Origin of the sequence: Rhizobium sp. RM (assembly GCF_013390595.1) — a bacterium.
GTDB lineage: Bacteria > Pseudomonadota > Alphaproteobacteria > Rhizobiales > Rhizobiaceae > Agrobacterium.
Map to the genome: position 1 here is coordinate 115,344 of NZ_JACAWV010000007.1, position 461,373 is coordinate 576,716.

At 56.4% G+C, this 461,373-nt stretch carries 395 protein-coding genes, 1 tRNA gene and 1 riboswitch (2 of these 397 running past the window's edge); of the genes, 164 read left to right on the plus strand and 232 right to left on the minus strand.

Features of this window, described 5'->3' with window-relative positions; translation table 11 throughout:
• The 5 genes from HWX89_RS05185 to HWX89_RS05205 form a co-directional block, all read right to left on the minus strand.
• Positions 1 to 1,736, minus strand: partial view of an FAD-dependent oxidoreductase gene (locus tag HWX89_RS05185; protein ID WP_138793323.1) — the 5' portion only. It extends 1,156 nt beyond the left edge of the window; the window shows 1,736 of its 2,892 coding nt (coding positions 1-1,736); the start codon lies at positions 1,734 to 1,736; the stop codon falls past the left edge of the window.
• 14 nt (positions 1,737 to 1,750) lie between these two features.
• Positions 1,751 to 2,641, minus strand: a complete 891-nt coding sequence (dapA, locus tag HWX89_RS05190; RefSeq protein WP_138793324.1) for a 4-hydroxy-tetrahydrodipicolinate synthase — start codon at positions 2,639 to 2,641, stop codon at positions 1,751 to 1,753.
• 19 nt (positions 2,642 to 2,660) lie between these two features.
• Positions 2,661 to 3,353, minus strand: coding sequence for an amino acid ABC transporter permease (locus HWX89_RS05195; RefSeq protein ID WP_138793325.1), 693 nt, complete (start codon positions 3,351 to 3,353; stop codon positions 2,661 to 2,663).
• A 68-nt stretch (positions 3,354 to 3,421) separates the two neighbouring features.
• The gene (locus tag HWX89_RS05200) at positions 3,422 to 4,249 is read right to left on the minus strand and encodes an ABC transporter substrate-binding protein (protein ID WP_138793326.1); all 828 of its coding nucleotides are present in this window, start codon (positions 4,247 to 4,249) and stop codon (positions 3,422 to 3,424) included.
• Between the two features lie 168 nt (positions 4,250 to 4,417).
• Complete coding sequence (locus HWX89_RS05205) at positions 4,418 to 5,065, minus strand: GntR family transcriptional regulator (RefSeq protein ID WP_138793327.1); 648 nt, start codon at positions 5,063 to 5,065, stop codon at positions 4,418 to 4,420.
• Positions 5,066 to 5,178: 113 nt separating this feature from the next.
• Here HWX89_RS05205 and HWX89_RS05210 point away from each other — a divergent pair, with 113 nt between their 5' ends.
• Complete coding sequence (locus tag HWX89_RS05210) at positions 5,179 to 5,871, plus strand: GntR family transcriptional regulator (RefSeq protein WP_138793328.1); 693 nt, start codon at positions 5,179 to 5,181, stop codon at positions 5,869 to 5,871.
• A gap of 43 nt (positions 5,872 to 5,914) precedes the next feature.
• On the opposite strand, the gene HWX89_RS05215 is transcribed toward HWX89_RS05210, so the two are convergent.
• Genes HWX89_RS05215 through HWX89_RS05230 form a run of 4 tightly spaced genes read right to left on the minus strand, consistent with a single transcriptional unit; the run spans position 5,915 to position 10,772 of the window.
• Positions 5,915 to 6,913, minus strand: a complete 999-nt coding sequence (locus HWX89_RS05215) for a TRAP transporter substrate-binding protein (RefSeq protein ID WP_138793529.1) — start codon at positions 6,911 to 6,913, stop codon at positions 5,915 to 5,917.
• 14 nt (positions 6,914 to 6,927) lie between these two features.
• Positions 6,928 to 8,760 (minus strand): TRAP transporter large permease, encoded by a 1,833-nt coding sequence (locus HWX89_RS05220; protein WP_246705091.1) that lies wholly within the window; start codon positions 8,758 to 8,760, stop codon positions 6,928 to 6,930.
• A 30-nt stretch (positions 8,761 to 8,790) separates the two neighbouring features.
• A complete protein-coding gene (locus tag HWX89_RS05225) occupies positions 8,791 to 9,921 on the minus strand; it encodes an LLM class flavin-dependent oxidoreductase (protein WP_138793329.1) in 1,131 nt (376 codons plus the stop codon).
• A complete protein-coding gene (locus tag HWX89_RS05230; protein WP_138793330.1) occupies positions 9,918 to 10,772 on the minus strand; it encodes an ABC transporter substrate-binding protein in 855 nt (284 codons plus the stop codon). Before HWX89_RS05230 ends, HWX89_RS05225 begins: the two co-directional genes overlap by 4 nt.
• Before the next feature lie 208 nt (positions 10,773 to 10,980).
• Here HWX89_RS05230 and HWX89_RS05235 point away from each other — a divergent pair, with 208 nt between their 5' ends.
• The 7 genes from HWX89_RS05235 to HWX89_RS05265 all read left to right on the plus strand — a co-directional run bounded on the left by HWX89_RS05235 (position 10,981) and on the right by HWX89_RS05265 (position 20,954).
• Positions 10,981 to 11,346 (plus strand): ArsR/SmtB family transcription factor, encoded by a 366-nt coding sequence (locus HWX89_RS05235; RefSeq protein ID WP_138793331.1) that lies wholly within the window; start codon positions 10,981 to 10,983, stop codon positions 11,344 to 11,346.
• Positions 11,347 to 11,349: 3 nt separating this feature from the next.
• Complete coding sequence (locus HWX89_RS05240; protein WP_138793332.1) at positions 11,350 to 11,979, plus strand: glutathione S-transferase family protein; 630 nt, start codon at positions 11,350 to 11,352, stop codon at positions 11,977 to 11,979.
• 344 nt (positions 11,980 to 12,323) lie between these two features.
• Entirely contained in the window at positions 12,324 to 13,448 is a 1,125-nt protein-coding gene (locus tag HWX89_RS05245; RefSeq protein ID WP_138793333.1) for a glycosyltransferase family 4 protein, read from the plus strand.
• Between the two features lie 269 nt (positions 13,449 to 13,717).
• Positions 13,718 to 14,776, plus strand: coding sequence for an acyltransferase family protein (locus tag HWX89_RS05250; protein WP_178340632.1), 1,059 nt, complete (start codon positions 13,718 to 13,720; stop codon positions 14,774 to 14,776).
• Between the two features lie 331 nt (positions 14,777 to 15,107).
• On the plus strand, positions 15,108 to 16,304 hold the full coding sequence (locus tag HWX89_RS05255; RefSeq protein ID WP_138793335.1) for a polysaccharide biosynthesis/export family protein: 1,197 nt from the start codon (positions 15,108 to 15,110) through the stop codon (positions 16,302 to 16,304).
• Between the two features lie 211 nt (positions 16,305 to 16,515).
• Positions 16,516 to 17,817: an efflux RND transporter periplasmic adaptor subunit gene (locus HWX89_RS05260; protein ID WP_138793336.1), complete on the plus strand. Its 1,302-nt coding sequence runs from the start codon at positions 16,516 to 16,518 to the stop codon at positions 17,815 to 17,817.
• Positions 17,814 to 20,954 carry an efflux RND transporter permease subunit gene (locus HWX89_RS05265; RefSeq protein ID WP_138793337.1) on the plus strand — a complete coding sequence of 1,047 codons (3,141 nt, stop codon included), beginning with the start codon at positions 17,814 to 17,816 and terminating at the stop codon, positions 20,952 to 20,954. Before HWX89_RS05260 ends, HWX89_RS05265 begins: the two co-directional genes overlap by 4 nt.
• A gap of 42 nt (positions 20,955 to 20,996) precedes the next feature.
• Here the strand turns inward: HWX89_RS05265 and smoA are convergent, their stop codons facing one another.
• From smoA to HWX89_RS05280, 3 genes are read right to left on the minus strand one after another with little or no spacing between them, the layout of a single operon-like run.
• A complete protein-coding gene (gene smoA / locus HWX89_RS05270; protein ID WP_138793338.1) occupies positions 20,997 to 21,521 on the minus strand; it encodes an NADH-dependent FMN reductase SmoA in 525 nt (174 codons plus the stop codon).
• Complete coding sequence (locus tag HWX89_RS05275; protein WP_138793339.1) at positions 21,521 to 22,414, minus strand: aldo/keto reductase; 894 nt, start codon at positions 22,412 to 22,414, stop codon at positions 21,521 to 21,523. Before HWX89_RS05275 ends, smoA begins: the two co-directional genes overlap by 1 nt.
• Positions 22,414 to 23,571 (minus strand): LLM class flavin-dependent oxidoreductase, encoded by a 1,158-nt coding sequence (locus tag HWX89_RS05280; protein ID WP_138793340.1) that lies wholly within the window; start codon positions 23,569 to 23,571, stop codon positions 22,414 to 22,416. The genes HWX89_RS05275 and HWX89_RS05280 overlap by 1 nt, the downstream gene beginning before the upstream one ends.
• A 101-nt stretch (positions 23,572 to 23,672) precedes the next feature.
• On the opposite strand from HWX89_RS05280, the gene HWX89_RS05285 reads away from it, so the two are divergent.
• From HWX89_RS05285 to thiD, 11 genes are all read left to right on the plus strand, one after another.
• Complete coding sequence (locus tag HWX89_RS05285; RefSeq protein WP_138793341.1) at positions 23,673 to 24,377, plus strand: GntR family transcriptional regulator; 705 nt, start codon at positions 23,673 to 23,675, stop codon at positions 24,375 to 24,377.
• A 323-nt stretch (positions 24,378 to 24,700) separates the two neighbouring features.
• Positions 24,701 to 25,777: an ABC transporter ATP-binding protein gene (locus tag HWX89_RS05290; protein WP_138793342.1), complete on the plus strand. Its 1,077-nt coding sequence runs from the start codon at positions 24,701 to 24,703 to the stop codon at positions 25,775 to 25,777.
• 52 nt (positions 25,778 to 25,829) lie between these two features.
• Positions 25,830 to 27,065: an ABC transporter substrate-binding protein gene (locus HWX89_RS05295; RefSeq protein ID WP_138793343.1), complete on the plus strand. Its 1,236-nt coding sequence runs from the start codon at positions 25,830 to 25,832 to the stop codon at positions 27,063 to 27,065.
• Between the two features lie 177 nt (positions 27,066 to 27,242).
• Positions 27,243 to 28,154: a carbohydrate ABC transporter permease gene (locus tag HWX89_RS05300; RefSeq protein WP_178340675.1), complete on the plus strand. Its 912-nt coding sequence runs from the start codon at positions 27,243 to 27,245 to the stop codon at positions 28,152 to 28,154.
• Positions 28,155 to 28,159: 5 nt separating this feature from the next.
• Positions 28,160 to 29,014, plus strand: a complete 855-nt coding sequence (locus HWX89_RS05305; RefSeq protein ID WP_138793344.1) for a carbohydrate ABC transporter permease — start codon at positions 28,160 to 28,162, stop codon at positions 29,012 to 29,014.
• A 3-nt stretch (positions 29,015 to 29,017) separates the two neighbouring features.
• Positions 29,018 to 31,009 carry an alpha-glucosidase gene (locus HWX89_RS05310; RefSeq protein WP_138793345.1) on the plus strand — a complete coding sequence of 664 codons (1,992 nt, stop codon included), beginning with the start codon at positions 29,018 to 29,020 and terminating at the stop codon, positions 31,007 to 31,009.
• 36 nt (positions 31,010 to 31,045) lie between these two features.
• Positions 31,046 to 31,148, plus strand: a riboswitch (TPP riboswitch).
• A 130-nt stretch (positions 31,149 to 31,278) separates the two neighbouring features.
• On the plus strand, positions 31,279 to 32,064 hold the full coding sequence (locus HWX89_RS05315) for an ABC transporter permease (protein ID WP_138793346.1): 786 nt from the start codon (positions 31,279 to 31,281) through the stop codon (positions 32,062 to 32,064).
• Positions 32,061 to 33,005, plus strand: coding sequence for an ABC transporter substrate-binding protein (locus HWX89_RS05320; protein WP_138793347.1), 945 nt, complete (start codon positions 32,061 to 32,063; stop codon positions 33,003 to 33,005). The genes HWX89_RS05315 and HWX89_RS05320 overlap by 4 nt, the downstream gene beginning before the upstream one ends.
• Complete coding sequence (locus HWX89_RS05325; protein ID WP_502707580.1) at positions 33,002 to 33,757, plus strand: hydroxyethylthiazole kinase; 756 nt, start codon at positions 33,002 to 33,004, stop codon at positions 33,755 to 33,757. The genes HWX89_RS05320 and HWX89_RS05325 overlap by 4 nt, the downstream gene beginning before the upstream one ends.
• Positions 33,744 to 34,406 (plus strand): thiamine phosphate synthase, encoded by a 663-nt coding sequence (thiE, locus tag HWX89_RS05330; RefSeq protein WP_138793348.1) that lies wholly within the window; start codon positions 33,744 to 33,746, stop codon positions 34,404 to 34,406. Before HWX89_RS05325 ends, thiE begins: the two co-directional genes overlap by 14 nt.
• Positions 34,403 to 35,200: a bifunctional hydroxymethylpyrimidine kinase/phosphomethylpyrimidine kinase gene (thiD, locus tag HWX89_RS05335; RefSeq protein ID WP_138793349.1), complete on the plus strand. Its 798-nt coding sequence runs from the start codon at positions 34,403 to 34,405 to the stop codon at positions 35,198 to 35,200. The genes thiE and thiD overlap by 4 nt, the downstream gene beginning before the upstream one ends.
• Positions 35,201 to 35,237: 37 nt before the next feature.
• Here the strand turns inward: thiD and HWX89_RS05340 are convergent, their stop codons facing one another.
• A complete protein-coding gene (locus tag HWX89_RS05340; RefSeq protein ID WP_138793350.1) occupies positions 35,238 to 35,696 on the minus strand; it encodes an Lrp/AsnC family transcriptional regulator in 459 nt (152 codons plus the stop codon).
• Positions 35,697 to 35,823: 127 nt separating this feature from the next.
• On the opposite strand from HWX89_RS05340, the gene alr reads away from it, so the two are divergent.
• Both alr and HWX89_RS05350 read left to right on the plus strand, forming a co-directional pair.
• On the plus strand, positions 35,824 to 36,990 hold the full coding sequence (gene alr / locus HWX89_RS05345) for an alanine racemase (protein WP_138793351.1): 1,167 nt from the start codon (positions 35,824 to 35,826) through the stop codon (positions 36,988 to 36,990).
• 7 nt (positions 36,991 to 36,997) lie between these two features.
• On the plus strand, positions 36,998 to 38,254 hold the full coding sequence (locus HWX89_RS05350; RefSeq protein ID WP_138793352.1) for a D-amino acid dehydrogenase: 1,257 nt from the start codon (positions 36,998 to 37,000) through the stop codon (positions 38,252 to 38,254).
• Between the two features lie 58 nt (positions 38,255 to 38,312).
• On the opposite strand, the gene HWX89_RS05355 is transcribed toward HWX89_RS05350, so the two are convergent.
• Positions 38,313 to 39,023, minus strand: a complete 711-nt coding sequence (locus HWX89_RS05355; protein WP_138793353.1) for a GntR family transcriptional regulator — start codon at positions 39,021 to 39,023, stop codon at positions 38,313 to 38,315.
• Positions 39,024 to 39,283: 260 nt separating this feature from the next.
• Here HWX89_RS05355 and HWX89_RS05360 point away from each other — a divergent pair, with 260 nt between their 5' ends.
• From HWX89_RS05360 to HWX89_RS05380, 5 genes are all read left to right on the plus strand, one after another.
• Positions 39,284 to 40,369 (plus strand): ABC transporter ATP-binding protein, encoded by a 1,086-nt coding sequence (locus HWX89_RS05360; protein ID WP_138793354.1) that lies wholly within the window; start codon positions 39,284 to 39,286, stop codon positions 40,367 to 40,369.
• Between the two features lie 31 nt (positions 40,370 to 40,400).
• Positions 40,401 to 41,690, plus strand: a complete 1,290-nt coding sequence (locus HWX89_RS05365) for an ABC transporter substrate-binding protein (RefSeq protein ID WP_138793355.1) — start codon at positions 40,401 to 40,403, stop codon at positions 41,688 to 41,690.
• An 84-nt stretch (positions 41,691 to 41,774) separates the two neighbouring features.
• Positions 41,775 to 42,686, plus strand: coding sequence for an ABC transporter permease (locus HWX89_RS05370; protein WP_138793356.1), 912 nt, complete (start codon positions 41,775 to 41,777; stop codon positions 42,684 to 42,686).
• Positions 42,687 to 42,689: 3 nt separating this feature from the next.
• A complete protein-coding gene (locus HWX89_RS05375) occupies positions 42,690 to 43,508 on the plus strand; it encodes an ABC transporter permease (RefSeq protein WP_138793357.1) in 819 nt (272 codons plus the stop codon).
• Between the two features lie 11 nt (positions 43,509 to 43,519).
• Entirely contained in the window at positions 43,520 to 44,203 is a 684-nt protein-coding gene (locus HWX89_RS05380; protein WP_138793358.1) for an aspartate/glutamate racemase family protein, read from the plus strand.
• Here the strand turns inward: HWX89_RS05380 and HWX89_RS05385 are convergent.
• Complete coding sequence (locus HWX89_RS05385; RefSeq protein ID WP_246705092.1) at positions 44,136 to 46,292, minus strand: membrane-bound PQQ-dependent dehydrogenase, glucose/quinate/shikimate family; 2,157 nt, start codon at positions 46,290 to 46,292, stop codon at positions 44,136 to 44,138. The genes HWX89_RS05380 and HWX89_RS05385 overlap by 68 nt on opposite strands.
• A gap of 322 nt (positions 46,293 to 46,614) precedes the next feature.
• Here HWX89_RS05385 and HWX89_RS05390 point away from each other — a divergent pair, with 322 nt between their 5' ends.
• The 9 genes from HWX89_RS05390 (at position 46,615) to gltS (ending at position 57,829) form a co-directional block, all read left to right on the plus strand.
• Positions 46,615 to 47,571 (plus strand): LysR family transcriptional regulator, encoded by a 957-nt coding sequence (locus HWX89_RS05390; RefSeq protein WP_502707581.1) that lies wholly within the window; start codon positions 46,615 to 46,617, stop codon positions 47,569 to 47,571.
• Between the two features lie 156 nt (positions 47,572 to 47,727).
• The gene (locus tag HWX89_RS05395; RefSeq protein ID WP_138793360.1) at positions 47,728 to 50,016 is read left to right on the plus strand and encodes an NADP-dependent malic enzyme; all 2,289 of its coding nucleotides are present in this window, start codon (positions 47,728 to 47,730) and stop codon (positions 50,014 to 50,016) included.
• A 315-nt stretch (positions 50,017 to 50,331) separates the two neighbouring features.
• Positions 50,332 to 51,171, plus strand: coding sequence for a transporter substrate-binding domain-containing protein (locus HWX89_RS05400; protein ID WP_138793361.1), 840 nt, complete (start codon positions 50,332 to 50,334; stop codon positions 51,169 to 51,171).
• A 156-nt stretch (positions 51,172 to 51,327) separates the two neighbouring features.
• A complete protein-coding gene (locus HWX89_RS05405; protein WP_138793362.1) occupies positions 51,328 to 52,071 on the plus strand; it encodes an amino acid ABC transporter permease in 744 nt (247 codons plus the stop codon).
• A complete protein-coding gene (locus HWX89_RS05410; protein ID WP_138793363.1) occupies positions 52,068 to 52,850 on the plus strand; it encodes an amino acid ABC transporter permease in 783 nt (260 codons plus the stop codon). Before HWX89_RS05405 ends, HWX89_RS05410 begins: the two co-directional genes overlap by 4 nt.
• Before the next feature lie 12 nt (positions 52,851 to 52,862).
• On the plus strand, positions 52,863 to 53,678 hold the full coding sequence (locus tag HWX89_RS05415; protein WP_138793364.1) for an amino acid ABC transporter ATP-binding protein: 816 nt from the start codon (positions 52,863 to 52,865) through the stop codon (positions 53,676 to 53,678).
• A 4-nt stretch (positions 53,679 to 53,682) separates the two neighbouring features.
• Complete coding sequence (locus HWX89_RS05420) at positions 53,683 to 55,038, plus strand: MmgE/PrpD family protein (protein ID WP_138793365.1); 1,356 nt, start codon at positions 53,683 to 53,685, stop codon at positions 55,036 to 55,038.
• A gap of 12 nt (positions 55,039 to 55,050) precedes the next feature.
• Positions 55,051 to 56,361: an LLM class flavin-dependent oxidoreductase gene (locus tag HWX89_RS05425; RefSeq protein ID WP_138793366.1), complete on the plus strand. Its 1,311-nt coding sequence runs from the start codon at positions 55,051 to 55,053 to the stop codon at positions 56,359 to 56,361.
• Between the two features lie 262 nt (positions 56,362 to 56,623).
• Positions 56,624 to 57,829 carry a sodium/glutamate symporter gene (gltS, locus tag HWX89_RS05430; protein WP_138793367.1) on the plus strand — a complete coding sequence of 402 codons (1,206 nt, stop codon included), beginning with the start codon at positions 56,624 to 56,626 and terminating at the stop codon, positions 57,827 to 57,829.
• A gap of 27 nt (positions 57,830 to 57,856) precedes the next feature.
• On the opposite strand, the gene HWX89_RS05435 is transcribed toward gltS, so the two are convergent.
• Positions 57,857 to 58,237, minus strand: coding sequence for a cupin domain-containing protein (locus tag HWX89_RS05435; protein WP_138793368.1), 381 nt, complete (start codon positions 58,235 to 58,237; stop codon positions 57,857 to 57,859).
• Positions 58,238 to 58,332: 95 nt separating this feature from the next.
• Positions 58,333 to 60,063, minus strand: a complete 1,731-nt coding sequence (locus tag HWX89_RS05440; protein WP_138793369.1) for a methyl-accepting chemotaxis protein — start codon at positions 60,061 to 60,063, stop codon at positions 58,333 to 58,335.
• A gap of 235 nt (positions 60,064 to 60,298) precedes the next feature.
• On the opposite strand from HWX89_RS05440, the gene HWX89_RS05445 reads away from it, so the two are divergent.
• Complete coding sequence (locus HWX89_RS05445; protein ID WP_138793370.1) at positions 60,299 to 61,552, plus strand: NAD(P)/FAD-dependent oxidoreductase; 1,254 nt, start codon at positions 60,299 to 60,301, stop codon at positions 61,550 to 61,552.
• Positions 61,553 to 61,606: 54 nt separating this feature from the next.
• On the opposite strand, the gene HWX89_RS05450 is transcribed toward HWX89_RS05445, so the two are convergent.
• Both HWX89_RS05450 and HWX89_RS05455 read right to left on the minus strand, forming a co-directional pair.
• Entirely contained in the window at positions 61,607 to 62,140 is a 534-nt protein-coding gene (locus tag HWX89_RS05450; protein ID WP_138793371.1) for a hypothetical protein, read from the minus strand.
• A 79-nt stretch (positions 62,141 to 62,219) separates the two neighbouring features.
• Positions 62,220 to 62,444: an aa3-type cytochrome c oxidase subunit IV gene (locus HWX89_RS05455; RefSeq protein WP_138793372.1), complete on the minus strand. Its 225-nt coding sequence runs from the start codon at positions 62,442 to 62,444 to the stop codon at positions 62,220 to 62,222.
• Between the two features lie 401 nt (positions 62,445 to 62,845).
• Here HWX89_RS05455 and HWX89_RS05460 point away from each other — a divergent pair, with 401 nt between their 5' ends.
• Positions 62,846 to 63,385, plus strand: coding sequence for a TRAP transporter small permease subunit (locus HWX89_RS05460; RefSeq protein ID WP_138793373.1), 540 nt, complete (start codon positions 62,846 to 62,848; stop codon positions 63,383 to 63,385).
• 30 nt (positions 63,386 to 63,415) lie between these two features.
• Positions 63,416 to 64,873 carry a TRAP transporter large permease gene (locus HWX89_RS05465; RefSeq protein ID WP_138793374.1) on the plus strand — a complete coding sequence of 486 codons (1,458 nt, stop codon included), beginning with the start codon at positions 63,416 to 63,418 and terminating at the stop codon, positions 64,871 to 64,873.
• A 160-nt stretch (positions 64,874 to 65,033) separates the two neighbouring features.
• On the opposite strand, the gene HWX89_RS05470 is transcribed toward HWX89_RS05465, so the two are convergent.
• Positions 65,034 to 66,128, minus strand: a complete 1,095-nt coding sequence (locus HWX89_RS05470; RefSeq protein WP_138793375.1) for a TRAP transporter substrate-binding protein — start codon at positions 66,126 to 66,128, stop codon at positions 65,034 to 65,036.
• Positions 66,129 to 66,429: 301 nt separating this feature from the next.
• Between HWX89_RS05470 and HWX89_RS05475 the strand changes: the two genes are divergently transcribed.
• Positions 66,430 to 67,185, plus strand: a complete 756-nt coding sequence (locus HWX89_RS05475) for a gamma-glutamyl-gamma-aminobutyrate hydrolase family protein (RefSeq protein WP_138793376.1) — start codon at positions 66,430 to 66,432, stop codon at positions 67,183 to 67,185.
• Between the two features lie 137 nt (positions 67,186 to 67,322).
• Here HWX89_RS05475 and HWX89_RS05480 read toward each other — a convergent pair whose 3' ends face one another.
• From HWX89_RS05480 to HWX89_RS05490, 3 genes are all read right to left on the minus strand, one after another.
• A complete protein-coding gene (locus tag HWX89_RS05480) occupies positions 67,323 to 68,285 on the minus strand; it encodes a 2-hydroxyacid dehydrogenase (protein ID WP_138793377.1) in 963 nt (320 codons plus the stop codon).
• Positions 68,286 to 68,438: 153 nt separating this feature from the next.
• Positions 68,439 to 69,461, minus strand: coding sequence for a LacI family DNA-binding transcriptional regulator (locus HWX89_RS05485; protein ID WP_138793378.1), 1,023 nt, complete (start codon positions 69,459 to 69,461; stop codon positions 68,439 to 68,441).
• Between the two features lie 124 nt (positions 69,462 to 69,585).
• Complete coding sequence (locus HWX89_RS05490; RefSeq protein ID WP_138793379.1) at positions 69,586 to 70,122, minus strand: MarR family winged helix-turn-helix transcriptional regulator; 537 nt, start codon at positions 70,120 to 70,122, stop codon at positions 69,586 to 69,588.
• Between the two features lie 80 nt (positions 70,123 to 70,202).
• Between HWX89_RS05490 and HWX89_RS05495 the strand changes: the two genes are divergently transcribed.
• From HWX89_RS05495 to HWX89_RS05505, 3 genes are all read left to right on the plus strand, one after another.
• Positions 70,203 to 71,003 (plus strand): creatininase family protein, encoded by an 801-nt coding sequence (locus HWX89_RS05495; RefSeq protein ID WP_138793380.1) that lies wholly within the window; start codon positions 70,203 to 70,205, stop codon positions 71,001 to 71,003.
• 103 nt (positions 71,004 to 71,106) lie between these two features.
• The gene (locus HWX89_RS05500; protein ID WP_138793381.1) at positions 71,107 to 72,207 is read left to right on the plus strand and encodes a CobW family GTP-binding protein; all 1,101 of its coding nucleotides are present in this window, start codon (positions 71,107 to 71,109) and stop codon (positions 72,205 to 72,207) included.
• A 226-nt stretch (positions 72,208 to 72,433) separates the two neighbouring features.
• Positions 72,434 to 73,426, plus strand: a complete 993-nt coding sequence (locus HWX89_RS05505) for a WD40 repeat domain-containing protein (protein ID WP_138793533.1) — start codon at positions 72,434 to 72,436, stop codon at positions 73,424 to 73,426.
• Positions 73,427 to 73,525: 99 nt separating this feature from the next.
• Here HWX89_RS05505 and HWX89_RS05510 read toward each other — a convergent pair whose 3' ends face one another.
• Positions 73,526 to 74,689, minus strand: coding sequence for an MFS transporter (locus HWX89_RS05510; protein WP_138793382.1), 1,164 nt, complete (start codon positions 74,687 to 74,689; stop codon positions 73,526 to 73,528).
• Between the two features lie 416 nt (positions 74,690 to 75,105).
• Positions 75,106 to 75,390, minus strand: a complete 285-nt coding sequence (locus tag HWX89_RS05515; protein ID WP_138793383.1) for a hypothetical protein — start codon at positions 75,388 to 75,390, stop codon at positions 75,106 to 75,108.
• A gap of 272 nt (positions 75,391 to 75,662) precedes the next feature.
• Between HWX89_RS05515 and HWX89_RS05520 the strand changes: the two genes are divergently transcribed.
• On the plus strand, positions 75,663 to 76,829 hold the full coding sequence (locus HWX89_RS05520) for a hypothetical protein (protein WP_138793384.1): 1,167 nt from the start codon (positions 75,663 to 75,665) through the stop codon (positions 76,827 to 76,829).
• Between the two features lie 90 nt (positions 76,830 to 76,919).
• Here the strand turns inward: HWX89_RS05520 and HWX89_RS05525 are convergent, their stop codons facing one another.
• Positions 76,920 to 77,363 carry a glyoxalase superfamily protein gene (locus tag HWX89_RS05525; protein ID WP_138793385.1) on the minus strand — a complete coding sequence of 148 codons (444 nt, stop codon included), beginning with the start codon at positions 77,361 to 77,363 and terminating at the stop codon, positions 76,920 to 76,922.
• 194 nt (positions 77,364 to 77,557) lie between these two features.
• The gene (locus HWX89_RS05530) at positions 77,558 to 78,250 is read right to left on the minus strand and encodes an OmpW/AlkL family protein (protein WP_138793386.1); all 693 of its coding nucleotides are present in this window, start codon (positions 78,248 to 78,250) and stop codon (positions 77,558 to 77,560) included.
• 398 nt (positions 78,251 to 78,648) lie between these two features.
• Between HWX89_RS05530 and HWX89_RS05535 the strand changes: the two genes are divergently transcribed.
• Complete coding sequence (locus HWX89_RS05535; protein WP_138793387.1) at positions 78,649 to 80,439, plus strand: methyl-accepting chemotaxis protein; 1,791 nt, start codon at positions 78,649 to 78,651, stop codon at positions 80,437 to 80,439.
• A 62-nt stretch (positions 80,440 to 80,501) separates the two neighbouring features.
• Here the strand turns inward: HWX89_RS05535 and HWX89_RS05540 are convergent, their stop codons facing one another.
• The 4 genes from HWX89_RS05540 to odc2 form a co-directional block, all read right to left on the minus strand.
• Entirely contained in the window at positions 80,502 to 81,797 is a 1,296-nt protein-coding gene (locus HWX89_RS05540) for an MFS transporter (protein WP_138793388.1), read from the minus strand.
• Between the two features lie 69 nt (positions 81,798 to 81,866).
• On the minus strand, positions 81,867 to 82,268 hold the full coding sequence (locus tag HWX89_RS05545; RefSeq protein ID WP_138793389.1) for a MarR family winged helix-turn-helix transcriptional regulator: 402 nt from the start codon (positions 82,266 to 82,268) through the stop codon (positions 81,867 to 81,869).
• 230 nt (positions 82,269 to 82,498) lie between these two features.
• Positions 82,499 to 83,068, minus strand: a complete 570-nt coding sequence (locus HWX89_RS05550; protein WP_138793390.1) for a GNAT family N-acetyltransferase — start codon at positions 83,066 to 83,068, stop codon at positions 82,499 to 82,501.
• 189 nt (positions 83,069 to 83,257) lie between these two features.
• Positions 83,258 to 84,391 (minus strand): ornithine/lysine decarboxylase, encoded by a 1,134-nt coding sequence (gene odc2 / locus HWX89_RS05555; protein WP_138793391.1) that lies wholly within the window; start codon positions 84,389 to 84,391, stop codon positions 83,258 to 83,260.
• Positions 84,392 to 84,925: 534 nt separating this feature from the next.
• On the opposite strand from odc2, the gene HWX89_RS05560 reads away from it, so the two are divergent.
• The 3 genes from HWX89_RS05560 (at position 84,926) to HWX89_RS05570 (ending at position 87,597) form a co-directional block, all read left to right on the plus strand.
• Complete coding sequence (locus HWX89_RS05560; RefSeq protein ID WP_138793392.1) at positions 84,926 to 85,819, plus strand: LysR family transcriptional regulator; 894 nt, start codon at positions 84,926 to 84,928, stop codon at positions 85,817 to 85,819.
• 78 nt (positions 85,820 to 85,897) lie between these two features.
• Positions 85,898 to 86,539 carry a DUF1007 family protein gene (locus HWX89_RS05565; protein ID WP_138793393.1) on the plus strand — a complete coding sequence of 214 codons (642 nt, stop codon included), beginning with the start codon at positions 85,898 to 85,900 and terminating at the stop codon, positions 86,537 to 86,539.
• The gene (locus HWX89_RS05570) at positions 86,533 to 87,597 is read left to right on the plus strand and encodes a nickel/cobalt transporter (RefSeq protein WP_138793394.1); all 1,065 of its coding nucleotides are present in this window, start codon (positions 86,533 to 86,535) and stop codon (positions 87,595 to 87,597) included. Before HWX89_RS05565 ends, HWX89_RS05570 begins: the two co-directional genes overlap by 7 nt.
• A gap of 42 nt (positions 87,598 to 87,639) precedes the next feature.
• On the opposite strand, the gene HWX89_RS05575 is transcribed toward HWX89_RS05570, so the two are convergent.
• The 4 genes from HWX89_RS05575 to HWX89_RS05590 all read right to left on the minus strand — a co-directional run bounded on the left by HWX89_RS05575 (position 87,640) and on the right by HWX89_RS05590 (position 90,134).
• Positions 87,640 to 87,867 carry an intracellular growth attenuator family protein gene (locus HWX89_RS05575; protein ID WP_138793395.1) on the minus strand — a complete coding sequence of 76 codons (228 nt, stop codon included), beginning with the start codon at positions 87,865 to 87,867 and terminating at the stop codon, positions 87,640 to 87,642.
• The gene (locus tag HWX89_RS05580; RefSeq protein WP_138793534.1) at positions 87,860 to 88,546 is read right to left on the minus strand and encodes a GNAT family N-acetyltransferase; all 687 of its coding nucleotides are present in this window, start codon (positions 88,544 to 88,546) and stop codon (positions 87,860 to 87,862) included. The genes HWX89_RS05575 and HWX89_RS05580 overlap by 8 nt, the downstream gene beginning before the upstream one ends.
• A gap of 136 nt (positions 88,547 to 88,682) precedes the next feature.
• Positions 88,683 to 89,378: a tellurite resistance TerB family protein gene (locus tag HWX89_RS05585; RefSeq protein ID WP_138793396.1), complete on the minus strand. Its 696-nt coding sequence runs from the start codon at positions 89,376 to 89,378 to the stop codon at positions 88,683 to 88,685.
• Between the two features lie 117 nt (positions 89,379 to 89,495).
• Entirely contained in the window at positions 89,496 to 90,134 is a 639-nt protein-coding gene (locus HWX89_RS05590) for a 2-dehydro-3-deoxy-phosphogluconate aldolase (RefSeq protein ID WP_138793397.1), read from the minus strand.
• 248 nt (positions 90,135 to 90,382) lie between these two features.
• Here HWX89_RS05590 and HWX89_RS05595 point away from each other — a divergent pair, with 248 nt between their 5' ends.
• From HWX89_RS05595 to trhO, 3 genes are all read left to right on the plus strand, one after another.
• Entirely contained in the window at positions 90,383 to 90,871 is a 489-nt protein-coding gene (locus HWX89_RS05595) for a CYTH domain-containing protein (protein ID WP_138793398.1), read from the plus strand.
• Positions 90,855 to 91,763, plus strand: coding sequence for a CHAD domain-containing protein (locus HWX89_RS05600; RefSeq protein ID WP_138793399.1), 909 nt, complete (start codon positions 90,855 to 90,857; stop codon positions 91,761 to 91,763). The genes HWX89_RS05595 and HWX89_RS05600 overlap by 17 nt, the downstream gene beginning before the upstream one ends.
• 112 nt (positions 91,764 to 91,875) lie before the next feature.
• Positions 91,876 to 92,832: an oxygen-dependent tRNA uridine(34) hydroxylase TrhO gene (trhO, locus tag HWX89_RS05605; RefSeq protein ID WP_138793400.1), complete on the plus strand. Its 957-nt coding sequence runs from the start codon at positions 91,876 to 91,878 to the stop codon at positions 92,830 to 92,832.
• Positions 92,833 to 92,935: 103 nt separating this feature from the next.
• On the opposite strand, the gene HWX89_RS05610 is transcribed toward trhO, so the two are convergent.
• The 11 genes from HWX89_RS05610 to HWX89_RS05660 form a co-directional block, all read right to left on the minus strand.
• Entirely contained in the window at positions 92,936 to 95,179 is a 2,244-nt protein-coding gene (locus HWX89_RS05610) for a bifunctional diguanylate cyclase/phosphodiesterase (protein ID WP_138793401.1), read from the minus strand.
• A gap of 167 nt (positions 95,180 to 95,346) precedes the next feature.
• A complete protein-coding gene (locus HWX89_RS05615; RefSeq protein WP_138793402.1) occupies positions 95,347 to 96,126 on the minus strand; it encodes a MetQ/NlpA family ABC transporter substrate-binding protein in 780 nt (259 codons plus the stop codon).
• 44 nt (positions 96,127 to 96,170) lie between these two features.
• Positions 96,171 to 96,839, minus strand: a complete 669-nt coding sequence (locus HWX89_RS05620; protein ID WP_138793403.1) for a methionine ABC transporter permease — start codon at positions 96,837 to 96,839, stop codon at positions 96,171 to 96,173.
• Positions 96,829 to 97,905 carry a methionine ABC transporter ATP-binding protein gene (locus tag HWX89_RS05625; protein WP_400968047.1) on the minus strand — a complete coding sequence of 359 codons (1,077 nt, stop codon included), beginning with the start codon at positions 97,903 to 97,905 and terminating at the stop codon, positions 96,829 to 96,831. Before HWX89_RS05625 ends, HWX89_RS05620 begins: the two co-directional genes overlap by 11 nt.
• A gap of 376 nt (positions 97,906 to 98,281) precedes the next feature.
• Positions 98,282 to 98,911, minus strand: coding sequence for an NAD(P)H-dependent oxidoreductase (locus HWX89_RS05630; RefSeq protein WP_138793404.1), 630 nt, complete (start codon positions 98,909 to 98,911; stop codon positions 98,282 to 98,284).
• Between the two features lie 159 nt (positions 98,912 to 99,070).
• Positions 99,071 to 100,444 (minus strand): GH1 family beta-glucosidase, encoded by a 1,374-nt coding sequence (locus HWX89_RS05635; protein WP_138793405.1) that lies wholly within the window; start codon positions 100,442 to 100,444, stop codon positions 99,071 to 99,073.
• A gap of 234 nt (positions 100,445 to 100,678) precedes the next feature.
• Positions 100,679 to 101,989 carry a xylose isomerase gene (gene xylA, locus HWX89_RS05640; RefSeq protein ID WP_138793406.1) on the minus strand — a complete coding sequence of 437 codons (1,311 nt, stop codon included), beginning with the start codon at positions 101,987 to 101,989 and terminating at the stop codon, positions 100,679 to 100,681.
• Positions 101,990 to 102,131: 142 nt separating this feature from the next.
• Positions 102,132 to 103,580, minus strand: coding sequence for a xylulokinase (gene xylB / locus HWX89_RS05645; RefSeq protein WP_138793407.1), 1,449 nt, complete (start codon positions 103,578 to 103,580; stop codon positions 102,132 to 102,134).
• A gap of 38 nt (positions 103,581 to 103,618) precedes the next feature.
• Positions 103,619 to 104,641, minus strand: a complete 1,023-nt coding sequence (locus tag HWX89_RS05650; protein WP_138793408.1) for a LacI family DNA-binding transcriptional regulator — start codon at positions 104,639 to 104,641, stop codon at positions 103,619 to 103,621.
• Between the two features lie 149 nt (positions 104,642 to 104,790).
• Positions 104,791 to 106,374 (minus strand): DHA2 family efflux MFS transporter permease subunit, encoded by a 1,584-nt coding sequence (locus tag HWX89_RS05655; protein ID WP_138793409.1) that lies wholly within the window; start codon positions 106,372 to 106,374, stop codon positions 104,791 to 104,793.
• Between the two features lie 21 nt (positions 106,375 to 106,395).
• On the minus strand, positions 106,396 to 107,586 hold the full coding sequence (locus HWX89_RS05660; protein ID WP_246705093.1) for an HlyD family secretion protein: 1,191 nt from the start codon (positions 107,584 to 107,586) through the stop codon (positions 106,396 to 106,398).
• A gap of 148 nt (positions 107,587 to 107,734) precedes the next feature.
• Here HWX89_RS05660 and HWX89_RS05665 point away from each other — a divergent pair, with 148 nt between their 5' ends.
• From HWX89_RS05665 to lysS, 5 genes are all read left to right on the plus strand, one after another.
• Entirely contained in the window at positions 107,735 to 108,421 is a 687-nt protein-coding gene (locus tag HWX89_RS05665) for a TetR/AcrR family transcriptional regulator (protein ID WP_138793411.1), read from the plus strand.
• 162 nt (positions 108,422 to 108,583) lie between these two features.
• Positions 108,584 to 109,342 (plus strand): TerC family protein, encoded by a 759-nt coding sequence (locus HWX89_RS05670; RefSeq protein ID WP_138793412.1) that lies wholly within the window; start codon positions 108,584 to 108,586, stop codon positions 109,340 to 109,342.
• A 175-nt stretch (positions 109,343 to 109,517) separates the two neighbouring features.
• A complete protein-coding gene (locus HWX89_RS05675) occupies positions 109,518 to 111,290 on the plus strand; it encodes an SLC13 family permease (protein WP_138793413.1) in 1,773 nt (590 codons plus the stop codon).
• Between the two features lie 188 nt (positions 111,291 to 111,478).
• On the plus strand, positions 111,479 to 112,933 hold the full coding sequence (gene gltX / locus HWX89_RS05680; RefSeq protein WP_138793414.1) for a glutamate--tRNA ligase: 1,455 nt from the start codon (positions 111,479 to 111,481) through the stop codon (positions 112,931 to 112,933).
• A gap of 19 nt (positions 112,934 to 112,952) precedes the next feature.
• On the plus strand, positions 112,953 to 114,452 hold the full coding sequence (gene lysS, locus HWX89_RS05685) for a lysine--tRNA ligase (protein ID WP_138793415.1): 1,500 nt from the start codon (positions 112,953 to 112,955) through the stop codon (positions 114,450 to 114,452).
• 129 nt (positions 114,453 to 114,581) lie between these two features.
• Here lysS and HWX89_RS05690 read toward each other — a convergent pair whose 3' ends face one another.
• Positions 114,582 to 115,508: a hypothetical protein gene (locus tag HWX89_RS05690; RefSeq protein ID WP_178340633.1), complete on the minus strand. Its 927-nt coding sequence runs from the start codon at positions 115,506 to 115,508 to the stop codon at positions 114,582 to 114,584.
• A gap of 281 nt (positions 115,509 to 115,789) precedes the next feature.
• Here HWX89_RS05690 and HWX89_RS05695 point away from each other — a divergent pair, with 281 nt between their 5' ends.
• The 5 genes from HWX89_RS05695 to HWX89_RS05715 all read left to right on the plus strand — a co-directional run bounded on the left by HWX89_RS05695 (position 115,790) and on the right by HWX89_RS05715 (position 119,593).
• A complete protein-coding gene (locus HWX89_RS05695) occupies positions 115,790 to 116,680 on the plus strand; it encodes a metal ABC transporter substrate-binding protein (protein ID WP_138793417.1) in 891 nt (296 codons plus the stop codon).
• Positions 116,677 to 117,618: a manganese/iron ABC transporter ATP-binding protein gene (locus HWX89_RS05700; protein ID WP_286086201.1), complete on the plus strand. Its 942-nt coding sequence runs from the start codon at positions 116,677 to 116,679 to the stop codon at positions 117,616 to 117,618. The genes HWX89_RS05695 and HWX89_RS05700 overlap by 4 nt, the downstream gene beginning before the upstream one ends.
• A complete protein-coding gene (locus tag HWX89_RS05705) occupies positions 117,599 to 118,459 on the plus strand; it encodes a metal ABC transporter permease (protein ID WP_138793418.1) in 861 nt (286 codons plus the stop codon). Before HWX89_RS05700 ends, HWX89_RS05705 begins: the two co-directional genes overlap by 20 nt.
• Complete coding sequence (locus HWX89_RS05710; protein WP_138793419.1) at positions 118,456 to 119,310, plus strand: metal ABC transporter permease; 855 nt, start codon at positions 118,456 to 118,458, stop codon at positions 119,308 to 119,310. The genes HWX89_RS05705 and HWX89_RS05710 overlap by 4 nt, the downstream gene beginning before the upstream one ends.
• Positions 119,311 to 119,419: 109 nt before the next feature.
• Complete coding sequence (locus tag HWX89_RS05715; RefSeq protein ID WP_138793420.1) at positions 119,420 to 119,593, plus strand: DUF1328 domain-containing protein; 174 nt, start codon at positions 119,420 to 119,422, stop codon at positions 119,591 to 119,593.
• A gap of 71 nt (positions 119,594 to 119,664) precedes the next feature.
• On the opposite strand, the gene HWX89_RS05720 is transcribed toward HWX89_RS05715, so the two are convergent.
• Positions 119,665 to 120,396 (minus strand): SDR family oxidoreductase, encoded by a 732-nt coding sequence (locus HWX89_RS05720; RefSeq protein WP_138793421.1) that lies wholly within the window; start codon positions 120,394 to 120,396, stop codon positions 119,665 to 119,667.
• Positions 120,397 to 120,584: 188 nt separating this feature from the next.
• Here HWX89_RS05720 and HWX89_RS05725 point away from each other — a divergent pair, with 188 nt between their 5' ends.
• Positions 120,585 to 121,358 carry an IclR family transcriptional regulator gene (locus HWX89_RS05725; protein ID WP_138793422.1) on the plus strand — a complete coding sequence of 258 codons (774 nt, stop codon included), beginning with the start codon at positions 120,585 to 120,587 and terminating at the stop codon, positions 121,356 to 121,358.
• Between the two features lie 112 nt (positions 121,359 to 121,470).
• Here HWX89_RS05725 and tal read toward each other — a convergent pair whose 3' ends face one another.
• Entirely contained in the window at positions 121,471 to 122,436 is a 966-nt protein-coding gene (gene tal / locus HWX89_RS05730; RefSeq protein ID WP_138793423.1) for a transaldolase, read from the minus strand.
• Between the two features lie 219 nt (positions 122,437 to 122,655).
• Here tal and HWX89_RS05735 point away from each other — a divergent pair, with 219 nt between their 5' ends.
• Complete coding sequence (locus HWX89_RS05735) at positions 122,656 to 123,651, plus strand: sugar-binding transcriptional regulator (protein ID WP_178340634.1); 996 nt, start codon at positions 122,656 to 122,658, stop codon at positions 123,649 to 123,651.
• Positions 123,652 to 123,681: 30 nt separating this feature from the next.
• Here HWX89_RS05735 and HWX89_RS05740 read toward each other — a convergent pair whose 3' ends face one another.
• Both HWX89_RS05740 and HWX89_RS05745 read right to left on the minus strand, forming a co-directional pair.
• Positions 123,682 to 124,554, minus strand: a complete 873-nt coding sequence (locus HWX89_RS05740; RefSeq protein ID WP_138793425.1) for a methylated-DNA--[protein]-cysteine S-methyltransferase — start codon at positions 124,552 to 124,554, stop codon at positions 123,682 to 123,684.
• 145 nt (positions 124,555 to 124,699) lie between these two features.
• On the minus strand, positions 124,700 to 125,176 hold the full coding sequence (locus HWX89_RS05745; RefSeq protein WP_138793426.1) for a DUF2244 domain-containing protein: 477 nt from the start codon (positions 125,174 to 125,176) through the stop codon (positions 124,700 to 124,702).
• Between the two features lie 36 nt (positions 125,177 to 125,212).
• On the opposite strand from HWX89_RS05745, the gene nth reads away from it, so the two are divergent.
• Positions 125,213 to 125,995: an endonuclease III gene (gene nth, locus HWX89_RS05750; protein ID WP_138793427.1), complete on the plus strand. Its 783-nt coding sequence runs from the start codon at positions 125,213 to 125,215 to the stop codon at positions 125,993 to 125,995.
• Positions 125,996 to 126,049: 54 nt separating this feature from the next.
• Here nth and HWX89_RS05755 read toward each other — a convergent pair whose 3' ends face one another.
• Positions 126,050 to 126,775 (minus strand): sulfate transporter family protein, encoded by a 726-nt coding sequence (locus HWX89_RS05755; RefSeq protein WP_138793428.1) that lies wholly within the window; start codon positions 126,773 to 126,775, stop codon positions 126,050 to 126,052.
• 310 nt (positions 126,776 to 127,085) lie between these two features.
• Here HWX89_RS05755 and HWX89_RS05760 point away from each other — a divergent pair, with 310 nt between their 5' ends.
• Positions 127,086 to 127,916, plus strand: coding sequence for a MurR/RpiR family transcriptional regulator (locus HWX89_RS05760; RefSeq protein WP_353505656.1), 831 nt, complete (start codon positions 127,086 to 127,088; stop codon positions 127,914 to 127,916).
• A gap of 6 nt (positions 127,917 to 127,922) precedes the next feature.
• On the opposite strand, the gene HWX89_RS05765 is transcribed toward HWX89_RS05760, so the two are convergent.
• The 10 genes from HWX89_RS05765 to HWX89_RS05810 all read right to left on the minus strand — a co-directional run bounded on the left by HWX89_RS05765 (position 127,923) and on the right by HWX89_RS05810 (position 139,404).
• The gene (locus tag HWX89_RS05765; RefSeq protein ID WP_178340635.1) at positions 127,923 to 129,497 is read right to left on the minus strand and encodes an FGGY-family carbohydrate kinase; all 1,575 of its coding nucleotides are present in this window, start codon (positions 129,495 to 129,497) and stop codon (positions 127,923 to 127,925) included.
• 60 nt (positions 129,498 to 129,557) lie between these two features.
• Positions 129,558 to 130,274 carry an HAD family hydrolase gene (locus HWX89_RS05770; RefSeq protein ID WP_138793430.1) on the minus strand — a complete coding sequence of 239 codons (717 nt, stop codon included), beginning with the start codon at positions 130,272 to 130,274 and terminating at the stop codon, positions 129,558 to 129,560.
• A gap of 5 nt (positions 130,275 to 130,279) precedes the next feature.
• Entirely contained in the window at positions 130,280 to 131,764 is a 1,485-nt protein-coding gene (locus tag HWX89_RS05775) for a mannitol dehydrogenase family protein (RefSeq protein WP_138793431.1), read from the minus strand.
• 63 nt (positions 131,765 to 131,827) lie between these two features.
• Positions 131,828 to 132,604: an L-iditol 2-dehydrogenase gene (locus HWX89_RS05780; protein WP_138793432.1), complete on the minus strand. Its 777-nt coding sequence runs from the start codon at positions 132,602 to 132,604 to the stop codon at positions 131,828 to 131,830.
• Complete coding sequence (locus HWX89_RS05785) at positions 132,601 to 133,599, minus strand: ABC transporter ATP-binding protein (protein WP_138793433.1); 999 nt, start codon at positions 133,597 to 133,599, stop codon at positions 132,601 to 132,603. Before HWX89_RS05785 ends, HWX89_RS05780 begins: the two co-directional genes overlap by 4 nt.
• Before the next feature lie 15 nt (positions 133,600 to 133,614).
• On the minus strand, positions 133,615 to 134,439 hold the full coding sequence (locus tag HWX89_RS05790) for a carbohydrate ABC transporter permease (RefSeq protein WP_138793434.1): 825 nt from the start codon (positions 134,437 to 134,439) through the stop codon (positions 133,615 to 133,617).
• A gap of 13 nt (positions 134,440 to 134,452) precedes the next feature.
• Positions 134,453 to 135,325: a carbohydrate ABC transporter permease gene (locus tag HWX89_RS05795; RefSeq protein WP_138793435.1), complete on the minus strand. Its 873-nt coding sequence runs from the start codon at positions 135,323 to 135,325 to the stop codon at positions 134,453 to 134,455.
• Positions 135,326 to 135,498: 173 nt separating this feature from the next.
• Positions 135,499 to 136,812 (minus strand): ABC transporter substrate-binding protein, encoded by a 1,314-nt coding sequence (locus HWX89_RS05800; RefSeq protein ID WP_138793436.1) that lies wholly within the window; start codon positions 136,810 to 136,812, stop codon positions 135,499 to 135,501.
• A 142-nt stretch (positions 136,813 to 136,954) separates the two neighbouring features.
• The gene (locus tag HWX89_RS05805) at positions 136,955 to 137,911 is read right to left on the minus strand and encodes a sugar-binding transcriptional regulator (RefSeq protein ID WP_138793437.1); all 957 of its coding nucleotides are present in this window, start codon (positions 137,909 to 137,911) and stop codon (positions 136,955 to 136,957) included.
• A 464-nt stretch (positions 137,912 to 138,375) separates the two neighbouring features.
• Positions 138,376 to 139,404 carry a LacI family DNA-binding transcriptional regulator gene (locus tag HWX89_RS05810; protein WP_138793438.1) on the minus strand — a complete coding sequence of 343 codons (1,029 nt, stop codon included), beginning with the start codon at positions 139,402 to 139,404 and terminating at the stop codon, positions 138,376 to 138,378.
• A 142-nt stretch (positions 139,405 to 139,546) separates the two neighbouring features.
• Here HWX89_RS05810 and HWX89_RS05815 point away from each other — a divergent pair, with 142 nt between their 5' ends.
• Together HWX89_RS05815 and HWX89_RS05820 are read left to right on the plus strand one after the other, a co-directional pair.
• A complete protein-coding gene (locus tag HWX89_RS05815; RefSeq protein WP_178340636.1) occupies positions 139,547 to 140,497 on the plus strand; it encodes a dihydrodipicolinate synthase family protein in 951 nt (316 codons plus the stop codon).
• Between the two features lie 160 nt (positions 140,498 to 140,657).
• Positions 140,658 to 142,043, plus strand: coding sequence for an MFS transporter (locus HWX89_RS05820; RefSeq protein WP_138793439.1), 1,386 nt, complete (start codon positions 140,658 to 140,660; stop codon positions 142,041 to 142,043).
• A 363-nt stretch (positions 142,044 to 142,406) separates the two neighbouring features.
• Here the strand turns inward: HWX89_RS05820 and HWX89_RS05825 are convergent, their stop codons facing one another.
• Together HWX89_RS05825 and HWX89_RS05830 are read right to left on the minus strand one after the other, a co-directional pair.
• On the minus strand, positions 142,407 to 144,257 hold the full coding sequence (locus tag HWX89_RS05825; protein WP_138793440.1) for an ABC transporter ATP-binding protein: 1,851 nt from the start codon (positions 144,255 to 144,257) through the stop codon (positions 142,407 to 142,409).
• A gap of 48 nt (positions 144,258 to 144,305) precedes the next feature.
• Positions 144,306 to 145,469: a M20 aminoacylase family protein gene (locus HWX89_RS05830; protein WP_138793441.1), complete on the minus strand. Its 1,164-nt coding sequence runs from the start codon at positions 145,467 to 145,469 to the stop codon at positions 144,306 to 144,308.
• Between the two features lie 309 nt (positions 145,470 to 145,778).
• Between HWX89_RS05830 and HWX89_RS05835 the strand changes: the two genes are divergently transcribed.
• The 3 genes from HWX89_RS05835 to HWX89_RS05845 all read left to right on the plus strand — a co-directional run bounded on the left by HWX89_RS05835 (position 145,779) and on the right by HWX89_RS05845 (position 149,485).
• On the plus strand, positions 145,779 to 147,488 hold the full coding sequence (locus HWX89_RS05835) for a peptide ABC transporter substrate-binding protein (RefSeq protein ID WP_138793442.1): 1,710 nt from the start codon (positions 145,779 to 145,781) through the stop codon (positions 147,486 to 147,488).
• Positions 147,489 to 147,561: 73 nt separating this feature from the next.
• Entirely contained in the window at positions 147,562 to 148,572 is a 1,011-nt protein-coding gene (locus HWX89_RS05840; RefSeq protein WP_138793443.1) for an ABC transporter permease, read from the plus strand.
• A complete protein-coding gene (locus tag HWX89_RS05845) occupies positions 148,565 to 149,485 on the plus strand; it encodes an ABC transporter permease (protein WP_138793444.1) in 921 nt (306 codons plus the stop codon). The genes HWX89_RS05840 and HWX89_RS05845 overlap by 8 nt, the downstream gene beginning before the upstream one ends.
• Positions 149,486 to 149,528: 43 nt before the next feature.
• Here HWX89_RS05845 and HWX89_RS05850 read toward each other — a convergent pair whose 3' ends face one another.
• The 8 genes from HWX89_RS05850 to HWX89_RS05885 all read right to left on the minus strand — a co-directional run bounded on the left by HWX89_RS05850 (position 149,529) and on the right by HWX89_RS05885 (position 156,969).
• The gene (locus HWX89_RS05850; protein ID WP_138793445.1) at positions 149,529 to 149,879 is read right to left on the minus strand and encodes a ribbon-helix-helix domain-containing protein; all 351 of its coding nucleotides are present in this window, start codon (positions 149,877 to 149,879) and stop codon (positions 149,529 to 149,531) included.
• Between the two features lie 73 nt (positions 149,880 to 149,952).
• Positions 149,953 to 150,519 (minus strand): DJ-1/PfpI family protein, encoded by a 567-nt coding sequence (locus tag HWX89_RS05855; protein ID WP_178340637.1) that lies wholly within the window; start codon positions 150,517 to 150,519, stop codon positions 149,953 to 149,955.
• A 93-nt stretch (positions 150,520 to 150,612) separates the two neighbouring features.
• Positions 150,613 to 152,010 carry an amidase gene (locus HWX89_RS05860; protein WP_138793446.1) on the minus strand — a complete coding sequence of 466 codons (1,398 nt, stop codon included), beginning with the start codon at positions 152,008 to 152,010 and terminating at the stop codon, positions 150,613 to 150,615.
• Between the two features lie 62 nt (positions 152,011 to 152,072).
• On the minus strand, positions 152,073 to 152,894 hold the full coding sequence (locus tag HWX89_RS05865; RefSeq protein ID WP_178340638.1) for an ABC transporter permease: 822 nt from the start codon (positions 152,892 to 152,894) through the stop codon (positions 152,073 to 152,075).
• On the minus strand, positions 152,891 to 153,841 hold the full coding sequence (locus HWX89_RS05870; RefSeq protein WP_138793447.1) for an ABC transporter permease: 951 nt from the start codon (positions 153,839 to 153,841) through the stop codon (positions 152,891 to 152,893). Before HWX89_RS05870 ends, HWX89_RS05865 begins: the two co-directional genes overlap by 4 nt.
• 174 nt (positions 153,842 to 154,015) lie before the next feature.
• Positions 154,016 to 155,551 (minus strand): ABC transporter substrate-binding protein, encoded by a 1,536-nt coding sequence (locus HWX89_RS05875; RefSeq protein WP_138793448.1) that lies wholly within the window; start codon positions 155,549 to 155,551, stop codon positions 154,016 to 154,018.
• Between the two features lie 165 nt (positions 155,552 to 155,716).
• Positions 155,717 to 156,421, minus strand: a complete 705-nt coding sequence (locus HWX89_RS05880; protein WP_138793449.1) for an anti-sigma factor — start codon at positions 156,419 to 156,421, stop codon at positions 155,717 to 155,719.
• Positions 156,418 to 156,969, minus strand: coding sequence for a sigma-70 family RNA polymerase sigma factor (locus HWX89_RS05885; RefSeq protein WP_138793450.1), 552 nt, complete (start codon positions 156,967 to 156,969; stop codon positions 156,418 to 156,420). Before HWX89_RS05885 ends, HWX89_RS05880 begins: the two co-directional genes overlap by 4 nt.
• Before the next feature lie 192 nt (positions 156,970 to 157,161).
• On the opposite strand from HWX89_RS05885, the gene HWX89_RS05890 reads away from it, so the two are divergent.
• Complete coding sequence (locus HWX89_RS05890; protein WP_178340639.1) at positions 157,162 to 157,953, plus strand: DUF4394 domain-containing protein; 792 nt, start codon at positions 157,162 to 157,164, stop codon at positions 157,951 to 157,953.
• Between the two features lie 95 nt (positions 157,954 to 158,048).
• Here HWX89_RS05890 and HWX89_RS05895 read toward each other — a convergent pair whose 3' ends face one another.
• The 9 genes from HWX89_RS05895 to HWX89_RS05935 all read right to left on the minus strand — a co-directional run bounded on the left by HWX89_RS05895 (position 158,049) and on the right by HWX89_RS05935 (position 166,973).
• On the minus strand, positions 158,049 to 158,606 hold the full coding sequence (locus tag HWX89_RS05895) for a fasciclin domain-containing protein (protein WP_138793452.1): 558 nt from the start codon (positions 158,604 to 158,606) through the stop codon (positions 158,049 to 158,051).
• Positions 158,607 to 158,743: 137 nt separating this feature from the next.
• Positions 158,744 to 159,646 (minus strand): LysR family transcriptional regulator, encoded by a 903-nt coding sequence (locus HWX89_RS05900; RefSeq protein WP_138793453.1) that lies wholly within the window; start codon positions 159,644 to 159,646, stop codon positions 158,744 to 158,746.
• 93 nt (positions 159,647 to 159,739) lie between these two features.
• Positions 159,740 to 160,489 (minus strand): ABC transporter ATP-binding protein, encoded by a 750-nt coding sequence (locus HWX89_RS05905; protein WP_138793454.1) that lies wholly within the window; start codon positions 160,487 to 160,489, stop codon positions 159,740 to 159,742.
• A complete protein-coding gene (locus tag HWX89_RS05910; RefSeq protein WP_138793455.1) occupies positions 160,486 to 161,322 on the minus strand; it encodes an ABC transporter ATP-binding protein in 837 nt (278 codons plus the stop codon). Before HWX89_RS05910 ends, HWX89_RS05905 begins: the two co-directional genes overlap by 4 nt.
• Positions 161,319 to 162,251: an ABC transporter permease gene (locus tag HWX89_RS05915; protein WP_138793456.1), complete on the minus strand. Its 933-nt coding sequence runs from the start codon at positions 162,249 to 162,251 to the stop codon at positions 161,319 to 161,321. Before HWX89_RS05915 ends, HWX89_RS05910 begins: the two co-directional genes overlap by 4 nt.
• Positions 162,248 to 163,318: an ABC transporter permease gene (locus HWX89_RS05920; protein WP_138793457.1), complete on the minus strand. Its 1,071-nt coding sequence runs from the start codon at positions 163,316 to 163,318 to the stop codon at positions 162,248 to 162,250. The genes HWX89_RS05915 and HWX89_RS05920 overlap by 4 nt, the downstream gene beginning before the upstream one ends.
• Before the next feature lie 32 nt (positions 163,319 to 163,350).
• Positions 163,351 to 164,991, minus strand: coding sequence for an ABC transporter substrate-binding protein (locus HWX89_RS05925; RefSeq protein ID WP_138793458.1), 1,641 nt, complete (start codon positions 164,989 to 164,991; stop codon positions 163,351 to 163,353).
• A 35-nt stretch (positions 164,992 to 165,026) separates the two neighbouring features.
• Positions 165,027 to 166,082, minus strand: a complete 1,056-nt coding sequence (locus HWX89_RS05930; protein WP_138793459.1) for a dipeptidase — start codon at positions 166,080 to 166,082, stop codon at positions 165,027 to 165,029.
• 207 nt (positions 166,083 to 166,289) lie between these two features.
• The gene (locus HWX89_RS05935; protein WP_138793460.1) at positions 166,290 to 166,973 is read right to left on the minus strand and encodes a phosphoribosyltransferase; all 684 of its coding nucleotides are present in this window, start codon (positions 166,971 to 166,973) and stop codon (positions 166,290 to 166,292) included.
• 195 nt (positions 166,974 to 167,168) lie between these two features.
• Here HWX89_RS05935 and HWX89_RS05940 point away from each other — a divergent pair, with 195 nt between their 5' ends.
• Entirely contained in the window at positions 167,169 to 168,341 is a 1,173-nt protein-coding gene (locus HWX89_RS05940) for a M20 aminoacylase family protein (protein ID WP_138793461.1), read from the plus strand.
• Positions 168,342 to 168,358: 17 nt separating this feature from the next.
• Here the strand turns inward: HWX89_RS05940 and HWX89_RS05945 are convergent, their stop codons facing one another.
• Complete coding sequence (locus HWX89_RS05945) at positions 168,359 to 169,615, minus strand: MFS transporter (RefSeq protein WP_138793462.1); 1,257 nt, start codon at positions 169,613 to 169,615, stop codon at positions 168,359 to 168,361.
• Positions 169,616 to 169,706: 91 nt separating this feature from the next.
• On the opposite strand from HWX89_RS05945, the gene HWX89_RS05950 reads away from it, so the two are divergent.
• A complete protein-coding gene (locus tag HWX89_RS05950) occupies positions 169,707 to 170,462 on the plus strand; it encodes a LysR family transcriptional regulator (protein WP_246705094.1) in 756 nt (251 codons plus the stop codon).
• Positions 170,463 to 170,640: 178 nt separating this feature from the next.
• Here the strand turns inward: HWX89_RS05950 and HWX89_RS05955 are convergent, their stop codons facing one another.
• From HWX89_RS05955 to HWX89_RS06000, 10 genes are all read right to left on the minus strand, one after another.
• Positions 170,641 to 170,829 carry a helix-turn-helix transcriptional regulator gene (locus tag HWX89_RS05955; RefSeq protein ID WP_138793463.1) on the minus strand — a complete coding sequence of 63 codons (189 nt, stop codon included), beginning with the start codon at positions 170,827 to 170,829 and terminating at the stop codon, positions 170,641 to 170,643.
• A complete protein-coding gene (locus HWX89_RS05960) occupies positions 170,826 to 171,203 on the minus strand; it encodes a hypothetical protein (RefSeq protein WP_138793464.1) in 378 nt (125 codons plus the stop codon). Before HWX89_RS05960 ends, HWX89_RS05955 begins: the two co-directional genes overlap by 4 nt.
• Before the next feature lie 142 nt (positions 171,204 to 171,345).
• Entirely contained in the window at positions 171,346 to 173,139 is a 1,794-nt protein-coding gene (locus tag HWX89_RS05965; RefSeq protein ID WP_138793465.1) for an adenine deaminase, read from the minus strand.
• Positions 173,136 to 174,062, minus strand: a complete 927-nt coding sequence (locus tag HWX89_RS05970) for a nucleoside hydrolase (protein ID WP_138793466.1) — start codon at positions 174,060 to 174,062, stop codon at positions 173,136 to 173,138. The genes HWX89_RS05965 and HWX89_RS05970 overlap by 4 nt, the downstream gene beginning before the upstream one ends.
• A 2-nt stretch (positions 174,063 to 174,064) precedes the next feature.
• The gene (locus HWX89_RS05975; protein WP_138793467.1) at positions 174,065 to 175,090 is read right to left on the minus strand and encodes an ABC transporter ATP-binding protein; all 1,026 of its coding nucleotides are present in this window, start codon (positions 175,088 to 175,090) and stop codon (positions 174,065 to 174,067) included.
• Positions 175,083 to 175,862 carry an ABC transporter permease gene (locus HWX89_RS05980; protein ID WP_138793468.1) on the minus strand — a complete coding sequence of 260 codons (780 nt, stop codon included), beginning with the start codon at positions 175,860 to 175,862 and terminating at the stop codon, positions 175,083 to 175,085. The genes HWX89_RS05975 and HWX89_RS05980 overlap by 8 nt, the downstream gene beginning before the upstream one ends.
• On the minus strand, positions 175,859 to 176,686 hold the full coding sequence (locus HWX89_RS05985) for an ABC transporter permease (protein WP_138793469.1): 828 nt from the start codon (positions 176,684 to 176,686) through the stop codon (positions 175,859 to 175,861). Before HWX89_RS05985 ends, HWX89_RS05980 begins: the two co-directional genes overlap by 4 nt.
• Before the next feature lie 173 nt (positions 176,687 to 176,859).
• The gene (locus HWX89_RS05990; RefSeq protein WP_138793470.1) at positions 176,860 to 177,882 is read right to left on the minus strand and encodes an ABC transporter substrate-binding protein; all 1,023 of its coding nucleotides are present in this window, start codon (positions 177,880 to 177,882) and stop codon (positions 176,860 to 176,862) included.
• A complete protein-coding gene (locus tag HWX89_RS05995) occupies positions 177,879 to 178,934 on the minus strand; it encodes a LacI family DNA-binding transcriptional regulator (protein ID WP_138793471.1) in 1,056 nt (351 codons plus the stop codon). The genes HWX89_RS05990 and HWX89_RS05995 overlap by 4 nt, the downstream gene beginning before the upstream one ends.
• Positions 178,935 to 179,052: 118 nt before the next feature.
• Positions 179,053 to 179,979 carry a LysR family transcriptional regulator gene (locus tag HWX89_RS06000; protein ID WP_138793472.1) on the minus strand — a complete coding sequence of 309 codons (927 nt, stop codon included), beginning with the start codon at positions 179,977 to 179,979 and terminating at the stop codon, positions 179,053 to 179,055.
• Positions 179,980 to 180,031: 52 nt separating this feature from the next.
• Here HWX89_RS06000 and HWX89_RS06005 point away from each other — a divergent pair, with 52 nt between their 5' ends.
• A complete protein-coding gene (locus HWX89_RS06005) occupies positions 180,032 to 181,264 on the plus strand; it encodes an acyl-CoA dehydrogenase (RefSeq protein WP_178340640.1) in 1,233 nt (410 codons plus the stop codon).
• A gap of 67 nt (positions 181,265 to 181,331) precedes the next feature.
• On the opposite strand, the gene HWX89_RS06010 is transcribed toward HWX89_RS06005, so the two are convergent.
• Entirely contained in the window at positions 181,332 to 183,263 is a 1,932-nt protein-coding gene (locus tag HWX89_RS06010) for a methyl-accepting chemotaxis protein (protein ID WP_138793474.1), read from the minus strand.
• 440 nt (positions 183,264 to 183,703) lie between these two features.
• Between HWX89_RS06010 and HWX89_RS06015 the strand changes: the two genes are divergently transcribed.
• Both HWX89_RS06015 and HWX89_RS06020 read left to right on the plus strand, forming a co-directional pair.
• Positions 183,704 to 185,140, plus strand: a complete 1,437-nt coding sequence (locus tag HWX89_RS06015) for an NAD-dependent succinate-semialdehyde dehydrogenase (RefSeq protein WP_138793475.1) — start codon at positions 183,704 to 183,706, stop codon at positions 185,138 to 185,140.
• A gap of 125 nt (positions 185,141 to 185,265) precedes the next feature.
• Positions 185,266 to 186,372: a DNA alkylation repair protein gene (locus tag HWX89_RS06020; protein WP_138793476.1), complete on the plus strand. Its 1,107-nt coding sequence runs from the start codon at positions 185,266 to 185,268 to the stop codon at positions 186,370 to 186,372.
• Here HWX89_RS06020 and HWX89_RS06025 read toward each other — a convergent pair.
• The 5 genes from HWX89_RS06025 to HWX89_RS06045 all read right to left on the minus strand — a co-directional run bounded on the left by HWX89_RS06025 (position 186,369) and on the right by HWX89_RS06045 (position 191,416).
• Positions 186,369 to 187,400 carry a sulfate/molybdate ABC transporter ATP-binding protein gene (locus tag HWX89_RS06025; protein ID WP_138793477.1) on the minus strand — a complete coding sequence of 344 codons (1,032 nt, stop codon included), beginning with the start codon at positions 187,398 to 187,400 and terminating at the stop codon, positions 186,369 to 186,371. The genes HWX89_RS06020 and HWX89_RS06025 overlap by 4 nt on opposite strands.
• A 3-nt stretch (positions 187,401 to 187,403) precedes the next feature.
• The gene (gene cysW, locus HWX89_RS06030; RefSeq protein ID WP_138793478.1) at positions 187,404 to 188,288 is read right to left on the minus strand and encodes a sulfate ABC transporter permease subunit CysW; all 885 of its coding nucleotides are present in this window, start codon (positions 188,286 to 188,288) and stop codon (positions 187,404 to 187,406) included.
• 2 nt (positions 188,289 to 188,290) lie between these two features.
• Positions 188,291 to 189,112 carry a sulfate ABC transporter permease subunit CysT gene (gene cysT / locus HWX89_RS06035; protein WP_138793479.1) on the minus strand — a complete coding sequence of 274 codons (822 nt, stop codon included), beginning with the start codon at positions 189,110 to 189,112 and terminating at the stop codon, positions 188,291 to 188,293.
• Between the two features lie 75 nt (positions 189,113 to 189,187).
• Positions 189,188 to 190,174: a thiosulfate ABC transporter substrate-binding protein CysP gene (gene cysP, locus HWX89_RS06040; protein ID WP_138793480.1), complete on the minus strand. Its 987-nt coding sequence runs from the start codon at positions 190,172 to 190,174 to the stop codon at positions 189,188 to 189,190.
• A 171-nt stretch (positions 190,175 to 190,345) separates the two neighbouring features.
• Complete coding sequence (locus tag HWX89_RS06045) at positions 190,346 to 191,416, minus strand: enoyl-CoA hydratase/isomerase family protein (protein WP_138793481.1); 1,071 nt, start codon at positions 191,414 to 191,416, stop codon at positions 190,346 to 190,348.
• Positions 191,417 to 191,694: 278 nt separating this feature from the next.
• Between HWX89_RS06045 and HWX89_RS06050 the strand changes: the two genes are divergently transcribed.
• Complete coding sequence (locus HWX89_RS06050) at positions 191,695 to 191,937, plus strand: DUF2934 domain-containing protein (RefSeq protein WP_138793482.1); 243 nt, start codon at positions 191,695 to 191,697, stop codon at positions 191,935 to 191,937.
• A 72-nt stretch (positions 191,938 to 192,009) separates the two neighbouring features.
• On the opposite strand, the gene HWX89_RS06055 is transcribed toward HWX89_RS06050, so the two are convergent.
• Entirely contained in the window at positions 192,010 to 192,774 is a 765-nt protein-coding gene (locus HWX89_RS06055; RefSeq protein ID WP_353505657.1) for an SH3 domain-containing protein, read from the minus strand.
• Positions 192,775 to 193,028: 254 nt separating this feature from the next.
• On the opposite strand from HWX89_RS06055, the gene ubiG reads away from it, so the two are divergent.
• Positions 193,029 to 193,775 carry a bifunctional 2-polyprenyl-6-hydroxyphenol methylase/3-demethylubiquinol 3-O-methyltransferase UbiG gene (gene ubiG, locus HWX89_RS06060; protein ID WP_138793483.1) on the plus strand — a complete coding sequence of 249 codons (747 nt, stop codon included), beginning with the start codon at positions 193,029 to 193,031 and terminating at the stop codon, positions 193,773 to 193,775.
• Between the two features lie 7 nt (positions 193,776 to 193,782).
• Here the strand turns inward: ubiG and HWX89_RS06065 are convergent, their stop codons facing one another.
• From HWX89_RS06065 to HWX89_RS06085, 5 genes are all read right to left on the minus strand, one after another.
• On the minus strand, positions 193,783 to 194,268 hold the full coding sequence (locus HWX89_RS06065) for a DUF3291 domain-containing protein (protein WP_353505664.1): 486 nt from the start codon (positions 194,266 to 194,268) through the stop codon (positions 193,783 to 193,785).
• A 92-nt stretch (positions 194,269 to 194,360) separates the two neighbouring features.
• Positions 194,361 to 194,789 carry a DUF1178 family protein gene (locus tag HWX89_RS06070; RefSeq protein ID WP_138793484.1) on the minus strand — a complete coding sequence of 143 codons (429 nt, stop codon included), beginning with the start codon at positions 194,787 to 194,789 and terminating at the stop codon, positions 194,361 to 194,363.
• On the minus strand, positions 194,786 to 195,646 hold the full coding sequence (locus tag HWX89_RS06075) for a carbon-nitrogen hydrolase family protein (RefSeq protein WP_138793485.1): 861 nt from the start codon (positions 195,644 to 195,646) through the stop codon (positions 194,786 to 194,788). The genes HWX89_RS06070 and HWX89_RS06075 overlap by 4 nt, the downstream gene beginning before the upstream one ends.
• Positions 195,647 to 195,664: 18 nt before the next feature.
• Positions 195,665 to 195,919 carry a glutaredoxin 3 gene (grxC, locus tag HWX89_RS06080; RefSeq protein ID WP_138793486.1) on the minus strand — a complete coding sequence of 85 codons (255 nt, stop codon included), beginning with the start codon at positions 195,917 to 195,919 and terminating at the stop codon, positions 195,665 to 195,667.
• A 59-nt stretch (positions 195,920 to 195,978) separates the two neighbouring features.
• Positions 195,979 to 196,758, minus strand: a complete 780-nt coding sequence (locus HWX89_RS06085) for a ComF family protein (protein WP_138793487.1) — start codon at positions 196,756 to 196,758, stop codon at positions 195,979 to 195,981.
• Between the two features lie 95 nt (positions 196,759 to 196,853).
• Here HWX89_RS06085 and HWX89_RS06090 point away from each other — a divergent pair, with 95 nt between their 5' ends.
• On the plus strand, positions 196,854 to 197,735 hold the full coding sequence (locus HWX89_RS06090) for a methyltransferase domain-containing protein (protein WP_138793488.1): 882 nt from the start codon (positions 196,854 to 196,856) through the stop codon (positions 197,733 to 197,735).
• 13 nt (positions 197,736 to 197,748) lie between these two features.
• Here the strand turns inward: HWX89_RS06090 and HWX89_RS06095 are convergent, their stop codons facing one another.
• The 6 genes from HWX89_RS06095 to HWX89_RS06120 all read right to left on the minus strand — a co-directional run bounded on the left by HWX89_RS06095 (position 197,749) and on the right by HWX89_RS06120 (position 201,906).
• Positions 197,749 to 197,946, minus strand: coding sequence for a Flp family type IVb pilin (locus tag HWX89_RS06095; protein WP_178340641.1), 198 nt, complete (start codon positions 197,944 to 197,946; stop codon positions 197,749 to 197,751).
• A gap of 94 nt (positions 197,947 to 198,040) precedes the next feature.
• Positions 198,041 to 198,361 carry a hypothetical protein gene (locus HWX89_RS06100; protein WP_138793489.1) on the minus strand — a complete coding sequence of 107 codons (321 nt, stop codon included), beginning with the start codon at positions 198,359 to 198,361 and terminating at the stop codon, positions 198,041 to 198,043.
• A 160-nt stretch (positions 198,362 to 198,521) separates the two neighbouring features.
• On the minus strand, positions 198,522 to 198,935 hold the full coding sequence (mutT, locus tag HWX89_RS06105) for an 8-oxo-dGTP diphosphatase MutT (RefSeq protein ID WP_138793490.1): 414 nt from the start codon (positions 198,933 to 198,935) through the stop codon (positions 198,522 to 198,524).
• Complete coding sequence (locus HWX89_RS06110; protein ID WP_138793491.1) at positions 198,932 to 199,705, minus strand: GNAT family N-acetyltransferase; 774 nt, start codon at positions 199,703 to 199,705, stop codon at positions 198,932 to 198,934. The genes mutT and HWX89_RS06110 overlap by 4 nt, the downstream gene beginning before the upstream one ends.
• Positions 199,706 to 199,723: 18 nt before the next feature.
• Positions 199,724 to 200,965 (minus strand): bifunctional glutamate N-acetyltransferase/amino-acid acetyltransferase ArgJ, encoded by a 1,242-nt coding sequence (gene argJ / locus HWX89_RS06115; protein WP_138793492.1) that lies wholly within the window; start codon positions 200,963 to 200,965, stop codon positions 199,724 to 199,726.
• An 80-nt stretch (positions 200,966 to 201,045) separates the two neighbouring features.
• Complete coding sequence (locus HWX89_RS06120) at positions 201,046 to 201,906, minus strand: peptidylprolyl isomerase (protein WP_138793493.1); 861 nt, start codon at positions 201,904 to 201,906, stop codon at positions 201,046 to 201,048.
• Positions 201,907 to 202,150: 244 nt separating this feature from the next.
• Here HWX89_RS06120 and secA point away from each other — a divergent pair, with 244 nt between their 5' ends.
• From secA to HWX89_RS06145, 5 genes are all read left to right on the plus strand, one after another.
• The gene (secA, locus tag HWX89_RS06125) at positions 202,151 to 204,856 is read left to right on the plus strand and encodes a preprotein translocase subunit SecA (RefSeq protein ID WP_138793494.1); all 2,706 of its coding nucleotides are present in this window, start codon (positions 202,151 to 202,153) and stop codon (positions 204,854 to 204,856) included.
• 118 nt (positions 204,857 to 204,974) lie between these two features.
• Positions 204,975 to 205,868 (plus strand): DMT family transporter, encoded by an 894-nt coding sequence (locus HWX89_RS06130; protein WP_138793495.1) that lies wholly within the window; start codon positions 204,975 to 204,977, stop codon positions 205,866 to 205,868.
• A gap of 81 nt (positions 205,869 to 205,949) precedes the next feature.
• Positions 205,950 to 207,149, plus strand: a complete 1,200-nt coding sequence (locus tag HWX89_RS06135) for an acyltransferase family protein (RefSeq protein WP_138793496.1) — start codon at positions 205,950 to 205,952, stop codon at positions 207,147 to 207,149.
• Between the two features lie 47 nt (positions 207,150 to 207,196).
• Positions 207,197 to 208,621 (plus strand): Wzx-type polysaccharide biosynthesis protein UppV, encoded by a 1,425-nt coding sequence (gene uppV, locus HWX89_RS06140; protein ID WP_353505658.1) that lies wholly within the window; start codon positions 207,197 to 207,199, stop codon positions 208,619 to 208,621.
• Between the two features lie 8 nt (positions 208,622 to 208,629).
• A complete protein-coding gene (locus tag HWX89_RS06145) occupies positions 208,630 to 209,901 on the plus strand; it encodes a GNAT family N-acetyltransferase (RefSeq protein WP_138793542.1) in 1,272 nt (423 codons plus the stop codon).
• Between the two features lie 61 nt (positions 209,902 to 209,962).
• On the opposite strand, the gene HWX89_RS06150 is transcribed toward HWX89_RS06145, so the two are convergent.
• Positions 209,963 to 210,601 (minus strand): hypothetical protein, encoded by a 639-nt coding sequence (locus HWX89_RS06150; RefSeq protein WP_138793498.1) that lies wholly within the window; start codon positions 210,599 to 210,601, stop codon positions 209,963 to 209,965.
• Between the two features lie 254 nt (positions 210,602 to 210,855).
• Here HWX89_RS06150 and HWX89_RS06155 point away from each other — a divergent pair.
• Positions 210,856 to 210,940 (plus strand) — tRNA-Leu (locus HWX89_RS06155).
• Between the two features lie 299 nt (positions 210,941 to 211,239).
• On the plus strand, positions 211,240 to 211,755 hold the full coding sequence (locus tag HWX89_RS06160; RefSeq protein WP_138793499.1) for a disulfide bond formation protein B: 516 nt from the start codon (positions 211,240 to 211,242) through the stop codon (positions 211,753 to 211,755).
• Between the two features lie 28 nt (positions 211,756 to 211,783).
• On the opposite strand, the gene HWX89_RS06165 is transcribed toward HWX89_RS06160, so the two are convergent.
• Positions 211,784 to 212,341 (minus strand): HNH endonuclease, encoded by a 558-nt coding sequence (locus tag HWX89_RS06165; RefSeq protein ID WP_138793500.1) that lies wholly within the window; start codon positions 212,339 to 212,341, stop codon positions 211,784 to 211,786.
• Positions 212,342 to 212,728: 387 nt separating this feature from the next.
• Here HWX89_RS06165 and HWX89_RS06170 point away from each other — a divergent pair, with 387 nt between their 5' ends.
• Positions 212,729 to 213,037: a hypothetical protein gene (locus tag HWX89_RS06170; protein ID WP_210271302.1), complete on the plus strand. Its 309-nt coding sequence runs from the start codon at positions 212,729 to 212,731 to the stop codon at positions 213,035 to 213,037.
• A 58-nt stretch (positions 213,038 to 213,095) separates the two neighbouring features.
• Here the strand turns inward: HWX89_RS06170 and HWX89_RS06175 are convergent, their stop codons facing one another.
• The 11 genes from HWX89_RS06175 to HWX89_RS06225 all read right to left on the minus strand — a co-directional run bounded on the left by HWX89_RS06175 (position 213,096) and on the right by HWX89_RS06225 (position 227,613).
• On the minus strand, positions 213,096 to 214,724 hold the full coding sequence (locus tag HWX89_RS06175; RefSeq protein ID WP_138793501.1) for an O-antigen ligase family protein: 1,629 nt from the start codon (positions 214,722 to 214,724) through the stop codon (positions 213,096 to 213,098).
• Positions 214,702 to 215,319: a hypothetical protein gene (locus HWX89_RS06180; RefSeq protein WP_138793502.1), complete on the minus strand. Its 618-nt coding sequence runs from the start codon at positions 215,317 to 215,319 to the stop codon at positions 214,702 to 214,704. The genes HWX89_RS06175 and HWX89_RS06180 overlap by 23 nt, the downstream gene beginning before the upstream one ends.
• A gap of 265 nt (positions 215,320 to 215,584) precedes the next feature.
• Positions 215,585 to 217,819, minus strand: a complete 2,235-nt coding sequence (locus HWX89_RS06185) for a polysaccharide biosynthesis tyrosine autokinase (RefSeq protein WP_138793503.1) — start codon at positions 217,817 to 217,819, stop codon at positions 215,585 to 215,587.
• 259 nt (positions 217,820 to 218,078) lie between these two features.
• Entirely contained in the window at positions 218,079 to 218,840 is a 762-nt protein-coding gene (locus HWX89_RS06190) for a VirB8 family type IV secretion system protein (protein WP_138793504.1), read from the minus strand.
• Between the two features lie 435 nt (positions 218,841 to 219,275).
• Entirely contained in the window at positions 219,276 to 219,980 is a 705-nt protein-coding gene (locus HWX89_RS06195; protein WP_353505665.1) for a metallophosphoesterase family protein, read from the minus strand.
• A 167-nt stretch (positions 219,981 to 220,147) separates the two neighbouring features.
• On the minus strand, positions 220,148 to 221,260 hold the full coding sequence (locus tag HWX89_RS06200; protein WP_178340642.1) for a glycosyltransferase family 4 protein: 1,113 nt from the start codon (positions 221,258 to 221,260) through the stop codon (positions 220,148 to 220,150).
• A 300-nt stretch (positions 221,261 to 221,560) separates the two neighbouring features.
• Positions 221,561 to 222,916: a glycoside hydrolase 5 family protein gene (locus HWX89_RS06205; RefSeq protein ID WP_138793507.1), complete on the minus strand. Its 1,356-nt coding sequence runs from the start codon at positions 222,914 to 222,916 to the stop codon at positions 221,561 to 221,563.
• Positions 222,917 to 223,087: 171 nt separating this feature from the next.
• Positions 223,088 to 224,284 (minus strand): glycosyltransferase family 4 protein, encoded by a 1,197-nt coding sequence (locus HWX89_RS26510; protein ID WP_138793508.1) that lies wholly within the window; start codon positions 224,282 to 224,284, stop codon positions 223,088 to 223,090.
• A 67-nt stretch (positions 224,285 to 224,351) separates the two neighbouring features.
• Positions 224,352 to 225,434, minus strand: coding sequence for a glycosyltransferase family 4 protein (locus HWX89_RS06215; RefSeq protein WP_138793509.1), 1,083 nt, complete (start codon positions 225,432 to 225,434; stop codon positions 224,352 to 224,354).
• Positions 225,431 to 226,645 (minus strand): glycosyltransferase, encoded by a 1,215-nt coding sequence (locus HWX89_RS06220; protein WP_138793510.1) that lies wholly within the window; start codon positions 226,643 to 226,645, stop codon positions 225,431 to 225,433. Before HWX89_RS06220 ends, HWX89_RS06215 begins: the two co-directional genes overlap by 4 nt.
• A 344-nt stretch (positions 226,646 to 226,989) precedes the next feature.
• Positions 226,990 to 227,613, minus strand: a complete 624-nt coding sequence (locus HWX89_RS06225) for a hypothetical protein (protein WP_138793511.1) — start codon at positions 227,611 to 227,613, stop codon at positions 226,990 to 226,992.
• Here HWX89_RS06225 and HWX89_RS06230 point away from each other — a divergent pair.
• On the plus strand, positions 227,560 to 228,489 hold the full coding sequence (locus HWX89_RS06230) for a hypothetical protein (RefSeq protein WP_138793512.1): 930 nt from the start codon (positions 227,560 to 227,562) through the stop codon (positions 228,487 to 228,489). The two genes, HWX89_RS06225 and HWX89_RS06230, sit on opposite strands and share 54 nt — an antisense overlap.
• Before the next feature lie 82 nt (positions 228,490 to 228,571).
• Positions 228,572 to 229,633, plus strand: coding sequence for an acyltransferase family protein (locus HWX89_RS06235; protein ID WP_138793513.1), 1,062 nt, complete (start codon positions 228,572 to 228,574; stop codon positions 229,631 to 229,633).
• 78 nt (positions 229,634 to 229,711) lie between these two features.
• Here the strand turns inward: HWX89_RS06235 and HWX89_RS06240 are convergent, their stop codons facing one another.
• Both HWX89_RS06240 and HWX89_RS06245 read right to left on the minus strand, forming a co-directional pair.
• Positions 229,712 to 230,320, minus strand: a complete 609-nt coding sequence (locus HWX89_RS06240; protein WP_138793514.1) for a transglutaminase-like cysteine peptidase — start codon at positions 230,318 to 230,320, stop codon at positions 229,712 to 229,714.
• A gap of 127 nt (positions 230,321 to 230,447) precedes the next feature.
• Positions 230,448 to 231,722, minus strand: a complete 1,275-nt coding sequence (locus HWX89_RS06245) for a lipopolysaccharide biosynthesis protein (RefSeq protein ID WP_138793515.1) — start codon at positions 231,720 to 231,722, stop codon at positions 230,448 to 230,450.
• A 308-nt stretch (positions 231,723 to 232,030) separates the two neighbouring features.
• On the opposite strand from HWX89_RS06245, the gene HWX89_RS06250 reads away from it, so the two are divergent.
• On the plus strand, positions 232,031 to 232,597 hold the full coding sequence (locus tag HWX89_RS06250; RefSeq protein WP_138793516.1) for a serine O-acetyltransferase: 567 nt from the start codon (positions 232,031 to 232,033) through the stop codon (positions 232,595 to 232,597).
• Between the two features lie 64 nt (positions 232,598 to 232,661).
• Here HWX89_RS06250 and HWX89_RS06255 read toward each other — a convergent pair whose 3' ends face one another.
• The 3 genes from HWX89_RS06255 to xylF all read right to left on the minus strand — a co-directional run bounded on the left by HWX89_RS06255 (position 232,662) and on the right by xylF (position 235,898).
• A complete protein-coding gene (locus HWX89_RS06255; RefSeq protein WP_138793517.1) occupies positions 232,662 to 233,444 on the minus strand; it encodes an ATP-binding cassette domain-containing protein in 783 nt (260 codons plus the stop codon).
• Between the two features lie 19 nt (positions 233,445 to 233,463).
• Positions 233,464 to 234,777 carry a sugar ABC transporter permease gene (locus HWX89_RS06260; RefSeq protein ID WP_138793518.1) on the minus strand — a complete coding sequence of 438 codons (1,314 nt, stop codon included), beginning with the start codon at positions 234,775 to 234,777 and terminating at the stop codon, positions 233,464 to 233,466.
• Positions 234,778 to 234,857: 80 nt separating this feature from the next.
• Positions 234,858 to 235,898, minus strand: coding sequence for a D-xylose ABC transporter substrate-binding protein (xylF, locus tag HWX89_RS06265; protein ID WP_138793519.1), 1,041 nt, complete (start codon positions 235,896 to 235,898; stop codon positions 234,858 to 234,860).
• Between the two features lie 241 nt (positions 235,899 to 236,139).
• Between xylF and HWX89_RS06270 the strand changes: the two genes are divergently transcribed.
• Positions 236,140 to 237,381 (plus strand): ROK family transcriptional regulator, encoded by a 1,242-nt coding sequence (locus HWX89_RS06270; RefSeq protein WP_138793520.1) that lies wholly within the window; start codon positions 236,140 to 236,142, stop codon positions 237,379 to 237,381.
• A gap of 20 nt (positions 237,382 to 237,401) precedes the next feature.
• Here HWX89_RS06270 and glpD read toward each other — a convergent pair whose 3' ends face one another.
• The 8 genes from glpD to HWX89_RS06310 all read right to left on the minus strand — a co-directional run bounded on the left by glpD (position 237,402) and on the right by HWX89_RS06310 (position 247,384).
• Positions 237,402 to 238,913, minus strand: a complete 1,512-nt coding sequence (glpD, locus tag HWX89_RS06275) for a glycerol-3-phosphate dehydrogenase (RefSeq protein WP_178340643.1) — start codon at positions 238,911 to 238,913, stop codon at positions 237,402 to 237,404.
• Between the two features lie 153 nt (positions 238,914 to 239,066).
• Positions 239,067 to 239,489, minus strand: a complete 423-nt coding sequence (gene mce / locus HWX89_RS06280; RefSeq protein WP_138795896.1) for a methylmalonyl-CoA epimerase — start codon at positions 239,487 to 239,489, stop codon at positions 239,067 to 239,069.
• Between the two features lie 10 nt (positions 239,490 to 239,499).
• Positions 239,500 to 241,641 carry a methylmalonyl-CoA mutase gene (gene scpA, locus HWX89_RS06285; protein ID WP_138795895.1) on the minus strand — a complete coding sequence of 714 codons (2,142 nt, stop codon included), beginning with the start codon at positions 241,639 to 241,641 and terminating at the stop codon, positions 239,500 to 239,502.
• Positions 241,642 to 241,748: 107 nt separating this feature from the next.
• Positions 241,749 to 243,758 (minus strand): acetyl-CoA carboxylase biotin carboxylase subunit, encoded by a 2,010-nt coding sequence (locus HWX89_RS06290; RefSeq protein ID WP_138795894.1) that lies wholly within the window; start codon positions 243,756 to 243,758, stop codon positions 241,749 to 241,751.
• Positions 243,755 to 244,318 (minus strand): RNA 2'-phosphotransferase, encoded by a 564-nt coding sequence (locus HWX89_RS06295; RefSeq protein WP_138795893.1) that lies wholly within the window; start codon positions 244,316 to 244,318, stop codon positions 243,755 to 243,757. The genes HWX89_RS06290 and HWX89_RS06295 overlap by 4 nt, the downstream gene beginning before the upstream one ends.
• 32 nt (positions 244,319 to 244,350) lie before the next feature.
• Entirely contained in the window at positions 244,351 to 244,728 is a 378-nt protein-coding gene (locus tag HWX89_RS06300; protein WP_138795892.1) for a hypothetical protein, read from the minus strand.
• 125 nt (positions 244,729 to 244,853) lie between these two features.
• Positions 244,854 to 245,750 carry a glutathione-dependent disulfide-bond oxidoreductase gene (yghU, locus tag HWX89_RS06305; protein ID WP_138795891.1) on the minus strand — a complete coding sequence of 299 codons (897 nt, stop codon included), beginning with the start codon at positions 245,748 to 245,750 and terminating at the stop codon, positions 244,854 to 244,856.
• Positions 245,751 to 245,851: 101 nt separating this feature from the next.
• Positions 245,852 to 247,384: an acyl-CoA carboxylase subunit beta gene (locus HWX89_RS06310; RefSeq protein ID WP_138795890.1), complete on the minus strand. Its 1,533-nt coding sequence runs from the start codon at positions 247,382 to 247,384 to the stop codon at positions 245,852 to 245,854.
• 121 nt (positions 247,385 to 247,505) lie between these two features.
• On the opposite strand from HWX89_RS06310, the gene HWX89_RS06315 reads away from it, so the two are divergent.
• Positions 247,506 to 248,924 carry a helix-turn-helix domain-containing protein gene (locus tag HWX89_RS06315; RefSeq protein ID WP_138795889.1) on the plus strand — a complete coding sequence of 473 codons (1,419 nt, stop codon included), beginning with the start codon at positions 247,506 to 247,508 and terminating at the stop codon, positions 248,922 to 248,924.
• A gap of 3 nt (positions 248,925 to 248,927) precedes the next feature.
• Here HWX89_RS06315 and HWX89_RS06320 read toward each other — a convergent pair whose 3' ends face one another.
• Complete coding sequence (locus HWX89_RS06320; RefSeq protein WP_138795888.1) at positions 248,928 to 249,572, minus strand: DNA-3-methyladenine glycosylase family protein; 645 nt, start codon at positions 249,570 to 249,572, stop codon at positions 248,928 to 248,930.
• Between the two features lie 55 nt (positions 249,573 to 249,627).
• On the opposite strand from HWX89_RS06320, the gene gluQRS reads away from it, so the two are divergent.
• The 10 genes from gluQRS to HWX89_RS06370 all read left to right on the plus strand — a co-directional run bounded on the left by gluQRS (position 249,628) and on the right by HWX89_RS06370 (position 260,094).
• Entirely contained in the window at positions 249,628 to 250,527 is a 900-nt protein-coding gene (gene gluQRS / locus HWX89_RS06325) for a tRNA glutamyl-Q(34) synthetase GluQRS (protein WP_138795887.1), read from the plus strand.
• 243 nt (positions 250,528 to 250,770) lie between these two features.
• A complete protein-coding gene (locus HWX89_RS06330) occupies positions 250,771 to 252,399 on the plus strand; it encodes a TIGR04028 family ABC transporter substrate-binding protein (RefSeq protein ID WP_138795886.1) in 1,629 nt (542 codons plus the stop codon).
• A gap of 48 nt (positions 252,400 to 252,447) precedes the next feature.
• Positions 252,448 to 253,392, plus strand: a complete 945-nt coding sequence (locus HWX89_RS06335; protein WP_138795885.1) for an ABC transporter permease — start codon at positions 252,448 to 252,450, stop codon at positions 253,390 to 253,392.
• The gene (locus HWX89_RS06340) at positions 253,389 to 254,270 is read left to right on the plus strand and encodes an ABC transporter permease (protein ID WP_138795884.1); all 882 of its coding nucleotides are present in this window, start codon (positions 253,389 to 253,391) and stop codon (positions 254,268 to 254,270) included. The genes HWX89_RS06335 and HWX89_RS06340 overlap by 4 nt, the downstream gene beginning before the upstream one ends.
• Positions 254,267 to 255,946 (plus strand): dipeptide ABC transporter ATP-binding protein, encoded by a 1,680-nt coding sequence (locus HWX89_RS06345; protein WP_138795883.1) that lies wholly within the window; start codon positions 254,267 to 254,269, stop codon positions 255,944 to 255,946. The genes HWX89_RS06340 and HWX89_RS06345 overlap by 4 nt, the downstream gene beginning before the upstream one ends.
• Positions 255,943 to 256,983 carry a putative FMN-dependent luciferase-like monooxygenase gene (locus HWX89_RS06350; RefSeq protein ID WP_138795882.1) on the plus strand — a complete coding sequence of 347 codons (1,041 nt, stop codon included), beginning with the start codon at positions 255,943 to 255,945 and terminating at the stop codon, positions 256,981 to 256,983. The genes HWX89_RS06345 and HWX89_RS06350 overlap by 4 nt, the downstream gene beginning before the upstream one ends.
• A gap of 17 nt (positions 256,984 to 257,000) precedes the next feature.
• On the plus strand, positions 257,001 to 257,594 hold the full coding sequence (locus HWX89_RS06355) for a CMD domain protein (RefSeq protein ID WP_138795881.1): 594 nt from the start codon (positions 257,001 to 257,003) through the stop codon (positions 257,592 to 257,594).
• An 11-nt stretch (positions 257,595 to 257,605) separates the two neighbouring features.
• Positions 257,606 to 258,214 carry an alkylhydroperoxidase domain protein gene (locus tag HWX89_RS06360; RefSeq protein ID WP_138795880.1) on the plus strand — a complete coding sequence of 203 codons (609 nt, stop codon included), beginning with the start codon at positions 257,606 to 257,608 and terminating at the stop codon, positions 258,212 to 258,214.
• Between the two features lie 11 nt (positions 258,215 to 258,225).
• Positions 258,226 to 259,086: a VOC family protein gene (locus tag HWX89_RS06365; protein WP_138795879.1), complete on the plus strand. Its 861-nt coding sequence runs from the start codon at positions 258,226 to 258,228 to the stop codon at positions 259,084 to 259,086.
• 69 nt (positions 259,087 to 259,155) lie between these two features.
• Positions 259,156 to 260,094, plus strand: coding sequence for an aldo/keto reductase (locus tag HWX89_RS06370; RefSeq protein WP_138795878.1), 939 nt, complete (start codon positions 259,156 to 259,158; stop codon positions 260,092 to 260,094).
• Between the two features lie 9 nt (positions 260,095 to 260,103).
• On the opposite strand, the gene HWX89_RS06375 is transcribed toward HWX89_RS06370, so the two are convergent.
• The 9 genes from HWX89_RS06375 to HWX89_RS06415 form a co-directional block, all read right to left on the minus strand.
• The gene (locus HWX89_RS06375; protein ID WP_138795877.1) at positions 260,104 to 261,177 is read right to left on the minus strand and encodes an LLM class flavin-dependent oxidoreductase; all 1,074 of its coding nucleotides are present in this window, start codon (positions 261,175 to 261,177) and stop codon (positions 260,104 to 260,106) included.
• 39 nt (positions 261,178 to 261,216) lie between these two features.
• Complete coding sequence (locus HWX89_RS06380) at positions 261,217 to 262,110, minus strand: ABC transporter substrate-binding protein (RefSeq protein ID WP_246705113.1); 894 nt, start codon at positions 262,108 to 262,110, stop codon at positions 261,217 to 261,219.
• A gap of 138 nt (positions 262,111 to 262,248) precedes the next feature.
• Positions 262,249 to 263,193, minus strand: a complete 945-nt coding sequence (locus HWX89_RS06385; protein ID WP_138795875.1) for an ABC transporter substrate-binding protein — start codon at positions 263,191 to 263,193, stop codon at positions 262,249 to 262,251.
• A 19-nt stretch (positions 263,194 to 263,212) separates the two neighbouring features.
• Positions 263,213 to 265,015, minus strand: coding sequence for an amino acid ABC transporter permease/ATP-binding protein (locus tag HWX89_RS26435; RefSeq protein WP_138795874.1), 1,803 nt, complete (start codon positions 265,013 to 265,015; stop codon positions 263,213 to 263,215).
• A 10-nt stretch (positions 265,016 to 265,025) separates the two neighbouring features.
• Positions 265,026 to 265,565, minus strand: a complete 540-nt coding sequence (locus HWX89_RS06395) for a GNAT family N-acetyltransferase (RefSeq protein WP_138795873.1) — start codon at positions 265,563 to 265,565, stop codon at positions 265,026 to 265,028.
• 26 nt (positions 265,566 to 265,591) lie between these two features.
• Positions 265,592 to 266,779 carry a M20 aminoacylase family protein gene (locus HWX89_RS06400; protein WP_138795872.1) on the minus strand — a complete coding sequence of 396 codons (1,188 nt, stop codon included), beginning with the start codon at positions 266,777 to 266,779 and terminating at the stop codon, positions 265,592 to 265,594.
• Positions 266,780 to 266,842: 63 nt separating this feature from the next.
• Complete coding sequence (locus HWX89_RS06405; RefSeq protein WP_138795871.1) at positions 266,843 to 268,180, minus strand: LLM class flavin-dependent oxidoreductase; 1,338 nt, start codon at positions 268,178 to 268,180, stop codon at positions 266,843 to 266,845.
• Between the two features lie 19 nt (positions 268,181 to 268,199).
• On the minus strand, positions 268,200 to 269,195 hold the full coding sequence (locus tag HWX89_RS06410) for an MsnO8 family LLM class oxidoreductase (RefSeq protein ID WP_138795903.1): 996 nt from the start codon (positions 269,193 to 269,195) through the stop codon (positions 268,200 to 268,202).
• Between the two features lie 225 nt (positions 269,196 to 269,420).
• A complete protein-coding gene (locus HWX89_RS06415) occupies positions 269,421 to 270,320 on the minus strand; it encodes a LysR substrate-binding domain-containing protein (protein WP_138795870.1) in 900 nt (299 codons plus the stop codon).
• 235 nt (positions 270,321 to 270,555) lie between these two features.
• Between HWX89_RS06415 and HWX89_RS06420 the strand changes: the two genes are divergently transcribed.
• The 10 genes from HWX89_RS06420 (at position 270,556) to HWX89_RS06465 (ending at position 282,502) form a co-directional block, all read left to right on the plus strand.
• Positions 270,556 to 271,386: a transporter substrate-binding domain-containing protein gene (locus tag HWX89_RS06420; RefSeq protein ID WP_246705096.1), complete on the plus strand. Its 831-nt coding sequence runs from the start codon at positions 270,556 to 270,558 to the stop codon at positions 271,384 to 271,386.
• 66 nt (positions 271,387 to 271,452) lie between these two features.
• The gene (locus tag HWX89_RS06425) at positions 271,453 to 272,115 is read left to right on the plus strand and encodes an amino acid ABC transporter permease (protein ID WP_138795868.1); all 663 of its coding nucleotides are present in this window, start codon (positions 271,453 to 271,455) and stop codon (positions 272,113 to 272,115) included.
• Positions 272,112 to 272,885: an amino acid ABC transporter ATP-binding protein gene (locus HWX89_RS06430; RefSeq protein WP_138795867.1), complete on the plus strand. Its 774-nt coding sequence runs from the start codon at positions 272,112 to 272,114 to the stop codon at positions 272,883 to 272,885. Before HWX89_RS06425 ends, HWX89_RS06430 begins: the two co-directional genes overlap by 4 nt.
• A 27-nt stretch (positions 272,886 to 272,912) precedes the next feature.
• Entirely contained in the window at positions 272,913 to 274,034 is a 1,122-nt protein-coding gene (locus HWX89_RS06435) for an enolase C-terminal domain-like protein (protein ID WP_138795866.1), read from the plus strand.
• Between the two features lie 92 nt (positions 274,035 to 274,126).
• Positions 274,127 to 275,416 carry an NAD(P)/FAD-dependent oxidoreductase gene (locus tag HWX89_RS06440; RefSeq protein ID WP_138795865.1) on the plus strand — a complete coding sequence of 430 codons (1,290 nt, stop codon included), beginning with the start codon at positions 274,127 to 274,129 and terminating at the stop codon, positions 275,414 to 275,416.
• Between the two features lie 25 nt (positions 275,417 to 275,441).
• Entirely contained in the window at positions 275,442 to 277,241 is a 1,800-nt protein-coding gene (locus HWX89_RS06445) for a thiamine pyrophosphate-binding protein (protein WP_210271304.1), read from the plus strand.
• 157 nt (positions 277,242 to 277,398) lie between these two features.
• Positions 277,399 to 278,298 (plus strand): DMT family transporter, encoded by a 900-nt coding sequence (locus HWX89_RS06450; protein WP_138795864.1) that lies wholly within the window; start codon positions 277,399 to 277,401, stop codon positions 278,296 to 278,298.
• A 236-nt stretch (positions 278,299 to 278,534) separates the two neighbouring features.
• Complete coding sequence (locus tag HWX89_RS06455) at positions 278,535 to 280,448, plus strand: potassium transporter Kup (protein WP_138795863.1); 1,914 nt, start codon at positions 278,535 to 278,537, stop codon at positions 280,446 to 280,448.
• Between the two features lie 95 nt (positions 280,449 to 280,543).
• A complete protein-coding gene (locus tag HWX89_RS06460; protein ID WP_138795862.1) occupies positions 280,544 to 281,440 on the plus strand; it encodes a lipid kinase in 897 nt (298 codons plus the stop codon).
• A gap of 96 nt (positions 281,441 to 281,536) precedes the next feature.
• Positions 281,537 to 282,502: a magnesium and cobalt transport protein CorA gene (locus HWX89_RS06465; protein WP_138795861.1), complete on the plus strand. Its 966-nt coding sequence runs from the start codon at positions 281,537 to 281,539 to the stop codon at positions 282,500 to 282,502.
• Between the two features lie 63 nt (positions 282,503 to 282,565).
• On the opposite strand, the gene HWX89_RS06470 is transcribed toward HWX89_RS06465, so the two are convergent.
• Positions 282,566 to 283,486, minus strand: coding sequence for a LysR family transcriptional regulator (locus tag HWX89_RS06470; protein WP_178340644.1), 921 nt, complete (start codon positions 283,484 to 283,486; stop codon positions 282,566 to 282,568).
• A gap of 127 nt (positions 283,487 to 283,613) precedes the next feature.
• Between HWX89_RS06470 and HWX89_RS06475 the strand changes: the two genes are divergently transcribed.
• Together HWX89_RS06475 and HWX89_RS06480 are read left to right on the plus strand one after the other, a co-directional pair.
• Positions 283,614 to 286,025 (plus strand): membrane-bound PQQ-dependent dehydrogenase, glucose/quinate/shikimate family, encoded by a 2,412-nt coding sequence (locus tag HWX89_RS06475; RefSeq protein ID WP_138795859.1) that lies wholly within the window; start codon positions 283,614 to 283,616, stop codon positions 286,023 to 286,025.
• A gap of 227 nt (positions 286,026 to 286,252) precedes the next feature.
• Positions 286,253 to 287,569, plus strand: a complete 1,317-nt coding sequence (locus HWX89_RS06480; protein WP_138795858.1) for a replication-associated recombination protein A — start codon at positions 286,253 to 286,255, stop codon at positions 287,567 to 287,569.
• Positions 287,570 to 287,609: 40 nt separating this feature from the next.
• On the opposite strand, the gene HWX89_RS06485 is transcribed toward HWX89_RS06480, so the two are convergent.
• From HWX89_RS06485 to HWX89_RS06510, 6 genes are read right to left on the minus strand one after another with little or no spacing between them, the layout of a single operon-like run.
• Positions 287,610 to 288,095 carry a hypothetical protein gene (locus tag HWX89_RS06485; protein ID WP_138795857.1) on the minus strand — a complete coding sequence of 162 codons (486 nt, stop codon included), beginning with the start codon at positions 288,093 to 288,095 and terminating at the stop codon, positions 287,610 to 287,612.
• A 55-nt stretch (positions 288,096 to 288,150) separates the two neighbouring features.
• Positions 288,151 to 289,083 carry a phosphatidate cytidylyltransferase gene (locus HWX89_RS06490; RefSeq protein WP_138795856.1) on the minus strand — a complete coding sequence of 311 codons (933 nt, stop codon included), beginning with the start codon at positions 289,081 to 289,083 and terminating at the stop codon, positions 288,151 to 288,153.
• The gene (locus HWX89_RS06495) at positions 289,080 to 289,730 is read right to left on the minus strand and encodes a lysophospholipid acyltransferase family protein (RefSeq protein WP_138795855.1); all 651 of its coding nucleotides are present in this window, start codon (positions 289,728 to 289,730) and stop codon (positions 289,080 to 289,082) included. The genes HWX89_RS06490 and HWX89_RS06495 overlap by 4 nt, the downstream gene beginning before the upstream one ends.
• A complete protein-coding gene (locus tag HWX89_RS06500; RefSeq protein WP_138795854.1) occupies positions 289,730 to 290,167 on the minus strand; it encodes a hypothetical protein in 438 nt (145 codons plus the stop codon). Before HWX89_RS06500 ends, HWX89_RS06495 begins: the two co-directional genes overlap by 1 nt.
• On the minus strand, positions 290,164 to 291,486 hold the full coding sequence (locus tag HWX89_RS06505; RefSeq protein WP_138795853.1) for a phosphatase PAP2/dual specificity phosphatase family protein: 1,323 nt from the start codon (positions 291,484 to 291,486) through the stop codon (positions 290,164 to 290,166). Before HWX89_RS06505 ends, HWX89_RS06500 begins: the two co-directional genes overlap by 4 nt.
• 19 nt (positions 291,487 to 291,505) lie before the next feature.
• Positions 291,506 to 293,242, minus strand: coding sequence for a bifunctional alpha/beta hydrolase/class I SAM-dependent methyltransferase (locus tag HWX89_RS06510; protein WP_138795852.1), 1,737 nt, complete (start codon positions 293,240 to 293,242; stop codon positions 291,506 to 291,508).
• Between the two features lie 119 nt (positions 293,243 to 293,361).
• Here HWX89_RS06510 and HWX89_RS06515 point away from each other — a divergent pair, with 119 nt between their 5' ends.
• Positions 293,362 to 293,961 (plus strand): CDP-alcohol phosphatidyltransferase family protein, encoded by a 600-nt coding sequence (locus tag HWX89_RS06515; protein WP_138795851.1) that lies wholly within the window; start codon positions 293,362 to 293,364, stop codon positions 293,959 to 293,961.
• Between the two features lie 47 nt (positions 293,962 to 294,008).
• On the opposite strand, the gene HWX89_RS06520 is transcribed toward HWX89_RS06515, so the two are convergent.
• The 8 genes from HWX89_RS06520 to HWX89_RS06555 form a co-directional block, all read right to left on the minus strand.
• Positions 294,009 to 294,407 carry an RrF2 family transcriptional regulator gene (locus HWX89_RS06520; protein ID WP_138795850.1) on the minus strand — a complete coding sequence of 133 codons (399 nt, stop codon included), beginning with the start codon at positions 294,405 to 294,407 and terminating at the stop codon, positions 294,009 to 294,011.
• Between the two features lie 60 nt (positions 294,408 to 294,467).
• A complete protein-coding gene (locus HWX89_RS06525; protein WP_138795849.1) occupies positions 294,468 to 295,607 on the minus strand; it encodes a FecCD family ABC transporter permease in 1,140 nt (379 codons plus the stop codon).
• Positions 295,604 to 296,662 (minus strand): iron chelate uptake ABC transporter family permease subunit, encoded by a 1,059-nt coding sequence (locus tag HWX89_RS06530; protein WP_138795848.1) that lies wholly within the window; start codon positions 296,660 to 296,662, stop codon positions 295,604 to 295,606. The genes HWX89_RS06525 and HWX89_RS06530 overlap by 4 nt, the downstream gene beginning before the upstream one ends.
• The gene (locus tag HWX89_RS06535) at positions 296,659 to 297,492 is read right to left on the minus strand and encodes a siderophore-interacting protein (RefSeq protein WP_178340645.1); all 834 of its coding nucleotides are present in this window, start codon (positions 297,490 to 297,492) and stop codon (positions 296,659 to 296,661) included. Before HWX89_RS06535 ends, HWX89_RS06530 begins: the two co-directional genes overlap by 4 nt.
• The gene (locus HWX89_RS06540) at positions 297,489 to 298,457 is read right to left on the minus strand and encodes an iron-siderophore ABC transporter substrate-binding protein (RefSeq protein WP_138795847.1); all 969 of its coding nucleotides are present in this window, start codon (positions 298,455 to 298,457) and stop codon (positions 297,489 to 297,491) included. Before HWX89_RS06540 ends, HWX89_RS06535 begins: the two co-directional genes overlap by 4 nt.
• A gap of 77 nt (positions 298,458 to 298,534) precedes the next feature.
• On the minus strand, positions 298,535 to 301,039 hold the full coding sequence (locus HWX89_RS06545) for a TonB-dependent siderophore receptor (protein WP_138795846.1): 2,505 nt from the start codon (positions 301,037 to 301,039) through the stop codon (positions 298,535 to 298,537).
• A 109-nt stretch (positions 301,040 to 301,148) separates the two neighbouring features.
• Entirely contained in the window at positions 301,149 to 302,165 is a 1,017-nt protein-coding gene (locus tag HWX89_RS06550) for a FecR family protein (RefSeq protein WP_353505659.1), read from the minus strand.
• A 103-nt stretch (positions 302,166 to 302,268) separates the two neighbouring features.
• Positions 302,269 to 302,784, minus strand: a complete 516-nt coding sequence (locus tag HWX89_RS06555; RefSeq protein ID WP_138795845.1) for an RNA polymerase sigma factor — start codon at positions 302,782 to 302,784, stop codon at positions 302,269 to 302,271.
• A gap of 568 nt (positions 302,785 to 303,352) precedes the next feature.
• Here HWX89_RS06555 and HWX89_RS06560 point away from each other — a divergent pair.
• Genes HWX89_RS06560 through HWX89_RS06580 form a run of 5 tightly spaced genes read left to right on the plus strand, consistent with a single transcriptional unit; the run spans position 303,353 to position 308,565 of the window.
• Positions 303,353 to 304,348 carry an aliphatic sulfonate ABC transporter substrate-binding protein gene (locus HWX89_RS06560; RefSeq protein ID WP_138795844.1) on the plus strand — a complete coding sequence of 332 codons (996 nt, stop codon included), beginning with the start codon at positions 303,353 to 303,355 and terminating at the stop codon, positions 304,346 to 304,348.
• Entirely contained in the window at positions 304,345 to 305,214 is an 870-nt protein-coding gene (locus HWX89_RS06565; RefSeq protein WP_138795843.1) for an ABC transporter permease, read from the plus strand. The genes HWX89_RS06560 and HWX89_RS06565 overlap by 4 nt, the downstream gene beginning before the upstream one ends.
• Positions 305,211 to 305,945, plus strand: coding sequence for an ABC transporter ATP-binding protein (locus HWX89_RS06570; RefSeq protein WP_138795842.1), 735 nt, complete (start codon positions 305,211 to 305,213; stop codon positions 305,943 to 305,945). The genes HWX89_RS06565 and HWX89_RS06570 overlap by 4 nt, the downstream gene beginning before the upstream one ends.
• A gap of 53 nt (positions 305,946 to 305,998) precedes the next feature.
• Complete coding sequence (locus HWX89_RS06575) at positions 305,999 to 307,075, plus strand: LLM class flavin-dependent oxidoreductase (protein WP_138795841.1); 1,077 nt, start codon at positions 305,999 to 306,001, stop codon at positions 307,073 to 307,075.
• Positions 307,072 to 308,565, plus strand: a complete 1,494-nt coding sequence (locus HWX89_RS06580) for an FAD/NAD(P)-binding protein (RefSeq protein WP_138795840.1) — start codon at positions 307,072 to 307,074, stop codon at positions 308,563 to 308,565. Before HWX89_RS06575 ends, HWX89_RS06580 begins: the two co-directional genes overlap by 4 nt.
• 86 nt (positions 308,566 to 308,651) lie before the next feature.
• On the opposite strand, the gene HWX89_RS06585 is transcribed toward HWX89_RS06580, so the two are convergent.
• Genes HWX89_RS06585 through HWX89_RS06595 form a run of 3 tightly spaced genes read right to left on the minus strand, consistent with a single transcriptional unit; the run spans position 308,652 to position 311,436 of the window.
• Entirely contained in the window at positions 308,652 to 309,791 is a 1,140-nt protein-coding gene (locus tag HWX89_RS06585; protein WP_138795839.1) for a mandelate racemase/muconate lactonizing enzyme family protein, read from the minus strand.
• Between the two features lie 13 nt (positions 309,792 to 309,804).
• Positions 309,805 to 310,725 carry a dihydrodipicolinate synthase family protein gene (locus HWX89_RS06590; RefSeq protein ID WP_138795838.1) on the minus strand — a complete coding sequence of 307 codons (921 nt, stop codon included), beginning with the start codon at positions 310,723 to 310,725 and terminating at the stop codon, positions 309,805 to 309,807.
• Positions 310,726 to 311,436, minus strand: a complete 711-nt coding sequence (locus HWX89_RS06595) for a GntR family transcriptional regulator (RefSeq protein ID WP_138795837.1) — start codon at positions 311,434 to 311,436, stop codon at positions 310,726 to 310,728.
• 119 nt (positions 311,437 to 311,555) lie between these two features.
• Here HWX89_RS06595 and HWX89_RS06600 point away from each other — a divergent pair, with 119 nt between their 5' ends.
• Genes HWX89_RS06600 through HWX89_RS06620 form a run of 5 tightly spaced genes read left to right on the plus strand, consistent with a single transcriptional unit; the run spans position 311,556 to position 316,769 of the window.
• Entirely contained in the window at positions 311,556 to 313,151 is a 1,596-nt protein-coding gene (locus HWX89_RS06600; RefSeq protein WP_138795836.1) for an ABC transporter substrate-binding protein, read from the plus strand.
• Positions 313,152 to 313,176: 25 nt separating this feature from the next.
• The gene (locus tag HWX89_RS06605) at positions 313,177 to 314,238 is read left to right on the plus strand and encodes an ABC transporter permease (protein WP_138795835.1); all 1,062 of its coding nucleotides are present in this window, start codon (positions 313,177 to 313,179) and stop codon (positions 314,236 to 314,238) included.
• A 5-nt stretch (positions 314,239 to 314,243) separates the two neighbouring features.
• A complete protein-coding gene (gene nikC, locus HWX89_RS06610) occupies positions 314,244 to 315,158 on the plus strand; it encodes a nickel transporter permease (protein ID WP_138795834.1) in 915 nt (304 codons plus the stop codon).
• Complete coding sequence (locus tag HWX89_RS06615; protein ID WP_138795833.1) at positions 315,151 to 316,002, plus strand: ABC transporter ATP-binding protein; 852 nt, start codon at positions 315,151 to 315,153, stop codon at positions 316,000 to 316,002. The genes nikC and HWX89_RS06615 overlap by 8 nt, the downstream gene beginning before the upstream one ends.
• 5 nt (positions 316,003 to 316,007) lie before the next feature.
• Positions 316,008 to 316,769, plus strand: coding sequence for an ABC transporter ATP-binding protein (locus tag HWX89_RS06620; RefSeq protein WP_210271325.1), 762 nt, complete (start codon positions 316,008 to 316,010; stop codon positions 316,767 to 316,769).
• Between the two features lie 144 nt (positions 316,770 to 316,913).
• Here the strand turns inward: HWX89_RS06620 and HWX89_RS06625 are convergent, their stop codons facing one another.
• The 6 genes from HWX89_RS06625 to HWX89_RS06650 form a co-directional block, all read right to left on the minus strand.
• Positions 316,914 to 317,990 (minus strand): ABC transporter ATP-binding protein, encoded by a 1,077-nt coding sequence (locus HWX89_RS06625; RefSeq protein ID WP_138795831.1) that lies wholly within the window; start codon positions 317,988 to 317,990, stop codon positions 316,914 to 316,916.
• Complete coding sequence (locus HWX89_RS06630) at positions 317,987 to 318,814, minus strand: carbohydrate ABC transporter permease (RefSeq protein ID WP_138795830.1); 828 nt, start codon at positions 318,812 to 318,814, stop codon at positions 317,987 to 317,989. Before HWX89_RS06630 ends, HWX89_RS06625 begins: the two co-directional genes overlap by 4 nt.
• Positions 318,811 to 319,713 carry a carbohydrate ABC transporter permease gene (locus HWX89_RS06635; protein ID WP_138795829.1) on the minus strand — a complete coding sequence of 301 codons (903 nt, stop codon included), beginning with the start codon at positions 319,711 to 319,713 and terminating at the stop codon, positions 318,811 to 318,813. Before HWX89_RS06635 ends, HWX89_RS06630 begins: the two co-directional genes overlap by 4 nt.
• A 112-nt stretch (positions 319,714 to 319,825) precedes the next feature.
• Positions 319,826 to 321,058: an ABC transporter substrate-binding protein gene (locus tag HWX89_RS06640; RefSeq protein WP_138795828.1), complete on the minus strand. Its 1,233-nt coding sequence runs from the start codon at positions 321,056 to 321,058 to the stop codon at positions 319,826 to 319,828.
• A gap of 92 nt (positions 321,059 to 321,150) precedes the next feature.
• Positions 321,151 to 322,056 (minus strand): sugar phosphate isomerase/epimerase family protein, encoded by a 906-nt coding sequence (locus tag HWX89_RS06645; RefSeq protein WP_138795827.1) that lies wholly within the window; start codon positions 322,054 to 322,056, stop codon positions 321,151 to 321,153.
• A gap of 12 nt (positions 322,057 to 322,068) precedes the next feature.
• On the minus strand, positions 322,069 to 323,103 hold the full coding sequence (locus tag HWX89_RS06650; protein WP_138795826.1) for a Gfo/Idh/MocA family protein: 1,035 nt from the start codon (positions 323,101 to 323,103) through the stop codon (positions 322,069 to 322,071).
• A gap of 129 nt (positions 323,104 to 323,232) precedes the next feature.
• On the opposite strand from HWX89_RS06650, the gene HWX89_RS06655 reads away from it, so the two are divergent.
• The gene (locus tag HWX89_RS06655) at positions 323,233 to 324,246 is read left to right on the plus strand and encodes a LacI family DNA-binding transcriptional regulator (RefSeq protein WP_138795900.1); all 1,014 of its coding nucleotides are present in this window, start codon (positions 323,233 to 323,235) and stop codon (positions 324,244 to 324,246) included.
• Between the two features lie 89 nt (positions 324,247 to 324,335).
• On the opposite strand, the gene HWX89_RS06660 is transcribed toward HWX89_RS06655, so the two are convergent.
• From HWX89_RS06660 to HWX89_RS06695, 8 genes are all read right to left on the minus strand, one after another.
• On the minus strand, positions 324,336 to 325,532 hold the full coding sequence (locus HWX89_RS06660; protein ID WP_138795825.1) for an amidohydrolase family protein: 1,197 nt from the start codon (positions 325,530 to 325,532) through the stop codon (positions 324,336 to 324,338).
• A gap of 40 nt (positions 325,533 to 325,572) precedes the next feature.
• A complete protein-coding gene (locus tag HWX89_RS06665) occupies positions 325,573 to 326,553 on the minus strand; it encodes an ABC transporter ATP-binding protein (protein WP_138795824.1) in 981 nt (326 codons plus the stop codon).
• A complete protein-coding gene (locus HWX89_RS06670) occupies positions 326,550 to 327,551 on the minus strand; it encodes an ABC transporter ATP-binding protein (RefSeq protein ID WP_138795823.1) in 1,002 nt (333 codons plus the stop codon). The genes HWX89_RS06665 and HWX89_RS06670 overlap by 4 nt, the downstream gene beginning before the upstream one ends.
• On the minus strand, positions 327,548 to 329,053 hold the full coding sequence (locus HWX89_RS06675) for an amidohydrolase family protein (protein ID WP_138795822.1): 1,506 nt from the start codon (positions 329,051 to 329,053) through the stop codon (positions 327,548 to 327,550). Before HWX89_RS06675 ends, HWX89_RS06670 begins: the two co-directional genes overlap by 4 nt.
• A complete protein-coding gene (locus tag HWX89_RS06680; protein ID WP_138795821.1) occupies positions 329,050 to 330,243 on the minus strand; it encodes an amidohydrolase family protein in 1,194 nt (397 codons plus the stop codon). The genes HWX89_RS06675 and HWX89_RS06680 overlap by 4 nt, the downstream gene beginning before the upstream one ends.
• A 9-nt stretch (positions 330,244 to 330,252) precedes the next feature.
• Positions 330,253 to 331,209, minus strand: a complete 957-nt coding sequence (locus HWX89_RS06685) for an ABC transporter permease (protein ID WP_138795820.1) — start codon at positions 331,207 to 331,209, stop codon at positions 330,253 to 330,255.
• A gap of 11 nt (positions 331,210 to 331,220) precedes the next feature.
• Complete coding sequence (locus HWX89_RS06690) at positions 331,221 to 332,186, minus strand: ABC transporter permease (protein WP_138795819.1); 966 nt, start codon at positions 332,184 to 332,186, stop codon at positions 331,221 to 331,223.
• Positions 332,187 to 332,267: 81 nt separating this feature from the next.
• The gene (locus HWX89_RS06695) at positions 332,268 to 333,821 is read right to left on the minus strand and encodes an ABC transporter substrate-binding protein (protein ID WP_178340646.1); all 1,554 of its coding nucleotides are present in this window, start codon (positions 333,819 to 333,821) and stop codon (positions 332,268 to 332,270) included.
• A gap of 237 nt (positions 333,822 to 334,058) precedes the next feature.
• On the opposite strand from HWX89_RS06695, the gene HWX89_RS06700 reads away from it, so the two are divergent.
• From HWX89_RS06700 to HWX89_RS06710, 3 genes are read left to right on the plus strand one after another with little or no spacing between them, the layout of a single operon-like run.
• Positions 334,059 to 334,748, plus strand: coding sequence for a GntR family transcriptional regulator (locus HWX89_RS06700; protein WP_138795818.1), 690 nt, complete (start codon positions 334,059 to 334,061; stop codon positions 334,746 to 334,748).
• A gap of 1 nt (position 334,749) precedes the next feature.
• Positions 334,750 to 336,315: a gamma-glutamyltransferase family protein gene (locus HWX89_RS06705; RefSeq protein ID WP_178340647.1), complete on the plus strand. Its 1,566-nt coding sequence runs from the start codon at positions 334,750 to 334,752 to the stop codon at positions 336,313 to 336,315.
• 8 nt (positions 336,316 to 336,323) lie between these two features.
• Complete coding sequence (locus tag HWX89_RS06710) at positions 336,324 to 337,547, plus strand: amidohydrolase family protein (protein WP_138795817.1); 1,224 nt, start codon at positions 336,324 to 336,326, stop codon at positions 337,545 to 337,547.
• A 62-nt stretch (positions 337,548 to 337,609) separates the two neighbouring features.
• Here the strand turns inward: HWX89_RS06710 and HWX89_RS06715 are convergent, their stop codons facing one another.
• The 6 genes from HWX89_RS06715 to HWX89_RS06740 form a co-directional block, all read right to left on the minus strand.
• Positions 337,610 to 338,173, minus strand: a complete 564-nt coding sequence (locus HWX89_RS06715) for a hypothetical protein (protein WP_138795816.1) — start codon at positions 338,171 to 338,173, stop codon at positions 337,610 to 337,612.
• Between the two features lie 285 nt (positions 338,174 to 338,458).
• Positions 338,459 to 339,169, minus strand: a complete 711-nt coding sequence (locus HWX89_RS06720; protein WP_178340648.1) for a ribonuclease activity regulator RraA — start codon at positions 339,167 to 339,169, stop codon at positions 338,459 to 338,461.
• Between the two features lie 30 nt (positions 339,170 to 339,199).
• Positions 339,200 to 340,936: an L-arabinonate dehydratase gene (gene araD / locus HWX89_RS06725; protein WP_138792250.1), complete on the minus strand. Its 1,737-nt coding sequence runs from the start codon at positions 340,934 to 340,936 to the stop codon at positions 339,200 to 339,202.
• 47 nt (positions 340,937 to 340,983) lie between these two features.
• Complete coding sequence (locus HWX89_RS06730) at positions 340,984 to 342,483, minus strand: tripartite tricarboxylate transporter permease (protein ID WP_138792249.1); 1,500 nt, start codon at positions 342,481 to 342,483, stop codon at positions 340,984 to 340,986.
• Positions 342,484 to 342,521: 38 nt separating this feature from the next.
• Positions 342,522 to 343,001 (minus strand): tripartite tricarboxylate transporter TctB family protein, encoded by a 480-nt coding sequence (locus HWX89_RS06735; protein ID WP_138792248.1) that lies wholly within the window; start codon positions 342,999 to 343,001, stop codon positions 342,522 to 342,524.
• Positions 343,002 to 343,059: 58 nt separating this feature from the next.
• Positions 343,060 to 344,040 (minus strand): Bug family tripartite tricarboxylate transporter substrate binding protein, encoded by a 981-nt coding sequence (locus HWX89_RS06740; RefSeq protein WP_138792247.1) that lies wholly within the window; start codon positions 344,038 to 344,040, stop codon positions 343,060 to 343,062.
• 240 nt (positions 344,041 to 344,280) lie between these two features.
• On the opposite strand from HWX89_RS06740, the gene HWX89_RS06745 reads away from it, so the two are divergent.
• Entirely contained in the window at positions 344,281 to 345,306 is a 1,026-nt protein-coding gene (locus HWX89_RS06745) for a LacI family DNA-binding transcriptional regulator (RefSeq protein WP_138792246.1), read from the plus strand.
• A gap of 11 nt (positions 345,307 to 345,317) precedes the next feature.
• Here HWX89_RS06745 and HWX89_RS06750 read toward each other — a convergent pair whose 3' ends face one another.
• Positions 345,318 to 346,490, minus strand: a complete 1,173-nt coding sequence (locus HWX89_RS06750) for an L-talarate/galactarate dehydratase (RefSeq protein WP_138792245.1) — start codon at positions 346,488 to 346,490, stop codon at positions 345,318 to 345,320.
• A 113-nt stretch (positions 346,491 to 346,603) separates the two neighbouring features.
• Here HWX89_RS06750 and HWX89_RS06755 point away from each other — a divergent pair, with 113 nt between their 5' ends.
• A complete protein-coding gene (locus HWX89_RS06755; protein ID WP_138792244.1) occupies positions 346,604 to 347,503 on the plus strand; it encodes a LysR family transcriptional regulator in 900 nt (299 codons plus the stop codon).
• A 90-nt stretch (positions 347,504 to 347,593) separates the two neighbouring features.
• On the opposite strand, the gene HWX89_RS06760 is transcribed toward HWX89_RS06755, so the two are convergent.
• Entirely contained in the window at positions 347,594 to 349,516 is a 1,923-nt protein-coding gene (locus HWX89_RS06760) for a methyl-accepting chemotaxis protein (RefSeq protein ID WP_138792243.1), read from the minus strand.
• Between the two features lie 392 nt (positions 349,517 to 349,908).
• Between HWX89_RS06760 and HWX89_RS06765 the strand changes: the two genes are divergently transcribed.
• The gene (locus HWX89_RS06765; protein ID WP_138792242.1) at positions 349,909 to 350,952 is read left to right on the plus strand and encodes an SMP-30/gluconolactonase/LRE family protein; all 1,044 of its coding nucleotides are present in this window, start codon (positions 349,909 to 349,911) and stop codon (positions 350,950 to 350,952) included.
• Positions 350,953 to 351,044: 92 nt separating this feature from the next.
• On the opposite strand, the gene HWX89_RS06770 is transcribed toward HWX89_RS06765, so the two are convergent.
• From HWX89_RS06770 to HWX89_RS06780, 3 genes are all read right to left on the minus strand, one after another.
• Entirely contained in the window at positions 351,045 to 352,028 is a 984-nt protein-coding gene (locus tag HWX89_RS06770; protein WP_138792241.1) for a Gfo/Idh/MocA family protein, read from the minus strand.
• Position 352,029: 1 nt separating this feature from the next.
• Positions 352,030 to 353,007: a Gfo/Idh/MocA family protein gene (locus tag HWX89_RS06775; protein WP_138792240.1), complete on the minus strand. Its 978-nt coding sequence runs from the start codon at positions 353,005 to 353,007 to the stop codon at positions 352,030 to 352,032.
• A gap of 67 nt (positions 353,008 to 353,074) precedes the next feature.
• The gene (locus HWX89_RS06780) at positions 353,075 to 354,205 is read right to left on the minus strand and encodes an N-acetylneuraminate epimerase (RefSeq protein WP_138792239.1); all 1,131 of its coding nucleotides are present in this window, start codon (positions 354,203 to 354,205) and stop codon (positions 353,075 to 353,077) included.
• A gap of 213 nt (positions 354,206 to 354,418) precedes the next feature.
• On the opposite strand from HWX89_RS06780, the gene HWX89_RS06785 reads away from it, so the two are divergent.
• The 10 genes from HWX89_RS06785 (at position 354,419) to nagA (ending at position 365,167) form a co-directional block, all read left to right on the plus strand.
• The gene (locus HWX89_RS06785) at positions 354,419 to 355,141 is read left to right on the plus strand and encodes a FadR/GntR family transcriptional regulator (RefSeq protein ID WP_138792238.1); all 723 of its coding nucleotides are present in this window, start codon (positions 354,419 to 354,421) and stop codon (positions 355,139 to 355,141) included.
• A gap of 35 nt (positions 355,142 to 355,176) precedes the next feature.
• The gene (locus HWX89_RS06790; RefSeq protein WP_138792237.1) at positions 355,177 to 356,739 is read left to right on the plus strand and encodes an ABC transporter substrate-binding protein; all 1,563 of its coding nucleotides are present in this window, start codon (positions 355,177 to 355,179) and stop codon (positions 356,737 to 356,739) included.
• A gap of 133 nt (positions 356,740 to 356,872) precedes the next feature.
• Positions 356,873 to 357,838, plus strand: coding sequence for an ABC transporter permease (locus HWX89_RS06795; RefSeq protein ID WP_138792236.1), 966 nt, complete (start codon positions 356,873 to 356,875; stop codon positions 357,836 to 357,838).
• A 1-nt stretch (position 357,839) separates the two neighbouring features.
• A complete protein-coding gene (locus tag HWX89_RS06800) occupies positions 357,840 to 359,846 on the plus strand; it encodes a dipeptide/oligopeptide/nickel ABC transporter permease/ATP-binding protein (RefSeq protein ID WP_210271305.1) in 2,007 nt (668 codons plus the stop codon).
• Positions 359,843 to 360,688, plus strand: a complete 846-nt coding sequence (locus HWX89_RS06805) for an ATP-binding cassette domain-containing protein (protein ID WP_138792234.1) — start codon at positions 359,843 to 359,845, stop codon at positions 360,686 to 360,688. The genes HWX89_RS06800 and HWX89_RS06805 overlap by 4 nt, the downstream gene beginning before the upstream one ends.
• Positions 360,689 to 360,709: 21 nt before the next feature.
• On the plus strand, positions 360,710 to 361,633 hold the full coding sequence (locus HWX89_RS06810) for a dihydrodipicolinate synthase family protein (protein ID WP_138792233.1): 924 nt from the start codon (positions 360,710 to 360,712) through the stop codon (positions 361,631 to 361,633).
• A gap of 76 nt (positions 361,634 to 361,709) precedes the next feature.
• Positions 361,710 to 362,387 carry an N-acetylmannosamine-6-phosphate 2-epimerase gene (locus HWX89_RS06815; RefSeq protein ID WP_138792232.1) on the plus strand — a complete coding sequence of 226 codons (678 nt, stop codon included), beginning with the start codon at positions 361,710 to 361,712 and terminating at the stop codon, positions 362,385 to 362,387.
• On the plus strand, positions 362,384 to 363,244 hold the full coding sequence (locus HWX89_RS06820; RefSeq protein ID WP_138792231.1) for an ROK family protein: 861 nt from the start codon (positions 362,384 to 362,386) through the stop codon (positions 363,242 to 363,244). Before HWX89_RS06815 ends, HWX89_RS06820 begins: the two co-directional genes overlap by 4 nt.
• Positions 363,241 to 364,023: a glucosamine-6-phosphate deaminase gene (nagB, locus tag HWX89_RS06825; protein WP_138792230.1), complete on the plus strand. Its 783-nt coding sequence runs from the start codon at positions 363,241 to 363,243 to the stop codon at positions 364,021 to 364,023. Before HWX89_RS06820 ends, nagB begins: the two co-directional genes overlap by 4 nt.
• A gap of 1 nt (position 364,024) precedes the next feature.
• A complete protein-coding gene (nagA, locus tag HWX89_RS06830) occupies positions 364,025 to 365,167 on the plus strand; it encodes an N-acetylglucosamine-6-phosphate deacetylase (RefSeq protein ID WP_246705117.1) in 1,143 nt (380 codons plus the stop codon).
• Positions 365,168 to 365,181: 14 nt separating this feature from the next.
• Here the strand turns inward: nagA and HWX89_RS06835 are convergent, their stop codons facing one another.
• A complete protein-coding gene (locus HWX89_RS06835; RefSeq protein ID WP_138792228.1) occupies positions 365,182 to 366,105 on the minus strand; it encodes a MurR/RpiR family transcriptional regulator in 924 nt (307 codons plus the stop codon).
• Positions 366,106 to 366,206: 101 nt separating this feature from the next.
• Here HWX89_RS06835 and HWX89_RS06840 point away from each other — a divergent pair, with 101 nt between their 5' ends.
• The 4 genes from HWX89_RS06840 (at position 366,207) to dinB (ending at position 370,702) form a co-directional block, all read left to right on the plus strand.
• On the plus strand, positions 366,207 to 367,577 hold the full coding sequence (locus HWX89_RS06840) for an MFS transporter (RefSeq protein WP_138792227.1): 1,371 nt from the start codon (positions 366,207 to 366,209) through the stop codon (positions 367,575 to 367,577).
• Positions 367,578 to 367,648: 71 nt separating this feature from the next.
• The gene (locus HWX89_RS06845; RefSeq protein WP_138792226.1) at positions 367,649 to 368,125 is read left to right on the plus strand and encodes a GAF domain-containing protein; all 477 of its coding nucleotides are present in this window, start codon (positions 367,649 to 367,651) and stop codon (positions 368,123 to 368,125) included.
• Between the two features lie 51 nt (positions 368,126 to 368,176).
• Positions 368,177 to 369,403, plus strand: a complete 1,227-nt coding sequence (locus HWX89_RS06850; RefSeq protein WP_138792225.1) for a metal-dependent hydrolase family protein — start codon at positions 368,177 to 368,179, stop codon at positions 369,401 to 369,403.
• A gap of 204 nt (positions 369,404 to 369,607) precedes the next feature.
• Positions 369,608 to 370,702: a DNA polymerase IV gene (gene dinB, locus HWX89_RS06855; protein WP_178340649.1), complete on the plus strand. Its 1,095-nt coding sequence runs from the start codon at positions 369,608 to 369,610 to the stop codon at positions 370,700 to 370,702.
• Positions 370,703 to 370,970: 268 nt separating this feature from the next.
• Here the strand turns inward: dinB and HWX89_RS06860 are convergent, their stop codons facing one another.
• The 3 genes from HWX89_RS06860 to HWX89_RS06870 form a co-directional block, all read right to left on the minus strand.
• The gene (locus HWX89_RS06860; protein WP_502707589.1) at positions 370,971 to 371,957 is read right to left on the minus strand and encodes a 3'-5' exonuclease; all 987 of its coding nucleotides are present in this window, start codon (positions 371,955 to 371,957) and stop codon (positions 370,971 to 370,973) included.
• 69 nt (positions 371,958 to 372,026) lie between these two features.
• Positions 372,027 to 372,416 carry a nuclear transport factor 2 family protein gene (locus tag HWX89_RS06865; protein WP_138792224.1) on the minus strand — a complete coding sequence of 130 codons (390 nt, stop codon included), beginning with the start codon at positions 372,414 to 372,416 and terminating at the stop codon, positions 372,027 to 372,029.
• 25 nt (positions 372,417 to 372,441) lie between these two features.
• Positions 372,442 to 373,194 (minus strand): SDR family NAD(P)-dependent oxidoreductase, encoded by a 753-nt coding sequence (locus HWX89_RS06870; RefSeq protein WP_138792223.1) that lies wholly within the window; start codon positions 373,192 to 373,194, stop codon positions 372,442 to 372,444.
• Positions 373,195 to 373,305: 111 nt separating this feature from the next.
• Here HWX89_RS06870 and HWX89_RS06875 point away from each other — a divergent pair, with 111 nt between their 5' ends.
• Positions 373,306 to 374,202, plus strand: a complete 897-nt coding sequence (locus tag HWX89_RS06875) for a LysR family transcriptional regulator (protein ID WP_138792222.1) — start codon at positions 373,306 to 373,308, stop codon at positions 374,200 to 374,202.
• A 28-nt stretch (positions 374,203 to 374,230) separates the two neighbouring features.
• Here HWX89_RS06875 and HWX89_RS06880 read toward each other — a convergent pair whose 3' ends face one another.
• From HWX89_RS06880 to HWX89_RS06895, 4 genes are read right to left on the minus strand one after another with little or no spacing between them, the layout of a single operon-like run.
• Positions 374,231 to 376,366: a site-2 protease family protein gene (locus HWX89_RS06880; RefSeq protein WP_138792221.1), complete on the minus strand. Its 2,136-nt coding sequence runs from the start codon at positions 376,364 to 376,366 to the stop codon at positions 374,231 to 374,233.
• Positions 376,363 to 377,745: an efflux RND transporter periplasmic adaptor subunit gene (locus HWX89_RS06885; protein ID WP_246705098.1), complete on the minus strand. Its 1,383-nt coding sequence runs from the start codon at positions 377,743 to 377,745 to the stop codon at positions 376,363 to 376,365. Before HWX89_RS06885 ends, HWX89_RS06880 begins: the two co-directional genes overlap by 4 nt.
• A 3-nt stretch (positions 377,746 to 377,748) precedes the next feature.
• Positions 377,749 to 378,501, minus strand: coding sequence for an efflux RND transporter periplasmic adaptor subunit (locus HWX89_RS06890; protein WP_138792220.1), 753 nt, complete (start codon positions 378,499 to 378,501; stop codon positions 377,749 to 377,751).
• A gap of 33 nt (positions 378,502 to 378,534) precedes the next feature.
• Positions 378,535 to 380,001, minus strand: a complete 1,467-nt coding sequence (locus tag HWX89_RS06895; protein WP_138792219.1) for a TolC family protein — start codon at positions 379,999 to 380,001, stop codon at positions 378,535 to 378,537.
• A gap of 505 nt (positions 380,002 to 380,506) precedes the next feature.
• On the opposite strand from HWX89_RS06895, the gene HWX89_RS06900 reads away from it, so the two are divergent.
• Positions 380,507 to 405,220 carry an Ig-like domain-containing protein gene (locus tag HWX89_RS06900; RefSeq protein WP_178340650.1) on the plus strand — a complete coding sequence of 8,238 codons (24,714 nt, stop codon included), beginning with the start codon at positions 380,507 to 380,509 and terminating at the stop codon, positions 405,218 to 405,220.
• Positions 405,221 to 405,238: 18 nt separating this feature from the next.
• Here HWX89_RS06900 and HWX89_RS06905 read toward each other — a convergent pair whose 3' ends face one another.
• Genes HWX89_RS06905 through HWX89_RS06930 form a run of 6 tightly spaced genes read right to left on the minus strand, consistent with a single transcriptional unit; the run spans position 405,239 to position 410,937 of the window.
• Positions 405,239 to 406,162, minus strand: a complete 924-nt coding sequence (locus HWX89_RS06905) for a MurR/RpiR family transcriptional regulator (protein ID WP_353505661.1) — start codon at positions 406,160 to 406,162, stop codon at positions 405,239 to 405,241.
• Positions 406,134 to 407,189 carry an ABC transporter ATP-binding protein gene (locus HWX89_RS06910; RefSeq protein WP_138792217.1) on the minus strand — a complete coding sequence of 352 codons (1,056 nt, stop codon included), beginning with the start codon at positions 407,187 to 407,189 and terminating at the stop codon, positions 406,134 to 406,136. Before HWX89_RS06910 ends, HWX89_RS06905 begins: the two co-directional genes overlap by 29 nt.
• Positions 407,186 to 407,935 carry a glycerophosphodiester phosphodiesterase family protein gene (locus HWX89_RS06915; RefSeq protein ID WP_138792216.1) on the minus strand — a complete coding sequence of 250 codons (750 nt, stop codon included), beginning with the start codon at positions 407,933 to 407,935 and terminating at the stop codon, positions 407,186 to 407,188. Before HWX89_RS06915 ends, HWX89_RS06910 begins: the two co-directional genes overlap by 4 nt.
• 17 nt (positions 407,936 to 407,952) lie before the next feature.
• Positions 407,953 to 408,762, minus strand: a complete 810-nt coding sequence (locus tag HWX89_RS06920; RefSeq protein ID WP_138792215.1) for a carbohydrate ABC transporter permease — start codon at positions 408,760 to 408,762, stop codon at positions 407,953 to 407,955.
• Positions 408,752 to 409,621, minus strand: a complete 870-nt coding sequence (locus tag HWX89_RS06925; RefSeq protein ID WP_138792214.1) for a carbohydrate ABC transporter permease — start codon at positions 409,619 to 409,621, stop codon at positions 408,752 to 408,754. Before HWX89_RS06925 ends, HWX89_RS06920 begins: the two co-directional genes overlap by 11 nt.
• A 59-nt stretch (positions 409,622 to 409,680) precedes the next feature.
• Entirely contained in the window at positions 409,681 to 410,937 is a 1,257-nt protein-coding gene (locus HWX89_RS06930; protein WP_138792213.1) for an ABC transporter substrate-binding protein, read from the minus strand.
• Between the two features lie 397 nt (positions 410,938 to 411,334).
• Here HWX89_RS06930 and HWX89_RS06935 point away from each other — a divergent pair, with 397 nt between their 5' ends.
• The 7 genes from HWX89_RS06935 (at position 411,335) to HWX89_RS06965 (ending at position 418,193) form a co-directional block, all read left to right on the plus strand.
• Entirely contained in the window at positions 411,335 to 411,868 is a 534-nt protein-coding gene (locus HWX89_RS06935; protein WP_138792212.1) for a lipocalin family protein, read from the plus strand.
• 497 nt (positions 411,869 to 412,365) lie between these two features.
• The gene (locus tag HWX89_RS06940; protein WP_138792211.1) at positions 412,366 to 413,478 is read left to right on the plus strand and encodes an ABC transporter ATP-binding protein; all 1,113 of its coding nucleotides are present in this window, start codon (positions 412,366 to 412,368) and stop codon (positions 413,476 to 413,478) included.
• A complete protein-coding gene (locus HWX89_RS06945; protein ID WP_138792210.1) occupies positions 413,475 to 414,125 on the plus strand; it encodes an ABC transporter permease in 651 nt (216 codons plus the stop codon). Before HWX89_RS06940 ends, HWX89_RS06945 begins: the two co-directional genes overlap by 4 nt.
• Positions 414,122 to 414,793, plus strand: coding sequence for an ABC transporter permease (locus tag HWX89_RS06950; protein ID WP_138792209.1), 672 nt, complete (start codon positions 414,122 to 414,124; stop codon positions 414,791 to 414,793). The genes HWX89_RS06945 and HWX89_RS06950 overlap by 4 nt, the downstream gene beginning before the upstream one ends.
• Before the next feature lie 67 nt (positions 414,794 to 414,860).
• The gene (locus tag HWX89_RS06955; protein WP_138792208.1) at positions 414,861 to 415,775 is read left to right on the plus strand and encodes an ABC transporter substrate-binding protein; all 915 of its coding nucleotides are present in this window, start codon (positions 414,861 to 414,863) and stop codon (positions 415,773 to 415,775) included.
• A gap of 96 nt (positions 415,776 to 415,871) precedes the next feature.
• Positions 415,872 to 416,612: a histidine utilization transcriptional repressor HutC gene (gene hutC, locus HWX89_RS06960; protein WP_138792207.1), complete on the plus strand. Its 741-nt coding sequence runs from the start codon at positions 415,872 to 415,874 to the stop codon at positions 416,610 to 416,612.
• A gap of 93 nt (positions 416,613 to 416,705) precedes the next feature.
• The gene (locus tag HWX89_RS06965; protein WP_138792206.1) at positions 416,706 to 418,193 is read left to right on the plus strand and encodes an HAL/PAL/TAL family ammonia-lyase; all 1,488 of its coding nucleotides are present in this window, start codon (positions 416,706 to 416,708) and stop codon (positions 418,191 to 418,193) included.
• Positions 418,194 to 418,222: 29 nt separating this feature from the next.
• On the opposite strand, the gene HWX89_RS06970 is transcribed toward HWX89_RS06965, so the two are convergent.
• Positions 418,223 to 418,993, minus strand: a complete 771-nt coding sequence (locus tag HWX89_RS06970) for a phosphate/phosphite/phosphonate ABC transporter substrate-binding protein (protein WP_246705099.1) — start codon at positions 418,991 to 418,993, stop codon at positions 418,223 to 418,225.
• Positions 418,990 to 420,030: a fatty acid desaturase gene (locus HWX89_RS06975; RefSeq protein ID WP_138792205.1), complete on the minus strand. Its 1,041-nt coding sequence runs from the start codon at positions 420,028 to 420,030 to the stop codon at positions 418,990 to 418,992. Before HWX89_RS06975 ends, HWX89_RS06970 begins: the two co-directional genes overlap by 4 nt.
• 134 nt (positions 420,031 to 420,164) lie before the next feature.
• Here HWX89_RS06975 and HWX89_RS06980 point away from each other — a divergent pair, with 134 nt between their 5' ends.
• From HWX89_RS06980 to HWX89_RS06995, 4 genes are all read left to right on the plus strand, one after another.
• Positions 420,165 to 421,001 (plus strand): helix-turn-helix domain-containing protein, encoded by an 837-nt coding sequence (locus HWX89_RS06980; RefSeq protein WP_138792204.1) that lies wholly within the window; start codon positions 420,165 to 420,167, stop codon positions 420,999 to 421,001.
• A 473-nt stretch (positions 421,002 to 421,474) separates the two neighbouring features.
• Positions 421,475 to 421,918 (plus strand): MgtC/SapB family protein, encoded by a 444-nt coding sequence (locus HWX89_RS06985; RefSeq protein WP_138792277.1) that lies wholly within the window; start codon positions 421,475 to 421,477, stop codon positions 421,916 to 421,918.
• A 95-nt stretch (positions 421,919 to 422,013) separates the two neighbouring features.
• Positions 422,014 to 422,220 carry a CsbD family protein gene (locus HWX89_RS06990; protein WP_138792203.1) on the plus strand — a complete coding sequence of 69 codons (207 nt, stop codon included), beginning with the start codon at positions 422,014 to 422,016 and terminating at the stop codon, positions 422,218 to 422,220.
• Between the two features lie 97 nt (positions 422,221 to 422,317).
• The gene (locus HWX89_RS06995) at positions 422,318 to 423,397 is read left to right on the plus strand and encodes a DNA topoisomerase IB (RefSeq protein WP_138792202.1); all 1,080 of its coding nucleotides are present in this window, start codon (positions 422,318 to 422,320) and stop codon (positions 423,395 to 423,397) included.
• Positions 423,398 to 423,439: 42 nt separating this feature from the next.
• On the opposite strand, the gene HWX89_RS07000 is transcribed toward HWX89_RS06995, so the two are convergent.
• The 5 genes from HWX89_RS07000 to HWX89_RS07020 all read right to left on the minus strand — a co-directional run bounded on the left by HWX89_RS07000 (position 423,440) and on the right by HWX89_RS07020 (position 428,914).
• A complete protein-coding gene (locus tag HWX89_RS07000) occupies positions 423,440 to 424,666 on the minus strand; it encodes an NAD(P)/FAD-dependent oxidoreductase (protein WP_138792201.1) in 1,227 nt (408 codons plus the stop codon).
• Between the two features lie 59 nt (positions 424,667 to 424,725).
• Complete coding sequence (locus HWX89_RS07005; protein WP_138792200.1) at positions 424,726 to 425,022, minus strand: PRC-barrel domain-containing protein; 297 nt, start codon at positions 425,020 to 425,022, stop codon at positions 424,726 to 424,728.
• Positions 425,023 to 425,105: 83 nt separating this feature from the next.
• On the minus strand, positions 425,106 to 426,152 hold the full coding sequence (locus HWX89_RS07010) for a glutathione synthase (RefSeq protein ID WP_138792199.1): 1,047 nt from the start codon (positions 426,150 to 426,152) through the stop codon (positions 425,106 to 425,108).
• On the minus strand, positions 426,153 to 428,039 hold the full coding sequence (locus HWX89_RS07015) for a flavohemoglobin expression-modulating QEGLA motif protein (protein WP_138792198.1): 1,887 nt from the start codon (positions 428,037 to 428,039) through the stop codon (positions 426,153 to 426,155).
• Positions 428,036 to 428,914 carry an N-formylglutamate amidohydrolase gene (locus HWX89_RS07020; RefSeq protein WP_138792197.1) on the minus strand — a complete coding sequence of 293 codons (879 nt, stop codon included), beginning with the start codon at positions 428,912 to 428,914 and terminating at the stop codon, positions 428,036 to 428,038. Before HWX89_RS07020 ends, HWX89_RS07015 begins: the two co-directional genes overlap by 4 nt.
• Positions 428,915 to 429,203: 289 nt before the next feature.
• Between HWX89_RS07020 and HWX89_RS07025 the strand changes: the two genes are divergently transcribed.
• Both HWX89_RS07025 and HWX89_RS07030 read left to right on the plus strand, forming a co-directional pair.
• A complete protein-coding gene (locus HWX89_RS07025) occupies positions 429,204 to 430,097 on the plus strand; it encodes an SDR family oxidoreductase (RefSeq protein ID WP_138792196.1) in 894 nt (297 codons plus the stop codon).
• A 114-nt stretch (positions 430,098 to 430,211) separates the two neighbouring features.
• Entirely contained in the window at positions 430,212 to 432,089 is a 1,878-nt protein-coding gene (locus tag HWX89_RS07030; RefSeq protein WP_138792195.1) for an ABC transporter ATP-binding protein/permease, read from the plus strand.
• 30 nt (positions 432,090 to 432,119) lie between these two features.
• Here HWX89_RS07030 and HWX89_RS07035 read toward each other — a convergent pair whose 3' ends face one another.
• The 9 genes from HWX89_RS07035 to HWX89_RS07075 form a co-directional block, all read right to left on the minus strand.
• Positions 432,120 to 433,232: an acetate/propionate family kinase gene (locus HWX89_RS07035; protein WP_138792194.1), complete on the minus strand. Its 1,113-nt coding sequence runs from the start codon at positions 433,230 to 433,232 to the stop codon at positions 432,120 to 432,122.
• A 154-nt stretch (positions 433,233 to 433,386) separates the two neighbouring features.
• Positions 433,387 to 435,747 (minus strand): phosphoketolase family protein, encoded by a 2,361-nt coding sequence (locus HWX89_RS07040; protein WP_138792193.1) that lies wholly within the window; start codon positions 435,745 to 435,747, stop codon positions 433,387 to 433,389.
• A 57-nt stretch (positions 435,748 to 435,804) separates the two neighbouring features.
• Positions 435,805 to 436,311: a cation-transporting P-type ATPase gene (locus HWX89_RS07045; protein ID WP_138792192.1), complete on the minus strand. Its 507-nt coding sequence runs from the start codon at positions 436,309 to 436,311 to the stop codon at positions 435,805 to 435,807.
• Positions 436,312 to 436,356: 45 nt separating this feature from the next.
• Positions 436,357 to 437,022 carry a CBS domain-containing protein gene (locus HWX89_RS07050; RefSeq protein WP_138792191.1) on the minus strand — a complete coding sequence of 222 codons (666 nt, stop codon included), beginning with the start codon at positions 437,020 to 437,022 and terminating at the stop codon, positions 436,357 to 436,359.
• Between the two features lie 128 nt (positions 437,023 to 437,150).
• Positions 437,151 to 438,737 (minus strand): bifunctional aspartate transaminase/aspartate 4-decarboxylase, encoded by a 1,587-nt coding sequence (locus tag HWX89_RS07055; RefSeq protein ID WP_138792190.1) that lies wholly within the window; start codon positions 438,735 to 438,737, stop codon positions 437,151 to 437,153.
• A 30-nt stretch (positions 438,738 to 438,767) separates the two neighbouring features.
• Positions 438,768 to 440,453, minus strand: coding sequence for an aspartate-alanine antiporter (gene aspT, locus HWX89_RS07060; protein WP_138792189.1), 1,686 nt, complete (start codon positions 440,451 to 440,453; stop codon positions 438,768 to 438,770).
• A 352-nt stretch (positions 440,454 to 440,805) separates the two neighbouring features.
• Positions 440,806 to 441,846 carry a sensor histidine kinase gene (locus HWX89_RS07065; RefSeq protein WP_138792188.1) on the minus strand — a complete coding sequence of 347 codons (1,041 nt, stop codon included), beginning with the start codon at positions 441,844 to 441,846 and terminating at the stop codon, positions 440,806 to 440,808.
• Between the two features lie 4 nt (positions 441,847 to 441,850).
• Positions 441,851 to 442,288 carry a response regulator gene (locus HWX89_RS07070; RefSeq protein WP_138792187.1) on the minus strand — a complete coding sequence of 146 codons (438 nt, stop codon included), beginning with the start codon at positions 442,286 to 442,288 and terminating at the stop codon, positions 441,851 to 441,853.
• Positions 442,285 to 443,739 (minus strand): sensor histidine kinase, encoded by a 1,455-nt coding sequence (locus tag HWX89_RS07075; RefSeq protein ID WP_138792276.1) that lies wholly within the window; start codon positions 443,737 to 443,739, stop codon positions 442,285 to 442,287. Before HWX89_RS07075 ends, HWX89_RS07070 begins: the two co-directional genes overlap by 4 nt.
• A gap of 223 nt (positions 443,740 to 443,962) precedes the next feature.
• Here HWX89_RS07075 and HWX89_RS07080 point away from each other — a divergent pair, with 223 nt between their 5' ends.
• Positions 443,963 to 444,337, plus strand: coding sequence for a response regulator (locus HWX89_RS07080; RefSeq protein ID WP_138792186.1), 375 nt, complete (start codon positions 443,963 to 443,965; stop codon positions 444,335 to 444,337).
• Positions 444,338 to 444,386: 49 nt separating this feature from the next.
• Here the strand turns inward: HWX89_RS07080 and HWX89_RS07085 are convergent, their stop codons facing one another.
• The 4 genes from HWX89_RS07085 to HWX89_RS07100 all read right to left on the minus strand — a co-directional run bounded on the left by HWX89_RS07085 (position 444,387) and on the right by HWX89_RS07100 (position 448,713).
• On the minus strand, positions 444,387 to 445,355 hold the full coding sequence (locus HWX89_RS07085; protein ID WP_246705100.1) for a sensor histidine kinase: 969 nt from the start codon (positions 445,353 to 445,355) through the stop codon (positions 444,387 to 444,389).
• Positions 445,356 to 445,389: 34 nt separating this feature from the next.
• Entirely contained in the window at positions 445,390 to 445,845 is a 456-nt protein-coding gene (locus tag HWX89_RS07090; protein WP_138792185.1) for a response regulator, read from the minus strand.
• The gene (locus HWX89_RS07095; protein WP_138792184.1) at positions 445,838 to 448,048 is read right to left on the minus strand and encodes an ATP-binding protein; all 2,211 of its coding nucleotides are present in this window, start codon (positions 448,046 to 448,048) and stop codon (positions 445,838 to 445,840) included. The genes HWX89_RS07090 and HWX89_RS07095 overlap by 8 nt, the downstream gene beginning before the upstream one ends.
• Before the next feature lie 194 nt (positions 448,049 to 448,242).
• Complete coding sequence (locus HWX89_RS07100) at positions 448,243 to 448,713, minus strand: YciE/YciF ferroxidase family protein (RefSeq protein WP_138792183.1); 471 nt, start codon at positions 448,711 to 448,713, stop codon at positions 448,243 to 448,245.
• A 187-nt stretch (positions 448,714 to 448,900) separates the two neighbouring features.
• Between HWX89_RS07100 and amyA the strand changes: the two genes are divergently transcribed.
• Entirely contained in the window at positions 448,901 to 450,385 is a 1,485-nt protein-coding gene (gene amyA, locus HWX89_RS07105) for an alpha-amylase (protein WP_138792182.1), read from the plus strand.
• A 53-nt stretch (positions 450,386 to 450,438) separates the two neighbouring features.
• Here amyA and HWX89_RS07110 read toward each other — a convergent pair whose 3' ends face one another.
• From HWX89_RS07110 to HWX89_RS07150, 9 genes are all read right to left on the minus strand, one after another.
• Positions 450,439 to 451,200 (minus strand): SDR family NAD(P)-dependent oxidoreductase, encoded by a 762-nt coding sequence (locus HWX89_RS07110; RefSeq protein WP_138792181.1) that lies wholly within the window; start codon positions 451,198 to 451,200, stop codon positions 450,439 to 450,441.
• A gap of 3 nt (positions 451,201 to 451,203) precedes the next feature.
• Positions 451,204 to 452,886 carry an SMP-30/gluconolactonase/LRE family protein gene (locus HWX89_RS07115; protein ID WP_138792180.1) on the minus strand — a complete coding sequence of 561 codons (1,683 nt, stop codon included), beginning with the start codon at positions 452,884 to 452,886 and terminating at the stop codon, positions 451,204 to 451,206.
• Positions 452,883 to 453,866, minus strand: coding sequence for an NAD-dependent epimerase/dehydratase family protein (locus HWX89_RS07120; RefSeq protein WP_138792179.1), 984 nt, complete (start codon positions 453,864 to 453,866; stop codon positions 452,883 to 452,885). Before HWX89_RS07120 ends, HWX89_RS07115 begins: the two co-directional genes overlap by 4 nt.
• On the minus strand, positions 453,863 to 454,945 hold the full coding sequence (locus tag HWX89_RS07125; protein WP_138792178.1) for an ABC transporter ATP-binding protein: 1,083 nt from the start codon (positions 454,943 to 454,945) through the stop codon (positions 453,863 to 453,865). Before HWX89_RS07125 ends, HWX89_RS07120 begins: the two co-directional genes overlap by 4 nt.
• Positions 454,946 to 454,947: 2 nt before the next feature.
• A complete protein-coding gene (locus HWX89_RS07130) occupies positions 454,948 to 455,778 on the minus strand; it encodes a carbohydrate ABC transporter permease (protein WP_138792177.1) in 831 nt (276 codons plus the stop codon).
• A gap of 10 nt (positions 455,779 to 455,788) precedes the next feature.
• The gene (locus HWX89_RS07135; protein WP_138792176.1) at positions 455,789 to 456,715 is read right to left on the minus strand and encodes a carbohydrate ABC transporter permease; all 927 of its coding nucleotides are present in this window, start codon (positions 456,713 to 456,715) and stop codon (positions 455,789 to 455,791) included.
• A gap of 68 nt (positions 456,716 to 456,783) precedes the next feature.
• On the minus strand, positions 456,784 to 458,055 hold the full coding sequence (locus HWX89_RS07140; RefSeq protein WP_138792175.1) for an ABC transporter substrate-binding protein: 1,272 nt from the start codon (positions 458,053 to 458,055) through the stop codon (positions 456,784 to 456,786).
• Between the two features lie 24 nt (positions 458,056 to 458,079).
• Positions 458,080 to 459,246, minus strand: coding sequence for a mandelate racemase/muconate lactonizing enzyme family protein (locus tag HWX89_RS07145; RefSeq protein ID WP_138792174.1), 1,167 nt, complete (start codon positions 459,244 to 459,246; stop codon positions 458,080 to 458,082).
• Positions 459,243 to 460,151: a dihydrodipicolinate synthase family protein gene (locus tag HWX89_RS07150; protein ID WP_138792173.1), complete on the minus strand. Its 909-nt coding sequence runs from the start codon at positions 460,149 to 460,151 to the stop codon at positions 459,243 to 459,245. The genes HWX89_RS07145 and HWX89_RS07150 overlap by 4 nt, the downstream gene beginning before the upstream one ends.
• Before the next feature lie 118 nt (positions 460,152 to 460,269).
• Here HWX89_RS07150 and HWX89_RS07155 point away from each other — a divergent pair, with 118 nt between their 5' ends.
• Both HWX89_RS07155 and HWX89_RS07160 read left to right on the plus strand, forming a co-directional pair.
• Positions 460,270 to 461,181, plus strand: coding sequence for a 2-dehydro-3-deoxygalactonokinase (locus HWX89_RS07155; protein WP_138792172.1), 912 nt, complete (start codon positions 460,270 to 460,272; stop codon positions 461,179 to 461,181).
• A 77-nt stretch (positions 461,182 to 461,258) separates the two neighbouring features.
• Positions 461,259 to 461,373 carry the start of a GDSL-type esterase/lipase family protein gene (locus HWX89_RS07160; RefSeq protein WP_138792171.1) on the plus strand. 509 nt of this gene lie beyond the right edge of the window, so 115 of the gene's 624 nt are visible here — the first part of the coding sequence; the start codon lies at positions 461,259 to 461,261; its stop codon lies off the right edge, out of view.

Here is a 461,373-nt window from a genome sequence, read left to right on the forward strand (position 1 = left end):
GAAAGAGGCGGGCGTTCCGGCAAGAGTGCGCGCTTATGGCCGCCCCATTCCGCCTTTTCGACAGATAAGGCTGCAAGCGGCACCGGACGAAGGGGCATCTGCGGTGCGAGTAAGCCTTGCGTCTGCGATTGAGGTTTGCCGGTAAGTTCCGTCAAGGTTCGACCGCAATAGCGGCTCTGGCAACGCCCCATGCCGGCACGCGTCAGGCGTTTCAAGGTTGCGATGTCGGGTGGTCCCTTGCCTGAAATTTCTCGCAAGCGACCGACAGTGATATTCTCACACCGACAGGCGATCGTGCTGTCTTCGAGTTCTGACTTTTTCTCAGCGCCATCGGCAAATAGCGACCACAAAGCGCCCTGAAACCGTCTTGATCGCAGAAGTCTGTTTGCAGCCTTGGCGTCCGACCTCTCACTCAATCCAAGCTTTCGAGCAACTGCGAGGCCCGCAAGCCGCCCTTCAGACATCGCAACGTAAGCGCCGCCAAAACGCGAAGCCTCGCCAACAATATAAACGTTGGGCAACGAACTCTCTCCGTCCTTGCCGCACCGGGCGACAAGTGAGCCGTCAGCGGCAACGTCATGCGCGCAACCCACCAACCTTGAAACCTCGTTCGACGCCGTAAAATCTCCACCCAGGAGCACAGTGTCGGCCTCGAAATAACGGGGTCCAGTGGGCGTTGAAATCGCCACACGCTCCACCTGTGTGTCGCCCTCGACCGCCAGAACGCGACTTCGCCAGAAAAGCGGTATGCGTGCCTTCGTCAGTCTGGCGAGTTCGCGCATACCCTTGAGAGCCAAGGCAGGGTCGCATCTAAGGACAGCAAGTGCGGCCGCGGGATTATGAAAGGGGGACAAAGCGCGATCTACGAGAGCAGCCACTTGCCCTCCTGCTTTCAGGACTTCCATCGCGACCTGAATGTTGAGTGGTCCGTTGCCGGCAACAACGATCCGCTTGCCAGGGAGTGTGGCATAGCTGCGCAACAACGTCTGCGCAGCGCCTGCTGTCATGACGCCCGGCAGCGTCCACCCAGGGATGGGTGCGGGGCGCTCGAAAGCGCCGGTGGCAATCACCATCATATCCGGGACGGCATAAAACGCACCGTCGGGCCCGTAGCAGCCTACCGACAATTCACCGTCATCATTGCGCGACGCGCCCCAAACAGTAACGCCCGCCACAAGTGTAACACCCGCGTTGCGGGCTCGTTCAATCAGAGAGGCACCATCGGAAGCCTGCGTGTCTGTTCTGAGGACTTCCGCGGCGACCGGTGTGTTCGGTTGCTTATAGAATTGGCCACCGGCGCTATACCGCTCATCCAGAACGACAACCGATGCACCAGCCTCCGCCGCAGCAAGTGCCGCGGAAAGGCCGCCAGGACCTGCGCCAACGATGAGCACATCCATGCGCCTTTCGCCAACCGCCAGAGGTAGCGGTGCAATCTCTTTCAGGCGCTCGTCAAGGATATCTGGCCGGGCTGGCTGACGTTCCACATGCATGCCCGGCGAGACCGGTGTCATGCAGGCTCGCTGGCTGGTGCGACCATCAACCGTTACAAGACAGTCGTGACAAACACCCATCCCGCAAAAGAGCCCACGAGCTTTCGCACTCGTATCACAGGAAAACCCATGCCGGCCCGATTGCGCCATTGCGGCTGCAATGCTGGCTCCCGCTTCGACACGGCATTCAGCACCGTCAATGTAAAGCATAAGCTTTTCTGCGGAACCGGCGGAAAGGGGCATTCAGGTAACTTTCCTTAGCTTGGGAACTTCAGGTTAAACCGGTCTACAAGGGCCTTCATCGCCTGGTCCTGTGCGGTGGGAAGCGGCAACCTCGGCGGCAGAGGTTCGCCTGCGGCAAAGCCCATATGATTGAGAAGCGACTTCGATCCAGCCACATAGGCTTGTCCGCCGACGGCCTGAATGACGGGTAGCCATTCTAGATAAAGCGCTCGCGCTTCATCATATCTTTTCTCGTCGGCAGCGAGTGTGAAGATACGCGCCATAACCCCTGGGGCAACATTGGAGGCGACTGCCACCCAGCCCTCGGCACCCATGACAAATGATTCAAACCCGAGAATGCCGCCAAATACAGTCATATTCTCGCCTGCGAGGCGCGCGATGTCGCGGACTCGCGTCACCTCCAGTGTCGATTCCTTGACGTAATCGCAACCCTTGATTTCGGCGATACGTGCCAGAAGTTCGGGTTTCATATCGACGTTTGCCGTCGCTGGATTGTTATAGACCATGACTGGAATGTTGATAGACGCGGCAATTGCCCGGTAGTGCTCGACGAGTTCGTCATCGGTCGGGGTAGAATAGAACGGCGGAATGACCATTACGCCATCGGCGCCCATTTCTTCTGCCTGGCGGCTAAGGCGTACTGCCTCCCGGGTATCCTCGGCACCGGCCCCGATGAGAACGGGCACGCGCCCTGCAGCCGTCTCTATCACTGTACGCGCTACCGCGTCACGATCTTCCTGAGAAAGAGAAAGGAATTCTCCGGTTGAACCGAGCGGGATAAGGCCATGAATTCCTTCATCTATCTGCCAGTTTACAAAAGCCTTCAGCGCGACGAGATCGACAGAACCCTTATTGTCGAGCGGCGTTATCATCACGGTGAATACACCGCGAAACTTCTTCGTCATCATCTTGTCCTTCGAGATTTTAGCGTTTGTCAGCAAAGCGGGCTGTTGCCGTCGCCTGACCAAAGCGCTTTTCGATACGCCGCTGGATGAAATCCCATGCGGTTGTGAGTAGCAGATAATATATGGCGGCGACTGCGAAGAGCTCGAGCACCATGAACTTCTCCTGGATCAGAACCTGCGTGCGGCGCAGCAGTTCTTCCATGGAAATGACCGAGGTTACGGAGGTCGTCTTGAGAAGACCGTTCACCGAATTTCCGAGCGGCGGAATGATAACCTTGAAGGCCTGGGGCATGACGATCCGGCGCATGATCTGCCGCTCCGTCATTCCGAGCGCTCTTGCCGCACGGGATTGACCTTCCGGGACCGCCTCGATACCGGCGCGAATGATTTCGGCCAGATAGGCTGCTTCATTGAGAGCAAGGCCAATCAATGCCGCCTGGACAACACTGAAACGGATCCCGAGCTGCGGTAATGCCGTATAAATTACAATGAGTTGCACAAGAAGCGGCGTGCCACGAAACAGCCATACGTAGAACGATGCCAGCCCGCGTACGGGCATCGCATGCGATCGCCGCATGAGCGCCAGAATAAAACCCAGTGCAAGACCACAGACCAGCGAGACACATGTCAGCCAGATCGTTGTAGCAACACCCTCGAGGATGAAGGGATTGAACAGGTATTCAAAAAAACCTGACCAGTTCCAGAATGACATGTCGAAGCCTCTCCAGTCTTGTCGATAGCGAGCGCCCGAGTAATGACGCTCGCCTGTCTCATCGGATGTTAGCGGTTCGGACCTTTGACGGAGTAGTCACCTTCGACCATCGGTAGACCGTAGTCGTCGAACAATTTTGCGAGCGAGCCGTCAGACTTCATCTCCTTGAGAACGACTGAGACCGCATCTGCAAGAGCCGGGCTCTTGAAGGCAATCGACACTGGAGCCGGATAGAGGCCGTGGACTGCCCGTTTGAAGTCGCCTCGCTTGTCATACTCCTTGGCAACAGCATCAATCGCAACGACACCCTCAACCTGTCCTGCCCGCAGAGACTGGAAGGCCAGTGCGAAATTGTCGAATGTCTGGATCGTCAGGCCTTCCTTGCCCTCTTTTTTCAATTCCGCATCCAGTTCGCGTGCTTTCTTCTCTTCGAAACCACCGAGCTCAACGCCGACACGCATGCCTGCGAGATCTTCCTTCGACTTGAATTCCTTTTTCGTATCCGGAGCGACAGAAATGCTGATTGCCTGATCTTCGTAAGGGATCATCTGCATCATGGCAGCGCGCTCGGGCGTGAAGAAAATACCCGTATTGATCATGTCCCACCGACCTGCCTGGAGGCCAGGGATCATGGCGGAAAACTCGATACGGACATACTCAGGGGTGAGGCAAAGCCGCTTTGCGATCTCCTTGCCCAACTCGACGCGCATTCCCTGGAGCTCACCCTTGGAATCGACGAATTGCAATGGCGGAAGAGTGGGATTGGTAGACATCACCAGAGTACCTGGCTTGATAAGCTCTGCGTCGGCAATTTTTGGCGCGCAGGTCTGCGCAAACGCCGTCGATGACAACTGAAAGACGGCCAAGGCCGCAAACGTTACTAGACGATAATTCATATTGGTTCCTCTGGAGTTATATTTTTCTTCAGTCCAAGTGGCTGCTTGCCAATATTGCATCCAACTGGTATACCATTTACATACACAGCGAGAAAACGTGATGCAAGCCCCATTTTTCAGCACAGCCAAAAAACAGGCATTACACTTCAATAAGGCTAGAGGATGAGGTCAGTAGGTGCTCAGAACGCCCTCACGGACGCGCTCCAGATGCAGCCCCATAATGTCACGAGCAGCATCTGCGTCGCGCGCCCTCAGAGCCGCGAGAATGGCGTGGTGATCGGATATACCCGGCTTGCGTTGTGCAAGCCGCCTTTGACGCTCGAAAATCGTCGTGTAACGACGCATCTGAATGATGGTCTCAGCCATGAAAGGATTTCCACTGGCTGTACCAATCCCGTTATGAAGCGCATCATCGAATTGCCAGACAAGCGAGGGATCCGGATCGGCGTCAGCGTCGAGCCGGTCGAGCATAGCTTGCAGGCTGTTGATCTGAGAAACATCCATGGATGCACTGGCCAGCGCGGCAGCCGACGGCTCCACCAAAAGGCGCATGGCAAGGCTGTTAAGGTAATCCTGCAAGGTAATGACACGGACCGTCAGAACACCTTTGCTGTTACGAACCAGAAGCCCCTGCCCCTCAAGCCGACCCAGCGCATCACGCATCGGAGAACGCGAGACGCCAAGCTTGGTGGCAAGACGGCGCTCCTGAACAACCGCACCGCCCGTCAGCCTTGCTGCCAGAATGTCATCGAGAAGCGTGCGATAGGTGTCATCCGCCAGACTGGTTTCCCCCACGACCGTGATGTCGTCATTCATATCTCACACTCTCCAGCCGTGTTGGCGATCATGACAGCTATGCAACATGCTATGGGTCTTTGGGAAGACTTCGTCGTGACGAAAACAAATCACACCGCCAAAGCAAACAAGGGATGACGAGCCGCGTGACACAGACGGAAAAACAGCCTGCCGAAACAGCCTCGGACATCGGCGGTCACAAGCTGGCCGCTCTCGCCTACAACGCTGTATCCGACATGATACGTCATCGGCGACTGCGTGGAGGACAGGTCATCACCGAAGCAAGGCTCGCGGAAACGCTTGGGGTTTCGAGGACGCCACTGCGAGAAGCGTTGCAGCGACTTGAAGGTGAAGGCATGGTCCACAAGGGCGACGGCCGCAAATATGTCGTCCGGCAGGTAGACATAGGTGAATATATCCAGAGCCTGAAACTGCGGATATTGATAGAGCCGGAAGCAGCTGTGCAAGCTATCGAAGCAATCCCTGGCAGACAGCTCGTCGAGGTACGTCGCGAGATCGATGACCTGATGGGTGCGACAGCCTATCACACGGATGCACACTGGTTTTCCGACGACCGCCTACACAACCTGATTATTGACTATTGCGGTAACGATGTCATGGCGGGGGTATTACGAGGGTTGCGGTCGACCACGAGACTGTTTGAGATTGGCAATCTCAAGGATCGGCTCACGCCGGACTCAACCGAACACCTGGTCATTGTCACCGCCTTGCAGAACAAGGATGCAGATGCGGTAAGAGCCTCCGTTGCCTCACACGTCGAAAGCCTCATTGGCTTTGCGCGACGTCACCTGCATATTGCCGAATAGAACCGTTTAGGCGCTCCCCGTAGGGAACGCCTTTGTCAAAAAGTCAGGCTGCCTGGATTGCGTGGATCCTATCAATGCCGCCCACTGTCCCCGCAAAATCCTGCCAGACACCCTGCGCACCCTTTTGCCATGCGTCATAGTCTTCCGGTTTCAGAAGCTTGCCGCCTTTCGAAAGCGCCAACTCGACCGACTTTGCCTCGTCCTCAACGATAAGCTGGTTGAAGTAAAGCGCCCCTTCCCTCGATGCATCCGACAGCACTTTCTTTTCCTCGTCATCCAACTGGCTCCAGAATGCCGCGCCATAATAGACTACGCCGGAAGCCCATATATGTCCGGTTTCCGTCATGTATGGAACGACTTCATAAAGTTTGAAGCCGGCATATGCGGATTTCGTCAGATCCATGGCATCCGCGACACCTGTCGCCAGCGCGTTGTAGGTTTCTGTGATTGGAATACCGACCGGCGTTGTGCCGAATGCACTCCAAAGCTTCGTATGCAACGGGCTCTGAATGACGCGGATTTTCTTTCCCTCGAGTTCCACCGACTTTGTCACGGGCTCTTTGGTAAGAAGATGACGAGCGCCGTAATTGATAAAATCAACGGCTACGAACTGTTGCGACGCCAACTTGCTTTTCAGGTCGGCACCTGTGTCTCCGGTGACGACCCTGCGAACGTGCTCACCATCGCGGAAAAGAAATGGAAGGTCGAGAATCTGCAACTCCGGAACCCAGCCGGAAAGCGAAGAAACGGTCGAGAGGCTGGCCTGGATTGACCCGAGCCGGACACCTTCGGCAACCTCCTTCTCACCGCCAAGTGCTCCGCTGCGAACGATATTGAACTTGAAACGGCCCGGAAGCTTTGCCTCCACAAGTTCGCTGATCTTCAACCAAATCTTGGTCTCCGGCTTGTCGTCGGCGAAGAGCGAGGCGACCGTAACGTTACGGGTTCTTGCGTTCGCACTGCGAACCAAACCAGATGCGCCAATCGTCGCCACACCGGCTGCAGATAGTTTGAGAAGTTTACGTCTGTTGATCATCGTTATCAAAAGCCCCGATTTCAGAAAAGAACCGCCCAAACGCACAGAATCGCGAGGGAAACGAGAAGAGAAAGAAGATAAGGAACAACTGCCCTGAAAAGCGCAGTCGCCGGAATACGCGTTACACCGCTTACGACGAAGATTAGCATTCCGAGCGGTGGCGTCAGGCCATGGATCATCAGATTGACCACGAGAATGACACCGAAGTGTATGGGGTCGATCCCTGCTGCAACGGCGGCCGGCAATAGGATCGGCCCAAACAATAGAATTGCAGCACCGATATCCAGTACAAGTCCAACGACAAGGAGGATCACGTTCGAAAGCAGAAGCACTGCGACCTTGCTCCCCCCCAACATCGTAACGAAATCGGTGACCAGGCCGGACACATCGTCCACTGCGAGCAGGAAAGCAAACGGCCCCGCCGTACCGATCAACAAACCGATGGCGGCAGCTTCGGCCCCGGACTGGCGAAACGTGGTGAATATGCGTTTGGCACCAAGCCTGTAACCGAAACCGAGAAAAAGAGTATAGAGTGCCGCCAGTGCAGCAGCCTCGGTCGTCGTCACGATCCCGATACGAATACCGACGACAACAATTATTCCGAGGCCGAATGCCGGAATTGCAGCGACAGCAGAACGCCAGCGTTCCTGCCCACTTGCCCTCGGCAACGTATCAACCGTGCGCACGCTGAAATGGATCGCGACAGCAAGGCACAGAGCCATCAATCCACCGGCGAAAAAACCACCCACGAGAAGAGAACCGACGGAGAGATTTGTTGCGGTCGCCAGAATGAGAAAGGCGATGGACGGGGGGATGACGTTATCAAGGACTGATGTTGCGGCGATAATCGCACCTGCCTGCGCGGGTGGATAACCGTGCCGCACGAGTTCCGGCTGAAATGTCGATGCACCGAAAGCTGCGTTCGCAACCGACGAGCCGGAAGCGCCAGAAAACAGCACGCTCGTCAACAAGGTCGTCTGTGCAAGGCCAGCACGCCGATGGCCAACCATCGAGGCGGCAAATCGTACGAGTTGGTTTGCAACGCCCGATTCTGTCAGAAGGCTTCCCGCAAGCAGGAAGAACGGGATAGCGAGCAACAAAAATTTCGACATTCCCGTCACAGTCGTGGAGACGATCGCAGGCTCAGGCAGCGAACTGCCAAATGCGATCGCGACGTAGGCTGCAGCGAGAAACGCATGTGCGAGCGGCGCGGCGAGAATTAGCCCGAGAGCCGCTGTCAGAGCCAGGAAAAGGCTGGGGGGAAGTGTCGTATCGAAGAAAACGAGTGGCAGACCGAAGTAGGCGGTCACTGAGATGACCAGCGACAAAATAACCTGCAGAGACTTTCCTTCCGAGGCGCGCTGCAACGCAAGATAGGCAAGGATAAGTCCACCTCCCACTCCGAGAAAACCGAACCGTACCCACTCCGGTAGACCGAGTGTTGGCGATGTACCACCCAGCATCGTAGCGATCTCAGATCCACCGAACAACAATATCAGGGCAGCGACGAACGAGAAGGCGTCAGCTAGCATTTCGGTGGCCGGATGAAGTCGATCAGGTAAAAAGCGCACGAACACATCAAGGCGCATGGCAAGCGCGCTTTTCAGGCTGAGCGGAGCACCGACAGCAATCATGGCGACATGCAGCCAGATACCCAGATCTTCCGCTCCAATGAAGCCTGTATGAAATATGTAGCGGAGTGCAACATTGGTCAGCACGACAATAAGGAGGGCAGCGAGCAGTGCTGCTGCAACCGCACCAAGCACCGCATCAAAAAAAACGAGCGCTCTACCCAACGTGGTGGCAATCGAAAAATGTTTCGGTGTTGTAGTGCTCACTGGCGTTGCCGTCATGATTGGACTTCCGGTTTAGCAATCTCTGTTTCACGATGCTTTTGTCGCAGTAAGGTCACGATCAAACAGGGTCGACCAGGTAAACTGTTTTGCAGCAGATATCTCTCGCGAAACGTCAAGTCGCGGTAAAACCTTTTCGCCGAAGCGAAACGCTTCCTCAAGCAGCGGCATCCCGGACAGGATGAAGGTCTCCACGCCCGCCTTGCGATAGGCCTCAAGTGTGCGGATAACTGTGTCAGGTGATCCAACAATGGCTGTCCCAGGACCTGGTCTCACAAGGCCGATACCTGCCCAGAGGTTTGGCGCGATTTCCAGATCGCGGAGATCCTGTGGCTTGTTGCCACCGTGAAGCGCAGTCATACGCTGCTGGCCAACAGAATCCGTTTTCCCAACAAAGCGCTGATTGGCGGCAATCGCAGTTGCGTCCATCCTTTTATAAAGGTCGGCAGCCGCTTCCCATGCTTCTTCGTCCGTATCACGCACGATAACATAAAGGCGTATACCGTATTCCAGGTTACGCCCGAGTTTTTCGGCGCGTGCCTTTACGATCTCGATTTTCGCTCCGATCTGTTCCGGCGTCTCGCCCCAGGAAAGATAGGTTTCAACGTGTTTTGCAGCAACCTCGATCGCCTTGTCGGACGATCCGCCGAACCACAATGGCGGTGGCTCAATTCCCTGTCCAACCGGCAGTGCAAGCTTTGCTCCCTCGGTTTTGAAATACTTTCCGTCGAAATTCACCGTATCGCCAGAAAACAGCCGATGCCAAATCTGCAGGTATTCGTCGGCCATGTCGTAGCGCTCGTCATGCGGCATCGTCATCCCGTAGGCGCCAAGCATTTTCGCATCGCCTGAGACGACGTTAATCAACAACCGCCCGCGTGAAAACTCCTGCAAAGTCGCCGCCATTTTACCAAGCAGTGTCGGTGCGACGAGCCCGGGATGGATCGCGACCAGGAGCTTCAACCGCTCCGTATAGGACAGGAGTGCGCCGGCCAGGACCCAGACATCATGGGCCCCAGTCGCAAACAAGGCGCCGGTGTAACCGAGTTGGTCATAAGCAAGCGCCAACTGCTTGTAGTAACCGAGATCAACCTTGCGGGAACCTTCTGGCTGCCAGGGATAGGCACCATCTGGAGCGCACATGTACCAGAAAACGTTCACTTTTTCACTCCAAGGCGTTCGAGCGACACCCCGGTTTGCACCGGTGATTTGAAATGTCCATGCCGGTAAAGCGTTTCGGCTTCCTCCTGCTGTTCAGCAAGGATTTCCGGCGTTGCCTGTCCAACAGAGAGATCTCGGGAGAGAAGCACTTTTTCCCAGAATTGCGCATCCCCTTCGCTGCCTGGTTGGCTGGCAAGAAGGACAGCCGCTCCTTTTATATCCGCCATGACCAACTGACCAATGCGATCAAGTTCAAAGGCAACGGCCGCGATCTTTTCGGCAGAAAATCCGTGATGCCCAAGCGTCCAGAACAGGGAACGGTTCGGAATTGTGGAGCCGCAACGAACAAGGACGTGCAAAGCCTCGTGACCAAGTGCCGTCTCAAGCCGTGGAGACATGGTAACCCATGCATCGACCCGCCCGTCTACGAGATCTCGCAGTGAATCGCTGTCACCGCTTTCGATCCTTGTTACGTCGGATAAGCCCAGTCCTTCGCCTTCGAGACTTCGAGCAAGAAGGTAAGTATGGAACGAACCGTCAATCAGTGAAATATCCCGCCCCACAAGATCGGTAACAGAGCGGATTTGGCTGTCCTTGCGGACAAGTATCGCACCGTTGGCAGGCCTTGGCGCGGATGCAGCGATATAGGCTACTCCAAGCCCTCGGGCATCGGCCTCGATTGGTGGGGTCGATCCGGTTCCACCGAAGTGGATATCACCCTTTTCAAGCAAGGACGCTGTATCCCGTCCTTCCTTGTAAAGTACGAACTCAGGATCGAACGACTTGAACGCATCCGGCCAAAGCCGGGCGAGCCGCAAATGGAGATTGTTGGGATGCACCCCGATTTTCATGACGCCACCTCATTTCCAGATCAATCTACTTTTTTATAGATCGTTTGCGAGGAACATTTTCGCGGGAAGTGAGCAACAAAGGAAAGAGAAATCCATATTCTTTATCGATTTTAAAAAATCTCCTGCCCCTGATCTAAACGGAAATCAGCACGTTGAAATTTAAGGAAAAACAATCTATGTTTTTATAATGTGAAAAGCGGCTATTCAAATGACAAAACCGATCTCAAATCGCATTTGTCGCAGCGTCGGCGAAGCGAGCGACCTTTTGAAATTGATTGCCAATGCCAACCGCTTGGCGATCGTCTGTTATCTGATGGAACGGGAGGCTTCTGTTTCAGCTCTTGAGTTCGAACTCGGGATACAACAACCGACCTTGTCACAGCAGCTATCGGAATTGCGAGCAGCAGGCGTAATAGACGGGACGCGTGAGGGTAAAGCAGTGATTTACCGGGTGACCGACCCCCGTATTGTCGAGCTGGTATCGACATTGCGCGGTTTCTACAACGACTTATCCGATGTGACCGGAAAGAAGTCGTTGCGGGATTTCCGGATGGACGAACCGATGTTCGACTGAGCCATGATCGATTTCTACACCTGGATCACCCCTAACGGACTGAAGATATCAATTGCGTTGGAGGAACTCGGCCTTCCTTACCGCGTACATGCGATTGATATTGAAAAAGGAGAGCAATTTTCGCCTGATTATCTGAGGATCAATCCTGGCGCCAAGATCCCGGTGATCGTCGATCATGACAACGGAACCGTTCTCACGGAATCGAATGCAATTCTGCTTTACCTTGCCGAGAAAACTGGTCGCCTCTTGCCACGCGACGACACATTGCGGCTTTCCGTCATAGAATGGCTGATGTGGCAGTCCTCAAATTTTGGACCGACTCTTGGCTACGCCCATTATTTCTTGACGTATAACGCTGGAAGCGCCCCATTCGCGGAAGACCGTTTCGCGCTCGACACACGCCGGCTCTATGCAACCTTGAACGACAGACTGGCGGGCTTTGATTTCGTTGCCGGCGATTATTCCATCGCCGATATCGCGCTGTGGCCATGGGTGTCCCGCTTCGCACGTCACAAGATCGAACTCTCAGAGTTTCCCCATGTTCTACGATGGTACCGAAACATTGCCGAAAACGAGGGTGTGCGGCGAGGTTATAAAGTACCTTTCGTAACGTCAGCTATTCCCGGCATGTAATGCCGAGAGTGGTGACGTTTTTCACTTGGCACCTCAATCCACCTCTGAAATTTCAGCAAAGACTTATAAACAGCCCCGCAAAAGCTTATACTTGACGAGCGGTATCTTGCCGGGAAATAAGGGGGAGCCAAGTTTTCGCAACTGCGAACAAAGCGCACCAAGGAGCAAGACAACTACATTTCCGAATACAGTCACTTTTTAAATTTTTTTTTAGTATTACAATTCGGCTTTCAGCACATTTTTTATTTCAGTCGCGAAAGACGACAACGACCCAAATAACCGCCAAGTATTTTTTACGCGACAGCGGGAAATCTATTTTTATTACGCCTAGATTTGAGGACATTATGAAGACGGCAATCGTGCACGACTGGCTCACCGACCGTGGCGGGGCAGAAAAGGTCCTTCACAACCTTCTTGAGATATATCCTCATGCGGATCTCTACTGCCTGGTAGACTTCATGAACGAACGCGATCGCGGTTTTCTTGGCGGTCGAAAGGTCCACACGTCGTTTATTCAGAAGCTTCCTTTTGCAAAAAAAAGGTACCGCTCTTACCTGCCCCTGATGCCTCTGGCTATCGAGCAGTTCGATCTCAGCCAATACGACCTGGTCATTTCATCGAGCTACGCCGTGGCAAAAGGCGTAATTACCGGTCCGGGACAATTTCATGTGTCTTACATTCACAGCCCCATCCGTTATGCCTGGGATCTGCAGCACCAGTATCTCAAGGAAACGAAGCTAAACACCGGGCCGAAGTCCTGGCTTGCCCGGGCAATACTCCATTACATCCGCATGTGGGATATCCGTACCGCAAACGGCGTCGACCTTATGACGGTCAACTCCAAGTTCATCCGTAACCGCGTGCGAAAATGCTACGGTCGTGACTCGACAGTAATCTATCCACCCGTGGACACCTCCCACCTCGCACCGTCCGAGGCGAAAGGTGACTATTTCGTCACCGCGTCACGCCTTGTTCCGTATAAGAAAGTGCCTTTGATCGTCGAGGCATTCACGAAGATGCCCGACAAACGTCTGATCGTTATTGGTGACGGACCGGAAATGCGACGCATCAAGGAAATCGCCACACCCAACATTGAGATACTCGGTTTTGTCGGCAATGACGAGTTACACAAATACATGGCCGAGGCGAAAGCTTTCGTATTTGCCGCTGAAGACGATTTCGGCATCGTACCGGTCGAATCCCAAGCGCTCGGAACACCGGTCATCGCTTATGGCAAGGGTGGCGTTCTGGAAACCGTGGTTCCTCTCGGTGCGTCCAACCAGCCAACCGGCCTGTATTTCAAGGAGCAGACGCCTGACGCGATTTGCGCTGCGGTGCAGGAATTCGTCGACAACTCTGAGCGCTTCGACAAGAACGCTTGCATCGACAACGCGGCACGCTTCTCACGTGAACGTTTCCTGCGAGAATTCGCCGACACCGTCAATTTTGCATTGGCGGAACGAGCATAGAAGCGGATTGGGCATAGCTACACACTCAAGAACGCGACTAAGTGTCAATCTGACGGCGAAGCAGTACGGAATGGACAATTCGTCTTTTTCCATGTTGAATACGAACAGTCGGCAATAGATGACGCGTAGATCGTCATCGCGCGACTTAAGATTTAATTTTATTTTTTAAATTCATTCACTTACGAGAAACGCTACATCCGCACGTACGGATGCATCAGAAACCAAGCCTTAAACGCCAATTTCAGTTCCGTTTGAAACGACATATTATTATGCCGCCCAAATATATTGCGAACATTCAGATCTTGCGTTTCTTCGCCGCGCTTTTGGTAACATTCGCGCATATGGGCGTGGCAATCGAGGATCGCGACGCAGGTTTTCGAATGATCTATCCGCTCGACTGGGGACTGGGCGTCGATATCTTTTTCGTTATCAGCGGCTTCATCATGTATTACCTGATGCACAACCGCTTTCAGGAGCCTGGCGTTTCGCGCGATTTCCTGAAACGCCGCGTCCTTCGGATTGCCCCCCTTTATTGGCTTTGCACGACGCTGATGGTGGCCTCAATCGTCGCTGCAGGCGCTCTCGTCAACAACAACGCCATTGACCTTCAACACATCGCAGCATCGTATCTGTTCCTGCCGTGGCAACGCACCGACGGACAGACGTTTCCCGTGCTTTCGCTGGGCTGGACGCTGAATTACGAAATGCTGTTCTACCTGCTTTTTGCCGTTGTCCTGTCGATGTCGAGGAAGACCGGTCTAATGGTCCTTGCCGGTGCATTTTCCGCGCTGATGGTCGCTGCAGCATTGGCTCCGCCATCCATGTGGCTTCTTCGCTTCTGGGGCAATTCAATCATCGGCGAGTTTCTTCTGGGCATTTTGCTGGCGATGATATTCATGCGCCCGGCGCGCCTTACCTTTTTTACATCATTGGCGCTGATGGTCGCCGGTGTCACCTCCGCTGTCTGTGTCTATCAGACGGAGAGCTATCTTTATTTGCCACGTCTCTTGACTGGCGGCATTCCAGCTTTGCTCATTACCAGCGCCATCATTCTGGGGCCGAACGCCCCTGCAAGCGCCCCATGCAAATGGTTGGCACGCGCAGGAGACGCATCCTATGCGCTTTACCTGACGCACCCCTTCGCCACCAAACTTGTAGCAATTGTGGGCATAAAACTGGGCTTGCCCACGATCCTGGTATTCGTCGCTGGTATCTTTTGCAGCATTGTCGTAGCAGCCACAGTCTATGTGCTTTTTGAAAAACCATTTACAAAACAAGCAATTGGTTTCTTCAGCAAACCTACAATGAAAGAAACTGCCGGGGCGTGACAAAACTGCACTAGCGAAATGCAATATTCTGAAGAGAATATCAGAAAATACTTTAGTAACTATCGACTGCCATATGCATACAACGTGGAGAATAATTCGACGGTGAAGTGACAAGAACCGGAGCTCTTTACCGAACAATAAACTTGAAGATGCCGATGAAATTGGGCATAGGCGCTTCGAGGGGTAATTATTTCGGGGGCGATTCCGTTAATTTTAAAGAACAACGGTTATATTTATTGTCGGCTTCATTTGGATAATTTCTTTTTCACGCACTTATACGATGTCTGGAACACGTCTGTTTTATCTGGGCAAAAAAATTTTTGAGGACCAAATGCGTTTTTTGAATGTTTCGTTTCTGCTTGCAACGGCAGCTCTTTCTGGCTGCACGGCAACCTCGGCTTCCGGCCCTGATGCGGCGACAATCGAATCCAACGCTTCTGTAAAGTTCACGACGCAGGACAAGAAGAAAACCGCTGGCGTTGACTACGCGCTGATTGACATCAATAGCGCCGTTCTGAACTATGTCAGTGACACGACCACCACAACCTTGCTCGGCAGTTTCGGTGGCGGCAAGGGCGGCGTACCCGCTCTGCCAATGGGTGTTGGGGATGTGGTTCAGGTCGCAATCTTCGAAAGTCAGGCTGGCGGCCTTTTCATTCCGAGCGATGCCGGCAGCCGTCCAGGCAACTTCATCAGCCTGCCGCAACAGACGGTTGATCGCGAAGGCAATATCAGCGTTCCCTATGCCGGTAAAATCCGTGCGACAGGTCGCAACGTCGAAGACGTCCAGCAGGAAATTGAAGAACGTCTCGCCAATCGCGCCATCGAGCCCCAGGCTCTGATCACCAAGGTTTCCAGTCGCTCGGCGCAGGCTGCCGTGATCGGCGACGTCAAAGAACCCATGAAGGTTCAACTCACTGAAGCGGGCGACCGTATTCTGGACGTGATTTCGCAAGCGGGCGGCCTGAGCGCACCGAATATAGAATCCTACGTGACGCTTATCCGTCGCGGCAAAACGGCCCGTATCAATTACAATCACCTTATCTCTACGCCAGCCGAAAACATTTATGTTGTGCCGGGCGACACGGTAACGGTCGAACGTGAACGACGCACCTATCTGGCCTTTGGTGCATCTGGCCTGAACGGCCGATTTGAGTTCGAAGATGCCGACCTCAAGTTGTCGGACGCACTTGGCAAGGCAGGAGGCCTGCTCGACTCGCGCGCGGACCCAGCCCAAGTGTATATCTATCGTATCGTCAGCCGCGAACTTCTCGTGAAACTGGGCGTCAACACGTCCAAGTTCCCAGGCGAGGAAGTGCCCGTCATCTTCCGCGCCAATCTGCGCGACCCGGCCACCTTCTTCGCGTCAACGAAGTTCCCGATGCAGGACCGCGACATCATCTACGTCACGAACTCGCAGGCCACCGAACTCTACAAGTTCCTGGATCTCGTTGGCTCTGTCCCGGCGACCGCCTCGAACGTATCGGGCGATGCACTGTCGACACGCAACAACATCCGCGCGTTCTGATCGGACGTCTGAAACCTGTCAAAGAACAACCGCCCGGAAACGGGCGGTTTTTTACTGCGCCACAAGGCTGGATCGCCCATTGGCATCCGCGCCATTACAAAAGTTTAAGGTGATTTCGGGGGCCTTTGGGTGTCTTGTGCAACAAAGCCGACACAAAGGCTTGCCGCGCATGTTCGGGAAGCATGACCTGCTGATTTAGCGGAATTGCCAGATGAAACGTTTCTGGACCACTGTTTGCGTTGTTGCTGTTGTGGCGACAGGCGCATGGACCTACAGGGATCGGTTACCTCTTGACGAGATCCCCTACCTCAAGAATTTTGCCACACCAGCCTCTCACCAACAGGTACCTGATACGGATCACACCGTTCCTGGAACAAGTCAGCAGGCGGCAACGACGGAAAGTGGACACCAGCAAGGCGGTCAAAGGCAGGGCGCAGGCCGCCGCAACGGCGGTCCACCGACCGTCAGCACCATCGCAGCCGGCAAAGACACACTGCCCATGGACGTGTCAGCAACAGGCTGGGCGGTGGCAGCAGACATAACCAACATTGCGCCGCTTCAGGCAGGATTGGTAACGCAGATCTCTGCGAATGATGGGCAGCACATCAAGGCAGGTGACCTCATCCTTAAAATGGATGATCGCATCGCGAGCGCAGCAGTCGAAAAAGACAAGGCGAATATCGCAGCCGACCAGGCGACACTTGAACAGACGGAGGCAGCATTCCAACGCGCTGCCAACCTCGTCAAACAAAGCGCGGAATCACAGCAGGCCCTCGACCAGGCTCGGGCAGCGCGTGACTCGGCGAACGCAAAGATTGATGCTGATCGCGCTACACTTGCCGCCGATCAGGTGTCCCTTGAGCACATGGAAATTCGCGCACCTTTCGACGGAAGGCTCGGCGATATCAGTGTCAGTCCCGGAGCCTATCTAAGTGCCGGGGTCAGCGTTGTGACAATCACCAAATACGATCCCATCTCGGTAAGTTACCGGCTCTCTCAGCGTTATCTTCCAGAACTTAGAGAAGGTCTTCAGAAGGATACGGTCGTCGATGTTGATCCTGCAGCGACCGGCGGCGAAGCTCTGCACGGCACTCTGCGCTTCTATGACAACACGGTCGACCAGACATCAGGCACAGTTCTCGCCAAGGCCGAATTCAAGAACGATCGCGGTCTTTTGTGGCCCGGCCAGTCTGTCAACGTTACCACCCACTTCACGTCAAACAAGGAGATGATCGTCTTGCCGACGGTCGCGGTGCGCCCGGGACCGAAAGGTGATTTCGTCTATACAGTTGATGAAAGCCATCATGTTCACATGAACGAAGTGAAGGTAGCCCGCTCGAACGCTGACCTCACCGCAATCGCAAGCGGCCTTGACGGTGGCGAACATGTCATCGTCGAAGGCCAGTCAGAACTGACAGACGGACAATTCGTCAATGAGCAGTTCTCTGGCAAGGCGGGTGATCACAACACGCTTGCCGACAATCTCTCCCGGAAAACGGCTGGTGACCAATGATACCCAGCTTTTGCATCAATCGCCCTGTTGCGACGACCTTGCTTGCCATCGGGCTCATTCTGGCCGGCCTTGCCGGTTTCCGACTTCTGCCTGTTGCGGCACTGCCTAAGGTCGATTTTCCGACAATCAGTGTTTCGTCATCGTTGACCGGTGCGTCGCCGCAGACGATGGCAACGTCGGTGACAACACCTCTGGTGAAGCAGTTCGAGACCATTCCCGGCGTGAGTGAAATCAGCGCAACCAATACACTTGGCAACAGTTCCATCGTGCTGCAGTTCGATCTGAACCGCGACATCGATGCTGCCGCGGCCGACGTTCAGGCAGCCATTTCTCGCGCGCAACGGCAATTGCCGAGCAACATGACAACGACGCCGAGTTACCGCAAAACGAACCCTGCGGATGCTCCAGTTTTGTTGTTGGCAGTCAACAGCAAGGAGATGCCGACGAGCAAGGTGGACGAGATCGCCGAAGATATCATCTCGCCACTTCTGTCCACAATTTCGGGTGTCGCGCAGGTTTCAATCTACGGCGCACAAACCTACGCGGTGCGCGTTGGGCTCGACCCAGCAGAGCTCCAGGCGCGTGGGCTTGGTGTCGATACGGTGACGACGGCAATCGCACAGGCAAACAATCAGGCCCCGGTCGGAGCATTGCAAAACGATGCTCAGCGACTGACGATACAGGCAGACACACAGCGCACCGACGCCGACGCCTTCCGTTCACTGGTAATTGCAACTCATAATGACGCTCCGATCCATCTTGGCGACGTCGCAAAAGTAACAGACAGCATCGCCAACACCGACGCCGGAAGCTGGTTCGACGGCGAACAGGCCATCATTCTCGCCGTGCAACGCCAACCGGATGCCAACACGGTAGACGTTGTGGACGCGATCAAAGCGAAGCTCCCCTCGCTTCGTCAACAATTGCCACCGTCCGTCAATATCAACGTGATGAACGACGCCTCGACTGCGATCAAAGACGCCATTTCGGACGTTCAATTCACGCTCTTCTTGACCATCGGCCTTGTCGTGGCTGTCATTTATCTTTTCACAGGCCATCTGACTGCGACGATCATTCCCGGCCTCGCCGTACCATTGTCGTTGATTACCGCTTTTGGGGCCATGTATGTCCTCGGCTACAGTATCGACAACATCTCTCTGCTCGGGTTGACATTATCGGTAGGTCTGGTCGTGGATGATGCGATCGTAATGCTCGAAAATATCCTGCGCCTCCATGAAGAGGGTTTACCTATGCGTGAGGCAGCGCTGCAGGGCGCCGCCGAAGTGAGCGGCACAATCCTTTCCATGTCCGTCTCTCTTGTTGCCGTCTTCATCCCCATCCTCCTCATGGGTGGAGTTATCGGCCGATTGTTCAACGAGTTCGGCATGGTCGTCACTCTCGCGATCATGGCATCCGCACTCGTCTCACTGACTGTGACACCGATGCTGGCCTCCCGACTTTCTGGCCATTCATCCAAGCCACCAGCTATCATCCGATGGTTCGATCAGGGATTTGAACGTACCTTACGTCTTTACGGCAAAGCCGTTGGCTGGTGCCTGTCTCACCGCGTGGTCGTCCTTTCTTCTTTTCTGGCTTCAATCGCCGCCTCAGCCCTACTGTTTCAAACCCTGCCCTCAAGTTTCTTCCCCCAAGAAGATATCGGGCGTCTCTCTGTCTCGACGCAGGGACGCGAAGACATTTCCTATAGTGCAATGCGTGATCTGCAGGCACAGGTCGCAGATGCGATCCGCACGAATCCTGCTGTCGTGCATGTGACCTCAATTGTCGGCGGCAACTCACGCAATCCGCTGAACAACGGCTCGATGTTCGTCGAACTGAAACCGAAGGAGGAGCGCGCGCCTCTGTCACAGATACTTGCCGAACTTGGTCAAGCAACTTCCAAAATTGCCGGTATCCGGACCTACATCAACCCGCAGCAAAGTCTGCGTTTTGGCGGCCGCAGTTCAGCCAGCCAGTACCAGTTGGTCGTACAAGGGCTGAACGCGGATACCACGAACGAGTGGTCAGGCAAGCTCATGGAAGCGATGCGCCGCGACCACACATTCACAGCCGTAACATCGGACGCCCAGAATGGCGCTATCGCGGCAACAATCACGGTCGACCCGGAAAAGGCTGCCGCATTCGGCATTACCAATGACCAGTTGCGCAAGACCCTTGAAATGTCCTTCGGCGGCTACACAGCCGCACAGATCCAATCGACCGGCGACAGCTACGATGTGATCGTCGAATTCGACAGTTCCAAACCTTGGAATGACGATTTCCTGAGCGACATAAACATTCTTTCCGCAAAATCGGGAGCGCTGGTTCCCCTTTCCAATTTCGCGATGTTGACCCGAACTCAGGCACCGGTGACCATCAACCAAACAGGCCAGCTCGTTTCCACCACAATCTCGTTTAACCTGCCGGACGGTACAGCACTGTCTGACGCGACCAAGCGTATCGATGAGATCAAGGCAACCATTGGACTACCGCAGGACGTGTTCACCAGTTACGGCGGAACAGCAGCAATTTTTCAGCAAAGCCAAGGCAATACCGGGATACTTATCCTTGCTGCAGTTCTGACGATCTATGTCGTACTCGGGGTACTCTACGAAAGCTTCATTCACCCCCTGACCATCCTGTCGGGCTTACCGGCAGCGGCATTTGGCGCGTTGATAGCGCTGAAGGTCATGGGGATGGACTTCTCGATTATCGCGTTGATTGGGCTACTGATGCTGATCGGCATTGTGAAGAAGAATGCGATCATGATGATCGATGTTGCCGTTGAACTGATGCGCAACAAAGGTGAACCGGCGCCCCGTGCAATCCACGAAGCCTGTGTAAGGCGTTTCCGTCCGATCATGATGACAACGTTTTGTGCCCTGCTCGGAGCGTTGCCTATCGCGCTGGGGTCAGGCGCAAGCTCCGAATTGCGCCAGCCGCTCGGGATTGCAGTCGTCGGCGGACTTATCGTCTCACAACTGCTGACACTCTTTATCACGCCTGTGATTTTCGTGGAGATGGACCGCTTTGGCGGATTCCTGAAGCGGAAGTTTTCCAGGAAGAAAGCACAAGAGCAGCATGCTGCGCCCGAAAAACCGGATCTTCCCGAGCGACCGGAAACGGTCGCCGCCTGACCCAGGGGTCAAGAAAGCGGCGGCCGTAAGCAATGCCCAATATTACTGCTTCGAAAACCGGCCGAACGTACCACCGGAGAAACACAACGGGTCGCCATCTCGATGTGCGGCTCGCAGCACCTCGCCAATGATGATCGTGTGGTCACCCGCATCATGCGCCACCGAGCGACGGCACTCGAACCGAGCAAGAGTCCCCGGTATGACCGGAACACCTTCCGCATTCGTTTCCCACGCCAGATCGTCGAAAGCCCGACCGCTTTTGACGAAACGCATCGACAGAGAATCCTGATCGGCGCTTAGCACATGGATGGCGAAATGCGTTGCGTCGTTAAAGGCGGTATGGCGCGAAGAACTCTTGGCTGGCGACCAGAGAACCAAAGGCGGATCGAGGGACACCGACGCAAAGCTGTTTACGGTGATACCAATCGGTCCATCCGCCGTCGTGGCAGTCACAACTGTGACACCCGTCGTGAATGCGCCAAGCGCATTGCGGAAACTGCGACTATTTTCACCACCCGGAACAAAAACATGTTCGTTGGGCATGCTGACTGCTTCAACCATTGTCATCACGGCACCTCACGTCCGGTTGCAAGTGTGTAGAGTTCAAACCACGTTTGACGATCGAGCTTTACGCGCGTTGCATCAGATGCTGCAGCAATTCGCGCCAGATTGTTGGTTCCCAGCACCGGTATGATCCTGGCCGGGTGACGTAGAAGCCATGCGACGGCGACTGCAGTGGCATCTACACCCTGCTCATTGCCAATCCGTTCCAAAGCGGCAAGCAGCTCTCCCCGATCGGCACTGAAGAGCGAACCTCCGCCAAGCGGCGACCATGCCATCGGGAAAACCCGCTTTTCCTGCACGAAGGCAAGATCACCATTGGTGAAGGCTTCCGTAGCGACGAGGCTCAACTCTATCTGGTTCGTTACCAAGCGATTGCTCATTGCCGATTGCAGCAATGAAAAGTCATAAGGGCGGAAGTTCGAAACACCGACAGCTTTCACCTTGCCGCTGGCAACGAGTGCATCGAGCGCCTTGCCTGTTTCTTCCGGATCGATCAAAGGATCTGGCCGATGGATCAGGAGGAGATCGACGTGATCTGTTCCTATGTCCTTTAGCGATGCATCAACGGAGGCGTTTATGTGACCGGCTGTCGTGTCATAGTGCTTCACGCGAGCTGCGGCGTGACGACCGACGGGAGCTACAATTCCACATTTCGTGACGATCTCGATCTTATCGCGCAGCGAAGGTGATGCCTTCAATCCGGCGCCAAGGATCGCTTCGGCGGTATAGCCGCCGTAAATGTCGGCCTGATCCATGGTCGTAATGCCTTGAGAAAGGCAAGCTTCGATCTTGGCCTGAACATGGGCCGGAGAGGTATCCGCATCATCACCGATGCGCCACATGCCATAAACGATGCGGCTGAGTTCAAGTGTTTCAGAAAGAGCGATGCGTTCCATCAGTGGCGTTCCCCGTTGCCGAGCGGCGTGGCAGGCGTTTCAGTGGGCACCCGGCCATAGGCATGAGGCAGGGAGCAGGTTTTCATTTGCGGGAGAACCTTGGTGCCGAAATGTTCGGCTTCGTCAAGATGCGGATAACCGGAAAGGATGAAGGCTCGGATGCCCATCTTCTGGTAATCCTCCAGCGCCGAAAGCACCTGATCGGTGGATCCTACGAGTGCAGCACCGCAACCGGAACGGGCGCGTCCGATGCCAGTCCACAGATTGGGTTCGACGTAACCAAACTTGTCTGCAAGTTCGCGGGCGCGCGCCTGATGCGAGACACCGAGCGATCCGCTGTCGTGTGCGCGATTGCGAATAAGCTGCCCGTACTCGTCATCGAGTTTAGAGACGAGGTGATCGGCGTATTCCCGCGCTTCTTTTTCGGTGTCACGTACGACCATGTGGACACGAAGCCCGTAGTCCAAAGTACGCCCGTGCGCGGCAGCGTGCGCATTGGCAGCGCGCATGCGATCGGCTAGCTGGTCCTTCGTTTCCGGCCACATCAGATAGACATCACATTGCGCGCCGCAAAGCTCCAGAGCATCAGGCGAATAACCGCCGAAATAGAGAAGCGGACCACCATTCTGCTGATAGGGTCGCGCCGGGTCAGTCGATATCCCCTTGAACTGGTAGATCTCGCCATCGTGATCAATCGTATCGCGTGTCCAGGCCTGTCGCAGGATTTGTACAACCTCGTGGCTGCGTTTGTAGCGATAGGCGCTATCGGCCACTTCACCAGGGAAATCTGAGCTGATTACGTTGAGCGTCAGCCGGCCCTTCAGCATGTGATCGAGTGTCGCGACGGTACGCGCCAGCATGATAGGCTGCATCTCACCGCAACGGATCGCGGCAAGAAAATTGATACGATCACTGATCGGGGCACAGCCCGCAACAAAACTCAAAGTGTCCTGCCCAACCTGATAGGATGAAGGGCAAAGGATATTGCGGAATCCGAGTTCCTCCGCCTTTTTGACGATGTCCGAGCAATGCTCCCAGCTCGACCGCAGGCTGCCATCCGGTACGCCGAGATAGGCATAGTCATCGGAACACAGCGCCGAGAACCAGGAGACCTCGGCAGCGTCGATGTCAGCGGATGTTACGGGTACGACGGTCATTCATTTCCTCCTCAATGCCGCTCTCGTTTTTCTTGCATAACATCAAGAAATATGTAAATCAATGATGTATCAATTTTTGTTTAGCGGGAGGCGTGGCAAACATGAAGAACACGGGTGGAAGTCTGCCGATGTATCTGCAGATTGCAGAAATGCTGGTGAGAGAGGTCGCTGCAGGCCGGTTGATTGATGGCGAAAAGCTCGCTCCGGAACGGGACATGGCGGCAGATTTGGGTATCGCGGTTGGCACGTTGCGTAAATCACTCGCCGAACTCCAGGAACGCGGTTTGCTGGAGCGCATTCAAGGGTCCGGCAACTACATCCGCGCTGTCAGCGATCCCCAGAGCGTCTATGCGTTTTTCCGACTGGAACTGATCAATGGCGGCGGTTTGCCCACGGCGGAGGTTCTGGACGTGCAGAGACTTGCAAAACCCGCTGATCTTCCGGATTTCGGCGCCTCAAGCGAAGGCCACCGGATCAGGCGCCTGCGCCGAATTTCTGGAAAACCGGCAGCAATCGAGGAAATCTGGCTGGACGGCTCGTATGTTGACCAGATCACTCTCGATAACCTTTCCGAGTCTCTCTACCTCTATTACCGCACACGGCTTAACCTCTGGATCTCGAAGGCCGAGGATCGGATCGATCTCGGCAAGACGCCGGACTGGACGCCGGAAATTTTCGGACAAAACGCCGGCTCTCTTGTGCCACGCGTCCTACGCCTCAGCCAGGCACAGGACGGAACAGTCGCCGAAGTTTCATGGACATGGTTTGACCATAGCGTTGCGCGTTACGTGTCCCGTATGCGCTGAATTTTGCAGCACAGAGCAATATAGAAATTTGACTGCCGGCAAGGGAAGGAGCGCCCCCAATGCGACATAATTTCGGGATATATTTCTATAATTCAACAGCTTGCAAGTTTTTGATTTCTGTCAGAAATAAAATTGATACACTATTGATTTCCTATTAACGAACGGTAATATCACTAACCAAGGGAGATTGGCGTTTCGCCGCCCCACGGCATCATCCCGGCGACGGGTCAGATTCCGACCGGGAACGATGCGCCGTTATTGGAGGCTTGAATTGACCGCAGCGTCGTCGTGACGTCGGACATTCAGGTCATGAGGAGGAAAACATGGCTTCGGTCAGCCTGCGAAAGCTGGACAAGAGTTACGGCGCGCTGCGCATCGTAAAAGGTATCGACCTCGAAATTGCCGACGGCGAATTTGTGGTATTCGTCGGCCCGTCCGGCTGCGGGAAATCAACGACATTGCGCATGGTCGCTGGCCTTGAGGGCATCACCGGCGGTGACGTTCTGATCGGTGACCGGGTCGTGAACAAACTGCCGCCACGTGAGCGAGACATCGCCATGGTATTTCAGGACTATGCGCTTTACCCGCACAAAACAGTCCGCGAGAACATGGGTTTCAGCCTCAAAGTACGTGGCGTAAACGCATCGCAGGCGAATGCCAGCATTGACGAGGCTGCAAAGATGCTCGGGATCGAGCACCTTCTCGATCGTCGACCAGGGCAACTTTCCGGCGGCCAGCGTCAACGTGTGGCCATGGGTCGCGCGATCGTAAGGCGCCCACAGGTGTTCCTGTTTGACGAGCCGCTATCCAACCTTGATGCGAAGCTTCGCGGACAGGTCCGAACCGAAATCAAGCGACTGCACCAGCAACTCGGCACGACGATCATCTATGTCACCCACGACCAGGTCGAGGCGATGACATTGGCCGATCGCATCGTCATTTTGCGGGGCGGCGATATCGAGCAGGTTGGCACGCCGGACGAAGTTTACAACAATCCGCAAAGTGTGTTTGTCGGCGGTTTCGTCGGCGCCCCTGCAATGAACTTTGCAAAAGCCAGGGTTACCGGTGACACCCTGTCCTTCAGTGACGGAAATCGGCTACCCTTGGCAGCTGTCCGCAAGACGCGTGAAACAGCACTTGAGGGTCGCGATGTCATCGTGGGCATCCGTCCTGAGCACTTTGGGCCGGCGGAGGCTTTTCCCAGCCAGCTTTCAGTCACCGTACAGGTGGTTGAACCGCTCGGTTCAGACACACTGGTCCATTTCACCCTCGGCGACGCCGCACTGACGGCAAGAATGCCGCCACAGGAGCGGCCCATACCCGGGCAAATCATGAATATCGGTGTAGACCCCTCCAAGGTGCATCTCTTCGACGCACAGACGGAACGGTCGATCCATTAATACTGATACGGCTGTGTCCGTTGTCGCATAAATATCAAAACGGGAGGAAAACATGAAATTCAAAGCTTTGACGGGAGCAGCACTTTGCGCTGGCCTATTTGCCTTCACAGGGCAGGCACTGGCGGATACGCAGCTCAAGATTTTCGTCTCCAGCCAACACCAGCCCGACGTGTGGCGCAAGGCGCTTGACCAATACGAGGCAAAAACGCCAGGCGTTAAGGTGACCATCGAGACGGGTGGCAACACCTCTGAAGCTCAGGCACAGTACCTGAACACCATCATGTCGGCGAAGGACACAAGCCTTGACGTCTTGATGTTGGACGTCATCCGTCCTGCGCAATTCGCAGCCGCAGGCTGGACCAGCGATTTTTCCGGCAAGGATATGTCATCCTATCTGCCGACCTACGCGGAAGCCAATACGGTTGACGGCAAGATCGTCGCCCTTCCTGCTTTTGCGGACGCGATGTTCCTTTATTATCGCAAGGATCTTCTCGACAAATACGGCATTCAGCCGCCCACCACCTGGGACGAACTGAAAGATGCTGCCAAGAAGGTGATGGAGGGCGAAAAGAACCCCGACCTGCAGGGTCTGTCCTTCCAGGGAAAAGCGATCGAAGGCGCAGTTTGCACTTTCCTCCTTCCCTACTGGAGCGAAGGAAAGTCTCTGGTTGAACACGGCAAGCTGAACTTCGACAGCAATGCGGCGACCGCTTCGCTCAAGCTCTGGAAGAGCTTCGTGGATGAAGGAGTTGCCAAGAAAAACATTTCCGAAGTTGCAACCGATGATACCCGCAAGGAATTCCAGGCCGGAAAAGCGCTGTTTGCAGTAAACTGGTCTTACGCCTGGAACCATTTCCAGGGCAAGGAATCTGCTGTTACCGGCAATGTTGGTGTTGCGCGCCTTCCCGCCGTCAAGGGTGGCGAACAGGCAACCTGCCTCGGCGGCTGGGAATTCGGCGTTTCGGCGTATTCCGAACATCAGGACGAAGCCAAGAAACTGGTCGAATACCTGTCGGGCGAGGACGTCTCGAAATTCATGGCAATCAATGCAGCACTGTTACCGACCTATGGCTCGCTCTACAAGGATGGTGAAGTGACCAAGACCATCCCTTGGTTCGCCGATGCGCTGCCGGTTGTCGAAACAGCGAAGGCCCGTCCCGTAACACCGCGTTACAATGAAGTCAGTGAAACGATCCGCACCACTGTCAATGGCGTGCTCGCGGGCGTCATGACGCCGGAAGATGGCGCCAAACAGATGGAAAGCCGTCTCAGACGCGTTCTTCGCTGATAAAAACCCGGCCGGAAAGCGCGCTGATAAACCGCATCTTTCCGGCCCACTTTCTCAAGCAGACAACCGCCCGACAGACGCGGTAAAACGGACCAGACGACATGTCGGTCCGATCGGGAGACGACTGACGTGAATCCAGTTGCAGGAGTGGCAGACGTGACGATGCCAGAAAGAACCATGGTCAGGATCGACGAGAAAAAGCCACCCCGGTGGGTCCGATTGCTCGATCTCGGCGATGGTCCTCTCGCGGTGATGCTTCTGGCTCCCGCAGCAATCCTTTTGACGCTTATCATTGTCTATCCTGTAGGGCGACTGGTCTACACGAGCTTCTTCAGCCTTTCTCTGACCTCAGGTTTGCCTGCGGAATTCATCGGCTTTGAAAACTATGTCGCGATGTTCGATGATCCGGTATTTTGGGAAACCACCTGGAACACGGTCTTGATCACGCTGATTACTGTGCCGGGAGCGCTTTTCGTTGGTCTCGGGTTGGCGCTGCTTGCCAACCTGCCCTTCACGATGCAGTGGCCGATGCGGCTGTCGCTACTTATTCCATGGGCGCTGCCACTATCATTCGCCGGTCTGATTTTCGCGTGGTTCTTCCATTATGAATATGGCGTCGTCAACGATGTCTTGAACCGACTGGGTTTTGAAGGCGTTATCTGGTTCAATTCGCCTAACTGGGCGTTTGCTGCAATTTGCCTGACGATCATCTGGAAAACATCATCCTTCATGGCATTGATGATCCTGGCCGGCCTGCAAACCATCCCCAAGTCGCTCTACGAGGCAGCAGACGTTGATGGCGCGGGTAAAGTCAGACAATTCTTCGAAATCACCCTGCCCCTCCTGAAGCCTTCCATCGTCGTGGCTCTTATCTTCCGTACGATTACGGCGCTTCAGACATTCGATATTCCTTTCATGATGACGGGTGGCGGTCCAGGGACATCAACCACGACATTGGCCATGTACATCCACCAGAACACGGTATCGTTCCTTGATCTCGGTTACGGTTCGGCGCTTGCGGTGATGATGTTCGCGCTGTCGATGTGTGTGACGGCCGTCTATCTCCGCATTATCCGGGCCAAGGAGTAATTATCATGAGCACCGTCGCCACCTCCGGCCTCGCGTCATTCTTTTCCGGCAAGCCGCTACGTTTTATTGCCGCCTCCATCCTTCTGGTAAACGGCCTGTTTCCTGCGATCTGGATTCTGTTCACATCGCTCAAGACAGAGGCAGAACTCACGGCAAAACCGATCACCTGGCTCCCCCATGTGCCGACGCTTGCCAATTACATGCAGGCATTCTCCGACCAACCGCTGCACCAGTTTCTTTTCAACAGTTTCATGGTAGCGTTGCTTTCAACTGCATTGACGATCCTGATTTCGGTATTGGCGGCCTATGCCTTAGCGCGTCTCAACCTGAAATACCGGGCGTTGATTCTTTCGCTTATCATCGCAGTATCGACGTTTCCGCTGGTCACCCTGCTGGTTCCACTGTTTGAAATTATGCGCGCGCTCAACTTGCTCAACAGCTGGACGGCACTCATATTGCCTTACACGGTGCTTTCACTTCCAGTGTGTACACTGATGCTGGTTTCATTCTTCGAGAGTATTCCGCGCGACCTAGAAAATGCCGCCATGATCGACGGGTGCACCCGCATCGGCGCATTGTTCAAGGTAGTCGTACCGCTCTGTGCACCTGGCGTTTTCACGGCCGGCATTCTTGCCTTCGTCAACGCCTGGGATGAATTTCTCCTTGCACTTTCATTCAACTCGAACCCGGCTCTTCGCACCCTTCCGGTGGGCATTCAGCTCTACCAGGGCGAGTTCGCTTTCCCCTGGCCTGTCATTTCGGCAGCACTGGTGGTCGGCATTGTGCCTGTCGCAATTCTGATCGTCATTTTCCAGGAGCGGGTTGTTTCCGGGCTCACCGCAGGCGGTCTAAAAGGTTAAGTCATGTTACTTGAAAAGACTGATGAAGGATTCACGTTGTCGATCGACGGACGCGTGATCCTGACCCATACCCCAAAAAAACCCGCATTCTTTGCCGGTTTCGGTCAGGAGCGGATGGATATGTATCGCGGCAACTTCGATATCGAAGACTATGTCGTCGAACGTTCGCCGCTTCATCACGCTGATGTCGATCGCAATACCATCTCGCTGGCATCTGCGGCGGGACAGCCGCCGCGATTGCAACTGACGCTGGACGGCAACATCCTTCGCTTCACGACACTTGACGAAAGCATCAATCGCCTCTGGCTGCGGACTGTTGCGGAGCCTGACGAGCATGTCTGGGGTGGCGGCGAGCAAATGTCCTACTTCGACATGCGTGGCCGGCGTTTTCCGCTCTGGACCTCCGAACCGGGCGTCGGTCGCGACAAGACGACAGAGATCACATTCAAGTCTGACGTCAGTGGCAAGGCAGGGGGTGACTATTACAACACCAATTACCCCCAACCGACCTACCTCTCGTCTCGCAGATACGCCCTCCACATAGAGACCAGCGCATATTCCGCCTTCGATTTCCGGAGCGATGATTTTCACGAGCTGGAGATCTGGGCAATTCCGGAAAAGATCGAGTTTTTCTCAGCCGATAGCTTTGCCGATATCGTCTCGATGCTCTCTTTGCGTTTCGGTCGCCAGCCCGAACTGCCGGAGTGGGTTTATAACGGCGCGATCATTGGTTTGAAGGACGGCGTGAATTCCTTTGCGCGGCTGGAAAAAATCATGGCTGCTGGCACCAAGGTTTCCGGCCTATGGTGCGAAGATTGGGTTGGCCTTCGTCAGACCTCGTTCGGTGCGCGCCTGTTCTGGGACTGGCAGGCAAATGAGACACGCTATCCGCATCTGCGCCAGAAGATCGCCGAACTTGCCGATCAAGGCATTCGTTTCCTCGGCTACGTCAACCCCTACCTTTGCGTTGATGGCCCGCTGTTTCCGATTGCTGAAAAAGCTGGTTACTTCGCAACCGACAATGACGGAAAGACTGCACTGGTCGATTTTGGGGAGTTCGACTGCGGCGTTGTCGATTTCACCAATGCAGATGCAGCAACCTGGTTTGCCGAAGAAATCATCGGCAAGAATATGCTCGACTTCGGTCTGTCCGGCTGGATGGCGGATTTCGGCGAATACCTGCCGATCAACATTCACCTGGCCAACGGCGTGGATGCAAAACTGATGCATAATGCCTGGCCAACTCTCTGGGCCGAGGTTAATGCCAGAGCTGTTGAAAGTCGCGGCAAGACCGGTGAGACACTGTTTTTTATGCGAGCAGGCTTCACCGGGGTTCAGGCACACTGCCCGCTTCTGTGGGGCGGAGATCAATCGGTCGATTTTTCCCGACACGACGGCCTTGTCACGGTCATGTCAGGGGCGCTTTCCTCCGGCCTGCTTGGCAACGCCTATCACCATTCCGACATTGGTGGCTACACCAGTCTGTTCGGCAATGTGAGGACACCGGAGCTGCTCATGCGCTGGGCGGAAATGGCTGCTTTTACGTCCGTCATGAGAACCCATGAAGGCAACAGACCCCGTGACAACATTCAAATTGACCAGGACGACGAGGTCCTGGAGCACTTTGCAAGGATGACGGCGATCTACGTTGCACTTGCACCGTATTTGAAATCCCTTTCGTCGGAGGCAGCACAGACCGGCCTGCCAGTTCAGCGTCCGCTTTTCCTGCACTTTGAGAGCGATCGACAAACCTATGCCATCCAGGACAGCTATCTCTATGGTGCAGACCTGCTCGTCGCTCCGGTATGGAAAGCAGGTGAAAATGACCGGTCGTTATACCTGCCAGGCAATATTGACTGGGTTCACGTTTGGAGCGGTGAGCGTTATGCGGGCGGCCAGAATGTCACAGTAGATGCCCCACTCGGCAAGCCAGCAGTATTCTATCGCGCCGGAAGTGCATTCAGCTCAATTTTCGAAGCCGTACAGACGATCTGAGCCGTTGACAGAAAGCTAAAAAAGCGACAGTTTCCGACCCATTCCGAGGGGAGCACCGTACGGTGCTGAGATGGCGATGAGCCGGACCCTTGAACCTGATCCGGGTCATACCGGCGTAGGAACGGAAACTGTCGCCTTACAATGGGACACTCTTTCTCTTCTCCGCTCTGCCTGGGTCTCCGTGATTGTCATGTCTGGAGATCGATTGATGATGTTGCATTACCGTTTGATTGTCACGCGACACCTCAGATCCGTTTGCCGCTAGTCACATGCGAGCCGCTCATGCGTTGCACGGCGTGCTGGTCCTGCTGATTGTATGGCAGACAGGCACATGGTTGCTCTCGCCTCCCCGCTACATATTGCCGACGCCATTCGACGTCTTCAGCGTTTTCATGCGCCAATCCGGCTTCCTATTCAGTCAGGCCGCCGTGACCTTGGCGGAGATGGCTATTGGCCTTGCATTGGGCATTGCCAGCGGGATTGCCGTGGCATTCTTCATCGCCGCCATGCCACGTTTGGGACGCCTTGTGTGGCCAATGGTGATTGTCCTTCAAGCGTTTCCGGTATTCGTCCTTGCTCCGATCCTTGTCCTCTGGTTCGGCTTCGGCATGGCCTCGAAAGTTGCCATGACCGCGATGATCATCTTCTTTCCTGTCGCATCCGCATTCAGCGACGGTCTCAGCAGAACCGATCGCGACATCCTGGATGCTGCCTCCCTGACCCAGGCAAGCGATTGGCAGATCCTCACCATGTTGAGGGTACCCTTGGCTTTTCCATCGCTCGTTTCCGGGTTGCGCGTTGCTGCGCCACTTGCTCCGCTTGGCGCGATCATCGGCGAGTGGGTCGGAGCGTCGTCTGGCCTTGGCTTCGTCATGATCCAGTCAAACGCCCGGATGCAAACAGACGTCATGTTTGCCGCGATGGCAATTCTGGCAGCGATGGCGGTGCTGCTTCGTCTGATTGTCGACCAAGCCACCAAGGGCTTCGCTCCCTGGGCGCACGAAGTCAAAAAACCTATTTATTCTAGAAACTTGCGGAGGAAATCCGAACCATGAAAAGAATTTTTTTGCCACTCCTTTTTGCCGCAGCAAGTTTGCTTGTGCCAGCCCAGTCGCAAGCGGCTGACAAGCTGACGGTTCTCCTTGAGTGGTTCGTAAATCCCGATCACGCTCCCATGGTAATCGCGAGGGAACGCGGACTATTTGCAGATGCAGGGCTTGATGTTGAACTGATCCCGCCTGCCGACCCATCTGCCGTACCGCGTCTCGTTTCGGCAAAACAAGCGGATATCGGTGTTCATTACCAACCGAACCTTTATCTCGATCATGACGCAGGGCTGCCCATTGTCCGCTTTGGAACGCTCGTCGAAACACCGCTGAACACGATCACGGTGCTGGCCGATGGGCCGATCAAGAGCCTGAAGGATCTGAAGGGCAAAAAGGTCGGCTTCTCGGTCTCTGGCTTCGAAGATGCTATGCTGAAGCGAATGCTGGAGAAAGACGGACTGAAAAAAGACGACGTTGAACTCATTAATGTGAATTTCTCGCTCTCCCCGTCCCTGATTGCTGGCAAGGTCGACGCAACGCTTGGCGGTTTCCGCAACTTCGAGCTGACCCAAATGAAGCTTGAAGGCCATGAGGGCCGTTCGTTTTTCCCGGAGGAACACGGTGTTCCAGCTTACGACGAACTGATTTTCGTCGCACACCGTGAGACCGCCTCAGATAGCCGCCTGCCACGTTTCCTCGACGCAGTTGAGCAGGCTTCCATCTTCATCACCAACCACCCGCAGGAATCGTGGCAAAATTTCATCAAGGCCTATCCGAACCTTGATGACGAACTGAACAAGTCCGCATTTTTCGATACATTGCCGCGTTTTGCCAAACGCCCGGCCGCGCTCGACACCAAACGTTACGCCAAATTTGGCGCATTCATGCAGGAGATGCAGCTGATCAAAAAGGCACCTGCAGTCAGTGACATCGCAGTGGAACTGGAATGATGACGACATCCGTGGCAGAAACAATACCGAGAGCCGCGAAAGCGGCCGAGGTTCTCGAAACCGTCAGGCAGATGCGCCCCCGTGTGCATTGCCTGATGAATACGGTGGTTCAGAAATTCACGGCGGATGGCATCACAGTCGTCGGCGGAATTCCATCGATGACCACGTCGCTCGAGGAGATCGAGAGCTTCGTTATCAAGGCGGATGCCTTAACGATCAATCTCGGTACTCTCGATGCGGAGCGCCGTAAAGTTATCAGACTGGCCGTCGATATAGCCAATGCTGAAGGAAAGCCGTGGATCATCGATCCCGTTCATTGCGACTACTCCCCCTCCAGATTGGCCTTCGCCCACGAACTTATTGCACTCGGGCCGACCATCGTGCGTGGCAATCACGCCGAAATGAGCCTTATCGGCGATCTACCTGGCATAGTCAGCATCGAAACTGGGCCAGTCGACCGCCTGAAAACCAAAGATCGGGCCGTAAAGATCGTAAACGGCCACCCATGGATGGCAAAGGTGACCGGAACCGGCTGCCTTTCCGGTGGCGTCATCGCTGCATTCATGGCGGTTGAAAAAGATCCGCTCGCCGCAGCCAGCGCAGCCCTTAGCGTGACGGGCGTTTCCGCTGAGCTTGCAGCACAATATTCCAATGGGCCGGGCAGCTTTGAGCCGGCATTTCTGGACGCGCTTTCAGCTCTTTCCGGCAACGACATTCTAATGCACGCGAGGATCGAACATGACCCAAGTTGATTACCGCCTTAACGCGCTGGTCGACGCCAGTCTTTCTGACATTGCCCCGCTATCGGAACTTGCCCTTTGTGCAGCGCTCAACGGCGCAACCATCCTGCAATATCGCGATAAAACCAGTTCCACCCGTGCCATGATCGAAAATGCACGGGCGATCCGCGAAGCTATTATTGGCACGGGTGTTCCCCTGGTTATCAACGATCGCGTGGATGTAGCACTCGCCTCGGGAGCAGACGGTGTACACCTTGGTGTTGACGACATGGACGCAAAGACTGCACGACAAATTCTAGGTCGTAGCGCCATCATCGGTCTCACGGTCAAGAACATGGCGGATGCGGTTCGGGCTGCTGCTATGCCGGCCGACTACGCTTGCATTGGAGGCGTTTTTGAAACCGTCTCGAAGGTCAATCCCGATGTGCCCGTCGGCATTGAGGGTCTCTCAACACTCCGAGCCTATTTGCGCGAGCAAAGGCCGGACATGCCGGTAGGCGCAATTGCGGGCATTGATCTTGGACGCGTTCCAGCCGTAATTGCCGCAGGCGCCGACGGCGTCGCGGTCATATCGGCGATATTCCGCGCCACCGACATCTCCAAGGCTGCCGGTGACTTCCGTGCCCTGATCGACAATTCGCTAAAAGAGAGGGCGTCATGACCGCCATTGCCTTGACAATTGCAGGCTCGGACAGCGGTGGCGGCGCTGGTATCCAGGCGGATATCAAAACCTTCTCGGCGCTCGGTGTCTATGCCGCCAGTGTCATCACTGCAATCACAGCCCAGAATACGAAGGGCGTAACGGCCGTCGAGGATATATCCGTTAGTACCATCAGCGCCCAAATGGATGCGGTCTTTTCGGATCTGAAGGTCGATGCGGTCAAGATCGGCATGGTATCGCGCATTGAAACCATCGAAGCGATCGCCGCACGGCTTCGCGTGCAGCCCCAGCCCGTGGTGCTCGATCCTGTGATGGTGGCAACCTCAGGTGACAGGCTGCTGCACCAGGATGCAATTCAAACGCTTCGCCAGCAACTGTTGCCAATCGCCACCATTGTCACACCGAACCTGCCAGAAGCCGCCCTTTTGACAGGAAGGCCGCTCGCCGCGTCAAAACATGAGATCATCGAGCAGGCTGAAGCCATATTGAAGGTTGGTGCAAAAGCCGTCCTCATCAAGGGAGGACACAGCACCGGCGAGGAAAGCACGGACTATCTTTTCACCGATGGAGCGATGCACGCCCTCTCAGCAGCACGTCTTGAAACGAAAAACGACCACGGCACCGGTTGCACACTCGCCGCTGCAATCACCGCGTATCTGGCGCTAGGTCATCAGTTGCACGACGCAGTCGGCCTGGCGAAAGACTATCTGCACGGCGCGCTTGAAGCCGGACGAGATCTTGCTGTTGGGCAAGGACGAGGTCCGGTGCATCACTTCTATCGCATGTGGAGGTGAAACGGGATCGTCGAGCCGCTCCGGCCTCCGATGATCGTCATCTTGGCTTCGGTGTTGCGAGCACGTTGCGAATGGCAAAGCTTGAATGAATGCGCGAAACGCCCGGCAACTTCGAGAGGATTTCCTTGTGAATCCGTTCGAAGTCACCGGCGCTTTCCGCCTCGCAGCGCAAAAAATAGTCAGATCCGCCGGTCATCAGATAACATTCACGTATTTCCGGATAGCGGCGCACGGCATGTTCAAAACGGTTGAGATAGTCCTCGGTCTGACGATCGAGGGTAATCTGAACGATAACCGAGATGACCTCGCCTCCCGCAAGCCCGCTCGTCAGTGCGGTATAGCCACGAATGATGCCTTCGCGTTCGAGAATATCGACGCGACGCAGGCAGGCTGAAGCGGAGAGCCCAACCTCTGATGCGAGCTTGGCGTTGCTGATACGGGCATTCAGCCGAAGCAGACGAATGATGTGGCGATCGGTAGCATCGAGTACGGGCATAGATCCTTCCAATTCTTAGACGAAAATTGCGCATAATTATCATCATTCGCACTTTATTCTGACAATTACCAAGATATTCGACAATCGTTGCAATACCCTCTTCCTATAATAATGAGGGTGAACAACCATGGACATGCAGATCAGCCGCCAACAGGCTGCCGGTGGAGCGAGTGGGTATCTGACGATCGACCTCGGCGCCGTACAGGATAATTATCTGGCACTTTGCGCGATGGCGCCCGAGGCACTTACTGCAGCCGTTGTGAAGGCCGATGCTTATGGGCTCGGGGCCGATACCGTTTCAGGCGTGCTCTATGATGCCGGATGCCGAAACTTCTTCACCGCCCACATTGATGAGGCACTTTCCCTTCGATTGCGCATTCCTTCGGACGCTCGAATATTCGTCCTGAATGGCCTTCAGCCCGGAAACGAGGTGTCCTGTGTCGAAATGGATGTCATCCCCGTGCTCAATTCGCTTGAGCAAGTCACGCAATGGTCGAAGCTTGCAGAAAAGCAGGGTGTCACCCTTCCCGCGGCATTGCAGATCGATACGGGCATGAGCCGGCTCGGCCTGTCGGCCGATGAACTCGCATTCCTCCTGTCAAATCCAAAGCTGCTGGAGAAAATCGAAATCCAGTTTGTGATGAGCCATCTCGCCTGTGCCGACGAGCCGGAACATCAGGCAAACGTCGCACAACTTGCCGTGCTGCACGAAGCCTCAGCCTCGTTCCCGCACGCGCCCATCTGCTTTTCGAACTCGGGTGGCATCTTTCTGGGCGCCGGTTACCACCATCAGATTATGCGGCCTGGTATCGCTCTATATGGCGGAGCCCCGTCCACGACCCGACCCAACCCGATGAAACCAGTCGTAAAACTGGACATCGCAGTCATCCAGACCCGAACAGTATCCGCAGGCTCGCTGGTCGGTTATGGCGGCTCATACCGCGTCGAGACGCAAAAGCGCCTCGCGACGATTGCGGCCGGCTATGCCGATGGCCTTCCCCGTTCGCTCAGCAACAGCGGCGCGGTATGGTTCAACGGCGTCCGCCTGCCCATTATCGGCCGTGTATCGATGGACAGCATCATTGTCGACATTTCTGCTCTGCCCGAAGGAACATTGACGCAAGGCAGTCTGGTGCAGATGATTGGCCCTGACCAGACGCTTGAAGACATTGCCGAGGCTGCGGGCACCATCGCCTACGAAATCCTGACCGGCCTCGGACGCCGCTACCGCCGACATTATATTCAACCGCGCTCGAGCGCAGCCTCTGCTTCAACGACAACAAAAGACAAGTGAGACGATCATGAACGTCACAATTCTGGGAGCCGGCGTTGTCGGCGTGACCTCCGCCTGGTACCTGGCAAAGGCGGGCCACAAGGTAACGGTAATCGATCGCCAGCCGGCGGCAGCACTGGAGACAAGCTTCGCAAATGCAGGCGAGGTTTCCCCGGGCTATTCTTCTCCCTGGGCAGCACCTGGCATTCCGGTCAAGGCGATGAAGTGGCTGTTCATGAAACATGCCCCCCTTATCATTCGCCCGACAACAGACCCTGCCGCATGGCGCTGGATGACCCAGATGCTGCGGAACTGCACATCAGCACGATATGCAATCAACAAGAGCCGGATGGTCCGCATTGCGGAATATAGCCGCGATTGCCTGATGGCATTGCGTGACGAGACGGGCATTCAGTACGACCAGCGCATGCAGGGAACACTGGAGGTTTTCCGCACCCAGAAGCAATTCGATGCTATCGGAAAGGATGTCGATGTTCTTACAGCTGGCGGCGTGCCTTTCGAAATTCTCGACCGGGATGGCTGCGCTGCGATCGAGCCCGGACTTTCGCCTGCAAAGGACAAGATTGTCGGTGGATTGCGCTTGCCCGGCGATGAAACCGGCGACTGCTTCATGTTCACGACAGAACTTGCCCGAATGGCTGAAGATGCTGGCGTCACCTTCATCTACGATACAGGTGTCATGCGCCCCATCGTTGAAGCAAACCGCATAAAGGCAGTGGAGACCACAAAAGGCCTGATCGAGGCCGATGTCTTCGTCGCAGCGCTTGGCAGCTATTCACCGCAGTTCGTTCGCCAGCTTGGGCTCGACCTGCCAGTCTATCCGGTGAAAGGCTATTCCATCACCGTGCCGGTCGTGAAAGAGGAACGGGCCCCGGTTTCGACCGTCATGGATGAAACATTCAAGGTTGCCATTACACGCCTCGGCTCACGCATCCGTGTCGGCGGGATGGCGGAGATTGCCGGGTTCAGCAAGGATCTGCCGGCCGTCCGGAAAGAAACGCTAACTCATTCTGTTGAGGACCTTTTTGGTGGCGCAGGCGATCAGTCACAAGCAAAATTCTGGTGTGGACTTCGCCCGATGACACCTGATGGTACGCCCGTTATCGGAGCGACGCGCTACGACAACCTCTATCTCAACACCGGTCACGGCACGCTCGGCTGGACAATGTCGTGCGGTTCCGCCCGGGTATTGTCCGATCTCATCAGCGGCGAGAAGCCGGAAATCGACACGCACGATCTTGCGATCAGTCGCTATGCGGCATGATTGAGCGTTACGCCAGACCTTGTGGCATCCTCGGGTTCATTCCGAGGATGACATCAGTCTAGAGCGCCAGCGCATCCTTGAGTGCGAGACCCTCCTTCATGCGGAGGTCGAGATCTGCCTCGATGTGGTCGATATGATGCAGCATCAATGAGCGGGCTTTTTCCACATCGCCTGTTTCAAGTGCGTCAAGTAGATCAGCATGGTCATTGTGTCCGCAGCTCGAAACGCCTGATCGGCCGTAAAGCGCAATGACAAGAGACGAGCGTGCAACCAGCTCGTCCATGAATTTCGCAAGGATCGCGTTGCCGGAAATTTCAGCCAGCATCAGATGAAAATCGCCGGACGCCTTGATTTCCGCTCGTCTGGCGCTTGGCCCGCGCTCGTGCTGATGCCGCGTTTCTTCCATCAGGTGATCTTTGAGCCGCTTGACCGCGGCAGGCGTCAACCGCTCGATGGCAGCATCGACAATTCCCGGCTCGATTAGTCTGCGCGCCGCAAAAACCTGCCTTGCCTCGTCGGGTGTTGGATTGGATACGAATGCACCACGGTTGCGCTCAGCGCGAACCAGGCCCTCGAAGGCGAGCATCTGGAGGGCTGCACGCACCACCGTTCGACTGACGTCGAACAGCGTTCCGACTTCTGACTCAGACAATTTTGTTCCAGGCGCGAGCCGCCGATCAACGATGGCATCACGCAAAGTGTCGCGGATGGCCTGTGCACGGTCTTCCTGCGTCGGATCGGATGGTGGGGCAATCTGGGCGAGGCTCATTGGTTCGTCCTGTTTCCCCTCTGTTCTAACGCGAAGCGTGCGCGGCGCAAACAGGAATCGTCCAGTCATCGTGGAATTTATTGTATACAATTTTGTGCACTCATGAAAACGAAAGCGCGTTTTTTGTGCATGCAACCCTCCATGAGAATGCGCCCTCTGTTTCCGCAAAAATTAAGTCTTGGAATTCCATGGCCTTAGCGCGCGGAAAGCGAACTGGCACGACTTATGCAACGCATGAGCCGATCAAAAGAGGGAAATGCATGAGCAAGGCCGCTGAAATCGACATCGCTTCCGTTTCCAAGATCTATGGCACAACGACTGCGGTCCATGCCATCAGCCTTAAGATACCGGCGGGTAGTTATTGCTGCCTGCTTGGTCCGTCGGGATGTGGCAAGACCTCCACGCTACGGATGATTGCCGGCCATGAGAGCATATCCAGTGGCGATGTCAGGCTCGGCAATACGGTGGTTACGGACCTGCCTCCTGCCAAACGCGGCACCGCGATGATGTTCCAGTCCTATGCGCTCTTCCCGCACCTTGATCTCGTCGACAACGTCGCCTTCAGCCTCAAGATGAAGGGGATGGATAAGGAAACGCGTCGCAGCAAGGCACTCGACATGCTCAAACTGATGCAGTTGGAGCCCTATGCAAGTCGCCGGCCCGCCCAACTGTCAGGCGGACAGCAGCAGCGTGTGGCATTGGCACGTGCTTTGATCACCGATCCGGAAGCGCTGTTGCTGGACGAGCCACTCTCGGCACTCGATCCGTTTCTGAAAATCCGCATGCGGGCCGAACTCAAGAAGCTGCAAACGTCGCTCGGCATCACCTTCGTTCACGTCACCCACAGCCAGGAAGAAGCTATGGCGCTGGCCGATATCATCGTTGTCATGAACGACGGTCGTATTGAACAGGCTGCTACACCACGCGAGGTTTTCGAGCGACCGGCGACAGCGTTTGTTGCCCGTTTCATGGGCGACCACAACGTCATTTCCGGCCGTCTTAAGAACAACGATGGCGAGCTCGTGACGATGGAGGTTGCGGGCGGAGGAACCTTCGTCGGTAATGGCCTTGTCCCGAATGGTGACCGCATGGATATCGCCGTCAGGACTGACCGTGTGCGTGTCGGCGAACCCGAAAAACCTGGCCTCGGCTTCACCGGCATCGTGTCCAACGTCGAGTATCGCGGCGGTAGCGTCAGGATTGCGGTGACCGGCGCAGGTATTGAAGACTTCAACGTCATTTTGAGCGATGTCGCCTTTTTCGAGGCGCCGGTGAAGGTCGGCGACGCGATCCCGCTCTCATGGAATACGACCGATGCCATTGTGCTCGGCCGCGTAGAGAAGTGACCCGAAAAAATAACCAGAGGAGAACTTTGAAATGACCGACACTTCCAAAACCAAGGGCGGACTTTCCCGCCGCGGATTGCTTAAAGCGGGTGCTGCCGCAACCGGCGCAGCGATCGGTTCCGGCCTGATCACCGGCTTCCCGACCATCTGGGCGCAAAACCCGATCACGCTTCGCCAGTTCGGTACCGGCGTATCGAACCTCAATGCCATTGCAGAAAAGTGCAAGGCCGACCTTGGCATTACGCTTGAAATGACCGCGACGGATTCGGACGCAGCCGCTCAGCGCGCTGTCACCCAGCCAAATTCCTATGACATCGCCGATATCGAATACTGGATTTTGAAGAAGGTCTATCCGGCAGGCGTTATCCAGCCGATGGAAATCAAGAAGCTGAAATACTACGACAAGATCGTGCCGCTGTTTAAAACCGGCAAGCTGAAGCCCGACAGCGTCGTTGCGCAGGGCACGGCGCCGCACACGGTCGGGTTTGTCGAAAAGCCTGGCGACAAGTCTTTCGCGAAGGGCGAGACAGACTACTTCACCATGGTCCCAACGATCTATAATGCCGACACTCTCGGCATCCGCCCGGATCTTGTCGGCCGCGACATCACGAGCTGGGCCGATATCATGGACCCGAAGTTCAAGGGCAAGACGTCCATTCTGAACATCCCATCGATCGGCATCATGGACGCGGCGATGATCATGGAAGCCATGGGCAACATCAAATATGCCGACAAGGGCAACATGACGAAGGAAGAGATCGACAAGACGATCGATTTCCTCATCAAGGCCAAGAAGGATGGACAGTTCCGCGCCTTCTGGAAGAGCTTCGACGAAAGCGTCAATCTCATGTCGTCGGGCGAAGTCATCATCCAGTCCATGTGGTCGCCGGCTGTTGCAGCCGTTCGTTCCAAGGGCATCGCCTGCAAATACCAGCCACTGAAGGAGGGATATCGGTCCTGGGGTGGTGGCCTCGGTCTTGCCAAGCACCTCTCAGGCGCAAAGCTCGATGCAGCCTATGAATACATCAACTGGTACACATCCGGTTGGGTCGGTGCCTACCTCAACCGCCAAGGCTATTATTCCGCAGCCATGGAGACCGCTAAGGAGCACATGTCTGCTGACGAATGGGGCTACTGGGTCGAAGGAAAGCCCGCTCAGGGCGACATCGTTGCGCCCGACGGCAAGGTCATGGAAAAGGCCGGTGCGGTTCGCGATGGCGGCTCCTTCGAGGAGCGCATGGGCAAGGTGGCATGCTGGAACTCAGTCATGGACGAAGACCGCTACATGGTCCGCCGCTGGAATGAGTTCATCGCAGCCTGATCATAAAGGTTAGCAAGAAAACGGATGCGCGGCGAACTTACGCCGCGTATCTGGCCCAACCGGCCCTATTGCGGGAGATAAACCTTGGTGACAGTCAGATTCATCGGTGTGAGTGAAAAGAAGGATAGACCGGAGCGCGCTTTCGTGCTGCCGCAAAAACTGGTCTCCTATATTCAGGCGACACCGCTCTTCCTGATCCTCGGCTTTTTCCTGCTTCTGCCGATCATCATGATCGCTGTCGTCAGCTTCTGGGATTATGACTTCGCCCAGATGTATCCTGATTTCGTAACGTTCAATTACACGGAAACCATGGGGTCGTGGGTCACCTGGCAGACCTACATCAACACGCTCAAATTCGCTGCCATCGTTTGGGCAATCACGCTTTTTTGCGGTTTCTGGGTTGCCTATTTCCTTGCCTTCCATATTCGAACCACCACCATGCAGATGGTCCTGTTCCTGATCTGCACCGTCCCCTTTTTGACATCCAACATCATCCGGATGATCTCATGGATACCCGTGCTTGGCCGAAACGGGCTCGTAAACAGCGCGCTCGTCGGCACCGGCATCGTGCCAGCACCCATCGAATGGTTGCTCTATTCGGATTTCGCTGTCGTACTTGCGATGGTCCACCTTTATACGTTGTTCATGGTGACCCCGATTTTCAATACGCTGATGCGTATCGACAAATCGTTGATAGAGGCCGCACGGGACGCAGGCGCAAGCAGTTGGCAGATCCTGTCCAACGTCATCATTCCACTCGCCAAACCCGGAATGGCAATTGGGACCATTTTCGTGGTGACGCTCGTCATGGCGGATTTCTCAACCGTTCAGGTGATGTCCGGGGGACAAAGTGCGTCTGTAGCACTGATGATGAAGAACCAGATGTCTCTGCTGCAGTATCCTGCTGCGGCAGCCAATGCTGTCATTTTGCTTATCCTTGTTCTCCTGATGGTCGCTGGCATCCTGCGTATCGTCGACATCCGCAAGGAGCTCTGATCTATGCACTCCGAAAAACGTGGCCGCGAATTCTATATCCTGTCCTTCTTCTTCATTCTCTTTGTGCTGTTTCTCTACGGTCCACTCTCCGCCATCTTGATCCTCGCGTTTCAGGGACCGAACGGGGGCCTCACTTTCCCGCTCAACGGTGTTTCACTGCATTGGTTCGGCAACCTGTTTGAGCAGCAGGCCGTCGGTGATTTCGGCGGCTCCTTCCGTCGCTCGTTCGGGCTGGGCTTGATGGTTATGGTCGTAACTGTGCTTGTCTCGCTTCTCGCGGGCCTTGCCTTTCGTCGCAAGTTCATAGGCGCAACACCGCTCTTTTACCTCTCGGTCGCCAGCCTTGTCGTCCCGTCAATCATCATCTCTCTCGGCATTGGCGTGCTTTTCCAGCAACTTGGACTGGAACCGTCCTGGTATACATCAGCATTCGGCGCTCATCTCACCTGGACGTTGCCTTTCGGGGTCCTGATCATGCTTGCCGTATTCAACCGCTTTTCGCCCTCTTATGAAGAAGCTGCGCGCGACCTTGGAGCGTCTTCCTGGCAGACATTCGCGCATGTTGTCTTGCCAATGATTGCGCCCAGCTTGATCGGTGTGGGACTATTCGGCTTTACCCTCTCCTACGACGAGTTTGCCCGAACATTGATGACATCTGGCACTTACAACACCCTTCCGCTCGAGATCTATGGCATGACGACAAACGTCACCACGCCAGTGCTTTATGCCCTTGGCGCGGTCACCACACTGTTTTCCTTCATCGTGATTGCCGCTACGCTCGGCCTTATCGTCTACATGAACCGCCGCCATTCACGCGGCTAAAGAAACGAAACATGCGCATTCTCGTCATCAATCCCAATACCACGCAATCCATGACGGCAACGATTGCCGATGCTGCGACGCGCGCGGCAAGCAACGACACCGAAATCCTGGCAGTAACCTCCACCATGGGGCCGGTCTCCATTGAGGGTTATTACGACGAGGTTTTCGCCATACCAGGCATGCTCATCGAAGTTGCAAAAGCCGAAAAGCTCGGGGCGAAAGCAGCTGTCATCGCGTGTTTCGACGACACAGGGCTCGATGCCGCACGCGCGCTAGCCACCATCCCGGTGATCGGGATCTGTGAAGCGGCCGTTGCAACAGCAGCGTTCATTGCCCAACGTTTTACCGTCGTTACAACCATGGAACGCTCAAGGCTTCCCGTTGAGCATCTCGTTCATCGCTACGGCATGGGAACGCGCGCCAAGGTCCGTGCAGCCGATATCCCGGTCCTTTCGCTCGAAGACCCCTCCTCCGACGCGATGCCTCGCCTGCGGGCCGAGATCGCAGCAGCGCTGTTGGAAGACAAGGCCGAAGCGATCGTGCTGGGTTGTGCTGGCATGGCCGATCTTGCTGCGAACCTCTCCAGAGAGTTTGGCGTGCCTGTGATCGATGGCGTTTCTGCAGCCGTCAGGCATGCAGAAACGCTTGTTTCGCTCGGCCTCTCCACCGCCAAACGCGGTGCATACGCCACTTGATCTTCTGCGTTTTCATGTCGATGGCAGTCATCGTACCATACGGTGGAGCCTGGCATGGGATTCCGAGCGCCGAGAGGAACCGGTTCTTGTCAACCGCGTAAGGCGTACCCTTCATTGGCACAAGGCCCATGCCGGTATTGACGCTTTCGCCGCCACTTGCAGTGACGTTGCTCGGTGCGGCTTCCTTCATCTGAATCCAAAGACCAAGGCGCATATCGTTCACGAAGATCGTATTCGTGGTCGGGTCAGTCGAAAGTCCGCCCCAGTTCATACCGCCGAGCGAACCCGGGAAGCTGAGCGACACATCGGTGCCTGGAGCCGTATAGAGCCCTTCGTAGCGCATGCCCTTGAAGGCAATGCGGCAAAGAAGCTGATCGAACGGCGTAGCGCCCCACATATCGGCTTCAGTGAGTGTCTGCGCACCAATTTGCGGCATACCGACGGAACGCGGCTGGGTCGGCGAATAAGGCTCATTGGGGATGTTTGCCGCCTTGACCGGCACATTATCGACTTGGGTCAAAGGTTGACCCGTAGCGCGGTCGAGCACGTAGAGCTGACCCGCCTTCGTCCCGAAGACAAGAGCCGGAACCGCGGTCCCGTCTGCCTTGGGAAAATCGATGAAGCTCGGCTGCATCGGAACATCGAAGTCCCAGAGATCATTATGAACCGTCTGGTAGACCCATTTTTCACGGCCGGTGGTGGCATCAAGTGCCAGCATGGACGCACCATATTTGTGGTCGAGCGGGGTGCGCGTCGCGCCGTAAAGATCGACGGATGGGCTGCCGACCGGCATGTAGACAGTGTTCATGTCCGGATCGTAGGACATCGCTGCCCAGACGTTTGGAGTGGAACGCGTGTATGTCTGGCCGGGAGGCGGCAGAAGCGTGATATCAGGATTGCCTGGATCGAAAGCCCAGCGCAACTGCCCGGTTATGACATCGAACCCGCGCATGACACCACCAGGCATATCCACCTGAACGTTGTCGGCGATACGCCCGCCGACGACGACCGTTGTGCCGGCAAGCGTTGGAGCCGACGTCAACACATATTGCGGATCGGGCGCATCACCAAGACCAATCGTCAGATCAACACGGCCATTCGTACCGAAATCGGGGCAATATGCACCCGTGTCGGCATCCAGCGCGATCAGTTCGGCATTGATGGTGTTCATCAAGATGCGGCGCTGGCAAAGCGCACCGTCGGCAACGACAGCAGGTGTAACAGGCGTAGAGCCTGGCGCAGTTGGCTGCTTGAGCGGCTGTGTGGCATCGAAATAGGCAAGGCCGCGGCAACGCATCCAGACGGATGATTTCGCATTGATTTCGGTCTTCCACTTTTCAGTGCCGGTGTCTGCGTCGAGAGCGATGACATTGTTATGCGGAGTGCACAGGAACACCGTGTCGCCCACCTGCAGCGGGGTCTGCTGATCTTCTGCTCCGTTCGCACCGGGGCTGATCGGTGTGTCACCGGTGTGATAGGTCCAGGCAACCTCCAGATTCTTGATATTGTCGCGCGTGATGTCATCAAGCGCCACGAACCGGCTACCACCTGCAGTATTACCGTAATGCTCCCAGTTCTTCTGCTCTGTCGCAGGCGAGACCGGCGTCAGCGCGGCGGCTTCACCGCTGAAACTGACGGTCGGGTGAGCGACAAACATACCGGCGAAACCCGCACCTGAGACAAGTGCCATGACCACGGCCACCGCAAACGAAATACCGTAGGCCGGTGTTTTTCCGACCGCACGACGCAGTAGCGGATAGGATGCCGCAACAACAGCCGCTCCGACGCCAATCGCCAGAAGGCGAGAGATCAGAGGCCAGAAATCGAGACCGACTTCCCAGATTGCCCAGATGACCGTCAGAACGACGGTAAGACCAAACAGTAACGCTCCAGCAGGCTTGCGCAGGATCACGAGCAGGCCGGAAATGACGAGCGCAACGCCCGCGATGACGAAGTAGAGGCTGCCGCCGAGAGTGGCAAGCTTGCCTCCTCCGACAGCAAAGAACAGGCCCGCCAGAAGAATGACGGCCCCGAGCACAAACAGCCACAATCTGGCTGGAAGTGACGTGGAGACTTGTGGATGGCTCATTGATTTAATGTCCAGTTTTTGAGAGCTGCCTGTAAGGCGACGCCCGATAATCGTTCAATGTCCCGCACAACAGGGACAGTCGGCCCCGATGGGACGACAAAGACGGCATAATGGCGGTATTGCTGAACGCGGAGGTTTGGGTAGGAGGAAATCCGTAGTGAACTTCATGGTTGACCATTCAATGCAAAACCCCACGACGACCCTGGCGGGCAGCCGCAAGCGCTAGAACAAATCCTCCCGGTTTCAATCGCGGTGCAGCCCCGATGGGCAAGTGCGATCAAAACTCTGGTCGCGGTATAACGTCGCGTGCGACACTATGACAATGCACGATGCAAGCAAGTTTGATAAGCTAACCTTATATCATAATATCAAAAAATACGTAGGCTTTTCAGCAATGGATACGCGTCAACTCACGATTTTCGTGGAAGCCGCCCGGACACGGAATTTCCGGGCAGCCGCCGCCCAGCTTGGTATCGCGCAGCCCGCCGTCACCCAAAGGATCAGGCAACTCGAAGAAAGCCTGGGTTTCCCGCTGTTTCGCCGGATCAATCGCGGCGTCGAACTGACACCTGCTGGGCAAGTCATGCTCGTCGAGGCGGAAGAAATACTCACCCGCACCAAAGTGGCTCAAGAGAAGGCGGACCAGATCAGACGCGGTGAGTTCGGAATTGTGCGGATCGGTTTCGGCACCAGCGTCATGGCCGATCAGAAACTGCCTGCTTTAATCGCAAAATTCATCGGTGCGAACGCGAGCATCAGGCTGGAACTCATGCCGGGCACCACCATGGATCAACTCATCAAGGATGTCGCGACCCGCCAGACAGACGTCGCATTTGTGAGGGCACCATTACCGCAGCTACCGCAGACCTTGCGCGCAGTTGCGTTCGATGGATCAAGGCTTTGTGTGGCACTCAGCGAACGGCATGAACTGGCATCCCGTCGTACCTTGTCGATCGAGGAAATCTGTCAGGAAAAACTTCTGTTACCTGTCGATGAGACAGGTGTCGGTCTCAGCCACAGTGCGCTTTCGCTGTTCATTGACAGGGGGCTAGAACCAGATATCGGCATGCGGATTGCAAATGTGAACACCATTCTTTCGCTCGTTGAAGCGGGAGCTGGCATCGCCATCCTCCCGGAAAAGACCGTCCGCGCCACAGGGGGCGTGACAGGTGTTCCGTTCACCAATCTGGACACTGTTTCTGAAAGCGTCATTCTCGTCAGGCGTGGCGTTCCGGGAAAGCACTTGCAATCTTTTCTCAGCATGGCGCGGGATATGTGAATTGCCAACTTGACGACTTAATCGATTGAATCGCACGGAAAAATCGTCCTCGACACTTTTGCTGCAGTGAACAACATTCAAGACTTGGCAGGCGTGCAAAAAATACAATAACAACTGCAAACATTTTGAACGATTGACAGAAAGCAAGCACCTCTCATGTCCGACACGACGAAGCCAGCAAGCAACAGAACATCGGTCACCGATCAGGAAGCACTGGATTTCCATGCAATCGGCAGACCGGGCAAACTGGAGATCACTCCCACCAAGCCAATGGCAACCCAGCGTGACCTTTCGTTGGCCTATTCGCCTGGTGTTGCCGTCCCCGTCAAAGCGATCGCCGAAAACCCCGCAACCGCCTATGACTATACGACGCGCGGCAACATGGTTGCAGTGATTTCAAACGGCACGGCCATCCTCGGTCTCGGCAACCTCGGTGCATTGGCTTCCAAGCCTGTCATGGAGGGCAAATCCGTTCTGTTCAAACGCTTCGCCGATGTCGATTCCATCGACCTTGAGGTCGACACCGAAAACGCCGACGAATTCATCAACTGTGTGCGTTATCTCGGCCCTTCCTTTGGCGGCATCAACCTAGAAGATATCAAGGCACCGGAATGTTTCATCATTGAAAGCCGTCTGCGCGAGCTGATGGACATTCCCGTTTTCCATGACGACCAGCACGGTACCGCCATCATCGCCGCAGCCGGTCTGATCAATGCCATTGAACTGACAGGCCGCGACTTCAAGACAACAAAGCTCGTCTGCAACGGGGCGGGCGCTGCCGCCATTGCCTGTATGGACCTCATCAAGGCCATGGGCTTCAACCCCGAAAACATCACGCTTTGCGACACCAAGGGCGTGATCTACCAGGGCCGCACGGAAGGCATGAACCAGTGGAAGTCAGCCCATGCGGTCAAGACTGACAAGCGCACGCTGGCGGAGGCCATGAAGGGTGCCGACGTCGTGTTCGGGCTTTCGCAAAAGGGCGCCTTCACTGAAGAGATGATCCGTTCGATGGCACCGAAGCCGATCATTTTCGCCATGGCCAACCCAGATCCGGAAATTACGCCGGAAGAGGTTTCCCGCATTCGCGACGACGCGATCATGGCGACCGGTCGTTCCGACTATCCGAACCAGGTCAACAACGTTCTTGGTTTCCCTTACATCTTCCGTGGCGCACTCGATGTTCGCGCCAGCCAGATCAACGACGCAATGAAGATCGCAGCCGCGCAGGCACTTGCCGATCTCGCACGTGAAGACGTGCCCGACGACGTGGCAGCAGCCTATCAGGGCAACCGCCCGCGTTTCGGCTCGCAATACATCATCCCGGTTCCGTTCGATCCGCGGCTGATCTCGGCCATCCCAGTCGCCGTCGCAAAGGCCGCGATTGAAACAGGTGTGGCGCGCCGCGAATTACCGGACCTCGACGCTTATGCGCGTGAGCTGTCCGCCCGCCGCGACCCAATGGCATCTACAACCCAACGGCTCTACGAGCGCGTACGCCGTTCGCCAAAGCGCGTGGTTTTCGCAGAGGCGGAAGAAGAACAGGTCATGCGCGCGGCGATTTCATTTACCGCGCAGGGACTTGGTACGGCCATTCTTCTCGGTCGTGACGACATCATTAAAGCAAATGCCGAGAAGGCGGGCATCGACCTTGATCGTGCCAATATCGAGATCACCAATGCGCGCCTTTCCACGCGCGTTGATGCCTACATCGACTATCTCTATGCCCGTCTGCAACGCGGCGGCTTCCTCTTGCGAGACGTACAGCGCCTCATTCACAACGACCGCAACCATTTCGCGGCCTGCATGGTCGCGATGGGCGATGCGGACGCAGTTGTGACAGGTGTCACCCGCAATTACTCGACGGCACTGGAAGACATCCGTCGCTGCATCAACACCAAGCCCGGTCACCGCGTCATCGGCGTTTCACTCGTCGTGTCGCGCAACCGCACGGTCTTCGTAGCCGACACGGCTGTCCACGACATGCCGTCAGCCGAAGACCTCGCCGATATTGCCGAAGAAGCAGCCGGTCTCGCTCGTCGGTTCGGTTACGAGCCACGTGTGGCGATGCTTGCCTACTCCACCTTTGGCCAGCCGACTGGTGAACGCTCCGACAAGGTCCGCGAAGCGGTGAAGATCCTCGACAAGCGCAACGTGAACTTCGAGGTGGACGGTGAAATGTCCGCTGATGTGGCGCTGAACCACCATCGCATGCAAAGCCAGTACCCCTTCGCCCGCCTTTCCGGCGCCGCCAACGTTCTGGTCATGCCTGCCATTCACTCCGCATCGATCTCCACCAAGATGCTGCAGGAGTTGGGTGGCGCAACGGTCATCGGGCCGCTTCTCGTTGGCCTAGACAAGTCCGTCCAGATCACAGCCATGGGCGCGAAGGACAGCGATATCGTCAACATGGCGGCAATTGCTGCGTACAACGCCGGTCGCTAAAACAGCCAGAAAGGTGCGGTCACTGGAAGGTCGACCGCGCCTTACCTCCATCCGGAATTTCAGACATGCCGCCCTTGCCTGCTGGCTTGGTCAGAGATCATAGCTGATCCACGACGCATTTTGGCTTCCTGCAAGAGCAGGCTCATCTCCAAATTGAAGAACAAGATTCTACGATTTACAAAAATTAGGATATTTTTTCGGTCCAAGAATTTTATTGGAACGTAATTTTATCCCGGTCATTTTTTGCGCAATGCCAATTCTCGCTCTCGCAGGGACTGTCATGTAGTTTCCAACGACACGCAAAAGGAAATACCCATGGCCTTCACTTTCTCCAAATTTGCCGCGCAACTCGTCGCTGGTGGCGTCATTATCGCTTCCATGGCCACCGCCGCCCACGCTGATGCGACGCTTGACCGCATCAAGGGACGCGGTAAGCTGACCGTCGGTGTGATCCTGTCCGGCGCTCCCTTCGGTTTCATTGATCCGAAAACCCAGGAGCAAAAAGGCCTCAACATCGATGTCGCCAAGGCGCTTGCGGCCGGTCTCGGTGTCGAGCTTGTCACTGAGACTGTAACCCCGCCCAACCGCGTGCAGTTTCTGCAGCAGGGCAAGGTCGATATCCTCATTGCAAACATGCAGTACACGGAAGAACGCGCCAAGACACTCGACTATGTACCAACACCTTACGACCGTCAGGGTGGCGCAGCGATCGGGCGCAAGGATTCCGGCATCAAGGACTGGTCTGACCTGAAGGGCAAGATCGCTTGCGTATCGCAGGGCTCCAACTACACCCAGCCGCTCATCGAAGAATACGGCGCAGAGGTCAAGGCACTACCGAGCCAGCCTGAATCGCTCCTAGCATTGAAGGGTGGCAACTGCGATGTCTCCGTTCACGTCAATGGCACGATCAGCCTGATGCTTCAGGACCGCGCTGACGAGTGGAAGGACTACGGGATTCTGATCCCCACCGACCTTATCCCGTCAGATTCGGTTATCTGGCTGCGCAAGGGCGAAAGCGACACACAGGCGGCACTCGACAAGATCGTCAAGGACTTGCATGCTTCCGGGAAGATGATCGAATTCGCGAAGTCGAACCGACTTCCGAGTATTGGCTACATGGAAGAACAGCAGAAGAAACTTTCTGCCGCTCAGTAAGCGAGCAGTACTCCTCCTTCCCATCCCTCGGCATGCAGCCAGGAGATGTCAGCAGGAAAGTGTGATGTTTTATCTTCAACGTGACGAACGGCAGGTTTCCCCGGCCGTTCGTTTATGCTTTGTAGCGGCAACCGCGACAACATCATTGGATTTGCGATGCAGGACGCCTTTATTGCGCGCTTCATAGAATTGGCGGCCAAGATCGGCCTCAACTACGATTTTCTGAACAGTGGTTACGAGCTTCAGATTTGGCTCAACGGCATGAAGATGACGTTGATCCTTGTCGCAGTCACATTGCCACTCAGTCTTGTTTTCGGCTTCATTTTCGCAGCGATGCTGACTTCCGGCAGGCCATGGCTTGCCGCGCCAGTTCGCGCCTATGTGGAACTGACACGAAACACGCCCACGCTCGTACAACTGATGTGTGGCTTTCTCGTCTTGAACATGCTGATTTCCAACGCGCTTGGAGGTGCCCAAAACAACCCTCTGACGCCATTCTTCTGGGTCGTCGCCATAACGGGTCTTCACATCGCGGCCTTCCACGCGGAAGCTTTGCGTGGCGGTATCGAAGCTGTTCCAGCCACCACCATCGAGGCAGCGCGAGCCATCGGCTTCAGTTCGCTGGAGATCCTGCGCTACGTTGAGTTTCCTCTGGCAATCCGCACGGCATTGCCATCGATCATCAACAACCTGGTCAATCTGGTGAAGTTGACCACGGTCGGCTCGGCAATTGCCGTTGGTGAAATCACCTACGCGTCTATTCTGATCTGGACCCAGCGGGACAACGTCGTCGAGTTGATGTTGGTCATTCTGATCTTCTTCAGCGTTATCAATCTGATCGTCGCTAGAGCTGGCCTATGGCTTGAACGTCGCCTTGCAGTTCCGGGATTTGGCCAATGAGCGCAGTCGTCTCACAACATCCAGGCAGTAAAAAGCTGCCGTTCGGGACGCTGCTGGTATCCGGCGTCATCATCGCTGTCGTCCTGTGGCTGATCCTCGACCCCTCGCTCGGACAGGTGCTGCTGCAGTGGCTCCCCTATCTAGCCACCGGCTTCATGATGAACGTGCTGATCAGTGTTCTTGCGATCGCGATTGGCACATTTATCGGTGTGATGCTCGGCATCATGGAGCTTGCACCCTACAAGATCGTACGGGCACCAGCGCTCACCTATGTGCAGATCTTCCGTAACGCGCCGCATCTGGTGTTGATCTTCGCGGCAACCTACATCTTCCCTTTCGAACTGGTCATTTTCGGCGACTACATTCCCTTCCCCGACTGGATCAAGGCGGTGGTTGGTCTTGCGATCCCGGCAAGTGCCCACATTGCCGAAATCACCCGCGGTGCGATTCAATCCATCCCGACCGCTCAATGGGAAGCTGCGCAAGGTCTTGGTTTTTCCCGTAACCAGACACTTCGTTGGATCATCCTACCGCAATGCGTGAAACGCTCTTTGCCGCCGTGGATGAATCTTTACGCGTCGATCACCATGGGCACCGCGCTCGCGTCCCTGGTTGGCGTGCACGAACTACTTCATGCTGCGACGGATGCAAGCACCGCCGTACAGCGCAATGACTTCACCGTGGTCGTCTACCTCACCGTCCTGATGGCATTCTTCCTGTTCTGCTATCCGGTGTCCCGTTTCACGCAGCGTCTTGAACGACGCTTCGCTTCCCGCTGATTGGAAATTGCCATGTCCGCATCCGTAACAGAAACCAACGCCCTCGCCTCCGGGACAAGCGCACTTGTTGAACTTGAAGGTGTACACCTGTCCTTCGGTGACAATCAGGTCCTGAAAGGCATCGATCTTTCGGTGAACAAGGGCGATGCCGTATCGATCATCGGACCATCGGGCTCGGGCAAATCAACGATTTTGCGCTGCATCAACGGATTATTGATCCCGCAGTCGGGCAAGATCAGCGTCGGCGGCACCCGTGTCGATCTTTTGAAAACCGAAGCCGAGCGTATCGCTTTGCGCAAGCGTATCGGCATCGTATTCCAGCAGTTCAATCTGTTTCCGCACCTGACGGTAATGGAAAACATTACGATCGCGCCGATCAAAATTCTCGGAACTCCGAAAGCAGACGCAGAGCGTCACGCCCGCGAGTTGCTGGAAAAAGTACGGTTGTCGCAGAAGGTTGACGCCTACCCCGGCCAGCTTTCCGGTGGCCAGCAGCAGCGTGTGGCGATCGCCCGCGCCCTGGCCATGCGGCCCGAACTCGTACTCTTCGATGAAGTCACCTCGGCGCTTGATCCTGAAACAGTGGGGGAAGTTCTCTCGGTCATTCGCGACCTCGTCAACGATGGCATGACCAGCATTCTTGTCACCCACGAGATGCGCTTCGCCGAAGAAATCAGCGACAAGATCGTCTTCACCGAAAATGGGCTCATCGTCGATCAGGGTACACCGGAGCACATCTTCTACAAGTCGACCAATCCACGCATCAACGCTTTCGTAAAGGGTCTGGGCGGACAGATCGCGAGGGTCAGCGACGGCGAAGGGATCTGATGCCATGGCCGACCTGGAAAAACTGACGCTCCGTCTTGCGCAAACGATTGTCGCTTCCGATCCACAGAAGGAACCGCAGGCGATTGAGATTGCACGCACCGCGCTCATCGATTTTTTTGCTTGTGTCCTGGGTGGCGCAGCAGACAGAAGCACTCAAATCCTGATTGACACCTTTACACCTGGCACTTCGGGCTCGTCGGCTATTATCGGCAGCAATCTCCGTACAGATGCCTTTACCGCTGCCCTTATTAACGGCCATTCTGGCCACGTTCTTGATTATGATGATGTGCATGGCAGTGTGCGCGGCCATCCCACCGTTGCGATCATCCCTGCCCTGCTTGCTGTCGCAATTGAGGAAGAAGCAAGCGCGGATGCCTTTATTGCCGCCTACATTGTCGGGCTGGAAGCGATGGCGCGGCTCGGACTGTCACTTGGCACAAAACACTATGAAAACGGCTTCCATGCTACTGCCACGCTCGGCACCATCGGCACAGCAGCAGCCATCGCCCATCTCCTTAAATTCGACACATCAACCACCGCAACCGCACTCGGTCTCGCGGCCACGCAATCGGCTGGGTTACGCCTGCAATTCGGGTTTGACGCCAAGCCGCTCCATGCCGGGTTAGCGTCACGGGCTGGTCTGACCGCAGCACGGCTTGCCAGAGCAGGATTTCAGGGCGCACCGGATTTCCTGGAAAATCCAATCGGCTTTTATTCGGCCTTTGCATTTGGTGCTGAGCAGCCCGATCGTGTACTGCAAGGCTGGGGCGCCCCTTGGCAAATCATAACACCAGGCCTGACGCTCAAAGCGTTTCCCTGCTGCACGGCAAGCCACCCGGTCGCGGTTGGTGCGCTCTTGCTTCGTAACGAAAGCGGTCTGGCGCCCGAAGAGGTCAAAGCCGTCAACATTACCTTCCCTCCAGGCGGCGATGCGGCGCTAATTGGTTCCGCTATCCCATCGACCGGCATTGATGCCCGCTTCAGCGCTGAATATGTATTTGCAGCAGCAGTAATCGACGGTGCACTTCTGATCAGCCATTTTGACGAACGCCCAGTAAGGAGCGATCTCGTTGATCTCTCCGCGAAGGTCAGCCGCAGTCACGATGATACCGCTCGTCGCCTTTCACCTGATCCGACAACCCGTTTTGTGGTCATCGACGTGACTAGAACAGACGGAACGGTGCTTTCTCGACGTATCGACGGTCTGCCGAGCATTTCAGACCCGACCGACAAATTCATCGACGCGACCGGTGGAAGCGCGAAATTTGCAAAAATACCGGCGCTGATCAGATCCATGAGCACCGCTGCGGATCTACGGGCGCTTGAAGCGCTTCTCGCCCAGACAACACAATCGAAATGAAGGCATGATTCCATGACCAACGCGTCCCGTAAAAGACAGATGCACCTCGGCCTATTTTTGCAAGGTGCAGGGCACCATGTTTCCGGCTGGCGTCATCCGGATGCAGAAGCTGGCAGCGAGAATTTCGACCTGCTCGGTCGCGTCACACGGATGGCCGAGGCAGCAAAATTCGACATGGTGTTTCTGGCGGATGGCCTCACCAGTGGCGTTGACGCTCACCCATCCATGATAGCCCGTTTCGAACCACTGACACTCCTTGCAGCGCTTTCGATGGTCACGGACAAGATTGGTCTTGCAGCGACCGCGTCCACCACCTACGGCGAGCCATATCATCTCGCCCGCGCTTTCGCTTCGATTGATCATTTGAGCCACGGCCGCGCCGCATGGAACATCGTCACCACGTCTTACGCCCGCACAGCGGCGAACTTTTCCAAAGGTCATCCGGAGCATGACGAGCGTTACGCCGTCGCTGAAGAGTTCGTGAATGTGGTCCGCGGTCTCTGGGACAGCTGGGACGATGACGCCTTCATCAAGGACAAAGAGAGCGGTCGTTATGTCGATCCCGACAAGGTCCATGTGCTCAACCACGAGGGTAAATACTTCACGGTCAAGGGACCATTGAATATTCCGCGCTCACCACAAGGGCACCCCGTCCTCATTCAGGCCGGCTCCTCCGGCCCGGGACAGGATCTTGCTGCCCGCACTGCCGACATCGTCTTCACTGCACAGCAGGCGCTTTCTGAAGCGCAGGCATTTTACACCAGCCTGAAGGGACGGGTCGAGAAGTTCGGCCGCGATCCATCAAGCGTCGCGGTCATGCCGGGCTTCATGCCGATCATTGGCAGAACGTTCGAAGAGGCGGCCGACAAGCTCAAGGAACTCAATCGCTGGACGGACATCAAGAGCGCGATGCCGCTGCTTGAGGAACGTATCGGTCACAGTTTGACCGAGTATGATCTTGACGGCCCTCTACCGGACCTGCCGCTTTCCGATCAGCTTCGCAGTCGCGCCGAACTTCTGACCGAACTTGCCAAGCGCGAGAAATTGACGATCAGGGAACTCGCCTTGCGTGTTGCCGCAGGCCGAGGCCACCACATCGTCATGGGCACGGCCAAAGATGTTGCAGACCGTATGCAGGAGTGGTTTGAGAACGGTGCAGCCGACGGCTTCAACGTCATGCCGCCCTATTTCCCTGCAGGCCTGGAGGAGTTCAACAGCCAGGTCGTGCCATTGCTGCAGGAACGTGGCCTGTTCCGCACGGAATATGAAGGCTCGACGCTGCGCGACCATCTTGGTATCACACGCCCGTCATTGGAAGCTTAGGCTTACCGCACGCTCTAAAAGGCCGCACTCTGACTGCGGCCTTTTAACACGTCGTCGGTAGCGCTCCGCAATCGGTAGCGCTGCTTGCAATTTTCACGTCTCGCAGCCGTTGAAAACAGCGGGTACCCAATCGAGGTACCGTTCGAGAAATAACAACTTCCCGCTGATATTTCAGGATGACAACCGTCTCAATACACGTCAACTTCCATGGGTGAGGTTTGCTGCATTGCAGGGCAAACCGCCACCAGATGGAGCGCTTTTGATGACGACGTTCGAGACGCCGGGTTTCCTGACCTTCACCATTGCGATCGTCGTCTTTTTCATGGGGTCAGGTCTTAACGCGATCATTGCGCCCCTCAATCGCTGGAACATCCCGGAAGCTGTCTCCGGGGGGCTGGTTGCTGCACTCTCCACACTGATCGCTTACCGGTTCTTCAATATCGAAATCATTTTCGACCTCGATGCGCGAGATATGCTGCTGCTCTATTTTTTTACCGGCATTGGCCTGAACGCACGTCTCGCCGACTTGAAGGCCGGTGGCCGCCCACTGGTCGTGCTGCTTATCCTGACTTTATGCTATCTGGTCATTCAGAATGCCGTCTCTCTTGGCAGCTCGGCGTTGCTTGGCTTACCGGACGGAATTGCACCATTACTTGGATCAGTGTCGTTGATCGGTGGGCACGGGACAACGATTGCCTGGGCACCCCTGATTACAAACCGTTTCGGCCTGGGCAACGCACTCGAGATCGGCATTGCATCCGCGACGCTCGGCCTTGTCATTGCAAGTCTGGTTGGCGGTCCTGTCGCCCGTATCCTGATAAACCGCTATCAGTTGAAGGGGGAGACCGCCGAACTGCCAAGCATCGGATTGCCCTCTTCTCCGGCCACTGAACAGGCGTCGACCATCAACTATGTCAATCTTTTGCGAACAGTTCTGATCCTCAACGTCGCGATCCTCTTGGGCACCGCACTTGACGAGGTACTTTCGGAAACCGCTGTGAAATTGCCGCTTTTCGTGGTCTGCCTTCTCGTCGGTATTATCATGACAAACACAGTGCCGCGACTGCTTCCGCAGATGTACTGGCCCGCCCGTTCGCGGTCACTGGCTTTGATTTCAGATCTCTCGCTGAGTGTTTTTCTCGCAATGTCATTGATGAGCATGCAGTTGTGGACGCTTGGAGGCCTGGGACTGGCGCTGATCATCGTCCTCGGCATCCAGACGATTGTGGCGGTGCTCTATATGATCTTCATCGTGTTTCGTTTTATGGGCCGAGACTATCAGGCGGCCGTGCTGTCGGCTGGCTTCAGTGGTATCAGCCTCGGCGCGACCCCGACAGCAATCGCCAACATGACCGCAGTGACGAAAGCCTATGGCCCGGCACCAACGGCCTTTATCATTCTCCCGCTTGTCTCGGCATTTTTCATCGACATCGCCAATGCCCTGATGATCGGCTTTATGATGCGCTGACGCGCCCCACGAAGCCTCGGAAAAGCGCTATATCCAGAGATCATTTTGTGCCGTGCGATCACCGCCTGCGTGGCCCGTATTCAGCACCCCACGGGGCTCGATCAGGAGGAGTTGCACTTCGTTTTCAGCATAGGGCTTGCGCTCGACGCCCCGAGGTACGACGAACATTTCGCCGGGGCCAACGGTTACCGCACCATCGCGAAAATCGATCCTCAGACACCCTTGCAAGACGATAAAAGTCTCATCCGTTTCGGGATGATCGTGCCAGATGAAGTCGCCTTCGATACGAACAACTTTAAACTGGTAGTCGTTCATCTCGGCGATAACGCGCGGCTGCCAATACTCTTTGAGTTTGGCAGTCTTGTCAGCGAAATTGATTGCGCTGTGTGTCTGTCCAGTAGCCTGCATGTCGTTGTTGCTCCTCGGTTGAAGCAACAACGTAACGGGTGACATGTTCGCACTCTTGAATGTTCGTGCAGGCAAGAGGCAGTAAAAGGACCCTGTTACGCCGCAGTCCGGTCAATCTTGGTCGCTGCAGCGTGCGAAAATTTGCTTGGAATAGACGAGCCGTCATCGCGCTGAACAGCGCGGCGATTAAGCTTGAAGAGGCTGACGAGCTGGGAGAGTGCTTCTGCACCCTGGGCAAGCGTATTGCTGATGAGAGTCGTTCGCGCGCTCATGGCTGCGTTTTCCTGGGTCATACGATCGAGGCGATCGACCGCTTTGCCAATATCGCCGATGCCGAGGGTTTGCTCATCAGCAGCCTTGGCGATCTTGTCGACATTGCCGTCGATCTGTCGCACCAGCGCATCGATCTCCTTCAATGCCTCGCCGGTAGCACCCACCAGTCTCACCCCTTCAAGCACTTCCGTGCCGGAATTGTTGATGAGCACCTTGATTTCCTTGGCGGCGGTAGCAGACCGTTGTGCCAGTTCGCGCACCTCCTGTGCGACGACAGCAAACCCCTTGCCTGCCTCACCCGCTCGTGCAGCCTCCACCCCGGCATTAAGTGCGAGCAGATTGGTCTGGAACGCAATCTCGTCGATCACTCCGATGATCTGACTGATCTCGCGCGATGCCGTCTCGATCCGCTGCATGGCATTCACGGTCTGTCCGACAACCTCAGTAGATGTTGCTGTCGATGCACGCGCGCTTTGCACGAGTTTACGTGTTTCTCTGGTATTCTCGGTCGAAGTGCGGACGCTTGAGGTGATTTCGCCGAGCGCCGCAGAGGTCTCTTCCAATGCCAAAGCTTGCTCGCGGGAACGTGCCGCAAGGTTTTCAGAAGCCTCGCGCACTTCCTGGCTGCTCTTGCTGAGATCACCGGTCTGACCCAGAACGTTCACCAGCGTCTTCTGAAATTCACCGATCGACTTGTTGAAGTTGCGTCGCAGTGTTTCGAACTCACCAACAAAAGGATTGTCCAAGGTCACACGGATGTTGCACTCCGAAAGGCGGGCCAATGCCGCACCAAGCTCTTCGACTGCTTGCATACGATCCGTCACATCCAGCGCAAACTTCACGACCTTGAACACCCTGCCCCTGTCGTCGAAGATCGGATTGTAGGACGCCTGGATAAAGATGCGTCTGTTGCCCTTTGCAAGCCGCATGAATTGCCCGGTCGAAAATTTTCCGCCACGAAGCTCTTCCCAGAATGCGCGATAGTCAGGCGAACGAGCATAATCCTGCTCACAGAACATCGCGTGATGCTTGCCGACAATCTCATCGGCCGTATAGCCGAGAGCTGCGAGGAAATTCTCGTTTGCACCAAGGATTGTGCCGTCGGGCGTAAATTCGATCATGGCCTGCGCCCGTGAAAGAGCAGCAAGCTTGCCGCCATCCTCAGCGCTTCTGCGCTTGATTGCGGTAATGTCGGTGGCAATTTTCACAACCTTGTATGGCTTTCCGAAACGAAAAACCGGGTTGTAGGACGCCTCGATCCAGATTTCCTCTCCGCCCTTTGTTCGGCGGCAATACTGGCCCTGGTCGTACTCACCACGTGAAAGCTTTGCCCAGAAGGCCTTGTAGGCGGGAGACGATGCCTCTTCCGGCAGCACGAACAGGCTATGATGACGACCGATAATATCTTCGCGTCGATATCCCACCGCTTTGCAGAAATTTTCGTTCGCCGTCAGAATGTTTCCACTGAGATCGAACTCGATGATCGCCTGCGACCGGCTAAGGGCTTCGAGTACCGACGAAGCGTCCAGACCGAATTTGGAAAAGCGTGTCATAATCTTTGGGTCCCCAACCAGAAGAGGCATTCGAACGCGTGGTCGTGCCTTGGCGAAACACTATTGAGACACCGTTAAATAGCTATTAAACATAAGCTTTACATCTCGAGGTACATACCTTCGCTTATTTGCCACAGTGCTGATATTTCTGCCTTTGCAACAAGATGTCACCTTCCAATAGGGCAGCATTCGTTGTTATGGCGCTCTTGAAAGATTTTGTCTTGCAGGAGCATCGATGGCCAAAACCCTCAAATGCGACGTGCTGGTGGTCGGCACCGGCATCGTTGGTTCGATGTCGGCGCTTTATTTGCAAAACGCCGGACGGCAGATCGTCTTCCTCGAGCGTGGTGAGATCGCTGGCGGCGCGAGTGCAGGCAATGCGGGTATTCTCGCATTCCCGGAAATCATTCCCATCCCTGCCCCCGGAATCATGAAAAAGGCACCGCGATGGCTGATTGATCCGCTCGGTCCTTTAAGCGTGCCGCCTGCCTACGCTCACCGGATTGCTCCGTGGTTGTGGCGATTCTGGCGTGCCAGTTCCGAGCCAGCATTTCGCCATGGTCTGAGAACGCTGCGCGACATCAATCTGCTTGCCGCGGCTGAAATGGCGCATGTTGCAGCCATGCCCGAGCTTGCCGCCTTCATTGCAAAGACCGGAACACTCGATCTCTATGACAGCGAGACAAGCTTTAATGCTGCCAGCAAGGATTGGGACGAGAAGCACAAGGCCGGCTTTGACTTTCAGCGGGTCGGTCGAGACGAAATCGAGACGCTGCAACCGGGTATTGCTCCCCAATTCCGGCATGCGATGTTCTCGCCGGATGGCCTTCAGGTCTCCGATCCCCGAGATTTTACTCGGGCAATATACGATCTTGTCGTCAGCCGTGGCGCCACGCTGCGCAAGGGCGAGGCAAAACGCATTGATGCGGTCGGGGAAAGCACCATCGTAACACTCGATAACGGCGACAAGATCGACGCCGACAAGGTTGTCATCGCGGGTGGCGCGTGGTCGCGCCCGCTGGCTGCGACACTTGGCAATGTCGTACCGCTCGAAACCGAGCGCGGTTACAATACCACTCTGCCTGCAGGATCGTTCAACCTTACCCGCCAGCTCTATTTCAACGATCACGGGTTTGTCGTGACCCCGCTCTCCTCCGGCATTCGCGTCGGCGGTGCTGTGGAACTTGGCGGCCTCGAGTTGAGGCCAAATTTCAAACGTTCGGAAGCGATGCTGAAAAAGGCAGGCCGGTTCCTGCCGGGTCTGAAAACGGAAGGTGGCAAACAATGGATGGGCTTCCGCCCGTCTTTGCCGGACTGTCTGCCCGTCATCGGTCCGGCACGGAATGCGCCCTCAGTCATCTATGCGTTCGGTCATGGCCATCTGGGGCTGACGCAATCGGCGGCAACCGCCCGCCTTGTCACGCAGATTGCCAACGGCGAGGAACCGTCGATTTCCATCGATCCCTTCCGCGCAGGTCGCTTCTCGTGAAGACGTAACCCCGGAGAGGATATCGGGGTCCACGCGTCATTCGCGTGGGCCGATTTACTTCACGGGCTCTACGGACCCTTCGGGAAATTGGACACTTGCAAAAGCTGGATAAACCTTGCGTAAAATTGCCACCTGCTGTTGATCGGTGACGCGCAACAGATACCAGTTGCCGTCGTCGATCAGGGCGAGTGTGTGTGACTTCGCCTCGATTTTCTGCCCGTCCGTTTCCATCAGTGTTCTTGTCGGGATCAATGCATAAGGCGTTCCGTCCGTTGTCTGCTCAAAACGAGCAGTCCCGGTGTCCATGTCAAACTCAACGAGTTTGACAGATGCGAGCGTCATCTGCATTTGCGTTTTCAGGGCACCACGAAGCGTCGGAACGGTTACACCTGCACCCGACGCGATGGATTCCAGGATTTTCGGCGGTATCGTCTCGCCGACCGTGTCGAAGTCATTCCCCTTCAGCGCGGCCTCAAAACGGGAGACCCGGTCTTTCAGAGCTGAACGCTCCCCCTCAGAGAAATCACGGGCATGTACGGCTTGGGCCAAAATTGCGAGCAAGGCCACGAGAAACACAACCAATCGCATGAAACAGCCTCCAGACCTGCGCATGGAAGACATCGCGCCGTCTACTAAGAGGCGCGCACGTCACGGTCGCGACTGGCTATCAACGCAGCAGAAAGAAGCCCGCGACAGAAAGCACGAGAAAGACCACCAGACCACCGAGGAAACCTGCGGTGGTGAAGAAACCCGCCACCATGGCAAGCATCAGGACACACAAAAGCATCGTGCCGTACTTCGTCAGCGCGAGAAAACCGGAATAGGTCTTTTCGTGCTGCGCGTAATCCATTGGCGCGCCAACTTCGACAGGACCCGTATGGTGTTCGCTCATGTGCTTCTTTCCCTCTACCATTTCCCTCGATAACGCCTTCTCCAACGGATAACGACGCTCCCTCCCGGCGATCCCCGATCAGCCGAATTCTCCGGCACCAGAGGTAACATGAAGGCCCGCAAAAACGCAATGCGTGTGTCGTCAGCAATGGGCTCGATCTGCCTGCGACAAAAACAAACCGTGCAGCAAGGCAACAATCTTTCGCAAACAGATGGAAAGGGTATTCTTTCGTCCAATTCCGCCGCGGTTTCGGTTGCTTTTCCGAAAGGCTACACATACACGGGATTTTGTGGAGAGGAATTCCGGGAGCTTTTTTGAGGGGGCATGCCCGCATCTGCGGCAACCGGAATTGTACCCATCAGAAGCCCGAAAAGGGCCTGGTAAGGGAAGAGGGGAAAGTCATGAAATCTCTTTTAAAAATAAGCGTGCTCATCGACATGGTGAGCGAATCCCTGGGTAAGCTTGCCGGTTACCTGGTACTGATCTGCTGCCTCGTCAGCGCCGGCAATGCGATGGTCCGCTACGCCTTCAACTACAGCTCGAACGGCTGGCTTGAAATCCAGTGGTACATGTTTGCCTTTATTGTTCTGATCGGTGCTTCCTACACGCTGCGAATGAACGAGCATGTACGGGTTGATATCATCTACGGCGCGATTGCGCCGCGTACCCGTCTCTGGGTCGACATCATCGGCATCGTAATGTTCCTGCTCCCTGCCTGCTTCTACCTTGCATGGCTTTGCTGGCCGATGTTCACCCTTTCGTGGCATCAGAACGAAGTATCCTCCAACGCGGGCGGTCTTATTCGCTGGCCGGTCAAGCTCATTATCTTTGCAGGTTTTGCGCTGCTGGTTTTCCAAGGAATTTCGGAACTCATCAAGCGCGTTGGCGCCCTCAAAGGGCTTTATGCGCTCGACACGAAGTACGAAAAACCTCTTCAGTGATCCCGCGGACAGAACTCTAGGATATTTCACATGTTCGAATACGGCATTCTTCCGCCACTGATGTTCCTCGGCATGATCATTTTCATGCTCTATGGATTTCCGGTGGCTTTCTCACTTGCCACGGTAGGCCTGGTCTTCGGTATCATTGGCATTTTCACCGAACACTTCTCACCGGCGTTTCTCCAGGCACTGCCACTGCGCATCTTCGGCATCATGTCGAACGACCTGCTGCTTGCCATTCCATTTTTTACCTTCATGGGCGCGATACTGGAACGATGCGGATTGGCGGAAGATCTGCTTGAAGGAACCGGAAAGCTTTTCGGCGCCATTCCCGGCGGCCTCGCCTACGCCGTCATTATCGTTGGCGCTATTCTAGGTGCGATCACCGGTACAGTTGCGGCCTCAGTCATTACCATGGGCGTAATTTCACTGCCGATCATGCTGAAATACGGCTACAATCCGCGACTGGCCACCGGGGTCATCGCCGCGTCTGGTACGATCACGCAGGTCATCCCGCCATCTCTGGTTCTGATCGTCCTTGCAGATCAGCTCGGCAAATCGGTTGGCGACATGTATCTCGGCGCCATTGGCCCTTCGATCCTGCAGGTCGCCATATTCATGCTCTTCATCCTCGCTCTGTCCATCTTCAGACCGAAGGATGTTCCCGCACTTCCGCCGGAAGCCCGTGGAGAGTTGAATCGTGCCCTGGTTCTTAAAGTCCTAGGCGGCATGATCCCCTCGATCGTGCTTATCTTCCTCGTACTCGGCACGATCTTCCTTGGCCTGGCGACACCGACCGAAGCAGGCGCGCTTGGCGTCGTTGGCGCGATGGCGCTTGCTGCCGCCCATCGGCGTCTGAGCTGGGATCTGGTCAAGCAAGGCATGCACTCCACCATGCACATCACCTCGATGGTGGTGTTCATTCTGGTGGGCGCCACCTGCTTCAGCCTGGTATTTCAGGGCATGGACGGCTCATTGTGGATCGAACACATGCTCTCGGGCATTCCCGGGGGTCCGATCGGTTTCCTCATATTCGTCAACATCTTCATTTTCTTCCTCGCGTTCTTCCTCGACTTCTTCGAGATCGCCTTCATCGTAATCCCGATGCTGGCGCCGATCGCGCAGTCGCTTGGCATCGACCTGATCTGGTTCGGTGTGCTGATCTGCATCAACATGCAGACCAGCTTCATGCATCCACCCTTCGGGTTTGCACTTTTCTACCTGCGCTCCATCGCGCCGCGCACAGTCAAGACGTCGGACATCTATATGGGCGCCATTCCGTGGCTTGGCATGCAGTTGATCCTCGTTGCGATTGTTATCTTCTGGCCCGAGTCCGTTACCTACTGGCTGGACAAGGGACCTGAAATCGATCTCAACAACGTCAAGATCGAGGTGCCGGCTTTCGGTAATCAAGGCGGCAACACCATGCCTAATTTTGGCTTACCAGGCGCTCCCAATCTTGGCGAACCGCCAAAGATCGGGCCGTAAGCATTGGGCAAGCGATGCATGGAACAGGCAAAAACGGCGGGGATTCCCCGCCGTTTTCATTAAAGCCCAAAAGCACGCAACCATCGGCAAAATGCCGACAACAAAAACCCCGAAGACCTTGATCTCCGGGGCTCTTGCTCGGTCCGCCGTTACCGAAGACTTAAAGCTTGCCGTTACGCTGCTGGATCATCATGAACGTATCGAACGTATATTCCGATAGCTGCATCCAGAGATAACCTTCTCGCTTGAAGGCCACCTGATCCTCGTAGATTTTCTTGAAGTCCGCATTGGAGGACGAGATGTTGGCATAAACCTCCTGCGCAGCCTTGTAGCATGCCTCAAGGATTTCCTGGCTGAATGGTCTTAGAACCGCACCCTCGCCCACGAGTTGCTTGACCGCAATCGGGTTCTTGGCGTCGTATTTCGCCATCATATTCGTGTTGGCGTAAGCGCATGCATCCTGCAGCACGGTCTGGTAGTTCTTCGGCAGGTTGTTCCACTTGTCGAGATTGACGAAGGAATGAATGACCGGCCCGCCTTCCCAGAAGGCAGGATAATAGTAATACTTCGCGACCTTGTAGAAGCCGAGCTTATGGTCGTCATAGGGACCAACCCATTCGGCGGCGTCGATCGTGCCCTTTTCCAGCGCCGGATAGATATCACCGCCAGCGATTTGCTGTGGCACGACGCCGAGCTTTTCCACCACCTTGCCGGCCAGGCCAGCAATGCGCATCTTGACGCCCTTGAAGTCATCGACCGTATTGATTTCCTTTCGGAACCAGCCACCCATCTGTGCGCCGGTGTTGCCGGAAATCATACCGTAGAGATTGTGCTTGGCGTAAAACTCGTTGAGGAGCTTGTTGCCGTTGCCTTCGTAGAACCAGGAGTTCGTCAGGCGGGCATTCAGACCAAAGGGAATTGCCGTACCGATCGCAAAAGTCGGGTCCTTGCCGACGTAATAGTATGAGCAGGTATGGCACATTTCCACCGTGCCGGATGACACCGCATCTGCAGCCTGCAAACCGGGGACAATCTCACCTGCCGCAAAGGTCTGGATCGTGAAATTGCCGTCCGTCGCCGCAGCAACATGTTTCGCAATGTCTTCTGCGCCGCCATAGATCGTGTCGAGCGACTTTGGAAACGACGACGTCAAACGCCAGGTAATCTTGGTATTCTGCTGTGCAATTGCGGGCGCGGCCAAAGCCGTCGCGGCTCCTGCAAGCGCACCTTTTTTAATAAAGGAACGGCGATCCATCTATATCCTCCCAGATACGAACCCTGCCGGCAGTTTAAATCCCCTCGCTGCTTCGGCATTAGGTTGATGGTACACGCTGCCGCATGGCTGACAAGCGGTGTCGCGGGGAATAAATCGTAGAAAAACCGCGCTTTTTGAAGAAATATCCGGCAGACAACGTCACAATTTATGTGCAACGAAAATATTGGCCACAACCCTTATACTTTAGGCCAATAGACCTTAACCGTGTAGGCTGTCGGGCAGCTTGACTTGGCTCTTCGCCAGTCGCACAAGACAAGAATATTTCCCTCCCGGAGCCATCATGTCGAAACCCATTATCGCTGTTCCTGCCGATATCCGACACTTCACCGGAGCCGACTGGCATGCGGCGCAGAACCAGTACGTCTCTGCCGCACTCAAGGTGGCAGGCGTCATGTCTTTCATCATTCCGGCCTTCGAGGACGGCAACGATGTCGACGCCATTCTCGATCGCGTCGATGGATTGCTGGTTTCCGGCTCGGCCACCAACGTTCATCCGTCGCTTTACGGCAAGGATGCAACGGAGGGTGATGGCCCGTTCGACCCGGCCCGCGATGCTACCAGTCTGCCGCTTATTCAGCGCGCTATCGAACGCGGCATACCAATGCTTGCCATCTGTCGCGGAATACAGGAATTGAACGTCGCACTCGGTGGCACGCTTGCCTCAGAGATCCAGGAACAGCCTGGCGTCTGGGATCACCGCAAACCCGAGCACGAAGACCGCGATGTCTCTTTCGCCATCCGTCAGCCGGTTCATGTTCGTGAGGGCTCCTGCATTGCGCAGCATCTCGGCATGTCGGGTGAAATCCAGATCAACTCACTGCATCGCCAGGCAATCGCTGAGACCGCGCCGCGCCTCCAGGTGGAAGCAACGGCAGAGGACGGTACTATCGAGGCCGTTTCCGTGATCGATGCGCGAGGCTTTGCTGTTGGCGTGCAGTGGCATCCGGAATATTGGGCTGAAACGGACGCCCCGTCTCGTGCGCTGTTCGAGGCATTTGGCACGGCGGTACGCGCGTACCAAGCCAGCAAGGCCTGATTTCAGTCGACTGGCAAGCCAAACCAGCGTCAGTCTCACGGCACGCGCGTAAAGTGAGAGCATCCGGTCTGCTCAAGCTCACATGATTGCAACGCACCCCGACTCCATGCCGGGGTGCAAGGCTTCTGGCACAAACCTCAGGCTTTGACAGGCGTTTCCGGCACCGGCGTCAGCACTTTGCCATCCTTGAACCAGCCGAGAATGTTGTCGACCACAAGATCGGCCATTGCGTTGCGCGTTGGGATCGACGCCGAAGCAACATGTGGCAGAAGTGAAACATTCGGCAGCGACAGGAATGCGTCCGGCACCTTTGGCTCTGCGTAAAACACATCCAGACCTGCAGCACCAAGCGTCCCGTCCTGCAACGCCTTCAATAGCGCATCCTCATCGACGCTGGAGCCGCGTCCAACGTTCACGAAGACACCCTGTGGGCCGAGAGCCTTCAGAATATCGGCATTGATTGCCTTATGGGTTTCAGGCGTGCCCGGCACGATGCAGATCAGAATATCGACCGTTTCGGCCATTTCCTTCAGCGAACCATAATAGGTGTAGGAAAGGCCATCACGTTTGCTGCGTGTGTGATACCCGATCTCCACCTTGAAGGGCTCAAGGCGCTTGGCGATTTCCTGACCGATGCGCCCCATGCCAAACAAGCCAACCTTGCGACCTCTCAGCGAGAAGGGTGACAGCGCAAATGGCCCCTCACCAACCCACTTTCCATCGCGCAGCCAGGTTTCAGCCTGATAGAGACGACGCACAGTATTGATCAGCAACGCAATCGTCGTATCCGCTACCTCATCGTTCAACACATCGGGCGTGTTGGTTACGACAATGCCTCGCTTGGCCGCGTGTTTGGCGTCAACGCCATCGTAACCGACCCCGAAATTGGCGATAATCTCAAGCTTCGGCAGAGCATCGATCCATTTTGCATTGACCACACCCGAAACCGCAACTGCGTTCACGCGGTCGGCCGCACCCTCCGGCAACACCGGATCAGCCCCCGCAGGCACGGCAATAATCTCGACATTGCCGTTCAGGCGCTCAAGAACGCGCGGATTGATCTTGCCCGGAACGAGAACGACGGCCTTCTTTTCTGACATGTCCTGATATTCCTCCTGATTCCAACGATATCGTCAGTGATCTTTTCAAAGCTTGGCGGCAATGAAAAGGTCCATACGAAAATCCAATGGGTTAAACAGCGTTTTTCACGCCATTTGGCATCAACGAGAAAGACAGATAGCCGAGATGTGGTTTCACATGCGCGGGCGAACCGGCCCTGTGGACTGACGAATGCGCATCTCAGGCTTGATGAGATGGACACCATCGGGCTCGTGGCTGCCTGCCAGCCTGTCGAGCAATGCACGCGCTGCAAGGCGCCCCACTTCGGCCTGACCGTTGGAAACGGTGGTCAATGCCGGCGTCGCAATGGCCGCCTCCTCAAGGTCGTCGTACCCCGTAACCGATACGTCGACACCGGGCACAAGTCCGGCACGGGAAATACCGTTCATGAGACCAATCGCGACCAGATCGTTCCAGCAAACGGCAGCCGTCGGCTTCTGCGGCAGCGACAGAAAGTTGAGCGCCGCCTCAAACCCGCCCTGCTTGGAGCGCGGACCCGGAATACGAAGGTTCGGATCGACCTCTATGCCTGCCTTGCGCAACGCATTGACATAACCCTGATAACGATCGCGACCGGTGGAGGTCTGATCGGTACCACCGACCATGGCTATAACGCGATGGCCAAGGCTGATCAGGTGGTTGGTGGCCAACGAGATACCGTAGCTGTCGTCACCGCGGTAGGTCGGCATGTCTACGCCTTCCATAGAACGAGCGACGAGGATGGCCGGCATGCCGTTCTCCTCGGCCAGCGTCATATCCTCGATTGGCGTGCCAATAGCAGGCGACATGATGATGCCGTCAGAGCCAAGCTGTAGCAGCGTCTCAATGAATGTCCGCTGCTTTTCGACCGAGTCGTAATGATTGGAAAGAATGAAGGTCTGGCGGCTGCGATCCAGTTCGCTTTCGATGGCTTTCAGGATTTCGCCATAGAACGGGTTCATCACATCATGGAAGACGACACCAACGATACCGGACCGCGATGTCCGGAGGCTGGCGGCGCGCCGGTTATAGATATATCCGAGCGCCCTCGCCTGTTCCTTGATCTTTTCCCGCGTATCGGAGGCGACCAGCGGACTGTCGCGGAGCGCAAGAGAAATGGTTGCAGTCGAAAGACCAAGACTTTCGGCAATCGTCGACAGTTTGACCTTTTGGGCCACGGCATCCCTCCCATCAGACGTCGGCTACGGATGTTACCGATTTAAATCGTGATTAAACAATTTAAACAAAAGCCGCAACCTGTTTAAGAAAAAAGCCGCCAGCAAATAATTGTAATTTAAAATTTCAATCGCGAGACTTTGCTTCGTCAGCGGTCTGGAGATTGGCATCGATGGTCCGCATGAGCTTGACGATGGCTTTAATTTCCTTGCCAGAAAGCCCCTCGACTGCCTTTGCACCACACAACGCAATGGACGCGTTGATATGCTCGACGCTTTTAAGACCGTTTTCCGTCAGCTTCACCAAAGTTACGCGGCCGTCACCGTCGTCGCCACTGCGCTCGACAAAGCCCTGCGCCTCCATGCGGCCAATCGTGCGTGTCATGGTCGGAGCCTTCACACCAAGCTTCTGCGCAATCTGTCCCGGAGTTAGGCTCCCTTCCTGAGCAAGCGCGAGAATCACGCCGTCCTGTCCCGCATAGAGACCGCTTTCGGAAAGGCTATGGCTCAATGCCGTGCGCATGGAGCGCGCCGCTTGCGTAATGGATTGCGCGAGTTCTTCCGGATTGAAGTGTTCGTCTTTCTTTTTGCCATCACGAGACTTTTTGCTGCCCTTGTCCTTCTTGGCGCTCTTGTCTTTCTGGCCGCTTTTGTCCTTGCTCATGCCGGAGATGCCTTTTGTCGAATGGCGGAACCGATATATGTTGCTGGAAATCCTTAACGAATGCACGCGCGGATCGCCAGATGCCAAACTCATACACGCAATATCACGACGAAAACGTAACAGACCGGCCTCTTCCCGCAACATCAGCGATATCAGTTCTTCCACTCGGCGCGCACGAGCAGCACGGTCCGCATCTGCCGTTTGAAACAGACACCCTGATTGCCGAAGGTATTGTTGCGCGCCTGAAAGCAAACTTGCCCCTAAATTTCCCGGCCTCGTTTCTGCCGGCGGAACCGGTGGGCTATTCCGTGGAACACATGGACGTTCCGGGTACAAAAACACTGCGTTATGACGAGGCAGTCGAGCGCTGGCTCACGATTGTCAAATCGGAATACGACAACGGTGTTCGCAAGTTCGTCATGCTGAATGCCCATGGTGGTAACTCGCCGCTCATGACCATCGTGGCAACAGAAGCTCGCGTGCGTTTCGGCATGTTGGCCGTGGCAACAAGCTGGACGCGCTTCGGTGTGCCGCCGGATACCATCACACCTGAAGACAAGCCGTTCGACATTCATGGCGGCGACATCGAAACCTCCGTAATGCTGGCGCTCCACCCCGACAAAGTGGACATGTCGAAGGCCCGCGCCTTCGCATCTCGCCAGGCGGACTTTTCGAGAGATTTCAAGCATCTTCGCGCCTACGGGCCGCACGCGTTTGGCTGGATGATGCGGGACCTGAACGACGACGGCGTCGCGGGAAACGCCGCAGCAGCCACCGCACAAAAAGGGGAAAGCCTGATTTCCCATGCTGTCGGAGGACTTACTGCGCTCCTCGAAGACGTCCGCGCTTTTGATATAACGTTATTTCATAACAGGATTTGAAAAACTTCATCAGAATCTCTTTGAACTGCTCCGATGACGCGCCTATATGGACGGCAACACTTTCCGCCCGGCAGCGCCGGGCCTGTTTTGACGCGAGGTTTCCATGACCGAAACAGCAACAGCCAAGCCCATTCCAGTTACAGTGCTGACGGGATATCTCGGCGCAGGCAAGACGACACTTCTCAACCGCATCCTCTCCGAAAACCACGGAAAGAAATATGCTGTTATCGTCAATGAGTTCGGCGAGATCGGCATCGACAACGACCTGATCGTTGAGTCCGATGAAGAAATTTATGAAATGAACAACGGTTGCGTCTGCTGCACGGTCCGTGGCGACTTGATCCGTGTTGTAGAGGGCCTGATGCGCCGTCCCGGCCGTTTTGACGGCATCATCGTGGAAACAACCGGGCTTGCCGATCCGGTTCCCGTTGCGCAGACCTTCTTCATGGATGACGATGTGCGGGCCAAGACAGAACTGGACGCTGTTGTCGCGCTGGTGGACGCAAAGCACTTGCCACTGCGTCTGAAGGATAGTCGCGAAGCAGAGGATCAGATTGCCTTTGCCGATGTGGTTGTCATCAACAAGACCGACCTCGTAACGCCAGAAGAGATTGCTCGCATCGAGGATATCGTGCGCGCCATCAATCCGTCAGCCCGCATTTACAAGACCACGCGCTCCGGCGTTGATCTTGCCCGCGTTCTGAACCAGGGCGCCTTTAATCTGGAACGTGCGCTCGAAAACGACCCGCATTTCCTCGAACATGGCCATGACGATCATGTCTGCGGTCCGGACTGCGACCATCATCACGATCACGACCATGATCATCACCATCATGACCACGGTCACGATCATGGGCATGATCACCACCATCATCACCATGGTGCGGTCTCGCCAATCCATGACGTCACGGTGCAGTCCATCTCGCTGCGAGGCGGCGAGATGAATCCAGAACGCTTTTTCCCCTGGATTCAAAAAGTGACCCAAACCGATGGTCCGAACATCCTGCGCCTGAAGGGCATTATTGCTTTCAAGGGTGATGCCGAACGCTACGTCGTGCAGGGTGTTCATATGATCATCGAAGGTGACCATCAGCGCCCATGGAAGGAAGGCGAAAAGCGTGAGACGCGGCTTGTCTTTATTGGACGCAATCTCGATCGCGAAAAGCTGGAAAAGAGCTTCCGCGCCTGCGAAGTGACGGCCTAATTCTACCTTTGCTGCCCCTCGCTTGTGCCTGGGGCGGCATCGTCAACGCCTGCTTTTCTCCAAAAATGTTTTCAGTCATTTATTTGATTTCATTGGGTCCAAACTCAACACAGAAATGATCGAAGACATTAAACGGGTCGACTGCAAGCGCTAACCGACATAGAACTGTGCCAGCAATCCCGGGGCCGCGGAGGCCTCCACTTAACACATGAAAGACCGATCATCGATGCCGACTGTTGCCCCGCTTGATATCGAAGGCCATGTGGTCTCGACCCATTTTCTCGGCGACATTCCTCTCTTCGCCACCGCTGCAGGGACCATCCACCGGTTGGATGGCGGCGAAAAGGTTACGGAGGCACATCAGGGTCTTCTGACATGCATTCGCGATCCCTACAGTGCCACCCTGCTTTCAGGCGGTGAAGATGGACGCGTTCTGCGTATCGGCCACGACGGTTCCCTCAGTGAATTGGCAAATGTTCCGCGCAAGTGGATCAGCGTGATCGCTGGCGGCCCCCAGAAAGCGGTCGCATATGGTGTCGGAAAGTCGAGTTTCGTACGTCTGTCGGATGGTACGGTCAAAGAATTCAAGGAAGAGCGCACTGTCGAAGCCATAGCCTTCGCCCCCAAGGGGATGCGCATTGCTGTTGCTCGGTATAATGGCGTGACACTACACTGGGTGGCAACGGCAGGAGATCCCGTTGATCTCGAGTGGAAGGGTGCGCATACCGGCGTGACTTTCTCTCCGGATGGAAAATTTCTCGTCACCACCATGCAGGAAAATGCCCTGCATGGCTGGAAGATGGAAGCCACCAAGGGCGGCATGGAAGCTCGCCACATGCGCATGACCGGTTACCCTTCAAAGGTCAAATCGGTGTCCTGGTCGCCAAAGGGTAAGTGGCTTGCCTCATCAGGTGCGCCAGCCGCAATCGTCTGGCCCTTTTCCGGCAAAGACGGTCCGATGGGCAAGGCGCCGCTGGAACTCGGCACGCGCGCCAACATCATGGTCACCACGGTCGCCTTTCACCCGGCGGAAGAAGTGCTCGCCATCGGGTTTATCGATGGCATGATCCTTGGCGTACGTGTTGCTGACGGCAAGGAAGCCCTGCTTCGTCGCCCAGGCAAGGGGGCGATCACCTCGATGGACTGGAGTGCCACAGGCAAGCTTCTTTCCTTCGCCTCTGAGGCTGGTGACTGCGGTGTCATCGATATTTCGGCGTAAACTGCCGAGCTAAAAAAGCCCGGCCGCACATCAAAACGTTTCCACAACCTTTTGGAAAAAATATCTTTTCCGCCTGAGACGTTTTTATCAAGCGAGGTGCTAGGTGCTCGTCTGACGTCTGGTCAGGAAAAGCATGAGCAGAGCCGAAGCAGCGCCCACAGAAGCAAGTCGGATTGCGACGCCGAAGCTTGCATATTGTGCAATGATCCCCATCAGGGGCACTGCGAAAAGGCTGGCCAAAAAAATCGAGTTCATATAGAGCGCCGTTGCCCGCGCCATCCGACCACGCGCAAATCCCTGAATGAACGTCAAAGACGTACCGGCGAAAAGACCGTAATAGGCACCCTCCATGGCCGCGCCAAATATCATTGCCGGCAATGTCTGTACTGAGGCAATGACGTTAAATGCAACGATTGCCACGACACCGGCACCAGCGAGTATGACGCGAACGCTTACCAAGCGCATGATCCTTGGCGCCAGCAGAATAAGCAGAACCTCCATCGCGCACTTCACACTGAGAGATAGGCCAGGCGCGTAGTCCGGAAGCCCGACCTCGCGCACCAGGAAGATTGGCAAGGCAGAAGCGCAAAGAGAATGGGCAAAGGACATGCACAAGTTCGCCGCCGCAGCCAGAAGCAACGGCATGTTTCGGCCACCGCCGTCATCGGCATCGTTTTGCCGGTCCATTGGACAGGTCTGATCGTGTGGAATGAACGCCAGCGCCAGTCCGCCCCAGATCGTCGCCATGACGATGGCATTGATGAACACGGCTTTCGCACCTGCAACGTCGACGATCAGATAAGCGATGGCCGGAAACAGCATCCAGGCCAGCGACACCATCATCCGCAAGAAGGCGTTGTAAGCGCCTGCATCAAGAGCTTTGAGCCGGCCGTGATAGCGACCATAGCTAAACACGAGCGTCGTCGCGGCATTGGCAAGTCCCATAGAAGGCGCCGTGACAGCGACAAGAAGCAAAAGATGCCCGAAGATCGCAGCAACAGCCGCAAGCATCGCGCCGGTAATGGAGACCAGTAGAAGGGGGCGTATTCTGATACCGGCATCCACCCGCTCACCGTAAAAACGGCTGGCGGCGATCGACGCGATCATTGCCACAACGCTGTAGAGACCAACTGTCGCGGGAGGATGCCCGAGCACCTGAATAATGTAGAAACCGATGAGAGGAACGATAGTCGCGTTTGTGCCGCCAGCAACAAAGACCAGCAACGCAATCATGTAGGCCTGACGATCAAAGCCGTCAGGCATAACCTTTCTCTCATTCATGGGAATCGACTGAAGGTTGCAGCGTGATGACGCACCTTCACATCATAATCATGTATTATTCAAGCCTGCGGGCATCGTTCGACAATCAGCAAGAGCAGGCCTCCCCCAAAGAAAGAAAGGGGGCCGAAGCCCCCTTGAGAGTGATGACAGGACAGGCCCTGCCCTTCGTTACACCGGTCCGCGGGTCAGGCCCATGGTTGATCCGGCATCCAGCAACCGCGCAGTTGCGCAGGCCAAAATGTTATTGCGATCAGGGACATGATCGTGCTGGCCCCTCGGCAGAATACGGGGGGGAACGGGCGCGGGTTCATTCCTGCGGCCTATGGAGCGACCCGGAATTTGTCACCACCCTCAAGGGGGCGTCAGCCTTCCCTCAGTTTTCGTTGTTTTACCGCTTCTTAGTGGCGGTTCTTCTTCCGGCCGTTGTCCTTGTTGTCAATGACATCGACGGAGGTCTTGTTGCCGTTCAGGACACCATTGAGGATGCCGGTCTTGTTGCCGTTCAAAATCCCGTTGTTGGACAGGATACCGTTCACACCGAGATCGATGCTCGGCGACACAACGATGAGCGCACTGTTCTTGTTGCTGTTTCCGGACAGAACACCCAGAAGGCCGCCGGCCTGGGCCTGGCCAACGGAAGCGACAGTAAGAGCGGCAGCAACACAAGCAAACTTAACAATCATTTCTCTCTCCTCTTGAGTTTGATCAACGCCGTCTGGCGTGATTTGACTGTATATTTAGAGAGCACTAATTCAAGCAAAGCCTAATATTACAATAAACGATTAACACTAATACTTGCAATTTTAATAGTTTTTTACTCAGCTCCACAGAACATAAGACTATTTCCTTACCCCCAATGACGCTTTGCGGGCGCAATACAAGACCAATGCAACGTCGAGCACTTTATTAACCATCTAAATATAAGATATTTCTCAATTAGCGACTGGAGATACAGATGCGACTGGGGGGATATGTAACATTTGCTCTCGGCCTTGCCGTCGCATCTGCTGCGCACGGTGAAGGCCCGGAGTTTACCTATGCGAGCGGCGCCACCTACGATACGAACTATTTTGGCGACACCAACGGCCTGAAGGCAATTTCTCTGCGGGCGGGCTTGGGCATGAATGGTAAGATCGACCTAGAAGGCGCAGAACTAAAATATTCGCTTGATCATGAAGAGGTCCGTGTCCCCCGCTACAGCTTTGCCAATGAACACAACAGCACTGTAACGTTGGGCCTTACCAAGCGGTTGACGGAAAAACTGGAATGGGCCCTGGAGCTTCGCGGCACGCGCAGTGATGCGGGCGACATCTTTCTGCATCTGCCAGAGCAGGATATCGGCTATCGACAACTGGATCACAAGCTGGAAGCCACGTCGAGCGTCGGATTACTGGCTTTTGGCGGAAAAAATTCGCTGACAGCCGGGATCACCAGCCTGATGAAAGGCACTGCGCGTTTCAGACCGGCCTATTTCATGCCCACTCGCCTGGAGGCGAACGAAGCGCTTCTGTCCTTGAAGGCGGAACATATCCGCCCGCTGGCAGTTGGCGAAGGAGGCGTGACCGTTGCCTACGATCGTATCATCGTGCCGCAAGGTCAGCAGGAAAAATATGAACGGTTCGAGGCCAGCACTCTGCGTGGCTCACTAGCCTATGGCTATAAACTTGCAGATCGTCTTGCGATCCTTGCAGAAGGCGGACTGACGACAATTGAAGGAGATGAGATCAGCGACGCGATCAAACATACGCGCCCATATCTGCGTGCAGAAGCGGAATGGAAAGCAAATGACCGCCTGGCTTTTGGCGTTGGCTTTTCGCAAGATTATGCTTTGTTCGACCCGGACGATCCGATTGGCGAATTCCATCGTCGCTGGCAGTTCGTGATGAAAAGCAAGCTCACGGAAAAAGTCGGCTTCGATCTTGCCTTGCGCCAGGTCCACAAAGACTGGATCTATTACGATTACGACGTCAACGAACGGCGCCTTGTGGCGACTCTGTCGCTCGAAACCGGAAAAAGCAGCAAGCTGGAGTTTGAATTCGACCGTTTGCTGCACGGCGAGGAAGATGAAGAACTTTCCTATAGAGGCTCTGCCGTGACCTCTCGCTTTACTGGTACTTTCTGAAGCGTGAACTCTGCCTTCATCCTAACCACAAGAGCAAGCCTAGGAACATATGCTCGGCTCAAAAGCCGAGCATAAGAGTACGAACGCCTGTTACCAGGCCAGTTCAAGCTGTGGACGGCCATTGGAAGTTTTTTCAAGGGTTCTACCGGAGGCATCGACATTACAATGCACGCGCTGGCGATAAGCAGAGAAGCTTTCGAAACTCACCACATCGACCGGATCGTCGAAATGTAACGTTAGTCGATAACGTTCGGGATCGCCACCGAGCGACTGCACCCCCAGTACCGACGCCACGAACGGCCTGCCTAGATAGTGTCCTTCCACGCGCGATCCCAAAATGTAGGGATTGAAGGCAGGGCGATTGCCGGCTGTCGCGTGAAGGGTGTTCCAGTCGCGAAAGCCATATTGAGCGGCAATCAGTTCCAGCGCCTTCGAGTGGGAAATTGTCTGACCCTGCCCTTCAAGCGCCGCGCGCAGCCTCTTTGCTTGTTCTTTCAGGCCCTCAAGCGCAGGAAGTGGTTTGGAAACGTTCATTACGGTTCTCCATCAACTGCATGCCAGATTTTCGAAGGGGGCCCGCGTTGCCACCGGTGACATGCAAAACATGGGATGACCGATATTGAATGAAGAGCTTCACCATGGCGAGGGCGCCTGCGGACGGCCGGGGCTCTCACCCGTGGCCGTCCGTATACAACATGACATGATCGGCGTCAAAGACGCTTTATCCGTCAGAAGCGGTAGGTAATACCCGCGCCAATCAGCCACGGGTCCAGTTTTGCCTTGCCGCTGACGGGTGTGCCGTTCAGCTCCGCCGTCCAATCTGTCTTGAGGAACAGCTTCTTCACATCGAAGTTCACGCCCCAATGCTCATCGAGCATGTAGTCGAAACCGACCTGTAAAGCTGGTGCGAACTTGTTTTTGACATCGAGGTTGCTGAACCCGGGCTGTTCGGACTGGTTATAGAACAGTGAGTAATTGATGCCGGCACCGACGTAAGGTTTGAACGCGCCGAAATTGGTGAAATGATATTGTAGTGTGACCGTTGGCGGCAGGAGCCACGTCTTTCCGACGGGTGTACCTGCTAGCACTCCCTCCCCGTTTATTTTGGCGTAGGTGGTCCCAAGAATGAGTTCGGCTGCAATATTGTCGGTGAAGAAATAGCTTACATCAAGCTCCGGAATGACCGTATCAGAATAGGACAGCCCAGCCCCTGGAACACCATCGACGCTGCCGCTGTCATGGGTAATGACGCCCAGTCCGCGCACACGCAACATCCAGGGGCTCTTTGCTGACTCGATAGCTTCCTCCGCCGTCGGCGCGACGCCCGGTATGGCGAGGTCTGCAGCCATTACAGTGCTGGAAACAAGCACGGTGGCAACACCGGCCAATAGAGCGGCAGCTTTTCGATTATTATAAAACATCTCTTATCTCCTTGATCCGTCACCGAGCGATAGCCCGGACCGAACTGCCGGCAACGAATCTCGACCCGGCAGCCGTTGCCTCCACTATGATCAGGATGAGCGCTGGATATTTGAGATGGATCAAACCGAAGGCGACAACGCACGCATGGGGCGTGCACCATTGAAAGACGTAGCAATTATGCAACACGGACCACAGTAGAGACAGCCAAATTGGCCAATGCTTTTATAATATAAATTGAATTATAATATTCTAATATTATTAGCTTAATGACCGCCCAAGGCGCCAGCAGGCAACAAAAGAACGCACAAACGACACATAAACTTGGAATTAAGCATAAACAATTTGATAAATATTTCAGCTTACCTTCAAAGATACTTTATCTTCGGAGGAGAAAGCGATGAGTATGCTAGATCGAGGCGCGAATGCAATAGCGATACTGGAATCTCTCTCGGCATCGCAGGCCACGATCGAGTTCGATCTGTCCGGCAAAATCATGACAGCAAACGAGAATTTCTGTCGAGCACTCGGATATCAGCTTTCCGAGATCGTCGGTCGCCACCACAGCATGTTCCTTGAACCCGCCTATGGAAAATCCGCCGATTACAGTTCTTTCTGGCATAAACTGGCCGCCGGCAAGTTCGACCAGGGTCAATACAAGCGCATCGGGAAAGGTGGCAGAGAGGTCTGGATCGAGGCATCTTACAATCCGGTTTTTCGCCGCGGCAAACCGGTCAAGATTGTGAAAATCGCAACCGATATCACCGCACAGAAACTCAAGACGGCTGAGGATGCCGGAAAGCTGCTTGCGCTTTCGCGCGCGCAGGCAATCATTGAATTCTCGCCAACAGGCGAAATACTGGTCGCCAACGAAAACTTCCTGTCCGCACTCGGATACACGCTCGCAGAGATTCAGGGACGGCATCATTCGATGTTCTGTGATGAGAGCTACGTGGCATCTGATGCCTACAACAGCTTTTGGAAACGTCTGGCAGCTGGAGAGTTTGTGGCAGACGAATTCATGCGCATCGGCAAAGGCGGCCGCCAGGTCCATATTCAGGCATCTTACAATCCCATATTTGACATGAACGGCACGGTCTTCAAGGTCGTTAAGTTCGCGACTGATGTCACTGGACGCGTCGAAAACGTGGAGGCTCTGGCTGGATGCCTCACTCGTCTGGCGGATGGCGATCTCTCCGGCAGGATTGAAAAGCCCTTCATTCCCTCGCTTGAGCAGTTGCGCAGCGACTTCAACAGTGCAAGTGCCAAGCTGCGGGGAGCGATGCAAACAGTCGCATCAAATGCGCAGGCCATTGCAGCCAGTTCCAGCGAAGTTCAGCTTGCCGCGGACGATCTTGCAAAGCGCACTGAACAGCAGGCGGCATCGATTGAGCAAACGGCGGCTGCCCTCGAGGAAATCACCACAACAGTCAAATCGGCAAGCATTCGTGCCGAACGCGCAGGTAACCTCGTTACGCGCACGCGAGACGACGCAGAAAGCTCCGGTAACATCGTTCGCGACGCCATCGCCGCCATGTCACAAATCGAATCCTCTTCGCGTGAAATCACCAACATCATCGGCGTCATCGATGAAATCGCCTTCCAGACCAACCTTCTCGCTCTGAACGCTGGAGTGGAGGCGGCCCGTGCAGGTGAGGCTGGCAAGGGCTTTGCTGTGGTGGCTCAAGAAGTCCGCGAACTGGCGCAGCGGTCCGCCAAAGCAGCAAAGGAAATCAAGGCCCTTATTCAGACATCCGGTCAGCATGTGGAAAATGGCGTATCGCTCGTTACCAGAACGGGCGCTGCGCTAGACCTCATCACCGACCAGGTCAACGATATAGACAACGATGTGCGCGCTATCGTCGAAGCATCCCGCGAACAATCCACCGCACTCGTCGAGATCAATACAGCCGTGAACACGGTGGACCAGAACACGCAGAAAAATGCTGCAATGGTCGAAGAGCAAACTGCAGCGGGTCACAGCCTGGCCGCTGAAGCCTCCGCCCTGTTCAGACTTCTGCAGCAGTTCAAGCTTGGCGTGGCCAACTCCGGCTCCAAACCCATTGTACATCCATCCGCGCCACCTAAAGTGCGCTCGGCCCCCAAGGCCCGATTGGGTGCTCAACAATCCCGGTTTTCACGACATTCTTCTGCACTCGCACTCAGCACCGAAGAGTGGCAAGACTTCTGACATTTCGTCTCTCGGCGCCACAACAAGGGCCCGCCCGCAGCGGGCCCAGAATTGTGGATCGATTAGGCCGTCTGCGGTCTAAGCGTCGCCTGACCGGGCTTCCTGAGAAGCAAGACAGAAATTGCTGCGATGATGCACATCAACCCGGCAATCTGGAGCGCCGGCATGTATGTGCCGAAATCGCTGCGGAAGAAGCCGGCACCGAAAGCGGCCGTTGCTGCGCCAAGCTGATGACCGGTAAATACCCAACCGAAAACCAGGCCGGCCTTTTCGCGTCCGAAATTTTCGGCGGCGAGCTTCACGGTCGGCGGAACAGTCGCCACCCAGTCGAGACCATAGAAGACGGCAAAGACCGACAGCTCCACGAAGCTGAAACCCGAAAATGAGAGATAGATCAGCGAGAGGCCGCGCAGACCGTAAAACCAGAAGAGGAGGTATCGATTGTCGAAACGGTCGGATAGCCAACCGGCAAATACGGTGCCGATGAAATCGAAGATGCCAATCACTGCCAGCGTGCTTGCCGCTGTTACTGCGGCCATCCCGAAGTCGCCGCAGATTGAAATCCAGTGGGTCTGGATCAGACCATTGGTCGAGAGCCCGCAGACAAAGAAGGTGCCGAAGAGGACCCAGAAGACCGGATTCCCGGAAACGCTCTTCAATGTCAGAATGGGTGAGATCAATGTTTCAAGCAGCTTATGGTCCTGCTTGGGTGGTTGCGTCACCGTCGTCTCACCATAGGCCGGAAGTCCGACATCGGCAGGGTGATCGCTCATCAACAGAAGCACGAGAAGCATTGCCACGGCAATAACCGCCACTGTCAGCGTCAAAGCTGTTCGCCATCCATAAGCTTCCGTCAGCGCCGCGAGTATTGGCAGAAATACAAGCTGCCCGGTCGCATTGCTCGCCGTCATGAGGCCAATAACGAGACCCCGGCGCTTGGAAAACCAGCGACTTGCAACGGTTGCCCCCAGCACCAACGCCGTCATCCCGGTACCAACGCCAATCACAATGCCCCAAAGCAGAAGAAGCTGCCAGACTTCAGCCATGAGCAAGGACAGGACAATCCCGCCCATAATCAGCGCAAGCGCCGTCATGACGACCTGTCGGATGCCAAAGTGGTTCATGAACGCAGCCGCGAAAGGCCCAAGTAGTCCGAAAAGCACCAGTCTCACAGCCATCGCGGAAGAGATATCGGCAATGTCCCAACCAAACTCCTGATGGAGCGGCTGGATCATGACACCGGCCGACCCCATTGCTCCGGCGGTAGCGAGCATTGTCAGGAACGTGGTCGCAGCGACCAGCCATCCGTAATGAAGATTTCTTGCGGCCATCCAGCCTGCAAGGCGCGTCGAGAGCATGGTCTTCGTCCCTTTCCCTGTCGCCTTTGAGGCGGATTTGCGGGCATATACCCACGTTGAATTAAAAAATTAGAGTGCCGCGAGCAGCTCTTGCAATTGCCGTGTCTTTTCCGGTCCGAGCCGGGCTTCAATATCGTCCTGCACGCCATCCCAAAGCGGCCCACCATCCGTGAGAACGGCATGCCCTTTCTCGGTGATCGTCAGCATTGCTTCACGCTGATCCTCACCATGCCCAATCGCCACCAGTCCCATACGCTCCAGAACTTTCGCATTGCGTCCGACGGTAGATCGATCCAGTTCGACACGCGCGGCAAGGTCCGTCAATGAAACCGGTGCCAAACGGTTTATGTTTCGTAACAGGCTGAACTGACCGATGTTGACCCCCAGAGGCGCCAGCGCCTCGTCATAATAGGACGAGATGCGACGGGAGGCTTTGCGCAACAATATGCAGTGACAGGTATCGCTTGGCATATTACGGGTATATACCTGCAAATCGTCAAAAACAAGAGGCGCCCGAAAGAAAGCCTCGTTTCTGCATCGGTACCCTTATGCCGAAGCTGATCTGACGGCCACACGGGGAACCGTACCGAACAAAATCCGGATTTCAGCCGAACTGACAAACCGTGGTGGAGAAACAAAAAATCCTCCGGCCAGACCGGAGGATCATAGCAAAATATAGGGTGTCGCCAACCAGACGGCTTTCAGGCAGAAAGCTTGCGACCGCTTGCAACCAGCATACCCGCCGCACCGTCCAGCCAACCGGCCTTCAGTTCCAGCGCCAGAAAACGATGACGCTCGAATGGACCTGGCATGATAAGGTGCTGCGTCTTCTCGGCAAAGAAACCGAAACGCTCATAATAAGGGGCGTCGCCGACCAGCAGAATTGCGCCATGACCACGTCTCGCGGCCTCGGCGACTGCTGCGCGCATCAGCGCAGAACCTATTCCCTTGCCCTCATAGGCAGAATCGACAGCGAGCGGACCAAGAAGGAGCGCATCGACCGGACGGCCTTCACGAGAAATGCCGGCCTCGACATTCCAGAGACGGACGGTTCCGATGACGTGACCGTCCTGATCGCGGGCCACAAGGGCGAGCCCTTCGGCCGGTACACGACCTGCGCGAAGCTTTTCGGACGACTTGCGACGCCGACCGGCACCCATTGCGCGATCAAGCAGGTTTTCGCGAGCAACAACATCGCCCGGATTCTCCGCTTCGACGTGGAACGTCTGCGGTGTGAAAAATGCGCGTACAGAATTCAAAAGAGCGGCCATGCCCGGCCCTCCCAAGACAAAACCGCCCACACGCGGCCCTGGAACAAAAGGTGGAGCCGTTCCGGCCCGCCAACGCGCTTTCCTCGGCTGGAAGAGGCGCAGCAAGCAGGGATTTGCGCAACAGCACAATCGGCAAGGCCGGAACGGAAGCTTGGTCGAAACGCCGCCCTTCAGCAGGCGGCGCCCGGGTTAGATGACGTAGGCTTTCAGCGGCTCGAAGCCGTTGAATGCGACCGCCGAGTAGGTGGTCGTATACGCGCCCGTACCTTCGATCAGAACCTCGTCACCGATGCTCAGAGACACCGGCAGCGGATACATGTTCTTTTCATAGAGCACGTCGGCGCTGTCGCAGGTCGGACCGGCAAGAACGCAAGGCTCCATCGCGTCCTGATCGCGCTCGGTGCGGATCGGGTAGCGAATAGCTTCGTCCATGGTTTCAGCCAGACCGCCGAACTTACCGATGTCCAGGAACACCCAGCGATGGTTGTCATTGTCGGATTTACGCGACACGAGAACAACTTCCGCCTTGATCACACCCGCATTACCCACCATGCCGCGGCCCGGCTCGATGATCGTCTTCGGGATCTGGTTGCCGAAGTGCTTGCGCAACGCGGTGTCGATTGCCTGACCGTATTCCTCCGCCGCCGGAACGTCGCGAAGGTACTTGGTCGGGAAACCGCCCCCCATGTTGACCATTTGCAGGTGAATACCCTGCTTGGAAAGCGACGCGAATACGCGCTTTGCGTCGGCCAGTGCAGCATCCCACGCGTCGAGGTTCATCATCTGCGAACCGACGTGGAAGGAAACGCCATAGGATTCAAGCCCAAGCTGGTGAGCATAAACCAGTACATCAACGGCCATCTGAGGCACGCAGCCGAACTTGCGCGACAGCGGCCATTCGGCACCTTCACCATCCGTCAGAACGCGGCAGAACACGCGTGCGCCCGGAGCTGCACGAGCAACCTTTTCAACTTCTTCGTGGCTGTCCACAGCGAAGAGATCAATGCCGAGTGCATGCGCACGAGCGACATCGCGCTCCTTCTTGATGGTATTGCCGAAGGAGATGCGGTCTGACGTCGCACCCGCGTCAAGCGCCATCTGGATTTCGGCCACGGAGGCGCAATCGAAGTTGGAGCCAAGCGAAGCAAGCAGCTTGAGGATTTCGGGAGCCGGGTTTGCCTTGACGGCATAATAGATTGCACTGTTCGGCAGGGAGTGCCGGAATGCGTTGTAGTTGTCGCGCACGACGTCGAGATCAACCACGAGGCATGGGCCTTCGGGACGTCGGGTCTTGATGAAGTCGAGAATGCGTGCAGTCGTCATCGGTCTATTCCCTGTTAAATCCGGCTCCGGAAATTCCGGAGGACAAAGAACGCTCGAGATATGTATGCGAATCAGCCGGTGGAGGCGCAGATTCGATAACATACGCTCAAGGCGCGAATGTGAACGACGCCCTGCCAGAGCATCATTCGGCTTTGTCTGCCATTGATTGGAGGGATTGACCCGACCGCACTTCCGGCAATGATGGTGTGCCTCTTCAGTACCCCGGCTGATGGAAAGCCGGCAGAGAACCAGAAAGGCCCGCACCGTCGTTGCTTCATATGTCCTCGCATTTCCCGGTTGGCCGGAATAGCGACTGGAGGGGTTAGTTCCAGGTACCTTACCGAACTCCTCACCACATCGAGGACTCGGCGGACACACATGGGCACGTGCGACTTTGGGCAAGCCGGGAGATAAGAATATTCGCGGTCATAATCAAGAGATTTTTTTCAGCAGACGCGGATTTTTTCATCATTTATTTTCTTATTGAACATCGCAACCTCATCGTTCAATTATGCCGAACAAACGGAGGTTTCCATGGACACACTGACCCGCATCCGAGCGTTTATCGATGTCGTGGAGGCCGAGGGCTTTTCATCAGCGGCGCGCAAGACCGGCCGCTCGAAAGCGCTTCTCTCAAAATACGTCCGAGAACTGGAAGACGACCTCGGTGCGCTCCTTCTCAATCGTACGACGCGCCAGTTTTCGCTGACTGAAGCGGGACATACCTATTATCGCACTGCCTCCGACATTCTAAAGGAGATCGATAATCTCGCCGATCTCGTGCGCGAAAAGAACGCCGACCTCAAAGGCAAACTCAGGATTTCGGTTCCACGCACCTTTATCGATGCGGATGTTGGCCAGAGCCTGATCGATTTTGCCAAGGAAAATCCGGAGCTTTCGCTTGAGATCGTCGCCGAAGACCGGTTCGTCGACCTGATTGAGGAAGGTTTTGACCTCGCCGTCAGAATCACCCGTCTGGAAGACTCAGGCCTTATTGCCCGCAAGCTCTCCGATTTTCGGGTCTATGCGGTCGCTACCACGGATTTCGTAGCGCAGCATGGCCCCCTCAACGGACCCCAGGACTTTGCTCGCGTGCCCTTCATCATCGACACCAATACCCGTTTTCATAATTCCGTGCGTTACTTTGAACCTGACGGCGGATCAAACTCGGTCGCCATCAGCGGTCCAATCGAAGTCAACAGTCCGCAGGCGACCTTGCGCGCTGCCCGCGCCGGGCTCGGAATTGCCATGGTGCCGGATTTCATCGCCCGGCCTTACATACAGTCTGGCGAACTGGTGACCCTGTTCGATGACTACATTTCCAAGGATCGCGGTATCTACGCCGTCTATCCACATCGCCGCTACCTGCCCGCCAAGGTCCGCAGTTTCGTCGATTTTCTATCTAACTGGTTCCGCAAGAACGGTTGAGAGCGAAGGCAGGTCGAAATTCGGTCCCATTTTTTGCTAAAGTCCGGATCGAGATTCGAAGGCGGGACTGAGGGAAGAATGAACAGAAAAATTTTGCCGCTCGTGGCCTGCCTGGCCTGTATTCCCGTAGTTGCACATGCACATCCACACATCTTTGCCGATGCACGTATGGAAATCGTCGAAGGCAAGGATGGTACCATTCAGGAGGTGCGCAACATCTGGCGCTTCGACGAGATGTTCTCAGCCAGCGTCGTCATGGATTACGACAAGAACAGCGATCTCAAACTCGACAAGGATGAACTGGCTGAGATCGGTAGTACGGTCCTGGAATCGCTCGCGGAGTATTCCTATTACACCTATATCACCGCCAACGGGAAACCCGTCGACTTCCAGAAGCCGGACGCAATCCACGTCGATTACCAGGATCAGCAAATCCTGATGTTTTTCTCGGTCAAGCCAAAGACGCCACTCCATGCCAAGGGCAAACTTAGCTTCGGGGCTTGGGACCCAACCATGTACACCGCAATTGACTTTGCCAAGGACGATGACCTGGCTACGGAGGGCAAGGATCTTGCGGCATGCAAACACTCAGTCGTGCGCCCGGATCCCGACGAGGTCATTTCCCAGAACCAGAACACGCTGACAGATGCCTTCTTCAACGATCCGACCGGAACGGACATGACGAAGCTTTTCGCGACGCGGCTGGAGCTGTCATGCTGAGCAGAAAGACCGGCTTTTTTGCTGCTGTCACGTTGCCGCTTCTTGTTGTTGCCGCCCATGCCCAATCCCCACTCGGGATCGGCTCTGCGGAACCGTCTTTTTCGATTGGCGGTCCATTTGGTCCACTGTTGCAATGGATCAACGTGCATCAGCAGATGTTTTATCGCTCCCTGACAGGTGCACTGAAGGCAATGCGTGAGGACAACTGGGCTTTGGCCTCGCTGATCGGCCTTTCCTTTGCTTACGGCATTTTCCATGCGGCGGGACCCGGCCACGGCAAGGCGGTGATCTCTTCCTACATGATCGCCAACGAAACGCAGCTCAAGCGTGGCATCATCATCTCCTTCCTCTCATCGTTTCTTCAGGGTGCGGTTGCCATTGGATTGGTCGGAGCGGCATGGCAACTGCTGCGCGGCACCTCCATCACCATGACCAAGGCTACCCAGACTATGGAAGTCGCAAGTTTCGCGATGGTGGCCTTGTTTGGCGGCTGGCTTCTGGCCCGTAAGCTCTGGTCATTCCGGCCACGTTCTCAAAGCGTTCAAGTTCTCGCCACAGCTCAAGACATCTCCATCTCCAACAGCACCGTGACAGCACCCAGGACGGGAATGGGCACGGGTTTGCGCTTTCAGGGTAAGCCGGTTTTTGCCGACCATGAGCATAGCGGCAATGGCGATCTCTGCGTTTCCTGCGGTCAATCGCATGCACCTGATCCATCCCTGCTCGGAGCGAAAAAATTCAGTCTGCACGAAGCATGGTCTGCGATCATCGCGGTCGGCCTTCGCCCCTGCTCCGGCGCAATCATTGTCATGAGTTTTGCGGTTTTAAACGGACTGCTGCTTGGTGGAACGCTCTCCGTACTGGCGATGTCGCTTGGCACCGCCATCACGGTCTCGGCGCTTGCGGCCTTAGCGGTTTCAGCCAAGGGGCTCGCAATTCGCTTCGCAGGCCCAGGCAGCCGAAAGGCTGCGGGGATTGGCCATGCCATTGAGATTGCCGGGGCGCTATTCGTTCTGCTGATGGGGCTTGCCCTGCTCGGAGCCTCGCTTCAGGCCTGATCTATACAGGGACTCGATAAGGACCGGGCGTCACCGCGACGCTCAGAGGCCGTCACGTCTGCGCTGGTATCGTGCTCGTAGCCAAAAAAGCAGGAAAAAGCACAGCACTGCCACGGTACCGAAGGCAGCAGCAAGCCACGGTGAATAGTCCCCAAGCCACAGCATGATCTTTGGCATGACGAAAAAAATCAGGCCGAACCCCAGCATAATTAACGCAGCGGCAATGGCTGGCGAACGTCCCTTGTCCTTAAGTCCGCGCTGCTCAGACATTGGAGAGCTCCGCCCGGATGTCTTCCAGCTTTCGGTGCTGGGCACCACCTGCATCAAAATTGTCCGGCGCGAGCCAGGTTTCGAAGGCCCTGCCGATCCGCGGCCATTCACTGTCGATTATGGAAAACCAAGCGGTATCGCGGTTTTGTCCTTTTGAAATCATGTGCTGGCGAAACACACCCTCAAATGTGAAGCCGTAACGCTTCGCCGTAATTTTCGAAGGTTCGTTGTCATTATGGCATTTCCATTCGTAGCGGCGATAACCAAGATCGTCGAATACGTGCTTTGCCATCAGATAATGAGCTTCTGTCGAAAGTGGCGAACGTTTCATCTTGGCGCCGTGGGCCACCGACCCAACCTCGACAACGCCGTTGGCAGGGTCGGGTCGCATGTAGCTTGCCATGCCGACGACATCACCCGTCGTGTTTTCAACGAACACAAGTGTCACCCAGTTAAACTTCGAGCCTGCTCCGATGAGCCAGTCGCCAAAAGCATCGGCGCCGGAGAAGCGGTCCTGGGGGAAATATTTCAGGAGATCATTGGTCCCCTCACCGCCAAGCGCATCCCAGAGCTTGGTTAAATGCTTGTCGCGATCAAACGGCTCGGCTGTAACGTACCGCCCCTTGAGCGTCACCGCTACAGGTGCTGGGCATCCCTTGAATTCCGTAAGATCGCGCATTCTCTTCCCCATATTCGATGGAAAAGAATTAGGCGAGCCGTCGATGGATGTCAAAAGGATGACTACACGGCGCGAACGCGCCGTGAACAATCTTCCGATACGACGTAGCCGGCTTTCAGACGACGTCTGAAGGATGTCACACCTTGGCAGCAGTAACCGTTGCCTCGATATGATCGACCAGCGCATCGGGGAGCCCAAGGCGCCCGGCGAGAAGATCGAGATAGCCGCGCTCCGCGCGCGTGTCTGCCTCAATCGCAAGGCGCGAGGCGGTGTAAAGCTCCACCTTCTGCTCTTCCGTGCGGGCAGACGCCACCAGAGCGTCGACGTCAAGCGGATCGGCCAGTTCTTTTTCGATGAATTGCTCCGCCTCCGTATCCAGTCCCGACACCTGAACGCGCTCCATGATACGGGCTCGCTCTTCCGCGTCGATATGACCATCTGCCTTCGCTGCCGCAATCATGGCCTGGATAAGCTTCAGGGCGAAATCGTTTGAGAGTGCGGGTGACTGCGGATGAAAGGCAGAATCAGCCGGTGGAGCAATGAGTTCGGGTTGCGGCTTTGGTGCCGCCTCCGGCGCCTGGCCTGACTTGTAGTTCTTGTACGCAAGATAACCAAGCCCGGCGATGGCAGCGATACCGCCAACAGTCGCGGCATTGCCAGCGAGCTTGCGGCCCGTTTTCGTCCCGAGAATTGCCGCAGCAAGTGCGCCGGCCTTCATAGGGTTGTTTTTTGCGATTTCGGCGGCCTGTCCAGCCCTGTCGCGGACACTTCCCGAAAGGCCCGGCACTTGCGAGCCGAGGAATTGTTCAAGAAGTTTCTTGGCGTCGAACATCAAAATCTCCTGTGAGGGTTCAATCCCACAGGAGATAGGAAACTATGCTGCGAATACAAACCTGAACCGCTCACGCCTTCGTGAACAGGTGTGTCCGATGACGTAGCTGGGGCGGTATCAACCGCGCAATGCTGCAGCTTCGGCCGCGAGCTTGGTAATCCCTGCCCAGTCACCTGTTGCTACCAGTTCGCGGGGGGCAACCCATGAGCCGCCGACGCAAACGACATTCGGCAACGATAGATAATCGTTGGCATTCTTGAGAGAAACACTGCCTGTCGGGCAAAAGACTGTCCCGGCAAGCGGCGATGCCAGAGCCTTGAGGTACGGAGCACCACCAGCCTGTTCGGCCGGGAAAAACTTCAGAACCTTGTATCCTTCATCGCGCAACGCCATGACTTCGCTTGCCGTAGCGGCACCGGGAAGCAAAGGTACCTTGGAAGCGCGAGCCGCTTCTAGAACGCTCTTGTTCAGGCCTGGGCTGACGATGAAGGTCGAACCAGCTTCTGCAGCGGCTTCATAGTCCTTGGCGTTGAGGATCGTGCCTGCACCGACATTCGCTCCCTCGACTTCCGCTGCGACCGCACGAATGGCGTCGAGAGCGGCAGGTGTGCGAAGCGTAATCTCGATTGCCTTGAGACCACCTGCGACCAGAGCCCGCGCCAAGGGCACGGCAGATGCCGCATCATCCACGATCAACACCGGCACGACCGGCTGAAGCTTGAGAATGGAGAGCAGTTTTTCGGAGTCCTGGGCCAAGTGTGAGCCTCCCTTGCACGTTTGAAACGATTGAAATACCGACGTTGGAATTAGCCTGCCTTCGCGACCATGTCGAGGCGCAAGATGTGTAATTCAGTTCTCCTCGGCCTGAGGAGTTAAGTCATCGGCCAACCTTATTGAGGTTACCGTCAAGCCCTAGATACTTCAAACAATTCGCTTTTTCATGACATATGCTTGTAATAAGCTCAGTTGTCGGTTGTTCAGAAATTGCTTGGCAAAAGAAGTAGATGGCAAAAGAGATAGAACGCAAGTTTCTTGTCGCACATGAAGAGTGGCGCGATAAAGTCACGTCAAGCAGATCGTTTAGACAGGCCTATGTTGCATCCATGGACGATCGCTCTGTCCGCGTCAGAATCGTGGATGATCGAAAAGCCACTTTGACAATCAAGATCGGTGCCAGCGCATTGGTGCGTGACGAATACGAATATGCCATCCCGCTGACGGACGCAGATGAGTTGATGGCAAGTGCGTTGGGGATCGTCATAGAGAAGACCCGTCACACGGTTGAACATGCGGGCTTCACCTGGGAAATCGATGTCTTCCAGGGGCACTATGCTGGCCTTGTCGTGGCCGAGGTGGAAATGGATGATGAGAATGCTCAACCTGCGCTGCCAGAATGGCTTGGTCAGGAAGTAACGGGCGATCACCGTTTTTCGAACCAGTCACTCGCAACCCAGAACCTGCGAAAAGAGTTGCTGAATGCCCTTCAGGATTGATCCAAGAAAGCCCTTCGACGATGAAATACGCCGCGCCGGGCTGGAGCTGATCGACGAGGCAATTGAGATCCTGGAAAACCAGCCGGACGGTTCACATGAGGCGGTCCATGACGCACGCAAACGGTTCAAACGCATCCGCGCGCTCTATCGACTCATTCAGCCCGCCAACGCCGGCTTTCGACGTGAGGAAAACGCCAGGTTTCGGCAAATCGCCCAATCACTCGCCTTTGCGCGCGACGCCACCGCTCTGGTCGAGACCGCCGGTTACCTTGAAGAATTTGCGCGTTCAGAGGCGCAAAGCGTCGCTTTACAATCCGTAATAGTCACGCTTGAGGAGCGACGCGACCATGCAATAGAGCATGAAGTCGACCTCGACAGCACGATCAAGACCGCCATTGCGCAATGCCGAAAGGGCCGCGCGCAACTGGATGCGCTCAGCTTGCCGGAGGATGCGAAAGATGCGGCCAGACTGATCCGCAAAAGCTGGGCAAAACAACGCAGAAAAGCGCTAGAGGCACTGAGCGATTGCCATGCGCACGCCGACGTCGAGCATTTTCACGATCTACGTAAGGCGGGGCAAATCTACTGGATGCATCTGGGCCTTCTGCGTCGCCTCTGGCCGTCGGCGATGCGCACCAAACGTGCAGATGCCAAGCGTCTGGTGGATTTGCTGGGGCGCGAGCACGATCTTTCCGTGCTGGCAGCGCTTGCCGACCGCGAAGGTGAGCTTTTTGGTAACGGCGACCGGCAGGCTTTTCTCCTTGAGGCGATCATTCGCCAGCAACAGGTGTTGCGCAAAAACAGCCTTGCGCTTGCGGGCGAGGTCTTTTCGGAATCCGCGCGTACAGAAAGCAGCATTGCCGCGGTGTTGTGGCGTCGTGCGGGAAAGTAGGTGGGCAACGCCTGCAGTCCAGGAAATTTGACGAATTTCAAAATCCGCCAAATGCCGTCTAAAAGGTGGATTTGGATTGCTTTGCGGGCGTCATCGCTGTATTTCAGCGCCCATGACCAACACCATTGTTCCTTCTCGCCCGGAAGCCGCACCGGGAGCCATTGGCGATTTTCTCGTGGCTGCGCTTTATCATTTTGCCCGCTTCCCGCGGTTCGAAAGCGTGCGCGATCCGCTTTTCCGGCTTTGCCAGGAAAACGGCGTGAAAGGAACGTTGCTTCTGGCTGCGGAAGGTATCAACGGCACGATCGCCGGGCCCGATGCAGGCATCCATGCCATCTTGTCGTTCCTGCGCGCCCAGCCGGAGTTTCGCGCGCTTGAACACAAGGAAAGCCGTGCATCCAAGATGCCCTTCGTGCGCATGAAGGTGAAGCTCAAAAAAGAGATCGTCACGATGGGCGTGCCGGACATCGATCCCAACCAAATTGTTGGCACGTATGTCGCTCCGCAGGACTGGAACGCCCTTATCTCCGACCCAGATACAATCTTGATCGACACGCGCAACGACTATGAAACAGCCATCGGCGTTTTCAAAGGCGCTGTCGACCCACAGACAAAAACGTTTCGTGAGTTTCCAGACTGGGTAAAGAACAACCCCGGCCTGCACAACAAGCCAAAGATCGCCATGTACTGTACAGGCGGCATTCGTTGCGAGAAGGCAACCGCCTTCATGAAAGAGCAAGGCTTCGAAGAGGTGTACCACCTCAAGGGCGGCATTCTTAAGTACTTGGAAGAAGTGCCCGAGGAGGAAAGCTTGTGGGAAGGCGCCTGCTTCGTCTTCGACGAGCGCGTCTCGGTCGTGCACGGCCTTGCAGAAGGCGATCACAAGCTCTGCCATGCGTGCCGTAATCCGATCACCCCTGAAGTGCGCCAGTCACCACTGTTCGAGGAAGGTGTATCCTGCCCGAGTTGTTATGATGACAGGACGGACGATGACCGCCAGCGGTTCCGCGACCGCCAGCAACAGATTGATCTCGCAAAGAAGCGTGGCGAAAAGCACCTGGGCCGCTGAGAAAGACTGGAACGTCAGCATCGTTCCGGCCTCATGTAAGGCAGGCCGTCGTCACGGATGAGACAGATCGTGTCTGCAAGCCCGATCATACGCGTTTAAGCAATTAGGCCTTCAGGCGTATGTCGGCCACCGGTGCATCCTGTGCATCGAGCAGTTCGCGGATTCTTTCACCGCTAACGGGCCGCGAAAACAGATAGCCTTGCAGTTCGTCACAACCGCACAGATGCAGGATAGCGGCCTGTTCTTCTGTTTCAACGCCTTCAGCCGTAACGGGAATGTCGAGGGAGCGTGCCAATGCAACGGTTGCCTGCAACATGTCGAGTGACCGGCCACCCTGCTCCAACGCCATGACAAGCGAACGATCTATCTTCATACGATTGAAGCCGAAACGACGAAGATAGCCGACGCTGGCAAATCCAGCTCCGAAATCGTCGAGTGCGATACTGATACCAAGCTGTTTCAGCTTGTCGATCGCCACGTTCGCCCGTTCTGGATGCTGGATGAAATAGCCTTCCGTCAATTCCAGCCGCAACCGATCGGGCGTCGTGCCGGTGTGCTTCAATATGTCAGCGACATACCCTGCGAAGGCCGGATTCCGGAACTGCACAGGCGATATATTGACCGACAGCCTTATCGATGGCCACTGCTGCGCAGCCTCGCAGGCACGTTGCAAAACAAAAAGACCAAGCCTGTCGATCAGACCACTTGTCTCGGCGGCTGCGATAAAGATATCGGGTGCGACAGGCCCGACGCCTGGACGGTTCCAACGTGCCAACGCCTCGACACTCGTGATCGTCCGGGTCGCGGCGTTAACGACAGGTTGGTAGACCAGAGAAATTTCCCCGTTACCAATCGCTCGTCTGAGATCGGCTTCGAGCTGCAGCTTTTCTTCCCGCAGCGCGTCCATTTTCTCGTCATAGGCCACATAGCGACCGCGTCCGCCCTCTTTTGCCTGATACATGGCCATATCGGCGCGACGCACAAGTTCCTCGCCGTCGATCTCACCGGCGGTCGAAATTGAAATGCCAATGCTGCAGCCAATGCTCGCTACTCGCTCGCCGATGCTGAACGGCTCGGTAAAAAGCTCGAGTATGGAACGGCAGAGCTTGCGCCCGTCCTCGCGCACGTCGCCGCCCTGAATTGCAATGGCAAATTCGTCCCCGCCCAATCGCGCCAGGACGGCGTGCTCCGGGACGAGAACCTCAAAGGCTGCTGCGACGCCCTTGATAAGACGATCACCGGCAGCATGACCATAGGAATCGTTGATTTCCTTGAAGCCATCGAGATCGAGATAAAGAAGCAGCACATCCGTCCTGTGATGACGAGCAGAGCGGACCATGCGGGCGAGTTTGAGAAACAGGCCGTTTCGGTTCGTCAACCCGCTCAGTCGATCACGGAGTGCCTCATCGCGCGCCGCCGCCTCATCGGCCTTCAGACGGTCAAGTGTCGCCGAACCAACGATGAGCAGAACAATAAAAAAGGTGCCTACGACGCCAAGTGCGGTGAAGATTATAGGTCGCGCACCGTGGAAACTGACATCACCCGGCAATCGTGAACGCCAGCCCATCTTGGCCACGACTTCGCCTTTCGGATTGACGATATCGACAGCGTTGGCGCCTTCGACATTGGTCGGCTCAAGCTGCAGGCCATCGACGACGTAGGTCCGAGCCAGCCTGTCGACCAGCGGCTTTGTAAAATGGCGGGCAAGAAGAAGATACCGTCGCTCATTTTCGGCTGAGGGCAACTCACCGGATTTGTTCCGGATCAGCGCAACGCCGGCAGCCGCGATACCATGGTCGGTCTTGACGAACCCGGACATCTGAGACCAGTGACCGGGACGCATTTCCTGCACCTGGGCGAGCATCTTTCCCCAGCCTCCCGGCAGATAACTTTCTTCCGGCCAGGAAATCGGCATGCCATCGTGATAGGCCATACGCACACGGCCATCCTGATCGAGCACGATGGCCGTATCGAACAGTTTCCCCGGACCACTCGCCTTGCCGTAATTGCTTGCCAACCAATCGAACCTGTCAGGGGCATAGACAAACTCGGCGGCGTCATTGCGCACGGCATAATCTGTCAATGTTGCGTCAAGTTGATTGCGAAGCGTCATCAATGCGCCTGATGTCGTCTCTTTCAGGCGCAGATTATCCAGCGCATTCGCCTGATCCTTGATCTGGCCGACAGCAGACAACACAAGGGCGGTCACGACGAAAAGAACCAGGGCGAACGCAAACAACACGGCTCCAACGGCTGCCCGTCGGCCAATGCGCAAGTGTCTGACTATCCCCCGCGGTACAATCCGCATAATTTCCCCTTCGAAAGCATCATCTTGCGAAGGAAACATTCAAAACCGGTTAAACCGCGCGACGAAGGCGACCTAAAAAAACACAGGTACAAAACGGTAGTTTCAGCGCATACCCGTCCCGATCAGCGCAAAGAAAAACCTCCCCCGCATCGCGAGGGAGGTTTTCGTTCTTCGCAGGTGTCGTCCGGCGAATACCGGATCAGTTATTACCAGGACGGAATGACCGTACCGTTGTACTTTTCAAGGATGAAAGCCTTCACTTCCGGGCTCTGGTAAGATTCAACCAGGGTCTTTACCCATGGCGCATCCTTGTCCTTGGCGTTGATTGCGATGATGTTCGCATAAGGCGACTTTTCGCTCTCGATCGCGATCGAGTCCTTCTTCGGGTTGAGGCCTGCTGCCGTGGCATAGTTCGTGTTGATCACCGAGGCATCCGTATCATCCAGCGAACGGGGAAGCTGTGCGGCGTCCAATTCGATGATCTGGATGTTCTTCGGGTTCTCGGTGATGTCGGCAGGGGTCACCTTCAGACCGACGTCTGGGTTGACCTTGAGCACGCCCTTGGAGGCCAGAACCAGAAGTGCACGACCGCCATTGGTTGGGTCGTTCGGAATACCGATCGTTGCACCGTCCTTGAGTTCATCAAGGCTTTTCACCTTCTTCGAATACACGCCCATTGGTGTGGTGATCGTGGTACCGACGCTGATGAGATCGAACTTGCGATCAGCGATCTGGTTGTCGAGATAAGGCTGGTGCTGGAAAGAGTTCGCCTGAAGCTCTCCATCGGCCAAGGCCTGGTTTGGAACCACGTAGTCGGAGAACTCGATGATATCGAGATCCAGACCCTTCTTTGCAGCGATCGTCTTCACCTGCTCCATGATCTGGGCGTGTTCAGCCGGTGTCACACCGATCTTGATGGTTTCAGCAAGCGCGGAGCCCGCCGAAAACAAGGCTGCGAGCGAAGCCGCGATAATGAGTTTTTTCATTGGGTGTCTCCTTGGGTTTTGTCGTTATAAGTTAATGAATGAAATCAGGATTTCCGGTTGCGTTTATCGAAGCTGCGGGCAAGTGCGTCGCCGGCGCTCTGGACAAGCTGCACGAGCACGATCAGGACCAGAACGACCACCAGCATCACGTCCGGCATAAAACGCTGATAGCCATAGCGAATGCCGAGGTCGCCGAGCCCACCGCCACCGACCGCACCGACCATGGCGGAATAACCGATCAGGCTAACAAGCGTCAGGGTCAGCGCCAGGGTGATGCCGGGCTTTGCCTCGGCAAGCAAAACCTTCGTGACAATCTGCAATGGGGTCGCACCCATGGCACGGGCAGCTTCAATAAGCCCCTTGTCAACTTCGCGAATGGCCGCTTCGACAAGACGCGCGATGAATGGCACGGTTGCAACCGTCAACGGCACGATTGCCGCATTGGTACCTATTGACGTACCGGCCACGAGCCGGGTGAATGGAATAATCGCAACCACGAGAATGATGAAGGGGGTGGAACGGGCCGCGTTGACGATCAGGCCGAGAATGCGGTTTGACATCGGCGCAGCAAAAAGTTCGCCCTTGCCACTGGTGGCAAGGAAGACACCGAGCGGAACACCGAGGATCGAGCCGACGATGCCTGCGACGGCAACCATGTGCAGCGTCTGCAGGAGCCCCTTGGACAGAAGGTTGAAAAGCATTTCAGGCGACATAACCGAGCACCTCCGTGTGAAGTCCGGTTTCTGCATAAAAGGCGCTGGCGCGTGCAGCCACTTCAGGTGAGGCTGGATAAGACACAACGAGCGACCCGAAGGGTTCTCCGGAAATCTCCTCTATCGTTCCAGCGAGAATATTGACGTCGGGGCCGATTTCGCTGACGAGACGGGCGGTCAGCGGCTGAAACGCCGTTTCCCCAAAAAACACCAGACGCACCAGCACCCGGTCTCCAGCCGCCGGTTGCGGCTTCAGTCCTGACGTGACCCAGTGCGGCAGTTTCACGCCAACCGAAGACGACAACAGGCTACGCGTCGTCTCGTGCTTCGGTGCGGTGAAGATATCGAAAGTGCGACCCTGCTCGACAATCAAACCCTTGTCGATAACAGCGACTTGAGAGGCAATGGTCTTAACCACTTCCATCTCATGGGTAATAAGAAGAACAGTCAGGCCAAGTTCGGCATTGATGCGCTTCAGCAGCTCCAGGATGGATTGAGTTGTTTCCGGGTCGAGAGCGGAGGTAGCCTCGTCGGAGAGCAACAGTTTCGGCGATGTGGCAAGCGCACGCGCGATACCGACACGCTGCTTCTGACCGCCGGACAATTCCGCAGGGTAGCGCTTTGCCTTATCGGACAGACCGACGAGTTCGAGCAGCGGCGTAACCTTGGCCTCAATTTCCTTTTTGCCAACACCGGCGATTTCCAATGGCAGCGCCACATTGTCGAAAGCGGTGCGCGAAGAAAGCAGGTTAAAGTGTTGAAAAATCATACCTACAGATCGGCGAAGCGTGCGCAGGCCAGCTTCATCCAGTGCGGATACATCAACACCGTCTACAACCACACGTCCGGTAGATGGCTTTTCGAGCCCATTGGCCAAGCGGATCAGCGTGGACTTGCCAGCACCCGAACGGCCGATAATGCCGGTGATCGAGCCTTTCGGAACGACGTAGTCAATTCCCGCAAGCGCGGCAAATCCGGTTTTTCCGCCAGTGGCGCCAAAGGTCTTTGTTACACCTTCGAAAACGACCATCTGGTCCGACACCGCCTGCTCCGGGGGCGCGGGAATGGCCGCGTGAACTGCAAAACTCATTGAAAACTCTCGGTGTGAAAACTCTTGACGGGTCGGGTCTCAAAAAATCCTGTCGCGGACGGTACCGCGTTCTTCATGCGACTTCGGCGCACATTCGATTACAGAGGATTTTCCGGGTCATTGCGTCAGGCTTTCACTTGTCGATACCGCAGAGCGGCACTTGGATGACGCATGTTTGCCCGCATGCGTCATCTTTTTACAGGGATGATTTTTCGTTTATTCCACATGGACGAAAAAATCTACCGCAAAGCTCCAAGGCCGTGCGAACGAGGTGTCCTTGGAAGAGTTGGAGGCACCTTCAACGTTTCCGAGGGAGCTTTAGTGCCCGTATTTTCTGGAAGCGTTGCCTTGGTTACACGCGGCTGACGAATTGATCGAGCGGACGACGAACCTTCTTGAGATCAACGAGCCAGTCTCCGTCCGGCTGACGATAACCAAGCGGCAAAATCGTCACGGAACGCAGTCCCTTCTCGCGAAGGCCGAGAATCTTGTCGAGTTCGGCAGGATCAAAACCTTCCATCGGGGTTGAATCGACCCCTTCGAAAGCCGCCTGAGCAACGGCCATGCCGAAGGCAATGTAAGCCTGGCGGGCGGCATGTTCAAAATTCACTTCCGCGTCGCGTTCCGGATAGGCAGCCAGCAGTTTCTGGCGATAGGCTTCCCATCCCTCGTTCCTGAAACCGCGCTCTTCATTGACCAGATCGAACATATGGTTGATACGGTCGGTCGTATAATTGTCCCAGGCTGCGAAAACGAGAAGATGCGATCCGTCCGTGACCTGCGCCTGGTTCCAGGCAATCGCCTGAATTTTTGCGCGCACGTCCGGGTCCGTGACGACGATGACTTCGAAGGGCTGAAGGCCGCTTGAGGTTGGCGCAAGGCGTGCTGCCTCAATGATACGCTCCACCTTGTCTTCCGAAACGGCCTTGGAGGGGTCCATCTTCTTGGTGGCGTAACGCCAGTTGAGTTTTTCGATAAGCATGTCCGTATATTCCCTTGGGAGGATCAACCCTCGCCCGGCGGTACGAAGGCGCCACGTTTGGTCGTGGCCGGACTGAGATAGGACAAAGACGCGCCTGCACAAGCAGGCACCACAAGGTTACCGTCAAAAAAAGTCAGTGAAGCTGATAATTTTGTCCGCTTACAATTTCCGATGGTTGCCTTTGGGAAATTCAGACGCGAGAGCACTGTACCATTTGCCGCTTTTCTTCAGTGTCCGGACCTGCGTATCGTAATCGACGTGAACAAGGCCGAACCGCATTCGATATCCTTCGGCCCATTCGAAATTATCCATCAGACTCCAGGCAAAATAGCCACGCATGGGGTAACCGCCCTTGATAAGATCGGACACCACAGACAAGTGATCTGCATAATAGTCGAGACGTGGCTGGTCATTCACCTCCCCGTCTTCAACGCCCATATTGTAACACGCGCCGTTTTCGGTGATGTAGCAATCGGGCAATTCATACCGCGCGTAAAGTTCTTCCACCAGCGAGGCAAGTGCTGGCGAATAGACCTCCCAGCCAATGTCCGTTTTGACATCGCTGATAAAGGGAGCTGCTTTGGTTGCAGGAAACTCGGCATCACCAGACGCATCGTCCGCAACTCGCATGGGGGTATAATAATTGAGACCCCACCAGTCCAGTTTCTGCGAGATGATCGAGAGGTCGTCCGCCTCGACGATCGGCATGCGATCTCCAAGTGCCTCCATCATTTCCTTGGGGTATTCGCCCTTGAAGACAGGATCGAAGAATGCACCATTATGGAACTGGAAAGCACGCTCGGCAGCGTTGTGGTCGGCCTGACTGTCCGACGCGGGGATAACGGAATGGGCGTTCAGCACCAGACCGACAGGAACCTTAGGCGCGACATGGCGTGAAGCCTCGACACCAAGACCATGAGCCAGATTGATATGGTGCATGGCGGCGAGTGCTGCTTGCATGTTGCGCTCGCCCGGTGCGTGAATGCCATAAAGGTGACTGAGCCATACCGCGCACCAGGGTTCATTGAAGGTGGCAACCGCATCCAGACGATCGCCCAAGCGAGCCATCACTGTTTTGGCATAACGGTGAAACGCATGGGCCGTTGAGCGCGCCGTCCAGCCACCGTCACCCATCAACGTCAACGGCAAATCCCAGTGGTAGAGCGTTGCGTAGGTCTTGATACCGCGCGCCTTGCAGCCGTCGACCAACCGGTCGTAAAAATCCAGGCCTTTTTCATTGATCGGGCCAAAGCCATCTGGAATGATCCGTGGCCACGCAATCGAAAACCTGTAGGCTTCAACACCCATCGCCTTGATAAGATCAAGGTCATCGTCAAGCCGGTTGTAGTGGTCGCAGGCGACGTCTCCGTTATCGCGGTTATAGACGCGGCCCGGCATGTTGCAGAAAGCATCCCAGATTGACGGCTTTCGACCGTCGACCTTCGTGGCGCCTTCAATCTGGAAGGATGCGGTCGCGACACCAAACAGGAAGTCACCGGGGAAGCGTTCTGCAAGCACCTTGGGATCGGTCATAGGACAAGCCCTCTCTGTCATGCCTAAAGGAAGGTTGATGGTGGTTTAGACGATGTTGGGAAGCAGGTACAGCCAACAGCAACGCAATTCTGCAACGTTTCAGAAATTTGCCTCATCAAATACCCAAAGCGCTTGCAGGTGTCATCGAGCAACGGGTTGGCAGTGCTTGGCGGCGAAACGAAAAAGAGGCGGGAAATCCTCCCGCCTCTCAAATCGTCCGATAGGACTAGCAGATCAAACGTAACGATTGACGACGTTTTCGAGATACTCCTGACGACCGGACTTCGGTTCAGGATTGATGTTTTCGCGTTCGACCTTGGCAGCAATATCTTCAAGCTTGTATTCGCCGCGCAGCATCTTTTGTGCTTCCGGCTGATCCCACTTGGCGTAACGCTCGGAAAGCGGTTTCGACAGGGCGCCATCTTCCACCATCTTTGCCGCAGCCTTCAGGCCCCGTGCGCAGCAATCCATGCCACCGATATGGCCGATCAACAGATCCGCTGGATCAAGAGATTGGCGGCGCAACTTGGAATCGAAGTTTGTGCCACCCGTTGTGAAGCCACCTGCCTGCAGAACCTGATAGTAGGCAAGCGCCATTTCCGGCACATTGTTCGGGAACTGGTCGGTGTCCCAGCCGGACTGGTAGTCGTTACGGTTCATGTCGATGGAACCGAAAATGCCGAGTGCCGAGGCCAGTGCCAACTCATGCTCGAATGTGTGGCCGGCAAGGATCGCATGGCCCTGTTCGATGTTCATCTTGACCTCGTTTTCAAGGCCATACTTCTTCAGGAAGCCATAGACGGTGGCGACGTCGTAATCGTACTGGTGCTTGGTCGGCTCCTGTGGCTTCGGCTCCACGAGGATCGTACCCTTAAAACCAATCTTGTATTTGTACTCGACGACCATGTGCAGCATGCGCGCCATCTGGTCGAACTCACGTTTCAGGTCGGTATTGAGAAGCGTCTCATAACCTTCACGTCCGCCCCAGAGAACGTAGTTTTCACCACCAAGCTTCATGGTCGCATCCATGCAGGTCTTGATGGTCGCAGCCGAATAGGCAAACACATCCGGGTCAGGGTTGGTCGAGGCACCCGACATAAAGCGCCGGTTGGAAAACAGGTTTGCTGTACCCCACAGGAGCTTAACTCCGGTTTCTTCCTGCTTTTTCTGAAGATAATCAACGATTTCGTTGAGGTTCTTCGTGCTCTCGGCAAAGTTCTTTCCTTCCGGACGCGCATCGGCGTCGTGGAAGCAATAATAGGGCGCGCCGAGCAGGCTGAACATTTCGAAAGCCACATCGGCTTTCAGCTTTGCCTTCGCCATATCGTCCCCGAACCAAGGCCGGTCGAAGGTACGTCCGCCGAAAGGATCGCTACCCTCCCAGGCAAACGAATGCCAATAGGCGACGGCAAAGCGCAGATGGTCCTCCATGCGCTTGCCACCAACAATCTCATCGGGATTGTAGTGACGGAAAGCCAACGGATTGGTGCTGTCCGGGCCCTCGTATTTGATCTTGCTGATATCGCCGAAAAAACCTGTACTCACGAATGATCCTCCTTGGGTTTATTCGCCCTCCCCGGATGGGGAGGGACGGGCAAAAGGCCCGAATGGGGTAAAAAGGGGTGAGATATTGGGTTCACCCCGGCCGCACAGTTGGAGACCTGCCCTCAAGCAGGAGGTCCGCAACTCAGAGCGATTTGATGGCAGGATAGAGCGCACGGTAACGCGCGTAGGCCTCCTCATAAGCACCCGCGAGTGCCGCTACAGGCTCAATCGTGCTGTCGGTCTTTGGCTGGGTGCAGACAGAAACGGGATTGGCACCTGTTGCAGCAATCAGGCCGAGACGCGCGGCGCCAAAGGCGGCACCGAAGTCACCTTCGGCCGGAATATCAACCGGCACGCCGAGCGATGTGGCAATAGACGCAAGCCAGTAGGCCGAGCGGGACCCGCCGCCAATGGCGGTCACGCGAGAAATCGACGTACCTGCCGATTTCAACGCTTCGAGGTTGTCGCGGATTGCAAAGGTGACGCCCTCGAGGACCGCTTGCGTCAGCGCCTTGCGGTCGCTTTCGTGCGCAAGACCGATGAAGGAACCACGGATTGCAGCATCATTGTGCGGCGTGCGCTCACCCGAAAGATAGGGGGCAAACGTAACGCCAGACGGGGCCAGAAGCTCATCACCCAGTTCGGCCGTCAGTGCAGCGGCGGACTGACCGGTCAGGCGCGAATACCAGTTGAGGGCGTCAGTCGCGGAGAGAATGACGCCCATCTGGTGCCATGTGTTCGGCAACGCGTGGCAGAAGGCATGCACGGCGCTTTCAGGCTTCGGAAGATAAGAGGCGTTTGCAGCGAAGAGAACGCCGGACGTTCCGAGCGACACAAAAGCATGGCCTTCTTCAACGGTTCCCATGCCGCAGGCAGAAGCCGCATTGTCACCGGCCCCGCCGGCGACCACGACTTTGCCCGAAATACCCCATTCAGCGGCGAGGTCAGCACGCAGGACACCCGCCTCATCGGTCCCCTCGACCAGCGAAGGCATCTGCTTTTCATCGAGACCAGTCGCAGCCAACAGCTCCGGCGACCATTTGCGTGCGCCGGTATCGAGCCAGGAGGTGCCAGCGGAATCTGACATTTCCGAAATGTATTCGCCCGTCAGCCACAGCCTCAAATAATCCTTAGGCAACAGAACCTTGGCGACTTTAGCGAAGATTTCAGGTTCGTTGTTCGCAACCCAAACAAGCTTTGGAGCGGTAAAACCCGGAAACACGATGTTGCCGGTGATTTTCCGAAAGCGCGGGTCAGCGTCAAGCTTGGCAGCCTCTGCAAAGGAACGAGTGTCGTTCCAGAGAATGCATGGACGCAGAACCTTGCCCGCGTCATCGACCAGCGTCGCACCGTGCATCTGTCCTGAAAGGCCGATGCCTTTGACGGCTGCGAGCTCTTTCGGAAACTTGGCCTTGAGCCCGGCGACGGCTGTTTCGGACGCCTTGATCCAGGCAGCAGGGTCTTGCTCCGACCAGCCGTGGTGTGGGCGCGAAACATCAAGCGATCCATTCGCAGAACCGATGATCTTCTGATCGCCGTCAATCAGCAGGGCTTTGACGCCAGAGGTTCCAAGGTCGAGACCGAGATACATGTATTTCTCCATTTTCCGCCGCACGGCGGCTTAAAAATTCAGGGCAGATTGTCCCTAAGAAAGATGTCTATGCGGATGCGCTCCTGCGCTGCAATCACCTGCTGACCATCGGCGCGCGCTTTCAACACACGAATAGCGCTACGCACCTCATGTCCGGCATCCTGATTGAGGACCGCGTCGATAACGCCTTCCCTCAGCGCATTGGCCGTGTTTTCCGTCAGCTCGTGAGCGATGACGGACACTGAACGGTCTCCGGCATTCGCTTTGAGAGCACGGATAAGTCCGCGGTTACCCGCTCCGAGACTGTAAATGCCAGAAAGCGACGTATTCTGAAGCGCTTCACCGACCAGAGTTGCGACGGTTTCCGGATTGTCGCGCCCCTCCAAAACGGGCAACAGACGTATCTCCGGAAATTCAGCCTCGATGACCTCGCGAAATCCCTGCAGGCGTTCACGATGGTCACGCACGAGCATCGAACCGGCGACGACAGCAACCTCCCCGCCCCTGCCAGACAAAAAACGTCCGAGCAGACTGGCAGCAGTGCGTCCGGCCGCGACGTTGTCGACGCCGGCGTAATGATCGCGGTGCGCTCCAGAAATGTCCGACACCAGTGTAACAGTCGCGATACCGCTTTCGGACAGACGTTCCGTCGCCTCGGCAACATCGTGCGAGTCAATAGCGACGAAAGCGACGCCTGACGGCCTTTCCTGCCGCGCCACGTCGAGTGCCTGCGTCAACGCGGCCGCATCGAACGGTGGCACCTCGATGACACGAATCGCGGTGCGCTCGATGTGCGACCGGGATGCGGCAGCGCGAACCTCGGCGCGAAGCGTTGCCATGAACGAGTTGTCGTTGCCGGGAACAACGAAGACCAGCGAATAGCTGCGTCCCTTGGCCAGATTTGCAGCCGCCATATCGCGTACGTAACCAAGGTCGGAAATCGCTGCTTCGACCTTGGCGCGGGTCGCTGCATGAACACCTTTACGAACGTTCAGCACACGATCAACGGTGGCCAAACTGACGCCCGCCTTTGCAGCAATGTCGTGAACAGTTGGCTTCATGGCTCCTCCAGGAGCTCTGCATATCTGCCTTTGTCATCACAGTAAATCGAAAAATGATGTACGTACCTCAAACCCCGCAAATAAAAATGGGCCGTCATTTGCGACGGCCCAGCTCTGCGGTGGATTGGGAGGGGCTTCTTCTTGTTTATTCAGTGTGCTGCATCGGGTGGTGGCGCAGCCTTAGGTTTCTGGATCAGGACGGTCAGCAGGATCAGGCTGATGAAGAGGCCGGTCAGCAGCAGGAAGATATCGGAGAAAGCCAATATCCAGGCCTGCTGGGATACCATACCGACCAACTTCTTGATTGCGACGGAGGCACCGTCCAAGCCGTAGGAATCATAGTTTGCACCGACGCTGTTCAACCATTCCAGCGCTTCCGGATTGGCATAGGTCACATGTTCCGAAAGCCGGACGTAATGATCGTCCGTGCGCTGGGAAAGAAGCGTGTTAATGACCGCAAGACCGACAGCGCCACCAAGGTTTCGAGTGAGGTTGAAGAGACCAGACGCGTTCTTGATTCGCGCGGGCGGCAGGGTTCCAAGCGCGATGTTGTTGATCGGCACCATGCACATCATCAGACCGAAACCACGCAGGATCTGCGGGATCAGCAGCTCATAAAAATCCCAGTCGGTCGTGACATGTGTCATGATCCATGTGCCGGCACTGAAGCTGATAAAACCGATCGCCATCATCACTCTCGGGTCGAGCTTGGTCGAGACCTTGCCGGCAATCGGCGCGGTGAAGAACATCGCAAGACCAGAGACGAACATCGTCTCGCCAATCATCAATGCGTCATAGCCACGCACACGCCCAAGATAGAGCGGATAGAGATAGGTCAATCCATAAAGACCGATACCCATGACGAAGGAGAACAACGACCCGATCGAGAAATTCCGATCGGAAAAGGCTCGGATGTCGACAACGGGAAACTCCACCTTGAAGGCGCGCCAGAAGAACACGACAGCGCCAACAACCATCGCAATGGTGCCGAGGACGATGTGCTCGTCATTGAACCAGTCTTTGTTGTTGCCTTCTTCAAGGACGTATTCCAGCGAACCGAGAAAGACAGCCATGGACAAGAGGCCCCACCAGTCGAACTTCTTCCAGAGCGAACTTTCGGGCTTGTCGAAGTCGATGAAGCTCCACGTCAGGATCGTAACGATAATGCCAGGGATGATGTTGACGAGGAACAGCCAATGCCACGAAAAAGCATTGGACAAATAGCCGCCGACGGTCGGACCAATGGTGGGCGCTAGAGTGGCAACAAGGCCGATGATCGGCGACACGACGGAGCGCTTGGACGGCGGAAAGATCGTGAACGCCGCAGCAAAAACTGACGGAATCATGCCGCCGCCAATGAACCCCTGGATCGCGCGATAGACGATCATCTGGTCAATGTTTGTCGCAGTCGCACAAAGCGCACTGGAGATCGTAAAACCGGCTGCGCAGGTGGCAAACAGAACGCGCGTCGAAAGAATGCGCGCCAAGGTTCCAGAAAGCGGAATCATGATGACTTCCGCGATCAGGTACGAGGTCTGAACCCATGCAATCTCATCAGATCCTGCACCGAGGCCGGCCTGAATTTCCGCAAGCGAGGCGGAAACGATCTGAATGTCGAGGATCGACATGAACATGCCGAAGACCATCGCAAAAAAAGCGATCAGCCTGCGCTTGTCCATAGGCGGGTCGGCGGGGACCGTCGCCCCACCTGTTCCAACAACCGTAGCCGCCATGGCCTTGTCCTTGCTTCTCGGTTACTTCGCTTCAGCAGTCTGGGAGTGTTCGGGTGCTGTGCGTGTGTCGACATCAACAACCACGCTCAGGCCGGCACGCAGATTATGCTTGGCGAGATCCTCTTTCGAAAAGACGATCCGAACCGGCACGCGCTGAATGACCTTGGTAAAGTTGCCCGTGGCGTTTTCAGGCGGCAACATCGAGAAGATCGACCCAGACGCCGGCGAGATCGACTGCACGGTTCCTTCGATCGTCGCATCGTCAAATGCATCGACGTGGACACGAACCTTTGAACCGGGTGCAACGCGCGCGAGCTGCGTTTCCTTGAAGTTCGCATCGATGTAGAGTTCGTTCATCGGCACGAGGGACGCCAGGCGTTTACCAACAGACACGAGGTCGCCAGTCTGGACCGCCAGATTGCCGATAACGCCATCATATGGTGCCTTCAGTACCGTGAACGACAGGTCACGCGCTGCCTTGTCACGCGAAAGCTGCAAAGAGCGGATCGTGCTTTCGGCTTCAGTGCGCTGGGCGCGAAGCAATTCGACATTTGCTCTGGCCGAGGTGATAGCTGCGTCACCGGCAACAGCGTTGGCCTTAGCCTGGTCGAGTGCAACCTGTGCATTGTCAGCAGATGCGACAGTGCCAACGTCCTTGGCCTGCAACTCGCTGGCGCGCTTCTGGTTGATCTCTGCACCGCGCAATGCGGCATCCAGAGAACCCTTCTGGGCAATCGACTGCTGCAACGATGATTGAGCACCAACGATCTGCGCATCAATGCGGTTCAGAGACAGTTCCTCTGTGCGGATCTGCGCTTCGGCTTGGTCAAGAGCAATACGATAGTCGCCATCGTCCAGGGTTACGAGCGGATCACCCGCCTTGACCTCCTGGTTGGCGACAACGTTGACCTTGGCAACATAACCAGAAACCTTCGGCGCGATGACAGCAATGTCACCACGAATATAGGCATCATCGGTCGAGACCATGAAACGGCCATCCGTCCACCAGTCGTAACCGTACCAGCCAGCTCCAGCGAGGACCGCGAGCGCGATAACAGGCAATACCTTGGACCGCTTTTTCTGCTTGGGAGCTGGAGACTGGGATGCAGGCGCTTCCGCGGATTTTGCCGGGGCTGCTTCGGCCTTGGCGACGGCATCCGCCTCTTGCGTATCGTTGACCGCGCGAACAGCGCTATTCTTCTGGGCCGACATTTGCTTGTACCGTGATAGATTGAAGAAAGAATTTCGAACTGAACCGTTCGGTTCGATTGACATAATCGCTTCTTTAACACATATCAAGTCCTATCGAACCGCTTGGTTCGACGTTCGGTTAATTTTTTTGGTTCCAGTTTCAAAGACGATGGCAGGTGAAAAAGAGACGATGGAGATAGATACCGACGCTGGCTGTCCCGGAAATTCCGTTGGGCGCTTCGCAGCAGGAGAAGACCCGGCAAAGCGCGAGCAGATACTGGCGGGCGCTTGGCGGGTATTCAAACTGAAGGGCTTCGATGCCGCCAGCATGAACGATATCACCCGGGAAGCAGGGGTTTCCAAGGGGACGATCTACGTTTACTTCTCCAATAAAGAAGACCTCTTCGTCGCTCTGGTCGACCAGCATCGGCAGGAATTCGCAGCTTCGATGCGCAACATTCTGGCTGGCACCGAGGAAGTTCGCGACGGGCTGAAACAGTTCGGCCTCGCCTTCGCCAACAAGATGATATGCTCTGACATGATACCAGCCATGCGCTCGGTGCTTGGCGTCGTTGACCGTATGCCGAAGCTGGCGCAGCGCTTCTTCATCGCGGCACCCAACAATGTCCGCACCGTGCTTCAGGACTTCATCGAACATCACGTTGCCCTTGGCCACCTCAGGATCGATGACCTGGAGCTTGCGGCAAGGCAATTCATAGAGCTCTCCACCGGCACCTTTTTCAAGATGCGACTGTTCGGTGAGCTGGAAGGGCCTGTCCCTGACGAAGAGCTGAATCGGGTCATCGACAGCGCTATCAAGGTCTTTATGGCCGCTTATGGAACTGATCGGGCCTGACCTCATTCAGCAACGGCGCGAATGCGATACGCGGCTTACGCGAAATTTCGATGAAATCTTGAAGACCAAGGCCGTTCCTGCCTTGTTTCTCGCGTATTACGCTATAAATCTCCGTAACCGAATGGTTCGGCTGGCCTCGTTGCTGAAAGGAAAGTTTCCCTGATGGAGTCCGTCCTCCCTCTTTTGTCCGACCCCGCCGCCTGGGTGGCGCTCGTCACACTGATTGTCATGGAAGTCGTGCTCGGCATCGACAACCTGATCTTCATCTCGATCCTCACCAACAAGCTTCCACCCGAACAACGTGAAAAAGCCCGCCGCATCGGCATCGGGCTTGCGCTTGTTATGCGCCTTGGACTGCTTGGGACTGTCGCATGGATCGTACAGCTCACGACCCCCGTCTTCGAAGTCTTCGGTCATGCGTTCTCCTGGAAGGATATGATCCTTATCGGCGGCGGCCTTTTCCTGATGTGGAAGGCGACGAAGGAAATTCACCACAATGTCGATCCTGAAGATCATAAGGAAGACATGGTGGGTGGAGCGGTAACGATGAATTTCGGCTCGGCTATCGGCCAGATCCTGCTACTCGACCTGGTTTTCTCGGTCGACAGTATCATCACCGCCGTTGGGATGACCCCTCACCTGCCGATCATGATTATCGCCGTGGTCGTGGCCGTCGTTGTCATGCTCATTGCTGCAACGCCGCTCGCCAACTTCATTGAGCGCAACCCGACGATTGTCATGCTGGCCTTGGCCTTCCTCATGATGATCGGCATGACGCTGATCGCCGAGGGCATGGGCTTCCATGTTCCAAAGGGATACGTCTACGCGGCAATGGCGTTCTCGGCACTGGTCGAGCTCCTGAACATGCTCGCGCGCAATGCGCGGCGCAGAAAAAAAGCCGACGCAACCGATACGCACTGATCCTGGAGCGAATTTTCATTCCCTCCTCCTTGTAAGGCCCGCCGCCCGGCGGGCCTTTTTCATTCCATGGGACACTTTTTTCGCGGAACTCCGACAAGTCGCCTTGCGTTCTCAGGCTGCCCCACCGACAAGAGTGACCAAACCGCACTCGCCCATCTGAAAGCCGACAGACAGCATGACAACAGACCAGATCCTCGCCTTTGCCGTGATCGCCGCCATGATGCTGGCTTTTATCTGGGACAAGGTGAGATATGACGTCGTCGCCTGCAGCGCGCTTCTTGTGGCCGTGGCACTGGGGGTCGTGCCCTTCGAAAAGGCGTTCTCCGGTTTTTCCGATGACATTGTCATTATCGTTGCGAGCGCATTGATCGTCAGTTCGGCGGTGGCACGCTCCGGTATCGTCGACATGACGATCAAAAAGTATTTTCCGGAAATGCACTCAAAAGGCCTGCAGCTAGCATTTCTGATGATCCTTGTCGCGGTGATGTCGGCCTTCATCAAGAACATCGGTGCGCTTGCCATCATGATGCCGGTTGCCTTCCAATTTGCCCGCAAGTCTGGAAGTCCCGTTTCCTACTACCTGATGCCAATGGCCTTCGCCGCGCTACTGGGTGGATTGATGACGCAGATCGGCACGTCTCCCAACATTGTTGTGTCACGATTGCGCGAAGAGATGACCGGCCAGAGCTTCTCGATGTTCGACTTTACGCCAGTCGGAGCGGGGCTGACGGTCATTGGCATCATCTTCCTCACGTTCGGATACCGCCTTCTACCGGTGCGAGCGCGCCAGCAGACATCGGTGGAAGACATACTAGACCAGTCTGCCTACACGGCAGAAGCGACCTTGCCCGCCGACAGCGCGTATTCTGATTCAGCGCTGCGGGAACTTCTCAAAAAGGGCGACGGCGACGTCATAGCGAGTACCATTCTGCGTGGTTCAAGACGAATTTCCCCTTTCCCTGACGTCAAGTTGAAAGCCGGCGACACTGTTCTGCTTGAAGGTAGCCCGGAAGGACTGGACCGCATTGTTTCCCAGGCGAAGCTTCAGCTTTCCGGTAAGCCGCTGACCGAAAACGGCCAGAAAACCGCCGACCTCATTTCCATGGAAGCAGTCATCAGCAATGAATCTCTGATGAGCGGCATATCTGCGCGCGAACTTGCGCTTTCCTACACGCGTGGCGTCAACCTGATTGCTGTTTCACGTCGCGGGCAGCGTGTTAGCCAGCGACTGAGCGAACTGACACTTCAGGCCGGAGACGTCATCCTTCTTCAGGGCAGTCGCAAGAATCTGCCGCAAGTTCTGCAGGAATTTTCTCTCCTGCCTCTAGCACAACGGGAAATCCTGCTTGGCACACAACGCCGTGCGTTGATCCCCGTGATAGTGCTCGCGGCAGCGATGCTTGCGGCCGGCAGCGGATTGCTACCCGTTGCGGTCGCTTTTTTTGCGGCAGCATTCCTGATGATCGTCGTTGGAGCGATCCCGCTGAGCGACGTCTACAAATCGATAGACGGGCCAATTCTCGTCATGTTGGCAGCTCTTATTCCCGTCAGTGATTCATTGCGCACCAGCGGCGCAAGTGATCTCATTGCCGAATGGCTGGGTCATGCTGCGCAGGGTATGCCTCCATTCGTGGCACTCGGCATGATCCTCCTGACGGCAATGGCCGTCACGCCGTTCCTCAACAATGCAGCGACCGTCCTTGTCATGGCCCCGATTGCCGCAGGCTTCGCTACGACGCTCGGATTTCGCCCCGAGGCCTTCCTGATGGCGGTGGCAATCGGCGCAGGATGTGATTTCCTGACCCCGATTGGCCACCAGTGCAATACGCTGGTCATGGGCCCCGGCGGATACCGCTTTAGCGACTATCCGCGCCTTGGGCTTCCTTTGTCGATCATGATCGTTATCGTTAGCATTCCCATGCTACTCTACGTTTGGCCCGTTTCCTGACCGCGGGAAATATCCTTATTTCCTTGACGCCTGCAGCATAATATGGCCTAAGCCCAAGCCGAATGGGAAACTGCAAAATGCGCTTCATTGCGCCCGTTTGCAGCCGTTCCTGCCGCATTCAACGTAAATCTTGCTGATAACTGGGCAAAACCGCCCTTATCACAGTCACGTCACGACGAGTGAATTTCATGACCACTTCCGGCGTTCGCGTCCGCATTGCCCCTTCTCCCACAGGCGAGCCGCATGTCGGCACCGCCTACATCGCCCTCTTCAACTATCTCTTCGCCCAGAAACACGGCGGCGAGTTCATTCTGCGCATCGAAGACACCGATGCAACGCGCTCTACGCGCGAGTATGAAGAGAAAGTGCTTGAAGCACTGAAATGGACCGGGCTGAAATGGTCTGAAGGTCCCGATGTCGGCGGTCCATACGGTCCTTACCGCCAGTCTGAGCGCAAGGACATGTACTGGCCCTACGCACAGGATTTGCTGGACAAGGGTCATGCCTTCCGTTGCTTCTGCACACCGGAGCGCCTCGAACAGATGCGCGAAGGACAGCGGGCCGCCGGCAAGCCGCCAAAATATGACGGTCTCTGCCTCAGCTATAGTGCCGAAGAAGTGACAAAGCGCCTCGATGCGGGCGAAAGCTCCGTCGTGCGCATGAAGATCCCGACCGAAGGCTCCTGCGACTTCACAGATGGCGTATACGGCGACGTATCGATCCCTTGGGATGCCGTCGACATGCAAGTGCTGATCAAAGCCGACGGCATGCCAACCTATCACATGGCCAACGTCATCGACGACCATCTGATGAAGATCACCCATGTTGCCCGTGGCGAAGAATGGCTGGCCTCCGTGCCGAAGCACATCCTGCTTTACCGTTATTTCGGTTGGCAGGAGCCGGTGTTCATGCATCTTTCCCTGATGCGCAATGCGGACAAGTCCAAGCTTTCCAAGCGCAAGAATCCGACATCGATTTCATATTATTCGGCTCTCGGTTACCTGCCGGAAGCATTGATGAACTTCCTTGGTCTGTTCTTCATCCAGATCGCCGAGGGCGAAGAACTTCTGACCATGGACGAACTGGCGCAGAAGTTTGATCCGGACGCGCTCTCCAAAGCGGGTGCAATTTTCGACATCCAGAAGCTCGACTGGCTGAATGGCCGCTGGCTGCGCGAAAAGCTCACGCCGGAGGAATTCATTTCCCGTTCTCTGGAATGGGCGATGGAAAATCAGCGTTTGACCGAAGGTTTGAAGCTTTCCCAGAGCCGCATCTCGAGACTGGGCGAGTTGCCGAACCTTGCAGGTTTCCTGCTTTCCAGTGATGTCGGTCTCACGCCTCAGTCCTTCGCAGGTCTCAAGAGCAAGCCCGAAGAAATCCACGAGATCCTGACGACTGTCGCCGCTGATCTCGAAAAGATGCCTGACTGGAATGTTGAAGCGATCGAGGCCGAACTGCGCGATATCGCCGAACGTACGGGCAAGAAGCTGCGCGTCGTGACGCCGCCACTGTTCGTGGCCATGTCCGGTTCGTCGCGATCATTGCCATTGTTCGATTCCATGGCGCTGCTTGGCCGCTCTGTCGTCCGCCAGCGTCTCAAGATCGCGATTGCCGTCGTGGCCTCCATGGTCGGTGCAGCCTGAGTTTCGGAAAGACAAGATAATGAACGACAAGACGACAGAAACGACAGCCCTTTCCTCTGACGCCACCGAGGTCCGTCGCCAGAAACTTGCACTGCTGCGTGAGCAGATCGGCGACGTCTACCCGGCGCACTTCCACCGGACGCTGACCAATGCGGAACTGGCGGAGAAATACGCAGATATTGAAGCAGACGTCGAAACCGGTGATACCGTCACCGTGGCTGGTCGCGTTTATTCCTCGCGTAACTCCGGAATGTTCATGGATATCCATGATGCCTCGGGCAAGGTGCAGATTTTCTCGCACAAAGATACGACCCCGGAATCTGCACGTGTGCTGCTACCAATGATCGACATTGGTGACATCATCGGCGTGACCGGCAAGGTGCGCCGCACCAAGCGCGGTGAACTGACAATCAACGCCGAAGAAATCACCATGCTCACCAAGTCGCTGCTGCCCATGCCGGAGAAGTGGCATGGCGTCTCCGATATTGAGCTGCGCTACCGCAAGCGTCACCTCGACATTCTCTCCAACGAGGAATCCAAGCTTCGCTTCCAGCAGCGTTCGAAGATCGTGTCCGGCATCCGACGTTTCATGGAAGCCGAAGGCTTCCTCGAGGTCGAAACACCGATGCTGCAGACCGTCTACGGCGGCGCGACGGCCGATCCGTTCAAAACCTTCCACAACACGCTGAAGATGGACATGTACCTGCGCATTGCGCCGGAACTGTTCCTGAAGCGCACACTGGTTTCCGGCCTTTCGGACAAGGTGTTCGAAATCAATCGCAACTTCCGCAACGAAGGCGTTTCGACCCGTCACAATCCTGAATTCACGATGATGGAGTGCTACTGGGCCTACGCGGACTACGAGGACATCATGGGCCTTGTGGAGCGTCTGTTCGAAACCCTGGCCATTGCGATCCACGGGACGACGGAAGTGGAATTCCAGGGCCAGACCATCTCCTTCAAGGGACCGTTCAAGCGCGTTCCGATGCCGGATGCCGTCAAGGAAGCGACTGGCATCGATTTCCTCGCCATAAAAACGGATGAGGAAGCCCGTGCCGCCGCCAAGGCTGCCGGTTTCGCCGTCGAGAAGGATTGGACCTGGGGCGAATGCCTTGCCTTCATCTTCGAAGAAAAGGTTGAGGGCACGCTGATCCAGCCGAGCCATGTCACCCATTTCCCGAAGGACATTTCGCCCTTTGCCAAGGAAGTGCCGGGCGAACCACGCCTCGTTGAGCGCTTCGAAAGCTATTGCAATGCCTGGGAAGTCGGCAATGCGTTCTCGGAACTTAACGATCCGGAAGAACAGCGTCGACGTATGGTCGAGCAACTCGAGCAAGCTCATGCACGTGGCGAGAAAGACAAGCAGCTCGATGACGAGTTTCTTGACGCAATCGACCAGGGTATGCCGCCTGCCGGCGGTCTCGGCATCGGTGTCGACCGTCTTATCATGCTGCTGACCAACGCTCCGTCGATCCGCGATGTGATCCTGTTCCCGGCTCGCCGCAACAAGGCGGACTGAGAACCTCGCCGTTCAGCGGTCGATAATTTGACAGAAAACTAAGCCTCTCTCCGGAGAGGCTTTTTTATTGGCTCCGGGCGACGCGCGATATGCTTTGGGATGTTGACGTCGTCGAGACAATGGCTGCCGTTAGTGGCCGGCCTTTTCCGGCGCGTTGTGTGATGGTTCCGCGGCCGGAGCATCATGATCAGCGGATTTTTCTTCCGCTGCTTGGGCCGTTGTGGCGCCTTTTCCGAAAATCAGCGTCTTGATGTAAGCGAGACTGAACATGCTCTCGCTCTCTGCAACGGGCGTCGAGGTCAAAAGCTCATCGCTGTCGGTTCCACCGTGCGCCTGTGGTGCAGGAGTTTCCCCGTGACCTTCAGATTTCGGTTCGTCATGGCCCGCCTCTGCTGGTGCTTCTCCGTGACCACCGCTGTCCTTCGCTTCGCCGTGGCCGGCGGGCTTTTTCGTACCATGGCCGGCGTCCTGCGCCTCGACCGGCGAATTGCAATCAGCGGCATCTGTCAGGCTCGCTGCCATCGCTTCGGCATCTTCAAGGGGCAGATCAATACGCAAACCATAAAACTGGCCGCTCCCGTTTGCCGGACCATCATAATAATAGGCAGAATACCGCTGGCTCTCAGTACCTTCGGGAAGCTTCGTCTGGTCGGACACAAAAACGACTTGCGCTGCGATTGCACGACCGCGCATCTCAGAGCGCAGTTGTGGCCCATCCCTGTCGAGAACGGACACCTGGACAAGGTCAGGTTTCTGTTTGTCGTAGACGGCCTTTGCGACGCGCAGCGCCGTCTTCACGCGCTCCGTTCCGTCGCCACCTTGCGTGCGCACGAATTTTCGAACCCAAAGTGAGCCGTTTTTCTTGATGTTGACAGTCTGAACAACGTCGCAGGTCAACCCGTTGACGGAAGCATAGGACGGACCAAACAACCGTTCGCTGCCGATCAACACGGCAGCAGAACCGGTCGCGCCCGCAAGGAGCAGGATACCGCCTCCAATCAAAACGAGTTTGCGCGAAAACCGCACTCGTTTGAATACAGCCTTCACACGCGACATCCCGACATTCATTACCCCGTCAATCGCCCTCGTCCCGGACGGTGGCTCGACGAAGGAGGAACACACGCGGGACGCAAAATGCCGACTGCGAATCGTGCGTCAGCCATCCGATACTGACCTCTTCTCCTTGAAAAAAGTTTAATTGCCAGGGCCGCGTCGGGGCAAAAATGCGTCGTTTCCGGACATTCATAAATTGCGAATGATTTGCAATAGCATTGACAAGGCTGTTTTTATGCCAGATGGTGTTGCGAATTAATCGCAACAAGTGATCGGTGAATGACGTGACGTTTCAAATTATCAGGCATGCTGTTTTCGCTCTCGCACTTTCTCTGCCCGGCGCAGCTCTTGCCGCCGAAAAACCAACGGTGGTTACCACCTTCACGATCATTGCCGACATGGCACGCAATGTTGCAGGCGACGCAGCCGATGTCGAAAGCATCACCAAACCCGGTGCTGAGATTCACAACTATCAGCCGACACCACGGGATATCCTGAAAGCCCGCAAAGCCGACCTCGTGTTGCGCAACGGGCTAAATCTGGAATTGTGGTTCGAAAAGTTCCTCGCCAACCTTTCCGGCGTTCCGAGCGTCACAGTTACGGATGGCATCGAGCCGATGTCGATCAGTGGCGGCGCTTATGAGGGGAAGCCGAATCCGCACGCCTGGATGTCGCCGGATAACGCATTGATCTACGTTGAAAATATCCGAAAGGGCCTGACCGAGATCGACCCTGCCAATGCTCAGGTTTACGCAACCAACGCAAAAACCTACTCCGACAAAATCAGAGCGACCATCGAGCCAATCCGTGAAGAGCTTTCTTCTCTGCCTGAAGACAAGCGCTGGCTGGTTACAAGCGAGGGCGCTTTTTCGTACCTCGCTCGCGATTTCGGCCTGAAGGAACTTTATCTCTGGCCGGTCAATGCCGATAGCCAAGGCACGCCACAACAGGTTCGCGGCGTTATCGACGCGATGCGCGAACACGCCATTCATGTCATCTTCAGCGAGAGCACGGTGTCCGCCGATCCAGCCAAACAAGTGGCCAAAGAAACCGGTGCCACCTACGGGGGCGTGCTTTACGTCGACTCGTTGAGCGAGACCGACGGCCCCGTTCCGACCTATCTCGATCTTCTGCGGGTAACGAGCGACACCATTGCCAAAGGCCTGTCGTCATGAGGATGGGCAACAAGCGTAATGACGGCGGCCTTTCCGTTCAAAATGCGACGGTAACCTATCGTAACGGCCATACCGCGTTAAGGAATGCCAGCTTTTCCATTCCACGCGGCACGATCACCGCGCTGGTCGGCGTTAATGGTGCGGGCAAGTCGACGATCTTCAAGGCGATCATGGGTTTCGTACCCCTGGCAGCCGGCGAGGTATCGATTTTTGACCAGCCAGTTCGCGACGCGCTCCGAAAAAATCTCGTTGCCTATGTACCGCAGGCAGAGGAAGTCGACTGGAGCTTTCCGGTGCTGGTGGAAGACGTGGTGATGATGGGCCGCTATGGCCACATGAACTTCTTGCGTATCCCATCCCGGCGCGACCACCAGATGGTTGAAGAGGCGCTGACACGCGTCAACATGCTGGACTACCGCAAGCGTCAAATCGGTGAGCTTTCCGGCGGCCAGAAGAAGCGGGTCTTTCTGGCCCGAGCGCTCGCGCAGGAAGGCCAGGTCATTCTTCTCGATGAGCCGTTTACCGGTGTCGACGTTACAACAGAAGAACAGATCATCGCCCTCTTGAAGGCATTGCGCGATGAAGGGCGGATCATGCTGGTTTCCACCCATAATCTGGGCAGTGTTCCTGAGTTCTGTGATCGCGCCGTATTTGTGAAGGGTACGGTGCTGGCATCTGGCAAGACGGCAGATACCTTTACCGAGGAGAACCTTCAGAAAGCCTTTGGCGGAAGTCTGCGGCATTTCATACTTGGGGGCAAGGATCTGCACGACGATGCCGATCCGCGTCGTCTGAAAGTCATTACCGATGATGAACGGCCTTTCGTGATCTATGGCAAGAATGGGAGTAACGGCGAGAAGACGTCAGATCGCAACCCAGGAGACAGAACACCAAGTGACAGTACAATGGAGAAGAGTGATGATCGACACTCTTCTTGAGCCATTTACATATGGCTACATGCTGAACGCCATCTGGGTCAGCGCGCTTGTGGGCGGGGTATGTGGTTTTCTGTCCGCCTATCTCATGCTGAAAGGCTGGTCGTTGATTGGCGACGCGCTCTCACACGCCATCGTCCCGGGTGTAGCAGGCGCTTATATGCTCGGCCTTCCCTTTTCTCTTGGCGCATTTTTGTCAGGTGGACTGGCGGCTGGCGCCATGCTGTTTTTAAACCAGAAGACGCGTCTGAAAGAAGATGCGATCATCGGGTTGATTTTTACATCGTTTTTCGGCCTTGGCCTGTTCATGGTCTCGCTCTCGCCAACCTCCATCAACATTCAGACCATTGTTCTCGGCAACATTCTGGCAATCACGGCCGAGGATACACTTCAGCTCGCATTGATCGGCGGCATCAGTCTTTTGGTTCTCGCACTCAAATGGCGGGATTTCATGGTTGTATTCTTCGATGAAAACCATGCCCGCACCATTGGGCTGCGACCCGAAGTCCTCAAGGTCATATTCTTCACGCTTCTTGCAGCCTCTACCGTTGCCGCATTACAGACTGTCGGTGCGTTTCTGGTGGTTGCAATGGTTGTCACCCCTGGCGCCACCGCCTACCTCCTGACCGATCGCTTCGAACGGTTGATCCTGATGAGCCTCATCATCGGGGCGGCAACAAGTTTCACCGGTGCCTATCTCAGCTACTTCCTGAATGGCGCAACCGGCGGCGTCATCGTCGTGCTTCAAACCGCGATATTCCTCACCGCCTTTGTCTTCGCTCCCAAGCATGGGCTCCTCGCAGCAAGGGCCAGAGCCAGGGAAGCGCTGGAGGACGTGCAATGAGCGAATATCTCGAGCTGGCGATTCTTCCGTTCCAGCTACCCTTTATGCAATACGCGTTCATCATCACCCTGATGATCGCAATACCCATGGCGATGCTGTCCTGCCTTCTCGTTCTGAAGGGTTGGTCATTGATGGGAGACGCGGTCTCGCACGCCGTCCTTCCCGGCGTGGTTATCGCCTACATTGTTGGCATTCCGCTTTCCATCGGCGCTTTCATCGCCGGCATGATTTGCGCTCTCGGCACCGGCTTCATCAAGGAAAACAGTCGCATCAAGGAAGATACCGTGCTCGGGATTGTTTTTTCCGGCATGTTTGGTCTCGGCCTGGTGCTCTACGTGAAGGTACAGAGCGACGTCCATCTCGATCATATTCTTTTTGGTGACATGCTCGGAATATCCGTCGCAGACATGATCGAAACGGGTGTGATTGCGCTGCTCGCCACCTTGTTTCTGGGGGTTCTGCGCAAGGACCTGCTGGTTAACGCCTTCGATGCGCAACATGCAAGAGCGATTGGCCTACCCGTCCGTCTGCTGCATTACGGTCTGCTGATGGTACTTTCGCTGACTGTGGTGGGTGCACTGAAAGCCGTCGGTATTATCCTGTCGGTCGCCATGCTCGTTGCACCGGGAGCAATCGCTTTTCTGCTCACCAGACGATTTGCTTCCATGCTGCTGGTGGCCATTTCGGTCGCGGTTGTCGCATCGCTTGCAGGAATATGGCTGAGCTTCCTGATTGACAGCGCGCCTGCACCGACAATCGTCCTTTTCATGAGCCTGTTTTTCGTTGCGACCTTCATTCGCACGACGATCAAGGCTCGACAGACAGATGTGGAAAATCGACAGATGAACTAAACGAACCTTTTTTCGTAAGTCGCGGAACATTTTCGCCTTTTGCGCGTCAATTCCACGGGCCTTCGGCAAAGTTGCAGGCCCGGCAAACCTGAGCGAAAGGTGAGACGCCATGCTGAAATGGGCCCTTATTTTCTTTATTATTTCTCTCGTCGCGGGCGTTTTCGGTTTTACCGGCATCTCCGCTGCGGCTGCGGGCGTTGCACGCATCCTGTTCTTTATCGCTGTGGTGATCTTCCTGGTGTTCCTGGTGCTTGCCCTGATGGCTGGCAGCGCCGTGGTTTAACCGGACACGGCAATTAAAAAAAGCGACCGGCATCGGCCGGTCGCTTCTCCTCTCTCCCGTATAACTTGTCGTCAGCCGGTCCAACCCCCGTCAATGACATGGGCTTGGCCTGTCGTGAAACCAGCCTCGTCCGACGCAAGATAGGTGACAAGTGCAGCGATCTCTTCTGCAGTCGCAATCCGTCCCATCGGCTGGCGCGCGATGAAGTCGGCAAGAGCCTGTTCATAGTTACCCGTGGCGCGCAGACGATCATGCAGCGACGGGCTGTCGACAGTGCCGGGGCAGATCGCATTGCATCTGACGCCCTTGGTGACATAGTCCGCAGCGATCGCCTTCGTAAGCCCAATGACGGCAGCCTTCGACGCGGTATAGGCAAAACGGTTGGGAACGCCTTTAACGCTGGACGCAACTGACGACATATTCACGATCGCACCCTTACCCTTTGCCAGCATACCAGGAAGGAACGCACGGCACGTGCGGTACATGGCCTTGGCGTTAAGATCGAAGGAGAAATCCCAGTCCTTTTCCTCGCAGTCGAGGATGGTTCCTGCGTGGACGAACCCGGCGCAGTTAAACAGGACATCCGCCGTGCCGACCTCAGCAGCAAAAGCCTTGACCGCATCACCGTCCAACACGTTCAGGACGCGAGTTTCTGCGCCTTTCAGCGTCGAGAGGGCCTGCTCGTTTATATCTGTCGCAATGACGCGACCGCCGAGTGAAACAAAACGTTCGGCCGCTGCGCGACCGATGCCCTGACCAGCCGCGGTAATGACCACTGTCCGGCCGCTAAAATCCTGCACCATGAAAACCTCCACTTTGGCCAGCGCGTATGGTCACTGGCCGCAAATCCGCTTGATCTCAAATATGGATCGACAATTCATATGTAAACGGGGTATTCATATGCCGTCAAGCAAACAAGCGCGACCCGCCGGGATCGTCGGATATGTTTGCTGTTGTCATGAACCATTCACCGAGACACGACCGAGGCCAGATGACCGAAGAGGACAGCGAAAGGTATCGCGCACCCGCGCTCGACAAGGGGCTCGACATTCTCGAGCTGCTGGCGCGTACCGATGGTGGATTGACGCAGATCGAAATCGCCAAGGCGATCGGCAAAAGCCCTAACGAATTCTACCGTATGCTGGACCGCCTGGTGCGACGCGGATACGTTCAGCGTCAGGAGGGTGACCGCTTTTCTCTGACGCTGAAACTGTTCGGGCTGGCACATTTCCACGCACCCGTCCGGCGACTGGTTTCATTCGCCGCTCCCCTCATGCGCGACTTTTCCCAGAAAGCGGGCCAGGCCTGCCACCTCGCCGTCTACGACCGCGGCAGCGTTGTGGTGATCGCTCAACAGGAATCGTCTACCTATTGGGCCATGTCGATACGCGTCGGCGCACAAATGAGCCTCTTTCATACGGGATCGGGACTCGTTCTGCTCGCATTCCAGACGCAAGGCCAGCGAGACATCATGATCGCCGAGCAATTGCGAGGCGGAAGCGAGGCCATGCCTGAAGGCCTTAAGGAACGGCTCCTCAGGGTACGGGATAGCGGTTATGAATCCATGGATAGCTTGCAGACCGCGGGGGTGCGGAATATTTCTGCTCCCGTCCTGACACTCGACGGGACCGCTCTTGCGGTCGTGACGTGCCCTTATATCACCACGCTCGGCGGCCCTGCTCCCTCCAGAGAAGATTGCGAAGCGCTGATAAGAGACACGGCAAGGCGGATTTCCGAGGTGGTCGCGGGCGAACAAGGCGCCTGACGGCCACACAAAAAAAGAAGGCGCAACCGGCAGGGGTCCGGCAGCGCCTTCAATGACTGGAGATTTATAAGAGAGAAACGCTTTAACCAGGCAAAGCGTTCCCTTTTTTTGATCAAGCAGCAGCCAGAGCCAGTTCCTTGCGGACCATCTCGCGCAGCGTCACGAGATCCTTGGCGAACAGACGGATACCTTCCGAAAGCTTTTCAGTGGCCATTGCATCTTCGTTCAGCGCCCAGCGGAATGCCTTCTCGTCGAGAGACTTAAAGGGCTCCGGCTTGATGTTTTCAGGCGAGAGCTTGCGCTCAAGCGTGCCGGTATCCTTATCCAGCTCTTCGAGCAGGGCCGGGCTGATCGTCAGACGATCGCAACCGGCAAGCGCTTCAATTTCGCCGACGTTACGGAAAGAGGCACCCATGACGACAGTCTTGATGTCGTTGGCCTTGTAGTAGTTGTAGATACTGCGAACAGAAACAACACCCGGATCGGTTTCGGCCGTGTAATTTTCACCGGTCGACTTCTTGTACCAGTCGAGGATACGGCCGACGAACGGGGAGATCAGGAATGCCTTGGCTTCAGCGCAGGCGATCGCCTGGGCCTGGGAGAAGAGAAGCGTCAGGTTGCAGTCGATGCCTTCGGACTGAAGGACTTCAGCAGCCTTGATCCCTTCCCACGTGGAAGCAAGCTTGATGAGGATACGTTCGCGCTCGATGCCGCGCTCCTTGTAGGCCGCAATGATCTGACGCGCCTTGGCAATGGAGGCTTCGGTATCGAATGACAGGTCAGCGTCGACTTCCGTCGAAACGCGTCCAGGCACTAGCCCGGCAAGAGCGGCCCCAACAGAGATGGCGAGACGGTCAGCAACGGCGCCAACAACAGCGCCGGATTGTCCGCCCTGCTTGCGACCCCATGCAACGGCTTCTTTCACCGCGTCCGCAAAGACCGGTGTACCCAAAGCCTTCAAAACGATGGTCGGGTTTGTGGTGCAGTCGACCGGCTTCAGACGGGCAACAGCTTCAATGTCGCCGGTATCGGCAACGACGGTGGTGATGGCGCGGAGTTGTTCGAGTTTAGACGTCATACCGAGTGATCCTTCATGATCTTTCTAAGACTGATTCAGCCGTCTTTTCGTTCTCGCACTTATGTGCGCCCAAGGCCGAAACCACGGTTCTTACCGGTCTCGACTATCGCAAGCTGCGGGGCTGGAAGTCAAGACATTTGCGCATCGCAATTGACATAAGTTTCACGCCTGCGATACTCGCCCCCTATCCCAGACCCAGTGCAGACAATGGCGGAAACCGTGGCGAAACTGAGAAGAGAAACCCATACAGCCTATTCGGAAGCCGCCTCCCTACGCCTTCGTGCGGCGTGGCTCTATTATAATCAGGGAATGACGCAAAAAGATGTCGCGGAAAGGCTCGGTATCAGCCGTTCCACGGTTATCCGGTTGCTTGACGAGGCTATGAAGCGATCTGAGGTTCAGATCTGGATCAATGAAGGCATTGAAGACTTCGTAGAACTCGCGAGTAGCCTGGAGGCGGCATATGGTCTCGATGAGGCGGTCATCGTCCCCTCCTCCGGCAAGGCGACGGCAGACGGCACCGCAAAATCCGTAGGACTTGCGCTCGGACAGTTTCTCTCTGAAGTCGTGCCGAACGATGCCACGATCGGCGTCGGCTGGGGCCGAACGATGACGGCCTCGCTTTCGAGCTTTCGCCCACCACGTCGTGAAAATTGCAAAGTGGTCTCACTCCTTGGCGGCATCGTTGCCGTGCACCAGACAAACCCGCTGGACTATACTTGGCGGCTGGCAAGTGCTCTCGGAGCCGAATGTTACATGTTCCTGGCACCGCTTCTGGTCGATTCCGTCGCGACCAAACGGGCACTGATCGAAAAATGCGGCCTTGCGACGCTCTACGATCTTGCCGAAACCCTTGACCTCGCGATCGTCTCCTGCGGTGACATCGGGCCCCATTCGACCTCGCTTTCCGAAGGTTTCATCTCGAGGGAGACGTTGCAGGAACTGATCGACGCTGGCTGCGTCTGCGACACCATGTTCAATTTTATCGACGCAGAAGGTCGCTCTGTCGACCACCCGATCAATGAACGCGCCATGGCGATCGATCTCGACACCCTGCGCAAGGCAAAACACATCGTGCTTGCGTCAGGTGGCGCACACCGAGCCATCGCCATTCGCGCAACGATAAAACGCATCGGATGCAACACGTTGATTACGGATGAGGCAGCTGCAACAGCCCTTCTTCAGCTCGCACAGTCCACCCCCACCCCCGCGTAGAGACTGGCACGTCGAAACGGCAGCGTTTGATTACACCTTGCCCGTTTCCCAGCCAAGCATTGCGCGTTTACGCGTCAGCCCCCAATGGTAGCCGGTAAGTGCGCCGCTTTTGCCAACGGCGCGATGGCACGGCACCACGAAGGAAACAGGGTTGGCACCAACCGCGGCCCCAACAGCGCGAGAGGCTGTCGGCTGACCGATATCGCAAGCGATATCCGAGTAAGTAACGGCGCGACCCATGGGTATCTTAAGTAAGCTTTCCCATACACGAACCTGAAAATCGGTCCCAAGCAGCACAACACGCAGTGGGCGGTCGGCATTCCACAATGCTGGCTCGAAGATACGGACGGCGTAAGGCGTTGTCGCCTCGCGATCCTCGACGTACTCCGCATTTGGCCAGCGACGCGCCATATCTTCAAAACAGGCACGTTCTTCGCCGGGATCGGCGAAGGCACAGCCCGCAAGCCCACGCTCGGTAATCATCACGAGGGCAAGACCAAATGGCGACGCATGGAATCCGAAACGGATCGTCAATCCGTTACCTTTAGCCTTCCACTCTCCCGGCGACATGGCCTCATGGGTGACGAACAGATCGTGCAGGCGCCCAGGGCCCGACATGCCGACTTCAATCGAGGTTTCGAGAAGCGGTAAATCTTCTTCTCTCAACAGTCGTTTGGCGTGGTCAAGCGTTACAGCTTGCAGGAATGCTTTTGGGGAAAGACCAGCCCAACGCGTGAACGTTTTCTGTAATTGCGTTGGCGATTGACCAAGTTTTGCGGCGATATGGTCCAGTGACGGCTGATCGCGATAATCCAGCGTCAGGATTTCAATCACCTGACGTACGGTTTCGTAATCCGACCCGACTGGTGTGATATCTTCTTTCAACGTGATATTGGCGTTCATCGCTTGTCTCCTTGGCCGACAAGAAAACCACGCAATTGCCCGTCTCTCCACCCGTTTCTTGCCGAACAGCCTCACAAGACACCACGGCTGTGGAAAACCGACCGTCGTATCCGCCTCTACGAAAACCGTGGCTCGACCATCAAATCTAGCGACGCGCTTTTGCCAGCGCATTGCCGAAGGCCTTGGCGAAACTCTCACGATCATCGGGGTTGAGAAATGAGCCTATATCGGTTGCTTTGCCTTCGCCCGTGACATGCATGGAAAGAATGCCGATCTCTTCATGTCGCCGCACACGAAAACGCGCCCAGAATGGATTGAAGCGATGCTCAATCATGCGACCGGCAGGTGAGAACTTCCGAATGGACAGGCTGGAGCGTGAGACACTGACTTCCTCACGTGCGTCGGCAGCCCGATAATTGGCGCGGAAAGCCCAATAGAGCAGGAGAAAATCCACGCCGAAAAACAGTCCAACCGGCCAGGCACCTGTCGTGAGAAAGAAAATACCGTAGACGAAACAAACAAGGCCAGACACTGCAAGCAACATCCGGAACCCCTTGCGTCCGAGTGATCGGTACGGGACAAGTTCAGCAGCGAAAATCGGCTTGTCTTCAGGCGTATCCACGTTGTTTCCTCAAGGGCCTCTGGATATAGATGACCCATGACAGTTGCCAGAAAACGATCCAGCACCCAAACGCCTAAAAAGTCAAATGCGGCTGCAGGCCGCAATTCTCGGCGCGTGAAAACGCTCTACTCAAAAGAAGAGCTGACCGAAATCTTCCGCCGCTTTTCAATCCAGCGGCCGGAGCCGAAAGGTGAGTTGGAACATACCAATCCATTCACGTTGCTGGTCGCAGTGGCTCTGTCGGCGCAAGCAACCGATGTTGGGGTCAACCGTGCAACACGCGCCTTGTTCAAGATTGCCGACACGCCAGAGAAAATGCTTGAACTTGGCGAAGAGCGGCTTATCGACCATATCAAAACCATCGGGCTTTACCGCAACAAGGCCAAGAACGTCATTGCTCTGTCTCGGATGCTGATCGACAACTATGGTGGTTCTGTACCCAAAAGCCGCGATGAATTGGTGACGCTGCCCGGCGTTGGTCGCAAGACCGCCAATGTCGTGATGTCCATGGCCTTCGGCATTCCTACGCTGGCTGTGGACACCCACGTTTTTCGTATTGCCAACCGGCTCTGTCTTGCGCCGGGGAAAACCCCGGACGAAGTTGAGGACCGGCTGGTAAGGATCATTCCAGAACCCTACCTGTTCCACGCCCATCACTGGCTGATCCTGCACGGACGATATTGCTGCAAAGCACGCAAGCCGGAATGCGAAAGATGCGTGATCGCCGATATTTGCAAGTCACCGGAAAAGACCTTCGACATCCCTGCTCCACTCGTTGAGCTGCCGGCCCAGCTTTTCGGCGCATCCAGTGGCGAATGAGGCGACACAACAAAAGGAAGGCCGCGTCTCGCGACGAGACGTCAAAGGCCCCGGCTACCTTGCAAAAATAGATCCCGTTCGTCTTGTTGGGGACGTCACAGCTTTATGAAGATGAACCATCATTGAGGCGGCGAAAAGCGGCGTCAGCAGGTTAAGGAACGGCACCGCCAGAAATCCGGCAATCACCATCCCGGCCATGAGGACGGTCGTCCGATGTTTGGCGCGCAGAGCCCTTGCTTCTGCCGGTGGGTGAAAACGCATGGCTGCGAATTCGAAAAATTCCCGTCCGAGAAGATAACCGTTCACCAGGAAGAACGCGATGAGATTGACGCCCGGGACCAGCAGGAGGAATAATGCAACGATGTTACCGGCAATAATGACTCCGAAGAACTTGACCGACGACAACATCGCTTCGCCCAGCGGCAACGCATGGCCTGGCCGATCATCCGGATAATCTCTCTTTTCGACAACCTCAGCAACATCGTCGAGAAACAGTCCCGCGATAATGGCCGTTACCGGCGATATCAAAAGCGCGAGCGCAAGGGCCAGCCCAATACCCGCCAGAATGGCGAAAACAAAGGTAAGCCATCCGGCCCAATCGGGGATACCGGGAATCAGCGTATCCACCCAGGGTAGAGCGAAATAGATAAAGACGGATCGGATGGTAAACCAGAGGGCAACCAGCACCAGAAGGGTGATCCCAAGCACCTTCCAAAAGACGGATCGCGTTTCGGCAGCGAAAAGATTGCCAAAAGCCCGCCTCGCAGCATCCAGTATCATTAATTGCTCCCGATCTGGGCGTCACAAGCCCCATTTCATCCAAAACAACAGATAGGAAAGCCCGTCGTCTTCAACAAGGAGAACACCGAACGGCAAGCCTTCGAAATAAAATCGAGGATGGAATTTTGCTTGAATAAAAGCCCCCGCTAAAATATAATAAACAACCCATAATAAATTATATTTCGGTCCACGGGAGGACATGACCGAAACAGCTAGCTCGTCACCATGAAATAGCGTCCTGTCCGGCTTTTCCAGCCGGCAGCCTTACAAACATAACATCGTCCATTAAACACGAATGAATGAGGCGTTGGTGGAAAAGCTGCTACTCAATTTGACACGTGCCATGAAAGGCGGGACACCGTCCGAACGCAAGATCGCCAAATATCTGATTGAGCACCTGGACGAATTACCCTTTGAAACGGCCGCAACGCTCGCCGCCAAACTAGGCTTGAGCCCCATGACAGTCGGTCGCTTTCTGCGATCGCTCGGATATCGCCAGTTCAGCGACATCCGCGCCGATCTCAGGCAAGCGGAGGAAACGGCTGGCGCTGAGCGTGTCCCGACAAAGGAAAATGAACAAAGCCATACGAACCCATTTTCTCAATTGTTACTGCAACAAATACAGGCCGTTCAGACCGCTTTCGACATGACATCGCAACCGGTCTGGCGACTTGCCATGAACGAGATTGCAGCCGCGCCTCAGGTCTTTCTTGCTCCCTCGTCAGAAGGGTCAGGCGCCGGCCGATATTTTCATGGACGCATGCTGGAATATCGCAAAAACGTTCATTACCTCAGCAGCGACAGTTCTGCCTACGTGTCACTTTGGGATTCCGACCCACGCAGCACCCTGCTCATCATGATGGATGGCGGCGGTAACTTGGCAACATTGCAGCGGCTTTCAACCACCGCACGCAAAAGCGGATATCGAACGCTGCTGATTACGACCCGCTTCTATGAGTGGGGTCCGGAAAGCGCCGACATCTGTCTCGCCATGCCGCTTGTTCCAAGTGGCGGACAAGGTCTGCTTCAACTCGTTTCATTGATGGAGTTTGCACTGTGCACATTGGCGGCAAACGCCGACGAGGTGTGCAAGGCCCGGCTGAAAAACCTGACGAGCCTGAAGCGCGCGCTCAGCGCCTGACGTGGCTCAAAGGCTTTCCAGTTCCTGCCTGTGACGATGCATGGCAAGAAAACGACGGTAATCCCTGTCGTAGCCCTTCGCTGCGGACGCGCTCACTGGAACCTCGTCTCCGCCCGGATACATCGCAGCGCCCGCTGCTGCCAGGCCATCGTAGACATGGCCGGCCGATGCCGCCGTCATTGCCGTTCCGAGCAGGACGGCGTCGGCAGTTTTGGGAACAACGATGCGCTTCCCGGTAACGTCAGCATAAAGCTCAATCAGGAGCGGATTTTTCACATGTCCACCGGTCACATGAAGTGTCTCGATCACGTAGCCGAAACCTTCCATCGTATCGAGAACGTGGCGTGCTCCGAGAGCTATCGCGACCGCCGTTCGCCAGTAAAGCCGACACAGATTGTCGAAGGAGGTATCGAGCGTTAGGCCACTAATGACACCCACCGCATGAGGATCGGCCAAGGGGGACCGGTTGCCGTGGAAATCGGGCAAGACATGCAGCCGATCGGCGAAACTATCGCCTTCTCGGGCACGCAACTCCATGACACGGCTGACGATCCGACCGTGCAATTGCGAATTTGGTTCGCCACCTGCAGCATGCATCCGGACGATATGATCGAGAAGCGCGCCTGTAGCAGACTGGCCGCCCTCGACCAGCCAGTGATCGGGCAATACCGCTTGCCAATAAGGGCCCCACAGGCTCTGTCCAGGCATCTGCTCTTCGGACAAAGCGACAAGGCAGCTTGAGGTGCCGGCAATCAGCGCCACGTGTCTGCCAACATCCGATTGAAGAGAACCGCCGAGCGCGCCAAGCGCACCGGCATAGGCATCTATCATGCCTGCCGCGACGTGGCACTGGCAGTCAAGACCAAGTTCGGCGGCAGCATCCGGCGTCAGGGTGCCCATGCTGCCACCCGGCTGAACCGTGAGTTCAGGCAGGCCTGCCCGTTCAACGAGATCGGATAACCCAGCCATAGCAAGATAATCTGCCTGCCAGCCAGTTTTCTCCTGCGCCAGAAAATTCCATTTCGCTGTCAACGTACAATTGGAACGCTGGGCCGATCCAGTCGCCTTCCAGGTCAGGAAGTCAGCCAGATCAAAAGCATAGCCCATCCGTGACCAACTCTCTGGCATATGCTTTTTCAGCCACATCAGTTTCGGCATCTGCATTTCCGGAGACATGCTCTTTCCGGCAAAATCCAGAACCCGGTGCCTGCTATCGGTGAGAAAGTCCGCCTCTCCTATGGCCCGATGATCAAGCCATACAATTGTGTCGAACCGATCTTCACCTGTTGTCGACACGGATACTGGCTGGCCATCACGCCCGCGTACCACCAATGAACAGGTCGCGTCGAAGCCGATTGCAGCAACGCTTTCAGCCGAAACCGCAGCGTCGACGAGAGCTGCACGAACCGCTTTACAGACCGCATCCCATATGTCCGTGGAGTCATGCTCGGCATGGTTTTCCAGCGGTCGGATCATGACGATTGGATGTGTCGCACGCGCAAGCAGCCTACCGGCCGGATCAAAAATGCCGGCACGTGCGCTGCCCGTACCGACATCGACAGCGACGAGATTATGACGCATCAGGTTTCGGTTTCCATCCCTCGCGCGACGACCGTAGACCAGGAGATGGTATTGTTCGCGTCAGAGCGCACCACGTTCCACCTGCTTGCCAGAGCCAACCCGCCCCAAACAACCGTCGACAAGTTGGACCAAATCCGGCATCGCGTCAAACACTGCATCTGCGCCGAGCCCAGCAATTTTTTCCCGAAAGGCGGGAAAACGTGCATGCGAACCGCCCGTGAAAGCAAAGACGGTCATTCCTGCCGCTTTTGCCGCGGCGATACCTGCCGGGCTGTCCTCGATGACGATGCAGTGACCTGGGTTGGCACCCATCTCACGCGCGGCATGTAAAAAAAGATCAGGGGCTGGCTTGCCGTTCTTCACCATGGTGGCGCTAAAAATATGCGGTTCAAACCGGTCGAGAATTCCCGTCAGACCAAGGGAATAGCGGATACGCTCCGGCTGACTGGACGAGGCAACACAGCGCGGCGCAGACAATCTGTCCAACGTCTCGGCAATGCCGGAGATCGGCTGTAACTCAGTCCGAAACCGTTCGAACAGTGTTGCGCGCATGTGATCGAGAAAATCGATGTCCGTTTCGATGCCGTAATCATCAAACAAAGTCGCCGTCATGCTCGATACGCTTCGTCCGAGGAACCGGTTATAGGCCTCCTCCTCTCCCATCTCCACGCCGAGATGGAAAAGCATGTCGAGCAGGACTGCGATGGAAACAGGCTCGCTATCGACGAGAACGCCGTCGCAATCGAAAATCAGCAGAGGTTCGTTCCCGTCGCACATTTGCATCACGTCTCGGCCAGCTTGCCGTCCAGATAAAGTTGCAGCGTCTTGGCGGTGCCATCTTTCCACAGCGTCGCCAACGCGTGGGCGAAGCGTTTACGGAAAAGCTCCGATTCGGCAACCTCACCGAAGATGTCACGCAAGGCGAGAAACGCCATCGGATCGTCCTTCGCTTTGATGGCTGCTGCCTGAAGCCGTTCGGCGCTGGCGTCATTGAACACAATCTGTTTGCCGCTGTCGGACGTTCCGTAGAAGTATCGGCACCAGAGCGCGGAAACGAGAGACAGCCCGACGATGTCCTGGCCCGAGGCCAGACGGTCAGCCGTGGATGGCAGGATGAATTTCGGTTGGCGGTTGGAGCCATCCTGCGCAAGACGCGGAATAGTGTCCCCGATCTTCGGATTGAGGAAGCGACGTTCGATCAGATCGAAATATTCGTTCAGGTCGGTGTCTGGCACAGGCGGAATGATCGGGATGATTTCGTCTTTTTCAAGCTTGGCGAGAAACGAACGGATGAGCGGGTGCTCCATCGCTTCGTGTACGAAATGGACATCGAGAAGAGCAGCGGGATAAGCGATCGCCGCGTGACCGCCGTTGAGGATGCGGATTTTCATATGCTCGTAGGGTGCGACATCGGACACGAACTGGACCCCTGCCTTTTCAAGCGCCGGTCGACCTGAAGGAAACTTGTCCTCCATCACCCATTGCTTGAACTCTTCGCAAAAGACCGGCCAATTGTCCTCGATACCGAATTCGTCGCGGGCTATGTTGCGCTCACGCTCACCTGTTGCAGGCGTTATGCGGTCAACCATGGAGTTCGGGAACGAGACATTCTCGCCAATCCAGGTGGCAAAGGCAGGATCGGAGAGCGCCGCAAGCCCGACAACAGCGTTTTTCGTAACCTTGCCGTTATGAGGAATGTTGTCGCAGGACATGATCGTAAATGGCTGGATGCCCTTGTCGCGGCGGGCTTTCAATCCCGCGACGATCAATCCGAACACCGTCTTCGGTGACGACGGGCTGTTTGCATCTCCGACAATTGCGGGATGGGAGGGATTGAAGTCCCCAGATGCATCAATGAAATAACCGCCTTCGGTGATGGTCATCGAAACGATCCGGATCTTTGGATCGGACAGCGCCTCGATCGTGGTCTGCGCAACCCCCACCGGCAGGATGTCGATCATTGGCCCCGTGACGCGGGCGCCGGTGCGATTGTTGTCCTGCTCCACAACAGTGGTCAGGAAATCCTGGGCAGCAAGCTTCTCACGCATCAACTCATCGGAAGGCAAAACACCGGCTCCAACGATCGCAAAATCCTGGTCGGCCCCCATGTTGAAGAGGTCATCAAGATAGACCGCCTGATGGGCACGATGAAAATTGCCGACACCAAAGTGCACGATCCCGGCACTGAGATCAGAACGGGAATAGGCCGGAACCGATGCCGTTTTTTTGGCTTCATCGAGTGTTGCAAGTGAGAGTTTGCATGTCATGTGACGATCCTCAAAAGGGAAACGTTGTTCGTGCCAACAGGAGAATGCTTGTGCATTCTGCAATCAGCTCATCCAGTTGCCGCCATCCACGTTGTAAGTCTGGGCGACGATGTATTCGGCTTCTGTAGAGGCGAGGAAAATCGCCATGCCGGTCAGATCTTCAGCGCGGCCCATGCGGCCAAACGGTACCGCCTCACCAACAAGCTTCTTCTTTTCGCCGCGCGGGCGGTTTTCGTATTTTGCGAAGAGGGCATCGACACCGTCCCAATGCTCGCCATCCACCACGCCGGGTGCGATCGCGTTGACATTGATGCCGTGTTTGATGAGATCCAGTCCGGCTGACTGCGTCAGACTGATGACGGCGGCTTTGGTGGCACAATAAACGGCGACGAGGGCTTCACCGCGGCGACCAGCCTGGCTGGCCATGTTGATGATCTTGCCGCCGTTGCCGCGCTCAATCATCGACTTCGCCGCTGACTGCATCATGAAGAGCGTGCCTGAAACGTTGATGGAGAACAGTCGATCGTAGCTGTCGCGCGATATCTCAACGATAGGTGCCAGATCAAACAGTGCAGCGTTGTTCACGAGAATGTCGATGCCACCTTGTCGGCTTTCCACAGTCCGGATTGCAGTATCGATCGAATGCTGCTTCGTGACGTCGAGCTCTACCGCATAGGCATTCTCGCCGATCTCATTGGCTGTTTTTGCAGCGCGCTCGAAATTGATGTCGGCAATTGCAACCGTCGCGCCTTCCCGCACATAGGCTTCGGCAAATGCGCGACCGATGCCGCGGGCCGACCCTGTGATGAGGGCCGACTTGCCGTTCAGACGTCCACTCATAATGCGACGCCTTTTTCATTGAAGCGATGGATCTTGGTCTCGTCTGGCGAAATGAAAACCGTGTCACCATGCTTGCAGGCAAATTCGCCATCGGCGCGCGCTGTGACCGGACCGATGCCATCTACGTCGAGGTGCAGGAAAGTGTCGGAGCCGAGATGTTCGGCAACGGTAACAGTACCCCGCCATACTCCATTTTCCTTGGAAAGCGAAAGATGCTCGGGACGGACACCGACAGTTGCCGCACCTTTGGCACGCGCGTAGTCACCCGTGATGAGGTTCATGCGCGGCGAACCGATGAAGCCGGCGACGAAGAGGTTTGCGGGGCTGCGGTAAAGCTCCATCGGAGACCCGACCTGTTCGATATTGCCGCGGTTCAGCACGACGATCTTGTCAGCCATTGTCATGGCTTCGACCTGATCGTGCGTGACGTAAATCATCGTCGTCTTAAGGGTGTTGTGCAGCTCGGAGATTTCGAGCCGCATTGTGCCTCGCAGCGCCGCATCCAGGTTGGAGAGCGGTTCATCGAACAGGAAGGCAGACGGTTCGCGGACGATGGCGCGACCGATGGCAACACGCTGGCGTTGACCACCGGACAACTGCGAGGGACGACGCTCAAGATAATCGGTCAGATTGAGAACACGTGCAGCATCTTCGACCTTCTTGTCGATCACGGCCTTGTCGAGTTTGGCCATTTTCAGCGGAAAGGCGATGTTGTTTCTGACGCTCATATGCGGATAGAGCGCGTAAGACTGAAACACCATAGCAAGGCCACGTTCGGCAGGAGCCTTTTCGGTTACATCCTTGCCATCAATGACAATCTGCCCCCCCGAGACATCCTCTAAACCCGCGATGAGACGCAGGAGCGTGGACTTTCCGCAACCGGAAGGACCGACAAACACGACAAATTCGCCATCGTTGATATCAAGATCAATAGAGGGGATGACCTTGGCTTCACCGAAGACCTTGGAGACTTTTTTTAGCGAAATACTGCCCATTTTTATCGTTCCTTGTTATTTCACCGCGCCAAAGGTCAGGCCGCGCACAAGTTGTTTTTGTGAAAACCAGCCGATGACAAGGATCGGTGCGATCGCCATCATCGAGGCTGCCGAAAGCTTTGCCCAGAAAAGCCCCTGCGGACTGGAGAAGGAGGCGATGAATGCCGTCAACGGTGCTGCATTCGTCGTCGTCAACCGGATGGTCCAGAAGGATTCGTTCCACGCAAGGATGACGTTCAGGAGAAGTGTCGAGGCTATGCCTGGAACTGCCATCGGAGTGAGGACATGAATGATCTCGTTCCACAACGAGGCTCCGTCCATACGTGCCGCTTCAAGGATTTCCCCCGGGATTTCGCGAAAATAGGTGTAGAGCATCCATATGACGATGGGCAAATTGATGAAGGTCAGCATGATCGTCAGGCCAATGCGGGTATCGAGAAGGCCGGCATTGCGGAAAATCAGGTAGATCGGCACCAGAACGGCAACCGCCGGCATCATCTTGGTGGAGAGCATCCACATCAAGATGTCCTTGGTGCGCTTCGTCGGAGAAAAGGCCATTGCCCATGCAGCCGGGATGGCGACCATAAGTGCAATGATCGTTGAACCGAGCGACAGGACCACGGAATTCATGAACGGCTTGAAGTAATCGCGCTGCGTCTGCACCGTGATGTAATTTTCCAATGTTCCAGAAGGAATGAGGCTAAACCCGGCGATCGCTTCAGGCTCCGTCTTGATGGATGTGAGGAAGGCGTAAAGGATCGGAAAGAACAGGATGAGGGCAACTGCCCATGCGGCAAGAGAAAAGCCGATCTTGGAGCGGGTGGATGTTTTGCGTGCCATGATCTTTATCCCCTTAGCGATCGAGGTTCTTGCCGACGGCGCGCATCAGGAAGATGGCGACGATGTTGGCGAGGATGACAGCAATGATGCCGCCGGCCGATGCGCCACCGACGTCGTAACCGAGCAGCGCGGTGCGGTAGATGAGGAAGGCGAGGTTGGTGGAGGCGTAACCCGGACCACCGTTGGTGGTAACGAGGATTTCTGCATAGACACCGAGCAAGAAGATCGTCTGGATCAGAATAACGACCGTGATGGCTCGGGAAAGATGCGGCAACGTCAGATAGATGAAGCGGTTGACGAAATTCGCGCCATCCATTTCCGCCGCCTCCTTCTGCTCGGCATCAAGCGATTGCAGGGCCGTAAGCAGGATCAGCGTCGCAAACGGCAACCATTGCCACGCAACGATGATGATGATGGACAGAAGCGGAAATTGCGCGAACCAGTCGACCGGTTGCAGGCCAAAGAAGCGGGCTAGATCAGCAAGTACCCCGTAGCCGGGATGCATGATCATGTTCTTCCAGACCAGTGCGGCGACCGGCGGCATCACGAAAAATGGCGAAATGACGAGGATACGGACGATACCTTGTCCAAAAATCTGCTGATCAAGCAGCAACGCGATAGCGGTACCGCCAACAACCGTTATGAGCAGGACACCCCCGACGATCAGGAGCGTGTTCCAGATGGACTGGAAGAAGGCCGGATCGGTGTAGAAGAACTGATAATTGAAGAGCCCAGCAAAACTCACATTGGCCGGGTTCAGAAGATTGTAGTTCTGGAACGAAAACCACAGCGTCATCGCCAGAGGCACGATCATCCAAACCAGCAGCAGCAATACAGACGGTGCAAGCATCAGCCGCGCCAAACCACTTGTGTTCCGCGTCGCCATGGCAACCTCCCACATTCCGGTTATGCCAGTTGTCGCCGAAGCAGCACGCTGGCCGTTTTTTGTTCTTGATTGGATCGGATGACAGCCGGGCCCACTATCTCGGCCCGGCATAATTGTAACCCTGAGGTATATCGCTGCCCGGCAAGCCTGCCGGACAGCGATCTTCGGGAAGATTACTTGATGTATCCAGCGCGGGTCATCTCACGCGTTGCGGTGGACTGAGCACCTGCCAGTGCATCGTCAACGCTCGACTGACCGGCGACAACAGCCGAGAAGAGCTGACCAACCGTCGTGCCGAGCGCCTGGAACTCAGGGATCGCTACGAACTGACCACCGGTATAGGGAACCGGCTTGACGGTCGGCTTGGTGATATCGGCAGCGTCCATGGCGGCAAGCGTCGGTTTGGCGAATGGAGCCGCCTTTTCATACTCGGCGTTTTTGTAAAGCGAGGTGCGCGTACCTGGAGGCACGTTTGCCCAACCTTCCTTGGAAGCGACGAGGTCCGTGTATTCCTTGCTGGTTGCCCAGGCAATGAACTTCTCGGCCGCGTCAGACTTCTGCGAGCTCTTCGGGATCGCAAGGTTCCAAGACCACAGCCAATTGCCATGGTTCTTCAACTCGCCCTGCGTTGGGAAGATCGCATAGCCAACCTTGTCGGCCACAGTGGAGTCTTTCGGGTTAGACACGAAGGATGCTGCGACGGTCGCATCGATCCACATGCCGCATTTGCCCTGTTGGAACAGCGTCAGATTTTCGTTGAAGCCGTTCGACGACGCACCGGAAGGGCCGGCATCCTTCATCAGATCGACGTAGAACTGCAGAGCATTTTTCCATTCGGGCTGATCGAACTGGGGCTTCCAGTTTTCATCAAACCATCGGCCGCCAAACGAGTTCGTCAGTGCCGTGATGAAGGCCATGTTCTCGCCCCAACCGGCCTTGCCGCGCAGGCAAATACCGTTGATGTCGGCAGAGCGGTCGGTAACCTTGCGCGCCGCATCACCGATGAATTCCCAGGTCGGGTTTTCAGGCATCTTCAGACCGGCTTTTTCAAACAGATCCTTGCGATACATGATCATCGCGGATTCACCGTAGAATGGAGCGGCGTAGAGTTTACCCTCATTGGACAGACCGCCCCGAATTGCAGGCAGGAGATCGTCCACGTCGTACTTGTCACCAAGTTTCTCGAGCGGCAGCAACCATCCCTGCTTGGCCCAGATCGGCACTTCGTAGTTGCCGATGGTCATGATGTCGTATTGACCGCCATTGGTGGCGATATCCGTTGTCACACGTTCACGCAGAACGTTTTCTTCGAGCGTGACCCATTCGACCTGAATGTCAGGGTTCTTGGCCGTGAAGTCGGAGGTAAGCCCCTGCATGCGGATCATGTCGCCATTGTTTACGGTGGCGATCGTCAGCGTTTCAGCAGAAGCAAGGGTGGAAAAGGCGAGAGCCGAGCAGGCGCCCAGCAAAATGGTCTTCAACGTCATATCTTCCTCCCAGAAGAAATATTGAGCATTCGCTTTGCTCTGGAGCATTTACTCATCTGGAGGCGATAAAAGTCAAGCAACATCCTGTGCTGCGGCGCACATCAAAAAAACAGAACATTGATTTTATTGAATTATTTTTTGCTCAATGCGTGAGCAAATATTCACTTGTCGCTTCATCCGTGATGATGCCGTTCAGCAAACCTCCCCGCAAAGCAGCGAGAATCGAGGATTGCTTGCGCTGCCCCTGAGCTAGACCGATAACGGTGCAAGTGTCTCGCGAGGGGATCGGAACAGAGGCAACCCGCTCATTGACGGGGTGATCCAGCACCTTGCCATCAGCATCGTAAAACCAGCCGCAGATCTCCCCGACCGCGCCGTTTTCCATCAGGGCCTTCATCTCGTCGACCCCAAGGAAACCGTCAAGGCAGAGAGGCGCATTTTCACCGAGTTCGCCGACCCCGACAAAGGTCACGGATGCCGTAGCACCCAACGCCAGTGTAGAGCGCACGATGGATTGATCATGGAGCAACTCGCGCTCCTCGGCAGACGAGCATAGGACCGGTAACGGCATCGGAAAGTGTCGTGCCTTGATCGCATCAGCCATCGAGAAGATGACGTTGTAGTAGGCCGCAGATCCATCCCGCCCTATATTGCCGGTCAAGGAAACAATCCGATGTTGCGGGCACTCCATCGGCGGCAACTGGTCCACGGCCGCCTTCAGCGTACGTCCGGTTCCTACGGCCAGCACGATCGGCTCAGCACTTTTAAGCCAACGTTCGATTTCAGCCGCCCCCGCCTCAGCAATACCCACTGTCGAAGAGACGCCCGCAGGATCGCTCGGCACAACCTCCGCATGTTTCAGGTTAAACCGCTCCTTTAGCCTCTCAGACTTTTCGAGACAGGCAGCGATGGGATGATCAAGCCGCACTTTGATAAGCCGTTCGGCAACAGCAAGCGAGACGAGGCGCTGCGCTGACTGGCGCGAAATCCCCATCGCAGCAGCGATTTCGTCCTGCGTACGGCCTGCGACATAGTAAAGCCAGCCGGCGCGTGCCGCATCGTCAAGCCGCCCATGTGCTGCTTCGCTTCGTTTGGCCATCTCGCCGTCCTTGTCCGTATTGCCTAAACATGTGCTGACATTATTTGCCATCACGTGTCAAACACATGAAGGGGGCTCGAAACGCGCTTGTCGGTCGCCCAAGATGAGCGGAAACGCTCGGTTTTCCGGTCGTTCGGGCAGATTTCGGCAAGGATCGGCGAAATAGCTTGAGCTAGAAGCGCCACGATGAGCGGCTCTAAGAGCGGATTTTCCAGTAGCGCGGATCCGGTGCATTCTTACTGTCCAGCGGCGGGCCCGCTTGGCTCAAGAAGTTGTGCACGATTCGGGTAAATCAGGAGAATGCCTTATTGCCTGGAATCATGGAGGTAGAAACCGCACGCTAAGCGCAGCCAGCATTGATTTGGAGCTTCTGCTTTATCAGCCTAGCACCATTTTAAGCTTTGCGGAGAAGGCGATAAAGGGATTTTAGTTCTCGTGAACGGCCAGGGAAAACAGTATCCGCATCAGCTAAAAGCACTTGTCGATCGCCTTGGTATCAGGGACGGTGTGGCTACACGGATTCGCTCGCGTTGTAGTAACGTTTCAGCCGAAAGCAATTCAATCGCCGACGTTGCAATTTGGTCAAACGGTACCCTGACTGACGTCAGCGGCGTAGGAAGATGGCTGACTATCGGGATGTCATTGTAGCCAACGAGCGACACATCGTTCGGGACGGAAAGGCCGAGGCGGGTCAAAGCCGATAGCGCTCCAATTGCTGTATTGTCATTGACTGCAAATACGGCTGTAGGAGGCTCTCTGTGTGCCATCAGATGTCTTGCCGCGTCGCCTCCGGACTCAATCCCAAAGGTGGACTCCTGAACCCAACCCTCTTGCACCTCTAAGTCGGCTTCAGACATTGCCTTATAATAACCTTCGACACGTCCTGTTGCGCTTGACGCATAAGACGGGCCGGCAATCAAGCCAATCCGTTTATGACCGAGGTCAATGAGGTGACGGGTCGCGAGATAGCCGCCCAAACAGTCGTCACCGACGGACGATCGGCATTTGCCGTCAGTACGAAGGGCAAGAACGAACGGCACGCCACGCTCGGCAAGCTCATCAGTCAGCACATCACCCGCGCGGGCAGTGGACAAGATCAATCCATCAACACCTCGACGCAGTAGGGCCTCGGCAGCGCGGCGGTCAGCACCAGGCTCCTCTCCAGTGGTCGCCACAATGGTGAACTGACCGGTTCGTGCGGCGGCGTGAGCCAGTGACTCGTAAAGCATCGCCATTACGGTATCTGTCAGGCGCGGCACGATAACGCCAACCATACCTGTCTTGCCACGCCGTAAGGATGAAGCAGAGACATCCCGGACATATCCCAACTCCGCAGCCACCCGACGAACGCGTCTTGCGGTTTCACTATCTGATTTTGGCATACGCTCATCGAGGAACCGGGAAACGCTGGATTTCGATACACCCGCCTCTCTCGCTACATCGAGGATCGTGACACGCGACGCGGTAGACGTGAGTGTCTTGTCGTCTTTCATCGAATCGCCCTTCACTATCTCAGTTTCCGATTTTTACTCTTACCACTTGACAGTAGAAGCAATCAAATCGATATTGGGAACGTTCCCAATATCGTTCCCGTCGCTGATCGGAATTCTTTGGCGACGCAAGGAGGAGAAACCTATGACTGCTATGGATATGCGCGGCCTCAGCCCCGCCCCCGTTACCGTGTTCGACCGCGACGGTAACGTCGACTACGCGGCCAACGCCCGTCTCGCCAAATGGCTGAAATCGATCGCCGGCGTCAAAAGCCTCGTCATCCTCGGCCATGCTGGCGAAGGCACGTTCCTGACCGAAGAAGAGCGCCTAAAGCTCATCGAAGTCTACGTCGAAGCCGTGAATGGCGAGATCCCGATCATCGCCGGCATCACCGGCGAAGGCACTATCGTTGCTGCGGCCGAAGCCAAGAAATGCAAAGCGGCTGGTGCGACCGGTGCTCTCGTTTATCCTAACCATGGCTGGCTGCGGTTCGGCTACCAGAAGGGTGCTCCGCAGAGCCGCTACAAGGCGATCTGGGAAGAATCCGGCCTGCAGGAAATCCTCTTCCAGTACCCCGATGCGACCAAGGCAAGCTACGATCTCGATACCCAGCTCGAAATCGCAGCTCAGGAAGGCGTCGTCGCCACCAAGAACGGCGTCCGCAACATGAAGCGTTGGTATGTTGAAATCCCGGAACTGAAGAAGGCCAATCCGAAACTTCAGATCCTGTCTTGCCATGACGAGTGGCTGCTGCCGACCATGTTCGACGTCGACGGCCTTCTCGTCGGCTACGGTAACATCGCGCCGGAACTTCTTGTAAAGCTGATCGAAGCCGGCAAGGCACAAAACTATCCAGAAGCCCGAAAGATCTTCGAACAGCTTCTGCCCGTCACGCGCGCCGTATATCATCGTGGTTCGCACATGGAAGGCACCGTGGCGCTCAAGCTCGGCCTTGTCCATCGCGGCGTACTCGACCATGCCACCATTCGCGAGCCGCTGAAGAACCTCGGCGAAAAGGCCGAAAAGGAAATCTTCGCGGCATTCGACGCTGCAGGCATCGGTCGCGTCGACCAGCAGCTCATCGCTGCAGAGTAAGGTGGTTGCGGTCCCCATCTCAAATTGGATGGGGACTGTCTGCCCATGGGCATGTTGAGATTTCGCAGGAACAGAAAGCCCTTAATCACGACAATAACAGCAATTGAATACGCTGCGGGCCGGGAGTGAGTGACGCGCCAGCGACGTAATGGAGGAGCTAATGAATATGATCCAGCCTTCACTGGCTGAGACGGCGCGTGTTGCCGATCCACAAGCCGATATCAGCGCCCGCCTAGAGCGCCTGCCTATCACCCGCGAGGTCTTCTGGGCCCGCAACATCGTTGGCGCTGCTACCTTTTTTGACGGTTACACCGTCATCGCCATTGCCTATGCCATGCCCGTTCTCGTCAAGGAATGGAGCCTTACGCCTTCCCAGACAGGTATGATCTTGTCCATGGGATATCTCGGTCAATTGATCGGTGCGATCCTGTTCGGGTGGCTTGCTGAGAAGATTGGACGTCTCAAAGTTCTTCTGTTCACCATCCTGCTTTTTGTAAGCATGGACGTTGCCTGCCTCTTTGCGGCCGGGGCGGGAATGATGATGGCTTTCCGGTTCGTGCAAGGCATTGGCACGGGCGGCGAAGTTCCGGTCGCCAGCGCCTACATCAACGAATTGATTGGCTCCAAGGGTCGTGGTCGCTTCTTCCTGCTCTATGAAGTCATGTTCCTGCTTGGCCTCGTCGGCGCTGGCCTGATCGGGTACTTCATGGTGCCGACCTATGGATGGAAAGCGATGTTTGTCGTTGGCCTTATTCCAGCGATGCTGATGATACCGCTGCGCTGGTTCCTGAAGGAATCGCCTCGCTGGTTGGCAGCAAATGGCCGTTACGGCGAGGCGGACGCTATCGTTTCCAAGATGGAAGCAAGCGCCCGCGCCGCCGGCAAGGAACTTCCTGAGCCAAAGGTTGTCGCGACCTCCGTCAAACGGCAGTCCGACTGGAAGGAATTGTTTCAGGGCATCTACCTGAAGCGGACGCTCTCGATCTGGGCAATGTGGTTTACCGCATACACTGTTGCGAATGGCACCATCACCTGGCTCCCGACACTCTATCGTCAGGTTTTCAACCTCCCGCTCCAGACAAGCATCTTCTATGGCTTCCTGACATCGGTCGGGGGCGTGGTCGCCGCCGTCATCTGCGCGCTCTTGATCGACAAGGTCGGCCGCAAGCGTTGGTATACGGGCGCCCTTCTTCTTGCCCCGATCCCGCTGCTTGTTCTCGCCTGGCTTGGCGCAACCTCAGCTGAACAGGTCCTTGTCCTCGGTGGACTTGCTTACGCCATCGTCCAGACGGTCACCTTCTCGCTCTACCTTTATTCCGCAGAGATTTATCCGACCCGCCTTCGTGCGCTTGGAACAGGCACTGGTAGCGCCTGGTTGCGCCTTGGTTCCTCTACTGGTCCGATCGTCGTCGGTTTCATCATGTCGTCACTCGGCATTCAGTATGTCTTCGCCACATTTGCGGCAATTCTCGTTATTGGAGCCCTAATTACAATGCTGTTCGCCGTCGAAACTAAGGGCCGAGCCCTCGAAGAGCTGTCTCCTTAATCTCTCATTTCAACAGCGAAGAAGCCCGCCGATGCGACCATCGCGTCGGCGCATCTGCTTTTGTCATCATCGCTTTTGCGCATTCCGGTCATTCCGAAAGATTCGATTGATTCAAGCAGGTTAACTCAATCATTTAAACGAAATCGGTCCGGCTTGATCAAGCCAGTCGACACACTCTAAAACGGCTGCCGCGGACAGCACAAAAGCCGGAGAGCGCCGAAGAGCGTTCAGACGGATATTCCTGCTAAAGCAGATGTTGATGCGCGTCGATTGATGGAGACACCCATTGCGTGGTCAACACCGGTAACCGTCCCCGCCTTACGGTCTAGGACAGTTTCCAAACGTCGAAAGCACGTTGCGGCGTTACGCTGCTTCCTGCACCAGGTGGCCAGGCGAGACTTCGCGATAGTTCCGTTGAGGCGGAACGTAGTCGACTGGTCGGATCGGGCTCTTGATCTCATCCGTTGCCATGTTGCGTTTCATCTGCCGTCGTGCAGGATCGGGTACCGGAACTGCCGACATCAGCTTGCGCGTATAGGGATGCTGCGGGTTGTCAAAGACCGCCGCACGTGGACCGATTTCGACGATTTCACCGAGATACATCACCGCGACACGGTGACTTACCCGCTCAACGACCGCCATGTCATGCGAGATGAAAAGGAAAGCGAGGTTCAGGTTCTGCTGCAGATCCAGGAGAAGATTGCAGACCTGCGCCTTGATGGAGACGTCGAGCGCAGAGACCGCCTCGTCTGCGACGATAACCTTCGGATCGAGCATCAGCGAACGAGCGATAGCCACGCGCTGGCGCTGTCCGCCCGAAAATTCGTGCGGGAAACGCTTCATCATATCCGCACTCAGCCCAACTTTTCCCATGAGGTCGGCAGCTTTATCTCGTGCTTCGCTCTTTGAACCGAGACGATGTTCCACGAACGGCTCCATGATCGCCGCACCGACACTCATGCGCGGATCGAGACTGGCGAACGGGTCCTGGAAAATCATCTGCACACTGCGCCGCATGGTGCGCAGCGTCGTCTTGTCGAGCTTCATAACCTCGTAGCCATCCAGCATGACATTGCCGGATGTGGGCTCGATCAGGCGCGTGATGGAGCGACCCGTTGTGGACTTTCCACAACCGGATTCTCCCACCAATGATAGCGTTTCACCTTCAGCGAGATCAAACGAGACTTTTTCAACCGCGTGCACCGCGCCAGATTTGCGCCCTAGCAGTCCGGAGCGAATGTCGAAGCGTGTGGTCAAATCCTTGACCGCCAGAATTGGCGTTCTCGACGTCGACACGGTGTCCTTGACCTCAATAACAGGCTGGCTTTCACCGGTCTTGATATCGATGATCGGGAAACGCGAAGGCAGTTCGCGCTCCTTCATGGAACCGAGCTTTGGCACGGCCGACAGAAGCGCGCGGGTATAGGGATGCTTGCCGCGATGAAAAATGTCGTCGGTCGTACCGGTTTCCACAACATCGCCACGGAACATGACGATCGTACGATCCGAAACCTCTGCCACAACACCCATGTCGTGCGTGATGAAAAGAACGGACATGCCCTCTTCTTCCTGCAGTGTCTTGATAAGGTCGAGGATCTGCCCCTGGATCGTGACATCCAGAGCGGTCGTCGGCTCGTCAGCGATCAGGAGCTTCGGTTTCGAGGCAAGCGCCATGGCGATCATCACGCGCTGGCGCATGCCACCCGAAAACTGGTGTGGATACTCATCGAAACGATTCTTGGCGTTCGGGATACGCACCTTCTCAAGAAGACGGATCACCTCGGCCTTTGCTGCCGCCGACGAAATATCCTGATGCACGGTCAATGCCTCGGCAATCTGCTTGCCGATCGGGAAGATCGGGTTGAGGCTGGTCATCGGCTCCTGGAAAATCATCGAGATGTCCTTGCCACGGACCCTGCGCATTTCCTCTTCGGGCAATGCCAGGAGATCGCGACCACCGAGCATGACCCTACCCTCAATCCTGCTCGATTTCTTGTCGAGAAGGCGCATGATCGAAAGTGAGGTGACGCTTTTTCCTGAACCGCTCTCGCCAACGATCGCGACCGTTTCACGCGGTGCGATTTCGAAGCTCATGTTACGGACCACAGGTTTCCAGGCGCCATCGACGCGAAAGGACGTGGTCATGTTCTGTACGGAGAGGACCGGGCTCACTGAACCGCCAGTCTGTTCCATGGACGTTGCCGCCAAAAGCATGCTGTTCTCCTGAAAAGCAGAAGGCGGCCACAGGGGCCGCCAGTTGTCTCACGCAGCAAGTGCGGTTTCGGCCATCGAAACCCAGTAGCTGATGCCGTAAGGCAGCGCATCGTCGTTGAAATCATAAGCGGCATTGTGCAGACCGGCGGTGTCACCGTTGCCGATGAATATGAACGCGCCTGGACGTGCCTCAAGCATGTAGGAAAAATCCTCTGCGCCCATATGAGGGTTGGGGTTGGTGTTGACGGCTGTCTTACCTGCCACCCCAATGGCTACGCCGGTCGCGAACTCGGTTTCGTCGGCGTGATTGAAGGTGACGGGGTAACCGCGGTCATATCTCACTTCGGCTGTGGCGCCGTGTGCCATCGCGGTGGCCGTCGCCACTTCTTTCAAGCGTTTTTCGGCAAAATCACGTGTTTCCGGCAAAAGAGTTCGCACCGTTCCCGTCAACGTCACAGCGCCCGGAATGACGTTCGACGCCGTTCCGCCATGCGTCGTCGCGACCGTCACCACGAGCGACTTCAATGGGTCCGTCTCCCGCGAAACGATTGATTGCAGTGCGATGATGACGTGTGCAGACGTCAGTACCGGATCGATCGAAAGGTGCGGCGCGGCGGCATGACTGCCCCTGCCCGTGATGGTGATTTCAAAACTGTCGGCTGCCGCCATCGTCGAGCCTTTGCGGATGGCAAAGTTGCCGACTGGAATGCCCGGCTCATTGTGCATTCCGTAGACCTGCGAAATGCCAAACTTTTCCATCATGCCGTCGTTCAGCATAGCAAGCGCGCCAGCCCCACCCTCTTCCGCCGGCTGGAAAATCACGGCGACCGAACCTTTGAAATTGCGGGTTTCGGCAAGGTATTGGGCTGCCCCCAGCAGCATTGCAGTATGGCCGTCATGACCACAGGAATGGGCCTTCCCAGGGGTCTTCGAAGACCATGGTTTGCCGCTGGTTTCCAGGATCGGCAGCGCGTCCATGTCGGAACGGAATCCGATCGTCGGGCCATCGCCATGACGCCCCTTGATGATGCCGACAACGCCCGTCTTGCCGATGCCTGTTTCCACAATATCGCAACCGAAGGATTGCAGTTTTTCGGCCACGAATTTCGACGTTTCGAAAACGTCGTAGAGTAGTTCCGGAGTCTGATGCAGATGGCGCCTCCAGCCGGCAACTTCTTCCTGCATTTCGGCCACTCGGTTCAATATCGGCATTCCCGCTTTTCCTTTTTTTGTTCCCCGCCGGTTTGTTGGTCGGCATATTGCGATGGGATTTTTCAGTTTTGCAAGTGTGAATTTTGCTGCATGCGCGAAAATTAGGCCCTCAACCTCACGGCACAAATTTTGTTCACCGCCGAAACTTTGGGGGTTGCATTTCAAAAAATCCAACAATAGCATCATGGGGAATGCGAGGAGTATTTCCGAGCAAAGTCAAATACTTAAATAAATAGGCTTTGCATAAGACGCTTGAGGAAAGGCGTCATAGACATTCAAACGGATAAAATCCAAAAAGGGGAAAATACAATGAAAAAGCGCAGCGTTCTATTTGCCAGCACTGTCGCGGCACTGGCCCTGGCAGGCTCTGCCGCCCATGCCGAGCGAGGCAGCGACGGCGAACTGAAGATCCTGTTCTGGCAGGCCGTATCGACGCTTAATCCTTATCTTTCGGGTGGCACGAAAGAGGTCTACAGCTCGTCTATGGTCATCGAGCCGCTTGCCCGTTACGACGAAAAAGGTGAGCTCGTTCCGATGCTTGTGAGCGAGATCCCGACAATCGACAATGGCGGCGTCGCCAAAGATCTGCTCAGCATGACCTGGAAGCTGAAGCAGGACGTGAAGTGGTCCGACGGCACGCCGTTCACGGCCGAAGACGTGATCTTCACCTGGAAATATTGCACCGCACCAGATGGCGGCTGCGCTCAGGCTGCGCAATACGAAGGCGTCAAAAGTGTCGAAGCGGTAGATCCCCACACTGTAAAAATCACTTTCACCGAACCGAAGCCTTACCCCTATTCGGCATTTGTCGGCGCACAGTCACCCGTCATCCAGAAAAAACAATTCGAAAACTGCGTTGGCGCTGCGGCACCGGGTTGCACGTCAGCCAACTTTGGTCCGATCGGCACGGGCCCGTTCGTTGTAAAGGACTTCAAGCCAAACGACGTTATCAGCTACGTTGCCAATCCCAACTATCGCGATCCCAGCAAACCGGCCTTTGCGACCGCGACTTTGAAGGGTGGCGGTGATGCTGCATCTGCAGCCCGCGCTGTTCTGGAGACAGGCGAATACGACTATGCGTGGAACATGCAGGTCGAGCCGGAAATCCTCGCAACCATGGTGGCGGCCGGTAAAGGCAAGCTGGAAACTGCGTTCGGCACTCAGGTAGAACGTATCAATCTCAACTGGTACAATGCCGATCCGTCGCTTGGTGACAAACGCTCCACCAAGCAGGCCGGCCCGCACCCGGCTCTTTCCGATCCTGCTGTTCGTCGCGCGCTTTCTCTGGCCATCGATCGTGAAATCATCGACGAAGCCGGTTACGGAGAAGGCGGCAAACCGACCTGCAACATTGTTCCTGCTCCAGAAGCCATTGCCTCGACCAAAAACGACAGCTGGTGCCTCAAGCAGGATGTCGAAGGTGCAAACAAGCTGCTTGATGATGCTGGCTGGGTAAAAGGCTCCGACGGCATCCGCGCCAAGAATGGCGTCAAGCTGTCTTTCCTCTACCAGACATCGACAAACTCCGTCCGCCAGGCAACACAGGAACTGGTCAAGGATATGTGGTCGCAAATTGGCGTTGGCGCTGAACTGCGCAACGTCTCGGCGTCCGTCTTCTTCGGTGGCGACCCTGCGAGCCCGGACACCTTCCAGAAATTCTACGCCGACGTCGAAATGTACACGAACAACTTCGACGGCACGGATGCGGAAAAATATCTGGCAGAGTGGCTTTGCGACAAGATCCCTGCTCCTGAAACCGGCTGGCAGGGACAGAATATTCCACGTTACTGCAACCCGGCCTATGACAAACTCGTCGGCGAACTCTCCAAAACCGCCGATCTGGCAAAGCGCGCTGAACTTTCCAAGCAGGCCAATGACATGCTGACGGAAGAAGGTGCGCACATTCCTCTGATCCACCGAGGCAGCGTCTCATCTCATTCGCTGACACTCGAAGGGGTTCGCATGAACGCCTGGGATTCCGAACTCTGGAACGTCGCTGACTGGTCCCGCAAGAAGTAAGATGCAACACGCGCCGGCTTTCCCAATGGGGTGCCGGCGCTTTGCATTTCCTTGAAGGTCTGGAGACTTTCCGATGTTTACTTTTACGCTCCGACGGCTTCTTTTTGCCGTGCCGACGCTTCTCGTTATCAGCTTTGTGATTTTCGCACTGCTGGATCTGGCGCCCAACGATCCGACCGGCGATCTGCCGCTTACGATCCCACCAGAAGTTCGCGAACAGATCCGGGCTTCCCTTGGTCTCGATCAGCCCTTCCTGATCCGCTACCTCTTGTGGCTGCAACAATTCTTCATCAACGAACCGCTCAACCTCTTCGAACAGCTCACAGGCTGGCAAATCGGTGACGGCAACCGCACTCGCGTCTTATCCTGGGCAACCCGAAGCCCCGTTGTTGACCTCGTCATCCAGCGCATGCCGCAGACCTTGTGGGTTGTTGGACTTGCCTACCTGTTCGGGGCATTGCTGGCGATCCCGATCGGCGTGATCTCCGCCTACAAGCAATACTCGATTTTCGATCAGATCGGCACCTTCGTTTCAATGGTCGGTTATTCGGTTCCGACCTTTTTCACAGGTGTCCTGCTTGTCGTCATCTTCAGTTCCAATCTGCAGTGGTTCCCATCCGTTTACGATACGAACCTTAGGGTCACGGACTGGGCAAGCTTCGTTGCGCAGGTAAAGCAGATGTTCCTGCCAGTGATGGTGCTGACGCTCTACAACGTCTCACAGATCAGCCGCTTTGTACGAGCCTCCATGCTTGACAACCTGCATCAGGACTATGTCCGCACAGCCAGAGCAAAGGGTGTAAAGGAAAAGGCCGTTCTGTTGGTACACGTCTTGCGAAACAGTCTCATTCCGGTTGTTACCGTCATCGCACTCGGCGTTCCGACAATCTTCTCGGGGGCAATCATCACCGAGCAGATCTTCCGCGTGAACGGCCTTGGTCAACTGCTGATCACCGCAGTGCAGGGTGCAGATATCCCGCTCGTGCAGACATTGACCTTCATATTTGCCGTGCTGATCGTGCTTTTCAATCTGATCGCTGACGTTCTTTACGGCATTCTTGACCCGAGGATACGCTATGACTGACGCCACCGTTGCAGCGCCAGCCGTTGCCGCCACTCCAACACAATCAGCGTTGGCCGATATCTGGAAACAGTTCAGGGCTCACAAGGGCGGCGTCGTTGGACTGATTGTCTTTGTGTTCATTCTGCTTGCCGTCTATGTGGGTCCTTATATTCACACGGTCGCGCCCAATGCGCTCAATGTGAAGGACCGCAACCAGTGGCCCTCGCTGGCTCACCCGTTCGGGACAGACAACCTTGGCAAGGACATGCTCGCACAAGTCCTGGCTGGTGGGCGTATCTCGCTTGCGGTTGGCATCACCGCCATGCTGCTGGCACTTGTACTGGGTACACTGGTGGGCGTGCTGTCGGGTTACTTCCGCAGATTGGACGGCCCACTCATGCGCCTCACCGATCTGTTTCTGGCGCTGCCGCTTTTGCCTCTGCTGCTGGTCATCATCATGCTGTTTCGCGACACGCTGCGGGCGGCATTCGGCCCGGAAAGCGGGATATTCATCCTGATCGTTTTCGTCATCGGAATAACGAGCTGGATGCACACGGCACGTATCGTTCGCGGCGATGTGCTGACAATCAAGAACCAGGAGTTCATTCTGGCAGCAAAGTCGAGCGGCATGCGCGAGTACCGCATCATCCTGCGCCATATCCTGCCAAACGTCCTGAGCTCCATCATGGTGTCGGCAACACTTGGCATCGCTTCGGCAATCATCACGGAATCGGCTTTGTCCTTTCTCGGTCTTGGCTTCCCATCCGACTTTCCGACATGGGGACGACTGTTGTTTGATGGAGCAAACTTCCTCCAGCTCACCCCGTCCCGTGTCCTGTGGCCAGGACTTGCGATCTCACTCACAGTGCTGAGCGTCAACTATATCGGTGATGCAGTGCGAGACGCCTTGGACCCTCGCGCGCTGAAAAACTGAGCAACAGATGCGGCGCTTGTCGGCGCCGCATCGTCTCCGCCGCTCAGTGGTAATTGATCTTTTCGGAATCAAGAATGCTGTCGGCGTCCAGTCCCGCGATCGCGACATCGGTGCGAGCCGGAATATCACCGGATAGCTGCAGGGCAAGATAGCGACCGCAACAGACCCGCAGGAACGAGGTAAAGTTTCCGAGGTCATGCCCCGCATCAATCGATTCATTGTAAAGCTTGGCAATGAGCTGAACACTGTTCATGCCGTCCCTGCGGGCGATTTCATCCAGTGTCGTCCAGAAGAAATTCTCAAGCCTGACGCTTGTGACCATTCCATCAATCCGCAGCGAACGGGTGTGGCTTTCCCAAAGCACTGGATCTGCCTTGATGAACAGCTTGCACATGGTTTCCTCCCTCACCATAGTCTGAACGATAAACGGGAAACAGCGCCGGTAAAAGCCCTGTTCCGACGCGTGTCTATTGACCGAGAACGGTCATGAACTGGCGGAGCCACGCCGGATGAGCCGGCCAGGCAGGTGCCGTTACCAGCTTGCCATCGGTGACAGCCGCATCGATGGCGATATCAGCATATGTACCGCCGGCAAGCTCAACCTCGGGGCGACAGGCCGGATAGGCTGAACATGTGCGCCCTTTCAGAACGTTCGCGGCCGCCAGCAATTGCGCGCCATGACAAACAGCGGCAACCGGCTTATCCGTTTCGAAGAAATGTTTAACCGCAGAGAGAACATCCGCATTGAGGCGCAGATACTCCGGCGCACGCCCCCCTGGAATAACAAGCGCGTCGTAATCAGCCACCTTGATCTCAGAGAAAGTCGCGTTGAGCGCAAAATTATGGCCACGCTTTTCCGTGTAGGTCTGGTCACCTTCGAAATCATGGATGGCGGTGGCGATGGACTGGCCCACCTTTTTTCCGGGGCAAGCGGCGTGAACGGTATGACCTACAGCCAGAAGGGTCTGAAAGGGAACCATCGTTTCGTAATCTTCGGCGAAATCGCCAACGATCATCAGTATCTTTTTCGGCATGAATGTTCCTCCCGTAAGAATGCCTGGAGCAAGCTAACAGGAGGAACATCGAGGCGGGTATTATGACGTTACTACACGCAGAATAATGACAAATCAGCGCGCCTGTGGCGGCTCCGGCCAATTCGTCACACCACCGGTCCAATCTTCAAACACCTTGGAAAGCTTCAGCACCAGGAGGTCAGCGTAGCGAGGGCCAACAATCTGCAAACCGATAGGCATGCCCGACGTCGAAAATCCGCAATTGATCGAGGAAGCAGGTTGCTCTGACATGTTCCACGGCACAGTGAAGGCGATATGCTCGAAAGGCCGTTGCGGATCATTGGTGGGTGATGCCCAGTCGGCAGGATAGGACACAATAGGATTTGTCGGCGAAATCACGGCATCGACCGTCTGCATCAACCGTCCGCAGCTTTTGCGCATCTCCATCGTCTGGTTGAAACCAAAGACGGCTCGTGCACCGGAAACATCCGCTCCCTTGACAGCCCATTCGTGGATATAGGGCAATATTGAAGCGCGCCGCTCATCGCTCAGGGTGACAATATCGCCCCAGAACTTTGCGCGCCAGAAGTCGTCAAGCCCATCCAGCATATCCCGTGTCAGAACCGGCTCAACCGGAACGACGATCGCACCCGCCGCCTCGAACAGTTTTGCAGCAGCCAGGACTGCCTCGCGCACTTCGACATCGACGGCCAATCCACAACCGGCATCCAGCATCAGTCCGATCTTGAGACCCTTTACATCAACATCAAGGTCCATCCAGTTGATATCATTGGGCGGCAATGATGTACCATCACGCCAGTCCGGGCGAGAAAGTGTCGCCATGGCGTAAGCACTGTCCACAACGCTACGCGTCATAGGACCGGCACAGCGACCGGTATAATAGGGGTCAACTGGAATGCGGCCCTGGCTTGGCTTGAAGCCGAACAGACCGGTCCACCCCGCAGGCAGGCGCACCGACCCTCCGATGTCCGTGCCGATATGCAGCGTGCCGTAGCTGGCTGCGCCGGCAGAGGCTGCGCCTGCGCTTGAACCACCCGGGTTTTGGCTTGGGTCCCACGGATTTCGGCTTAACTTGTGGAAGCTGGACAGGCCAGATGACAGCATGCCGTAGTCGGGGCATGTCGTCTTTGCGTAAATGATGGCTCCATCCTCGCGGCAACGCGCAGCGACCGGAGCGTCCTCGGCCGCAGGCACCAGTTCCACGGCCTTGGTACCGAGCGGTATCGGCTGGCCCTTGGTGGCGATCAACTCTTTGAGTGATACCGGAATTCCGTCAAGTGGCCCGACTGTTTCGCCCTTTTGCCAACGGTCGGTGGATGCTGCAGCCTGTTTTTGAGCATCCTCCGGATCATAGGCATAAAGCGCATTCACCACTGGCTCGAACGCCGCTATCCGTGCTTCTACCGATTGCCAATATTCCGACGGTGACAGCTTTTTCTCGGCGTAGAGCGCCAGAATTTCGAGCGTGTTGAGTTGATGGAGATCGGTCATGTGCTTCGTCTCGTCAAAATCATACGGGGATATGGAGTGAAATGCGCGTGGCTGCGCCGCCCTCAACTTGTATCGCGCGGGTCAAGAAGGTCGCGAAGACCGTCACCGAGAAGATTGAAGCCGAAAACGGCAAGGGCAATCGCAAGACCCGGCATGACGGCAAGCCACGGAGCGACACCGAGATAGGTCTGTGCATCAGCGAGCATGCGTCCCCATGTCGCCGCCGGTGGCGGCATGCCGAGCCCGAGGAAGGACAGCCCTGCCTCGGTAAGAATGGCAAGACCGAGCTGTATCGTCACCTGAACAATGATCTGGTTGGAGATGTTGGGCACGATATGGAAAAGCGATATCTTTGCCCTGTTTTGGCCGATGCTGGTTGCTGCAGTGACATATTCACGCGCCCATATCTGCAAGGCTGCACCGAGCGTGAGGCGGGCAAAGACGGGCACCATGAAAGTCGCGATTGCAATGATGGCGGTGAAACGGCCGGTCCCGATAAAAGCGCCGAGCATCATCGCAGACAGGATCGGCGGCAGCGCGAAGATGATATCGCAGATCCGCATGACCACTGTTTCTGTGACGCCACGAACGGCCGCGACTGTTACGCCCAACAATGTACCGATAAATGCTCCAATGGCGACAGCGGCAACAGCAGTCGACAGTGAATTCCATGCGCCAACCATGAGCATGGAAAGAACGTCACGACCAAAATGGTCTGTACCGAGACCACCGTAGGAAACAGGAGACTTGAGTTTCTGGACGATCTGCATCTTGGTCGGCGAAACCGGTGTCCAGACAAGGGAGAGAAGCGCAATTGCCACCAGGAGCGCGGTAACGGTCACACCAAGAACGAAGGCGGGGCGCCTGCTGATCATTTTCATCATAGTGCACCTGCCCGCAGCCGCGGATCGATGAACAGATAGGCGATATCAACAACGAAGTTCATGACGATGACAAGGCCGGAGAAGAACAGCACAACCGCCTGCATGACGACGATGTCGCGCTGGGTAAGTGCCTGATAGGCAAGCCGCCCCAGTCCTGGCAGATTGAAGACATTTTCCACCAGGACTGCACCGGCAATCAGAAACGTGAATTGCAGGCCAATCATGGTAACGACCGGGATCATCGCGTTTGGTACCGCGTGGCGCCAAAGTGCCACTCGCTCACTCAGTCCCTTGGCACGCGCCGTACGCACAAAGTCCTCATTCATCACTTCCAGAACCGCAGAACGGCAAACGCGTGTCAGGACGCCGGCCTGCGAAAGCGCCAGGGCGACAGCAGGCAACACCAGCGCCGTGAATGCCACGCCGAAACCTGCCTGCCAGCCCGGAAATCCGCCTGAAGGCATCCAGCCCAGCATTGTCGAAAACACAAGGATCAGGAGCAGGCCGACCCAAAATCCCGGAACTGCAATTCCGACATGCGAGAAAAGACCGGCACCGAAATCGACGACACCGTTGCGGTTGCGTGCCGCAGCCACACCAAGCGGGATAGCGATGAGAATGGACAGGCAGACAGCCATCAAGGCAAGCGGCAATGTTACGGCAAGCCGTTCAAGGATCAGGCCGGCAACCGGGACGCCATATGTATAGGACTGGCCAAGATCACCACGGAAGACGGCAACGAGCCAATGAAGGTACCGCAAGGCAAGTGGTTGATCGAGACCCATCTGTTTCTGAAGCGCTGCCAGCGTATCTGGGCTGGCGGAGGTGCCAAGCATAATGGCAGCCGGATCACCCGGAAGTAACCCCATGACGACGTAGATGATGAGCGACACCGCAAACAGCGTAATGATGAGGCTGGCAAGGCGCCGCAGAATGACGGCAATCATCGGCTGTGTGTCCTCTCAAGCATTTCCATTTACTACGGGCTGTCCGCCCGCCGATATCAATTTTTCCGGCCTTGAGCCGAAACCCGGTCAGCCCGGTTTATTGGGCTGACAAGGCTCTGTTGGCGAAACGTGTTCACCGGCGGGACGACAGATCCAGCCCGCGTCTGTAGATGCTCACTCTTCCCAATGAACGTCGGTCAAGACGTTGGACGGGATCGGCTCGTTCTCCCACAACCCTTTGATCTTCTTGTCCCATACGCCAAGCTTGGGCATGACGAACAGATAAAGAGCGGGCACATCTTCAGCGAGAATTTTCTGCGCTTCACCGTAGAGCCTTTCCTGCTCGCTTGCGTCAGAAGTCAGCTCGACATTCTTGACAAGCTCGTTGAAGGCCGGGTTCTTGTAGTTGAAATAGTAGGGATCACGCGAATAGATATCGATGTCCATCGGCTCGGCATGCGCAACGATCGTCATGTCGTAGTCGGCGCCCTTCAGAACATCCGCCACCCATTTCGCCGGAAACTCGGTGGTTTCGATGTTCATCGTAACACCAATCTCGGCAAGCATGGCCTGCAAGATCTGAGAGGTGCGCTGAGCATAGGCCATCTGCGGAGCTTTGATCGTGAAACTAAAACCGTCCGGATAACCAGCTTCGGCCAACAGAGCCCTGGCCTTGTCCACGTCGTAAGGGTGAACACCCGTGGTATCGATATAACCGCGATCGTTGGGTGTGTAATGGCTGCCGATGGCTGTGCCAAAGCCTGACCAGGCACCTTCAATGACCGTGCTACGATCGACCGCCATCATCAGAGCCTGACGGACACGTTTGTCGTCAAAGGGTTTGCGGGTGCTATTCATGCCTGCAACCACCTTCAGTTCGGTATTGCCGACGAAGGTGCCGAGGCGCGCATCGCCATCGAAGGACGACATCAGTTCGGGCGCACCGAACTCCGGAAAAGCGTCGATGTCACCCGACTTCAAGGCTGCGGCCTGTGCCTGCGGGTCGGTTACGAAACGGAAGGTGGCCTTTTCAAGCTTCACCGAGACTGCCTTATCCCAATAGGCGGGATTTTTTTCCAACTCGATCTTGTCACCTTTGGCCCAGCTTGCGAATTTGAACGGGCCGGTGCCGACAGGCGTTGTCTTGTTGTTGTCAGCGCTCTTCGGCGCAACCATGACGGAGGCTGGCCAGCCGAGCCAATAAATGAGGCTGCCTGCAGGCTGTTTGAGTTTCAACACAAGCGTTGCCGCGTCGGGCGTCTCAATGCTGTCGATCGACGCAAAGAACCGCTTTTGCGGATTGACGGAAGCATCGCCACGAGCACGATCAAGCGAGAATTTGGCGACGGATGAATCGAATGCTTCCCCGTCGTGGAAGGTCACGCCCTGACGCAACTTGAACGTATATGTCTTGCCATCGGGAGAAATCTCCCAGCTCTCAGCGAGTTGTGGCTTAACCTTGCCCTTGTTGTCGATCGTGACGAGGCCCTCGAACACGTTCTGCCAGGTGACCTGACCGATGGCGACAGGCGCTGCAATACTGGGGTCGAGACCTGCAGGTTCGACGGCCATGCCCAGAACGAGGGTGTTCTTCGGCGCAGCCTCCGCATTATCAGTTGAAAAAGGTAAGGCGAGTGCCGTTCCGAGCGCCAGCATCAGCGCGGCACGCCGCGTCACATTCATCGAATGCGAGAAATAGTCGCGTAGCATCAATGTCCCCTGTCTAGCGGCCGAGGCATTTTTGCCCTTTCCAAACCGCCCGTTGCAAAAACAGTGTCATGTTGCATGCGCACACACAATCGTCAATTTTGTGTGCGGTGCGTTGCCGAAATCGCTACACGATAAATCATGGAAAACAAACCCCGCGCCGCGAGGTCAACGCGGCATTTTTGCAAAGCCTTTCGCAAGGATGGGGCCTGTCGGACGGCCAGTTGGTGACCCTCCCGCATTTTCGAGGGTCAGCTCGTAGAGTTGCCCGTTTTGTGGCCTCGGCAAAGCAGGCCCGGTAAGGCTGACGGAGCGTGCATTCTCGATCAGGCCAAGTGACACCGGGCCCATGTCACGCGACGGCAGCGTCCAGACCTGGATCATCTTGTCATCGGGAACCGTGAAATCCGCCAGAAGCCTGACGCTGGCATTCTCGTTTCCAAAATCCTCAACAACAGCCTGCACCTCACCTGCCTCATTCACGAGAACCGCAATGACCAGCGGCTCGACCGTTCGCATCAGGCTGAGCGCCAGCCCTACGGAAAGAAACACGCAAGCGGCCATAGCGGAAATGGCAGCGGCGCGCCAACGGCTCTTGCTGTTTTGATTGGCGGGAGGTGTTACGGCTGACTTGGAGGATGTGACCTGAGGCGGCAGTGAACCCGCGATCTTCGTCCACAGTCCGTCGCCAATGGCAACGGGCTCCGCCGTTGTGTCAAGCGGAAGAAACCGGTCGCGACTTGCCGCCACTGCCGCCATTAGTTCGGCATCCGTTTCCATAGCTGCCTCGATTTCGATCGCCTCGGCGCGATCCAGCAAACCAAGCACGTATTCATCAGCCAGAACAGGCATGTCCATTCGGTCGATCTTCATGCCATGCACTCCCGAAGCATCAAAAGGCCACGCCTGATCCAGGATTTTGCCGTGCCGAGGGGGATTTTCAGCCGACCTGCAATTTCGCCATGGGTATAACCACCGATGTAGGCCATCAGGATGCCGCGCCGTTTTATGTCTTCAAGAGAGGATAGACACTCACGTAACCTCGACTGCCGATCAAGCCTTTGCCATGCCGCCATGACCTCATGCTCCTGCTCGGCATCCTGCAGTGCCTCGATGTCTTCTTCTGTAAATTCACGCTTGCCGTCACGCAGGACATTGAGCGCCCGATTGCGAACAATGGCGTAGATCCAGCCTCGCGCCGAGCCGCGCTCCGGTGTGAACTGATGCGCGTGCGTCCATATCCGGATAAACGCCTCTTGAACGATCTCCTCGGCCAGATCACGGCGGCGCACGATACGCTCGGCGACCGCAACCAGGCGTCCCGCCTCCCGATCATAGATCAGCTTCAAGCCCGCGCGCTCTCCCCTAGCACAGGCCAAGAGCGCGACTTCAAGTTCCTCCGGCGCCGATCCTACCAGCATGTATCGCACAATCTCCCCTGCCTCCACGACCTAAACCATTTGTAACCTATACGTTTCGAGATGCCATTCGGATGCACGAGAAAAAATTTTAAACGCTGCATCCAAGTCCCCCCTCTCCTGTGTCTTAAGACTGGAAGCACCAAAATGGCGCACGCCGGACAGCTTCTCATGAACCAACCAAGGGAGATAGATATGAACACCTTTCGTTTCGCGTTGATCGCCTCCACTGCCGCACTTACACTTTCCGCAGCTGCTGCGTCAGCAGCCCCTGTTCTTGGCCTGACCGGAGACAAGACACTTGTCATGTTCGACACGGAAAAGCCTGCCGTCAGCAAGACGATGGATGTAACTGGTGTTGATAAGCTGGTTGGTATCGATTTCCGGCCAGGAAACAAGACTGTCGTCGGCGTCACCCCCGACCACAGGATCGTCACCATCGACCTTAGCAGCGGTGCTGCGACGGAAGTTGCCAAAATGGACAAGATGCTGACGGTGGCAGAGGCACCTGTCGTCGTCGATTTCAATCCGATGGCAGACCGCCTGCGCTTGATGACCGGCACAACAAACCACCGGGTTCACCCCGACACAGGTGCCGTGACGGTCGATGGTTCGCTTGCCTACGAAGACGGCGACATGCATAAGGGCGAGACACCCGTAATCGTCGCCGCGGCCTACACAAACTCCATCGGCAAGCCGGAAAAGACCGCGATGTACAACATCGATGCCAAGATCGGTGCACTGATCCAGCAGACGAAACCGAATGACGGTACGCTGAAAGCAATTGGCAAACTTGGGATCAAGGATATGCCCGCGACCTACGCCTTCGACGTCCAAGGACTGGACGGCGGCAAGAACACCGCCTACCTGATCGCGAACAAAACGCTTTACACCGTCAATCTCGAAAGTGGCGCAGCAACTGAGGTGGGTGCGGTGAGCGGACTTGAAACGGATATCCGCGACATCACGATCTTGCCGGCAATGTGATTCACCCCACAAATGGCGGGCAAAGTCCGCCTTCCATCATCCGTTGCCATGAAGAAGCCGCTCAGCAGAGCGGCTTCCCGGCAAAATAATTTCGGTTACATCTTCGGCAAAAGAACCTTGTCGATGACATGGATCACGCCATTTGATTGTTTGACGTCAGCGATCGTCACATTGGCAACATTGCCATTCTCGTCCGTCAACGTGATCTTGCCCATGCTGCTTTTCGCCTTCAGTACACAGCCACCGACCGTCTTGACGTCATGTGTCCCATTGTCATCCATGATCATTTTCTCGATGGCAGCAGACATGGCATCGGCAGCGACAACGTGGCAGGTCAAGACCTTGGTGAGTTGCGCCTTGTTTTCCGGTTTGAGAAGTGTGTCGACCGTGCCTTTTGGCAGTGCTGCGAACGCCTCATTGGTCGGAGCGAACACAGTGAACGGCCCTTTCCCGGCCAAGGTGTCGACAAGGCCGGCAGCTTTCACCGCAGCGACCAGAGTTGTGTGATCTTTCGATTGGCTAGCGTTTTCGACAATGTTTTTGTCTTCAAACATCGCCGCGCCTCCAACCTTGGAATTTGCGGCGAACGTACTTGTACCAGCCATCACGATGACGGCTGCACAGACGGCGAGACGGATTGCGAGACTTGACATGATAAATTCTCCTCCTGCCTGAAGCCCAGGCGCGGACTGCGCCTTACAAGGCCCGGCGCCCGATCAAAAGGGGCGGAGCAACAGACGAGGGAACGAGAGAATTAGTTTCACGGATATTCGCTTTTGATCGGAACCGGCTAAGCGGCTGTCGCGTCGCGCATGAAGCGTTCTATAAAATCTGCAAGTTTTGAGGCCGCAAAAGACAGTTGCCGGTCGGGCGCCACACAGAGTTCGATATGGGTATGAATGCCCTTCTTGCCAGCGAGCGGAACCGCAATCATCTGACCGCTGCGGATCTCACGGGCGACCGACAAAGCCGGCAGAAGCGTGGCAGCGGCGTTGCCAAGGACAAGTTCCTTCAGCATCTCCAATGAACTGGTGATGAAGACTGGATCAAGTTCTACGCCGGCATCAAAAAACAGTGCTTCGAATGCCTGGCGGGCAGCGAAGCTCTTGTCCGGCAGTGCAAGCGGAAGTTCAGCAAGTTCCTTCAGAGAAATCTCCAGCTTATCCGCCAGCGGATGTCCCACCGGCAAGATCACATCGTAACTGATACGGGTACGTGAGCGAACTTTCACGCCTGAAACTTTGGGTGCGAATAGCCCGACAACAAGATCGGCTTCTGCCGAGCCGAGAGCATCCATTGCCTGACGCGCGCTGGTGATGTGGACCTCAAAGCGAAGCTTCGGGTACTTTAGCGAGAATTGCGCCAGAACTGGCGCCAACAGGTTGGCCACCGTCGCGCCGTTTGCATAGATCGTGACGCGTCCTCGCTGAAGTCCCTTGAGATCATCAATGAGCTGATGAACGTGATCGAGTTCGCGGAGGGTCTTGCCTGCCCGTGCGGCCAGCAATTCACCCGCTGCGGTCAACTTCACGCCGCGACTGGAGCGCTCCACGAGAGGGGAGCCAAAATAATACTCAAGATTTTCGATTTGCCGGCTGACGGCTGTCGGCGCCACGTTAAGATTTTCGGCTGCCGCACGCATGGAGTTGGTGCGAACAAGCTCATCGAAATACATCAACGCGCGCAATTGCATGGTTTGATACCTTGCCTCGATCCGACTGGCCCCACCGCTTCAGCGCTCAGCCGGAACGGCAGGGAATTTCATTGGTGAGACCGTAGCGTCCCGTCAATCGCGCTTGAAGCCCTCGCTGGCGACCAGCAGTTGGCGGGTATAGTCTGCGGTGAAATCGCGGCTTTCAAGAGCTTCTGCTGCCAGCATTTCCACGACTTGACCGCTTTTCATGACGGCAAGACGGTCGCACATATGGCTGATAACACCGAGGTCGTGGCTCACCATGACGAAGGTGAGGTTACGGTCTTTCCGGGCCTGTTCCAAAAGATTGAGGATTTCCGCCTGAATGGATGCGTCCAGCGCCGATGTCGGTTCGTCCAGCAAGAGCACCTTTGGTTCGACAATCAACGCACGCGCGATGGCAATACGCTGGCGCTGTCCTCCTGAAAGCTGGTGTGAATAGCGAAAGCGGAAACCAGACCCCAAGCCCACCTCATCCAACGCCCGCGAAATCCGCTGTTCACGGTTTTCGAGACCATGGATAAGTAGCGGCTCGAGCAACAGGGCATCAACCGTCTGGCGGGGATGCAGCGACCCGTAAGGGTCCTGGAACACCATCTGCACATCGCGGTAGAAACTCTTGTCACGGCGTTTGCCGGAGTAAGAGCGCCCCTCGACCATCAAGGTACCGCTTTCGAAGTGGTTGAGACCGGCGACTGCTCGCAAAAGCGTTGATTTCCCAGAACCGGATTCACCAACGATACCGAAGGATTCACCTTGCGCAACATCAAGGCTGACGTGATCGAGCGCCAGATAGCCGTCGAAATCGACGACCATGTCACGAACAGAAAGAACAGTTGTCATGCGCGCCACTCCGGCTTGCGATCCAGAACGGGCAGCGGATGACGATGACCACCTATCTGTGGCAGGCAGTTCAACAAACCCTGCGTATACGGATGCTTCGCGTCCTTCAGATTGGCAGACGACAATTCCTCAACGACCTTCCCCGCATACATGACCAGCACGCGGTCGCAGAACGAGGAAACCAGTCGCAAGTCGTGGCTGACAAAAACAAGCCCCATACCGCGATCGCGAACCAGCTTGTCGAGAATGTCGAGCACTTCAAGCTGGACCGTGACATCGAGCGCCGACGTCGGCTCGTCGGCTATCAGCAATTCGGGCCCGCATACCAGCATCATGGCAATCATAACACGTTGCCCCATGCCGCCGGAGACTTCGTGCGGATAAAGATCAAACACGCGTTCGGGATCGCGAATCTGCACGGCTTCCAGCATATCGAGTGTGCGCTTACGGGCATCCGAAGCACCGATCCTCTCATGGGTACGAAGCGTCTCGACAATCTGCCGACCGATTGTCATCACCGGGTTCAGCGAGTATTTCGGATCTTGAAGGATCATCGCGATGCGCTTGCCGCGCATGATGCGCCGGTCCTTAGCCGAGACACGCAACAGATCAATATCACCAAAGCGCAAGGCGTCGGCTTCGATGCGCGCGCTTTTCGGTGTCAGACCCATAATCGCACGGCCGGTCTGCGATTTCCCAGATCCAGATTCCCCAACAATACCAAGGCGTTCTCGCCCGAGTGTGAAGGAAACACCGCGAACCGCTTCCACAAGCCCGGTTCGAGTGGGGAAGCTGACACGCAGATTATCGACGGTCAGAAGCGGTGTACTCATTGGCCCGCCTCCTTTGGATCGAGTGCATCGCGCAAACCGTCACCCAAAAGGTTGAAACCGAGGCTGACGATCAAGATCGCGGCCCCCGGCATGGCTGCCACCCACCATTGATCGAGAATGAAACGGCGACCCGAAGCAATCATCGCACCCCATTCAGGAAGCGGCGGCTGAGCACCTAAACCAAGGAATCCTAGTCCCGCTGCCGTCAGGATAATGCCTGCCATGTCGAGAGTGACACGCACGATCAATGAAGACAGGCAAAGCGGCATGACGTGTTTCAGGACGATGCGCAATGGCGATGCCCCCATCAGTTTCACTGCCGCGATGAAATCCGAATTACGGAACGTCATCGTTTCGGCTCGGGCAATACGGGCGTAAGGCGGCCAGGAGGTAAGCGCAATCGCCAAAACCGCGTTTTCGATGCCGGGTCCGAGGGCCGCAACCAACGCCAGCGCCAGAACCAGTTTCGGAAATGCAAGGAAGATATCGGTGATGCGCATCAGCAGCGCGTCGACCCACCCCCCGGCATAACCGGAGACGGTGCCGACGATCAGGCCGACTGGAGCGGCAATAACTGCAACAAGAAGAACGACAAAGAGCGTCAATCGCGAGCCATGAATAAGACGTGAAAGAATATCGCGTCCCTGATCATCCGTTCCAAGCCAGTAACCTTCTGTGCCGGGTGGGAGAAGCCGGGCGTTACGGAGATCACCCTGCACCGGGTTGTGGGGCGCCAGCACATCTGCAAACAAAGCAACAAACAGCAGTGCGAGGATGATGCCCAGGCCAAGAAGCGCCAGCCTGTTTTCCGAAAACCGCCGCCAGATGACGTATGCACGGCCAAGCCTTGCCTGCTTGCGAGACACCGGCCGGTCAGAAAGCAGCCATGCACGGCTGTAGGGTTTTAACGTTTCGATCGAAGTCGTCATCGGCTTCGCGTCCTCGGATCAAGTGTCCTGTAAAGCAGGTCGGAGAAAAGATTGATGCCGACGAAAATGGCGCCGATTACGATCGTGCCACCGAGTACGGCATTCATGTCCGCGTTCTGCAAGGAATTGGTGATGTAAAGACCAAGCCCCGGCCAGGCAAAAATGGTTTCGGTAAGGACCGAACCTTCAAGAAGGCCGGCGTAGGACAGCGCAATGACGGTCACCAATGGCACGGCAGCATTGCGCAGCGCGTGGAACCAGATGATGCGTGTTTCCGACAGACCTTTGGCCCGTGCCGCCACGATATACTCCTGGCTCAGTTCATTCAGCATGAAGGACCGGGTCATGCGGCTGATATAAGCAAGCGAAAAGTAACCGAGCAGACAGGCGGGCAGAATGATGTGGCGGAAGAGATCCCACAAAACGTCCCATTGCCGTTGCCAGATGGCATCGATCAGAAAGAAGCCCGTGACGGGCGTGAAGGTGAATTCGTAGACGATATCCATCCGTCCGGGATAGGCGACCCACTGCAAACGTGCGTAAAAAACCAGCAACGCGAGAAGGCCAAGCCAGAAGATCGGTACGGAATAGCCGATAAGGCCAATGACACGAACGATCTGGTCGGCGAGACTGCCGCGTTTGACGGCCGCAAGGACGCCAAGCGGGATACCGAACACCGAGCCGATAATCGTGCCGAGTGTCGCAAGCTCAATGGTCGCAGGGAAAACGCGCTTGATATCCTGCATGACCGGATTGGTGGTCAACACAGATGTACCAAAATCACCCGAGAGCGCTTGTTTGAGATAGATGAAAAACTGCTGCCAGAGCGGCAGGTTAAGGCCGAGCTGCTCCCGCACCCGTTCCACGACGTGGGCAGGCGCACGATCGCCGACAATTGCCAGCGCCGGATCGATCGGGACGACGCGGCCAATGAAAAATGTCACCGCCAGCAACCCCAAAAAAGTGGTGATGACGGTGAGGGAAAAGCCAAGGACAGCTTTCAGGCGGGCGTTGGCGCGGCTTTTGCCGCGCCGCCTCGCCTTGGTGTTCGCTTCAACGGTACTCATTCAACGATACCCAAGGGGCCGGTCAAACCGGACTATTCCTTGGAGATCGTGTAAACGAAGTTCGTGTCGAAGCTCGGTCCGAGCTTGAGACCCTTAAGCTTCGCGGAATAACCGGCCACTTCGGTCTGTTGGAAGATGATCACGAACGGACCACTTTCCAGAACCTTTTTCTGAAGGTTCTCGTAGATCGCGGCACGCTTCGCACTATCTTTTTCCAGAAGTGCAGCCTGCGTTTCCTTGGTCAGATCCGGAACATCCCAGGCGTTGCGCCAGGCAAGCGTCTTGTTCTTGCCTTCGTCGGAGTTGTCGTAATTGATCGTGAATGTTTCCGCGTTCGAGTTCGGATCGAAATAGTCCGAGCCCCACTGGCCGATATAGATATCGTGGGTACGGGCACGGTACTTCGTCAGGGTCTGCTTGCCGTCGCCAGGAATGATCTCAAGCTTGATACCGGCCTGTGCAAGCGTCTGCTGCACGCTTTCTGCGATACCCGTGACCGGCTGCGTGTTGCGCACATCCATGGTGACCGTGAAACCGTCTTTCAGACCGGCTTTGTCAAGCAGTTCCTTGGCCTTTGCAACGTCGAGCTTGTAGGGGTTCTCATTGAGAGCGCCGAGCTGGCCCTTCGGCAGGAAGGTTTGATGGACTTCGCCGATGCCCTTGATAAGCGTGGCGCCAATCGCATCGTAGTCCACGAGATATTTGAACGCTTCGATCACTTCCGGCTTCTTCAGGTTCTCATTCTTCTGGTTGAGGCTGAAGTAATAAACGGTACCCTTTGGTGCAGAGGTAACGGCAAGACCTTCCTTCTTGGAAACAGCCTCCATATCACCCGGCTCAAGGTTACGAGCGACGTCGATATCGCCGTTTTCAAGGGCGAGACGCTGACCAGAGCTTTCCTTCATGTGGCGATAAACGACACGCTTCAACTTCGGCGCCTCACCGTAGTAGTTCGGGTTGGCTTCCATGATCACGGCCTCGTTGGCTTTCCAGCCAAGGACCTTGTACGGACCGGAACCGGCATAACCGGTTTTCAGGAACTCGTTGCCGAAATCGGTGTCATATTTGTAATCGGCGCTTGGCGTTACAGGCTTTGATTTTTCGGTAATGAGCTTTTTGTCGACAACAGAGGCGACAGTTGCAGTCAGTACGTTCAGAACGAAGCTAGGCGCGTAAGGCTTGTCGACGGTAAGCACGAACGTCTGTTCATCGGATGCCTTGGCCTTTTCGGCGACGTTGTCGCCGGTGAGGCCGAACTGCGTCAGGAGGAATGCCGGCGACTTGTCGAGCTTGACGGCGCGTTCAAATGAAAATGCAACGTCTTCAGCGGTGATCGGGTTGCCCGACGCGAATTTCAGGCCCGACTTCAGCTTGAACGTGTAGGTCAGACCATCCTCGGACGTAGTCCAGCTTTCAGCCAGGTCACCGACAACCTTGGACGTATCGTTGAGATCGATGGAGACCAGCTTGCTGTAGGTGTTGCCGGTCACTTCGGCTGCCGACAGCTCAAACGCCTCACCCGGATCGAGCGAGATGATATCATCGATGGCAAAGCCTTCGACAAGGGTGTCCGCAGGCGTTGCCGCGAAGACTTGCGGAGCCGACAGCATCAGAAGTGACAGTGCCGCGCCGGTAGCGAGAACACGCATGGGTTTGTTGAGCGATTTGATCATAGGATCTCCCCTTTTGTTATTGATTTCACTCGATTTCAGGCAGGCTCGTGCCATGCCTGGGATAGAACGCGCAGCCAGTTTTCCCGGCAGATTTTTGCTAGGTCATCGTCACCGTAGCCCGCAGATTTCAACGCCGCAACCAGATTGTGATTACCACTGGCGTCCGCAATTCCGACCGGCACAGTCGCGCCGTCGAAGTCGGAACCGAGCGCTACGCAATCGATGCCCATCCGTTCCACCATGTAGTCGATGTGGCGTACCATATCGGACAACGGTGTGTTGGCATTATCGCGCGCATCGGAGCGCAACATCGTCACTGCATAGTTCAGGCCGACAAGGCCTTTGCTCTCCTTGACTGCGTCCATCTGTCGATCGGTAAGATTGCGCGCAACGGATGTGAGCGCATGTGCATTGGAATGGCTGGCGATCAGAGGCTGGTCCGTTGTCTTTGCCACATCCCAGAAGCCTTTTTCGGTGATGTGGGCAAGATCGATGAGGATACCCAGTCGATTGCAAGCCTTGACCAGAGCAAAGCCGGCGTCGGTAAGACCGGGAGCGCTATCTGGCGACATGGGGAAGGCGAAGGGAACGCCGTGGCCGAAAACATTGTGGCGGCTCCAGACTGGACCAAGCGACCGGAGACCGGCGGCATAAAAAAGTTCCAGCGCATCAAGATCCGGGCCGATCGCCTCGCAGCCTTCCATGTGAAGCACGGCCGCAAAAACGTTGTCGGCCATCGCCTTGCGAATGTCTGCCGTTTGACGGCAGAGCTTCCAGGCGCCGGCCTGATCCAGCCGGAGAGCAATCGCTGCCTTTTCAATGGCGATGTCGAGCGACGGCTGCCGTGTGAGCGGCGCGGCAAGCGGCGTGACATAATGGCCGTTTTCGTCCGGTTCCTGGAGAATAAGGTCTCCTGAGGGAATGTAGATGGCGCAAATGCCACCAGCCAGTCCACCAGCTTTTGCGCGAGGCGCATCGATGTGGCCTTCGCGTGTTCCATCCCGGAATTCTACAACCGGGTCCGCTCCGGCCTTGCTGTTGCGCCACAAACGAAGCAGCACATCATTATGACCGTCGAAAACTGCATGCATGTCAGGAGATTCCAAATATCAGTCGCAAAAAGGAGGGGGCGGCAGACGCCGGAATGACACCGAGCGGGTGGCAACCGGAGCAAACGCCACGGCCGCCTGTTTTCTGTCAGCGGCAATCTTAGGACGATATTTCGAAGCTTCGCAAGGACGAAATCAAGCAGTGGTGAAATTATCACCACTCCGTAACAACATCGATTTTGCGGATCGTCAAACCTGCCAGCCGCCGTCCACTTTTCGCAGCAGCGGCGTTGCAAAAACGCCCTGAACGCGATCGGGCCACTGCTGACCTGCAACGGCAAGCCTTTCCCGCCAGCGGTCCGATTGAAGCATCGCAGCCCCCACGACGACAGGTTCGATTTTGGAAGCGGAAAGCAGGGAAAGACCGGCGACAATCGAGGTGCCGCTGGAAATAACGTCATCGACCAGCGCGACGCGGCGATTTTCAATAAGCGGCATCATACGCGGGTCAATGTAAAGCCGCTTTTCCTGCTTGGTGGTGATGGATGACATTGGTACCGACAGCTCTTCCAGATACCAGAATTTGCGGGACGTCCCGAGCGGCACGTATCGTTTATGACCGAGATGGCGGGCGACAGCCGCCGCGAGCGTCAACCCCAGCGTCGGCAATCCCACCACCACATCGGGTCGAAACGGCTCGAGTTTTTTGGCAAGGTCCGCAGCCAGCGTCTCCAGCACCTCGAAGGAGGCTTGATTGACGATCAAAGACGCCAAAGCATGTTCTCCGTCCGCAAGCGGACGAATCGGCAACCTGATCTGTCGCCCGTCATCCAGCGTCGCAGGGAAAAACGCCGAATGCGGCCCCGTAGGCTCCAATGGGGCGGGCTTGAGGATTTCCTGCCAGAATTCGTGCGGCAAAATCTCGGATTGCATCGTTCTTCCCTTTGCTGCGGAACCGTTCGCCTGTGATCGAACAGGAGTGACACCGCGTGTCATGCATTTCGACAACCGAAGAGAGGTACGCGGGTTCATTTCAGATGCGGTATACGCTAGAAAGAGCCAGGCAACATGCGTTCGGAAGAGCCCACCTATGGCGCGGCTTTTCCTCATATTCAAGGATAACCTGCCATGAGACTGCTGGACCGGATCGGCGAAGATTTGCCATTTCTGACGGAGTTGCGTCACGACCTGCACGCTCATCCTGAACTCGGCTTCGAGGAAGAACGAACGAGTGCCATCGTCGCAGACCTGCTTGAACGGGCCGGCCTGAAAGTTCATCGCGGCCTGGGCGGCACCGGTGTGGTAGGCACCTTGCAGGTGGGGAATGGCACACGTTCGATTGGCCTTCGCGCCGATATGGATGCTCTGGCCATGCCAGAAGTTTCGGACCGCGCCTACAAGTCTCGGTTTCCAGGCAAAATGCACGCCTGTGGCCATGATGGGCACACGGCCATGTTGATCGGCGCAGCCCGTTACCTTGCCAAGACACGTGATTTTTCCGGCACTGTGCATTTCATCTTCCAACCTGCGGAAGAAGGCCGTGGCGGCGCAAAAAAAATGGTCGAAGACGGTCTTTTCGAGATTTTCCCCTGCGACGCCGTCTATGGGCTGCACAATATGCCAGGACTTGCAACTGACGAGATTGCCGTGGTCGAAGGCCCGCAGCTTGCCTCTTCCGATAGCTGGCGGGTAACATTCAAGGGCATTGGAACGCATGGAGCAAAACCGCATCTTGGCCGTGATCCGATAACGGCTGCCGGCACATTCCTCGCCTCACTGCAAAATATTGTCGGTCGCGTTGTTGATCCCTTGCAACCCGCTGTGGTCAGCGCCTGCTCAGTTCAGGCGGGCGATCCCAAGGCTCTCAACGTCATCCCGGACATCGTTGAGATTGGCGGCACCGCTCGAGCTTATGCGGCTGATGTCCGTAACCAGCTTGAAGAAGAGATCGGCAGGCTGGCCAAGGGTACGGCAGCCATGTTCGGCATTGAAGCCAAATATGAATTCATTCGCCGCATCCCACCGGTGATCAACGATGCAGACGCCACCAGGCGTGCGCTGCGAGCTGCAAAATCGGTCTTTGGCAACAAGGCGCGCACCGCGTTCCCGCCCTCGACAGCGGGTGACGATTTCGCCTTTTTTGCAGGTGAGGCACCGGGCTGCTACGTCTGGTTGGGCAACGGCCCTGCGGTCGACGGCGCTCTGCACCACAATACGTCTTATGACTTCAACGACGGATCAATTGTTTCCGGCGTCGCGTTCTGGTCAACGCTGGTTGAACAGGAATTGTCAGCTGAATGAACATTGTCCTCGGCCGATCAAATGACCGGCCGCGGCCCGCCAGCGGGACGAGGTAGGCTGGCAACAATGCCAGCCAGGGCGCAGGCTGAAGTGATGGCCATAATGCCCGGCCATCCTGCGTGTATCCAGAACCAGCCGCCGATCCAGCCCGTGATGCTCGCGCCACAATAATAAAACAACAGGTACAAGGCCGAAGCGTGGCTTTTGGCGGTGCCTGCGTTGGCACCGACACCGCTGCTGGCCGCTGAATGACCGATAAAAAATCCGACTGTGATCGCCGCAATCCCCATCACGATCAGGATAATGCTCGACGAAAAAGTCAGAAAAATACCCGCCAGGATGGATGAGAAGGCGACGATCAGCATGACCCGTCGGCTAAAGCGGTCGACCAGTGTCCCGCCGTAGGAAGACGCGACAATCCCGAGAGCAAAGGTCAGAAAAATCATGCTGACAGCGGTCCGGCCGAGTTCATAGGGTGGAGCGACCAGACGAAAGGCACAATAGTTGAAGACCGTGGTGAAGACACTGGTGAGCATTGCACCGATGAAATAAAACCGCCGGAGATCGGGATTTTTCAGATGCTCAGCCCATATACGCAGGTGCATGTTCAGTGGCATGCGCTGCGGCCGGAAGTTGCGCGAGGGAGGAAGCAGCATAAGGAAGCCGATCGCCGCGACAACACAGATGGCTCCAAGTGCGTACATCGCAATCTGCCATGAGGTAAACGCAGATACCAGCCCCATGCCGACACGCCCGGCCATGGCGCCAAACGCTGTTCCACCGACGTAGAGGCCCATTGCCTTGCCAAGACTGGCGGGCTCGATTTCTTCAGCAAGATAAGCCATTGCAACGGCAGGAACGCCTCCAAGCACGAAGCCTTCCAACGCCCTGGCTGCCAACAGCCATTCCCAGCCGTTTGTACTTGCTGCGATAATATTGCAGACCGCAGCCAACATCATGGAAACGAACATAAGACGGCGACGTGTAAAGAGCTGCGAGAAAGCCCCACTGAGAAGGATGGCGAAGGCAAGTGTTCCGGTTGTCAACGAAAGCGCAAGCGAAGCAGTTGCAGGATTGATCCCAAACTCTTCCGGGAATTCCGGCAACAACGGCTGAACGCAATAAATCAGTGAAAAGCTGGCAAAACCGGCAAGAAAAAGCGCCCAGCTAGCTCGACGGAAACGGCTGCTGCCGTGCTCGATCCAGAGAACACCCGGGGGGTTCGCCGTCTTGATAATGGGTGGTGTAAAATCCTGATTACTGAGCTGACGCATCGATTTATCCTTTTCGGATTTATCTATAGCGCGCCCAGCATCTTCACTCTAATATATGGAACAGCCTTTCATTATATCTGGATCTAATATCATGGAGCTCCGGCACATCCGCTATTTTCTTGCCATTGCCAGCGAAGGAAGCTTCACTCGGGCAGCGGAACATCTCGGCATAGCGCAACCACCTCTTAGCCAGCAGATAAAAGTGCTGGAAGAGGAAATGGGCACCCGGTTGTTCCGGCGTCTCGCACACGGCGTGGAACTGACACCGGCGGGAACAGCCTTTCGTACAGCTATTGCCAATGTACCCGATCAGGTCAGCAACGGCGTTCGCCTTGCGCGCAGGGCAGCCGCCGGCGAGAGTGGCGTCATGAGGATTGGTGTGACGGGAACGGCGGCTCTCAATCCGCTCGTCCCCGCGTGCATTCGCGCGTACAAGAACAAATATCCCGATGTCGAACTTCAAGTGATGGAAGCCAACGCCCTTGTGCTGACACCAGCCTTGCTTGAAGACAGGTTGGACGTTGCCCTATTGCGCCCGTCGCAATCTGAGCCGGACACGTTGAACGAAGAAGTCTTGACTGACGAGCCCCTCCTGATCGCCCTGCCCGCGTCACACATTCTTGCACGGCGAGGCACTGCCATCGACCTCCTCGAACTGCGCGACGATCCATTCATTCTTACGCCACGCAGCATTGGAACCAGCCTCCACGACGCCTCGCTGAAGGCGTGCGAAGATGCAGGGTTTACACCGCGGCTTGGTCCGGCAGCGCCGCATATCGCCTCGATACTGACGTTGGTCGCCGCCGAACTTGGTGTTTCGCTGGTGCCGGAATCGTCGCTCAGGTGAAAATGCAAAACATCGTCCTGCTCCCTGCCAGCGGTCCACCTCCCCGGCTGTCCATATCCCTCGCCTATCGCAGAGGAACGACTTCTCCCGTCGTGAAGAACTTCATTATAGCCGCGCGCTCTGCAGCCTGTAAAACGCGGCAACCGAGTTAGGCTCTGCTACAGAGTGCTAATCCTCATCACTCTTCGAAAATCTCTTCAATCGCACGATTGAACAATCGAGCGATTGCGAACGCAAGCGGCAGGCTGGGGTCATAGCGCTCGTTTTCAATGGCGTTTACGGTCTGGCGTGACACGTCAAGGCGAGACGCCAGCTCGCCCTGCGACCATCCTTTTTCGATACGAAGGGCTTTCAGCCTGTTTTTCATCGGAAACGACGGCCACTTATGAGACCACCGACGATCCAGAAGACCGCCATGATCGGCCAAACAAAAAACATCGAGAGTTTTGGATACCCAACAGTTTCGAGAAAACCGTAACTGAATGTCACCAATGCCGTTCCACCAAAAGCAAGGGATAGCGCTTCAAGCTGAATCCGGCGCTGGAGCTCGTCAGATATTCTCACTTGGCGCATGACGGAAAATGCCACAGCAAACCCAGGAACCATGGGGGTTAGGGCGACGATCGTTTTCCAATTCCCCTCAACCATCTCTGCGTTGAGCACCAACACGGAAGCAATCAGGATGACCATATATCCGATCATGCTGATGCTGAACTCAACGACGAAACGATGCTTATTCATACCTGCCTCCTGTAAAGCATCCTTTACAACCGCAGCCACAGGAAATGTCAAGCACGCTTTACACATCTAAGAGCATCCCGTCGGGGAAAACAGGCGGTAGCGGCCTCTCGTGCGGCTTTCGCCTGCCGAAGCTCAAACCATTTTAGTCAATGAGAGAGATCACCGGGCTTTCAAGCACGGTCCCGGTCAGAACGTCGGCGATCCCCCTATCTGTCTGGTGAGGACCGACATTGCAGGCAAGCGTTGCCCCAAAACACGCTTTGAAAACGAGGTAAGGCGGTTGCCACTCTACTATCTCACCGACAGCAGCACGCAGATGCTGGAAGGCTTCCGCCACCTCTTCAACCGAAGCTTCCGACACCAGGCCAGAAAGCGGCAAGGGGAGCAAGGCCGTGATCTTGCCGTTTGATGCAGCCGCCATGCCGCCACCAGCCTCGATCACCGCATTTGCAGCGAGCGCCATGTCATCCACATTCCCACCGAAGACTGTCAGGTTATGGCTATCATGTGCAACCGTGGTTGCAAAAGCACCGTCCCAACGGCCCCAACCGGTCAGAAAACCGGTTCTCGTGAGAGCGTCCGCTTTGCCGTGACGATGCGTCACGGAAATCATCGTCGAGCCCTCCGGCGGGAAAACAAAACCGTCCTCGACATCGGCCTCTGTTTCACCCCACTGGGTAAAGCGTGGACGATCGATGGTTGCGAGCCGCACACGGCGCCCATTCGACGCCACCCTGAAGTCATCCGGTTTTCGCAATGGAAGCTTCATGGAACCTTGGAGTACGGTCGCATCGCAGGCAGGAATTGAAGCCAGCATTGCTCCGTTTTCCGCAACAGGTTTGCCATCAGCAAGAACGTGCCGGGCAGCAAAACTGCTCAGATCCTCAAACACGGCGATATCAGCGCGACGACCGGCAGCAACGAGCCCTAGATCTGGACGTCCGAGACGTTGCGCCGCATTCAGTGTCGCTGCACGCAGTGCCCATTCCGGCTTCAATCCATAACGGACAAGGCGTCGTACCACGTCATCAAGGCCACCTCCGTTCACGAGGTCATCAGGGAATACGTCATCTGTGCAGAGCGTAACCGTTTGGGGAAGATGGCCTAGCGCGTTCAGCGCAGCCACGAATTCCGGCAGCAGATGGTCGTGCGATCCGCGCAATTCGATGGTCAGTCCCGCACGCAGCTTTTCCATCAGATCGTCGGCAGAAACCAGTTCATGATCGGAGGAGACACCCGCCGTCATGAATGCATTCAACTCGGCGCCCTTCAGACCTCTGGCGTGACCGCATAGCAACTTGCCCGATGATAGACCCGCCTGCACGATAGCACTCATGTGCGGATCGCGCTCGATGACACCACGCATGTTCATGATTTCGGCAACGCCACCGATCTGAGGCCAATCCAGCATGTCTGCAAGCACCGGAGCGTCGAAATCGGCGCCTGCGCGTTCCAGGCCGGGTGCCGACGGGACTGAAGATGGAGCAAGAAGAACCGCACGTAAGGGCAGGTTTTCAATCGATTTTGCAGCCCAGCGAACGCCCTCGACACCGTGGACGTTTCCGAACTCATGTGGATCCCAGACAATCGTCGTGACACCACGTGAGACAACGGCTGCGGCGTAAGCGGCAGGCGTGATCATCGAACTTTCGATATGCATGTGCGTATCGATCAGCCCGGGAGAAACAAAAGCACCTTTGGCATCGATAATGCGGGGCGCATCACTTCGGGTCGCCTGCGCATGCACGCTTGCAATCAATGAACCGACAATGCCGATATCGGCGGCGCGCAACTCGCCGGTCACCACGTCCACCAACGTCCCGCCGGTGATGAGGATATCGAAAGACGCTTCCCCTCTTGCGGCTGCCACGGCTCGTGTGCGCAAATCTTCGTCATTCAAATCGGCAGGTTGTGGCGCAAACGTTGCTGAGTTCATCGGGCAGCCTCTCTACGAAGGGCCTCAAGGATTGTCTCCTTGACCGCATCCGCTTCAACAGTTTCGGCAAAATGGGCGTTGAACGCCCCTGTCTTGCCAGTCCTGCTTTCCACGACCGTCCGCCCCCGTGTGAGTGCACCGGCAGTCTCCACATCGATACGCGCATGGCGCCAACCGACAAGATCAGAGCAGAACGCTACAGCAGCGACCGGGTCGTAAAGTGCCATGGCAGCCCTACCCCGACTGGTGGCGATACCGATAAACCCTTCGAGAAGATCGGCTATGAGCGCCGCATTCTTTCCGCCGGCATTACGAATCGGCAGCACATCCGCAGGTGAAGCTGTCACCTTGCGGCAGGCATCGAGATCGACCATTCGAAGCGGCAGGCCGTGCGAGAGAACGATTGCCAGGGCTTCAGGATCTGCAAAGGCGTTGAATTCCGCTGATGCCGTATGATTGCCAGACGTGACGCCGCCCCCCATCCAGGTCAGATCGGAAATTTTTGACGCAAGGTCCGGGCGCGCAACGCACAACGCCGCGATATTGGTGAGGGGTCCCAACGCGAGAACGCGCTTTTCGCCGGCTCCATCGCAAAGCCAGTCGCACAGTGCAAGAAAGCTGCTGCTTTCACCTAGCCCCTCTACCGTCTGGGGCAATGAAAGGCCAACCGTTGGAATACCGCTATCGCCCAGAATGGATTGAGCAGTTTCGAGCGTACCGAACACCGGCTGCGCACGGCCTTGATGGATCGGGAACGTCCAGCCGAAGGCAGCGACGGCTCCTGCTGCGTTGTGGCAGACCTCCGCCAGTGTCGCGTTACCAAACACGAGCGAGACACCATCGATCATGATGCCTGACGCATCGACTACCATGATGGCAGCGATATCGTCGAAGCCCATATCAGTATCGATCCATACACCCATGGTCAGTTGAACACCTTGAGGGTCGCGGCCTTATCCACCGGCAGATCGAAGGCAAGGCGATCACCAATGGCGTGCGTAGAGAGGGCCGCATCCGTTTCTGCCTTGATCGGGCCAAGCGGCGTATCAAGCAGATATTCACGCGTGTTTCCAGCAAAGGATGTGCCGCGCACGGTTCCCTCGAAAGGACCTGAGCCGAGGGTGACCATGCGCGGCCGCCAGGCCAGTCCGGATGCTGAAAGGACTGGTCCGGGAAGCGGTGTTGTACCGTTTGCGGTTTTCAGTGCGCCGTTTTCCAGCGCGAAAATATTCTCGAAGCCGACGAAATCTGCCACGAAGGAAGAGACCGGTGCGTTGTAGATCTCCTCCGGCGTGCCGATCTGCTCTATCTTGCCGCCTTTCATGACAACAATGCGGTCAGCCAGCGCCAAAGCTTCAATTTGATCATGGGTGACAAAAATCATCGTCACGCCGGTTTCCTTTTGAACGCGCTGCAACTCCGTACGCATCTCGAGACGCAACCGTGCATCGAGGTTGGAGAGCGGTTCATCAAGCAAAAGCACCTTCGGTTCCATCACCATGGAACGCGCCAGAGCCACGCGCTGCTGCTGACCGCCAGAAAGTTCGGCTGGCTTGCGTGACACGAAACTCGAAAGGCCAACAGACTTGATGCCCGACAAGACCTTGTCATCCAGTGCCTTGCCGTTGATGCCCTTGAGCTTCAGCCCGAAAGCAACATTTTCGTAGACCGTCAGATGCGGGAAGAGTGCGTAGGACTGGAAAACCAGCCCGACAGCGCGCTTGTTGGCAGCAACGCGGGTGATATCGACACCATCAAGACCGATGCGCCCATCCGCCACCGGCATAAGCCCGGCGATGGCACGCATCGTCGTGGTCTTGCCGCATCCGGAGGGACCAAGCAGCGCCAGAAGTTCACCCTTGCGGATATCGAGGTCGAGATCCTTGACGGCAATGTTGTTGCCGTATGCAAGCGACATTTTTTGGAGCGAAAGGTAATTTGCGTCAGACATAACGGGAGAACCCCAGAAAACGTTCGGCCAGGAAAACGATGCCGATGGAAAGGAAGGCGAGCAGCGAGGAGAGTGCTGCGACGGACGGATCAAAGACGATTTCCATATAGCCCAGCATATCGATGGGCAGCGTGCGAACGCCGGGACCGGAAAGGAACAGCGACACCGGCACCTGATTGAAACTCGTCACGAAACCGAGAATGAAGGCTGAGAGGATACCGCCGCGAATATTTGGCAATACGACCCGGAAAAATGCACCGAGACGAGAAGAACCGAGCAAAACCGCTGCCTCCTCGATATCAGAACGCAGGTTGTTAAGGCTGGCGGAAACCACACGCACCGCATAGGGCAGGATCAGCGCAGTGTGCGCAAGGAACAGAGCCAGCGTGATGCCGATGCCAAATGGCACGACGAAATAACGCAGGAGCGCCAGACCAACGATGATACCCGGTACGATGATTGGCGCGGAGACGATGGTGCGTACCGTTTCGGAAAGTGGAAGCTTGTAACGCGACATCGCGTAGGACGCGGGAATCCCGAGAAGAAGCGCCGTGAATGTTCCTCCGATAGCAAGGAACATCGACATAGCGAAACTTTCACGGAAGCTCTCGACCGTGAAAACCTTTGCGATCCACTTCAGAGAAAAACCCTGCGGTGGAAAGGCAAGAGTATCGCCCGCCGAAAACGATGCCGCCACGATAATGAGAAATGGCCCGATCAAAAAGCCGACCACCAGGAGAAGTGTGAGGGGAATGAAGAGCTGCCGGGTCATTTCTTGTTCCTTGCGGTAGCAATGCGCTTCAGAAGGATGTTGGCGGCAAAGCTCATGACGATCAGGATGAAGGCAATGACGCTGGCGGCAACAAAATTGTTCGAGACCGTGACCTGCTGATAAAGCAACGTCTCCAGCATCAGGACCTTGGAGCCACCCAGAATTGCGGGGGTGATGTAAGCCGTCAGCGAGCCGGTGAACACCAGCGTACCGCCGACAACAAGCCCTTCCCGCGTCAGCGGCAAGATGACTTTCCAGAAAACCTGAAACCAGTTTGCGCCGAGCACGCGTGCCGCCGCGATCGTATCCTTCGGCATGTTCTCAAGCGCACTGATCAGCGAAATAATCATCAGCGGCAGGAAAAGCTGGAGAAGGCCGATAAAAACCGCCGTTTCAGAAAAAAGAATGCGTATCGGTCCATCGCTCAAACCCACAGCCTGAAGCGCCTGATTGACGATACCGGTGCGGCCCAGGATAACGATCCAGGCATAGGTACGCGCCACTGGCGAAATCATCAGAGGCAACACGACGAGGTTGACGACATGTCCCTTTGAGCCGGCCGAAAGGTTGACGATGGCAAAAGCTGCCGCATAACCGATGACCGCCGATACCACAGTGACAATTGCCCCGAGTTTCAGCGTGCGCAGGAAAACGGTCTGATTGAGCGGCTCGGAAAAGAAATCGGCATAGGCGGACAGCGTCCACCCGTCAGCGGTACGGAACCCTTCCGACAACAGCATGAACACCGGCACAAGAAAGACCGCCGCCGCGAAAACAGCAGCGGGCAATGCAAGCGCCAGCGCTTCGGCCCGATTCTGAAACATTCACTTATTCCCTGAACGGCCGCAGTGTCGCCGACCGATGTCGTTGAAGCTGAATTGTCAGCTTCCGTTTTGAAACGGTGGAAAAGCGGCCAGGGGACGACCAAACCGCTTTTCCCGGAACGGGGGCCGTCGCGAACGCGAAGACCTGCCCGTTCCGTAACACGAGAACCTACTTACTGACCGACCTTGGCGTTCCACTCCGACAGCCACTTGTCGCGGTTGTCGAGCGTTACATCCGACGGAATGAGCTGCAGGCTCTTTGCCGTCTCGTCACCATAGGTAATGTTGTTCGCTATCTCGTCAGAAACCTTGACTTCCTTGTTGGTCGGGCTGTCGACCAGCTTTTCGGCCAAAGCCTTCTGAACATCGGTGGAAAGCCAGAAATCCATGAATTGCAGTGCGAGGTCTTCGTTCTTTGTACCCTTAGGCACGACGAGCACGTTCATCCCGCCTGTCTGGCCTTCCTTGGGCGTCGCCCAGGCAAGCGGCAGATCAAGCTTGGTAAACGGCGCCCAGGAGAAGCGACCGATCGGCGCTGCCCAGATCTCCTCCTGCTGCATAAGCTGCACAAGCTGCGAAGACTTGACGTAGAACGTAACGATATCGTCCTTCTTTTCGCCAACGGCTTCGATTGCACCGGCGAGATCGGGCGTATCCTTGCCAATCGCCTTGCCAAGCATATAGAGCGCCGGCGGTCCCTGGTTGGTGGTAACATTCGGGAACGCAACGTGATCGACGACGCCTTCCTTCAATAGATCACCCCAGGATTCGATCTTCATCTTGTCCGTGCGGTAGACGATCGAGGTCGCATAGAAGTTCACACCGACGCTCATGCCATCACCGTTCGGGTCCTTGGCGATGTCGTAGAGGTTTGCGATGCTCGGCACCTTCGTGGCGTCGATCTTCTGGATCAGGTCCTTGCGTGCAGCAGAAAGTGCATCTGCCATGGAGACGATAGCAAGATCGACAACCGGGTTCGCCTTGTTGGCCTCCATTTTGGCGAGACGCTCGACGCTGTTACCAGTTTCGACCACGAGCTTGCAGCCGCACTTAGCTTCAAACGGCGTATAAACCAGCTCCTTGAATTCGTCCTGCGCGAAGGCGTAGACCGAGATCGTCAGGGTCTTTTCCTGCGCCTGTGCAGCGCCCATCGTCAGCATCAGGGCAGTGCCCGATGCAAGAATGATCTTCTTCATGGTGTGAGTTCTCCTGCTGTCGTTTTTTTGGCTTCAGTGACGTTATGCGATGTTTTGCCGGTCGAGCCGCGTACCATCAGCTCCATCGGCACTTTGGAAATATCGGCAGCGACCGAAACAGTATCCCCCTCTTCACCGTCGATGACGCGCAGCAATGCATCTATGGCGAGATCAGCAATACGGACCATGTTCATGCGCATCGTGGTGAGTGGCGGTGTCACCACCGCGGAAAAGATAAGATCGTCAAAACCGGTAACACTTGCCTGCTCCGGCACCTCGACGCCTTCGCGCTGCAATTCGGTCAGGGCACGCAGTGCATGCAGATCGGAAACGGCGGCAAAGGCTGTAAAACCATCCTGCACCTTGGCGGCAAGCCCGAGACGACACCCCGCGCCATCCTTTGCTTCGATCCTGTCAATCCAGAGCGTCTCGATGTCGCCGGCTCTTCCGAAGCCATCGCGAATGCCGCCAAGCCTGTCGTTCTGAACGTTGGAATCCCGGTTCTTACCGATCAGTACGATCTTGCGGTGCCCGAGGCCGGCAAGATATCGTCCGAGCTGTTGGCCGCCATCCCAGTGATCAGCCGCAACCGTATTGCCAGGTGTCGACGGACTGTCGATCACTGCGACCGGACAGTCGACACCAGCAATGCGAGTTCCTCGGCGCGGAACGATGACCATGCCATCCACACCGCGCTCGATCAGCCGGTTGATCGCATCTGTCTGCATGGAAATTTCGCCCCGCGAGTCGGCGATCAGCACGCCGTAGCCGGCGGCGACGGCGGCCTTTTCAATCGCTTGTGCAATCTGCGGGAAGAGTGGATTGGCGATATCTGGCAAGACGAGACCCAGGACACCGCTGCGACCGGTCCTGAGAGCCCTGCCCGCAAGGCTCGGAATGTAACCGAGATCACTGGCCGTCTTACGGATTTTGTCGACCAATTCAGCCGACACACGCCCCTTGCCGGACAACGCATTGGACACGGTTGCTACCGACACGCCGAGTGTCGCAGCAATTGCGCTCAGGTTAGTGGCAGGCCGTGGAGAAGCCATGACGATCCGGAATTTCGATGATTAAACGTTTAATCACGATAGTCCACCGGCGGTGCACTGTCGAGTCCGTGCGGGGCAAAAACCGGGGAACAAAGTCTAAATGCCGAAAACAGTGCGATTATTTGTGAAGCGAGGGATCGCTGGAGATGCGATAAGCTTCCGCCTGACGCACCAGCCAGTCACGAAAAAGCACCACAGGGCCGTGATTGACGCGAGATAACGGCGCTACGGCATAATAGGAACTTGGGCTTTTGGCAGGATGATCGAAGGCCTTCACCAATTGCCGCGACTTCAGTTCGTTCTCGATCAGAAAAAGAGGCATGAGTGCGACGCCGAGCCCTGCGATACAGGCCTGAGCGACACTGGAAAATTGCTCGAAACGCATACCCTGCGGCAAGGATATTGCCAATCCCAGACTCTGGAACCAGTGATCCCAAGCACCCGGACGCGACGCCATATGCAACAAGGGCAGACTTGCGACATCCCTCCCGGTTGCAACAGGATGAGAATTGAGAAACTCGGGACTGCAGACAGGCGCCACCATTTCCTGCATCAGAAAAGTACTTTCAGCCCCCGGCCAGTCCGCCTGACCTATGTGGATGGCCATGTCGATCTGCTCACGATCGAAATCAAACTGACCGATGCGTGTGGCAAAATTGATGGTGATTTCAGGATGACTGGCAACGAAATCAGGAATGCGGGGCAGCAGCCAGCGCGTGCCGAACGTCGGCAACATCGCGAGATTGAGGGTATTGCCATGCGTTTTCGTCATGACCTGCAAAGAGGCAGAACGTATTTCACCAAGCGCGGCGGCGACGGATTTGGCATAAGTCTGACCCTCTGACGTCAATCGAACACCGCGTGCACCCCGTTCGAAGAGACGAACGCCGAGCAGCTCTTCCAGCGACATAACCTGCCGGCTTATTGCTCCTTGCGTCAGTGCGAGCTCATCGGCAGCAAGGGAAAAACTGCCCAGCCTTGCGACAGAATCGAATGCGGCGAGCGCGCTGGTTGACGGCAAAAGCTTTCGGCTGAGCGGGGTCATCAGTCATTACTACAGGTAATGCGAAAATGAGTAAACATGGCTTGTACACGACATGCGAAGCACCAATAATCCGGCCAGAATTTGCGGAGGCATAAAAGTGAGCGAACGTGCAGCATTCAATTGGCAGGACCCATTTCTGCTGGAAGACCAACTGACGGACGACGAGAGGATGATCCGCGACACCGCGGCCGCCTTCGGAAAATCCGAACTGCTGCCGCGCGTCCAGGACGCTTATCTTTCAGAAACATCAGAACCGGAACTGTTCCGCCTGATGGGTCGCACCGGTCTGCTTGGCGTGACATTGCCGGAAGAATACGGTGCGGCCGACGCCAGCTACGTGGCTTATGGACTTGTCGCCCGAGAGGTGGAGCGCATCGACAGCGGCTATCGCTCCATGATGAGCGTGCAATCCTCGCTCGTCATTCATCCAATCTTTGCTTACGGTTCGGACGAGCAGAAAAAGAAATTTCTGCCCGGCCTTGTTTCCGGCGAACTCATCGGATGTTTCGGTCTGACCGAGCCCGATGCAGGGTCTGATCCCGGCGGCATGAAAACACGCGCTGAAAAAATTGCCGGCGGCTACCGCTTGCGCGGATCGAAAATGTGGATTTCCAACGCACCGATTGCCGATGTTTTCGTGGTCTGGGCAAAATCTGAAGCGCATAACAACGAAATTCGAGGCTTCGTGCTCGAAAAAGGCATGAAGGGTCTTTCTGCTCCAAAGATCAGTGGCAAGCTTTCGTTACGCGCTTCTATCACCGGTGAAATTGTCATGGACGGCGTCGAGGTTGGTGAAGACGCGCTCCTGCCCAATGTTTCGGGCTTGAAGGGACCGTTTGGCTGCCTAAACCGCGCCCGCTATGGCATTTCCTGGGGCGTGATGGGGGCCGCCGAAGATTGCTGGTTCCGTGCCCTGCAATACGGTCTTGACCGCAAGCAGTTTGGCAAGCCGCTGGCGGGCATGCAGCTTTATCAGAAGAAGCTAGCTGACATGCAGACCGAAATCGCGCTTGGCCTTCAGGCATCTTTGCGGGTGGGCCGTTTGATGGACGATCATCGTATGGCGCCCGAAATGATTTCGATCGTCAAACGCAACAATTGCGGCAAGGCGCTGGATATAGCCCGCCAGGCGCGAGACATGCATGGTGGCAACGGAATCCAGATCGAATATCACGTCATGCGTCACGCCCAAAACCTTGAGACGGTCAATACCTACGAGGGTACGCATGATGTCCACGCCTTGATCCTTGGCCGGGCACAGACTGGCATTCAGGCGTTTTTCTGATACCACGTAAAAGTCCGGGCGCGACGCGCGCCCGGACCAAATTCATGGCTTCACCTAAAAAAGAACGTCAGAATTCTTGCCATTCATCCTTGCTTGTGTCGAGCGCGGCATTCCCGGAGAAAGCGGCTGAGATCTTGCGGCCAAGTGCGCGCGCCGGTGATACGACGGGGCGGTCGTTCGCACCAGCAAGGATCACAGGCGATTGCGTTTCAGTTCCCAGCCTGAATTGACCGAGCAATTGGTTTAACGACGAAGCTTCCCGCGCAAGGCCATGGCTCGCAGCGGTGGACTCCTCGACCATAGCCGCATTTTTCTGCGTGTCCTGATCCATTTGGTTGACGGCAGCATTGATCTGCTGGAGCCCGGACGACTGCTCTTGTGCAGATTCAACGATCGCTGCCACATGCCGGTTGATCTCCTGCACCTCGGCAACGATCTTTTCCAGAGCCTTGCCGGTATCGCCGACCAGTCCCACGCCTTGCTGAACCTGCTCGTTCGATGTGGTTATCAACGTCTTGATTTCCCTTGCGGCATTTGCAGAGCGCTGCGCCAGCTCACGCACCTCCTGTGCGACGACAGCAAAGCCTTTGCCCGCTTCGCCGGCACGCGCTGCCTCGACACCCGCATTCAACGCCAGCAAATTGGTCTGGAAGGCGATATCATCGATGACGCCAATGATACTGCTGATCTCACTCGAGGACTTCTCGATCTTCTCCATGGCAAGAACCGCGCGGCGAACGACGTTACCCGAATTCTCGGCTTCATGGCGTGTTTTCGCGACCAGAGAACCGGCTTCCTGCGCACGCCGGGAAGCGTCTCTCACCGTGGTGGTAATCTGCTCAAGTGCCGCAGCAGTTTCCTCCACAGCGGCGGCTTGCTGCTCAGTGCGCTTGGCAAGATCATCTGCCGCGGACTTGATCTCGTTGGCTCCGGCATCGATACCCCGCGCGTTTTTCGACACTTGCACCATGGCCGTTTGCAACTTTTCGGCAGACTGGTTGAAATCGGCACGTACCGCGTCGAGGCTCTGTGTGAACGGCTGTGTGATGCGGTGAGCAAGATCGCCATTGGATAGTTTCGAGAGGCCGGATGCGAGATTGTCGACGGCAAACTGCACAGCTGCTGCGTCCTCGGCCTTTTGCCTTTCGCGTTCCATACGTTCTTTTTCCGACAGGCTACGGCTGGCCTCGGTCTCCTGCTCAAGACGCATCCGCTCGATGGCATTTTCGCGAAACACCTGAACGGCCTTCGCCATTTCGCCGACTTCATCCTTTCGGCCCATACCGTCGATTTCGGACGCGGCATCACCGGCGGCAAGCGACAGCATACGTTCACGAAGACGCATGATCGGTGTTGTTATTCCATGAGATGTGACGAAAAGCGCCGCAGCGATAACAGCTAAAAAAGCGACGCCGACGATGATCAGCGTCGTCGCGATCAGCGTGCCGTTATTAGTCGTCAGCAGATTGCTCTGCTTCTCGACGTCAGCCATTCTCTCCAGCAGGAATCCGACGAGATCGTCACTCAAGGGCATAATGAGTGCGTCGGCCCTTTGCAGCGTTATTTTGGCCTGCGCAGCTTCGCCACGCGATGCAAGTTCGACTGCCTCATCCGTCAGGGAAACCACGACACGCGTTCGAGCCAGGAAATCCTCAAGCTTTACGGCATACTGAGGAAAGAGATCGGCCGCAGCAGCAATCTGGTTCAGGACAAATGCTTTGGTGGGCGCATAGTCCTTGAAAATCACCTGGTAACGTTCGTGTTGCTGATCATAGGTCGATATCTGATAGGCGGTGTAGGCTAGACCGGCCAGATTGCGGTTGGCACGCGCCAGTTCCACTGTCGCCCTGTTATCCTTGCTGATGAAGTCGAAATAGACCTCGTCAGACGCATTGAACTGCGTGGAAATATGGGCAACGGCGCCAAGACCAGCGACGCACATCAACAAAATGATCCCAACTATCTTCGTCCGGATTCCGGTCTTTTCCAAAAGTGTCATTATCAATTCCAAACCAGCCAGACGCCCTCCCCGTGCCGAAGTTCGCCTGTGTCAAATGGACAGAGCACGTTGTGACCCAATCATTGGGACGCGGGACATCGTCTTCGGGCCAAGCCGGTCGAAAAACGCTCCAAACCGGAGCGATTAATCATGAAAGCATGCAACCACCGCGCTCCCCGTATGATTTCGAAGCATAAACAATCTCTTACAAATTAGTTGGATTACTGATTATTTTTCAATTTTTGGTGGATCTTTTCTCGAAGGCAGTTGAATGCATTCCGACACACACGGCGACCACCACGGCACTCGCAGCGCCCGATATTAGTTTTCGTCAAACCGTTGATTGTCGGCACCATCTATCCTACGTCAAGGACGCTATCATTCGAGAGCCGGCCTCCTCCCCGGCCCTGTCTACACCTCCCAAAACGAAAGTGGACATCATGCACAGCTATCCCGACATCAAACTCCTTATTGATGGCGAATGGAAAGACGCCGTTTCCGGCAAGACGATTGCTGTTTCCGATCCCGCAACCGACGAGATCATTGGTGCAATCGCGCATGCCGAAAAAGCAGACCTCGACCTCGCCCTCGCCGCAGCCGACAAGGGTTTTAAAATCTGGCGAGACACCTCTCCGTTCGAGCGTTCCAAAATCATGCGCAAGGCTGCCGATCTGCTGCGTGAGCGTAAGGACAAGATTGCCTATGTGATGACCCGCGAGCAGGGGAAACCATTGGCACAATCCGCGGGAGAAATTCTCGGCGCGGCCGACACGATCGACTGGTTCGCTGAAGAAGCCCGCCGTACCTATGGTCAGGTCATTCCGGCACGCGCGACCGGTGTATCGCAGCTCGCCATCAAGGTCCCGGTTGGCCCCGTCGCGGCCTTTACGCCATGGAACTTCCCGATCAACCAGATCGTTCGCAAGCTATCTGCCGCGCTTGCAACAGGCTGTTCAATTATCGTCAAGGCACCGGAAGAGACACCCGCCTCTCCTGCAGAACTGATCCGCGCCTTCGTTGATGCAGGTGTACCTGCCGGCGTTATCGGGCTCGTCTATGGTGTTCCGTCCGAAATCTCCGAATACCTCATCCCGCACCCGGTCATCCGCAAGATCTCGTTTACCGGCTCGACTCCGATCGGCAAGCATCTTGCTGCACTTGCCGGCAGGCACATGAAACGCGCCACGATGGAACTTGGTGGCCACGCACCTGTGATGATCTTCGATGATGCCGATATCGAAAAGGCCATTGAAGTGACCTCACTGGCAAAGTTCCGCAATGCCGGCCAGGTTTGTGTCGCGCCCACCCGCTTCCTTGTGCAGGAGGGTGTTGCCGACCGCTTCGTCGAAGGTTTCGTAGAAGCAACCAAGGCCATCAAGGTTGGCAACGGACTTGAAGACGGTGTTGTCATGGGTCCGCTCGCCAACGAGCGTCGCATTCCGGCACTCGAAGAGCTGATCAACGATGCCGTTTCGTGCGGTGGCGAGTTGAAGACCGGTGGCCGTCGCATTGGCAACAAGGGTAATTTCTTTGAGCCGACGGTCCTCTCCAACGTACCGACGACCGCCAAGATCATGAACGACGAGCCCTTCGGGCCGGTTGCCATCATCAACCGCTTCTCAAAGCTTGACGATGCGGTCTCCGAGGCCAATCGCCTGCCCTTCGGCCTTGCTTCCTATGCCTTCACCGGCTCGGTAAAAACGGCACATGCCCTGAGCCATCAAGTCGAAGCAGGGATGCTCACGATCAACCACAATGGTCTGGCTCTGCCGGAAGTGCCATTTGGCGGCATTAAGGATTCCGGTTACGGCACCGAGGGCGGATCTGAAGCTGTCCAGGCATATCTGGAAACCCGCTTTGTCAGCCAGATGAGCTGATCAGCCAACGCAGTAATTCAAGGCCCGGCTAGCTTTTGCCGGGTCTTTTTTTCGTTCAAACCTTATGCTTGCCTAACATTGTCTGATCACATAAAAGAACAAACGAGGAACGAAGTGGGTCGACAATGAGCGAGACAACCGAAACGGCAGCACCAGCGCTGAAGGAAATATTCAATCGCGAGCGCCTTCAGCATATCGCAGTCCAGACGAAAGCTGTTCACGCCCCTTTCGATGTCTCTGCATTCATGGCGCTAGCGACCAACGATCTCGACAGCCTCGGGATCATGCAGCGCATGCGGCAGGTCGCGACCAGCCTTCACGCCACGCTTCCCGGCGACTACGCACGCAACATTGAAATCCTTACGGACCTCGCGCCACGCATCGGACATGGTTTTGCGTCCATTTCGTTGCCGGAATACGTGGCGCTCTACGGGCGCGCCCATTTCGAGCTATCGATGCAGGCGCTGCGTTATTTCACCCGTTTTGGCTCTTCTGAATTTGCGATCCGGCATTTTCTGAAGGAGGACATGCCGCGGACACTCGCTTTCATGGAAACCTGGTCTCGTGATGAAAATGAACACGTCCGCAGGTTGGCGAGCGAGGGTTGTCGTCCGCGGCTCCCCTGGTCGTTCCAGCTCAAAGCCCTTGTGGAAGATCCTTCGCCGGTCACCGCTATCCTCAGCAATCTGAAAAGTGATGGCGCGCTCTATGTCAGAAAATCGGTTGCCAACCACCTGAACGATATCACGAAGGACAATCCCGGCTTCGTATTCAAATTGTTGCAAGATTGGCCGAGAGATCACAAACATACCAACTGGATCACGCGGCAGGCGCTACGTACACTGATCAAAAAGGGCGACGTCACCGCTCTTGCCTATCTCGGCGCGGATGAGGCAGCCGAGATGGCAGTACAAGAGTTCGCAGTATCGCCGCAAACAATCACTCTTGGAAACACCGTAGATATTACGGCGTCATTCGTTTCCTTGGCCAAATGCCAGCAAAAACTGGTGGTCGACTACGCCGTCCACTACGTCAAGAAAAACGGTGAAACGTCTGCCAAGGTTTTCAAGTGGAAAGAGATGAACGTGCAGCCGGAAGAGCGTATCTCGCTCACGATAAAACGCGCGATACGTGATTTCACCACCCGTAAGCACTATCACGGACGTCACAGGATTGATCTCATCGTCAACGGACAGACCGTAGCGGAAACGTTCTTCGATCTGGAAAGCTAGTCCTGCTTTGACGGGAAAATCTTAGCACGACGGATGATGATCGAACCGCGTTCCCCTGCCTCCACATTACTTTCCGGCGGCACATCGAATTCCAGTTGATCCCCGTTGTCCGTATTGGCAATCACACGGCGCTCGCCCGCTCTATCAAGAACACGGGTGACACGCGCTGGAATGCCATCATGTAGATCGTCCCATTCAAGATCACCTGGACGGGCATAAATCTCGACCGCCCCATCCGCCTGACCGTAAGCAAACGGTAGTTCGCTTTTACCGACGTAAATCTTGCCACCGCGAGCTTCGCCGGAAACTTTGTTGGCATCACCCAGAAACTTCATCACAAAAGCACTGTTTGGCTGGCGGCAGACGTCTTTTGGCGTACCTTGCTGGACTATTTCGCCTTGATTGAGAATGACAACGCGATCGGCGAGATCGAGCGCCTCTTCCTGGTCATGGGTAACGAAAATCGTCGTGATACCGAGCGCATCGTGAATTTCTCGCAGCCAGCGCCGCAGATCCCGACGCACGTTGGCATCGAGAGCACCAAAAGGTTCATCCAGAAGCAGGACCTTCGGATCGACGGAAAGCGCACGGGCCAAAGCAACGCGTTGCCGCTGGCCACCGGAAATCTGTGCGGGGAACCGATCCCCTAGACCATCAAGCTTCACCAGACGTAAAAGCTCTTCAACGCGGGCCGCGATTGCCGCCTTGTCGCGCTTCACCTTAGATACCTTCATGCCGAAGGCTATGTTTTCGTTCAATGTCATGTGTGGAAACAGCGCATAGTGCTGAAAGACGAAACCAACACCGCGATCACGCACCGGAATGTCGGTTGCGTCCTGATCCCCGAAGAAAATCCGCCCACCATCAGTAAATTCAAGGCCCGCGACCATACGCAAGATGGTCGTCTTGCCGGAACCGGAAGGACCAAGCAACGCCAGAAGCTCACCGCTTTCGATGTCGAGCGAAACGTCACGCACGGCGCGAAATGTATCGAAGGTCTTCACCACGTTTTCGAGGCGAATTTTCATGGATCAGGTCTCCGTAACAGTGGCTGTGCCATTCGTCTTCTTGCGTCCGCGCCCAGCACCGCGTCGCTCCAACGCCACTTTGGCAATGATCGTGACGACTGCAAGAAGTGCGAGAATGGAAGCCGAAGCGAAAGCACCAGCTGTCTGGTAGTCGTGGTAAAGCAGTTCGATATGCAGCGGCAACGTGTTCGTCTGGCCGCGAATATTGCCGGAGACGACAGAAACAGCACCGAATTCACCCATCACACGGGCATTACAAAGCACCACGCCATAAAGCAGGGCCCATTTGATATTGGGGAGTGTGACCGAAAAGAACGTTCGCCAGCCTGATGCACCAAGCGACGTTGCCGCCTCCTCAAGATCGCGTCCCTGTGCCTGCATCAACGGGATTAGTTCACGCGCGACAAATGGTGCTGTGACGAACATCGAGGCAATCACGATGCCGGGCAATGCAAACAGGATTTTGACGTCATGCGCATCAAGATAGGGACCAAACAGTCCCTGAAGACCGTAGACGAAAAGATAGGCAACACCGGCCACGATCGGCGAAATCGAAAAGGGAATTTCGATGACCACAAGCAGGAAGCGTTTACCGGGAAAATCGAACTTGGTAATTGACCAGGCCGCGGCAACCCCAAAAAGCGTGTTGATCGGGACAGCAAGGAGCGCCGTTACCACCGTCAACATGATAGCGTGGCGGGTATCGGGATGGGCGACCGTCGCGGAATAGGCTTTCCAACCTTGTGAAAACGCTTCAACTCCGATGATGATAAGCGGGGCGACAACGAGTAATGCCCCAACGACCAGCACGAAACCGATCAGACTGCGGCGAACAAGCGCGCTATCGCCGACACGCGGCGGCCTGGGATGGCTCGAGTGTGCGCCCATGATCAACCCCTTACCGTGTAGCGCAACGCCCGCGCCTGTAGAAAGTTGGTCAAAGCCAACATGAGGAATGCCGTGATCAGCAGCACGGACGCCACGGCTGCGGCGGCCTGATAATCATACTCTTCCAACCTGATGAAGATCAGCAATGCGGTGATTTCCGTCGACATAGGCTGGTTGCCTGCAATGAAAATGATTGCGCCGAATTCGCCAAGGGAGCGTGCGAACGACAATGATAGTCCCGCCAGCAAAGCTGGCGTCAACAGCGGCAAGATCACCTTGCGAAAGATTTCGAAGTCCGAACCGCCAAGTGACTGGGCCGCTTCTTCAAGCGCGGGATCGAGATCCTCGAGCACAGGCTGTACTGTGCGAACGATGAAAGGCAAGCTGGTGAAGGCCATCGCGACCATAATGCCAAGCGGTGTATAGGCAACCTTGATGCCGGCATGTGCAAGTATGGAGCCGAACCAACCGTTCGTAGCGAACAGTGCGGTCAACGCGATACCAGCCACAGCAGTTGGCAGGGCAAAGGGCAAGTCGACGATTGCATCGACAATACGCCAGCCGGGGAAGCGGTAGCGGGTCAGAACCCACGCAAGTGCCAATCCGAAAATGACGTTGAACAACGTCGCGGCGAGCGCGCAAAGCACGGTGACACGATAGCTTGCGACAGCACGTGGCGATGAGATGATGGACCAGTACTCGGTGGGGCCGAGACTTGCCGCCTTGAACACCAATGCGGCCAAAGGCAAGAAGACGATGATCGCGACATAAGTCAGGGTGATGCCAAGGGACAGTTTCAGTCCCGGCAGAACATTGCGCTTCAACCCTTGCCCCCACTCATGAAAAAGCGACCCGGCGGTTTCCCGTCGGGCCTGGTGTTTCGTTCGTTGAATTATCGATTAACGGCTGCCGTACAGCGTATCAAGCGTGGCGCCAGAGGCAAAATGCTCTTTCTGGATCTTTTCCCAGCCACCGAACACATCGTTGACATTGACGAGACGGATCGCCGGAAACTGATCCTTGAACTCGCCGACGACCTTCTCGTCATGGACACGGTGACCGAACTCGGCTGCGACCCGCTGACCTTCCTCGGTATAGAGGAAATCCAGATAGCTCTTGGCCAGTTCGCGCGAGCCGCGCTTGTCGACCACCTTGTCCACCACAGCCACCGGGAACTCAGCCAAAAGGCTGACAGAAGGTACCACGCCTTCGACCTTTTCTTTGCCGTACTGCTTGGCGATGCCGCGGGTTTCCGCTTCAAAGGTAATCAGAACGTCACCGATTTCACGCTCCACGAATGTGGTGGTCGCTGCGCGACCGCCAGTGTCGAACACTGGAACGTTGTCGAAGATCTTCTTGACGAACTCCTCGACCTTCTTCTCGTCACCGTTGAACTTCTCCTTCGCGAACGCAGTCGCGGCCAGATAGGTGTAACGCGCATTGCCGGATGTCTTGGGATTCGGGAAAACAATCTTCACGTCATCGCGGACGAGATCGTCCCAATCCTTGATGTTCTTTGGATTTCCGGCACGGACGAGGAAGGACGGGAAGGAATAAAAAGGAGACGCGTCGTTCGGAAAATCTTTTTGCCAGTCAGCCGAGACAAAACCCTGTTTTACCAGGAAATCAATGTCGGTGACCTGATTGAACGTCACAACATCGGCTGCCAATCCCTCAACGATGGCGCGCGCCTGCTTGGATGTTCCTGCATGCGACTGGTCAATTGTGACACCAGGATGCAGCTTGATGAAAGCCTCGTTTTCAGCGGCAAAAATCTCGCGCGCGATGTCGTAGGACGCGTTGAGAATGGTTGTCGGCGACTGTGCGTGCGCAACACCCGAGATAAGAGCAGCGATAGCAGTGCCGATGATAAGAAGACGTTTCATGAATACCCCCGAAAGTCGAATGGTCGACAAAATACCGGGTGACGGACAGCGCCGCGAGAAACAGTCGTTCTTTCCGTTGCAAACAACGAGAAATTCCATCCTGAAACAACAGCCTGTCGAAACGTTACTTCCTTCTGAAAGTTTAAACGGAATTTCTTTTGCGGCGCAGCATCAAAGACGGTGGTCAGGAAAGAGCCGTACACCCTGCTTATCCAGGTACGTGCGAATGTGGTCTTCTGTCACGTCTGCAAGCGTCGCTGGCGACCAGTGCGGATTGCGGTCCTTGTCCACAATTGCCGCGCGAACCCCCTCGTAAAAATCATGCTGACGCAAAACCTCAGCGCCCGCTGAAAATTCACGCTCAAGGCATTCCATCAGGCTGGAGCTCTCACGCCCCATTCGCAACAGTCGCAATGTCAGCTTGAGGCTCGTCGGTGACCGCTTCTGTAATGTCTCGAGTGTTTCGTGCGAGAAGGTGTCGTCGTTCTTTCTCAGCGCCTCGATAATCTCCTCGACAGTATTGTAACGGAATGCCGCATCGATTTTGCCGCTATTGGCTTCGAGGACACTCTCGCCAGCGTCTCCGGCATATTTCAGGATTACGTCCTCAACATCGTCCTGATAGGCAACCCCGGTCAATTCCTGAACCAGATCCAGCAATTGACTGGAAGGGACGAACCAATCTGCCAACCCGGCGTAGATCGCGTCAGCAGCCAGTACCGTGTTACCCGTCAAACCGAGCCAGGTACCGCATTCGCCCGGCGCTTTCGGCAATAGCCAGGTCGCTCCGACATCGGGAAAATAGCCGATCCCTGTTTCCGGCATCGCCAGCCGTGTTCGTTCTGTGACGATCCGATGACTGCCATGTGCTGAAATCCCGACCCCACCACCCATCACGATACCATCCATCAACGCCACGTAAGGCTTCGAGAAATGTGCAATGCGATAGTTCAGCGGGAACTCCTCGCGCCAGAACCGCAACAGATCGGGATCGTTGGCCTTTCCGAGATCATGGATAATTCGGACATCACCGCCCGCGCAAAGCCCGCGCTCTCCCTCTCCTGCGACAATGACGCAGACCGTTTCCTGCGCCTGCTCAAACCTTGAAAGGGCCTTAGAAAAATCGAGAACCATTGGAAGCGTCAGACTGTTAATCGCTCTGGGACGATTGAGGCGGATATGGCCAGCTTTGCCTCTTGTTTCGACGAGGATATTTTCCGCTGCCTGTATTGCAGAATTCATCGGTGCCTCCCTGCCAATTTTGTTGTTTGCATCTTGGCGGCGCGGGAACGATCACGCAACGTTGATCTTCGGGCACGGCATGGGTTCCCGCATTTTCCTCGCATCTGTCAAAAAAGGCTCGAAAACCTATTTCGCAACGCAGCATGTTTGCTTGACGCGTTGGAAATCATGGCATGTAATGGATTTCGGAAATGCCGGCATTGAGTCCAGTCGAGCGTATGCCGGACCAAGCGAGTGCCGCCTTGTCAAGGCGCTGTTAACAGCAACGGGAGACGAGCATGCAGGTTTCGGAACACGAGTGGATCAGCAAACGCGCCTACACCCTTTGGGAAAAAGAAGGTCAGCCGCATGGCCGTGACGCGGAACATTGGGAGCAAGCCAAAAGCGAATACGCGCTCCTGAAGACGTCCGAGGCGACAAAACCCGCTGCCCGCAAAAAAGCAGCTCCCAAGGTAGAGGTGGCTGCAACAGCAGCTGCGAAATCCAAAACACGCGCCAAAAAAGCGATTGCGGCAGAATAAGCTGTCTGCCGACCTTCCGGCGCAATTCATGAAGAAAACCCGACGGGGTAAGCGTCGGGCCTTGTCTATCGATCAGTTGCAGTTTTGACCGTCGGGGCAAAGCCGCGGCCTTGGTGGTTTGTCTCTGTTGAGATCCCACTCCATGGTGCTGCGGTTGCGTTGCTGTTGTTCAGCCTGGCCACGATCATCGTTACGCTGTTCATCGCGACGTTGCTCGCTGCGACGCCATTCGTCGCGTCGGTCATCGTCACGACGTGGACGCTGATCCTGGTTCCAGTCACCGTAGCGTTGCTCCCAACGACCATCGTTTGGGCCACCACCCTGACGGGGATCACGCCACTCGTCACGGCGACCATCGCGCCATTCATCACGCGGACGTGGGCGATCCCAGTCTCCGCGCGGTGGCGGCGCATTCCAGTAGCCGCCGGAGGGCGGTGGACGACGCCAGCGGTCGCGCTCGCGGTAGAAGTCCCGGTCGCGATAATAACGGTCCCAGTAACGTCCCACTTCAAACGTTACGATCGGAACGCCAAGGTCGCGATAATAACGCGGCTCGACATACACCCGGTTCTGTCTGTAGGTCGTCTCAATGTACCGACCTGCAACCCAGCCGCGACCGCGCGCGAACGAAACGTCACACCACGGGGCATCGGAAAGGCAGCCATTGACCACCAGCGGTGCGCCGACCGGAATGACGACAACAGCCGGATAGGCCGTGCTCGGACCCGAGCGCATATTCACATTGGCCGTCGCGAAGCCGCGCGTCGCAGCCTCGGCGAGCGCCGGAGCAGCAAGCATCGCCAGCATCGCGATTGCGCCCATAAGTTTTTTCTTCACGTTCTTCTCCTCCGGCAAGGCCACGCCTTGCCATCTTCAGCCTCACCGTGCCCGGTGGACAGCGGCCGTATTCAGGTACTGTCGAAAGCGAAAATACCCGGTCGACCATGAACACAGCATGAAACAAAATGCCGACCCGTTCAGTTCCCTGCGACGACATACCGCCCAGTTTTTTACTGCTCGTCGGAGGGACCGGCCTTGACTTCAAAGGGCATTCATCCGACTTCAGTCAGACAAAAGATGGAGCATGCCCCATGAGCGAACCCGTACAAACAACCGTCGACCAGAGCGAAGTAGACCGCTTTTCGGCAATGGCGGCCGAATGGTGGAGCCCGACAGGCAAGTTTCGACCATTGCACAAGTTTAACCCTGTGCGGCTCGAATATATCCGCAACAGCATCTGCGAGAATTTTGGCCGAGATCCCAAGGCCCATCGGCCGCTGGAAGGCCTCCGTATATTGGACATTGGTTGCGGCGGCGGACTTCTTTCCGAGCCGGTAGCACGTATGGGTGCCGACGTGGTTGGCGCAGACCCTTCCGAAAAAAACATTGGGATTGCTTCCACACACGCGCAGGAAAGTGGCGTTGCTGTTGATTATCGTGCGGTGACTGCCGAGCAATTGCAGGAGGCAGGTGAAACCTTCGACGTGGTCCTGAACATGGAAGTCGTCGAGCACGTGGCCAACGTCGACCTCTTCGTAACGACCTGCGCCAAGATGGTGCGCCCCGGTGGATTGATGTTCGCAGCGACCATCAACCGCACCCTGAAAGCGCGCGCGCTTGCAATTTTTGCGGCCGAGAATGTGTTGCGATGGTTGCCACGCGGAACCCATCAATATGAAAAGCTGGTCCGCCCTGAGGAACTGGAAAGGCCAATGGTCGCGAGCGGCATGGACATCATCCATCGCACAGGCGTGTTCTACAACGTTCTCCAGGACAAGTGGAACCTGTCGCCTGATATGGACGTGAACTACATGATGCTGGCGAAGCGGCCTGGCTGAGATCGCGTCAGACCGGGATCGACTTTATGACCGATAACAGATCCTTTTGACCAAGTGCATTTCTTGCAGAAATTTCCTTTGCTTTGGCTCGGTCTATTTCAAGGGCTGAACCATCGGGGGCGAATGGCTGTTTGAAGGTGAAAGCATGAGGTGACGAGCCTTGGTCATGCAGATGCTCAAACCGCCGTACTGCCTCTTCCCAAGTCGGATGGTGTCCTTCGTCGACCCACCACAGGACCAGCGACGGCCATCGCTGCGGCACATTCCAGCTGCGACCATGCTTCAGCGCTTCCGCGTGAACGCCCGAATAGGAATAGGCCATCAACGATTCCGGATCGCGCCATATCGAAAGTGACGACACCCCGCTGACGGCCCCGTTTTCTTGAAGGAAGCGCGGAAAAATCTGCCTGCCCCAGCTTTCAGGACCAGGCTCACCGTCATAACCAGATCTGGACACAAAGCCTTCGGCGCGCTCAGCAGCCTCGAAATTCAGCGGCTCTCAGCGGGCAAAACCGGCGACCGCGGGATCATCGTATGGTGCAACCTGTATCCCGAAATTATAGATTGCCAGCAGCAACCCTGCGATCAGTTCACGTCGTCGGGCAGGATCGGTAGCGGTGCGATCTCGATGCCCTCATCGATAAGTGCCTTGGCTTCCTGAATGGAAGCATGCCCGACGATCCCACGCTCATCGGCTTCGCCGTAATGTATCTTGCGCGCCTCTTCAGGAAATTTATCGCCGACGTCCTCCGAGTTGGCCCGGATGTTGGCAACGGCTTCCTTGATTTTGGCGATGGCCTCCTTGCGTGCCGTATCCATCGCCAATGACTGCCGCTCGTCCTTCTTGCGGGCAGTCGACACCGACGGGGCCATCAAAAGCTTCGAGATGTTGAGCGAGTTGCAGACAGGACAGGAGAGAAATCCGCGCTGCAACTGATTGTCGAAATCCTCGCTTCCGGCAAACCACCCTTCAAATTCATGGCCTTTATCACAGGCCAGCGCATAGCGTATCACGCCGCCTCTCCTCCGCTCGGGCGCTCATAGCCAACGGTTTCCAGCCTGAATTCCCGGGCATTTTTCAGATTGGGTATCTTGCCGCGTGCGGACGCAACGAGAGAAGGATCGATCTCGGCGAAGATGATCTCCTCGCCCGCACCGCCCGCCACGGCCAGTACCTTGCCCCAGGGATCGATAATGATCGAATGACCAAACGTCTCGCGCCCATCCTCATGCACGCCGCCCTGCGCGGCAGCAATCACGAATGCACCGTTTTCAATCGCGCGGGCGCGAAGCAGGATTTCCCAATGCGCCTCGCCGGTCTGCCGGGTAAAGGCTGCAGGAACGGTCAGCACTTCGGCGCCGGCCATTGCCTCGGAGCGGAAAAGTTGCGGGAAGCGAACATCGTAACATATCGCGAAGCCGAACTTGGCAAGCGGCAGGTCGGCAACGCGCGCTTCACCACCTGGTTCGTAGGCGGCACTTTCGCGCCAGCTCTCGCCATTGTCGAGATCGACATCGAACATGTGAATCTTGTCGTAGGCACAGACCCGCGCGCCATCCGGTGCAAAGAGGAAGCCGCGATTGGCAATTTTGCCATCGGAGCGGGCGATCGCCGTCGAACCAACATGCACGTAGATGCCGAGTTCCCGCGACAAACGAGCCGCTGTCGTAACGATGACATCACCGTCTTCGTCTTTAAGAACGGCTCGAAGTTCCTGTCGGTTTTTCTGAAGAGCACCCGTCATTTCAGGTGTCTGCACATAGACCGCCCCCTGGGAGGCCGCATCACGGATCAGGCGCTCCATGTCGGCTGCGTTTTTGACCGGGTCGACACCGGAACGCATTTGGATAGCGGCAACCTTGAATGTCATCGCGTCCTCCAGTCCGGATCAGTTTGCCAACATCGGGTCAAGTTTACCGGCCCGATCCAGTGCATGCAGATCGTCGCAGCCACCGACATGCTGGCCGTTTATGAAAATCTGCGGGAATGTCGTGCCGCCAGATTTCTCAATCATTTCCTGTCGATATTCCGGCGTGGTGGTGGCGTTGTATTCTGCGTAGTCGACGCCCTTGCTTTCAAGCAGCGCCTTGGCGCGCGCGCAATAGCCGCAAAAATCTCGCGTATAGATCGTAACCGATGCCATGTTTTCCAGCCTCACAAACCGATGTGCGACAGCACACGGTTTTCATTTTCACTGGTGATTCATATAGGGCCGGAAACAGCCATTGCAAAGATCAAAACGGTCACATCGGCGGCACCGGCCTTCTTCAAAACACGGGCCGCAGCGGCCACCGTCGCGCCGGTTGTATAAACGTCATCAACGAGAACAATGCGCTTTCCGACGACATCCGTTTCATGACCGGGCGCGATCGCAAAGGCACCACGCACATTGTCCTGCCGTGCACGCGCTGAAAGGCCAACCTGCCGCTCTGTCGGTTTGACGCGCAGAAGCGTTCCGGCAAGCAACTGCTTATCGGCAAGCCTTACAAGATGTCTTGCCAACTCCGCCGACTGATTGAAACGCCGCTGCGTGAAACGTCGGCGATGCAACGGGACCGGAATGACGTAATCGCAGGCCCCCACCCTCCCCTCACTTGCCCGCAGCATCCATGACGCCATGAAAGGAGCAAGGTCGGTCCGATCTTGATATTTGAGACGGTGGACCAGTTTGCGGGCGACACCATCGTGGATCGCAACCGCCCGCAACCGGTCAAAAGCCGGCGGATTGGCGATGGCCTCACCGCTGACGACACCGTCTCCATGATCGAGGGACAATGGAATTCCAAGAACTTCGCAATAGGGGCGCTCTATGAAGCCCACATCCCGCCAGCATTCGGGGCAAAGCGCGCCATCTGCACCTGTCATCCGGCCGCAGGCGGCACAGGTCGGTGGATAGACGATGTGAAAGACCGATCGAAGAGCAAACCGCCCCATCGCCTTAACAGTCCCGAACATGGAAAACAGCCCTACACCAGCACCCATGAGGTTGACTTTAGCTTCGAACGGGTGCCTTTGCGAGAGCGATATGAAAGACGGCTTGCCGAATAAAACGGCGAAAGAGCCGAAGCAGGCTGACGATGGATATTCTTTTTGACGAAGCGCTGATCGAGGCCAACCGCCGGAGAGCGTGGAACAGGCGCGACGACAAGGCTTTGTTTCTTCTCGATATGGCAGCGGAAGAACTGGCTGACCGCCTGGCCATCGTCGAACGTCGGTTCGAAACCGCGATTGAACTCCATGGCGCGACCGGGGTGACTGCCAGACGGCTGACGGAAACCGGCAAAATCGACAGCATTCAGCGCATCGAGACGGATACTCGTTTCGAACTTGATGGACAGTTGCCGCAGGTTGCCTCGATGGAACACCTGCCGCTGACGGAAGCGTCCGCCAATCTCATCGTATCACCACTGGCCTTGCACCTGACCAATGATACTCCAGGCACATTGATCCAGATCCGCAGGGCGCTGAAACCGGATGGTCTTTTTCTTGCTGCGATACCGGGCAGCGGTACGCTTCACGAGCTGCGAGACGTTCTCTTGGCCGCCGAGGCCGAACTGACTGGCGGCGCAAGTCCACGGGTCATTCCTTTTGCTGATGTGCGTGACGTTGGCGCGCTGTTGCAGCGCGCTGGTTTTGCACTCCCGGTGACCGATGCTGAATCCTACACGGTTCGCTACGATTCGATTTTTCCGCTGATGCGAGATCTGCGCGCCATGGGCATGGCAAACCCACTCAAGGACCGCAGTCGCAAACCGCTTAACCGCGCGTTTTTCATGCGTGCAGCGGAGCTTTATGCGGAACGTTATTCAGATCCCGATGGCCGCATCAGAGCAACATTTTCGATTATCTATGTCTCTGGCTGGGCACCGCATGAGAGCCAGCAAAAACCGCTGAAACCGGGCTCTGCCAAGGTTCGGCTTGCCGACGCACTGAAAACCACTGAGGTCAAGCTGTCCTGAAGGCAACGATCAATCAGCTGACATAGGCCGCGAACGTGTCGATGATAATCTGAAAAACGCCATCGATCTGGGTGCCAATACTGCGCATGCCAGCGATGATCCCAACCGAAATCAGGGCCGTGATCAGCCCATATTCGACCATTGTGGCACCGTTTTCATTTTTGAAGAAACGGCGGAAACATCCCGCCAGTCGATTTTCACCGTCCAACATCCGGCTCGCCCCCGCGAAACGTAATATGCCTTATTACAAACGCGGTCATTCTTAGGGGCATTGCGTTTGGATTTCGTTACCGAACTGGCAGAAATCAGCAGCCGCGCTCGTTGTTGTAACCTGTGACGACGCAAGGCATTTCAGGCATTGGCTGGGTGATACTGCGACGGATGGAATACGTCTTGCCCGTATCGACATTGTTCTTACGGATAGATCCAGTGGATATCATGTCGATATTGTCGGGATACTGTGCGACCCGTGTCGAGGATTTACCCGCAAGCATGGGCGTCAGGATCAGAGAAAGCGCAATGGCAGCAGTTCCGAACAGCAGAGCGACATTGAGCACGCCGGTGCGGCGGGATTTATTGGAATACGAATGACGGTCTTCAACCGTCTTCCAGAAATCCTCATTCATCGCCAAACCTCATGCTGTGCAATTTTCCGCTTATTCAGAACGAAATTGCCAGATGGTGCTGAATGATCTGTTAACGCAGGCCCCATTTTGGCACGGCAAACCTGTGGAAAACCGGCGTTTCACGAAGCTGTTACGTTAACGACCATGTCGAATTCGGCGGTTACAGCAAGTCCTGAAGAAATGGTATGAGAGGCTCATCGGCTGGCGGCATTGGATAATCGCGCAAAGCCTGTGGCTTCACCCATTTGATCGCCTGGCCTTCACGACCATGCGGAATGCCCTCATAACGGCGGCAGACATAAAGGGGCATCAAGAGGTGAAAAGTCTCATAGGTGTGGCTGGCGAAAGTCAGCGGTGCCAGACAGGCGACCTTCGTGCTGACACCAAGTTCCTCTTCCAGCTCGCGCACAAGAGTTTCTTCGGGTGTCTCGCCTTGCTCCACCTTGCCACCGGGAAACTCCCAGAGACCTGCAAGTGACTTACCTTCCGGCCTTTGAGCCAAGAGAATACGCCCGTCCTGATCCAGAAGCGCGCACGCAGCAACAAGAAGGATTTTTCTCTCCGCCCCGCTCACTTATCGCCTGCCTTTTGCCAATAGCGGTAAGTATAGGCCTGCGTGAAGCCAAATTTTTCATAAAGCGCGATCGCCGGAGCGTTGGTGGAAACGACCTGTAGCCAAGCCGTTCTCGCACCACTGATACGGGCCCACCGCAAGGCCGATGCGAGCATTTGCGTGCCAAGACCGCTGCGCCGATGGCCGCTGGCAACGTCGAGCGAAAGAATGCCTGCGAGATCGTTGTCCTGTACGCAGATTGCGGTCGCAAGGGGACTGCCCTCGACCTCTTCATTGATGAACAACCCAAGCGTCGGCTTGATTGAACTGACGATTTCGGCAACCGCCGGACGAAGGGCAGGATCACCGCAACTAACCTTCAGGCTTGCTTCGACGAAACGACCGATATCGTGACTTGGCAGGCTTACGAGAGTTTCCGGCAACTCCAGAGCGGAGATGTCAGCGGTCATCACCTTGACCTCCTCGAAGACGTTCCAGCCGTCCTCGATCAGAAAGTCCGCCAGTTGCGGTGGCATCAGCGTCGTTTCACGCACCACCAGCGGGCGCCCGAAATCCTCGAAACGCTTGCGTGCCCTTTCCAGCCTGATGGCGCAATTGCCGTAGTCGGATGGATCGAGCGGTACAACACTGTTAATTCGCTTGGAGGGATGAGATCCCGTCAGGCGGATCTGCCAGCTACCGTCATAAATCACTGACGAAGCGGGCCATGCCCGGAAACTGACAGCTTCCAGACGGCGAACGAGCGGCAAGTTGACGGCACTGTCATGCATTCTGTTCGGCTCCAACGGTCAGCTCCGATAATCGCCGTTGATTTCGACATATTCCTTGGTCAGATCACAGGTCCAGACCGTCGCTGTGCCGTTACCAAGACCGATATCCACCTTCACCGGAATATCTTCCAGCTTCATCACCGCGCTTGCTTCAGCTTCAGAATAATCCGGGTCGCGCTCCCCGTTCACCGCAACGCGAACATGGCCGAACCAGATTGCCAAACGGTCACGATCTGCCATTTCGCCTGATTTGCCGACAGCCATCACAACGCGGCCCCAGTTGGCATCTTCGCCTGCGACCGCCGTCTTGACCAGCGGCGAGTTGGCAATGGACAGCGCAATCCTTTTGGCTGCGACATCGTTTTCGGCGCCAGTAACCGTCACCTCTACCATCTTGCGTGCACCTTCGCCGTCGCGAACGACCTGAAGCGCAAGTTCCTTGAGAAGATCATTCAACGCCGCCCGGAACGAACCAAGACGCTCGTCATCGGCACTTACGACCTTGAGTTGGCCATCCTCGGCTGCAGCACCTGTTGCAAACAGCATCAGGGTGTCGGATGTCGACGTGTCGCTATCGACCGTTACCGAGTTGAATGTTGGTCCAACTCCCGCTGACAGAAGAGACTGCAACGCAGCCGCATCGATATCCGCATCCGTGACGACGAAAGACAGCATCGTCGCCATATCAGGCGCGATCATGCCGGCGCCTTTTGCGATACCGTTGATCGTGACTTTTACACCACCGATTTCTGCGGTGCGGGTCGCGACCTTCGGGTAGGTATCCGTGGTCATGATGGCCTTGGCCGCTTCCTGCCAGAAATCGGCAGCGGCAGAAGCCTTCATATCACCGAGAACACCGGCGAATTTCGTCGCATCCAATGGCTCACCGATCACGCCGGTTGATGCCAGAAAAACTTCACGCTCAGAGCAATCAACTGCCGAGGCAGCAGATTTGGCAGTGAGTTCGGTCGCCGCCTTGCCTTTGAGCCCGGTAAAGGCGTTGGCATTGCCGGAATTGACAACGACCGCACGGGCAACACCGCCAGCAAGATTTGCACGGCAAAAATCCACCGGCGCAGACGGGCACTTGGATTTCGTGAACACGCCTGCCACTGCAGCCGGCTTGTCGAAGACCATGAGAAGCACGTCGGTACGGTTCTTGTACTTGATACCGGCGGCAGCCGTCGCCATGCGGACGCCACGCAGGGCCGGCATGTCTGGATAGGATTTGGGAGCGAGCGGAGAAACGGCAACGGACATTAGGACGCCTGAAGTTTTTCTGGGAACAACTGTCGGATATGGAAACAGGGCGGCCAATGGCCGCCCTCAAAAATCGGAAATTACTGCTGCGGCTGCTGCTGTTCTTTGCTGGCTTCGTCATAGCCCTTCTTCAGCGCTTCATCCATGATCTCGACCTTCTGGTCGGCTTTCGCCTTTTCGATCAGGGCAACATATTTGTCACGCATGACAAGCTGACGAACCTGCGGCTCGACCTGCTCGAAAGCCGGAGGAGGCGCGATGCGCTTGTCTTCGAGCTTGATCACGTGGAAGCCAAACTGGGTCTTGACCGGCGTCTTGGTGTAGGCGCCCTTTTCAAGACCAAAAGCGGCCTCTTCGAATTCCGGCACCATGCGGCCTTTTCCGAACCAGCCGAGATCACCGCCCTCATCCTTGTTGGAATCGGTCGACTTCTCCTTGGCGATTTCGGCGAAATCCTTGCCCGAATCAAGCTGCTTGATAACTTCCTTGGCTTCGTCTTCCGTCGCTACGAGGATGTGACGGGCATGCGCTTCCTCTTCCTGTGGGAGAGAAGCGACTTCCTTGTCATAGCGGGCCTTCACCTCTTCATTGGTAACGGCGTCAACCACGTGCTTACGGAAGTAGGCGTTGTGCAGCTCGCGGTCCTGAATAAAGGCCATACGCTTCTTGAAATCGTCGGTCTTTTCCAGACCTTCGGCAGAGGCATTCTTTACCAGAAGCTTGACGTCGATCGCGCCGGAAAGGGCGGCGACCTTCTTCTGTTCGTCGGGAAGCTGCGCGAGTTGAGGATCAAGATTGCTCATGGCGAGATCGAGTTCGGACTGGTGAATTTCCAGATCGCCGACCTTGGCAACAACTGCATCTTCCTGTGCAAAAACCGGAAGCTGAAGGCCGAGGGTAGCCACAATCACCGCAGCCGCAATTTTATTATAGCGCAACATATTGAACCTTTCGGAGACAACGCCGGCTCCAGACATGGTTTCCGGCTCTGAAAAAACTTCCAAACACCTGATTGTGGCCATTCTGTAACGGGCAGAACCGTTGACATCATTTGCCCCCCCTCTTATCTGTCACGCAACCTCGCGTCCAGATACGTTTCAGGGCGAAGTCCGTCATTTGTTGGTGATATCCAGCAGCAAAGTCGGAACAGCCCGGGAAAACGGAATTTCAGAAAGGGCCAGTAAGATGGTCAGTCTCGGCGGTATCGCCCGCAAGTTGTTCGGTTCGGCAAACGATCGCCGCGTCCGCTCCTACAGAAGCAAGATCGCCGCTATCAGTGCGCTGGAGGAAGCCACGAAGGCTCTCTCTGACGAAGCTCTCGCGGCAAAGACTGTGGAATTCCGCCAGCAGCTCGCCGACGGCAAGTCTCTTGACGATCTTCTGATCCCGGCCTTTGCAGTCACCCGCGAAGCCTCGCGCCGTGTGCTTGGCATGCGTCCCTTCGACGTTCAGTTGACGGGTGGTATGATCCTGCATCAGGGCGCCATCGCCGAGATGAAGACCGGCGAAGGCAAGACCCTCGTTGCAACGCTCGCAGTCTACCTCAACGCCTTGTCCGGCAAGGGCGTTCACGTCGTAACGGTCAACGACTACCTGGCCAAGCGAGACGCTGGCATCATGGGTCGCCTCTACGGTTTCCTTGGCCTCACGACGGGCGTTATCGTCCATGGCCTCGACGACGACCAGCGCCGTGAAGCCTACGCTTGCGACATCACCTACGCGACAAACAACGAACTCGGTTTCGACTATTTGCGCGACAACATGAAATATGATCGCGCCCAGATGGTGCAGCGCGGCCATAACTACGCGATCGTCGACGAAGTTGACTCCATTCTTGTTGATGAGGCGCGCACACCGCTCATCATCTCTGGTCCCCTGGATGATCGTTCCGACCTCTACAACACCATCGACGCGTTCATTCCGCTGCTGACGCCGGAAGACTATGAGATCGATGAAAAGCAGCGTTCGGCCAACTTCTCCGAGGATGGCACCGAAAAGCTGGAAAACCTGCTCCGACAGGCCGGCCTTTTGAAGGGCGAATCGCTCTACGACATCGAAAACGTCGCGATTGTTCATCACATCAATAACGCGCTGAAGGCTCACAAGCTCTTTACGCGCGACAAGGACTATATCGTCCGCAATGACGAGATCGTCATCATCGACGAATTCACTGGCCGCATGATGCCGGGTCGCCGTTATTCCGAAGGCCAGCACCAGGCGCTGGAAGCCAAGGAAAAGGTTCAGATCCAGCCGGAAAACCAGACGCTTTCCTCGGTCACGTTCCAGAATTACTTCCGCATGTATGAAAAGCTTGCCGGCATGACCGGTACTGCGGCAACGGAAGCTGAAGAATTCGGCAACATCTACGGCCTTGATGTCATCGAAGTTCCGACCAACCTGCCCATCCAGCGTATCGACGAGGATGATGAGGTCTATCGGACAGGCGAAGAAAAATACAAGGCGATCATCACCGAGATCATCGCTGCGCATGAGCGCAACCAGCCGGTTCTCGTCGGCACGACCTCAATCGAAAAATCCGAATTGCTGGCGAATCTGCTGCGCCAGTCCGGCTTTGAGAATTTCCAGGTTCTGAATGCTCGCTATCACGAGCAGGAAGCTTACATCGTATCGCAGGCTGGCGTTCCCGGCGCTGTCACGATCGCGACCAACATGGCTGGCCGTGGTACTGATATTCAGCTCGGCGGCAACACCGACATGCGCCTTGAGCGCGAGCTGGAAGGTCTGGAAGACGGCGCTGAGCGTGATGCCAAGGAACAGGCTATCCGCGCCGAGATCAAGATTTTGAAGGAAAAGGCGCTCGCTGCTGGCGGTCTTTACGTCATCGCGACCGAGCGTCACGAAAGCCGTCGCATCGACAACCAGCTCCGTGGCCGCTCCGGCCGTCAGGGCGACCCCGGCCGTTCGAAGTTCTATCTTTCACTTCAGGACGATCTGATGCGCATCTTCGGCTCGGATCGCATGGATTCGATGCTGCAGAAGCTTGGTCTGAAGGAAGGCGAAGCGATCGTCCATCCTTGGATCAACAAGGCTCTGGAACGCGCGCAGAAGAAGGTCGAAGCACGCAACTTCGAAACCCGTAAGAACCTGCTGAAGTATGACGACGTTCTGAACGATCAGCGCAAGGTAATCTTCGAGCAGCGCCTGGAGTTGATGGAGGCCGACAATATCGGCGAAACCGTCGCCGATATGCGCCATGAAGTTATCGAAGCACTTGTTACGAAGCATGTTCCCGAAAATGCTTACGCTGAACAGTGGGACATTGCAGGCCTCAAGGCTGGCGTCGCACAGTTCCTGAACCTTGATCTGCCGGTGGACGAGTGGGCCAAGGAAGAAGGCATCGCCGAAGACGATATTCTGCATCGTATAACGGAAGCGGCGGACAAGTTTGCAGCCGAACGCGCAGAGCGGTTTGGTCCGGATATCATGACCTACGTAGAGCGCTCCGTCGTTCTCCAGACGATCGATCACCTGTGGCGCGAGCATATCGTGAACCTTGACCATCTGCGCTCTGTCGTCGGTTTCCGTGGTTATGCCCAGCGTGATCCGTTGCAGGAGTATAAGGCCGAAGCATTTGAACTGTTCCAGTCGCTACTGACAAACCTGCGTGAAGCCGTGACTGCACAGCTCATGCGCGTTGAACTGGTTCAGCAAGAGCCGCAGCAGCCTGAACTTCCGGAAATGACGGCACACCATCTCGATCCTGTCACCGGAGAAGACGAGTTGGCTCAGGAGTCTCCTGCTTTTGTATCGGCAGAAGACCGTGACCCGAACAATCCGGCGACGTGGGGGCGGATTGGACGCAACGAACTTTGCCCTTGTGGTTCCGGCAAGAAGTACAAGCATTGCCACGGTGTCTACGAGCAGGCCTAAAAACCTGTGGCGTTTCCATCGCCCGCGACTTTGGTCGCGGGCGATTTGCTTTGAATGCGCCCCGGCGGTGATCGCTCCCGCCTGAATTCCTCTCAAAACGACTTTCGGACGATCCGCCATGAAGCCTGGTGACCTTGCTGCATACATTTTTCTGGCGCTCGCCTGGGGTTTGTCCTTTCTGCTTTTGCTGCACGTTGTCTCGGTTTTCGGGTGGATCGGGGCCGTTACCTTGCGTTGCCTCATCGCAAGCCTTAGCCTCGTGCTGATTGCGCGCCTCACGGGACGAAAGCTGCAGTTTTCTGCAGGGTGGAAGGCCTTTGCGATCGTGGGTGCGACCACTGTGGCAGGCCAACTCATCGGCCTATCCTATGCCACTCCGCTGATCGGCACGGCCATGGCAGCCATCCTCGTCGCCACAATTCCTCTCTTCTCCATGCTGATTTCGCAGCTCTGGGGACTGGAACGCATGACCGGACAGGGACTGGTTGGATTGATACTCGGTTTCGGTGGCATAATCCTGCTCGTCGGCTTTCCCGCAGTTCCCGTCACCATCTCGTTTGTTCTTGGATGCGCTGCCTGTATCGCCGCCTGTTTCTGTGCGGCTTACGGCAGTAACTATGCAAGCCGGCACCTCAAGGGCACCGGTTCCTGGGAGATTACCATCGGTGCCTTTCTGGCAGGCGGCTTGATGACCTTGCCGTTGCTGTTTGCCGTGCCGGTTCCCGTTACTCCCAGCCTCGCAGATTACGGTTATCTCGTCCTTCTGGCCGTGATGATGAGTAGCTTGACCTACATCACCTACTTCCGTCTGGTATCAAACATCGGGGCCACGAAAGCCATCAGCGTGGAGTTCGTGGTGACGATCGTTGCCGTCCTTGTCGGCGCCTTTGTGTTGAACGAACCTCTGACGGCCCTGCAGCTTCTTGGAGCGGTGGTGATTACCGCTGGCTGCGTGCTGGTCCTCGGCCTTGTCCCGGGGCGAAAGCTGCCACCCGCCGCATCCGGCGCGTGAATTGTTTATTAGTGTTTTCCACCAATAGTCGCGCGAAGATGTCTCCGGTCAGAATAAATCGCGTTGCGGCGCGGGGTGGCAATGCAAGCGGGCAGCGCACAGCACGAACACTATTGGGATCCTTTGCGGGCGGGCCTTATGTTGCTCGGTGTGCCCTACCATGCATCTCTGCTCTATAGCGATGCGATCAGCTGGAGCCTCAAGGATTTCCAAACCAGTCCGGTCCTTACCATTCTCGGTATCGTATTGACCACGTTCCGCATGCCGACCTTCTTTTTGGTCGCCGGATATTTCTCAGCCATGGCGATTGGGAAAAAGGGAGGCGGTGCGTGGTTGCAATCCCGATTTTTACGTCTTGGTATTCCGTTCGTTGCAGCCATCGTTGTTCTTGGACCGCTACAACTTTTTCTGCTGGACATTTCCGAGATCGTGAAGGGACAGGCGAGTTTCGAGCAGGTGATCGGCAGGCTGCCGCAAACTTTAGCGCTGAGTTCGCGCTGGATCATGCATCTGTGGTTCCTGCCAGCCCTGCTTTTCTATTCAGTGCTTCTCGCTGCTATTTTGTTTCTTGGGCAACAGCGACCGGGTCTTCAAATCAAGCAAACCTGCGAACGGCTGAAAAGCCGACATCCGTTTTTTTTTCTCTCTGCCATCTGCATGCTTGCGATTTTGTGGGAGCTCGCCGTTTACGCAACCGCTCTCATGGCGCGAGGCAGGGAAAACGATATTCTGAGCTTTTACGATCGTGCATCAGATCCCTACGCTCGCTATCTACCGTTTTTCCTCATTGGTGCGCTCCTCAACCGTGACAAGGCGCTGTTTCATAGATTTCGTCAAACTGGACCAGGCACAGTATGTCTCGCAGTCGTTGCCATCTCGGCCGCGGTGATGCTACGGCTGCAACACCCCTACGGCAACTCGGTTTGGCAGGTTCTGGCCTCCGCGGTCGCCGCGATTGCGGCTGCGCGGCTTCTCCTGGATTTTTGCTGCCGTTTTTTCGTTCGGCCTAACATTATCCTCAAAAGACTGGCGGATGCGTCCTTCACGATCTATCTCGTGCATCATCCTTTGATTTATGCGTTTGGCACGGCCTTTATCGCTGTTAGCCTGCCCCCCATTGTCGAATTCAGTGTCATCGTGGTCGCAACAATTGGGCTTGCCTATCTTTTGCATCGGGCGTTGCGCCAGAATGATCTCGCCCTCTTCCTCTTCAACGGGGTCCGCAGGACACAGGTGCCGACACATCCATCGGCGCACAACGTCTCCCAAACCCTTCGTTAAGGTTGGGTCTGTTACAGTTGAACCACCATTCAACTGGAAATGATGGCGTGCGGATCATGGCTATCCTGAACACGGTGGAAAAAGCCTTGCCCGTGGGCCTGCGGACAAAACTTGCTCCCGTGCTGGAGAAGCTTTCCGCAATCGTCTCCGGTCGCGATGACGTCGCACGCGCACAGCGGATGGCATTGGTCGCATTTGCGGTTCGCATCGTCAGTGCCGGCATTGCATTCTTTTCCCAGATCATTCTTGCGCGCCTGATGGGCGAGTTCGAATACGGGATCTTTGCTTTTGTCTGGGTCCTCGTCATCCTTTTCGGCAATCTGTCCTGTCTTGGCTTTCACGCGACCGTCATCAGGTTTTTGCCGGGTTACAAACTGGAAGATGCCAATGACAAGATCATGGGCCTCACCTCGACTGCCCGGGTCTTCGCCATGCTTTCAGCCAGCACAGTCGCTGTTTTCGGCTTGGCATTCCTGTTTTTCTTCGGCGAACGGATTGCCAGTTACTATGTCATTCCAATTTTCCTGGCCCTCTTCACATTACCGATGGTAGCACTGGGCGACGTGCTGAACGGAACGGCACGCGCAAATGGCTGGGCCATATCGGCACTCAGCCCCACCTACATAATTCGCCCCGTGCTCATTCTTGTCTTCATGGTTACGGCTATCGCTCTTGGGGCAGACAAAACCGCGACCACAGCGATGCTGACCGCACTGGCAGCAACCTACGTCGCCACCCTTCTCCACTTCATTTTCATGAACCGCCGGCTCAACCGCCACTTCCACAGCACATCCCGCGTCGTTCACTTTCGCCACTGGCTGCGCTTCGCCTTCCCGATGTTCCTGATCGATGGAATCGGGTTCCTGATGACGAACTCCGACGTTGTCATCGTCGGCCTCTACCTGCCTCCTGACCAGGTCGGCATCTATTTCGCGGCTGCAAAAACCATCGTGCTGATGCAATTCGTGTTTTTCTCGGTTCAGGCTGCCGCCGCACCCCGTCTGGCTGCTCTCATCGCATCTGATGACCGGCGCGGACTTGCGAGCTTCGCAAGCCAAGCGGCCCGCTGGGCGTTCTGGCCCTCTCTTTTCATGGGGCTGGTGGTCCTTGCCGCAGGTCCGTTTCTGCTGTCGCTATTCGGCGCAGCCTTTACCCAGGGTTACGAACTGATGTTCTTTCTGTTTGCGGGTTTCCTGGCAAAGGCTGCTATTGGACCGGGCGAAACCCTGCTCAATATGGCCGGCAAACAGAAGTTGTGTGTTTTTCTTTATATTCTTATCTTTAGCTGCAACATTGCACTCAACATGTTGCTCATTCCGGTCTATGGTTTGGCTGGGGCTGCGGGTGCCGCTGCAATGGCAATGCTGATTGAAGCTGTGCTATTGCATGTCGCTATTCGCCGCACACTCGGGATCGTGCTTTTTGCCTTCAACGATCTTCGGGCGAATACTGACACGGGGAAGGCGGTTTAACGGTGGCCATGTCCAGCGACCCCAAGAATCCGGACCTTCAGGACCCGCGGATTGCGGCGCTCGTCGCCTCGTCGGCGAAGGATCGTCCTGTTGCCGACAGCAGTAAGCGTGTCGGGCGTGAAGGACGCGAGTTCTGTATCTACCCTGGTCAGCTCGGATACGAGATGCAGGAAGAACTCGATTTCCTGTCGAACCGCGTCATGGAAGCAAATGTCTTCTTTACCGGACGATTGCTCGCGCCAGCCATGCCGCGCCTTGAGGACAAGTCGGTCCGCTTTGCCCTTATTCGCGATGAGAATGGGGCGAGGAGCCGGATGCGGCTTCTGATGCCGTTTACCGTCGAAAAGCCGGGTTTTGCCATCGGGCCTTCGATCATTCGCATCTGGGCAAATCCGTTCGGTCCTTTGGGGACACCGCTCGTCGACACCGAAGGCGCCGCCGAGACCCTCGATAATCTTTTCGATGCGCTTGCTGATAAGGAAATGAAGCTTCCGAACGTTCTGGTTCTGCCCGATATCAGACTGGACGGTCCGTTCGCGCGACTGGTCAAAGCCATTGCCCTTAGCCGCAACCTGCCCCTGACGACAACCGGCACATATCAACGCCCGACGTTGGAGAGCCTGCAAGATGGAGAAACCTACCTCCAGCAAGCACTTGCACCACACCATTTGCGGGAGATGCGCCGGCAGTGGCGCCAACTCGAAAAACTGGGGGCCGTGTCCTACACCGTAAGCCGGCAAGCAAAAGACATACGATACCGTATGGAGGAGTTTCTGGCGCTGGAGGCAAGCGGCTGGAAAGGTCGCAAGCGCAGTGCGTTGGTGAATGACCGTTACCGCGCCGCATTCGCGCGCGAAGCCATCACCAATCTCGCGGAAGCAGACGCGGTTCGCATCCATACGATTGATCTGAACGGAAGTGCCATTGCCTCGATCGTCGTTTTCATGACCGCAGGTGAGGCTTACACTTGGAAAACTGCTTTCGATGAGTCTTATTCGAAATACTCACCTGGCAAGTTGCTGATCCAGAAGCTGACAGACTGGCACCTGGACGACGCCAACATTTTGCGCAGTGATAGTTGTGCAGTGCCCGATCACCCAATCATGAGCCGCTTCTGGCAGGAACGGCAGGAAATGGGCACGCTGATTGTCGGCCTGGCGCAAAACAGCGACCGCGACGTGCGCCAGGTTTCAACGCACGTAGATATGTACCGCAGCACACGCAATCTCGCCCGAAGCCTTCGCCAGAAAATTATGTCATTCGGCCGTAAGGGCAGTTGAAGCTAGAACGAAAGAGGGCGCATTCGAGCGCCCTCCATCGCGTCCTGGGGCTTTCATGACGTTAGCGGGACGCTGTCCGGATCATCTTGCAAAGTTGCGTCAACGCCGCATCGTACCCACCGCCAAGGATATCAACACAACGGCGTGCAAGCTTGATCTGCTCAGTGCGCGACATATCGTTATAGGCACGAACGGCCTGGCGAATCACAGCCGGAGGTACCCCACCCGGATTGGCCGCTCCTCCAGGTGTTGTCGGGCTGCCTGGACTTCCCGGCGTTCCCGTCGAGCTCGTTCCGAGACCAACGCCGACCCCCAAACCGAGTCCGCTTGATCCGCCGACACTGGTACCGACACTAGCATTGAGACCGCTTGATCCGCCGACAGACGCATTAACACCGGCATTGATACCATCGGACCCGCCCACAGACGCGTTGACGTCGGCATTGACGCCGCTGCTGCCGCCCACCGAAGCATTTACATCTGCCCCGAGCCCGCCACTTCCATTCCCGCCAACGTCCGCGCTGGCATTCACACCACCGCTACCACCAACGGAAGCGCCAACACCAAGACCACCACTGTCGTTGCTACCAACGCTGGCATTGATCCCATTTTCACCGCCGATGCCAATATCCAGCGCATTGGCGCTAATTGGAAACACCAGGCATGCAGACAACAACAAATTGCGAGAAAGCGAGCGCATATTTTCCTCCTTGGGCGTTCTTTGCTATCCCGTGTCCCCCCATGGACAATCCACATCGCCATAATACTTCAATTAGCAATTGCGCATATTCCAATTTATCAATGATTGCTAATGCAGGATTAACGCGCTTTGGAAGGTGTCTCGCACTGGGAAATCCAGCCGCTCAGGAAAGAGACAGAATTGGCGAGATTAGACAGGTTTGGGGTTGCACGTTCCCGCAGAACCATGATAGACGCCGTTGCATTACCACCGTTGCCCCAATGGCGGAATTGGTAGACGCGCCGCACTCAAAATGCGGTTCCGAAAGGAGTGCTGGTTCGATCCCGGCTTGGGGTACCATTTTCAAAAAATCAGTTTGATTTTATTGAATCTTTTCGTAGCGGCTTCCCCACCAAAGCGAAGAAATCCGACCATTTAAATGCTCTTGCCGCATCGACCTCACGAAACTTTGCTCGCATCCTGCGAGATGACGGACAGGCTTTTGTTTGCAAGCGAAAGAAGACTGGATTAGAGGGCTAAAGCGCTTCCAGATTCCACGGGAACGCACTCTTCGATGTGCGACTTAATTCCGCCATCGCGCCCGCCTTCTTTGATCCCGTTCTGGGTATCGCTTCTTCGCGAAGTTTGAGGAAAATTACATGGCCAATGCAACGTCCGCAGACAACAGCCGCACCCTTACCGCGCTGGCAGTAACAGTAGGAATGATTTTTACCGTTGGTTCCGCACTGGGGTTTCAGCATATCGGAGGCTATACGCCCTGTGCGCTCTGCCTGTTGCAGCGAGACCCTTATTATTACGCTATCCCGATCGGTATTCTTGCAGTCGCGGCCAGCATCTTCAGGCTTCCTGCGGGAATCACGCGTCTACTTCTTCTTCTCATCGGAATCGCGATGCTGATTGGTGCCGGAATGGGTGCCTATCACGCCGGCGTTGAGTGGGGTTTCTGGCCAGGGCCGATCACCTGTGCCACCGGCGCACCCTCAATCACCACAAATGCAGGCGATCTGCTTGGCAATCTCAACGCGATTAAGGCACCGTCCTGCAACGACGCAGCGCTTCGCGTGCTCGGCTTGTCTTTCGCAGGCTGGAACGTCATTGCGAGCCTCGCTCTTTCGGCCGTTGCGTTTTTTGGTGCAAGCCGGAAAAGCGCCTGATCAGAAACGAAGCTGCGACCCTTACAGATCAGGGTTGCAGCTCCGTGTCCCAGTAAAGATAGTCCATCCAGCTCTCGTGCAAATAATTCGGCGGAAACGACCGCCCATTATTGTGCAAATCCTGAACCGTCGGCTGGAAAGGCCTCTGATAGGGGAACATGCCCGCCTGCTTGGGAAGCTTGCTCCCTTTCCTGAGATTGCATGGTGAGCACGCCGCCACGACGTTGTGCCAGGTTGTTTCGCCGCCATGAGCGCGCGGAATGACGTGATCGAACGTGAGATCATCCCGAGAACCGCAATACTGGCACTCGAACTTGTCACGCAGGAAAACGTTGAAGCGCGTAAATGCAGGGTTGCGGGTTGGTTGCACATAGGTCTTGAGGCTGACGACACTCGGCAGCCGCATAGAAAAGCTGGGGGACGAGACCGCGTGATCGTACTCGGCAATAATGTTCACACGGTCTAGGAATACAGCCTTGATCGCGTCCTGCCAGGACCATAACGACAAGGGGTAATAACTCAGTGGCCTATAGTCTGCGTTCAAAACGAGCGCCGGCAGGGCCTGTGGTGAAACTGCAATCGTCAAGGGCGTCTCCTGACCGATTCGGCATCTGCAATTCATATATTAGGGCCGTTGTTACAGGATTGTGAAGCCTATAAATGAAGCTGATTGACGGCTCTGTTTTATGCGCCGATTTCGCCTGGAAAATCGAACCTGAAGCGACTTTGAATATCGCCCTGCCGAAACGAGGCATTGCCTGCGCATTGCACTGATGAAGCCTCAAATCCTTGTTTTTTCGATGGCGTTTCAGACCTGAGACAACGTATTCTTTTTTACTGATCGGTTTTATCTTGTTCCGCGCCAATTTCTGTTCCCTTGCACTCGAACTTTTCGCCTTTGCACGCGAAATTTATTTCGAACCGGACATCTCTACTGTAGAATAACTCTGACCTCCGCAGGAAGGCGAAGACAATGAACAGGCGCTCACCTCTTAGACTTGCTCTCGTCGCAACGGCAATCGCTCTTGCTGTCGGCAGCGGCGCTCATGGCCAGCAGTACAAGAATCTTGAAGTCACCCCGGATGGACGCGGTGGTGCGCACGGCACCTACGGCAACCAGAATTTCGAGATCTATCGTGGATCTGGTCAACCACCGAGCGGGCACATGGGGGGTAACAGACTGGGAACCCGGACTGAACGTCCGACGCAGCAGAGGGGCAATCGCGGGGCAACCCAGAACAGCTGCTTTGTCGACGGCAACGGCAACAGCTTCTGCAATTGACCCGGTCTAATAATCCTCATGAAAAATGAGCGGGGCGATGACCGACATACAATACCCGTTATCGGTCCATACCGGATGCGCCAGCCGACACCACCTCAACCGGCAGACTATGCATCTCCTGTTCACCGCTTACACCGTTTGAAGACCGGCGTCTGCGTTTTCCTTCTTGTCCACTCGGCCTGACGCAAATCGTCACAAGTGGTGCGACCACAGTAGCAAAGCTGATGGCAAACCCAGGGATCTGGATCGAGAAGTCAACCAGTGAATGGAGCGCCAGAACGAGAAGGAGGGCAAAACCGAGATTACCGGCAAATCGGTAACGCTTGCGCTTGCGCATTCCCCGCGCAAAAACCAGCATCAATGTTGTGACAAAGACAACAGCCAACGGAACAAAGAACCAGCCAAAGGCGATCATGCCTTCCAGATAAACGTTGTGCGCCCGCACCAGCAACGTATCGATGCCGCATGCAGGATTATGATAGGGAGCATAGGCCTGCGCGAAACTCGCCAATCCGGTACCCCAGGGTAAATTGTCACTCAATACCGTCAAAATACCTGGCATGAAGCAAAAGCGAGCATCATCGAAGCCGAGGGCTGATGCACGCAACAGAAGTTGCCCTGAAAACACCAGTGCCATCAGCAACACGACGACAACGATACCGATCAGTACGACGAGACGCCGACGACGCGAGGCTCTTACCGCTCCGGGAACACTGTGCTTGGCCAGATAATCAGGTTTCAGCACCATCATAGCAGACAGGAAAACGAGACCGGTGAGACCAGCCGCCACCCCACCCCGCGATTGTGTGAGGACAAACGCCAGAAAGACGACGAGGCAAGAGCCGCCCCACATAACAGCACGCAGCAATCTGCGTCGGTCCTCCGCATAGAGTTTGATGTTGCTGTTGGCCATTGCCCACACCCGCGGCAGATCTGTCTGCGCGGCCGCGCGCCAGAAATGCGACAAGGCGACCAACAGCGTCACGGAGAAAAAAGTCGCCGCCGTATTGCGATTGACGAAAACACCTGTGAGGCTATCGCGGTAATACAACTTTTCACTCAGCAGAAGCCGCGACGGGAAGGCCAGGAACTGGACAAGCGCGAGAAAGCTGATGATTGCACCACCAACCGCGAAGACTCTCAGCGCCGCCCGAGCCCGATCGTCCGTATCGAACAACACAAGGGCACTGATGAAAAAACCAAACGGCAGCGCCACCGAAAGCAGCGCGAAACGGTCGTCCGCAGGCGTTATGGACGCAATCAGGTCGGGTGGATGAGATGTGAACAATCCAGCCGACTTCCAGGCCGGATGAGCAGAAAACATACCCGGCATCGTCTGAAGATATACCAGCAACATGACTGTGAGCAGCAACAGGCAGGCAATCGTAACAATGTTGCGGGCATGCGGCGGCACGCCGAACAGCAGCAGCGAGACGCACAGATGCGCAAAAATCGCCGGTGCCAGTGTCGCCCTCATTTCCTCACTAACTGCACCATAGTCTGAGAGGCCAAAGAACAGAGCAAACCAGAACGCGACAACGAGCAGTGCGTGCGCGGCATCACGTGGCCTCAAAAGGAAGCTGAGAACCGGCTGCGCCATCCGCCCGGTAATGCCAGCCGCTGATGTTTTTCGATGACGCCCAGTCACAACGTCTGGGAATAGATCAGTTTCCCGTGGTGCAGACATCGCCAACCTTTCCGCGAACCCCCGTACCGGCCCGAGAGCACAGCAGCGCGAAATCAGCCTGACGTGCCGTTGCTGTCATGCTCAAAGCGGGTTCGGACAACTGTTTCCAGAATGCAACGCGGGCCTCGAGCACATCTGGATCGGCGGGTGCCAGCAATTGCGACATGTTTGTCAGCGCTGCGACCTCCTCTGCAAACGGCACCTGAAGCGAACGTATCATCGCCAGGCGCAACCAGAACTCCCCATCCTGAGGCAGACAGGCAATGCCGTGGCGGAGATAGTGTTCGGCAAAGGCAAGCGTCGCTTTCCACTCCTGCGGCGCCTGAACCTCGCTCTTGCGATCAACATCCTGCAACAGCAGCCGCATCCCGGCTTTTAGAATGGTCGAGCGGCAGACGTTTTCATTGACGATAGCAGGCAATTTCTCAACAGCCCGGTCCAGCGCCCTGTCGGAAATGGAGCCACTCCGTCCCGCCGCAGTCGCGAGCCTGGAAAGAGAGGAGAACTTTGCAGTCTCGATAAAAGCTTTTGCAGAGATTGCGAAAACGCAGCAGGTCACAATCAGCACGAGACCCGCCGACAAGTGGCGTGTCACGAAACTGCGCCAGTGACTGGGCTGACTTCCCCTCAATGCGATAACCCTTGAAAATTCATTCTAAAAATTATTGATGCTTATCAAGTTGATGCCCTAAAAAAAAAAGGAACACCTCAACCATCCTTGCCAACCGCTGAAGCGCTTATCGACGCTTGGTGCGTATCACGAAATCGACGGGAAGCGTCTGGTGCTTGCAATCGTCCACGGACATCAAACATTCCGGCGAGGATTGCCTCTGGCTTGACGACAGAAGCAATCCCCATTCTCATTTTTCGTCGTGATAATATCCAGTGTACCGAGAGTTATAATAATCGCCCGAACCATAGGCCCGATAGAGCTTGAGCTTCTCGAGATCGACACGGTTGAGAATAACGCCAAGGCATTTGTCGCGGATCACCGGTTCATGTACCAGTACGTTGCGAACCGCACGGCGCGCTGTCTGGCCCCACTCCACGACAAAAATGAAGCCATCCATACGCGTACCGATCGCGCGAGCGTCGATGACCGGCCCGAGCGGTGGGAGGTCCACGATCACATAATCAAATTCGGCACCGAGATCGCTAAGCAGCTTGCGCATAGCCCCCGACATCAGCAATTCGGAGGAATGCGTTACGCGCTGCTTTACAACGGTTGGCAGGAACGCCAGCCCAGTCTTCTGATTGAACAGAAGCGCATCGCGATAATCGACACCATCCAGCAACACTTCAAGAAGCCCGGCCTTGGCGTGGCGGCCCATGGCTCTCGTTGAGCCGGGATTGCGAATATCGGCGTCAATCAGAACGGTCTTTGCGCCCTGATTGGCAAGAAGTTCGGCAAGGTTGGCCGAGATGGTCGACTTTCCCTCGCCCGGTAACGTCGAAACAACACCGATGACGCGGCACTGCTTCGACGGCAGGTTGAGATCAATGGCGAGCCTTGCGCTTCTTAGCGTCTCTGCCATTGAAGAAAGCGGATACTCGATAACGTAGTCGGAGACGCTTGAGGTCTTCAGAACAGCGCGGCTCTTGTCGTAGCCGTCAGCAGCGTTCGAAACTGGTTTACCGTCAATTTCGTTCACGTTGCCAAGGAATTCCTGCCCAAGCACCTCGCGCACCTGATCTCCCGTACGGAAGAAGCGGTCCCTGAATTCGCGGCCGGCGCCGACGCCCATACCAACGACACCACCCAAGAGTGTAAAGAATGCCAGGATCAGAGGCTTGACGGGCGAACTTGCCCGGTTCGGCGGCGTCGCATTGGAAATTACGCGCGCTTCAGTGACAGGGAAGGACTGTTGCTGAACCGCTTCCTGATAGCGTTGCAGGAATGTCTGGTAAAGGTTCTTGTAGGTTTCGGATTCGCGTTGCAGTTCACGCAACTGAACCTGCGTTTCGCTGGCCGTCGAGGAAACATTACTGGCCTGCTCTACACTTTCCCGCAACTGCTGTTCGCGCGCGGCATCGACTTCGAGATCGCTCTTGTAGCTCTGCGCAACGCGGCTGACTTCTTCGAACATCAGGCGTTTGTATTCCTGCATTTCATTACGCAGGCGAACGGCTTGAACATGCTGCCTTCCAAGACGAGCGGAGATTTCCGCCTCGGTCTTCGAAGACTCCAGATATTTCTTTCGCAGATCGTTGGCGACCGTGCTGTCAAGAATATCGGTAACAACGGCATCCACTTCGTCCGAAGACAGGATCGTTTCAATCCGCTGCAAACGAGCCCGCGCTTTCGCCGTATCCGATTGCGCTGCGATGAGTGCACTGTTCAGTTCGGAAAGCTGCTGGTCGGAGACAAGACCATTACCAGCCTGGACAAGGCCGTTGGTGGCACGGAACTTCTGAACGGCAAGGTCTGTTTCGAGTGCTTTCTGGCGCAGTTCGGCAATACGATCGCTCAGCCAGTCGCTGGCGCGCCGTGTTGCTTCGTATTTCGAATTCAACTTATCGAGCAAATACTCCGATGCGATCGTGTTGGCGACATCCGCAGAAAGCTGCGCCGATACCGACGTATATTCAACTTCAAGGACATAAGTCCTTCCAACACGCGAGACATCGAGATTGCGGAGCAAAGCATCTGCCGCACGCTGACGCTTCCGATCAGCCTCGTCTTTCGCATCCGTCTCACTTTCAGCTGCAAACCAGCCGCCGATGTTGAGAACGGAGCGAATTGCGCCAACCGCTGTACCAATGATCGAACCGCTACCGGAATTGAATTGTGGATTTTCCGTGAGGTTCAACTTGTCGACAACAGCGAGGGCGATCGTGTCAGACTTCAGCACTTCCACCTGGCTGAGAACGGATGCTTCCTCGTCCGCAACAGCGCCAACAGTCGAAAGTTGCTCAACCACCTGTCCATTTGTCCGGTCGATCAGAACTTTCGCTGACGCCGTATACAAGGGTACCGCCGTCGCGAGATAACCGGCACCAAGTAAAATAGCGGCAAAAACAGAGACAGCGACAACGCGCCACTGTCTCTTTATCACAGCGAAAACAGCGTCAAAATCGCTGAGTTCGAACTGCATTGGCTCATCAGGTTGATGGGTGCTTACATTTGTCAGGTCGGGTCTGTGGAGCAATTGCAATTCTCACCTCGTAACAAAAGTTCGGTTCAAACTGGCGATCCGGCTCCAAGCTTTTTTTCAAAAGCCGACAACCGGAGCATCACACTCCTCCGAAGTCTTTTTCTCAATAAAGGCATTACATAAAAACAAATTTGAATATTACTTCTGACAATGACTTGCCGAGGTAAGGTCGGGGAACCGGCGTAAAGCCGGGTCCACATTATTGCAGAACAGGGCTGGTCTCAGCCGTTGTACCGGTCGTCGCCGTTGATGTGATCGTTCTCGTACGACTTGTCGGCGCCCCCACGCCAGCAGTCTGTGTGACCGGTTCCGATGTATTGTTTTCTCCACCACCACTGAACGGGCTAGTCGCGCTACCCGTAATGTCTCCGCCGCCACCAGCGCCAGCACCAGCGGCTCCCGCAGCGCCGGCAGCCGTCAGCAATGTGTTGTCGAGAAAGGCTTCAGAAAGAGCGAGCGGCGCGTCACGCGACGTCGCCTGCGTCTGGATGGCTGCAGCAAGCGTAATATCTCCCCCAGCCGCGCGAAGCGTGTTTGCCGCCAGCGCAAGCCCTTCACCAAATACTTCCGATAGCGGAATAGAGTTCGTCTCGCGGGCAACAGAAATGATCGATGCGACATTGCCTGGTTCTGCCAATGCAAAGGCAGACGCCTGCTGAGCAATGACAACTGGCTCCGCATCGGCGGCCAGGGTCAGCCCCTTCATCAGTTCCGCCGCCAGCGTACGCGGCGTGCCCTCGGCAATGGCAATCGTCACCAGCGCCCCAAGATCTCCGGGCGTCGCCTTCAAAAGACCCTCAGTTGCTCGCGAAATTTCCAACGGACTGACGTCCATGACGCGTTTGAGAAAATCTCCGGCAGCTTCCCCTTCGGCGCGAGCCAGTGGCGAAGAGGCTTGCACGTCTTGTGCGACAGGTGCAGTTTCGGTCGGCTGTGGCTCGACGGTCTGCGCTTGCGCCATCCCCCAAGAACCAACACCAAAACCAAGAATAGTAGCAATAATAAATTTATTATCAAAATACCTAAACAAGAAATATACCTCTCAGGCTTTACCCGGAAATCATATGCCACGCTCTCCACAGCGCTTCAACCCGAGCAGGACGAACCCGCTTTTTCGATTGGCATGTCGTCCGAAAGACCGCTCCCCAGCCTAGAAAAAAAATCCAAAAATCAACAAAAAAAGAAACATAAAATCGACAATTCGAGAATCTTGGAATTATCGCCGCCAGATTCAACTGTTAATCATATATAAACGAATTTTGATCGGCTGCCAACTCGGCAGCGTGCGAAATGCACAGCCCTCTTCATTGGCGCAATAATCGGCACATATTTCTCAACTAACCTTCTTTCCATGCAAAAAAGCAGGTGCGATGTGCCAATGCGAAAGCATAACACGTCAGACAAGAAGTGTTGGGCGTTCACCTTTTACTTTTAACACTGTGAGCCGGCCGGTCGTGACAGCACCTGTATCGATACCGATCCGGCCCGGACCAACCTGTGGCGCCTCCACAGGTGTATGGCCATGAATGACAGTGAGCGGCAAGCGTGACCCCTCCACCAGAAACGGTTCGCGAATCCACATCAGATCCTGGTCAGTCTGCCCTTCAAGCGGTATGCCCGGCCTGACGCCAGCGTGAACGAAGAGATGTTTTCCTGATCTGAGAGATACAGGCAGATTGCTCATAAACTGGACATGCTCCTGGGGAACGGCTGCGAACATGGCACGCCTGAATTCTTCCTCAGGCCTTCCACGCCCACCGAGAAAATAGTCTGCATCGACACCATAGGAAAGAAGTGTCTGACGGCCACCAAAATCCAGCCACCAGAGATTGCTGCGAGGATTTCGCATAAAGTCCAGAAATGCGTCTTCGTGGTTGCCGCAGATGCAGACACGTCTGATATTTTCAGGTGGACGCTCCAAAAGATGCTGAACCACACCTGCCGAATCCGGCCCGCGATCGATATAGTCGCCGAGCATGACAATAACGCCTTGCGCGTTGTTCTTTTCAAGATCGAGCATGATCTTACGTTCGGCGTCCAGCAACAGGTCAAGGCGGCCATGCACATCACCGATCGCATAAAGCGGGAACGGCGCAGCCACGTCACCCAAGTCAATCCTTCTGCGCAACGGCTTTTCCGATACCTTGATGCTGCGGCGGATAAATAGTCTCGTCAGTACCTTCAACATTAAGCGGTGATACTCTGCCCTATCGCGTCTTCATCCAGCACGGAACCGCCTGTACGTGGCAGCCCATGAACACAGTGATGCTATCGAGAGAATTCCTCTGCCGATTGCACTGTCGCGGCGCGATATTTCGACCCGACCATTTCTGTATAGACTGCGTCGATTGCCCGCACCATACGGTCAGATGTGTATTCGGCAAGAAAGCGCGTGTTGCCGCGCTCACCCATGTTGCGAAGATCTTCAGCATCCAGATTTGCAAGGAAATCATGCAGGGCGCGGTCGTCTTCCGGGGGGACGAGATAACCAAATCCGCCATTGCCGAGGATTTCCTTCAGGCCACCCACAGCCGATGCAACGACCGGCTTGGAAAGACGCATGGCTTCCACGGCAACCAGACCAAAACCTTCCCAGCGGGAGGGAATGACGATGATGTCGCTGCTCTTCATCTGTGCCGCCACACCATCTCGATCCAGCCAGCCGAGTTTGGTGATGGACGGCGGAAATTCTTCCACTTTGAGGTTACCATCAACAGCCACCTCACCGACGAGGCGTACACTGATACGGTCTTCCAGTCCATCCACAGCCTTGAGCAGAACGTCTAACCCCTTCTGGTAGTCAAACCGCCCCGCAAAAAGCACCTTGCTGCGGTTGTCCTTCCACTCTGCCGCTTGAACACTCGGCACATCCTTGCTGATGCCATTGGCAATATAACGCAGCCTCTCGGGCCTTACGCCAAGTTCAAGTGCCCGCTTATATTCGTATTGAGAAATCACGATGATCTCATCCGGCAGCCTGGCCAGCAGGCGCTCAGTGATTTCTGCGATCGCACGTATGCGATGGGCGCTCTTCATATCCACCGACCAGCCATGCGGGCAAAACGCGATTTTCGCGCGTCTGGAACATCGCAACGTCCGGACGATCAGACCTGCAATCGATGAGTGGGCATGGACCACATCAGGTTTGATCGACATCAACGCCTTAACGTACTGACGCAGCAGAAAAAGCGTACCCCAGAGCCTGCGTGGGCGATGAAACGTGATAATACTTGGCCGTGCAGCAACAACCGACGGATCGAGAAACGACATCTGAGATTCGGGAATAAGAAGAACAATGTTCTCGGCTCCATACTCCCGCACCTGATGAGGTATCAGCTCGGCAAGATAAGAGCCTGTCCCGCCAATTATGCTTTCGCACACGTGTAATATCTTCATTATGGCAGTAAGCTCTAAATTTAATAAATTAAGTTTTGGGTCGAAGTTGTATAATTATAAAATAGACAGCTCATTCTTGGTCTAAGGCACATCAGCACAAGGCCTGCCCAAAAAATATATTTCCGATAAACGCACTTAAAAATCGAATTATTACGGAGATTAAACTTAACGCTCCAATAAAAACAAAGCAAAAACCATCGACAACATATCTCTCTACAATATCACGGTAAAACCGTTGTTTCCATGCAGAAAGTTATTTTACACCCGTTTGCACCGGAAATGTGCTTATCCGGATACATTGAATTTCAATTCGGTCGGACCGCTTTGCGGAAAATCGAGTATCACAGGTTCCGGACCAATCTGGATGGCGTCACCTGTAAATGCCAAAGGTCCGTTACATAGAAGCTTTGCTGTCGGCCTGCTGGTTGCGTCCGCAATCAGTTGCGCAGTTCCTGTGTTCGCCGTCGTCCACGCTACGAGGCGCATGCCGACGGGTGTTTCCAGTTGCAGTGTAAACAGATCGGGATGCGGACGTTGCAGGGCATATCGCTTGGAGCTTTTGATAAGCTTTACAGCTTCACGCACCGCGCATGCCTCAGGTTTCGGTTTGTAGTCGTAGTCGTAGAGCCCAAAATTATCCTCGAGATCGTCCTCCTTCTTTCCCGAATTCTTGAGCTGGTAAACCCATGCGCCTTTAAGCCACGGCGTCCCGGCCGACCAGAGAAAAAATTGCGCCATGTTTGCTGCAGCGATTTGCGGCTCGATACCACAATGGTGTTTGGCAGTCGGCCATCCGAATTCTGTTACATAGACAGGTCGCGGCGGCGCACCCGGAGAGATTTCTGCCTGCAATTTTTCAAGTCTGTCGACCATTTCAGTCGCAGTGCGTTTGCGCAACTCAGCTTCACACTGGTTATAAAGATGCACTGACAGGCTGACGTCCGGCCCGGCACTGACCTCTTGAACCATAGCCTTGGCCCAGGCCCAGCCGATGTCATCTCCGACAGCGCCATAAAGCACAGTGGCAGACGGTGCCGCCGCACGCGCCACAGGCAAAGCGGACTTCGCAAGCTGCGCATAATAGGTCGCAGCGCGCGGATCGTCAGGCGTTCCGGCACCACGAACGCGTTTCTCAAGCCGAACCGCATTCATGTTCCATTCGTTCCATATTTCGTAAATCGGATCGAATTTCGCCGTGGCTTTTACAACCTCGCCGATGAAGGTCTCGAAATGCCTGCGCCCCTCCGCATTGATGGGTGGATTGGCCCCTTCAATATTCTGGTTGGGATAACCCGCCACCAATAGCGGCTTTTGCGATGCCATTTTCATGAAGGCGAATAGTCTGGCAGGCTGGCCATTCCATCGACCGTCGCCATCCGGGTCGAAATCAATCCAGGGGACATCGTCACGATAGGAATCGACTCCCAACTCGTTGATAAGGACTACCCCTCTATGAGGCACGTAGTTGTGATTGCCACCAATACCGAAATGCGTTCCGACGCCCGTTATCAACGGCGAGGGCCGTTCGACTAGCATCTTCGTGTCGACCGGTACGGTAATGTCTTTGCTTGCAGCACTGTCGCAGGCCGCAAGAACAAATTGGCACAGAAGCAAAGACAAAAAACTATTGAGCCGCTTCATTCGATAAGCTCCGTACGCAATATGAAATTTTAAAAATAACGTCGAAATACACTTTTCTCGGACGGCTTTCGCCCGGATCTAATCTCTAACCTGTAACCCAATTCCGCCTTTCCCACCACCCAGCGCGGAAAACTTTGTCGTTATAACGCTTTTCGTGAGGGCGAAACGACTTCAGACCAGGTTCGCTACCCTATTGTAAACACTCCTATAATCACGCAGCAAATCCGCAAACGACCGGCGCGTGGCAGAACGCAAAGCAAGCGCAGCACTGGCATCACGCACAAGATCTGGCTTCAGAAGTAGCCGGTTTAGCATCTCACGGATTGCCTCCACAGTCGGCTCCACAATCCAGCCCGTGACGCCATCTTCTACCCCCTCAGAAATGCCGCCCCTGCTGCTGCCGATCACAGGGCGCCCCGCCGCAAGTGCATCGAGAATGACCAGACCAGCCGGTTCCTCCCAGATCGATGGTGCCACGCAGACATGGACGTCATGATAAAACTCCACGGGATCGACAAAACCCAAAAACTGGAGGTTCGCCCCCGGTGCGAGTTGGCGCAGACGAGCCTCGTCTTCAGCCGTGACAGAGCCAGCCAGTTTCAACTCAAGCTGTTCTGAAGGCACTTCTGCGACAGCCTGGATCAGCCGTTGCACGCCTTTTTCCTCGGCAAAACGACCGATGTAACCGACCTTTAGAACACCATCATACGGCACCGGCTGCTCCAATCTTATCGCGGGGTTGGCGACGTGGTGAATGACGTGGGAGCTTGTGCCGTCAAAAAGCCCTTCGCTGCGATGGACATCAAGCGTCCGCCGACTGACGCTCGTAACCGCATCTATCAGACGCGTTCGCTGCCGCCTTTTTTGAGTGAGAAGTGAACACGCCCCACAAGCATGCTCGCAGGGTTCAACCGCCTTGAATCGCGTACACTTGGGACAGGTCAGATAATAGTCGTGCAGAGTATGCACGATTGGTATGCCCAGTGCGCGTGCGACGTTCCAGACGTCGGCGTTGTGCCCGTTCAGCGTGTGGGAATGAAACACATCCGGCTTGACCTCCTTGAGAACATCCCGAACGAGGCTGGAGGCTTGTCCGCGATCATCGATCAAATGCCACGCCATCCGTGCCAGAGGGTTCTTGTTTGCCTCGAATGGCGGGAACAGGTTTCGGATTGGTAGAAAATGCACGGTAACGCCGTTGGCAATTTCCTGTCTTGCCGTTCCGTCCAATGCAATCCGGATAACGATGACATCGTCACCCGTCGCTGCCAGTCCCTCGGCGAATTGCCGCAGAAACATTTCCGCACCACCGAAAACCCAAGGTTCCTTTGGTGTGGGGTAAAGTGCTGAACAAAGGGCAATGCGCACGTTTTAACCTGACTGGAGCAATCAGACGGTTTCCATCCCCTGCCCGCTCCCTAAAATGCCAATTCGCCTAGACGGTTTGCAGATACTTCAAAAGTTTCTCGGCACTCTTTTCCCACGTAAACTGCTGCAGTGTGCTGCGAGAGTGTTCAAACGCCGAAACAAGAATTGACCGATCGGTGGTGACGTCGCGAATGGCGCGCTCAAGTCCTTCCGGGTTTGTCGGACTAAAGTAGATCGCAGCCGCACCACAGACTTCCTTGAGCACATCGATATCGCTGACAAGCACGGGCGTACCGCATGCCAGCGCCTCAATGGGCGGAATACCAAAGCCTTCATAGAGGCTTGGAAACAAGAGCGCATAGGCATGCCGATAAAGCGCAACGATCGCCTCGTCCGAGACACGCCCGGTATAGATGATGTTCGATGCTTCAATGAGCTTGCTGTCCGCGAACACCTTTGAATTCGCCCCACCCGAAACAACAAGTTTGAAATTCTTGGGCGCGGCCTTCAAAAATGCATCGATGGCAAAATCGATATTCTTGTGGGGCGCCTTTGATCCGAGAATGAAGAAGTAGGGTGCGTCGGCAAGGCCGAGTTTTTCAATGATACTACTATCAGCATCGATGCGCAGAATGTGATCATGGCCGTTCGCGAAAACGGGAATGGCCCGCTCCGGCACCTTCAAAACCTGTGCGATCTCCCGCGCAGAAAAATCGGAAACCGTGCCTATTCTGGCAATCCGTGAACACACGCCGTCGATCAACATGTGCAGGGAGCGATAGGCTTTGGAAAAGTACTGAGGGAAGCGGTAGATCACCGCATCATGGATAATCAGCAACTGATGTAACTTAAACAGCGGCGCGCTGTTTGCAAGATTGAGAAGATAGCCGTCCCGAGCAAGCCATGGCAGGTAGAATTGCTCCCAGCCATGTCCGCCGAAGGCGCCAGCCTTCTTCTGCCTGATATGCATAAGCGGCAGGGTGTCATCGCAACGACCCGGCACGAGCAGAACGAACTCAAAATTGTCTCTCAGGTCCGGACTTGCTGCAAGCTGACGATCCAACGCTGTGACAATCTCGCGCGCGTAACGCTGAACCCCTGTCACAGCGCCAGTGAGGAAGCGTCCGTTGATATAGATGCGACGCGTCATAGCGGTCGCCCCTCACGCAGATCGTGAATGAACGACAATATCTCTTGTCCGATCGTGTCCTGGTTGAAACGCGCTTTGTGCTCTGTGGCGTAGGCACGCCAGCCATTCAACAGCACGCGATCTTCCAGCAACTTTTTCAGCATCGCCTTCCAAGCAGCGTGATCGCCCGGCGGCAACAAGGCTCCGCTCCTGCCGTCATCAACGAGTTCGGGAATCCCACCACGGTTGCTGGCAAGAACAGGGAGCCCCTGGCTAAGAGCATGGATCGCGACACCAGGCGAGTTTTCCGCCCAGATCGACGGCACACAGAGAACGTCGCTGTTTTCGATCAGATTGCTCAATTCCGTCTGTGGAATAAAGCCCGCGAAATGGCACCATCGCTCGTTCCCGTAACGTGCACGCAGGGCGTCCTCATCTGTGCCGCGGCCCGCGATCGTGATGGAAAACTGGTGATCGTCAGCAAGTTCCGAAAGCACTTCAAGCAGAAGATCTATGCCCTTTGTCGAGTGAATCCGCCCCGCGAACAGGATGCGCAAATAGTCAGCCTCTACCCGTTCGACAGTTGGCTGCGGATACGTATTCGCGTCGAGAATGTCGGTATTTTTGAAGTTGCGGACAGGGAAGAAGTTCGCCACCGTCTCAAGGTTGGCCCGAGAAGGTGAGCAGAGCCCAAGCTTCACGACGTTTTTCATGTAGCCATACTTCACCTTCGCCGAGACGGCGCAGGGTTTGCAGTGGCCCGTACAATTGTCGCCATTTTTGTACATAGTGGTCTTGATACAAGCGAGATTGAGATCGTGCAGGAACATCACGACGGACATGTCTCGTCCTTCGAAACATTTGAGAATGTTGTGACCCATGCCCTGCGCCATATGAATGTTCACGTGGTCAGGCTGAAACTCGTCCAGCACACGGTTCACGAGGATCTCATTGCGCGGATCGAAATGGTCCTGCAAATGCCAGACAGGTTTGCGCCAGCCGCCAACCTGCTGCGCTGCCTTAACCGGGTAGATGTGCGGTGTGGTAAGGCGCCAGGTACGAAGCCCATCCACCATATCACCATGAAGGACGTCCGCTTCGCTGTTGGCAGACGTCAAAACGCCAACCTCATGACCCTGCTGAACCAGCCAACGCGCGAAATTCCACGCGCTCATTTCTGCCCCACCGACAATATTCGGCGGAAATAGCGCAGAAATCGTCAGAATGCGCATAATTATTCCTTATCAAATACATGCTGCGCGAGAGCGCCAAAAATCGAAACTGAAACCGGTATTCTTATTTCAAAAAATATACTGAAAATTCGAAGTCAAAAGGCACAACGTCCAGACCACCGGTAAATCCGGAGGCCCGTCATCAACGCCACCTAAACTTACTGACTGCTTTGCGATGCGGCAACCCGCCAATTGCGTGTCTGGTTAATCCGTATGATTTCAACATTACGATTACGCAACATTGCCTTTGAGCGCTGTAAATCTACCGCAATATACCTTGGGAAATTTACTGCAAACAATCAAAAATTCCGCAGTTGCGAAGGCTGGGTCTTGACGAAACGAGATCACCCACGAATAATTTTGAGAATATTTTGCATTGGCGTTTCTACGAGACACAATGCCCAAATTTGAATTTGAAGTTGTTGATTGCGAAAATCGATTGCACTGCGGGATGTTAGAGCCGGCGCGGCGCTGCAGACCGAAGACCCCGTAAAACCGCGGGAATAATATTTTTTAAGGACGTTCTTTTGAACAAGTTTCTCACGCGGCGTGGTGTCGAGCATTTCACCCTTATGTTCCTCACGGTCGCCTTCATGCTGTACGCGATGCGTGACGCACTGTCCGGCGCGATGCGGTATTATTTCGGGATGCTTCACATCGGCTTCGCCTGGTTCCTGATCGATGGAACGGCGTTCGCGGCGTTTTTGATCTTTGCGTTTCAGCAGATTTGGGTTCGCAGAAACCCTTATGGAATCTGGGTCGTTTTCTGCTTTGTATTCTCGCTGGCAATCAGTTTGCTCACGACCAACGACACAATTGTCGGCTTTTTCTCGTCCATCAAAATGTTTGTACCCATGTTCATCGGGCTGGCACTTGGCGGCATCTCGCTCGAGCAAAAACCCTGGGTGATGAAAATGCTGCGGTTCATCTTCGTGGCGACAATCGTTGGCGTTCTGCTCAATCCCCATGTCGATTATCCCTGGCTGGGGCAGCAATATGAAGTCTTCGGCGTTACCCGCGAGGCGACACGCCTATGGTGGGTACCGGGCGGAATCATCCGCTACGGCGGCTTCGCTGGCGACAACACGATGGCGAGTTATTTCATCGTTTTCCTCTTCACCATGCTCTCCAGGCACCACTCGTTTAAAATCAATCTTTTCTGCCTTCCCTTTGCGTTCTGGGCCATCAATACGACGACGAGCAAGACGGCACTTGGCGTGATGGTTGTAGCGGTGGGACTTTACCTGCTCGATTATTGTATTCGCAACAAGGCGATGAGCGTAGCTCTCCTGAGACTCTCAGCGCGCCTCTCCTTCCTTTGCCTTCTCGTGCCGCCATTGCTGATGCTGCTGGTGGGCGGCATGGATCTTGGCGCTGTCAGTGGCAAGCTGATGAGCCTTGAAGACCGGATCAACAATACCTGGCAGGAGCCCTTCCTTATCATGGCAGACAAGGCTCCCTTCTCAATGTTTACGGGATGTGGTCTCGGCTGTTTTACCTATCCGATGTACTACACCTCCTCGAGAGACCTGTTCATACCGCTGGACAATTTCTATCTGGCGACATTCCTGATGATGGGCTTCCCGATATTGTTCTTTTTTTACTCGATGTATCGCAGCACGTACTACACGACCGATATTTCCAAGCTGAAAATGATGACCATTTTCAACATCTACGCCGTAACGGTCCAATGTTACGGTCCGTCCTTCGCCACGCTTATGGTTGGTTATATTTTCAGCGACATCTTTGCTCTCCGGATGAAGCAGGAAGCAAAAGGCAGGACACCCAAACGACTTCGAACGTTTTCAGACAGGCTCGAACCTGTTGGCGCAAACGCAGCCTGACCGGCACATTTTTCATGCAAGGGAAAACCTCCCTTATTTTTGACGATTGAAATTTCCGGCAACGGGAAAAGGAATATTCCAGATGATTGCAGAGACGCCCAAATCTCAATCCAGATTTGTGTATATAGATTGCGTTCGCGGTGTGGCCGCACTCTACGTCCTGCTACAGCATGCCTTTGAATATGCGGGTTTTATTTCCGTCAAAGGCGAAGGGCCGTATAACTGGTTTGCCAATTTCGGGCAGGCTGGCGTGTTTGCCTTCTTTCTTGTCAGCGGCTTCGTCATTCCGTTCAGCCTGGAGCGTTCAAAATCCACCTCGGACTTCTGGGTCAAGCGCGTCGCCAGAATCTACCCCCTCTATCTTTTCATCTTTGCCGCAACGTTTCTGACGCGGACCTTTATCGAAGGCATTCCCGTCGAGAGACCGCTCGAAATGTTTTTCGGCCAACTCTTTTTTCTCAACTCATGGATCGGCCTCGAGGATTATGTCGGCGGTTCATGGACGCTCGTCATCGAGTTCATGTGGTATATCGGTCTGTTTTTATGGTGGCGCGCTGCCGGAGGAATTCGCCCCAGGTTGCTGCTTTGCGTCGCGCTTGCACTGTCGATCGTCGTGACTGTCATTGCCGTCTCGTTTCCGGTGCGTGTTCCGCTCGGACGTCTCGGCATGATGCTGGCCTGCTGCTGGGGGCTTTTCATACTGGAATATACCAAAGGTACATTCAGCCGACAGCAATTCTGGTGGATCAACCTCGTCTTCGTGGCGGTGTCTGCGACGATCCTCTACGTCGGTTTTGGTCTTCGCCCCTCCCGGCGCCTGGCGGAAATGCTGCCATTCAGCGTAGCACTCGCCTCTTGGGGCATCGGTGCCATAACCTTCTTTTTCTTCTACGTTTTCCAGAAATCCAGTCTGGTCTGCAATAGCTGGCTGGCACGGCTCGGCACCATCAGCTATTCGGTCTATCTCGTGCATCCGGTGCTGCTCAGCACTCTCGTCTACTTGGGCATGACCGGTTATCCGCTCCTCGTCATCGGCATCGGAATGACGATTGTCGCAGCCACGTTGACGTACCGCTTCGTCGAAAAGCCATTCATTTCATCAAGCCACAAGCACAAGCAAAAGCTTCAGACAAAGGCAGCTTGAGCCAGTTTTCATCCGAAGCAAATCTGGCACGTGTTGAGATTTGGACACGGGCGGCGAGCGCCCGCTCCTTTCAAGGCCTTATAGCGAAAGCCACTTGTTCGGGTCTTCTGGCGACTGGATCTTCACCCAGCGAAGCTGTGCGGCAAACCACGGTTTGACGACATTGGTGCGATTGTCGAGAACAAGATCACCCTTTGTCGTGCTGACGATGAGAACCGCGTGACCGACGCCGTTATTCAACCGCGCGGTGGCGATCCGCAGTGCACCTGAAGGCCAGCCGGCTTTCAGTAGCTGTTCGCGCTTCGTTAGTGCATAGTCTTCACAGTCGCCCTGCGTGACGTTGATCTTCCAGTCGTCAGCGGCACCGTTATCGTCGGAGTAAGCGATCTTCGTGTTGATTTCAGAATTGATACGCTGAAGCAGCGCACGTTTTTCCTTGATCAAATCAACCGTGGTTTCCGTTCCGTGTGTGCGGCACTGATCGCTTTCTGCTACACAGAATTTGGCGAAAGCAAATGGCGGTAGTGTCTCGCGGCGGGCGACCATGAAGAGGCCTGGACGACTTTGTGCGGCCGACCCACTACGGGCAATACCACCCGGCGTAAACGCTTGCGCCTGACCAAGTCCGACTAGAGCAGTGCTGACCGCCATCGCTGCAACCGTCGCAAAATGCCCAATTTTTCCCATCGCCTGCCACTCCTGATCGACCAGTTCTTTGCCTTATGCGAAGACCGTACAGGAGGCGAATTTCGATGCATTTAAATAGATAGATTGAATTTTATGTATTGGTTTCGATGTGAAAAAGATCTGTAGATCAGGCTGTTGAGACTGTTTTTGCACCCAAGGTTTCATCGCTGAACTTCACAAGGTAAGCCGCCTTCACGATGGCTGTGGCTGTGGCTGTGAGAAGTGCAGCGATGCCAGCTCCATTCAGTCCAAAGATACGCATCATGGCATAGGCAACAAAGATCATCACAACGACGCTCACCATGTTGATGAGCGCATAATGCCGGTCTTTCTTGATACTGGTCAGCCCGGTACTGAGCATATCCGAACAGGACCTGACGATGGCCGCCAGCAACATCAGCACGAACAGGAAACGATGTTCGGCGATCTGCTCCATATCCATGAAGCGGATCAGCACCTCGCATGCAACAAAAACGCCAATCCCGAGGATAACCGACATGACAGCAGTCTTGGTGAACTGCTGGTACATTGCCTTGCGCCAGTCCGCTGGCGTCCCTTCGCTATAGGCCCTGAAAAGGATCGGCAGCGCCACCTGTACCACCGCCGTACTGACCAGCGTCTGCAGTGAATTCGTGAGAGTCCAGAAGAAGGTGTAAACACCTGTCAATGTCAGGCCGAGAACGAAGTTTACGATGTAGCGATCCGCATACATCAGGCCAACGAGGCAAAGATCGCTAACATAGATCATCCAGGAGGTTTTCAGGCGCGACCGCAACCATTCATGGTGGATCGGAGCACGCGCTATATCCTTCATAGGCCACTTTCGAATGAAGTACGCCAAGGCGAACAAGGTTGGAATGTAAGATAAAATCCAGCCGAGAAAGACCCACTCTATCGAGCGAAACTCTGGAAGTAGCACTCCTGCCGCAATGACGACGGGCGCCCACAGAGCGGAGCGAAAGAAAACCAGTATGTTCGCCTGGATCGACATTTCCTGCGCTATCAATGGGATGTGAACATCCAGCGCGTAGGTTTCCAGCCACAGCAACATGAGGATGAGCAGATAGATGCGTTTAAGCTCGACACCGGTCGCTGCCAAGATACCGAGGCCGATCATGGTAACGACTGCGAGTGAAATCGTGGTCACCATAAGGCGGCTCTTCACGCGAGCACCGGCAAACGCCGGTGTCTGAGAAACCACATCGCGAGCAACGAAATAATTGAGCCCCCAGCCCACAAAAGCCGGCATGAAGCTGATCAGACCGACAGCTAGCCCATAAATGCCTGTCGCCTCAAGGCCTAGATATTTGACGATGTAGAACGAAAGGACAAATCGGAAAACCAGCGTGAAGCCACGCAGGCCAAGGTTCGAAAGGCTTTTCGCCGCCCCGAGTAATCTCATGAGAAAAGTCCGTGACCAAGAGACATTGCTCTTAGGTGCAGAAATTGAAGTAGGCTGAAAACAAAGAGCCGCAAACCGAACAGCCGCAAAGCCTTAAATCCTTTTCTTCGTTCTTGTCCGCTTGACCGGAAACCAGAACAGGAAGCAAAAAATATTAGAATAAAAATAAAGTAATTTGGCTTGTTGTGCGCCGCACAATCAACCATGATATTGCTCATAACATGGGCTATTTCAATTAGGAAGACCTAGCTCCGCAGGCTATATTTTCGCAGCAACGCATTTCACATTCACCACAGATTTTTAAACTCATGATTCAAGAAACAGTTTTTCAGAAAATAAAAGCGGACATACACAGCTTCGCCCGCGCCGACGGCGATCCGGTCAACCTCAAGCTCATTATCCGGTTGTTTTTCATAACAGCCGGTTTTCAGTTCGTTTTCGCACGCCGCGTTCAGGAAATACTGGAAAAAGTTCCAGTCGTCGGCAAGCCTTTGCGCCGCATATGGTGGTGGCTTACCTGTCTGATATTCAGCTCGGAAATAGCCATAGACACACGGACCGCAGGCGGGCTCTACATACCCCATCCGTACGGCATCGTTATTGGCGCGGCCACTCTCCACGCCAATGTCACGGTGCTGCAGAATGTGACGATCGGCAAACGTGGCAAGGCTGATGCGAGCGATCCGGTTATTGGGGAGAATGTCTTCCTCGGTGCGGGTTGTGTCGTGCTAGGGGGGGTAACGCTCGGCAAAGGCTCATCGGTGGGCGCAAATTCGGTGCTTTTGATCGACCTGCCCGAAGGTGCAACGGCAATCGGCATTCCTGCTAAAATTCGTCTTGCACAAAACGCCCAAACCATCACGGCGATCGCCTGATCCATTAAGCAAAACGCCCGGATAGACCGGGCGTTTTTCAATATCAGGAAAATGTCATCATGTTTCACACCGCGACGGCACCCGGACCTGGTACCGCACCGGCCGGCACCTTGCCGAGGATGATCATGCCAAGGACCTCGTCCTTCGTCACATCCTGTGTGCGGGCGTGACCAACAACCTTTCCGTTTTTCATCACGAATACCCGATCGGCGAGATCGAACACGTCATGGATATCGTGACTGATGAGAAAGATGCCAATCCCCTGCCGTTTCAATTCCTTTACTAGATCACCGACCTGCGCCGTCTCCTGGGGACCAAGCGCTGCAGTTGGTTCATCCATAATGAGGATGCGGGCATCAAACAGAATGGCCCGTGCAATCGCGACGGACTGCCGCTGACCACCTGAAAGCGCCTTCACCGGCTCCTTGAAGCGTCTGAAATTCGGGTTCAACCGCCCCATGACCTCACGCGCCGAGGCTTCCATGGCAACGTCATCCAACGTACCCCACTTCGTCTTCAACTCACGTCCGAGATAAAGATTTGCTGCGGCGTCGACGTTGTCGGCGACGGCCAGGGTCTGATAGATCGTCTCGATCCCGTATTTCTTGGCGTCGCGGGGATTGCGGATATCCGCATCCTCGCCGTTGATGAGAATTTCTCCGTTGTCCCGCCTGTAGGCGCCGGAAAGAATCTTGATTAGCGTCGATTTTCCCGCGCCATTGTGTCCCAGCAGGGCCACGACCTCTCCGGGGAAAAGATCGACGGAGGCGTTTTCCACCGCATGAATACCGCCGAAGGAAATGGAAATGTTACGCATTTCCACGAGGGGAGTGATTTGTTCAACCATATCGGTGTCTCCTCGGTTCTTACTTTGCGCGAGCGCGGTAGATGGTGTCGAGCCACACGGCCACGACGAGCACCACGCCAACGACGATGCGTTGGAAAGGCGTGTCGATCCCCACAAGCACCATTCCGGACTGCAACGACTGCATGACCAGCGCACCGAGCATCGCGCCCGCTATCGTTCCGACACCGCCAGCAAGCGACGTCCCGCCGATCACTGCGGCGGCGATGGTGTAGAGTTCATCCAGCTCGCCTTGCGCGTTGGTTGCGGCGTTAAGTCGAGCTGTCGATATTGCGGCTGCGATGGCGCAGAGCACGCCCATCAACGTGAATATCTTCACCGTCACCCAGCGGGTTTTGATGCCCGCCAATTCCGCCGCCTCCGGATTTCCGCCAATGGCAAAGACATAACGGCCAAAGCGCAGCCGAGTGGCAATAAATGTCATCACGGCACCGACAGCGAGCGCCATCAGCACCGGGATGGCTATGCCATGAGAGATGAACAAGCCACCATCCGGCCAAGCGATGCCATTCGCATCCGCGTAGTTGCGGGCGATGTTGACCGGCCACGGATAGCTGTTGACGATCGCAACGAAGCCAATAACGATGAAGCAGCCGAGTGCTGCCAGAAAATACTCCGCCCAGACGGGACGCAATGGAAAGCCAAAACGGCGACGCTGGTGCCTTGAGTTCAGGATCGCGGCAACAATGGCGAGACAGGCGACGATGGCAGCGATCCAGCTCCACGTAGCGCCAATCGACCCGCTGGTGCCGCCACCCATAAGCCGAAAGGTCGAGTCCATTGGAGCAACCGTACGACCGCTGGTGATGAACCACGTACCACCACGCCAAACCAGTAGGCCACCAAGCGTGACAATAAAGGACGGCACATTGAGGAAGGCAATGATGGAGCCTTGCAGCATGCCTATGCCACCACCGACGAGAATGCCGACCAAAAGCGTGATGATCCATGTCGCGCCGTGTTCGAAACCGAGGATCTGCGGCAAAATCTCCGCTTGGGTCACACCCATGATCATGCCGGAAAAGCCAAGGATGGACCCGACCGATAGATCAATATTGCGGGTTACTATTACAAGCACCATCCCCGTTGCCATAACTGCAACGGAGGCGGTCTGTACCGACAGGTTCCACAGGTTTCGCGGCGTCAGAAACAGGCCGCCGGAAAGGATATGAAATCCTATCCAGATCAGAAGAAGCGCACCAACCATGCCAAGAAGACGAGTGTCCAGTTCGGTCGCACTGATGAAGCGCGCAATTGAACCAGATTTGTCGCTCTTGGACGGCGTGGTTGAATTGGTTTGGGTAATGTCGGCCATGGACTGCCGGTCCTCCTCACGTCTGAAAGGCGCCGCGCCACTATCTGCAGCGCAGCGCCCAAGCTCGGACACTTGATGTATCAGTTGCAGGCCTTGACGGTTCCGGCCTTCACACCCTGGCAAGCTGTTTCTTTCTTGATCCAGCCAGCGTCGATCACAACACCGAGGTTGTCCTTGGTGATGGCAACCGGCTTGAGGAATACCGACTGCATCGCGACCTTCTTCGGACCACCTTCAAAAGTCGTCACACCTTTGATTTCTGTCATCTTCTTGCCACCGGCAAGTTCCAGCGCGATGCCCGCTGCTTCCTTGCCCAGTTCACGGCTGTCCTTCCAGACGGAAACCGTCTGCGTGCCGAGCGCAACTCGATTAAGGGCTGCAAAGTCAGCATCCTGACCCGAAACAGGAACGGAACCGGCAAGACCCTGTGCCGCCAGAGCAGCGATTGCACCGCCAGCCGTTCCATCATTCGAAGCAACAACAGCATCGACCTTGTTGTTGTTCTTGGTCAGGAACTGCTCCATGTTTTTCTGGGCGTTTTCTGGCTTCCAGCCATCCGTATAGGCTTCGCCGACATTCTTGATCTTGCCGCTGTCAACAGCGGCTTTCAGGACCTCCTGCTGCCCGGCAAACAGGAAGTCGGCGTTCGGATCGGCAGACGAACCCTTAATGAAGACGTAGTTGCCTTCAGGTTTGACCTTGAAGACTTCAGCAGCCTGCAAACGTCCAACTTCCTTGTTATCGAAGGTAATATAGAACGCGCTCTGGTTTTCGATCAGGCGGTCATAACCAACGACCGGAATACCCTCAGCAACGGCCTTTTCTACCGCCGGGCCGATTGCGTCGCTGTCCTGCGCAAGAATGATAAGCGCATTGGCGCCCTGCGAGATCAGCGATTCAACGTCCGTCAGCTGCTTGGCAGCTGATGACTGAGCGTCCGCAGAAATATATTTCGCTCCGGCTTTTTCCAGTGCGGACTTGATCGCTGCCTCATCGGTCTTCCAGCGCTCTTCCTGAAAGTTGGACCAGGAAACGCCCACGACGAGGTCGGCAGCAATAGCGGCTGTATGCAGAGAAACGAGCACAGCGGTGCCCGCCAAAAGCTTGGCAAATGAATTCATGATGTCCTCCCGGTAAGGGCGAAGCCTGCACCTCCATGCAGGAAAACCGCCCGAAAAATGCTGCCGGCCACTGTGATTTCACAATTTTCTCGACAGTCGAGAAAATTAATGTCAGAGATTCCCCAGGCTGTCAACAACGGCTGCGGGCAGTCCTTTGATGTCTTGATTTGGCTTGTGGCTTCGGCCATTAGCCTGCCCGCAGGCACAACAAGAACAGACCCTTCAGGGAGCAGCACGGCACATGTCCGTCATTGCAAGTACCGAACTGGTGCGCCAGAAAAACAGCCTTTCGGTGCTGTCGGCCCTTCGTCGCCAAGGCAGCCTGTCACACACGGATCTGTCATCTTTCACCGGACTGGCATCGGCGACGGTCTCTGCCATAACCGCAGATCTTGAACGGACGGGACTGATACAGCGCAAGGAACAACAAAACGCTGCAGGACGCGGACGTCCCCGAATTCTCTTTGGTCCAAACGGAGCGTTTTGCTACGTCGCAATTATCATCATCTCGTCCGACAGCGTGCAGTATTCGCTTGTGGATTACTCGGGCAAACTGGTCGACAGGTTCGCAGAACAACGGAACGTGACTGCAGAAGGTACGTTCGCCAACTCCATCGTCGCCGGCATAGAAAGGCTCGCACTACGTTCACACATATCTAGAGCAGACATTCTCCAGATCTCCATCAGCAGCAAAGGATTGGTCGACACGACCTCCGCCACGCTTGTCTGGTCACCGGTACTGGGTAACGAGAAAATCAACTTTCAGGAAATTCTGGGCGAGAACGGGCATGTTCGGGTCACCCTCAACAATGAAACCCTGCTTGCAGCAAAAGCGGTGGCAATCAGGGAAAACATGCGCGATGAACTGGCCGCGGGCGCAGAGGCGCTTGTCGCCTTGTCGCTGGGCCACAGCATCGGACTTGGGATTGCGCGACGAAACGGTGACGCCATCGACCTCAGCGCCCCAAACTTCGGGCACATGCTCCATCTCGCTGATGGAGCCTTGTGCCGTTGCGGCACGAGAGGCTGTATCGAGGCCTATAGCGGTTTTTACGCGATCCTCCGTTCAGCCTTTGAAGCGCCAGCCCATGCCGAACCGGCGAAGTTCGTGCCAGTCGCAGAAGTCGACAAGATTGCTGTCGCCGCACGTGCCGGCGCACGCATGCCACGCCTTGCCTTTCGTACAGCCGGACTGTCGCTTGGCAACGGATTGTCACGGCTCTTCAGCTTGCACGGCCACATGCCGGTTTACCTGACAGGACCGGGCACACGATATTTCGACCTTCTGGAAAGCGGGATCACCGACGGCCTCGCCCAGTCCCAGGCCGTCCGTTTTGGCGGAATGCCGAAACTCCGGATTAGACCCGATGAATCCGAATTGGTTTTCGAAGGCCACCTGGACCTCGCCCTGTCGGCTGCAGACGACTATGTCCTGACACAGGACAGCGTGCTGAAACACGGCAGAAACGCCAACACCGATTGAACGATTTGCTGCACGAGCGGTCAGGCCGGTTCAGGCACCCGCAAGAAGTCGTTGAGCTCGGCGATCTGTTCCTCGTTCAACCTCAAGCCCTGTTTTGTGCGTCTCCAGAGGATGTCGTCTGCGGTGACGGCCCATTCGCGTTCGACCAGCCAGCGCACCTCGATCTCGTAGAGCGTTCCACCGAAGTGGCGACCGAGATCGGCAACGCCCGATGCAGCGCCAAGCAGTTCACCAGCATCCGTACCGTAATTGCGCACCAGTCGCTCACCATGCACACGCTCAAGGAACGGGTAGCGCGCCAAAAGCGCCTTCACCTGTTCCTCATAACCATTCACCCCGAAGTCACCACCCGGCAGATGGGAAGACGCTGTCCAGGCGTTGCCCTTTGCCCCGATGGCTGAACCGATCTTTTCCAGCGCATGCTCGGCCAGTCGACGATAGGTTGTCAGCTTGCCGCCGAACACGTTGAGAAGCGGTGCCTCGCCATCGGCGCCTTCCACCTTCAGGACGTAATCGCGCGTTGCTTCCTGAGCCTTCGATGCACCGTCATCGAACAGCGGGCGAACCCCCGAATAGGTCCAGACGATATCTTCAGTCTTGACCGGCTCGGAGAAATACTCGCTTGCCGCATTGCACAGATAGCTCGTCTCTTCGGCGCTGATACGCACATTGGCCGGATCGCCGGTATAGTCGCGGTCGGTCGTGCCGATCAGCGTAAAATCCCGCTCATAGGGGATGGCGAAGATGATACGCCCATCCGGGTTCTGGAAGAAGTAGGCACGCGGATCGGCAAACTTCTTCTTCACAATGATATGGCTGCCCTGCACCAGCCGGACATTGTGGACATTGTTGCGGCCGAACACGCCTGACAGCACCGTATCGACCCAGGGACCGGAGGCATTGACCAGCATGCGGGCGGTATAGACACCCGCCTGCCCGCTCTTTTCGTCAAAGGTCTCGATCCGCCATAGGCCAGCCTCGCGCCGTGCCGACACCACGCGGGTGCGGTTCAGGATCGTCGCACCGCGCTGTTGCGCATCGCGGGCATTCAGCACCACGAAACGGGCATCATCGACCCAGCCGTCGGAATATTCGAATGCCGTGGCAAACACCGGCTTCAGCGGCTTGCCGGCCACATCACGGCGAAGGTCGAGTGTCTTCGTCGCCGGCAACAGCTTGCGGCCACCCAGGTGGTCATAGAGAAACAGGCCGAGCCGGATCAGCCAGGCCGGGCGCACGCCGCCTTTCTGGAACGGCAGCACGAAGCGCATTGGCCAGATGATGTGCGGCGCCATCGCCCACAGCACCTCGCGCTCCATCAGCGCCTCGCGCACCAGCCGGAATTCGTAATGTTCGAGATAACGCAGACCGCCATGGATCAGCTTAGTTGCAGCAGACGACGTGCCAGAGGCAAAATCACCCTTTTCCGCAAGCGCAACAGAATAACCACGGCCTGCCGCATCGCGCGCAATCCCGCAGCCGTTCACACCGCCGCCAATCACGAAAATGTCGTATATTTTTTTGCCAGACATGCTGCCTCCACGTCGTTACCGGGCCGATTTCCTCGGCCCGTTGAAAGACAGCAACCATAAAAACGAAAATTAAACGAATGTCAAAAGAAAGGAAACGAACATTCGATTTCACGCGCATGTCTTAAGTCGACGCAGCCCTACGGCAGTTGTGTTTCAGACATGTGTCGGCGGGGATTTGACTTCTTCCAGTTCGTAAAGCACTCCCGACATGTCCTTGGGATGTAGAAAGAGAACCGGATTGCCATGTGCACCTGTTTTGGGTTCTCCATCTCCGAGAATACGAATGCCCTTCGCAACAAGACCGTCGCGGGCGACCAAAATATCAGGCACCTCGAAACAGATATGGTGCATACCGCCCATTGGATTCCTGCCGAGAAACGCAGCGATAGGAGAGCCTTCTCCCAACGGATACAACAACTCGATTTTGGTATTGTCGGCCTGAATGAACACGACGGTCACGCCATGTTCCGGTAGCGATTGCGGTTCCGACACGGCAGCCCCGAGTGCCCTGTAATGCGCCACGGAGGCATCGAGATCCGGCACCGCGATGGCGATGTGGTTCAGTTTTCCAAACATTCCTGTTTCCTCACGCGTTGCGGCGGATGCCTTCCAGAAGGTCGAGCACCTTGTTGGCCGCATCCATGACATTGGTGCCCGGTCCGAAAATGGCCGAAACGCCGTGGTCGAGCAGGAACTGGTAGTCCTGACGCGGAATGACCCCACCGGCCACCACGATGATATCCTGTGCGCCCTTGGCTTTAAGGGCTTCGACAAGCTGCGGAGCAAGCGTCTTGTGCCCCGCCGCCAGTGACGACATGCCGACGACATGCACTCTGTTCTTCACGGCGAGGTCAGCGGCTTCGTCCGGGGTTTGGAACAGCGGCCCGGCAATCACATCGAAACCGATATCACCGAAGGCCGAAGCGATGACCTTCGCACCGCGATCATGTCCGTCCTGTCCAAGCTTGGCGACCAAGATGCGCGGTTTGGTGCCAACCTTTTCCGCCACGCCCGAAAGGCGGGCAGCGAGCGTAGCAAGCTCCGGCTCGTTCTTATAGGCTTCACCGTAGATATCGCTGACCACTTCTGGAACTGCCGCATGGTCCCCGTAGGCCGAGCGAAGTGCATCAGATATCTCGCCGACCGTCGCGCGGGCCCGGGCAGCCACCACGGCAGCCTCGAGAATATTGCCCGTTCCGCTGCGCGCCACCTCGGACAAAACTGCCAAGGCAGATTCTGCTTCCTTGGCGTTTCGACGCCGCCTCGTATCCGCAATCCGGCGAACTTGCGCCGCCCGCACAGCCGCGTTGTCGATATCGAGAACCTCGATTTCGTCTTCCGTTTCAAGTCTGTAACGGTTGACCCCGACAATGACCTCCTCGCCCTTGTCTACGGCTGCCTGACGGCGGGTCGCAGCTTCCTCGATCAGTCGCTTGGGCAAGCCTTCGGCCACAGCCTTGGTCATCCCACCAAGGGCTTCGACCTCATCGATCAATGTCCAGGCCTTTTCTGCCAGTTCTGTCGTCAGGCTCTCGACATAGTAGGAACCAGCCAGGGGATCGACAACCTTGGTCACACCGGTCTCGTGCTGAAGGATAAGCTGGGTGTTGCGGGCAATACGTGCCGAAAACTCCGTCGGCAGGGCAATCGCCTCGTCAAAGGAATTCGTATGCAACGACTGCGTACCACCGAGAACCGCGGACATCGCCTCGAAAGCAGTACGCACGATATTGTTATAAGGATCCTGCTCCTGAAGCGATACGCCTGATGTCTGGCAATGGGTGCGGAGCATGAGCGAAGATGGCTTTTGGGGGTTGAACTCTTCCATGATGCGCGACCAGAGCAGACGTGCGGCACGCAACTTCGCCGCCTCCATGAAGAAATTCATGCCGATGGCGAAAAAGAATGATAGGCGGCCGGCGAAATCATCGACATTCAAGCCCTTGGCGAGTGCGGCACGGACATATTCACGGCCATCTGCCAGCGTGAAAGCAAGTTCCTGGACCAGCGTCGCTCCAGCTTCCTGCATGTGGTAGCCGGAAATGGAAATCGAGTTGAACTTCGGCATCTCCTTCGCCGTGTATTCGATGATATCGGCAATGATACGCATCGACGGCTCGGGCGGATAGATGTACGTGTTGCGGACCATGAACTCCTTGAGAATGTCGTTCTGAATGGTGCCCGAAAGCTCGGCACGCGAAACACCCTGCTCCTCTCCCGCAACTATGAAATTCGCCAGAACCGGAATGACGGCGCCATTCATGGTCATCGACACTGAAACCTTCTCGAGCGGAATGCCGTCAAATAGGATCTTCATATCCTCGACACTGTCGATCGCCACTCCGGCCTTGCCGACGTCGCCCTCAACACGCGGATGGTCGCTATCGTAACCGCGATGTGTTGCAAGGTCGAAAGCCACCGAAACGCCTTGCTGTCCGGCAGCCAATGCCTTGCGGTAAAAGGCGTTGGACGCCTCTGCCGTCGAAAAACCGGCATATTGGCGAATTGTCCAGGGACGACCGGCATACATGGTAGCACGAGGACCGCGCACAAAAGGAGAAAACCCGGGTAGACTATCGAGATGAGCTACGTCAGCAATGTCACTGGCCGTATAAACCGGCTTGATATCGATGCCCTCCGGCGTATGCCAGACAATGTCATCGGGCGAACGTTTCAGTTCCTTCTCGGCAAGAAGCTGCCAGTCGTTGCGCTTCTTCTCGTCGGACATGCACCTCATCCCTTCTGCCGTCTCTGCGTTTTTCACGGCCTGCCACAAGTGCAGCCGTTACCCTGTTGACGCCGGGACAACCGCCCGTGCCCTAAATCCGTTCCCAGCTATTCGAATTCCAGGATGATTTCGTCCACAGCGAGACTGTCACCCGGTTTGGCAGCAACTTTTGAAACGCGTCCGCGCTTTTCAGCACGAAGGATATTCTCCATCTTCATCGCCTCGACAGTCGCGAGTGCCTGACCGGCTTCGACATCTTCTCCCTCCTGAACCGAGATGCCTGTGATGACCCCGGGCATGGGGCACAAAAGCAATTTCGATGTATCCGGCGGCAGCTTTTCCGGCATCAGTTGCGCGAGTTCTGCGACGCGAGGGCTACGGACCCGGAAAAGCCCATCGACACCCTGCAGCCGAAGCCGAATGGCTGAAACAGTAAGATCAACCTTAATGGCAAAAACCTCACCAGCGACTTTAAACAGGCCGAGTGTCAGCCCCGGCAACCAACTGGTAGAGACCGTCAGCGCCTCATTGTCCTCGAAGCGGGCAATGCCTCCATCGGCGTTTGCCTCAACTCCGACCCGGTGGTTTGACGATACACCAGACGACACGATCCAGTCATTGCCAACGATACGGCGGTGGTTGCCAATGGTCCCGGAAATCTCGACTGCTCGGGCCTGAAGACGCTGATGGATCACAGCGGCTACCGCCGACAATTTTCGCGTCGTCGCTTCGTCAGGATCAACCCCGGTGAAACCATCCGGAAACTCCTCGGCGATGAAGCCGGTCGTCAGACGGCCGTCGCGGAAACGCTCGTGCTGCATGACTGCAGAAAGAAACGGCAGGTTATGACCGATGCCTTCGACCTCAAACCGATCCAATGCATCCGCCATTGCATCAATGGCAGTTAAACGATCCGGCGCCCACGTGCAGAGCTTTGCTATCATCGGATCATAATACATCGAGATTTCGCCGCCCTCGAAAACACCGGTGTCGTTGCGGACAACAGTACCGTTGTCCCGAGATCCTTCCTGCGGTGGACGGTACCGGGTCAGCCTGCCGATCGATGGCAGGAAATTACGATAGGGATCTTCCGCATAAAGACGGCTTTCGACCGCCCAGCCGTTTAATGTCACCTCTTCCTGACGGAAGGTCAGTTTTTCTCCGGATGCGACACGGATCATCTGTTCGACCAGATCGATGCCCGTCACAAGCTCGGTAACGGGATGCTCCACCTGGAGACGGGTGTTCATTTCAAGAAAATAGAACTTGTTCGCCTTGCCATCGACGATGAATTCGACAGTCCCGGCAGAGTGATAGCCCACAGCTTTCGCCAGCGCCACAGCCTGCTCACCCATCGCGCGGCGTGTCGTCTCATCCAGAAACGGAGATGGTGCCTCTTCGATGACTTTCTGATTTCGACGCTGGATGGAGCACTCGCGCTCGCCGAGATAGAGCACTGTCCCGTGCTTATCCCCCAAGACCTGAATTTCGATATGGCGCGGTTCGGTCACGAACTTTTCAATGAAGATACGGTCGTCGCCAAAGGAGGCCTTCGCCTCGTTTTTCGAAGACTGGAACCCCTCACGTGCCTCTGTATCATTCCAGGCGATGCGCATGCCCTTGCCGCCACCACCAGCGGATGCCTTGATCATGACCGGATAACCGATCTCGGTAGCAATTCTCACCGCCTCATCGGCATCCGCGATCAAATCCATATGGCCGGGTACGGTCGAAACACCCGCTTCAGCCGCCAGCTTCTTGGAGGTGATCTTGTCACCCATTGCCTTGATGGCACCGACCGGTGGACCGATAAAGGTCACACCCGCCTTTTCCAGAGCCTCGGCGAATGCCGCATTTTCCGACAAGAACCCGTAGCCTGGATGCACGGCATCCGCGCCGGTTTTGTTGATCGCATCGAGAATTTTCTCAATGACGATATATGACTGAGAAGAGGGCGCCGGTCCGATATGGACCGCCTCATCCGCCATTTTCACATGCAGCGCATTGGCATCGGCATCGGAATAAATCGCAACTGTGGCGATCCCCAGTTTCTTCGCCGTTTTGATAACCCGACAGGCGATTTCGCCTCTATTGGCAATGAGAATTTTTTTGATCATTTGCCGTCGCCTCCCGCGACGTCATTTTCAGTCAATGCGAGATACGCGACAGGAACCGCATCGGTGAGCCAGACACCATTGTCAGCCTGATAAAAACTGTAGCCATCGGCATGCATGCGGCCAGAATTGACGATCAGAATTGCCGGCTTGCCGTGCCGCTGACCGACCGCATAAGCTGTTGCCCGATCGGCAGAAAGGTGAACATGCTGACGGCTACCCGCCCGCAATCCTTGAAGCATGATCACATCGAAAAACCGCGTCGCCGTCCCGTGAAAAAGCGTCGATGGGGGCGCGACCGGCGGTTGACCAAGGTCGACCACGACCGAATGACCTTGGGCAGCACGGATACGACGACCATCGTCCGAAAGAGTGAAACGCTTCTTGTCGCTTTCGGCAACGATCGTGCGGAGGGTTGTCTCATCAATTGATGTTCCCGCCTCATTCGCTTTTGCGAGCAGATCGTCGACTTCGGCCCAGCCTTGCCCATCCAGCGTCAAGCCAATGCTTTGCGGTGCGTGGCGCAGAACATAACTCAGGAACTTGCTGGTGTTTGTCGACATCGAACCGTGGTCCTTGCTGGCGGGCAACTACATCAAATCTCGAAAAAGTTCTCGAAAGACTCCGGGAAATTCTGCCGCGCAACACGTTCGTCGATCCTCAGCATTGCCTGGTATGAAAGCGGATCGAAGTTCTTATCTGCGGCCACGACCTCACGGCCAAATAGAAGGTTGAGGCGGGCGGCATCGAGATTACCGCGCTCGAATGGTTCGGCGCCGAAATGATGCCAGAGCGAGTGCAGGAAGGCAGCGTCGATGCGGTGTTCCTTGGTATCGTTGCGTGCCCTTCTCGGAATCATCTTGATAGGCGTCACCCCTTTTGGATTGGCGCGACGTATCGTGAACTGGACGCCCGTGCTCGGCATGCCGGACGGAAATCCCCTATGCTTGGTCATTTCAGGCAGGTTCGCCATGGTCTTTCCCTTTTTCGTCTTCTAGAGCATGTCGCGGTCTTTCAGATTCGCGACATGCTTTCAGCTTTATTTCGTTGCGCGCCGTTCTCGCCTAACCCATCGCACGTTTGCGAGAGGCGCTTTGATCATGCCTTGCCGATCTTGTCCTGCGTCTTCGTATCGAAGTCAGAGGCATCGTGGCGTTCATGCAGTTGCTCTGACGGATCGCCCGAGGTCTTGTTGACCATGGACCCGCGCTTTACAGCAGGGCGTTCGCCAATCTCCAGCGTCCAGCGCATGACGTTCTTGTAGCCGTCCGCTTCAAGGAATGCACCTGCATCGCCATAGGCCTGACCGAGTGCAATCTTGCCATACCAGGGCCAGACAGCCATGTCGGCGATAGAATAATCGCTTCCTGCCAGATAGCGGTTTTCAGCCAGATGCCGATCGAGCACGTCGAGCTGGCGTTTCACTTCCATCGCGTAACGGTCGATGGCGTATTTAATCTTGATCGGCGCATAGGCATAAAAGTGACCAAAACCGCCACCGAGGAATGGTGCAGAGCCCATTTGCCAGAACAGCCAGTTCAAAGCTTCTGTACGGGCTTTGTGTTCCTTAGGCAGAAACGCATCGAATTTTTCTGCGAGGTAGACCAGAATGGAGCCACTCTCGAACACCCGTGTTGGTTCCGGCGTGGAGTGATCCATCAATGCAGGAATCTTTGAATTCGGATTGACGCTGACAAAACCGGAGCCAAACTGATCGCCGTCGCCGATCCTGATAAGCCATGCATCGTATTCGGCACCCTTGTGACCGGCAGCCAACAATTCCTCCAGCATGATCCCGACCTTCTGGCCGTTCGGTGTTGCCAGCGAATAAAGCTGCAAGGGGTGCTTGCCGACAGGCAATTCCTTCTCCTGCGTCGGACCGGCGATCGGCCGGTTGATACTGGCAAACGCACCACCATTGCCCTTGTCCCAGGTCCAGACCTTCGGCACCACGTAACCGGCGGGGAAATTATCTGCGGGGGAATTCTCGGCCATGAAATCTGTCCTTGTGCTTCTGAAAGACCGCGCCGGATCAAACCGGACGCCTCAACATCACTATAGTAAGGTTGCCGAAGCGTTTTTAAAGGTCGCCTTCTTCATAGCGGTATCGTGTCATGTTTCTTCCACCGGGTTTCGACCTGCTTGTTGCGCAAGGCAGCGAAGGCACGCGCAATGCGACGACGCGATGAATGTGGCATGATGACTTCGTCAATGAAGCCACGTTCTGCCGCAACAAAGGGATTTGCAAAGCGCTCTTCATATTCTTTGGTGCGGGCAGCAATCTTTTCTGGATCGGCAAGCTCTGACCGGTAGAGGATTTCAGCAGCCCCCTTTGCGCCCATAACCGCGATTTCTGCTGTCGGCCAGGCGTAGTTCACATCAGCACCAATATGTTTCGACGCCATGACATCATAGGCACCACCGTAAGCCTTGCGGGTAATCAGCGTGACCATTGGTACGGTCGCTTCCGAATAAGCAAAGAGCAGCTTGGCGCCGTGTTTGATCACGCCGCCATATTCCTGCGCCGTTCCCGGCAGGAAGCCAGGCACATCGACCAATGTCAGGAGCGGAATGTTGAAGGCATCGCAAAAACGGACAAAGCGTGCTGCCTTGCGGGAACTGTCAATGTCCAGGCAACCGGCAAGCACCATCGGCTGGTTGGCGACAACACCAGCCGTCTGGCCTTCGAGACGGATGAAACCGGTGATGATGTTCTTGGCGAAAGCTTCCTGAAGCTCGAAGAAATCGCCCTCATCGGCCAGCGCGTGGATCAGCTCCTTCATGTCGTAGGGCTTGTTGGAACTATCCGGGATCAGTGTATCGAGACGCGCTTCAAGCCGGGCCGGATCGTCGTAAAACGGACGGATCGGCGGCTTGTCGCGATTGTTCAGCGGCAGGAAATCGAAAAGAGCGCGCACAGCTTCCAGCGCCTCGATATCATTTTCATAAGCACCATCAGCAACCGAAGATTTCTTTGTGTGGGTCGATGCACCGCCAAGCTCTTCAGCCGTAACAATCTCATTGGTCACAGTCTTTACTACGTCCGGTCCCGTCACGAACATGTAGGACGTATCACGGACCATGAAAATGAAGTCAGTCATGGCGGGAGAATAGACCGCTCCGCCCGCGCACGGCCCCATGATTACCGAAATCTGCGGCACGACGCCGGAGGCCACGACATTGCGCTTGAACACATCGGCATAACCGCCGAGGGAAGCGACACCTTCCTGGATACGCGCGCCGCCGCTGTCGTTGAGACCTATGACAGGCGCGCCGTTTCGAACCGCCATATCCATGATCTTGCATATCTTCTGCGCATGCGTTTCGGAAAGAGAGCCGCCGAGCACGGTGAAGTCCTGTGAAAAGACGTAAACCTGCCGCCCGTTGATAGTCCCCCAGCCGGTCACAACGCCATCACCAGCGATCTTCTGGTCCGCCATGCCAAAATCCACCGCACGGTGCGTGACGTACATGTCGTATTCTTCGAAGGACCCCTCATCAAGAAGCACCTCGACACGCTCACGGGCAGTAAGTTTGCCCTTGGCATGTTGCGCATCAATGCGTTTCTGGCCGCCTCCCATCCGTGCTTCGGCTCGGCGGGCTTCCAGTTGGTCGATGATGCCTGACATGTTTCCTCCACGCAATTTGCAAGGGTATCAATAGCCGAGAATGAAGCTGCGAAGAAGGCTTGATCGTGTGCGTATGTGTGCAATAAATATTTGCAATATTGAAATTTGCAAAGTTGCAAACATGGCGACAGAAAAACTCTTCATTGGCCGCAAAGTGCGCAGCCTGCGCGAGAACGCCCGCACAACGCAGGCACAGTTTGCAGAGAGGCTCGGCATTTCGGCAAGCTACCTAAACCAGATCGAAAACAACCAGCGCCCGGTTTCGGCGGCTGTCCTCGTTACCCTGGTGGAAAAATTTCAGCTCGACATGGCCGAACTTTCGGCGGGCGAGAGTGACCGCCTCGTATCGGCCGTCCGAGAAGCCCTGAAAGACCCTCTTTTCCTGAACTACGAGCCAGGCTTGCAGGAATTGAAGCTAATCGCCCAAAACGCCCCAGGTTTCGCGCACGCATTGTTGCGTGCCCATCAGGCCTATCGCCAGAACAGCGAGCAACTGCTTCGTCTGGATGAAAGCCTGGGACGAGGTGCCTCTCAGGTGGAAACCACGCCATACGAGGAGGTCAGAGACTTCTTTCATTTCGTTGACAACTATGTCGATGAAATCGACACACTTGCCGAGAACCTGGCAAACCAGCTGGAAATCGATGGCGGTGAGACCTACGGCATCCTTTCTGCCCATCTGCGTGAAAACCATGCCATCCGCATTGAAAGAGCGGATGCAGCCGGCACCCTGATCCGGCGCTTCGATCCAGAACGAAAGACGCTGACAATTAACGCTTATGCGCCTCTACCGACGCGCAGCTTTCAGGTGGCGTTGCAGATCGCCCAGCTTGATGCCGGTCACGCAATCGAGAGTGTCTTGTCGAATGCTGGTTTGCGGACAACGGAAGCGAAAGAAATCTGTCGCATCGGACTTCATAACTACTTCGCCGCGGCGCTTGTTCTGCCCTACCGCCACTTCCACCGGGCGGCCCAAGAGCTACGTCACGACCTGGAGCTGCTGTCGGCGCGTTTTGGCGCCAGTCTGGAGCAGGTTGCTCATCGGCTCAGCACGCTGCAGCGGCCAGGCATGAAGGGCGTCCCGATCTTTTTTGCCAAGATCGACCGGGCCGGCAACATCACCAAGCGACACAGTGCGACAAAGTTGCAGTTTGCCCGTTTTGGTGCGGCCTGTCCGCTATGGAACATCCATCAGGCATTTGAGAGCTCTGACCGCATCGTTCGCCAGCTTGCCGAAACACCGGATGGGGTGCGCTATCTGTCCATCGCCACACAGATCGAGAAGGCAAGCGCCGGTTTCGATGCCGACAGACCACGTTATGCCATCGCACTGGGCTGTGAAATTTCCCATGCGGACAATTTCGTCTACGCTGACACACTGGATCTCGCCAACGCCTCCTCGTTCAAACCCATTGGTGTGTCCTGTCGCGTCTGCGAGCGTGTCGATTGCGTGCAGCGTGCCGTGCCGCCATTGAAGCGCAAACTGCATGTCGACCACCGTTCTCGTGGCCCATTGCCCTATCAGATCGTGGACTACTGACGATCAAGGCAATGGTATCGCATCGCGCCGCATGACACTGGCGTAATATGCCCAGAACAGACGGGCCGCAACTGATCGCCATGGCGTCCAAACCTCGGCACGCTGCATCAGCCATTTTGCCTCCGGCCGGTTCTCCAGCACCAGCGCGTGTCCAACCGCCGCTCTTAGAGCCACATCCCCCACCGGAAAAATATCGGGGTGTCCGCCGCAAAACATCAGATAAACTTCAGCCGTCCAGGGACCGATGCCGCGTAAAGCTGTCAGTTGTGCAAGTGCGTCAGGCGCCTCTATCCGACTGACAGCCTTTAGATCGATCTCACCGGTTATGACAGCCTCGGCCAAACGTTCCAACGTGCGCGCCTTGGCGCCTGAAAGGCCAAAACCGGCACGCAGCTCTGACGAGACAGCAAGGTAGTTCTCCGCAGTGACTTTACCCGTTCCCGCGACAATCCGGCCCCATATTGCGTTGGCACTGGCACGGGACACCATTTGTGACACGACGATATGGGCCAGACCCGAAAAACCTGGTTCAGCAAGACGCAGTTCCAGCGACCCGGCTTTTTCGACGACTGGCTGGAGATGTGGATCGAGACGCACAAGATGATCAAGACCTTCGCTGATCTCGTCGATACCCCTGATAATCTTCATTTACGCCTACCATGACTGCGCTTATTTCAAGCCGGATGGCGAAGCGCTACAAAACATGGCAGAAGAAACCATGCCTTCGCCCGCCCGTCAAAAGCCTGTTTATCGTTTTGCACCGAGCCCAAACGGTCCCTTGCATCTGGGACATGCCTTCTCCGCGTTCCTGAACCACGATATGGCTCTGGAAGCCGGGGGACGGTTTCTGCTGCGTATAGAGGATATCGACCGGACGCGCTGCACACCGGATTTCGAAGAAGCGATCTACGACGATCTCCATTGGCTTGGACTTGACTGGGAGCAGCCGGTTCGCCGCCAATCCGAGCACTTCGACGAATATCGCCGTGCACTTGAGAACCTGATAAACGCAGGCTTGGCTTACCCGGCGTTTTTAAGTCGCGGCGAAACGAAGACGCTCGTCAGGGCTCATGAAGCGGATGGCAAAATCTGGCCCCGCGATCCTGATGGTGCGCCACACTATCCATCGATCGACAGGGAGCGATCAACGACCGATCGCGCCGCACTGCTCTCATCGGGAAGACAGATTGCCTGGCGGTTGGATATGCAAAAGGCAATAGCAACAGCGGGCGCTTCGCTCTTCTGGCGAGAAAGCGGTGATGGTGAAACGGGAGAAATTGCCGTTGATCCCGCGGTCTGGGGCGACATCATTCTGTCTCGCTCCGATGCGCCGTCGAGCTATCACCTCTCCGTTGTGCTGGACGATGCACTGCAAGGCATTACCCATGTTGTAAGAGGCATGGACCTATTTTTTGCGACCGCCATCCACCGGCTGTTGCAGCAATTGCTTGATCTGCCCGCCCCACTCTATCATCACCATCGGTTGATCCTGGGATCTGACGGACGCAAGCTTTCGAAAAGTGAAGGCAGCACTGGTCTTGCCGCACTCAAAACAGCAGGCGCTACCGCTGCAGATATTCGCCGTCTCATAGGTCTCGACTGATCCACGGTATGATGGTGATGAGAATGTCGTCTGCCGACCTGACTGATGCACAGCGTAACGATGACAACCTAGATAACTGCCCGCACCCCTGACTGGGTTTTCGCGCCCGCGAAAAGCAGTTCCTCATTGCGAAAAATCAACAAAAGAACATTCCGTAGCTTGACAGGAAAATAGAATATAAAATCGATAGATTTATCAGTTTTCCTCATAGGATCGGCAAACCATTAACGACGGATTTTGCCGATGACGCCTTATCGAAAAATTATTGCCCTAAGCCTTGGCCTCCTGGCTGCCTCCGCCCTGACATCGCAAAGCAGCGCGGCTGATCAACCTGTCAAAGGCGGAACACTTGTCTATCTTGAGCAACAGGCACACACCAATCTCTACCCGCCAGCCGGCGGTTTTTATCCGAATGGCGGTATTCTCAACCAGATCACCGATAAGCTGACCTACCAGAATCCCAAAACGCTGGAGATTGAACCATGGCTGGCCGAAACCTGGCAAGTCAATGATAATGCAACGGAATACACATTCAAACTACGCCCGGGAATTACCTTTTCTGATGGCACCCCACTTGACGCTGCGGCGGTCGCCAAGAACTTCGACACCTTCGGACTGGGCAACAAGGCGCTCAAACAGCCTGTCTCCGAAGTCGTCAACAACTATGATCGCAGCGAAGTCATCGATCCACTGACAGTGAAGTTCCATTTCAAGAAGCCCTCACCTGGCTTCCTTCAGGGTACATCCGTCATTGGCTCCGGCATCGTGTCGCTCAAGACACTTGAGCTTCCCTTTGAACAGCTTGGCGACGCAACCAAGATCATCGGCTCAGGCCCTTTCGTTGTTTCGGCTGAGACGCTTGGCAAGTCGCTCGATCTCAAAGCGCGCGAGGACTACAACTGGGGACCTGCGAAGCTTGATCATCAGGGCCGCGCCTATCTCGATGGTATCAAGTACATCATCACCGGAGAAGACAGCGTTCGTATTGGCGCGCTTCTCGCCGGACAGGCCGATTATATTCGCCAGATCCAGGCCTATGATGAGCCTCAGGTGGAAACCCAAGGCTTCAATATCTACGCCCCCGGCACGCGCGGCGTGAACAACTCCATTGTCTTCCGCGCCGACAACCCGCTTGTTGCCGACCTCCGTGTCCGCCAGGGTCTGTCTCTCGCTGTCAATCGCGACGAGATCATCTCCACGATCTTTTCAAAGAATTATCCAAAGGCTACCTCGATCCTCGCGTCGAGTGCCATCGGTTATGTACCGCAGACCGACAAGCTTCAGTACGATCCAGAAAAGGCGAAAGCCCTCCTGGATGAGGCAGGCTACAAGCTCGGACCGGACGGCATTCGTGCCAAGGATGGCCAGCAGCTCGTCCTGACAGGATACGAGTCTTTGCCGCAGCCTCAGAGCCGGGCGACGCTGCAATTGATCGCACAGCAGTGGGCAAAAATCGGCGTCAAATTCAACGTGCTCGCGGGCGATGCCGGCAGCAAGACGGTCGATGAACTCGATCCGGCGAAAACACCTGTTGCTGTGGCCATGGTAGGTCGCGCCGATCCGGATGTCGTCAAAAGCCAGTATTACCCGACCAACCGAAATCTGCTGCTGCAAAAGGGCGGGACCAGCGACAAGGTAAAATCCTTCTCAGACGACAAGCTGAATGCCATTCTCGATGACATTGCCTCTGAACCCAATCGCGAGAAACGTCTGAACGCCGTCAAAGATGCTCAGGCATATGTGCTGGAACAGGCTTACGCGGTGCCGCTTTTTGAGGAACCACAGGCATTCGCCGGCGCTCCCTATGTCAAGGGCGTCGCGTTCGAAGCCGTGGGTCGGCCTTCTTTCTACAGCACCTGGCTCGACAAGTAAGCCTTTCAGGGGCGGCGCTCACGCCGCCCCGTTTTCCGGAGACGCAATATGACAAGATATGTCGTCGGAAGGGTCGGCCAGGCGCTGCTCGTACTCTGGGCCGCATTCACGCTGTCTTTCGTTCTGCTGCAGGCGATGCCGGGCGACGCCGTTCTGATCAAATTTCTGAACCCAGAATTTGGGCTCAGCGCCGATCAGATCCGCGAGATCAGACAATCCTACGCGGTCGATTCCAGTGTGTTCGTGCAGTATTTCAGTACGCTCACCAACTTCCTGAGGGGTGATTTCGGGTACTCTCTCCAGGCAGGAGTATCCGTCTCAGCACAACTTGCAACCAATCTTCCGCCGACATTGAAACTGGCCGGCCTTGGATTCGCCGCCGCGGTTCTTTTGGCTGTGCTGATCGCATTCCTTTCGTCAATGGCGCCCTTCGCCTGGCTGCGAAATGCGATCCAGTCGGTACCGGCGCTGTTCATTTCGATACCGGTGTTCTGGCTGGCTATCATGCTCATCCAGATCTTTTCCTTCAGGCTGAAGCTGGTCTCTGTCATCAACCCTGGCCCCTGGGAAAGCCTGGCTTTGCCGGTCGCCACTCTTGCTGTACCAATCGCGGCTCCACTCGCGCAGATCCTCATCCGCAACATCGACGAAATTCGCACGCGTCCATTCGTGTCGGTGGCCCGCGCCAAGGGCGCGAGCGAAAGCCGTCTGCTCTGGAAGCACGTTGCCCGAAATGCGCTGCTACCGACCCTCACAATTGCCGGGGTTCTGTTCGGCGAGTTGCTTGCCGGCGCAGTTGTTACAGAAACAGTCTTCGGGCTGAACGGCATCGGCGGACTAACGGAAAAAGCTGTCAGCAATCAGGACCTCTCCGTTCTTCAGGCTGTCGTCGTGATTTCGGCAGCCGCCTTCGTCGCCATCAACCTCGCTGTGGATCTTGCCTACCCACTTCTCGACCCGCGCCTGAGAACCACGAACGGAAACAGCAAATGACCACTGCCGATAACTACGATATCCTCCCGAAGGCAGCGGCAAATCAAACCGGTCGCGGACAAAAAAGCCTGACCAGCAGGTTGGTACGTTTCCCCATCAGCCTGGCGCTTGCATGGTTTGTAATCGGTCTCGTTCTTCTCTGGACCGTCGCGCCGGGCTTGTTCACCTCTTACGATCCGTTGCTCGGGGTTCCCGGCGGGCAGTTGAAAGCGCCGTCGGCCGTGCATCTCCTTGGGACGGATTCACTCGGCCGCGACCTTTTTGCCCGCATCGTCTACGGTGCCGTCAACTCGCTCTCCGGTGCGATAGCAGCCGTGGGTGTCGGTCTTGTTGCAGGGACAGTGCTCGGCCTTCTTGCCGGATCGGTTCGCGGACTGTTTGACGAAATACTGATGCGATTTGTCGACGTCTTGCTGTCGATCCCGACGCTGTTGCTGTCACTCAGCATCATCATTCTGCTCGGCTTCGGAACCATGAACGCGGCAATCGCCGTCGGTGCCACAGCCATCGCCGGCTTTGCGCGCCTGATGCGCTCGGAAGTCATCAGGGTCCGCGGCGCGGAATATGTGGAGGCGGCATTCGGTAGCGGCGGCACGTTTGGCAAGGTCCTTTGGCGACATATCCTGCCGAATTCCCTCACGTCAGTCGTCGCCTACACGGCCGTTCAATTCGGTTGGGCAATCCTGCAAATTTCGACACTCGGTTTCCTTGGCTACGGTGCTCCACCTCCCACACCCGAATGGGGCCTGTTGATAGCGGAAGGGCGCAATTACCTGGCGACCGCCTGGTGGTTGACTGCAGCGCCCGGCCTCATCGTCGTCGCGGTCGTTCTTTCCGCCAATCGTATCAGCCAATCTATCGGAAAGAAGGCGCCATGAGCATTCCTGTGCCTGAAACCGTCGTTGCGACAGCAGCGGCACCCATCCTCGATGTCCGGGATCTCCAGATATCTTATGCCGGTCCCTCCGATCGTACGACTGTGGTCCATGGTGTCTCTTTCAGTGTCCATCCTGGCGAAGTCGTTGCCCTGGTCGGGGAAAGTGGCTCCGGCAAGACATCAACCGCACAGGCTGTCATCGGTTTGCTTGCCGATAACGGTCGCGTCGAAGCCGGATCCATCCGCATCAATGGAGAAGAGATATCCCATTGGAGTGCAAAACGGCTGAGAAACATCCGGGGCACGGTGGTGAGCCTTGTACCTCAGGACCCGGGCAACTCACTCAACCCGGTATTGACCATCGGCGAGCAGGTCCGCGAGATGCTCAGTATTCATGGACGGATCTCGCGGCGGGAAGCAGACAAACGCGTCATCGAATTGCTGACCCAGGTCGGTCTTTCTGATCCCGCATTGCGAGCAAGGCAATATCCGCACGAGTTGTCCGGCGGCATGAAACAGCGCGTGCTGATCGCCATCGCCGTCGCGCTCAGACCCGCACTCATTATCGCCGATGAACCGACGTCAGCACTGGATGTCACGGTCCAAAAGCGCATTCTTGATCTCATCGACGATCTTCGTCGCGAGTATGGAACGGCTCTGTTGCTGGTGACACATGATCTCGGCGTCGCTGCAGATCGCTCCGACAGGATTGTCGTTCTACAGGGCGGGCGAATTCAGGAGCAGGGTGTGACAAAGGAGGTTCTGTCAGCACCACGCAGTGCATATACACGCAAGCTTCTGTCGGACGCACCCGCACTCTCATCTGTGCCAGCCCGGTCCCCGATGCCGTCGCAACAGCCGGCAATCGTTACAGTCACGGACCTCATCCAGACTTTCGGTCTGACGGGAAACAGAAATTTCCGCGCCGTTGACGGCGTTTCTTTCAGCGTCGCACGCGGCACGACACATGCCATTGTCGGCGAATCCGGCTCGGGCAAAACAACGACGATCCGAACGATCGCCGGCTTTCAGAAGCCAAGCGGCGGCGATGTGCAGATCGCCGGCATCGATATTGCGAGCCTTCGATCCGAAGCGCTGCGGCAACTAAGACGCAAGGTCCAGCTCGTCTATCAAAATCCCTGGGCGTCACTGGATCCGCGTCAGACCATTCGGGCGATTGTCGAGGAGCCGCTACTGAATTTCGATAAGATACCGCGCGATGAGCGAGACATCCGTGTCCGAGCGATCATCGAGAAGGTCGGACTTCCCGCGGATGTTCTATCAAGATTTCCCCACGCCCTCTCCGGCGGGCAACGTCAGCGTGTGGCAATTGCTCGCGCTCTGATCCTGGAACCAGAAGTGGTCATTCTCGATGAGGCCGTCTCCGCGCTGGATGTAACGGTTCAGGCACAAATTCTGAATCTCCTGGCTGAACTGCAAAGAGATCTGGGCCTGACCTATGTTTTCGTGTCCCACGATCTCGCCGTTGTACGGCAGATCGCCGACACGGTCTCCGTTCTTCATAACGGCAAACAGGTGGACTACGGGCCAGTGGAAAATGTGTTCTCCAATCCGTCCAGCGCCTACACGCGCGAACTTATCGAAGCGATCCCCGGAAAGGCGCTTCATTTGACTGCCGCAAGCCGGCAAACAGCCGCAGCAGGATTGCACTCATGACCAATCAGATACCCACCAGCAAACGCCTGGGATTTTTCACGCGCCTTCTCGATGACGTACCCGCTGGCGAACGTTACCGGTTGGCGACGGAGCAGATCATCCACGCCGAAACACACGGTTTTGACAGTGCATGGATCGCACAGCACCACTTCCATGCCGATGAAGGCGGCCTTCCCTCTCCCACCGTCTTTCTTGCCCATGTCGCGGCTAAAACCTCGTCGATCCGGCTTGGAACGGGCGTGATTACCCTGCCAATGGAGAATGCTCTCCGGGTCGCAGAAGACACGGCGGTTCTGGATCTCCTATCCAACGGGCGGCTTGAGGTCGGGTTCGGGACAGGCGGAACGCGGGAATCCTTCGAAGCCTTTGGAATTGATCCGGACAAGAAGGGTGAAGTTTACGCGGAAAAGCTCGCAACCCTCTATGACGCCTGGCAGGGAAAACCTCTCAAGGGCGAAAATCATCTCTATCCTGTTGTCCCTGATCTTTTGAACCGTGTCTGGCTTGCAACCTTCTCCACATCTGGAGCGCAGCTCGCTGGTCGCAGCGGACATGGATTGATGCTGTCGCGGACGCAGCCTCGGCCGGTCGGCTTTCCCGATGCAAAGCTTGATGACATCCAAAACCCCATCATAGACGCCTATTTGTCGTCCTTGCCGCAAAGCGGTGCTCCCCGAATTCTTGGCTCCCGCAGCCTCTTTGTTGCCGATGACCGCCGGCGCGCCCTCGACCTTGCGGAGATCGGCCTTCGACGTGTGGCCGATCGTTTTGCCGCGGCCGGCCACAAGATTCCCGGCAGCACAATCGAAGATCTTACAAGGGCGCTGGATACGCACGTTGGTACCCCTGATGACGTGATCGCGTCGCTGAAGGCAGACAGTGCCCTGGCACGTGTGACCGACATTACCTTCCAGGTGCATTCGGTTGACCCTCCACACGCGGATATTCTTCGCTCCATCGAATTGATTGCGGCCGAAGTCGCGCCGGCCCTCGGCTGGACCCGTTCCTCACCACCTCATCTGATCGCTGCTCAATAGACGGAAAGAGACACCCCATGACCGAAACCATAGACATCATCGATCATCTCCTGGGCATTAAACCAGGTTCGCACGGCGATACCCTGCGCAACCGGCGACCTATCACCAAAGAGAATGCACAAAGAAGCTGGCTTGCGCTCTTTTCACCGAAAGATGAAAGCGAGGTATCGCTGACCGAACGCTTCGCCATAGCGACGTTTGTCGCCGCCTTGCATGGTGAGTGGAAGATTGCCGAATTCTACGCCGGAAAACTCTCCCAGACAGAGACGGGTGCAACATTGTTGCCTTTGGTGAAGGCGGCCGCAGACACCATCAAGGCAAGCGGTCCTTACGGCCATTATCCGTCCGGACCGTTGAGCCAGGAGGATGTCACAGGACCAACACTGCATCTGTCGGATGTTGAACGCAAGGCACTCACCCCCCGGCTGGCGGCAGCTCTCGAACATGCACATCTGCTCGTCCTTCATCCTCGCGATGCAGAGCCGGCGCATCTGCAAAAACTCCTGTCTGCCGGCTGGAGTGCTACCGGTGTCGTCACCCTGTCGCAGCTTGTTTCTTTTCTCGCTTTCCAGATCCGCGTCGTCGCGGGCCTCAAGGTTCTGGCCGCCTAACGGAGATCATCATGACCAACAGCATCATCGAGCCGATCGTCGAAACACCACCTGTCGCCTTTACACGTGACAATATTGGCTGGACACCATGGCTGCCGCCGCTCAAGGAAACTGAACTGACAGACCGCGACTACGAAGCGCTGGTCGATCGCGCTCGTGCCAAATCGCCCTACTTTGCCCTTCTTGTGCGTGATCCGGATATTCTGGAAGCCCGGACGAAGACTGACAACGACATTTTCTACAACACGAAGGACGGTCTTCCTCGCGCCGAGCGCGAGTTGGCCGCCACCGCCGCGTCGCGTTCCAATGGCTGCATCTTCTGCGCATCTGTCCATGCCCGTTTTGCCGCTCACTTTTCGAAGCGTGAAGCAGATATCCAGAAACTTCTCGACGAGGGCATCACTGCTGATCTCGGAGAGCGTTGGAATGCCATCATAGCGGCCTCCGTCGCACTGACATCCACGCCTCCGTCTTTCGCTGAAGACCATGTCAACCGCCTGCGGCAAGCGGGATTGTCGGACGAGGAAATCTCCGACGTGGTGCATGGCGCTGCGTTCTTCAACTGGGCAAACCGCCTGATGCTGTCGATCGGCGAACCAACACCCGCACCACAAGCCTGAGAACCAAGACCATGCCCCATCCCGTACTCGGCGTAGACCATGCCTATCTGCTGGTCGATGATCTGAACGCAAGTTCCGAGGTTTATCGAAAACTCGGTTTTACACTGTCTCCACGCGGGCTCCACAGTCCGCAGAAGGGAACGGCAAATCATACGATCATATTTGCGGATGACTATTTCGAGCTTCTCGGCATTGTCAGGGAGACGGATCAAAATCTTCCGCAACGGCAAATGCTGGCGCAAGACGGGGAAGGTCTGAAGGCGATCGCCAATCGCACTGAGAGCGCCGATGCCGCCAAGCAGGCATTGGCCGAACTGGGCTTGGCAACGGGAGATGTCAGTGCCTTCTCCCGCCCCCTGCCCCTACCCGGCGGTGGTGAAGGGCTTGCCAGTTTCAGAACCCTGAGCTTCGAGCCTGATGGCGTGCCGCTCGGACACTTTTTCCTTTGCCAGCATGAAACGCCTCATCTTGTCTGGCGCAAGGAATTGCAGCAGCACGACAATGGTGCCATCTCCATTGCGGGGATCGTCGGCATTCACGAAGATCCGCAGGCGACCGCGGAAACCTATGCCCGGTTCTACGCCAATGGAAGCGTATCTGCGGCAGAGGGTGGATTCAGTGTCAAAACAGGGGAAAAATCCGCCCCCTTGCTTTTCGTCAACGCAGACACCGCGCTAGCGCTTTACCCATCCGTTGCACCCCAGGAAAACGACACCAACCGTCTGCTCGCGCTGCGCATCTCCGTCTCGGACATCGAACGCGTCAAAAACGTTCTGGCCGATAATGACGTCGCGTATTCGGTCACAGAAGGCGGCAACATTGTTGTTGCGCCAGGTGACGCCAGCGGAACCATCATCGAATTTGTCGTGTGACGGTCAATCTGCTGGTGTGCTTCGAGCAGGTGCCGCCAGCCCCTGATCACCTTACTGCCTGGACATGCAATGAACTCACTATCAAGACGCAAACACCCACGCCACGACGCATGGTTCTCCGAGCTTTCTCTTGGTTCAAGCAGTTGGAGCCGTCTTCCAGGCAGAGACGGCGACCAAACATCGCAGAACATCGTCGAGAAAGCCTGGCAGGCAGGCATCAGATACTTCGATACCGCTCCCTATTATGGGAGCGGACTTTGTGAGCGCCGGCTCGGCGCCGGATTGGCCTGGAAAGACCGCTCCGACTATCTTCTATCAAGCAAGGTCGGTGTCGATCTCGATCCTTTTGGTCGTGGCACAGCGGTGACCCGCCACTACCCTTATCATGCGAACTTCCAGCCGGTTTGCGATTACAGCCATGACGCTATCTGGCGGTCGTTCGAGACCTCGCTTCACAGACTGGGTTTACCTCTTGTCGATATTGCCTACATGCACGGCCTGTCGATTTGCCCGGGAGGGTTGGAGGCTGCGCTTGAAACGGGCATGCCTGCCCTGCTCGACCTCCGCGAAGCGGGACATGTCCGCATGGTCGGGGTCGGCGCAAACACACCGGCAATCGCCATGGCCTTCATTGAGCGTTTCGATATCGATGTCCTGTTGTTTGCGGGCGGTTTTTCTCTTCTCGATCACAGCCTCGCTCAGCCTGTCATCAACGCCTGTGAGAGCCGTGGCATTGGGATCATTGCTGCCTCGCCCTTTTCCAGTGGCCAGTATTTTGCAGAAACGAATACCGGTTTTCGCCAGGCGTTGCAGGCCGTGTGTGAAGACTTCAACATTTCGGAAAATGCGGCTCTTCTGCAGTTCGGTCGTCGCTATCCTTCTGTTCTTTCCGTACTTTGGTCGACAACCCAGCCGGTCAATGTCGACCGCACCGTTGAAGCCTTCAACGAGACCATTCCAGAAGCGTTCTGGAACGCTCTCACTAAGGCCACTATCCTGAAATTCTAAGCGCAAAGCCTATCCAAAAGACGTATGCGCCTTGGAACTGTGTTGGGCTCGCTGGTCAGCGGTGGAGAGTGTCCATCCGAGATCCGGCGCGATTTTCTCCGCAAAATCACTGATAATCTGCAGATACTCCTCGATTGCAAACTCGTAGGGCAATTCGAGGCGAAGTTCATTCGCCTCGGCGAGCACAGGATCGGCAAGGAGCTGCTCAATTATTTCACTCGCGCTGCCGACAAGGTCGCGTCCAAACAACGTCCGGCGCGGCCCCTGCGGCGAAAGCGTGCGCTCATGACGACCAGCCGCGTAAGATTGGTATTTTCGACGTGTGGCGGTATCGGCGCTATCGGTCGGCAAGATGACGCGGCCGACCGCAACGCGAGGAAACCGGCCTGCCGGAAGCGCAAGACGATATGCCTGCAGTTGCATCGTCTGCGCCTCAAAAAGATCGTCGGACACATCACCCGATGTCAGGCTGCCGATCAAGAGGTTTAGTCCTGCCGTTCCTGCCCACTCGCAGGACTTGAGAGAACCGCCACCATACCAAACCCTGTCCCGTAAACCCCTCGCGTAAGGTTGCAGCCTCGCCCGCTGGCGATTACCGGGCGAAACCACATAGGTCTCGCCGTCTCCGATGAATTCGCCGGAAAGATTGGCGAGCAGGCGCTCGACACGCCCATAGGAAAAATCAAAACTCCGCCAATCCCCATCGAAGACCAGCGGGGCAACGAGTTCTGCATGTAGGGGAGGTCCAGCACTAACACCAACATTCAACCGACCGCCAGACAGGCTGTCGGCCATGGAGAGATCTTCCGCCAGGCGAAAAGGGCTCTCGTAGCCCATCTGAATGACGGCAGAGCCGAGTTCGATCCGTCTGGTGCGCTGGCTGGCAGCAGCCAGAAACACAGCGGCAGACGAAATTCCATGTTCGAGATGACGTTGACGCACCCATGCACTGTCGTAGCCGAGCGCTTCACCCGCCTCAAACAGCTTGAGTGTCGCCTCCAGACCCGACGCCGGATCGTGGTCCGGATAATTTCCCGGTGTCAAAAAACCAATGCGCCGGATTGCAATTGCGCGTGATGCCATGTCTCGGATCTTTCAGCCGTTATCGGTAAAGGACGGGTCTCAGCTTTTGGGCAAGCCCGGCGGATTGGTGCGTGATTCCGGTAAGGCCTCCTCCGAAAGCTGCCAACGATCGAGAATCTTGGCATAGGCGCCGCTCGCGATGAGATCGTTGGTTGAAAGCGTCAGTGCGCCTGCCAAACCTGCCCCCTTGCGGGTTGCAATCGCCACGTCCGACCGTTCCGGCCAGCCGGCGGAAAGCGTACCAACACGCTTGATGCTCTTGTCGCGCGCTGCGATGTAGACCAGCTGTGCGTGCGGCTGGACGATAACGTCGACGCGACCCGCTTGCAGCGCGACCACACGCGCCGCTTCGTCATCATGGTACTGCAACTCGATAGGCTTCAGCCCCGCAGCGACATTCTGGTCGCTCCACTTCAGCAGGATACGCTCCTGATTGGTGCTGGCGCCGACCGTAATCCGAAGCCCCGCGGCATCCTTCGGCTCCTTGATCTCCTTGATCGGGCTGTCGGCCTTCACGAAAAAGCCGTGGAGGCCTTGCCTGTAGGTCGAGAAGTCGAATTTTTCCTTGCGCAGTTCGGTCACACCTACATTTGATATCACCGCGTCATATTTTCCCGATGCGAGGCCAAGTGGCCAGTCAGCCCACGCGACAGGAACGAGCTCGAGCTGAAGGCCGAGACTGTCGGCAACGGCCAAAGCGTAATCCGGGTCGGCACCGACCACGGTCTTGGCGTCAGTTGCATAGGTGGCGAGCGGCGGGCCGCCTGGCGATATGGCGACGGTAAACTTGCCGGGTGTCACAAACTTGAACTCACTTGCGATCGCGGCAATTGCAGCCTCGTCCTTTTCTGCCCGCACCCGCCCGTTTTGTTCAGGAGAAAGATCGAAGATGTCGTCTGCGGCAGGAGCACTGACCGTCAATAGCGGTAGCATTAGGAGACCGGCACCAATTGCACGGCCGATTTTTCTGATGATCGTCATTCTGTTAAATCCGGTTGAGAATATTTGGAGCACGGGCCGGCGAACAGCCCACGCTCCTTTCGCCCTGTGCTTTGACAGCGGCAGAATTCATCAGCTCTTCGGCAATCCCTGTGGGTTCGTCCGCGACTGCTTGATGGCCTCTGCCGAGAGGTTCCAGCGGGCCAGCGCCTTGGCGTAATTGCCATTTTCGATCTGCGCGTTCAGCGCGGTGGTAATCGCCTCGGCAATCCCGGAGTCCTTTTTTGTTGCGACGGCGATTTCAGCCGTTTCCGGCCATCCACCGGAGAAAGTCCCGACCTGCCTGGTCTTATTTTCCTGTGCAGCCTTATAGGCAGAGGTCGCATTCGGACCGAGATAAGCGTCGGCTCGTCCGGACTGCAAGGCAACATCGAGAACAGCCTCGTCGTCATAATATTGAACGTCGCTTGCCGGCAGTCCTTTGGCCTTGTTGGCTTCGATCCAGCGCAGCAGGATCTGCTCCTGATTGGTGCCGGAAGAAACGATGACCTTCAGGCCTGCAACGTCTTCAGGTTTGGAGATGCTTTGCACCTTGCTGTTAAGCGGCACATAAAAGCCGATAAGGTCGGTGCGGTACGTCGAGAAATCGAATTTCTGCTTTCTCTCCTCGGTCACGGTAATATTGTGGATCGCAGCGTCGAAACGACCTGATGTGACACCAAGCGGCCAATCGGCCCAGGCAATCGGCACCAGTTCCAGCTCCAGCCCCAGACTGTCAGCAACAAGCTGGGCGATATCCGGTTCACTTCCGACGGGCGTTTTGTTGTCACTTGCATAGACTGCAAAGGGCAGTCGTCCGGGAATGGATGCGACCGTCAGTTTGCCCGGTGTGACGAGCTTGAAATTGTCAGGGACGAGCTTGGCAGCTGCCTCCACCTTTTCCGCGCGGACACGATCCTTCTGTTCAGGAGAAAGATCAGGCGCTTGCGCCTGGGCAGACGACGAGAGGGACGCCAGCGCTGCAAGCGACAGGAAGCCGCCCGTGGCAATGCCAAGAAGTTTTTGTGTGTAAGACATTCTGGGTGTTTCCTTATTGTTAGAGGACTTTGGCGAGGAAGGCAGCCGTGCGCGGATGGTCCGGCCGGCTGAAGACCTTGTCCGGCGTACCGGTTTCAAGGATGCGGCCTTGTTCCATGAAGACCACCTGATCGGAGACTTCACGGGCAAAGCCGATTTCATGGGTGACGATCACCAGCGTCGCGCCGGAACGGGCGAGTTCCTTAATGACGTCGAGCACTTCGCCGACCAGTTCCGGATCGAGTGCCGACGTTGGCTCATCGAACAACAAAACCTTGGGCTTGAGGGCGAGTGCGCGGGCGATGGCCACACGTTGCTGCTGGCCACCGGAAAGCTGGCGGGGATAGGCATGTGCCTTCTCCGCCAGTCCAACGCGAGCGAGCAGATCCCGTGCTTCTGCTTCTGCCTGCTCACGCGAAATTCCACGTACGGTGATCGGTGCCTCGACGAGATTTTCCAGGGCGGTCAAATGCGGGAAAAGGTTGAAATTCTGGAACACCATGCCGACCTCGACACGTCGCTTCAGAATGTCCTTCTCCTTGAGTTCGTAGAGCGTCTCGCCGTCCTGCCTGTAGCCAATCAATTCACCATCGATTGCGATGAAGCCGTCATCGACACGTTCGAGGTGATTGATGGTGCGCAGCAAGGTGGATTTACCCGACCCTGACTGACCAAGAATGGTCGTTACGCTGCCAACTGGAATACGCAGCGACACGTCATCCAGAACCTTGAGCTGACCAAAACTTTTGGAAACGCCGTGGATCGTCACCTCGCCGCCACGTGCATGAAGCGGGCTGGACTTGGGACCCGAGACGGCCGTCTTGGCGGGTGTCCTGATCACTGGCTCATCGTTTGTGACGGATGCCGCTGTTCTGGCTGGCACGATCGTTCGATAGAGAGCAGCGAAAATCGAAGGTGGAGGGTTGCGCAGCGCACCCCGCGCATAGTGCCGCTCGATGTAATACTGAACGATGGACAGGACCGTGAGAATGACGAGATACCAGACGGTTGCCACCATCAGCAGAGGGATGACCTCCAGATTTCGGCGATAGATGATCTGGATTGTGTAGAACAACTCCGGCAATGCCAGGATGTAGACCTGTGACGTACCCTTGGCCAGACCAATGATGTCGTTGAAGGCCGTCGGCAGAATCGAACGCATAGCCTGCGGCAAGACGATCCGCGATGCCTGCCGGTGACGCGGCAAACCGAGCGCAGAGGCCGCTTCCAATTGCCCCTGGTCGACGGAAAGGATCCCGCCACGAATGATTTCCGATGCAAAGGCGGCTTGATTAAGTGTCAAGCCAAGCACAGCCGCTGCAAAGGGAGTGATCAGTTGCGTCGTGTTCCAACTGAAAAAGTTTACACCGGTATAGGGCACACCAACGGTAATCGTTTCATACAGATAACCGAGATTGTTGAGGATCAGGAGCAGTACGATCAATGGGATAGATCGGAATATCCAGATATAGGTCCAGGATACGCCGACCAGAAGCGGCGAGCGTGAAACCCGGGCAAGGGCAAGGCCCGTTCCGAGAATGAAGCCGAAAAGGGCACCGAGTGCAGTCAGTAAAAGCGTGCGGCCAAGGCCCACCAGAACCGGTTCGGCAAAAAACCATTCAGCGAACACATCCCAGCCCCAGCGCGGATTGCCCAGGACAGAGTGCAAGGTAGCAGCAATGACCAGGAGAGCGAAAATCGTTCCGACTGTACGGGCGGGATAGCGCGCCGGAACGATCCGGTAATGGGAGTAGTCGCTCCGCTTTACCGCTGCCGACTGGCCCGTTGCCTGCACCTCGTGAAAATCCGTCGAGATCGTCATTATGATCTCCTCAAATGTCATGCCGGGGAGATATTTGGCTCGCCGTGCTCGTAACGAAATGGCTTGCCGAGAGATACTTTTCGAAAGGCAGCTTGCGGATGGTTTCAGGATCCGCACTGGTGTCGAAAAGCGCCGTGTAACCATTGGTCAGATAAAGGCCGACCGCCTCTGGCTGACGAAATCCAGTGGTCAGATAAATGCGCGAATACCCCTGTCGCAGAGCCTGTTCTTCAAGTTCGGCGAGAACGCGTTTTGCCAACCCCTGGCGGCGATAGCCTGAATGTGTCCAGACGCGTTTGACTTCGGACGTTCCGTGATCTTCGTGTCGCATGAAGGCGCCACCGGCAATTGCCTTTCCGTTGCGCAAGAGCAGCACGAAGTTGCCGTGCGGCGGCGCAAAGACTTCCGGCGCGAAACGGTTCATCTCCTTCGTCGCGCCTTCGGCATCATAAAAACTGCCGTATCGGGAATCGTATTCGAACGTCAGTTCCTCGATCAGTGGCCGCGCCAGTGGATCGAGGGGTGTCGTGTAATAAAAGCGATCACTCACGTGGCTTACTCCTCGGGTTCGTTCGGTCATGAAAGGAAGGTCTCGGCAAGACGGGCCCAATAAAGTGCGCCCGGTGCGATAATGTCGTCGTTGAAGTCGTAAAGTGGGCTGTGTAGCGGGGCACTTTCGCCATTGCCGACAAAGAGGTAGGAGCCCGGTCGCTGTTGAAGCATGTAGGCGAAATCCTCACTCGCCGTGCGGGGCCGGAAATCGCCAGCAACCTGTTCAGCGGGAAAAACGGCCTCTGCCACGCCACGGGCTAAACGGGTCTGCTCGATGTGGTTGATCACCGGTGGGAAACCGCGACGATATTGCAAATCCGCCTCCGCGCCGAAGCTTTCCGCCTGGGCACGGGCGAGTGCCGGCACTCGCTGTTCCAGCCTGTCGCGGACGGCCGGAGAATAGGCTCGCGCAGTGAGCTTCAGTTCGACACTGTCAGGAATGACATTCGAGGCAGAGCCCCCGTGAATGGAGCCCACCGTCAGCACCGCCATTTCCAGTGGATCGACATTGCGGGCAACGATGCTCTGCAACGCAGTGATGAAGGATGCGGCGGCTAGGACGGGATCGACCGTTTCGTGTGGTGATGCACCATGTCCACCTTGGCCAATGATACGGATCAAAGCCTGATCGACCGAGGCCATGGCTGGGCCCTCAACGAAGCCGAACTGTCCTGCCTTGACCCCCGGCCAGTTATGCAGACCGAAGATCGCATCGACCGGAAAACGCTCAAACAGGCGGTCCTCGATCATCTTCTTCGCGCCTGCACCCACTTCTTCGGCAGGCTGGAAAATTAGCGTCAACGTGCCGGAAAAGCGCCCGTGTTCGGCGAGGTAGCGTGCCGCACCGAGCAAAATAGCAGTATGTCCATCGTGACCGCAGGCATGCATGACGCGCGGATTGCGGCTGGAATAGGCAAGGTCTGTGGCTTCCTCGATTGGCAATGCATCGATGTCAGCACGGATGCCGATCCGTTTATCGCCATTCCCCCGCCTGAGGGTGGCGACGACGCCATAGCCGCCGACACCCTCCGTCACCTCGTAACCGTAGGAGAGAAGATATTTGGCGATGATGCCTGCGGTCCTCCCCTCGTGAAAGGAAAGCTCCGGATACTGATGGAGGTCCCGACGGATCGTCACCAACTCGCTGATGAAGGCATGGATCGTCCGTTCGGCGTAGTCGCGATGACGCGCGCCGTCAATATGGATGTTCATGATTTTACTTCCCGAAGGTTGGCTTCAGCCGATCTCGGCCGGGTGTTTCACCTGTTCAGATCGTTATGCGTGGGCCTTCTCCGCCTCGTCGTCGACGCCTGCATAAGCGCTTTGGCGGTAGGGAAGATCGAGGTTTTCCCGCAGGGTTACTCCCCTCAGCTCCGGGTCGAAATAACCGCGTTCCTCAAGGATCGGCAAAACATGGCGGGCAAAATCATCAAAGCCCTCGGCAATAACAGGAAAGCCGAGGATGAAGCCATCAGCCGCGCCGCTATCGAACCACTCGATGAGCTTTGTGGCCACCGCGTCAGGTGTGCCGACAAAACCTTCGCGCGGTGTCGCTGCACCAAGCGCCGCTTCCCGCAAGGTCTGTCCCTGTTCTTTCGCAACACGCTTGATGCGGTCGGTGGTGGAGCGAAAGCTGTTTTTGCCGATGTCGCCAAGCTCAGGAAAAGGCGCATCGAGATCATAGGCACTGAAGTCATGATGATCGAAGAAGCGACCGAGATAAGCGAGCGCTTCATCTATCGAAATCAGATTGCGGATCACGTTGTATTTTTCTTCGGCCTCTGCCTGTGTCCGGCCCACAATCGGCCCAATGCCGGGAAAAATCTTGACGTGGTCGGCGGACCGTCCCTGGGCGACTGCAGCCTGCTTGACCCGTCGTGAAAAGGTCTGGTTGTCCTCGAGCGAAACGCCATTGGTGAAGACGGCATCGGCATGTTTGCCGGCAAGCCCTACGCCCGCATCTGACGACCCAGCCTGAAAGATGACCGGCTGCCCCTGTGCTGAGCGCTGGATATTGAGCGGGCCTTCAACCTGAAAGAAGCGCCCTTTGTGACCGAGCGTGTGCAATTTTTCACGATCGAAGAACTGCCCGCTGTCACGGTTGCGCGTGAATGCGTCATCATCCCAACTGTCCCAGAGCCCTTTGACGACCTCAAGATACTCGTCGGCAATCTCGTATCGGAGCGCGTGTTCCGGATGGTTTCGGCTGTAGTTTTTGGCCGTCCCCTCAAGTGGCGTCGTGACCGCATTCCAGCCACCACGTCCACCGCTGATGAGATCCAGTGATGCGAACTGCCGGGCGATCGTAAAGGGGTCGCTGTACGAGGTGGAGACGGTGCCTGCGAGCCCTATTCTGTTCGTCACCGTTGCAAGAGCTGAAAGGATCGTCAGAGGCTCGAAACGGTTGAGGAAATGCGGGATCGATTTCTCGTTGATATAGAGCCCGTCTGCCACGAAGGCGAAGGCGATACCGGCGGCTTCCGCCTTCAGAGCTATGGTCTTGAAGAAGTCGAGATTGACGCTGGCGTCAACCGGACTGCTTGGATGCCTCCAGGCGTTCATGTGACCACCGGCGCCCTGCAACATGATGCCGAACTTGATCTTATTTGCCATAGGATATCTCCTCAAGACGTTACGCTGCCGCGGATAGGGGGTGGCGAGCCAGAAGCTCTATGGATGCAAGCCGCCGGTTGGCACCGACGGGCGGCGGCTCGAGAATGAATTCCTCGATCTGGTAGAGCGCTGAAAGTCGCGACAGCTCCGCGTGAATGCTATCCGGCGTGCCATGTAGTACGCTCGGCTTGCGCTCCTCGATGCGGAAATCCCTTGAGCCGGCCTGTCTTGCAAATTCTTCGGCCTGTTCGTAGCTGCCCAAGCTGGCCGATTGGCCGTTTTCAAGAAAAACCTTGAACACCTTCAGTTCGCCAACGAGCGCAGCCGCATCAGCAGCGTTTTCGGACGCATAGGCGGAGAGCGCCAAAATGGGCGCCTTGCCGCCACTCCTGCCACGATAGTCTTCGAGACTAAGCCTTAGATTTTCAGGATCGCCATTCAGATGACCCGCAAAAACGAAATCCCATCCCTGCGCTGCGGCAAGCCGGGCACTGTCCGGGCTTGCACCGAGCAAAAACCGCTCGGCAGCCACCAGAGGCTGCGGACCGGGAAAAGCACGCCCGACTGATCTGTCAGCATCCAGCGAATGGGCCAGAAATGTCTGCAGATCAGCAAGCTGCTGATTAAAATCCGGTTTGGAAGAATGATACGTTTGCAAGGCCGCCGTCGATTGCGGCAATCCGCCTGGCGCCTTGCCTACACCGAGATCAACACGACCTGGCGCCAGCGACGAGAGCACGTTGAACACTTCTGCGACTTTGAAGGGACTGTAGTGCTGCAGCATGATGCCGCCCGAACCGACGCGAATACGAGACGTGTTCGACAAAATCCAGGCGATCAGCACTTCAGGCGCCGAACTCGCAAGGGCGGAGCTTCCATGATGTTCTGCAACCCAGAACCGCCGATAACCCAGCTCTTCCGCTCGTCTTGCGAGCTTGACCGTATTGGAAAGTGCCGTGACGGCATTTTCCTCTGAAGAGATCGGGCTCTTATCGAGCAGACTCAATGCATACATCGTCGCCTCGCTGGCAGTTTCGATCATGCACTTATTAGTCTACTTATTTTATAGACAATGAAGGGCGCAATTTCCGATTGCCTGCCGAAAGAGAGAAAATCTTTGTCGGGATTTTAGACGTAGCGAACAATTTGCAGTGAGGTCTTTTGCTGCCGCGGCGCAGACAATCATTGGTCCGAGCTTAAATTCAAGCATCAACCGGCCCTTGCCCGCGTTACAAAAACGCTATTTGTGTGCCGGCTTCTTCGTTTGGCGAAGAAGCCAATCCCGAAAGAGGATGATGTTGGCGTTGTGGGCCTTTCGTTCGGGGTAAACCACGAAATAGGAGTCATCCGACCGGATCGGTTCTCCGAAAGGCATATGCAGCGCTTTGCTTTCCAGTTCGCGCTCGACATAGAATGTTGGTACGACTGCGATGCCGATACCGTTAAGGGCCGCGTTGATAATCATCTCGTGATTTGAAAATCGCGTGCCTTGAATTCTGCCGCTATAGGACAGTCCGGCGAGCCTCAGCCAATTCAGCCACAGGCTCGGCCGGCCGGCGTTTTGCAGCATCGGATAGTTCGAAAATTCCAGCGGTTGCAGCTTCTGCCCGAACGGAATGAGGCGTGGCGACGCAACGACCGCCAAGGTTTCCGGAAACAGTTCGATCGCTCGGGCATGAAGCCACGTGCCAGCCCCACGAAGAACGGTCACGTCCAACCGAGTGGTCTCGAAATCCATAGCGGGGGTTGTTGTCGTGATCTCCAACGGGATGTCGCAATGAGCCTCGATGAACGATGATAGCCGTTCCGGTAACCAGCGTGCGGCAAAGGTCGGGTGCGTGCCGATCATGAGTGAGCTGTCTACTGTGCGTCCTCGCACGGCATCGATTGAAATTTCCTGCAACCTGTCGAGCGTCAGTGCAACGTCCCTATAGTAATTGGCGCCAAGTTCCGTCAGCACAAGCCGAGGGCCGGAACGATGAAAAAGAGTGACACCGAGAAACTCCTCAAGGTTCTGTATCTGCTTGCTGATCCCACTTTGTGTCAGGCCAAGATCATCGGCTGCCTTGGTGAAATTCATGTACCGTGCGGCAGCTTCGAAGGCATGCAGGGATGCCAAAGAAGGAAGGTAACGTCTCATCGCATTCCCCCGATTTTCATCATGAATTTAATTCATGCAAAGGAGATTTTTCAACGTTTTTATTTTGCCTCCCCTTGGTTCAAGAATTATCAGGCGAGTATCCGCTCCCAAACAACACCCCGGCCGGTTGATGCCAGTCGCGAGAACGTCGTTGATGCCGCGGTGCGAATGCAAAGAGACTTTGCAGGTAGGAGGCATCGACCAGAATTCGATGCCCAAAACAAAGGGGAACATGATGAAAAGAAGAGATTTCAGTAAGTTGGTTGGAATGGGCGTTGCCGCCGCAGGTATTGGCGCCTTTGTCACCCCGGTCCTGGCCGCAGATTCTCTGGAGCGGGTTAAAGCGTCAGGCGTGCTTCGCATCGGCGCTGTCGCGGACGGGGCTCCTTATTATCAAAAGAGCCTTTCTGACGGTAGCTGGCGCGGTTTCTACATCGATATCTGCACGAAGCTTGCGGAAGATCTGGGCGTAAAACTCTCCATTACTGAGACCACCTGGGGCAACTCGGTGCTTGATCTGCAAGCCGACAAGATCGACGTCTTCTTCGGCCTCAACCCGACACCGGAGCGCCAGAAAGTTATCGATTTTTCCGGCCCCGTATTCAAGAACGCGTTCACGTTGATCGTTCGCAAAGGTGTAGAAGGCCAAACTTGGAACGACTTCAACAAACCTGAAATGCGCATTGCGGTCGATGCCGGCTCGTCGCACGATTCTGCGGTCACACGCCACGCCCCGAAAGCCGAGGTCGCCCGGCTGAAAACCGCAAGCGACGCCACCGCGGCTCTTCAAGCAAGGCGAGCCGATGCACAGTGCCTTGTTCTGGTTCTCGCCATGTCCCTTCGCGCCAAGAACCCGTCTATCGGCGAACTGCTTCTACCGACACCTCTGGATTCGACCACGTCCAATGCCGGTTTCCGTCGGGAGGAAGACCAGACCTGGCGTACACACGTGACGAAGTGGATCGAAGACAACCGCGCAAGCGGCTTCGTCAAAGATGCAATCATTCGCAACATGGCGCTTGTTGGCGTAAAGGAATCCGATTTCCCGGCCGGTTTCGAGATCTAATATCCGAACGCAGCGGAGCCATCCTCCGCTGCCCCAGCTGACTTCTGATATCCGGACACTTGAACCATGTACGAATGGGATTTCTGGACCCTTTGGGAGTACCGATGGTTACTTCTCCAGGGCCTCGGCGTGACAGTCGGGTTTACCATCGCAATCATTATCGGCGGGCTGACCGTCGGGCTCATCGAAGCCATCTGTCTGCTTTCGCGATTTTCAGTTTTGCGCGGCGTATCTCTTGCCGTGATCGAGATCTTTCGCTGCACGCCGATCCTTGTCCAGTTGATCTGGTGTTACTACGCACTACCGATCATCGCCGGGATCGAGATGACACCGGTTACGGCTTCCCTCCTGGCACTCTCCTTTTACGGCGGAGCATTTTACGCAGAGATCATTCGCGGCGGGATCGTATCGATCGATGAAGGGCAGTCGGAAGCGGCCGCAGCTCTTGGCATGACACCGGCACTCGCCATGCGCCGGATCGTCCTGCCGCAAGCCTTGCGGCGCATGCTGCCATCGCTGATGAACCAGTCGATCCTGCAATTCAAGAATACATCACTGGTCTCCGTTCTCGCGGTGCCCGATCTCGTCTACCAGGGACAGATGGCAGCCCACGACAGCTTCCGTCCACTTGAGACCTATACGACGATCGCAGTAGCCTACTTCATCATCCTTTTCCCGCTGACACTGTTTGTCCGCAACCGCGAACGCAAGCTGGGAGAGGCACGATGACAACGCCAATGATCGAAATCTCGAACCTGCGAAAGTCGTTCGGTCCTCTCGCGGTCCTGAAGGACATCAGTGTGAAGGTTGACCAGGGCGGTGTGCTGGCACTGATCGGTCCATCCGGGTCGGGAAAGTCTACGCTTCTGCGCTGCATGAACCTTCTCGTTACCCCCGACGACGGGCGCATTCGTGTCGGCGATACGACGTTCGAATTTGGCAAAGCGGTCAAGCAGCCGAACATCAAGGCACTGGCGTCCTTTCGCTCCAGAACGGGGATGGTCTTCCAGAATTTCAACCTGTTCCCGCATATGACGGTGCTGGAAAACGTCATCGAAGCACCGATCCATGTGAAACACATGGGACGGAAGGAAGCGACGGACCTTGCCATGTTCCAACTCGAAAAGGTTGGGCTTGCTGATCGCGCCAAGCAGGCGCCGCAAACCCTGTCCGGCGGCCAAAAGCAGCGCGTGGCCATTGCTCGCGCTTTGGCGATGCAACCCGAAGTCATGCTCTTCGACGAGGCCACCTCCGCGCTCGACCCTGAACTGGTGGGTGAGGTGCTTCAGACAATGCAAAAGCTCGCAGCAGATGGAATGACGATGGTGATCGTGACCCACGAGATAGCCTTCGCCCGCGATGTCGCAGATCGCATCGTCTTCATGCGCGATGGTTATGTCGTCGAGGAAGGCACCGCCCAACAGGTCATTGACGCACCGCAGATGGACGCGACCAAGACATTTCTCAGTCATTTTCACAAAGGTTCGGCCGCGAGGTAAACGGACCAAGATTGCAGGTAAGACAAGATGGAAACGATCGATAGACTCCGCGTGTTCCTGATCGAAAGCCCGATCAAGATGGCTCGGCTGCAGGGAGTGGGAAACGTCAAGGGCACGGTAAAGCGCGTGCTGGTCGAACTGACATCCTCGTCCGGCACGGTTGGCTGGGGTGAGGCTGCGCCCTGGGAGGTGTTTACCGGTACAGCCGAAGCCGCGTTTGCGGCGATCGACATCTATCTTCGCCCGTTGGTGATCGGTGCTCCGGTCAATCGCGTCCGCGAACTGACGATCAAGATGAAAAAAGTGCTGGTGGGCCATGGCGAGGCGAAGCTCGCGATCGAAACGGCAATGCTCGACATCCTCGGCAAATCGTCAGGCCTTTCGATTGCCGATCTGCTTGGCGGCCGGGTCCGCGATACCATCCCCCTCTCCTTCTCGATCGCCGATCCCGATTTCGGCGCGGACATGCGGCGCATGGAAGAAATGGTTCCCCAGGGCAACCGCATCTTCAAGGTGAAAACCGGTGTGAAATCGCATCATGACGATCTTGCGCATCTTGAAGCCATGCGCAACGCGTTTGGCGACACCATCGACCTTCGCCTTGACTACAATCAGGCACTCCTGCCTTTTGGTGCCATCAAGACGTTGCGCGATGTCGATCAGTTTCGACCGACCTTCATTGAACAACCCGTTCCAAGGGATTGCCTTGCGGCGATGGCATCTTTCGCGGCCGATCTGGATACGCCGATCCTGGCCGATGAAAGCTGCTTCGATACGCGCGACCTGATGGAAATCATCCGACTTGGAGCAGCAGACGCCATTTCGGTCAAATTGATGAAAACCGGTGGGCTTCTTGAGGCACAGGCCTTGATGGCATTGGCCGATACGGCCCGCCTTCCCGGCTATGGCGGCACGTTGTGGGAAGGTGGTGTGGCCCTTGCGGCTGGCACCCAGTTCATTGCCGCAACACCCGGCATTTCGCTCGGATGCGAATTCTACATGCCGCACCACGTGCTGACCGAAGATGTTCTGGAGGTCAAAATCGAAAACCGAAACGGCGAAGTCATCGTACCGGATGGTCCGGGGCTGGGCATTCGGGTTTCGGAGCAATCGCTGCGCTCCAACGCGAAAGTCATCGCAGAGCGCTAACGCCACAGGTCGAAAGACAAAGAGATGAAGTGCCGACCGCGGGCTATCTGCGGCGGGAGGGTGAACTGTTGACTCATTATCAGGAAATTCACATGCCCAAGGCTGCAGCGAAGCACACGGTCGTGATCGGAGGCGGTATCGTCGGTGTCTGTAGCGCTCTCGAGCTGCTTCGCGCAGGGCATCAGGTTACCCTGGTGGAAAGTGGCGAGCCCGGTGGCCGACAGTCTGCGAGTTACGGCCATGGCTGCTGGATCAGCCCTGCCTCAGTTGTTCCGATGTCCATGCCCGGGCTCTGGAAGCAGGTTCCCGGATATCTGATGAACCCTGATGGCCCCTTGGTCATCCGGTGGCGCCATATTTTGAGGCTCTCACCCTGGCTTTTACGCTTTCTCTGGGCAGGGGCTTCCATATCGCGGGTAGAGGCGACGGCACGAGCCCTGAACCGGCTGCTCAAGGACAGTCCGGATCGCCACGAAGCCTTGAGTTCCGAAGTCGGTGTTGCAGACCTCGTCCGTCGCGAGGGGCTCCTTTATGCCTATCCGGACCGGCAGGCTTTCGAGAAGGAAGCTCTGGCGTGGCATTTGCGCAGGATGACGGGACTTCAATGGAAAGAACTCGACAAAGAGGCGCTTCTGAAACGGGAACCAGGCCTCGACGGGCACTATACGTTCGGCGTTGTGGCAGAAAATGGCGCCCATTGCGTCGATCCCCAAACCTACATCACCCGTATCGCCGAAACTGCGGTCAAACGCGGCCTACACATCGTCAGGGCCAGGGCAAACGCACTGAAGTTTGACGGAGATCGGCTGCGCGGCGTAGAGACGACCGATGGGATGATCGAATGTGATCAGGCCGTGGTTGCCGCCGGCGCCTGGTCCAAGACCCTTGCAAGACAGGCCGGTGACAAGGTGCCTCTTGAGAGCGAAAGAGGGTATCACGGCGTGATTTCTCTTGCCGATGGCGGACCGCAACATCCGGTCATGCCAAGCGATGGCAAGATGGCCAATACGCCCACGCTGAAGGGCCTGCGCCTTTCCGGCCAGGTTGAACTGGCGTCAGTCGACACGCCGCCAAACTGGCGACGCGTCGAGATCCTGCTCAATCACGCGCGCAAGACCTACCCCGCATTGGCCACGATGCGTGACATCTCGGTAGACAAGTGGATGGGCCACCGCCCGTCTACTCCCGATGGCCTGCCCATCATCGGTCGCTCCTCGCGCTCCCCGGATGTTTTCTACGCCTTTGGCCACGGACATGTCGGCTTTGCAACTGGCCCGATTACCGGCCGCATCGTCGCTGAACAGCTCGCCGGTAAACCCCAGGGCGACGAGATAGGTTGCTATTCGCCGCGTCGGTTCAGGTTTGCCGGAAAGAATGCATGAGCGTCATCGCGGATCACATCTTGCGATGAACGTTGTCCAACCCTGCTTTCACAAACAGAAGGAGATCGTCGTGCGCGGCGCGGATATTCTAGTGGACATGCTGATCGGTTATGGCGTCGAAGTCATCTTCGGTGTGCCAGGTGACACCAACGTCCCTCTTTATGAGGCTCTGCAGGAGCGAGAAGGCAAAATTCGTCACGTGATGGCCCGCGATGAGCGGTCTGCCGGCTACATGGCCGACGCTTACGGTCGGTTCACCAGAAAACCCGGCGTTTTCGAATGCCCATCGGGTGCCGGCGCCATGTATTCGCTGCCGCCCGTGGCTGAATCCAATTCGTCGTCCGTCCCGGTCATTTTGCTGACCATCGATATTCCTCTTCCGGGTGAAGGACGCGGCGTTCTGACAGAACTCGATTGCGCGCGCCTTTTCGATCCGATCACGAAGATGTCGGTTCAGGTGAAGTCGGCGGAAAAGCTGCCAGAGATCATTCGCCGAGCATTTCGCGTTGCCTGTTCGGGTAAACCCGGCGCAGTCCACCTGCAAATCCCTGAGGACATGCTGCTGGCGAACGTCGATCCCGCCAGGATCTCGCTCCATGTTGAAACCGAATGCAAGCAGTTCCCCGCCTACCCTACCCTGCCATCACCCGACAAGTTGGACACGCTGATGTCGTTGCTGACAACTAACCGTCGACCGCTGATTGTCTCAGGCGGCGGCGTGAACCGATCCTGCGCGGGTCCCGAAGTGACCGCACTGGCAGAATGCCTCAACATTCCCGTCTGCACGACCATGACTGGACAGGGCACAATGCCGGACGATCATCGCCTGGCAGTCGGCGTTATCGGCGACAACGGATTTCATCCTCATGCCAATTGGGCGCTGGAGCACGCCGACTTCGTTCTCTTCGTTGGTTCGAAAATGGGCTCTGTCGTTACCATCGGCTGGACCTTCCCCAAGATCACCCTGAACAAGCGCGTCGCCCAGATCGATATCGATCCGGAAATCATGGCCAACAACTACGAGAACGTCGTCTCCGTCCAAGGCGATGCGCGCCTCGTACTTGAGCGCCTGATCGCAATGGCTCCTGCCGATGCCGATCATGGTCGGACCCAGGAATGGGTTGATGAACTGAATGATCTTCGTGCAAATTTCTGGGACAACGCCGAAAGCCTATTAAGCTCTGAAGCTTCACCGCTCAGACCAGAGCGCGCAGTACGCTGCTTCAATGAAGCGTTAGAGGCCTATGGGAAGCCCGCCCATATCTATTCGGACGCGGGAACACCTACGCCACATATGACCCGTTTCCTGAAACTCACCGACGCTCGGACGCGGATCGCAATTCCCCGCGCATTCGGCGGCCTCGGTTCGGCTTTACCGGCAACCGTCGGCGCATGGTTCGCCGACAAGGAACGCCGCCCGATCGGTATGTTTGGCGACGGCTCGTTCGGGATGACTGTCGGCGAACTGGAAACACTGGTTCGGTTGCAGGTGCCTGCCATCCTGTTGCTGTTCAACAACGGCACGTTCGGGTGGATCAAGGGACTGCATCGGCTGAAGGGCCATAACCAGTGCTTCGGTGTCGACTTCATGCCACCACGCGGGCAGGCAATCGCAGAGGCTTTCGACGTCAAGGCGTGGACGGCGACGAACTCAACTGAGCTTGACACTGCACTCTCCGAAGCATTCGCCTATAAGAACGGCCCCTGCCTGATCGACATCCACGTGGAATCGATCGCTGATCGTGTGCCACCAGTCTATTCCTGGCTGACGAAACGCGGCAAAGATCCACTCAGCATCGAGGCCGAGGAGGTCCGTTATTTTTGACGTTTGACGCGTCCGAGGGGGCCGGCATCAGCCGGTCCTCCGTCGCGGTTTCAGGTCTCGTCAGGACTTGTAAAAAATGGCAATCGAGACACTGGCTTGCTGCCGAGCCACCGGCTAAGACACGCCTCAGATAGATCTTTATAAAGACGTTGAGACGATGTCGAACACAACGAATACCAACCCACTTGTCGGCATCGCCCTTGCCTCTGGTGGATATGCATGTTTTGCAGCGCAGGATGCCATCGTTAAGTGGTTGGTGGCCGACTACGAGGTTCCGCAAATCCTGTTTATGCGCAGCCTCGCCATCGCCCTGATTGCGGGCTTTCTCGCACAATATTATCGGCACCCATCGATCATGAAGAGCCAGTACCGTGGCACGGTGGTCGTGCGCGCCATGCTGATGCTGACGGCATGGCTTCTCTTCTATAATTCCGCACGGCATCTCGGGCTTGCCGAACTGACAACGCTTTATTTCTCTGCACCGATCATCGTGGTTTTTCTCTCAATTCTGGTTTTGAAAGAAAAGGTTGGCGCGGGCAGATGGATCGCGTGCCTCGGTGGATTTGCAGGGGTTCTGATTGCGGCCAATCCAACCCATTCACCGAGCTTGATTCCGGCTGCGCTGTGTGTGGTTGCCGGTTTCTGCTGGGCATGGAGCACAATTCTTATCCGCCTGGTGAGCAGAACCGAAACCACGCTGACACAGATGTGGACCACAAGTTTGCTGTTTGCGATCGCCTGTGCCTTGTCCTTGCCATGGCTGTGGAAAACGCCTGACGTGATGGGATGGGCCCTGATGATCGGATTGGGCCTGATCGCAACGGTCGGCCAATATCTCCTTTACGAGGGCTTTCGGCATGCTCCTGCCTCGGCACTCGCACCTACCGAATATACGGGCCTGATCTGGGCTTTCGTTTATGGCTATGCAATCTGGTCCGAAATCCCCTCGACCAGTGTATTTGCCGGCGCGCTTCTGATTGTCAGCTCAAGCCTTTTCCTTGTTGTCTGGGAAAGCCGTGCAGGAAAATCAGCTCCAAAACAGTCGTGTCCTTCATAGCAAACTGCCCACGCGCCTGATCAGGTGAAAAAAGCGGAAAGCGTCCAAGCCGCGTTTAAGCCCCAGCGTGAGGTCCATGCGTTCGCCGAACAAGGCACGTCGCTAAAAGATGAAATGTGACAGGCATCAAATGGTGCGATTTTCGCGACCTCGGTCCGGATCTTGGAACAGGGGAATTGCGTGAAGTTTCACGATGCACCATAAAGAGCCGCAATGACCGAACGCCCGGAGACCATATGACGTCCTCGAACTCCCAAGTCTCCGGCACTCGTTCTGAGACCAGAAAGTTTCTCGTTTTACTCCTCGGCTCCATTGGTGTCGTCTACGGAGATATCGGCACAAGCCCACTTTACGCGTTCAGGGAATCGCTGCGCCCTTTTACGGCAAACGGTGTTCAGCATGAGCACGTTGTCGGCCTGATCTCCCTGATGATCTGGACGCTGACAATCATCGTCACATTCAAGTACGTGCTATTCTTGTTGCGTGCAGATAATGACGGAGAAGGTGGCACTCTATCGCTTCTCGCGCTTCTGATGAAGAAGACAGGAAGCTACATGCCCGTGCTGTTCTTCGCTGGCCTGGTCGGATCTGCTCTCTTCATCGGTGACGCGATGATCACTCCCGCCCTTTCCGTGATGTCGGCTTTGGAGGGAATGAAGCTGGTTACACCGGCTTTCTCTGACTATGTTCTACCGTTGTCAGCACTCATAATGGTTGGACTGTTTGCGGTTCAGTCGAAAGGCACCGGGGCGGTTGCAAAGTTCTTCGGTCCGATTACCGTCGTTTGGTTTCTGGCAATGGCCTGGGGCGGCCTTATCCATATCGGCGACGACTGGACAATCCTCGAAGCGCTCAATCCGATCAATGCGCTTTGGTTCATTACGCACGCGGGCTGGGCCGGGCTCATCGTTCTTGGAGCAGTGTTTCTGACTGTGACGGGCGCGGAGGCTCTTTATGCCGATCTAGGTCATTTCGGGCGCAAACCCATCAGCGCAGCCTGGTTCATCCTTGTGTTTCCAGCTCTTGCCCTTAACTATCTCGGTCAGGGCGCGCTTGTCCTCAGCACCCCTGCGGCAATCGAGAATCCGTTCTACCTGCTCTACCCAGAGTGGGCGCTGCTTCCGATGGTGATCCTGGCGACGATGGCGACTGTGATCGCAAGTCAGGCCGTTATAACGGGCGCATTCTCCCTTGCTCGCCAGGCCGTTCACCTTGGTTTCCTGCCGAAGCTCATGATCCGCTTCACATCCGAGACGAACACTGGGCAGATCTACGTGCCGGCAGTTAACATGGTTCTATTCATTGGCGTGCTGGTCCTGATCTTCTCGTTCGGGGATTCTGAATCGCTTGCGACCGCCTACGGCATCTCGGTAACGGGAGCGATGGTCGTCACAACACTGATGGCTTTCCAGTTTCTTCGTTCCGTCAGAGGCAGATCTGCCTTCACTGCAGCAATCCTGCTTGCGCCCCTCTTCGCGATCGAAGCGGTATTCCTTGCCGCAAACCTCCTCAAGGTTCACGATGGCGGCTGGGTGCCCCTGGCTCTGGCAGGTGTCATCATCCTTGTCATGTGGACCTGGACAAAAGGGTCTCGTTATCTCAGGGAAAAGATTGCACGAAACGACATCCCGCTCGACACCTTTATCACGTCGCTTGAAGGCTCCATCAATCGTGGTTCGCGCAATGCTCCTGTCTTGGTACCGGGCACAGCCGTGTTCCTGACAAGTGTCCCGGACAAAGCGCCGGGTGTCCTTCTCCACAACCTCAAGCACAACCACGTCCTTCATGAACAGAATGTGATCCTGACGATCTGGACGCATGACAAGCCTTACATCTCAAACTCAGAGCGCGTAGAAATCACCCGAATTTCAAAGCATTTCATGCGCCTCGACATGAATTTCGGCTTCATGGACGACCCGAACGTCGTCAAGGCACTGCCGCTTTGCAAGAAAAAAGGTTTCAAGTTCGAGATCATGCAGACCTCATTCTATCTCGGCCGCCGCAATCTCATCGCGACACCGAATACGGGTCTGCCGTGGTGGCAGGAAGACCTCTATATTGCGCTGGCCGGTATCGGGATTGATCCATCCGCCTACTTCAACCTTCCACCAAACCGCGTTATTGAGTTGGGCGAACAGGTGGCGATCTAGTGCCTTCGAAGGCGACCAGGTTGGCTTTGATAAAGACTGCTTGAGACAAAAGAGCCTCATTGCACTCTGGTGTTGCACTGCACATATGATGTTGCATGACCCCAGAGACCATCGCCGACGCAAGGCTGACCAAAAAAGCGCTTCTACTCGTCAATCCCCATTCCAGACGTGGACGGGAGGGGCTTGCCCAGGCACGACATCACCTTGTAGAGGCGGGTATCAGCATCGTTGAGCCCTCGCAAGATTTGTCATCAGCGTCAGACCTCATCGTCCGCCATCGCGACACTGTAGACCTCGTCATCGTTGGCGGTGGCGATGGCAGCCTGAACAATGCTGCTCCCGGATTGCTGGAGGCAGGACTTCCCTTGGGCGTATTGCCACTTGGTACGGCCAACGATTTTGCTCGAACCATGGGCATCCCGCAGGATCTTCGAATGGCAGCAGCCGTTATTGCAGCAGGTCAGACGACCGCGGTTGACCTTGGCACCGCCAATGGGCACGCGTTCTTCAACGTCGCCAGCATCGGTTTCAGCGCCGATCTCGCCGCCTCGCTGACCCAACAGGCGAAAAAGCGATGGGGTAAACTGGGATATGGCCTCGTCGCAGCGCGACTGCTTGCAAATTCACGGCTTTTTACTGCCCATCTCGACCACGACGGGAAAACAGAGAAGCTCAGGACCCTACAGGTTTCTGTAGGAAATGGTCGCTTCTACGGTGGCGGGATGGCCGTTCATGCGGATGCCACGGCAACGGACGGAATGCTCGATTTCTACAGTTTAGAAGTCGATCATTGGTGGCGTCTGCTTGGATTGTTACCGGCAATCCGGCGCGGAACGCACGGGGATTGGGATGATGTTCGCGCCTTTTCGACCAAAGCTCTGACGATAAAGACAAGCAAACCGCGCCCGGTAAATCTGGACGGCGAACTCAAGACCCAAACCCCGGTCCAGTTTGCGATCATCGAGAAAGCGCTCAAGGTATTCATACCGTAGCCCTACTGCCATCGTACATTCAGAGACAAGCTTGGAACAAGGGACGCCGTGTCTTAGTCTCTCTGCTCTTGTCGTGCCTGATCGGATCGGATTTTTATGACCATCGTTGCCTCCTATCTCTACCGAAACGGCAAACGTGCCGAGGAAGTCCCACTTGCCAACGAACCCTTTGCCGCAACAGAAGGAGAATTCGTGTGGATAGGACTGACCGATCCAACCAGTGAGGAAATGGCCAGTCTGCAGACGATGTTCGGCCTGCATTCGCTGGCGGTTGAAGATGCGATCAATGGCAAACAGGTGCCTAAAGTCGATGTCTATGGAGAGCAACTGTTCGTTGTTGCCAAGACTGCCCATCTGGAAGGTGACAAGATCGCTTATGGAGAGACCTGCATGTTTGTCGGCAGGAACCATCTGATCTCAGTCAGACACGGTTCGGCGCGATCGCACAAGGAACTGCGCCATCAGCTTGAGCAGTCGCCGAAGCTTTTGGTCCATGGACCCGACTATGTGCTGCACGGCATCCTCGACTTCATTGTCGACGGCTATCTTCCGATGGTCGAGACGCTGGAGGACAAGGTGCTAGACATGGAAAGGCACGTCCTTGTCTCCTTCCTGCAACCTGAGCAGATCAGGCGAATTTTTCGCATGCGCAGACAGGTGATCAAGTTCCAGCGCATCCTTGGCCCTATGGCCGAAGTGGTGGGCAAGCTGTCACATCTGGAACTACCCTGTGTCGACGACAATGCCAGACCGTTCTTCAAGGATGTCTATGACCATGTTCGCCGCGTCGAAAACCTCGTTGGCGGCCTGCGTGACATCATGACATCCGTTTTCGAGGCCTCAAACCTTCTGGAGCAGCAGCGCCAGGGAGCGATAACGAGACAGCTCGCAGCCTGGGCAGCAATCCTCGCCGTGCCGACGGCGATCGCCGGGATCTACGGCATGAACTTCGAGCATATGCCGGAACTCAAGAGCGAATATGGGTATCCAGCCGTCATCGGCGTCATCATCACCCTTTGCGCAACCCTCTATTATCGTTTCCGCAAGACAGGCTGGCTTTAAGCCGCGAGTGGCTGCAGAGTGCCACTTCGGCGTCGTTGGACGACCGTGATCTTTGGCTCTCGATCACAATTTTTCCAGACCGGCGGTCAGTACACTCGCCGCATGAACCACCTCATCATGGAATAATCTCGCATAGTGCGTGATGCCTCCGTCCCGGCTATTCGTCAGAATTCCAAGGTCACGGAAAACCGGTGGGTCTATCAGCTCGACCGAGCACAAAAGAGGATCACCTGGTGGCGGGCAGTTCATGCGGGGAAGCGCACTGACACCCATCTCAGCCTCAACCATGCCGGCAACCGCAGAGTAGTGACCGAACTCCATGACCGTCCGCACCGCGATATTCCGGCTCTTCATCGCTTCATCGACTGCATATCGGGTGCCGCTGCCGGCGTTGGCTCCAATGAAATCGTAGTCGAGAAGCTCTGACCAGCAGACAGCTCCCTTCCCCGCGAGTGGATGGTCGCGGCGAAAAACTGCCCTGAACGGATCAGCGATGATTTTGTTGAAATGGACGTCCTTGTCGTCGTGCGGAAGAAAGCTTGCGACGGCGAGATCGAGTTTGCCTTGATGCACCATATCGAACAACTGATCAGCGCTTCCATCCCGCACCGAGACGACAACATCGGGATGGTTCGCTCTAAATCGCACGAGCGCTTCAGGAAGGTACTTGACCGCAGCAGAGGCAAGAATGCCGACTTGAAGCGTTTTGTTGGAATCCGCACGACGGCGTGTGAGCTCAATGGCATCACGCAACGCCGGGAGGAGCGGCGCAAGACGCTCCTGCAGTCCGGCACCATCGGCAGTCAGGCGAACACTTCGGGTGCTGCGCGTGAACAAGGTAACGCCAAGCGAGTTTTCCAGCAGCGCAATATTCTGACTGAGCGCAGGTTGCGACAACCCCATCCGTTCCGATGCGACCCTGAACGAGCGCGCTTGGGCGACTGCCATGAACGCTTCAAGATGCCGGATAGGCGGCAAACTCATTGTTTGGTTTTCCTTATCGATATCTTCGAAATTTCGATTTGTCTTATAGATACGAGCGCCGTAAGTCCTGCGACAAGTCGGCGCAGGGTTTCCTCCCACCCAGCGCGACTGAAATAAGGATTCATTCATGAACAACTCGAACCCTCGGCCGCTCAACATGATCGGACGACTTTATCTGGTTTTGCTGGGGCTGGTGATCAGTGCAGCAGGACTGTTTTTTGTCACACTCGGCGGCAAGCTCGCACTGCTTGGTGGAAGCTGGTATTTTGTCATCGCCGGTGCGGCGCTGGTTATTTCGGGTCTTGCGATCATAATAGCGCGACCATTCGGCGCCACGCTCTTCCTCCTGGTTTGGCTCGCCACCCTTCCCTGGTCCGTTTTTGATGCCGGACTAGAGTTCTGGCCGCTTGTTTCTCGCAACTTCGCGCTTTCCATCGGTGCGATCGTGGTGCTGCTGAGCCTGCCTCTGCTGAACAAGGCGAGAGGGAAAGCCGCTTCGAGTGTCGGCTACGTATCGACGGCGATCGTCATCGCTCTTGGTTGCGCTGTTGGTGTCTGGGGAATGTTCCAGCCGCATGGTGTCATCCGAAACGAACCGTCGCCTGAGCTGGCGGATGTCTCCCGCCCGGCGGATTGGACGAGCTACGGTGGAAATGACAATCACGACCGTTTTGCTCCGGCTGACCAGATCAATCGTGAGACAGTGGGCAACCTGACGGTCGCTTGGACGGCCAAGACTGGCGATCTTCCTGTCAGCGATGGCGGCGGCGCGGAAGACCAAACCACGCCACTGATGGTCAATGACTCTCTTTACGTCTGCACACCCCATAACAATGTTGTCTCTCTCGACCCCGTAACAGGCGAGAAGAAGTGGGAATTCAAGTCCGGCGTAACGAACGATGACTGGCAGCGTTGCCGCGGTCTCGCTTACTTTGACGCATCGAAGCCCGTTGCCGAACCAACAGCAGCAGGGTCCAGTCCCATCATCAAGGCATACGTGCCCGCAAACGGTGTTTGCACACGCCGGGTGCTGATGAACTCGACCAAGGGGCAGCTTGTCGCGATCGATGCAGACACCGGACTTGCCTGCGCCGATTTTGGAGCCAACGGCATTGTTGACCTGAACGTCGGCATGGGTCCCGGCGCTGCGACCGGCGATTACTATCCAACGTCAGCACCAACACTTGCCGGCACGACAATCGTTGTGGGTGGCCGCGTCGGTGACAACGTTTCGATTGATATGCCAGGTGGCGTCGTGCGCGGCTTCGACGTGATGACAGGCGCATTGCGCTGGGCCTTCGATCCGGGCGATCCGGGAATGAAGCAATTGCCTGAAGGACAGATCTGGACGCGATCTACGCCGAACGTCTGGGCGCCGATGTCGTGGGATGCGTTGTCGAACACGGTATTCATGCCGGTTGGCTCCGCAGCCATCGACCTCTGGGGTGTAAAGCGTCGCCCACTTGATCGCCAATATGGCGCGACCATGTTGGCGGTAGATGCAACAACAGGTCTGGAAAAGTGGCGTTACCAGACGGTGCACGACGACCTCTGGGACTTCGACGTCCCGATGCAGCCGACCCTCATCGAGTTCGATGGCCGTCCGGCTATGGTGTTTGGGACAAAGGCAGGGCAAATCTTCGTTCTGGATCGCCTCACGGGCAAGCCTCTGACAAAGGTCGAGGAACGTGCGGTGCCAGCCGGTGATATGCCAGGCGAGACCTACTCTCCGACACAGCCGATTTCCGTCGGCATGCCGCAGATCGGCGCGGATACTCTGACGGAATCGGATATGTGGGGTGCGACGCCTTTCGATCAGCTCGTATGCCGCGTCAAGTTCAAGTCGATGCGCTACACGGGCCTGTTCACACCACCTGGCACTGATGCATCGTTGAACTTGCCGGGCTCGCTCGGCGGCCTCAACTGGGGTGGTGTGTCCTACGATCCGACCAGCAACTATGCCTTCTTCAACGATATGCGCCTCGGTCTCGAAGTGCAGCTCGTCCCCTATGACGGAGATGCGAAGGCCAGCAACGGCGATGAAAACGCGCAAATCACGGCGTCGAGCGCCCAGCCACTCGTCGGCACGCCTTACGCAATCACTGCCAAGAACCGCTTCATGTCGCCGCTCGGTATTCCTTGCCAAAAGCCACCTTTTGGAACGATGACTGCCGTGGACATGAAAACCCAGAAGATTGCCTGGCAGATACCAATGGGTACAGTTCAGGACACTGGCCCCCTCGGTATCAAGATGCATGCACCGATACCAATCGGCATGCCGACGATCGGTGGGTCATTGGCGACAAAGGGTGGTCTGGTGTTCTTTGCCGCGACGCAGGATTTCTACCTCCGCGCGATCGACAGCGCGACGGGTGCGGAGGCCTGGAAGGCACGCCTTCCTGTCGGCAGTCAGGGAACGCCGATTAGCTACGTGGCGCGTGATGGCAAGCAATATGTCGTCATTTCCGCCGGAGGAGGTCGCAACTCTCCGGAGCGTGGCGACTACGTGATTGGTTACGCACTTCCTGAAAAGAACTAACAGAACCTCGAGAAGGCCCCGGATTTTTCCGGGGCCTTTTTCATAGAGGCCATAACGGTCATCGACAGGAGGTCAATTTGAACACAGGCTGACATTGGGCAGAGTTTTGCCCACCTGGCATGTTCTGTCGTTTGACCCTGCTTCTACGAGCCGATAGACGAGGATTATCCCGTTCACCGGCAGCACCGATATAGCGGCCGGACGGAAAACCTTTATGCGAGGCCAGCATGACCGATCTTTTCGATGCAGCACCCCGTCCCGGTTCCATGCCGCTCGCCGCTGAATTGCGCCCTGCGACGCTTGACGATGTCATAGGTCAGGAAAAGGTTCTCGGTGAAGGGACGATGCTTCGTCGCCGCATTGCGGCAGGCCGGCTTGGCAGCATCATTCTCTACGGGCCGCCCGGCCTCGGAAAGACCTCCATTGCCCGCGCCATCGGCAACATGCTCGGAAAGAATTTCAGGCCATTGCATGCGGCACACAACAACGTTGCCGACATCCGCAAAATAGCGGACGAGGCTCGGATGCGCCCGACATTGCTGTTTGCCGACGAGGTGCATCGCTTCAGCGCGACGCAGCAGGATCATCTCCTGGCGCTGTGCGAGGAAGGGGTCGCTGATTTCATCGGAGCGACAACCGGCAACCCCTATCATACGCTGACGCCCGCTCTCATCTCCCGTTCCACCATCCTGAAGCTGGAGCCCTTGGCGATCGAGGAGATGGAGGAAGTCTTGCGCCGTGGCCTTGATCATCTCGAAGGTCAGGGCATCACGGTGCAGCTCGCACCGGCACTCCTTCGGCGGATCGCCGGGCGCTCTGGAGGTGATGCGCGACGCGCTCTCACCGTCCTGGAAGGACTTGTCGTTGGCCATCCTTCGGGTAAACCGGTTCTTATCACGGAAACGATGGTCGACGATGCTTACGCGGCAGCGCCTGTCAACCACGACCGTTCAGGTGATGCGCACTACGATGTCGTCTCGGCCTTCGTGAAGTCCATGCGTGGCTCCGATCCGGATGCAACACTTTACTGGCTGGCACGACTGGTTCATGGCGGAGAAGACCCACGTTACATCGCGCGCCGTATCATGATCCATGCCTCGGAAGATGTGGGCCTCGCCGACAATACGGCCCTTCAAACCGCTGTTGCAGCTCTCCATGCCGTCGAGAAAATCGGCTATCCCGAAGCACAGATCGTGTTGGCGCATGCCGCACTCCACGTGGCGCGTGCACCGAAATCGAATTCGGCTTGCCGAGGTATTTCGCTGGCACTCGCCCATGTGGCCAATGAAGCACCGTCAGCAGTGCCTATGCATCTGCGAGACGCGCACTATAAGGGTGCTGCCGCACTCGGCCATGTCGGATACGCCTTCCCGCACGACGATATGCGCGGCTGGAGTGATCAGGACTATGCCACGGACGTGCCGCGCGGCGCCTTCTACCAAAGCGATGCACGCGATGCCGCAACTTTCGAACGGCGAGCGGACCAACACTGGGATCAGGTAACCGGTCACGCCACCCCGCGCCGTTTCGAAGACAAACGCTGATTACCAGCCGCAAGCTGTGAATGCCTTCGACTTTCGCATTTCAGGGACGAATGTTGTCCTGATTTGCAACGATGGAGCTGGTTTTGCATTGGAGGCGAAGCTGCTCGTTATTCTTCGTGTCATTGCTGAAGGCATCCAGAGACTTGTAGACGCGGATTTCGGCTTCACGGATCTTTCCGTCACGCTTCTTATCTTCTGTCACGAAGAACGAATAAACGTAGTTCTTGGTTGCCAAGCCGACGCCCATTGCGAGGTCGGTCGGATGACCTGATACAGTGTCTTTCGTCGAAAAATAGTAGCCATCCGCTTCAAAATAGAGCTCGGCCGTTTTCGTTCCGACCACGTAAGTATAATAATGGCTTTTGAGGCTCTTATGGCTTTGAGGATCGGCGATTTCGCAGAACTCCGCACGCGCACTCGATCCCGCTATGTCGCAGGCAAACAATGTCTGCCACGGCGGCAGGCAGTTGGCCTTGGCAGCAAACGGGAAAAGAGCCACGGCAACAGCGAGCAATCGACGTTTCATGATCGTTCCTTTAATTCACTTGTGTTGATGGTCTACGGACAAGCGTTGCAGACAACTATGTCCACGCGTAACGGACGATATGGAAAAATACGGGCGCGGCAAAAACCAGGCTGTCCGCCCTGTCCAGCATGCCGCCATGGCCTTCAATCATGTGGCCCCAGTCCTTGACACCCCGGTCACGTTTGATGGCAGAGGCGACGAGCCCTCCGAAAAAGCCCATGACGCAAGAGAGAGCGGCCAAAACGCCGGCTTCGAGGGGCGAAAAAGGTGTCAACCAATAGAGGCCCGCGCCCATCAGCGACGCACTGGCGATACCACCGATCAGACCTTCCCAAGTCTTGGACGGCGAGACACCTGGAGCGACTTTGTGGCGGCCAAAAAGCTTACCGAAGATATATTGCAGTACGTCGCTACCCTGCACCGTCGCAATCAGGAAGGCGATCAACAGCAGGCCGCGTCCCTCATTGCCGGGAATGGGCAGGGTCACCAGGGCCGGCACATGGCTGATGCAGTAGACCGCAAGCATGATGCCCCATTGCTGCTCGCTGACACGCTCGAGAAACCGGGAGGTATCGCCGCGCATAGCCGTGAGCGCAGGCATGGCAAGGAAACAGTAAACCGGAATGAAGATCGAATAGAGCCCATACCAGTCGATCCAGATCAGATAATATTGAACCGGAATGATGATCAGGAACATGCCGAGCAGTGTCCAGCGATCGGCATGGCGGGTATTGGTCAGCGTTACATATTCCCGCAAGGCGGCGAAGGAAACGAAGGCAAAAAGAAGCAAAACACCGCCTGTACCCATCAGGAAGGCGAAGCTGATGCCCGCCACCATGATCCACCATGCCTTGATGCGTGCATTGAGATTGACCAGTGTCGACGGCAAGGGTTTGGGGCTTCGCCATGAGAGCACACCGGCAATGACACTCGCCGTCAACAAGATACCGACAAGCCCGAAAAAGAGGCGCGTAGTGTCTTCGGTCATCGGCTGTTTCCATCCTTTCGGGGTGCAAGCGCAAGAAGCGACTGCCGCGCGCGGTCAAGAAAATCCTTGCGGTCCTCGCCCTCTTGAAGCGTCACAGGCACACCAAAAACCACCCGGCACAGGAGTGGTATCGGCAATAAAGAGCCCTTGGGTAAAACGCGGGACATATTCTCGATCCAGCAGGGAACAAGTTCAACATCCGGTCGGGCCGCAGCGAGGTTATAGAGGCCGGAACGAAACCGGAGCAACGGTTCCTCCGTCATGTTGCGGGTGCCTTCGGGGAAGAAGATCAGCGATTGACCGGAATCGAGCGCGTCAAGCATGACCTGCATCGGATCGGCCGTACGCTCTACCCAATTGCGCTCGACAAGAACCGTTTGCAGCAGCCTGCGGGAAATGAATTGGCGGACACGCCCAGATCCCCAATAATCCGCCCCGGCGACGGCCGCCGTCCGGCTGCGCTCAGCCGGGATCAGGCACGTCGAGACAAGAATGAAATCGCCGTGGCTTGCGTGATTAGCGTAGTAGATCCGCTGGCGTCCATTCGGTGGCGATCCGGCCCAAATAGGCCGCACACCCGTCACCCCCCGAGCAAGGACAGCGAGTACGGAACCGGAAACGATCTGAAGCAAAGAGGCGTGGCCCATCAAGGTCGTCCTCCATCCACCGCATCAAGCAGAAGAACTGCGTAGAGCAGGATGCCAATGGAAAGGGCCGACCATTGCAGGATAACAAGCCGACGGCATCCGGACACACGTTGATATAGGGGCGCCGGAACTGTTGGTCTTGGTCGGAGTCCCATGCGCGCCAGCACATCGTCAATCGCCATCAGACCAGCCTCTTCACTGTCGTATGATGCAGCCATTCGAAACAACAATGCGTCAAACAGGAGGTGAGCAGCGAGCGAGAGAGGAACAAGGCAGAATGCAAGCAGCAACCACCATCCCAGTGCGGCCGTAAACCCGTATGCGCCGGCTGTTACTGGGGCGACAGCCAGAAGGAAAAGCGCAAGAAGCCCCCCGCCGATGCCGTTTCGCCGCAGGTTCCGGGCCACTCCTGCCGCTTCTGTTGTCCAATCCTTCATCGCGCCGCCTCATCAATCGCCGCAAAGATCGTCGACTTCATGTGAACCGGTCGGCCAAGCGCCTTGAGCTGTGCTGCCGCCGCAGCCGCATCGGCCGCACGCCCGGAACGCACAAGCCAGCAAGCGGCGACAGCGGCACTCCGCTGAAAGCCGAGTGCGCAGCAAATAAGAACCCGCCCACGCACACGACCGTCATCGATCGCGAGCGCTCCCTCGCGAATACTTGCTCCAGTAAGTGGCATCAGGTCGAGCGACGGGATCGCGCGCCAATCGATGCGCTCTTCGCCAGGCGCCAGAAATTCCGCAGTCATGTCGACCACTGCGGCATAGGGGGCGAGTTCACCCCGGTTCGGAACACGTCCGAGAAAAACGCCACCACCGATGTCGACCGCGGCCGGAAGGCTCCGTGTCCACCACCAGCGGTTTACCCATGCACCAAATCGATAGGGCCAGAGCAACCAAAGGCTTGCGAGGCTCGCAGTCCCGTCCTGTTGCTTCTGGAATATCTGCGGCCCTGCACCAGCGTAACCGATCGCAACGAGCAGAAAAGCCAGGCTTGGCCAGAGCCACAAAAGCCCTGCACCGTTGCTCGTCACAGAGATGACAGCAAACAGCAGGAAAACCCCGGCGACAACACCATAGGCGAGCGCCAGCCTCCAAGCCTTCTGGTCGTTTATGAAGGTAAAGCCCGAAAGCGGCGACGCGTTAGCGACAGGGAAAAGCCAAAGCGCAAACAGGCCAAGCAGCGCACCGGTGGGAATGTCGATAATGTGATGTTGCCAGGTGGTAAGCACCGATACCCCGATCAGCAGGCTCCAGACATGCCAGGTCGCCCGCCAAACGCCCGTCAGCCGCCTGCGCCAATGATCCCAGATGATCACCAGCAGGGCGATGTGCAGCGACGGCGCCTGGTTGAACGGCTTGTCGAAACCACCAAGGACATCGAACATGAAACCCGGAAGACCATGAGTTTCCGGTCGAACGAAAATGGCCTGCAGGGGAAATGCGAGGAAGCAAGCGATGGCGATGATCTGCGCCGTCAGATAACGGCGCGCCAGGCGGGTGACATCGTCCGGCGTCTCGTTGACAAAGAGAGACAGCGCATAAAAGGCGTTGATCGACCAATAGGGAACGATCGTCCAGGCGAAGAATGGAACGTTCTTTTCCCAGGCGAAAGCAAGGTTAGGAACATGCTCTCTCAGCGATGCCAGCCAGTTTGCCACGCCATAGGTGAGATAGAAGAAAGGTGCGAGAAACAGGAGCCAGAGCACGGCCGCTCGCACGACAGCGCCTCGCGTGCCCGCCGGAACGGATGTCATTCCCTCCCCCATGTTTCCCTCAGATGCGTTCGGCCAGCGACACGGTGAAGATGCCCCACTTGTCGATGCGCTGTTCGATCTTACGGAAACCCGCAGCGGCGACAAGCTGGTCCATTTCCTGCTGAGTGCGCCGACGCATGATCCAGGCTTCTCCTCCACGGTGAGAAGTCAGCGCCCGGGCGATCATCTCGAGCTGCGGATGCCAGGGCTGTCCCGTGTAGATTAGCAGTGAGCCTGGCTCCAATCCCTGGGAAAGCCCGCGAAGGGACGCCTCGATCATGGCGTTATCGGGAAAAAGCTCATAGAGCCCGGAGACGACGGCGAGCGTCGGCCTTGGCTCGACCGACGCCAATCCGGCTGTATCGAAAGCATCGGCGCGTTGAAACGTCGCGATATCCTTCAGGCCGCGCTCAGCGATCAGTGCGTTACCTCTGTCGACATTGATAGGCGAATAATCCTGCAATCGGATGTTCTCCGGCCTCACATCCGATTTTGCCACGGCATCAAGAATATAGCGCCCATGACCGGCGGCAATGTCGAGAACACGCAACGGCTTGCCTGCAGCGCGGAGACGGCCAAATGCCACGCCGATGAGTTCCTCCAGATGTATTTTTCGCTGTCGAATACCGCGCCAGCCGATCGCATCGAGAAACTGGCGGTCGATCATCCGACCGCCAGGACCAAGGCCGCGGGCCTCGTCTTCATAAACATAATCAAGCGTCGAGCCGGAATCGAAGCCCGTTCGCACGCCCGTCCGGATGCCGTTGGAAAAGAGACCGCCAAACCGGATAGAGGCCCGCGTCAGAGCCCAATAGAACCCACGTGGCGAGGTGATCGACAACGGCGTTGCCAAGCGGTCGGCTTCGTCGCGGCTATAACCGGCAACATGCGCCTGCCTGAGATCGGCGACAACTGGAGACTCGTCGAAACGTGCTGTGATGAATGCACGGACTTTGTCCAATGCCTTTGCCCGATCCCGCTCGCCCAGCGTATCGTGATAAAAACCAGGCAGCACGTGGCGTTCCTTGATCGTACTTCCGAGGTTTTCGAAGAAACGATGTTGAGGCTGATGTCGCACGACGAAATCGCTGCCGGAAATCAGCAACTGTGTCGGCACGGTGATCGCCCGGGCATCTGCGACAACCCTGTCGGCGGCCTCATAGAGTTCCAAGAGGACGTTGGACGCAATGGGCCGGGTGATGAGCGGATCACTCTCGAACGACGCAATGCGCTCGGGATCATGTGTCAGGAAACGCGCCTTGACGTAAGAATTGACGAAAAACGTGCCTTTAAGCTTTTGCCAGAGGGCAATGCCCTCCTTGGCGAAGGGCACATAAAGCTTGACGTCAAAAGCCGGAGAGGCCAGCACCAAAGCGCGGATTCCCGGAGCGTAATCATGCACCCAGGTTGCGGCAAGCACGGCACCGACACTCTGGGCCACCACTGCAACCTGGTCCATGGCGAAACCACCGGTCTCGCGAATATGGCGGACGAAGCAATCGAGATCGCGCACGGAATGTGCAAATGACGGGGAGTAGCCGCGTTCGCCGGGAGAACGACCGTTTCCGCGTGCATCCCAGGCGTAGAAGGCAAAATCATCGAGGCCAAGCTCTTCCGCGATATGCGCGACCCTGCCGCCGTGCTCGTGACCACGATGCAGAAGCACGATCGCACCCTTCGCTGTGCCGGATCGGGCCGGCCAGGTGCGGTAGAAAAGTTCCACACCGTCATGGCTCGCAAACACGGATTCGATCATGCCATTGTCACTCCCATTGACTTGCATTGTACTCTATACAGACGAGTTCCCACCTTTGCAGTTGATTTCCTCAACTTGCGTCTGCATTTGTGAAAGCAATCAACCGGATTCGAACTGACATGTCGATCTACAAACTGAAATCGTCTTTCCAGGCCCTCTTGCGCCCGATGGTTGGACGACTGGCCGCAATGGGAGTGACCGCCAATCAGGTAACGCTGGCTGCGGCATTCATTTCGATCGCGATTGGAGCCTTGCTGATCGTCCAGCCCGAACCGGGGCTATTTGCACTTGTACCACTCTGGATGTTTTTGCGCATGGCGTTCAACGCCGTCGATGGAATGCTCGCGCGCGAGCATGGCCAGCAATCTGCACTTGGCGGTTATCTGAACGAAATCACCGATGTGGTCTCGGATGCTGCACTCTACATACCCTTCGCCTTGGTTGCCCCGTTTTCACTGCCATGGATCGCCATCATTATCTTCCTGGCGACCCTGACGGAATTTGCCGGCGTCCTTGGCATTGCACATGGCAAAGGCCGCAATTACGAAGGGCCGATGGGCAAGAGTGACCGCGCCGCCCTTTTTGGCGCCCTTGGTGCTCTCGTGGCAATGTTCGATACGCTGCCCGACTGGACGTGGCATCTGCAGCCCATGGCATGCGTCCTGTTGATCTGGACAGTCGTCAACCGTGTGCGGATGGGCCTTCGCGATCCGGACTGATCAGTCCAACGTCGCTGACCTCAAGCATCGCGGCAGCAGCTTCAAATTCAGTCAAGCCCCGCAAGATCGGCAATCGAGAACCGATCGAGATAGGTCCAAGCAGCGCGATCGGCGCCTGCGATGATCTTGTGGAAATCCAGCACGCCGTCCTGAAGAAAGCTGTCTTCATCGAGTTGCCTCGACGCTGCAGTCTGTAACTGAAAACGTGATAAAATATCCCCGAGCAGTATGTTTCCCGCCGGTCTGGAAAGCTCCAGTCCGCCGTTGCGGCCACGCTTCGTTTCCAGAAAACCCGCCGTAACGAGTTTCAAAGCAACATGCGCGGCAAACTCTTTCGAGGTGTTTGCAGCCTCTGCTGCTTCAGCTGTTTTAACGCGACCGCCATTCGACCGTGCACAGGCGACCAGGATAAAAATCGCCACCACTGTCTCACGCTTCAAATGCATGTGGTCTTTTCTCTCTGACCCTGAATGCGTTGTGTCGGAAGCATTTCCTTCGGTCGGCCCTCACCTGCGCCCCTCGCGGACGAGCAGCCAGAGGAAATAGATGCCGCCGATACTGACGGTCATGACACCGACCGGCAGTTGAACCCCGAAGGCGTGCTGGGCGGCCCAGTCGGCCGAAAGCAGAAGCAGTGCTCCCATCAGCGCCGATGGCGCAAGTGCCGTCCCGGCCGAGCGTGTCACCCGGCGGGCGATCTGCGGTGCGGCAAGCGCGATGAAGGAGATCGGTCCGGCCGCAGCCGTGACGGTTGCCGTCAACGCCACCCCCAGCACCATCATCAACAACCGGGTCCGGTTGACATTGATCCCCGAGGCACGCGCCATGTCATCACCCATCTCCATCTGCCTGAGGGCACGAGAGAGCAGGCTGACCATCGGGATGATCACGACAAGGACGACGGTGGCCGGAAGCAATTGCTCGATACCAAGACCGTTGAGAGACCCTGCCCCCCAGACCGCAGCAGACATCGCCACCTGCAGATCCGCCTCACGGATCATCCAGGCATTGAAGGCTGAGAGCATGGCGGCAACACCGATCCCGACAATGATCAGCCGAAAGCCCTGAACGCCACGACGCCAGGCGAGCAGATAGACTGCCGATGCCGTGACAATGCCGCCGACCAGGGCACCGGCTGCAATGGCATAATAACCGCCTGACAACAGCAGGATCACCACCAGTGCGCCACTATAGGAACCGGCTGCAAAACCGATGATATCGGGCGAGCCGAGCGGATTGCGGGTCAGCGACTGGAAGATCGCCCCGCTCATGCCGAGTGCGGCCCCAAGCAGGATGGCCATCGCCACCCGTGGCAACCGCCATTCGACCACGATCATCCGGATCATCTCCGGATCGGCATCGGTGGTGGCGTTGGTGGGATCACCATGGCCAAGCAATGCCTGCAGCGCATCGAGGACGCCGATCTCATAGGTTCCGCTGACCAGCGAGATCAGAGCGATCGTCAGGGTGAGCATCACCAGAACAACGGAGACGGTCGCCAGACGGGGATCGATGCGGAGCGAAAGGCGTTCGCCGAGCAGACGGATCACCGGCCGATAACCGTGAGCCTGATCGTGATCGTGATCTTGATCGTGACGGTCACCGCTGCGGTTTCCATCGGCAGGCTTTGCGGGAACCCCTGTCATAGACCGCTTGCCTTGCTGCGGCGGGCGAGCGCAATCAGCACCGGCGCCCCGACAAAGGCGGTGACAATGCCTGCCTCCAGTTCACCGGGGTAGAGCACAAGACGGCCGGCAATGTCGGCGCAAAGGAGCAGGATGGGCGCACCGATCATCGTCAGTCCGATGATCCAGCGCTGATCGGGTCCGCAGAGCCAGCGCACCACATGCGGCACCATCAGTCCGACAAAGGCAATCGGCCCAGCCGCAGCCGTGGCGGCCCCGGCCAGCAGTGTGACGGCGATCACCACCAGAATGCGGGCCCTGATGATATCGGCACCCAGCGTGCGAGCCAGATCATCGCCGAGCGCCACGGCATTGAGCGGCCTTGCTGCCAGAAGTCCAATCACAAGTCCGCTCAGAATAAACGGAGCGACGGCGTTGACCACGCCGATGTCACGCCCGGCGATCGAGCCGATCGACCACATCCGCAATGCATCGAAGGCCTGTGGGTTCAACAGCGTGATCGATGAGCCGATACCGCCGAGCACCGCGGCAATGGCAACACCCGACAGCACCAGCCGCACCGGTGTTGCACCATCACGGCCGGTTGCCCCCAGCCCATAGACCAGCAGCGTCACGACAATTGCACCGGCAAAGGCGGCAAAGATATAGGCGTCGATCGACTGCCATCCCAATACCCCCACCGCAATCGTCACGAAGAAGGCGGCACCGGCATTGACGCCGAGGATGCCGGGATCAGCAAGCGGGTTGCGGGTGGCGGCCTGGATCAGCGCACCCGAGACACCGAAGGCGGCACCGCACAGCAGGCCAAGCAGTGTGCGCGGCAGACGATAGTCATGGATGATGATGTGTTCCGCCAGACCACTATCATAGGACCACAGCGCATCGATCGCTGTCGCAACCGGGATCGGGCGTGCGCCAACCAGCAGGCTGGCAACACAGACCGCAGCCAGCACGGCAAGACCGATGAACAGCGTACTCCTGCGGATCGCTCTTGCCGTGGCAAGACCGCCTGCCCTCGACGTCCCCTGATCCCTGGACGCGACGGCATCCCTCACACCCGCGCCTGCCCTTCGATCCAGTAACCGATCGCATCGATGCGGTTCTTGTCGAAACCGAGCGCATCGCGGAAATGTTTGCGGCAATCGGAGACGGCCTTGGCCTCACCGGCAATATAGATATAGCCCGGACCTTGCGGCAGTTCCCTGATCTCGCCGGCTATGCGGGAAAGCTCGGTGTAACCGGTTCGCTCCGGCTTCGGTCCGTGGCAGGCGTGCCAATGGAAGGAAACCTCAGCGGCGGTTTCGATCTGCTGGCGGTCGGCCTCGGATGGCACTTCGACATGCACGATTGTCCGCAACCCGGCCGGCAGCTCTTCCAGCACGCGGCCGACGGCGGGAAGCCCGGTAATGTCCGTCAGCATCAACAGCCATTCACTGCCCTTCGGCATCCAGAAGCGGCCCTCGGGATTGCAGATGCCGACCACGTCGCCAACCTTGGCTTTGATTGCCCAGGTGGCTGCGACACCGCCCTCATGGACCACGAGGTCAATCGTCATCTCGCAGCGCCCGGCATCCCAGCGGCGGATCGTATAAGGACGGTTCGGGCAGTCCTGTGAACCATCAGGCCTCCCCCACTTTCCGTTTTCCATGAGCACGGGAAGGGTGACTGGTGTGTCTGCATCTGGCTGCAAAGCAAGCCGAACCCATTCGTCGGGATGGCCAGAACTTGCAAGGCGATCTCCACCTTCGACCTTGAGAACAACCCGGATCATTGAGGGTGAAATCCGTTCAACCTTGATCGCCTCGCCGAGAAAGTAATCCCTGACATAAGGGGGATGGTCATGGCTATCGTGGTGATCGTGGTGACCGGATACAGCATGCATCATTTTTTCTGCTCCACATTGCGGGCCGCTTCCGCTAGACGCGGAACAAATTTTGGAAATCCATAGGGAATGGAAAGAACGCTCAACGCAGAGGTCGACCAGACGGAAACTGGATCGTCGAGAGCGATGTATCCGCCGCGTTTCACCGCTCCGATCGTCTGGAAAAGAGGTTCAGCCTCGACAGTCTGCCGTGCACCGTCACCAAACCACATGATGAGGAGGTCAGCGTCGACCCGGTCGATCTCTTCCAGTCCGACACTGACGGAAATCTTCGATGGGTTCTCCCTCGCCAGTTCTGCAACACCGGGCGAAACGGCAAGACCGATTGTCTCCAGAGCGCTGACGCGTGGGTCAGACGGCAGATAGACGACGAAATTGCTTGAACCTTTGAAATAGGTGGCAAAGGTAAATGTCTTGCCGCGTAGTTCCGGATGATCGGCGCCGAGTGATTTCAGAAACGCGTCGGTATCTGAAACAAGCTCTTCGGCCTCCTGAGGTTTCCCTAAAGCAAGGCCAATGAGCTCCGTTTGCTCTTTCCAATCCGCACGCCAAGGTCCGGAACGATAGGCGACGGTCGGAGCGATTGCTGACAGCCGCTGCCATGCCACGGTGTCGACACCTGAGCGCACGGCAACGATCAGGTCTGGTCGAAGAGCGGCGATGGCCTCATAGTCGGTCTCCCCCGAAAACAGATGAGGTCTGGATCCTGTCAGTCTTTCCTCGTCCCACGGGAACATTCCACTCGCAAAAAATCCGTATTTTGTCATCGCAATGGGCGTTTTGCCCAAAGCAATTACCGCGTCCTCGCTGCTCCAGCCAAGTGTGACGATGCGTTGTGGCTCCGCCGGAACGGCCGTCGAACCAAGCGCATGTTTGATGGTTACTGGAAATTGTCCGTCCGATTTTGCCGCGCCCCCCGACAAGGCGAAAGCGGATAATGCCAGAACGAAACCGATGATCTTGCGCATCGACACTCCTATGGATGAAAACAAAATAGCAGCCGCCTCCCCTTCAGGAAGGCGGCTTGCACAGGCTGGCAAGATTGTCAGAAGGTTTTTTTCAGTGTGAACGTGACATTGCGAGGTGCACCAAAATTGCCGGTCGCATATGTCTCATCGAAGCTGCTGTAATATTTTTCATCGAACACGTTATTGACGTTGAGGCTGGCGGTCACACCGTTCTCGAAGTCGTACCTGGCCATCAGGCCGACTACAGCATAGGAATCCTGAACTGCAGTTCCAGTGGCTGGCCATGTCCAGGAATTGAATATCTTGCTCTGCCAGGAAACATTGCCGCCGACTGTAAGGCCAGTGTCTGGTATCGTGTAGGAAGTCGCGATGCGGATCATGTTCTCGGGGATGACAGTCGAAATTCTCTGACCTTCAGCATCTTCCGTTCGGCTATGCGTGAAGCCACCACCAAGCTGCCAACCGGGCAAAACCTCTCCGGATACTTCCAATTCCACACCGCGCGTAATCGCTCCGTCGATTGACTTGTATGCAAATGTCCCATCCGGCAATCTGGCGGTGACGCTGCGGTCCCTCGTCGCCAGATCATCCTGTTTTATGTAGAATCCTGCCAGAGACACATTCAAACGGTCGTCATAGAATGCACCCTTTATCCCCGCTTCGAAGTTGGAACCAGTTGTCGGATCAATAATGGCGTTGTTCTTGTCCCTGTAGGCCTGCTGTTTGAAAATGCTCGTATAGCTTCCGTACACAGACCAATGATCGTCCAGATCGTAGACGAGGCCGGCGTAAGGTATCCATTCGCCATTTCGCTTTGAACGCTGGCTGGATTTTGCACCGGAACTGAAACTCTCGGAGTCGAATTTGTAGTCATAAAAAACCACACGGCTGCCGGCTATCAGAGATAGGTCGTCCGTCAGGCTGAACCGGCCGCTACCGTAAATCCCCGTCTGGTTGATCTTGGTGAGAGAACGGAACGAAATGTCCCCCTGATAGGACGCGATGTCGAAGTCTCCGTTCCAGTCGAAAATGCTTCCGGGGAGAGGCATGTAATCGAAGTCCTCGCCGAGCGCCTTATGCTCATCCTGGCCGATGGCACTTGTCACACCGAAACGCAGGTCATGCTCCCTCCCAAAAAACTCGACCGGTCCTTCAACATAGGCGTTGATCGCATGCTGCGTCGTAGTTGTTTCAGGAAATCCGCCCAGCATTTGGCCGCCGGTTCCATCATCAGCAATCACTCCCCACGACGCGGATGCCAACGCTCCCCAGCGTTTCGCGCGGTAGTAGGAATATTCCGAATGGAGTTTCCAGCCGTTGTCGAATTCATGATCGAGGCGGGCAAAATGCGTACGGAAATCCTGGTAATAAGGAAGGTTGCCACCACCTGGATTGAACGACCTGTCGTAATCGACAAGCGATCCGTCAACATGGAATAGCGGGAACCCGCCGAACTGCGTGTTGTACGACTTCCTGCGCTGGTAATCGCTGCCGAGCGTCAGCGTCGTGTCCTCGGCGATGTCTGCCTCCAACACACCGTAAAATGTGCCCTCACGCAGCTCGTAGCGGTCGAGGTAGGAGTCTCCATCCTGTAGACTGGTTACAAACCGGCCTCGCACAGTGCCCTCCGCATTCAAAGGGCCGCTTACGTCAAATTCGGAACGGTAGGTGTCCCAAGACCCTGCACTTCCCGAGACATATCCCTTGAAAGTATCCGTTGGCAGTTTTCTAACGAGGTTGATTGTTGTCGAAGGGTCGCCCGCACCGGCCATCAAACCGGTTGCGCCACGCAACACCTCAACCCGGTCATAAAGCACCATGTCGGAAACGCTCGGTCCCGAACCATATTGAATACGGTACCAGGTCGGGACGCCATCAATCAGCCAAGTGGGATTTGAAAACCCGCGGGCGTAAACGTTCGTACGCTCGGAATCCATCTGATGCACCGTAATACCCGGCGTCTGATTGAGAACTTCCGCAATGGTGGTGAGATTCTGATCCTCCATTTTCTGCCGGGTAACAACAGTGACAGATTGTGGGGTTTCTCGCAGAGAAAGCGGCAAACCTGTCGCCGTCCCGGTTTGCTTTGTCGTGTACAAACCTGTGCCTTCGGTTGTGGCGCCCTGGGCATCGACGACAATAGGTGCCAAAGCCGTTGTATCCGCTGAGCTGCCACTGCCAGCGCCTGCCGATCCAACGACGAGCGCGGCCGTTCGCGCTCCTGACATCCGCACGGCGATGCCTGTTCCGGACAACAAGGTTCTGAGTGCCTGATCGGCGGACATCTGACCAGTCACCGCAACGGAACTTTTTCCTGCCACTGCCTCAGACGTAAAGCTGACATCCCAATCGCTGGCACGCATGAACGCCGATAGCGCAGCAGCCAGCGGCTGCGCTGGAATATTGAAGCTCACAGTCTTGTCAGCCTGCTGCTGTGCCCGCACAGATGTGGGAACTGCAGTCCACGCTGTTGCCAGCACGGTCGACGCGATCAAAGCGTAGAAAATATGCCGGGATTGCCAGCGATCTGACACTCCTTCCGTTCTCGTAATATTGCCGCGCGCCAACATTTGCCCCGTCATTCCGAAAGTCCCTCATCAATAAGCTCAAGGACCGGAAATTCGAGGTTCGAACCTGGCCCTGTAATGAGGACACGCGGGCGAACCAAATCTCACAAAAAAAGTTGATTTTTTATCGAAGGATTAAAACGCCGCCCGGAAGACGGGTCACGGTTGCGCCAACAGTGGCCGCAAGAGAGCGAATCGCGCGTTCCGGGTTATCAAGTCGATAGCGTCCGTTCACTTTCACCGCATCAAGGTCATCGTCTGTGCGAATGATAGTGTGTCCGTAATAACGAGCAAGTTCGTGGATCACCGCCCCGAACGGTTGGTCCTCGAAGGTGATTTGCCCCTTCAGCCACGCAAAAGTCACTGAAACATCCGTGGCGTGTACTGGCGATATCCCCGTCGCACTTGCAACCACCGCCTGCCCCGGCTGGAGGTCAGCTCTTTTACCCGGGTCCGCCAGATTTCTGACCTCGACATGCCCGCGCTCCAATGCGACGGAATCCTGATTGTCATCGCGTCGGACCGAAAACGCCGTTCCTTTGACCTCGACTTCCGAGAATGCCGCCGTAACCTCGAAGGGGCGTGACACGTCGTGGACGACATCGAAATATGCCTCGCCCCGAAGTAGCCGGACGCCCCGCCGGTTTCCTTCGAACTCTAGCGCAATAGCAGTGTCTGTATTCAGAGTGACCTTCGAGCCATCCGGAAGCAACACCTCCTCCCGCCCACCCGCAATCGTCACGTAATCCGCTTCCCACTGAACTCGAAGGCCCGGATATTGCTGAACACCAATCGCGACGACGATAGCTGCAGCCGCAGCGCCAACCCAACGTATCCATCTCCGTTTTGGTTGACGGAACTCAACGACGTTCGCCGCTTGTGCTGCGTTGCCGAACCCTCTCGCAGCAGCGATCCTGTGCGCAACCTCATCGGTTTCAGGCAGTGCCCAGCCTGCGGCCACTTTGTCAAATGCCCGACAATGAGCGGGATTCGCGTCACGCCATTCTTCAAATCTGGATCTAAGTTCATGGCTATCTGGCTCGCCTTGCAGCAGGAAAAACCAGCTCAGGGCGGCATCCATCAAGGGGTCCGGATGAACGTAGCCCTCTTCGCCTTCGGAATTATTCAGATCGTGTCCCACTCAGTTCAGTCCCATCGGGGGTTCGGCGAAAACAGCGGCCTTATACATGAGACACTCCGCACCTTGAAATCTCACAAATCTATTTTTGTCCAACATCAGTCGATCATCCCCGGTCGATCCTGGCCAATGCTTGCATGCAATGGGCATGTGCCATTTTGAGGTCGTTGAACACGGTGTTTGGAGACACACCGAGATGCGCCGCAATTTTCGGATAGGGCCATTTTTCGACCTTGCTCAGGATCCAAACTTGCTGCGCTCGTTCTGGTAACCTGGTGATCGCTTCTTCCAGAAGCCGAAGGCGCTCGCGGTGCAAAAGTTCAGCTTCTTGGGACGGAGTGGACGACGCAATGTTCTCGACATCGCTGGCAGGGAGACCGTCTCGTTCGACTTCTGCGCGCGTCTGTCGGCTGCGCCGGTGATTGAGAGCAAGGTTGCGAGCGGTCTGAAACAGAAATGCTTCAACATGCTCGACCGTACCGCCTTCAACAGCCTTGCTGACCCGAACAAATGCTTCCTGAGTAACGTCCTCAGCAGCTTGGTGATCGCCAACGATCCGTAAGACGGACCAGAGCAACGCGCTTCGGTTGCTCAGAAATATGTCTGTGAAGCTCGCTCTCACTCAGCGACCTCATTGTGCATAGCTGGGTTCCGCTACAAACGAAGAGAAATTTGAAACAGACTGTACTTCACGTCCGATGGTGTGCTTCGTTAACGCCCAATGGGAAACAATTCAATAGTTGAGTTTGCTGGTCATATTTCTGATCAACTCGCTTGGTGCGGCGAGACGCCGCTCGGTGTGGGCCAGAGACAGTTGTAACGCTGGTACGTCGGCCAAGTGGCGCGGGTTCAGATGAACTGGTGGAAGCGATGGATTGCCTTGCGGGGAACTGGCGCGCGGCATATCCATGCGCATAGCTGCCGTACGCTTGAGAAAACCAAAGCCAAATATGCGTCGTTATCGCCCGCGCACCTCCGTCTCCTTGCAAAAACGCAGCGCCATTCCGAGTCGACTTTCTCGCCATTGGCAACACGAGGTATTTTCACCTGTGGTTTTTGCTTAAAGCGCAAAGCAGATTCACAGGATGGATTTTCCTCAAACCTCTTGGTTTATAGCAAAGCTTGCCACGACCTTCAGCGCCCATGCGCGATAACTATTAATCTATAGATTTAGTATATTGGATGGGTACATGGCTCTCAAACTCTCTCGTCGCACCGCCCTTAAAATCGGCGCTGGTGCCGCTCTCGCATCGCCCTTCGGCGTCAGTTTTGCTTCGGCACAATCGTCTCAGGACTTCCCCGCCGAACTGCGGCTGGATTGGGGCTTTTATTCGTCCCACACGCTTCTCATCAAGAACAAGGGTTGGCTGGAAGAGGCTTTCAAGGACGTCGGCACCAAGATCACATGGGTCCAATCGCGTGGCAGCAATAACTCGCTGGAGTTCCTGAAAGTCGGCTCGACCGATTTTGCCGGGTCCGCCGCCCTTTCCGCCTTTCTGTCACGCGCCAACGGCGTGCCGCTGAAGGTCATTTATGTCGCAAGCTGGGGCGGCTCTTCGATCATACAGGTGAAGCCGGATTCTCCGTTGCAGTCGGTTGCCGATCTCAAGGGCAAGACAATCGCGGTAACAAAGGGAACAGCACCCTATTTCACACTGGTTCGCGCATTGGCAAAATCCAACCTGACGATCAACGATCTCAAGGTCGTCAACCTGCAGCATCCTGAAGGCTTTGCGGCACTCCAGCAGGGACAGGTCGATGCCTGGGTTGGTATTGATCCACAGACGGCGCAGGCTGAAATTGCCGGCGATCGGGCAATCTTCAGCGATAAAAGCTGGCGTGAAGGCAGCGTCTTCAGCGTCTCGGAAGAATTCCTCGGTAAATATCCGAAAGCTGTCGAACGCGTACTTGGCGTTTGGGTCGAGACGCAGAAATGGATACGCGAGAACAAGGAGGAATTCATTTCCTTCGTCACACAGCAGACCGGCAGTGATCCACAGGTCACAAAACTGACGGTAGACCGCCGCGACTGGTCTGATCCGGTCCCCGGTGATGAGCTGCTGGCCTCCATCAAAACAGCGACACCATTGCTCGGTTCCGAGGTTCTTCGCCCAGGCACCAATGTCGATGACGTCCTTGGACAGCTTCTTGATCCGGCACCGGCCAAGAAAGTTCTCGGAGCATGACATTCTCGACCCAGGAATTCAGGGGCGAGGTAAGAAACGAAGCGACAAAAGCGCAATCGTCGGGTCCTATTTCCCGCTTTGGCAAAAAGCTGCTGTCACTCGATTTGCGTGGAGCGATCGTGCCCGTTGGCGCGCTCGTTCTGCTCGAGCTCTTTGTAAGAATGGGTTGGGTAAGCCCCTATGTGCTGCCACCCCCGTCAGATCTCTATACGACCTTCCTGTATCTCGCGGAGGGGCCGCTTTGGACCAACATTGCCGCCAGCGCCTTGCGTGTTTTGATCGGTTTTACCGTAGGCTCACTTCTCGCAATCGTCGTGGGATCGGTGGTGGGACTGTGGTATTCGGCGGAACGGTATCTCGAGCCCAGCTTCCAGGCTCTGCGCGCCGTCCCTAGCCTCGCCTGGGTGCCGCTGCTGATGATCTGGTTCGGTATCGGCGAAACCTCGAAGATCGTCCTGATCGCCAAAAGCGCTTTCTTTCCTGTTTATCTCAGCCTGTTCTCCGGCATCCGCAATGTCGACCGCAAGCTCGTGGAGGTCGGGGAAATGTATCGGCAGCCTCTGCCGGTTCTCGTTTGGCGCATTCTCATTCCCGCATCGCTTCCACATCTCTTCACCGGTCTGCGTTACGGTCTGTCGCTTGCCTGGCTGAGTGTCGTGGCGGCGGAACTGCTCGCCGCCTCCGAAGGCATCGGTTACATGCTCTCGGATGGGCGTGAGCTTTCGCGCCCGGATCTCGTATTGATCGCCATCATCTGTCTGGCCGTGCTTGGCAAGATTTCTGACAGCCTCTTCAAGCTGATCGAGGATCGCTGCCTTTCCTGGCGCGACAGCTATTCAACGTCGATCGGAGGGCGCCCGGCATGAGCCTTCTCGATATCGATGTCCGGGAAAAAGCATTCGGCAAGACCGTCGTGCTGCACGACATAAAATTGAGCCTCGACAACGGCGAGGCTGCGGTGCTGCTGGGTCCGAGTGGCTGCGGAAAAAGCACCCTTCTGCGCATTGCTGCCGGTCTCGACAAACGCTTTTCCGGTCATGTTTCAGTCAGGACTGGTCAGGCTGGCGATAGCACTTCAGGACCTCCTGTTGCCTTCGTGTTTCAGGAGCCGCGACTGATGCCGTGGCTCACCGTGGCACAAAACATTGGTTATGCAGACGGATCGCGTTACGATCGCGCCCGTGTCGCTCGCTTGATCGATGATGTCGGTTTGACCGGCCATAGTGAAACCTTGCCAAAGGCACTGTCCGGCGGCATGGCGCAGCGCGTTGCGATCGCCCGGGCACTCTATACCGAACCGCGTATCCTGCTTCTCGACGAACCTTTCAGCGCCGTCGACGCCTTCACCCGCATGAAACTGCAGGACCTCGTGCTGAAGCTTGTGGAACAGCGGGGCATTTCCTTCCTGCTGGTGACGCATGACATCGACGAGGCGCTCTATCTCGGCGACCGGATCTACATGATGGGTGCGCGTGACGGTGGCATCCAGCATGATCTGGCCGTTGACGTCGCCCGCCCGCGCGACCGGCGCGCAGCCCGGCTGGCCGAACTCAAAAGCGACGTTCTGACAGCACTTCAGGCAGCCCACGTCATTTGAGCGGGCGGAATTTGCCCGCCAGTTTCCCTTCATTCAGCAGATTGATTTAGCAGATGACACAACAGTCGGAATTTCTCTGGTATATTCCCAATCAGGTCGTTGCCGGGCATCGCGGTGAGCCTGTGAAACACGACCACAACAGTCTCGAAACTCTGACCAGCCATGCAAAGGCACTTGAAGATCATGGCTGGAAAGGTGCCTTGCTTGGCGCGGGTTGGGGCAGGCCAGACACCTTTACCGTGGCGGCTGCACTGGCGGCACGAACGAGCACCTTCGAGCCGTTGATCGCCATTCGTCCAGGTTATTGGCGACCGGCCAATCTCGCCTCATCCATCGCCACGCTCGATCACCTCACCAATGGTCGGGTGCGGATCAACATCGTATCGGGTCAAGACAGCATCTCTGCCTATGGCGACCAGGAGGGTGATCAGGCTGAACGTTATGGCAGGACGCAGGAATTCATGCGGCTCGTCCGGCGGCTCTGGACGGAGGAAAACGTCTCGTTCAAGGGGGAGCATTACTGGGTCGACAATTCCACCGTCACCCCCCGGGTGACCCAGAAACCGGGACGGTTGACTCCGAAACTTTATTTCGGCGGCGCATCGGCCGCAGCAGAACGCGTGTCGGCCAGCGAGGCGGATATCCAGCTTTTCTGGGGTGAACCACTTGAAGGTATTGCGGCCCGGATCGACCGGCTGAAAGAGCTGAGCAAAACGCAGGATCGCAATCTGCCACCACTTGAATTCGGACTGCGGATTACAACCTTCGTGCGCGATACAACGGAGCAGGCCTGGACCGAAGCGGAAGCGAAGGTCGCCGAGATGGCGAGGGTCGGCAAGAATGACTGGGTGGATGATCGTCGCCCCCAGGCAGTTGGCCAGCAACGTCTTTTCGACCTGCAGAGCAAGGGCGATGTGCTCGACGAAAACCTCTATACAGCACCTGGAAAATTCGGCGGTGGTGGGGCCGGCACAACGTGGCTGGTTGGTTCCCCGACCGACGTTGCGCGGTCTTTGAAGCGCTATCGCGATCTGGGCATCACGCATTTTGTGTTGTCGGATACCCCGTATCTTCGAGAAATTTCCAGACAGGGCAATCAACTCCTGCCCCTGCTGCGTGAATCCGCATGACAGCAGAAATCCATCGGTCCCTGGCAAATTATCCATTGTTCGGCGGCGACACCACACGTAGCCAGCCACCGGTGATTCTGATCATCGGCGGTGGGTACTCGGGTGCGGCGCTGACAATCCGTTTGCTCGAACAATGGCAAAGACCGCTGCGAGTGGTCATAGCCGAACCGAGATCGTCAATCGGCCGGGGTCAAGCCTATAGCACCGAAGAAACCGCCCAACTGATGAACGGTCCTGCCGGGAACTTCTCGATCCATCCGCGGGATCTCGGACATCTGGCACGCTGGGTTGCAAACAGCGCACGCGATGACGGCACGGCACTTGCCGATGGTGAGGCGGAAACGTTGTTCATTCCACGTGGCAAGTTCGGGTGTTATGTTGAAGAGGAACTGCGACAGTCAATCGAAAAAGCCGCCTCGGGAATCGAGGTCGAGCATTGGCAATCCGACGTCATCAAGTTGGATCGCCTCGCCTCCGGCGGCTTGAAGGCGCAATTTGCAGACGGTCGAACACTCGATGCAGATATCGCCGTCCTGGCAACCGGCGTTTTTCCACTTCGCTCCGATTCCGTTCTTGGTGCGCTCTCCAATGACTGGCGACTGACCACACCCTGGCAGTCGAAAAATCTCGATCGCCTGAGCAAAGCGCAGGACATTCTGATCGTCGGCGCAAGCCTCAGCATGGTCGATACGGTGGCCAGTTTTGAAGCCCGTGGTTTTCGCGGGCGATACCATGTCATTTCACGGCGTGGCCACCTCATCGAACCGGTCCGGCCAGCAGGTGAGGCGATGGATATTGTCGATCCCGACGCTCTGCCGCAAACCACACGATCGCTTCTGACGCTGGCGATCAAAGCAAGGCGCAGGCTCATGGCAGAGGGTCGAGACTGGCAGGTTATTCCCTTCAGTCTTCGGCCATTCATATTGCCCATGTGGCTGAAAGCGACGACCACAGAACGGCTGCGTTTCGTGCGCCATCTGCGCGCATTGTGGGATGTCACCGCGCATCGCGCCGCGCCGCCGTCTTACGCTGCAGTTGACGCAGCAAGAAGTGCTGGAAGATTTGCGGCCCGGGCCGCCCGGCTGCTTTCAGCCAACCCTCTCGACGGGCGGCTTCAAGTGATTTTGCAACCACGCAGAAAAACGCAGCCTGAAGTGATCGTGGTCGATGGCATAGTTGATGCACGGGGACATCAGGAACACGACTGGGGTCGTATAACGACACCTCTCGTGAAACACCTTCAGCAAAACGGCCTTGTCCGCCGACACGACACCGGCTTCGGCATCGATGCCACTCCAGATGGTCTCGTGGTTGGCCTTGATGGTATCAAACATGGAGATCTTTTCGCGATCGGACATCCCTTGCGGGGTGTGGCCTGGGAATCCAGCTCTCTGACAGAATTACGAGCCCAGGCTCAAACCTTGGCGACCACACTCAAAACCTTGCTCGATCCAACGGAAGATCAAACGCCAAGCCGATTGGCCTCCTGAGGTCATCCAGACAGAACCAGGGCGACACGACAAGAAACTCCAGCCAACATGTGTCGACTGGAGTTTTGTAGTGCCAGTAATGGGGCTCAGGGGTAAGCTGTAGCACCATCCGGTTTGCGGGTAACCTTGCGTTCCCAATGGATGTAATCGTCCTTTTCGAGAACCTTCTCGTCAATTTCGATACCCCAGCCTGGCCGGTCCGGCCGCAGTTCCATGTGGCCATCTACCGGCATGTATGGGTCGAGCGCCCAAGGCGCATGAACGTGCGGCTTGAATTCGAGCACCTTAAAATTCGGCTGTGCGGCACAAAAATGCACGTTGACTGCCGTCGCTAGCGGCCCCATCGGATTGTGAGGTGCGACGGTCACATAGTGCGCTTCGGCAATCGCGGCGATGCGACGCATCTCACTCACGCCGCCCACCACGCAGATGTCCGGCTGGATAATATCCGCCCCCCGGGCCGACAGGAGCGACAGGAACTCAAAGCGATTGTAGAGGGATTCTCCAGTGGCAAGCGGCACCGTCACCTTCGATTTGAGTTCAGCCCAAGCCGGAATATGTTCCGGCCGGATCGGCTCTTCGTAGAAGTACGGGTCGTAAGACGCGATCGCCGCAGCAAGCTGCACGGCCTGATAGGGTTCGAAGATCTTTGCATGCGCATCGAACGCAAACTCAAAGTTCGAGGGCGTCAGCTCGCGAATACGCCCGAACCAGTCACCGGTTTCCTTGACGAGTTCGCCCCAGCGGCTGGCGTGCAGGTCGCGTCGATAGGGGCTTAGCTTGAACGCCGTATAACCATATTCTTCGTGGAGCTGAAGCGTCTGATCACGGGCGTGTTCGGCGTCAGGCGCTGTGTAGACACCGCAGTAGACACGCACACGATCGCGGACATTTCCACCGAGAAGCATGTAGACCGGCAGACCAGCGGCCTTACCGGCGATATCCCACAGAGCGTGGTCAATCGCGGAAATGGCCGCAAGGCCAAGCGCACCCGGAGGGAACCGGCATTGCTGATTCAACTTGAGAACGATGAACTCGACCCGGCGCGGATCTTCACCCTCGATCTGGTGGAAAAGATAGTCGAGCAGCGGCGGCAGGGCCCAGTCTGGTCCGTGATTGTAGCATTCGCCCCAACCACTGATGCCTTCGCTGGTTTCGATCTTGAGCAAGAGACGTGGACGGTCATCCACGCGCTGCATGTACGTCTTGATACCGGTAATACGCATGGTCAGAACTCCGTCACGCAGCACGCGTTTCGGCGCTGATGCGATCAACAACGCCACGCAGGATCGTGCGCTCACCTTCGTTCAAGGCCGTGACACCAGGGACACGCACCGGACCGACATTGTTGCCGAGCATGCCAAGCGCTTCCTTGACGACGGTGACGTTGGCTCCGTTGTTGTACTTCGTTCGGAGAGATTCGAATTCTGCAATGCCATCGATCAGGTTGCGTGCGCCGGCATAATCACCGTTATCAAGCGCACGGAGAATGGCGTGCGACCGCTCCGGGAAGACGTTGACGAGGCCTGAGGTGAAACCCCGAGCTCCAAGGGCATAGAAGGCAGGCGCCCAACCTTCGGCCAAACCGCAAACCCAGATTGCCGGTGCGTCCTTTGTGGAGCGGATAACCTCAGCAAGCAGCATGAGGTTCGGCGATGCAAACTTGATGCCGGCGATATTGGGGTGAAGTGCAAGGGACCGGAAATCGGCGACCGAGAAACCGTCGCTACGCACGTAGGCAATGACCGGGACCGTGCAGAAATCGGCAAGTTCAAGGAAATAGCGCGCCTGATAGGAAGGCCCTGCAAATGGGTCCATAGGATGGTGGCCCATGATCGCGTCCGCGCCAGCGGCAATCGCATCATTTGCAAGCGACTTCGCATCAGCCAGCGAGCGCCCCACCGCCGCACTGACGAGAGACTTGCCCGCCGCAGCCTTGATGGTCGTCGCGTGCACAAGCCTGATTTCATCCAATGTCAGGGTGAAGAATTCTCCGGTATTGCCCGCCGCCATGAGATTATGGACTCTCGCCGCAGCAAGACCCTTGATCAGCGCATCGAGCTTTTCGACATCCACCGCGCCGTCAGCGCGATACGGGGTGACGGGAACACCCGAAATGCCACCGAGTGCTTTTCTGACGATCTCGAGCTTTTCACTCACTTATTTACCCTCTTTGTTTCCGAAAACGATTGAAAGATATGTTTCGCCGGAGCGGACAACGTGGTCACGCATCTGCTTTTCGGCGCCATCGACATCGCCCTCAACGATGGCGGCAGCGATAGCGGCATGTTCCCGCAACGCCTTTTCGCGTTCGGCGGGATCTGAATGGATGATGCGACGGATGCTGGCATCATAAAACTGCTGCCGCTCGATCAGGCGCGCGAGATACTGACAGCGTGACGCCTTGTGGATCTGATCATGAAAGGTTTCGTTGAGCAGGATCAATTCGTCCGCATTACCCGACGTCGTGGCAGCATCCATCAACATGACAGTGGCCTTCAACGCGCCCGCGGCCTCAGCCGAAATACGCTTGGCTGCCAGATGACCGATCATGGATTCAAGAGCCGCACGCGCAAGGATCATCTCCTCGGCCCAGCTCATGTTGAAGCGGATGATCACCCCCCGACGCGGCAACGCCTCGACAAGCCCCTCCGCCTCCAGTTGACGCAGGGCTTCCTTGATCGGTGTCGTACTCACTCCGAACTGCTCGGCGAGCTGGCGTTCATTGACTTTTTCATCAGGCGCAAAACGACCGGCAATGATCGCGCCACGCAGGATGCGATGCACATGGTCGCGCATGGTCAGCTGGAGCTGGGGATCGAGCCTTTCGATGGTTCCCACCCCACCGGACAGACTTGGTTGATGAGCCATTGCTGCAAAATCCTGTTGACGTTCAAATCGACTTGTGAGATCTGATATACCAGATTTCAGATCGATGTCGATATGAAAATTGGCATTCGAGGTTGAGGAGCCTCAAGGGAGGAATGAAAATGCTCAGACGTCACTTCATCATGCTCGCCAGCGCTGCTGCTATCGCAGCCGGCGCTCCACTCGCAGCCGCTGCCGCAACGCCGCGCGACCAGCTCGTCATCGCGACCAACATGTCCTCGATGCGTGGCCTTGATCCGCAGGAGTTAAACCAGCTTGAGGCTGCAGAAGTCGTTGCCAACCTCTATGAGCGGCTGATCGTTCTGCCGGCGGACAAGATTACTGAACCGCAACCAGGACTTGCCGAAAGCTGGTCTGTCTCCGAAGACGGTAAAACGTTCACATTCAAAATCCGCTCGGGCGTCAAATTTCATTCAGGCAACGCGCTGACGGCCAAGGATGTCGAGTGGTCTCTGCGTCGTCTGGTAAAGCTCGGCCTTGCCCCGTCCACCGATCTGCGCCAATGGGGCTTTTCGGCTGACAACGTTGATCAGCTTATCCGCGCAAGTGACGACCACACCGTGGTGATCGAAACACCAGAAGTCTGGAATTCCGACCTTATCCTTCTGTCGCTGGCAAGCTTCTCGACCTCCATCCTCGACAGCACGTTCCTCGCCGGCAAGGAAAAGAATGGCGACATGGGTCGCGAGTACCTGCAGACTGCCGATGCGGGTTCGGGCCCATATTCGCTGAGAACATGGCGCTCCAACGAAATGCTGATTGCCGAAGCCTTTGCCGACTATTGGCAGGGAGCGCCAGCCATGCGCCGTGTAATCCTGCGCCATCTGCCGGAATCCTCGGCGCAACGTCTGCAGGTTGACGCCGGAGATATGGACATCGCGACGCGACTGTCTTCCACAGATCTTGCCGCACTGGAAGCGGGTGGAAAGGTCGAAATCCAGAAAACACCCGGCTTCGGCTTCTATTATCTGGCCCTCAACCAGAAGGACGAAATTCTTTCCAATCCCAAAGTTCGCGAAGCCTTCCGCTATCTGATCGACTATGACGGCCTGAGCAGCACCGTCATGAAGTACTACGGCATCAAACAGCAGAGCATCATTCCTGCAGGTCTGCCTGGCGCACTCAGCGAAAATCCGTACAAGCTGGATATCGACAAGGCCAAACAGTTGCTGGCCGAGGCCGGTTATCCGGACGGTTTCTCAAAGGTCTATTATGCAACACCGGTGACGCCTGAATTCGAGGTCGCCCAGTCGCTGCAGGCCAATGCGGCAAAGGCCGGCGTCAAGCTTGATCTGCAAGGTGGCGACCACATCGGCAAGTTCCGGGATCGCGCTTTTGAAATCTTCTCGGCCCGCTCTGGTGAACGTCTTCCTGACCCGCATGCAGTGCTCGCATCCTATGCGACCAACAAGAACAATGCTGATGAGGCCAAGTTGACCGGTCTGCTGGCCTGGCGTTCAGCATGGGATGTTCCGAAAGAGATCCAGGACATGGTGACGGCCGCGGCCCACGAAACAGACAAGGCAAAGCGCGCTGATCTCTACACGCTAATCAACAAGGCATATCTCGCAGCTTCTCCCGCCCTGATCACCTCGTTCCAGCGAACCGACGCCAAGGCCGTTCGAAAAGAAGTCAAAGGTTATGTCGGTCACTCCACCTGGCTGACCCGCTGGGACACCGTGACCAAGGGCGAATGATCGCCGCAAGCCAAGGACAAGTAACTTGACCTCCTCCCAAGCGACTACCGTTAGCAACCCGGGCAGCAGCAAATTGCTGTCCGGGTTGCGAAAGATTGCGACTTCCATCGCCGTCATCCTGACAACCCTGCTCGGCCTTCTGGTTATCACCTTCGCGATTGGCCGCCTTGTTCCTGCGGACCCTGTTATCGCTGCCATTGGCGATCAGGCCGATCAGGCCACATACGAACGTGTCTACAAGGAAATGGGCCTGGACCGGCCACTCTACGTCCAGTTCGGCGCCTATCTGAACGACGTCGTACATCTGGAATTCGGACAGTCTCACATCACCAAAAACCCGGTTGCCAGCGATCTGGCCCGCGTCTTTCCGGCGACCATCGAGCTTGCGACACTGGCAACCTTGATTGGCGCAGGTTTCGGTGTCCCACTCGGGGTCATTTCCGCAGTTCGCAAGGGAACGTGGGTCGACCATCTTGGTCGTTTCGTCGGTCTGCTCGGCTATTCGACACCAATTTTCTGGCTCGGAACCATCGTCATCCTTGTATTTTATGCGAAATTCGGCCTCATCCCGGGAGGCGGCCGCATCGACATCTACAATGAGGGGCTGGTCGAGGGGCCGACCGGATCGATCCTGCTGGACTCCATTCTCGCCGGTGAATGGCAGGTGTTCTGGAGCGCGCTTCATCACGTCATCGCCCCTGCCCTGATCCTTGGCTATGCGGCCATGGCCTATCTCAGCCGCATGAGCCGCAGCTTCATGCTTGAACAGCTGCGCCAGGAATATGTCCTTACGGCGCGCGCAAAGGGTCTCAGTCAGCGTTCGGTCGTCTGGCGTCACGCCTTTCGCAATATTCGTGTCCAATTGCTGACAGTTGTGGCGCTTGCCTATTGCGGCCTACTTGATGGCACGGTGTTGATCGAAACGGTTTTCGCCTGGCCGGGTCTCGGTCAATATCTGACTTCCGCGCTGTTTTTTGCCGACATGAATGCCGTACTCGGCAGTGTGCTGCTGATCGGCATCATTTCCATCGCGATCAATCTCCTTTCGGACATTGTTTATCGCTTCATCGATCCGAGAACACGGTGAACGCCATGACAAAATCTGGCTCCCTTGCCACCCTCCACAACTGGCTCATAAATGAGGATTTCACCTCAACACGTCAGGCCAGACTGCACGGCGTCTATGTCGCCTGGCTGAACCTTCTGGCTAACCCTTTAGCATTCTGCGGTTTTCTTGTCGTACTCGGCCTCGTGATCGTGGCCGCCTTCGCACCGCTTATCGCCACGCATGATCCCTATGCACAGGACCTCGCACTTGCGTTGAAACCGATATCCGCCCAGCACTGGTTCGGAACGGATGAGTTCGGTCGCGATGTGTTCTCGCGCTTGGTCTATGGCTCACGCACGACACTCTACATCAGTATCCTCGTCACCGTCGTCGTTGCACCGATCGGCTTCATAATTGGCGCCACGGCCGGCTATCTCGGTGGTTGGGTCGATGTCGTCCTGATGCGAGTGACCGACATTTTCCTTTCCTTCCCCAGTCTCGTCTTGGCGCTAGCCTTCTCCGCCAGTCTTGGTCCGGGAATTGAGAACGCAGTTATTGCTATCGCCCTGACCGTCTGGCCACCGATTGCGCGTCTCGCGCGCGCCGAAACCTTGACGTTCCGCAATGCTGACTTCGTTGTCGCGGCAGAACTGCAGGGAGCGGGCATGTGGCGCATTCTGTTTCGCCATATCGTTCCGCTCTGCGCTCCGTCGATTATCGTTCGCCTGACGCTCAATATGTCGAGCATCATTCTGACAGCGGCAGGTCTGGGCTTTCTCGGGCTCGGCGCACAGCCACCCATGGCCGAATGGGGAGCGATGGCCGCATCCGGCCGTCAGTATCTTCTCGATGCCTGGTGGCTGACGACGATCCCGGGCCTCGCAATCTTGACCGTCAGCCTTGCTTTCAACCTGTTGGGCGATGGCCTGCGCGACATTCTGGATCCCCGAAATGGCTAACGCTTCTGATCTTATCCTGTCCGTGAAGAATATGTCGGTGGAGTTCCCAACCCTGTCCGGCTCGGTAACTGCCGTCCGCAACGTCTCATTCGACGTCGGGCGAGAAAAAGTCGGCATTATCGGCGAGTCCGGTTCGGGCAAAAGCACCACCGGCCGCGCCATTATGGGTCTTCAGCCTCCCAAGGCGCGCGTGCTTGCAGATCACATGATGTTCGAGGATGTCGATCTTCTGAAGACGACGGAAAAAGAGATGCTGGCCATTCGCGGCAAGCGTATCTCTATGATCCTGCAGGACCCGAAATATTCGCTCAATCCGGTCATGACCATTGGCGACCAGATTTCCGAAACCGTCATCCTCCACGAACGCAAGTCCCGCAAGGAAGCCCGCGAACGCACTCTGGCCATGCTGGAACGTGTTCGTATCCGAGATCCGCAGCGGGTCTATAATCTCTACCCGCACGAGGTTTCCGGTGGCATGGGCCAACGCATCATGATCTCGATGATGTTGATCGCCTCCCCGTCACTGATTATTGCCGACGAACCCACATCCGCGCTCGACGTCACGGTGCGTCAGCAGGTTCTCTCGATCCTCGACGAACTGGTTATCGAGCGAAATATCGGCCTGATCTTCATCTCTCATGATCTCAATCTCGTTCGCAGTTTCTGTGATCGGGTCCTCATCATGTATGCTGGGCGTATCGTCGAAACCATTGCAGCAAAAGATCTGCACAATGCTCAGCACCCCTATACACGCGGACTGCTCAATGCATTGCCGAGCCTTGATCATCCCCACGACCGACTGGAAGTGCTGCGTCGTGATCCGGCGTGGCTGGAGAACAACTGATGTCCATGATCAACATCGAACATTTGGCCGTATCCTACGGCAAGGGCCACCAGCAAGTCCGCGTTGTCAACGACGTGTCGTTTTCCGTTGCCAAGGGGGAGGCCTTTGGGCTTGTCGGCGAAAGCGGCTGCGGTAAGTCAACCATTCTTGGTGCTCTTGCCGGCCGAAACAAACAATGGACCGGACGCATTGAAATCGACGGCGAAGCGATCGGCCAACAGCGCTCGCGTGACCAGCTCGCCAAACAGCAGATGGTGTTTCAGGACCCCTTCGGATCGATCCATCCGCGCCATACCATCGGTCGGACGTTGCTCGAACCACTCGAAATTCATGGCAAAGATCAGCGGCAGCAGCGAATTGAAAAGGCGCTTCGTGATGTAGGCCTTCCTCTGAATTTCCGTTACCGATATCCGCACCAGCTTTCCGGTGGTCAGCGCCAGCGCGTAGCCATCGCCCGTGCCTTGATCCTAGAGCCCCGAATCCTGCTCCTCGATGAGCCGACCTCGGCACTCGACGTCTCCATTCAGGCAGAAATCCTCAATCTGCTCAAGGATCTGCGCGAGCGCGAAGCTCTGACCTACATCCTCGTCAGCCACGACCTTGCCGTCGTTGCCCATCTTTGCGACCGGGTCGCAGTCATGCAGGATGGCGGCTTTGTTGAGGTCGCAACCAAACGTCAGTTGCTTGAGGGGACGGTCACCCATCCCTACACTCGGGTCCTGATGGATGGCAGCCGCGGTTACGTCACTGCAAATCAGCGAGCCTAGCGCAGGCACGAACGTTTGCGCCCACGAGACCGAGGCGTGACGACACCCCTTTCGCGAACAACTCTGAACGCTCATAACCAATGGCCGACACGGATATCCTCCGCGTCGGCCATTTTGCATTTCACGAGAAATCGCACAGTGCGTTTAGCCGACGTCAATTCGCTGTTCTGTTTTTGCGTCGAAGAGGTGGATGTTCTGTTGCTCGAAGGTGAGCCGAACAGTCTTGTCGGAACCCAGTGGTGATCTCCCATTCATGACCACGACAATCTCCGGCGTTGTTGCCGTCGTTACATATGTCATCGCACCCGTCGACTCGATTGCGCCAACGGGAACATCAAATCCAGGTTTATCCGCCGCAACCACGACAAGATGCTCCGGCCGGATGCCGACAAGCAATTCCTGATCCGGCGGCAAGGGCTGACCAACTTCTATGACCTGGGGGCCGGCTAGATCGAGGATCAGGGATTTTCCGTCCGACGAAGAGCGACCCTGAATAAAATTCATGGCTGGAGAACCAATAAAGCCCGCAACGAAGCGATTGGCCGGCCGGTCGTAAAGATCAAGCGGTCGGCCTTGCTGTTCGATGATACCACTGCGCATGACAACCACGTGGTCGGCCATCGTCATCGCCTCAACCTGATCATGCGTAACGTAGACGGATGTCGCGCCGAGTCTGTCGTGAAGAGCCCTGATTTCCTTTCGCATGTGAACACGCAAGGCGGCATCCAGATTGGAAAGCGGCTCATCGAAAAGGAAAGCCTTTGGATGGCGAATGATCGCCCGGCTCATTGCTACACGCTGACGCTGACCGCCCGAAAGTTCTCGTGGATAGCGATGAAGAAGGTTTGTGAGGCCAGTGATTGCAGCCACCTCCTCCGCCGCCTTCTTGGCTTCCGCCTTTTTGACACCCTTGATCTTCAGGCTGTAGGTCAGGTTCTGCTCCACCGTCATATGAGGGTAGAGCGCGTAAGACTGAAAAACCATCGCAAGGTCGCGTTTTCGCGGCGGGACACCGTTCATCCGCTCACCGGCGATGACCAGATCGCCGCTTGAGATGGTTTCAAGCCCGGCCAGAGAACGCAGAAGCGTTGACTTTCCACATCCCGATGGCCCGACAAGCGCAACAAAGGCGCCTTTCTTGATCGACAGGTCGATATCCCTGAGGGCGTGATAAGCTCCGTAATATTTGTTGACGCCAGTAAGTTCAATTTGATGGGTCATTTAAGAGCTCCCGATGTAAGGCCGGAGACGATGCGCCGCTGCAAGAGCACAAAGATCGCAAGGATAGGCGTCACATACATTGTGGCGTAGGCCATGATGTTGTTCCATTCGCTGGTGTTCGGTCCCATGAAAGAGTTGAGACCGACACTTGCAGGCTGCAGGCTGACGTCCTGGATCATCGACTTGGAATAGACGAACTCACCAAAGGCCTGCATGAAGATGAGGATCGCACTGACCAGAATGCCGTTGCGGGCAAGCGGCAGGACGATATTGAAAAACGCGCCGATGCGAGAGTTGCCGTCAACCAGCGCTGCTTCCTCCAGCTCCATTGGCACGGCCATGAATGTCGCCCTGACAAGAACCACAAAGAACGGCATGCTTTTCGCGGCAATCGCCAGGATGACGGCAAGACGCGGATAATCGAGCAGCCCAACCTGCGTAAAACCAACGAAGATTGGTGTCACCATCAGTGAGGCTGGCAAAACCTGCAACATGAGGATCAGAAAAAGGCCGGCATCGATCCAGACGTTCCGATAGCGCGCCAGCACATAGGCACAGCCAGTCCCAAGAAGGGTGATCAGCGCGACCGAGCCAAAGGCGATAACAGTGGAATTCCACAGGTAACGCCCCATGTTGCGACTTTCCCAGACATAGCCGAATGTTCCCCACTGTGCCGAAGAGGGCCAGAAGCTGGGAGGATTGGCAAACATCTCGGAGCCGCTCTTGATGGCCGTGATGTACATCCAGTAGAGGGGGAACAGGTAGATCGCCGCCATGACAAGGGCGATCGCCAGCATCAGACGGTTACGGGAAATTTCACTCATCCGCGCACCTCATGTCGTGTCGAGCGCACATAAACCGCAGCAGCAAACATCACGAACACTGTCATGATGACCGAAATCGTCGCCCCCCTGCCGAAGTCATACTGGCGGAAAGACAGATCCCAGGCCCAATATTGCGCAACGTTGGAAGAATTGTTCGGTCCACCGTCTGTGATTGCGGCGAACAGATCGAATTGCTGAAGGGTGAAGATCAAGCCGAGCGAGATGATCGCGCCAATGGTCGAACGCATCATGGGCAATGTTATTGTCCAGAATCTCTGCCATGCATTGGCGCCATCCATTTCGGCTGCCTCATAGAGGTCGCCGGGAATGGCGGAAAGACCGACTGACAGCAAGATCATATTGAAGGATGTTCCAAGCCAGATGTTGGCGATAACGACAGCCCAAAGCGAGAAGTTGGGATCAGAACGCCAGAAGATATTGCCGTCGATCAAGCCGCTTTCACGCAGGAAGAAATTCAGGACGCCAAAGTCACCGGACAATATCCAGTTCCAGATAGCCCCGACAACGAGGCCAGGCATCACCCAGGATACGAGAAACAGTCCACGCAACCAGCTGGAGCCGGGAAAGCTCGTCCAGAAGAACAGTGCGAGACCGAAACCGATGACGAACTGCCCCGCAATCGACCCAACCACGAAGATCAGCGTATTGGTGAGGATCGGCAGCGTTTCAGGTTGCTGGAAGAGCGCAATATAGTTGTCAAAACCGACAAATGGCCGGATGAAGCTGCCGAGGCTGAACATATCAACCTCCTGAAAGCTCATCAGGATATTATAGATCAAGGGCAGTCCAGCCAGCGCGAACAGGAAGGCGAAGGGCACCCCGACAAGCATCATGTCGAAGCCGCGGCCGTCGCTGATACTGGAGAGTAGTCGTCTCATCAAAACCTCTTTTCGTCGTTCGAAACCACCCGGCACCGTAGTGCCGGGCAGTTCCGGCCGGGAGGAAACGATATTGCTGGCTCGCGCAGATAAGCGCGTGCCATCAACCAGATCAGCCTTCGATCGACTTGATCTTCTCGGCGGCCTGATCAAGTGCAGCCTTGGGCTCCATCTGACCGGTCAGCGCTGCCTGAATGGCATCCTGAATGGCCTTGGAAATCTTCGGCCACTCCGGAGACGGACCGCGCGGCTGGGCGTATTTGAGCTGCTCGATAAAGGTCGCGAGGGCCGCATCTTTCAGGGCATTGCCTGTCGGGGGCACGGGGAGATCGGCACGTGCCGGAAGCTGGCCGAAGTCCTTGTACATTGTCGCATCCTTCGATGCGAAGAACTCCAGTGCCTTGAAGGCTTCGTCAGGATGCTTGGTCTTCGAGAAGATCGCCCAGTTGTAATCACCCATCGCAGACGAGCGTTGTGCGCCTTCCTGCGGAACCGGAAGCAGGGCAGTTCCCCACTGGAACTTCGCATCGCTCAGCATTCGGTCGATTTCCCAAGGACCGGAAATGGCCATGGCGGCGTTGCCGGCATTGAAGGTTGCCGTCGAATCCCACTGACTGCGCGTCAGCGTATCGGGTGACGTCAGCTTCTCATCGAGGATCTGCTTCCAGATCGTCAAAGCGCGGACAGCACCTTCGCTGTTGATTGCCTTGTAAGTCGCGCCACCCATTTGCGCCCATGGCAGAAACTGGAACGTTCCCTCCTCGTTGGCCTTTGCAGAGAATGTGATGCCGTAGACATTCTTCGAGGGATCATTCAGCTTTCGCGCAGCGTCGACAAGCTCGTCCCATGTCTGCGGCGCTTTTTCAGGATCGAGCCCTGCAGCCTTGAACAGGTCCTTGTTGTAGTAAAGTGCAATCGTATTGGTTGCCTTCGGGACGCCGTAATATTTGTCATCCCATGTCGCTGACTTCAAAGGTCCGGGGAAATAATTCTCCGGCTTGATGACAGACGATCCTTTGATCTTATCGGTCAAGTCGAGGAACGCGCCGCGCGAAGCGAACATCGCATGGTTGGGATTATCGATGGCGATGATATCCGGCGCTTTGCCGGTCGAATAGGCACGCATTGCCTCACTGACCACATCATCGAACTGGATCTGACGATATTCGATCTTAATGCCGTTGTTCTGGGCGTTGAACTCCTTGATCAGGTTCGGCGCCGGCTGGATGTCTCGGTCGAGCGACCACAACGTCAACGTCACGTCTTCCGCTTTCACCTGGAAACCGACAAGTGAGGCACATGTCATGGCCAGTGCAAAGGCGATTGAATGCTTTCTGATACCCATTGTTTCTCCTCCTTCAGGGTTATCTTCACGTCACCTCGCCGATTGCCAGCCTCCCCCGGCAATCGGCATATTGCTGCTATGGTCTGCAGATATCAGGTCGGGTCGACAACGAAGTTGCCGCCGCGCGCCTGCTTCAGATGATTAAGCGCATGAACCTGACCGGTCATTTCCAGTGCATCGCGGTAAACCGGGTCATGCCAGCCTTCGATATCGATGGAACCGGACCAGCCGGCGAGGCGCAGTTCGGAAATAATGTCGGTCCAATTGCTGTCGCCGAAGCCGGGCGTACGCATGAAAACAAACGGATGTTTTCCGAAAACGCCGTGCTCGCGAATGACGTCCCAGCGGATTGTCGCGTCCTTGCCGTGAACGTGGAAAATCTTGTGCGCCCATTTGCGGATCTGCGGCAGCGGATCGATCAGGTAAACCATCTGATGGCAGGGTTCCCACTCGAGACCGATGTTGTCGTCGGGCGTCTCGTTGAAAATCAGTTCCCAGGCATCCGGATTATGAGCAATGTTCCAGTCACCGGTCGCCCAATTGCCATCCATGGCGCAATTTTCAAAAGCGATCTTGATTCCCTTATCGGCCGCACGCTTGGCAAGTTCGCTCCAGATTTCACGGTAGCGCGGTAAGCTTTCCGGCAGTGGTTTGTTACGAATGCGGCCAGTGAAACCTGCAACGCAGGTCGCGCCGAAGTGATGGGCATTGTCGATGCAATCCTTCCAGCCCTGCAGGGTCTGCAGATCTATATCTGTCTGTTCAAGCGGATTGCCGAACATGCCGATCGTCGAGATCGTGATATCCCTGTCGCCGATCGCCTCAACGCAACGCTTGCCCAGTTCGGCAATGTCCTGACCATTTGTTGTCTGCCAGAAAAACGGCTCGAAACTCTCAAACCCCATGTCGGCAATTTGCGATATGCGCTGTGCGGCCTGCCCCTTGGTCGCACTGACCATGGTACCGACGCGAATAGAATTGCTGTTCTTTTCACTCATCACTCTGTCTTCCTATGCTGCAAGATCGACGGACCGGCCCGACCGGGCGCTTTCAATGGCGCCAAACACCATGGCGAGGCTCTTGATGTTGTCCTGCCCGGCTGTCTCAGGCGTTTGGCCAGTGCGGATCGCCGTCAGGAAATCCGAAATAACACTGGCGTGGCCATGGGTTTCTTCCTCACGCAGCGGCGGCGGCACCTCGACCGACGTAAACCCGCGCAACAAACCACCTTCGGAACCGGCAACGGAAGCCTTGAAGGTGTCTTCTCCGTCCCAGGTCAACATTCCCTTGGTACCGACAATGCGCCAAGCACTCTCCCAACTTGTGCGCTCACCTTCGGCGCACCAGGAGCCGCGATAGGTGAAAACGACATCATCCGAAAGCCGGAACACGGCATTGGCCGATGCGCCGTGCGCATACCATGAGCCACGCGGATTGGTTTCCAGGCAATAGACTGAAAGTGGTGTCTTTCCAGAGACATAACGGGCGGCGTCGAAGGTATGGATGGCCATGTCGAGAAGCAGAACATTGTCCATCTGTTCACGGAAGCCACCGAAATGCGGGCCGATGAAGAAATCGCAGTGAATAGCGGTTACATCCCCGATCGCACCACTTTCGACGAAGCGGCGCATACGGCGCACACCCGAAATGAAACGGCGGTTCTGGACGACGGAATGAACCTTTCCAGCCTCACGGGCAGCGCGGATCAGATCGGCAGCTTCCTCCATCGAGTTGGACATGGGTTTTTCGCTCAGCACATGGCAACCATGGCCAAGTGCTGTCTTGACGACCGCGTGTCGCGCAACGGGAATGACCACATCAAAAACGATGTCGGCCTTCGTCTCCTCCAGCACCGCACGCAGGTCCGTTCCGATCACGGCATGTCCCAGATCAAACTCGCTGGCGAGTGCCTTGGCGGTATCCGGATTGAGATCCACGAGACCGACCACTTTGAGTGTGGCCTTCAGATCCGGAGTGGATTGAACCGCACGAAGCCAGCCTTTTGCCATGGCTCCGCAGCCACACAATACGACGTTGTATGTCAAGATTATCCTCCCATGTGACGCCCGGTCTTCGCCCTCCAGCGATCTCCGTAAACGTTTACGGTAACTATGGACATGTCCGACATTTTGTCAATACTGTTTCCAGAACCGATGATGACGATGGATGAGAGCATGAAGGGCATTCGCCAACTGGCCGAACATTTGGACATATCGATAGGGACGGTTTCACGCGCCTTGAACGGCAAGGCGGATGTCAATCCACAGACGCGTCAGCGTGTGCTGGAGGCGGCGGAAAAGCTGGGATATGTCGCAAATCAGTCAGGCCGATCGCTTCGCAAAGGCTCGACCGGGGTGATCGGTTTCATGATGCAGACCGGGCCGGAGATCACGGGTCAGGGCGATACGTTCTTCATGAGCGTCTTCGATGGCGTCCAGACGGTCCTTGCCCGCCATAACCTTGATCTTGTCGCGCTTCTCTGCTCGTCGTCAGAAGATCCGGACGCCTATTTGCAACGCACTGTCGCGCGTGGCTTTGCCGACGCAATCATTCTGTCTGCAACGCGTCGCAACGATGCCCGTTTTGAGCTGCTTGATCGTCACAAGATCCCTTTCATTGCCCTTGGACGAAGCCTCACCGATGTCGGGCAACCCTGGATCGATCTCGATTTCGAGGGAATGGCGGAAACTGCGATGGAGCGCCTTATCCGCGCGGGGCATACGGACATAGGAATCGTTTGGCCGCATGGCGACCTGAACCTCGGATACATTTTTGTCGAGCGATGCCGTGCTGTCCTGGCACGTCATGGCTTGCGGCTGAGTGATGACCACATCTTTCGAGCTAAACCCAACGAGGCTGGAGGCTATGCCGTCGCGCAGGAAATTGCCGCCTGCGCTCAGCGGCCATCTGCCATCACGCTGGTCAATGAAACCCTCGTGACGGGGCTATACAAAGGTCTGGAAGAATCGGGAGTGCGACCAGGCAAAGATATCGCCATCGTCGGACGTCACAGTCCGCATACCCAGTTCCTGTCGCCCGCTCTGACGGGATTCGGCCTTTCCCTGCATGATCTCGGAATTAGCCTTGCTGAAAATCTTTTGTCCGTCATGCCGGCCTATCAAGGGATTTACCCGTCCACGCAGCACAAGGTCTGGCCAATGACCTTGATCGAAGGCGCAAGTGGCTGAATTCATGACGAATAAGCCTGTAACAGGCTAATTCCGCGCCTGAACCATTGCCAGACTGCCCTGTTGAGCAGTCTGGAAGATTGAGTAGCTTACTGTTTGTGGACCTTCCCACCGTCCGCGACGAGACGTCCCTCTTTGAACACGCGACGATTTCCGGGGAAACCGACAACCGCTTCGGGCACATGCTCTGCTTTGATCGCCACGAAATCGGCCTTTGCGCCGGCTTCGATACCATAGCCTTCGAGCCTCAAAGCCTTGGCCCCTGCAGTCGTGACGATGTCAAATGCGGCCTCCAAATCCGCATCCGTAAAGAAACCGGAGCGATAACCGATGATTTCTGCCCGACGCAGCATATCGCCGTCGCCGTAAGGCCACCAGGAATCGCGAATATTGTCACTGCCGCTAAAGACGTTGACACCCTCGCTACGCAGCAGCGCCACTGGCGGGAAGCTGTGGTGACCAGGTGCATTTGTCATGATGGAAATACCGCTTTTGGCGATCTTAGCGGCAATTTTTCGCGCTGCGTCGGGAGGCAGATCCCCCAGACCATAGGCATGGCTGATTGCCACATGCCCCTGCATACCGAGTGCTTCAGTGCGAGCACAAATCTCCTCGATCGTAAAAGCGCCCATGCTTCCACCTTCGTGGAGGTGAATGTCGGCATCAACGCCACGCTTTTCAGCGATGGCGAAGACAACATCAAGGTGAGCTGTGACATCTCTGTCGAAACTGGCAGGGTCAAGACCGCCAATCAGATCCGCACCCATGCCGATTGCTTCGTCGAGAAGCTCCGGCGTTCCAGGGCTTTTCAGGATGCCGCTCTGGGGAAAGGCCACCAACTGGATATCGATCAGATCCCTGTATTGCTCTTTGACAGCAAGGATTGTCTCAAGCGATTTCAGACCGACTGAACCGTCGACCATCACGTGGCTGCGCATCTGAAGCGTGCCGTGAGAAATGCACAATTCGAGCTGATTGATGGCCCGTGTTGCCATCGGTTCAGCCTTTGCCATGTTTTCAGCCTGAAAGGCGACCCGCTCATGCACGTCAAACCCGTTGGTGCAGGGGCGATGCGGGACCCATCTTCCACCATAAAAGCTCGTGTCGAGGTGAATGTGCCCTTCAACAAAACCTGGAACCAGGAGATCACCAGCGATGTCGACAACAGCTTGGCCATTCGTTTGTGGCTGCGCCGGTTGAACTGCGACGATCCGGCCATTGTCGACATGGATATCGTGCAGTTCTCTGTTCGCGAGTCTTGCGTTGGTGAAAATCGTTGTTGTCATGATCGAGTGTTTCCTATGATTATTATCATTCGAGCAGCGGTCAGATTGCCGAGGCGAAGTGACAGGCCACGTTTCCGCCGCCGTCCCTTGCTCGAACCTCCGGCGCCGTTTGGCTGCACAGGTCAGTGGCCATTGGACAGCGTGGATGAAATGCACAACCCTTGGGCGGATTGAGTGGGCTTGGCGGCTCCCCACCCATCAGTTCGCGGTCGCGGTTGGGTGCGGTGACATCGGGAATGGTCTGCAGTAGCAGCTTCGTGTAGGGATGCTGCGGATTGGCGAAAAGTGCTTCCGTTTCTGCTTCCTCGACAATCCTTCCAAGATACATCACCGCGATACGGTCTGCCATGTGCCGCACGACCGCCAGATTGTGGCTGATAAACAGGTAGGTAAGACCGAATTCATCCTGCAGGCGCCGCATCAGATTGAGGATCTGCGCCTGAACGGAAACGTCGAGCGCAGAGGTTGGCTCATCGCAGACGAGGAACTCCGGTTCACTGGCAAGCGCCCTGGCAATCGAAATGCGCTGTCTCTGACCACCCGAGAACTCATGTGGGTAACGGTTTGCATCGTCCGGAGACAGACCAACCGTGCGCAGAAGTTCGGCAACCCGCGCCGAGATAGCATCGACGCCTTCCCTTAGGCCGAATTCACGGATTGGCTCGGCGATAATGTCTCCCACACGCCAGCGCGGATTAAGGCTCGCATGTGGGTCCTGGAAGATCATCTGGGCTTCCATCGGCCTGCCGCGGCTGCGGCCCTTCTCCGCTGGCGCAAAAAGGATCGCGCCTTCACTTGGCGGATAAAGGCCGGTCACAAGCCGGGCAACGGTCGATTTTCCGCAGCCGGACTCGCCGACAAGCGCCAGACATTTTCCCTTTTCTACGACGAACGTGACGTCCTGTACGGCCCTAAGGTAACGTTTAGGCTTCCGGTCGAGGACGCGATTGAGCCAAGGTGCGGAAACGTCGAAAACACGCGTGAGCTGATCGACTTCCAATGCATTGCTTGCGCTTCTCATTGCACACCTCCATCGTGAACCAGACAGGCAACACCGCCCTGCCCCTCCGTGACCATTGCCGGTCGCACCTGTCGACAACGCGATCCCGCCTCAAGGCAGCGTGGATTGAAAGCGCAGCCGGTTGGAATGGCATTCAATCGAGGCATCGCCCCGTCGATCTGGGCAAGGCGTTCGACGCGCGCTCCAAGTGCCGGGATCGATCCCATCAGGCCACGGGTATAAGGATGCTTGGGACGGCTCAGGACTTCATCCACCGGACCGATCTCAATCACCCGTCCGGCATACATGACCGCAACGCGATCTGCCGTTTCGGCGATGACACCCATGTCGTGCGTTACGAGCATCACACCGGTGCCATGGTCACGGCAAAGCCGGCGCAAGAGCGAGGTAATCTGCGCCTGGATGGAGACATCAAGCGCAGTGGTCGGCTCATCGGCTATGATCAGCTTTGGATTGCCAGCGAGCGCCAGTGCAATCACCACACGCTGACGCATGCCGCCGGAAAACTGATGCGGAAAATGGTCGATGCGCTCTTCCGCACCGGGGATGCCCACCTGTTTGAGCAGATCGACAGCGTGGCTACGGGCTTCACTTCGGTTACGATCCGAATGCAGGCGGATCGTCTCGACCAGCTGTTGCCCCACAGAAAACAACGGGTTGAGGGAGGTAAGCGGGTCCTGAAACACGGCACCAACCATGCGGCCGCGAACTTCCTCCATCTCCAGATCGCTGAGATTGTCGGTGCGTTGCCCGGCAATTCGTATCTCTCCTGCACAGATCCGTCCAGGCGGCTCCAGAAGGCCAAGTACGGCCATTCCCGTCATGGATTTCCCGGCTCCGGATTCGCCGACAACACCCAGGATTTCTCCGCGGCGGATGGTGAGGGAGACATCTGTCAAGGCCTGGAGATTGCCGCTTCGGGTTGGGAATTCGACCGAAAGCCCCCTGACATCAAGCGCAAGAATATCGGAGGCGGCGGAATGCTCGATTATAGTCATCTGGTGACCTCACTCTTCGAACCATGCAGCGGATAACTCGGGGGGAAGATGTCCGAGACGGGCGGATGCTCAAAGGTTCTTTCCGGGTAACGTTCAACAAGCGCGTCAAATTGCACCTGAGCCTGGCCACGCGCGGCCGCGAGATCGATGCCCGCAACCTGTCCGTCTCGCATCGACAGACGACCATCCACGATCGTTGCACGGGTCACGCGACCTGTTGCGCCATAAACCAGCGTCTGGACCGGATCTATGCGCGGCGCGACCATCCGGTCTGCCATATCAAAAACAGCGATGTCGGCCTTCGTTCCGGGTGCAAGGCGTCCAAGATCGTTGCGTCCTAGGGCTTTTGCACCCGCAATTGTCGCGGCATCGTAGAATTCCGCAGCAGACGCGGCGTTTCCACGGCTCTCAGTGATGCGATTTGCCATCAGCCCGATCGCCATGTTCAACACCATGTCGGGCGGCGCCGTATCGGTCCCCATGCCGATATTGATGCCCAAAGCCTTCACCCGGGAAAAGGATTTCAGCGATGAGCCATGTCGGGCCGATACCAGCGGACAATGCGCTATCGTCACGCCGTTGGAAGCATAGCGGGCGAGATCATCATCAGTCGCGACCGTCGCGTGTGGCGCGATCAATCTTGGAGAAAGAAGGCCTAGCCCATCAAGCCATTCCGGAGCCGTCTCGCCATGCAGGCGGCGCACGGTCTGCAGTTCCATTTCACCCTGCGCCATATGCAGGCGAACCGGCAGATCCATGTCATTGGCATGCAGGAAGGTCTGTCGCAGCAGCGCCTCCGTGCAGGTCTCAACGCGGTCCGGCGCAAACATCCCGGAAATCAGCCCGCCGGCCGCACCATGGATTCTCCCGGCGAATGATGCGGCCTCAGCGAGCTCGGCAAGCCCCCGCTCCTCGTCGAAAACGGGCTGCATCTCACCTGCTTCATCAAGGATCACCCCACCACTTCGATAAGCAGGACCGAGCCAGACGCGCAGCCCCAGCTCTTCCGCCGCAATCGCGGCGGCCTCAAACTCCGCAACGGTTTCGCCCCAGGCACGATAAAAGAGGGAGGCAATTGGCAAAGCCGAGGTAATGCCGTTCAAAAGTAGTTGCGCAAAGGCATAACGCTTTTGAAACGCGAGTTCCTCCGCCGAGTACATTTCGTAAGCCTGAGCGGCATAATCGGCTGGCCAAACCCGGCCCTTTTTCCAGCTCGGCTGGTTGTCCATGCCCAGCACGGTCGTATCGAGATCGGACAACGCATCGAGATCGACGAAACCGGGGCCGACCAGCATATCGCCCATGTCATAACGGGCGGAGAGTTCACCATCGAACTGACTGCCGACCCAGATGATCCGATCGTCCTCGATAACGACCTCGCCGTTTTCGATCAGGCGGCGGCCTTGCGGCAGATCCGCGATGACAAAACGCGCTTTGAGAGCCCAACGACCGGGAGGTCGTGCGCCAAGTGGAAGCCTGGACCAGCTTTGAAGATTGCTCATGGGCGCACTTTCAGGCTTTTGCCGTCCCGTGCGACCACGTTGCCAGCAGCCACGACGAGCTTACGGGGCTGATGGGTTACAATCGCCTCACCGACCGTTTCCCCTTCAACAATTACGACATCGCCCCGGCCACCGATCGTAAGTGAATGATCTGCGCGATCCATCGCCATCGCACCGCCAGTGGTGCAGACGTCAAGTGCCATTGCCAATTCGTCATCGCGGCGCAGATTGTTCTTCATTCCGAGCAACATGGAGCGTTCAAGCATGTCGCCGTTCCCATAGGGGCCCCAGGTATCGCGGAACCCGTCAACGCCGGCGCCGAAACGAACCCCAGCCGCACGCAGACGCTTCAGTGACGGTACTTCACGCGAGGGCGGAGCCGTCGTGAGGATTGGAACATCCAACTCCGCACAGGTATCGATCAATCCCTGCGTCATGTTCCAGTCAGAGTGACCAAGGCAGAAGGCATGGCTGACGGCCACCTTGCCCTGCATGCCAAGTGCCCTGATACGCTCGAAGGTCATTTCCATCGAAAACGCACCGAGTTCACCGCCTTCGTGCAGATGGATGTCGATGCCCTTGCCGTATTTTTCCGCAAGCCCGAAGATCACATCGAGATGGGCCTTCGGATCACGATCCATTCCACACGGGTCTAGCCCGCCGACGAGATCGGCGCCCATGGCCATTGCCTTGTCGAGAAGCTCTATCGTACCGGGCCGACGCATCAGTCCTGACTGCGGGAAGGCAACGATTTCGATTTCAACCACACCGGCCAGTTGGCGGCGTGTTTCCATCACACCTTCCAGCGCAACCAGCCCCTGATCGGTGTCGATATCGACATGGGTGCGAATGAGCGTGGTGCCATAGCCGACCGATTGCAGCGATTGCCGCATGGACTGGATATGCGCATCAAGGCCATATTCCTTTTTCACTGCGCGTTCATTGTCGATTTTGTCGATCAGACGCGGGCCGACCTCGTTTTTGTACCAGGGATACCCCAGCAGCGACTTGTCGAGATGGGTGTGAGCATCCACGAGGCCGGGAATGGCGACGCGGCCACCGGCATTCTCGACTGTAACGTTATCTGCGACCAAACCGGATTCGATCGCGATGATTCGACCATTCCTGATGAGAATGTCGGCGGCAGCGCCGCCCATCGGTCTGGTGTTTTGGATGAGAAGATCACTCATGGATATGCCTCAGCGCAGTTTGGGATTAAGGGCGTCACGAAGCCAGTCGCCCAGGACGTTGATGGAAACGACCAGCAGGCAGAGCTGCAGACCAGGGAAAAGCACGATCCACCACTGGCCGGAAAAGAGATACTGGTTGCCAATGCGGATCAACGTGCCAAGCGAAGGTTGCTCGGGCGGCATGCCGACACCGAGGAAGGAAAGCGTCGCCTCGATCAGGATACCGAGACCGAAATTCAAGGTCGCGGTCACCAGAAGCGGCGTGGTGGTGTTTGGCAGGATGTGCTTGAAGAGAATACGCCAGGTGGACACACGTATCAGCCGTGCGGCCTGCACATATTCCTTGTTGCGCTCAACCATGGTGAGAGCACGCACAGTACGGGCATATTGCACCCACGCCGACAGTGATATGGCAAGAACGATAACCGCCGAAGCCCCGATCTCACGCAAGGACGCAGGCAACGCCTGCCTTGCCAAAGCAGAGACGAGAATGGCGATCAGCATTGTTGGCATCGATAACAGCACGTCGCCGGCGCGCATAAGAAGGCCATCGACCCATTTGCCGAAATACCCGGCCACCAGACCGAAGGCCGCTCCGACGATGAGAGAAACCGCCACCGATGCCGCACCAATGACGATCGACGCGCGAGATCCGTAAAGGATGGCAGACAGAAGGTCGCGACCTTGCGTATCCGTGCCGAGAAGGAAAGGCCATTGCCCATCTGCGCTCCAGATCGGCGGGATTTCCGCATTGAGCAGATCGAGCGAGGCAAGATCATAGGGGTTCTGCACAGTGATCCACGGCGCAAAGAAGGCGGAACAGATCAGAAGAATGAGGAGAATGGCAGCCACAACGGCCGATGGATGATGCCAAAAGCTCCACCACAGATCGGAACTGCGCAGACGCGAGAAGAGCGGTTTGCTTTGGCTGGTTGCCACTTTTGGGGCTGTGTCGGTCAAGCTCATGGGAACTCCGGTCACACGGCGCGCAGACGCGGATCGATCACCGCATAAGCGATATCAACAACCGTGTTCAGCGTCACGAAAATGAAAGATACGATGCAGAGATACGCGGCCATGACGGGGATATCGACGAATGTCACGGCCTGCATGAACAACATGCCCATTCCCGGCCACTGGAAGACGGTTTCCGTCACCAGCGCAAAGGCAATCAGGTTGCCGATCTGCATGGCGGTCAGCGTCACAACCGGCATAAGACAGTTTTTCAGTGCATGACGGAACCACAACGCCCGCCGTCTGACGCCCCGGGCACGGGCAAATTTGATAAAGTCGGCACGCAGTGTCTCAAGCATTTCGGCACGGACAAGTCGCATGACGAGCGTGATCTGGAAGAGCGACAGTGACAGCGCGGGCAACACAAGGGCGGAACGGCCGGACGCGGTCAAAAGCCCCGTAGACCACCAGCCAAGCCTCACCACCTCTCCTCGCCCATAACCCGGCAACCAACCGAGGCTGACGGAGAAAACCAGGATGAGAATGATGCCAACAAAGAAACTTGGCAGCGACACACCGACAATAGACGAGAACTGCAGGCTTTCAGCCCACCAGCGTCCGCGCCCAATGGCCGTGAAGACGCCAAGCGGTATACCGATAACCAGCGACAGAATGGTTGCGATGATGACCAGTTCGAAGGTCGCTGGAAACCTTTCCGCAATCAGCGTGATAACGTTCTGCTGGTTGCGCCAGGAAAGTCCGAACTCCCCTTGCGCTGCATTGCCGACAAAGCGGGCATACTGAACGAGAAAACTCTCGTTCAACCCGAGCCGCGCGCGCAACTCGTCGCGTTCGACCTGGGTGGCACTTTCGTTGACCATCAACTCGACGGGGTCGCCAAGGAAACGGAAGATGAGGAAGGCAAAGAATGCAACGGTCAGCATCACGAGAATTGCGTTGCCGATACGTTTGACGAGAAAGGCGATCATGCGCGCAGCGTCCCCGAATGAAAAATGAGGAGGAATGCCCCATCGCCTGACTTGTTCAGGCGATGGGGACGACGCAGCGACTTACATCTGCACAAGCCACAAACGGGGCAGATTGTCGGAGAACAAGGGGAAATCCTTGACCTTCGCGCTTGTCGCCCATGCAAGCGGCTGCTGATGCAACGGGATCATGAGAGCATGATCCTTGGCGATCTTCAGTGACTCCGCCTCCATTGCCAGGCGCTTGGTCTGATCCATTTCAACGGCAGAGGCTTCCGTCACCTTGTCAAATTCCTTGTCGGACCATCCGCCCCAGTTGAAGATGCCGAAAGAGCCTTCTTTCGTATGCAGAACCTGCGATGTGAGGCTGTAGGTGTCGAGCATCGGCAATGTTGCCCAACCCAACGTGTAAACATCGACCTTGCCGGCAGAGCGCTTCGGTGTCTGGACCGCACGCGTTCCCTGATCCAGCTTCGGTTTCAGGCCAACGCGCGACCACATGGAGGCGACAGCCTGGCAGATCTGTTCTTCATTGACGAGGCTGTCAGCACAGTTGAATTCGAATTCGAAACCTTCCGCGCCGGCTTCCTTCAACAGCGCCTTCGCCTTTTCGGGGTCAGCCTTGACAGGCGTATCGAGTGCTGCGTCATAGCCGGGAATTTGCGGCGCGACCAATGCGCCTGCATTTCGGGACTTCCCACGCATCACCCGCTTCTGGATAAGATCGAGGTCGATCGCGAGCTGCATGGCCTGACGGACCCGGAGATCCTTCATCGGATTTGCCGCACCCGACAGCAGCTGGTCGCGCTGACTGAAACCAATCATCACGGTACGCAGATCAGTGCCTTCCAGGATCTTGACTTCGGGAGACGCTGCGAGCCTTGGCAAATCCTGAACTGGCGCCTGATCGGTAAAGTCGATGTCGCCAGCAAGAAGAGCAGCAACCCGCGTCGCAGGTGAGGCAATCGGCGTCAGCTCAATGCGGTCGATATTGTGCTGAGGCTTGTCCCACCAGCCATCAAACTTGACGAAAACCGTCTTGGCATCTGGCTGCCGGCTCTCGACCTTGAATGGCCCTGTACCATTTTCATTATAGGTGGCGTAACCTTCCGTTCCCGAACCGACATCCGTTGGCGCTTCGGCGTTGTTATCCTTCAACCAGCCTGCATCGAAGATGTAGATCGTCGTCAGGTCATTCGGCAGAAGCGGATAGTTGGCAGAGACGTCAATCTCGATCGTATGATCATCGATGACACGCGAACCTTTGTAAGCCGGAATATTGCCACGCAATGGCGACTTGGGGTTGGACGCCCGCAGAAGCGACGCCTGTACGTCTTCGGCCGTAAAGTCAGCACCATTGTGGAACTTGACGCCTTCGCGGAGCTTGAAACGCCATGTCGTCGGGGAAACGATTTCCCAGGACGTTGCAAGCGCTGGCTCGAGTTTGAGATCGCGATTGTAGCGCACCAGCCCCTCATAGGCATGGTTCAGAACACCCAGGGCGAAGCTGTCACCGTAAGAATACGGATCAAGCGAGCTGATATCGCGTGACGCCCCCCATTTGAGCGTCCCAGCCATCACCGGCGCCGTGAAAGCAAGCAGGGCTGCACCTGTCGCCAGAATTTTCGATAATTGCATTATTTGTTCCCCTACGATTGCATGCAATATTTGTGACAAGGCAAAAATGTTGGACGGTCATCCAACGAAATGAACCCAGCGGGTGGCTTTTTGCGCCATTCTATGCGGATTGTTCAAAAGGCTAGATCAACAAGAATACAAAATCAATATAGAATTGCATGCAATTTATTTTATTGGATGTCGTACAATTTTTGTGCAATAGACTTGCAAAAGTGCATTCAAAAGAGAGTGACAGCGATGTCCACGAACATGAGCAGAAGCGATGCGATCTACGCGTCACTTCGACGTGCCATTCTTGAGCAGGCGTTGAAACCGGGTACAAAGCTTCCGGAAGACTCGATCGGCGATACATTCGGTGTCAGCCGAACGAGTGCACGCAACGCGCTTTTGCGACTTGCATCTGATGGTCTTGTTGAGATCAAGCAAAACCGGGGTGCTGCCGTCGCCATGCCAACGCTGGAGGAGGCAGAAGAAGTCTTCGCATTACGCCGTTGCCTCGAACGCGAGGTCATCGAACGGCTGTGCAAACGCATGCCGAGAGACGGCATTGATGCGCTGATCAGCCATGTCCGTGAGGAAGAACGCGCCTTGCAGGCGTCCTCACCACGCTCCATTCGGCTTGCAGGCGAATTTCATATTCTGCTTGGCGAACTGACCGGCTCTAAACTGCTGATCGACTTCATCAGCCAGGTCGTTTCGCGTTCATCGTTGATCCTCGCCCGTTTTGGACGCCCACATTCGGCGGAATGCGGCATTGATGAACATATACAACTGATTGAGGCCTTGAAAAATCAGGATGCCGAAACGGCAATTCGTATCATGGATCATCACCTGCACGCCGTTGAAGACCGCGCGAAGGCTGACGACAAGGACGACGGCCCTGATATCGCAGAAATCCTCAGCCACTACATGACGGCTACCGAATAGCATGCACCAAACGAAGGAAAAGGGCGCTCGCTCCAGGCGTGGCATTGTTACCAGCCCGCACCACCTTGCAAGTGAAGCTGGCGCAAAGGTTTTGCGCCGTGGCGGTACAGCAATTGAGGCCGTGATTGCGGCAGGCGCTGCGCTGACGGTTCTCTATCCGCATTTCTGCGGACTTGGCGGCGACGCCATCTGGATCGTGGCTGACCCGGCAGGCCGGCGCAAGGCGATCATGGGCATCGGTCAGGCAGCAGCCCAATTGCCCGAATTCGACGTCATTCCAACACGCGGTCCGCTTTCGGCGCTAACGACGGCAGCCGTCGTCGATAGCTGGGGGCTTGCGCTCAGCTATTCTCGCGAGAATTGGCAAGGCACCGAAACCCTCACCTCTCTTCTTGATGACGCGATAGAACTGGCAGCGTCGGGTTTCCCGGTCAGCCGCTCTCAACAGCATTGGCATGCCTATCGCAGCGGCGAGATCGAGAATTGGACCAGTGTCGCGACTTCGTTCGTCACTGAGGGGTTGCAGCGCCAGCCGGAGCTTGCGACAGTTCTGGAACAGATTGCCATTCACGGACACCGCGAGTTTTACGACGGAGCGCTTGGGGATCGAATTGCCAAGGAACTGGAGGCGGCGGGAAGCCCAATTCGACGAGGCGATTTGCAAAAAACGGCCGCGGCGATCGAAGATCCGGTTTCCATCACATATCGGGGACTTGAACTGCTGGCACCGCCACCGCCTTCGCAGGGCACAGCGACCCTGGCGATCATGGGAATCCTGTCCAATTTCCGCATGGGCGATCTAGATCCAACGTCTGCAGACTTTTTTCACCTATGCGTCGAGGCGGTGAAGCAGGCTTTTCTTGATCGGGGCATGATCGCCGATCCAAACTTTGTCGCCCAACAATGCGCCGATTGGCTGAGCCCTCCCAATCTGGCCAACAAAGCTGCGGCGATTGATCCCTTGTCGGCAATGCCCTGGCCACATGGTTTCAAGACTGGCGACACCGTCTATCTCGCAGCGGTCGATTCCGAGGGCCGCTCGGCAAGCGTGCTGCAAAGCACCTATTTCGACTGGGGAAGTGGCGTTCTCCTGCCAGATAGCGGTATTCTCTGGCAAAATCGCGGGGCCGCGTTCAGTACGGACCCGGCAAGCCCCAATGTCCTGGCACCCGGCAAGCGACCGTTCTACACACTCAATCCCGGGCTTGGCCTGAAGAATGGGCTTCCTCATCTTCTGTACGGGACACAGGGGGCCGACGGCCAGCCACAGACGCTAGCCGTACTTCTCAGCAGGCTGATCGACCACGGCCTCGATCCACTTGCGGCGCTTTCTGCTCCACGTTTTCTGTTGGGCAGAACATTCTCAGACACCCGCGACAATCTCAAAATCGAAGAGGCGGCGGGGCAGGATGTGCTGACAACGCTTTCTGAACGTGGCCATGAAGTGATTGCCATTCCAGCCCTGAGCCCACTTTCTGGCCAAGCCGGTGTTATCAGGCTGAACGATGATGGTTGGATGGACGGCGCACATGATCCCCGCAGCGATGGCTGCGCTATCGGCGTATAAGGGCTCAGATGCAAGTCGATCTCATCCTTCGCAACATCAGAACCGCGCGACAGCCGGGACTGTCGGACATCGCGATCAGAGACGGCAAGATCGTTGAGATTGGAACCGCAATCCGTTGCGAAGCGGTGCAGGAAGAGGATTTTGACGGTGCCTTCGCTTTTCCCGGCTTTGTCGACAGCCATATCCATCTCGACAAAGCCTGCATTCTTGGACGCTGCACCATCTGCGCGGGGACGCTGGAGGAGGCAGTGCGGGAGACGGCTAGAGCCAAGGCCGATTTTTCTGAGGCAGACGTTTACGAAAGAGCGTCGGCACTTGTTGCCAAAGCAATCACGCACGGCACAAATCGCATGCGAACCTTCGTTGAAATCGATCCTCGCGCCGGAATGCGATCTTTTGAAGCAATAAAGCGGGTCCGCGACGAATACGCCTTCGCCATCGACATTCAGATTTGCGCCTTCGTACAGGAAGGACTGACGCAGGAGCCCGAAACCGAGGCAATGCTCGATGCTGCTTTGGCTGATGGCGCAGATATGATCGGTGGCTGCCCCTATACCGATGTCGATCCGGAAGAACATGTAAGGCGCATCTTTGCACTGGCGCGAAAACATGACGTGGACGTTGATTTCCACCTCGACTTCAGCCTCGACCCGGAAAAAACGCATCTGCCCTCGGTGATCGAAGCGACAGAGGCCAATGGCTATTCAGGCAGAGTGACGATCGGCCACGTCACCAATCTTTCGGCACTCGACACCGAAACGCTCGCGATGATCGGCACAAGGATCGCGGCAGCCGGTATTGCACTGACAGTCTTGCCCGCGACCGATCTCTTCCTCATGGGCCGGCAATTTACCCGCAATGTCCCGCGAGGAATTGCGCCTGGGCATGCCTTGTCCGCACTTGGTGTCCGGACAGCAATCGCGACCAACAATGTTCTCAATCCATTCACGCCGTTCGGCGACGCCTCGCTGGCGCGCATGGCCAATCTCTATGCCAATGTGATGCAGCTTTCCCGTGACGCCGACATCGAGCTTGCTTTCGATATGGTAACCTCGCAGGCAGCGGAAATTCTTGGTGCGCGTTATGATCTGGCAGTCGGCACCTCAGCGGACATCGTCGTCCTCGACGCAACAGATCCCTGCGACGTTATCCGCTGTTCTGCACCTGCACTCGCGGGCTGGAAGGCCGGCAAGAAGACTTTCGTTCGGCCGAAAGCAGCACTTCTCAGATAAGCCAACCAGCAAGTGCCAAGGCAGAACACTGCTGCCCTGGCCACTTGATCGCGGAAGACCGCTTATTCTGCGGCGATTTTGAGTGCAGCCCTCGCGCGCGCTTTGCGCGCAATGCTTTCGGCAAACTTTGGCGTTTCACGATGGTTGTGGTCGCCACCGGCTGCCTGACGGGCTGCTGCTGCCTGTTCAAAGGACTGACCGTGCTGTTCGATGAAGGCCATGAAGGCATCGGTCGGATGGCAGGTCACCTGATTGGTATAACGAGTGCGATTTCCATCGATTGCTTCGGCAATGAGTTCCCAGATAACATTGACCTGTGTGCGCTCACCCGTTGGCGTGAAAACATCGGAAATCGAGTTCATGCGGCAATAGGACGGCGTTGCCTCGTCTGCGACATAGTGCTGGATCACCAGGCCCGTGCCAATTTTCTCGACATTGATGGACATCTTGCGTCCATCGTCCGTGAATGTTGCGCCACACGCAATGTGGTCGGGCTCGCAGCAACGCAGGTATTCGGCTTCCGGAAGATTGAACAGCCAGTCGGCGATATCAATCTGATCGAGAGGAACATCGATATCGTGCGAATAAGCCGATTTAGACAGCAGCTTGTCGGTGAGAACTTTCATGGTCTTTTCCTTTCAATCTGATTTCGGCACCGAAAAGCCAGGACAAACGATCCATCTTCTCAGTGTTCTGGTGAACGTCGTTACGAGCAAACCCGTCGACTGCTCTGGTGTGAAAGGTGCCACCGAGCAGGCGTCGCTTCTATTATACGGATGGGTCGCGATCCTATCCTTAGGTCTTGCTTCGGAATCTGTTCGTTAAAAAGCTCGAAGAGCTCTGACGAAAGATGCCCGCAGGTGACGAAGCAGCGGGCATCATCGCATCAAGAATTACATTGTGCGGACTGCTCACCGCCCATTTGCTTCCCGCCATTTGGCAAAGAGCGAGAGATTGTTCTCCTCCGTCGCCGGATAGAGCCCGATGATGGTGTGCCCTTCCTTGACCCTTTCGACGACGAAATCCTCATAGGCTGTCATTTCGACCGCTTCATCGGCAATCTCGTCGGCGATTTCCGCCGGAATGACGATCACGCTGTCGTCGTCGCCCACCATGATATCGCCCGGAAACACCGCAACATCGCCGCAGCCGATCGGCACGTTGATATCGATCGCTTCATGCAGCGTCAGATTGGTCGGGCTGGATGGCCGGTGATGATACGCGGGTATATCCAGTTCGCCGATCGTCATGGCATCACGAAAACCACCATCGGTGACCACCCCTGCCCCACCGCGCACCATCAGGCGGGTAATGAGAATATCGCCGGCTGAAGCCGCACGGGCATCCTTGCGGCTATCCATGACCAGCACATGGCCTTCCGGGCAGGTTTCGATCGCATGGCGTTGCGGGTGTTTCGGATCACGGAACACCGTCATCGGATTGCGATCCTCCCGCGCCGGCATATAGCGCAAGGTGAAGGCGGGGCCGACCATGTTGCGGCCCTTCGGCCGCACCGGCCGAACGTCCTGGATCGTCTGGTTTTTCAGTCCGCGCTTGTAGAGCGCCGAGCAGAGCGTGGCGACGGATACACCCATCAGCTTGTCACGGGTTTCGGATTTCATCGTTCCTCCTTGATAGGGCAATAGATTCTGTCAGTTGATCGCCGGCTCCGGCACCTTGGCGCCGAACTCAGTCTTCAGAAAATCGAAATCACAGCCTTTGTCGGCTTGCTCGATGTGCTTGGTGAACATGAAGCCATAGCCCCGTTCATAACGAGGCTCGGGCGCCACCCACGCAGCGCGCCGCGCTTCAAGCTCATCGTCCGAAACGAGCATGTTGAGGCTGCGCGCAGGAATATCGAGCTCCACCAAATCGCCGGTTTTCAAGAGCGCCAGGGGACCGCCAACGAAAGCTTCGGGCGAAACATGCAGCACGCAGGCACCGAAACTCGTCCCCGACATGCGGGCGTCAGAGATGCGTACCATGTCGCGCAGACCGAGTTTCAGCAGGGCCTTTGGCATCGGGATCATCCCCCATTCCGGCATGCCGGGACCGCCCTGAGGGCCAGCATTGCGCAACACGAGAACGGTATCCGGCGTCAGCGGATAATCCGGATCGTCGATGATCGTTTTCAGTTCAGAGTAACTGTTTGCCACCAAAGCGGGGCCTTTATGCCGGTGGAATTTCACATCACAGGCCGCAGGCTTTATGACGGCGCCATCAGGGCAAAGATTGCCCTTCAGCACGGCAAGTGAACCCTCGTGATAAACGGGGTTGGAGAGCGGACGGATAACGTCCTCGTTCCAGATTTTTACGTCCTCCAGGCCTTCAACCAACGGCTTGCCAGTGACGCTGATCGCGGTCGGGTCCAGCTTGTCTCCGAGCTGTTTCATCAGAGCGCGCAACCCGCCTGCATAGAAAAAATCCTCCATCAGATAGGTCGTACCGGATGGACGAATATTGGCAATAACCGGGGTGGTGCGGCCGATACGATCGAGATCGTCAAGTTCCAGCGGCACACCGGCCCTGCGCGCCATGGCGATAAGGTGGATGATAGCGTTGGTCGAGCAACCGGTGGCCATCGCCACCGTCACAGCATTGGTGACGGCCGCCGGGGTGATGATTTTTTCCGGTGTCAGGTCCTCCCAAACCATCTCCACAATCCGCCGCCCACAAGTCGCCGACATGCGCTGGTGGTTGGCATCGGCGGCAGGAATGGAGGAGGCACCCGGAAGCGTCAATCCCATGGCCTCCGCAATCGCCGTCATGGTCGAGGCTGTTCCCATTGTCATGCAATGGCCGTAACTGCGGGCAATTCCACCCTCGATGCCTTGCCACTCCTCCTTGGAAATGGTGCCAGCCCGTCGTTCGTCCCAATATTTGAAGCCGTCGGTCCCCGAGCCAAGCGCCTTGCCTGCATAATTGCCGCGCAACATGGGGCCGGCTGGCAGATAGACGAAGGGCAAACCCATGGAGACTGCCCCCATGACAAGCCCGGGCGTCGTCTTGTCACAACCACCCATCAGAACGGCACCGTCGACGGGATGCGAACGCAGCAGTTCCTCAGTCTCCATCGCCAGCATATTGCGATAAAGCATGGTCGTTGGTTTGACGAAATTCTCAGAAAGGGAAAGCGCAGGCAGCTCCATCGGAAAGCCACCAGCCTGCAGCACGCCTCGCTTCACCCATTCCACCCGCTCGCGAAAATGCATGTGGCAGGGCTGCGCATCCGACCAGGTATTGATGATGGCAATGATCGGCCGTCCTTCCCAGTCTTCCGGCGCGTAGCCCATCTGCATGGTTCGCGATCTGTGGCCGAAAGAACGCTGATCGTCCGGCAGCATCCAGCGTGCTGAGCGCAATTCCTCGTAGTTTTTTTTAACTGCCATTCCAAACTCCTGTGCCGAACGGCACTTTTCTGGATCGCGACGATCCACTATTCCGTGAAAGCTTCTTCGCGTTTGCGGCTGATGCTCGGCGAAAGCACGAGAACCAGTACGATGACGGCAAAGATCAACAGCGACAGGCTGAGCGGACTGCGCACGAAGATCGACGGATCACCCTGACTGATCAGCATGGCGCGCCGCAGGTTTTCCTCCAGCATCGGGCCAAGGATGAAACCGAGGAGCAGCGGTGCGGGCTCAAATCGCAACTTGCTCAGTGCAAATCCGATAACGCTGAAAGCCGCCATGACGAACACATCGAAAACGCTGTTGTTGATGCTGTAGGCGCCGATGCAGCAAAAGCCGATAATCGCCGGAAAGAGCAGGTGATAGGGAACGGTCAGCATACGCACCCAAAGCCCGATCAATGGCAGGTTCAGGATGACGAGCATGAGATTACCCGACCACATCGACACGATCATGCCCCAGAACAGATCCGGTTCGTCCGAGATGACATTCGGACCGGGGGTGATGCCTTGGATAATCATTGCACCGACCATCAGCGCCATAACCGGGTTGCCGGGAATGCCGAGCGTCAGCATGGGAATGAAGGACGTCTGAGCACCGGCATTATTTGCCGATTCAGGTGCGGCAACACCTTCGATCGAACCCTTGCCAAATTCGGAACTATTGGGAGACAGACGCTTTTCCATTGCATAGGATGCGAAGGAGGCCAGCATCGCACCGCCGCCAGGCAATATGCCAAGGAACGAGCCGAGTGCAGTACCGCGTAGGACAGGCCCCTTGATGCGGCGGAAATCTTCCCTGGTGAGCATCAAACCCGTCACACGCTTGACGCCAACCGAACGTTCCTGCTCGTTCTCAAGATTGCGCAGGATCTCGCAGATCCCGAAGATGCCCATGCTGACGGCAACGAAATTCAACCCGTCATAGAGTTCGGGAATGTTGAAGACGTAGCGGGGTGCACCGCTTTCCACGTCAGTTCCGACTGTGCCAAGGACCAGACCGAAGACGATCATCGCGAACGCTTTGAGCAGGGAACCGCTCGCAAGTGCGACCGAAGCCACTAGGCCGAGCACCATGAGCGAGAAATATTCCGCAGGCCCGAAATTGAGCGCGACGGCTGCGAGCGGTGGTGCCGCGACAGCAAGGAGAACGGTCGCCACCGTGCCCGCAAAAAAGGAACCAAGGGCTGCTGTCGCGAGTGCGGCGCCTGCACGACCGTTGCGGGCCATTTGATAGCCGTCGATTGCCGTCACGACGGACGAGCTTTCGCCTGGAAGATTGATCAGGATCGCTGTCGTCGACCCACCATATTGCGCGCCATAAAAGATACCGGCCAGCATGATGAGAGCGGATTCCGGTGGAAGACCGAATGTGATTGGCAGAAGCATGGCAATGGTCGCTGTCGGACCAAGTCCTGGCAACACGCCGATTGCGGTACCCAGCAGACAGCCAATAAAGCCATAAAGCAGGTTCATCGGCATGAAGGCAGTCGATGCACCGAGCCAGAGGTTAGAGAAGATATCCATAAATAGTCCAATCCGGTTTCGCGGCTGGCAGGCGAGCGTTAGAAGAAGTCGCCGACGAAGGGCACCCAAGGTCCGAATGCACTGACAGGGAGCGACAGGAGCTTGGTAAACAGAATGACCGAGGCAGCAGCCATGAACAGACCGAGCAGGATGGAGTGACGCCATTTTGCATAACGGCTAGCGGTGGCGACGCCTGCAATCAGGAGAAACATGGTGGGCGCCAGACCAAGCCCGGAGAGTACCAGACCAAATCCGACAGGTGCCAGGATCACGCAGAAATAGGCTTTCCAGTTCCACGCTTCCGGTTCATCGTCTCCCGCATCGACTATCATCGACTGACAGACGATCAGACTGCCGATCACGATCAAAAGCAGGCTCAGCATGATCGGGAAATAACCCGGTCCCATCTGGAAGGAATTGCCGACTTGCAGTTCTCTGCCGAACCAGATGAACAGTAGGCCGACACAGATCATCGTAACGCCGCCGAGAAAGTCGCGGCCGTTCCTTATTTTAAGCATGGCATGATACTCGCGTGTGAAAGATGTGCCGGCCGGAAAATCCGGCCGGCAGATGGTCTCACTGCAGCGGCACGTTGGCGGCTTTGATGACCTCGGCCCACTTGGCCGTTTCCTTGTCGATGAACGCCTGGAACTCAGCGGAGCTATTGCCGACCGGCGTTACACCCATCGCTTCCAGTTTCGATTTCATCGCGGGATCGGCAATGATGGCCTGCACTTCCTTGCTAAGCTTTTCGACGATTTCAGGGGGCGTGCCTGGAGGTGCAAACAGTCCATGCCACGAGGTCGCCTCGAAGCCGGGGATGACACTTGCCATCGTTGGCACGTCCGGCAGAAGGTCTGCTTTTTCGAGGCTTGTCACGGCAAGCGCCTTGACCTTTCCTGCCTTCACCTGCTGCGCCGCTGTCGGGATATTGTCGAACATCATATCGACATGCCCGCCAACGACATCGAGTATAGCCTGGCTGCTGCCCTTATAGGGCACGTGGGTAATCTTGATGTCGGCCTTGGTCGCAAGAAGCTCGCCGGCAAGATGAATGGATGTACCGACCCCTGAAGACGCGTAGGTGTGTTTGCCTGGCTCCGTCTTCAGAAATGCAACCAGCTCTTCTACCGAATTGGCTTTGATCTTGTCCGGGTTGACCACAAGAACGTTTGGCAGGCTGGCAATCAGGGAGATAGGCGCAAAGCCTTTTTCCTTGTCGTAAGGCAGCGTCTTGTAGAGCGTCTGGTTGATGGCGTTGGAACTGACCGTTCCCATACCAATCGTGTAACCATCCGGCTTGGAGCGCGCGAGGTCACCGAGACCGATATTGCCACCTGCGCCCGGTTTGTTTTCAACGATGAAGCGCTGCCCCAGCCTCTTGTCCAGCTCCTCCGCAACGAGGCGACCGAACGTGTCTGTGTTGCCACCTGCGGCGAAAGGAACGATCACCGTTACCGTCTTGGTCGGGTATTCGTCAGCATGGCTTGCCTGCAGAGCGACGGTACATAGTGCGGCCGTCGCCGCAGCGAGCGTCATGAAACGCTTGAGGTTCATGTTATTTCCTCCACTTTTCTGGCCTCCTGCCAGTGATAACGATCCATTCTCCGAAACCCTCCTAACGAAGAAATGGAAGCGCTTTCATTGTATCGTCAAAAAACGCGCCTGCAAGCATTCAACCCATTTTTTAAATACAACAGATTCAATATGTTGAACTACCCGCGACGATTTTTTCCGACCGCCTCTTGATTGATACAAAAATGAAAGCGTAAATCATTTCTGACAGGAGTGATGACAATGTCCGAACACGACAGGAACAAATATGCCTCGGCAACCGGCCCGGTGACGCTTGCCGATATCGCCAAGCTGGCGGGCGTCTCTCCGGTCACAGTATCTCGCGCCATCAACACCCCTGCCTTGGTCAAACCTCGCACGTTGGAAGCAATTGAACGCGTGATCGCCAAAACAGGCTATGTGCCCAATCTGCTGGCTGGCGGCCTCGCCTCCAGAAGAACGCGCCTGATCGCGGCCGTTGTTCCTTCTGTCGCAAGCACCATCTTTGCCGAGACCATCGAAGGCCTCAATGCCGAGCTGGTATCTGCCGGTTACCAGCTTTTGCTCGGGCTCTCCGGTTACGATCCAGGCCGCGAACTGGAACTGACACGTGCAATTCTCGCGCGGCGCCCGGACGGCATCATCCTGACAGGCATCACCCACATGAAAGAAACCCGTGCCATGTTGACCGGTGCGGGGCTGCCAATCGTCGAGATATGGGATTCCACACCCTCACCGCTCGACACAGCCGTTGGTTTCTCGCATTCCGCCGTTGGGGCGCTGGTCGCCGAACATCTTTTGATCAGGGGCTACGATCGCTATGCACAGGTTGGCGCGAACGATCCACGCGCCGTGCAACGCCGAGATGGTTTTGTTAATCGTCTGAAGGGGATTGCAGAAGTCGAGTTGCCGGCTCTGGAGATGAACTCGCCCTCCACGTTCCGGGACGGGCGCATCGCAATGGCGCAGCTTCTTGATCGTGGTGAAGGCTCACTCGGCGTGTTCTGCTCCTCCGACGTCGTGGCCCACGGTGCGCTGGCTGAAGCTCATGCACGCGGCTGCCGAATGCCGGATGACTTGGCTATCATCGGTTTCGGCGATTTCGACTTTGCGCCTTACACCCATCCACCGCTCACGACTGTACGGATCGATCGCCGCGATATTGGCACGAAAGCCGCAAGATCCATCCTGCGCAAGATTGACGGGGACGAGACCGTGGAAGCGATGATCAACATCGACTTCCACATCGTTGCGCGTGGAACGGCCTGACAGGAACGACTTTACGGCCGGACGCCAAATTCGGCCGTCGCCCGTGTCCAATGTGCAGCCTGCTCCGACAAAGTAATGCCCAGACCTGGACGATTTGGGACCAGCATTCGCCCCCCTTGGATCTCCAGCCGCTCATTGAACAGCGGATCGAGCCAGTCAAAGTGCTCCACCCACGGCTCGAGCTCGTAAGCCGCTGCCAGATGGAGATGAATCTCCATCGCAAAATGGGGGGCGAGCTGCAGTTTTTTAGCCTCCGCCAATGCACATATCTTGAGGAACTGCGTAATACCGCCGACGCGCGGTGCGTCCGGCTGAATGAAGTCCACGGCATTGTTCTGGATCAGCGAGATGTGCTCCAGCACACTCGCCAGCATTTCGCCGGTGGCAATCGGCGTATCGAGCTGCGCTGCTAGTGCCGCATGACCTTCGACGTCATAGGCATCGAGCGGCTCCTCGATCCATGTGAGGTTATAAGGCTCCATGAGCCGTCCGAAACGCATGGCGCTGGGACGATCCCATTGCTGGTTGGCATCGACCATCATCGCTGCCCGCCCGCCAATGCGCTCATGAACCGCCGCGACGCGCTTCAGGTCAACGCTCATATCCGGCTGACCAACCTTGATCTTTATGCCGCCGATGCCGGCGGCAATGGAGTGCTCGACATTCTCCAGCACTTCCTCGATCGGCGACGATAGAAAACCGCCGGAGGTGTTGTAGCATCGAACGGAGTCGCGATGCGCGCCCAGCAATTTTGCCAATGGCAGACCGGCACGCTTCGCCTTCAAATCCCACAGTGCCACGTCGAATGCCGCAATCGCCTGCACGGCCAGGCCGCTACGCCCAACCGAAGCGCCCGCCCAACATAGCTTGTTCCAGAGCTTGCCAATATCGTTAGGATCTTCACCAATCAGAACGTTGGCGATTTCCTTTGCATGTTCATATTGTCCAGGCCCGCCGGCACGTTTGGAATAGCTGAAACCGATCCCGCTATGCCCCTGCTTCGTTTCAATCTCCGCAAAGAGAAAAGCCACCTCGGTCAGAGGTTTTTGCCTGCCGGTCAGAACCTTGGCATCACTGATCGGTGTTTTCAAAGGCAGGAAGATCGATGACAGCCTGATCCAGGCAATACTGTCGCTGCCGACGCTTTGCTGCAGATGGTTTGTCTTTGCCGACTGCGTATCCATGTCATCACCTCGCTTCGCTCCCCACTCGGGGATCTCTTTCCTTGACTGATAGCGCCGCGATCAATTTAAGTCCAAGTTGTTTATTGTTGGATATCTATACCGGATTTGAATAGATGCTGGATTTGACACAGGTTCGCTCATTTGTCGTCGTTGCAACGGAACTGAATTTCAGCCGTGCGGCAAAACGCTTGAACATCACCCAGCCGCCACTCAGCCGGCAAATCAAGTTGCTTGAGCAGCAACTTGACGTCACTCTTTTTGAAAGAAGCAGCAGACGCGTGGTCCTGACGCCTGCCGGCATGGCATTTCTGATTGAGGCACAGAAACTTCTCGAGCTCGGCAACTCGGCGATAACGGCAACAAGAAGGATCGCGCGCGGCAACGTCGGTACGGTAAAAATCGCTTTTGTGGGCGCCACCACTTACAGCTTTCTCCCGCGCTTCATTGCTCAGGCCCGCGCCGCAGCCCCCCATATCGATCTTGAACTGGTGCAAATGGAAACGGCCGAACAGCTTCAATCCATCAATTCTGGTGAGGTTGATCTTGGGCTTTCACGCCCACTCAGCGGCAGCCATCATCTCCAGAGCCTGTGTGTCGAGCGAGAGCCCATGATGCTGGCCATCCCACGCGCACATCCGCTTGCAAGCAAACGGCGGCCTTCACTGACATCCCTGAGTGGCGAAGCTTTCATCATGTTTTCGCCGGCAGCGCGATATCTGCATGAGAAGCTGAACAAGGTGATGACGGAAAATGGTATCACACCCCGTATCGTTCAAAGCATGACCCACTCACAGGCCATTCTCTCACTCGTCAGCGCTGGGATCGGCCTGGCGGTGGTCCCCGCGGGCACTCAGAACGCCTGTTTCGACAATATTGTCTTTCGCGCGATGGACATGCGAGAGGAATGCACGGCAGAGCTTCATGCCATCTGGAGCCCAGACAATCGCAATCCCTTGCTACCGGAAATACGTGACATCATCGCATCTCAGATTGATCCCGGCCGGCATCCATAGGCTTCAGTTTCGCAATCGAAAACGCCGCGACCTGCTGGTCGCGGCGTGCACTTTTTGATCTGCTGGAGCTTATTCGCCCGATTGATCCGCTTAGAATTCCTGCCAATCGTTTGACGTGTCGAGCGCGGCGTTGCCCGAGAAGGCAGATGCAACCTTGCGCGCGAGACTACGGGCTGGAGAGGCTGCCGGTGCATCCTGCTGACCTGCCGGACGTACCGCATATTGAGAACGGGTCGAGAGCTTGAACTGCGACAGCAGAGCATTCAGCGCAGCGGCATCGCGTGCGAGGCCGTGGCTTGCTGCCGTGGATTCCTCCACCATGGCAGCGTTCTTCTGCGTGTCCTGATCCATAGCATTGACGGCCGTGTTGATCTGCTGCAGGCCGGACGACTGTTCCTGAGCCGATTCAACGATTGCGTTCACGTGACGGTTGATCTCCTGCACCTCGGCAACAATGCTTTCCAGCGCCACACCGGTTGCCCCGACCAGTTCCACGCCACTCTGGACCTGCTGGTTCGAATTGTTGATCAGTGCCTTGATTTCCTTGGCAGCATTGGCGGAACGCTGGGCAAGCTCCCGAACCTCCTGAGCAACCACGGCAAAGCCTTTTCCAGCATCACCGGCGCGAGCGGCTTCAACGCCGGCATTCAGAGCAAGAAGGTTGGTCTGGAAGGCGATATCGTCGATGACACCGATGATGTTGCTGATCTCACCCGACGACTTCTCGATCTGCTCCATTGCCTTGACGGCATTCTGGACGACCTCGCCGGATTTCTCGGCACCGGCGCGGGTGCGGGTGACGAGCACGCCTGCCTCATGGGCGCGGCGAGCTGCATCCTTGACCGTCGTTGTGATTTCTTCGAGTGCAGCGGCAGTCTCTTCGACAGACGCGGCCTGCTGTTCAGTCCGCTTGGCAAGATCATCGGCAGCGGATCGGATTTCGGACGAACCGGCCTCGATGCTGCGCGCATTTTCGGCAACCTGCTCCAGCGCCCGCTGAAGTTTGCTGGCCGACGCGTTGAAGTCGTTGCGGACGCCATCGAGAACGGCGGTAAACGGCTTCTCGATACGGTAGACGACATTGCCGTCAGAGAGATTGCTCAGGCCTTCCGCAAGGCTTTCGACAGCGAATTTGACTTCCGATGCTTCACGGGCACGCTGCTGTTCGCGCTCGATGCGCTCGCGCTCGGAAAGGCTGCGGTTGTCTTCGGCTTCGCGCTCGAGGCGGCTGCGCTCAAGGGCGTTGGTGCGGAAGATCGCGACAGCTTCGGCCATCTGACCGATTTCATCCTTGCGATCAAGGCCGACCACCTCGGCATCCGTTTCGCCGGCGGCAAGAGACACCATGCGTTCACGCAGGCGCGCCATCGGCGCCGTAATACCCTTGTGGGCAATCGCCATTGCCAGAACGACCGCAAGACCAATGCCGAGGAGCATGCCAACGATCGCATAGAGGATCGTCGTGGAAACCTCGTCAGAAAGCCGCTTTGCACCGCTATTGAGGATTTCTGCCATTGCGCCGTTGTTGGCGCCAAATTTCGGGGAGAGATCGACAATGGCTTGGTCAAGCTTGCTGGAGAGATCCGCAACCTTGACTTCATCGCCTGCCGTGTGCGCCGCAAGAAGGTTTTCCCCAATCGCCTTCAGACCATCGGCACCGGCGATCAATTCATCGATTGCCGCCTTGCGGCTTGGAACGATACCGGGGATTTGCGCGAGCCGGTCGCGGGCTCCGGCAATTTCCTTGGTGAAACGGGCGGAAAGATCCTTGAATGCGGGTGATGCCGGGTCCTGCGCCAACGCACGGCTAAGCCACGTCGTCGCTGTCCACATGCCTGCGGCACCACGCGGACCGAAGGTCGCAGCATTGCTCTCATTTTGCAGGAAGTTGCCATATGCCTGATTTGCAGCACTGAAACTGTGCGTAACATACAGCAGCCCAGCAAGCGAAATCACGCCGAGAATGGCGATTGTCATCAGAAACTTGGTCTTGATCTTTAAATTTTGCAGCATCGGAAAACCTCAGAGCGGCGCTGAAGAGACGGCACGCTTTGCAACACGTCAGGCGGGAAAGGAATGCAGGAACCGCCGCAGCAGGCGGCGCACATCATGCGCGCGAGGGACCGGGATCGATCGATATGTCCTGGCTCGGACGCTAGGAGAATTGTGATAAGAAAATCTTACTTTTATTGCGATGCAACATGGCCTTTTCGAAAAATATCAACCTCTTACAAAATCTTGTAATGCGGCGTTCCGAACTGCTTAACTATGGAGAGAGGTCAGCACACACGTCATGTTGCAGCGCACAATAGACTGCCGTTAATTCCGCCCCGGGCCATGCTCTAGGCTCCCCCTATGCGGGCAGATTGATATGACATCAAAATCATCTTGAAGGGCACTTTTCCGTGGATTTTACACGCCGCAATATTTTCGCGCTATCTGCTGCTGCCGTGGCAACAGGCGTTACAACAAAGCTTGCCTCTGCACAGGCGATGCCGTTCCAACCGAACGCACGTTACCCGGACCCTGCAGTCCAGATTCTTGATCCGAGCTTTGCAAAATACCGCATCAGCTCCAGCACCCTGGAGCAAGTTGCAACAGGCGCACGCTGGCTAGAAGGACCGGTCTGGTTCGGCGATGGTCGCTATCTGCTCGTCAGCGACATCCCCAACAACCGCATCATGAAATATGATGAGGCCAACGAGACCTGGAGCGTGTTCCGCGATAACGCCAACTACACCAATGGTCATACCCGCGACAAGCAAGGTCGCCTCGTGTCCTGCGAGCATCTGACCCGTCGCGTGACGCGCACGGAATACGATGGTTCCATCACGGTGCTGGCCGACAACTTCAACGGCAAGAAGCTGAATTCACCGAATGACATCATTTGCAAATCGGACGGTTCGCTTTGGTTCACCGATCCCCCCTTTGGCATCGGTGGTGAATGGGAAGGCGAAAAGGCGACGCCTGAGCTACCACATTCCGTTTATCGCATTTCGCCGGAAGGCAAACTGGATCTCGTCACCGATCAGTTGAAAGGCCCCAACGGCCTAGCGTTTTCGCCGGATGAAAAGAAGCTCTACATCGTCGAAGGCCGTGCAGCTCCGCATCGCATCATCTGGTCTTATGACGTCGGCAAGGATGGCGTGGAACTGTCAAACAAGACAGCTCTGGTTACGGCTGATGACAATGGCGGCCTTGATGGCATCAAGGTCGATATCGACGGCAACATCTGGTGCGGCTGGGGAACCAATGGTGCGCCCGGTGCAAAGCCGGAAGACCTTGATGGCGTCAAGGTCTTCAACCCTGAAGGCAAGGCGATCGGCTTCATCAAGCTGCCGGAACGTTGCCCGAACCTCGTCTTTGGCGGTGCAAAGAAGAACCGTCTTTACATGGCGAGCAGCCACTCGGTCTATGCACTCTACGTCGAGACCCGCGGCGCTGTCTGACAGCACGCCTGCCCATTAGAATAAGAAGGGCCGGTCCTGGCAAAGGACCGACCCTTCTCACGTATCGACACGGCGCCGACAGAAAGCCTGAACTAAATCGCGACTTCCCTTCGTTCTCTCGACGCGACGAACGCGGCCTCTATGCAGGCAACAACATGCAGGCCATCCTGTCCGGTAACTGACAGCATCTTTCTATCTTTCACAGCGCCCAAAAAATCTTCCCATTGACGAACCAGAGCTCTGGCGCCGCCATTTTCTTCCAGAGCGTTTTCCAGCATGCGCCATTTATTGCCTTGTCCAAGCGAAACCCCCTTGAAGAAGTCGACGACAATCACGCCGTTTTCACAGATCAGTTCGTCCCCGGAAATGAAGGCGCCATTGCTGAAGCCGATGCTCGTCAACTGTCCGGCAGCCGCTCCGCCGAAATTGAGCAGCAGGAGCGCCGCGTCATCAGCCGCTTGCTGGTGAAAGGCGGTGGTCGAGATCGCGTTGACATGAGTGGCGGGGGTTGGTGCGAAAGCCAACAATCTGTCGAGCGCATGAATTCCCGCAGTAAACAGCATGCCACCACCCATTTCCGGTGAAAGATGCCATTGCCGGCGGTTTTCCTCCATCCAGAACTTGATCATGCGGCTGTGGCCAAATCGCATTGCACCCAGGCCATTTTCTTCCATTGCGCGTTTCGCAGTCAGGAACGGCAAGGTGAAGCGCATCGTGTGACCGGGCATCAAAATAACCCCGGCCCTGTCGGCCGCCTCGATGATCCTGACACAATCGACCACATTCGGGGCCAACGGCTTTTCCACCATGAGATGCTTGCCCGCATCTGCTGCCGCAATCGCGACCTCGGCATGAAGATGATGCGGCAACGAAATGACAACAGCATCGACATCCGGATCGGCCAGCAGATCGCGCCAGTCGAGATAGGCCTTGCCGCCGAACTCTGCCGTAAATGCAGCAAGTCCTTCAGGGTCATTACGGCAAGACGCGACCAGCCGGACACCGGACAGGTGTTTCAAGGCACGCGCATGTTCTGCGCCGAAGTGACCGGCACCGATAATTCCAACCTGCAGCATCTTACTTTTCCCTGCCTGCAGACGCGTAGCATCTGTCGATAATGTCCATCGCGCGCCAGTGGCGCGCGAGCGTTACAGCCGGCTCGCCGCCATCGCGTAACCGCTCGATCGTTTTCGCCATCATGGCGTCGTAACGTCTGGCAACCGGCGTTGCTTGAACTTCGCGGACGCAACCGTCATCCAGCGTGACGATCTCCAGCACATCACCGCGATCACAAAGGCTCGCATTGCGCGTTGAAACACGCCATTCGAAAATCCCCCTGCTCATTGACGCAAAGGTGTATCCGGCTTCGACCATGCCGATGCTGCCATCTTCGGCACGCAGGATCACCACGGCATAGTCTTCGACCGCTGTCCCGTGCATTTTGGGTCCGAAAGACGCACTCACGACGTCGATTTTCTGATTGCCCACCACATCGATGAACGCGTTGACACCGTGGACACCGAGATTTCGCAATGCCCCGCCGCCACTGATCGCCTCGTCCAGTACCCATGCACAACCGTCGTCGACATATCGCTGAGGAGGACCGTTGATCAGGCGGAAATGGGAATGGGAAACCGGTCCAAGTCGCCCGTCTTCCTTCAGCTTTCGGAACTCTTCAAGAAGCGGGCTGTAGCTGTGCGCCAGCGCGACAGCGACAAAAGCGCCAGTCTCCTCCGCCAGATCGACAATCGGTTTCAAAACCTGTCCCGAAACGCCAACAGGTTTTTCAATCAGGATCGGCATTTTGATGGCAATCATTTGCCGGGCAAGATCTGCCATTTCGAAAGGCTTGCCCATGACGACAGCCAGATCGGGTTCCTGTTGCAGCGCCTCTTCAATGCTGCTGACGACCTTTGCACCGTAGGTATCCGCAAATCTCTCCGCTTTCGCAACGTCCGCATCCCATGCCGTCAAAATCTCCGCACCGGATGCCCGCGCAGATTCCGCATGCATCGCTGCATGCCAATGTCCCACCCCAAAGAAGGCCAGCTTCATCGTTCCGTCCAATTTGCTGTTGATATCTGTCGTTCAGATTGATTGTTATCGTCTGCCAAGACCCGTTTCAGACGTTGACAACAAAGACTTCTGCGCGCGCATTGCCTGTACAATCCTCACCGCCGACGATCAGCATTCCGTCGGGCACGGAAAAAGAAATGCCGTAAGCGAGGCCATGCGGGAGTTTTCCAACTTCACGCCAGTCCTTGCCGTCAAATGCGTAGATTTCGTCACGCCAGCTTTTGGTGAGGCCTTCATGCGCATACCAGTTGCCGGCATCGGCGTTTACGCGAGCGCCCTTGAAGTTGACGCCACCGGCAACCAGAATCTGCTTTCCGACATAACCGGCAAAAGCGCCGCCCAATCCCTCCTGCACCTCGTCCGAGGCTGGCTTCGGCAGATCTGTCAGTTGTCGCCAGTCGCACAGGTTTTCTTTGAAACACACGCTCTTGACCGCTGCCGTTCGCAAACCCGGTTTCACCTCGCCGCTGACGAGGATAAAATCATCCTGCCCGATCGTCACCGCTGCGCTGTCGCAGTTCGGCGGAAACGGATTTTGCCCAAGCAAACCCCAGCAATTCGTCCTGGGATCATAGGAAAGCACGTCACCGTTCCAGCGATACTCGTCCGGCGCCATGCTCATGTAGCTGCGTACAAGTCGATCAAATTCCAGCGGGTTCGTGTCCTTGTCCAGAACCGAGAGGTCAGCGAGATATCGGTCGAAAAGCTGCTTGTTGTATCCGCCGACAATGGCAATGCGGCCGTCAGACAGTGATAGCGCTTTTGCACCAGATAGACCGACCGGTGTGCGCGTTTCCACTCTGCTCCAGCTATCGTCTGCAGGGTCGTAGATATGAACGCAGTCGAAGATGATTGCGGACTTGGCGCCCGGCGTCTCCTTTCCATTGCCGCTGAATACGAAAATCCTGCCGCCACTTGCCGCAGCAGCCGCACCGTTTGTCGGCGCACCGGGAAAGGGGGCTCGCCCTTTCCACCCTGCTTCAGGATTTTTCAGATCAAGTGAATAGAGATCTCGACCTGCTGAACCAAGACCGACATAGGCGACGTCGTCAAACTGAACACCAATTCCACCTTTGACCGCCACGGGTAGATCCGGCCATTTCCCTGAAGTGTGCGACGCGGTCAGTTGTGGGGTTTCTTCCGGCGCGGATTTCGTATCCGGTAACACTGCTCTCATCGCGTCCTCTTGCTGCTGCTTTGCTTCAAATATCGATTTGCCACGGTGGAAATCACTCAGATCCCAACCGCACTCGAGGAAGCCCCTTGGGATAGAGGTTTCGCTCCGCCGACAATAGAGACCCAATATCCTGTTGACAGATATCCTACAAGTGGATAATTAACGAGCAACGGGTAGGTTTCAGCCGAAGCCAACCAACCCTGGAGACAGACGATGAGCCTGAAAACGATAAAGCCCCTGCAGAAAGCGCCGCTGTTGCACGTATCGGTGCAGGAGAGCCTTCGGAGCTATATCGACGACAACAATCTGAAAGCCGGCTCTCCACTGCCTCCTGAAGGCGAACTTGCACAACAACTGGGAGTCAGCCGCAACTCCGTCCGAGAAGGCATCAAGGCGCTTGAATCTGTCGGCGTGCTTGAATCGCGCCGGGGTATTGGCGTCTTCGTGAAGGCGTTTTCATTCGAGCCATTGCTCGACAATCTTGCCTACGGCCTCGGTAGCGCCCTGCAGCAGATTGAAGAAGTCATCATCATTCGCAGAACCCTTGAGGTCGGACTGATCGAGAAGACTTTAGCCAGCATCACACCCCGTGACATCCAGGAACTGCGCGATGCGCTCGACAGGATGCGTGAGCGGGCAGAAAAGGGCGAAAGCTTCCCCGATGAGGATAGGCTCTTCCACCAACTGTTATTTCGCTGCCAGGAAAATGAAATCCTGTTGCGGCTGCTCGAAGTCTTCTGGCTCGCTTTCTACAAGGCATCCGACTTCGTGAACCTGAGCAACGCCGACCCAATGCAAACTTGGCGCGAGCACGCGGCAATCGTCGACGCCATAGAGGCTGGCGACATCAAGGCGGCCAAGGAGCAGCTCGATAAACACTACGACGGTATCGAACGCGTCATCCGACACAACAAGACGCCGCCGACTGGAAAATGACATCCGGACTTCAATACCAAAAAAAAGGGGAACCAATGACAACGTTTGCAATTTCACGCCGCGCCCTTTGCCTTGTGGCAGGAGCACTTGCCTCAACCTACTTGATTGGCAGCACGGGTGCGCTGGCGCAATCGGCCACGACAAATCCGGATGCAACGATCCAGGTTGCAATTGCTTACGGTTTGTCTGGAACGTTCGATCCCTTGAATGCGTCGGGTGCCGTCACACAGGCAGCAAACTGGCATGTCTTTGAAGGTCTGGTCGATCTTGATCCTGTAACACGCAAACCCTACGCGGCTCTGGCTGCTGAAATGCCAACCAGCCAGGATGGATTGACCTACACCATCAAGCTGCGCAAAGACGCTGTTTTCCATAACGGCGCCCCTGTCACGGCAGATGACGTGGTTTTTTCGTTCACACGTGTTCTGGACCCCGCGTCGAAATCGCTGTTCCGCTCTTTCGTATCCTTCATCGACAAGGTCGAAGTCGTCTCTGCGGATACGGTGAAGATCACGACCAAATTCCCGTTCTCGCTGTTCAACGAGCGGCTGGGTTCGGTGAAGATCGTACCGAAGGCTGCTGTGGAAGCGGACGCGGACGGGTTTGGCAAGCTGCCCATCGGGTCCGGCCCTTACAAGCTGGTCTCAGCCGTCCCTGAAGCGCAGATCGTGTTCACCCGCAATGATGCCTATACCGGCCCTCGCCCGGCTCTTGCCAAGGAGATGGTCTGGAACCTGATCGCTGATCCGACCGCACGCGTTAACGCCCTGACCTCCGGCACCGTTATAGCCATGGAAGATGTGCCCTATGTCGACGCCGATGCAGTGGCCGCAGCGGCAACGCTCGAAAAGACCCAGTCTTTCGGACTGCTGTTTGCCATGTTCAACACGGCCGCCAAACCCTTCGACGATGTACGTGTCCGCCAGGCATTCTTCTATGCGCTCAACATGGACAAGATCATCGGCACGGGTATGCTTGACAATGCGACTGCAGCAACATCGTTCCTGCCGAAAACGCATCCGAACTACCACCAGGCTTCGACCGTCTACACCTATGATCCTGATAAGGCCAAGTCTTTGCTGGCTGAAGCCGGCACGCCGAAACTAGACATCACACTGATGAGCACGGACCATGGCTGGGTCAAGGACGTGGCGCCGATCATCAAGGAGTCGCTTGACGCGGTCGGGTTCAACACCACGCTCGATATCGGCCAGTCCGGTGGCCAGTACACCAAAGTCGATGCCGGCAAGATGCAGGTCATGATCGCGCCTGGCGACCCCTCGGTCTTTGGCAACGATCCTGATATTCTAATGCAATGGTGGTATGGCGACAATATCTGGCCGACCAAGCGCTTCCAGTGGTCCGCAAGCGCCAAGTACGGCGAACTGACTGGTCTCCTGAATGAAGCACAGCGGCTGACCGGGACCGATCAGCAAGAAAAATGGAACAAGGCGTTCGACCTTCTTTCTGAAGAGGTCCCGCTTTACCCACTCTTCCATCGCCAGTTGCCAACCGCATGGGACGCCGAGCAATTGGAAGGCTTTGCACCGGTGCCGACGACCGGCCTTTCCTTCCTTGGCGTTGGCGTCAAGCAATAATCCGGCACGTTCAGGCGCTGGAAAACCCGGCGCCTGAATTGCCAACTCTTCGACATAGGGCGGGCGCTTGGCCCGGCATCGGCAGTGTTGCTGCGGTGATCTCTATTGTCTTTTGCGAAGGAGCTAGTTTGGCATGTCAAAAGTGCTGAGCCTTATCGGTCGCCGTCTCGTGCAATTGCCGATCATGATCCTCGGGATCACATTTCTCGTGTTTTTCATCATGTCGTTTTCGAAGGTGGACCCAGCCATCACCGCATTAGGTGAAGGCGCCTCCCTGGAAGCGCGGCTTGAGTATCGTGCCGCCCATGGTCTTGATGATCCTCTGCCCACCCGCTACGTGACCTTTCTGACCGGACTGGCGAAACTCGATCTGGGGACATATTCGGCCCGCCAACTGCCTGTCATCGACGAGATCGCCCGTGCTTTCCCCGTCACGCTGCAATTGACGTTTCTTGGCCTCATCATCGCCGTCGGCTTCGCACTGATGCTCGGCATCGTTGCGGCGGTCTATCGCGATCGCTGGCCCGATCAGGCCATTCGCCTGCTGTCGATCGCGTCGCTGTCTACCCCATCTTTCTGGTTGGCGATCCTCCTGATCCAGGTGCTCGGCCACAAGGTTGGATTGTTCTCGATCTTCCCGGTCGCCGGAAAGCTACCAGCTATGACGGACAATTTTGGTGGCTGGTTATTACGCATGTTTTTGCCAGCCTTTGCCTTGGCCATGCCGGTCATCGGCCAACTCTCGCGTGTCGTGCGCACATCGATGGTCGAAGAACTCGACCGTGACTATGTTCGCACTGCTCTTGGCGCCGGGATACCGCGGCGCGTCGTGGTGGCACGCAATGTCCTGCGCAACGCCCTGATCACACCGATTACCGTGCTTGGCCTGCGCATCGGCTACCTTCTAGGAGGTGCCGTCGTCATCGAAATCATATTCAACATCAATGGCATGGGCATGCTCATCATGAATGGCGTGACCAATAACGAACCCAATCTCGTGCAAGGCGTAACGTTAACCGTAGCGCTCGCCTTTGTGGTGATCAATGTCGCTGTCGACCTGCTTTATGTGTTGGTCAACCCGCGTATCAGGACGGTTTGAAGTGCTTAGAATTCAACTCACAGAAAGGCTTTCGACACCCGGCTCGCGCCTGTCGGGCCTGCGCCAGCTCCCGGCTGCCTCAAAAATCGCTTTGGCCATCCTGCTGTTCATCTTTCTGATGGCGGCTCTGGCCCCCCTGGTCGCCACACACGATCCGCTGGCAACCGGACTGACACGTGGCCCTTCCGCCCCAGACGCAACCTACTGGTTTGGCACCGACCGGCAGGGCCGAGACGTATTCTCCCGACTGCTTTATGGCGCAAGCTATTCTCTGATCATCGGCATCGGAGCGACAGTGGTCGCGCTGCTAGTGGCATCTGTTCTCGGCGCAATCGCGGCCACCGCAAGCTGGTGGGTAAAGGAGGCGCTGATGCGCGTCCTGGACATGATCATGTCGTTCCCCGGAATTGCATTGGCCGTCGTTTTCGTCACCGTCTTTGGGCAATCTCTTCCGGTTCTGATCCTGACGATCGCATTCCTCTACACCCCGCAGCTAACGCGCGTCATCCGCGCCAATATTATCGGCCAATACGGTGAGGACTATGTGGCCGCAGTGCGGGTCATGGGCGCATCGACGCCACGTATTCTCATCAAGCACGTCGCCCGCAATTGTCTGGCCCCTATCCTGGTCTTTGCGACCGTACTTGTCGCCGACGCAATCGTGTTCGAAGCTTCGCTCTCCTTCATCCAGGCCGGTGTCCCAGATCCGGAGCCCTCCTGGGGCAACGTGATGGCGGCAGGCCGCCAACTCGTGATGTCGGGAGCCTGGTGGCCGACCTTCTTCGCCGGCGCACTTATTACCGTGACTGTTCTGGCCCTCAATATTCTGGCAGAAGGCATGACCGATGCCATGGCGGCACCGCGCGCCCGCTCGAAAGTGAATGCAGCAACAGTTGCTGCTGCCACAGACAACTTTCAGGCACAGCAACCCGACCGCACCCATTCTTCATCCTCGTTCAACGAGCCTGCCTCTCTACAGCAACGTCTTGACGCTTTACGCACAGTCGAACGCGCCCGTAGCGATCGCCCGCATTTTGAAGGCGAACAACAGCCATTGCTCGAGGTGAAAAATCTCAGCATCGCCTTCCCACGGCATGGCAATGTCGATGTGGTGGACAACGTTTCCTTCTCCGTGCGGCCTGGCGAAACGCTCGCTCTCGTCGGTGAATCGGGCTGCGGCAAGTCCATCACGTCGCTCGCCATCATGGGCTTGCTGGACCCCAAGGCACGCATCCGAGGCGAAATCCTCTTTGAAGGTCGCAATCTCCTGACAATGACGGAGCGTGAACGCAATGCCCTGCGTGGCAAAGGTATTGCAATGATCTACCAGGATGCGCTGTCGTCGCTCAATCCAGCGATGCTGATCCGCTCTCAGATGAAGCAGCTCACGGTGCGAGGCGGCACCCGCAGTGCCAAAGACCTGCTCGAACTCGTCGGCCTCGATCCGGAACGCACGCTGAATTCCTACCCGCACGAACTTTCCGGCGGCCAACGGCAGCGCGTGTTGATCGCCATGGCACTGACCCGAGATCCAAAACTGGTCATTGCCGACGAGCCGACGACCGCACTCGACGTAACCGTGCAGAAGCAGGTTATCGAGCTTCTCGACAAGCTACGCCGAGAGTTGGGCTTTGCCATGGTGTTCGTGTCGCACGATCTGGCTCTGGTCGCGGAGATTTCCCACCGTATCGCAGTAATGTATGCCGGCCAGATGGTTGAGCAAGGCCCAAGCCGCGACGTGCTCGCGCAGCCGGTTCATGAATATACCCGTGGTCTGCTGGGCGCTGTGTTGAGCATCGAAGCCGGTGCTGAGAGACTTCACCAGATACGCGGCACTGTCCCTTCTCCCAGTGAATTTCCGCCCGGTAACCGGTTTGCTCCGCGTTCGTCAAATCCGTTGCGCAACGCCGGTGTGATCACTGTCATGAAACAGGTTGGCCAGACCGGACACTTTTATGCCGCCCATCCAGATGATGACCCGATCGCACCGAAGGAGGACGTCGCATGAGTATCCAATCCCTCTCACAAGGTGCGGTAAAACCGGTCATCGAATTGCGCGATGTCTGTGTCGACTTCGGAGTCCGGGCCACAACATTCTCCAAGCCCGTTTTTGTTCGTGCGGTCGATCATGTGTCTTTCGCCGTATACAAGGGGCGGACCCTCGGCATCGTCGGCGAATCCGGTTCTGGCAAATCGACCGCGTCCAAAGTGCTGATCGGCCTTCAACAGCCGAGTTCGGGTGAGGTTTTATTTGACGGCCAACCGGTCCGTCGCTTCGATGCCGCCACTCGTCGACGTATGGGACGTCTTGTTTCTGTCGTGTTTCAGGACCCAGCGACCGCCCTCAACGCACGAATGCTGGTGCGCGACGCGCTGACAGACCCACTTGAGGTCCATGGTATCGGCAATGCAGCGAGCCGTCGCTCCCGAGTATCGGAGCTTGTATCGCTGGTTGGCCTGCCGCAGTCGGTGCTGGATGCCATCCCCGCTCAGCTTTCGGGCGGACAACGCCAGCGTGTCGCCATCGCCAGGGCACTTTCGCTTGAGCCGCAGATCATTGTTGCCGACGAACCAACCTCGGCTCTCGACGTCTCGGTACGTGCGCAGATCCTGAACCTTCTACAGGATCTGAAGCGAGAGCTCGGACTGGGTATGGTTTTCATATCGCACGACATTCAAACAGTGCGCCACATCTCGGATGAAATCGCCGTGATGCGCAATGGCAAGATCGTGGAATTCGGTCCCAGCAATCAGGTCCTGGACACTCCAAGCCAAGCCTACACGAAAACGCTTCTGGAGGCCGCACCCAGCCTGCTGCATGCGCCCCTCAGTGCTCCCACTCCTCTTTAACCACACAAAATCTGGATCACCATGACCCATACATCCTTCCACGGAATCATTCCTCCGATTGTCACCCCTCTGAATGCCGACGGCAGCGTGAACTATGCCGATCTGGAGAAATTGGTCGAGCATCTGATCGCCGCTGGCGTGAACGGCCTTTTCCCGCTCGGTTCGACCGGTCAGGTTGCCTATCTGACGGATGCCGATCGCATCGCTATCGTCGAAGCCGTCTGCCGTACGACGGCCGGTCGCGTTCCAGTGATCGCTGGCGCCATAGATCTGACCGCCGCGCGTGTGGCCGAAAGCGCGCGCAAATTGCTGGATGCCGGTGCTGATGCAATCGTCGCGACGGCGCCAATCTATGCCATCAGTGACGAGGGCGAGATCGCGGATCATTTTAGAGCCATCCGTTCAGCCATCGACGCCCCTCTTTTCGCCTACGACATTCCTGTGCGCGTCCACCGCAAGCTTTCCCAGAAGCTTCTGGTCGATCTCGGCACCGAAGGCGTTCTGGTCGGCGTGAAGGATTCCTCCGGCGACGACGTCGGTTTCCGTCGCCTGATTGCCATGAACGAAGCCGCAGGACACCCGCTTGCACTATTCACCGGTCATGAGGTCGTCGTTGATGCAATGGCACTGGTTGGCGCTGACGGTGCCGTTCCGGGTCTCGCCAATGTTGACGCTGCCGCCTATGTCCGCCTGTGGAACGCGGCCAAGTCCGGTGACGTCAAGGCTGCAATCGCCGAACAGGAATACCTCAACCGGCTGTTTGAAATCGTCTTTTGCCCGACAGGACGCTCCGGTGACGCAGCAGGCGTAGGCGCATTCAAGGCAGCGATGGCGGCTATCGGGCTGCTTTCAACGCCAACAATGACCGCGCCGATCAAGCCACTCGACGCGCCTGTTCTTGCCCGTATCAACACAATTCTGAAAGACGTCGGCCTGCTGAAATAAGCAGCAAGACCATACGGGCGCGACACGGTTCGCGCCCGTCCGCTGACTTGAGATCGACAGGTACCTCGAAATGAACATGAACATCTTGGAACGAATGCGTGGTGGACTGGTAGCATCCTGCCAGCCGGTTGATGATGGCCCAATGGACCGGCCGGAAATCGTCGCGGCCATGGCCAGGGCTGCAGTTGCCGGAGGTGCCGTCGCATTGCGGATCGAGGGTGTCGACAATCTCCGTGCCGTGCGTCCGGTTGTCGATGTACCTGTCATCGCCATTGTCAAAACTGACCTGCCCGACAGCCCTGTACGCATCACCGTGACGAAAGCCGACGCGCTCGCACTTGTCGAAGCGGGAGCCGATATCATTGCCTATGACGCCACGCCGCGACAGCGTACCGACAGCCGCGAACAGGTTCTCGCGGCGATCCTTTCAGCGGGACGCCTCGCCATGGCAGATTGCGCTACGCTCGAAGATGGACAGAGAGCTCTTGCCGCAGGCGCTTCCATCCTCGGGACCACATTGTCAGGCTACACGGCTGAAACCCAAAACCTCAACGAAGGCCCCGATCTCGACCTGATCGGCGCCTTCAAGACCCTTGGATCCGGTTTCGTCATGGCCGAGGGCCGTATCAACTCTCCCGGTCTTGCCGCTCTCGCAATGCAGGCCGGAGCCGATGCGGTAACGGTCGGAAGCGCTCTGACAAGGCTTGAGGTCGTCACGGGTTGGTTCGCGGATGCTGTGCGGGTAACGCCATGATCGAAGGATACGCTATTGACCTCGGCGGCACCAAAACCGCCGTTGCACGTGTCATCGCCGGCCGGGTCGACGCACGTTTGCAGGCACCGACGAATGGTGATGCAACCATCAGCCAACAGATCGATATGATGGCTGAACTGCTAGGCAAACTGGGTTTCCAAACTGGAGACAAGCTTGGCGTTGCAGTCGCTGGACGTGTCGATGCTGCGGGACGTTGGCAGGCTGTCAATGCTCGAACACTGTCGCAGATTGGCGGCGAAAACCTGCTTGAAAGCTTGCGTCACAGGTTCGGAAACAATGTCAGCGTCATGAATGATGCCGCGGCGGCGGCCTTGGCGGAGGCAAAACTGGGAGCCGGCAAGGGTGTCGATCATTTTGCCTATCTCACCGTATCCACCGGCGTCGGCGGCGGTATCGTTCTCAATGGTCGTCCGGTTCAAAGCACGAATGGATTGGCTGGGCATCTTGGCTTTGTGTCGAGCCCGCTTGGAAGGGACGTTTGCGGCTCGGGCCGTACGGGAACGGTGGAGTCGACCGCGTCAGGCCGCGCCATTGCACGTGCTGCCGAAACGGCGGATGCGAAGGCCGCATTTGAAGCCGACACTCCTCTCGCGCGTGCAGCCATTGATCGCTCTGCGGGAGCCATCGCAAGGCTTTGTGCCGACCTGAACGCGATTTTCGGACTTGATCGCGTTGCACTCGGCGGAAGTGTCGGGCTTGCTCCGGGATATTTGCAACGTGTCCTGTCAAATCTGGAAACGGAGCCGGAGCTATTCCGCGTCGCTGTCGTGCCAGCCGCACTTGGCCATGACAGTGCGCTTCTCGGCGTCCTTTTGACCCAAGGAGAAAAAGAGTGAAAGTTCTCATTTGTCCGAACCGCGATGCGGCGATAAACCGCGCAGCCGACGTGATTTCGGCACATGTTGCCGCGCACCCAGAAGCCGTACTCGGGCTTGCAACCGGTGGCACCATGCTCCCGCTCTACCAGCGTCTCGTTGACCTCCATCGCGACGGACGCCTGTCCTTTGCCGAGGTCACGACATTCAACCTCGATGAATATGTCGGGATAGCACCTGAACACGCCTGCTCCTACCATAGCTATATGAGCGAGGCGCTTTTCAACCAAATCGACATTGATGAAACTCGCACTCATCTGCCGCACGGTAAACCGGAGTGCGTAAACACCGAAGCCAAGGAATACGAGGAACGCATCAGCGCAGTCGGTGGCATTACCCTGCAACTCCTGGGCATCGGTCAGAACGGGCATATCGGCTTCAACGAACCCACATCGTCGTTGGGTTCGCGCACGCGCGTTAAAACACTGACTGAAAACACCAGAAACGCAAACAGGCAGTATTTTTCAGCAGACGAAGAGACGCCCCGTTACGCGATCACGATGGGAATCGGTACCATTCTCGATGCGCAGAAATGCCTTTTGCTCGCCACTGGCGTTGAAAAAGCGCAAGCTGTCGCGGATATGGTCGAGGGTCCACTTTCAGCGATCTGCCCCGCATCGGCCCTTCAGCTACATCCTCACACAACAGTCATTCTGGATGTCGCGGCGTCTTCAAAACTGCGCCTGACAGATTATTATCATCACGTGCATCCCAACGGGGAGGCTACACGCTTTGACTGACATGCTCATCCTCTGCGACCGCCTTTATGACGGTGTTTCGCCGTCATTTCTTGGCAATCAGACGATTGTTGTTCGTGATAGCCAAATCAAATCGGTCAAAGCAACCTCAGACGAGGACCGCTTGACAGGCAACGCCGTCAGGGTCGCTGTTGCAAGTCCCGGCATGATCGACATCCAGATAAACGGCGCAGCGGATACACAGTTCAATTTCTCGCCATCGCCGGAAGCATTGGCAACAATTGCCTGGGGCGCTCGTCAGGGCGGAACCGCTTCCATTCTTCCTACATTCATCACCGCGCATGGCCAGTCCTATCTCAATGCGATCGACGCTGTGAGAAAGGCGATTTCCTCAGACGTTCCCGGCCTGATCGGCATCCATCTTGAAGGGCCTTTTCTTTCGCCAGCAAGACCGGGCATTCACGACCCCTCGGCGATACGGCCGCTTGAGGAAGAGGATGTCTTCGCCCTGGAGCAGCAGGCCCGAGATTTTCCGGGTGTTATTCTTTTGACACTTGCGCCGGAGTGCCAAAACGCAAGTCATCTCGAGCGTCTCGCTGCGAGCGGCATTATCCTTTTTGCGGGGCATTCGGAAGCAACGCAGGCCGATCTGACAAAAATCAGCGGCGCTACTCATCTCTGGAATGCAATGCCTGCGCCAGCCAGTCGCGTGTCCGGCATCGTATCAGAGGTCCTGGGTGGCAATCGGCTGTTCGCCGGCATCATAGCGGACGGCTTCCACGTCGGCGAGCAAGCCCTGACAATGTCCGTGCGTTCCGCCGCTGACCGGCTTTGCCTGGTGACGGATGCGATGATGACTTTGTCAGGCACATCGTCCGGATTCGATCTGGATGGTCGACGTATCTCCCTCGCTGATGGTCGTCTCACAAGCGCAGACGGCACCCTGGCGGGTGCCCATATTGCCATGGATACATCGCTCCAGACCTTGATCAGGCTCACAGGTGTTGATGCGGTGACAGCCTTGCAGATGGCGACGGTCAATCCGGCGCGAGCGCTTGGCCTCGAGGAGAGGTTCGGCCGTATTGCCTCAGGATATTCGGCAAACCTCAGCCTTTTTGACGAACACCTCAATGCAACCGGCGTGGTGACGCAAGGCAATCTCCTGATGCGGAATGAGGCGACCTGAAATCCTGACAGCTCTCAAAGCGTATCAAACGGTTTTCCTGCCATCGGAGCCGTTTTCGTGAACAGCAGATCCTGATCCTGCCACTGCTCTTCGAAACTTGCGATGGAGCGCGCGCTCATATCAGGATCGAGCGCTCCCAGTTCCGCCGAGATTGCTTCAACCAGGCTGATGCCGGGAATGATCGTTGTGTAGAAGGATGTACTTTCCGCCGGCGCCAGGAGAACATAGTCGCCGTTTTCAGTCAGCGCATCGACGGCTGCATCGGTGATGATGCAGGTGGTTGCTCCCCTCGCCTTCGCCTGGCGAGCCGCCCGGATGGCAGAATTGTAGAGCCTCCAGAAGGTCACAATGATGACGACGTCGCCCTCTTTGACGTCGCCCAACGCATTTGCGATCATTACGCCGTCTGTCGCAAGTTCCATACGATAACCGCACAGAGTCGCGTGGTGCGCGAGAATATTGGCGATTGATGCAAAACTGCCTGAGCCAAGCACGATGCGACGCTTTCCGCCTGCAATAACTTTTGCAACGTCCCGGACAGATTGCCTGTCCGTGCGTCTGCGCAACGCGGTCAACTGTTCAATCTGTCGGTTGAGTGCCGCGTCAAATGGCCGGTCGGCTCCGCTTTCTTGTTGATGAACAACGCTGACTTCGGGTGCCGACAGCTTGCTCATGAACCGGGTTCGGATTTCCTGACGCAAGTCCGGCCACCCCGAAAAACCAAGGCTCTGCGCTGTTCGAGTGATGGTGGCGACATTGACTTCGGCTTTCTGCGCAAGGTCAGCAGCAGATGCAAACGAGGCATGACGAGGATCATTGATGACGGCTTGCACCACTTCATGGGCTGCCGGAGTGAGAGAATATCTCTCGTCAAGGTTGCGCAACCAGTCCTCCAGGGACTCTGCAAAAGTGTCTGCAGCGTTTTTTGCGTATTGCATTATCAAATCATCCCGTGCAAAAAATGTTGCGCGACAAAACAGCGCGCCTGCGATCCGCCACATGTGCGGGACGCGGTCATACCATATATCGGGGACCAAAAATGTATAATACTGCTGCAAGACTTGAGAGGCTGCCAGTCGGACGCTTCCAATATAAGCTGCTGATGATGGGCGGCCTGGGCTACATGTTTGAAGCCTGGGACGCGGGCATTATTGCCTTCCTGCTTCCGGCCCTGCGTGCGCAGTGGCAGTTGACCAGCCTTCAGGTCGGCTATCTGGCAAGCAGTACTTACGTCGGCTTTCTGATCGGCGCGCTGATTGCCGGGGCGATCGGTGATCGTTACGGCCGCAAGAACGTCATGCTCTGGGCGCTAGTCCTCTTTTGCCTTGCAAGCCTTGCAGGCGCTGCCGTCAACGATTGGCACCAGTTCTTTGCGCTCCGTGTCATCGGTGGCATCGGCATGGGCGCCGAAGCTGCAATCATTGCGCCGTTCCTCTCGGAATTCGTTGGCGCCAAGTATCGCGGCCGGTTTACCGCATCACTTGCAGCATTCTTCTCGTTCGGTTTCGTGATCTCCGCAGTGCTGGGTTATCTCCTGGTACCGGCCTCGGATGACGGATGGCGTTATGCCCTTATCGTTACGGCCATGCCGGTCGTGATCGTTTTGTGGTGGCGCCGTGGTCTGACAGAATCGCCGCGTTGGCTGGAAAGCCAGGGCCGTCACGAAGAAGCACATGAAATCGTCACAGCGATCGAAAAGGATTATGCTGCACGTGGCGTGTCCCTGCCGCCGGTCACCTCCACTCCGCAGGTCGCCTCCACCCCCAACACATCATTGATGGCAAACTTCAAGGCGTTGCTGTCGCCGCGTTTCCTGCGCATTACCATCATGACCTGGCTGCTCTGGGTATCGGTTACGTTCAGCATCTATGCATTCATGACATGGATTCCGAGCCTGCTCGTTGAGCGTGGCATGACGATGACCAAAAGTTTCTCGTTCTCGATCCTGATCTATGCCGCGCAGATCCCCGGCTACTTTACCGCCGCATGGCTCTGCGAAAAGATCGGTCGCCCATACACGATCGTCCTTTACATGGCGCTCGCCGCGATCTCGGCTCTTTCCTTGGCCTTTGCCACCGGCGACACGCAGGTCATCGCGCTTGCCATGACGCTCTCGTTCTTCATCAACGGCGTGGCCGCTGGCGAATATGCCTATACGCCGGAAGTGTTCCCGACCCGCATCCGTGCAACCGGCGTCGGTACGGCATCTGCAATCGGCCGCATTGGCGGCATCGCCGCCCCGATCCTGGTCGGCGCTGTCTACCCGATCGGCGGATTCGCCGGCGTGTTCGGAATGACGACGGTAATCCTCTTTGTTGGCGCATTGTCGGTTCTCGTGCTCGGCATTCCGACGAAGAACCGGTCGTTAGAAGAAATCGAAGCGGAAGAGTTTGCCGCGAGTTCGAACTGAGCAGGACGTTTCCTGATCTCGATTAAGGGGGCGGCGTTGGCCGCTCCCAAGATTACAAAAGGATATCTGTGATGCAAACTGACATGCACCTCTACGAGGCGATGAAAAAGGCAAATCAGCCGGACCCCTTCTTCCAGGCTCTCGATTCGTTGCTGCAGCGCGAGGTCGGCCATATCCTGTTCACCCTGCTTGCTGTCGATGGCGGCGAGGTTGTGCGCATCTACTCTTCCGACACCGAGCATTATCCCGTTTCCGGTCGCAAACCGATGACGGACACACCTTGGGGCCGACATGTGATCGGTGAACAGAAAAGCTTTCTGGCCAAGGACATGGATGGCCTGAAATGGGCGTTTTTCGATCACGAACTGATCGCCAGCCTTGGTGGCGGCACGCAGATCAACGTTCCGGTCATCTTTGATGGAACGTGCATCGGTACGATCAACCTGACACACCGCGCCGGAAGTTATGACGAAACCCACGTTGCCCGCGTCGAGGCTCTCGCCCCGTGGCTTGTCCCCTATTTTCTTCAGGCCGCACGCCAATCCTAGCCGCTGGCGCCTATCCCGCATTCCCAGACATTCGATTGAAAGCTTATACCAATGACAACAGTTCTCTTGAAAAATGCACGCGTGGTCGACGGATCGCAGGATAAGCCAACGGATTTGGTCGACATCCTGATCCGAGACGAGCTGATCGTTGAGGTCCGCAGCGGCGTGAGCGAACATGCCGATACGATCATCGATCTCGCCGGCAAGATCGTGATGCCCGGCCTGATCGACGGACATGTGCACGTCATTGCCACCAAGCTCGATCTCGGCGCCAATGCGGATCTGCCGAATTCACTGGTGGCACTACGTTCCGCCAACATCATGAGAGCGATGTTGATGCGCGGTTTTACCACGGTCCGCGATCTCGGTGGTGCTGACCACGGCCTTGTTGAGGCCCTGGACGAAGGAACGATTATTGGCCCGCGATTGATTATCTGTGGCAAGGCGCTGTCTCAGACGGGTGGTCACACCGATTATCGCGGCCGCTTCAACCGTAGATCCGTTGAGCATTACCCCGATCAACTCGGTGCGCTGGGCCGCATCTGCGACGGTGTTGACGAAGTTCGTCGCGCCTCCCGCGAAGAAATCAAGGCTGGCGCACAGTTCATCAAGTTGATGGCAAATGGCGGCGTATCATCGCCAACTGACCCGATCGCCAACCTCGGCTTTTCTCGCGAAGAATTGCTCGCTGCCGTCGAGGAGGCAGAAAACGCTCAAACCTATGTTGCCGCGCATCTTTATACGGACGCTGCCATCCGCCGCGCTATCGAATGCGGCGTAAAATCGATCGAGCACGGCAACCTGATCACGCCTGAGACAGCGAAACTGGCAAAAGAACGTGGTGCGTTCGTGGTTCCCACCAACATTGTCTATGATCGCCTGGCCAAGGATGGCGCTTCACTCGGTCTGCCACCTGTGTCGGTTGCCAAGATTGAAGATGTTCGCAGCGCCGGCTTCAACGCACTCAAGGTTCTGCATGAAGCGGGCGTGACGATGATCTACGGCACCGACCTGTTGGGCGAGATGCACGAACATCAGTCCGAAGAGTTTGTCCTCAGAGGCGAACATCTGCCGGCTGCGGACGTCATCCGCTCAGCCACGCTCGATGCGGCAAAGGCGCTTGGTTATGAGGGCAAGCTCGGGACCGTTGCCGCTGGCGCGTTCGCCGATTTGATCGTGGTCGATGGCAACCCGCTGGAAGACCTCTCTCTGCTGACCGGTCAGGGCCGCCACATGCCGTTCATCATCAAGGGCGGCGAATTCGTCAAGACATCCTGATCTCGTGACACTGGTGTTGCACCTGCAGATGCGGAAACATGTTCCGCATCTGCTTCAGCTTTTTAAATCCACTCAATAAACCTGCCCTGACATATTGGGCATTCGATTTCGCGGTTAAGCGTTGCGATCTCCGGTAACCGAGAGTATGTTCCCTCTTTGTTTCCACATCATGCCGCCTGAGACGGCTAAGCTGCCAAGACCGCAATGAATGACGTTACCGAGATCCGAAAGATCATCCATGTCGACATGGATGCGTTTTACGCCTCCGTGGAACAACGGGATAATCCTGAATTGCGGGGCAAACCGGTCGCGGTCGGAGGTGCTGCCGCACGCGGCGTCGTTGCAGCAGCAAGTTATGAAGCCCGGGAATTTGGCGTGCGTTCCGCCATGCCCTCTGTCACCGCAGCGCGCAAATGCCCTGAACTCATATTCGTGAAACCGCGATTTGAGGTATATCGCGCTGTCTCACAGCAAATTCGCGCGATTTTTGCAGAATACACGCCTCTGATTGAGCCCTTGTCTCTCGATGAAGCCTACCTTGACGTCACCGAGAACTTGAAGGCAATGCCGATCGCAAGTGAGATCGCATTGGAAATCCGCGCAAAGATCAAATCCGTTACCGGGCTCAATGCATCGGCAGGCATTTCCTACAACAAGTTCCTGGCCAAGATGGCATCTGATCTCAACAAGCCGAATGGACAGGCGGTGATCACGCCAAAATATGGCCCCGCATTCGTCGAGCAGCTCGCGGTGAAGAAATTTCACGGCGTGGGACCGGCGACAGCCGAGAAAATGCACCGGCTTGGCATTGAGACCGGTTCCGATCTCAAGGCAAAGTCGCTGGTGTTTCTGACTGAGCACTTCGGAAAGTCAGGCGCCTATTTTTACGGCATTGCCCGTGGCATCGATGACCGCCAGGTTCAACCGGATCGGGTTCGCAAATCCGTTGGCGCCGAAGACACATTCGTAAAAGACATCGACGATCTCGAACTCGCAATTGCTGAGTTGCGGCCGCTTGTCGACAAGGTATGGAATTACTGCGTAGAGAGAGAGATCAGCGGAAAAACCGTGACGGTGAAGATCAAATATTCCGACTTTACCCAAGCCACCCGCAGCCGGACCGGCGCCCTTCCCTTCGCCAATACCGTGGATATATTCGAGGCTGCGTCTGCGCTGTTGACCAGCGTCCATCCGTTCAGACACTCTATACGCTTGCTCGGGGTAACACTATCATCACTCTCAACGGAAACAGACCAGCACGATACCCAGTATCAACCGCAATTTGATTTCAATCTGTAGCCATAAACGAAAAAGCCTGCCGCGGGAGGAGGTGCGGCAGGCTTTCGAAAAAAACCGAACAGCGACTGGGAGGAGGAGTGTCGCTGTTCCCTCAGGCTTCCCTGGGAGGAGGAGTGGGTCGCCTGAAACCCGAAGCTCTGTGGGAGGAGGTACATCGCTTCGTTGAGTTGATATATACAGCATCCCGGAAATCCCGTTAGGGGTCAGACCGCAGCGCAGCCATGCGCAAAATGCAAAGCTCCAGAAAACCGTGCATGATTTAAGGCAATCACGCCCTGAAACGGTCGAAGGCAGTCAACCGCTTCGTTAACGGGTCAGCTTCCGAATATCGGTATATTTCGGTCCGAAGGTAATGAAGCTCAGGTTCCAGATCCGTCTCGTCGACTTCGATCCACCAGGATTTGGGGCGGCCTTCGCTGCCATCGGACCAGCGATAACCACGCGCCTTCAGATGGTCCTTCATCTCGAAGGGACTGTTTTCCGCAAAAATCCGAACTCGGGAGCGCTGGCTCGCCCGATAAAGCTCACCAAAAGGCGTCAAACTCACCGCATCGACTTTCCGGTCTAACACTTCCAGCAAAGCAAAGCAGTCATCCACGGCGCGGTGACCATCGTGGAAGAAACCAGCCTGCCCAATCAGATAGCCAAGCTTGGTGCCTTCGAAACCCCTTGCCGACCAATCGATCTCTGCATTCGAGCAAGCCCAGGCCTTGTTGGCGAAGATCGGCGAGAACGCCTCGCAGAACGGACGGTCGAAACCGGCATTGTGAGCAATGATCAAATCTGCGGGATCAATCAATGACTGCACCGCCTGCAAGTCTATAACTTCGCCCGCAACCATTTCATCGGTGATACCAGTCAATTTCGTGATTTCGGCGGGAATGGAAGTGCTCGGCTGCTGCAAGCCGCCGTAAATGCCCGTGACATCGCCGACTGCACCGTGTTCGTCGAAAGTGAAAGCGATCAGCCCGATCTCGATAATCTCGTTTTTACGGTGGCTGAGGCCGGTCGTCTCCGTGTCCAGGATCACGCCCTTCAGAGGAAACTCGGAACGGGCATTGGCAGCAGTCTGCCGGGGTTCGAGTTTCTTCAAGATGCGGTACCGGCCGGTTGCGGCCAGGTGCGCAACCATATCACCCTCGTCCATGACTGCGGCGGCGGTTGTTTTTTTCACCCTGCCCTCTGCGGCAGGCTTTCCCCGCACCGGTGTCTGGTCATCTGAAAACATATCGAACTGTGTTGGCACGCCTAGCATTTCCTGTCGCATCGTAGGAGATGCTCTATCACGCCAACACGCCGACGTCATTCCTGCTGTCTGACGGCATCAGCCCGGGATTGGTGCGCCGGTTGGATCATGAGGGCCGTCGAAGAAGAGATAAATCGCGGCGATTCTTCCGTTACGAGCGACGATGAAATCCGTGCCGGCATAAGAGGGCTTTTCACCCGGTTCTCCCGCAACCCATCTCACCCGACCCGCCTGTTCATGCAGAACCTCTGCGGCGGATAGTGTCTGATATCGGAATGTCGGATGCGCGGCGCGAATGACACCGGCGATCCGAACGATCTCATTGCGACCGTGATAAATCCCATGCGGCTCGATAAAGACCGCATCCTCGTGAAGAATTTCTTCGGCGACTTTCTGGCTGAGGGCGTCATCGCCCTCCCCAAAAAGCTCCTGAAGATTCCGTTCCAGCAGTTTAGCGATGTCTGCCATTGTGGTTCTCCTTGGAGACAGAGCGTCAAATCTGGACTTGGCCACCGTCGACAAACAGCTCCACACCGTTGACGAAGGACGCATCATCCGATGCCAGGAAGAGGACTGCCTTAGCGATTTCGTCCGGTTGGCCGACCCGACCTGCAGGAATGAGGCTTGCAAGGTAATTCTTGGTGCTCTCGGCGCTTTCACCGTTACCGAACAGTTCGTTGAGACCAGCCGTATCCGTCACTCCCGGGCTGACGGCGTTGACGCGAATGTGGCGATCCTTCAGATCGAGTATCCAGTTGCGGGCGAAATTACGGACGGCAGCCTTTGTTGCAGAATAGACGCTGAAGGCCGGTGTGCCGGAGATGCTCGTCGTGGAAGACGTCAGAATGATCGAGGCACCATCCCGCAACAGCGGTAGCGCCTTTTGAACCGTGAACAACGTCCCCTTGACGTTGGTATCGAATGTCTTCTGGTAATGCTCTTCGGTGATTGCACCAAGCGCTGCCATCTCGCCACCGCCGGCGTTGGCGAACACAACATCGATGTGCGAGTGCTTCTGCTGGATTGCATCATAAAGCCGATCGATATCTGCCAACTTGCTCATATCAGCCTGCACACCGATCACGCGACCGCCAATTGCCTTTACAGCGGCATCAAGCGCATCCTTGCGACGACCCGTGATAAAAACTGATGCCCCCTCCTCTACGAAGGCTTTTGCGGTTGAGAGACCGATACCGCTCGTGCCGCCTGTCACGACCACGACCTTGTTTTCGAATTTCTTACTCATTGTCTTGTTCCTTCTTGACGGCCCCGTTGCCGTTGGAGAGAACATGACAGCAGAACGATGGCGCAAATAGACGGCATTTTTACGACCCAGCGTTCCATATGGAGAACGATAATGCGGACTGATCTGAACGACCTCGTTTATTTCGCCGAAGTGGTGAACCACGGCGGCTTCGCGGCTGCAGGCAGAGCGCTCAACGAACCAAAGTCGAAATTGAGCCGGCGGGTCGCGGGGTTGGAAGCGCGTCTCGGGGTCCGCCTAATTGAACGATCCAGTCGTCGTTTTCGCGTAACCGATGTCGGGCAGTCCGTTTATGCGCGATGCAAAGCGATGCTGGCGGAGGCAGAACGTGCGGAAATATTGGCTGCAGAAGCGAAATCAGAGCCGCATGGCCTGATCCGCATGAGTTGTCCGACCGGCTTGGTCGAGCCTATTTCCGATCTTGTGAACCAGTTTCTGGTGCAGTACCCAAAAGTACGACTGCAACTGGTCGCCATCGACCGCCCTGTCGATTTGATCGAAGAACGGATCGATGTGGCACTGCGTGTCCGTACCTCGCTCGACAGCGACGCATCCCTGACGATGCGATCGCTCGGAAACTCGATCCGCATTCTTGTCGCAAGTCCGCAGATGGCGAGCCGAATTGGCGATATAAAGCAGCTTGCAGGTCAGCCGACACTCTCGACGACAGATGATCAGGCCGAAGTTAACTGGTTTCTGGAGACTGACGACGGCCGTACAGATACACTTCGCCACGAACCACGTATCGGCTGCACGGACTTCAATGCGGTCAGGGCAGCGGCGATAGCGGGGCTGGGTGTAGCGCTGCTACCTGACCACACATGCCGACAGGCCCTCGATGAGGGCAAGCTCGTTCGGGTGTTGCCGGCATGGCGCGGGATGACGGGACTTGTTCACCTCGTCTTTACGACCCGACGTGGCCTTCCACCCGCTGTGCGCAAATTCATCGATGCTTTGGCCGCAAATTTCCCGAAAGACGCGTTGGCGTGATGAAACACCTTTCAGGATAGAAAGACGATCAGAAGCCTGCTTCGCGGAAAAGGACCATGAGGACACGCCGCCACATGCGTTCTGCAAAACTGACACCTTCGCCATGAAGCAGCATGACGCCCTGAACGGAGCGTGGCGGTACAAAGATGTCACCATCAATTGTGGCAACAACGGCATATTGCGCCGAGACTGGCACCAGGCGTTGTCTCTTGCCTTCTGACGCAACGTGGACAGCGATAGCGCCGTGATGTTGTGAAGAGAGTTGCGGAACCTCGATTTCCCTTGCCCCGGCTTCAGCAATGGCCGCCAGTGTTACGGGCAGTCTCGGCTGAGATATGTCATCCGGCACAAACCAGCCAGCCGCATTGGGCGACAGTCGCGCACTGTCGTTTCCGGCGACATATCCGCGAGCCACTGAGCCTTGGCCGGAGGAGAGAAAGGCGATCTGCTCCGCACGGCCAACCCATTGTCCGGGCAAAATTTCCGGATTGACGTCTGTAATCGTCCCGTCGAACGGTGCCCTGACGACGAGAGCCGTTCGGCGTTCTTCAAGTCCGCGCTTTCGGGCCAGCGAGCTGCCAAGTTCGCTCTCAATAACGCTGCGCTGCGCAAGATCGTCAGCGTTGGCAGCGACTCGCGCCAAACGGGAACGCGCAAGCTCAATTTCGACCTCGGCAATCTTCAACTCTTCACTGATCTGCGGCGCATCGATGACAAACAGGACATCCCCCGCTTTCACCACCTGCCCTACTGAAATATCAAGCCTTTCAATCCGTCCCGGCTCCTGAGGATAGAGCCGCAGGAACTCCTGCGGATAGATGACGGAAGGTGCGGTCACACGGGTGGAAAGCGGTAAAAAGGCCAGCGCCACCAATAATCCGAGGATTGCAACAGTCACATAAGTTCGACGGCTACGAAGAATGTCACTGCGCATGGCCCACCACTCCTTCATTTCCATGAAAACGGGGCGAATGATGAAGAAACCGATCTCGACGACGAAAAGCAAAATGCCGACAAGCTTGATGGTGAAGTGATAGACCAGAACCGCAATGCCGAGATAAAGGGCCAGCCGGTAGATCGCCGTCGCAATCGCATAAAGGGTTAGCGTGACATCAAGCGCGGGCGGAAAGACTTCAGGTGCCGGGTGGCCAGGTTTGAACAGGAAGTCCCGCAGGCGCCACCGCATATGCCGGAAGCTCCGCGGCTGCAGGTTCTCCACGCCAAGCAAATCCGCCAGAATGTAATAGCCATCGAAGCGCATGAACGGGTTGAGATTGACCAGCAGGCTCAAAACGACACCCGTCGCTGCCAACACGAAAAGTGCGCTGCGCAAAGGCCCATCCGGTACAAACACCCACCCAAGCAGTGCGTAGGCTGCCACCGTCAATTCTACCAGCATACCGGCGGAATCGATTCTCAACCTCTGCCACCGTGACTTCAGTTTCCACGCATCACTGACATCCGTGTAAAGCAGTGGCACCATCACCATGAATGCAACGCCCATGGTCGGAATGCGGCAACCGAAACGATGTGCCACATAGGCATGCCCCAGTTCATGCAGGCATTTGATGAAGATCACCGAAAGGATGGAGATTACGGCACCTTCAAGCGAAAACACGAAGGGGAACGTGCCGACGAAAGCATCCCATTGACGAGATACGAGATAAAGACCAATCAATCCCGCGAAAGCAGACACACACCAGAATCCACGACTGAAGAGGAACCCGATATACGGCCATGTCGCGCGGATAAACCACTCAGGCCTGACCAGCGGTATCTTGAAAAACAGATAGTTGTGAATGAGCCGCATGAATATCGAATGTCGTGGCTGCGCCTTCTGGTGCAAAGCCCTCCATCCGCCCCGGGTCGGCTGGACCAGGAGCAGATTGTGCTCCAGCATACGCACGATCGTTCCGATATCGTCTTCCGACATCCGCTCGATAAAGCGGGCATTCACGGTCTTGAGCAGAGTTCCGACTGTACGGCTCATATTCCAGAACCGCAGCACCTCGAACATCTCGTACGTGATCCGGAAAAAGCGGTTCCGGATTGGATCGAAGATCACCCAGGCGGGTGCCCCGGAGTAACTTGCCCCCACCCTGACGATCTGTAGATCCTCACGCAGGATCGGCAGCGGCGCATCGGTGGGCTGAGCGGTAATCATAAGCCAAACCGTTGGCGAATAACGGAGATTGGTTTCCGGAACAGGTAGTAGGCCAGCGCCACCTTATCGCCACTGATCTGCGCAGTTCCACGAATACCAAGCCGCATACCGGGTTTGTCACCATCCAGGGCGGCATAGATGCGATAGGCCAGCACGTCACCTTCCACCATGCGAGCCTCAAAAGAGACGGCCTCAACTGTAGCATTGGCCGGTTTCAGCGGATCTGAATCGAGAAAGGCACGGACCTTCGCTCCTTTCGAAACCGCAATCGCGTCGGCAACCGGCACATCAATCCGTAGTTGCATGCGCGTCGGGTCCGCCACTTCCATGATGCGTTCGCCCGTTGTGACCGGACGCCCGATCCAGTCGCGCCGGTCGGTGTAGATTGCAATCCCATCCGATGGTGCTCGCACGTCCGAACGCTGCAGCATATCGCCGGCATAGTTTCGTTTTGCGGCGGCGACCGTTAGCTCGCTTCGGGTTATGGCAAGATCTGCCCGCAGTTTCGGATCGGAAACCGCGCCTTGTGTGACCTGCATCAGCTTCGCCTCGGCGACACGCACGTCCTGCTCTGCCACAGCGAGTTCGTTGCGCAGCATGACGTCAGACATTTTCAGAAGCGGTTCACCTTGCCGAACCATCTGATTGGGATTGACGATGATGCTCTCAATCACACCATCCATTGGCGCCGCAATGATGCGAGGGGAAATAGGCGCCACTTCAACCGGCGCTAAAACGGTGAGCGGAACGGGGTAGAAACCGAGAGCGATGGCAGCAATCAGCGCCGCACCGAGTAACGGTTTCATCCTGACCCGACGTTTCAGGCGACGTTTGCCGGAAAGCGCGGCCCAGGCGTGCGAATAGGTTGCTGCCAGCCGTCGTGGAATGGTCAGCCCCGGCTCGTTCCAGGGGACTTCGCGGGCGATCAGCATGCCGCCGAACACCGTGCCGTCGCGAAGCTGAAACGGCAACCAGGCCATGAAACGGCTGGGATAGGTTTTATGCTCCTCATCATTCAACGGGCAGAACGCCGGAAGCGCAAAATCACAAACGTCCTTGAGACCTCTGTCGTTGCGAAGATTGCTCACGATGGCCTCGATCCAGCGGATACGAGGCGAGTTGCGATCAATGCCGCTCACTGACGTCGCTGCCTTGACCGCAAGGTTCTTTTCAGATCCGGCCAGAACAAAAACCTGGCGGCACTTGGCAATGTGGATTGTTTCGTTGGCGATCAGAAACGCCAACTCGCCAACAGTTTCCACGTGCCGTGCTTCCGCTTCAATACGCAAAAGCAGTTCGTATGCCCTGGACGCGGCCTGTCCCGCATCTGTCGTGATGCGTTGGGATGAAGCAGCCGTCGCCTTGATCTCTCGTTCCATCCGTTACTCCCCGGGCACGGGGTTGAATTTTGTCGCCCCACTCATTCCCGGCAAAATTCCTTTTGTATCGCCGGAAAACCGCCCCGTTACCTTGACCGTCTGACTGACAGGGTCAACCGTTGCAGCGATCCGGGCAACTTCCGCCTTTTTCTGTTCGCCGGTCTCATCGATCGCGATGGTGAACGGCGCTCCAGGTTTCAGCCATCGTAGCCAGGGAGAGGGCAGAAGCGTTTCAATCTCGAGATCTCCAGTGCTAACGACCTGCATAAGCGGTTGATTTGGCTCCGGTATTTCGTGCTCATTTGCGCGCATGAAAGCCACGCGACCATCGTAGGGAGCCCTGATGACACAGCGTGCCATCTTGCTTCGAAAGGCTTCCAGTTCCGCCGCCGCCTGGTCGGTCTTTGCCTTGGACAAATCGACCTCGTAGGAGCCGACGGCCTTTGAACGCGCGAGACGCATATTGTTTTCATGCGTGATTGTTTCAGCACGAAGCACGGCTTCCGCCGATTTCACCTGCGCTTCGAGGTCGCGGCAATCGAAGGCGGCCAGAACATCACCTTTGGAGAAATCCTGGCCCTCGCGAAACGGCAGAGAAACGATCGGAAGGCTGAGATCCGTGCCAATCATTGCCTGATTGACGGCTTTGACGATACCTCGCGACGCCGTGCCGTCATCCTGCGCATAAGCAGGATGACCACCTGGCGTTACAGTCGCGATTGCAAGAACAAGACCCAATACATTCCATGTCTGCACGTCGTACCTCCCTCACGCCGTCAGCGGTGCCCGCTATTTGGCGGTGGCCACCTCTATCTTTGCGGGACCACCGGTATCGGTCCACATTGTCCTGAGTTGCAGCGCCATCTGGTCTATGCTCGAACTTGTAGACAGCCCGGCCGGGAACGGGTCTACGCCAAGAGAGGCGTAGATGTTGGCATAGGCATTCTGCAGATCGGCATAGGCCATATCGAGCTTGGCATCGGCAAGAAGCGCGTTCATCTCCTCACGGATGAGGATCTGCTCGCTGGTCTTCTGAGCATTGGTTTCCTCGCGTACCTGCTTGAGGATGCGGTGAGAGACGTTGGAGAGCGCTGCCGCCGTGCCATAAGATTTGTTGAGGTGGGCATAGCGCGTGCGGCTGATGTGAACCTGCGTCATGATCGCCATAGCAACCGACAATGCGCGCGCGTCCAGAACCTCTTTCTCCGCCTCGATCTTCTTGTTGACCGCCGGCATGCTGGCAAGCTTCATTGCATTGAAGCTGACCTTGGCGCCCCATGACAGCCAGTCATTCGTGGCGATGAATTCGTTGGAATCGTAGTTGGCTCCAGCATAGACGTTGAAGCCTGGCAGGATTTCCAGAAGGGCCGCATTAACTTCCTTCTCGTTGATCCTCGTGCGGTAGGCAACTTCACGCATCTCCGGACGGTTCTCCACCGCGATACGGAACATTTCCGGCATATTGTCCGGCACCGCCAGACGCGTCGAAGCGCGTTTTGGCACCGTCAGTGTGAATTCCGTTCCGGGCGTCACGTTCATCAGCGCTGCAAGCTGGCTCTTGGCAACCTTCAGTTCGCCCTCCAGCATCTCGACTTCGCGTTTCACTTCGATCAGCTCGCGCTCATAGGTCAGCGCCACCAGCGGTGAACTCTCGCCACTTGATGACAGGCCACGGGTGTCGCGCAACGCCCTCGCCACGCGGCCTTCAAGCGCCCGCATTCGACCAACCAGACGTTGATAGCTGACCGCCCGCCAGTAGGCGGTGCGCACATCTTCGATGACCTTGTTGACGATACGTCGTTTCATCTCCTCCTGTATCAGAGCCTGATCAGCGGCCTGCTTGGCTCGAACATAAGACAATCCGAAATCAAGGATATTCCATGAGAATGTCAGATCTGCTGTTCTGATACTGTCGTCACGCGTTGAGGGTGTCGACGGATCCGCTTGGTCACGTCCTGCATAACCTGCACCCGCCACCACTTTAGGCAGCGCACTGTAGCTGACAAGATCAGCCTCGCGCGTTTTCAGCGCGGCCTGCATGATCTCTACCTTGGTGTCGAGGTTGTATTTCAACGCCCTCGCCATCGCATCATAAAGATCGATCGAACCGGTAATGGGTTCCTGATTTGCCGTTGCCCTAACAAGCTTCTCATGCCCGAAAACAGCGTTTGCCTCGGGCGTAAGGGGTTCTGTCCGCACCGTACAGCCGGCAGCAAGCAGGACAACAGGCACAGTCCAGATAAATGGGAACTTCACTGCGTCACCTCGTATGTCATCACTACGAAACCCTTGCGAGAAGCAATACCAGGGAACGCACGGCTCCAACGTTTCAACCAGAAGAAACGTTGTGTCGGAAACCTAAGGGCCGTTAAATGATTGACGGATATGGTTAACAGGACCTTAAATCGTCGGTCTTCATACTTGCAGGCAAAAATTGCCCTCCCGTTGAGGATGCAGATTTTCTTGACAAAAGTCAGGAAGACGTCGACCCCACAGGGATTTATGTATACATTCTCACTTGCTAAAGCTTGCCGGCCGAAATTAGTTTTTTGTTAACGAACGCACCGTCAAGTTTGGAACTCGTTAATCCGACAGCCGTTGCCTGAGTCTTCTCGGGCACCCATCCGCGCGGTCTGTCTGGGGTCTGGAAGCGGGAGACATGTGAATGAACGAGCATTTTCCTCGTCGGCATCAGTCGTCCACGGCAGGTAAGAAAAAAAAGACTGAGTCGAAAAAAGGCAAACAGGACAGACTTAGTTCGATGCTGATGGAGCTCGAGCAGCGCATCGCATTCGATGCCGCTGGCGCTGCAACCGTCGACCAAACTCAGGACGAACACGCGTCACAGGTCGGCGAGAATGGCGACCATCATCAAACGGACGATACCAGTGATGGGGACCAACACGCTCTCGCCGCAGCATTGACGGCCGCAACGGATTCGACCCCTGACGACGTTCCATCTGATGAGATATCGTCAAAGCAGGTGGTGATTGTCGACAGTTCCGTCCCGGACTACGAAACGCTGCTCCAGGGAATTGAGGGCGACTTTGAGGTCGTGGTCCTGGAACAGGGTCGCGACGGTGTCGAGCAACTGGCTGAAGCGCTTTCCAACATGAAGGATGTGGAGACAGTCCACATCATCTCGCATGGGGATGAAGGCCGGCTTTATCTCGGCTCTGCCGAACTGACGATTGAATCGATGGCCGGCGACTATGCCGACGAGCTGCAAAGCCTCAAATCCTATCTGAGCGATGACGCCGATATCCTGATCTATGGCTGCGACTTCGCTCGTGGTGAGCTCGGCCAGAATGCAGCCCGCATGATGGGGTACATGACCGGCGCCGATATTGCGGCTTCGACCGACGCCACGGGCAGCGCCGATCTCGGCGGCGATTGGGATCTTGAATATCGCACCGGCGAGATCGCTGCCAGCGTCCTTCCCACCATGGATGCCCAGCGCGAATATGCCGAATTGCTGAACGTTCAGGCCAGCGTCGGCAACGGTGCCCTTCTCGTTGTCTCAGGACGAACGCTTTACAGCGTCGATGTCGTCACCGGCAAGGCAACCGCCATCACGACGGCCCCCGCCACCATAGGTGGGGTCAGCTTGAGCGATACGCTGAACTCGCTCGCCGTCGACCAGACAAACGGGCTTATCTATTACACCGACAGCAATGCCGCGAATGCCAACCGTGCGCTGTTTGCGTATGACTTCATCAACAACACGCACATTCTGATCGACAGTGACCTGACCAATAACGGCACGGGTTTGAGTGTCACGGTGGGTGATAGAGGTGTCGGCAGCGGTGCCGCGACCTTTTACAACGGCTCACTTTATCTCGGCATTGAAAACATCAACGCCAGCGGCGATGACCAAATATGGCGCATCACCTTCAGCGGCAACGGCCGCACCATCGCCTCAGCCTCCACGTTTGGAGCAGCAGTCACTGGTACGAATGACTGGGGCGATTTCGCAATTGATACGACGAACAACTATCTGCTCAGCCTCAATGGCGCCGCTTCCACCATCACGCGCTACAACCTCTCGACCGGTGCAATCGTCAGCTCATTCACCAACCCCACCGGCACGACGCTGGTGCAGGGTGGTGGCGACATCAATGGAAATACCTACCTCGTGGGCTCGTCGATCCAGCAGATCAACGTCACGACCGGCGCTGCGATCGGCTCGGCGATCGCGATCACCACCAACGGCACGACAGCAATCGGTACCGTTTCCGATGGCGCCCGATGGGTGCCTCCGACAGGGTCGATTGGTGACCAGATTTACGACGACAACAATACCAATGGAACCTTCGATAGCGGTGACGTCGGGATCGCCAATGTTACGGTGCAACTGATCGATGACGTGAACGGCAACGGTGTCGCCGATACGGGTGAACGTGTTCTTGCAACGGACACGACCGGCGCTGACGGAAAATACCTGTTCACCGGTGTCTTGCCAGGCCAGTATGTTGTTCGCGTCACCGATACGAATGGCGTTCTTGGCGGTGCAACCGCAACAACGGCGACTACACAGTCCGCGACATTGACACTGATCGGCGCAAGCAGTCTTGCCGCGGATTTCGGCTACAACGCCATCGCGCCCGTGGTCGACCTGAACTCCGGCACGACCCCGACACAGATCATCACCAATGGCGGAACACCCGGTTCGACAGGCTGGACGGTTGGCGGCAGTGGCGGAGCGATTGCCAATGACGGTTTCGCATGGACCGTCAATGGCGGTAGCGGCACCCTTACGCAGGCAAACGTAACCGGCTGGAACGATGGACTTGCGCCTTCCGGTGCAGCCCAATTGACCTTCGATTTGGGCTGGAGCAATAACCTTCTGCTTGGTGTCTCCAATGACAACAACACACCGGCGACGCTCGACATCACGATAGGCGGCGTTCTCTACGCACGTATCACCACCGGCACGTTGAACGGAACGCCGAACACGGCGACCATCACCTATTTCAATGGCGCAAGCGGCTCTCCAACCACGGTGGCCGCTTCAACGGCAGGCACCACGGCGTGGACCCGAACTGCCGTTACGCTCAATCTGCCTTCCACCGTGGCTGCAACCGGCGATCTTGTCTTCACCTACTCGGCGGCGGGCGGCTTGCTGACGCCCAGTACGGACGACATATTCATCGACAATGTCAGCGCACTCAGGAATGTCGATAGCGTTGCCGGCGTTAACTACACAACAACCTATACCGAGAATGGCGCCGGGGTTTCGATAGCATCGACAACAGCCGGTAGCCTCGCCGACGTCCGCGACCGTGACAGCACGAATATGCGCTCCGCAACTATCGTGCTGACCAATGCACAGGCCGGAGATGTCCTTAATCTTGGCACCCTCCCGACCGGAATTACCGGAACGGTCGACACCTCTGTTTCTGGCCAGATCACCGTTACTCTCAGTGGATCTGCGACAAAGGCAAACTACGCAGCCGCAATCCGCGCCATAACCTTCTCGAACAGTGGCGACAGTCCCGGTACGACGCCGCGTGTCATCAATGTCACCGTCAACGATGGCGGCCTCACATCCGCGGTTGCAACCTCGACAATCAACGTCGTGGCCGTCAATGACGCACCAGTCAATACGCTGCCCGCGAGCGGCTGGGCGACCAACGAAGACACCAGTGTTGCCCTTTCGGGCCTGTCGATTGCGGATATCGACGCCGGCAGCGGCACCATGACCGTCACGCTGAATGTCGCAACTGGCGCGATCACAGCGACATCCGGCGGCAGCGTGACCATTGCAGGTTCCGGCACGAGCACGATTACCCTGACCGGCACGATCGCCAATATCAATGCCTACCTCGCTTCGGCGGCCGCCCCGATCTACGTCCCGGTCGCTGACGCCAACGGCGCTGTCGTCCTGACGATGACCACCAGCGACAATGGCAACACGGGAACTGGTGGCGCGCTCACCGATATCGATACTCGCAACATCACCATCAATCCGGTCAACGATGCGCCGGTGCTCGATCTCGACGGCTCATCTGCCGGTTCCGGTTATTCCGTCGGTTACACGGAAAATGGCACTGGCGTCGCGATCGCAGCCAGCAGCAATTCTGTCGTTGATGTCGACAACGCCAATATTGCGTCCGCCACAATCGTAATCACCAATGGCCAGGCGGGCGACGTTCTTGCCGCAACAGGCACACTGCCAGCCGGTATCACCGCAAGCTACAATTCGACTACCTACACGCTCACCTTGACCGGCTCAGCCACCAAGGCCGCCTACCAGACTGCACTGGCGCAGATCCTTTATTCCTCGACATCCGACAATCCGACAATTGGCAACACCGTTACGGGTCGCACGATCAGCGTAACCGTCAACGATGGCGCGCTTGCCTCCAACACTGCCGTAACGACGGTTGCGGTTACAGCGGTCAACGACGCGCCTGTTAACACGCTCCCGGCATCGGGCTGGGCGACCAGCGAAGATACAAGCGTCTCCCTGACAGGTCTCTCGGTCGCCGATCTCGATGCCGCCGGCGGCACCATGACGGTGACGCTCGGTGTCTCCTCAGGCACGATCACCGCGACATCCGGCGGCAGTGTCACGGTCACAGGATCGGGAACGGCAACCCTGACGCTGACGGGCACGCTCGCCAACATCAACGCCTACCTCGCGTCAGCTTCCGCACCAATCTATGTACCGGTTGCAGACGCAAACGGGTCGGTCACCTTGACTATGACCACCAGTGACGGAGGCAATACCGGCACCGGTGGCACCTTGACTGATGTCGACACCCGTACAATCAGCATCGCGGCCGTCAATGATCCTCCAATTCTCGATCTCGACACCGGAAGCGCTGGCACAGGGTATTCGACCAGCTATACGGAAAACGGAACTGGTGTGGCGATCACCGGGACTGCCGCGCTCATTGCCGATGTCGATAATGCCAATATGAGTTCGCTTACGGTTGTGATCTCTAACGGCCAGGCGGGCGACGTCTTGGCCTTGAGCACCAGCGTTCCCGGCATCTCCGCCAGCTACAATGCCGCTACATTTACCCTCACGCTGACCGGATCGGCGACGAAGGCCGACTATCAGACCGCACTGCAGGCGATCAGATACTCCTCGACGTCGGAAAACCCTTCGACAATCGCCCGCACGATCAATGTCGTTACCAATGACGGTGCCGCGAATTCCAACACGGCAGTTGCAACCGTCAATGTGATTGCGGTCAATGATGCACCCGTCAACACTGTGCCCGGTCCTGTGACCGTACAGGAAGACGTGCTGACGGCAATTACCGGCCTTTCCGTCACCGATGTAGACACGACGAACGTAACGGTCACTCTGACTGTTGCAAACGGCACCCTATCGCCGTCAACGATAGCGGGTACGGTAACCGGTGCGGGTACAGGCACCGTAACAATCTCCGGCACGCAGGCGCAGGTAAACAGCGTACTTGCCTCCGTACGCTACCAGGGCAACCCCGACTATAACGGTTCTGACACCCTGACGATGGTGACCTCGGACGGATCGCTCTCCGATTCGGACACAGTTGCGATCACCATAAATCCCGTCGCCGATATCGTCCCGGACACGGTTACCACGAATGAAGATACGGCACTCAGCTTCAATGTCATCACGGGTACCAATGGCGCTTCCGCTGACAACTTCGAAAACGCCAACCGTACGCTGACCTCCGTTACCCAACCGCCGTCCGGACAAGGCGTTGTCACCTTCAATGCCGACGGCACGATCACCTACACCCCAACCGCCAATTTCAACGGTCAGACAAGTTTCACGTACACCGTTACATCTGGCGGCGTCACTGAAACCGCAACCGTCACCGTCAACGTTACCGCCGTCAACGACGCGCCGGTTAACACCCTTCCGGCTTCCGGCTGGGCAACCAATGAAGACACAAACGTTGCGTTGACCGGCTTGTCGATTGCCGACGTCGATGCCGGAACAGGTACGATGACGGTTCAACTGTCCGTCACCGCAGGTACACTGACGGCAACGTCCGGTGGAGGCGTCACGATTTCCGGTTCGGGCAGCACGATCACCCTCACCGGCACGCTTGCCAACATCAACGCCTACCTCGCATCCGCTTCAGCCCCGGTTTATGTTCCGGTCGCCAATGCCAATGGCAGTGTGACGCTGACCATGACCACCAGCGATGGCGGCAACACGGGCTCCGGCGGGACATTGACCGATGTCGACACCAGACCGATCACCATCAATGCCGTGAACGATGCACCGGTCAACGCGTTACCGGCGGGTTACTCCACGGCCGAAGATACATCGGTTGGTTTGACCGGAATGCAGATCAGCGATGTCGATGCGGCAACCGGTACGATGACGGTAACCCTGGGGGTCAACTCCGGGACCCTGACCGCGAGCGCCGCAAACGGCGTGACGGTATCGGGTTCAGGAACAGGTACGATCACGATCACCGGCACCCTTGCCAATATCAACACGTTCCTCGCCGGGGCCTCTCGCCCAACATTCACGCCGGTCGCGGATTTCAACGGCAGCGTGACGCTGACAATGACCACGAGTGATGGCGGCAATACGGGTTCCGGAGGCACGCTGACCGATGTCGATACGGCAACGATCACCGTTACCCCTGTCAACGACGCCCCGATCCTCGATCTCGACGCGTCTGGTGCAGGCACAGGTTTCACAACCAGCTATACCGAGAATGGCACCGGTGTCGCGATCGTCGATACAGACGTCCTGATCACCGACGTCGACAATGCCAACATGTCTTCGGCGACGATCGTCATCACCAACCCGGTTGCGGGTGACACGCTGTCGGTCGCGGGTACACTGCCGACCGGTATAAGCTTCAGTTACGACGCAGGCACCTACACGCTCACTCTGTCCGGGTCCGCCACCAAGGCCGATTATCAGACGGCGCTGCAGCAGATCCGCTACACATCAACGTCAGACGATCCAGGTTCAACCGCCCGTACGATCAGCATTTTGGTCAACGATGGCTCGGCTGTGTCGAATACGGCAGTGACAACTGTCTCAGTGACCCCCGTCAACGATGCGCCCGTCAATACGCTTCCCGCCAGCTACACGACCGCAGAGGATACAACGCTCACCTTGAGCGGCCTCTCCGTCGCCGATCCAGATGCCGGCACTGCGACAATGACTGTCTCGCTCAGTGTCAACTCCGGTAGCATCGCGGCCACCAGCGCTGGCGGCGTCATCATTTCGGGGTCCGGTACGGGCACGATCACGCTGAGCGGCACGCTCGCCAACATCAATGCCTATCTTGCAGCGAGTGCGACACAACCGGTTTATACGCCGGTCGCCGACTTCAATGGCGCCGTGACGCTCACCATGACGAGCAGCGACGGTTCGCTGACTGACACCGATAGCCGCACGATCACCGTCAACGCAGTCGCTGACATTGCCAGCGACACGGCCACCACCAATGAGGACACGGCGACAACGATAGACGTCAACGCCAACGACAGCTTCGAGAATTCCGCCCATCAGATTACCGCCATCAACGGCAGTTCAATCGTGGCCAATGGCGTGGTCACCGTGGCAAATGGCACGGTGCGCCTCAATGCAAACGGCACACTCACGTTCACGCCGTCGGCCGACTACAATGGCCAAACCACGTTCACCTACACTGTCACCTCAGGCGGCGTCACTGAAACGGCAACCGTCACGGTGAATGTCACCCCGGTCAACGATGCACCGGTCAATACCGTGCCGGGTGCACAAACAACCGCAGAAGATTCACAGCTTTCTATTGGTGGCGTCAGCGTCACCGATATCGATGGCGGCACGTTGACAACTACCGTAAGCGTCACGAATGGGTCGCTTTCGGTGACCACAGGCGGCGGTGCAACGATCAGCAATAATGGCACGGCTACAGTAACGATCGCTGGCACTGCAGCGCAGATCAACGCAGCACTCGCCGGGCTCTCCTATACGCCGACTGCCGATTACAATGGCTCGGCCCAACTGACGCTCGTCACGTCCGATGGATCGCTCTCCGATACAGACGGCATTGCAATCACGGTCACGGCGGTTTCCGACATCGCCAATGACACCGTGACAACCAATGAAGACACTGCCGTTACAATCAATGTCAACGCCAACGATACATTCGAAAATTCGGCACACACCATCACCGCGATCAACGGCACCGCAGTCGCCGTCAATGGAACGGTCACGGTGGCGAATGGCACCGCGCGTCTGAATGCCGACGGAACAATCACCTTTACACCCGCTGCAAACTACAACGGGCAAACGAACTTCACCTACACGGTAACATCAGGCGGCGTGACTGAAACCGCGACCGTCACGGTCAATGTGACAGCAGTCAACGACGCGCCCGTGAACACCGTTCCGGGCACACAAACGATTTCTGAAGACGGGACTATCACCTTCTCCGCGGCCGCAGGTAATGCGATTACGGTGGCGGATATCGACAATGGAACACTGACGGTAACCGTTACGGTGACCAATGGCGCATTCTCGTTGTCCAGTATCACCGGCCTCACGTTCACGGCAGGTGACGGCACATCCGATACCACGATGACATTCTCTGGAACGACAGCTGCGATTAACGCAGCATTGGCCGGAGCGACCTATGTGCCGACCCGCGACTACAATGGCCCGGCCCAGATCACGCTTTCCACCTCCGACGGAGCCCTCACCGACACAGACACAATCGGTGTGACGATCACTGCGGTTACCGACATTGCCAACGATTCCGTCTCGACCGATGAGGATGTCGCAGTCACCATCCCGGTTCTCGCCAACGATACTTTTGATAATCCGGGCCGCGCAATCACTGCGATCAACGGCACCGCGATTGCCGTTGGCGGCACGGTCGCCGTCAATAACGGCACCGTGCAGTTGACCGCCGGTGGACAACTCGTTTTCACCCCGACGCTCGATTACAACGGCGTGACAACCTTCACCTATACGGTCACGTCAGGTGGCGTCACTGAAACGGCGACAGTCACCGTCGCGGTTGCATCCATCAATACACCACCAGTCAACACCCTGCCGACCAGCTATACAACGCTCGAGGACACAGGCCTTGGCCTGACTGGACTGTCGATTGCAGATGCGGATGCTGGTACCGGCACAGTCTCGGTCACACTTTCCGTCGATAGCGGCGTTCTAACGGCATCGACCTCCGGCGGCGTGACCGTAAGCAACAGCGGCTCCGGCCAGATTGTTCTCTCCGGGACGATCTCTGCCATCAATGCCTACCTGTCGGGAACTTCGCGTCCCACCTTCACACCGGCCGCGAACTCCGTCGCCAATGTTACCCTATCTATGACGACCAATGACAATGGCAACACTGGCGGGCCTGCGCTGACGGATGTCGACACCGCAACGATATCGATCACCCCTGTTAACGACGCACCGGCGGGTGCTGACAAGACGATCACTCTTACGGAAGACGGCAGCTACACATTTACGGCTGCAGATTTCGGCTTCACCGATCCAAACGATTCTCCCGCCAATACCCTTTCGGCGATCATCATCAACACGCTACCGACCAACGGCACCCTCTCGATCAGCGGTGTTCCTGTTACGGCCGGTCAGGTTATCAGTGCGGCCAATATTGGCAGCCTCACCTTTACGCCTTCAGCCAACGCAAATGGGACCGCACTCGCCTCCTTCACATTCCAGGTCCGTGACAATGGCGGCACGGCAAACGGAGGCGTTGATACTGACCTCAGCCCGAACACAATTACCTTCAACGTAACCGCGGTCAACGACGCACCCATCAACACTCTACCGGGTAGCTTTGTCACCAACGAGGATACCGCGCTGGCCCTGACGGGCCTCGCAATTTCGGACGTCGACGCCGGAAACGGCAATATGACCGTTACGCTTACGGTCGGATCAGGCACGCTTTCGGCAACAAATGGCGGCAGCGTTACAGTTACCGGTTCCGGCACAGGCACCATCACGCTCACCGGTACGGCCGCCAATATCAATGCGTTTCTTGCAGGAGCCGCAAGTCCGATCTACACGCCGCTTGCCAACGCAAACGGCGCTGTGACCTTGACCATGGTCACCAACGACAACGGCAATACCGGCAGCGGCGGCGCTCTTTCGGACACCGATACGGCGACGATTTCGATCACCCCGGTCAACGACGCGCCGGTTGGCTCCAATGCCGCAATCACCATCAACGAAGATACCGTTTTCTCCGGCACCTTGCCTGTCGCAACCGATGTAGACGGCGACACACTCACCTATTCGGCTGGCTCACTGGGACCGTCCCACGGCGTTGTTACCATCAACGCCAATGGCACATACACCTATACGCCTACAGCCAATTTCAATGGCACGGATACATTCAGATACCGCGTGAACGACGGCACGGCGACGGTCGAATACACCGTTACGGTCACCGTTAACGCGGTCAACGACGCACCGATCGCCGTAAACGACAGCGCCCAGACCACAGCCAACAGCAATGTCTCCACGAACGTCATCACCAATGACAGCGACGTCGACGGCGATACGCTGACCGTCTCACAGGTCAATGGCGTCGCCGGCAATGTCGGCGTGGCCGTCGCGGGCTCAAACGGCGGTGCATTCACAATCAGCGCCAATGGCGCTGCCATCTTTAATCCCGGCAATGCGTTCGCCGATCTCGCTGCGGGCCAGACACGCACGACGTCCGTGACCTATCAGGTTGCTGATGGCAACGGTGGCACGGCAACAGCGACCTTCACGATCACCGTAACAGGTGTCAACGATGCCCCGATTTCGACCCCGATCGCCAACCAGAGTTCAAGCGACGCGCAAAACGTCTCGCTCAATGTAGCTGGCAACTTCAGCGACCCGGACGCGGGCGACAGCCTGACCTTCACCGCAACCGGTCTCCCACCTGGTCTGTCGATCAGCGCAGCCGGTATCATCACAGGCACAATCGACCGCAGCGCCAGTGTCTCTGGTCCCTATTCTGTCACAGTGACAGCCACAGATCTCGCAGGCGCGCAGGCAAGTCGCAGCTTCACCTGGGCGGTCGCCAATCCGGCTCCGGTCGCGGGCAACGACGATTTCTCGACAACGGAAAACGCCGCGATCAACGGTTCTGTGCTTACCAATGACAGCGATCCGGACGGTGACCCGATTTCCGTCTCCGCCGTCGGCGGCAGCAGTGCCGGCGTCGGCTCTGCAGTAGCCGGTTCGAACGGTGGCACTTTCACCATCAATGCCGATGGCACCTATGCCTTCAATCCCGGTACAAGTTTCGACAATCTGGCGGCAGGTCAAACGCGCACGACGGCAGTGACCTACACGATATCCGACGGCCAGGGCGGAGCATCCACGGCTACCGTGACCGTCACAGTCACCGGCCAAAACGATGCGCCGATCGCGGTGAATGACAGCTTCACCACGAATGAGGACACCGCCGTCACCTTTAACGTGCTCGCCAATGACACGGATGTCGATGGCGGCACGCTGACCGTTACAGCCATAAACGGCACCGAAATCTCGATTGGCAATCCGGTTACCGTGACGGGTGGCCTTGTCTCGCTGAATGCGAACGGCTCGCTGACCTTTACACCGAACGCAAACTATAACGGCACCCTGAACTTCACCTATACCGTCGCCGACGGCCAGGGTGGGGCAACAACTGCTACTGTCAACGGCACGGTCAACGCAGTTCAGGACCCACCCGTCGCCATCGACGACACCTTCACCACACCAGAAGACAATGCGATTACGTTTGACGTTCGAGGCAACGACTTCGATGTTGATGGTGACACGCTGACAGTGACCCAGATCAATGGTCTGGCGATTTCGTCTGGTGGCTCGGTCGCGGTCACAGGCGGCACGGTGACACTTAACGCCGACGGCACCCTCACCTTTGCACCCGGTGCCAATTACAATGGCAACCCGAGCTTCACCTACACGATCTCAGACGGTAAAGGCGGCACTGCAACGGCGACCGTCAGCGGCACCGTCACGCCGGAACAGGACGCCCCGATCGCGACTGGAGACACCTTCATTACTGCGGAGGACACGGCAACAACGATTTCCGTTCTCGCCAATGACAGCGATCCGGATGGGGACGCGCTGACCATCACCCAGATCGACGGAACCGCGATTGTCACCGGCGCGACGGTTTCCGTTACAGGCGGCACAGTCACTCTGAACGCCAACGGTACGCTCACGTTCAGCCCGGCCGCCAACTATAACGGCAGCACAAGCTTTACCTACACGATCTCTGATGGCAGCGGCGGCAGCGCAACGGCAACCGTCAATGGAACTGTGACGGCAGTCAACGATGCCCCCGTAGCCGTAAACGACAGCTTCACCACTCTTGAAGACACGCCGATCACGCTGGATGTTCGGGGAAATGACAGTGACGTCGATGGCGATACGCTGACCATCACCCAGATCAACGGAACCGGGATCGTCACAGGAGCAACGGTTTCCGTCACCGGCGGCACCGTGACATTGAATGCCAACGGAACGCTGACCTTCACCCCCGCTGCCAATTACAATGGCAGCCCAAGCTTTACCTACACCGTCTCTGACGGCAACGGCGGCACGGCGACCGCCACGGTGAACGGCACGGTAAGCCCTGTCAACGACGTTCCGGTCGCCGTCAACGATACGTTCACGACGCCTGAAGATACCACGATCACCTTCGATGTCCGCAGTAACGATACCGACGCTGATGGTGACGCACTGACGGTGACGGCCATCAATGGAACGGCGATCACGGCAGGCCAATCAATCACCATCAACGGGGGGGCTGTAAGGCTTGATGCTGATGGTCGTCTGAGCTTCACGCCGAACGCCAACTATAATGGTCCAATCAGCTTCACCTACACCCTGTCGGACGGAACGGCCTCGGCAAACGCAACTGTGACCGGTACGGTGACACCAGTCAACGACGCTCCAACGTCGTCCGACATCAGCATCTCCACGCCCGAAGATACGCCATTTACCGGCACACTCGTTGCAACAGATGTCGATGGCGACACAATTACATTCTCCGCAGGGATGACGACCCCCGCCAACGGCACCGTTGTCATCAACGCGGACGGCACCTACACCTACACGCCAAACTCCGATTTTGACGGCACAGACAGCTTCAGCTTCGTTGTTACTGATCCAGGTGGTGCCCGCAATGAGTATACGGTCACTGTCACTATCAGCGACGTCAATGATAACCCAGTCGGCTCAACGATACCTGACCGTTCCGCCAATGACGGCGCCGTCGTCAATTTTGACGTCTCGAGCTTCTTCTCCGATGCCGATGGCGATACGCTGACCTACACGCAGACAGGCCTTCCGAACGGCCTCAGCCTCAGTGCCGCAGGCGTCATCACCGGCACCATCGATCGAAATGCCAGCCAGGGTGGAACCAACGGCGTCTACACGGTGACGATCACAGTATCGGATGGCAATGGTGGTACGGCCCAGCAGACATTCGCGTTGACCGTGTCGAATCCGGCGCCCGTCGCCGTCAACGATACCGTAACGACCGCGGAAGATACCGCAGTCACGATCAATGTGCTTGCCAATGACAGTGACCCAGACGGCGATCCGCTCTCCGTTGTCTCGGCAACGGCCGCCCATGGAACGGTGACTATTCTCGCGGACGGCGAGATATCCTATCTGCCGGCCGCCGACTACAATGGCACCGACACGATCACCTACACGATCTCCGACGGGAATGGCGGCACCGCAACGGCAACTGTCACCGTGACAATCACCCCCGTCAACGATGATCCCGCCGGTAGTCCGATTGCCGATCGCACCCGCAACGACGGCGATACCGACAGCCTTGATCTCTCTGCCTTTTTCTCTGATCCGGAAGGCGGCGCCCTCACCTATACAATCGATGCGGACTTCCCCCTTCCGCCCGGGCTCGTGCTTTCCGGGTCGACAATCAGCGGCCAGATCGCCCCGGATGCCTCAGGTCCCACGGGCGAGAAGAACTATCGTATTCGCGTCATCGCAACCGACCCGAACGGTGGAACGACCTTTGTCGATTTCAACTACACCGTCCTCAATGTTCCACCGATCGCCAACGATGATGCAGTCACAACAGACGAAGACACGCCTGTCGATATCGACATTCTCGCCAATGACAGCGATCCCGATGGCGATGCCGCCGAGGTCATCCGCGTCAACAACGTCGTTCTGCAGCCGAATGGCGCCCCGGTCGTAACCACCAACGGATCGGTCCGATTGATCGAAAACCCGGACGGAACCCAGTTCCTGCGCTTCACGCCGAATGCGGACTATAACGGACAGGAAAGCTTCAGCTATTCCATCTCCGACGGGAACGGAGGCGTTTCAACGGCAACGGTGACAGTCACGGTATTGCCGGTCAACGATGACCCCGTGCCGACCCAGCCGATCCCAGACCGGGTTCGCGCCGACGGCCAGTCTTTCACCTATGATGTGGCAGACTTCTTTACAGATCCAGATGGCGACAATCTGACCTTCACCATCACGGGCCTTCCCGCTGGACTGCAATATGATGCCGCCACCGGGCTTATCTTTGGCAATATCGACAAGAGCGCCAGCCAGGGCGGTCCGAATGGTGATGGCGTCTATGTCATTTCGATTGTTGCCAGCGACGGTACCTCGTCCACCCCGTCACAGACTTTCGAACTGACCGTAACCAATCCCGCGCCAACGGCAAACAACGACATCATTACCATTGCCGAGGACACTCCGACTGTCATCGCGCCACTCGCCAACGACACAGACCCCGACGGCGACCCGTTGACGATCGTATCCGCCAGCGCAGGCAACGGGAGTGTGACCATCAATGCCAATGGCACCTTGACCTATGTGCCGGCCCTTAATTTCAATGGCGTCGACACGATTTCCTACACCATCACTGACAACAATGGAGGGGTTTCCACCGCAACGGTGCGTGTGACTGTTACACCCGTCAACGACAATCCGACCTCCAACCCGATCCCCGACCAATACGATAGCGACAGCCAAGCTGTCGATTATAATGTCAGCCCGTATTTCAGCGACATCGACGGAGACACGCTGACATTCACCGCAACCGGCCTTCCGCCAGGCCTCTCCATCGACGCTGCCGGCCGGATCACCGGCACATTGGCCGCAGACGCATCCAATACAGATCCATATACGGTTGAAATCACGGCTTCCGATGGCAACGGCGGAACGACGACACGGATTGTCACATGGATTGTTACCAACCTTCCACCCAAGGCCTTCCACGACACACTAACCGTCGATGAAAACACGGCAGGTGGCGGCAATGTGCTTACCAATGACCAGGACCCGGATGGAGATCCACTCACCGTCGATCAGGTGGAGGGATCAGGAGCCAATGTCGGCGTGGCGGTTGCCGGCTCGAATGGCGGCACCTTCATCATCAATGCCAATGGCACCTACACGTTTGATCCTGGCACGGACTTTGACGACATGTCCGCAGGTGATACGCCCCGCACGACAACCATAACCTATCGTGTCACCGACGGTACGAATGTCGACACCGCGACGATTACCGTCACCGTCACCGGCGTCAACGATGACCCGACTGCAGACGAGATCCCAAATTACACCCGCGCGGACGGCCAATCGCTCACCGACCATCCGTTGCATCTTGACGCATTTTTCCAGGACATCGATGCCAATGACGCGCTGACTTTCAGCCAGACCGGATTGCCGCAAGGCCTTGAAATGGCGGCAGACGGGACGATTACGGGCATCATCGCCAACAACGCCAGCCAGGGCGGTCCAAACAACGATGGCGTCTATGTTGTGACAGTGACGGCCAACGATGGCCGCGGCGGCACGGTAGCGGAAACCTTCACGTTCACCGTGACCAATCCAGCACCGATTGCCGTAAATGACACAGTTGAAACCGGCGAAGATCAGCCAGTTACCTTCAACCCGATCACCGGTGAGGGCACAACCAGCGGCGACAATGGCATCGATATCGACCCCGATGGCGACACGCTTTTCCTTGACCCCGATTTTCCGCCTGTGGCAGGAAACGGCACGGTGACCGTCAATGCGGACGGCACCATCACTTACACGCCGAACGACAACTACAACGGCACCGACACCATTGTTTATCGCGTAACGGACGGTCAAGGCGGCTACAGCACAGGTATCATCACCGTTTCCGTCGATGCAGTGAACGATCCACCAATTTCGTCCCCGATCGCGGATATTTCGCGCAATGACGGGGAGACGATCAGTTTTGACATTTCGGGTAATTTTGTCGACCCCGAGGGAGAAACGCTGACATATACGGCAACTGGACTGCCGCCTGGACTTACGCTGGACCCGCTTACGGGCATTATATCCGGCGTCATCGACGCCGACGCATCCGGACCCACGGGTCTTCGCGATTTTGCAGTCAGGATCACGGCCACCGACCCGGATGGCGGAAGCACCTTCCAGGACTTCATCTATACGATCAAGAATGTGGCCCCGAATGCCGAGAATGACCAGGTTACCACGGATGAGGACACACCTGTCGACATAGACATCCTTGCCAATGATGAGGACCCCGATGGCGACACCGATACGGTCATTCTCGTTGAAGGCGTGAATCTTACGGTTGGCGGTCCTGCGGTCATGACCAGCAATGGCTCTGTGCAACTTGTTCTCAACGGGAACGGACGCGAAGTTCTGCGCTTTACGCCAAACCCCAATTTCAACGGCACGGAATCCTTCACCTATACGATTGGTGACAGGAATGGCGGTAGCGACACGGCGACGGTGACGGTAACAGTCAACCCGGTCAACGATGCACCCGTGGCGTCACCTATCCCAGACCGCGCACAGGTGGATAGCTCCGCCTTCAGTCTTGATGTCCGCCCCTATTTCAGTGATGTCGATGGTCAGACGCTGACCATTACAGTCGAAGGGCTTCCGCCAGAACTGACTTTCGATCCGGCGACCGGCATCATTTCCGGTACCCTCGATCCAGATGCGTCGAAAGACAGCCCCTACACAATCATTGTAAGGGCGAGTGACGGCATTGCCTCGGCCTCCAGCAGCTTTACTCTTACTGTCACCAACCCTGCACCCAATGCGGGAAACGACGTCGTCGACCTGACGGAAGACACGACCGTCAGCTTCAATCCGCTAACCGGAGCTGGCACTGTCAGCGGTAGCGCTGGCGCCGACACAGACCCGGATGGCGACCCGCTGTCGATCACCCAGATCGACGGCCAGCCTATTGGCGTTGGTGAAACAATAGCCGTCGCGGGTGGCAGTGTGACGCTGAACGATGCCCTGGGCAATCTTACCTTCACGCCGACCGCGGATTTCAACGGCACAGTCGCCTTTACCTACCGCATCAGTGACGGCAACGGCGGATTTTCCGACGCGTCGGTGACGCTCAATATCAATGCCGTCAACGATGTGCCTGTGATCGATCTGAACGGCACCACCAGCGGAACCGATAATTCCGTAACCTTCACCGAAGGTGACGGACCAGTCAGAATTGTTACGCCGGATGCCTTTGTTTCCGACGTAGAGGGGAGCATCGTCTCACTCGATATAAGCCTTGCCGGCTTTATCAATTCCGGTAGTGAAATTATTCATCTGAACGGCACTGCCGACATCATTTTCGGCACCGCATCGAGTGGCACCATTGCATTCGGAGGTACGACATTCGTCTACCAATACGATGGCGCCACATCAGTGCATTTCGAGAACGCCGCAGGTGCCGCCGTTCCCATGCCAAACGAAGCAGCGAGTGCCTTGTTGCGCGCCCTGCAATATGAAAACCGCAACGACAATCTGACCGCAGGTGATCGCACACTCACCATTTCCGTGACCGATAGTGGAAACGCCACAAATGCGGCCGTCGTCACGGTCAGCGTTGGAGCGGTCAACAACCCTCCAGTCGCCGTTGATGACACGGCCACCACGGGCGAAAACACACCGATTATCAACGGCCCAACTGTCCTTGGGAACGACACGGATGCTGAGGGCGCAACGCTAACCGTTATTGCGGTGGGGTCCGGCGATCCCGGCGACACCATTGCCGGTTCGGATGGCGGCACCTTCATCATCAACGCGGATGGCACCTACTCCTTCAACCCCGGCACCGAGTTTGACGACCTTCAGGTCGGTGAAACGCGCACCACAAGCGTGATTTACACGATTTCCGATGGCGACAATGGAACTGCGACAGCAACGCTGACGATCACCGTAACGGGCGAAAACGACGCTCCGGTGGGTGGCAGTTTCACCCTGAACGCCACAGAGGATCAAACATCGACAGGCTTCCTGCCTGTGACCGATGTCGATGGCGACGCACTGACCTACGCCGTACTCGGCCAGCCCACAAACGGCACAGTGACAATTGGCGCAGATGGCAGCTATAGCTATGTTCCGGCCGCAAATTTCTCGGGTCCTGACTCATTCACCTACACCGTGAATGATGGTCGCACGACCACCACGTTCACTGTGACCGTCAATGTTGCCAATGTCGAAGATCCCCCGACGGGAGAAATCCCCAATCAGGCATTCGACGATGCCGACGATGTAACCCTCGACATCTCGCAGTTCTTCACGGACCCGGACAACGATACGCTGACCTTCAGCCAGACTGGTTTGCCCGCCGGGCTGGTAATGAGTGCTGACGGCATTATTTCCGGCACGCTCGAAAATGATGCCTCACAAGTGAATGGCGGCATCTATCAGATCACCGTTACCATCAATGACGGTCAGCCGGGCGGCTCTATCACACGTAGCTTCACGATTAGCGTTTCCAACCCAGCCCCGCTCGCTCAGAACGACGCAATCACAACTGCAGAAAACATCCCTGCGACAGGCTCTGTCTTTGTTGATAATGGCTCGGGCGCGGATAGTGATCCGGACGGCGATGTTATCACTGTTGCTGCCGTGAACGGCAACGCGACCGGCGTCGGAACAAGCGTAACGGGAACCGCTGGTGGCAGCTTCATCATTGCCGAAGATGGAAGCTATACGTTCAATCCAGGGACCGACTTTGACAATCTTTCCGCCGGGGAAACCCGCGCGACCAGCATCACGTATACGATCACGGACGGTCAGGGCGGCACGTCGACGGCAACCTTCACCGTCACGGTCACGGGCACCAATGACGCCCCGGTTGGCAGCGATGACACGATCAATGTGACCGAAGATACGCCCTATAGCGGGATATTGCCTGCCGCCACCGATGCGGAAGGCGAGCCGCTGACTTATGCGGCTGCAAGCCAGCCGTCCAATGGCCGTGTCGTCGTCAACACCGATGGCACCTACACCTACACGCCCGATCCCGACTTCGAAGGCGATGACAGTTTCACCTACACGGTGAGCGACGGAACAGCCACGGTGGAATATACCGTTATCGTCAATGTTGGCGCGGTCAACGATGCACCGGCTCTTGGCAATGACAGCTTCACCCTCAACGAGGACGGCAATACGGTTCTCGATGTGCTGGCCAATGACAGTGATGCCGATGGCGACCCACTGACCATCACAGCAATCGACGGACAGGCCATCTCCGTTGGCACCTCCGTGGCGGTCACCGGCGGCTCCGTCACCCTCAATGCCAATGGCACACTCACCTTCACAGGCGCGGCAAACTTCAACGGGCCGCTCTCCTTCACCTACACCGTCTTTGATGGCACAACCACCTCCACCGCAACGGTCGCAGGCCAGATCAATCCCGTCAACGATCTGCCCGTCGCCGTCGATGATGTCGCACAGACCGATGAGAACACACCCATCGAAGGCAATGTCATCATTGGCAGCGACAGCGATGTCGATGGCGATACCCTCACCGTCATCCGCGTCGGCAATGGCGCAAATGGTGTCGGCGCAACACTTGCAGGCAGCAATGGCGGCAGCTTCGTCATCCGCGCCGATGGCTCCTACAGCTTCGATCCCGGCTCGGCCTTCCAGGACCTCCAGATCGGAGAAAGCCGCACCACCGCCATCACCTACACCATCTCCGACGGCAATGGCGCAACCGCAACCGCAACGCTGACCGTCACAGTCACAGGCCTCAACGACGCACCCGTCGCACCAACCCTGCCGCCTCGCGCCAATCTCGATGGAGCAGCCATCAACATCAACCTCGGCAACCTGTTTACCGATGTCGATGGCGATACACTCTCCTACTCCATCACCGGTCTGCCGACAGGCCTCTCATACGATCCAGCAACAGGCCAGATCACCGGAACAATCGATCCATCCGCATCCGGACCAACCGGCACCAACGCCTTCACCGTCACCATGACCGCAGTCGACGGCAATGGCGGATCGGTCGAGCGCAGCTTCACATGGACCGTCACAAACCCCGTGCCACAGGCACAGAACGATGCATTCGCCATCAATGAAGGCCAGACCCTCAACGGCAATGTCCTCGCCAACAATGGCAACGGCGTCGATGCCGACGACGATCCCCTCACCGTATCCCTGGTCAACGCCCCGGCAAACGGCACCCTCACCCTCAACCCCGACGGCACATTCACCTATCAGCCAAATGCCTTCTTCAACGGTTCAGACAGCTTCACATACCAGGTCGCCGATGGTAACGGCGGCTTCGATACCGCAACCGTCACCATCATCATCGGCGCCATCAACGATCCGCCCGTCGCAACAAACGACACATTCGTCATCGACGAGGACGGATCCATCAACCTCGATGTGCTGGCAAACGACACTGACCCGGATGGCGATACACTCACCATAACCGCCATCAACGATCAGGCCATCGCCGCTGGAAGTTCAATCAATGTCACGGGCGGCACCATCACACTCAATGCCGACGGGACCCTCACATTCACTGGCGCGCCAGACTTCAACGGCCCACTCTCATTCACCTATACCGTCTCTGACGGCATCATCAGCCGCAACGCAACCGTCTCAGGAACCGTACAACCCATCAACGATGCACCGGCTCTTGGCAATGACAGCTTCACCCTCAACGAGGACGGCAATACGGTTCTCGATGTGCTCGCCAATGACAGTGATGCCGATGGCGACCCACTGACCATCACAGCAATCGACGGACAGGCCATCTCCGTTGGCACCTCCGTGGCGGTCACCGGCGGCTCCGTCACCCTCAATGCCAATGGCACACTCACCTTCACAGGCGCGGCAAACTTCAACGGGCCGCTCTCCTTCACCTACACCGTCTTTGATGGCACAACCACCTCCACCGCAACGGTCGCAGGCCAGATCAATCCCGTCAACGATCTGCCCATCGCCGTCGATGATGTCGCACAGACCGATGAGAACACACCCATCGAAGGCAATGTCATCATTGGCAGCGACAGCGATGTCGATGGCGATACCCTCACCGTCATCCGCGTCGGCAATGGCGCAAATGGTGTCGGCGCAACACTTGCAGGCAGCAATGGCGGCAGCTTCGTCATCCGCGCCGATGGCTCCTACAGCTTCGATCCCGGCTCGGCCTTCCAGGACCTCCAGATCGGAGAAAGCCGCACCACCGCCATCACCTACACCATCTCCGACGGCAATGGCGCAACCGCAACCGCAACGCTGACCGTCACAGTCACAGGCCTCAACGACGCACCCGTCGCACCAACCCTGCCGCCTCGCGCCAATCTCGATGGAGCAGCCATCAACATCAACCTCGGCAACCTGTTTACCGATGTCGATGGCGATACACTCTCCTACTCCATCACCGGTCTGCCGACAGGCCTCTCATACGATCCAGCAACAGGCCAGATCACCGGAACAATCGATCCATCCGCATCCGGACCAACCGGCACCAACGCCTTCACCGTCACCATGACCGCAGTCGACGGCAATGGCGGATCGGTCGAGCGCAGCTTCACATGGACCGTCACAAACCCCGTGCCACAGGCACAGAACGATGCATTCGCCATCAATGAAGGCCAGACCCTCAACGGCAATGTCCTCGCCAACAATGGCAACGGCGTCGATGCCGACGACGATCCCCTCACCGTATCCCTGGTCAACGCCCCGGCAAACGGCACCCTCACCCTCAACCCCGACGGCACATTCACCTATCAGCCAAATGCCTTCTTCAACGGTTCAGACAGCTTCACATACCAGGTCGCCGATGGTAACGGCGGCTTCGATACCGCAACCGTCACCATCATCATCGGCGCCATCAACGATCCGCCCGTCGCAACAAACGACACATTCGTCATCGACGAGGACGGATCCATCAACCTCGATGTGCTGGCAAACGACACTGACCCGGATGGCGATACACTCACCATAACCGCCATCAACGATCAGGCCATCGCCGCTGGAAGTTCAATCAATGTCACGGGCGGCACCATCACACTCAATGCCGACGGGACCCTCACATTCACTGGCGCGCCAGACTTCAACGGCCCACTCTCATTCACCTATACCGTCTCTGACGGCATCATCAGCCGCAACGCAACCGTCTCAGGAACCGTACAACCCATCAACGATGCGCCGGTCAACACCCTGCCCGGTAGCTTCAACGGATCTGAAGATACCGATCTGCCTTTGACAGGGATTGCGATAATAGATGTTGATGCCGGTGATGCCTCAATCACGGTCACACTCGACGTGAATGCTGGATCCCTGATCGCCGCTTCCGGTAACGGCGTGACCGTCACGGGCAATGGATCGGGCTCTCTGACGCTGACCGGCACCGTCGGCAACATCAACGCATGGCTGTCAGGAACAACCGCGCCAATCTATCGTCCTGTTGAAAACAGCAGCGCTTTGGTCACCCTGACCATGACGACAAATGACGGCGGCAACAGCGGTGCAGGTGGAGCGCTGACGGCGATCAGTTCCTCGACACTCATCATCGACCCGGTCAATGACGCACCGGTTGCGACAGATCAGCGGATATCAACGCCGGAAGATACGCCTGTCGCTGGCGCCATCATGGCCTCGGATGTCGACGGCGATGCGTTGACCTACACTGTTTCGGCCCAGCCAGCCAACGGCCGTGTCACGATTGATGCAAGCGGACAGTATCTCTATACACCCGGCACGAACTTCTACGGCACGGACGTCTTTGTCGTTACGGTCAGTGACGGGCACGGTGGAACGACGACCGCCACGATTACAGTCGACGTTTCGCCAGTGAATGATCCCCCGGTTAGCTCCGATGGAACTCTTACGGTAGCGGAAGATACGATCTTCAACGGGCAACTGCCAAGAGCGGTTGATCCGGAAGGCGTAGCTGTCGTCTACACAGTCGGAAGCCCCCCGTCGCATGGGTCACTGACCATCAATCCGGATGGCACCTACAGCTATCAACCGGCCGCGAATTACAACGGCGCCGACAGCTTCACCTACACCGTCAGCGACGGCGTTGCGACAAGCACCTATACGATTTCGATAACAGTGACTGCGGTAAACGATGCGCCACTGGGCTCCGACCTTCAGATCTCGGTAGAGAATGGTGGAACGGCCAGTGGCAACCTGCCTCCGGCGATCGACCCGGAAGGATCCTCCGTATTTTACGAAGTCGACACCGTAACGCCTGGTGCCACCGTTATCATCGGTCTCGACGGCAGCTACAGTTACACGCCGCCGTCAGGTTTCAGCGGGACAGATACCTTCACCTACACGGTGAGTGATGGTTCGACGGAAACGATCTACACGGTCACAGTGACCGTAGGCCCCGCCAACCAGCCGCCGCTTGCCTCCGATGCGACCGTCGGGACAAACGAAGACGAACCGCTTTCGGGAATGCTGCCTGAAGCAACCGACGAAGAAGGGCAGGACATCACCTACTCGCTTGGCCGCAATGCCATCAACGGTTCGGTCGTCGTCAACCCAGATGGGACATATACCTATATACCCAATGCGAATTTCAGCGGCACGGATAGCTTCACCTATAGTGTCAGCGATGGCACGGCGTCGTCTGTCTACACGATCACGGTGAATGTTGCCGCAGTCAATGACGCTCCTGTGGGCTCCAATACAAGCATTGCGGTTACAGAAGACGTTCCTGCGAGCGGAATGTTGCCTCGGGCAATCGACCCCGAAGGCCAGACCGTTGTCTACGAGATCGGCACAAGCCTCCCCTCGCATGGTACTGTGATCATCAATGCGGATGGCAGCTACACCTACACGCCGAATGAGAATTTCAACGGCACAGATACGTTCACCTACATCGTATCTGACGGTGATGCGACCAACACCTACACTGTAACTGTCACGGTAAGCCCGGTGAACGATGCCCCGGTTGGGCGTGACGATCTGGTGTCTATCGACGAAAATACACCGTATAACGGTCAATTGCCGGCGGCCACCGATCCGGATGGCGACGAGGTCTTCTACAGCCTCGGCAACCAGGCGTCCAATGGCGTCGTTACAGTCAATTCCGACGGCACCTACATCTACGTGCCGAACGCGGATTTCAATGGCACAGACCGTTTCACCTACAGTGTCAGTGACGGAGTTCTGGAAGCGACATACACTGTCACTATCCTCGTCAATACGCCAAATGAACCACCCGTTTCATCTGACACCTCCATCTCGGTGAACGAGGGGGGCACGATAACGGGCATTCTGCCGCCAGCCACCGATCCGGAAGGACAGCCCATCGTCTATGGTCTTGGGTCAGGACCACAATACGGCACAGTCATCATCAATGCTGACGGTACTTACAGCTACAGACCCGCGGACGGTTACAATGGCGTCGACAGCTTTACCTTCACAATCAGCGACGGCAGAAACATTGTCGCCTATACCGTGACGGTCAGCGTCATTCCAGTCGAACAGCCGGAAGAACCGAGGCCTCCGCTTGAGATCGACCCGCCGGCGCCGATTTCCGCAGAACCAACCGACCCGTGGCAACCATCATCGCAAGGCTCGGAAACAATCTTGGCAGGTTCGCCGCTAACTGCCTCTATCATGAAAGATCTGAACGGGATCGCAGACCTCACTGCGCAAGGTCCGATCGTCAACGTGGTCAATTCCATCCGCTCACTCAATGGTATCGGTTCATTGCCGGAAGAAGGGGCCGTGATCCATGTCGCTCGCCAGATCGGCGACTGGCAGACAAGCGACCGGATCATTGATAAAATTGCCACCGGCTTCTTCAAGGGTGGCTCCAACATACATCTTTCGGGAGAAGGCGCCGAGAGCACCTGGTTCCAGGTCGATACGATGGTCTACAAAGACTATCTCTACATCATGCCGTCGTCGGCCGGGAACGTCGAAAATGCAACGTTCGGCGTGACTATGGCAGACGGAAAGCCATTGCCCGACTGGCTGAAGCTGACACGTCAGGGGCTCGTCATCGGACGCCCGCCAGCCGGGTTGCAATCCATCGACTTGCGCATCCATGGCAATTCGTCTGATGGGGTCATCTCAGACACCATGCGCATTGATCTGCACACCGGCACGATCCTCGATCATGTCAGTGACCGACGAACAGACCTGGGCCCCGGTATGTTTACCGACAATCTGTTCGCCGCAGCGGATCTTCATGGAGAAGATGTCTCCGTGCTGAGCCAGGCACTGTCAAACTGGGTCGAACTGCCCCAACGTTGATGGCTCCCATCCGCGTCTCTAGACGCGGGTCGAAAGACGCGAGGATGCCCGGAAGGAGCGAAATTCTGAGAGCGCCTTGATGGATCGGCCATTGTCGATGGCAGCAAGATCAAGAATTACGGCGTTGGCGATCGTCATGGGAACAACGAGCGACTGCGACTCACCAGGCTCGCCTCGCGAAACAAGGATCTGATGATCGGGCGCCGGGTCAATGCGCGTGCCACCCACGTCAGTAACAGCCAGGGTCTTTACGCCGCGACTTGCTGCAATGTCTCGGACCTCCTGGAGCAATGGCGGCGCCTTGCGGAAGGAAAGGAGCCAGACGACATCATCAGGCGCAAGCGTTGACAGCGCTTCGGGAAGCTGGTGCATCTGGCTGGCAAGATCCACCGCCTCGTAGCCAGAGCGGTTGAGGCGCAGGGCAATCAGCGCAGACAGTGCAGAAAAATGGCCGCGTCCGAAGATGAATATCTTCCTGCTGTCGCGCAAGCTTTCTGAAAAAGCCCTGATGTCGGCGTCGGAAACGCTGTTTTTTGCCTGTTGGAGGGCAGCGATTTCGCTGTCAAGCACGGAGGCCAACAGACCGTTGTCTTCCGCTTTGACAAGTCGTGCAGCCATACGCGCCGCAGGACTTTCAAAATCATTGCCACCCTCCGTCAGACTGGACTGCAAAAAGGTACGAAATTCGGGATAGCCTTTGAAGCCCAACCGCCTTGCGAGCCTGACAGCAGATGCCGGGTGCACCCCCGCGCGAAACGAGACGTCCTTACCGTTTTCCATAGCCGCGCGGATTGGATCCTGGATCAAGACATCCAGAAGACGTGTATCCGCATCTGTCAGCCGCGCCGAATTGCGGCTGATCAGATCGCTTAACGCAAGCGGCGCATCTTGCCTGTCCATATCGTCCTCAATCTCAGTGCGCGGCGATCTCTCGCCCATCATGGACAACGTCCACACGGTTTCCGCTCTCGCTATCGAAAAACAGTGCGCGGTCAAGATCGCACGATATCCAGAAGCTATCGGTGCTGGCTGGAAGATCACGTCGATGCACTGCTACAGTCACGCGCCCGGCCGGCGTCTCGCAGTGCAACAGCATCTCCGACCCCGTCATTTCAGACATTGCCAGCAGTGCAGGCAAAGCCGTACCACCCGGATTGTCACTGTGAACGGTCAGCACATCGGGACGAAAACCCACCGTCAAACCTTTGGGTCCCTGCCAACCCGGGAGCGCATTCGTATCGAGGAAATTGATCGGCGGCATGCCGAGAAAACTTGCAACGAACCGATTGCAGGGCTTGTCGTAGATGACCTCCGGGCGATCGAACTGCTGGAGATATCCGTCCTTCATGACGGCGACGCGGTCCGCCAGCGACATCGCTTCTGTCTGGTCATGGGTAACATAAATCATCGTTGCACCGAGTTGCCGATGCAGTTCCTTGATTTCCGTGCGCATCGTTATTCGCAACGCATTGTCGAGATTGGAAAGCGGCTCGTCCATCAGGAAAATTGAGGCGTTGCGTGCCATGGCCCGGCCCATGGCGACGCGCTGGCGTTGACCACCGGACAGAGCCGCCGGTTTGCGGTCGAGGTAAGGCGTGAGTTGCAGCATTTTTGCTACGCTCTCTGCCTGCTCGTTGCGCTCGGCCTTTTTCATGCCACGCAACTCAAGCCCGAAGGCAATATTTTCCCGAACCGTCATATGGGGGTAGAGCGCGTAGTTCTGGAAAATCATGGCGATATCGCGATCCTGTGGAGCGAGATCATTGGCCAGGCGCCCGTCGATTTCAATCCTGCCCTCTTCGCAGCGATCAAGTCCGGCAATCAGCCGCAACAGCGTGGACTTGCCACACCCGGACGGGCCAACAATCACAACAAATTCACCCGGCTCTATATCGAACGACACGCCATGCAACACCTGTGGTCCGTTCGGATAGGATTTACGGATGTCCTTCAGAGAAATTCCGCTCATGCGGCGATCCCCCCGCAACGGCTTTCGCGGATCGCAATCGCCAATGTTGGGCGGTCCGTGGTGAAGACTTTGACGCCGAGGTCCAGGGCGCGCCCAATTTGCTCCCGCGTGTGTGCCGCCCAGCAACCGAATTCAATGCCAGCGGAGGCAAACAGCGCTTTGAGGTCGGCATCGGCCGTATCGATGTGAACGCCAATCTCGGGAATATTGTGCGCTTTGGCTACCTCGATCACCGTTTCCGGGCCAAGCTGCCGAAGAACTGATGGGCTGACCAGCCATAGCCTCGGGCGATCTGTGGCGGCCGTAATCTCATCCATGGAATGAACGAGGAATGACGAAAAAACGGTGCGCTCCAACATACCGTGCTCCTGCAGAACCGACACGACGCGCGGCACGAATTCGCCATAGGGCGTGCCATCGGCGCCGGGCTTGATCTCGCACCGAAAGGAAACATGGCTATCGAGGTAAAGCGCACAAAGTTCTTCCAGCGTCATCGGATGGCTGCTAGCGCCGTAGCGGATCGTAGCGGTCTTGATGTCGGCAAGTTCCATCTCCGCAATCGCGCCACTCATATCTGTCGTGGCGTCAAGAGTGGCGTCATGGTGAACGACGATTGCGCCATCCTTTGTCGGGTGGACGTCGAACTCGACCTCCTCGAGAGCCATTTTCGAGGTGGCCGTAAAACCGTGTGGCGTACTGTCGCCAAACTCAAGCGTGCCACCACGATGGGATGCGATACGTGTCATGTTTAAATGTCCTTGATTCATTTGACGGCGCCCATGGTGATACCGCGCACGAGATGTCGCTCCACCAGAAGAAAGCCGAGAAGAACAGGCAGAATGGTGATCGTCGATGCGGCCATCACAAGCGGCCAGTCAACCAACCCTTCGCCGGGATTGATACGATAGAGACGCGCCAAACCAACCTGCAGCGTGTAGAGATCCTGATTGCCGACGGCCACCAGCGGCCAGATGTAGCTGTTCCACTCGGTCATGAAGATATAAAGCGCCATGGACGCTATGGCGGGCCGCGACAATGGCACGATGATACGCCACAGCACTTTCAGCGGTTTTGCGCCATCCATATAGGCGGCTTCATCCAGTGCCTTCGGAATTCCGCGAATGTACTGGCGCAGAAAGAAGGCCGCGAAACCATTGGAAATGGCGGGCAGAATGAGACCAGCATAAGTATCCAGCAATCCAACCTTCGCCAACGATAGATAGTTCGGGATGAGACTGATGTGGCTCGGGATCATCAGCGTTGCGACTGTCGCGCCGAACAGGAGATTGCCACCCGGGAACGTGTAGCGTGCAAAGGCATATGCGGCCATCGTCGCAAAGGTGATGCCGAGCAGCGTTACGAGACCAGAGACGATGAGGCTGTTCAGCAGATAGCGCGCGAAATTGTACTGCCCGACCGCCCGGGCGTAATTATCCAGTGTAAAGCCGACTTCACCGGCATAATAAGCATCCGCCGTCTGGAACGAAATCCAGATAGAGTAAAGGACCGGCGACAGGAACAGGATACCCGCAGCCAGCGCGAGACCGACGAGAAGCGGGTTTTCAGGCTTCATAATGCACCTTCCTGCCGATGATACGAGATTTGAGAATGGCAAGCGCGACGAGCAGGATGAACAACAGAACTGCCAGCGCTGAGCCGCGTCCTATATCGAAAAGGACGAAACCGATCTCGTAGAGCCGGTTGACCAACATATCCGTTGCACCTGCCGGACCACCGCGCGTCATCACATTGACGATGGTGAAAACCTGAAATGCCTCAATGACCGAAATGACCAGAAGGAAGTAGGTTGTTGGCATAACGAGTGGCAGTGTAACGCGCCGGAAAACGTGCATGCGGCGACCGCCATCTACAGCAGCGGCATCGTACAGCTCCCGCGGGATAGCCTGCAATCCGGCAATATAGATCACGATGTCATAGCCGAGCTGTTTCCAGGTGTTGACGAAGATCAGCACCCAGAGCGCCAGATAGGGGTCTTGCAGCCATTGCACCTTACCGAGACCAAGTGTGCCGAGGATCGCGTTCACCATGCCGTAATCGGTGGAGAATACCCAGGAAAACACCACTGCAATCGATACTGTCGATGTGACGGACGGCAGGAAGAGCGCGCCTCGCAGAAGACGCGAATGCACTGTTTCCCTGACAAGATAGCCGGCAATGAGCAGCGCCAGACCAAGCCGCAGCGGCACGGACAGGACAGCAAAGACCGTCGTGACCCAGAGCGAATTCCAGACCTCACGTGAGGACAGCAATTGCTCATAGTTGCGCAGACCGACAAAAGGCATATCCGGCGACAGGAAGTTCCACTCGCGAACACTGAGATTGAGGCTCGTCAGGATCGGGATATAGGTGAAAACCGCGATGGAAATCATCAACGGTGCCACGAACAAGTAGGGAGTGAGTTTGCGAAGCATGACCATAATCGTACCGGCGGCACGGGGATAAACCCGCCCGCCGGTAGCCTTGCGTGAGATCAGTTACCGACGCGCTTTTCTTCTGCGCGCGTCTGCTCGGCGAAATCCTTCATCGTCTCCTCGACCTCACGCTGACCGAGCGCCATCGCCTGCCACATCTTGTATTCGGTGGTACGCATCCAGGTGACGACAGTCGTGCGCGCACGACCATGGGCATTTGGCAGGGACTCGATTGCCACATCGATACCGGGCTGGGTGGTCAGAGCTTCTTTGGCGATAGGCAAATCTGCGCTTTTCTTGTTGATTGGCAGATATCCGGTCGCCGCGAACCAGACTGCATTCGCTTCCGGAGACGCCGCATAGCTGACGAACTTGTAAGCGGCGTCCTGAACCTCTTTGGGAGAGGTCGCCATGATGCCGATGCCGGCGCCACCGATCGGAACCGAGCAGGTTTTGTTGCAAGGCATCGGACGCACGACAAGGTTGTCGCCAATCGCCTTCTTGGCTTCGCCGTAATTGCCGGTCGAGTTGAACATGATACCGACCTTTTTGGCCAGGAAGGCATCGCGACCATTGTCTTCTTCCGTCACGCCATCTGGCGAGGCGACCTTGTTCTCGTGAACCAGAGAGGCCATCCATTGATAGGCTTCGATGGTGTTTGGTTTGTCGAGCAGGATTTCACCTGTCTTGGGGTCAACCAGTTCGCTGTCGTTCGCCATGACCAGACCCCAGCGAGCAAATTGCCCGGGAGCCGCAATACCAGACACACCGTCCGCGCCAAGCTTGTCGCTAATCGTTTTCGCGGCTGAAAGGATTTCGTCAAAAGTCTTCAAAGGCGTATCGGCAGAAAGACCTGCCCGCTGGAAGATATCCTTATTGAAATAAAGGACCGGCGTGGATGAGTTGAACGGCACGATGTAGTTCTTGCCGTTGATGACACCAACTTCCTGCGCGTAGTCGTAGAGATCGGCCTTCAGCGGATCTGCGTCAAAATAGGGCGTCAGATCTGTGAGGATATTGTTGTTGGCGAACAGACCATAGCGGGTCACTTCGAGAATGACGGCATCCGGCGCGCGGCGGGCGGGAATGGCGGCCTGTAGCTTGGCAATGATGTCGTTGTAGTTGCCGACGAACTCGGCTTCGACATCGATGCCGGGATTGGCAGCCTCGAAATTGGCGATGATCTTGTCCAGCGCCTGACCGCTGGACTTGTTGAAGCTGTGCCAGAATTTCACCGTGGTGGCAGCGTCGGCCGCACCAACGCTGACAAAAAGGGCGAGTGCGGCAGCAACCGTGCTTTTAAATTTCCGTGACATCTGCATCTCCTCTGCAAACGAAATTGCAATTACGGAGATTTAGCAATTGCAAGCGACAGTTTGTTGAAACGTCTGTGAAGCTTTGATGACGAGGAATTGTCACACACGCGGGCAAACCGGAACCAAACGATCAGAGCTGAGTTGAGAAGCTGGCGTTTTGCGATCCGGTCACGCCACGGCGAGGATCGTCAATTGCAAGTCATCACGTAGCCAGAAATGCCGCGTGCGCAGACACAAATCGCCGTCTAATACTGTCAACTAAATGGCTTTTCCTGCACGTTCCTCGATTGGCACTTGGTGACTCTCGCGGTTCACGTCATCGCGAATGCTACTTTTCCATTGAACCCAATCCGGAACTTCGTCGTTAAACGAATTTATTCAGTTGGAGGAAATCGCGATGGGACCACGTTCTTGCGTTCCAACATTTCTCTTGATCGCACTTGGTCTTGTTTCCAGTTTCACGACGGATGCCGGCGCGACGCCCAAGGTTGTCAAGGTCGGGCCTGATCATTATCGGGGAACCTGGCTGGAGATTGGACGAACGCCGATGTTCCTGACAGATGGGTGCGTCGCCGGATATTCGACCTACCGTAGAGGCGTTAAACCCGATGACGTCATTGTGGAGGATGGCTGCTACGTTGACACGCCGGCAGGCAGGTTAAAGACAGTCCGTGGATCCGGGAAAATTGAGGACTTTGGTACGACTAACGCAAAAATGCGAGTTCGTTATCCGCTTCTGATTACCTTCAACTACTGGGTCCTCTACAAGTCGCCGGACAAAACTTGGTTCATCAGCGCCACCCCATCAATGTCGGATCTGTGGATTTACTCCAGGACGGTTCCCACCAATGCACAGCTTAAACGGATGATCCGCAAGGCGAGCGAACTCGGTTATGATGTCCAAAAGCTTGAGTTTCCACCTGCGCGTTAAAGCGCCAGCACGACAGTGCTGAGATCAAGAGCACAAGTCAGGAATCAATAAAATTGGCTGCCCGTCGGCGCGGTGTCTTTGCATAGCTTAAAGCGTGGAAAGCAGCGCTGCGCGAGACCTCTACCCAAACTCAAGTTGCCGAAGCCACAGCAATCATCAGGCGAGACTGAATCGGGGAACCGCCATGGCCTCACAAGCGAACCCATGAGGAATTTGAACCGGCCGGACGATCAACTCGCCCCAGTCGCTTCAGACAGCATGCCTCCTGATCGCAGTCAAACGAGGCGTAGAATTCCGAACCTAAATATCCGATTTCTCAACAAAATACATGTCGAAAAGCGATCGTTTTCGCATAATTTTTTATCACAGTTGTGTCGCGCAAATTCTTTAGGCAAGGCGGCTTGCGCAACGTCAATCTTCATGCTTGTATAGACAACTAGAAGCGCTACGGCGTCGCATGTCGACACGACCGCACCTGGCCAAAAAGGATTATGCTTATGATAACCTTCGACCAAGTCAGTAAGCACTACCGCGGCGATACCATCGCAGTCGACAAACTGTCGCTCACGGCCCCAACCGGAAAACTGACTGTGTTCGTTGGCCCCTCCGGCTGCGGCAAGACGACGTCGCTGCGGATGATCAACAGGCTGATAGCCCCCACATCTGGGTCTATTCTCCTTGATGGTGAGCGCACGGACTCGATGGATGTCGCCCTGCTGCGCCGCAGGATCGGCTACGTCATCCAGAACGCCGGTCTTTTTCCCCACAGAACGGTCGTTCAAAACATTGCCACAACGGCCCGCCTGAACGGGACGCCCAAGCAACAGGCTCTTCGCACCGCCCATGACCTGCTCGATCGTGTCGGTCTTTCCGCAGCATTTGCGGATCGCTATCCATGGCAGCTTTCGGGCGGCCAGCAACAGCGTGTAGGTGTTGCCCGCGCACTTGCATCCGATCCGAAATTCATGCTGATGGATGAGCCGTTCAGCGCGGTCGATCCGGTCGTGCGTAACCAGTTGCAGGATGAGTTCCTGCGCCTGCAGCGCGAGATCGGCAAGACGATCATCATGGTCACGCACGATATCGATGAAGCGCTCAAGCTCGGCGATCAGGTCGCCGTTCTCCGAACCGGCGGCACGCTTGCACAGATTGCAACGCCACAGGAGCTGCTGGCACGGCCAGCCGACGACTTCGTTGCAGACTTTATTGGCCGCGACCGTGGCTACCGCATTCTCGGCTTTTCGGAGTTCGACAACGGCGTCGCCCTTGGAAAGGAACCGACGGCAGTTCTCGGCACCAGCCCGGAAGCCCTGCGGGAGATTGCCACGGATCGGTGGGTTCTTGTGGCCGATGCTGAAAACAGGCCGATTGGCTGGGCAGATGTCCAAAGCATCAAAAATCCCCTGCGCGAAGGCGATATCAACCTCAGCGGAACGCTTGCCGCTGAAGGCAGCAGTCTGCGGCATGTACTGGACGCTGCGCTCAGCTCGCCGTCCGGCCGTGGCGTGATTGTCAGCCCGGTGGGCGAACTGGTCGGCACGGTGACGTTGCCGAATGTCGTTGCCGCGATCGAGGCGTCACGCAATGGCCGCCTGGCGGTGCAACCATGAGGTTCGACTGGCTGTACCGCGAATCCGGACGGATCGCAGAACTCTTCGTCTGGCATCTGGGGCTTTCCGTCGTCCCTGTCCTGATCGGGCTTGTCCTCGCGCTGCCGCTGGGCTGGATCGCGCAACGTGCCGGCTTTTTCCGCTCCACCATGCTTGGCGCGGCCGGCCTCCTCTACACCATCCCGTCGCTGGCCCTGTTCGTGCTTCTACCGCTTGTCCTTGGCACGCGAATCCTTGATCCGCTGAACGTCGTCGTCGCATTGACAATTTACGCACTGGCGCTTCTGGTTCGCACGGTCAGTGACGGTCTCGATTCCGTGTCTCCCGACGTCGTTCAGGCGGCGAATGCCATGGGTTATCGTCGCCTCACCCGGCTGCTCGTCGTCGAACTGCCCCTGGCCGTCCCGGTCATCGCAGCAGGACTGCGCGTCGCGGTGGTATCAAATGTCAGCATTGTTTCCGTGGCCGCTCTCGTCGGCACGCCGCAACTCGGCCTGCTTTTCACTCAGGGGCTGCAGTTGCGCTTCCTGACACCGATCATCGCGGGCATTCTACTATGTATCACGCTGGCAGCACTGCTGGACGGGATCGTCCTGTTCATTGCACGTCGCCTGACACCCTGGCAGGCGGGAGGCGCTGAGCGATGATCGAATGGTTCTCAAACCCGGCACACTGGACTGGCACTGACGGTGTTTTTGCGCTCATCGTGCAACACCTGGCCTATAGCGCCATTGCACTTTTTTTCGCATGTCTGATCGGCATGCCTGTCGGGCTCTACGTTGGCCACACAAGGCGGGGCATCGTCTTCATCGCTGGCCTTGCCAATGCGTTGCGGGCGCTTCCGAGCCTCGGTCTCATCGTTCTTCTGGTCATCCTTTTCGGTCCCGTTTTTGCGTCAGATATGGCCTTCATCGTCCCGAGCATTATCGTTCTCGTGCTCCTGGCCGTGCCGCCTATCATGAGCGGAACCTATGCCGGGATTGCGGCCGTCGATCCTGCGGCGGTGGATGCAGCGCGAGGCATGGGCAAACGTCCACTCGACATTCTATTCGATGTCGAGCTGCCCTGTGCACTGCCGCTGATCTTTTCGGGGCTGCGCAGCGCGACACTGCAGATCATATCAACCGCAACGATCGCCGCCTACGTGTCTCTGGGGGGGCTCGGCCGCCTGATCATCGATGGTCGTGCCCAAAACGATTATTACCAGATGGCCGCAGGTGCGGTCCTCGTCGGAGGTCTCGCTCTGGCGGTTGACCTCGCAATCGGCATCATATCGAGGCTTACGGTGTCACCCGGACTAACGCGCCGCCATTAAGGGCGGCGTGCATCAAACAAAATTCATTTTCACCCTGACGACTATATAATCCAGAGGAGTAGCTTGCATGGCATTCAGCATCATCAAAGCCGTCGGCGCGTTTGCGCTCATGGCTCTTTCAGCTACCACGGCGCTTGGCCAGACCGATCCGCTCGGGGCTGCTCCGGCCGCCAGGACGGACAACACAACCATTATCGTCGGCTCCGCCGACTTCCCGGAAAGCCAGCTATTGGCGACGATTTACGCCAAGGCGCTTGCAGCAAAGGGCATCAAGGCTGAAACAAAACTGAGTATCGGCAGCCGCGAGGTCTACATACCGGCTCTGCTCGATGGTTCGATTGACCTGCTGCCCGAATATGCAGGCGCAACACTGAGTTACCTCGACAAGAATGCAACCGCCCATTCGCCGGCAGATGTGGCGGCAGCGCTCAAGGCCGTTCTGCCGAAGGGCGTTTCGATGTTGACACCCTCTGCGGCGCAGGATTCCGACAGCGTTGCGGTCACACGCGCAACGGCCGAGAAATACAAACTGAAGACAATTGCCGATCTTTCTCCGGTCGCTTCGCAACTGGTTCTCGGTGGCCCACCAGAATGGAAGACCAGAAAAGAGGGTATCATTGGCCTCAAGGACCTTTACGGCCTGGAGTTCAGCTCATTCAAGTCGCTGGATGTCGGCGGACCACTGACGCTGTCGGCACTCGTCAATGATCAGGTTCAGGTTGCAAACCTGTTCTCGACCGATCCCGCGATCGCCGCCAACGACCTCATCGTTCTGGAGGATACGAAGAACCTCTTTCCTGCCCAGAACATCGTTCCGGTTATTGCGACCCCAAAGGTTAGCGACGTCGTGACGACAACGCTCGATGCTGTCTCCGCCGCGTTGACGACTGCAGACCTCATCGTCATGAACGGCCGTCTGGCCAATCATGACAGCTTCGATGTCGTGGCCGAGGAATGGCTGACCAAACACAAGTTGAACTGACCGTTATTTGCGGGTACGGCATCCGCGGTATCCGCAAATTCACCATCGTCAGATGCCGGGCCTTCGGCCTGACGCACTAACTCTCGTTGGAACCCGATGCAGACGGCACCAGACAAGGTCGAAATCAGCCAAGACGAGAAGGCTCCTGCCCCGCCACTCTACGTCAAGCTCAAGGACTATGTGCGCAGCCGCGTCGAAACCGGTGAGTGGCCAGTCGGTCAGCGCGTCCCCTCGGAGAACGAGCTGGTCGATATGCTGGGCGTCAGCCGCATGACGGCAAACCGCGCCTTGCGTGAGCTTGCCGATGAAGGCTTCGTCGTGCGTGTGCAGGGCAAAGGTTCGTTCGTCGCCAGCAAGAAGCGGACGTCACAGTTTCAGAGCGTCCCCAATATTGCCGACGAGATTACCCTAAATGGTGGCGTGCACACCGCCCAAGTTATCCTGCTTCGCACAGAGGACTGCAATCTGGAGCTGTCGGAAGCGCTCGCCGTGGACATCGGAAGCACGGTTGCTCATTCGATCATCGTCCACGCCGAAGACAGTGTTCCGATGCAGATTGAGGATCGCTTCGTCAACCATCAGATCGTACCCGATTACCTGAGCCAGGATTTCGGTACGACCACGCCAAACGGCTATCTCACCGCCGTTGCACCAATCGTCAGGGCTGAACAGCATATCGAGGCCGTAACCGCCCAAGCCTGGGAATGCAAGCTCCTTGCGATCTCAAAGACCGAGCCCTGCCTGCTGGTTCGACGCCGGACGTGGTCTCAGGACGGTGTCATCTCTTCGGTACGTTTGCTCTATCCTGGAAGCCGCTATCGTCTTTACAGCACCTGATGTCCGCTCGGTCTGGTTACCGCCCGCGTATCTTTAAACGGAAAATTCGATGTCACCTTGCGCCGTATTGCTCTCGTCTGCCAGGAAAATCCCATGACCGTGTTGCTGGATGAAGGCCTGGACTGGCGGGGCGTGGCACAGGTCAGCCAGGGAGGTAATCTCAGCCTGTCTGATGCTGCCTATCAAAGGATCGAGACGGCTCATCGTATCGTCGACAGCATCGTCAAAAGCGGCATTCGAGCCTATGGCATCAACACTGGCGTCGGCGCATTGTCGGATACCGTGGTCGATCGCACCGCGCAGGGCCGGCTTTCGCGCAGCATCGTTCTTAGCCACGCCTGCGGTATTGGCCCGCTTCTTGATCGCCGTGAAGTCCGCGCGATCATCGCAGCTCAAATCGCCAACTTCGCGCATGGCCACTCCGGTGTACGAAAAGACATCGTCACCCATCTGGCGACGTTTCTAGCGCGCGACTGCATTCCAGATGTCCCGTCGCGTGGATCGGCCGGATACCTGACGCACAATGCGCATGTAGCTCTCGTGCTGATTGGGGAAGGCTCTGCCCGGATTGGTGGCAAGCAAGTCTCTGGACGAGACGCTCTGAAACAGATTGGCCTCCAGCCGCTGGTTCTTGGCGCCAAGGAAGGCTTGAGCCTTGTGAATGGAACGTCATGTGCAACGGGTCTTTCGAGCGTTGCCCTGGCGCGTGCCGCGCATCTGCTTGAATGGGCGGACGCAATATCCGCGTTGACGCTGGAGGCGGTTGGCGGCCAGATGGCAGCTTTCGACGAGGCGGTGTTGGCCTTGCACAAATCGCCGGGCATCGCGACCGTCGGGGCTACTCTGAGAAGACGTCTTTTCGGCAGCGGCCTGATCGCAGCCGCACGGGGCAAGCGGACACAGGACGCGTTGAGCTTGCGCGCCATTCCGCATGCGCATGGTGCGGCACGCGACGTTTTCGAGAACTGCTCTGCCATCGTTGACCGCGAACTGGCCTCGACGACAGACAATCCCGCAATTTCCGGCACAACTGAGGATCCTCTCGTATGGTCCGAGGCACACGCTGTCGCCCCAGCGCTTGGTCAGGCGGCAGACGGGCTTGCGATTGCGATTACGCAGATCGCGGCGATGAGTGAACGGCGGATCGACAGGCTCGTCAATCCGCTGGTTAATGGATTGCCGCCCTTTCTCGCCCGCGATGCAGGAAGCCATTCCGGTTTTATGATCGCACAATACACAGCCGCCGCTCTCGCCAATGACAACCGCCGGCTTGCGGCACCCGCTTCTACCGATGGCGGGCTCACATCGGGTCTGCAGGAGGATTTCCTGGCGCATCCAACGGCAGCCGCCAACAAGTTGCTCGCGGTTCTCGATAACGCCGAGTACATCCTTGCGATCGAATGGATGGCAGCCGTACAGGCTCATGATTTTCTCGGGGGCGGCGCCCAACGAGCAGCAGGAACAAACGCGCTCCATAGCCTGCTGCGCATGCATGTCGCACCTTACGAGGATGATCGACCACTTTCGGCCGATATGGAAACGGTCCGCGCGCTCCTGGCCCGGAGCGCGCTCCCCAATTAATGCCCAGCACGCAGCCGCTTACCGGTCCCTTACATGAGAAACGGAATATCAATCGCCTTTGAGCGAATGAAGGGCAGTCCCTTGCGTCGCGCCGTCCAGCCGATGACATGCAGTTCTGCCGCTGCAGGCTCGTGCTTTTGCGCCAGCATCCAGGATTTACAGTCGATGGCGGCCACGTCGGCATCACCGCGTGCAACGGCGATCACTGAGGCTCGATGGGCGCCGGTTTCGACCAGTTCAGCAAACATCGCAAGGCTGTCGCCCGCGACCTCCAGATCGCGCTTGAGGCTGAGATACCCCGACATGGAGCGGTGTTCGTTGAAGGCCAGTCTTTTCGTCGAGAAAAATTCAAGCGGCAATCTCGCCTCGCCTGCTTCTGACGGTCCAACATCCTCACCACCCTCACCGGCACGGGCGATTATCGCACTGGAATATAATTCCCCTGCACCGCCGGCTATGCCGTCGTAATCACTCTGGCCGATGACCTGCACGTGATCTTTCAAGCCAAGCTCCATCGGCCCCCAGCAAGTGCCGGAAATCAGCAGGTCCGGGTGACGCCACAGCACTGCCAGGTCAAAGGCTTCGGGATCCAGCTTTGCAGGATCTGGCGCGATAACAGATCCATCCTCAGCACGAATGCCACCGGGAACAGGTGGCATATCACCGTTGCGCCGAACGAGATTTTCCGGTGCGTCGATGCCGTGATCGAGAAATCTCTTGCGTATTCTGGCCCACAAGGCATCGGTATCGGGGCGCAATTCCACCCAGTCATACATCGGCAGCGCCGCAATCCACGTCATACTGCTGTATCCTGCCTCAATGGGACGTCGGCGGCCGAATAGCCGGGGGTGTCAATGGAAACATGCGTGGCGGTCTGCGGCGAGAAAGCCGTCTCACCGCGTCTGAGCACAGGATGAGCGACAGGCTCTTTTACTTTGAAAGCGAAAGCGCGGAAAACGTCGAAATAGTTGGCGAAGACGTATCCGTTGTTCATCCTTTGCCACTCGGCGCGCTTTGCCCTGTAGAGGGATGGCAACGTGTACCACGCCGCGCTCGGCAGCTTGTGGTGCACGAAATGCAAATTATTGTAGAGAAAAAGTGGCGCCAGAATCGAGTTCTCGACGATAATCGTTCGTCCGTCCGGCTGTTCTGCCCATTGGTGTTCGCAATAGGAACGAATGGCGATGATGGATACGCCGAGATAGCCGGCAACGCCGATATAAAGCCAGATCGGAATGCCGAACACCGACTGAATGACGAAGAGCGTTGGGACCAGTCCAGCTACGTGCAGGGTCCAGGCGTAGATGACCCGGCGATCACCCTTGCCGATCTTCCGCCATTCGGACAGCGTGAAACCGATTACCATCAGCGGAGGGCCGATCACCATGCGGCCAATAAGCGTGTTGTTCCAGGCAAGCAGAGTTTTCAGGAGTGACGGCATTTTTTCCCAGTCGCCCATCGCCCGATAATAGCTCTCGGGATCGTCGAAGGGGTCCGTCAGACGCTCGTCGGCATGGTGCTGCAGATGTGTGCGCTTGTAGCTGCGATAGGGATAAAAAATGCCCAACGGCGTAAACACCAATGCTTCATTGAGACGTGAGTTACGCGTGGGATGGCCATGCAGGACTTCATGCTGAAGAGAGGAATGCAGGGCAACCGCAATCCCCATCAGCACCAACGAAAGGATCGGATACAACGGGTAAAGCGCATAACCTGCTGCGCCCCACAGACCGTAACAGACGACAAGCAGGGCAATCGTCGGCCACTCGATGCGCGGCGCGCGCGATCGGCGCCTGTTCGTATTCTCTACTGACTTCTGGATGGACGTGTCGCTCATGTGATTCCCCTATGCCATTGCAAACACAGGCTTTCATCGGCGCGCGCGCCGCACAATGAGTTTATGGTGACCATTCGTTGATATTGGTCACAAATTATAGAATATGGTGATAATTGTAAACAATGAGGTGAAGTATGGACAAGCGCGCACTCGCCATCCTGTTCCGCACGCGTCTGGCGAGCCTGGTTGATCGCGCCGGAGAGAGCCATTCCGCATTCGCTTCGAAGGTCGGCATCGACCGCTCCGCCCTGTCGCAGCTGCTCTCGGGGGATTCGGCACGCTTGCCGCGCGTCGAGACACTCTTGAACATCGCCGAGCGCCATTCCGTGTCGCTGGACTGGCTGCTCGGCCTCTCACACGACCAAGGCTTGATGGGAGAACTGCGTCCAAGCTTCGAGATCGAGGAAGGCGGCGACGACTATACTGACACGTTGCTGATGAACTGGCATGCCGAGGCGGCGGGATCTAAAATTCGCTACGTTCCTGCCCGTCTTCCGGATTTGCTCAGAACACCGAAGATCATTGCCTTTGAGGCGAAAGGCGCACATCAGAGTGTCATAGCGCAGGCCAGTGAGACGGCGTTCCGTCTGGATTACAACCGCCAACCCGGCACTGACATGGAAGTTTGTATGCCGCGTGAAACACTGGAAGCCTTCGCAAAGGGGCAAGGCATGTGGCGCGGATTAAATCGCGACATTCGTGCCGAGCAACTTCAGTATATGGCTGCCCTGATCCGTGAACTCTACCCCTCGTTCCGACTATTCCTGTTCAACGAAAAGGAACGGTTTTCCGTGCCTTACACGGTTTTCGGATCGCAACGAGCCGCGATATTCGTGGGTGGCATGTATCTGGTCCTAAACAACGCTGAATCAATCCGCAAAATGCAGTACCATTTCGACGAACTGATCCGCTCTACGCGCGTTCATGCCCATCAGGCCGCTGACTTTGTGCAGAACCTAGAGGTATCGTAAGCAGAGTAACTCCTTTTGGTCACGCGCCATTTGGCGTGAGATGATCCGAACACTGATCAGATAAGTTTCCGGAAATCATTCGATTGCCCACCAATCAATCGGAGAAAGCGTCTTCAATATCGATGCCGGGATTCGCAGCCTCGAAATTGGCGATGATCTTGTCCAGCGCTTGACCACTGGACTTGTTGAAGCCGTGTCAGAATTTCACCGTGGTGGCAGCGTCGGCCGCACCAACGCTGGCAAAAAGGGAGAGTGCGGCGGCAACAGTACTTTGATGACGAGGAATTGTCACACGCTTCGGGCACATCGGAACCAATTGATCAAGGTCGAGTTGAGACGCAAGCCGTGCGCCACGCCTCCCGGAAACCTGATAGCCCGATTTGACGGGAGACTGAGATTTTCTGAACAGGTTGCCAGCGTTCGGTTCTGATTGTGAACGTTTGGAGGAAAACGTGACCGACTGGCTTGCGTCGATGGGTTTTGAGTTCGATATCGTTTCACATTTTGTCGCGATGCTGATTGCCTATGTTCTCGCTCTTCCGATCGGCTGGGACCGCGAGAAGCACGAACGCAGCGCCGGCCTGCGAACCTTTCCCCTCGTCGCAATCGCTTCATGCGGCTTCATACAGGCGACTGAAAGCGTCACTGCCGGTAACGCAGAGGCGACCGCACGTGTCGTAGAGGGCCTGATCAATGGCGTGGGCTTCATTGGGGGCGGAGCAATACTCGTGGGCAAACTTGGAACCCGGGGCACCGCTACAGCGGCCAGCATATGGGTCACCGGCGCGATCGGCGTTGCCGTTGGTCTTGGTTCTTACGAGACGGCCATCATTCTCTCCATCGCCACCTTCGCAACGTTGCGGGTTATGACGACCTTCAAGTCACAAAAGAACGAGCGCCTCAGATCTGACGAATGACCCAAACACCTTCACAACTCTGCTACCTCGCGGAACACGCGTGGCGCCTGCCTCGTTAATAACGCTCATACCAATAAGATCTGGAGGAGCTCACCATGGACTGGAATCGGGTTGAAGGAAACTGGAAGCAGATGAAGGGCAAGGTCAAGGAACAGTGGGGAAAGCTCACCGATGACGACCTTGACGTCATCAACGGCAAACGCGAGCAACTCGAAGGCAAAATCCAAGAACGTTACGGTTACGCAAAGGATCAAGCAAAAAAAGATATTGATCACTGGTACCGGAACCAGCATTTTCATTGAGGTTTCTGGCTAAAAATCTTCAATCAAAAGCCCGCCGTTCCGGGCGGGCTTACCGGCTCTTCTGGAACAAAAATCACGATCCTGAGTTCTGCGGCAAATGGATCATATCGTCACCCATATCAACAAGATCAAATCCTCGGGAGACCGCGCCGCCAGCGAAGACGGAGCCTTTGCCAGTCTCGTGTATGTTTCCAGTCTTGAGAACGGCATAACACGCAAACAGGGTAAAAACGGTTTTCTCTATTATGATGAAGACGGTCACAGGATAACGGACAAGGCCATACTTGAGAGAGTTACAAGCCTCGCTATCCCACCTGCTTATGTGGACGTGATTATATCGTCTGATCCCAGATCCCATCTTCAGGCAACCGGACGCGACGCGAGGGGACGCAAACAATATCGATATCATCCAGATTGGTCGGAGGAACGCGGCAACGCCAAGTTCTCCCAACTGGTGGAATTTGCAGCGTCATTACCGGACATTCGCGAGAAGGTGGATACCGATCTGCGACTGCGCAAGCCCGGTCTCGACAAGGCTCTGGCCACGGTCGTCTGGCTGCTCGACAAGCTTTTCATCCGGGTTGGCAACGCGACATATGCGAAGGAAAACGGGTCGTTCGGTCTGACGACATTGAGAAATCGTCATGTGAAGATTGAAGGATCTACAGTCCATTTCAACTTCAAGGGAAAATCGGGCAAGGAATGGCGCCTCAGCCACCATGACAGGCGAATTACACATGCGATCAGGGCGCTCCAGGAGCTTCCGGGCCAGCAGCTTTTCCAATACCTCGACGAAGATGGACAACGACATCAGGTCAGGTCTCAGGACGTCAACGACTATATCCGGTCTGCATGCGGCAGCAACTTCAGTTCCCGACAGTTTCGTACCTGGGGCGCCTCCAAGATGGCGGCCGTTCAACTCGCACAACTCGAGCCCGGCCAAAGTCATGCGGAATGCGCCCGCATCATCAACGCCGTCATTGATGACGTCGCGAGCCGCCTCGTGAACACCCGCGCCGTATGCCGAAATTCTTATATTCATCCGAAAATCATCGACGCTTTCCCCGACGGCGATCTCCAATCTCTCATGAAAATCCGGCCGAGCCGAAGCCAGCGACTGAACCGGTGGCTGGAGACCGACGAAATTCGCGTCATGCGCTGGCTGGAAAGCCACTAGTTTTATCGAGGTTCGACAAACCTATAGAGGGAGAAAACCTTCTCAGGCGATATCGAAGAGGTGGCTATCAGGGTCCTTAACCCCATTGATCGCTGCCGCAACTATGTCGGCAGCAATCTGGCTAAAGGTGATCCCGTTTCCGCCAAATCCCATGACGGAATAAACATTTGCGTGCCCCGGCACGTTACCGATCAGCGGAAGGCCCGTTGTCGTCGATCCAAAGGCCGCTGCCCAACGATAAGCCGGCTGCCCGATATCAACATTAAGGAGCTCGGCGAGTTTGATACGAATGGAATCTGTCTTTGCCTGAAGGCGTTTTCCATCCTGAAATGCCAGAGGATCATGCTCGTCCTCACCGCCGGCGATCAGCCGACCGGGTTGATCCGTTCGTAAATAGAGATATGGGTCGGACGCCTCCCATACGATGTGGTCGTGTAGCCAGTCGGGGATACGAACCCCAACGTCACTTGCCAGTGCCCATGTTGAAATGATTTCGTGCCGCTTGCTCTCAAGCACTTTGAGAAACTCGTAACCCGTACAAAAGACGGCGTGGTTGGCGATGAGAAGTTTGCCGCTGCCGGTTGCCAGAACAACCCCGTCTGAAAAGTCCTTCATATCGGTGACTTCGACGCCAGAGACGATTTCTACCTTGCGTCTGGCAAGGTGCCGCAGCAAACCGGCAGTGAGTTGCCCCGGATTGGCGGACGCAGAGATATTGCTCAAAATTGCACCTGTCCGATCGACGTCGAAGCATTCGCGCAACTCTCGGGCATCAAGATATTTCGCGTCGATACCCGCCTCTGCTCGGGCTTCTGCCTCCATCTTGAGGGCACGCGAGCCATAATCATTGCCTGCCAGATAAAGAGCTTTCTTTCGGCGCATACTGCAGGAAATATCCAGCGATTTGACAATCTCCTCCAGGCGCAAAACCGCCTGGGCCGATCTTTGCCATACCCGTCTGGCGTCGGCTTTTCCGATCATCTTTTGTAATTGGTGGAGCGGCACGTCTATCTCGTGTTGTATCATTGCGGTCGAAGCGATGCTGCTACCTCGGACAGGATCACCCTTGTCGATGATCAGCACTGACTTGCCCGATTGCGCAACAGCGTGCGCAACCAACGCCCCACTGATGCCGGCTCCAACTATGATGACATCGTATTTTTGAAGGGATGCCGTGTTTCTCGTTCGAACCGAGATGCGTGGGCTATCCAGCCAGACGGGACGAAATTCTCTCAGGTCGCGCTCTTTCGTCAGTTGCGATCTGGACATGTCCCCTCCGTACCACGCTTAAGAAAAGAGCCCGACCTGAGGTCGGGCTCTTGAAACCATCAGTGCCGATGCTCGGGCATCTGCTTGAGCTGATCCTTGGTCCACGTTGTCAGAGCGTGTACATCTCCTGACTCATCGCGCATGAAATCGAGATCCGCCAATGGGACCGCTACAGGCTTGGCACCTATCCCTAAAAAACCGCCCACGTCGATGATTGCGGTACTCGCAGTGCCGGCACCGTGAACGTGGTCAACCTTACCGACCTTGTGATCGTCAGCACCGTAAACGGTGGCACCCTGTAACACAGAAGGTGTCAGTTCGCGTGCGGTGAGACGGACATGATTGGTATGATCCATTTTCAATTCTCCTCGTGTTGGCGACAATAACGTAACTCCACCAATCGCGTTCAGTTCCGCGTCTTGCCGGAGGTTTCTGCAGCCTAAAGTGTCGCCAAAGCCCGGTTGGAGATCTGTCCTCCATAGTTTTTCCGCATCTCGACCTTTTGCTCGAGAGAGGTGATCACATCGACTGACAGATCGACACCGTGCAGTTCCGCAATGTTCGGCAGGCCACCGGGAGTAAAAACATTGATCTCAAGAATTTTATCGCCAACGATATCTAGGCCGACCAGAAACATGCCGTCCTGAATGAGCTTTGGCCGCACCATCTCGGCAACTGCAAGTATCTTGGGCGTGATCTCCACGGCGGCCGCTGTGCCCGCTACGTGCATATTCGAACGCACCTCTCCCTTGGCGGGAACCCGGCGGAAGGCAGCATAAGCACCATCCCGTTGAAGCGGGCGACCATTCATCAGGAAAAGGCGGATATCACCCGCCGTCGCATCGGGAAGATACCCCTGAGCGATCAGGTAACCTTCACCGCTTACGGCCTCAAAAATCTGGTTGAGATTGGCTTCCTTGCTCGAATTGATCTTGAATACATTCTTGCCGCCCGACCCCTGGAGTGGCTTCAAAATAGCGCCCTGCTTCTGCTTGTCGATAAAGGCGCGGATTTCTTCGATGCTTTTCGAGATGAGCGTCGTCGGACGAACGGCCTCCGGAAAGCCCTGAAAATAAAGCTTGTTTTGAGCGCTAGCCAGACCATCCGGATCATTCACCGTCAGCACACCCCGCTCCGCCGCAAGACGGCCGAAAATAATGCCGGCTTGTGCCGCCCAAGGCCGCTCGTCAGCATCAAGGGATGGATCGTTGCGCAGGAAGAGAACATCGATATCTTCGACCGGGATCGTCTGTATCTCGGCCTCCTTATGCTGCAGGGCCGAAACGAACGCATCAGCCTTTTTCGATTTTCCGCCCTTGGCAACGGTCGCACGCACCATAAGGCTATCGTCAGGCCGCAGCACGAAATCGCCCGGCGTCAGATAACAGACGTCGTGGCCGCGCGCTATTGCAGCCAATGCAAGCGCCGTGGTCGTGTAAAATTCCGTCTCGTCCGCGATAGAGTTCACAAAAAAAGCAATCCGCATTCACGTCTCCTGCCTTTGAATCATTTCTAACGGGCGCAAGCCTTGTTTGGCATGTGCCAAGCGGCCTCGCCCTTCGTCCGTCTCCAGGTAAAGCGGTCGGACCGCTGGCATCCGCAGCAGCCCTCGATCCGCGAGTTCCTGCATCACCTCAAAATGCGAGGCCGCGATCTTGCCCATCCAGAATGGTTCAAGCGCCCCTCCGGATCGAAGGTGCCGGAGCAACGCAAGCAGCCCCCGGAGATATATCGCGTCCTTGGCAAGGCCGCCGCCACGATAAAGGCGAAGAACCAGGTTGAATGCCGCACGCGGCGTGAAATCATGGTCGTCAACCAAAAGGGAATATGTCTCGGAAAATGTTGCGCCTTCAAGCATCGCGGCACACCCGACGACCCGACCCGCGATCAGTCTGAGACGCGCCGTCGTCATGCCGCCGGCCAGGTACTCGGCAAAGACCGCCAGCCCCTCCTGCATGCCTTCATAACCAGCAAGCCCGGAGCGAAACAGCCGCAGGCCCTGCACCGAACCGTTGAAATAGGTAAGAAGATGGACGCCGATCTCATGTGCCAGCAGAGGCTCGACACGGCGTTTATCCATCAGTGTCGAACGCGCGATCAGCAGGCGGTGACCTGATACCATCAAGCCGGATGGCAAGTCGTCTCGCAGTTCAACCGCGACTTCGAACTCTGTCAATTGACGATGGTATGCGGCGATCATCGTTCTGGCGCGTCGCTCGACATGAAAACAGTCGGCAATTCTGTCTTCCGACCCGTCATCGTCGTCGTTGCCAGACGCGGGATCACTCGAATGCGCGAGAATTGTTTTTGCCTCTTCCAGCAGCGATGGCTCGACGGGACCGTAAAGCGCACGTCCGAATTCAATAAATTGCGGCTTCTCGCGAGAAGATAACAGCGAAAGCTGAATATCGAGTTCGTGCTGTTTCTCTCTGTATAGTTGGTAGAGAACCGGGTCTTCGAGGTGATCGAAGGAAATCGAAAACAGCTTCCGTTTGGTCGCTTCGACCTGAAACGCCAATGGGCGATAAAGGAATTTCGGACGCCGCCCATCGGACTTGAACGCGTTAAACGCCGCTTCGGCATTGATAGGTGTAACAGCCAACAGAAAATCAAACGTCGACGCCACTTCATCTATGCTGCGATCAACGCGCGTCACTGTGTCAACGAATGTCTTGCGACCCAATGCCCTATGGGTTTTGGGCGTCAGAACCTTCTGGCTTTCAATGAAACGCGAGATCGCCCGCAAGCCCGCATCAAACAGCAGCGAGACGAGTTGTTCACGCAATTCGGGATAAATTTCATTGCTGCCCGGCTGTCGGTAGACTGGGGCAAACCGGACAGCCAGCGTCGAACAATGCAGATCACGCCCCAACACCTTGTCCTCTCTTAAGGGTGGGGTTTCAGCTCTCTTCACGCGTGGCGTCCGAAACTTCGCTTCGCTATCGCTGACGACAGTGGTGAAAATTTCCGCAGCGTCCACCATGTCAGCGCTTGCCCACAAGGCAATTTCAAACGGCGGCAGAAAGGGTGCATCTTCGGTCAGGAATCTGTCCTGCGTCAGCTCTCCGATATCGAAGAGAACGAAGGCCCCGAAGCGTTTGCGAAGAACGACAGCGATTGCCTCGATAACCACCATCGCGGGCGCGGCATGCGGCGCGATCAAGTAAGACGCGTTGGCACGGGCGATGTCTCGGGCAACCGGCTCTGCATCGTCTTCGGCAATATGCACGCAAAGGAATGGTAGCGGGCGGTCAATATGCAGACGACCACCTCCAGGCAGGTCCCGACGAATAGACTTGCCGGCGGCAAGACATGAAACAATATCCTCCAGCCAGTCATCATCGCGCTGTTTCTCTAATGAAACCTGCTTCATGAGGGGCCCGCCAGTGATTTCTCGAGCACGGGAACAGCCGTTGCAACGATGTTGCGAAGCTGTGAGAGCACGCTTCTGTCCGGTTCACCGGTCCATTCGTCCATGAAGAACTTCTTGAACTCAACGGCGATCGCACAGCCGGTCAGGGGAAAATGTTCGTGGACAAATCGCGTCTGTTCGCCTTTTCCCTGGAACGCCACGTTTTCCTGCACATCAACAGGCCTGCCGTTGATTTCGAAGGATCGGAAGTGGTCGATGAGGGCATCGACGACTGGCGCCCAGCGCGCCCTATCCATGGAAAAGGTTCCGATGTTTATATCGGGCGCCTTCGACTGCAGTGTCGGTGCGGCGTCTGGACCGTCTCTACGGTGATTGTAGCTATGGATATCCAGTACGACAAAGTGACCGAACTGGCGTTCGATGCCACGGAGAAAGTTGAACAACATCTCATAATAGGCATCGTGCACTTGCAAGGACGTATCGATCTGATCCTGTGTGAGGGCGTCCGTCCACACATTCAGACCCCATGCCTGCTCCGGCGTTAGATAGACTGCACCATCGCGGCTGCGATTGATATCCACTTCGAAACGGGACCGATGGAATACGATACGGTTTGGCACGTCGCGCATCGTGTATTCCGTGTACGGGTCTTCTTCACGAAGACGCTCATCGTGGTCGATCGCGTAGAAGCTGAGAATATCATCACGGATATTGTGTCCTTCATGGATCGCTGTCGCGACGATTGGCGACAGTCCACGCTCGGTGCTCCATAAAGCGAAGGGTGTGGGGGGTGGCGAAATCAGCGTCTTGAGAGAATTCCCGTTGGCGGAAGATATCACGTTTCGAGATTTCTCCCGGTATTCGGCGCCCGTCATTCATCTCTCTCCCGTGCTGAGGTTGCCCCTGTCACGGTACAAACGCGCGAACGCCAAATTTGTTACGATGCGTATTCAGATTTCCAATGTCTGGCGGACTGGCGGAAGCCCCTCAGTCCCAAATAGCCAATATGGTCCGTCAGGATTTCACCCTGCTAAAATTCACGGCAAACAACCGTTCATGGAACGACGCGCCGAAGCGAACGTTAAATATCAAACCGAACATCCCTGCGCGCCGTGAGCTACGTTTCGGTCGCGGCTCCCATTCAAATTGTTATGGAGAACAACGATGACCGACCGGCAGACACTCCAGGACCCGCGCAAACTTTACCCCTCGCCGCCATTTCAGTCCCAGCCTCAAACGATGCCGGGACTTGCACAAAACATGGTGCCGTTACCTGATCACGGTGAAGCAAGTTACAAAGGGTCGGGAAAACTGACAGGGCGAAAGGCACTGATTACCGGCGGCGATTCCGGTATTGGCCGTGCCGTTGCCATTGCTTTTGCACGCGAGGGTGCGGACGTTGCCATCTCCTATCTTGAAGAAGAAGAGACTGACGCCGAAAGGGTAATCGAACTCATCGAGGCAGAAGGCCGAATTGGCGTGGCTCTTCCAGGCGATATCAAGCAGGAAACATGGTGTCGCGAGATGGTCGAAAAGGCCGTTAGCGATTTGGATGGCCTCGATATCCTCGTTATCAACGCAGCAAGGCAGCAGTATCGTGACGATATCAGTGCGCTGTCGACCGATGATTTCGACCAGACGATGAAGACCAATCTTTACGCGCTTCACTGGATTGCGCAGGCGGCGACGCCCTACTTAAAGCCCGGCTCTTCCGTGATTACCACTGCTTCCATCCAGGCCTACGAGCCCTCCCCGATCCTGTTGGATTATGCAACGACCAAAGCTGGCATTGTCGCTTACACCAAGGCGCTGTCGAAGCAGCTCATCGAAAAGGGCGTGCGTGCCAACGTCGTCGCTCCAGGTCCGTTCTGGACTGTCCTCCAGCCCAGCGGTGGACAGCCGGATGAGAAGGTTCAACACTTCGGTGAAAACAGCGACTTTGGCCGTCCCGGTCAGCCTGTCGAACTGGCACCGATTTATGTTCTGCTTGCTTCGCAGGACGCGAGCTTCATCAACGGCGAAGTCTACGGTGTAACAGGTGGCAAGGGCATCGCATGACCAGTTGCATCGTTTTGCAGGGCGAGGCTGAGCAAGGCCGATGTTGAGAACAATCGAAAGGTCACGATCTGATCAGGCAGACATCAAGGCTCATACCAAAGGCTGACCGAAAGAATGAACACCGAGGCCGCACAGACGCCGAACGATGCAGTTACAGAACGAGAGTTGACGCCCGAAGAAGCTGAGCGGGCGCGTAGAAAATACCTGTTGTCGCGCTTCTGGCGTAGTGCCCGTGGCTTCTGGAGCCGCCGTGGCCCAAAGCTCGCCTGGCCCTGCTCGATTGGCTTGGTTGCACTCCTCTGCACCAATGTCGTTTTCCAATACGGTATCAACGTCTGGAACCGCAATCTTTTCGACGCGATAGAACAACGCGACGCCGGCACGGTTTATTTCCTCAGCGCGATCTTTATTCCATTGGTGATCGGCAGCATGTCGCTTGTGGTGATCCAGGTTTTTTTCCGCATGATCATACAACGTCGCTGGCGCAAATGGCTGACGACGGACATCATCGCCCGCTGGCTTGCCAACGGTCGCTATTACCAATTGAACCTGATCGGTGGCGACCACAAAAATCCGGAGGCACGCATCTCTGAGGATTTGCGCATCGCAACGGAAGCACCGGTCGACTTTGTTGCCGGTGTTACCTCCGCCTTTCTGTCGGCCTCCACATTCATCGTCGTTCTCTGGACAATTGGCGGATCTCTGACATTCACCATTGCAGGAACGAGTTTCACCGTCCCCGGTTTCCTTGTTATCACCGCCCTGCTGTACGCAACGATCACGTCCACATCGATGGTTGTCATCGGGCGAAATTTTGTCCGTATTTCGGAGCTCAAGAACCAGGCTGAGGCGGAGTTTCGCTACACGCTGACGCGTGTACGAGAAAACGGCGAGAGCATTGCCTTGCTCGGGGGAGAGGAAGAAGAACGCAACGACCTCAACAAGACGTTTTCAGCAGCTTTGCACCAATGGGCTCGTTTGGCGCGGCAATATATGCGCACGACGCTGGTGTCACAGGTATCGAGCCTCTTTGCCCCTGTCGTTCCCGTCCTGCTTTGTGCGCCGAAATTTCTGGATGGCAGCATGTCGCTGGGCCAGGTAATGCAGGCCGCATCTGCCTTCGCGATCGTTCAGGGCGCATTTGGGTGGCTGGTCGACAATTACCCGCGGCTCGCCGACTGGAATGCCTGCGCACGACGCGTCGCATCTCTCATGGTTTCACTCGACGGCCTTGAGCAGACTGAGAAAAGTGATGCGGTCGGCCGCGTCAAGCACGGCAAGATTGAGGGCGACGCAATCCTCAGCCTGAACGATCTTTCGGTCTCGCTGAACGATGGCACTGCTGTGCTGACGGAAACGGAGGTAGAGATTAAACAAGGCGAGCGCGTGCTGGTTTCCGGCGAATCCGGATCAGGCAAGAGCACGCTCGTGCGGACAATCGCAGGCCTCTGGCCGTGGGGCGGCGGTAGTGTCGACCTGCATCCAGACAAGCGCCTTTTCATGTTGCCGCAACGGCCCTACATTCCGCTCGGTACGTTGGGGCGCGCCGTCACCTACCCGGGTGCGTCGGACGACTGGTCGCCCGACGAGGTCAAGACAGCGCTCGAAAAGGTCGGACTTGGCCACCTGTCGGAGAAGATCGAAGAAGATGCCCCATGGGACCAGACGCTGTCAGGCGGAGAGAAACAGAGGCTGGCGTTTGCACGTCTCCTGCTTCACAGACCCGATATCGTCGTACTCGACGAAGCAACCTCGGCACTCGATGACAAGAGCCAGGACAAGATCATGGAGCGTCTGATCGACGAGCTGCCCGATTCCACCATCCTCAGTGTCGCCCACAGAGCCGAACTCGAGGCTTTTCACAGCCGAAAGATCACCCTTGAGCGCCGCGAGGGAGGCGCCAAACTGGTCAGCGATATCGATCTTCTTCGGTCCCACAAAAAGCGCAACATGCTGAGACGTCTGGTCAGGCGACCTAAAATCCGCCTGTGAGACCTAGGGGGAGGATACAGGGGTTAGCGATTAAGACTGGCGTTTCTCCAACAGCTCCTTGGCATAAATCGCCATCATTCTTTCCTCGTTTGCGGGGATGATGAGCGTTTTGAAAGGCTGCAGAAAAGCAAGCCGGGCCAGAACTGCATCGCGAACAGAAGTGGCATTTTCCCCGACCCCACCTGTAAAGACCAGCGCATCGATGCCGCCCATCGAAACGGCCATCATCGCCGTGTATTGCGCGACCTTGAGTGCGAGATAGTCGAGTGTGAACTGCGCTTGCGGATCATCGCTTTCCATCAGCGTTTTCACGTCGCTGCTGACGCCCGACAGTCCCTTTAAACCGGAGCGTTCGTAAAGTGCCTCCTCGACCTTCTCGACCGGCATTCCAAGTGCGCGCAGCATATAGGTCACCGCTCCGGCATCAATGGCGCCCGGGCGGCTGCCCATCGGCAAGCCATCGAGAGCCGTCATCCCCATCGTCGTGTCGATGCTCCTACCGTTCGAGAGCGCGCAAAGACTTGCTCCATTACCAAGATGCCCGACAACAACCTTCCCGCTTGCGAGGTCCGGATGCTCCTTCGCCAGCACCCGGGAGATCCAGTCATAGGAAATGCCATGGAAACCATATCGGCGAATACCTTTGCTCCGCAGATCCCCCTCCACTGCAAATGTTCGGAAGAGTGCGTTCTGGCCGGTGTGAAACGCGGTGTCGAAACACGCAATATCTGGTGCATCTGCCAGGCGGTCGGACGCATCGATGCCCGCCAAATTGTAGGGCTGATGAAGAGGCGCCAAGGGCACCAGCGCTTCCAGCTGCTTTCTGACCTGCGGTGTCACGATGACCGGATCGACAAGGTCTGGACCACCATGCACGATACGGTGCACTGCTGCGACCATATGCCAACCATCGTCGAAACGGTCGATCAAATCCATCAAAGCGCCCATCGCGGCAACATGGTCATGGGCATCAAGAGAACGATCGATATGCGTGCCCGTCGTTTCGATTGTTGCTGTCAGCCTCGCATCCGTTCCGATGCCGGCAACCTTGCCTTTTGCCAGTTTGTCGAGATTTTCATAGCCGAAAACCTCAAATTTCAGGCTGGAGGAACCGGTGTTCAAAACGAGCAGAATATCGATCATCCGATAACCCCTTTTTACGTCTTTCAGCCAGGCAATGATGCGCCACTCGACACTTGCCGCGGCAACCGATCACGGGCGAATGAGAGAAAAGCCACACGAGGGATTGCCGACCGAACGACGGCACCTCGCAACTCTTCTCGCCTGATGCTTCGGTCTATTGTGACTGCCATTTCCAGCTGACGATCTCCGGCATGTCCTCGCCATACTCCCTGACATAGGCATGGTGCTGGGCGATTTTGGCTTCCAGTACCGCGACCGTCGGGGCAGCCGTATCCTTCAGGCCTGGCACCCTTGCAATTGCCTCGAGAGCGAGATGGAAACGGTCGAGCTGGTTCAGCACAGTCATGTCGAACGGTGTCGTTGTTGTCCCTTCCTCGATGAAGCCACGGACATGGATGTTGCGGTGGTTCGTCCGTTTATAGGTGAGCCTGTGAATGAGATATGGGTAGCCGTGATACGCAAAGATCACCGGCCGATCCGTTGTGAACAATGCATCGAAATCCGCATCAGAAAATCCATGCGGGTGATGCTCCTTGGATTGCAGGCACATGAGATCGACGACATTGACCACGCGGACGCGCAAATCAGGGATCGCCTCACGTAGCAACATAACCGCCGCCATTGTCTCCATGGTTGGAACGTCTCCAGCGCAGGCCATAACGACGTCTGGCTGCATGTCCGTATGGGTGCCCGCCCAATCCCACGTCCCCATGCCTGCTTCGCAATGCGCGACAGCCTCGTTCATCGTCAGCCATTGTGGTTCGGGCTGTTTCCCGGCGACGACAACATTGATCCGGTCATAGGTTCCGAGAATATGGTGCCCGACCCAAAGGAGCGTGTTGGCATCCGGGGGCAGATAAATGCGGACGATATCCGCTTTCTTGTTGGCGACAAGGTCGACAAACCCGGGGTCCTGGTGGCTGAACCCATTGTGATCCTGGCGCCAGACGTGGGAGGTCAACAGGTAGTTGAGTGACGAGATCGGTTTTCGCCATTCCAGCTCGCGGGTCACCTTCAACCATTTGGCATGCTGGTTGAACATGGAATCGACAATGTGGATGAAAGCTTCATAGCAGGAGAAGAAGCCATGACGCCCGGTAAGCAGGTAACCTTCCAGCCAACCCTGGCATAGATGCTCGCTGAGAACCTCCATAACCCGGCCATCACGAGCCAGATGAACGTCGTAGGGTTCGATCTTTTCCATCCATACACGATCGGTGTTATCGAATACGGCACCCAGTCTGTTCGATTCCGTTTCATCCGGACCAAATATCCGGAAGTTCGCATCCTTGTCGTTGAGCGCTAGGACATCGCGAAGATAACGGCCGAGAATCTCGGTCGTCTGCACCATCAGGGCGCCCCGCTCACCCACATCAACGGCAACAGCATGATCGGCGATGGCGGGAAGCACGAGTTCCTTCCGCAGAATACCGCCGTTTGCGTGCGGGTTGGCACTCATACGCTTCTGCCCAGTGGGCGCGATGGCGCGCAGTTCCGGCTTCAGCCTTCCGCTTTCGTCGAACAGATCATCAGGGCGATAGCGCTTCAGCCAGTCGAGCAGAATTTCACGATGAGCGTCGTCGGACCGGCAGTTCGACACCGGAACCTGATGTGCCCGCCAGAAACCTTCAACCTTTTTACCGTCGACTTCAGCAGGCCCTGTCCATCCTTTTGGACTGCGCAGAATGATCATCGGCCAACGCGGGCTGCCGACCAAGGTTCCGGCAGCGGCCGCCTGTTTGATCTCGGCGATCATGTCGAAGCAACGGTCAAATGCGGCCGCCATCGCCTGATGCATAAGAGCGGGGTCAGACCCTTCGACGAAAATCGGCTCGTAACCGTAACCGAGGAAAAGCGACCGCACGTCCCCATCATCCATACGCCCAAGCACGGTCGGGTTGGCAATCTTGTATCCATTCAGATGGAGAATTGGCAGAACGGTGCCATCACGGACCGGGTTGATGAACTTGCTAGACAACCAGCTTGCCGCGAGTGGGCCGGTTTCGGCCTCGCCATCACCCACAACGCAGGCGACAACGAGATCGGGATTATCAAGTGCTGCACCGTAAGCGTGCACCAACGCATAACCAAGTTCACCACCTTCGTGAATGGAGCCCGGGGTTTCTGGTGCGACGTGGCTTGGAATTCCGCCCGGAAAGGAAAACTGCTTGAAGAGCTTGGCGAGACCCGCCTGATCCTCGCTTATATCAGGATAGACCTCCGAATAGGTGCCCTCGAGATAGGTATTGGCAACCATTCCTGGGCCACCGTGGCCGGGGCCGCAGACATAGATGACGTCGGAATTTCTCTCACGAATGATACGATTGAGATGGACATAGATGAAATTCAGACCGGGTGTTGTACCCCAATGGCCGAGAAGGCGCGGCTTGATGTGCTCCGGTTTGAGCGGTTCGCGCAGCAACGGGTTGTCCATCAGATAGATCTGGCCGACGGAAAGATAATTTGCAGCGCTCCAATAACGGTCGATGAGCGACAGTTCGTTATGATCCAGCATTCCGATACATCTCCAGTTTAAACACGGCAGCCAATGCCTTGGCGTGGACAAATCCGATCAAATCTCCTGACGCAGCAGCCCAAGCCTCCGCATGATTGCCTTCTCGAACTCTAGAACGGTCATCATGACGACGCCGACCAGCACCACCACAATGAGATTGCTGAAAGAAAGGGCCTCTGTGCCAAGGCCAGCTTGCAGAGCGGGCAGATACGTCATCGCCAGTTGCAGAATGACCAGCGCAAAAAATCCGACGATGGAATTCACGACAACAACGGCAATTATCACGATCGCGTCGACCACCTGGCTCAGGAAGGCCGCAGCAATGGCTGCGGCAATCAGGAAGCAGATCAGGGTGTTGTTGAGTTGCCTTAGAGAGCGGGTGATGGCGGATGTTGGCGGAGCCGACCGCAATTCGTTGCGACCAACGGCATTGCGCCGCTTGGCGACGTCCTCGTTTGCCAGCCCCTCATCGGTCGACTCAAGGCCTGATAGTGCGGCAGCCGGGGTTACAGAATGCCATTTGATGGAGGAAGCAGCGGATATCGTCTTCTCCTGCATGTTCATCCATCACTCCCTTACAGCACTATTTTCCGTCGACCCTAAATCGGGCTACGCCGATTTTGCTTCACCTTCCAAAGAGAGCTGGTCGTGATATCCCTCCACGCCACCGAGGCTTTCGACGACGACGCGGATCGCCCGTCGCTCGACGTCGCTTTTCACAGTCCCGGTTGCAGTGACGATTCCCGATGATACCGAAACTGCAACCTGCTGCCTGGGAATACCAAGATCGGCTGAAAGACGAGCCGCCGCCGCTATCGCGATCGCGTCATCACCAGGGGCAATCTTGTCCAACGGTGCATGCAGCATTGATTTGAGGACGTCGGAGCGGCTGACAATTCCAACCATACGGCGTTCGTTCATCACGGGCAGGCGTTTTACGCCCATCGTCGCCATGATTTCGGCAACCCTCGCCAGAGGGGTCTCTTCATTTACAGTGATCAGGCTGTCGGACATCAGGTCGCGAACACGCCAGCTATTTCCTTGAACATAGAGCTGAAAATCGACAGGTAAAGAAGGGTCGGTTCCGCGACCACCGCCCAATTCGGCTCGCCGCATCAGATCGCCTTCTGTTAGCATTCCGACAACCTCGCCCTCCCCGGTGACCACCGGCAAGCCGGATATTTTCTTGGTTGCCATGATATCGATCGCGTGACGGATACTGCCGTCGACCGAAATTGTCGCAATATCCGTCGACATGATGTCCTTGGCTTCCATGCAACCTCCTGGCGGCTTGAGCGATGTATAGGAATGAACATGCCGACCGATCTCAGCCGACATCATTTTCTACACCCGCTTCGTTGGACTAAAGTGACAGACCTGAACGGGAAAATCGTTGTCGATCGTCAATTCCCGTTGCTAAACTGCCGATAATATTCGTCAGCCAAACCGCGTAACGCTCGACCGATGGCGGCGTATTCATATTCATTGAGGTTGGCGAGAGAGGCACGACCTGATGGGTGCTGTGCACCAAAACCGCGGCCGGGCAAAAGCACGATACCCGTTTCGTCAGCGATGCGGAACAATAGCTCGTTGGCGGTGAAGGCGCTTTTAACCCAGGCGGCAAATTCCGCGCCGTAGAGTTTTTGCGAAATCTCCTCCAGATCAAGCAGGGTATAATAATCGACCTCGTTCGGGTCCTTCACGAGCTCGATGCCCAACTCACGATAAAGCGCAGCTTCGCGGCGGCGAATGATCTTCTTGAGCGACGCCTTGTACATGTCGTGCTCGTCCATCAAAGCGAACAGGGAAAACAGCACCATCTGCACCTGCTGCGGGGTCGACAAGCCGGCCGTGTGGTTAAGGGCAACGGTGCGGCTGTCGGCGACAAGCCGATCGATAAATTTGAGCGTGCTGACATCCGTCACAATCGAGCTGTAACGACGATCCAGTGCCTCCTTTGCCTTTTCCGGCAGGTCTGCAATCTTGCGATCCAGGACGTTATCCCGGTGGGTCGCGATCGTACCGAGACGCCAGCCTGTTGCTCCAAAGTACTTTGAGAAGGAATAGACAAGGATGGTGTTGTTGGGGCACCGGGCGAACAGCGACTGAAACTCGTCGGCAAAAGTGCCGTAAACATCATCAGTGAGGATTATGAGGTCGGGGCGGTCGTTGGCGACGATATCCGCGATCTTCTTCAAGCTCCGATCATCGAGTTTTACGGAAGGCGGATTGCTTGGATTGATGCAGAAGAACACCTTGATCGCAGGATCTTTCAATTTTTCCAGCTCGGAGTCCGGGTACTGCCAACCGGATGCCGGGTCCGCGTTGATCGCCACTTGCGTCAAACCATACTCATCGAGCTGGGGGATCTCGATGTAAGGCGTGAAGACAGGCAGACCTATCGCGACCTTGTCGCCGCGTGCCACCAGACCATTCTGTTTCATCGTGTTGAAGATATAGGTCATGGCGGCCGTGCCGCCTTCCACTGCAAAGACATCGACATCACCGGCAGGCATGAAGCCACCGATCATCTCCTTGACGAGATATTGCCGAACGATCTCCTCGCTGACCCTGAGCATTCGCGGCGGAACAGGATAGTTGCACCCGAGGATGCCTTCGACCATTTCATGCAGAAACTGGGAGGCGGAAAGACCCAACTGATCTCGGACATAGGAAAGGGCTCGGCGCAAAAAGGCGACGCCCTCCTGATCGCGATGATCACTGGTGAACCGCTCGAAGCGCGCCTCTATCCCTTCGATCTGGGGCAAACCGCCAATGCCCTCCTGCATGTAGGAAAAGGAAAGTTCCGACTCTGCGGCGGCAAACAGGCCAAGCCGAAAGAAGGCGCGACGGGGCAGCGTCGCCATAAAATTCGGGTTCCCACGCCCGGCATTCAGCATTGTTCCGTTTTTCCGACCGGACGCCAGCTTGATCAGTTCATCCTTCAGCTCAAACGGGCTCAACTTCGCGTACTGGCTATAATCAGTCATGATGTATCCTTCGAAAGCTATGGCTTTGGGTCAGACGAGGGCGACGACGAGCGGCCCCAACAGGGTGAGGAACACGTTTGCAAGAGCGTAAGTGATGGCAAAAGGCGTTGTTGGAACGGAGTTGCCGGCCTTATCAAGCACCTCACCGAAAGCAGGATTGGCGCTGCGCGAGCCGGAAAGCGCTCCGGCAAAGATTGCAACATTGTCGTAGTGCAACAGGTATCGGCCGACTGCCATGGTGATCAACATCGGAATGATGGTGACGGCGACACCGACGAGGAAGATTGAGAGACCACTGTCCATGATCGTATGGACGGCCTGTTGCCCAGACTGCAATCCGACCACCGCAACAAACCCGGCCAGACCGAGATCGCGCAAAAGCGTCGATGCCCCTGTTGGCATATTACCAAGCGTCATGTTGCGGCTGCGATACCACCCAAAAGCGAGGCCTGCGAGAAGCGCACCGCCACCACTGCCAAGCGTCAAGGGAATGGAACCGATGCGCAGAACCAGAAGGCCGACCAGCAAGCCCACGACAATGCCGAAACCGTGGAAAACGAAATCGGTCTTGTCGCTTGGCACAAGAACCGGGCCGACACGTTTGGCAATACGCTGGAGGTCTTCCTGCAAACCGTAAACAGTGACGACGTCGCCAGATTCAATGCGCGTGTCGGCGCCAAGTGTCACAGCGTTGCCGCCACGTTTCAGCGAAAGGACGAAGACGCCGTGCCGCAAGTCGCGCGTTGCCTCAACAATTTGCGAAACGGTCTGTCCGGCAAATTCAGAAGCGGTGACCACAACGTCGCGCGTCGCGACCACCATTTCCATACCGTCGGAAGTTTCCAGTTCGGGACCAATCGCCTCGTCAAGACCGATAACCCCGGAGCGGCGTCCGACGACGAGCAAGATGTCACCTCGCTCCAGGGCAAATTCCGGATTGAAACCAAGAATCTTGCCGTTGCGTTTGATTTTTTCGATGGCGACAGGACCTGCAGAAGCCTGCGCCTCAATATCCGCAACCGTACGCCCGGCAGCCGCCTGCACCTCGAACAATCGACCGACGAGTTCGGGCAAAGCGGCGCTCTCTCCGGGGCCGTAGACCTGCGCACCAGCCAGCATTTCGGCCTGCGCTTTCACGGCATCGTCGCGGATTCCGCGGCGCATAAACCAGGGAAGAATATTGACGCATACCAGGATCGCGCCAAACGAGCCGAAAATGTAGGTCACGGCATAACCGACGGCGACGTTGGCTTGCAGGGCTTGTGTCTGGTCCGCCGGCAAACCCAGCTTTCCTATCGCCGAACTTGCCGTGCCGATGATGGCCGACTGGGTGAGGCTGCCGGACGCAATGCCCGCAGCCAAGCCTTTGTCGAGAGAAAACATCTTGGCCAGCACCACGACCGTGACAAGCCCGCTGACAGCCATGACCGCCGCCATGATGATCTCGCGAATGGATTTCCGTCCGAGCGAACGGAAGAACTGCGGGCCGCTTTCAAAACCAACGGCATAGATGAAGAGTGCAAACAGCACAGCCTTGATGCCATTGTCGATCGTGATGCCGATCTGACTGATTGCAACTGCAACGAGGAGGGAACCGGCGACACCGCCAAGGGAGAATTTTCCGAACTGGAATTTCCCGATCCAGTAACCGCCGGCCAAAGCCAAAAATAAAGCGATTTCAGGGGATTGCTGAAAGATACCTTGCAAATAACTCATGAAATTCCTGCGCTCAAATGAGAGTGGAACCTACTGCGTATGCTGCATTGCCTTCAAAAAACTCCCGTCATACTAGTCCAGAATTCTGCTTAATCAACTCTTGATGGACGTTTCATTTAAGTATGTGAATGAACACTTACCTTCGCCAGCCAACTTGATGAAACACGTCCGCGCTGACGGAAAACCCTCATTCAGTCGCGCAAATACCCTGGAGCACCGCGCAAAATCCCTGCGGTGATGCCTATAGAGACACCCATCCGGAGCGGATCAACTGCGGACGTGCCCCCGGTAAGAACTGGGAAAGCTCCGACGATTCTTTAACGCGTAGAGTATTTACAAGTCGATGTGAGACTTACTGCTCGTCGCTCCACGTCATCGTGTAGCGTGTCCCCTTGCCGAGTTCAGGGTGCGTATGTGTCTGCTCGACCCGCGCATTGATATTTTGCGCCATGGCCATGATCAGCTTTGTTCCAAGACCCGTGCCACGTGGCGACGCGCCGGGTTTTGAACCGATTCCGTCGTCCTCGACGACAAGAACGAACTGCCGGTTATCCTCGGAAAGCTGGACGCGAACCGTTCCCGCCTGGTCGGGATAGGCGTATTTCAGCGCATTCGTCAGCAACTCGGTGATGATGACGCCGAGTGCGACGGCATGGTCCGCCTTGAGACTGACGTCACAGAGCGACGTTTCGACCGTAACCGCGGAAGAGCCCGGTACGGCCTGGAAAAGATCGCTGATGATCGACGTCAAATAAGCATTCAGGGAAACGAGGCCGATATTTGCGGTGCTGTAAAGGCTGCGGTGCACACCGGCGATCGCCGCTATTCTGCTCTGCGTTTCCAACAACGCAGTCTCAGCTTCCTGAGACTTGAGCGTGTTGATCTGGAGGCGGATCATAGCCGACACCAGCGAGAGACTGTTTGCGACGCGATGGTTCATCTCCTTGACCATCATTTCCGCATGCTCTTTTGCCTTCACGAGCAGGCGATCCGCTTCATCTTTCGTCTGTCGCAGACGATGGTTTTCCAGCGCCTGATTGATTGCAGTGACCAGAAGCGGGAAAAAATCGTCGCCGACATTTTTGATAACATAGTCGGCGGCACCGGCCTTGAGGGCATCGATGGCAATCTGCGCCTCATTCGATCCCGTGACATATAGAACGGGTGCGCGCGCCGAGTGCGAGCGGATTGCGGCGAGAAACTCCATACCGGTCGTCGTCTGGAAATAGTGATCGAGAACAACGACATCGAACGGCTCGCGTTCAAAGAATTCGAGCCCCGAAGCCACGGAAGCGGCATGTATGACGTCCATCCCATGACGTCCCAGAACACGGCTCGAAAGCCGCACAAGAGCTGGGTCGTCATCTACATACAAAACGCGCAAAATTGTCATGCCTTCACGGTATCTGAATCACGGAGAAAAACAGCCCAAGATTCTTAATTGCACTGGCAAAGCCCTCATAATCAACGGGCTTCGTGATATATACATTCGCACCGAGGTCGTAACACTTCTGAATCTCGGTTTCGTCGTCCGTTGTGGTCAGCACGACGACCGGCAGTCGGCGCGTGTGTTCGTTGCTCTTGATCTGCTCCAGAATGCGAATGCCGGACATATCAGGGAGATTGAGGTCGAGCAGCACGAGCAGATAGCGGTCTTTGCTGACAAGGCCATCCCGATTTTCGCCCAGGATGTAATCGAGTGCCTTTGCGCCGAGCGTAAACGGCACGATCTCGTTATTGACGCCTGCACGACGCACGTTCTTTTCGATCAGACGCGCATGTCCTTCGTCGTCTTCGATCATCACAATCGTGACTTCTTGACCGGTAGCCTTCATTGTTCGCCTTCTTTCGTGACTCTTCTGAGGTCGCTCGGCAGCAGCAGGGTAAATGTACTCCCCTTGCCGAGCTCAGAAGCCACCCTAATGTCACCTCCTAAATTTCTGATTAGCGAGCGAACATGTGCAAGCCCGATCCCTTCACCAGGCTGATCCTGGCTGCCGGCACGCCGGAAAAGCTCAAAGACCCGTTCCAGATCCTGCTCGCCAATGCCACGACCGTTGTCGCTCACCTCAATGCAAATCGCACCACGACCTGCGGGATAGGCGCGCGTGACCAGTCTTAGAGGGCGTTCCGGCGCCTGATATTTGACGGCATTGTCCAAAAGGTTGCCGAGTATCTGATCGAGCGAAATCCGATCTGTGAAGACCGTGAGCTTTGGCGTCTCAACACTGATCTCACCGTCATTGGCCGTGATCTGGTGACGTACCGTCTCCGACAAGGAGGTGAGCAACGTCTCTATGTCGACCTTTTCCGGTTGCAGTTTTCTCTGTCCATCGCGGGAGATCTTCAAGATAGCGTTGATCAACTGATCCATCTTGCGCGTTGAAGACCGGATGAAGCCAATGGCTTCGGGCAGTTCCTCTTCAATCGCGAGCCTGGCTTCACGGACGACCTCGGCAGTCGGCGGTTTACCGTCGGCAAGAACATATGCGCTCACCGGTTTCAGCGACGTGTCGAACTCAGAGAGGAAGCCCATGATGTTGACGAGCGGAGCACGCAAATCGTGGGTAACAATATAGGCGAAACGCTGGATTTCCTGGTTTGCACGCCGAAGATCGCGTGTCCTCTCCTCGACACGCTCCTCCAGATGACGATTGAGTTCATCAACGTCCTCGCGCGACCTGTTCAGCGCGCGGATGTAAGTCAGCACAAGAAAGATCGAGCCGCCAACAACAGCCAGGATCGCAAGAGCTCCACCCACTGTAACCCAACGAAGCGTATTGGCTGCGCTGAGTTGATCGCCGACGATGACACGCAGTCGGTCATCCGTATTTGTTTGTAGCTCCGACAGTATCGTTCTGATCTCGTTCATGAAACGCTTGCCGTCATTGTTACGGACGACATCAACGGCTTCCGTCATACGGCCGGTTTTTTGCAGATCGATGGTTTCGCGTGTTTCCGCAAGCTTGTTCTTGATGGCAGCGTCGAGGTTCGAAAGATCCTGTTGGTACTCTGTGCGGTCTTTCAAAAGATCCAGCAAGCGCGACTGGCGCTGCGGCAAACGGCTCAACGCTTCTTCATAAGGTCCGAGATAATCGACGTTGTTTGTCAGCAAATATCCTCTCTGCCCGGTTTCGATGTCCTGCATCGCGGTCAGAGTGTCGAGAATTGCCGCACGCACGCGCCTTAGCTCGGCAGTGTCCTGGGAATACTGGTTATTGACCTGAACCAGCCATAAGGACATGGCCACCATGCCAGTCAAGATTGCGACACCCACAGCCAGCATCAGCAGGCTTCGCTGAGCAAACGGCGAAAAACTAATCACAGTAACAATATTCCCGGTAGGCAGCTAATGAGTGCGCAAACTAGAGTATGGCGTGCGCCGAAGCGAATGATTTCTTTCTGCTTTAGGTTGGAACCAGTTGGTCCAACGTGCGTTCAGCACAGTTGGTAAAGAGGATGCATTGCCAGCTTCAAAATGATTTTATTGATACGCGACGTGGTGACTTATGACGTATGACTTTCAAGGAAAACAAATCCTTGTTCTGGAGGACGATGCCCTTCTGGCGATGGACATGGAGGATTTTCTCTCGGATCTGGGTGTGACCGTCGTCGGTCCTGTGTCGCACATCGCGGCTGCAATCGAGCAAATCAACAAAATGGATCTGGACGGCGCCGTCATTGACCTCAATCTGCGAGGTGAAATGTCGTTTCCGGTGATCGACGAATTGAAAGCCGCAAACATTCCCTTTGTTGTCTGCAGCGGTTACGCAGAAATTCCCGGCGTACGCTCCCAGCTGGGTGGCCTGACAATTGTATCCAAGCCATGCGACTTCACAAATCTTTCCGGTGTTCTGGCACGCGAGTTTGCTTTGGCAAGCTAAACCCGAAAACCTCTATGCGCATCTGAACAATGGGCGCTTTAAGCGCCCATCAGTTCAACGGAAAAACGACACGGTACTTTAGACCGGTGTTTTCATAGCGGATTTCGCTTTCCGCATGGAGCTCGTATTCGGCGCCCTGTGTTATCAACGTGGTCCCGAAACCAGCATCTTGCGGCGCACTGACGGGCGGTCCGCCGCTCTCGCACCACCGAAGCGCAACGCGTGCGTCGTCGGCCTTGCCGACTTTTTCCCAGGTCACATCGACCTTTCCTTGGGCGCCGGAGAGCGAGCCGTATTTCTGAGCGTTTGTTACGAGTTCATGCAGGATCATGCCGAGTGACAAAGCCGATTTTGGGGGAACATAGACCCCATCGGGACCATCCAGATGAACCCTGCTGGCAAAGGTATTATGAGGTTCAATCGCCCGCCGCACCACGTCGCCGAGATCCGTCTCCCCCCAATTGCTTTGAAACAGCAGCGCATGGCTTCCCGCAAGTGCACTGACCCTAGAGACTAGCCTTGCTTGGTAGTCCTCAATTGAGGTGCTGCCCTTTGCAGTCCTACGGATAATGGAAATCACCATCGCCATGGTATTTTTGACGCGGTGGCTAAGCTCGCGAACGAGCAGCTCCTTGTGCAACTCGGCCCGTTTCCTCTCCTGCCGCTCGCGGGCTTCCGCCAGGGCACGTTCGACGGCAGATGACAGTCGGACCAGTCTCTGTTTGAGAACGTAATCCGTGGCACCTCTGCGGAACGCCTCGATCGCAGCATCTTCCCCCAAAACGCCCGATACAAAAATAAACGGCACGTCAGGCATCATTTGCGACGCAATATCGAGTGCTGCCATCCCATCGAAATCCGGCAGGGAAAAATCGGCCAGGATAATATCGAAGCGCCTTGTTTCCAGCGCCTCGATGAAAGACACTTTTCCCACGGCGCGGGTAATCACAGGCCGCGGAGAAATGCGTGAAAGCTGCTCTTCAATCAGTTCTGCATCGACGGAACTGTCTTCAAGCATAAGAAGCTCACAAGCGCCGTTCGGCAACATCCGTTCATCCATCATTACGGCGAGCACCCGGCGGCGGTTCGTTCAAGAGAGCCCAGAAGACACCAAGATCCTGAATAGCCTTGAAGAATTGATTGAACTCAACCGGTTTGACGACAAACGCATTGACGCCCAACTCGTAGCTTTTCACGAGATCCTGCTCTTCGCGAGAAGAAGTCAACATCACGACAGGAATGTGCCGTAGCTGATCGCTGCCCTTGACCGACTGCAGAACTTCAAGACCGTCCACTTTCGGTAATTTTAGATCGAGAAGCACGACAGCAGGGTCACCTGCAGGCCGATTGTGATGGGCACCTGTGAGATTGAGATAATCAAGCGCTTCTGCCCCGTCACGGGCGACCACAACCTCGTTTGCCAATTGGCACTTTTCAAGCGCGGTCAGCGTCAGTTCGAGATCGCGCGGATTATCCTCGACAAGCAAAATAGGTCTGAGTTCAGGCAATGTCTTCCTCTTCAATTTTCGTGATCGGCAATGTGAAGGAGAACGTCGCTCCTTCCCCGAGAGTTCCCTCCGCGTCGACCGAGCCGCGATGACGTTCCACGATCCGCCGCACCAGCGCAAGCCCGATGCCGGTGCCCTCAAAATCCTCAACGCGCTGGAGCCTCTGAAAGACACCGAAGAGCTTTCCGGAATAGGCCATATCGAAGCCGACGCCATTGTCTGTTACCGAATAGGTCACAGTGCTTTCGGTTTCAACCGCCGAAACGCGGACAACCGAAACTGGCTCGCGACGTGAATATTTGATGGCGTTGTCGATGAGATTGTACCAGACCTGCCGTAGAAGTGTCGGATCGCCAAGCGTGACCGGCAATTCACCGATCTGCCACTCGATATCACGGTCGGCCACGCTTGGCGCAATCGTGCGGCGCACCTCGCTTACCAGCTTCTGCATGTCGACCGGCTTCATACTGATCTGAGTGCGTCCAAGCTGCGAAAAGTTCAGCAGGTCATCCACCAGTCGCCCCGCACTGAGGGCTGCCTCGGAAATCATCTGCAAATAATGCAGAGACTTCTCGTCCAAGGCGTTGCTGCGCTCACGTAACAACTGCGCAAAACCAACGATGTGCCGGAAAGGCGCCCGTAAATCGTGTGAAACAGAATAGGAAAAAGCTTCGAGCTCTTTGTTGGTTCGCTGCAATTCTCTCGTCAGATCAGCCATTTCTTCGGCTTTACGCAAAACGATACCAATGATCGCGCTGCGGAGGTCCCGCGCGGCTGCGATTTCGGCTTCAGACCACGGGAGGGCGGTATTGCGAACCTGTTCCTTCCAGATTTCAAAGGATTTCCGGGGATGGATGCGGCCACTCTCCTGCACGGTCTTATGGGGATTACCCCCCCATTGAACAGTTTTGATGACTTCCGGACGAAACCAGATCAGCCAACTATCGTGTAGTTCTGAGAGACGGGTGGCAATTGCTCCACTCGCAACAGAAGAATAGGCTTCAGCATTCGCATAAACTCCGACGAGGCTTTCCGTTGCGAACACATCGGTAATGTCCTGCTCCCCAAGCCATTCGGCAAGCGCCTCGACATCCTGTCTCAAAGGGGTTTGGCCGACAAGATGACACTCATCACCAACGATCAATGCCGCTCCCTCGGCTCCCACCTGTTTCAACAGGTCATCATTGTTGCCGTCATCTGGAAGGAGCCCATCCGCCCATCTCTGTGCTGCCGCCATCCGACTTAAAAGACGGCCTTGGACAATACTGAGCTCTACCCGCCGCGAGGCCTCCTTGGCACTGCGCTCCATTGCGATCCGCATTGACAGAAGCTGAGCTACGAAATCGCATGCTTCACGAACCGCCAGAGAGACATAGTGAGATGCTGCATTGTGGCAGGCGATCAGTCCCCACAATCGACCGTTGATGATAATGGAAACGGACATCGATGCTGCCGTGCCCATATTGCGCATATATTCCAGATGGATGGGCGATACGCTGCGCAATTGCGCAAAGCTCATATCGAGGACAGTTCCTGTTTCAGAATTGATGGCCGGGCTGATCGGGACAGGCGCGTAGTCGACATCCGGGATCATGCGAAGGCGATTGATCGTGTAAAGCTGCCTGGCTTGTGGCGGGATATCGCCGGCCGGAAAACGCAGCCCGAAATAAGACGGTAGAGCGCCATTTCCCGCTTCGGCCACAACGTGACCGCTCCAGTCCCCTCCAAACTCATAAATCAGAGTGCGATCATATCCGCTTATTGCAGACACCAACTCGGCTGCACGTGACAATGCATCGTTCAACGCCGGTACGCCATTCAGATATTGAGCGAACCTTGTCAGCTCAGCCATCAAGGTTTCAGCCGGTTCGCTCTGCCTCGTTTTTTCAAACTCAACAACGATGAAACCGGCAGATCGATGGGCTGCAACATCAAGGTTTTTGTCGGCCCAGACATATCGAAAATTGCTCTCGTCACTCGAATACCAATCGGATAAGGCATCGATGAAGGGAAAAACCGTAGCTTTGGCTGTGCTGCCGACGGTTGCTCGATCATCCACATAATCCGTCAGGTTATCGCTTGCCTGCACAATGCTGAGACTGCGTGCAGAAAGCACCAGGAGTGCACCATGCTGTTGGATCGCACCGGGTATGTGGATGGGCTCGGCGCCGCAACTGTCCAGTTTCGGCGTAGCTGAACTCATAACTCTCTCCAGCCACTTGTGTGCGAAAGATCGACCGATCTGCTCAAAATGATGTCACCAGCCTAGTCATTCTTGCAAAGATGTAAACGCGTGCTGCGCATAAAATACGCAAACGGCCCTTCGATCCACCGATTGCAAAATGAGATACCGGGGCGCATGCGGTGGCACCCCGGACTCCAGGATCAATCTGCAACTCACTTGTTGATCGCAGTTACGGCGAGATTGGTCATCTTGCTGTTGGCAGCCTTTTCCTGATCGAGAATTTCGCTCAAGAAGACGTGCGCCTCTTCGTTACCAAGGACTTTTGCCCACTCCCGAAGTGAGCCATAGCGCGCGATCTCGTAATGCTCGACCGCCTGACAGGCAGCCAGGAGACCTGCGTCAAGCGCAACGCCTTTTCCTTCATCGATCAGACCTTCGGTTTCTTTTATCAAGCCATCGGTGGCATCGCATTTGACGGCTTCGGGTTTCACGCCAATTGTCTTGAAGACCTTGTCGAGTGTCTTGATCTGGCCTTTGGTCTCGTCAAGATGGTGGTCAATCGCTTTCCTGAATTCCGCGTTCTTAACTGCTTTCGAAACCTTGGGTAGCGCTTTAACGATAGCGTTTTCGGCGTAATAAACGTCCTTGAGGGTGTGTTCGAATAATTCTGCGAGTGTTTCCATAACCGTGTTCCCTTGTTGTTGGCGTTGATAAACGAACACGTCTGCGTGTTCGTTCCGACGCCACCGCGAAACCGGACAGACACATGGCCGCCGTATTGCGCAAACTATCTCAAGGGTACACGACGCCGGCACGAAACCAATTGCGCCTGCGACCGTTAATAGGCGCCATCATCAACAGGGGTAGCCGATGTCGCCACGCACTCTTCTGCAATTCTTCCATTGGTACACGCCGGCAGACGGAAAACTTTGGAAGGAGGTTGCAGAGCGAGCGGATGATCTGGCGAACCTTGGAATAACCGATGTCTGGTTGCCGCCCGCCTACAAGGGTGCCAGCGGCGTCTCCTCTGTCGGTTATGATACCTACGATCTCTTCGATCTCGGTGAATTCGATCAAAAGGGCGCCGTCGCAACAAAATACGGCGATCGGTCATCCTTTGAAAAAGCCTGCCGTTCGCTTCAGACGAGCGGCCTTCGCGTCCTCCACGATGTCGTTTTCAATCACAAGATGGGCGCTGACGAAAAGGAAAGCGTCAAGGTTCGACGCGTCAATGCCGAAGACCGGACTGAGATCGACGATGAAGAATTCAAGGCGCTTGCCTATACGCGTTTCACGTTTCCCGGACGGAAGGGGCAACACTCGAAATTCATCTGGGACAAGCAATGTTTCAGTGGTGTGGATGTCATCGAACAGCCTGACAAGAGCGGCGTTTTCAAGCTTGTCAATGAGTATGGCGACGGGCAATGGAACGAGGAAGTGGACGAAGAACTCGGCAACTTCGACTATCTGATGGGTGCCGATGTCGAGTTTCGTAACAACGCCGTTTACGAGGAACTCAAATATTGGGGCCGGTGGCTGAGTGAACAGGTTCCCGTGGGCGGATTTCGTCTCGATGCCGCAAAGCACATCCCCGCCTGGTTCTTTCGCGACTGGGTCGGACACATGCGGGAGAACGTCGACCCTGAACTCTTCGTCGTCGCCGAATACTGGCACCCCGATATGGCAGCACTCGGTTCCTATCTGGAACTGGTCGACAAGCAGTTGATGCTCTTCGACGTGGCCCTTCACTTCAATTTCCACGACGCCTCAAAGCAGGGGGCAGACTTTGACATGCGCACGATCTTTGATGGTTCACTCGTTGACTCAATGCCCGGCCATGCCGTCACACTGGTGGACAATCATGATACTCAACCGTTGCAATCACTGGAGGCGTCTGTCGAGCCCTGGTTCAAACCTCTCGCCTACGCACTGATTTTGCTGCGCGAGCAGGGTGTGCCGTGTGTCTTTTACCCCGACCTTTACGGCGCATCCTATCGGGATTTCGGAGATGACGGCAACGAGCACGACATCGAGATGCCAGTGATCGATAGTTTGCCGAAACTGATCGAGGCACGCAGCCGCTTTGCACATGGCGCCCAGACCGATTTACTCGATGATCCAACCTGTATTGGCTTCATCCGCCACGGCACGGCCGAGCAGCCGGGCTGCGTCGTTGTTCTTTCCAATGGTGAGGCAGGTGAAAAATCGGCCGACCTCGGAGCAGACTTTGCCGGAAAGACTTTCCGTGATTTCCTGGGACATTGCGATGACGAGATAACAGTGGGTGACGACGGCAAAGCAGCTTTCCCGGTCAAGGGGGGTAGCGTGAGCGTCTGGGTTCGCACCGACACCTGATCGGACTGGCCGCACGGGCGGTTCATGCCTCGAAGAGGCAATCTCTGACGTACTCAGTACCCACCGCTCAGAAAGATGCTTTCACCGGTCATGAAACTGCAGGCTTGCGACGAGAGAAAGATGGCGGCTCCGACCATCTCGTCCGGCTGGCCTGCACGCCCCATCCAATTGAGCGTTCGCACATAGTCTGCCCAAGCTTCCGGATCGGCATCACGCCGACCGGCATTGCGGTCAGTATCGACCAAGCCGGGCGCAAGCGTGTTGAGGAGAACATTGTCCTTGGCGTAGTCACGGGCCTGGCTCTGGATGATGTTATGCTGGGCGGCCTTGGTCGCGGCATAGGCGGTGACAATGCCCTTAGGCCGAAGCTGGTTGATGGAGCCGATCGACACCACCCTGCCCCACTTTCGCGCCGCCATGCGTGGCAGGGCAGATTGCAACATGTCCACAGTGGAACCCAGATTGACGGCAAGCTGACATGAGAGATCTTCCAGTGTGAGATCCTCAAGCACTGCATTGATCTGGGCGCTCGCGTTGATGACGAGAATATCGACAGGCGCGATCGCCTCTGCACTTTCAATCAGATTGCGGCCGGCTCCCGGCTCCGACAGGTCACTCACCAGTTCGTCCGCAGTACCGCCATTGTCGATGATACGCTGCCGGACCGTCGCCGCACCGCCGGTTTTCATGCCATGCAGGATGACATGGGCGCCTGCCCCAGCCAGTCCCTCGGCGATTGCAGCACCAATACCGCGGCTGGAACCGGTAACCAGCGCCGTACGGCCCTTGAGGCCGAAAACAGTTTCGAGGCGCATCGCTTATCCTTCAAACAGTGAAATACGTGCTCCGGACACACCGGGACGACAGGAAAACAGACCGCCGGAAAGTGGCGCATCCGCAAGCGTTGACGCCGGCAGGCGCGTCCGGGCGCTGGTGATGAACAGTGTAGAGAGATCCGGACCACCAAACGCAACACTGGTCGGTCGCGGCACCGGCAACTCTATGACCTGATCCAGCTTGCCGTTCGGCAGATAACGACGCACGCACCAGCCGTCCCAGATTGCGCACCATACGCCACCTTCTGCGTCGACAGCGAGACCGTCGGGTCGTCCATCGGCAACGGAAATTCGGGCAAATTCACGATGCGAAGAAAGCGCGCCGGTCTGTGGATCGCAATCATAGGCGTGGATCAGACCCGGAACGGTATCGACGAAATAGAAGGTGCGACCATCCGGGCTCCAGCCGAGACCGTTGGAGACGATAATGCCCCCCTCCTTACGTTCGAATTCACCTGTGGCATTGATGCGATAGAGCGCACCGGTCGGCTTGGATGCGTCAATACGCATGGAGCCAACCCAGATCGCACCATCCGGACCACATTTGGCGTCATTCAGGCGGTTATCGGCAATGGAAGCCTCCGGACTGACGAACGGTGCCAGTCGGCCCGAGGCAAAATCGAGCCACTCCAATCCATCCTGAGAAGCGACAAGCAGGCGTTCACCCGTCACGGGGATCACGGCGCTGACCAGTTTACCGGTTTCGCACGTCTCGTTGCGGCCGGTCGATGGATCGAAACGATGGACGGCCGGGTGCAGGATATCCACCCAATAAAGGGCATTTTCCGCCTCATGCCAGACAGGGCTTTCACCCAGTTGCGCGCCCCATGGCAAGATGCAGCTCAAATCGGCGGTTGGGCGGCTGACAGCAGAGCGCGGACGCGGGCGAGAACTGATGGCAACAGCACCCGCAGCACCGGTGATGCGCCTTGCGGCAGCGATCAATTCCCGTCCAGCCGGGTGAATATTGGACGCCTCCAGACGGGAGGACGGCCCGAGCGCCACGAGAACACCTATTGGCGTGTTGTCGCGTCCCATCACGGGTGCAGCGACCGAATTCACGCCAGGCAGATGCTCCTCATAAGAAATCGAATAGCCACGCGCCCGGGTCAGCGTCAGATCGGCCTGCAACGCTTCGATGGTCGTAATTGTCTGGGCTGTCTGGAGGTCAAGTGTCAGGCGGTCTACCAGGGAACGGCCGACTGCAGGGTCCTGAAAGGCGAGTAGCGCCTTGCCGGGTGCCGTGCAGTGCAATGGAACACGACGGCCAACCTCGACGCGTACGGACAGTCCATTTGGCGAGCGTTCCGCCAGATAAAGGGCCATGACGCCGTCAAGCCGACACAAAGCCACGGTTTCGCCGAGCTCTGCGGCCAGCCGCTCGAGCTCAGGCGTTGCCGCAGACACCAGATCAAAACTTTCCCAGACCTTGTGCGACATCTCAAGGAATCGCTGTCCAAGAACATACGTGCCGCGCGCCTCGTCCTGCCGCACGAGACCATAGGCAATCAATGTTCGAAGTATACGGGCGAAGGTCGGCTTCGGCAGACCGGAGGCACGCAGAAGCTCCGCAAAACGGGGCGGCTCCGGAGCGTCCGCCACCATATCGAGAAGCGTCAACCCCTTGGCCAGCGCCGCAGTGCCGCCGGGTGTCTCGGGTTTCATCGCGTCTGCTCCATCGCCAGGCGTTTTTGCCTTGCGGCCGCCGCCTCGTCCAGCATCCGGTCCATCGTCCATTCCGCTTCAAACCCCAGGGTGTTTCTGATCCGCTCGTTCGATGTGTGGTAATAGACGCCAGCGTCGGGAAAATCGACTGTCACGATGGGTAAGCCAGTCAATGCCGCCATGCGGGGCAACAATTCCGAAAAATCCACAGGGTTGTCGGCCCCGAGATTGAAAATGCCGCCCGCCGCGTTAGGGTGATCGAGAGCCAGAAGAATGCCCGCCACCATGTCACGGGTATCGGTGATATGCATCTGGAATGGCCGACCGTTTTCATTGCGTGCAAGCACATGGGCAGGTGCACCAATGTCTTTCGTTCGCATGGCCTCGACAGCCGCAAGATTACCAAAGGTCTGCTGCTGGCGAATTCGGGGAGCGAGGAAAAAGCGCGGACCGGAGAAGAAACTGTTCTCATCCAGCAATTCCGCTGCATCCTGCGTATGCGAGAAGCGCAAGATCACCGTTTCCATCGATCCGGTTCTTTGGTGAAAGCGGACGAGTTCTTCGCCGAGCAGCTTGGTCAGTCCATAAGGCGAACTTGGATTGAGTGGATGTTCCTCGGTAACGGGCAAATATTCCGGCCGGTTTTCCGGGTAGACCTCACCCGAGGATGCAAACACAAACCGCTTGACCCCGGCTGCCGAGGCAGCATCCAGCAGGCGGCGTGTGCCATCGACATTGACCGAAAACATACGGTCGCGGTCTGCTGGTACCCAGGACATGAAGGCGCCGAGATGCAGGACATCCGTTACGCCCGCCATGGCCTTTGTTAGCGCACCGGCATCTTCCAGCGAACCGACGACCTCTTCGCCGCCTGTATCAGAGGGTCGCAGATCAAAGCCACGAACCGACCGAGCCTGAGCGCGCAAGGCTGCCACAACAGCGCGCCCAACGCGCCCTGCTGATCCAGTTACAAGGATCATAGCCGTTCACCCGTAGTTGCATCGAAGAGATAAAGCTGGGCTGGATCGAAACCGAGCCGGATCTCCTCGTCTTTAGGAAGGCTGCCAGTATGTGAAACGCGTGCAATCAGCCCCTTCGATTTGTCCTCTTCACCTTGCGCAATCCTGGCGCCTTCAGCATCGAAATAAACGTATTTTTCCGAACCAAGGCTTTCAATCAATGTCGGACGCACCCCAAACGTCACCGGAGCCTCCCCGAGAACAAGATGTTCGGGACGCAACCCGACAACAACGGGTCCCTGCCGATCCGTCGCGCGTGGCAGGGAAATCTGTTGCCCGAATGCAGTCAACTTGCCATCGCGCAAATCTGCGTTGAGAAAATTCATGCCGGGAGAACCGATGAAACCGGCAACGAACAGGTTCGCGGGGTTATTGAACAGCTCGTCGGGTGCAGCAATCTGCTGGATAACGCCGCCCTGCATGATGACAACGCGATCTGCCATTGTCATGGCCTCAACCTGATCATGCGTGACATAAACGGTGGTCACACCGATGCGCTTGTGCAGAGCACCGATTTCGGCGCGCATGTGGACACGCAGCTTGGCATCAAGGTTCGATAGCGGCTCGTCCATCAAAAAGGCTTGCGGCTGGCGAACAATCGCACGTCCGAGTGCCACGCGCTGACGCTGACCGCCCGACAGGTCCTTCGGCTTGCGGTCGAGATAAGGGGTGACCTCGAGAATGCGCGCCGCTTCATCCACCCGCCGATCGATCTCCCCCCGATCAGTGCCGCGCATTTTCAGCCCGAAGCCGATGTTCTGGCGGACCGTCAGGTGCGGATAAAGCGCGTAGTTCTGGAAGACCATGGCGATGTCCCGGTCTCCCGGTGCGAGATCCGTCACCTCGCGGTCACCGATAAAAATCTGGCCTTCACTGGCAGGTTCCAGACCTGCCAGGATTTTCAGCATCGTCGATTTGCCGCAACCGGAGGGACCAACAAGGACAACGAACTCGCCGTTCTCGATCTCCAGAGAAAACGGCTGGAGCACGTTGAGCGCACCATAGGATTTGCTGACATTGCGAATGGAAATATTGGCCATGCTTACTTCTCCGCGCCAGCGGTCAGGCCGCCGACCAAATAACGTTCAAGGAATAGGTAGATTGCGATGATCGGAAGGGCGATGAACACCGATGCAGCGGAGATGTCGTTCCAGTAGGTAACGTATTCGCCCTGCATGGTGGTGATGCCGAGGTTCGCCGTCCAGTTATCGGGCGAATTGACCAGAAAGGTTCGCGCATAGGCGTAGTCAGCCCAGCTTAACACGAAGGCGTAGAGTGCGGTGGCGGCGAGGCCGGGCGTTGCAATCGGCAGGACAACACGGATCATGGCTCCGATCGGAGAGCACCCGTCCACCATTGCCGCCTGTTCAAGCTCCTTCGGGATCGTGTCAAAGTATCCCTTCAGCATCCAAGTGGCGAAAGGAATGATCATGGTGGAATGGGCCAGTACCAGCGTCCACAGGCTACCGATCAATCCGAAGCTGGAGAAGATCGAAAACAGCGGGATGACCAGAAGTGTCGCAGGCAGCATCTTTGCCGTCAGAACGAAAAGCCCCATCGTGGCACCGCCGCGCATGGAGTAACGTGACAAGGCGTAGCCGGCACTGACCGAAACCAGCATCGAAAGTGCGACCGAACCAACAGCGGCAAGCATGGAGTTCCACAGCCAGAGAAGAATCGGCTTGGCCGCCCACACCCGGGCAAAGATGTCCCACTGCGCGTCGTCCGGCCAGAAAGTCGGTGGCAGACGGTAAAGCTCATCCGTCGTGGAAAGCGCTGTGACCAGCAACCAGTAGACGGGAAACAGGATCATCACCAAAGTGAAGATCACGGTGACATAAAGAGCGAGGCTCTGTGCGAATGTGCGCTTCATCAAAGCCTCCTCAATAAATGGACTTGGAACGCCGGCCGAGCATCAGCAGGCTGGCAATGATGCAGATCACCAGCGTCAGCACGCCCACTGCGGCTGCGCGGCCGAAGTTGTGATACTGGAAAGCCTGATCGTAGGTCATGATCGACAGTGTCTGCGTCGAACGCAGTGGGCCGCCGCCCGTCAGCACCTTGATGATGGAAAAGTCCCGGAAAACCCAAAGCAGGGTGAGGACAAGCGTGACGCCGAGCACCGGCATCAGCAACGGCATGGTGATCCATCGAAACCGCTGCCAGACACTGGCGCCATCGACCTTGGCAGCCGCGTAATAATCGGCCGGAATTGACTGCAGACCTGCAAGACACATGATCGACACGAAGGGGAAGCCCTTCCACACCATGGTAATTGCAACAGCCCAGAAAGCCGCCGTCGAACTGCTGACCCAGGGAATCATCTGGTCAGTGAAACCGAGCTGGATTGCCAGCCAGCCGAACAGACCGAATGACGTATCGAACATCCAGGCGAAGATAACGACAGCGATGATTTCAGGCACCGCCCAAGGCAGCGCCATACCGAGACGCGCCGCGGTGCGACCTTTGAAACGATTGTTGGCCAGGAGTGCCGTGCTCAAGCCAACAGCAACACTGCCGAAGGTCACGACGGCTACCAGCTTGAGGGTGACCCAGCAGGCAAGCCAGAACTCCTGAGAGGTGAAAAGCCAGGTGTAGTTAACCAGAGAAAACGGCCGGCTCGCCCCTCCCAACCGGGGAATCTTGACCTGCTGAAACGACAGGTCGATCGCCAGGATCAGCGGCCAGACGATGATGGCGGCAACCATCAGAACCGCCGGAGCGATCAGGATATAGCCGAGTAGATGTTGCCGGCTCGGGCGCGCAAGATCGAAAAACTTGCGACGCCCCGCCTGGACGGTGTCGGTCATGGATGGTCCTCCTGCCGGATTCTTATGATGCCAATGGCCCGCTGACGCGGGCCATTCCCTTGCTCGGGTCAGCCTTTGATAGACTCGGCCTTGGACTGCATGGTTTTGGCGACGTCGGCCGGATCAAGATCCTGAATGATCATCCGCTGGCTTTCTTCCATCACCATCTTGCTGAACTCGTTGTAGAAGAGCTCAAGCCCGGTCGGAATCCGATCGATGCCGGCCTCGGAGGCTTTCTTCATCGTCTCGATCAGAACCGGGAAATGCGGAATGGTTTTTTCGACACCGGAAACATCAGCCTTGGGACTGGGCGGTGTGTTGCCACCCATCGTCGCGTAGCTGCGCTGGAACTCCGGCGTCATCGTCAGCTTGATGAAATCCCACACGAGCTCTTTCTGGTCGTCAGGAATGTCGGCTGGCATCGCCAGGACGTTGGACGAACCGCCAAGCGGCGGGGTGAGCGGTGGAGCCGCGTAAACAATGTCACTCTTGGCTGCACCTTTTTCCGTGGTGCCATAAAGCCATGGACCATCGAGACGCATCGCCATCTTGCCATCGGCAAACAGTTTGCGCACATCGCTTGCGCTCATATCGACCGGGCTAACACCGCTTTTCATGACGGTTTTCCAGCGTGTCAGCCCCTCGACCATCTGTGGCGTATCGATGGTGATGTTACCATCCTTGTCGGTCCAATAGGCTCCCGCATCGATGATGTAGTTCAACATCTCGGTGAGATACTGGCCCGGCCCGCCCTTTGTTTCGTGACCAGTGCCGAACTGGTCGATGATGCCGTCGCCGTTCAGATCCTTGGTGGTCGCCTTTGCCGCGGCGAGGAACTCGTCGTAGGTTTTGGGAACCGCAACGCCGACGGTATCGAGAAGCTTCTTGTTGTAGGCCATGACGAAGCCAAAATAGTTCGTCATGATGCAGACGGTCTCGCCATTCCATTCGCATTTCTGCTGCCCTGCCCAGCCGGTCATGTCGATACCGTCTTTCTTGAGCCACGGGTCGAGCGGCTCCAGCCAGCCGCTGTCGGCGAACATCTGGAATTCGAACGAGGCGAGATGGACGATCTGAGGCGGTTGGTTGGCCGCAAACAGCGTTGTCATCGTGTCAGCATACGAACTGCGTTCCGCCTTGGTGAATTCGATCTTCACGCCCGGATGCTGCTTTTCGAAGGCCGCGATCGCCGAATGCCACCACTCGCCGGTGCCCGCATCATCCGTCTGCCAGGAGATGAATTTCAAAACCGTATCGGCCATCGCCGGGGCGATGCCGCCCACCGTCATCAGGCTGGCCGTTGTGGCGCAGAGCACCAGCTTCCTCATTGTCTTGTTCATGGCTTCCTCCTCCAAAGAACCAAATTAGATACGTTCAAGCAGACCGATCGCTGTCGACGACGGTCTCACGCCGAGCCCTGGCCCGGACGGCAAATGGTAGCGGCCTTCGCGGCAATCCATGTCCCCTTCGAGCAGGGCACGGTTTGGTTCGAAGATCGAATGCTGGAATTCATGCCCTTTCAGGGTCGGCAATGTTGACGATGCCTGCAGGCTGGCTGCCAGAAATATGCCGGCACCGACGGTGGCGTGCGGTATCACGTCAATACCGTGTTCGGCCGCAAGAGCGCCGATACGGATGAAGTTGGTGATACCCTTGTGGCCCATCTCCGGCTGCACGATGGAAATGCGGCATCGCTCAATGCGGGCTCGCATATCCCAATGGGTCCGCCACTCTTCGCCCACAGCAATCGGGATGTCCGTTCCCTTGGAGACTTTTTCCAATCCGGCAATGTCTTCCGTCCATACAGGCGCCTCTGCAAACCAGGGATCAAACGGCGCCATCTCCGCGATCAGTTCCAGCGCCCGTTCCGGCGTCTGGTTCCAGTGCATGTCGGCGGCAATCCTTGCATCCGGTCCAAGCACTCTCCGCAGGTTTTCCATCTCTGCCGCCGGACCATCGTCGGCGACCGGCGTTGCAAACTTGAAAGCGTTGAAACCAAGGTCCTGCCAGTATTTTGCCAGCTCTCCGCGCGCCTCGAGCGTTTTTTCGGGCAGGCCCGAAACATAGCCTGGAAACACGTCGACGCCGCCACCGAGCATGTCACGCACCGATTTGCCAGCTTCCTGTCCAGCAATGTCCCATAGCGCGATATCGAGGGCTGCCAGCGCATCGACATAAAAACCGCCGGTGTAACCGCGCACCCGCATCATGTCGTAGAGATCATCGTAGATCGCCGAGGGGTCCGAGGCATCGCGCCCAACCACGAAACCGGCGAGCAGATCATTGATCAGGGCTGCAACAGCACCGGGTGCAACAATGCCATATGTCTCGCCCCACCCCACGGTTCCTGACTTTGTCGTCATACGGACGAGTACGCTGCGATCAAACGTCGGATAGACGGTGCGGTTTCCCTTGCGCACGACATAACCATTCGGATTGACGACCTCACCCGGCCTAAGTGCACCAAGATAGGGCACCTTACGCGCTTGGGTCAGCGTGAAAACCTCAATGGTCGAAATGGGGCTGTTCATGCGGCCTCCGCAGACAACAAACCAAGCTCGACGAGATTGGCATCAATATCGGCAATGGCAGCGGCATCAAGCTCGGGCGTCGGGGCGCGTACACCAACACCATCGATCACACCGCGGCGTGCCAGCACATGCTTGGTCAGGCGCATGCGATAGACAGCCTGCAACACCAAAAGAGGCAAGGTCCGCACGTAGATTTTACGCGCCTCATCGTGTTTGCCGGCGTTTAATGCCCGGTCGATGGCAACATGCTCCTCAACGATTTCGAGTGCTGGCATGGCAGCCGTTGCTCCACGCGCATATTCGTCGAGAATGTAACGCGCGCCACCACCACCGATCACGCCTTTCAGCGTTGCGGGAGCATGCGCAATGATGTGACTGATTGCCGGACCTGCCGGCAGAGTTTCTTCTTTCACATAAGCGACGCGCGGAAGTGCGCGGACGATTTCGATAATGGCTTGCGGCGACAGATCAGACCCGCGAGGTGCTGGAGCATTCTGCAGAATGATCTCGACCTCAGGCAGTTCCGCGACGATCTTGCCAAGGAATTCGATCAATGCCGGCGCATCGGTGCCGACCGATTTCGGCGGCTGGACCATGAGGTGGCGAACACCGAGGTCCGCAGCAACCCGTCCATGCTGGACAACTTCGCGCCAATCAGCGGCACTTGCCCCTGCTACGACAGGGACTCGGCCTGCAGCGGTTGCGACAACGATCTTCAGCAGCGTTGCCCTCTCGTCTGCAGTCAGGCTTTCGACCTCGCTGGCAAAGCCAGGAAAGACCACGCCGTCCACGTTCTGCTTGAGCGCAAACTGGACCAGCCGCTGCATTCCCGCTTCATCAACCTCGCCGTTCGCCAAAAAGGGCGTCGGCAAAACAGGCAAAATGCCCTTCAGGCCTCCCACCATTTCCTCACCTCCCAAAATAGTATCATATATTGATACCTTGAATTCACTAATTGACACTACATAGGATAGAGCCTTATGACAAGCCCCCAGAGCACATGAAGCGGAGGAGGCTTACGCAATGGACCAGCAAGCGACATCGATCATTGTCGACTGGGGGACCACATCCTTGAGGGCGGCACTGGTCGCCAACAGCGGCGAAGAGCTGGACAGTCTGGAAACGGCGCAAGGTATTTCGACGCTCGCCAAGGGGGAACACGAAGCCGCACTCATGACGGCGCTTGATGGCTGGTTTACCGCACACGGCGCTCTACCGGTCGCAGCACTGGGCATGATCACCAGCCGCAACGGCTGGGTTGAAGTCGCCTATGTTCCCAGCCCCGCTGGACCGGCAGAGCTTGCTGCCGGCACCGTGAGACGATCATTGCCGAATGGTTCCGAACTGGTGTTCCTGCCGGGTTTGACCGACCCTGCTCGACAGCCGTTTCCGGACGTGATGCGCGGCGAGGAAACCCAGGTCGTCGGCTACGGCCTGTCAGAGGACGCAACCGTTATTCTGCCTGGAACCCACAGCAAATGGGCGCGCATCAAGGCTGGCAGGATCGACGGTTTCCAGACATTCGTGACCGGTGAGATCTTTGCCTTGCTGCTGAACCATTCCTTTATTGCACGCGGTGCAACACACCCCCCTGTCAATGATCCGGAAGCGTATCGCTGGGGCCTTGAAGAAGCGAAAAAGTCTGGCAGCATGCTATCGCTCCTCTTCTCCGCGAGAACTGGCGGGCTCGCCGGAAAACTTTCAGCAGACCAGTTGCGCTCCTACGTCCATGGGCTGGTGATCGGGCAGGAATTCTTGCAGGCCCGTGAAGCAGGATGGTTTTCCGAAGGGCAGCCTGCCGTCATCGTGGGCAATGATGGTCTCAACGATCTTTATCTGATCGCCGCGAACCTGTTCGGTCTCAACGTATTCATGGGGGCTGACGACGCACTGACCCGCGGCGCCCTCACGATCCTGAACGAAACGCTATCGTAAGCCTGGCAGGCGAACATGGCATCCAGACAGCGATGTGTTCGCCTGTTCAACAACTGCCAGCAAGCTTGAGGATCGAGATGTACGATTTTCCCAATAATATCGGCACGAGCCGTCACGAAAACGATATCATCACCGTGCTGGCGCGACTGGAGCGTATTGGCCTGCCGGCTGACCCAATCGCGTTCTATGGAT

What these genes read in the sequence shown, in the direction of transcription:
- dapA (WP_138793324.1), bottom strand. Translation starts at nt 2,641, where the DNA reads ATGACGAAGAAGTTTCGCGGTGTATTCACCGTGATGATAACGCCGCTC.
- HWX89_RS05195 (WP_138793325.1), bottom strand. Translation starts at nt 3,353, where the DNA reads ATGTCATTCTGGAACTGGTCAGGTTTTTTTGAATACCTGTTCAATCCC.
- HWX89_RS05200 (WP_138793326.1), bottom strand. Translation starts at nt 4,249, where the DNA reads ATGAATTATCGTCTAGTAACGTTTGCGGCCTTGGCCGTCTTTCAGTTG.
- HWX89_RS05205 (WP_138793327.1), bottom strand. Translation starts at nt 5,065, where the DNA reads ATGAATGACGACATCACGGTCGTGGGGGAAACCAGTCTGGCGGATGAC.
- HWX89_RS05210 (WP_138793328.1), top strand. Translation starts at nt 5,179, where the DNA reads ATGACGAGCCGCGTGACACAGACGGAAAAACAGCCTGCCGAAACAGCC.
- HWX89_RS05220 (WP_246705091.1), bottom strand. Translation starts at nt 8,760, where the DNA reads ATGACGGCAACGCCAGTGAGCACTACAACACCGAAACATTTTTCGATT.
- HWX89_RS05230 (WP_138793330.1), bottom strand. Translation starts at nt 10,772, where the DNA reads ATGAAAATCGGGGTGCATCCCAACAATCTCCATTTGCGGCTCGCCCGG.
- HWX89_RS05235 (WP_138793331.1), top strand. Translation starts at nt 10,981, where the DNA reads ATGACAAAACCGATCTCAAATCGCATTTGTCGCAGCGTCGGCGAAGCG.
- HWX89_RS05240 (WP_138793332.1), top strand. Translation starts at nt 11,350, where the DNA reads ATGATCGATTTCTACACCTGGATCACCCCTAACGGACTGAAGATATCA.
- HWX89_RS05245 (WP_138793333.1), top strand. Translation starts at nt 12,324, where the DNA reads ATGAAGACGGCAATCGTGCACGACTGGCTCACCGACCGTGGCGGGGCA.
- HWX89_RS05250 (WP_178340632.1), top strand. Translation starts at nt 13,718, where the DNA reads ATGCCGCCCAAATATATTGCGAACATTCAGATCTTGCGTTTCTTCGCC.
- HWX89_RS05255 (WP_138793335.1), top strand. Translation starts at nt 15,108, where the DNA reads ATGCGTTTTTTGAATGTTTCGTTTCTGCTTGCAACGGCAGCTCTTTCT.
- HWX89_RS05260 (WP_138793336.1), top strand. Translation starts at nt 16,516, where the DNA reads ATGAAACGTTTCTGGACCACTGTTTGCGTTGTTGCTGTTGTGGCGACA.
- HWX89_RS05265 (WP_138793337.1), top strand. Translation starts at nt 17,814, where the DNA reads ATGATACCCAGCTTTTGCATCAATCGCCCTGTTGCGACGACCTTGCTT.
- smoA (WP_138793338.1), bottom strand. Translation starts at nt 21,521, where the DNA reads ATGACAATGGTTGAAGCAGTCAGCATGCCCAACGAACATGTTTTTGTT.
- HWX89_RS05275 (WP_138793339.1), bottom strand. Translation starts at nt 22,414, where the DNA reads ATGGAACGCATCGCTCTTTCTGAAACACTTGAACTCAGCCGCATCGTT.
- HWX89_RS05280 (WP_138793340.1), bottom strand. Translation starts at nt 23,571, where the DNA reads ATGACCGTCGTACCCGTAACATCCGCTGACATCGACGCTGCCGAGGTC.
- HWX89_RS05285 (WP_138793341.1), top strand. Translation starts at nt 23,673, where the DNA reads ATGAAGAACACGGGTGGAAGTCTGCCGATGTATCTGCAGATTGCAGAA.
- HWX89_RS05290 (WP_138793342.1), top strand. Translation starts at nt 24,701, where the DNA reads ATGGCTTCGGTCAGCCTGCGAAAGCTGGACAAGAGTTACGGCGCGCTG.
- HWX89_RS05295 (WP_138793343.1), top strand. Translation starts at nt 25,830, where the DNA reads ATGAAATTCAAAGCTTTGACGGGAGCAGCACTTTGCGCTGGCCTATTT.
- HWX89_RS05300 (WP_178340675.1), top strand. Translation starts at nt 27,243, where the DNA reads ATGGTCAGGATCGACGAGAAAAAGCCACCCCGGTGGGTCCGATTGCTC.
- HWX89_RS05305 (WP_138793344.1), top strand. Translation starts at nt 28,160, where the DNA reads ATGAGCACCGTCGCCACCTCCGGCCTCGCGTCATTCTTTTCCGGCAAG.
- HWX89_RS05310 (WP_138793345.1), top strand. Translation starts at nt 29,018, where the DNA reads ATGTTACTTGAAAAGACTGATGAAGGATTCACGTTGTCGATCGACGGA.
- HWX89_RS05315 (WP_138793346.1), top strand. Translation starts at nt 31,279, where the DNA reads ATGCGAGCCGCTCATGCGTTGCACGGCGTGCTGGTCCTGCTGATTGTA.
- HWX89_RS05320 (WP_138793347.1), top strand. Translation starts at nt 32,061, where the DNA reads ATGAAAAGAATTTTTTTGCCACTCCTTTTTGCCGCAGCAAGTTTGCTT.
- HWX89_RS05325 (WP_502707580.1), top strand. Translation starts at nt 33,002, where the DNA reads ATGATGACGACATCCGTGGCAGAAACAATACCGAGAGCCGCGAAAGCG.
- thiE (WP_138793348.1), top strand. Translation starts at nt 33,744, where the DNA reads ATGACCCAAGTTGATTACCGCCTTAACGCGCTGGTCGACGCCAGTCTT.
- thiD (WP_138793349.1), top strand. Translation starts at nt 34,403, where the DNA reads ATGACCGCCATTGCCTTGACAATTGCAGGCTCGGACAGCGGTGGCGGC.
- HWX89_RS05340 (WP_138793350.1), bottom strand. Translation starts at nt 35,696, where the DNA reads ATGCCCGTACTCGATGCTACCGATCGCCACATCATTCGTCTGCTTCGG.
- alr (WP_138793351.1), top strand. Translation starts at nt 35,824, where the DNA reads ATGGACATGCAGATCAGCCGCCAACAGGCTGCCGGTGGAGCGAGTGGG.
- HWX89_RS05350 (WP_138793352.1), top strand. Translation starts at nt 36,998, where the DNA reads ATGAACGTCACAATTCTGGGAGCCGGCGTTGTCGGCGTGACCTCCGCC.
- HWX89_RS05355 (WP_138793353.1), bottom strand. Translation starts at nt 39,023, where the DNA reads ATGAGCCTCGCCCAGATTGCCCCACCATCCGATCCGACGCAGGAAGAC.
- HWX89_RS05360 (WP_138793354.1), top strand. Translation starts at nt 39,284, where the DNA reads ATGAGCAAGGCCGCTGAAATCGACATCGCTTCCGTTTCCAAGATCTAT.
- HWX89_RS05365 (WP_138793355.1), top strand. Translation starts at nt 40,401, where the DNA reads ATGACCGACACTTCCAAAACCAAGGGCGGACTTTCCCGCCGCGGATTG.
- HWX89_RS05375 (WP_138793357.1), top strand. Translation starts at nt 42,690, where the DNA reads ATGCACTCCGAAAAACGTGGCCGCGAATTCTATATCCTGTCCTTCTTC.
- HWX89_RS05380 (WP_138793358.1), top strand. Translation starts at nt 43,520, where the DNA reads ATGCGCATTCTCGTCATCAATCCCAATACCACGCAATCCATGACGGCA.
- HWX89_RS05385 (WP_246705092.1), bottom strand. Translation starts at nt 46,292, where the DNA reads ATGAGCCATCCACAAGTCTCCACGTCACTTCCAGCCAGATTGTGGCTG.
- HWX89_RS05390 (WP_502707581.1), top strand. Translation starts at nt 46,615, where the DNA reads ATGCACGATGCAAGCAAGTTTGATAAGCTAACCTTATATCATAATATC.
- HWX89_RS05395 (WP_138793360.1), top strand. Translation starts at nt 47,728, where the DNA reads ATGTCCGACACGACGAAGCCAGCAAGCAACAGAACATCGGTCACCGAT.
- HWX89_RS05400 (WP_138793361.1), top strand. Translation starts at nt 50,332, where the DNA reads ATGGCCTTCACTTTCTCCAAATTTGCCGCGCAACTCGTCGCTGGTGGC.
- HWX89_RS05405 (WP_138793362.1), top strand. Translation starts at nt 51,328, where the DNA reads ATGCAGGACGCCTTTATTGCGCGCTTCATAGAATTGGCGGCCAAGATC.
- HWX89_RS05410 (WP_138793363.1), top strand. Translation starts at nt 52,068, where the DNA reads ATGAGCGCAGTCGTCTCACAACATCCAGGCAGTAAAAAGCTGCCGTTC.
- HWX89_RS05415 (WP_138793364.1), top strand. Translation starts at nt 52,863, where the DNA reads ATGTCCGCATCCGTAACAGAAACCAACGCCCTCGCCTCCGGGACAAGC.
- HWX89_RS05420 (WP_138793365.1), top strand. Translation starts at nt 53,683, where the DNA reads ATGGCCGACCTGGAAAAACTGACGCTCCGTCTTGCGCAAACGATTGTC.
- HWX89_RS05425 (WP_138793366.1), top strand. Translation starts at nt 55,051, where the DNA reads ATGACCAACGCGTCCCGTAAAAGACAGATGCACCTCGGCCTATTTTTG.
- gltS (WP_138793367.1), top strand. Translation starts at nt 56,624, where the DNA reads ATGACGACGTTCGAGACGCCGGGTTTCCTGACCTTCACCATTGCGATC.
- HWX89_RS05435 (WP_138793368.1), bottom strand. Translation starts at nt 58,237, where the DNA reads ATGCAGGCTACTGGACAGACACACAGCGCAATCAATTTCGCTGACAAG.
- HWX89_RS05440 (WP_138793369.1), bottom strand. Translation starts at nt 60,063, where the DNA reads ATGACACGCTTTTCCAAATTCGGTCTGGACGCTTCGTCGGTACTCGAA.
- HWX89_RS05445 (WP_138793370.1), top strand. Translation starts at nt 60,299, where the DNA reads ATGGCCAAAACCCTCAAATGCGACGTGCTGGTGGTCGGCACCGGCATC.
- HWX89_RS05450 (WP_138793371.1), bottom strand. Translation starts at nt 62,140, where the DNA reads ATGCGATTGGTTGTGTTTCTCGTGGCCTTGCTCGCAATTTTGGCCCAA.
- HWX89_RS05455 (WP_138793372.1), bottom strand. Translation starts at nt 62,444, where the DNA reads ATGAGCGAACACCATACGGGTCCTGTCGAAGTTGGCGCGCCAATGGAT.
- HWX89_RS05460 (WP_138793373.1), top strand. Translation starts at nt 62,846, where the DNA reads ATGAAATCTCTTTTAAAAATAAGCGTGCTCATCGACATGGTGAGCGAA.
- HWX89_RS05465 (WP_138793374.1), top strand. Translation starts at nt 63,416, where the DNA reads ATGTTCGAATACGGCATTCTTCCGCCACTGATGTTCCTCGGCATGATC.
- HWX89_RS05470 (WP_138793375.1), bottom strand. Translation starts at nt 66,128, where the DNA reads ATGGATCGCCGTTCCTTTATTAAAAAAGGTGCGCTTGCAGGAGCCGCG.
- HWX89_RS05475 (WP_138793376.1), top strand. Translation starts at nt 66,430, where the DNA reads ATGTCGAAACCCATTATCGCTGTTCCTGCCGATATCCGACACTTCACC.
- HWX89_RS05480 (WP_138793377.1), bottom strand. Translation starts at nt 68,285, where the DNA reads ATGTCAGAAAAGAAGGCCGTCGTTCTCGTTCCGGGCAAGATCAATCCG.
- HWX89_RS05490 (WP_138793379.1), bottom strand. Translation starts at nt 70,122, where the DNA reads ATGAGCAAGGACAAAAGCGGCCAGAAAGACAAGAGCGCCAAGAAGGAC.
- HWX89_RS05495 (WP_138793380.1), top strand. Translation starts at nt 70,203, where the DNA reads ATGCCAAACTCATACACGCAATATCACGACGAAAACGTAACAGACCGG.
- HWX89_RS05500 (WP_138793381.1), top strand. Translation starts at nt 71,107, where the DNA reads ATGACCGAAACAGCAACAGCCAAGCCCATTCCAGTTACAGTGCTGACG.
- HWX89_RS05505 (WP_138793533.1), top strand. Translation starts at nt 72,434, where the DNA reads ATGCCGACTGTTGCCCCGCTTGATATCGAAGGCCATGTGGTCTCGACC.
- HWX89_RS05510 (WP_138793382.1), bottom strand. Translation starts at nt 74,689, where the DNA reads ATGCCTGACGGCTTTGATCGTCAGGCCTACATGATTGCGTTGCTGGTC.
- HWX89_RS05515 (WP_138793383.1), bottom strand. Translation starts at nt 75,390, where the DNA reads ATGATTGTTAAGTTTGCTTGTGTTGCTGCCGCTCTTACTGTCGCTTCC.
- HWX89_RS05520 (WP_138793384.1), top strand. Translation starts at nt 75,663, where the DNA reads ATGCGACTGGGGGGATATGTAACATTTGCTCTCGGCCTTGCCGTCGCA.
- HWX89_RS05525 (WP_138793385.1), bottom strand. Translation starts at nt 77,363, where the DNA reads ATGAACGTTTCCAAACCACTTCCTGCGCTTGAGGGCCTGAAAGAACAA.
- HWX89_RS05530 (WP_138793386.1), bottom strand. Translation starts at nt 78,250, where the DNA reads ATGTTTTATAATAATCGAAAAGCTGCCGCTCTATTGGCCGGTGTTGCC.
- HWX89_RS05535 (WP_138793387.1), top strand. Translation starts at nt 78,649, where the DNA reads ATGAGTATGCTAGATCGAGGCGCGAATGCAATAGCGATACTGGAATCT.
- HWX89_RS05540 (WP_138793388.1), bottom strand. Translation starts at nt 81,797, where the DNA reads ATGCTCTCGACGCGCCTTGCAGGCTGGATGGCCGCAAGAAATCTTCAT.
- HWX89_RS05545 (WP_138793389.1), bottom strand. Translation starts at nt 82,268, where the DNA reads ATGCCAAGCGATACCTGTCACTGCATATTGTTGCGCAAAGCCTCCCGT.
- HWX89_RS05550 (WP_138793390.1), bottom strand. Translation starts at nt 83,068, where the DNA reads ATGGCCGCTCTTTTGAATTCTGTACGCGCATTTTTCACACCGCAGACG.
- odc2 (WP_138793391.1), bottom strand. Translation starts at nt 84,391, where the DNA reads ATGACGACTGCACGCATTCTCGACTTCATCAAGACCCGACGTCCCGAA.
- HWX89_RS05560 (WP_138793392.1), top strand. Translation starts at nt 84,926, where the DNA reads ATGGACACACTGACCCGCATCCGAGCGTTTATCGATGTCGTGGAGGCC.
- HWX89_RS05565 (WP_138793393.1), top strand. Translation starts at nt 85,898, where the DNA reads ATGAACAGAAAAATTTTGCCGCTCGTGGCCTGCCTGGCCTGTATTCCC.
- HWX89_RS05570 (WP_138793394.1), top strand. Translation starts at nt 86,533, where the DNA reads ATGCTGAGCAGAAAGACCGGCTTTTTTGCTGCTGTCACGTTGCCGCTT.
- HWX89_RS05575 (WP_138793395.1), bottom strand. Translation starts at nt 87,867, where the DNA reads ATGTCTGAGCAGCGCGGACTTAAGGACAAGGGACGTTCGCCAGCCATT.
- HWX89_RS05580 (WP_138793534.1), bottom strand. Translation starts at nt 88,546, where the DNA reads ATGCGCGATCTTACGGAATTCAAGGGATGCCCAGCACCTGTAGCGGTG.
- HWX89_RS05585 (WP_138793396.1), bottom strand. Translation starts at nt 89,378, where the DNA reads ATGTTCGACGCCAAGAAACTTCTTGAACAATTCCTCGGCTCGCAAGTG.
- HWX89_RS05595 (WP_138793398.1), top strand. Translation starts at nt 90,383, where the DNA reads ATGGCAAAAGAGATAGAACGCAAGTTTCTTGTCGCACATGAAGAGTGG.
- HWX89_RS05600 (WP_138793399.1), top strand. Translation starts at nt 90,855, where the DNA reads ATGCCCTTCAGGATTGATCCAAGAAAGCCCTTCGACGATGAAATACGC.
- trhO (WP_138793400.1), top strand. Translation starts at nt 91,876, where the DNA reads ATGACCAACACCATTGTTCCTTCTCGCCCGGAAGCCGCACCGGGAGCC.
- HWX89_RS05610 (WP_138793401.1), bottom strand. Translation starts at nt 95,179, where the DNA reads ATGTTTCCTTCGCAAGATGATGCTTTCGAAGGGGAAATTATGCGGATT.
- HWX89_RS05615 (WP_138793402.1), bottom strand. Translation starts at nt 96,126, where the DNA reads ATGAAAAAACTCATTATCGCGGCTTCGCTCGCAGCCTTGTTTTCGGCG.
- HWX89_RS05620 (WP_138793403.1), bottom strand. Translation starts at nt 96,839, where the DNA reads ATGTCGCCTGAAATGCTTTTCAACCTTCTGTCCAAGGGGCTCCTGCAG.
- HWX89_RS05630 (WP_138793404.1), bottom strand. Translation starts at nt 98,911, where the DNA reads ATGCTTATCGAAAAACTCAACTGGCGTTACGCCACCAAGAAGATGGAC.
- HWX89_RS05635 (WP_138793405.1), bottom strand. Translation starts at nt 100,444, where the DNA reads ATGACCGATCCCAAGGTGCTTGCAGAACGCTTCCCCGGTGACTTCCTG.
- xylB (WP_138793407.1), bottom strand. Translation starts at nt 103,580, where the DNA reads ATGTATCTCGGTCTCGACCTTGGAACCTCTGGCGTCAAAGCCCTGCTG.
- HWX89_RS05650 (WP_138793408.1), bottom strand. Translation starts at nt 104,641, where the DNA reads ATGAAGCCAACTGTTCACGACATTGCTGCAAAGGCGGGCGTCAGTTTG.
- HWX89_RS05655 (WP_138793409.1), bottom strand. Translation starts at nt 106,374, where the DNA reads ATGGCGGCTACGGTTGTTGGAACAGGTGGGGCGACGGTCCCCGCCGAC.
- HWX89_RS05660 (WP_246705093.1), bottom strand. Translation starts at nt 107,586, where the DNA reads ATGTCGGCCCAGAAGAATAGCGCTGTTCGCGCGGTCAACGATACGCAA.
- HWX89_RS05665 (WP_138793411.1), top strand. Translation starts at nt 107,735, where the DNA reads ATGGCAGGTGAAAAAGAGACGATGGAGATAGATACCGACGCTGGCTGT.
- HWX89_RS05670 (WP_138793412.1), top strand. Translation starts at nt 108,584, where the DNA reads ATGGAGTCCGTCCTCCCTCTTTTGTCCGACCCCGCCGCCTGGGTGGCG.
- HWX89_RS05675 (WP_138793413.1), top strand. Translation starts at nt 109,518, where the DNA reads ATGACAACAGACCAGATCCTCGCCTTTGCCGTGATCGCCGCCATGATG.
- gltX (WP_138793414.1), top strand. Translation starts at nt 111,479, where the DNA reads ATGACCACTTCCGGCGTTCGCGTCCGCATTGCCCCTTCTCCCACAGGC.
- lysS (WP_138793415.1), top strand. Translation starts at nt 112,953, where the DNA reads ATGAACGACAAGACGACAGAAACGACAGCCCTTTCCTCTGACGCCACC.
- HWX89_RS05690 (WP_178340633.1), bottom strand. Translation starts at nt 115,508, where the DNA reads ATGTCGCGTGTGAAGGCTGTATTCAAACGAGTGCGGTTTTCGCGCAAA.
- HWX89_RS05700 (WP_286086201.1), top strand. Translation starts at nt 116,677, where the DNA reads ATGAGGATGGGCAACAAGCGTAATGACGGCGGCCTTTCCGTTCAAAAT.
- HWX89_RS05705 (WP_138793418.1), top strand. Translation starts at nt 117,599, where the DNA reads ATGATCGACACTCTTCTTGAGCCATTTACATATGGCTACATGCTGAAC.
- HWX89_RS05710 (WP_138793419.1), top strand. Translation starts at nt 118,456, where the DNA reads ATGAGCGAATATCTCGAGCTGGCGATTCTTCCGTTCCAGCTACCCTTT.
- HWX89_RS05715 (WP_138793420.1), top strand. Translation starts at nt 119,420, where the DNA reads ATGCTGAAATGGGCCCTTATTTTCTTTATTATTTCTCTCGTCGCGGGC.
- HWX89_RS05720 (WP_138793421.1), bottom strand. Translation starts at nt 120,396, where the DNA reads ATGGTGCAGGATTTTAGCGGCCGGACAGTGGTCATTACCGCGGCTGGT.
- HWX89_RS05725 (WP_138793422.1), top strand. Translation starts at nt 120,585, where the DNA reads ATGACCGAAGAGGACAGCGAAAGGTATCGCGCACCCGCGCTCGACAAG.
- tal (WP_138793423.1), bottom strand. Translation starts at nt 122,436, where the DNA reads ATGACGTCTAAACTCGAACAACTCCGCGCCATCACCACCGTCGTTGCC.
- HWX89_RS05740 (WP_138793425.1), bottom strand. Translation starts at nt 124,554, where the DNA reads ATGAACGCCAATATCACGTTGAAAGAAGATATCACACCAGTCGGGTCG.
- nth (WP_138793427.1), top strand. Translation starts at nt 125,213, where the DNA reads ATGACAGTTGCCAGAAAACGATCCAGCACCCAAACGCCTAAAAAGTCA.
- HWX89_RS05755 (WP_138793428.1), bottom strand. Translation starts at nt 126,775, where the DNA reads ATGATACTGGATGCTGCGAGGCGGGCTTTTGGCAATCTTTTCGCTGCC.
- HWX89_RS05765 (WP_178340635.1), bottom strand. Translation starts at nt 129,497, where the DNA reads ATGCGTCATAATCTCGTCGCTGTCGATGTCGGTACGGGCAGCGCACGT.
- HWX89_RS05770 (WP_138793430.1), bottom strand. Translation starts at nt 130,274, where the DNA reads ATGTGCGACGGGAACGAACCTCTGCTGATTTTCGATTGCGACGGCGTT.
- HWX89_RS05775 (WP_138793431.1), bottom strand. Translation starts at nt 131,764, where the DNA reads ATGACATGCAAACTCTCACTTGCAACACTCGATGAAGCCAAAAAAACG.
- HWX89_RS05780 (WP_138793432.1), bottom strand. Translation starts at nt 132,604, where the DNA reads ATGAGTGGACGTCTGAACGGCAAGTCGGCCCTCATCACAGGGTCGGCC.
- HWX89_RS05785 (WP_138793433.1), bottom strand. Translation starts at nt 133,599, where the DNA reads ATGGGCAGTATTTCGCTAAAAAAAGTCTCCAAGGTCTTCGGTGAAGCC.
- HWX89_RS05790 (WP_138793434.1), bottom strand. Translation starts at nt 134,439, where the DNA reads ATGGCACGCAAAACATCCACCCGCTCCAAGATCGGCTTTTCTCTTGCC.
- HWX89_RS05795 (WP_138793435.1), bottom strand. Translation starts at nt 135,325, where the DNA reads ATGGCGACGCGGAACACAAGTGGTTTGGCGCGGCTGATGCTTGCACCG.
- HWX89_RS05800 (WP_138793436.1), bottom strand. Translation starts at nt 136,812, where the DNA reads ATGACGTTGAAGACCATTTTGCTGGGCGCCTGCTCGGCTCTCGCCTTT.
- HWX89_RS05805 (WP_138793437.1), bottom strand. Translation starts at nt 137,911, where the DNA reads ATGGCCAAACGAAGCGAAGCAGCACATGGGCGGCTTGACGATGCGGCA.
- HWX89_RS05810 (WP_138793438.1), bottom strand. Translation starts at nt 139,404, where the DNA reads ATGAAAGACGACAAGACACTCACGTCTACCGCGTCGCGTGTCACGATC.
- HWX89_RS05815 (WP_178340636.1), top strand. Translation starts at nt 139,547, where the DNA reads ATGACTGCTATGGATATGCGCGGCCTCAGCCCCGCCCCCGTTACCGTG.
- HWX89_RS05820 (WP_138793439.1), top strand. Translation starts at nt 140,658, where the DNA reads ATGAATATGATCCAGCCTTCACTGGCTGAGACGGCGCGTGTTGCCGAT.
- HWX89_RS05825 (WP_138793440.1), bottom strand. Translation starts at nt 144,257, where the DNA reads ATGCTTTTGGCGGCAACGTCCATGGAACAGACTGGCGGTTCAGTGAGC.
- HWX89_RS05830 (WP_138793441.1), bottom strand. Translation starts at nt 145,469, where the DNA reads ATGCCGATATTGAACCGAGTGGCCGAAATGCAGGAAGAAGTTGCCGGC.
- HWX89_RS05835 (WP_138793442.1), top strand. Translation starts at nt 145,779, where the DNA reads ATGAAAAAGCGCAGCGTTCTATTTGCCAGCACTGTCGCGGCACTGGCC.
- HWX89_RS05840 (WP_138793443.1), top strand. Translation starts at nt 147,562, where the DNA reads ATGTTTACTTTTACGCTCCGACGGCTTCTTTTTGCCGTGCCGACGCTT.
- HWX89_RS05845 (WP_138793444.1), top strand. Translation starts at nt 148,565, where the DNA reads ATGACTGACGCCACCGTTGCAGCGCCAGCCGTTGCCGCCACTCCAACA.
- HWX89_RS05850 (WP_138793445.1), bottom strand. Translation starts at nt 149,879, where the DNA reads ATGTGCAAGCTGTTCATCAAGGCAGATCCAGTGCTTTGGGAAAGCCAC.
- HWX89_RS05855 (WP_178340637.1), bottom strand. Translation starts at nt 150,519, where the DNA reads ATGCCGAAAAAGATACTGATGATCGTTGGCGATTTCGCCGAAGATTAC.
- HWX89_RS05860 (WP_138793446.1), bottom strand. Translation starts at nt 152,010, where the DNA reads ATGACCGATCTCCATCAACTCAACACGCTCGAAATTCTGGCGCTCTAC.
- HWX89_RS05865 (WP_178340638.1), bottom strand. Translation starts at nt 152,894, where the DNA reads ATGATGAAAATGATCAGCAGGCGCCCCGCCTTCGTTCTTGGTGTGACC.
- HWX89_RS05870 (WP_138793447.1), bottom strand. Translation starts at nt 153,841, where the DNA reads ATGATTGCCGTCATTCTGCGGCGCCTTGCCAGCCTCATCATTACGCTG.
- HWX89_RS05875 (WP_138793448.1), bottom strand. Translation starts at nt 155,551, where the DNA reads ATGCTACGCGACTATTTCTCGCATTCGATGAATGTGACGCGGCGTGCC.
- HWX89_RS05880 (WP_138793449.1), bottom strand. Translation starts at nt 156,421, where the DNA reads ATGAAGATCGACCGAATGGACATGCCTGTTCTGGCTGATGAATACGTG.
- HWX89_RS05885 (WP_138793450.1), bottom strand. Translation starts at nt 156,969, where the DNA reads ATGCTGGTAGGATCGGCGCCGGAGGAACTTGAAGTCGCGCTCTTGGCC.
- HWX89_RS05890 (WP_178340639.1), top strand. Translation starts at nt 157,162, where the DNA reads ATGAACACCTTTCGTTTCGCGTTGATCGCCTCCACTGCCGCACTTACA.
- HWX89_RS05895 (WP_138793452.1), bottom strand. Translation starts at nt 158,606, where the DNA reads ATGTCAAGTCTCGCAATCCGTCTCGCCGTCTGTGCAGCCGTCATCGTG.
- HWX89_RS05900 (WP_138793453.1), bottom strand. Translation starts at nt 159,646, where the DNA reads ATGCAATTGCGCGCGTTGATGTATTTCGATGAGCTTGTTCGCACCAAC.
- HWX89_RS05905 (WP_138793454.1), bottom strand. Translation starts at nt 160,489, where the DNA reads ATGACAACTGTTCTTTCTGTTCGTGACATGGTCGTCGATTTCGACGGC.
- HWX89_RS05910 (WP_138793455.1), bottom strand. Translation starts at nt 161,322, where the DNA reads ATGAGTACACCGCTTCTGACCGTCGATAATCTGCGTGTCAGCTTCCCC.
- HWX89_RS05915 (WP_138793456.1), bottom strand. Translation starts at nt 162,251, where the DNA reads ATGACGACTTCGATCGAAACGTTAAAACCCTACAGCCGTGCATGGCTG.
- HWX89_RS05920 (WP_138793457.1), bottom strand. Translation starts at nt 163,318, where the DNA reads ATGAGTACCGTTGAAGCGAACACCAAGGCGAGGCGGCGCGGCAAAAGC.
- HWX89_RS05925 (WP_138793458.1), bottom strand. Translation starts at nt 164,991, where the DNA reads ATGATCAAATCGCTCAACAAACCCATGCGTGTTCTCGCTACCGGCGCG.
- HWX89_RS05930 (WP_138793459.1), bottom strand. Translation starts at nt 166,082, where the DNA reads ATGCATGCAGTTTTCGACGGTCATAATGATGTGCTGCTTCGTTTGTGG.
- HWX89_RS05935 (WP_138793460.1), bottom strand. Translation starts at nt 166,973, where the DNA reads ATGCAATCCGAGATTTTGCCGCACGAATTCTGGCAGGAAATCCTCAAG.
- HWX89_RS05940 (WP_138793461.1), top strand. Translation starts at nt 167,169, where the DNA reads ATGAGACTGCTGGACCGGATCGGCGAAGATTTGCCATTTCTGACGGAG.
- HWX89_RS05945 (WP_138793462.1), bottom strand. Translation starts at nt 169,615, where the DNA reads ATGCGTCAGCTCAGTAATCAGGATTTTACACCACCCATTATCAAGACG.
- HWX89_RS05950 (WP_246705094.1), top strand. Translation starts at nt 169,707, where the DNA reads ATGGAGCTCCGGCACATCCGCTATTTTCTTGCCATTGCCAGCGAAGGA.
- HWX89_RS05955 (WP_138793463.1), bottom strand. Translation starts at nt 170,829, where the DNA reads ATGAAAAACAGGCTGAAAGCCCTTCGTATCGAAAAAGGATGGTCGCAG.
- HWX89_RS05960 (WP_138793464.1), bottom strand. Translation starts at nt 171,203, where the DNA reads ATGAATAAGCATCGTTTCGTCGTTGAGTTCAGCATCAGCATGATCGGA.
- HWX89_RS05965 (WP_138793465.1), bottom strand. Translation starts at nt 173,139, where the DNA reads ATGAACTCAGCAACGTTTGCGCCACAACCTGCCGATTTGAATGACGAA.
- HWX89_RS05970 (WP_138793466.1), bottom strand. Translation starts at nt 174,062, where the DNA reads ATGGGTGTATGGATCGATACTGATATGGGCTTCGACGATATCGCTGCC.
- HWX89_RS05975 (WP_138793467.1), bottom strand. Translation starts at nt 175,090, where the DNA reads ATGTCTGACGCAAATTACCTTTCGCTCCAAAAAATGTCGCTTGCATAC.
- HWX89_RS05980 (WP_138793468.1), bottom strand. Translation starts at nt 175,862, where the DNA reads ATGACCCGGCAGCTCTTCATTCCCCTCACACTTCTCCTGGTGGTCGGC.
- HWX89_RS05985 (WP_138793469.1), bottom strand. Translation starts at nt 176,686, where the DNA reads ATGTTTCAGAATCGGGCCGAAGCGCTGGCGCTTGCATTGCCCGCTGCT.
- HWX89_RS05990 (WP_138793470.1), bottom strand. Translation starts at nt 177,882, where the DNA reads ATGAAGAAGATCATTCTTGCATCGGGCACTGCCCTGATGCTGACGATG.
- HWX89_RS05995 (WP_138793471.1), bottom strand. Translation starts at nt 178,934, where the DNA reads ATGGCTTCTCCACGGCCTGCCACTAACCTGAGCGCAATTGCTGCGACA.
- HWX89_RS06000 (WP_138793472.1), bottom strand. Translation starts at nt 179,979, where the DNA reads ATGACCCCGCTCAGCCGAAAGCTTTTGCCGTCAACCAGCGCGCTCGCC.
- HWX89_RS06005 (WP_178340640.1), top strand. Translation starts at nt 180,032, where the DNA reads ATGCGAAGCACCAATAATCCGGCCAGAATTTGCGGAGGCATAAAAGTG.
- HWX89_RS06010 (WP_138793474.1), bottom strand. Translation starts at nt 183,263, where the DNA reads ATGACACTTTTGGAAAAGACCGGAATCCGGACGAAGATAGTTGGGATC.
- HWX89_RS06015 (WP_138793475.1), top strand. Translation starts at nt 183,704, where the DNA reads ATGCACAGCTATCCCGACATCAAACTCCTTATTGATGGCGAATGGAAA.
- HWX89_RS06020 (WP_138793476.1), top strand. Translation starts at nt 185,266, where the DNA reads ATGAGCGAGACAACCGAAACGGCAGCACCAGCGCTGAAGGAAATATTC.
- HWX89_RS06025 (WP_138793477.1), bottom strand. Translation starts at nt 187,400, where the DNA reads ATGAAAATTCGCCTCGAAAACGTGGTGAAGACCTTCGATACATTTCGC.
- cysW (WP_138793478.1), bottom strand. Translation starts at nt 188,288, where the DNA reads ATGGGCGCACACTCGAGCCATCCCAGGCCGCCGCGTGTCGGCGATAGC.
- cysP (WP_138793480.1), bottom strand. Translation starts at nt 190,174, where the DNA reads ATGAAACGTCTTCTTATCATCGGCACTGCTATCGCTGCTCTTATCTCG.
- HWX89_RS06045 (WP_138793481.1), bottom strand. Translation starts at nt 191,416, where the DNA reads ATGAATTCTGCAATACAGGCAGCGGAAAATATCCTCGTCGAAACAAGA.
- HWX89_RS06050 (WP_138793482.1), top strand. Translation starts at nt 191,695, where the DNA reads ATGCAGGTTTCGGAACACGAGTGGATCAGCAAACGCGCCTACACCCTT.
- ubiG (WP_138793483.1), top strand. Translation starts at nt 193,029, where the DNA reads ATGAGCGAACCCGTACAAACAACCGTCGACCAGAGCGAAGTAGACCGC.
- HWX89_RS06075 (WP_138793485.1), bottom strand. Translation starts at nt 195,646, where the DNA reads ATGACATTCAAGGTTGCCGCTATCCAAATGCGTTCCGGTGTCGACCCG.
- grxC (WP_138793486.1), bottom strand. Translation starts at nt 195,919, where the DNA reads ATGGCATCGGTTACGATCTATACGCGAGATTTTTGCGGCTATTGCGCG.
- HWX89_RS06085 (WP_138793487.1), bottom strand. Translation starts at nt 196,758, where the DNA reads ATGGGTGCTGGTGTAGGGCTGTTTTCCATGTTCGGGACTGTTAAGGCG.
- HWX89_RS06090 (WP_138793488.1), top strand. Translation starts at nt 196,854, where the DNA reads ATGGATATTCTTTTTGACGAAGCGCTGATCGAGGCCAACCGCCGGAGA.
- HWX89_RS06095 (WP_178340641.1), bottom strand. Translation starts at nt 197,946, where the DNA reads ATGTTGGACGGTGAAAATCGACTGGCGGGATGTTTCCGCCGTTTCTTC.
- HWX89_RS06100 (WP_138793489.1), bottom strand. Translation starts at nt 198,361, where the DNA reads ATGAATGAGGATTTCTGGAAGACGGTTGAAGACCGTCATTCGTATTCC.
- HWX89_RS06110 (WP_138793491.1), bottom strand. Translation starts at nt 199,705, where the DNA reads ATGCATGACAGTGCCGTCAACTTGCCGCTCGTTCGCCGTCTGGAAGCT.
- argJ (WP_138793492.1), bottom strand. Translation starts at nt 200,965, where the DNA reads ATGTCCGTTGCCGTTTCTCCGCTCGCTCCCAAATCCTATCCAGACATG.
- HWX89_RS06120 (WP_138793493.1), bottom strand. Translation starts at nt 201,906, where the DNA reads ATGTTGCGCTATAATAAAATTGCGGCTGCGGTGATTGTGGCTACCCTC.
- secA (WP_138793494.1), top strand. Translation starts at nt 202,151, where the DNA reads ATGGTCAGTCTCGGCGGTATCGCCCGCAAGTTGTTCGGTTCGGCAAAC.
- HWX89_RS06130 (WP_138793495.1), top strand. Translation starts at nt 204,975, where the DNA reads ATGAAGCCTGGTGACCTTGCTGCATACATTTTTCTGGCGCTCGCCTGG.
- HWX89_RS06135 (WP_138793496.1), top strand. Translation starts at nt 205,950, where the DNA reads ATGCAAGCGGGCAGCGCACAGCACGAACACTATTGGGATCCTTTGCGG.
- HWX89_RS06145 (WP_138793542.1), top strand. Translation starts at nt 208,630, where the DNA reads ATGTCCAGCGACCCCAAGAATCCGGACCTTCAGGACCCGCGGATTGCG.
- HWX89_RS06150 (WP_138793498.1), bottom strand. Translation starts at nt 210,601, where the DNA reads ATGCGCTCGCTTTCTCGCAATTTGTTGTTGTCTGCATGCCTGGTGTTT.
- HWX89_RS06160 (WP_138793499.1), top strand. Translation starts at nt 211,240, where the DNA reads ATGGCCAATGCAACGTCCGCAGACAACAGCCGCACCCTTACCGCGCTG.
- HWX89_RS06170 (WP_210271302.1), top strand. Translation starts at nt 212,729, where the DNA reads ATGAACAGGCGCTCACCTCTTAGACTTGCTCTCGTCGCAACGGCAATC.
- HWX89_RS06175 (WP_138793501.1), bottom strand. Translation starts at nt 214,724, where the DNA reads ATGTCTGCACCACGGGAAACTGATCTATTCCCAGACGTTGTGACTGGG.
- HWX89_RS06185 (WP_138793503.1), bottom strand. Translation starts at nt 217,819, where the DNA reads ATGCAGTTCGAACTCAGCGATTTTGACGCTGTTTTCGCTGTGATAAAG.
- HWX89_RS06190 (WP_138793504.1), bottom strand. Translation starts at nt 218,840, where the DNA reads ATGGCGCAAGCGCAGACCGTCGAGCCACAGCCGACCGAAACTGCACCT.
- HWX89_RS06205 (WP_138793507.1), bottom strand. Translation starts at nt 222,916, where the DNA reads ATGAAGCGGCTCAATAGTTTTTTGTCTTTGCTTCTGTGCCAATTTGTT.
- HWX89_RS06215 (WP_138793509.1), bottom strand. Translation starts at nt 225,434, where the DNA reads ATGACGCGTCGCATCTATATCAACGGACGCTTCCTCACTGGCGCTGTG.
- HWX89_RS06220 (WP_138793510.1), bottom strand. Translation starts at nt 226,645, where the DNA reads ATGCGCATTCTGACGATTTCTGCGCTATTTCCGCCGAATATTGTCGGT.
- HWX89_RS06230 (WP_138793512.1), top strand. Translation starts at nt 227,560, where the DNA reads ATGCTGCGGTTCATCTTCGTGGCGACAATCGTTGGCGTTCTGCTCAAT.
- HWX89_RS06225 (WP_138793511.1), bottom strand. Translation starts at nt 227,613, where the DNA reads ATGGGGATTGAGCAGAACGCCAACGATTGTCGCCACGAAGATGAACCG.
- HWX89_RS06235 (WP_138793513.1), top strand. Translation starts at nt 228,572, where the DNA reads ATGATTGCAGAGACGCCCAAATCTCAATCCAGATTTGTGTATATAGAT.
- HWX89_RS06240 (WP_138793514.1), bottom strand. Translation starts at nt 230,320, where the DNA reads ATGGGAAAAATTGGGCATTTTGCGACGGTTGCAGCGATGGCGGTCAGC.
- HWX89_RS06245 (WP_138793515.1), bottom strand. Translation starts at nt 231,722, where the DNA reads ATGAGATTACTCGGGGCGGCGAAAAGCCTTTCGAACCTTGGCCTGCGT.
- HWX89_RS06250 (WP_138793516.1), top strand. Translation starts at nt 232,031, where the DNA reads ATGATTCAAGAAACAGTTTTTCAGAAAATAAAAGCGGACATACACAGC.
- HWX89_RS06255 (WP_138793517.1), bottom strand. Translation starts at nt 233,444, where the DNA reads ATGGTTGAACAAATCACTCCCCTCGTGGAAATGCGTAACATTTCCATT.
- HWX89_RS06260 (WP_138793518.1), bottom strand. Translation starts at nt 234,777, where the DNA reads ATGGCCGACATTACCCAAACCAATTCAACCACGCCGTCCAAGAGCGAC.
- xylF (WP_138793519.1), bottom strand. Translation starts at nt 235,898, where the DNA reads ATGAATTCATTTGCCAAGCTTTTGGCGGGCACCGCTGTGCTCGTTTCT.
- HWX89_RS06270 (WP_138793520.1), top strand. Translation starts at nt 236,140, where the DNA reads ATGTCCGTCATTGCAAGTACCGAACTGGTGCGCCAGAAAAACAGCCTT.
- glpD (WP_178340643.1), bottom strand. Translation starts at nt 238,913, where the DNA reads ATGTCTGGCAAAAAAATATACGACATTTTCGTGATTGGCGGCGGTGTG.
- mce (WP_138795896.1), bottom strand. Translation starts at nt 239,489, where the DNA reads ATGTTTGGAAAACTGAACCACATCGCCATCGCGGTGCCGGATCTCGAT.
- scpA (WP_138795895.1), bottom strand. Translation starts at nt 241,641, where the DNA reads ATGTCCGACGAGAAGAAGCGCAACGACTGGCAGCTTCTTGCCGAGAAG.
- HWX89_RS06290 (WP_138795894.1), bottom strand. Translation starts at nt 243,758, where the DNA reads ATGATCAAAAAAATTCTCATTGCCAATAGAGGCGAAATCGCCTGTCGG.
- HWX89_RS06295 (WP_138795893.1), bottom strand. Translation starts at nt 244,318, where the DNA reads ATGTCGACAAACACCAGCAAGTTCCTGAGTTATGTTCTGCGCCACGCA.
- HWX89_RS06300 (WP_138795892.1), bottom strand. Translation starts at nt 244,728, where the DNA reads ATGGCGAACCTGCCTGAAATGACCAAGCATAGGGGATTTCCGTCCGGC.
- yghU (WP_138795891.1), bottom strand. Translation starts at nt 245,750, where the DNA reads ATGGCCGAGAATTCCCCCGCAGATAATTTCCCCGCCGGTTACGTGGTG.
- HWX89_RS06310 (WP_138795890.1), bottom strand. Translation starts at nt 247,384, where the DNA reads ATGTCAGGCATCATCGACCAACTGGAAGCCCGCCGAGCCGAAGCACGG.
- HWX89_RS06315 (WP_138795889.1), top strand. Translation starts at nt 247,506, where the DNA reads ATGGCGACAGAAAAACTCTTCATTGGCCGCAAAGTGCGCAGCCTGCGC.
- HWX89_RS06320 (WP_138795888.1), bottom strand. Translation starts at nt 249,572, where the DNA reads ATGAAGATTATCAGGGGTATCGACGAGATCAGCGAAGGTCTTGATCAT.
- gluQRS (WP_138795887.1), top strand. Translation starts at nt 249,628, where the DNA reads ATGGCAGAAGAAACCATGCCTTCGCCCGCCCGTCAAAAGCCTGTTTAT.
- HWX89_RS06330 (WP_138795886.1), top strand. Translation starts at nt 250,771, where the DNA reads ATGACGCCTTATCGAAAAATTATTGCCCTAAGCCTTGGCCTCCTGGCT.
- HWX89_RS06335 (WP_138795885.1), top strand. Translation starts at nt 252,448, where the DNA reads ATGACAAGATATGTCGTCGGAAGGGTCGGCCAGGCGCTGCTCGTACTC.
- HWX89_RS06340 (WP_138795884.1), top strand. Translation starts at nt 253,389, where the DNA reads ATGACCACTGCCGATAACTACGATATCCTCCCGAAGGCAGCGGCAAAT.
- HWX89_RS06345 (WP_138795883.1), top strand. Translation starts at nt 254,267, where the DNA reads ATGAGCATTCCTGTGCCTGAAACCGTCGTTGCGACAGCAGCGGCACCC.
- HWX89_RS06350 (WP_138795882.1), top strand. Translation starts at nt 255,943, where the DNA reads ATGACCAATCAGATACCCACCAGCAAACGCCTGGGATTTTTCACGCGC.
- HWX89_RS06355 (WP_138795881.1), top strand. Translation starts at nt 257,001, where the DNA reads ATGACCGAAACCATAGACATCATCGATCATCTCCTGGGCATTAAACCA.
- HWX89_RS06360 (WP_138795880.1), top strand. Translation starts at nt 257,606, where the DNA reads ATGACCAACAGCATCATCGAGCCGATCGTCGAAACACCACCTGTCGCC.
- HWX89_RS06365 (WP_138795879.1), top strand. Translation starts at nt 258,226, where the DNA reads ATGCCCCATCCCGTACTCGGCGTAGACCATGCCTATCTGCTGGTCGAT.
- HWX89_RS06370 (WP_138795878.1), top strand. Translation starts at nt 259,156, where the DNA reads ATGAACTCACTATCAAGACGCAAACACCCACGCCACGACGCATGGTTC.
- HWX89_RS06375 (WP_138795877.1), bottom strand. Translation starts at nt 261,177, where the DNA reads ATGGCATCACGCGCAATTGCAATCCGGCGCATTGGTTTTTTGACACCG.
- HWX89_RS06380 (WP_246705113.1), bottom strand. Translation starts at nt 262,110, where the DNA reads ATGCTACCGCTATTGACGGTCAGTGCTCCTGCCGCAGACGACATCTTC.
- HWX89_RS06385 (WP_138795875.1), bottom strand. Translation starts at nt 263,193, where the DNA reads ATGTCTTACACACAAAAACTTCTTGGCATTGCCACGGGCGGCTTCCTG.
- HWX89_RS26435 (WP_138795874.1), bottom strand. Translation starts at nt 265,015, where the DNA reads ATGACGATCTCGACGGATTTTCACGAGGTGCAGGCAACGGGCCAGTCG.
- HWX89_RS06400 (WP_138795872.1), bottom strand. Translation starts at nt 266,779, where the DNA reads ATGAACATCCATATTGACGGCGCGCGTCATCGCGACTACGCCGAACGG.
- HWX89_RS06405 (WP_138795871.1), bottom strand. Translation starts at nt 268,180, where the DNA reads ATGGCAAATAAGATCAAGTTCGGCATCATGTTGCAGGGCGCCGGTGGT.
- HWX89_RS06410 (WP_138795903.1), bottom strand. Translation starts at nt 269,195, where the DNA reads ATGTATGCATTGAGTCTGCTCGATAAGAGCCCGATCTCTTCAGAGGAA.
- HWX89_RS06415 (WP_138795870.1), bottom strand. Translation starts at nt 270,320, where the DNA reads ATGAGACGTTACCTTCCTTCTTTGGCATCCCTGCATGCCTTCGAAGCT.
- HWX89_RS06420 (WP_246705096.1), top strand. Translation starts at nt 270,556, where the DNA reads ATGAAAAGAAGAGATTTCAGTAAGTTGGTTGGAATGGGCGTTGCCGCC.
- HWX89_RS06425 (WP_138795868.1), top strand. Translation starts at nt 271,453, where the DNA reads ATGTACGAATGGGATTTCTGGACCCTTTGGGAGTACCGATGGTTACTT.
- HWX89_RS06430 (WP_138795867.1), top strand. Translation starts at nt 272,112, where the DNA reads ATGACAACGCCAATGATCGAAATCTCGAACCTGCGAAAGTCGTTCGGT.
- HWX89_RS06435 (WP_138795866.1), top strand. Translation starts at nt 272,913, where the DNA reads ATGGAAACGATCGATAGACTCCGCGTGTTCCTGATCGAAAGCCCGATC.
- HWX89_RS06440 (WP_138795865.1), top strand. Translation starts at nt 274,127, where the DNA reads ATGCCCAAGGCTGCAGCGAAGCACACGGTCGTGATCGGAGGCGGTATC.
- HWX89_RS06445 (WP_210271304.1), top strand. Translation starts at nt 275,442, where the DNA reads ATGAACGTTGTCCAACCCTGCTTTCACAAACAGAAGGAGATCGTCGTG.
- HWX89_RS06450 (WP_138795864.1), top strand. Translation starts at nt 277,399, where the DNA reads ATGTCGAACACAACGAATACCAACCCACTTGTCGGCATCGCCCTTGCC.
- HWX89_RS06455 (WP_138795863.1), top strand. Translation starts at nt 278,535, where the DNA reads ATGACGTCCTCGAACTCCCAAGTCTCCGGCACTCGTTCTGAGACCAGA.
- HWX89_RS06460 (WP_138795862.1), top strand. Translation starts at nt 280,544, where the DNA reads ATGACCCCAGAGACCATCGCCGACGCAAGGCTGACCAAAAAAGCGCTT.
- HWX89_RS06465 (WP_138795861.1), top strand. Translation starts at nt 281,537, where the DNA reads ATGACCATCGTTGCCTCCTATCTCTACCGAAACGGCAAACGTGCCGAG.
- HWX89_RS06470 (WP_178340644.1), bottom strand. Translation starts at nt 283,486, where the DNA reads ATGAGTTTGCCGCCTATCCGGCATCTTGAAGCGTTCATGGCAGTCGCC.
- HWX89_RS06475 (WP_138795859.1), top strand. Translation starts at nt 283,614, where the DNA reads ATGAACAACTCGAACCCTCGGCCGCTCAACATGATCGGACGACTTTAT.
- HWX89_RS06480 (WP_138795858.1), top strand. Translation starts at nt 286,253, where the DNA reads ATGACCGATCTTTTCGATGCAGCACCCCGTCCCGGTTCCATGCCGCTC.
- HWX89_RS06485 (WP_138795857.1), bottom strand. Translation starts at nt 288,095, where the DNA reads ATGAAACGTCGATTGCTCGCTGTTGCCGTGGCTCTTTTCCCGTTTGCT.
- HWX89_RS06490 (WP_138795856.1), bottom strand. Translation starts at nt 289,083, where the DNA reads ATGACCGAAGACACTACGCGCCTCTTTTTCGGGCTTGTCGGTATCTTG.
- HWX89_RS06495 (WP_138795855.1), bottom strand. Translation starts at nt 289,730, where the DNA reads ATGGGCCACGCCTCTTTGCTTCAGATCGTTTCCGGTTCCGTACTCGCT.
- HWX89_RS06500 (WP_138795854.1), bottom strand. Translation starts at nt 290,167, where the DNA reads ATGAAGGATTGGACAACAGAAGCGGCAGGAGTGGCCCGGAACCTGCGG.
- HWX89_RS06505 (WP_138795853.1), bottom strand. Translation starts at nt 291,486, where the DNA reads ATGACATCCGTTCCGGCGGGCACGCGAGGCGCTGTCGTGCGAGCGGCC.
- HWX89_RS06510 (WP_138795852.1), bottom strand. Translation starts at nt 293,242, where the DNA reads ATGATCGAATCCGTGTTTGCGAGCCATGACGGTGTGGAACTTTTCTAC.
- HWX89_RS06515 (WP_138795851.1), top strand. Translation starts at nt 293,362, where the DNA reads ATGTCGATCTACAAACTGAAATCGTCTTTCCAGGCCCTCTTGCGCCCG.
- HWX89_RS06520 (WP_138795850.1), bottom strand. Translation starts at nt 294,407, where the DNA reads ATGCATTTGAAGCGTGAGACAGTGGTGGCGATTTTTATCCTGGTCGCC.
- HWX89_RS06525 (WP_138795849.1), bottom strand. Translation starts at nt 295,607, where the DNA reads ATGACAGGGGTTCCCGCAAAGCCTGCCGATGGAAACCGCAGCGGTGAC.
- HWX89_RS06535 (WP_178340645.1), bottom strand. Translation starts at nt 297,492, where the DNA reads ATGATGCATGCTGTATCCGGTCACCACGATCACCACGATAGCCATGAC.
- HWX89_RS06540 (WP_138795847.1), bottom strand. Translation starts at nt 298,457, where the DNA reads ATGCGCAAGATCATCGGTTTCGTTCTGGCATTATCCGCTTTCGCCTTG.
- HWX89_RS06545 (WP_138795846.1), bottom strand. Translation starts at nt 301,039, where the DNA reads ATGACGGGGCAAATGTTGGCGCGCGGCAATATTACGAGAACGGAAGGA.
- HWX89_RS06560 (WP_138795844.1), top strand. Translation starts at nt 303,353, where the DNA reads ATGGCTCTCAAACTCTCTCGTCGCACCGCCCTTAAAATCGGCGCTGGT.
- HWX89_RS06565 (WP_138795843.1), top strand. Translation starts at nt 304,345, where the DNA reads ATGACATTCTCGACCCAGGAATTCAGGGGCGAGGTAAGAAACGAAGCG.
- HWX89_RS06570 (WP_138795842.1), top strand. Translation starts at nt 305,211, where the DNA reads ATGAGCCTTCTCGATATCGATGTCCGGGAAAAAGCATTCGGCAAGACC.
- HWX89_RS06575 (WP_138795841.1), top strand. Translation starts at nt 305,999, where the DNA reads ATGACACAACAGTCGGAATTTCTCTGGTATATTCCCAATCAGGTCGTT.
- HWX89_RS06580 (WP_138795840.1), top strand. Translation starts at nt 307,072, where the DNA reads ATGACAGCAGAAATCCATCGGTCCCTGGCAAATTATCCATTGTTCGGC.
- HWX89_RS06585 (WP_138795839.1), bottom strand. Translation starts at nt 309,791, where the DNA reads ATGCGTATTACCGGTATCAAGACGTACATGCAGCGCGTGGATGACCGT.
- HWX89_RS06595 (WP_138795837.1), bottom strand. Translation starts at nt 311,436, where the DNA reads ATGGCTCATCAACCAAGTCTGTCCGGTGGGGTGGGAACCATCGAAAGG.
- HWX89_RS06600 (WP_138795836.1), top strand. Translation starts at nt 311,556, where the DNA reads ATGCTCAGACGTCACTTCATCATGCTCGCCAGCGCTGCTGCTATCGCA.
- nikC (WP_138795834.1), top strand. Translation starts at nt 314,244, where the DNA reads ATGACAAAATCTGGCTCCCTTGCCACCCTCCACAACTGGCTCATAAAT.
- HWX89_RS06615 (WP_138795833.1), top strand. Translation starts at nt 315,151, where the DNA reads ATGGCTAACGCTTCTGATCTTATCCTGTCCGTGAAGAATATGTCGGTG.
- HWX89_RS06620 (WP_210271325.1), top strand. Translation starts at nt 316,008, where the DNA reads ATGATCAACATCGAACATTTGGCCGTATCCTACGGCAAGGGCCACCAG.
- HWX89_RS06625 (WP_138795831.1), bottom strand. Translation starts at nt 317,990, where the DNA reads ATGACCCATCAAATTGAACTTACTGGCGTCAACAAATATTACGGAGCT.
- HWX89_RS06630 (WP_138795830.1), bottom strand. Translation starts at nt 318,814, where the DNA reads ATGAGTGAAATTTCCCGTAACCGTCTGATGCTGGCGATCGCCCTTGTC.
- HWX89_RS06635 (WP_138795829.1), bottom strand. Translation starts at nt 319,713, where the DNA reads ATGAGACGACTACTCTCCAGTATCAGCGACGGCCGCGGCTTCGACATG.
- HWX89_RS06640 (WP_138795828.1), bottom strand. Translation starts at nt 321,058, where the DNA reads ATGGGTATCAGAAAGCATTCAATCGCCTTTGCACTGGCCATGACATGT.
- HWX89_RS06645 (WP_138795827.1), bottom strand. Translation starts at nt 322,056, where the DNA reads ATGAGTGAAAAGAACAGCAATTCTATTCGCGTCGGTACCATGGTCAGT.
- HWX89_RS06655 (WP_138795900.1), top strand. Translation starts at nt 323,233, where the DNA reads ATGAAGGGCATTCGCCAACTGGCCGAACATTTGGACATATCGATAGGG.
- HWX89_RS06660 (WP_138795825.1), bottom strand. Translation starts at nt 325,532, where the DNA reads ATGACAACAACGATTTTCACCAACGCAAGACTCGCGAACAGAGAACTG.
- HWX89_RS06665 (WP_138795824.1), bottom strand. Translation starts at nt 326,553, where the DNA reads ATGAGAAGCGCAAGCAATGCATTGGAAGTCGATCAGCTCACGCGTGTT.
- HWX89_RS06670 (WP_138795823.1), bottom strand. Translation starts at nt 327,551, where the DNA reads ATGACTATAATCGAGCATTCCGCCGCCTCCGATATTCTTGCGCTTGAT.
- HWX89_RS06675 (WP_138795822.1), bottom strand. Translation starts at nt 329,053, where the DNA reads ATGAGCAATCTTCAAAGCTGGTCCAGGCTTCCACTTGGCGCACGACCT.
- HWX89_RS06680 (WP_138795821.1), bottom strand. Translation starts at nt 330,243, where the DNA reads ATGAGTGATCTTCTCATCCAAAACACCAGACCGATGGGCGGCGCTGCC.
- HWX89_RS06685 (WP_138795820.1), bottom strand. Translation starts at nt 331,209, where the DNA reads ATGAGCTTGACCGACACAGCCCCAAAAGTGGCAACCAGCCAAAGCAAA.
- HWX89_RS06690 (WP_138795819.1), bottom strand. Translation starts at nt 332,186, where the DNA reads ATGATCGCCTTTCTCGTCAAACGTATCGGCAACGCAATTCTCGTGATG.
- HWX89_RS06695 (WP_178340646.1), bottom strand. Translation starts at nt 333,821, where the DNA reads ATGCAATTATCGAAAATTCTGGCGACAGGTGCAGCCCTGCTTGCTTTC.
- HWX89_RS06700 (WP_138795818.1), top strand. Translation starts at nt 334,059, where the DNA reads ATGTCCACGAACATGAGCAGAAGCGATGCGATCTACGCGTCACTTCGA.
- HWX89_RS06705 (WP_178340647.1), top strand. Translation starts at nt 334,750, where the DNA reads ATGCACCAAACGAAGGAAAAGGGCGCTCGCTCCAGGCGTGGCATTGTT.
- HWX89_RS06710 (WP_138795817.1), top strand. Translation starts at nt 336,324, where the DNA reads ATGCAAGTCGATCTCATCCTTCGCAACATCAGAACCGCGCGACAGCCG.
- HWX89_RS06715 (WP_138795816.1), bottom strand. Translation starts at nt 338,173, where the DNA reads ATGAAAGTTCTCACCGACAAGCTGCTGTCTAAATCGGCTTATTCGCAC.
- HWX89_RS06720 (WP_178340648.1), bottom strand. Translation starts at nt 339,169, where the DNA reads ATGAAATCCGAAACCCGTGACAAGCTGATGGGTGTATCCGTCGCCACG.
- araD (WP_138792250.1), bottom strand. Translation starts at nt 340,936, where the DNA reads ATGGCAGTTAAAAAAAACTACGAGGAATTGCGCTCAGCACGCTGGATG.
- HWX89_RS06730 (WP_138792249.1), bottom strand. Translation starts at nt 342,483, where the DNA reads ATGGATATCTTCTCTAACCTCTGGCTCGGTGCATCGACTGCCTTCATG.
- HWX89_RS06735 (WP_138792248.1), bottom strand. Translation starts at nt 343,001, where the DNA reads ATGCTTAAAATAAGGAACGGCCGCGACTTTCTCGGCGGCGTTACGATG.
- HWX89_RS06740 (WP_138792247.1), bottom strand. Translation starts at nt 344,040, where the DNA reads ATGAACCTCAAGCGTTTCATGACGCTCGCTGCGGCGACGGCCGCACTA.
- HWX89_RS06745 (WP_138792246.1), top strand. Translation starts at nt 344,281, where the DNA reads ATGTCCGAACACGACAGGAACAAATATGCCTCGGCAACCGGCCCGGTG.
- HWX89_RS06750 (WP_138792245.1), bottom strand. Translation starts at nt 346,490, where the DNA reads ATGGATACGCAGTCGGCAAAGACAAACCATCTGCAGCAAAGCGTCGGC.
- HWX89_RS06755 (WP_138792244.1), top strand. Translation starts at nt 346,604, where the DNA reads ATGCTGGATTTGACACAGGTTCGCTCATTTGTCGTCGTTGCAACGGAA.
- HWX89_RS06760 (WP_138792243.1), bottom strand. Translation starts at nt 349,516, where the DNA reads ATGCTGCAAAATTTAAAGATCAAGACCAAGTTTCTGATGACAATCGCC.
- HWX89_RS06770 (WP_138792241.1), bottom strand. Translation starts at nt 352,028, where the DNA reads ATGCTGCAGGTTGGAATTATCGGTGCCGGTCACTTCGGCGCAGAACAT.
- HWX89_RS06775 (WP_138792240.1), bottom strand. Translation starts at nt 353,007, where the DNA reads ATGAAGCTGGCCTTCTTTGGGGTGGGACATTGGCATGCAGCGATGCAT.
- HWX89_RS06780 (WP_138792239.1), bottom strand. Translation starts at nt 354,205, where the DNA reads ATGAGAGCAGTGTTACCGGATACGAAATCCGCGCCGGAAGAAACCCCA.
- HWX89_RS06785 (WP_138792238.1), top strand. Translation starts at nt 354,419, where the DNA reads ATGAGCCTGAAAACGATAAAGCCCCTGCAGAAAGCGCCGCTGTTGCAC.
- HWX89_RS06790 (WP_138792237.1), top strand. Translation starts at nt 355,177, where the DNA reads ATGACAACGTTTGCAATTTCACGCCGCGCCCTTTGCCTTGTGGCAGGA.
- HWX89_RS06795 (WP_138792236.1), top strand. Translation starts at nt 356,873, where the DNA reads ATGTCAAAAGTGCTGAGCCTTATCGGTCGCCGTCTCGTGCAATTGCCG.
- HWX89_RS06805 (WP_138792234.1), top strand. Translation starts at nt 359,843, where the DNA reads ATGAGTATCCAATCCCTCTCACAAGGTGCGGTAAAACCGGTCATCGAA.
- HWX89_RS06810 (WP_138792233.1), top strand. Translation starts at nt 360,710, where the DNA reads ATGACCCATACATCCTTCCACGGAATCATTCCTCCGATTGTCACCCCT.
- HWX89_RS06815 (WP_138792232.1), top strand. Translation starts at nt 361,710, where the DNA reads ATGAACATCTTGGAACGAATGCGTGGTGGACTGGTAGCATCCTGCCAG.
- HWX89_RS06820 (WP_138792231.1), top strand. Translation starts at nt 362,384, where the DNA reads ATGATCGAAGGATACGCTATTGACCTCGGCGGCACCAAAACCGCCGTT.
- nagA (WP_246705117.1), top strand. Translation starts at nt 364,025, where the DNA reads ATGCTCATCCTCTGCGACCGCCTTTATGACGGTGTTTCGCCGTCATTT.
- HWX89_RS06835 (WP_138792228.1), bottom strand. Translation starts at nt 366,105, where the DNA reads ATGCAATACGCAAAAAACGCTGCAGACACTTTTGCAGAGTCCCTGGAG.
- HWX89_RS06840 (WP_138792227.1), top strand. Translation starts at nt 366,207, where the DNA reads ATGTATAATACTGCTGCAAGACTTGAGAGGCTGCCAGTCGGACGCTTC.
- HWX89_RS06845 (WP_138792226.1), top strand. Translation starts at nt 367,649, where the DNA reads ATGCAAACTGACATGCACCTCTACGAGGCGATGAAAAAGGCAAATCAG.
- HWX89_RS06850 (WP_138792225.1), top strand. Translation starts at nt 368,177, where the DNA reads ATGACAACAGTTCTCTTGAAAAATGCACGCGTGGTCGACGGATCGCAG.
- dinB (WP_178340649.1), top strand. Translation starts at nt 369,608, where the DNA reads ATGAATGACGTTACCGAGATCCGAAAGATCATCCATGTCGACATGGAT.
- HWX89_RS06860 (WP_502707589.1), bottom strand. Translation starts at nt 371,957, where the DNA reads ATGCTAGGCGTGCCAACACAGTTCGATATGTTTTCAGATGACCAGACA.
- HWX89_RS06865 (WP_138792224.1), bottom strand. Translation starts at nt 372,416, where the DNA reads ATGGCAGACATCGCTAAACTGCTGGAACGGAATCTTCAGGAGCTTTTT.
- HWX89_RS06870 (WP_138792223.1), bottom strand. Translation starts at nt 373,194, where the DNA reads ATGAGTAAGAAATTCGAAAACAAGGTCGTGGTCGTGACAGGCGGCACG.
- HWX89_RS06875 (WP_138792222.1), top strand. Translation starts at nt 373,306, where the DNA reads ATGCGGACTGATCTGAACGACCTCGTTTATTTCGCCGAAGTGGTGAAC.
- HWX89_RS06880 (WP_138792221.1), bottom strand. Translation starts at nt 376,366, where the DNA reads ATGATTACCGCTCAGCCCACCGATGCGCCGCTGCCGATCCTGCGTGAG.
- HWX89_RS06885 (WP_246705098.1), bottom strand. Translation starts at nt 377,745, where the DNA reads ATGGAACGAGAGATCAAGGCGACGGCTGCTTCATCCCAACGCATCACG.
- HWX89_RS06900 (WP_178340650.1), top strand. Translation starts at nt 380,507, where the DNA reads ATGCTGATGGAGCTCGAGCAGCGCATCGCATTCGATGCCGCTGGCGCT.
- HWX89_RS06905 (WP_353505661.1), bottom strand. Translation starts at nt 406,162, where the DNA reads ATGATGGGCGAGAGATCGCCGCGCACTGAGATTGAGGACGATATGGAC.
- HWX89_RS06910 (WP_138792217.1), bottom strand. Translation starts at nt 407,189, where the DNA reads ATGAGCGGAATTTCTCTGAAGGACATCCGTAAATCCTATCCGAACGGA.
- HWX89_RS06915 (WP_138792216.1), bottom strand. Translation starts at nt 407,935, where the DNA reads ATGACACGTATCGCATCCCATCGTGGTGGCACGCTTGAGTTTGGCGAC.
- HWX89_RS06920 (WP_138792215.1), bottom strand. Translation starts at nt 408,762, where the DNA reads ATGAAGCCTGAAAACCCGCTTCTCGTCGGTCTCGCGCTGGCTGCGGGT.
- HWX89_RS06925 (WP_138792214.1), bottom strand. Translation starts at nt 409,621, where the DNA reads ATGCTTCGCAAACTCACTCCCTACTTGTTCGTGGCACCGTTGATGATT.
- HWX89_RS06930 (WP_138792213.1), bottom strand. Translation starts at nt 410,937, where the DNA reads ATGTCACGGAAATTTAAAAGCACGGTTGCTGCCGCACTCGCCCTTTTT.
- HWX89_RS06935 (WP_138792212.1), top strand. Translation starts at nt 411,335, where the DNA reads ATGGGACCACGTTCTTGCGTTCCAACATTTCTCTTGATCGCACTTGGT.
- HWX89_RS06940 (WP_138792211.1), top strand. Translation starts at nt 412,366, where the DNA reads ATGATAACCTTCGACCAAGTCAGTAAGCACTACCGCGGCGATACCATC.
- HWX89_RS06945 (WP_138792210.1), top strand. Translation starts at nt 413,475, where the DNA reads ATGAGGTTCGACTGGCTGTACCGCGAATCCGGACGGATCGCAGAACTC.
- HWX89_RS06950 (WP_138792209.1), top strand. Translation starts at nt 414,122, where the DNA reads ATGATCGAATGGTTCTCAAACCCGGCACACTGGACTGGCACTGACGGT.
- HWX89_RS06955 (WP_138792208.1), top strand. Translation starts at nt 414,861, where the DNA reads ATGGCATTCAGCATCATCAAAGCCGTCGGCGCGTTTGCGCTCATGGCT.
- hutC (WP_138792207.1), top strand. Translation starts at nt 415,872, where the DNA reads ATGCAGACGGCACCAGACAAGGTCGAAATCAGCCAAGACGAGAAGGCT.
- HWX89_RS06965 (WP_138792206.1), top strand. Translation starts at nt 416,706, where the DNA reads ATGACCGTGTTGCTGGATGAAGGCCTGGACTGGCGGGGCGTGGCACAG.
- HWX89_RS06970 (WP_246705099.1), bottom strand. Translation starts at nt 418,993, where the DNA reads ATGACGTGGATTGCGGCGCTGCCGATGTATGACTGGGTGGAATTGCGC.
- HWX89_RS06975 (WP_138792205.1), bottom strand. Translation starts at nt 420,030, where the DNA reads ATGAGCGACACGTCCATCCAGAAGTCAGTAGAGAATACGAACAGGCGC.
- HWX89_RS06980 (WP_138792204.1), top strand. Translation starts at nt 420,165, where the DNA reads ATGGACAAGCGCGCACTCGCCATCCTGTTCCGCACGCGTCTGGCGAGC.
- HWX89_RS06985 (WP_138792277.1), top strand. Translation starts at nt 421,475, where the DNA reads ATGGGTTTTGAGTTCGATATCGTTTCACATTTTGTCGCGATGCTGATT.
- HWX89_RS06990 (WP_138792203.1), top strand. Translation starts at nt 422,014, where the DNA reads ATGGACTGGAATCGGGTTGAAGGAAACTGGAAGCAGATGAAGGGCAAG.
- HWX89_RS06995 (WP_138792202.1), top strand. Translation starts at nt 422,318, where the DNA reads ATGGATCATATCGTCACCCATATCAACAAGATCAAATCCTCGGGAGAC.
- HWX89_RS07000 (WP_138792201.1), bottom strand. Translation starts at nt 424,666, where the DNA reads ATGTCCAGATCGCAACTGACGAAAGAGCGCGACCTGAGAGAATTTCGT.
- HWX89_RS07005 (WP_138792200.1), bottom strand. Translation starts at nt 425,022, where the DNA reads ATGGATCATACCAATCATGTCCGTCTCACCGCACGCGAACTGACACCT.
- HWX89_RS07010 (WP_138792199.1), bottom strand. Translation starts at nt 426,152, where the DNA reads ATGCGGATTGCTTTTTTTGTGAACTCTATCGCGGACGAGACGGAATTT.
- HWX89_RS07015 (WP_138792198.1), bottom strand. Translation starts at nt 428,039, where the DNA reads ATGAAGCAGGTTTCATTAGAGAAACAGCGCGATGATGACTGGCTGGAG.
- HWX89_RS07020 (WP_138792197.1), bottom strand. Translation starts at nt 428,914, where the DNA reads ATGACGGGCGCCGAATACCGGGAGAAATCTCGAAACGTGATATCTTCC.
- HWX89_RS07025 (WP_138792196.1), top strand. Translation starts at nt 429,204, where the DNA reads ATGACCGACCGGCAGACACTCCAGGACCCGCGCAAACTTTACCCCTCG.
- HWX89_RS07030 (WP_138792195.1), top strand. Translation starts at nt 430,212, where the DNA reads ATGAACACCGAGGCCGCACAGACGCCGAACGATGCAGTTACAGAACGA.
- HWX89_RS07035 (WP_138792194.1), bottom strand. Translation starts at nt 433,232, where the DNA reads ATGATCGATATTCTGCTCGTTTTGAACACCGGTTCCTCCAGCCTGAAA.
- HWX89_RS07040 (WP_138792193.1), bottom strand. Translation starts at nt 435,747, where the DNA reads ATGCTGGATCATAACGAACTGTCGCTCATCGACCGTTATTGGAGCGCT.
- HWX89_RS07045 (WP_138792192.1), bottom strand. Translation starts at nt 436,311, where the DNA reads ATGAACATGCAGGAGAAGACGATATCCGCTGCTTCCTCCATCAAATGG.
- HWX89_RS07050 (WP_138792191.1), bottom strand. Translation starts at nt 437,022, where the DNA reads ATGGAAGCCAAGGACATCATGTCGACGGATATTGCGACAATTTCGGTC.
- HWX89_RS07055 (WP_138792190.1), bottom strand. Translation starts at nt 438,737, where the DNA reads ATGACTGATTATAGCCAGTACGCGAAGTTGAGCCCGTTTGAGCTGAAG.
- aspT (WP_138792189.1), bottom strand. Translation starts at nt 440,453, where the DNA reads ATGAGTTATTTGCAAGGTATCTTTCAGCAATCCCCTGAAATCGCTTTA.
- HWX89_RS07065 (WP_138792188.1), bottom strand. Translation starts at nt 441,846, where the DNA reads ATGACAATTTTGCGCGTTTTGTATGTAGATGACGACCCAGCTCTTGTG.
- HWX89_RS07070 (WP_138792187.1), bottom strand. Translation starts at nt 442,288, where the DNA reads ATGAAGGCTACCGGTCAAGAAGTCACGATTGTGATGATCGAAGACGAC.
- HWX89_RS07075 (WP_138792276.1), bottom strand. Translation starts at nt 443,739, where the DNA reads ATGCTGGCTGTGGGTGTCGCAATCTTGACTGGCATGGTGGCCATGTCC.
- HWX89_RS07080 (WP_138792186.1), top strand. Translation starts at nt 443,963, where the DNA reads ATGACGTATGACTTTCAAGGAAAACAAATCCTTGTTCTGGAGGACGAT.
- HWX89_RS07085 (WP_246705100.1), bottom strand. Translation starts at nt 445,355, where the DNA reads ATGCTTGAAGACAGTTCCGTCGATGCAGAACTGATTGAAGAGCAGCTT.
- HWX89_RS07095 (WP_138792184.1), bottom strand. Translation starts at nt 448,048, where the DNA reads ATGAGTTCAGCTACGCCGAAACTGGACAGTTGCGGCGCCGAGCCCATC.
- HWX89_RS07100 (WP_138792183.1), bottom strand. Translation starts at nt 448,713, where the DNA reads ATGGAAACACTCGCAGAATTATTCGAACACACCCTCAAGGACGTTTAT.
- amyA (WP_138792182.1), top strand. Translation starts at nt 448,901, where the DNA reads ATGTCGCCACGCACTCTTCTGCAATTCTTCCATTGGTACACGCCGGCA.
- HWX89_RS07110 (WP_138792181.1), bottom strand. Translation starts at nt 451,200, where the DNA reads ATGCGCCTCGAAACTGTTTTCGGCCTCAAGGGCCGTACGGCGCTGGTT.
- HWX89_RS07115 (WP_138792180.1), bottom strand. Translation starts at nt 452,886, where the DNA reads ATGAAACCCGAGACACCCGGCGGCACTGCGGCGCTGGCCAAGGGGTTG.
- HWX89_RS07120 (WP_138792179.1), bottom strand. Translation starts at nt 453,866, where the DNA reads ATGATCCTTGTAACTGGATCAGCAGGGCGCGTTGGGCGCGCTGTTGTG.
- HWX89_RS07125 (WP_138792178.1), bottom strand. Translation starts at nt 454,945, where the DNA reads ATGGCCAATATTTCCATTCGCAATGTCAGCAAATCCTATGGTGCGCTC.
- HWX89_RS07130 (WP_138792177.1), bottom strand. Translation starts at nt 455,778, where the DNA reads ATGAAGCGCACATTCGCACAGAGCCTCGCTCTTTATGTCACCGTGATC.
- HWX89_RS07135 (WP_138792176.1), bottom strand. Translation starts at nt 456,715, where the DNA reads ATGACCGACACCGTCCAGGCGGGGCGTCGCAAGTTTTTCGATCTTGCG.
- HWX89_RS07140 (WP_138792175.1), bottom strand. Translation starts at nt 458,055, where the DNA reads ATGAACAAGACAATGAGGAAGCTGGTGCTCTGCGCCACAACGGCCAGC.
- HWX89_RS07145 (WP_138792174.1), bottom strand. Translation starts at nt 459,246, where the DNA reads ATGAACAGCCCCATTTCGACCATTGAGGTTTTCACGCTGACCCAAGCG.
- HWX89_RS07150 (WP_138792173.1), bottom strand. Translation starts at nt 460,151, where the DNA reads ATGGTGGGAGGCCTGAAGGGCATTTTGCCTGTTTTGCCGACGCCCTTT.
- HWX89_RS07155 (WP_138792172.1), top strand. Translation starts at nt 460,270, where the DNA reads ATGGACCAGCAAGCGACATCGATCATTGTCGACTGGGGGACCACATCC.